The sequence below is a fragment of the Oribacterium sp. oral taxon 108 str. F0425 genome (assembly GCF_000214455.1).
Lineage (GTDB): Bacteria > Bacillota > Clostridia > Lachnospirales > Lachnospiraceae > Oribacterium > Oribacterium asaccharolyticum.
Window position 1 is genome coordinate 334,594 of record NZ_AFIH01000001.1, and the last position, 461,373, is coordinate 795,966.

Sequence of the window (461,373 nt, forward strand, 5' to 3'; positions counted from 1 at the left end):
CAGGCGGATATGCTACCGAATATTATGCTGGGGATTGCCGTGTTTATCGGTATCATCGGAAACAGTCTGGCAACCTTTAGTAAAAGAATCTCCTCTGACATCGGTTTTTATTCCTTTGAATCCCGATTTTCCAACTACGGGATAAAAAACTATCTTTTGGACCAGACTCTCGTGCAAATCGTGTTAAATGCCTTGATCTTTGTTGTTGTTTTAGGCGCTGCGACGGTATTTGCCAAATTCCCGATTAACGGAAAGCTGGGCATTCAGTTTTTCTTATTGACCATCATGGGGATTTACTTCAGCGTTATCGGCTTTGTACTTGGTGTGAGATTGGATGCCAAACTCATTGATACAGTGGGATTTCCGGTCATTATTCTGGCAGCTTTAACCATTATACCTTTCGCAAGCTTCGGAGCGGAAAGCGGATTTATTTCCCTTGTTGCCAAAGTACAAAGGATTTTCCCGGGCTATTATTACACGAATATGATGAATGCAATCTTGTCCGGAAATGGAATTCAGCTGAAGGATATGCTGCTCTTTATCACAACATTTGTACTGAATATCATTCCTCTGTACTTCCTTGTTCCCAAGGTGAAATTAAGTAAGACAAAATAAGAGATCTTATGCAAAGAAAGAATTTCTATGCAAAGAAAAGCGGAGTCCTATGAAAATCCTTCGTTCTTATGTAGCATCTCCGTCACTTCGTTTGCGAAATATACGGCATATTTCAGCTTTATCGCCGCGTCTTCTATCCGCCATGCCTTGAGACTTTTCTTGTCTTTTGGCACGGCGAAGGAATACCGATCGTTATAATTTGCAAAATAAATCCGAGCTTCGTTGCTATAGAAGGAAAACTTGCAGTCCGAAGTCATGCTGTTAAACCATTCGATGACAGTGGGAGTTAAGAACTTCCTTGCGGATTGTTCATCTGTACAGTAAATGTTGTAGTGTTCATTATGCTGTATATCTTCTACATCGATTTTCTTCCCGTCTTGCATGGTGCCGGGATAACCTCCTTGGGTTTCAAAGAGAAGGAAATGCTCTGTCGGAACAATTCGCAGTTCTCCTTTTAAAGAGAATGTGTTCTTTATGGAGTAGACCTGTCCGAGAAAGTCGGTTACCTCATCGTAACCGTCTTTTCCTTTTATGACACTATACGCATATAAATCCACTGTTTTGAGATCTCTTTCATCATTGAGCTTGAGTATTCCGGATTGGATATAGTGTTCTGAAATGGGAACCACTTCTTTTACATTGTTCGGGGACATGTCATGTTCCGTATCGATTTCTGAAGAAGGATAAAGGATTTGCAGTATCCGAGCCAGAATGTCACATTCGTAAAGCTTGCGGAGCTTAGCTCTTTGCTTTGCTTCCCAACCGGGACCGATCAAGCTATACAGTAGGACACTGAGAATCTGGAGTGCTACAAGAAAAATTCCCAGCCTGGCGAGGAGCATCATAAGTGCGTCTATAAATTCACTGCGGGGAAGAGTACCTTCATCGGTAAGGAGCATTAAACCGCCACCGAAAAGAAAGCAAAAAAACAAAAGAAGCATATTCCGAGCAAAATAATGTTGTACTCTTTCTTTCCAAGTGATGATATTTCGTATGGCTTTCCAACTATGTTGAAACCGCGCAGTATTCTGAAGTTCATTTATTTTCTTTAGTTCTTCTTGGCTTAAATCCATTTTCGCTATCCCTTCTTCCACTCATTTCTATAAAATAGTAAAAAATTGATTTTATTATAACTTTTTAAGTATAACACAGGAGAGTTCTATTCGTGATACAATAAATTATCTTTTTATGAAATTTTGATTCGATTACGTTTGGAAAGAAGAGGATAAATTATGGAATTTTTTATTGCGGAAGAGGGCGTTCCGATAAATCTTGGCCCTGACGGGGGAAGTATCGCCTATTTTGGCAGTGAAATAGACTTTCAATATGAAACGGAAGCACCTCATGGAGACGGAATTTTTTCCGCAAAGCTTCCGCTACTGGAAAGAACGCTTCCCTTTTGGATTTATGGGCGGAATCTCCTGTTTTTAGATGCCTATTATTTACTGGTGGAGACGGTGGAGAAAGGCAGTTGGAGTCCGATTTGCAGTATGCTGATTAATATTCATTACGGACAATATGCTTCTTTGGGGCAGTGGTATAACAGCGTGATTATCGAGGAAAAAGGAATTCGCTTACGCAATGAGTTTGACGGCAGCAGCTTTTTCTTGGAAAATCCGAAAGAATTACAGTGGAATGAAATCTAAGAGGAGTTATATCATAGGACTTCTACTTCATCAAAAACCTCATTAAACGGACGCCCTTCCTTACGAAGTGATTGATTATAGCTGTGGGAGAGCTTTGCATTTAAATCAGCTTTAGATAGTTGATCAAGAGTTTTCGGTTCCTTGGGAATAGTAAGGGAGAAGGGAATACCCTGATTGTATATTATCTGTCGATAAAGGGAATTTATTACAACAGAGACAGGAACACCCAGTTTTTGCAAAATATCTTCTGCTTCATTTTTAACATTACATTCTACACGAGCACTTACTGTTGCATCTTTCATCATATCACCACCTTTCTACCTAATTGTAATGCAATGTATTGTGAATTACAATACATATTACTTCCTGCTTCTTTAGGCTAGATATAGTATAATTATTATCGTTTAAAGAAATGCGGAAGTATTTTTGTGTTGAATATTCAGGATAAAATCGAATATTTATGATAAAAGAAAGCAGGAGTAGAAATGGATCTTATTCAGAAGATAAAGCGGATAGAGCAGTACGTAGTAGAGAATTTTGATGAACTGGACTTGGATGATCCGATAGAAGAGGGATATTGGGAGGAGTATCAAGAGATTCCCGGGGCTTCGCAGAAAGAGATAGAGGCTTTTGAGAAGAAGTTTTCCATCAAGCTACCAAAAGACTTTAAGGCATTTTACAGCTATAAAAACGGAAGCAAATATTTCAGCATTTTACCCTCTGTAATCCATGATGTGGAAATGTCATTTTCCCTGATGAGTTTAGAGCAGATGGAGAAAACAAAGCAATATTTTCAGAACAGAGATGCTCTTCTAGCAGAGTTTCCAGACTTTTTCACCGAAGAAGAAATAGAGAAAATGCGGGATAGCAGGATTAAGCCTTATCTTTTCCATAAGCAATGGATTCCCTTTGCGGAATATTGTGACAGTTGCTTTTTGATGCTGGATTTTGACCCGGATAAGGAGGGAAAAGAGGGACAGATTCTTTGCTATATTCATGATCCGGATGAGGTGATTTATGCCGCAGCAGGGCTGTCAGAGTTTGTGGATGAGATTATACAGACTATAGACTGAGGGGAATCAGGATTTTGAAGTTACAGGGAAGCAGTATTGATAACGGGGGTATTGTCCGAGAAAGGGATGCTTATGGAAGCAATAAAACTACCTAAGAAGTACCGAGACATTTGCGAGGAAATCAAAAATGGCTCCTATGAAAGTTTGTCGAAGCTGGAAGCTTTTGAAAAGAAGTTTCCGCACCAAAATCTTGCGGTAAGGGCCGGGGTGGAGTTTTTTGAGCGACAGTATGAGGCGGCGGTAAGTCATACTCTTCTTCTAATGCCTTTTTGGGATGAGTGGTATTATTCCAATGTGGCTAACGAATATATGATGGCTATGTGCTTTGCGGCAAAGAAAATCGGACGGGAAGCGGAAGTCATTCCGGCTCTTCATGAAGAACGAAGTCGCTTAATGGAAGCAGAGGAAGAGAAATGTCTTAAAGGCTCTTGCCAACGCTATAATTATTGCGCGATTCTCCTGAACTATTTGCAGCAGGATATTTTACCGGAATCAAGAAGCAGAGATTATCAGCCGCCAAAAGTGCCGAAAATGGCTTCGGAATTGATAGCAGAAGGAAAGCTGAATCCCGAAAAAGACTTTGATAAGATGAAGCTTTTGAATTTACTTTTTATGAAGGGCAGTCCAGAGGATACAGTGGACTATTATGAAAGAATCAAGGACTTAAATCTTGGAGAATTGTATTATGAGCAAGCCTGCATTTGTTATGGGTATCTTGGGCAAAAAGACAAGGTATTGGAAGTGATAGAGCGCTGGGCAAAAAGTAAGCTTTGGGATGTGGCCAGTCCTACGCAGGTTCGTCCCATGAGCTTCTTTATGTATCCCTTTATGCATGAATATTTGGAGAATGAAGAGAGTTTAAAAAGAATTAGAGAAGCTATCTTCGGATAAAGATTAGGAAGGAAAAGGATGAAAGAAAAAACCGTCAGAGTGATCAAAATCGGTAAGAAAGCTCTGTATGAATTTCTCTATGAAAATATCATCTCACAGGAAGAAAGTCTTTTGCAAGTGCCTGCTACAGAAGTGATGAATCACTTTGCCATAGACTGGGAAAAGGGAGAGTTTATTTTCATGGCACATCAGGCGGAAGATGCGGATGGAGAATTGATTTCGCTCCCGAAGGAAATTCAGCTGGAAATACTGTTGAAAGCTTTGCCGGAAACGGCTGAATCTCTACTGGAACGAGGGAAGGTCTATCGAGATTATAGTTTTGAGGAATTAAAAGAGCTTTGCGGAGAAAACGAAGATAACGACGGAAAGTGAGTGTTTTATGAAATATAGGGATTGGAATGAAATGCAGCGGAAGCTTGAAGCGTTATATGTTTTGGATAACGCTTTGACAGATCCTTCCGAAGAGTATCTCCGCTTAATTCGAAAGACAGAAGACGGGGAAAAGCTTTATTATCATATAGATAATGGTGCAGGTGATTCCTTATCCGTGATTTTTACGAAAAAGCTGGTGCTGGTGAAAGGCTTCGCACATGAAAATGCTCTGAACCTGTTTGAAAAGGAAAAAGAGGAGCAAAGCTTAGTGGAGCGGATCTATGCCGGACTTCCGGAGGAATATCAAAACCTCTTTTCGGCGGAGGAGAAAAGGGAAACGACTTTTTTCCTTTGGTATGATGGAGAACTACATCAAAATCCCTTAGCAGAAAAGGATGGTGGGCAGTGGCTATTAGCGTATGCCTTTGAAAGTTTCGAGAAATTCCGGGACTTTGCCAAAGACTATTATGAACAAGACTTTTCGGAGAGCTTACTCCGAAAATTATATGAAAAGGGAGAGCTTTCGGAGAAAGAGCTAGAGGAATTGATTTCCGACTAAGGCAATGCTCGGACCGTAAAAAAGAAGTGTTTTTTTACAGCCTTCAGTTATAATGGAAAACAGCAGAATCAAGATAGTATCAAAGAAGCTAAGTAACAGAATCAAAGATGGTATTAAAGAAGTGAAACCAATAAAATCAGAAAAGGATCAAAGAGAACAAAATTGTAGAATCAAAGGAGGTTTCAGACAATGAAGTTTTTAGAGGAAGCACGGGCGTATCAGGACAATATGATTGCTGACTTGCGAGAGCTGGTAAAGATTGAATCCGTGCGGGATGACGATGCGGCAACGAAGGAGGCTCCATTTGGCCCAAACATTGCAAAGTGCTTGGATAAGGCCTTGGAAATCGGTAAGCGAGACGGTTTTCAGGTGGAAAATGTCGATGGCCATGCCGGTGTAATTCAGTACGGGAATTTAGAGGAGTCGGTAGGCATACTGGGACACTTGGATGTTGTTCCTATCGGAGACGGTTGGCACTTTGACCCCTTGGCAGGAGAAATTAAGGACGGCTATATCATGGGAAGAGGGACCTGTGATGACAAGGGCCCTGCCATTGCAGCATATTACGCTATGAAGATTTTAAAGGATAAGGGCTATAAGCTAAAGCACAATATCCAGATGATTTTAGGTACCGATGAGGAAAATACCTCTGCCGGCATTCTTTACTATAAGAAGGTGCGTAAGAATCCTATTATGGGAATCGTACCGGATGCGGAGTTCCCCTGTATCTATGCGGAAAAGGGAATTTTGGACTTTAGTGCTGAAGGAAAAATCGATTCCTGCATAAAGTCTATGCAGTCCGGCACAGCTTTTAATGTAGTAATCGGTAAAGCGGATGTAATTGTGGATAAGCCGCTGGAAAAAGAGTATTTTGAGAAGTTCCTGCTTGCTAACGGACTAAGCGGAGAATGCCATCAGGATGAGGAAGGCGCGCATTATCATATCGACGGTAAGCCCTTCCATGCTTCTCGCCCTTACATGGGTGTGAATGCGGCGGTGAAGATGTTTGAATTTGTCGGAAGCTGTTATAACGATGCCTTCAGTTTAAATGCAGTGAAGCTGTTCAAGGATCCGTACGGTGTCGGCCTGAAGGTGGAGTATGACGGTGCCTATATGGGACCCTTAACCTTTAACTTAGGTAAGGCAAATATAGAAAATGCGAAGGTTTATTTTGCCTTGGACTACCGTTATCCGAATGAATGTGAAGGCAGTGATTTACTAAAAAGAAGTGCGGACATCATTCAGGAAGTCTTACATATTGATACGACCTTAGTAGACGATTCCAAGTGGCTTCTGAACAATCCGGACAGTGAACTCATTAAAACTTGTCTGAAGCACTACCGTGCCTTTAGCGGAGATACCTATACACCGCCTCTTCGTATCGGCGGAGGAACCTATGCGCGCAGCTTTGAGAATTTTGCCGCCTTCGGTCCGATTTTCCCGACAAGAGAATATGCATCATGGGTTGGCGCAGAGCACGAGGCGGACGAGGGATTTGAAATAGAGACGATGCTTCTGGCCTGTGCGATTTATGCTAATGTACTCTATGATTTAGCATGTGAAAAATAAGAGCATTTGAAAAGAAGGGGCTGTAAAAAATCAAAATATTTTTCTACGCAATATAGGTCTGAACTTGGGGCACGCTCTCGCTAACCTCGCCTGACTGAGCAGTGGTTTTGTGAACCACTGCTCACTTTGCTTCGCAAAGCAAATTCCTTCGGAAGTTGGTCTACATGAAAATCACAACTTTTCTACAGTCTTTTTTTCTACAGCTAACTATCCTCTTCCTCCCAGAACAGCTCATCCAATGTTTTCCCCAGTACATGACAAATGGCAAGGCAGAGGCGGATGGTAGGGTTATAGTCCCCTTTTTCTATGGCATTGATGGTTTGTCTGCTGACGCCTACCAGATCCGCCAGTTCCTGTTGGGACAGGTCTTTTCCCGCTCTAGCGGATTTTAAACGGAGATTCTTCATTTTCTACCTCACTCTTCGTCATTCTTCATTCGATTCTTCAGGAGCATGAGAATCAGGGCAATGGCAAAAAAGATACTGAGAAGGAGAGGAACCATAAAACGGCTACTGAGCCTTCCGTCAATCCACATTTTATCAGGAGAGCTATTATCAACGATATGCATGATGTTCAGTACACTGTATAGAGCCCATACGGTAACACCCATTCTTTTATTTTTTTACTGATAAGCCCCCAGAAGGCATCATGGAAAAGGCAGTATCCCATGAGGATTAGCCCCGAGAAAAGAAGAATGGCAAGAGGGATAATCCCGGCTTCCATATACTTTTCAATGGGCTCGGCAAAGGCAGCGTACAGCATGAGAAGCCCCATGGTGGTGAAAAAAGCGTATTGATAGCCCTTTCCACGGACGATTACCTGCCTTTCATCATAACAATCTTGTTTGTCCTTACTCAATCTGTTTCGAAAGAGAACTAGCAGTGTAACGGTAAAAAAACCTACAGCTATTCCTAAATTAAAATAATTCATCGAAAACTCCTTTCCTTGCTTTCTCACTTTTTTACGGAAAGCAATGTGTATTACAAAATGTCGTAAATAATTTACATAACCAATATACACCTTGTTTTTAATATGTCAAGTATATTTTACAAAAAGACATCAGATAGGAAACTATCTTTAGAAGTATCCGTCTTGATTTTCTTTACCGATCGTCCATTCTCCAAAAGTTCTGCTACAATGAAACTATTTAAGCAAAGGAACAGTACGAGTGAAGAACATAGGGCATTAATAAAAAAACAAAGTGAGGAGTAAGATGTTATTTTATTTTTCAGCTACCGGAAATACCAAGCATGTAGCAGAGAAAATTAAAGAGCCGCAGGAAGAAATGATATCTATTGAGGAAGCCTGCAAGGCAGAAAGCTATGCCTATACGGTAAGAGATGGAAGGTTTGGGATTTTAAGCCCTACCTATGCTTGGGGACTTCCCAGCATTGTTTATGCGTTCTTGGAAAAGTTGAAGCTTCAGTATGAAACAAAGCCGTACAGTTTTTATGTGGGAACCTTCGGAACGACAACGGGGGCAGCATCTTCGATTGCGGATAGTCTTTTAAAAGAAAAGGGTTTAGCCTTAGATGCGAAATTCGATATTCGTATGCCGGATACCTGGACTGTGATTTTTGACTTATCCAATGCGGAAAAAGTTAAAAACAGCTTAAAGCAAGCGGAAGAGGAAATCACTGAGCTTAAGGCATCGCTTTCCGGAAAGAAAAAAGGAAAAGAGATGGATTTCACGGTACCGGAATTTGTAGGAAGGGTGGCGAAAAAGATTTATGACGGCAAAATACGAAAGACAAAGAATCTTTCTGTGTCTGACGCCTGCATTGGCTGTACACTTTGCGCTAAGAAATGCCCGGTTCAGGCGATTGAAATGCAGAACAAAAAGCCGGTTTGGGTGAAGGAAGATTGCACTATGTGTCTAGGATGTCTTCACCGATGCCCGAAATATGCCATATATTACGGGGACGGCAAGGCGACCAACGCCCATGGACAATATACGTATCAAAAATACGCAGGAGAGAAGAGCATGTAAGCTCTTCTTTGTGCTTTGAATAAACTTTTTTGTATTCTAAACATATCTACGTACACCGGTGATTACTTTAATAATATCGGTTTCATGGTAAAAGTCACGGATCTTCTTAAGGTAGTTTTCACAAGGATACCAAGTCATATTATTCTCTCTTTCTAACTTATTAGTTCATAGTATATAATATCAAATACAGTACGAAATATTAAAATTAACGTTGGCGATTTTGTGAAAATGTAAAAAGCGCTAACGTTAAATCCGTAAAATCATTATATAGAATATTCCCGTACCGGCATGCGTTATAGTAAAAAAATTATACGAAAGGAAATAATATGACTACAAAAGAAAAATTACAAAAATATCAGGACTGGCTATTCAAATGCTCTGCTTATCAAATGGCCTTAAACATCATTGGTATTGATAAGCAGACGGTGGCGCCGGAGGCAGGGGCAAGCTATAGAGACGAGCGTTCCGCCTTTTTGGCAGGAGAGCTTTTTAGCTTGGAAACCGATTCGGAAATCGTGGCATTACTAAAGGATTTGCAGGAAGATCCTGAGGTGGACGCGGAAAATAAGCGGGCTATTCAGCTTTACTATAAGAAGGCGGAAGATACCCTTTGCATTCCTAAGGAGGAGTTTGTTGCTTTTAAAAAGCTCTGTGCGGAGTCCTTTGATGCTTGGCTTTTGGCAAAGTCCAAGGCGAATTATTCTCTCTTTGCCCCTTATCTGAAAAAGGTGATTGAGAGCCAGAAGAAGCTTTACGGCTATCGAAAGAGTGAAAAGAGTATTTATAATCAGATGCTGGATGACTTTGAGCCGGGGATGGATGAGGAAAAATATGATGCCTTCTTTGCCGCTTTAAAGGAAAGATTGGTGCCGCTCATTCAGAAGGTCACAAAGGCGAAACAGCTTCGGGAGGATTTTCTTACGCAGAGCTTCCCTGTGGAAGAACAGAAGAAGTTTATGGAAGGTCTTTTAGAGTACCTGCATTTTGATTCTTCCTGGGGCTATCAAAATGAATCCGAGCATCCCTTCACTTCCTGGACCTGTGAAAATGACTGCCGTACCACTACGAAATATCTCGAAAACAATGTGATTTCTGCCATTTTGTCTACAGTGCATGAGGTAGGGCATGCCTACTATGAGCACAATATCAACCCGAAGTATGACGGAATGATTTTATCCGAGGGAGTGTCTTCCGGTATGCATGAGTCCCAGTCCCGCCTTTGCGAAAATTATCTGGGAAGAACTTTGGCCTTTTGGAAATATCATTATCCTAAGCTGCAAAAGCATTTTCCAAAGCAACTGGGAGAGGTATCTTTAGAGGAATTTTATCAGGCAATCAATGTGTCCAAGCCTTCCTTTATCCGAACGGAAGCAGATGAATTGACCTATCCATTGCATGTCCTTATTCGTTATGAAATAGAGAAGGGCTTATTTAACGGAAGCATTTCTACAGAGGGACTGGATAAAACCTGGAATGCAAAGTACAAGGAATATTTGGGAGTAGAAGTACCAAACGATAAAGTAGGCATCTTACAGGATGTGCACTGGTCGGACGGAAGCTTCGGCTACTTCCCCACTTACGCTTTGGGAACTGCCTTTGCTGCCCAGTTTATGCACGCTATGCGGAAGGATCTCAATGTGGAGAAGCTTTTGGAAGAAAACCGTTTTGATGAAATCATGAATTGGTTGAAGGAACACATCCATACTTACGGTTTCCGCTATGAGGCACCGGAGCTGATGAAAATGGTGACGGGGGAAGAGTTCAATGTAAACTATTTCTTGGATTACATTGAGGAGAAGTACACGAAGCTGTATCAGCTGTAGGGGAGGAAATTTAAAGTTCGGTGTTTTCTAAGATGATGTTCAACATCTGACGAGGGGTAACTACATAAACTTTTTCAGGAAAATGCTTTATATTACCGGTGACAAGCCAAGCTTCTTCCGTTTTTCGTTGTTCCATTACCACCTCATAAAAAACTAAATCTTTCGGATCGGGAAGACTTACGGATAGCGGTTCCGCATCTATATAGAGACCATACAGACGAAAAGTCTGTATAATATCATCAATTAAGTCTTTTGGAAGATGGAATTTGGGGCGAGATAACACATCCCGGTATTCTGACTCGATATCGTAATTTAAAACCGGTGTAATGATACCGGAAAATACCATGTCGAGAATGTTACCGGGAACGGATTGATGCTTGAGCATTGCGGATACGAGTACATTGGTATCAATGACAGCAAAATATTTCATAAGATACTATTTCCGTGCTTCTGCAATTTCTGCGTTGATTTCATCTAAGGACATATCGGAAATACCATATTCTTCCGCAATTTTACTGGCTTTCTCCAAGGCATAAATTCCCGGAGAATACTCTTTTTCAAGGGTCATGCTAAACGGTATACCGTTTTCCTGATTTAACCTAGACATACACATCCTAAGATAGGCAGGAAGAGAAAGCCCCAGTTTTTCTAAGATTTGTATAGACTTTATCTTTTCCGTGTCTTCTGTTCGGAATTGAACCAGTGTACTTGCCATATTTTCGCCTCCATTCGTAGAGTTTATACTAAACATCTTCTTGTGTATCAGTATAGCAGACAGAGACCGGAAAAACAATCATACGATTACTAATGATTATAAATAATTACGATTTGATTTATTAACGAAAGATGAGTAAAGGAGATTTTTGTGGCACGCTTTATTGTTTTTGATGTGGAGACACCGAACCGAAAGAATAACCGAATGAGCGCCATTGGCATTACTGTGGTGGAAGAGGGGAAAATCAGTAAGGAATTTTATTCTCTGGTGAATCCCGAGGCGGACTTTGACTATTTCAATGTAAAGCTTACCGGAATCAGTAAGGCCAGTGTCAAGGATGCGCCCACCTTTCCGGAATTATGGCAGCAGATTGAGCCACTTTTTTCCGATGGAATGCTGGTGGCCCACAATGCTTCTTTTGATATGAATGTGCTGAAAAATTGTCTTTTGGACTATGAGATTGATTGGAAGCCCTATGCCCGCTATCTTTGCACGGTGAAAATGGGCAGAAGCCTCTTTCCCGATAGGAGCCATAAGTTAAATATGGTCTGCGAGCATTTCGGGATTCCGCTTAATCATCATAGGGCGGACAGTGATAGCCGTGCCTGTGCAGAGATTTTGCTTCGCTATCTGGAAGCAGGGGCAGAGGTGAAGAACTTTATACGGACTTGCTCGTTTAAGAAATAAGGAATGGAGTATTGCGTAAGTGTTGAGTAGAGTGCTGAACAAAGCAATGTGTAAGTACAGAGCAAAGTATTGGGTAAAGTATTAAATCAAGCATAATAGAGGTTTTGCAGAGAAGATATTATGAAGGACATTATCAAAGACATTATCAAAGATATTAGTAAAGGTGTTACTAAAGACGTAATCAAATACGTTATCATTAAAGAAGCTCTATCGGAGGAGGCAAGAAAAGCTTATGCATAGAGAAGAAATTACCTTGTGTAATCATAAACTAAGCTTATTTCAGGCGGAGAAAGAGGACTGCCCGCTGATTGTTTTTCACAGCTTTTCCGATGAGGGGGAGGCGGTGTATCAGGAGCTTCGGAAACAGAATGCAGCGGAGTACAATTTTCTATCCATTGCCATTCATGACTGGCAGAGGGAGATGTCTCCCTGGCCGGCTGCGGCGCTCTCGAAAGACGGAGAGGATTTTTCCGGAGGCGCGGATGTATATTTGGAAAGCCTACTGTCCGCTATTTTACCTTGGGCTACGGAAAGAATTCACGGAAAGGCGAGTTTTATAGGCATAGCCGGCTATTCTCTGGCGGGATTATTTGCCTTGTATGCCCTGTATAAGACGGATGTCTTTACCTGTGTAGCCAGCATGTCGGGCTCTCTGTGGTTTCCGGGGATCAAGGAATTTTGCAAAGAAAATGCGATGAAAATTCTGCCGGAAAAGCTTTATTTGTCTATTGGAGATAAAGAGTCTAAAACAAGACATCCCATTTTAAAAACCATGCAGGAAAACACCGAAGACTTGCTAAAATATTTTAAATCTATGGGAATAGAGACGACTTATGAAGTAAATCCGGGCAATCATTTTCAAGATGTAAATCTCCGTTGTGCAAAAGGGATTTTGGAGCTTTTGCAATAAATATGGATTTAAGGTATTATAGGAAGTCCGGTTGCTTTATCACTCGAAATAAACCGAGTACTTTGAGCGAGAGATGCATCTTGTCCGGTAGGGTAAAGGCGGTAAAAGCAGGAGTATAAATAGAAAAGTAGGAGTAGGAGGAAAAATGTTAAATAGTAAAGGTTTTGATTTATGGGCGGATGATTATGACAAATCAGTCGGGCTCTTGGAAGAAGAGAATCGTTATCCCTTTGCAGGGTACAAAAAGATTCTGGGGGATATTTACAAAATTATAATGGAAAAGCCGGATGCAGTAGTTTTGGACATTGGATTCGGAACAGGCACATTAACCACAAAGCTATATAAAAACGGATGCACTATTTACGGACAGGATTTTTCCTCAAGAATGATAGAGCTCGCGTATGAAAAGATGCCTGGTGCACATCTCTATCAGGGAGATTTTTCAAAGGGTTTAGCGGATGAACTGAAGCAAGAGTCCTTTGATTTTATTATTGCGACGTATTCTATTCATCACTTAGCGGATGCACAAAAGGTTGTTTTGCTAAAAGATTTGCTTGCACATCTTAAAGATGGCGGAAAGATTCTAATTGGAGATGTCGCTTTTTCGAATCGTAAGGCATTGGATCAATGCAAAAAAGAATATGCGGATGAATGGGATAATGATGAAATCTATTGCGTTGCGGATGAACTAAGAACAGAATTTCCGAATCTGATTTTTGAGAAGAGGACATTCTGCTCCGGCATACTGATATTAGCAGGAGAAAATTTTGCCTTATACGAAACCATTGGTCTTGAGGGAAAGTAGAAATGTCTGTAAGCAGTTTTATTCATGTAAACAAAGCGGAAAATAAGGATTTTGATTTAGAAAAATTCAATAGGGAAATAAACAAGAAGTATCCGGGGACAGAGATAGAGCAGAGTAGCAATGTGTCATTTTCCTATGATCTTTGTTGGGAAAATTATGAGGAGCCTTATCAGTTTACCCTACGAATGGATAAAAAAAGAACCACCTTTGCCATAGAGTATTTTAATTCCGAGAATAGAATGAGGGATTATGCAAGCTTTATTGTATGGCTCAGCCTGTTTTTGAATCAAGGACAGGAATTGATTCTATGTGATGAAAATAATGAGGACACTCTGATGCTTTCTGCGAATACCTCCGTGGAAGATATTGAGGAGTGGTTAGGACAATTAGGGCTATAAGGATGGGAGATAGAGATGGATTTTACGCAGGATAGGAAAAGTAATATTCTTTTTGGTTTGCATGATAGCAGGATAAAGAAGATTCATTTTCAAAACGGTGTTTTAACCTTAGAACCGCATAAACTCTTTCAATATACGGAAGAGGGGGAAAAAGTATATTCCGGAAAACTTGTGTTTTTTGATACAGATTTAGAGGAATGTAATATTTTGATATTTGATAGGACTGTATATGAGGGGGAATTTTCCGGAAAAGCCATCGGATTAAAAGAATATATGAAAGAATATGCCCATGCAGAATTTGAAATCTTAACAGAAGGATACTTCGGCTATAGTACAACATATACAGGCTGGCTTTGGGAGAAAGGAAAAGAACCTGTATCGGCTATCCTGTATATTTGGAATTCAGGGGATATGGTTTATAGAATTGATTGCTAAATTGGAACGTGTGAGGATGGGATAATACGGTGAATGAGAAAAATAATGAGATAATTTTATTTGAAACAAATAATCAAGAAGTTAAGTTGTCAGTTTCTCTGGAAAATGAGACAGTATGGCTGAGTTCTAATCAAATGGCATTACTTCTTTGATAGAGATGAAAAAACGGTTCGTAAACATGTTAATAATGTTTTTAAGGAAAATGAATTAGACAAAGAAAACAACACGCAAAAAATGCGTGTTGATGGATGTAAGCGGATTGCAGCATCCATTTTTTTGGAATTTCTAGGGAGAAATGACGCATTATTCCGGAATGAAGAAAAGGTAATTAGCGATGGAGCTTTAGTGGCAATCACACTTATGATTGCAGAGTCTAAGCCGGAGGAAAAAGACATAATGACTACTTTGGTTATGAATCTATTGAAGATGTAGATAACTTTGAATTCATAGGAGGTAACGATGAACAAGATTACTTGTATTTGTTTAGGTGTGAAAGATATGGAAAGGTCAATAAAGTTTTATAGAGATGGTTTAGGATATAAGACTGATTGCAGAGAAAATAATCCGTCAGTATGCTTTTTTGATACTCCGGGAACAAAGTTTGAACTATTTCCTTTGGAACAATTAGCAAAAGATATTGATGAAAATAATCCACCAAAAGGGAATGGATTTTCAGGAATTACATTAGCCTACAATGTTGAACATAAAGAAGATGTAGAGACTGTAATTGCATTAGTAAGAAAAGCAGGTGGAAAAATTGTAAAAGAGCCACAGGAAGTTTTTTGGGGTGGATATCACGCATATTTTTCGGATTTAGATGGATACTATTGGGAAGTTTCATGGGGACCGAATTTTCAATTTGATGAAAATGGATTGCTAAAATTTTGAGGATAAATAGGGAAAGAGTATGTCATAAAGTAAGGAATATTTGATTTTGAAGGAGGTAATCATAGTGAATGAATTTAATGAATTTGTTCGTGAGATTTTTTCCGCAGCAGGTGATATTGTCATAAGATCCATGATGGGCGGATACCTTATATATTTTAACGGTAAGCTGATAGGTGACATTTGCGATAATGAACTATTTTTAAAGAGAACGCCGACATCGGACAAACTTCTTGCAGACTCAGAATTGCGTTATCCGTATGAGGGTTCAAAGACATTGATGTATGCATTCGACAGATTTGAGGATATGGATTTGATTACTGAACTACTGAAAGGTATGTATGCGGAACTGCCAGAAAAGAAATCCAAGAAAGCTAAATGAGACAAACAAGCTTCAGTTTGTTGAGCTTAGCAAGGTATAAGTTTCTATGAGATGAAACCTATAAAACTTGTACAGATATTGTAGGGTAGGAAAAGAACTCTTCCTCTATACTAAAATAAACCGAAAGAAAGGAGGGATTGAAATGAATATTATCAAGTCATTTAACAATACGATTGATTATCTTGAAACAGTTCTTGATGATGAGATTGACGAAAAGAAAGTAACTCAGCTATCCGGATACTCTTATTCTATGTTCAGCAGATTGTTCTCTATTCTAACCGGAACAACGCTATCAGAATATATAAGAAGCAGAAAATTGACGGAAGCAGCCGTTATATTAAGAGATACGGACGAAAAAATTATTGATGTTGCTTTCAAATTTGGATATGAGTCATCAGATTCATTTGGAACAGCTTTTAAAAATTTTCATGGATTTACTCCTTCTGAGGTAAGAAATGGAAAACCATTCAAATTAGTATCACGAGTGCAATTAGCACTAAGTGTAAGAGGAGGAAGAAGCATGAACATTACAATTCAAAAGAAACAAGCATTTACGGTTGCAGGGGTAAATGAACAAAGCATCAATTCATCATTATGTCCGAATGTCTGGGATAAACTGTATGAAAAATATAGCCATGATGAACTTGCAAGTTTGGGAAGCGGTCAAAGTATGGGCGTTTGCCATGATGTGGAAAATCCAAGCACAATAAACTATATGGCAGGCTATATTGTTACAGATGTAGACAAAGCAAGAAGTATGGGATTAGATGTTTTGGAAGTGGAAGAAGCAGAGTATGCAGTTGTGGAGTTAATAGGAAGTGTTCCGGATTGCATTCATAACGGGTGGAAATATGCGATGGAAGTCTTTTTCCCTGAGCATGGCTATGTTCATTCAGGAAAACCTGACTTTGAATATTATTATGAAGGTGATATGCACAGCAATGATTATAAAATGGAGCTGTGGATTCCGATAAATAAAGCTTAAAAAACAGGTTTGTAAAATAAAAGAGATTCCATTTCAAGAGGATTGGGGAGATAGAAGAAGTATGCTGAACATCAGCCAACTGTCTACAAAGTATAGAATTAAAAAAATGGAGGAAGAGGATATCTCCAGGATTTTGAATCTGGAGAATGGCAATCTCCAATACTTTGCGTATTGCCCACCAAAGCCATGTAGGGAAACGGTGCTGAATGATTTAAAAGCCTTACCGGAGGGGAAAAGCCTTAAGGATAAATTCTATATCGGCTTTTTTGAAAATGACAGCTTAATTGCCATTATGGACTTTATTCGCTCCTTTCCAAAAGAAGATACGATTTTCATCGGCTTGTTTATGATGGACAGTAAAGAGTCCGGAAAAGGGAAAGGGAGCGCTATTATTACAGAGGCTTTAACGGCATGGAAAAGCGAAGGTTATGAAAAAGTAAGACTGGCCTATATGAAAGGAAATATGCAAAGTAGGAGCTTTTGGAGAAAATGTGGTTTTACGGAGACGGGCGTAGAAAAGGAAAATGAGCAGGGAATAGCGGTCATTATGGAAAGAATAATGTGATGGGATAAACCTGTATTTAGTAAACTATTCATGATTACATAAGAAGAGCAAGAAAAATGATTTTCAAGTATAGCTGAGGCTGAATCTATCATTTAGAGGTAAAAGTAATGGAGGGAATTTAAATGGGATTTAGGATATTCATGCTAATCGTAGTTTTACTTATTCCGTTCACTATGCTTTTCTTTGGCTGGCTACTTTTCAGGAGAACACCGAAAGAAATCAATTATGCATTCGGATACCGAACAAAAAGGTCCATGAGGAATGAAGAAAAATGGAAGTTTGCGAATCAATATTTTGGGAAAGCATGGTATCTTTGCGGACTGCTTTCAGCACCTCTCTCCGTGATTGCCATGGCCATTGTTTTTGAAAAGGGAACGGAGACAGTGGGGACTGTTGGCGGTATTATCACGATGATTCAGATGATTCCTTTAGTTGGCGCGATGATTCCAACAGAGATTGCATTGAAGAAAAACTTTGATGAAAACGGGAGAAGGAAATAAAGTTGGGATTTATTTTTTTGTATCTGTAACATTGGAAAATAATTTATTTTCACCTGAAAGTTGCATATAATGAGACTATGAGGTGAAAATATGATAAAAACAACAGCAATGCTCCTAGAGGAATTAAGTGAATACGGTTCTCCAAAGTCTAAGCTCTCCCGTATGGCTAAGAGTGGTGAGTACTTCCCTATTACAAAAGGAATTTATGAAACAAACCGGCATACTTCGGCTTACTTACTCGCGGGCAGCATTTACGGTCCTTCCTACATTTCCTCTTGGCATCCGTTTGTTGCAAGAAGGAGACTACTTTTATCGGATTGCTGAAGTAGAAAAGGCCTTATGCGATCAGCTTTATACTGTGCCTCCTTTGCCAAATACAAAGGAGCTTTTTTTGCATTTAACAGAAAACTTACGCATTGAAGAATCAGAGCTGAAAAAGCTGGATACCCTTAAGATATGTGAGTATAGTGCGGCGTATCATTCAAGCAATATTAAAAAGTTGTGTTCCCTTCTTAGGAGGCTTTAAGATGAGTGTTGTGATTGAACAAATATTGAAAAACTATCATGTGGATTTTGAATTTTTAACAGAAGGATACTTCGGCTATAGTACAACCTATACAGGCTGGCTTTGGGAGAAAGGAAAAGAACCTGTATCGGCTATACTGTATATTTGGAATTCAGGGGATATGGTTTATAGAATTGATTGTTAAATTTGGGTTTGTGGGAGTGATTGGTGTATGAGGAAAGCAGTATTTATCTTAATGTTGATTCTATGTATCGCGATCAATGTATTTACTTTATGGCTTATCTTACCTGATTTTTTCTTTCCAAAAAGAAGCGTATATGTTACAAAACAAGACGACTATATCGTGGAAATAGTAAAAGAATATTTTCGTATAGAATATGATATTAGTAAGATTGTCTATCAGCAAAGCTTTCCGAATGGCTATTCTTTGGATATCTATGATGTAGTCGGAGAGACGGATAAGGAATTTGATGATACGCTTAGTGTTGCTGAAAGTAATGAAATACAAGAATATTTTTTAAATTTAAAGCCGGATTCATCCAAATATTTGAGGCTGTTGGAAGCAGAACTCATAATTGAATTCTTTGTAATTACAGTAATTATTATTGCTAATAGCAGAAAAAATCGAAGAAAATCGGATACCGAACAAAAAGCTCAATGATGAATGAGGAAACATGGAAGTTTTTGAATTAATATTTGTGGAAAGTATGGTATCTTTTTGGATTGCTTTCAGTGCCTCTCTCCGTTATGGCTATAGCCCTTGTACTTGGAAAAGGAACAGAGAGCGTGCTCTTTAGAGTGAGGGATGCTTATTGACCTTTAGATCAATAAGATGAGAAGTCCAGGAAAGATAAATTTGAACTTGTGAGGATGGGATAATACAGTGAATGAGAAAAATAATGAGATAAAGAAAACAACACGCAAAAAATGCGTGTTGTTGGATGTAATCGGATTGCAGCATCCATTTTTTTGGAATTTCTAGGGAGAAATGACGCATCATTCCGGAATAAAGAAAAGGTAATTAGCGATGGAGCTTTAGTGGCAATTACACTTATGATTGCAGAGTTTAAGCCGGAGGAAAAAGACATAATGACTACTTTGGTTATGAATTTATTGAAGATGTAGATAAATTAGAATTTGGAGGGATGTTCAATTGATGATAATTGATAAAAAAGAAGATTTGTTAAGATGTATCAGGAATGAACTTGTACCTGAAAATCCAAAAGTGAAGCACACTGGAATTAAAGGGTTGTTAGAATATAGATTAAATAATAACATTAGTCATCCAGATTCAATATATAAAGGATATGACAAGCATAAATGTAAATATTATGGAGAATCAAAAACTTCTGATTATTTCAGAGCAATATACAACATTGATCCATTTAAGATTGGAAGTAGCGATACAATTTTTAATTGCTGGTCATTTGCTAGCAGATTTTTTAACGGAGTAGTGGGATATACTGTTTCTGAAAAAGATGTCTTATTTGAGTTAGAAAAATATTTTATTGCTTACGATTCGATAAAATTAAAATTAGATAAGTTAGCAGACTATCATCACTGTTTATCTAATTTTATGCCAGCTCCTAAAGGATTTAATGGGTATAGCTTTATAGATAACAGAACTAATAAAAAATATGAGCAAGATGGGAAAGGGAATTATTACAGAGATAATGATTTTCCTGATATTTTCTACAAAAGAGCAAAAAATGATGACAAACTATATCAGTATTATCGATGGATTAATAAAAATATGGATTCATTTTGTTTAGATTTTTTCAAAAAATTTGAATCCTATCTATCAGATTGTGAAGCGAATCATCCAGTTGATGTAAACAATGAGAAAGACTTAGAAAATTTCGAGAAGGGATTAGATAATGCTATAAAATGCATAGAAATAAGAGCAGAAGAGTTGTTTCGGAAAATGAAATCTCTATAAATCCCAGTTTATAGATTTAAAAAATAAATTTGCCGGTTTGATAAATTTTATTTCCCACTCGTTTGGACTAATAAATAATGAATAGATGAATAATTAATATTTAGAGGAGAATGCTGAAGATGATAATAAAAAATGAAATTCCTATACTTGAATATGACAATTTTTCTATAGAGGTAATTAAACCAAATCATGGTTGCGAGGAGTTGAAACTTCCGGAAAAGTGTGTGTTTGCTTTCTTAGGAGACTGCGTAGATGAATTCGCAATGAATAGTAATGCAATAATTGCCGAAGAATTTGAAAATTGCTGTAGAACTACAAATATATATGTGATTGAGTATAAAGGGCAAAGAATATGTCTTGTCCGTCCTAATATTGGTGCACCTGCGTCCGTACAGCTTTTGGACAGGCTGATTGCTTGTGGTTGTAAGAAAATAATTGCAACAGGTTCTTGTGGGGTTCTGAGGGATATAAAAGAAAATGCATTCCTTATTCCTACAAAAGCATTGAGAGATGAGGGAACATCATTCCATTATTTACCACCATCACGATATATTGAAATCGACCGGAAAATGATTGGTGAAATTAAGGATGTTTTTGAAAAATTAGACATACCATTTGAAGAGTGCATAACTTGGACAACAGATGGTTTTTTTAGGGAAACACGGGAAATGGTTCAGTATAGATTAAGTGAAGGCTGCTCTGCTGTCGAAATGGAATGTGCTGCACTTGCTGCGTGTTCACAAAAAAGAGGAGCATCATTTGGTCAATTCTTTTTTACTGCGGATTCGCTTGCAAGTGTTACTGAACATGATGAAAGGAATTGGGGAATTTCGTCACACTCTAGAGCATTACACCTTGCTTTGAATTTAATATGCAATATATAAAAAAGATACTCCATTTTATTGAGATAATAATTGAAGGAAAAATTGTAATTTTATCTATGTAAAAACTATGACAAATTAGAATCTGTTTAGTTCCTTAGAGTAATGTATGAGCATTGTGTATTGTCTGATGCTCTAAAATTGTTCTAAGACCTTATATAGAAAGTAAGAGAATATGGGTAAAAAAGTAGTAATTATTGGAGCAGGTGTTTCTGGCTTGAGTGCTGGAATATATGCATTGCAGGCTGGATATTCAGTAGAAATATACGAAAAAAACAAAATGCCCGGTGGTGAGTGTGCAGGGTGGAACAGACAAGGATATCATATAGATAATTGCATTCATTTTCTCGTTGGATGCAATAAGGATGAACAATTATATAAAATGTGGGAAAATCTAGGAGTTCTTTCTGATAGTTTGGAGATTTATCGTGAGCCATATTTTTATTGTATGGAAATGGACGGGGTAACACTACATTTGTGGAGAAATTTAGAGAAAGCAAGAAAAGAGTTTTTAGAACTTGCTCCGGAAGATACCAAAGAATTAAATTTGTTTTTTGACTGTGCTAAAAGCTTAGAGTGTATAAAGCCGCCATGTGATATTTCAATTGCTCATATGAACCTAATACAATTTATTAAACTAGGAATGAGTATGAAAGATGCTAATAAGGCTATAAAGGAATATGGAAAACAGTCTATGGAAGACTTTACAAATCGTTTTACAAATCATTACATTAGAGCGATTTTTAAAAATTACTTTAATAGAAACTTCATTGCCCTATCCTTTGTTGCATCGTATGCTTTTTATACAAGTAATACAGCAGCTATTCCAGAGGGAGGTTCTGTTGGCTTGGTTAGTAGAATGCTTGCGAAATTTGAATCTTTGGGTGGAAAACTACATTTAGGCGTTAATATTGAAAAAATAAATATTGCAGATAAGCAGGTTGTTAGTATTATTGGTAATAATGGAAAGGTTATCAACTCAGATAACTATATTTGGTGTGCAGACCCACATTCTCTTTTCTATGACTTAATTGATGAAGGATATTTGGATAAAAATCTTAGATACATGTATGAGAATCCGGAGGGTTATGTTTCTAATACAGGTTATCAGGTTGCATTTGGAATAGTTACTGAAGCGGATTTGAAATTACCTGAAGGAAGCATTATTTTTCCTTGTGACGAATATGATGTTGCAGGAGAAACACACAATTTTTGTGGAATGCGTGTTTATGATTATGATGAAACACTATTTCCTATGGGAAAGAGAGTTATTCAGTGTAATGTTTTACAAAATGCTGAAAATTATGCTTACTGGTTTGGGCTAAAAGATAATAAAGAGAAATATAATCAAGAAAAACAGCGAATTGCAGAAGAATTGAGATTAAGGGTTGAAAAAAAGTTCCCTCAGCTTGAGGGTAAACTTATCGTGCTTGGAACGTATTCTCCAGTTACATTCACAACTTGGTGTAATGCCTACAAAGGGGGATATATGAGCTTTAATCCACAGAAAGGTTATAAGAGTAAGTATGTTAAGAGCATTATCAAAGGTATAAACAATTTATACCTTGCAAGTCAATGGATTCAAACCGGTGGAGGGCTTCCTATAGCTGCAGCAAGTGGAAAGTTTGCCATAGATAATATGAAATCTCATAGATAAATTCAAGTTTGCTAGTATGGGTAAATTTGAATTTGAGGGGGTGTTTTTATGTCAACAATTAAAATTGAAAATCTCACTTTCTCATATTATGGCTATGTAAAACCTGTATTTGAAAATGTATCCTTTTCATTTGATACGAACTGGAAAACAGGGTTAATAGGAAGAAATGGAATTGGAAAATCAACACTATTTAAGCTACTTCTAAACCAAGAAGTTTATCAAGGTAAAATCAGCAAAAGCGTTGATTTTATTAAATTCCCACCCAATTTAAGTGATACTTCAAAATTAGGGATTGAGTTATATAAAGAACTAATATCAGATGAGGAAGAATGGAAATTATTTAGAGAACTTAATTTGCTAAATGTAGATGAGAGTCTTGTTTACAGAAAGTTTGAAACGCTTTCTAAAGGAGAACAAACAAAAATCCTTTTAGCTATTTTGTTTACAAGAGAAGATGGTTTTTTACTTATTGATGAACCAACAAACCACTTAGATATGGACGGAAGAAAAATTGTCAGTGAATATTTGAAAAGTAAAAAAGGTTTTTTGCTTATATCTCATGATAGAGATTTTTTAGATGGCTGTATCAATCATGTTATTTCTCTTAACAGGAATTCTATTGATGTCCAATCAGGAAATTTTACATCCTGGTATGAAAATAAATTGATGAAAGACCAATTTGAAATTAGTCAAAATGAGAAATTAAGAAAAGATATTAAACGATTAAAAGAAGCTGCAAGACAAAGTCATATTTGGTCTGATAAAATTGAAAATACTAAAAACGCTGTGAAAGTATCAGGTGTAAAACCGGACAAGGGACATATAGGTCATCAGTCAGCTAAGATGATGAAAAAATCTAAGAATTTGGAGCATAGACAAAATAAGGCAATAGAAGAAAAACAGAATTTACTAAAAGATATTGAAACAAAGGAAAGTCTGTTGTTGCATACGTTAGATTATCATAAAAATCCTCTAATATCGGTTAGAAATTTATCATTATGCTATGGAGAAAGGCAGATATTAAGCGATGTAAGTTTTGATATAAAGAGAGATGATATAGTGGCTATATATGGGGGGAATGGTAGTGGAAAATCAAGCTTGATTAAAATTTTATTAGGGTTACATCACGAGTATTCAGGTGATGTAAAATTAGCAAGTAATTTGAAAATATCGTATATTCCTCAAGATACATCTGATTTAACAGCTAGCCTAAATGAGTATATTGAAAGCCAAGGTGTTGATGAAACATTGTGCAAAACAATTCTCAGAAAATTAGATTTTGCAAGAGAATTATTTGAAACAGATATGAAGAACTATAGCGATGGACAAAAAAGAAGTTTTAATTGCCGTAAGCTTATCAAAGCCGGCTCATATATTTGTTTGGGACGAACCGTTAAATTATATAGATGTAATATCAAGAATACAGATTGAGGAAATTATAAAAGAAGCAAATCCTACACTCATATTTGTGGAACACGATAAGAGGTTTGTAGAAGATATAGCGAATAAAATAATACGACTATAAACTAAATAGCAAATTCCGATTTGTAGGGGAGAGTAAAATGTTAAAAATAAAAAATTTATATTTCAAGAGGATTGGGGGGACAGAAGAAGCTGCCTCATGTTCTTTAAAGCAGACCAAGAGGAAAGCGCCTCGTGGGCTGTAGACATTGGGTTTAAGCCCGGGGATTTTGAGGATTCCGGAAGCGGTATATATAGTTACTTCTGCTACATTTGAAAAGAAAAAAGAGGTTCGAAACAGCTTTTGGATCTTTCAGTTATCGAGATGTGCCTTCCAAGGCATTTCCTCTTGGTATTCGTTTAGTTCAATAAGATGAGAAGTCTAGGAAAGTTATGGAGGGTTGATTTATGGGTGACGTTATTCTTGAACAATTAGCACCGGATGATAGGGAGCAATTTATATTAGATAATCAGGAAGCATTTAATTATGGTGCAATGGTAGAGTTTGGCCTTAGAGATAACCGCTTCGAAGAAGATGGACAAATTATTTCAAGAAAAACAATTGAACGTTCTATTGATGATGGAAAGGCGTATCGTATCATATACAATAATAAAAAAGTCGGTGGAATTGTAATAAATGTTAATGGTGAAAAAGGCGAATTAGATTTGCTGTTCGTTGCTCCAAATGTTCACGGTAAGGGCATTGGTTATGCTGCATGGTGTGAGATTGAAAAAATGTATCCTCAAGTAAAAGTTTGGGAGACGGTAACCCCATATATTGAACAACGCAATATTCATTTTTATGTAAACAGATGTGGCTTTCACATTGTAGAGTTTTTTAATAAGTATCATCCCGATCCTAACGAAACAGACAGTATGGGCGAAGAAATTGACTCACAATTTCAAGATGGGATGTTTAGATTTGAGAAGAAAATAGATTAGCATATTAGAATTTGATGAGATAAATTAACTTTAGTTTTGTCTAGAATGACAAATCCCGGTTTGTAAGGAGCACAAGATGTTAAAAATAAAAGATTTTACATTTCAAGAGGATTGGGGAGGCAGAAGAAGCTGCCTCATGTTCTTTAAAGCAGACCAAGAGGAAAGCGCCTCGTGGGCTGTAGACATTGGGTTTAAGCCCGGGGAATTCGAGGGAAATGAGATTTCCCCTTCTATCTGTATCAATCCCATAGATACCGATAAGAGTGATGTAAAGGAATTGGTGGGGACTACATTTTCAGTAAAGACAGTAGAGGAAAGTGAAGAGCGTGAAGATTCCTTTTATATTTATGAAAATGAACCGCTAATTGAATACAGGATAGAAGTCTTAGATATAGTAGAGGCAAAAGCCCATATAAAATGCAATGGGGTGCTTATTCTTGACGGCTATGCGGAGCCATGGATAGAGGAAAAATTCGAAATAGATAGTTGGGTTCCGGTAATAGAATCCGTGCAGGATTGGGATAAGCTGGCCTTATGACGGAAGAAGCCATTCGGCGCTTAGCTGCTTTAAAAGAAGATTCCGGTAAGTATGTCAGAAAATCCGTGGGCAATGCTTTACGAGATATCAGTAAGAAGTTCCCGGATTTTATTCAGAAATGCTTTATTTTCACCTGATAGTTGCATATAATGAGACTATGAGGTGAAAATATGATAAAAACAACAGCAATGCTCCTAGAGGAGTTAAGTGAATACGGTTCTCCCAAGTCTAAGCTCTCCCGTATGGCTAAGAGTGGTGAGTGCTTCCCCATAACAAAAGGACTATATGAGACGAATCCACATACTCCGGCTTACTTACTTGCCGGCAGTATTTACGGACCTTCCTATATATCTTTTGAATATGCTTTGAGCTTCTATGGGCTGATTCCGGAAGCAGTATATACAGTTACTTCCGCCACATTTGAAAAGAAAAAGAAAAAGAAGTTTGAAACAGCTTTTGGAACTTTCAGTTATCGTGATGTGCCTTCCAAGGCATTTCCTCTTGGTATTCGTTTAATTCAAGAGGGAGAATATTTTTATAGGATTGCCGAGCCGGAAAAGGCTTTATGTGATCAACTTTATACCATTGCACCGGTGGGAAATACCAAGGAGCTTTTTCGGCTTTTAACAGAAAGTTTACGTATTGAAGAATCAGAACTGAAAAAGCTGGATGCCTCTAAGGTATGTGCGTATAGTGCAGCGTATCATACCACCAATATTAAAAAGTTGTACTCCCTTCTGAGGAGGATTTAATATGAACACAGTAATTGAAGAGATGCTGAAAAGCTATCAGGTGGATAATATATATGACAGAAAAAATGCCATGAAAGAAATTATGCAGGAAATTGTACTTTGTGGCTTATCCCGTGCTGGATTTTTTAAGGAAGCTGCATTTTATGGTGGGACTGCTTTAAGAATCTTTTATGGACTTGACCGTTTTTCGGAGGATTTGGATTTTTCTTTGGAGCAAATAAATTTAGATTTTGATTTATGCTCCTATTTTCCGGTGTTGGAAAAAGAAGTGAAGGCCTTTGGCTTGAATGTGGAAATCCAGGAAAAGGAAAAAACGAAAGATAGTAACATTCGATCCGCTTTTTTAAAGGGGAACACAAAAGAACATCTTTTGCTATTTTATGCAGATGAAAGACTTGTGGGAAGCGTGGCTAAAAATGAAGTGGTTAAAATCAAATTTGAGGTTGATACCAATCCACCCGCATTCGCTACCTATGAGCACAAATATCGCTTGTTACCTGTGCCTTATGAAATCCGCTTGTATGACATGCCTTCTTTGTTTGCCGGGAAAATCCATGCGGTAATCTGCCGTGGGTGGCAGAGTCGCATTAAGGGTAGAGATTTGTACGATTATATTTTTTATCTTTCCAAAGCTGTGACCGTCAATCAAAAGCATCTTAGAGCACGATTAATCGACAGCGGATATATTTCTGAAAATCAAGAATGTACATTAGAAGAGATTAAAACGATGCTAAAGAATCGTTTTGACAGTATTGACTTTTTGCAAGCCAGAAAGGATGTTGAGCCATTTATTCGCGATACTTCCGTTTTGGATATTTGGAGTTCGGACTTTTTTAAGCAGATTACGGAAGGATTGAAAGTACTATAAGACCATGCAAATTTCACTTTATAGCTAAGTCTGTTTTTTGATTAAGAAAAGGAATTGATTACTAAATATAAAACATGAGGTGAGAAAAGAAATGGAGTTAAATAAAAACAATGTTATTGAAAATGCTTATGATAAACTCTTTTTCACAGAAAAAAAGCAGACAAAGGATATACAAATATATTGCTTAAACAATGATACAGGAACGGGTGAAATGCGCTGCTATAATCTTTTGGAAGGAATTCAACTTTCTTACAATACTTTGAATATGCAAACTACTTATCAAAAAATAGAGCCTAAGGAGGGTATGTTACAGATTGATCATTGTTTAGAAGGTTGTTATGAATTTATTTTAGAAAATAACGAGCATGCCTTTTTAGGGAGAGGAGATTTAAGTATTGTTGATCTTGGCAAAGCTTCATTTAAAAAGTCGTGTATCCCTATGAAGAAATATGTTGGACTTTCACTTTTTATTGATATAAATGTGGCTCAAAAATCAATTGATCAATATTTTCCGTATGGAAATATTGATTTGCATAGATTACGAGACAGATTGTGTAAAAATGGAGTATCTTTGATTATACGTTCTCGTGATGGAATAAATCATATTATCAACGAATTGTATGAGGTAGATGAAAGAGTAAAACTTCCATACTCTATTATAAAAACGATAGAGTTACTTTTGTTTTTAAGCTTGATAGAATCAAAAGATACAGAACAGTTTTCATCATTTTCCGAACCAATATACAGAGCAACTCAAGAGTGTTATAAAATGATTATAGAAAATCCTTTTGAATGGCTGAAGATAAAAGATTTAGCGAAAAAGTTTGCGGTTTCCGAATCAAGTCTTAAAAATTGCTTTCAATGTATTTCGGGGCAATCGATAGGTGCTTTTATGAGGACAAACAGAATAAAAGAAGCAGCAATTCTTTTGCATAAAAAACCATACTTAAGTATAGGGGAACTTGCCAAGATGACCGGTTATGAAAATCAAAGCAAGTTTTCAAAGGCGTTTAAAAGTATTATGGGTAAAACTCCAAGTGAATTTAAGTGAGAGCAATTTGTCTTTTTGGAGTTAAAAAATACCCAATTGGTTATAGAGAACTCCTAACATTGCAGGTACACTTAACATAAATGGTGATGTAAGGCACTGGTACACCAGTGCCTTAATTTTTTTCATCAGGGTTAGTTGAAACTAATATAGAACTGGAATTTAGGAGGGAAGTTTATTATGAAGTTAAAAGACATTATTCAAATCACTGTATTTACAGTTATTGCTTTTGTTTTAGGTATGGCTGTATCAATGGGAACAGGAATGTTGGGAACCGTTTCTCTTTATGTTGCAAGCGGCTTTTCTGCCCTTGTAATTGCTCCACCCTTTGTTGTAATGGCAAAAAAATTAAGAAAAAACCTTCTGCTTTTATCTTTTTTATGTTGTTGTCTGTTTTTTGGTCACTGATGGGATACTGGCCGATGCTTATCATAAATTTAGTAGCAGGCATTGTGGCTGAACTTATCATAGGAAATTATGAAAGTGATAAACGAGTTGCAGTAGCTATTGCAACAGGAATGTTTATCATTTCAATGCATGCTATGACCTTTGTTAAAGTTTTAGGTCCTGAAAAATTAGTGGAAGTATTTACTGTTTTTTCTCCGGAGCAAGCTCAATATATGTACACATTTTTTACACCTAAAGCAATGTTGATTTCAATTATTGTAAATATTGTTTTGGTCACTTTGGCTGGTTTGTTCGGAATGTATATCAATAATAAATTTTTTGAAAAAAGAAAAGAGAAAGGGATACTTTGATGCAAAAAAACACAGTAAAAGAGACTTGCATAGTAAATAGTATAGTTTTGTTTATCCTCATCGTTTCATTTTCCATTACACTTTTTATTACTGATAAACTTGGCTATTACATTATGATGTCCGTTTCATTTATTTTGTTACTAACGCATTCAAAAAAAGCATTTCTTAGTATGTCTGTAAAGTACCTATTTCTTTTATTGCTTTTGCATTTGTTGGAGAAACTTCCTTATAGACTTGGAGTGGCATCTTTTATAGGTTTACTTTTAATTGGAATAAAACTTTTTCCTATTTTTGTTTTAGGTAGGATACTGATTTCTTTATCTCCACTTACAATAATGAGTTCCTTAAGGAAAATTGGAATTCCAAATGACTTTAACCTTAGTATTACTACGGGACTCAGATTTATGAGTGAGATGGAAATAAGGATTAAAGAAATACGAAATGGTATGAAAGTAAGGGGCTTAAGAATAAGCCTCGTACATCCTGTCCGTTCATTTGAACTTTATCTTATTCCATTGATGTATAAGTGTCTTCATGTAAGCGAAACTTTAACATCTTCCATTATTTCAAAAGGTGCAGAGTATGAAATAAAAAAACAAGTTACAATCCAACTAAATATAATATTTTTAGACTTGATTTGTTTGGTTGTTGCTTTTTATTTAGTATGGAGATTGTTTTAGATGCAGAGGATTGTGAATGAAAATTTTAGAAGTCAAAATCAACCAATTTAAGTATAAAAACAGCAAAGAGATTATCTTAAAAAATTTAAGTTTAAGTGTTGAGCCGGGTGAATTGATTGTTATAACAGGACTTTCAGGATGTGGAAAAACGACTTTGACAAGAATATTAAATGGCTTAATTCCCAATCACTATGAGGGTGATTTAGACGGAGAAGTAAAATTATTTGATAAAAATTTGCTGGATTACGAAAAAGGTGAGCTTGCAAAATATATCGGTAATGTATTTCAAAATCCATCGGATCAGTTTTTTGCTACCATTGCGGAAGAAGAAGTCGCCTTTGTCGGAGAAAACTTAGGAATGCCCCTTGAGGAATTAAAGCAAAAAACAAAAGAAGCCTTTGAAAAAATGGGGATTTCTAATTTGATGGAAAAGAAACTTTCAGAACTTTCCGGCGGACAAAAACAAAAAGTGGCAATCGCTTCTACCTTGCTATATGATACCAAAATTATTTTCTTTGATGAGCCTTCCTCCAATTTGGATTATCAGGGGATTGTTCAGTTTAGAAACATTGTTTGTACTTTGAGAGAGATGGGAAAGACGGTTGTTATTGCGGAACATCGATTGTTTTTTTGAATGATTTATATGACCGCTTAATCTATATGAAAGACGGGACAATCGAAAGGATATTCTCTCGTGGGGAACTCAAAGAGGATGATTGCAAAAAATATGGATTGCGAGCAATCCGTTATCAGTCTCTGAAAGCACAAAACTCGGATGAAGAGCAAGAAAAGGTTGCCGAGATCGTAGATTTAAATATCAATATCGGGAAACAGGAACTCATAAAGAATCTTTCATTTGATCTTCATTATGGAGAAATTATGGCAATCATCGGGAAAAATGGAATCGGAAAAACAACGTTAGGAAGAACTTTAGCGGGTTTAATTAAAAATAAAGGGGAAATAAGCTATGGAAAAACAACGAAAGAAAGATTGAAGCAATCATACTATATGATGCAGGATGTGGATTATCAAATTTTCTTTGATACGGTGGAAAATGAACTGATTCCTAAAAATAAAGTGAAAGACAGGGAATACTTAAAAGAAGTCACTACCTATATTCATGCAATTGATTTGTGGGATAAAAAAATGGATCACCCGCAAGAACTTTCCGGTGGGCAAAAGCAAAGGCTTGCACTTGCCACTGCCTTTTTAAGTGAAAGAAAAATCATTATATTGGACGAGCCGACTTCAGGACTTGATTATAAGAGAATGAAAGAAATAGGAGCTATGATAAGGAAGTATGCCGCCAAGAGACCGGTGGTTATTATTACCCATGATTTAGAGCTTCTCTTTGAAGTGTGTAATACGGTGCTGATGCTGGATGACAAGACTTATAAAAAGATACCTGTAAAAGGAAATGAAAGTAAAATATCGGATTTCTTATTTGCTCCCATAAGATAAAAATTTTTGGTATAAGAGGAGGATTTGGATTATGAATTTAATCAAACAGTATGTAAAAGAATATAAGAACACTTACATTCAATCCGTTCTATTGGCAGTTTTAGGAGTGGTATCCGGTCTTGCCGCATATATCTTATTAGCAAAAATGATTGTAGGACTGATTGGAAAAAACACAGAATTCGGATTTTATTTGCAATACGGTCTTATGATATTAGCTGCAATAGTCTTGAAAGAAATCTTTGCGGCGGCTTCCACTTCCATATCGCATCAGGCAACGTTTTATTCCTTAAAAAAGATAAGGGAAGAAATTTCAACCAAACTGTTTCGGATGCCCCTTGGAAAGGTTATGAATATTTCTTCCGGTAAGCTCAAGAATATTATTGTGGATCAGGTGGATTCCATGGAAACAACCTTAGCACATATTATTCCTGAAATGACTGCCAATATCATCGGTCCGATTCTCTTGCTGATTTATATGTTTATTTTGGATTGGAGATTGGCACTTGTTTCCTTGATTCCTCTTGTGATTGGAATGTTCTGTATGAAATCGGTGATGGCATCTTATGGGAAAAAGTATCAGCAATCGGTGGAAATCAATCAGAAAATGAATAACGCAGTGGTGGAATACATTGGTGGAATTGAGGTCATCAAGATGTTCAATCAAAGCGAAACTTCCTACCAGAAATACAGTGAAGCAGTCCATGAAAATGCGGCATTTTATTATCATTGGATGAAAGAAACGATGATTGGTGTATCTGCATACAGAAAAATTTCACCTATGTCCTTGCTTACAATTCTGCCGTTAGGAGTGTATTTCTATTTAAATGGTTCCTTAACAATAGCGACTTTTATAACCATCATTGTACTTTCTTTTGGAACGGTGGAAAATATATTGACGGCGACCAATTATATGGATGATCTGTCCAGAATAGGAACGATTACAAAGGAAATCGGATTGATTTTGGATGCCCCTGATCTTGAGCATGGTAAAGGGAATGTTTCGCTATCCGGCAGTGATATTGAACTGAAAAATGTGGATTTTTCCTATACGGAAGATAAGAAAGTATTAGAAGGGGTCAGTTTGACGATTGGGGAAAATCAGGTAACGGCATTTGTCGGTCCGTCAGGAGGCGGAAAGTCAACCATTACGAAGCTGATCGCGGGTTTTTGGAATGCAGATGCCGGAGAAGTAATAATCGGGGGAAAAAACATCAAAGAGATTCCGCTGGAACAGTTATCCGAAACCATCTCTTATGTATCACAGGACAACTATCTATTTGATATGTCTGTCAGAGAAAATATAAGAATCGGAAAACCGTCGGCAAGTGATAAGGAAGTAGAGGAAATGGCAAAATTATCCGGTTGTGATGAATTTATCCGAGGGTTATCCGCCGGGTATGACACGATTGTGGGAGAAGGCGGAGGACATTTGTCCGGAGGAGAAAAGCAACGAATTTCTATCGCAAGAGCCATGCTGAAAAATGCACCGATTGTTATTTTAGATGAAGCCACCTCCTATATGGATACCGAAAACGAAAGCATTGTGCAGGAAGCCATCAGTAATTTGGTGAAAGGAAAAACATTAATTTTAATTGCACATAGGCTTAGAACCGTTGTCAATGCAGATAAAATATTTGTGGTCGAAAACGGGAAGATTGAAAGCTGTGGAAAGCATGAGGAACTTTTAGAAACGTCAAAAGTCTATTCCTCTTTGTGGAAAGCTGCGGGAAAGGAGGAGCGTTATGATTACAGTATTTAAGAAAATATGGAACTTTGCGGAAAAAGAACAGCCGAATATACGAAAGTCCATTATTGTCGGCTTCCTTTGTGCGGCGTTTAACGCAATGCAAATGGGCGGTGTGTATTATGTTCTCGTTAAAATATTTGACGAAACTCTTTCCGTGAAGGATATAGCCGTTGTTTTAGGGATTCTTCTTGTCAGCTTAGTCGGAAAGATTATCACGCAATATATATCTCAGCTGGAGCAAACGCATGCCGGCTATTTTATGGCGGCGGATAAAAGAATCCGTATCGGAAACAAGCTGAAAAGAGTACCGATGGGATTTTTCAGTGAATTCAGTTTAGGAAAGATTACAACAATGAGTACCACCACCCTCAGCCAGATTGAAATGCAGGTACCGATGTTGCTAGTGCTTGTTTTAGGCGGATTACTCAATACTTTCGTCTTTGCCTTAGCCTTATTTTATTTGCACATAATGGTAGGAATTACCGCATTTTTGGGTATCCTTGCATTTTTTATTGTCACCTATTTTATGGAAAAAAAGTCAAGAGAAAATGCAAGCGAAATCGGTATTGCTCAAACACATTTGACAAAACAGGTACTGGAAACCGTACAAGGAATGCAGGTGATTAAATCATACAATTTAGGCGGCAAGAATAATAAAGAACTGAGTAATGCGTTTGAAGAAAACTGCAATATTACAATGAAACTGGAAAAAACCATGACGCCGTATATCGCCTTGCAGCGAATTGTTCTTGGAATCAGTATTGCCGCTATTATTATTTTATCTGCCAAGTATTACATTGAAGGAGATATGCTTTTGGCAGATGCGATTATGTCTATGATTGCCGGCTTTATTATTTTTGAAGGAATTAAAGCGGCAGGAAGCTCTATGGCAATACTGAGAATTGCGGAAAACTCCATCGACAGCTTGAAATATTTGGAAAAGATTCCGGAAATAAAAGAAGGAGCTGAAACAAGCCCAATTCGTCACCCGGATATTGAATTTAAAGATGTTTCTTTCGCTTATGATGAAAAGACAATTTTAGATCATATTTCCTGTGAGATGAAGAAGAACACCATGACCGCCATTGTCGGTCCGTCCGGAAGCGGAAAGACGACCTTTTGCAATCTGATTGCAAGATTTTGGGATGTAAACGCAGGAGAAATCTTAATGGGCGGCAAAAACATTAAAGAGTATACCCTGCCCAATCTGATGAGTCATATCGCTATGGTATTCCAGAATGTATATCTCTTTGAGGATACGATTGAAAATAATATCAAGTTCGGTGTGCCAAGTGCCACAAGAGAAGAGGTCATAGAAGCTGCTAAAAAGGCGATGTGTCATGATTTTATAGAAGCCTTGCCAAATGGTTACGATACGTTGATTGGAGAAGGCGGAGCTACTCTTTCCGGAGGACAAAAACAGAGAATTTCCATTGCCAGAGCTATGTTAAAAGATGCCCCGATTGTCATTTTTGACGAAGCCACAGCAAATATTGATCCGGAAAATGAAGATAAGCTAAAGGCTGCCATTGAAGAACTGACAAAAAACAAAACCATTATTATGATTGCTCACAGGCTTTCTACCATACGAAACGCCGATCAGATTTTAGTTTTAAATAACGGGAAAATAGAACAACGAGGAAATCATGAAGGACTGATGAAGCAGGGAGGTTTGTATAAAACCTTGATAAGCATGAAAAATAAAGCAACTATTTGGAAGATTGCCAATTAGTGTGAAGGAGAAGGTTAAAATGAAACTATTTCAAGCCGTCATTTCCTTTTTTATACTGGAACTCGGTGGAAATTTACAATTACTTGCTTTGAGCACGGTGGCAAAAGGAGGATTCACCGTGTTATTATAGACTTTGAAATTGAATTTGTTCGTGAAGCCTTTCCCGTAGCAGGTGATATTGCCATAAAATCCATGATGGGCGGATGTCTTGTATGGGACAGAAAGGAGTCTATAAGTGAGATTACTCATATTTGGTCCGGGAGTGATAGGCTCGCTGTATGCCTCGCTTTTTGCCGAAGCGGGTTTTGATACTACTGTTTATGCAAGAGGAGCCAGACTGGAAACGCTCAAGAAGAAGGGTCTGCTTTATTTGAAAAGAGAAAAAGTTACAAAAGCAAATGTTTCTGTTTTGTCTGAACTCAAGGATAATGACGAATATGATTTTATATTCTTGACAGTCAGAGAGAATCAGTTATATCAGGCACTTGAGGAACTGAAAACCAATAATAGCAAATGCATTGTAACAATGACAAATTCTATGGATGACTATAATGAATGGGAGAAGATTTGTGGGAAAGGCAAAATCCTTCCGGCATTTCCGGGCGCAGGAGGAAGGATTAAGGATGATATATTGGATGCCATGCTTACTCCGAAAATCATTCAACCGACTACTTTTGCAGAGATTTCCGGAATGAGAACGGATAGAGTAAGACGCCTTTCTTTGATTTTTAAGCAATCTTCTATTCCATATCATATAGTGAAAGATATGCACATTTGGCAGCTTTGTCATCTTGCAATGGTAGTTCCTATTGCAGATGCATATTATGAAGCGGATAATCCCGCAAAAGCCGGCTATGAACACAAGACTATGTGTAAGACAGCAAAAGTTCTAAAAAGAAACCTCCAACTTGTGAGGAAAACCTGTGGCAAGTTATCCCCATGGAAAATGAATATTTTTTGCTTGTGCCGCTACCGATATTGACTTGTATTATATCGTTTGTATATAGAAGTACTTTCGGCGAAAAGTTCATGTATCAACATTCGATAAACGCACCGGATGAAATGAGAGAATTACACAAGCAATTTTATGAGTACATGGAAAATGTTATAAATATAACTGAGGCTGAATCAATGCTTTAGAAGTAAAAGTAATGGAGGAATTTCAAATGGGATTCTGGATATTCATGCTAATTATGGTTTTACTTATTCCGTTAACCATGCTTTTCTTCGGTTGGCTACTTTTCAGGAAAACACCTAAAGAAATTAATTATGTATACGGATACCGAACAAAAAGGTCAATGATGAATGAGGAAACATGGAGATTTGCGAATCAATATTTTGGGAAAGCATGGTATCTTTAGAGAAGATAAACAGAATTGACGGAGCTTTTTGGGTGAGATTTGTCAGTGCAAAATAGAAAAGGGCAGAGCAAATCTCTTAAGGAGGTGAGTAGATTTGAAAGAATATATTGCCGCATTAGAACAGGAATTTTCTTCGATAGAAAATGGTTTCAAGACGGAAGAAAGTAGAGCTTTGCAGGATTTTCACTCCCATGATTTTGCTTATTGCAAGACTTTGGCATTTGCAGCTTTTCAATCTCCTGCTTATCAAGTGAGAATGTATGGGGTATTTCTTTTCGGCTACTTATCTGAAGATGAAGAAATCCTCCATTTTATGAAGGAAGAAGTTACGAAGGATGAGAACTGGAGAGTGCAGGAGATTTTAGCGAAGTCCTTTGATACCTATTGTAAAAAAATCGGAATGGAAAAAGCCCTTCCCACGATTTCGGAATGGCTACAAAGTCCTGAGCCGAACGCCCGAAGAGCCGTTACGGAAGGGCTAAGAATCTGGACAAGCAGAGCCTATTTTAAAGACCACCCGGAAGAAGCCATTCAGCGTTTAGCCGCTTTAAAAGAAGATCCCAGTGAATATGTCAGAAAATCCGTGGGCAATGCTTTACGAGATATCAGTAAGAAATTTCCGGATTTTATTCGAAAAGAAGTAGAGGCTTGGTCCTTAGATAGTAAAGAGATCAAACAGGTGTATCACTTGGCAAGTGAATTTATAAAGGATTAAAGACATTGTTCTGTTACTTGCCATAATTGGAACGGAGAAGTTGAGAAGGAGGTATACTAAATTGAATTCTAAGAGACTGGCAAAATTTCTTATCATTACATTCCTTATTTCTTGGATAGCATGGTGTGGGCTTGCTGCGTTAACAAGTCTCAATATTATTCCATTTTCCCATCCTTTAGGTACTATTCTGCATATTATAGGAGGCTTCGGACCAGCGATAGCAACTTTATTTGTATTGGAAGAAAAAAATACGATTAAATCTATAGTAAAATACATTTTTGAGCACAGAAAAAAATCATTGAACTATCTGTTTCTATTTTCTGTTTTTGAAGTACTGACAATAAGTTTATCTTCAAGAGAATTTAATGCTGCATTAAAGATGCATTTGATACCTTTAATTTTTCTACAAGCAACATTTATATATGGTGGTGAAGAAGAATTAGGTTGGAGAGGAGTTTTGCAGCCTTTATTAGAGAAACAATTGAATTTTCCGATATCCGCCATCATTACAGGTACAGTGTGGGGGATTTGGCATATACCGCTTTGGTTTATAAATGGCTCATCTCAACAAAATATGCCGTTTACCTTGTTTTTAGTATTAGCTATTATACTCAGTTTTTGGCTAGCAACAATTTACAAAAAAACGAAATGCATATTTGCTTGTAGTGTTTTTCATGGATTGACAAACACTCTTTTGTCTATGTTTATCATTAAATTGAATATTATACTTATAATAGGTGTTATTGCTATGCTTATATATTCAATATGTATATGGTATTACGGAGAAGCAAAATCATAATTCCCAGTTTGTAGGGGGAGAGAAAACGGAATGGACTTATGGGATCAGATCAAGAATAATACGGAACTTCATACTATGCTTATGCGAGAGTGTGATATTTGCTTTTACAAGCAGCTTCAGGAAATTCAGTTTATGGAGAATAATGAGAACTATTCTATGCAAGCTAAGGCATTTGCACATGATGCAAGTGGCGGAGAATTTGTGTTGTTACAGGATGAAAGTATTGGCTTTATCGGTAGTGAAGGAGAGGTAGGATAAGATTCGGGGGCGTTAGCGGAAGAACTGTCACTTCCGTTTCATCCGGAGCATTTGCAGGATGTGGCAATGCAGTTTTATAAAGCAGCGATAAGAGAGCCTTTATTTTCCTGCAAATATATGGACGGTACGGAGGAATATACTTGTGATTCCCTGCTTTCCGATACGGTAGGGATGTGGGTGAAAGAACTTAGCGGAATGACGAAAGAGGAGATGGAAAACAATCATGAACCTTTATAATTGGATACAGAAAGTGTTCTTTGAAACTTATGAAGAATGGCATATGAAAGACCCCAATTACGATAGAAATGGATTTCATATCATTGGAATTGATAATTCTCTAAAAGCGATGCATGACGGATATACCACTTATGCAGAGATAAGCCCGTCCCATGCCGTAAAGGGCTGTACGTCTATGAAAGCGGTAGTCGGGAAAAGCAAAGAGCTGGTCAATTTATATTTGAAAATAGAGGATAAAAAATATCTTATTTCCGACTTAAGCTACAGTGATGCTGTAAAGATTATGAGAGCGTTTGTAAAAAAGGAAGTTCTTCCTGATGAAAAGACGTATACGGAAGTGATAGGAAATGATGATGCAATCGTAAAATCCGCATTTGAAGAATTAACAAAGCTCCTGCTGGCAGACCCCCAAACAGCGAAGCGATTCTTAAAAAAACACAAGCATGAAAGTATGGAAGATATGGACCATGCCTGGGAAGAGCTTTTTTTCGCATTAGAGCGGAAAGGAAAGCTTATAGAACTGGATTGGAAAGCAAGGAAAGATAGCTTTATTCCTGCTGTGCGTAAATTAAGTGCCGGACTAAATCTCAATCCGAATGAGAAAATACTGAATGATGAAGAGGATATTCCAAGGTGGGGAAAGATTCTGAATGCCCAGTGGACAGAATATGTTTTGTCTGCTATGGATATAGGAAGTGACAGCTATGCGATGATGGTTCTTAGCAAGGAAGACTTTGAAAAAGCAAGGGAGCTGGCGAAAGTAATCTTGCATAGGATAGCAGTGATTGAAGAGATGTGAGAAGAGAGATGAAAAGAGAAGTCTGAGAAAAATTTGAGGTGTAAATAGACATGGAAACACTAAACAGCATCATTCAAAAAATGGAAGCCTGCATTCAAGATAATGACGATCTTGAAACCGTGATGATGGACTGCATGGAAGAAATTGAAGAAAACTATAATCAATTAGACTCCGTACAGCCCTTGCTCCGTCTGATGGAAAGGCATCCTTTGACAGATTTTGGAAGTCCCGGACCAATCGTCCATTTTGTGGAGAGATTTTATAAAAAAGGATATGAAGAAGAACTTCTTCTGTCAATAAAAAGAATGCCTACATTGCATACGGTTTGGATGCTAAATCGTCTTATCAATGGAACAGATCAGGCGGAAATCTATTTAGATATTCTGAACGGAATTTCTGAAAATGCATCCTGCGATAAGGAAATCAGAGAAGAGGCATTGCACTTCTTATCGATTCACTAAACTGTAATAGAAAAGGTGATAAATATTAACTTGGCAAAAATTTCAGCAAACGGTCAGATTACAGTGCCTGTAGAAGTGTGTTATGGAAGAAAGGTATAATGAATAATAAGTCGATAATGAAAGCATTTTTATTTCCAACATTGCTTCATATAACAGCAGTTGCAGTGCTGGTTGGAATTCTAAAAGAAAAAGGATATGGATTAGGCTACCATTCTTTTTGGGGGATGGTTTTTATTATCATTGGAGGTGTGTCGTCCGCCTTTTGGGGCGTATTTTATCAAATTAAATACAATGGGAAAAATCCTTTGTGTATAATAAAGGATTTTTTCAAGATAAAGCAGCCATTTAAAATCTATGCAATGGCAATTGTGTTTTTAATTATAGATTTTTGTTCTGTGGCAATAAGTAAGGGATTCAAAATTGAAAATGTATGGATTTCGATAGCTCTATTCTTTAAGGCCATTCTATTTGGCGGAATAGAAGAAATAGGATGGAGATATTCTTTCCAACCCTGTTTAGAGAAAAAGCTTTCCTATATCGTTGCGACGGTGATAACCTTTGTGTGCTGGGGAGTATGGCATTTTTTGTTCTTTTTTATTGATGGTAGCATTGTAACGGTTGATGTTCTTAATTTCTCGTTGGGACTATTCACAAACTGTTTCATACTATCGGCATTATTTGCCTATTCAAATAGTTTATGGATATGTGTAATGACACATGCACTAATAAATACATTATCTCAAATTAATTTCCATGATAATGTAATTATAGGGAATGCATCCAAAGTAATATGTATAGTTGTTGCTATTTTGTTAGTTCATGCGACAAAGAAGGCAAAATATAGCTTAATGAAGGATGACAATGCCTCTACAGGTGGCTGAGTGATCCTTCCGCCAAAAGTTCAGCGATTTGATAGGAGAACTATATCAAGAGCAAGGTTGCGGGAATCAACGCGTTATTATAAAAAACATGGATTATATTGAAAGCGAGGTGAATCGAGTGTTAATGAATTCGTCGGAGTATATCTCCATTGTTGAGAAGATTAAGAGTGAAATTACGAGTGCGCAGTATCGGGCAGCTGTTCATGTAAACGCAGATATGTTGCTCCTATATTATGACATCGGTTGTGTCATTAACGAGCACAAAACTTGGGGAAACAAATTTATTGATAACCTTGCGGCCGATATTCGTATGGCGTTCCCGGAAAGCAAAGGTTACTCTGTTCGCAATCTAAAGTATATGGCAAAATTTGCTGAGGCTTATCCCAATCGTGAATTTGTGCAACAGGTTGTTGCACAAATTCCATGGGGACATAATGTGGTATTGCTGGATAAAGTTTCTGATGCAAAAGAACGAGGATGGTATATCAAAAAATCAGCAGAAAATGGCTGGTCTCGCAATGTGCTGGTGCATCAAATCGAAAGCGGACTATATCAGCGGCAGGTGCTGGTTGATAAGGTTTCTAATTTTGAAAGTCGCTTGCCATCGCCGCAAAGTGAGTTGGCAACGCAGACCATGAAAGATCCGTATGTGTTCGACTTTATCCCATTCCGTGAGGAGATGTTGGAAAGAGATATTGAGCAGGCGCTTGTTCGTGATGTTACGAAGCTTCTTCTGGAACTTGGAACAGGATTTGCATTTTTAGGCAATCAGTATCATCTTAATGTCGGAGGCGATGATTTTTATATTGACCTATTGTTTTATAATCTGAACTTGCGGTGTTATGTAGTTATTGAGTTGAAGACCGGAGATTTCAAACCGGAATATGCCGGTCAGCTGAACTTCTACCTGTCTGCTGTAGATGGAATTCTAAAGAAAGAGGAAGACAATCCGTCCATCGGCTTACTGCTCTGCAAGAGTAAGAATAATTTGGTTGCGGAATACTCTCTAAAGGACATTTCAAAACCGATTGGCGTAAGTGAATATAAAGTCACCCGAAGCCTGCCGGATGCTCTGGAAGAGCAGTTGCCGTCGGTTGAAGATATTCAAAAGAGAATCAAGTAAATTATGCCTTGGAAACAAAAGGGTATTTTTCTATGAGTTCATTATCCAGTTCCATCATGTGAAGAAGCCGGCTGGATGAACCGGAAGGCTGGTTGATGCCGGCTTCCCATGCCTCTACAGTTTTAATGGAAACACCCATATAACTTGCAAAGTATTTTTGAGATAAACCGGTTGAGGTTCTGATTTTTTTTATATCATTCGCTTCGTATACTTTAAGCGGAATTACGGTGATCCGATGTCTTTTTAACGCAGGAGTCTCTTTTTTTGCGTCTTCCAGTGCTTCATTCAGCCCGGATAAAATGCTGTCGAATACGGGTTTTCTACTCATTATTTACCTCCCATAAGGTCTTTTTTAGCGTATCAATCATTTTTTTGATTAGATTTCGTTCTGCTTTAGAAAGATTGTCTTTTTCCTTCTTTCCATATACGGTAATCAGATATATCGTCTCTACGAAAATAAAATCCACGAAGCAAACTCTAGCTCCTCCGCTTTTTCCTTTTCTATCCAAAGAAATTCTGGCTTTTCGAAGTCCGCCGGTTCCTTTCATGATAGGATATTTTTCCGGATCTTCTAGAATGCTAAGTTCCAATAAGCGTAGGTCTTCATCATCAAAATCCAAGCTATCCCAGTTTTTGGAAAACTCATTGGTTTGAATAAATGTCCTTGTCATAGTATTGTCTCCTGATATAATATACCCTATTAAATAGGGTGTCAATGATTATTGAATTGCTTTAATGAAAAATAAAAAATTGAATCAAAAATGAGGAGTAGTATTTTGATAATGTATTAATAGATACAGAATATTGGGAATATGTAACGATAGTCATAGAAAAGCTATAGAAGATAAATAAGTGTATAGAATACATGGGAAATAAATAAAGTGCTTGAGTGGAATTATGTTTTAGAATTTTACTGGATTGCTTTTTCTGTTTTAAAGATTGGAGAGAATGCTTTCAGCTTATAGTTCTTTTCACGAGATATAAATAATATGCCTAAAGTATAGCACAAAACGAATCGAGTCAAAGAGATTTTTGCAGAAATTTGATACAATTTATTTAATTATTTTTTACTTCAAGGGACAAAGAAGGCAAAATATAGTTTAATGAAAGCTAACCATTCAAGTTGGTAGTAAGGAGGAAAAACATGAAAAAGTATATGGGAATCGCTTTAGCTTTTATTTTATTTTTGCCTTAACAGCTTGCGGAGCGAAGAAGGAAATCAGCTTGCCGGAAGCAAAGGACATAACGGAAATTGAAATCACGGAAAATCCTTCCGGAAATACTGTAAAAATTACGGAACAGGATGAAATAGCTAAAATTGTGAATGACATCAAAGAAAATACTAAAGATACAGGAGGGAAAAGTTATAATGAACACCCTGCAAACATTAAAAAATTTCTGGCTGTTAGCTTTTATTATAACAATACGGAAAGGAACTGGGAGGTCGTTTATCTATATGAAAATAGAAATAAGACCTATGCTGAACAACCCTATTCAGGGATTTGGAAGATCAAAAAAGAAGTATTTAAAGAGATTAGCGGTAAATTAAAGCAATAAAGGGACAATGTAAAAGGATTTTGACACACGTTATAAGTGATGTAAAAGCCATTTGCTGGACGACAGGGGGCATTTTCCCTAAAATAAAAATGCCAGGGAGGTGCAGTAGCATGGAGCATGATATTAGAAATAAAATCATTATCATACTTTCTTATCTATTGATTTGGGCACTTGCCATGATTGTGTTTTGGTTTTTTACAAGCGGAAGTGATGCTATGGGCTACAGCTTGATGTACCTTTGGATTATCCTTCCGGTAACAACATTTGTTGAGTCCGTGCTGATTGGGAAAAATGACTTTTTTGGAAAAGGAAAATGGGGATTTACTCTTTTCTTTGGCCTAATGTATATGCTGGCCGAATATGGAACATTTAAAATGGCAAACAATATTGCTTCCAATAAGCTGAATGCCCCGGACTTCGGAATGATTGTAGCCGGAGTGATAATCTCTGCAATCGGTATCTTGCTGGGTTCATTGTGGAAGAAGAAACACTAATTAAGGAGGTAGTTCCTTGCGTTATATCCTTTTCCTTCGAGCTGTCAATGTGGGTGGGAAAAATAAAGTTTCTATGACGGATTTAAAAGCCTTATTGGATAATGCAGGTTTTGAAAATCTTGATTCCTATATCAACAGCGGCAATCTGTTTTTCAGTAGTGCGGAAAGTCGTGAGGCTTGTATCTTAAAGATAAGAAAAGTCTTAGAAACAAACTACGATTTTTCAATTCCCTTTGCTTTACTTACGAAAGAGGAGTATTTGGAAGAACAGGCGGCATTACCGGCTTGGTGGGAAGAGGAGCTGGCAAGAAGAGATGTTTTGTTTTATTCCTGTGGTATGGATAAATCCGGAATTCTCCACTTTATAGAGAACTCTACATTTTACAATGAGAAAGTATATGTCGGGAAACAGGCAGTATTTTGGGGGAAAATGGATGAGGCGGAATATCTAAAAACCACCTACCATAAAAAACTCATGAAGCAGGATTTCTACAAGCAAATTACGATTCGAAACGGAAATACCTTTGATAAGATTGCTGAAATTTTGAGGAGCTCAGAATAAAAATAATAAGAACGAGACTTTCCGGAAAGCTTGAAAATGTTGTACCGGGTTAAGATATTCGGGAATCCTAGTGGGAAAACGATAATTAAGTAAAATTTATACGCCGGAGAATGTTTTTTGAAAACGCATTGAACTTTAGGGAACTTCCTACTACTGATTAGCATAGAAAAGTTCCCTAAAAAAGGCTCTAAAAAGATGCTGTGGAAGTATCAAGAATAATGAGTTGACAAAAAAACGAAATATTCAAAATATTATTAGAGAATGTATATTAGGTAGTATTATTCCTATAGATTCTATGCTTTATTACTTTATTTTGTCAGTTAATTTAAGGAGGGTATTTTGAGTCCGGAAATCTTTTCTTTTGTTATTTATATGATTCATGCTTGTGCAAATCGCTGGAGTAAGACAGCTGCAAAGGTATATATTGCTTTAAAACAGAGTGGCTGTCTTAATCATTACCTGGTTCCGAATTATGATATTTTACATACACAGAGTACTGATTTTGTTGTGCAAGATATTGAAGAATATCTTGCACAAAAAGAGGTGATAGTATGATAGTATTTCATGGTTCAAATCAGCGTGTAGAAAATCCTGACGTAAAACATAGCCTTCGGAATTTGGATTTTGGTTCCGGATTTTATGTGACTACGGTAAAAGAACAGGCAGAGAAGTGGGCAAAACGTAGAGCGGACTTAGTGACAGGAAGTCCGATTATTAATAGCTATGAGCTTAGTTTGGATAAAACAGATTTTAATGTGAAAGATTTCGGCGAGGATTTGAACTCTTGGATTGATTTTGTGTGTAATTGTCGTGAGGGGAAAAAGGATTATTTGCAATTTGACATTATTATTGGAAAAGTTGCAAATGATAAAGTTTTTCGAGTGGTTGATATGTATCATCAAGGGATATGGGATAAAGAAAGAGCGATAAAGGAAATTCGTGTTTATCCCAATTATGACCAGATTGCTTTTATTTCTCAAAGATCAATTGATGAACTTTTAGAATTTGTTTTAGCAGAGGAGTTAACACCATGACAGAGGAAGCTTTAGAGCAGTTTTATCAAGAAAGTCTTGAAGAAAGATTGATACAAAATATTGCAAAAGAGTTGCATTTATCTTTAGAAGAGGCGATGGACTGTTATTATAAGAGTAGGCTGGCAGGCATGATTCAGGAGGGAAAGGAAGGAGTGCAGTATCTGGATTATAGGGCTTTAACTGCGCTTTTTATGGAAATGGAGAAGGTATAAATTTCATTTACAGTCCACAAATAAGCTATTTGCAGGCGGTAATTTTGGTGTGGAAGCAGCTCTTTCGGCGATTATTGGATATATTACGGTTGCTTTGATGATAGGGGTTTTAGTAAAGAAGGAATTTAAAAAATGCGCACACAGAATCTAAATATGTGCGTATTTTTTGATTATTTTGAGATTATGAGTATAATAAAAATCAGATACATAGAAGAATATTGTGTGTTTGATATTTTGCGAAGCAGGTATATTGATGGATATTCAAAATCAAGTTAAAAATATAATCATTCAACAAGGCGGAATAGCCAAATCGGTTGATTTTGTCGCTGCCGGTATTTCCGCTATTCAAGTAGTATCTTTGTGCAATGTGGGCTTTCTTGAACGTGTTCGTCATGGGTATTACAGTCTTGCCAACCATGATACCGTTTCAGAAGAGCAGATGCTTGCCAAACTTTTTCCAAAGGGAATTGTCTGTGTTGAATCGGCACTCTTTCATTACGGATACTGTGATTTTACTCCTCGTAGATGGTCGATTGCCGTTCCTCGCTCTATGTCACGAACAAAGCTCGGAGACAACATTCTTCGCTTGCAAGTATATTATGTTCAGCAGGACATTTATGAGCTTGGCAAAATATATGATACTTTTAACGGAGTAATGCTGGCAGTATATGACCGTGAACGAACGCTCTGTGACTGCTTCAAATATCGCGCAAGGCTTGATACGGAGACTTTTAACAAAGCACTCAATGCATATGCAAATGATCCGGGAAAAAATCTGCAGAATCTTTCGATATACGCAAAGAGCTTGCATGTGTATAAAAAAGTGACAGAATTAATGGAGGTGTTGCTGAATGGCTGATATTTCCACATCTGTGCTCGCACGACTCAAAAATAAAGCAGCTGAAAGCGGTAGAAGCTATCAGCTCTGCCTGCAACTCTTCTGTCAGGAGGAGTTTCTGCGCAGACTGGAAAAGTCCAAATATGCAGAAAACCTTGTATTAAAAGGTGGTCTGTTCATCTATTCCCTCACGGAATTTGATAGCCGCGTTACCGTTGATGTTGATTTCTTGCTCAGGAGGATACCAAACACACCGGAACAACTCAAGGCCATATTGGAAGAAATCATAGTGACAGACACCGGCAACGATTTCATTACCTTTGAAATCAAGAATGTGGCTCCCATTGCGGTGGCAAAGAAATATGCCGGAATCGGTGCTTCCCTTGTGGCGAAGATCAAGAATACGAAAACTCCTTTTAGTATAGACTTCGGTGTCGGTGATGTAATCGTTCCGAAGCAGGAAAAGAGAAAGATACCGACGCAACTTGACGATTTTAACGCCCCAATGGTCAACACATATTCTTTGGAAACCACGATTGCTGAAAAACTTGACGCTATCCTTTCTCTGATGGAATTCTCCAGCCGGATGAAGGACTATTATGATCTTTATTACCTCGCAAATAAGTTTGATTTCGATGGCGCAACGCTGACGAAAGCACTGAATAAGACCTTTAAAAATCGTGAGCATCACTTTACTGTGGAGCAGTTCGAGCAGATTATGACCTTCGGTAGAGACGACACTATGCAGAAAAAGTGGAAAGCCTTCTGTCGAAAGATTGATACAAAGACCGATGATTTTATTACGGTGCTGAAAACGATAAGAAAATTCTTGTCAGAGCCATACAATGCAGCCGTAGAGAATAAAGAATTTGTTGAAACTTGGACTGCTTCCAACGGAAAGTGGAATTCAAACTGACTTTTCGGGAATAGGAAAATGGGTGTTTACCCTTTTCTTTAGCGCAATGTATAAGGTGGTTGAATATAGCCGTTTTATTCTTCAAAGCTTCCGGCCATATACTTGCGTCCCCAGTCCCGCATGGAATGGATAATGTCTGTAAGGGTTTTTCCTCTTTCCGTAAGGGAATATTCGGTTTTGGGCGGAACCACAGGGTAGACTTTCCTATGGATTATTCCGTCATGTTCTAATTCCTTAAGCTGCTGTGTCAACATTTTGGCGGTGGCTTGAGGAATATATTTTTGTAGCTCATGATATCGCAAGGTTCCATCGTGGATGAGATGGCAGAGGATAATCATTTTGTATTTTCCGCCGATCTGAGAGAGCGTTGCCTCTACAGGACAATGAAACAATTTTTCTGAATTTGAAATTTTTTTGTCATTTTTTTGCTCCAAATTCTTCCGGAAATTCACAGAAAAAGTCAATAAAATCAAGACTGTATTGTGGTTTCCCAAAAGTAAGTATATTACTGAAAAGTGAGTATATCACTAAAAAGTGCGTTCTTGCTGAAAATATACTAACTGTTTAGGATGACATAATCAAGTTGGTAAGAAAAAATGATATCCAACAGAGATGAACGCATAGAACAGAACAAAATATAGTAGGAAGAAAAGAGGGAAAAATCATGGATTTTATAACACTGGCAAAGAGTCGTTACTCTGTTCGTAATTATAGCGAGAGGCAGATAGAAAAAGATAAGCTGGATAAGATTTTAGAGGCGGCGCATATCGCACCCAGTGCCAGAAACAAGCAGTCTGCCAGAATTTATGTTGTGCAAAGTACGGAAGGAATTGAAAAGCTTCGTTCTCTTACCAGATGTGCGTACAATGCGCCAACGATTCTGATGATTGGCTATGAGGAGTCCGAGCAATATCGGAATGAAATGGAAGAGGGAATTCTTTCCGGTCAGCAGGATGCCTCTATTGTGGCATCTCATATGATGCTTGAGGCGGCAGAGCTGGGACTTGGTTCTGTATGGGTGGATGGGTTCCCTAATACCGAGACGGCAGAAGTGTTTCATTTGCCAAAGTCTGTAAAGCTGGTATGTCTGATGCCTGTAGGCTATGCGGCGGATGACGCAAAGCCGGCACCGATGCACGAGAAGTATAGACCGATTGAAGAAATGGTGAAGATACTATAGAGAAGAACTCCGGCAGAAGGCTTTTGTATGAAAATGGAGTGATTTTTAGACATCCGGAAAATAATCTGAAAATATCTTAAACAAAACAAGACTTTATGTGGCGACAAATCTAAAATGATACTTTAGATTTGTCGCTTTACTTTTACTGTGATGGCGACTATAATTAAGTCAAACTTTAGATTAGTCGGAGGATAGGCATGGCATATATTCAAAGAGCTATTTCGGATATTTTAAAAAGCAGGGTAAAAAACAGCAAATGTACATTGATTGTAGGGGCAAGACAGGTGGGAAAATCCACACTGGTAAAGCGGGAATTCCCTGAATTTAACCGAAGCAATTTTGATGATCGCTTAACCAGAGTGCAGGCCAAAGAGGAACCTAAGCTTTTCTTTTTGAACAACCCCTGTCCTTTGTTTATTGATGAAGTACAGAAGGAATCCTCCATTTTGGAAGAGATTAAATTAAAGGTGGATGATTCTGATGAAAGAGGACAATTTATCCTTTCCGGTTCTCAAAAACTGGAATTGATGAAGGGAGTAAGCGAATCTTTGGCAGGGAGAGTATCGGTCTATGAGTTATCCGGTTTATCCTTGCGGGAGCTTCATCAAATCCGTTTCAACCGTCCTTTTGTTCCCAAAGAAGAGTATATCAAAGAGCGGGAGAAGGAATTGAAAGACTATGACAATATTTGGGAAATCATTCATCGAGGTTCTTATCCGGAGCTTTATGATATAGAGAGGGACTGGCAGGAATTTTATTCCTCCTATGTTGCCACTTATTTGGAAAGAGATATCCATGAACTGATTGCTGCGGATAGTATTACATTTACAAAATTCCTGACGGCGGTTGCGGCAAGAACGGGGGAGATGCTGAATTATAAAAACATTGCGGGAGATGTTGGCGTAAGTGAACCGACTATAAAAAACTGGATTTCTATTCTGGAAAGAACGGGAATCGTCTTTCTTTTACAGGCTTACAGTGCAGGTGCTTTAAACAGAGCAATCAAAACGCCGAAGCTTTATTTTCGGGATACGGGCCTTGCTTGTTATTTGACCAGATGGTTAACTGCGGATGCTTTGAAAAATTCAGCAGTTGCCGGAAACATCTTTGAAACTTTTGTGGTGTCGGAAATTTTAAAATCCTATTCTAATGCAGGGAAAGACTACCGTTTTAATATCTTCTACTATAGAGGAAAGGATAAGAATACTTTCGGTGAAAATGAAATCGACTTAATCATTGAAGAGGATGGAATCTTGTATCCGGTGGAAATAAAAATGTCGGGCAATCCTAAGGCTTCCATGGGAGCTACAAATCAAGTACTGGATAAGATTCCGGATAGAAAAAGAGGTATGGGAATCATCCTATGCCTTATTGATAAAAAGACCTATCTCAGAGAGAATTTATTGGCGTTGCCGATTGCTTATGTCTAGTGTAGAGATTATTACAAGTGTCTCTTCTACTTTAGGGAACTTTTTACGAATAAGAAATACATAAAAGTTCCCTAAAGTAGACGCCGGAAGAGTAAATTCAGTGTGCTCCCCTCTACGCCGTAATCGATTGTTCGGCGTTCCACATGGCAGTATATTTACCGCCCAATGCCAAAAGTTTTTCATGGGTTCCGGACTCCACCACTTTTCCACCGGACAGCACGAGAATCTGATCCGCGTTTTTTATAATAGACAAGGTGTGCGCAATCATTACAACGGTCTTGTTTTCTTGCAGAAGACTTACAATTGCCTGTTTTACAGCGAATTCATTCTCAATGTCCAAAGAGGCGGTTGCCTCATCAAGAAGCAGAATCGGACTGTTTTTCAAAATGGCCCGGGCAATAGAAAGCCGCTGCCGTTCACCGCCGGAAAGTAGATTTCCATTTTCCCCGACGGGAGTATCATAGTCTTTTTCCATTTTGCGGATGAACGGGTCACAGTTCGCTTTTTGGCAGGCGGTTTCAATTTCTTCATCGGTAGCGGAAGGCTTTGCATGGCGTATATTTTCCCGAACTGTATCATTAAACAGGAAGGTGTCCTGATCCACCATGGAGATGCTATCCAGCACATCTTCCGCATTGATATTTCGGATAGATTGTCCTCCGATGGCAATTTCTCCGCTTTCCGGCTCATAATACTTCGCAATCAGATTCAGAATTGTTGATTTGCCCGAGCCGGAGTCTCCCACGATTGCGGTTAGCTTGCAATCCGGGATGGAGAAGCGCATTTCTTTTAGAACCACTTCTCCCTGCACATAAGAAAAGGATACATCGTGAAAGGAGATGTCGTGCTCTTTGGGAGAAAAAACAGCTTGGCTTTTCGCTTCTTCCTTTTCCGCCAACACGTTTTGAATATTTGCCTTGGATAGCAGAAGATTCCTGTAACTGAACAGATCGACCGAAATCGCAGCGATTAGACGAGCGAAAACCATTGGCATCATGCAAAGAAAGAGGAAAGTGATTGCGGGAATCTTCCCGGACTGCCAAGGGATGAATCCAATCCACATAACAATCGGAACAGTCAGCCAATTGACAATGTTAAAAGCGAAATTAACAGGTATTCCGTGTGCCTCATATTGATAACTGACGGTGCTGAATTTCCGTAGGACATCTGTTGTATTTCTGTTTTTTACACCGCCCATTCCATAGGAACGGAAGGTCCGGATTCCGTCAATGTACTCGACGATTTGTCCTACAGCTTCCGCCGTAACGGAATTCTTCTCCTTGCCGTACTTTTCCACAATTCGAAACGACAGACCCATTTCCGGAATGAGAAGTAGAAGAGAAAACAGCAGGAGGATTGCGGCCGGAAAATAGAGAACACAGATCAAAGCAAGTACGATTACGGACAGAACCCCGTTTTTTACAAGGGAGGCAAGTTTGTGCGTCAGAATCTGCTCATAACTGTTTACATCTGCCGTCATGATATGGATATATTGTCCTTCCTGTTTCTCCGTAAAAGAGGATAGCGGAACTCTCCTCAGCTTATCGCCGAGACCGAGACGGATATTTTTAGAAACTTCGGCACCCCCGATTTGGCTCTGTGTATAGCCGGTGCTGTAAATAGCAAGCCGTATCAGAAAGATTACGCCGACGAGGCAGGATATACGGGTGATGCTCCTTATATCGGCAGACCCGTCGTACAGCATTTTCAGTACCGCATAAAGGACAATGTAGTTGCTTCCTGACAGCAGTCCTTCCAGAACAGTCAATAGCAGACCGAGGTAAAACCGGGGATTCTTATGGAAAAGATCTTTGTCTCTCATCTTACGTCTCCTCCTTTCCCATAGCGGATATTTCTTGCCGCTTCATAGCTTTCCCAACTTTTCCGATAGGTTCTGTTTCGTAAAAGCAGTTCATCATGGGTTCCTATGTCGGAAATCGTGTGATTTTCTACTACCAGAACCCTGTCACACATACCGACAACACTAAGCCGATGGGCAATTATAATGACGGTTTTTCCTTCGCAGAGGTTCTTAATCGCCTTGTCAATCTCCATCTGATTTTCCGGATCCGCGGCACTTGTCGCTTCATCTAAAATCAGGATCGGTGCATTTTTTAAAATGGCCCTAGCGATGGCGATTCGTTGTTTTTCTCCACCCGAAAAGCGGGAACCATAACTTCCGACCTTTGTATCATATCCATCCGGAAGGGACATAATGAAATCATCAATCTGTGCTTTTCTTGCAGCTTCCCGCACCTCCGTAAGAGATGCGTGCCTCCCCATACGGATATTATCAAAGACAGAGTCACGGGTCAGAAAAGTCTTCTGAAAGACAAGAGAGATATGCTGAAGGAGCGTTTCATAGCGAATGCTTTTAACATTTTTCCCTCCGATCAAAACCTCTCCCTCGTCCACATCATGGAAACGGGCAATCAGTGCGGCAACTGTACTTTTCCCTGCTCCGGATGCGCCCACAACGGCAATCGTCTCGCCATCCCGGATGGACAGGTTGGCATTTTCCAGCACGTTTATTTTCCCGTCATAGGAAAAACGTACGTTTTTTAACCTGATATCATGGCTTTCGGGGAAATCGTCTCCCCCTTCAAAGGTAGGAAGCGCCAGTATTTCTTTGACTTTGCTCATGCCGCTAAATGCCTGTGCAAAATTCCCGGAAAGCTGTTGAAGCGGAAGCAGTTCCGTTAAATACAAGGATCCGATGTAGGAAAAGAGGAGAAATACACTTGCCGGGATAGAACCATGCAGGAAAAGTCTCCCGCCAAGAGGAACAAGGAGTAAAAGTCCGGACTCCAGAAGCAGGATAAACACGGCATATAGGGGAGCAGTCTTTTTCGCGATTTTATTCCATGCTCTGTTTTCGTCGAGAATGGCTTCTCTGAACTTCTTAAAGGATTTGCTGCCCATTCGGTATGCTTTAATGAGACGCATACCGCGGACATATTCGACCATGACGGAATTGAAGTCGGCGAGAGAAGCGTTGGTCTCCGGTAATAGGGCAGACATTTTTTGAAACACCGCCATCATTACCGGGATATCCAAAAAGAGAGGAATCAGGGAAATCAGTGCCAGCGGGATGTTCACGGTCATGAGGTACATAAAAATCACGACAGGACCGGTGAGATAACTGACAAGCTCCGGAATGTTATGGGCAAGACATAACTCCAGCTTCTCAATGTTCTCATTCAAGACCGTTTTGATTTCGCCTGTGCTCCGTTCGCTAACGTATCCGAGCGGCACTTTCGCGAGCTTTTCTATAATCATGCAGCGCACGCGAAACAGCGCATTGTACGCCCCTTTATGCGAGAGCACGCCGGACAGCCCCAAGAGAACCATGCGGAAAACAGTCGTGACACTTACGAGAACAATACAGTCCGTCAATCCGTTCCTTGTCAGCGTTCCGAGGAGGACGGCGTCCATCAGGTGATAAATACCGACATACGGTCCGATTACAAACAGTCCGCTCAAGAAGGCACAGAAAACGGAGGCAAATAAGTACCATTTGTCGCTGCCTGCCCATGTAAGAAGTAATTTTATCGGCTTTTCCCGGTTCTTATGCAAAGCAATTCCCTCCCTTATTTCCACTCTTCTTTTCCTCCAAGGCGGAAAAGAACAACTGCCTTATTTCTTCCTTATTCTTTGCACGGCATTGTAAATCGTAGTGTATTTTCCCATCGGAAAAAACAAGCATACGGCTACAAGTTCTGCAAAAAAATTCATAATCATGCGTCACAACAAATAGGATTTTCCCCTGTTCGGAGAGCTTACGGACAATTTTCGCAACCCTTTCCATGCTTTCATAATCGAGCCCGCTGGTAGGTTCGTCAAAGACAATCAACTCTTTTTTACAGATCTGTCCCACAGCGACGGCCAGTCTTTGCTTTTGTCCGCCGGAAAGGGTACCGGGATGCCGTTCGCTAAATGGGGTCAGTTCCAGCGCAGCCATCGTTTCTGCGACTAAATCGGCATCCGGGTTCTTTATTCCAAAGGAGCATTCGGCCTTTACGCTTTCTGCAAAAAGCTCATAATTCACATCCTGCATGACCATATAGGAGATTTTTTGCCGCGTCTTTTTTGAGAGGATTCTACCATCCCGGAGAAACTCCCCTTTTATTTCTTCATGTAATCCGCAAAGAGCCCGTGAAAATGTTGTTTTTCCTGCGCCGTTTTTCCCGACAAGGGCAATGACCTCACCTTGTGAAAACTTTTCGTTGATATTTTCCAGCACGTTTTTTTTCTTGTAGAAAAGAGAAACCTTCTTCAGCTCCAGCCTTGTTTCTTGCGCTTTCTCTGCGGTGATTAAGGGTAGCTCTTTTCGTAAGTCCGTCGTTCGAAGACCCATACTTCGGCGTTCTTCGTCTGAAAGGGTCAGGAACTCTTTCGCTGAGCAATCCTTTTTTATTCTCCCCTCATTCAGAACAATAATCCGGTCAGCGATATCCATGAGATAATATAGCCTGTGCTCGACTATTAAAATGGTCTTTCCCTGAGACTTCAGCATTTTAAGATGAGAACGTAAAGAAGCGACCGATTCCATATCCAGATTGGAGGACGGTTCATCCAAGAGGTACACAGAGGGATTCATGGCATATACGGAGGCAAAAGCAATCTGCTGCTTTTCTCCCCCTGAAAGGGAGAAAATATTTCTTCCGCGCAGATTTTCAATTTTCAGGTCTTTTGCTGCGGTCTCCACTTTTTCTACAATCCGTTCTCTTGGGAATGCCCGGTTTTCCAAACCGAAAGCAATCTCACTGTCTGTGTCTACATTAAAAAACTGCGTCCTGGGATTCTGAAATACCGAGCCGACAAGAGATGCCGTTTCATACAGGGGCATTTCCGATACGTTTCGCCCGTCAAGCAGAACTTCCCCACGAAGCTTCCCGGGATAAAAATGCGGAACAAGTCCATTTACGAGGCGTGTTATCGTGGTCTTTCCGCATCCGCTTTTTCCGGTGAGAAGGACGCATTCTCCGTCATGCACCGTCAAATGGATGTCCTGCAAATCCTCCGTTCTCTGTCCGGCTTCCTGCTCCCCGTGCGAGTCATACGAAAAAGATACATGCTGAAACGTAATCATAGGCTACACCATCCTTTCCCGGATAAAACCCAAAATAAGGATGAGTACTGCAAGAACTATGGCAACGAGGTCCCTCCCCCGGAACTGTATCGCAAGAAGGCAGGTACGGGGCTTTGGATTTTCTATCCCGCGTGTTACTGCGGCACAAGAGAGTTCTTCCGCTGTATTGGAAGCCGTCATCAATAAAGGAACATAAAGGCATTCCACCGTCATGGCCGGGTTTTTAAGCAATCCGAATAAGGATGGCGTTACATCTCTAAGCCGCATAGCGTCTTTGATATACCCCCAGTCTTCACGAACTGTGGGAATATAGCGAAGCATGACCGCGAGCGGAATAAGCACTTTCTTCGGTATATGTGCTTTGTTCATCGCAGTCAGGAACTCGTTCACCTTCGTTGTGGAAAGAATAATGCTCGAAAGGAAAGCACAGGGGTAGACCGTATAAAATAAGCCGAGCCAGGAGGTGAACACGGTGTAAAGTACCCCTTTTTCAAGCGATCGAATCCATAGCGTTAAGATATAGAAAGCGCCATAAAATGCCATGCAGAAAAGCGATCTGCGTACTTTCCCGCTTGCACAGCCGAATACGGTAATCGCAAAAACAAGCGCGCTCTCATACAGGAGAGAAGAGGCAATCGTCGCTGAAATCACGCATAGAATCAGCAGAACGATTTTTGTGCGGGGATCAAATTGCAGGCCGAATCGGTTTCCTGTATATGCACTCCGATTCATGCCGTGATTCCCGCTTTTGCAAAGTGTTTCTTTAACAGTTTGCTGCCAACAAGGCCGCTGAGAAGAGCGACGAAAACCGTGCCTGCCAGCATGGTCAGGAAAACCCGGTGGTTGACTGCGGATGTCATTGTGTCTAGATACTCTTTAGGTGTGCCTTTCTCCAACATCCGACTTACCCAGACCTTGGGATTTAAGAAATAGGCAATATAAGAACCGGTTCCGCCGAGACAGAAAACAATATAGGATAGAATGTTGATTCTTATACTTTTATATCGTGCGGTCCATGCCAGAAGATCCGCTGCTGCGCTTCCGACCAGATATCCGATGGTCATGCCGATATGCATGCCGGTCGCATAGCAGAAAATTGCCATCAAGAGTCCTGCGATAAAGATTGGCCCGGTTTTTGGCACTTTTGCAATCAGTAAAAGATATACCGGTCCGGCAAGAAGCGATGCGCCCACCGGAAAATAAAAGGTCAAAGCCGGGAACATGGCAAAGGGGCCTCCGCTCAAGGAGATACATACAAAAATGATGGCAGAAAAAATGCCGACCGTAATGAGGTCCTTGATTGTAAGGTTCTGTTTCTTGATCTTTCTTTTGCTTGTCATAAGAGATGCCTTCCCTTTAACCATACATATTGAAATGAAAGAGATGCTGTGGTAATACATTGTTAGATGTCGCTAATCGCAAAAACAGTATAAAAAATCAGGAGAAGCGAAACAATACAGTCGAGCATTGTTTGCCTGAACTGTACGAAATGATGTCCGATATGTATGATTTTGAGGGGATTCTATGGAAGTCAACGAATTTTACAGAGAATGGCTTACCCGCAGCGGTTTTGTTGAATGTGAATCTACACAGAACTTTAGCCCTGCCGGAAAATTGTATCTCGCGCCAAAGGAGCTGGCTTGTGGATATTACTGGGTCTACGGAGAAAAGGATTTGTTTGATATTAAAATCCATGATTTCTATTTTTTTGAGGATCACTTTATTTCTCTTACTACGCCGGAGTGTTTGAGCATTACTTACTATGATTCCGTGTCCGGGGAGGAGTTGACCCCTTACCGCCGTTTAACTGCGGGATGTGTAAAAACCTTTCATGGAGGGCATGCGCTTTATCAATCCATTATGCACAAGAATATTCCGATTCGTTCCGTGGGAATTGAGGTATTTCCCGCATATTATGAAAAATATCTGAGAGAAAGCTATCCGGATGACTACCTTCCTCCCAATGAGGCGTTCCGTCGCATCGGGCAGACGCTCGACTTCCCGGAGATGTCCCGACTTTTACGTCAAGTTTGGGAGTATAATGGAGAAGGCATACCGGCAAAGTTATTCTATGAAGCCAAGGTCGCTGAAGCGGTTTCGCTTGTTTATGAACACGGAAAGCATAGTCAGAATATTTTATCTGCAAAAATATCCAAGCAGGACAGGGATGCCTTGTGTAACGTTACCTCCTATATCCATGACCATTTTAACTCGGCGCTTCCGCTGGATACGCTTGCGCGAATCGCCTGTATGGGTACAACAAAGTTGAAGACCTCTTTTAAGCATGTCTATCAACGCACCATTTCGGAGTACATCCAAGAGCGACGTATGAGCCATGCGGAAATGCTTTTGAGCTCCACAGACCTTACAGTTGACCAGGTAGCTTCAGCTGTCGGGTATTCCAATGCCGGAAGATTTGCGGCAAACTTTAAAAACAATACAGGACTCTTTCCGTCGGAATATCGTAAAATGGCACGTAGGAAATAAGGACAATATTTTCTATTTATACAATTTTTGCTATCCTAAAGCTTGCAAACGTTATGTTTTCAGATTACCTAAACCGGCTAAACGAGGAGATATATGAAAAAAATCAGTAAAAGCATAAAAATATGTATCGCTCTGGGCATCTTATTCGGGCTTATTCTTCTTTTTATTAAGCTACGGTTTCAACTTAGTGAAGAAGAAACCATGCGAATTTACATTTATTTGTCGATAGCATTAATCATCATCAGCGCTATCATAAACCTGTCCTATAATTTATTTTATGGAAGGAAAATGAACGCCCTAATGCCCTTACTCGGTGAAGCAAAGTATGATGAATATTTGGACAAGATAACAGCGATTCGAGATAAGGTAAAATCCAAGCATCTTAGGGCTATTGCGGAGCTGAATCGTACTGCGGCGTTAACAGGGAAAAAAGAATATGCTACGGCAGTGGAAATTCTGAAGGAATTGGAGCCGAGGGTAAAGAAAATGCCTTCTGTAGAGATGGTGAGAAGGTTGAATCTATGCCTGAACTATTTTTATTTAAAGGACTACGAGGAAGCGGAGGCTCTTTATCAAGATAGTGAAGCTCTTTTTGGAAAATACAAAGAAAATGTGTTCTATAAAAAGAACTTTACCATCCTGGATTTGTTTATGGATCTATGCTGCTATGGAAAAAAGGAGGGAGTGGCAGAACGGATTCAGGAAGCGAGAAGGATGTATCCGGAAAAGCAATTGCAAGAAGATTTTGAGTATTTGGAGGAACTTTTGGAAGAAGGAAAGGAAAATCTGCAGGAAGACACCAAAAGTGATGTATAGTATAGGGGAAAAGGAGGTGCAAAAAGCAGTATGATACAGTTTATACAAGGGGAAATTTTGAGAATGGACTGGCTAAGCCGACTGTTTCGGGATGCTTTGGAACACATAGGGATTGCTACGGAAAGTCGCATCGGAGGAAGTCTCCATTTCTTTCTCTATGATTGTGTGAAAATCACGGTGTATCTTTGCGTCTTGATATTTGCCATTTCCTATGTACAGAGCTTCTTTCCGCCGGAAAGGACAAAGCGGATTATGGGGCGTTTTCACGGTGTCTATGCCAATATCATAGCGGCTCTTTTGGGAACGATTACTCCTTTTTGTTCTTGCTCCTCCATTCCGATTTTTATGGGTTTTACGGCGGCCGGCATTCCTCTTGGAGTATCCTTTTCCTTTTTGATATCTTCTCCCATGGTGGATTTGGGAAGCCTTGTATTACTCACCGGTATTTTCGGTCTAAGGATTGCCTCTGTCTATGTGATATTGGGACTCATGCTGGCGGTTCTGGGCGGCTTAGTGATAGAGCATTTGTCCTTGGAAAATGAGATAGAACCCATTCTTTTGCAGCTGAAACCCGTGGAGCAGGCGCTCCCTACCTTATCCCGGAAAGAGCGTCTTTCTTATGCTGCCGAGCAGGTGAAAACGACTTTTCGAAAGGTTTTCCCCTATATCCTTTTAGGGGTAGGTATCGGTTCTTTGATTCACAACTGGATTCCGGAGAACTGGATTATTTCTTTACTTGGGAAAGGAAATCCTGCCGGCGTGATTCTTGCGACTCTGGTGGGAATCCCCATGTATGCGGATATTTTTGGAACGATACCGATTGCGGAATCTCTTCTTTTAAAGGGGGCGGAGCTGGGAACGGTGCTGGCCTTTATGATGGGGGTTACTACTCTTTCTCTTCCCTCTATGATTATGCTTAGGAAGGTCATTAAGCCGAAGCTCTTGGGGGCTTTTATAGGAATATGCATCCTCGGCATTATTCTTATCGGATATATTTTTAATGCATTACAATCCGTTCGCTTACCTTAGAAGTGAAAAAAGACATACTAAAATTAGTGCAAACCATCATTGCAAACACCAAGGGCGAGGGAGAAAAAGCAGGTGAAGATTTTTGGGTAAAAGCCGAAAAGCTATACTATACAGCCCTTATCGGATATATCTTCTACGAAGCACCAAGAGAGGAAAAGAACTTTGCAACGCTCCTTGATATGGTCGATGCTTCGGAAGTAAGGGAAGATGACGAAACATACATGAATCCGATAGACAGACTCTTTGAAGCATTGGAAAAGAAAGATCCTACACACTTTGCAGTGAAGCAATACCGAAAATATAAACTTGCTGCTGGAGTTATAGAATTAAGAAGAACACTTCATCACTATTTGAGTGAAAGATGTTTTGCTTAATTCTTTTTTATTGAAGAATTTGAGTGAAAGGAGGAAGAAAAAGAACGGGAGAGAAAATACAGGCTTCATCAAAACTACCTAAAGCGTAAAGAAAACGGCAAGAAAAAAGAATATGAGGAAAGATATAAGGCGAGGAGAGAGGAGAAAAAACAGGAGAAAATCAAGGTTCTGAAAAGAGTGGGTATACCGGTAAAAGATTTAGATAATTATTTATAGGATTGGTGATATATTGACTAAAAACTGGAAAAGTGATAATTTAATTATCTAAAATAATAAGATTATCAAAATAAAAAATGGGAGGGGAGAGTTATATGTCTTATTGCTCTGATATAACAAAAAATAGAATTTTAGAATGTGCTAAAGGGGAATTTTTAAGCAAAGGATTCGAAAATGCACAGGTAGCTGAAATTGCTAAATTAGCAAAAGTAACTACAGGAGCTATTTATCGTCATTTCAAAAATAAGGAAGCATTATTTTTTGCTCTAATTGAAGAGGAATATAATTACACATTAGATGTTGTTTCTGATGTTGAAAAAAGGAGCGAACAAAAAACTATTAGGATAGACTCTGATTTAGTTGATGATGAAGTGATTATAGAAAATTTATTTTTAGAAACAATGCTATTTGTTGATTATATGTATGCACATTTTGATAATTTTAAGTTGATTTTTGCGTGTAGCAAAGGGTCGCAAGTAGAAAACTTTATTGAGGATATAACTGAAAGATATACAGCTAAAAATAGGAAGCTTATTCATTTCAATGCTAAACAGGAGCAAATTAACACAGAAATTAAAGAGTTTGAAGTACATGTCATTACAAAAGGCTATATTACATCTCTATGCGAATGCGTTCTTCATGATATACCGCATGATAATGTTGGCGAATATATTAGAAGCATTGTTGTTTTTCAATATTATGGTTGGCAAGGCTTAATGAAGAAAAACAACAAATAAATTTTTTCAAAGGGTTAGCGATAACTAATTTATCATCTGTTTGTAGGGGGGTGTTTTCTTGAAAAGTAACAATAAAAATGTCATTTCAGAGTTGCTTAAATACGCTGATGGCGAGAAAAAACAATTATACAAATCAATTTTGTTAGCGACCATAGGGGAACTGTTTGGAATGATTCCTTTTTTAGCAATAGCAAAATTGATAGAAAAAATATATCAAGCGGAAGTGTCATTTAGAACCGTATTGTATTTAACACTTATTGCTTTGTTCGGACAAGTTTTAAAAGGAATTTTTACATTATACTCAACAATAACCTCACACAAAGCAACATTTCATATTTTAAAAAATATACGAAGTTTAGTAGCTGAAAAAATGCTAAGAGTACCTATGGGTGTAATGATAGATACTCCTATAGGTAAATTTAAAAATTTAATCGTAGATATAGTGTCGAAGCTGGAAGATTCCATGGCTCATTTTATGCCGGAGATAACATCAAGTATAGTATCTCCTGTTTTATTTTTAGTTTTGATTTTTGCTTTGGACTATAGGATGGGGTTGGCTTCGTTACTTACAATTCCTTTAGGAATGCTTGGATATATAGGCATGATGAAAGACTATGAATTTAGAAGCAAAACTTATACTACAGCACAAAATAATATGAATAGTACTTTGGTTGAGTATATCAATGGAATTGAAGTTATAAAAGCTTTTAATCACAGTGCTTCTTCTTACGAGAAATTCACGAACGCGATTAACTTTTTTCATGATAGTACACTTGCTTGGTGGAAACAAAGTTGGTTATGGTCAGCATTTGTTCAAGCAGTTATGCCGTCAACACTTTTAGGGACTTTGCCTGTTGGTGCATATCTATATATGAATTCAAAAATATCGCTATCAAGCTTTATTGTGTGCATTATACTGCCTATTGGTTTTATTGCACATTTAATGAAAATAGGAAAGTATTCTGAACAATTCAGCATGGTTAAGGCAAGTTTAGACGTAATAGAGGAATTTCTTTCGAAAGAGGAACTTAAAAGGCCAAAAGAGAAGGTAATCTTTGATGACACTCTTTATCGTTTTGAAAATGTTTCATTTGCATATGATAAGGAACTTGTGCTAAAAAATATCAACTTTGAATTAAAACCAAACACAGTAACCGCATTGGTAGGAAGTTCCGGTTCTGGAAAATCTACAATAGCAAAGCTTATGGCTGGTTTTTGGGATCCGTCCAATGGAAGTATCTATTATGGTGGAAAGAAAATACCCGAAATTCCATTTGAACAGCTAACAAATGAGATAAGCTATGTTGCTCAAGACAATTTCTTGTTTAATACAAGTATAAAAGAAAATATAAAAATGGGAAAACCAACAGCAAGTGATGATGAGGTTATTGAGGCGGCTAAAGCTGCATCTTGCCATGACTTTATTATGGAACTTGAAAATGGATATAACACAAAAGTTGGCGATGCAGGAGGTTCTTTGTCCGGTGGAGAAAGGCAAAGAATTACGATTGCAAGAGCAATGTTAAAACAATCTAAGGTAATAATTTTAGATGAAGCAACTGCATTTGCAGATCCAGAAAATGAATATCTCATTCAAAGTGCAATCAACAATCTCATTAAAGGAAAGACCTTGATAGTGGTTGCTCACAGGCTCTCTACTATTACAAATGCTGATACAATCCTTGTTATGAAAGATGGGAAAATTGTAGAGAATGGAACTCATAAAGACCTTGTAAAAAAAGATGGAGTATATGCTTCCATGTGGGAAAATTATGTGGGTGGACTAGATAACGAAAAGGAGGCACTGTAAATGATTAGCATTGTAAAACGAATATTAAAAATATCAGGAAAGTATCAAAAAAGTGTAATCCTTGGTCTTATATTTAGTGGATTAAAATCGTTCTTCGTTTCTTTGATGTTGTTGGCGGTTTTACTGATTATGATTAATCTTGAACAGCTGAATATAACTATTATTATGCAGGCGACAGCGATTGTAGTTGTGAGTATATTTGGCAGATTTATTTTTCAATATCTTTGTGATAGAAAATTAAGTGCAGCAGGTTATGAAATTTTTAAGGATAAGAGGATTGAAATAGGGGAAAAACTGAAAAAAGCTCCAATGGGGTATTTTTCAGAAAAAAACTTAGGAACAATCCAAGCGGTTCTAACAACAACTATTTCCGACTTAGAGGGTATGGCGATGCTTGCGATGAACTTTATTGTCGGAGGTTTTTTTCATGCCTTTAGTATGACGACCATGTTATTGATCTTTTGTTTTCCGGTAGGGATGGTATCTTTAATTGCAATCATCTTTGGTATGGGCGTTCTTAAATTAATCGCAAAGAAAACCGAAAAATATTCTCCTATCATGCAAGACTCACAAGAAATGCTTGTTACTGGTGCAATTGAGTATATTAGAGGAATTTCAGTACTTCGTTCTTTTGAAAAAGGAACTGATGGAAAAAATAAAGTTGAAAAAGCGTTTATGAGTAAATGTAAAGTTGATATTGAGGTTACTGAGGGTTCAGCTTATTTAATGAAACTATATGAAATGATTTTTAAAGTTGCGAGCTGTGTATTGGTGTTTGTTGCAGTAATTCTATATATGAAATCTCTGATTCCACTTTCATATACTCTTATGTTTATAGTATCTGCTTTTCTAATTTTTATGGAATTGGAGTTGGTTGATGATGGAGCATTTTTAAGCAGAATGCTCGCTACACAACTTAATCGATTGGACTATGTTTCAGATATACCTTCGCTTGATGAGGGCGGAAAAGAAATTGACTTGAATTCCTATGACATTGAATTGAAAGATGTTTGTTTTGGATATGGGGAAAGAGAGATTTTGAAGAATATAAATTTGCAGATAAAGTCGAATAGCAGTTTGGCTATTGTCGGTGCTTCAGGTTCCGGAAAGACAACTCTTTGTAATATTATAGCAAGATTTTGGGATGTTAATAAAGGTGAAGTATTTATTGGAGGACATAATGTTAAGGACTTTACCTCTGAAAGCCTATTACAAAATATCAGCATGGTATTTCAGAAGGTTTATTTATTTAATGACACGATTGAAAATAATATAAAATTTGGAAAGCCAAACGCAACACATGATGAGGTGGTTGAGGCTTGTAAGAAAGCTTGTTGCCACGATTTTATTACAAGTCTTAGTGAGGGGTATGACACTGTTGTTGGTGAGGGCGGTTCAACACTATCAGGAGGAGAAAAGCAAAGAATATCTATTGCAAGGGCAATTTTGAAAGATGCTCCAATCATCATTCTTGATGAAGCAACTTCAAGTGTAGATCCTGAAAACGAGCATATGCTAATCAGTGCAATTAAGGAGTTAACAAAAAATAAAACTCTCATTAGCATTGCACATAGATTATCTACGGTAAGAGGAGCAGATCAAATTATTGTTATTGATAAAGGGGAAATTGTACAACAAGGGAATCATAAGGAACTAATTAGTCAAGATGGAGTATATAAACATTTCATCGAAATTAGAAAAAAATCTATTGGTTGGCAAATATAGGTGATGAAATGGGAGATATAGTTATTGAGTTTGATAATGTAAGTTTCAGTTATGGGACACAAACAGAAAGAAGTATTAGTAATATAAATTTCAAAGTTAAAGAAGGAGAATTTGTTTTGCTTACTGGTCAATCTGGTTCAGGGAAAACAACTATTACAAGATTGATAAACGGCTTAATTCCACATTTCTTTGAAGGGGTTTTAACTGGAACTGTGAAAGTGTTAGGAAGTGATATAAAAACTATTACTCCCGGAGAAATGGGGAAAAATATTGCTTCTATATTTCAAAATCCACGAAGTCAATTTTTTACAACGAATAGTACCAAGGAAGTGGCATTTGCTCTTGAAAATTATGGAATAGATAGAGATGAAATGATAGATAGAGTGAATTGTGCATTTCACGATTTTGAAGCTGAAAATCTTATGGACAGGGATATGTTTTCTTTATCTAGTGGTGAAAAACAGAAGATAGCGATTATAGCTGCAAAAACTTTGAATCCCAAGATTTATGTTTTTGACGAGCCATCTGCAAATTTAGATATTCATTCAATTATTAAATTGAAAAAAATTATGGAGTGGTTAAAGAAACAGGGACATACAGTAATTGTTTCAGAGCATAGATTGTTCTACTTAAAAAATTTAGTAGATAAATGCTTAATAATGAAAGATGGAAAAATTGATAGAGAATTAAAGAAAAATGATATTGATAACTTGAATGATTCAGATATTAGAGCGTATAAACTTCGAACATTTAAGTTAAGTAATATTAAATATGAACTAAAGGATAATCTTATTGTTAACAAGCAAAATGCAGATTTTAAAGTGGAAAATTTATCTTTTTCCTATGATGTCAATCATTCTGTTTTGAGTAATTGTAATTTAGAAGGGAATTTTGGTGAAACAGTAGCTATAGTTGGACACAATGGAAACGGCAAAACGACATTAGGTAAAATAATGTCAGGATTACTAAAAGCAAGAAGTGGACAATTTTTTATTGAAGGTAAATTGACAAAGCAAAAGAACTTATATAAAAGTGTATATTTTGTAATGCAAGATGCAGATTATCAATTGTACTCCGATTCTGTTGTTTCTGAGTTAATGCTCAGTTCTATGAATAGTATTAAGCAAAATGATGAAAAAATAGAAAATGCGATAACTTTATTGAATATTTCATCATTCAGAAATAGACATCCGCAAAGCTTATCAGGAGGGCAAAAGCAGCGAGTTACTATTGCAGCTGCAATAGCTTCAAATAAAAAAATTCTGATTTTTGATGAGCCAACCAGTGGACTTGATTATGAAAATATGAAAGTCGTATCGGAAGCAATGAATACTCTTCGTAAAAAAGGAATACTGATTTTTGTTATTTCTCATGATTTAGAATTTTTAAGTAGAGTAGCAACTAAAGCAGTTTTTATAGAGAATAATACTGTTAGCAAAAGGATCAATTTAAAGAAAAGTGATGAGTTTGAAACAATAAAAAGATTTTTACTGCAGAGTGAGGGATATGAAGAATGAGCAAATCTTGTAAACAAAATGGAATAAGATATGATCCAAGAATTAAGTTGTTACAAGTTTTAATTATAGGGGTTTTAGTATTTACTTTGACTGGTAAAAAGTATGAAGTTCTACTTTTTTTGTCAGTATTTGCATATGGAATGATAAGCGGCATATACAAAACTTGTTTTAAATTTTTAGCTTTATATATAGTGTTGTTTATGGTAGCGGAAATAAGTCCATTATTTATTTCAACTACAATACACTATTTTTTCCTATGTTTTATAACATTGACACTCGCAACTATAAATATGATTAGAACAAGTGAAATATCTGAAGTATTAGCTTCCTTGCAAAATATGAAAATTCCATATTATATAAACATTCCACTAGCTGTTATATTAAGATTTTTTCCTACTCTAAAGCAGGATATTACTTGTATAAAGCAGGGAATTAAGACTAGAGGGATTGATATTTCTTTCCTTGGATTTTTAAAACATCCTTTTAAAGTTTATGAAATGATGTTGATTCCTATGTTAATGCGAATGTTATGTACTGCAACTGAGTTGTCGGCATCTGTTGAGACACGAGGACTTGGAGTTTCGTGTAAAAAAACTAGTTATACAGAAGTCAAATTTCGTATGCTTGATATGTTATTGCTAGTAATAATGATGGTATTTTATCTAGCTATCATCATTATGAAAATAAAAAATATTTAAAAACAAGGAGAATAAATATGGAAGAAAAGAAGAAATTTCAAATTAAAGATTTAATTATTACAGCACTAATGGTGTTATGCTCACAGGTTTTATATAGAGTGTTATCTTTTCTGTTCATATCGCCATACACAATGTTATTAGCAGTTCCGATATGGTCAATTATTGGAGCAATTGCCTATTTCTTAGTACCGGTAAAAACAAAAAATCCATGGATGATTTTATTTAATGGACTTTAGCCAGTATCAGAGCTGACATTTGAAAAATGTTAGCTCTGATACAAAAAACCACCCGCTATGCGGGTGGGAAACACTTGTTATACAAAAATCACCTTTCCTAATACAATAAAGTTGTTCAAGCTATATTGCAGAAAAGGAAGGTGATTTATGGCGAAGAAAGAATATGCATTGGCACATACCAAATGGATGTGTAAATATCATATTGTCTTCACACCGAAGTATAGGCGAAAAATAATATATTATCAATACAAGGCGGATATACGGGATATAATAGCGCAGTTGTGTAGATATAAAGGTGTAGAGATAATAGAGGGACATTTAATGCCTGATCATATACATATTTTGGTTAGTATTCCACCTAAGATTAGTATCTCATCATTTATGGGCTATTTAAAGGGAAAGAGTGCGTTAATGATATTTGATAAACACGCAAACCTTAAATATAAGTTTGGGAACAGGCATTTCTGGGCCGAAGGCTATTATGTCAGTACAGTTGGACTAAATGAAGCCACAATAAAAAAGTATATACAAGATCAAGAAAAACATGATATAGCCATGGATAAACTTAGTGTTAAAGAATATGAAGACCCTTTTAAGGGTTAAAGTGAAGTAGTAACCATACCCCTTTATGGGGTAGCGACGAGTCAAAAGCAATAAGGCTTGAATGGGGCTGTGGGAAGTAGGCGAAAGCAAACTTACCATAGCCAAAAAATGAAAGCCAGCGCCTTTAGACGCTGGCCCAGTAACAGGGGCTTATAGCCCCCGAGCAAACCACCCGTTTGACGGGTGGTTATGATTATTTTGTGTACTTACAAGCATTATAGGTTTTTATCCACCATATATCATTAGTTGCATATTTGCCGGGATTATAGCTATGTTAATTGCAAGAATAAAAGGGGTTGGCAATTATAAAGGATTAACAATTGGATATATGATATTTTGTGTTCTTGCCGGCTTTGGTGGAATGTATGTACCATTTCTTTTTTATGCAGATCAAACACTTAAATCTTATGAAAAAATGTTTGGGAGCAAATATTTAGGTACATTAACTAAAATTGTTTCTCCTATGACTACAGTAATGATGCTTATTTTAATAGCTATTTGCGGATTGATTGGAGCAGTAATTTCCAAGAAATTATTGAAGAAGCATTTTGAAAAAGCAGGAATGATTTAATCAATCTTTGTTTGTGAGGGGAAAAAATGGATTAAATAATGGAGGTAATTGCTATGTATTATTTAGGGTCTGTTATTCATATAGAAAAAAACAATAGACCTTTTTGATACTGGTAATTACCATAAAAAATCAAATTTAAAATATAAGGAAAGAGCAAGTTTCTTTCATTTTAGAGGACGATAGTATAAATTATCGGGTTGGTTAGAAAAATCCATCTCTAAACTATCGGGTTGGTGACTATGAAAGCCAGCGCCTTTAGACGCTGGCCAGTAGCAGGGGCTTATAGCCCCGAGCAAACCACCCGTTTGACGGGTGGTAGTGATTCCCCAATCTCCACAAACTTCTCCCTGCCTCTCTCAGTCAGAGCATAAATATTCTTATCTATATCTATTCTTATTAACCCTTTTTTATAAGTCTTTCTGCTATTTTATCAACCTCAGCCTGTTTCCACTTAAGATGGTCTCTGATTGAACCTAAGCCGAGCTCCTCTCTTTCCTCTCTTTTGCCTGAATGATTACCTATATGGGTAAGGAAAAGTTCGGGCTTTAACTCACTCTTTCTCTTAAGCCTTATAAATATAGCAGTAATCAGCCCCTCTCCATTAAATAAAAAGGTAAGTAAAAATGTAACTCCTGCGGCAGCAGCTGTCATTCCCGACATAGATACATTCATAATGAGGGAAAGCACATATCCTATACTGGAATTAATAACTGCATAGCCTACCGATATAGCTATCATCACCTTCAAATCTTTGCTTACAAGATAGGCTGCCGCCCCCGGAGTAATCAAAAACGAAACTACCAAAATAGCCCCAACCGCATCAAAGGCTGTAACTGCTGTAAACGATGAAAGAGTCATCAGTGCATAAAATAAAGCTCCCGAAGAAAACCCTGCAAGCTTTGCAAACCCTCTGTCAAATGTAGTTACCTTAAGTTCCTTAAAGAAAATGATGACAAAGAGTAAGTTTACCACAAGCAATATTCCCATCTGCACAAATGCCTTGGGCAGGTCGATTTCCATAAATTCTATCCTGTTTAACGGAGCAACGATGACCTCTCCTATCAGCACTACGTCTGTATCCAGATGTACATTCCTTGCAAATTTCGTAATCAGAACTACTGCAAGGGCAAAAAACATCGGGAAGACTATCCCAACCGCATCATCATTTTTAACAAGTCCTGTCCCCGAAAGGAATTCTACCGCAAATACTGTAATCACGCCAAATATCGCCGCTCCCACTATTAAAAATGGAGAGCCCACATCCTTTACTATGAAAAATGCAATAACTATGCCCAGTAAAACAGAATGTGAAATGGCATCTGAAACCATTGAAAGCTTCCTTAAGACCAAAAACGGGCTTAACACCGCACAGGCTGCGGCTGTTGTAAGAAGTACAAAGTAAGACTCGTAGGATATGGCAAAATAAGATAATAATGACTCAATCATTTCCTCCATGCCTCCTCATCCTAAGGTTCTTTATCATCCCATGCGGCCCTATTACAAGAGAAATGATTGCAAAGCTTCCCATTATGAGTATTATGGTTGCACCTGTGCTCATTCCGTTAAAAGCCGTTGAAATATATGTTCCGATAAGTGCTGATACTCCGCCAACCACACCCGCTATTATAAGTACCCTGCTAAATTTATTACTCCATTGAAGGGCAGTGATGGCAGGGATTATAAGCAGTGATGATATGAGGATTGCACCAACAAGCTTAAGCCCTGCGGCTATTATTCCCATTGTCATTACAAGAATTATCCCATACAGCAAAACTGTTCTTATTCCTATGGTCTTTGCATATATTTCGTCAAATAAAAACAGCTTGATTTCTTTATAAAATAAAACAAGTAAAACCAAAGTAGGAACACCAATATACACTATGAGCTTCACATCATCTTTCATAATGTATGCAGCCTGTCCAAAGATATAGCTTGAAAGCCCCGACTGAGCAGCATCCTTATAATTGCTGTTACCCTGAATATAGCTTTTTAGCACCATTCCCACTCCAAAAAATGACGATAAAACTACCGCAAGTATCGCATCTAATTTAAGCTTTGAATTCTCCTTTATGACTTGAATGAGCATAAAGGCTGTAGCGCCGGAGGCTACTGCTCCCATCGTTAAGAGCACAGGCTCCCTCTGCATAAAAAGCATAAAAGACAGGATTATCCCCGGAAATGCCGCATGTCCTATGGCATCTCCTATCAGCGACTGTCCCTTAAGTACTGTAATACAGCCCACAGCCCCTGCTATGGCTGCAAGCAAAAAAGTCCCGCTGCCAACTATGATAAATGAATAGCTTGTAAGTATGTCAAGATTAAGCATTTTTCATCATCGCCTTTTCTAAGTTTTCATTTGTAAACGCCTCACTCACCCTGCCCGCGGCTACTACCTTTTTGTTGATAATTACGACATGGTCAAAATATTCCCTTATGGTGGCGAGGTCATGGTGGACTATTACGGCTGTTTTCCCCTTTTTCCGCTCTTCTTTTATGAAATCTATGATTACCTTCTCCGTAACCTTATCTATGCCCGCAAGCGGCTCATCCATAAAATAAATCTCAGCCTCCTGCGCTATCAGCCTTGCTATAAACACCCTCTGTCTCTGTCCTCCTGAAAGCTTGGATATCTGCCTATTCTTAAACTCATACATACCTATCCTTTTAAGAGCCGCCTCAGCCTTTTTCCTATCCTCCAGCCCGGGATGCCTAAACCAACCTAGATGTACATATCTGCCCATAAGCACCACATCCATAACGGTGGTCGGAAAGTCCCAATTTACCTCAGAAGTCTGCGGAATATAGGCTATTTTCTTCTGGACTTTTTTAATGGGCTCTCCCATAATAAGAATCTCACCTGCAAGCTTATTTTGAAGTCCCAATATCCCCTTTATCAAGGTGGACTTACCAGCACCGTTTGGTCCTATAACGGCTGTAACCGAGCCTGCCATTATATCAATGTCACAATCCTTTAGCACAGGCTTGTCGTGGTAGGCTATGGTCAAATCCTCCACCTTTACTATCACTTTTTCCATGCCCACCACTCCTTTTATTTTAAATTCTTGGTAATCAGTTTAACATTATGCTTATACATATCTATGTATGTATCGCCGCTTTGTCCCTTCGGTGCAAGCGAGTCGGAAAACAGCTCATTTCCCTCGCCACTTACAACCTTTACATCAAAGCCCTTCGCCCTGCAAGCCTCTTTTAACTTCTCCATCCTTGCAGGATCTGTGGTAGATTCTGCAAATATAGCTTTGACCTTGTGCTCCACTATGAAGTCCACAGTTTTGTCTATATCCTTATTTGCTACTTCTGAATCTGTACTGACACCCTGAGGAGCCACAACTTCAATACTGTATCTCCTTGAAAAATAATTAAAGGCATCGTGTGGCGTAATCAGGTACCGTCCGCCTTCAGGAATCTCTGCAAGTGATTTTTTATTTTCTTCATCAAGAGCTGACAGCTTTTCTAAGTAAGCTTTTGTATTTTTATCTATTTCATCTTTTTTCTCAGGTAAAAGTTCAGAAAGCTTTGCACCTGCATTCTCGGTGGCTTCTTTGTAAAGATCTATATCAAACCAAAAATGCGGATCTACTATTACCGCCCCATCTTCCTCCATCTTGCCTATTTTGTCCTCAGGAAATGTGGATGCTACCGCATATCCCTTCTTTTCAAGCACCTCCTGCATCTTCCCCTCAAAGTGCAGTCCATGAAAAAGCAGCAAATCAGCCTCTGCTATCTTCTTTAAGTCCTCAGGCTTTGCTACATATAGGTGAGGATCCTCTCCCGCAGGGATAATCAGCTCTTTATCCACCATGTCACCTGCAAGCTGATTTACCATGTCGTACAGAAATGAAGTTGTTACTGTTACCTTCTTTTTAGGCTGAGGATTAGCATTACTTACAGCTTCCTTAGTACTACCCATATTCCCACAGCCTGTTAAAAGCAATACTCCAAGTAGTAAAAATAATATTGTTTTTCTCAATTTTCTATTCTCCTTTTTAGAATTAATGTAAGCTTAAAGTAGTTAGCCTTAACTAACTTATTCTTAGCATATTCTTACAGGCATTTTATGTCAAGTAGATTTTTCAGTACCGGGTTTTCTCCCTACATATCCACCTGCTTCATAATCCTCTACTACAGCTTAAAAATAATCTCAACCTTTTAAGATATCATCCGATATACTTATTATAACCCATAATATGCAGTTATATTTTATGTACATTCTTACAGGAGGGAATTATTTTGGAAGAAAAAAAGAAATTTCAAATTAAAGATTTAATTATTACAGCACTAATGGTGTTATGCTCACAGGTTTTATATAGAGTGTTATCTTTTCTGTTCATATCGCCATACACAATGCTATTAGTAGTTCCGATATGGTCAATTATTGGAGCAATTGCCTATTTCTTAGTACCGGTAAAACAAAAATCCATGGATGATTTTATTATTTTGTGTACTTACAAGCATTATAGGTTTTTATCCACCATATATCATTAGTTGTATATTTGCCGGGATTATAGCTATGTTGATTGCAAGAACAAAAGGGGTTGGCAATTATAAAGGATTAACAATTGGATATATGATATTTTGTGTTCTCGCCGGCTTTGGTGGAATGTATGTACCATTTCTTTTTTATGCAGATCAAACACTTAAATCTTATGAAAAAATGTTTGGGAGCGAATATTTAGGTACATTAACTAAAATTGTTTCTCCTATGACTACAGCAATAATGCTTATTGTAATAGCCATTTGCGGATTGATTGGAGCAGTAATTTCTAAGAAACTATTGAAGAAACATTTTGAAAAAGCAGGGATTATTTAGAATTTTTTATAGATGAAATTGGAGGAGACCAACTATGAAAAATCAATCCTAAATTAGCAAAAAATTCCTTTTTCTATCGATGTGATATACAGACCTCTTAGTGGAGGTTGAATTCCAAGTCGTTTGTCATCATTTTCCAGATGACTCTGACGAGCTTACCGGGACTGGAGAAACGGTGAATATTACCTATTTCACCGAGTATCATTTCGCCGTTGATTCAAGACCGATGATGATGCTGTCGGGCTCTGTGTTAAGCGAAATGAGCTTCGAGACCAGTATTTGAAAGCCACCAGCGTCATTTGTAAATTTGAACAGCTCAATGAGTACTTCACCGTCAGATGAGATTGCTGAGGCGAAATGGTTAAGTTTGGCAATATCAACGCCAACATAGATCATGAGGTTGTACCTCCCTTCCTAAAGTCTGATGCCGTGATATCCACCAATCTGTATCATCGTAGACTTGCGTGAGATAAGTACTCGAGGGTAAAATCCTATGGCATATCCAACTAATAAACAATTCAGATACAGCTAGCGGCAATACACTCCTTCGAGTAGTCAAAGCTACAGAATAAAATCAAAAGTACACAGTATCTGAATGTATTGAACCACGATATTAAAAAGAAAGGAAAGTGGTGTTTTTGCTTTTGAAAACATCATACAAGATCATTTATGGAAAAGAAAAAATTATATGTTTTAACAGGCTTTTTGGGAGCGGGAAAAACCAGTCTTTTGCTACATATACTGGAAGAATTCTCCGATAAAAAGCTTGCTGTCATTCAAAACGAATTTGGGAAAACGGGAATTGACGGCAGTATTCTGGAAAAGAAGGAACTCACCATCAAGGAAATCAACAGAGGATCCATTTTTTGCTCCTGCCTGCAACTTTCCTTTGTGGAGGCTTTGGCAGAGATGAGCAAGGGAGATATGGAATACCTTTTTGTGGAAAGCTCCGGTCTTGCCGATCCTTCGAATATTCGGGACATTTTAAAGAGCGTAGAAGTTCTGGCCGGGGACGTCTATGATTTTCAGGGCGTAATCTGCCTGATTGACGGCGTGCATTTTCCAAAGCAGGTAAAGGATACGGAAACGGTAGACAGGCAATTAAAGCATTGTGATGTGGCAATTGTAAACAAGATGGATTTGATTTCCGAGGAACAATATAAGAAAGTACTTTCTTTGATTCGGGAAGTGAATCCCCATTGCCTGATTTTACACTGTGAAAATGGAAGAGCAGATCTTAGCTTTATTCGAGAGGGCTTTGAAAAGGGAAGCTGGGTGGATTCGGAAGAAAGCTTAAACACAGTGGACAATAAGCCGAAAACCATTTCTCTGGTCTGTACGGAAAATGTTTCCAAAGAGCGTTTTCATCAATTTTTACAGGAAGTTCTCCCGGACTGTTATCGGATTAAAGGTTTTTTCCTTTTGGACAATTGCTGGATGCAGGTGGATGTGGTGGAAGAACTAATCGACTATAAGCCATGCCCTGAGAAGGAGATTTCCGAGCTGGTATTTTTGTCAAAGGTTGGACCGAAGGTGATTCGGAGCATTGATGAGGCTTGGAAAAAGACGATGAATAGCCCCATGAAATTAAAGAATTAAAAAGTGGAAAAGTGTTTTGGTGAGGGATGAATATGGAAATCAAGGTTATCGGTGCAGGCTGTAAAGAATGTGATACGCTATATCAAAATGTAGCAGAGGCGGTAAAAGAGCTGGGGAAGGATGCTAAAATCGAAAAAGTAGAGGAGTTAATCGAGATTGTAAAGCTTGGGGTACTCAGTGTTCCTTCCCTCATGATTGATGGAAAACTGGTCGTAAGCGGACGGGTTCCCGGAGTTGAAGAGTTAAAAAAGCTATTGTCTTAAAGGAAGGAGAAGCGTGGTGCAAAAGGTAAAAACTGTAGCCATTGTCAGTCTCTCCAGCGGTGTTCTGGGAGAAGACTTTGTGCAGCATGAAGTAAAAATAGGCCTGGAACGTCTACGCCGTTTTGGGTTGGAAGTGAAATTTATGGAAAATGCTTTAAAAGGCTTAGACTATCTAAAAGAGCATCCGGAGAAGAGGGCAGAGGATTTCTTACAGGCTTTTTCCGACGATTCAATAGATATGATTTTATGTGCCATAGGGGGAGTGGATACTTATCGCCTACTTCCCTATCTTTTTGAAGAGGGGCAATTGGAAAAGGTCGTAAAACAAAAGATTTTCCTTGGCTTTTCCGATACCACGATGAATCACTTGATGCTTCATAAATTGGGGATTAAGAGCTTTTACGGACAGGCTTTTATTCCGGATATTTGCGAATTGGAAGAGGAAATGCTGCCCTACAGCGAAAAATACTTTTTGGAATTGATTCAAAGCGGAAGCATTCGTTCTATTGAGCCGAGTCCGATTTGGTATGAGGAGCGGACGGATTTTGGACCGAAAGCAATAGGAGCAAAACGAGTTAGCCATGAGAATGAAGGCTTTCTACTCTTACAGGGCAGTCCTGTTTTTCAAGGAGAAATCTTAGGAGGCTGTATAGATACCCTCTATGATGTCTTTGACACAACGAGGCACGAGGACTCTGTCAGCTTATGCAAAAAGTATGCACTATTTCCGGATTTGGAAGACTGGAAAGGGAAAATTCTCTTATTGGAAAGCAGTGAGAATCAGCCTAATCCGGAGAAGTATCGGAAAATGCTCAAAGCCTTAAAGAAAAGCGGTATTTTCGAAGTCCTCAGCGGTGTGCTTGTGGGGAAGCCTATGGATGAGCGTTATGCCAAGGAGTATCAGGAAATTCTTCCGGAAGTGATTGGAAATCCCACTCTTCCGATTGTATTCAATCTGAATGTGGGACATGCCACTCCCAGAGCGATTATTCCCTTTGGCATTATGGCGAAGGTGGATATTTTGGCACAAAGAATCAGCTTTTCGAGAGAGTAAGACCGGATTTTAAAGAAAGAGGAAGAAAAGCAACACAAACTTTTCACAAATAAATTAGCACTCACGATATGTTATAGCGTGGCACAAGCTCATAAAAGATTTGCAGACTTGGTTGTTGCCCCTTATTTTCAATATTGGTAAGGTAACGCGGAGAAATATTCATTGCGTCGCTTACATCTTTGTGACTTTCCTTTCTCGCTGTCCGCGCCGCTTTTATCGCTTGCTCGAAAGCTGCGAAGTCATAAAGTGGTACAGGTCTTTTTGCCATAATTATTCACCCTGCTATATTGTATAGTTCCTAACTTTTTCAAGATACGTCTACACAATTCCCACTACTGACTTAAATAATTCATTTTATTTATCCAGTTAAAAGAAAAATGCTGGTAGTAATGTAATCAACTACTAGCATTTCCGTTATTATTTCAGAGGATTAAACAATCTCTGTATGTGAATTATATGAATGATATGCTTTTCCCCAATCACATAGTTGCGCTAAGATTGGTTTAAGGGTAGCCCCCAATTCGCTTAATGAATATTCAACTTTAGGCGGTACTTCCGGGAATACCTTTCGAGTGATAATTCCTTGTTCCTCTAATTCCCGAAGTTGCTGTGTCAAAGTCTTTGTAGTGATATTACCTAAAACCCTTTGTAATTCATTAAATCGGATTGTTCCTTTTGATAAATGCCACAGTATTTTTAACTTCCATTTTCCGCTTAGTATATTCAATCCGACTTCAACAGGACATTGTTCATCAACCGCTTGTGATTTTGCCATATTTTCCCATTCCTTTCACAGTATTAAAAAAGATACTTTATTTCAAAAAGGTGCGTACTTAATTTTACTCTGTATTAGTGCTACCCTTATTATATAAAACGTGTCAAGGAGGCGTAAATATGATTATTGATAGTCACGAACACATAATGTTTCCAGCAAAAATGCAGTTAGACAAAATGGACGCTGCGGGAGTAGATAGGGCAATTCTTTTTTGTTCTGCTCCGCACCCCGAAAAAGCAAACAATCTGAATGAGCTTGAAACAGAAATGAACACATTATACAAAATTCTTGCAGGAGCAAATAGCAAAGAAGATAATATTAAGCGATTGAAAAAAATATTGTAGAAATCACCACAGCAATAAAAGAAAATCCTAATCGCTTTTGGGGTTTCGGTTCTGTTCCGTTGGCACTAAGTTTAGAGGAAACACAGAATTGGATAGACACACAGATTACCGCTAATTCTTTGTGTGGGATAGGTGAATTTACTCCCGGTAATGAACAACAGATTATTCAGTTAGAAACAGTATTTCAAGCAATAATGAATACAAGGTTATACCCTGTTTGGGTGCATACTTTTAATCCTGTTACATTAAGCGGTATTAAGCAGTTAATGTCTTTATGCGAAAAGTACCCAGAGGTGCCTGTTATTTTCGGGCATTTAGGTGGCTCTAATTGGATAGAAGTAATCAAATTTGCAAAGGAGCATAAAAACGTTTATTTAGACCTTTCAGCAGCGTTTGCTTCTATTGCTACAAAAATGGCATTAGTTGAGTTGCCGGAAAGATGTCTGTATAGTTCTGACGCTCCTTATGGTGAGCCATATTTGTATAAGCAACTTATTGAGTTTGTAAGCCCTAGCCAATCAGTAGCCAAAAAGGCTTTGGGGGAAAATATTTTAGAGTTGTTGGAGCGTATAAATCTAATTTAACATTTCCACTTTCTTTAATAAATAACTTATCTGCCGGACGACGGCAAAAGAAAAAAGTCGTCGTAGAGCAGACATATTTTCACGCACGTATGAAGCGGCTTTGTTTTTCAGAGCCGCCGTTTCTTTGCGCTTGCACAAACCTATGACGACTTGCAGGGACACGCCCACATAGACGTGACGATGGACGTATACAACCATGTAAGTGAGATGTCCAGAATTGAGAGTGAAATCACTAGGCTGGATAGCGTAGCAATTAGCTGACACCAAAAATAAAAAATTGGTGTCAAAATGGTGTCAAATCAAGAAAAAGTGATGATTATAAGAAAGAAAAAGTGTTGCAAACCCCGTAAAATCAAGGTTTGAAAAAAATCTCAAAAAATTAGCACTCAACACTTGACAGTGCTAACAATTCGAGTATAATCATAATCATGCAGAGGAACAGAGAAGACCGCAAGGACTTTAAAGGTTCTCAGAGTGATGAAGATTCTTCCCCTTGCTGAAAAAAATGACAAGAGATTAGAAGTCAAAAGAAGAGTATAAGGAGGAAAAAGATATGTTAGCACCTAGCATTTTTGGAGAGAATTTATTTGATGATTGGTTTGATTTTCCGAGTTTCGGAGGTCTGGGCAGAGTAGAGAATAAGCTTTACGGAGACCGTGCAGGAAGATTGATGAAGACGGATGTTCATGAAAAGGACGGACAGTACGATATGGATATCGACCTTCCGGGCTTTAAGAAAGAGGATATCAAGGTAGAGTTGCATGACGGCTATCTTCAGGTCAGTGCCGTGAAGGGCTTAAATGAAGAAGAGAAGGATGAGAAAGGTAAACTCATTCGTCAGGAGCGTTACTCCGGCTCTATGCAAAGAAGCTTTTATGTTGGTGACAGCATTAAGCAGGAAGATATAAAAGCAAAGTTTGAACAGGGCGTTCTGAAGCTTTCCTTCCCTAAGGAAGGGGAGAAGAAACTTCCGGAGAAGCAGCCGATTATGATTGAAGGTTAAAAATGGGACTGTTTTGCATGTGAAGTGTCCCCCCCGAAAGTTAGACTTTTTAAGCGTAGCAGTTTTATGGCTGCTACGCTGTTTTTATGCCCAAAATGCAGAAAAGAAACAGCCCTCACAGATTAGCAAGAAATTGCATTCGGTGAGAGCTGTTTTTTAAATGATTAGCAGGTGCTGCTTGCGAATTGTACTGCTTCTTCCTCCTGGCTTTGCTCCGATTCGGAGATCTCTTCAGCCTTCATTTTTCCCTGTCTGTGCAGATAGTAAAGAATACAAAACATCGGAATAATGCAAACATAGGAAAGTACGGTGATAAGACTGTTGTTAAAATCCGTATCCAAGGCGGGAGGCAAGGTTCCGCTTAAGTTGTTGACTGCGTGGGCAAGAACAACATAAAAGAGCGTTCTGGTCTTTTTAATATAATAGCCCAAAATAATGCCCATCATGGCAGTGTATACAGCCTGAATAAAGCTGCCGTGCCAGATTCCGAACATTACGCCGGATAAAAGAAGAGGAAACCAGGGAAGATCTGTGGCTTCTTCAAAGCTGCGGAAAATAACGCCTCTGAATAAAATTTCTTCCACAAGAGGACCGATTGCAACAATCGCTAAGAAGGTCCAGATATAGGAGCCTTTCTCCAAGTCGTCATACATGCTGGAAAAAGCTTCGGCCTGCTCTCCCAAAGCAGAAAAATGCGAAGCAACTAAGTCAACCAAGTTAAGCCAGATGGTGGACAATCCGCCTGCGCCGAAACCGATTACGACGGAAAATAATATTCCTTGCCATGGGGCAATTTGGATTTCCGCCTTTTTCCGCGGAAAGACCTTCCGATAAAAAATATAAAGAATAATAGATAAACATGTCGCCAGAAAAGCATCCAAAAAGGCGGGGGTGTTATTCACCCAGTCAAATGAAATACGGAACAAATCCAAAACCCAAAAGAGTGCTCCCGTAATAAAGTTTCCGATGATATCATAGATTATGATGACCGCAAAAGGCAGGAATAAAAAGAGCAGTTTTTTCTTATCAAATATTTTAGTTTCCATTTTTTTCTCCCTTACATTTATAAAACGAATCTTTTTTCTATCGACCCAATCTATTTTTATATTAGAGAAAATATAGTCTATTCCTTCCTTTTACACAAGAACTCTATTAAATTAAGTAAATTTAATGAACAGTATTTGTTGCCTATGCAAGATTTCTTGTTCTCAAAAGATAGATAATTAGCGTATATTATATAGAAGGAATCTTGCAATTCAGGAAGGGGATGGAAATTAAGATGAAATTAACTGTGGAAAAGGGAAGGCCGGAGATTGACGAAGGAAGAAGCCGGAAGGAAATCGCGGTTTATGATTATTTAGACAAACTGGGAATCTCCTATGAACGCGCGGATCATGCAGAAGCCCATACCATGGAGGATTGCGAGGAGGTTTCCAATGCTTTGGGGGCGAAGGTTTGTAAAAATCTTTTCCTTACCAATAGTAAACACAGCTTTTATTACCTTCTTATGATGCCGGGGAATAAGCCCTTTAAGACGGCAGAGCTTTCGCGAGAAATCGGTTGTGGCCATCTTTCCTTTGCGGAGGCGGAGGAAATGGAACGAGTACTCGGATGCACACCGGGGTCTGCGTCGGTTTTTGGTCTAATGCATGATAAAGAAGGTTTGGTGGAACTTTTGGTGGACAGGGATCTTCTGAAGGACGAATATCTTGGTGCGCATCCCTGTCATAATATTGCTACACTGAAGGTAAAAACCAAGGACATTTTCACAAAGTTCATCAAGGCGACAAAGCATTATAAGACGGAAGTTACATTAAGAGGGCAAAGCTGATTTGCTCTTGCCGGGGTAAAACCGGGGAAGAGCGAATGCACGGGAGAGAAGTTGCAGGCTCGGTTCCAAAGCACCTCAAACCTACAGCTCGGTTCCAAAGCACCTCAAAATACTGCTTGACGGGGCGCCCTGTCCATGTTAGACTTGCATGGTACTTGGGGCATTGCCCTATTTTTTATGCACTAATTTCGTAGTCATGCGAAGTTAAAAATCATTGGAGGTGAAAGCCGTGCGTACAAAGATTATATTAGCATGTACAGAATGTAAGCAAAGAAATTACTTCATTACGAAGGAGAAGAAACTTCATCCTGAGCGTATGGAAGTGACCAAGTATTGCAAGTTCTGCAAAAAGCACACGTTGCATAAGGAGACAAAATAATGCAAGGAGAGAATAAGTCCGGACTGGGTTCTTTTGTGTCGGGGTTGGAAGCGGAATTCAAGAAGATTGTCTTCCCAACACGGCCGACTGTTATTAAGCAGTCCATAGCCACAATTGCCATCAGTGTTTTAATTGGTATGCTGATTACCGGTTTAGACATTGCCATGAAATGGGGTCTTGGATTGGTTCTTGTAAAGTAAAGGTGGGATAATGGCAGAGAAAAACACAGAAGCCCGCTGGTATGTAGCGCATACCTACTCGGGTTATGAGAATAAGGTCAAGATGGATTTGGAAAAAACCATTGATAACCGTGGTCTTCAAGATGTGATTTTAGAGGTCAGTGTTCCCATGCAACCGGTTATTGAAGTGAAGAACGGTGTAGAGAAGAAGACGGACAAGAAGATGTTTCCGGGCTATGTTCTCGTGAACATGGTCATGAACGATGAAACTTGGTACGTGGTTCGAAATACCAGAGGAGTAACAGGCTTTGTGGGTCCCGGATCCAAGCCGGTACCGCTTTCCGAAGAAGAAATCCTGACCTTGGGATACAGAAAATCCGAGGTACTGGTGGATTTCGCAGTGGGAGATACCGTTACCGTTATTTCCGGCACATGGAGAGATACCATTGGTGTCATTACACAAATCAATGACCAAAAGAAGACTGTCACCATTAATGTAGAGATGTTCGGAAGGGATACCCCGGTAGAATTGTCCTACGGTGAAGTGCAAAAGTTAAGATAATATTTGGTAATACCCGAGGGATTTTATCCCATGGAGTACATTTAGCCACCGCTTGCAAAGCAAGCTCGTGGGAGGGTTTACCCGCAATTACCACAAGGAGGTGCCTATATGGCAAAGAAAGTAGAAGGTTACATTAAGTTACAGATTCCGGCTGGAAAAGCAACTCCGGCTCCCCCCGTTGGTCCCGCTTTAGGACAACACGGTGTTAATATCGTTGCATTCACAAAGGAGTTCAATGCCAGAACTGCAAATGAAGGCGATATGATCATCCCCGTAGTTATCACAGTTTATGCAGATAGAAGTTTCAGCTTTATTACAAAGACTCCTCCGGCTGCTGTTCTCATTAAGAAAGCATGTAAGCTGCAGAAAGCATCCGGCGAGCCGAATAAGAATAAAGTTGCAACCATCTCCAAGGCTGACCTTCAGAAGATTGCAGAGACAAAGATGAAAGACTTAAATGCTGCATCGATTGAAGCTGCAATGTCCATGATCGCAGGAACCTGCAGATCCATGGGTGTCAACGTAGAACAATAAGAAGGGGAGGCGATTGTTAAATGAAACAGGGTAAGAGATATGCCGAAGTGGCAAAGGCTGTAGATAGACAGGTTAAGTACAGTGAAGCAGATGCAATTTCCATGGTAAAGAAGAATGCAACTGCAAAGTTTGATGAGACTGTAGAGTTACACATCAGAACCGGTTGTGACGGACGTCACGCCGATCAGCAGGTTAGAGGATCCGTTGTTCTTCCTGCAGGAACCGGTAAGAATGTTCGTATCTTGGTTTTCGCTAAGGATGCTAAGGCTGACGAGGCTTTGGCTGCAGGTGCGGATTTCGTTGGTGCGGATGACCTTGTACCAAGAATTCAGGGCGGTTGGTTCGACTACGATGTTGTTATCGCAACTCCCGACATGATGGGTGTAGTAGGACGTATCGGACGTTTACTCGGACCGAAGGGCTTGATGCCGAACCCGAAGCTCGGAACCGTTACGATGGATGTAGCGAAGGCTATCGCAGATACTAAGGCCGGTAAGGTAGAGTACAGACTGGACAAGGCAAACATCATCCACGTTCCTGTTGGAAAGGCTTCCTTCACTGAAGAGCAGTTAAAGTCCAACCTGGATGCTTTAATGGCAGCTATCGTTAAGGCTCGTCCGTCAAGCTTAAAGGGAGCTTATATGAAGTCCATTACTTTGACTTCCACTATGGGCCCCGGAGTTAAGCTGGATGCAGTGCAGTTCGGAGCATAATGAAATTTCTAAAGACTACTCAAGTCAAAGGCTTGGGTAGTCTTTTTTTAGTGAGTATCGTGCGCGTAGCGTGCGGTGTTTCGTTAAAGTCTCTTATACAAAGAGCGAGATATCTCTTTTGAAACTATGGTTATGAGAATAACGGGTATAATCTAAAAAAATAAATTACAGCAAATTTTGAATTTATTTAATATTTTATTCAAAATTAATAATCATTTTTTCTGAATTTCCTTCTAAACTAAAAAAGCTGAGTCGAAAAACTACAGTAACTTTTTTGGAGAAGAAAGGAAGAAGAATGAAATTCAGAAAACAACTTACGTTACTCTTGACTATGACCGGCCTGGGGCTTCTTTCCCATGGAACCGCATTTGCGGAAACGAGGACAGAGCTTTGGGCGAAGGAAAGCCAGGGCTACGGCGCCAAGCTTCCCTACATTCGCTACGAGGCGGAAGAGGGAGTTGGAAGAGATGCGGTGCTGAAGCACTCCACTGCTTACGATGAAGTGGAGATGGAGGCTTCCAACCAAAGCTATGTGCAGTTGACCAAGGAGGATTCTTCAGTACGCTTTACGGTAAAGAAGACGGCCAATGCCATGACCCTTCGTTTTACTATGCCGGAGGATGCATCCGGAGAGCTGGAGATTTCTGTGGAGAGAAATGGAGAGCTTCTTGGAAAGAAAACGCTGGAGCTGGACAACAGTTCTGCTTGGCAGTATGTGAAGGAAAATGATGTTTTTGATGAAAATATAGCCGACTCTCATTCTCGTTTTCGTTTTGATGAGAGACATTTTCTCTTGGAAAATGACAGCAAGGAACTAATGGAACTGGAAACGGGTGACGTACTCACCATCCGCAGAACCGATAAAAAAGCGGATGAACTGGGAATCGACTTTATCGAGCTGGAGCAGGCGCCGGAAGCAAAGGAGGCACCAGAGAGCAGCATTTCCATCACAGACGCTCCTTACAGCGCGGTGCCAAACGACGGACAGGACGATTCCAAAGCATTTCTGGATGCCCTGAAAGACGCGGATGCGGAGAACAAGACCTTATATATTCCGGAGGGTACCTTCGATTTTGACCAAAAGCTGGTGCTAAGTGCTACAGATATGCGGATTACCGGTGCAGGAATCTGGTACACCCGGCTTCATTTTACCTCTGAGGAGCAGGCCGGAGGCGGCATCGAGTTTCTGGACAGCAGCTCAAATGTTGAGATGGATAACCTATACATGGATTCCGAATTAAAGTCCCGTTTTCATCAGGAGGCAAATTACAAGGGAATCGCCGGCGTTTTGGGAGAGAATTCCAAGCTGCACGACCTCTGGATTGAGCATTTTGAGTGCGGAATCTGGGTGGGAGACTATGTGGAAGCGGATAAAATGAAAAACACCGATAAGCTGACCGTTTCCAACAGCCGTATTCGAAACAACTTTGCGGATGGAGTAAACTTTGCCCAGGGAACCAAGAATTCCAAGGTGCAGAACTCCAATATCCGTGGAAATGGCGATGACGGTCTGGCGACCTTTGCCAGCAAGGCGATTGTGAAAATCAAGGAAAATGTCAATGGGGAAGAGCAGGTTCGTTATATCCATACAGAATCCAAGCCTGCAAAGAACAATGCCTTTTTAAACAACACGGTGGAGCTGACTTGGCGAGCTTCCGGCATTGCCCTCCACGGCGGTGAAAACCATCGTATTGAAGGAAATCTGGTGAAGGACATCACATCCGGCCCGGGCCTGCGTGTCAGCACCGTATTCCCCGGCTATAACTTTGATGACAACCAAAACATTTCTATTCAGAGAAATCTCTTGATTCAGACCGGAACCGACAACGATTTCTACGGCAATGCCCTGGCTTCCATTCATTTTGAAAAGCTTTACGGTGATATGAAGAAGATTACCGTAGCAGACAACCGCCTGATTAACTCTCCCCACGGAAAATATTCCGGAAACTTCTATATTCCGGAAGAGGGTACAACAGAAATTACTTTAAGAAATAACGAAGAGAAAAGCATTGATTTAGAGCCCATGCTGGCAGAGGAAGAGAAGCATGACGGTGCTCTGAATATCGAGTTGCACGATCAGGAAGAAATTCCGGAAAACGCAAACTTCAGACTCTATTGGTTTTCCGGTGAGACCGAGGAAAACGGCAAAACCGTCCGTTACTGGGTGAAGAAGCTGGAAGGCATTCATCTGGATGAGTCCATGGAGTATTCCCTTGAGGACGGCACCAAGGTCTTCAACTTTACCCCGGATGACATCCCGGAGTATATCCCCATTTCCGGAACAGCCTTTGTAGAGGATTACTACTATGAAGGAGAGGACTGGATCCGTTGGGAAAGCCCGGAAGGGGTACAGTATGTGAAGATTCGGTACTGGAGCCCGAAAGAGGCATAAAGTATCGGTGCCGGAGCTCGAAAGAGGCATAAAGTATCAGTGCCGGAGCCCGAAGAAGTCGAAAAGCTTCAATGCTTGGCCCGACGGCTTAAGGAAAGTTTTTCTGTAATGCCGAGATATAAATTGACAAGTCTTTTCCGCCTATGTTAGCATACCTAGCTGAACTTTTTGATGTGGAGAGTGGTAAAGGGTAAAGAGTAGAGGAGGAAGAATATGTCAGAGAAGAGTTTGGCAGTTTTTGGTTGGGTCGGGACAACGATATCCGTACTGATGTATGTATCATACATTCCGCAGATTATGAATAACTTACATGGAGTTAAGGGGTCACCGGTACAACCCTTTGTGGCAGCGATTAATGGCGTGATTTGGGTTAGTTATGCATTATTGAAAGAGAAAAAAGACTTTCCGTTAGCGGCGGCAAATGCGCCCGGAATCATCTTCGGATTGATTACGGGGATTACCGCAATCTTATAAAATAGGAGTTTCTCCTGAAAAACACAGGATTTATGGGTGCTTTGCGCTGTTTTCGAAATGCCAATGTTTTTGCTTGACTTTTCCCTTATCACGTGCTAGTATCTGCAAGGTATTAACCGAAGACAGCAGGTATTCAAACTTTCAGCTTATTTCGCAGAGTATTGCGGAGCTAAGAAAGTAAGAATCTAAAGAGCAATCGCCCGCCGAGGAAAGAATAAAGAATGGCTTCAGAAATGAAGTGTTGAATTCGTGATTTCGTCCCCTGTCTTTGGCAGGGGATTTTTTAATTCTTACGGGAGAGTTTCATGGAAACACATTGTCCCATTCGCGTTAATACTTTCTAAAAATAAAGAAGGAGGAAACCGAAGATGGCAAAGGTTGAATTAAAGCAGCCGATTATCGACGAGATCAAGGGATTTTTGGACGGCGCTGTGGCAGCCACTGTAGTAGACTATCGTGGACTTACCGTTGCGGAAGATACAGCACTTCGTAAGGCTTTGAGAGAAGCAGGCGTGCAGTACAAGGTCTTCAAGAACACCCTGATTAAGAGAGCAGCAGAGGGAACGGACTTCGCTCAGCTGGATCCGGTTTTAGACGGACCTACAGCTCTTGCAGTATCGAAGGATGATGCTACTGCGGCAGCCAGAATTTTTGCAAAATTTGCAAAGACCTCTCCCAAGTTGGAGTTTAAGGGTGCTGTTGTAGAAGGAAAGTTCTACGATGCAAAGGCAGTACAGGCACTGGCAGAGATTCCGTCCAGAGAAGAGCTTCTGGGAAGACTTCTCGGATCGATCAAGTCCCCTGTTACAAACTTCGCTCGTGTGCTTAACCAGATTGCACAGAAGGGTGACGGAGAAGCTGCATAAGGCAGCTTAGGTACGGAAGATATTCCGTGACATTTAAAAAATAATAATAATGGAGGAAAAAACAATGGCAAAGTTAACTGTTGAAGAGTTTATTGCAGCAATTAAGGAACTTTCCGTAATGGAATTAAATGATTTAGTAAAGGCTTGCGAAGAGGAATTTGGTGTTTCCGCAGCAGCAGGCGTAGTTGTAGCAGCAGCAGGTGCTGGTGCAGGTGCCGGCGCAGCTGAGGAAGAGAAGACTGAGTTCGACGTTGAGCTTACTGATGTAGGTCCGAACAAGATTAAGGTTATCAAGGTTGTTCGTGAAGCTACCGGTCTTGGACTTAAGGAAGCAAAGGACCTCGTTGAGGCAGCTCCGAAGGTTCTTAAGGAAGGTGCTTCCAAGGCTGAGGCTGATGACATCAAGGCTAAGCTTGAGGCTGAAGGCGCTAAGATTACTCTTAAGTAATTTTTCTAAAGATGATAAGAAGGTCGGGGAGAAATCCCCGATCTTTTTAATTCTTAACGAGTATCGCTCGCGTAGTGTGCGATATCTTATTTTTTCATGGAGAAAAAGAGATGGAACGAGATATATAAAATGCTATAAAACAGAATACGCAAGAAACCGCTAAACCATCACAATATAAAAACCCCAAAGCAACGAAGATTCAGGAATTATTTGCCGATTGGGAAGATGACGGTCTTCGACATCAAGAATTGGATTGGGGAAAAGCAGAAGGAGAAGAACAGAAAAATTAATATAGCGGCGGGAAGGACTGTAGCAATCAATAAGCTGAAGCGACAGATGCAGTATAGGTATGAAAGATAGCAAACCGAGCTCGCCGGTACATGCAAACCAGTGGAGGAAAGGACTGTAGCAATCAATAAGCTGAAGCGAATGAAGCAGTATGGGTCTATAATAGGGGTAGTCTGAGCCCGTCGGTACTTACTGAAAGCGAGTGAAGCGAAGCTTGAACTTAGTACTGTTAAGGGGGTACTTTTCTTCGGAAAAGTACCCCCTGTACGTAGACCAACTTCTTTTAGAAGTTGCTTTGCAAAGCAAAGTGAGCAGTGGTTAACAAAAACCACTGCTCAGTCAAGGCGAGGCTAGCGAGAGCGTGCCCCATTTATAGACCCATACTGCTTCAGAGCGCTTTCTTATAACGAGTGCAGTTCCTCCCTCCACAGGGGCGAGGCTAGCGAGAGCGTGCTCGATTTCATGCCTATACTGCATCTGCGCGTGCCCCCTTGACTTTTTCGATAATCGATGCTAAAAGTTATGCAAAACTAACTTTGCTAGCGTAGAGTATACATTGTATTAAAAATGGAAACGAAATACAAAAAGGTTAGCCTTGACTTAATAATAATTCCTATTTTACAATATGCTCGTTCTAAAGAACAAGACTTTAACCGTAGTGCACAAGAGAGTGCCAAATGCAAGAAAGCTTTATTCTTTAGAAGCAAAAAGTAGTTTATGTATAGTAAAACAAGAGGAGGACAACAATATGTTTTTAGCAAATATTGCATGGAAGAAACTGGGTATTTTTGCAGGCGGAGTACTTTTCGGTACAGCAGGAATGAAGATTCTGGGATCTCAGGATGCCAAGAAAGTTTATACGGAGGCAGCTGCAGCTGTGCTTCGCGGACAGGATTGTGTTATGAAGGTCAGCACTACCATAAAGGAGAACTGCGAAGACATTTATGCGGATGCAAAGCGCATCAATGAGAAGAGAGCAGAGGCAGAAGAAAAGGCATTAATCTGTGATTGCGCTGAAGAATGTGATGGAAAAGAAGTTTAAGGCAAACTGTTTTTAGTAAGGAAAGGTAAGGGCGATGAAGTGTAAGATATTACATGAATCCCAAGGGCGGATGCGAATTCATACCGTACAGCCCAGGATGACTGTGGAACAGGCGGATATTTTAGAGTATTACCTGAAGGCCCGGGCGGGAGTTCTTGATGTAAAAGTAAATGATAGAACCGGTGACGCCATAATTACTTACGAAGGAACACGGGAGGGGATTGTAGAGGCCCTTTCCCGTTTTTCTTATCAGGAAAATGCGGGACTTGTTCCGGAACATACCGGAAGGGCGTTGAATAGAGAGTATGAGGACAAGTTGGTTCTTACCGTAGTGAACCGGGTGGTCAATGTTCTCTTTTTCCCACAGCCTTTGAAACGTGTTCTCACGGGTATTAAGGCGATTCCCTACCTGTTAAAGGGAATCGGAACGTTGCTGAGAGGGAAGATAGAAGTGGCACTGCTGGATGCCGTGGCGATTTCCGCGTCAATTTTAACCGGAGATTACGATACGGCATCATCGGTGATGTTTTTACTCGGAATCGGAGAAATCCTGGAAGAGTGGACCCACAAGAAGTCCGTGGATGACTTGGCGCGTACCATGTCTCTGGATGTAGATAAGGTTTGGACTGTGGTGCAGGGAGAGGAAGTACTGCTTCCCATCAATGAAGTGCAAATCGGTGCAGAAATAATTATTCGTACGGGAAATATGATTCCGTTGGACGGAAAATTATGTTCCGGAGAGGCGATGGTCAATCAGGCATCTATGACGGGAGAAGCGGTTCCGGTACGAAAGGTGGCCGGTAGCTACGCTTATGCCGGAACGGTTGTGGAAGAGGGAGAGTGCCATATTATCGTTGAGAAAGCGGCAGGCTCAGGACGCTACGATCGCATCGTCAAAATGATTGAAGAATCGGAGAAATTAAAGAGCTCTACGGAAGACAGAGCATCTCACCTTGCAGATAAACTTGTTCCGTACAGCTTGGGTGGATCGGTATTGGCCTACCTGTTGACCCGGAATGTAACAAAGGCACTGGCCTTCCTGATGGTGGATTTCTCCTGCGCGTTGAAACTTTCGATGCCGGTTGCGGTTCTTTCCGCGATGCGAGAAGCGGGAAAATATCATATTTCCGTCAAGGGCGGTAAATTTATGGAAGCCATTTCCGAGGCAAATACCATAGTATTCGATAAGACGGGAACATTGACCTATGCTAAGCCGAAGGTGGAGCAGATTATTACCTTTATGGGAGAGGATGAAAATGAGATGCTCCGTATGGCAGCCTGCCTGGAAGAACATTATCCCCATTCTATGGCGAATGCAGTAGTTACGGAGGCGGAACTTCGTGATTTGCACCATGCGGAGCGCCACTCCAAGGTGGAGTATGTAGTAGCGCACGGCATCTCCAGTATTTACGAAGGAAAACGAGTGCTTATCGGTAGCTATCACTTTGTTTTTGAAGATGAGCATTGCGAGATTCCAAAGGGAGAAGAAGAAAAATTCAATTCCATTCCGGAAGAATACTCGTCTCTGTATCTTGCAGTAAACGGAAAGCTCGCGGCAGCCATCTTGATTTCTGATCCTCTTCGAGCAGAGGCAAAGGATGTTATCGGAAGACTCAAGAGCCTGGGAATCGACAAGGTGGTTATGATGACCGGAGATAATAAGCATACGGCCAAGGCCGTTGCAAAGAAGGTCGGCGTTGATGAATTTTATGCCGAAGTTCTCCCGGAGGATAAGGCTACCTTTATTCAGGAAGAGCATAAAAAAGGCAGAAAAGTGATCATGGTGGGAGATGGAATCAATGATTCACCGGCTCTTTCCGAGGCGGATACCGGTATTGCCATATCGGCAGGGGCTGCCATCGCAAGGGAAGTGGCGGATGTGACAGTATCGGAAGGAAATCTTTATGAACTGGTTATTTTGAAGGAGATTAGTAATCGTCTGATGCGCCGCATTAACGACAATTATCGTTTTATCATCGGATTTAATTCCGCTCTGATTGCGATGGGCTTCTTCGGCGTTATCACGCCTTCCGGCTCCGCTCTTTTCCATAATCTTTCTACCATTGCGACAGGCTTAAAGAGTATGACGGCTCTTCTCCCGGAAGAGAAGAAGGAAGAAGTTGAGGCTTTAGGACAAAATGCTGTAGCCATCAATGAGGGCTATGCTTTGCAAAATGCTAAATCCGCATAATATTTTCAAGAAAAATCGGGCGGAAAAAGCAGAGGAGGACTGTATGAAACCGTATGAAAGTCATGAATCGGAAGAAAACTACTTAGAGGCCATTTTGATGCTTTCCCTGGATCATAGAAAGGTGAGGGCAATTGATATAGCCAATATGCTCGGCTTTTCCAAGCCCAGCGTCAGCATTGCACTGAAAAGACTGAAAGAAGAGGGAAAAGTGGAATCAGATGAAAAGGGCTCTTTAAGCTTGACAGAACAGGGGCTTGTCATTGCACAGAGCACTTACGAAAAGCATACGGTTCTTACGGATGTACTTGTGGCTCTCGGGGTGAATGCTTATACGGCTTCTCAGGATGCCTGCAGGATGGAACATGTACTGAGCCCGGAGTCCTTTGGAAAGATTAAAGATTTTTATGCTAAGTTTAAAAAAGGCGAATACGATGAAAAGTAGTTCTTGAAAATATGATTTTTTTCGAGAAAAGAACGGAAATAGAGCCAATTCCTTTTAAAAGGAATTGGCTCTATTTTTTTTATAAAAACAATCACTTGGTTGACAAATAAGTTAGAGAATGCTAATTTAATGGTTGGTTTTCGTATACTAACTATAGAGCAAGCTTAGTTTCTCTTTCGACGGACTGAAAAAGAAATGGGAGCAGAAGGAGGGGGTATGCCACTTACATTAGCCGGCACAGGAGTAGCGCTGGAAATCAAGAAGATTGGCGGATCTGCAGAAATGAGACAGCATCTGAGTGACCTCGGATTTGTGGTCGGTGGAGAAGTGACCGTGATTTCAACATCACTCGGCAATGTCATTGTGAAGATCAAAGATGCCAGAGTGGCCATCAGTAAAGAGATGGCAAACAAAATTATGGTGTAGGTTTTTTAACATATGCAAAGAAGAAGGCGGAGGACAGTATGACACTGAAAGATTTAAAACCGGGACAGAGCGCTGTGGTAAAGAAGTTAACGGGAGAGGGCGCAGTAAAGAGGAGAATCATGGATATGGGGCTGACGAAGGGGACAGAGATATTTGTTCGTAAGGTAGCTCCCCTCGGAGACCCCTTGGAGCTTACCGTTCGAGGCTATGAACTTTCTGTTCGTAAGGCAGATGCAGAGATGATAGAAGTGGAAGAGAAGGTTTAGGAGGAAGAAAATGGCTGTAACAATCGCACTTGCCGGTAACCCGAATGCCGGAAAAACAACATTATTTAACCAATTAACCGGTTCGAACCAGTACGTAGGTAACTGGCCGGGTGTTACTGTGGAGAAAAAGGAAGGAAAGTTAAAGGGACATAAGGATGTCATCATTGCCGATCTTCCCGGAATTTACTCCCTTTCTCCCTATACGCTTGAGGAAGTGGTTGCCAGAAACTATTTGATTAACAACAGACCGAATGCCATTTTAAATATCGTGGACGGTACAAACTTAGAGAGAAACCTCTACCTTTCCACGCAGTTAAAGGAGCTCGGCGTTCCCGTAATCATGGCTATCAATATGATGGACGTAGTGAAAAAGAACGGCGATGTTTTGAATCTTGAGGCCCTTGGCAAAGCTATGGGCTGTAAAGTCATCAGTATTTCTGCTCTTCGTAATCAGGGAATCGATGAGTTGATTCAGATAGCGGTAGCGGAAGCAAACAGCGGTGTGGAACCGGCTATCGAGCATCGTTTTTCGGAGAATGTGGAAAAAGCGCTTTCCGAAATTCAAAGTAAGATTACCGGGGAGGTTCCCGAGGCACTTACCCGTTTCTTCTCCATCAAGCTCTTTGAAAGAGACGACAAGATTCGAAACGAACTTCCGGAGAAAGCAAAAAATGTCGATGTGGAAAGCATTATCTCCGAGATTGAGAAAGAAGAAGACGATGATGCGGAAAGCATTATCACAAACGAGCGTTATAAGTATATCCAGAGCATTATTTCTTCCGCTTATGAGAAGCGCGGGCAGACCGGACTCACGGTATCCGATAAGATTGACGCTATCGTAACAAACCGCTTTTTGGCACTCCCGCTCTTTGCACTTATTATGTTTGGCGTGTACTATATCTCTATTTCCACAGTGGGAACCAAGATGACCGACTGGGTTAACGATGTGCTTTTCGGAAACGATCCCTGGTCCTTCTTCGGACTCTTTGATGTGCCGTCCATCCCCGGTGCGGTAACAAGTCTCCTCGAGTCCATGAACGTCAACGAAGCTTTGCAGGGTCTTGTGATTGACGGTATTGTTGCCGGAGTCGGTGCGGTAATCGGATTCTTACCGCAGATGCTCACCTTCTTCCTCTTCCTTGCTTTCTTGGAGGGATGCGGATATATGGCGAGAGTTGCCTTCATCATGGACCGTGTTTTCCGTAAGTTCGGCCTTTCCGGAAAATCCTTTATTCCGATGCTGATCGGAACCGGTTGCGGTGTTCCGGGCGTTATGGGTTCCCGTACCGTAGAGAACGAAAGAGACCGTCGTATGACCATTATGACGACGACCTTCATTCCCTGCTCCGCAAAGCTGCCGGTTATTGCCCTTCTTGCCGGAGCCTTATTCAATAACTCGGCGTGGGTAGGCTGGAGTGCTTATTTCCTCGGCGTTTGTGCCATCGTGTTCTCCGGTATCGTATTAAAGAAGACAAAGATGTTCGCAGGACAGCCGGCACCATTCGTTATGGAGCTTCCGGCATATCACATGCCAAGACCGATTGATATCTTAAAGAGTATGGGTGAGAGAGGAATGTCCTTTGTAAAGAAGGCGGGAACGGTTATTCTCCTTGCTGCGATTTTGGTTTGGTTCTTGTCCAGATTTAATTTCCGGATGCAGTATCTTCCGGAAGAGGAAATGGACAGTTCTATCTTGGCCGGCTTTGGTAATTCTCTGGTTTGGCTCTTTGCTCCTCTTGGCTGGGGGCAGTGGAAGGCTGTAGTGGCAGCCGTTACCGGTCTTATTGCAAAGGAAAATGTAGTGGGTACCTTCGGAACGCTCTTTAATTATGCGGGAGATGCCAGTGAGTTGGCAGATGACAGTTCGGCAATCTGGGAAAAAGTTAGAGAGTATTTCGGATCGGGTCTTGCAGGCTATAGTTTCCTGGCTTTCAACTTGCTCTGTGCTCCCTGCTTCGCAGCAATCGGCGCCATCAAGAGAGAGATGAACAATGGTCGTTGGACGATGTTTGCCATTGGTTGGGAGTGCTTCTTGGCTTATTGTGTATCCCTTGTAATTTATCAAATCGGCGGTCTTGTTACCGGTGCGGTGAAGTTTAATATCTTCACTATCGTAGCCTTTTTGCTTGTTGCGGCAGGTATCTGGGGACTCCTCCGTCCGTACAAGGAAGCGGATACCCTTTCCGAGAAAGAAGAAAGAGCCGTAGAGAGAGCGATGGCTTAATAGGCTGTTGGACTTGTTCTGCGAGATTTCGTGATACAGGAAACTACCCCCCGCTGTTTCCGGAACCCCTCCTTTTTCGGCATAGCCGGAAAGGAGGGGTTCTCTTTTTAGAAATTTAATGATTTACAGTTGTTTCATTGGCTCAATCATCCCTTATAATAATAAAAGTTATACAAGACTAAGTTTTTACGGAAAGCAGGTTAGACTATGGGAAATATTATAGTAATTGTTTTTGTGGCAGGCTTGATTCTGCTGGTTCTTCGTGCATTACGGAAGGAGCACAAAGAAAGCGGCTCCTGTGCTTTTTGTAGCTATGCAAAGTCCGGAAAGTGTAATCACGTCGGACATGAGGAATTGGATCATCAGAATTTTCATCTTACAAAGGAGGAGCAGGCTATTCTGGACAGACATAGCAGGAATAGAAAGAAAGCATAGTAGTTTCTACAAAATTTGGGTACAATACTAAGGAGACCGTAAAGCATTCATAAAGGAGTATTTTATGCTGTGTATTGAATCCCCGAACTTAAGCGTAAAAATCAAAGAAAAGGGAGCGGAGCTCTGCTCTATCTATGACAAAGAAAAGGAGCGGGAATTGCTTTGGCAGGGAGACAGAAGACTTTGGGCGGAGCAGGCGCCGATTCTGTTTCCGTTCATCGGACGTCTAAAAGGAAAGGCCTATTCTTATAACGGACAAAAATATCCAATGGATTTGCACGGCTTTGCCAGAGAGAATGTCTTTCGAGTGGTGGAACACAATGAGGATTCCTGCCTTCTGGAGTTGAGAGATACGGCGGTAACCAGACAGGCGTATCCTTTTGCCTTTCGGCTAAGGCAGTACTATAAAGTAAAAGGGACAAGCCTTCTCATAGAGACGAAAATTGAAAATCTGGGAATGGAGACAATGTATTTTGCTTTGGGTTTGCATCCGGGCTTTCAACTTTATTCGGAGAATGATAAAATTTCGGACTTCGAACTCGATTTTCCCGATTGTCCGGGAGAAAAGTTGGAGCAAATTCTTTTTTCGGAAGAGAGCCTGACAAAAAAAGAAAGAGGAGAAGCTTTTTTAAAGGAGAAAAGCCTTTCTCTTTCCTATGATTTGTTCCGTAATGATGCGCCGGTTTTCCCGAAGACGGGAGGAAAAGCTTTTCTCCATAAAAGAGGAGAAAAGGAAGGGCTGTGGATGGAATATCCGGATTATTCCTATATTGCTATCTGGCAGCCTTATGGAAAGGAAGCTCCTTTCCTTTGCATTGAACCATGGACTTCTCTTCCCGGTAGGGATGGGGTAGAAGAAGATATTTGTGCAAAAGAAGACTTTCAGTCTCTATTGCCGGATGAAGAGCGAAGCTATCACTGTAAAATCAGCTTGGACTAAGCAAGCTGATTTTCTTTTTGCTCTTTTTTGTAGTAATAAAGGATTAACAGTAAGGAAAAAGCCTCCGAGCATGGAAAGGCGAGCCAAACCCCGACCATTTTCCAGAAATAAGAAAGAAGAAGGGCAAAGAATACAATGGCAAAGGTTCCTCGAATCAGGGAAGACAGAAAGGCGGGTTTGGGGTTATTCGTAGCGGAGAAATAGGAGACCAAAAGTGTATTGATTCCCACAAAGAGGAAAGCCCAAAAGTAAAGTCGAATCCCTTCTTTGGCATAAACGTATAAATCCGGATTATTTTCACTGTTAAAAAGTGCGATGAAGAAATCGCTCTTGTAGTTCACAAAGAAAAGGATGATGACGGAAATAAGCAGTGCGGTAACAATACCGTACTGTAAATACTTTTGAAGGAGATGCTTATCCTTTTTTCCGTAGCTGTGGCTCATCAAAGGTTGTACACCCTGCGCCAGACCGTTATAGATGGCATTGCAGACAGAGGAAACGTTGGAGATAACACCGTAAGCTGCAATTCCGGTATTTCCGGACAGATTTAAAATCAGCATATTAAAGGTGGCGATGGTGACTGCACTTGCAATTTCTCCGACGAAATTGGAGAGTCCAAGCTGACAGCAAGCACAGAGGTGCTTAAAGCGCGGTGTCTGCCAGCCGAAGGGGACCGTGTTTTTCTTTCCGCAGTAATGAATGAGGCAGAAGGCGGAGCCGACAATAGGGGAAATTCCGGTGGCGAGAGCCGCACCCGCGAGGCCCATTCCCATGGGAAACATGAAAATATAGTCGAAGACAATATTAAAAAGGCTGGAGAAGACAGACCCCATCATAGCAATGGAAGGATTGTTGTCGTTTCGCACATAGGCGCTGGTGGTATAATTTACCATATAAAAGAAGGCAAAAGGCAGAATGGTTCGGAGGTAGGGAATGCCGAGTTCCTGCAGCTCCCGGTCAGCTCCTAAAAGGGCGAGAATTTCTCTCGAAAAGAAAAGACCGGCAAGCAAAAAAGGAATACTGAAAACGGCATTCCAAAAAACGGCCTGGAGGAAGAAACTGCTGACATCTTTTCCTCTGGCTTTTCTGATACTGTATCTGGTGGCACTTCCGATACCGAGCATCGAGCCGAGGGCATTCATCATGCCGTATAAAGGCAGAACCAGATTCAAGACTGCCAGTCCGTCACTTCCGGAATAGCTGGCAATAAAATAGGTGTCTGCCAGGATATAAACGGAGATGCCGATCATGCCGGCAATACTGTGACTTACATAATGAATAAAGTTTTTCATACACGAACTCCCGCTTTTGCAAAAAGAGTACTCCGGTAGTATAATGGAGCGCACTTTGTTATTCCGATCTAGTATCCTGCGGAAAACGCATGATACCCCGTCCGCCTATCCTATCATGAGAGCGGGAGTATGTAAATTTTTAAAGGAGAGAAGTATGAGAAAAGCCTTGACGGAGGAAGAAAAATACAGGCAAATGATGGAAGAACCGGTGAATACGTTAATTCCTCGCCTTGCCCTTCCGTCCATGGTCTCTATGGTTGTGGTGGCTGTTTACAATATGGCGGACACTTTTTTTGTATCTCGGCTGGGGACTTCCGCGTCCGGTGCGGTCGGGATTGTGTTTTCCATGGCTGCGATTATTCAGGCGGTTGCTTTTATGATTGGGATGGGCTGCGGAAATGAAATTTCCCGTCTGCTAGGCGCTAAGAAGCAGGAAGAAGCGGCACGCTTCGTGGCCATCGGCTTTTTTACGGAAATCATTTTGGGCACGATTATTGCGCTTTTCGGCATTGTGTATTGTACGCCTCTGGTTTACGCTCTGGGGTCTACCGAGACCATTGCACCCTACGCAATCCGTTACGCCCGCTACATCCTTCTCGGAACGCCGTTCATTATGGCGTCCCTCGGGATGAACAACATGCTCCGTTTTCAGGGGAATTCTTTTTATTCCATGTTGGGAATCAGCACGGGAGGGATTCTGAACATGTTCCTGGATCCGCTTTTTATTTACGGTTTTCATATGGGAATCATGGGTGCAGCGGTAGCCACTACAATCAGCCAGATAGTGTCCTTCAGCATCTTACTTTATCAATGTAATAAGATGCCGGCCTGTATCAGCGTTTCTTTAAAAAACTTTAAACCGAGCCTTAAGCGCTATATCTTGATCTTGAAATTCGGCTTGCCCAGCCTGGCAAGACAGGGAATAGCCGGTGTGTCCACGATTATTTTGAATTTTTCGGCACATCCTTACGGAGATGCGGCAATCGCGGCGATGGCAATCGTCATGCGGATCACCATGTTTATCAATTCTCTGGTTATCGGTTTCGGACAGGGCTTTCAGCCGGTTTGCGGATATTGTTACGGTGCAAAGAATTATAAAAGAGTGGAGAAGGCCTATTATTTCAGTCTGAAAGTTTGTTTTTCCATCTTGATCGTGATGGGAGTAGTGGTTTTTATTTTCGCAAAACCGCTTATTACTGCATTTAGAAAAGAGGATGCGGAGGTGATTCGTATAGGCTTTCTGGCGCTGAGGCTGCAATGTCTTACCATTCCTCTTGCGGCGCAGCTTACGATGGCAAATATGTTCAGTCAGACCACAGGGTATCCTCTTCGCGCCAGTATTGTGGCGTTGCTCAGACAGGGAATATGTCTAATTCCGATTCTGCTTGTTCTGCCTCCGCTTTTCGGCCTGCTCGGCGTGCAATCGTCCCAGCCGGTGAGCGATGTTTTTGCGGCGGTAATTGCCTTTTTGATTACCGACGGAATCCTAAAGGAGCTTCGGTTAAAAACGGATGCAAAGCCAAATCCACAATAAGGAGAAAGGAATGTTTTCTTTATTATTATTTATAATCTATCTGTCCTTTATCAGCCTGGGACTTCCGGATGCTGTACTGGGAGCGGCCTGGCCGATTATTCATGAAGAATTCGGGGTTCCGATTTCTTTTTCCGGCAGTATTTATATGCTGATTTCCTGCTGTACCATTCTGTCCAGTTTGAAAAGCGAGAGCTTGCGACTTCGCTTTGGAACAGGAAAAATTACCGCTTTTTCCGTATTGCTTACGGCTGTCGCGATTTTCGGTTTCTCCATCAGTCCCTCTCTTTCCGTCATGCTTTTCTTTGCGATTCCCTACGGACTGGGGGCAGGATCGGTGGATGCGGCATTAAATCACTATGTAGCAGTGCATTATTCCGGAAGAAGTATGAACTGGCTGCATTGCATGTGGGGGATAGGAGCTGCTCTGGGGCCCTATATTTTGGGTTTTGTTTTACAAAGAGGGGAGTCCTGGAGGAGTGGCTATCTGGTGCTCAGCATGATTCAGGCAACTCTCACAATCGTCCTTTTTTTAAGCCTCGGGTTGTGGGGAAAAGAAGAAAAGAAAGAGAAGACTGAAGAAAAGAAAACACCCATGTCTTTTCGACAAATTCTCTCTATTACCGGGGCAAAAGAGTGCCTGGTGAGTTTCTTTCTTTACTGCGCGATAGAGCAAACACTCGGACTTTGGTCAGGTTCCTTTATGGTGTATTCCTTAAAAATAGAGGCCAAGCTTGCGGCATCTTTTGTGGCGTTGTTTTACTTCGGGATTACTTTCGGACGTTTTCTTGCCGGCATTCTTGCTGCCCAATGGCAGGATGAAGCTTTGATACTGGGGGGATGCGGGATTCTCTTTTTGGGACTGGTACTTCTTTTTTGCTCGATGGTTCCGAGTCAAGAGGTAAAACTTTTTGGAATGGAACTCAGACAGATTCTGGTTATTTGCGCTTTGCTTCTTTCGGGACTGGGCTGTGCTCCGATTTATCCGGCAATCATCCATTCGACGCCTCGGAACTTCGGCGCGGAAAATACTTCTGCCTTGATTGGGAAGCAGATGGCGGCTGCTTATATCGGCAGTATGAGTTTTCCTCCTTTTTTTGGGGTTTTGGCAAAGATTTTCGGGACGGGACTTTTTCCCTTCTTTTCTACGGTCCTGTTTTTCGGTATGCTCTTTATGTACAGAAATTTACTCTATAAGACGAGAGGAAAAAGAGGTAAAATAGAAAGATAAGAAGAGGGAAAGAGGGGGAATTGGAAATTGAACAAGGATTTACTGGCTAAGATAAAAGATTCTTTTATGGTGAATTTGGGAATAGTGATTGTTGCTGCGGCAATTTTCTTTTTTCAGGTTCCGAGTCATGTGGCTGTTTCTTCGATTTCCGGTCTGGCGATTATTCTGAATCATTTTCTGCCGCTTTCCGTAGCAACGCTGACGATGATCATGAACGTTATCCTGCTGATTATTGCCTATTTTTTTCTGAGCCACAGCTTTGCTTACAAAACGGCTTACGCAACGATAGTATTGCCGGCGATTATGCTTCTTTTTGAGAAAATCTTTCCGAACAATCAATCCTTGACGGGGGATGTCCTTTTGGATGTAATTGCGTATATCTTTTTTGTGAGCATCGGGCTTGCTATTTTATTTAACAGGAATACCTGTTCAGGCGGTTTGGATATTGTGGCAAAGTTGATGCAGAAGTATCTTCATATGGATCTTGGAAAGGCGCTCGGCTTTTCCGGTCTCTTTATTGCTTCCCTGTCTATTTTTGCCTTCGATAAAAAGTCGGTCATTCTCTCTGTTTTAGGGACTTATTTTAACGGAATCATTCTGGATCATTTCATTTTTGGGCAAAGCATCAAAAAGAGAGTCTGTGTTATTACCGATAAGTCGGAGGAGGTTACGGATTTTATTTTAAATCGACTGCATAGCGGGATGAGTATCTATGACATTGTCGGGGCATACAGTCATGAGCGGAAAAAAGAAATTGTTGCGGTTGTGGACCGGCAGGAGTATCAGAAGCTGATGCGTTTTCTGGAGGCGGAAGATCCGAAGGCATTCATTACCGTATATAATGTGGCGGAAATTCATTACACTCCGAAGAAGTGGTAGCTTTATCCGGGGGACATAAAAGAATTTCCGAAAGAAAGAAATAAATTTTATTTGATAAAAAAGTGACAATCTCCAAATTTGTGCTATATTATTGTTAATGTATTAACAAACCATGAAATAAATCAGTTTCATTCCATGGGAATCCGACGATCTGCAGTAGGAAAAGGAAAATCCAGAAGAATCGGCCGGAAGAAACCATAAATTTGAGAGGAGAAGAAAGAAATGAAAGCTTATGCAATGCTGAAAATTGGAGAATCAGGATGGATTGAGAAGGATCGTCCCGCATGCGGTCCTATGGATGCCATTTGTACACCGCTCGCAGTAGCGATTTGTACTTCTGATGTGCATACCCTTTGGGAGGGGGCAATCGGAGAAAGGCACAACATGATTTTAGGGCATGAGTGCTGTGCGGAAATCGTGGAAGTTGGAGATATGGTTAAGGATTTCAAGGTAGGAGACCGTGTCCTCGTTCCGGCTATTACTCCGGATTGGAATTCCTTAGAGGCGCAGGCCGGATTTTCCATGCACTCCGGCGGTATGCTTGCAGGCTGGAAGTTCTCTAACTTTAAGGATGGTGTTTTCGGAGAATATTTCCATGTAAATGATGCTGACGGAAACTTGGCACTTCTTCCGAAGGGAATTGATCCGGTAGATGCTTGTATGCTTTCCGACATGGTACCGACAGGTTTCCATGGAGTTGAACTTGCCGATATTCAGTTCGGTGACACGGTACTCGTAATCGGTATCGGTCCTGTAGGACTGATGTCCGTAGCGGGAGCAAGTCTTCGCGGAGCCAGCAGAATCATCTGTGTAGGAACCAGACCCGCTTGTATCGAAGTAGCGAAGAAGTACGGTGCAACCGATTTTGTAAGTTATAAGAACGGAACCATTGAGGATCAGGTTCTGGCTTTGACAGACGGGAAGGGCGTAGACAGAGTTGTAATCGCCGGTGGAGAAGTAGATACCTTTGCTTCTGCAGTAAAGTGCATGAAGCCGGGCGCAAAAATCGGAAATGTAAACTATCTCGGAAAAGGAGAGAGCATCGGTATTCCCCGTATCCAGTGGGGTGTAGGTATGGGACACAAGGCTATTAACGGCGGTCTTATGCCGGGCGGAAGACTTCGTATGGAGAAGCTCGGAGCTTTAGTTGCTTCCGGAAAGCTCGATGTACATCCGCTCGTATCCCATGTTTTCGATGGCTGGGAGAACCTGGAGAAGGCGCTCTTCATGATGAGAGATAAGCCTGCCGATCTCATTAAGCCGGTAGTATCCATTAAGAAATAAGAGATATATAAAATAAGAGATACATAAAAGAAGCTGTAAAACAACCAAACTCCTTTATGCTGTGCAGGTTCGTTCCGGGGTAATTTGAGCCCGTAACAAACCTGCGCAGCAATAAAAAGTTCAGTTTGGATTTTACAGCCTCTTTTCTTTACAACAAATGGTGTACGCAATTTTTCCTTTTATGGCTTACCATTCCTTCTGATGCAGAAAATAACTTTCTTTCCTAATTATCCTGTTATCGCTTCAGAAATATACAACATAGACTAAAGGGAAGGAATATCATTAAAAAATAATATTGTTAAAATATTGACATTTAAAAATTTGGAGAGTATGATGAGGGACGTATAAAAGTTGGAAGGTCTATTTAAGGAGGCTTAAGATGAGATTTACTTTACCAAGAGACATTTACCACGGAGAGAATGCGTTGGAGGCGCTGAAGACTTTCAAAGGAAAGAAAGCCTTTGTCTGCGTGGGCGGCGGATCGATGAAGCGTTTCGGCTTTTTGGACAGAGTAGTACAATACTTACAGGAAGCCGGTATGGAAGTAAAGCTTTTTGAAGGGATTGAGTCCGATCCTTCCGTAGATACCGTAATGAAGGGTGCAAAGGAGATGCAGGATTTTGGACCGGATTGGATTGTTGCCATCGGCGGAGGTTCTCCTATTGATGCGGCTAAGGCAATGTGGATTAAGTATGAGTATCCGGATTGCACCTTTGAGGATATGTGTAAAGTATTCGGTATCCCGACACTGAGAAACAAAGCTAAGTTCTGTGCGATTTCTTCTACTTCCGGAACAGCTACCGAGGTAACCGCATTTTCCATTATCACGGACTATGAGAAGGGAATTAAGTATCCGATTGCAGACTTTGAGATTACTCCGGATGTTGCCATTGTTGATCCGGCTTTAGCACAGACCATGCCGAAGAAGCTCGTTGCGCATACCGGAATGGATGCATTAACTCATGCGGTTGAAGCTTATGTTTCTACCGCAAATTGCGACTACACGGATCCTTTGGCACTGCATGCCATTGAGATGATTCGGGATGACCTGGTAGATTCCTATAATGAAGATAAGAACGCCAGAAATGAAATGCACAATGCACAGTGCCTTGCCGGAATGGCATTTTCCAATGCACTTCTCGGAATCGTGCATTCCATGGCGCATAAGACCGGTGCCGTATTCGGAGACTTTGGCGCTCACATTATTCACGGTGCGGCAAATGCCATGTATCTTCCGAAGGTTATCGCCTTCAATGCGAAGGATGAGACGGCGAAGAAGCGTTATGCCAAGATTGCCGATGTAATCGGTCTTTCCGGAAACAGTGATGACGAAAAGGTAAAGGCATTGATTACTTACGTCAGAGGCTTAAACGACAAGCTGAACATTCCGCATTGCATTAAGAACTATGGCGCAGATTCCTATCCGACAGAGCAGGGATTCGTTCCGGAGAAGGTTTTCTTAGAGAGACTGCACGACATTGCGGTAAATGCCATTGCCGATGCCTGCACAGGCTCCAACCCCCGTCAGCCGAGCGTAGAGGAGATGGAGAAGCTCTTAAAGTGCTGCTACTATGACACGGAAGTGGATTTCTAAGCGGTGTTTTTCGTTTAGGATCTCCTTTGAGGCGAAGTTAGCGGGAGCTTTCCCCGTAACGAAGCTGTACAGTCTATAGGTATTTTGATTTTTTGAAGTTTTCACAAAGAGAGGAAGACAAAGCACAGAAATCTCAAAGATTTCGCAGTTTTGTCTCCTTTTTTTGTTTTCGGAAAAATATACAATCATTTTCAACAGTATTTTTGTGCGATTTGGCGCGAAAGTATACACATTGAATAAGGAGGAAAAATATGAAAAAAACTTTGTCGGTACTTCTTGCTATGGCAATGACCATAGGGCTTGTAGCTTGCGGAGGGGCAAGTGCAAACAAAACGACTACTGCAGTAGATCAGACTACGGCGGCCGGTTCCGAAAAGGAAGCAGCGGAGGACAGTAAGAAGGCGGAAAATCTCACGGAAACGCAGAAAATCATTCAGGAAGCTCAGGGAATGACCATGGAGGAGCTTGCGAAAAAAGCCATTGAAGAGTCCAACGGAAAGATGTTCTACGGTGTAGGAAATTCCAGCCGCGGAAAAACAGCGCTTCCTCTCTTCATTGATTATTTAAAGACGATTGATCCCTCTTACAACATGGAGTTCGAGTGGCAGCAGCCGAAGAATAATAAAATCTTTGACCAGCTGAATGCAGACAATAAGAAGGACGTCGGAACTTTTGCGATGACATTGATTCAGGACGGAAACCAGATTAAGACCAAGATGACGGATACCGGAATTCTGGACACCTTCATTCCGAAAGAGTGGGCTGAGGCAAACGGAACGACTCCGGATCAGTATAAGGGCTTCCTTCCTTTACAGACTCTGAATAAGGTATTTATGTATAACTCAACCGGAAACAAGACCTACAACAATGTGTGGGATTTTGTTGCAGAAGGCGAGCATGGCCTTTTCATGGGTGTGGATTCCGAAATTGTAGGAAAGAACTTCCTCTATATGTTAACCGAGGACAAGTATGCCGCTTGGATGAAGGAAGCCTTTGATGCCCTTCCGGAAGATAAGAAGGCTTATTTCGAGCCGACCGTAAAAGAGTGTAAAGCTACGGCAGAAGAGTTTGGACTTGGTGAGGATGCGCAGTATTCCTTAGCTTGGATTAAACTTTGGATGGCGAGCTACAATGAACAGACGGATGACGGTCCGATTTGCACAACTTTGACCGATGCATCCGCTAAGGATCAGTTCGGACTCTTGGTTTATTCCAAGCTTCGTTCCATTGAAGAATCTCCGACCGTGTCCGTAAACAACATTAAGGTGGCTGCTTATCAGGACGGCTATAAGGGTGTCGGCGGTTTCGGATATTGCCATTATCTCTTTGTTACGGATAATAGTCCGCTTCCTTGGACCGCTTGTGCATTCATTGCTTACTTAACCACTACCGAAGACGGCTTCTCCGCATGGGGTAAGGATATGGGAGGATATTCCTCTAATCCGGTCGTTGCGAAGGAAAATGAGGAAAAGTTCCATCATGAAAAAGGCGGAATGGCTGCAGACGGTACGACAGTAGAATTTGACGCCAAGAATGACCGCGGCTATGAGTGGTGGATAACAGACGGAAAGCTTGTTTTAGAGGATCCCGATTATTGCGCAGATGCAGCTTTTGGAATCGGTTCCTGGATTGAAGTATTAGATAAGAACAGTGCGCAGTAAAGCTTAACTTTGCTAACTTTTAAGGAGTAATCATGGCAAATAACATGACATTAAAGACTTCAACGGTACGAAGAAATAAGATTCGAACTTATTTCTCCAAGCCTCATAATGTAATCTTGCTTTTGATGGGCATTGTGCTGACTTTTACGACTGTGGCACCGATTGTTGCCATTATTCGGGATACTTTCGTAATTCATCCGGGTACCATTGATGCGCATTTAACGGGGCAATCGGAAGGCTTTACTTTAATCAATTACATTGATTTGTTTACCAGTAAGTTAGCAAAGACGAATCTTTGGATACCACTCTTAAATACGATGCTGCTTGCGGTCGGTACTTGCGTGGTATCCATCCTCTTCGGAGGAATTATGGCTTTTCTGGTTACCAGAACAAATCTTGCCTGGAAAAAATATTTAAGTTCCATCTTTATTTTTCCCTATATCATGCCGCAATGGACTTTGGCCGTTGTATGGCAGCATATGTTCAACAGTAATGCGGTAACGGGAACACAGAACGGTCTCCTGGCAGCGCTTACAGGTATCACCATGCCGCTATGGTGGTGTAAAGGACTTTTTCCGAGTCTTCTTGTTCTCGGGATGCACTATGCGCCTTTCGCCTATATTCTGATTGGCGGTATTTTCAGAAATATGGATGCCAACCTGGAAGAGGCGGCAACAATTCTCGATACACCCAAGTGGAAAATCATGACCAGGATTACGCTTCCCATGGTAAAGCCGGCAATTCTCTCTACCATTCTTTTGGTTTTCGGCTCCGCAATGGGATCCTATCCGGTTCCGCACTATTTGGGACTGACCACCCTTTCCACGAAGTATGTATCCATGAATTCCAAGTACACAGGAGAAGCTTCCGTGCTTGCCATCATCATGATGCTCTTTGGTGTGGCTATCATGCTGATGAATCAGATTTCCCTTACAAGTAGAAAGAACTACACTACCGTGACGGGAAAATCCGGACAGATTTCCAAGATTCAGCTCGGAAAGCTGGGGCGCTATATTATTGCCTTAATCTTAGTAATACTGACCTTCTTTACTTCCATTTTCCCCATTCTAAGCTTTGCGGTGGAAACCTTCCTGCCGAACCCCGGAGACTATTCCTTCCTCTATACGGGAGACCTCTCCAACCTCACGACAAAATGGTGGATTACGGCGGAGAATATTACGGAAAACGGCATGTACGGGCAGATGGGAATCCTGTACAACAACACCATCAGGACGGCCTTCTTTGGAACGCTTTTAGTATCCTTTGCCTGCGCCATCCTCGCAGGAACCATCGGAACGCTGATTGGTTATGCCGTTTCCAAAAACAGACGCTCCAAATGGGCGAACTATGTGAACGCCGTTGCCTTTCTTCCCTACCTTATGCCCTCTATTGCAGTGGGAGTAGCGTATTTTATCCTTTTTTCCAACAAATACATTAACCTCTTTAATACTTATTGGTTATTAATTATTGTAGGAACGATTAAATACATTCCTTTTGCTTCCAAGGCGGCACTGAATTCTATGTTACAGCTTTCGGGAGAGATTGAAGAATCGGCAATCATCTTGAACATTCCCTGGATACAGAGAATGACAAGAATCATCATCCCCATTCAAAAGTCTTCGATTATCAGCGGATATTTGCTTCCCTTTATGACCTGCCTAAGAGAATTGTCTCTCTTTATGCTGCTTTGCGTACAGGGATTCATTTTATCGACGACCTTGGATTATTTTGATGAAATGGGACTTTATGCATTCTCCAGCGGAATCAATCTGATTCTGATTGTTACGATTTTGATTTGTAATTCGATTGTGAACAAGGTGACCGGAGCAAGCTTGGATAAGGGTATAGGAGGTTAGTATGCCGAAGATTCAATTAGAACATGTTACAAAACGCTGGAATAAATTTTACGCTACAGAGGATGTCTCTCTGGAGATTGAAGACAATGCATTTATCACCCTTCTCGGACCGTCCGGTTGCGGTAAAACAACTATTCTTCGTATGATCGCAGGGTTGGAAACACCAACCAGCGGAAAAATCACGATTGGGGATCAGGTCGTGTTTGACAGTGAGCAGGGCATCAATATTCCGGCCAACAAGCGCCGTGTAGGATTCCTTTTCCAAAACTATGCCCTTTGGCCGAACATGACGGTGCAGGAAAATATTTCCTTCGGCCTGCAAAACGTAAAGGATGTCCTTCCTAAAGTGGATTTTGAGACGAAGGTAATTGCGGATTTAGCACGCTGCCTGGAAAAACCGGCGGAAGTAAAGCGTCTTACGGAGGAATGCAAGGACAGAAACGGAAAAATTGATGAAAAGCGTTGTCTGATTAAGCTGATTGACTATTTTACGATTTCCATGCCGACAGCGAAAAAGCTTTACGCTTATCACCTGGAGGAGGGAAAGGATGTCCGGGAAGAGCTGGCAGCTTTAAAAAAGAAGGTGCAGGAAACATGTATTGCTGAAGGCCTGAATGAGAAATTCCAGTATGTGAAAAATGGCGAAGTGGTGAAAGAAGAGAGAAAGCTTTCGGCGGAAGAAATGGATTTGGCACTTCGCAGAGTTTCCCGAATCGTAAAAATCGGAATGTTCATGGACCGTTATCCGGCAGAGCTTTCCGGAGGACAGCAGCAAAGAGTGGCGATTGCCCGTACCCTGGCTCCGAAGCCCAGAGTACTTTTTATGGATGAGCCTCTTTCCAACCTCGATGCCAAGCTAAGGCTTGAAATGCGCTATGAGTTGCAAAGATTGCATGTAGAGACAGGCTCAACCTTTGTTTATGTCACCCATGACCAGATGGAAGCCATGACCCTTGCCACCAAGATATGTTTATTGAATAATGGTGTTTTACAACAGTACGCTGTTCCGCTTACCGTGTATAGCGAGCCGGAAAATACCTTTGTTGCCGACTTCGTGGGAAACCCGTCCATCAATTTTATCGAGGCGAAGGGGGCACAGAAGGAAGACGGAACGATTGCCTTACAGCTCTTAGGGAAAGAAGCGGTATTCACTCCGGAGAAAGAGCTGAAGCTTGCCGAATGGTTTTCAGAAAGAGACAGGAAGAAAGAAGAGAGAGAAAAGGAGCAGAAGAAGCGTTCGGAAGAGAAGGGCTATGTTGAAAAAGGAAACAAAGATGAAATCTTCCGCTATCCGATTTCCTATGTGAACGGAGAGGAGGGAGAATTCCACCCCGAAACGATGACAAACGAAGACCTTTTACTCGCTGTAAGACCGGAGTTTATCGATATTAAATCCGGAGAAGGAATCGAGGGAGAAATCTACGGCGTAATGCCTACCGGAATGGAAACCACCGTGAAGGTAAGGGTGGGAGAGTATCTATTAACCGGTATGGTTTTCGGAAGCGACCTTTTCTCCATCGGGGAAAAGCTGAAGCTCAGCTTTAAGGGAATGAAGCTGATGCTTTTTGACAGAAAGAGCGGAGAGAGAATCGGTAACGGAAGTCTTCGTTTTTCCTAAAAGAAATATGCTATAATGGTACATATTCAGCTGATGAAGGAGCGGTACCGCAGATGTTTTCTTTTAGAAAAGAGAAAGGAAATGAGATATCGAACGCCACGCGAGCGATACTCGTTAAGAACAAGAGGTCTCAGGCTTCGCCTGCGCCACTTGTTAAGAATAAGGAAGAGAAGCGGAAGGATATTCTGCTTCTCTTTTTGTGCATAACGAGTATAGCTCTCGCAGTACGCAGTATCTTGTTTGTGAGGGGGGCATTACGCAAATTATACGGGGGATTTTTAGGAATTTTTGTTTTCATCCTCCTTTTTAGCTCTTGCGGAAGAAGGACGGAGGGAGAGATACTGAAGGTGCCGGCAGAGGATAAGAGACTGCTTATCTATACCTCCCATAAGGAAGAGCTGTGGAAGCCGATTGTGAAAGAGTTTGAAGAGCGAACGGGAATCTGGGTGGAAGTGGTTTCCGGAGGAACGAACCTTCTTTTGGAGGATATCGCGGAAAAGAAGGGCGAAGTGGACGCGGACCTCTTTTTTGGAGGCGGCGTGGAAAGTCTGGATGCTTTTTCGGATTATTTTATTCCCTACGAGGCAAAGGGAATAGAAGCGGTTGATCCTCAATTCAGGAGTGCGAGCGATGTTTGGACGCCTTTTTCGGCCTTGCCCGTCGTACTGATTTATAATGAAAAATTACTTTCGCCGGAGGAATTAAGCTCTTGGGAGGATGTACTGAATCCGAAGTTTAGAGGGAAAATTGCTATGGCGAACCCCGCTCATTCCGCATCCGCCTTTACGGGGCTTTTGAGTTTTGCGGAAGCCGTGCGGGAAGATACGGATTCTACGGAAGGTTCTGACGGAGATAAGGAAATTCTTCCGCGCATTGCGAAACAACTGGACGGAAAAGAATATGCGGATTCCGGGGAGGTACCGGAAGCGGTTGCGGACGGCTCTAAGCTAATCGGCATTACTTTGGAAGAAACTGCCCTTAAGTATATTGCCAAGGGAAAAAATATCGGCATTATTTATCCGAAAGAAGGAACCACTGTGGTACCGGATGCGGGAGCGATATTAAAGGGAGCGAAACACTTGGAAAATGCGCAAAAATTTTTGGATTTCAGTATTTCGAAAGACTGCCAGAATATCTTACAGAAGCGTTTCCATAGAAGAGCCGTACTAAAAAGCATGGCGGGGGAGGGGGAGCCTTCCCTCCTTGAGATAAAAAGACTTTCTTATGATGTTCCTAAAATCAGTGCGGAGCGGAACAGGGTTCTTACGGACTGGAGCTTTTACATGGGACTTATAGAAGAAGAGGAAAAAGCATCATGAAAGGAATCGCTTCTTTCCGCAGGTATTTTCAAAATTCTTTTCGAAAACGTCTTTTCGGGGCGTTTCTTTTGTGCTCTCTTATTCCTCTGCTTTTAAGTCTTCTGGTTTTGTTTTCCGCCTTTCGCGGAAGCAGAAAGGAGCAGGTTGATAAGGAGGGAAGGGAGTCCCTCAAACTGATTCGGGAGAGTATTATCGAGGAGGGAGACAGCATTACCCTGGCATTGCAGGAACTTTCCGAGTCGGTAGAGCTGAAAAGGGCTTTATCGGAGGAACGCAAGGAAGGAACGGAAGTAAATCGGCTTCTCTTCTCTTTGACGGAGGGGCTTCGTGATACGGTCCGTTTTGACATTTACGATAAAGAAGGGAACTTACGCTATTCTACTGCGCCGTATCTTGAGAGCCGCAGTCTTCCGACGGATTGGGGGATATTGCAACGTGCGACACGTGCGGACAGTCCGGTGTATGAAAGCTCGGAGGGGAGTGATTCCCGTTCTCGTCTTTTTCAGATTGCAGTGAGAATCAAAGGACAGCGAGAAGGCGGTGACAAAGAGATATCGGGTTATGTCTTAGCAAGCCTTGAGGAAGAAGCGTTTCAGAAGCTTTTGTCCGGAAAATACGGTGTGCAGAACGGGATTTTACTGCTTAGCTCCTATTGGAGACCGGTTTATAGTGAAAATATTTTACTTCCTACAGAACTGTTTTCTACATTAAGGGAAGAGTTTTTAAGGGGAAATCCGTTGGAAGATTCCACAGGAGAGTTTATTTATACGGTGACGCCAATAGAAGATATGGGGCTTTATCTTATTCTCAGACAGGAAAAACCCATCAGCAAGAACATGAATTTTCTGATGCTCTTGCTTCTCTTCTTATCCATTCTTTTTGGCGCAGCCCTGTCTTTCCTTATGGGATCCATGATGAGCAGACGACTTTTTACGCCTATTGAAAGACTGAGAAGCGCAATGCGGGAAGTGACGCTGGATCATCTGGATGTGCGCCTTAGGGAAAGTGAAGATGAGCTGGGAGAGTTGGCAGGACGTTTTAATCGTATGACGGAGGCTTTGGCGGAAAACAGAAGAGCTCTCCTTCTTAACCAGGAAAGCCTGCTGAAAAACCAAAAGGAATTAAACGAAGCGCAGATTCGGATGCTGCAGGCTCAGCTAAACCCCCATTTTCTTGGAAACACACTGGATGCGATGAAGTGGATGGGAAAAATTCATCAGATTCCGGAAGTAGCGGAGATGGCGACAGATCTTGCAGACATCCTTCGCTTTGCCATTTCCCCCAAAGAATTTGTTTCTTTGGAGATGGAGATAGAAATCCTTAAGCGTTATATGGAAATCCAAAAAATACGAGGATTCAGTAAAATCGAGTTTCATCTTACTGTTCCGGAGAGCTTACAGAACGCCTTGGTTCCTCGAATGGTTTTACAGCCCATCGTGGAAAATGCCATTTTGCACGGGATTCTTTCGGAAGGGGAAATTGAACTTTGCGCGGTGGAACAGGATAATGAGCTCCGGATTTTGGTAAAAGACAACGGGAAGGGTATCAGGAAAGAGCTGATAGGCCCATATTCGCCGCCCAAAGAAGATCTTGGGCATCATTTGGGGCTTTATAATGTGGATACTATCTTAAAGAAGCACTATGGAGAGTGCTACGGACTGACGATTTTGGACAGAAAAGAGGAAGAGGGAGTTTGTGGAACGATAGTACTGGCGGTTTTACCTTTGCAAAGAGAAAGACTCGAGGGATAAAATGTGGAAAGTTCTGCTTGTAGAAGATGAAAGCTTAATTCGAAAAGGGATACGCATGACGGTAAATTGGGGCGCTCTTAACTGTATGGTTGTAGGAGAAGCGGAAAATGGAGAAGAGGGACTTAAAGCCGTTTCGGACTTGCATCCGGACTTAATTATTACGGACCTTCGGATGCCCAAAATGGACGGTCTGGAGATGCTGAAAAAATTGAGAGAAGAAGGGAATGAAGCGGCAGTCATTATACTGACCGCCTATGACCAGTTTTCTTACGCACAAAGTGCACTGCGTCTTGGCGTTGTGGATTATCTTTTGAAGCCTTTTCATGACGGAGAACTGGAGGAGGCCATTCTTTGGATAAAGAAGAAAGAGGGGGAACAGAAGGAGAAACCTCTTGCATTTTCAGAATTAAAAACGGAAGGAATGAGCCGCTATATTTCGGAAGCGGCAGAGTACATTTCGCTCCATTCGGGAAACCCGGACCTTACGGTAGGGGAAATTGCCGGAAAGCTGGGCATCAGCGAGGGGCATCTCAGCCATACTTTTAAGAGAGAAACAGGGCAAACCATCTTAAGTTATATTACCGGGTGCAGGATACAGAAGGCTACTCTTGCCCTAAAGAGCGGAAAGTATAAGGTCTATGAGGTTGCAGAAATGGCGGGATATCGAGATATTACCTACTTTTCGACGACCTTTAAGAAGCTGGTGGGAAAGAGTCCCTCGGAATACCAAAGTACGGCCGGAAAATAATGCATAAATTTTTTTCTTCATAGATTGTAAATGGCGCTGTTTTTGATACAATAGGGACATTGCTGCCATTGCAGCAAAAAACAGAGAAGGGGGTTTTTATGAGTTGGAAAAAACGCTGATTGATTTAAGGGGAATTACCAAATCTTTTGATGGAGAGTTGATTTTGGATGATCTCAACCTTTCCATAAGAGAGAACAGTTTTGTGACTTTGCTCGGACCTTCGGGCTGCGGAAAGACCACTACGCTTCGTATTATCGGAGGCTTCGTACAGCCTGATAAAGGGCAGGTATTTTTTGAGGGGAAAGACATTACCAATTTGCCGGCGAACAAACGGCAGTTAAATACGGTATTTCAGAAATATGCCTTATTTCCTCATATGAATATTGCGGACAATATAGCTTTCGGACTCAGAATACGAAAAAAATCGGAGGAATATATTCGGGATAAGATTCAATATGCCTTGAAGCTTGTGAACTTACAAGGTTATGAGAAACGTTCCGTGACTTCGCTTTCCGGCGGGCAGCAGCAAAGAATTGCCATAGCAAGAGCGATCGTGAATGAGCCCAGAGTTCTACTTTTGGACGAACCCTTGGGCGCTTTGGACTTAAAGCTTAGGCAGGAGATGCAATACGAACTGATTCGCTTGAAAAATGAATTGGGAATTACCTTTATCTATGTCACCCATGATCAGGAAGAGGCATTGACTATGTCCGATTATGTGGTGGTTATGAATCAGGGTTATATCCAGCAGGCCGGATCCCCCGAGCAGATTTATAATGAGCCGGAAAATGCCTTTGTGGCGGATTTTATCGGCGATTCCAATATCGTACCGGGCATTATGTTAGAAGACAGACTGGTACAAATTTTTGGTGCAAACTTCCCTTGTATTGATGAGGGCTTTGGCCGAAACAAACCTGTCGATGTGGTTATCCGACCGGAGGACGTGGAAATTTTGGAAGACGGAGATGATCGTGCGATTCTTAAGGGAACGATGACGCACATCATTTTCAAAGGAGAAATCTACGAGATGGAATGCACCACCGAAGACGGCTTTGAGTGGTTAGTGCATTCCACGGAGATGCATGAGCCGGGAAAGAAGGTGGGACTCTATGTCAGACCTTCCAATATTCAGATTATGAATAAGCCCGAGTCTGAGGACGAGGAGGCTATCGGCGTTGAAGAATAAAGAGAATACCTTACTGGCCACACCCTACCTCATTTGGATGTGTGGTTTTATTGTCATTCCGCTGGCACTGGTGATTTACTATGCCTTTACGACAAAGTCCGGGGCATTTACCTTGGAAAATGTAGGGCAGATTTTACTGTGGGAAAATTATAAACCCTTAGTTTTAGCGCTCCTTCTTTCTTTTGCAAGTACGGTGCTTTGCTTTGTTTTTGCCTTTCCGCTTGCTTTGATTCTGCGCAATAAGAAAATCGGGAAGGGATCTTTTGTGGCATTTATTTTTATTCTTCCTATGTGGATGAATTCCCTGCTCCGGATTCTTGCGTGGCAGACCTTACTCGAGAGAAAAGGAGTGCTGAATGAATTTTTGCTCTTCTTCCATTTACCGAGGCAAAATCTGATTAACACTCCCTATGCCATCATTCTCGGTATGGTCTATGACTTTCTGCCCTTTATGATTTTACCGATTTACAATACTTTAAGTAAAATTGACGACAACACCATTGATGCGGCTTATGACCTTGGAGCAAGCTTCTTTACCACGCTTTGGAAGGTCATTTTACCGCTTTCCGTTCCGGGTATTGTTTCCGGAGTGACCATGGTTTTTGTTCCGGCACTCACCACCTTTGCCATTTCAAACATCCTCGGAGGCGGAAAGATTTACCTGATTGGAAATGTCATCGAGCAGGAATTTACGACGAATTCCAACTGGAATGTAGGCTCCGGTCTTTCCATGATTCTCATGCTCTTTATCATTCTTTCCATGGCGGTCCTTTCCCGCTATGACAACGGAGAGGGGGCGATGTTCTGATGGAAAAAAGAGGGAAAAAATGGCTGGAAAACGGTTATCTCGGCTTTGTGGTGCTTTTTCTTTATGCACCTATATTTATGCTGAGCGTGCTTTCCTTTAATGCGGGACGAAGCAGGGCTCATTTTTCCGGCTTCAGTCTCCGGTGGTATGCGGAGATGTTTCAGGATGAGGCCATCTTGCAAGCCTTAAAGAATACGCTGATTATCGCGTTTTTGTCTGCTTTTATTGCAACAGTGCTGGGAACCATGGCGGCGATTGCGATTCGGAAAATGAAGAAGTTGCCGAGAAATTTGATTATCGGGGTGACGAATGTCCCGATGCTGAATGCCGACATCGTGACCGGTATTTCTTTAATGCTGATGTTTATTGCTTTTCGCTTTACCTTGGGATTTAACACGATACTCATTTCCCATATTACCTTTAACCTGCCCTATGTCCTTTTGTCGGTGCTTCCGAAAATCAGGCAGAGCTCGCAGGTAAGCTATGAGGCGGCTCTTGACCTCGGGGCGAGCCCACTTTATGCCTTTTTCAAGGTGGTGCTTCCGGATATTATGCCGGGAGTTTTATCCGGTTTTTTATTGGCCTTTACCATGAGCCTCGATGACTTTATCATTACGCACTTTACCAGAGGTGCGGGTATCGATACCATTTCCACTCTTGTGTATTCCGAGGCAAGAAAGGGAATCAAGCCGACGATGTATGCCCTGTCTACCCTGATTTTTGTGACGGTTTTTGTGGTTTTACTTTGTGCGAACTTTGCGCCGGGATTTTTTGAACGGAAGGAAAAGACAGGATAAAGCGGATATTTGCCGAATCACCTTCGCACATCTCTTCAAAAGGCGCTTTCGCTCGATTTCGACGCAACGGTACTAAGCATCAAACTTCGCTTTGCTCGTTTTCTGCAAGTGCCGGCGTCTCCATACGCTTTTTCAGAGATGTAGCAAAGGGATTTCAGCATACTTTGCTATATCATGTGTAGTGGAGCTTTATGCAGTATATTTCACGAAAAGACCGTCGCGAGGCTCCCGTTATTTGTTCCATGCTAGCTAACGAGTGCGGAGCGTGTTTGAGCGAAGCGAGTTCGCTAGGAGCACGAGTGGATGAGCGCATGGGACAAATAGGGAACGCAGTGGGTCTTGAGAGAAATATACTGCATAAAGCGCAGCTCTTATAAAGATAAAATTAGAAAAAGGAATAGCACATGTTAAAAATAATGAAACATATAAAAAGAGAATTATCCGTTTGCGGATGTTCTCGTAAGATCGCTATAGTTCTTTCGCTGTTTTGTATTTGTCTTATATCCGTTTTTTTCATTGCTTGTGGAAGAGCTAAGGATGTGACGAATACTGCGGAGCAGGGGGAACAGGCGGATGCACAGGGCGACAATGTCGTTATGGTGTACAATGCGGGAGAGTATATTGACCCTGAGGTACCGAAGCTTTTCGAGGAGGAAACGGGAATCAAAGTAATTTATGATACCTTTGAAACCAACGAGGAGATGTATCCGGTGATTCAGGCAGGAGGGGTGGTTTATGATGCGGTTTGTCCTTCCGACTATATGATAGAAAAAATGATGCAGAATCATCTCTTGCAGGAGGTCAACTTTAACAATGTCCCGAACATTAAGGAAATCGGGAAGGACTACATGAAGATGTGTGAGCAGTTCGACCCGGGAAACAAATATGTTGTGCCTTACACTACGGGGACGGTAGGGATTCTTTATAACAAGAAAATGCTGGACGAACTCGGTGTGCCCTACCCGACCAAGTGGGCGGATTTATGGAATCCGAAGTTAAAGGGAGAGATTCTCATGCAGGATTCCGTGCGGGATGCCTTTATGGTGGCTCTGAAAAAAGAGGGGCACTCCATGAATACCGTGAGTGATGCGGAGCTGGATGAAGCCTTACAAGACTTAATCAAGCAGAAGCCCCTGGTGCAGGCCTATGTAGTTGACCAGGTAAGAGATAAGATGATTGGAGAAGAGGCTGCGGTCGGTGTCATCTATTCCGGGGAGATTCTCTATGTACAGGGAGAACTGGAGGGAACGGATGTGGAAATTGACTACGCCATTCCGGAGGAAGGAACGAATGTCTGGTTTGACGGCTGGGTGATTCCTTGGAATGCAAAACATAAGGAAAATGCGGAGAAGTGGATGAATTTCCTTTGTCGTCCGGACATTGCCGCAAAGAACTTCGAGTACATTACTTATCCGACGCCGAATGTAGGCGCCCTTGCTCTTTTGGATAAGAGTTATACGGAAAATAAAGCCGTTTTCCCGGATATGAAAGAGGTCCTGAAAAAGGGAGAGGTCTATACTTACCTTGGAGAGGAAAATGAGGCCAAGTACAATAATCGCTGGAAGATATTGAAGGCATCGTAGAGGTGGTTGAAAAATAGCATCGGAGAAAATAAAAATAGCATCGGAAAAAATGAAAATACCGCTTGCCAATTCTCGCTTTCTACTGTACTATCAGCTTTGAAAATTGAATCGGTTAATTAGAGACCGCTGTTTGATGTAATCGATGGGAGCTCCGAGGGGGGAGTCTGTCCTTTCGAAGTTCCATCGAAACAGCGGTTTTTTTGTGCTGTTTGGAACACAGATGGACAAAGAAAGGAAAAGAGAGATGGAAAAGAATTTGGAAACATTTACCCCGATTGAAGACTTGCATTTAATGGTGCGTTCTTATGAGTGCTTAAAGCGTGCGGGCGTTGACAGCGTAGAGAAACTGAAGATGCTTTCGGAAGAAGATTTAGCGAATGTACGAAATCTCGGAAAGAGAAATATTGTGGATATTCAAAGAAAACTGGCAGAAAGAGACGAGAAAAATGCGAACGAGGGAAATTCCGTTCAAAATGACGATGAAAAATGTTAAAATAAAAAACAATTTACGAAAAATTATCTTTCTTCTTAGCGAGGGGCACTCGAGAGCATGCCGGTTCTCGTTAAGGAGAAAGCAGGAGGATGAAATGAAACTTAGACACAGAACCGTTGCGATTTTGCTTTTACTTCTTTGCCTTGTTCCGATAGCTTGTAAGAGAGTGGAAAAGGAGGACACAAGAAAGGAAACGGAAGAACGGGAGCAAACAAAGAAAAAGGACAAAGAAGAACAAAGGGGAGAAAAGGAAAAGAAGGCGGAAGAAGACGGGGAAGAAGCTGTGCTTAGAGGTCTGCCTCATATTCTTTTTGCAGTGGAGGGAGAGACGCACAGTGATTCGGACTACCACTACTTATATCAAATTGAAAGCACAAAACTAAAATTGAAGGAAGGCCAAAAGTTCAAGGCGCTTGATAAGGCCTTTGCGGAATACAACAAGGAAGTAGACGAACTTTATCAAAAAGAACGCGCGGAATTGGAAAATAGCAGTCACTCCTCCGAGGAAGCCAAGAAGAATGTGCTCAGTTCCTCGGGAAATACGCCGGAAAGTAAGACGAATTGCGAGCTTATTCGTGCAGACAAGGCAATTGTCAGCGTTCTTCTTTCCAAGTCAACCGATTATACCGGAAGCGGAATGGAATATAGCCGAAGTGCTGTGAATTTTGATACAAGAAGCGGAAAAAGGCTAAGCTTTTCCGACGTAGTAACGGACGCAGACAGCTTTTTCATGCTGGCGGAAAAAAGGGCCAAAGAGTCAGTTGGAACGGATACCGAATTTCCGCCGGAGCTTCTTGATAAGATTAAGGAAAAGGGCAGTGAGCTTACGTGGACGGTCAATCAGGAAGGCGTTTCCGTTTATCTCGATATTTATGAATACGGAAAGTCTCGTAGGGAGCCGGCAGTCCTTACTGTGTATTTTGAGGAAGCGAGGGATTTATTTGAAGAAAGATATACGAAGACGGAAGAGGACTATGTCATCCCTCTTATCGGTGACATGCATCTGGATTTGGATATAGACGGAGACGGCAAGAGGGAAGCGGTTTACCTTAAGAAGAAAAGTGAAGATGCAAACAGTGTGTATCTGGATTTTTCCGCTGTTGCAAACGGCAGAGAAAGCGAACCGCTGGAAGGGTTTGATGGGAGAGCCTATATTGTTAAAAAGTCCGGAAAATACTATATGTACGTATTTGTGAGTGCAGAGGACGACATAACCCTTCTTTATCGATTGGACCTTTCTACAATGGAAAAAAAGGAAGGAGAATATTGGGTAACGGACCTTTCGACCAAATACTATAGCTGGAGAAATGAGGGGAATATTGAAACGCACCGCTATGAAGAGGAGAATTTCAGTGATGCGGCAGGCTTTTGCGGATCAGGGAGAAATGATATTTTAAGTACCAATTCGGTAGAAATTGACTGGGTGCTGGATAAGGAGGCTTATCCAAGGCCTGACGGCAACCGGTACAGAGTCACCAGCAACCATGTTCTGAGAACCCTTAAGGATATTTCCGTCCCGGAAGTAGATGCTAAGGGAAATGTTTTAAAAGAAAGTGTTATTCCTGCAAATTCTTACCTTCTGTTTCTATATAGCGACAACGAAAGCTTTGTCGACATGCGGATTATTGAAGAAAAATATGTGGACAAAGAAAACTGGGGCGGAGACAGCAGCTACTTCAATTTGAATGACTCCAATCAATTCGATTATAACGGTCCGCTTTACAGGATTCGAATGGAACGGGATACGGAGAATTGGATAACGAAAGTAAACGGAGTAGAGGCGGAGGAACTCTTTGAAGGCATGGTTTATGCAGGCTAGACAGCGGAAAAAGAAGGATTTCAGGAAAAAGCGGGAATAAAAGTAAGGAGGCTGTAAAAAAAGCTATTAACAGGGCATAAATTTTGCTAGAATATAAAGCAACGAAACAGCAAGTACTCAGTGTCAAAGGGGGAAGATCATGCGCTCAAAATATGTGGCTTATATAGGTTCTTATTCTTACACGGGTTCGGCAAAGGGGATTACCATCTGTGATGTGGATATGGAGAAGGGAAAGTTTACGAAGCGGACGGAAGTTGAAGTGAACAATTCCTCCTATATGGTGGCATCCAGAGATGAAAAAACACTCTACTCCATAGCGGACGAAGGCGTTATTGCCTTCCGTATCATGGGAAACGGAGGATTAAGCAAATTAAACACAAAAAACATTCGCGGAATGAGGGGATGTCATCTTTCTGTAGATAAGAGCGGGAAGTATCTCATGGTCTCCGGTTATCATGACGGAAAAGCCACTTTACTCTCTTTGAATCCGGACGGTTCGGTGGGAGATATTATTGACGGTGTTTATGATCAGGGAATCGGTTCCGTTGCGGAACGAACTTTCCGCCCCCATGTTTCCTGTGCAAGAATGACGGATGACCAGAAGTACATTTTGATTGCGGACCTGGGAATAGATCAGGTTAAGGTATTTCGTTTTGACAAGGCGGACGGCAGGATGCGCCAGATTGATACCCTCCGCTGCGAATTGCAATCCGGTCCGAGACATTTCCGTTTTAGCCCGGATAGAAGGTATCTGTATCTTCTTTATGAATTAAAAAATGTAATCGATGTCTATGCTTTCCATGAAGAAGAGGATGGAGATGAGGTTTCCTTCGAGAAGATTCAGACGATTTCCACCTTCAATGAAAAGGACAGAGACCCTCTGATTGCGGCTTGTCAAATGCGTTTTTCACCGGATACCGAAGCCTCGCACCTCTTTGTTTCCAATGCGGGGATTAATACGATTTCCATTTACGGAAGAGATTTTAAGACGGGCCTTCTGACCATGAAAGGAAGTTTGCCGATTGGCGGAGAGTATCCGAAGGATTTCTGCATTTTCCCGGATGAAAAGCATATTGCGGTGGCAAACAATGAGAGCGGAACCATTACCTTCCTGAATGTGGATTATGAGCACGGCCTTCTTTCCATGAGCGCAAGGGAACTGGCAATAGACGAGCCGAATTGTATTTGCATGGTAAAGTGTACGGGCTAGACAATTCACGGATTGTAGCCGGGGTAGAAGTGGAAGGGACAGTGAAATATTTTTAAGGAGTAGTATGGGCGGAAGCAGTTTTGGAAAAATTTTCCGTATCAGTACCTTTGGGGAGTCTCATGGGAAAGCCTTGGGTGTTATTGTAGACGGCTGTCCTGCGGGACTTCCTCTTTCAGAAGAGGATATTCAGTCATATTTGGAGAGAAGAAGGCCCGGTAAAAATTTAAAGATGACTCAGAGAAAAGAGGAAGATAGGGTAGAAATCCTGTCCGGTACTTTTTGCGGACGCACAACCGGAACACCGATTGCGCTTTTGGTACGAAATGAAGATCAGCGTTCGAAGGATTATGGAGAGATTGCGGAGAGCTTCAGGCCGGGACATGCAGATTACGGGTTTTTTAGTAAGTACGGCTTTCGGGATTATCGTGGAGGGGGTCGTTCTTCGGGAAGAGAAACACTCAGTAGAGTGGCAGCGGGAGCTATAGCAAAGAAACTTTTACAGGAACTTCACATTACGGTAGAAGCGGAAGTCAGTGAGCTTGCCGGAATCAGTCTTGCTACTCCCGAGGGAAAAGAAGAAGCGGATCGGCGAATTTTATCGCTTCGGGCGGAAGGCGATTCCGCCGGCGGTGTTGTAACCTGCAAAGTAAACGGGCTTTGCCCGGGAATCGGAGAGCCGGTGTTTGATAAGCTGGATGCCCGTCTGGCGCAGGCGGTGATGTCCATAGGCGCGGTAAAGGCGGTAGAAATCGGAGATGGCATCTTAGTGAGCCGTTCTCTCGGTTCGGAAAACAACGATGCTTTTTTCGTAGAGGAAGATAACGAACTGAATAAGGACAGTGCATGTTTAAGGCTGAGAAAAGAAAGCAATCACAGCGGGGGAATCCTTGGGGGAATGAGCGACGGTGCGGAAATAGTCTTAAAAGCGAGTTTTAAGCCGACTCCATCCATCAGTAAGGCACAAAAAACGGTGAAGGAAGATGGAGAGCCGATTACGATAGAAATTAAGGGAAGGCATGACCCTACGGTTGTGGAGCGTGCCTGTGTCGTTGTGGAAGCCATGACAGCAGTTGTGATTCTGGACTGTCTTCTGGAAAATATGAGTGCCAAGTTGGAAAATGTCAAAAAGATTTATGGAAAAGAAGAATAGAGTAGCGGTGGGGTAAAGAAGAATGGGATTAACAAAAAGTGTTTATGCGGTAGACTCTCATACAGCAGGAGAGTCAACCAGAGTTGTCGTAGGGGGAATCCCTAAGATTCCGGGAAAGTCTATGCCGGAAAAGAAGGAATGGCTGGAGAGCCGGATGGACTATCTTCGGACTGCATTGATGTTGGAGCCCCGAGGACATAATGATATGTTCGGCGCCATTCTTACCGCCCCCACTACAGAGAAAGCGGATTATGGTATCATTTTCATGGACGGAGGCGGATACCTCAACATGTGCGGACACGGTACTATCGGGGCAATGACTGTAGCGGTAGAGACCGGGATGGTGGAAGTCACCGAGCCGATTACAAAGATTGTGCAGGAAGCTCCTGCCGGAATGATTCACGGCGAAGTTTTGGTGGAAGGGGGTAAGGCTAAGACAGTCAGCTTTCAGAATGTTCCCTCCTTTCTCTATAAACAGGATCAGGAGGTGGAGCTTCCCGGATACGGGAGAATTCGCTTTGATATTTCGTTCGGAGGATCGTTCTTCGCCATTGTAAAAGCCGAGCAGGTGGGGCTTTCCATCGTTCCGGAAAATGCGGAGAAGCTAAAAGAGTTGGGAATCGCCTTGCGAGAAATCATCAATCGAGAGATTCCGGTGATGCATCCCACCCTTTCTCATATTCATACGGTGGATCTGGTAGAATGGTGGTCTGAAACGGAAACAGAGGGAGCAACATTAAAGAATTGCGTGGTTTTTGGGAAAGGACAGGTGGATCGCTCTCCCTGCGGGACAGGAACTTCCGCTAAGATGGCAACTCTTTTTGCGAGAGGAGAGTTAAAGGTCGGAGAGCCGTTTTACTACGAGTCTATTCTGGGGACTATTTTTGAAGGAAAAATTCTGGATACCACGAAGGTGGGAGGGTATGATGCGGTTATTCCGCAAATTACCGGCTCGGCCTATATCACTGCATTTAACCATTTTGTGATGGAGGAAAATGATCCCTTAAAGTATGGGTTTGTACTGGAGTAGATTACGGAACAGAAAAGGATGAATAATGCATTGAGAAAAGGGAGTGACAATAGAGAAGTGTGGGGAGAGAAGACGGTTTGTCTCTTCTTGCTTTGTTGTTCATTCTTTTTCTTTTGCCGTTTTTTTGTGGATAGCGGAAATGGGGAGCGTCTGCTGGAGAAAAAAAATTTACTTGCTCTGGGAGAAACGGGTATTTATCTGCTTTACAGCTTTTTCGTTTTATTCTTTCGGAAAAAAACACTGTGTAGCAGAAGAGCATTTCTTTTTTTCCTCTCTTCTCCCCTTCTTCTTGCAGCGTATTTGCACCGCTTTCTTCTTCCGCTTTTACTTTCTTTCTTTTATTTTTTCTTTCTGGCATCGATTCTCGTTTTTTTCTTTCCGGAAAAATAAATCATTTCCTTCAAAGATGTATTTCTTTCCGTTGTTCCGAAAGAGACAAAACGGCAGCATTTCTGGCTTTGCCCTTTGTGCTCATTCAAATTAGTCGCAGTAATATTGCTTTGGACTATGATTCTCTTCGTTACGGACTGAGAAGTGCATGGATTTTATTTTCTCCGGATGGGAAAGGTGGAGGCATTTTATCTTTCTTGCAAGCTTTTTTTTCTTCTCATGGCTTAATCAATGCTGTCTACAGCTATCCGAAAGGATTGGAACTCTTGACCGCTCCGCTTTCTTTTTTGCCGGGGTACGGTTTTTTATTGGCTTTTCAAATCTGGATATACATTGCGATTGCCTTTGTGCTTTACTTCCTTTTAAGAGACCGAAAAGACGCTGAGCTTGCGTTGGGGATTTTGGTTTTTTCTTTTTTCGTCTATCGGAAATATGGCAATCACCATGAAAACCGATAATCTCACTCTTCTTTTACAGCTTTTGAGCCTCTATTTCTATGGGAAGGGAGAGAGAAAGAACAGTCTTTCGATGCTGATTTTAACTTACAGTCTAAAACCCACAGCGGTGGTATTCAGTACCTTGCTTTTCATCGGATTTTTTCTGGATAGTTTGATTAAGGGAACAATCGGTACATTTTTCTTTGGAAAAGGGGAGCCGGAAGAAAAAAGATACTTTCACCCCTTTGACTCGAAAAAAGAGGGATCCACGGCCTTGCTCTTTGTCTCTCTTCTTTTTACTTGTCTGATTACCCTTCGCACTTTTTGGATTACCGGTCTTCCCTTTTCGACTACCTTTACCGGAATTTTTAAAGCCATGGGATTTTCCGTAAAGTGGCCCTTTAATTTGGACGCGCATGTGGATTATAGCGGGGCGCTTTCTCTGCAAGAGACCTTCCTTTCTTTTGTGAAAAGGCTCTTTTTCTTCCTCTTTTATCCGGTGGGGGAGGACATGGCGCATGTCGGTATTGCCTGGAGCGGAATTGCCTTTCCGGCCATTCTCTTCCTTGCCGCCGGAAATGCTTTGAAAATGATTCTTCGCAGGTTCTCACCGGGGAGAAAAAAAGAAAAGGGGGAAGCGAAGGACATAGAGCTTCCGCTTGTTTTTTTCTGATTAGCTTTTTCTCCCTTCTGAGCTTTGTTATGCTCTGGCAGATTGACGGAAATTACTATAGTTTATGGGAGTGCTTGGCGCTTCTTCTTGCATTTGGAAGTCCGCTATGGAAAAAGGAAGAAGAGAAGAAAAAGAGGAAATGGAGGATTTTGCTTGCTCCGTTTCTTTATTTGCCTGCGCTTCTTACAACGCTCTTGACTTCCTGGGCCGGGGCAGTAGGCTTTACACCGATTGATCCGGTAAATAAGGGCTATTATGATCACCTTTCCGTGGAAATGGAGAAGCAGGCGGAGCGGGGAAGTCTTCCCCTGTTTTTGAAAATGGCGGAAAACCCGAGGAATCATATTCTCGCTGTGGCAGAGACTCCGGAATGTTATCGGATTCCTGCCGTGGTAGAGAGTATTACGGATGTGGAGGGCTCCGGAGGAAGTCCGGGACTCTATGACGATCCGCTTTACTTTGCCTGGTTTTTAAAATGGGCGAAGACGGATTACATTTACATAGAAAGATCTTTCCTGGAGGAGGAGAGGGAAGCGCGCGCGAAGGAAATGCTCATACAAATGGCAAACCTTGGTATCCTAATAGAGCCGGAATTTGCAAATTTAACAAAAACGCAAGAGAGTCTTCCGGAATACCTCCTTGTGAAAGTGAATCAGTCTCGCTTAGAATATGCGTGGAGAGAAGAGCCGTATCCTGTTCTCACAAAAGAGGAAGAAGAGGATGCGAAGAGCGTATTGAACTGGATAGACTATGGTCGTGAAGTGAAAATCACTTGTGTACGGGGACCAAGGTGAGAAAATTGATTTCCTACCGGCGGTAGAAAATGAGGGGAAAAGAGCTTTTTTAAGGAGGGGATGGCATGCAAGGAAAGGACAGTACAGAAGAGAATCGTAGAATGCCCGAGAATTATCACTTGCAGGATGATGCAAGCAGGAAGAAAAAAAGGGAGAGAATCTTTACTGTTCTTTTTCTCTTCTGCAGTTTTTGTGCACTGATGATTTTTGCCTTCTATGTCAATCGGCATATTCATATTAAGGCCTTATACATGGATGACCTTTATCTCTTTTCTTTTTTCCGGGAGCAGGATTTCTTTACATTCAGTTTCCCTATCGGAAATGCAGTGCGGTTTCGTCCGGTGTATTGGGCAATCAGCTATATTGAGATGGTCTTTGTGGGAAATGATCCAAACCGCTACTGGTACTTTAATGTGGCATTGAATGGCCTTTTGGCCTGTTTCCTGTGTTATTTTTCTTGGGTGGTTTCGAAGGGAAAGAAAATTGTTTCTTTCTCTTTGGGGATTATTTTTCTGTCTGCTCACTTTGCGTATTACCAGATTGCACAGGCGCTGGGAATACTGGAAACCTTGGCGCTGGGCTTTTCCCTGATTACGCTCTATTTCCTTTACTTGCAGTTAAATGAAGAAAGGCATTTTGTACGAAACCTTGTGCTTTCCCATCTCTTTTTCTTCTTACTAGTCTTTACACACGAAAGATATATTGCTTTACTCCCCCTTTTCTATGTCCCGCTGCTTTTTAGAGGAAGGGTAGGAAAGAACACGGCCGTTAAGGCTACTTCAACAGGAGGAAATAATGCAGAAACAGAATATAAAGGAACAGAGCAAGAGAAATCGGAAACGAGAGGAAATGAAGCAGGAAAAGAAAAAAGAAAGAGGGGAAAAATATCGTTTTTACTTCGTGCATTCTTTTTCTTCTTCCTCTTGCCCAAGCTTATCTTTTTTATGCTATCCGTAAGTTTGCCATTGGCTCTTTCATTCCTAAGGGGACGGGAGGCACGGAAGTTACGGAAAGCTTTAAACTTACCGATGCCCTCCAAAATGCCTTCGCGGAAGTCTACTATATCTTCGGCTTCCAGAAAGGGCCGGAATATCTAAATGGAATCCTCTGGGAAAATGTGGCGGGAAATATTCGAAAGCTGGTATATGCTTCCATCGGCGTACTGGGGATTACGGTGTTTTTATGCTTGATTTTTGCACTGATCCGTATTTTTAAGACGGAGAAAAGCATAGGGAACAGCATAGCAGTGAGCACGGACGGTATTACAGGAACGAACACGGAAAGCAGAACAAAAAGTAGTGCGGGAAAAGAGCAGAAGCGTGTGAAGCTCGCTCGTCTTCGCAGTTTTATCGGAAACAATATTCTCTTTTTGCTTTTTATTGCGCTATGTATTGGGTCTTCTTCCGTGACGATTCGCGTGGAAATGCGCTGGGTTTATGTGAGCTTTGCGGCTTCACTCCTTTATTTCTCGTATTTACTGGGGGTGAGCAGACTGCCCCTCGGTACGCTTTTCTGCCTGGCATTTATTTGTCTGCGCCTTCCGGTAGAGCGCTACTATCGTTCCTATTTTCCGCAGATTTATTTCTGGGAGGATCAGGATCGCATGAATTCCCTTGCCGAGGAGACGATAGAAAAGTATGGTAGAGAGGGCGTTCTCGGGAAGCAGGTTTATATTTTGGAAAATAAATACAAGATGAGTAAGTTCTACGGAGATACCTTCTTTCAGGTGTTTGATGCGGACTTCAGTGGACATGGCACGAAGATTCATTTTATACAGGATCTGACAAGGCTTCCTAAGAATTCGAACCGGGAAAACAGTCTGGTTCTCGAGGAAGTGCCGGAACAAAGAGCTTACAGGGATATTACGGGGGAGGTTTTCCATGAGTAAAGAAAAGTTCCGCGCTTCGTTCCTTCTCTTCGTTTCTATCCTATCCACGGTGTTTCTCGGTTTTTATATCCTGTCCGCCAGCGCGGATATCGTCTATTCCGACTATATCCGCCTGACGAATTCGTATTTGGGCGAGCCTTTCTCTTTCCATGACTTACTGACGAAGGACATCTTGACGAGGATACCCGTGAGCTTCCTTTTTCGGGAAATCAATATCGCTTTTTTCCATTATTCGATTACGTTTGACCGCTTCCTTGGGCTTTTCGGTCTGTTTCTTACGAGCATTCCGCTTCTTCTCTTTATGGCAAAGCGAAGAATAGGCGGTTTTTTCAGTGTTGCGATTTTACTCATTTTCTATAGCTTAAATAAGTGGGAAATGCTCTTGAACGGTTCGGGATATGCGCATTTTCTTTCTTTTGCGCTTTTTTATCTCTTCTTCTATCTCCTTTCTGAAAGAGTCGGAAAGGGCAGTTCCCTTTTGACGCTCTCCGTTTTTCCCTTCCTCTTCCTTCTTACGGGAGGGCCTTATGCTATCGCGGTTTACGGTGCGACCATTCTCTCTCTTTTCTTTTTGTTCTTAGCCGGTAAAATCCGGGACAAAAGAGGGAGCCTCATTCTGCTTCTTTCGAGCTTTGTTTCGACCTTCCTCTATTTTCTCAGTAATCATTATGCGGTCTATGAATATGCCGGGGCGAAAAGCATTTCTCTGAAGGAAGTCTTACTCACGAAAATGACCTTTGTGCTGAAGTTTTTCGGCTTCGGCTTTTCTTCCCTACTTTTTTCCGGAGAAAACTTGGAGGAGTGGCTATCGAGCGGGGCAGTACAAGGAAAGCAACTCTTTCTGCTCGGTGGCTTGATTCTTCTCTTTTTCCTCCTTATGGCGCTTTTCTTCTTGAAGGATTTATTTTTCGGAGAAAAGGGTTCGAGCGACGACTGTATTCCGGGAAAAGAGAAGGACAAGAGTCTGACAGGTCTTTTTCCGGCGCTCCTTCTTCTCCATGGTCTCCTTAGTTTTGCTCTGGTTTTTTTGTCCCGGTACATTTTCCTTCGTCCGGAATATGCCGTGCAGAGCCGTTATGCCTTGCAGTATCAAAGCGCCTTACTCGGTGCATTGCTTCTTTTGTATCTGAATACAGGACGACAGGAAGCGGGAGTGAAAAAAGGCAGAGAGAAAGCAAAGCTTGAAGGGAATACAGAGAAGAAGAGGGGAGCGAAGAGGGCACTGCTTCGAATCATTTCCGTAGGAATCACCCTCCTTTTCTTAGGCGGCACCCTCCATACCGCGAAAACGGAACTTCTGAAGGCGCCTTATCGCAGGCTCCATTATGAAACGATGCTTCACTCTGTGGATCGAATCGAGGAAATGGACGAAGAAGAGCTGGAAAGACTCTATGAATATCGCCATGGGAAAGAAAGAATCTTAAAGGCTTTTTCCATTCTTAAGGAGCGAAAACTGAACTGTTTTTATGGGAAATAGGCAAGAGTTGCCTCCTGTTCAGGAGGCGCTTTTTCTTCAAAACGAGTATCGCTCGCGTAGCGTGCTGCATCGCGTTTTTGCAGCGTGCGGTATTTCGTTTTGGAATTGACAGATTCTCATCCTATGCTAGAATAAAAGAGAAATAGCGTTCTCATAGTTAAATGGATATAACAAGCGCCTCCTAAGCACTAGTTGTGGGTTCGATTCCCGCTGAGAACATTTTTGGGCAGCAATGATGGAAACGTCATTGCTGTTTTTTTAACAAGTAGTGCAAGCAAAGCCTTTTTTCTGTGATAAACAAATGAAACTACCGCTTAAATTATTGACAAGATACTCCTATATAGTATAATTAAAAACTACTATATAGGAGTATTTGTGATGAATGGTGGATTTCTGGTAACAAAAATAAAACAGCTTGGGGACAGAACTTTCGAGCGTATATTGTCAAAGAAAGGCATTGATGCCTTCAACGGAGCGCAGGGAAGAATTCTTTATGCGCTATGGCAGGAGGATGGTGTATCCATCAAAACCGTATCGAAAAAATGCGGACTTGCAATTACATCGCTTACTACCATGCTTGAAAGAATGGAGAAAAGCGGTCTTATTCGCCGTGAACAGGACCAGCAGGATAAGCGAAAAACGCGCCTTTATCTCACTGAAAAATCACATTCATTGAAAGACGATTATGACGACGTTTCCGCCGGAATGGGAAGGATATATTATAAAGGTTTTTCAGAGGATGAGATTATACAGTTTGAGTCATATCTCGAACGTGTTCAGACAAATCTTGAGGGGTGGCGTGAAGAATGAGCATATGTATAAAAGATCGAATACAGAACATGAATCTGGTCATAGGCTGTACTGTGGGCTGTCAATACTGCTACGCGCGTAATAATGTGAAACGCTGGCATATGATTGAAGATTTTTCAAAACCGGAGTTTTTCCCGAGAAAACTTCGTATGATGGATAAACAGCGCCCGCAGAATTCTTTGCTCACGGGAATGAGCGATTTTGCGGGATGGCAGGATGAATGGCGCAGCGAGGTGTTTGCGAAGGTTCGTGAGAATCCACAACATCAGTTTCTTTTTTTGAGCAAGCGTCCGGATTTACTGGATTTTGATACGGATCTTGAAAATTCGTGGTTCGGAAAATACGGGAAAAAGGAAAAAATAAAAAATCCCATACAGTAATAAGATTCAGCGCCTTGACAAGAGGCGCTTTTTTTGCTTATTGGGAGGAGATGTTCGAGGCGCTTAAGAAGTATTTTCAACGGAAAGGCAATACTCTCTCTTGTTATCCTTTTCCCCGGCGAATGCTTTTCGGGGATATGTTGAAGGGTGAATTTTATACTTTTTTCTGCTAATATAGGCGATAATTGAAAAGAGTTTTATGGTTGTCCTAAGCTCTGATTCTAAGTTTGATTCTCGCAGGGAACATCTGCCTTGCAGAAATGATTAGAACTATTCATTCCTGCAATTTTTTAAATATGGAATAGGGATGCTTAAAATAGTTTGAAAGAAGGCGTAAAGTGCAGCACAAGAATATCAAAAAAGACTGTGAAGAGCTCTGGGCAAAAAATAAATATTATGTACTGAGCAAATCCCATAAGGCATATCTGGATATACGAGAGTATTTGAAAGAAAAGGAAGTGGATATTGCATATCTACAGGAAAAAATACAAAGCGTAAAGGATATAGAAGAGAGTAAAAAAGATTTTAATAATGCCATTCTTCATGTATGGGGATATTTCAAAAAAGACGCAAGTGAAACGGAAAAACAAGGATTATTTGAGATATTAGAAGAATATATGAAAGGAGAAAATAGTCAGGAAGCTGTGATTCAATATCTTAACGCTTTACTAAGGAAATATCCCAATCAATATTTAGAGGAATCTACTTTTTTAGCAGGAGAAAATTATGAGACTATGGCATGAACAACTGATTCCCTTATTGCCGAAAAATCAGCTTCTTGGACAACATAGAGAATGCTGTGCACTTAGAGGAAATGGGTGGAATAAGAAGCATAAAACAGTAGATTATGCATTTTCCTATTCTCCGTATCACCTATTTATCTTTCATTCTTTAGTTATGGATGAAATGGAAAAAAGAGGGTATAAGGTTTCTGAAGAGTGGAGAGATAAAAATTATAGAGGAAAGACAGCAGAAAAATACGATAATCTTGAAGAAAAAATGATAGAAAGTCCTATCTACAAAGAGCATAACGGGGAATATCTGCTCGAGTGTATAGAAAACTTGCGAAATAAGGGTATAAAAATAGAACTATAAATGTTTTAATGGTTTTTACTAAAGCTCATTGCTCTCAAAGGGGGAGATGAGCCAATGATTCATGTAGCAAATTTTAGCAAAAAAACCGCTTTTAAAGGAGGATTACTATGTTGGAAGTTGGAACAAAGGCACCGGATTTTACACTCCCGGATCAGAATGGAAACGTACACTCTCTGTCGGATTACAGAGGAAAGAAGGTTATTTTATATTTTTACCCGAAGGACAACACCCCGGGCTGCACGAAGCAGGCTTGCGGCTTTGCAGAACGATATCCCCAGTTTACGGAAAAAGGTGCCGTAGTTTTGGGAATCAGTAAGGACAGCGTGGCTTCGCATAAGAAGTTTGAAGAAAAATACGGTCTGCCCTTTACTATTCTTTCCGATCCGGAGCTTAAAGTCATCCAGGCTTATGATGTTTGGAAGGAAAAAATGAATTACGGCAAGGTTTCCATGGGCGTGGTGCGTAGCACGTATTTGATTGATGAAGAGGGAAAGATTGTCAAGAGCTTTGACAAGGTAAAGGCTGCCGATAACCCGGAGCAAATGCTGGGAGAGCTTAGCTGATATGCGAATCATTCTTTCTCCTGCAAAAAAGATGCGATACGATGAAAATGGGCCGGCTTACCGGGATTTGCCTGTTTTTCTTTCCGATGCGGAAAAGATTAAGTCCGTTCTGAAGGAGAAATCCTTTTCGGAACTCAAGGCACTTTGGGCCTGCAATGACAAGATTACCGAGCAAAATATAGAGCGTCTTTCGTCGATGAATTTAAGAGAGAAACTCACACCGGCCCTTCTTTCCTATGACGGAATTGCCTATCAATACATGGCTCCGACCGTTTTCGAGACGGAGATGCTTTGCTATGTGCAGGAACATCTTCGGATCCTTTCCGGCTTCTATGGAATATTAAAGCCGATGGACGGGGTAAGCCCGTACCGCTTGGAGATGCAGGCTAAGTTTGAACTATATGGTGCGAAAAATCTCTATGACTACTGGGGAGACAGACTGTACAGGGAACTTAGGGACAGTAGCGGAATTATCGTGAATCTCGCGTCAAAGGAATATGCAAAATGCATCGAGAAGTATTTGCAGCCCGGAGACCGCTATATCAGCTGCAATTTTTATGAAGAAGCACAGGAGAAGCCGGTGCAAAAGGGTGTGTATTGCAAGATGGCTCGCGGAGAAATGGTCCGTTTTATGGCGGAAAACCGAGTGGAAGAGCCGGAGGGCATCAAGGATTTTGCTGTAATGGGTTATCGGTATGCTAAAGAACTTTCTTCGGAAAAGGAATATATATTTGTGAGGAAAAAAGCCTAAGGATATCATTTTACAGGTTTGTCTTATAGCGTGTCGTAAGGCTACCCCCCAGCTTAATAATCTGCCCTCGATTTACCATGGTTTTTAGAATACGGCCGGCAGTGGACTGGCTGACTTCCAGCAGCTCTTGTACTTCTTTTCTTGTAATTTCTTTCTGCGCGGAAAGGACTTGTAGGATTTTTTCTTCAGCAGATAGAAGCGTAGCAGAGGGCGCTACGGAAGATGAATCTACAGAATAGTAGACACTATCCTCTTTTACGATTTGTCCTGCATTGGTATTGGGAAGGACGATTTTAAAGGCATTATCGCTACAGATGATGGAGGGCTGTTTCCATTTTCCAAAGTAGCTGTCCATGATTTTTTAATGCCGGTTCCATAGGCCTCTATTAATTGCAAACGATAGAAGACATTGGCTAGTTGAGGGTTTCTACAAACAGAAATTCCCATTTTTATATCATCGAGTTCCAAGCCGGGGAGTAGCCCGCCCAAAGTGACAAACTCCATGTGATCTTTATAAATGCTGATGAGGGTGTCAGCGTGGATGGAGTAATCCCGATGGACAAGAGAGTTGAGAAGTGCTTCTCGGACTGCCACTTCCGAATAGTCTCTATTGTCAATACGCAGTAGCTTATGAAAGCTTGCATGGACTTGATTATGGAAGTCGATATAGTCATATACATCATGAAGCTGTTGCATAAGGGAACCGGAAAATTCTCTTCGGTCTTTAAAGATATTTTTTAAGGAATCAAAACTTAAGCTTTGCTTGATAGAACGCATCTCTTCAAAACTGTCACCGTCCGATTCTTTAATCATTTGCCGGATGGCTGTATCACTTGGGGCTCGTTTAAGGAATTCAAACAGGCAATATACTGCTGATAGTGCCAGTCTTGCTTGCGATAATAGGCATATATTTTGTCGATGGAACTTGCAACTTTTTGAGTTACAACTGTTAAACTGTTAAAATCGACACTACACATTTTTTAATGTTTTTTCTGACATAAAACCATACGAAGGAAAGGAATCTATGGAAGAGAAAGACAGAAAATTCGTTCTATGGAAACTCTTTATATCAACATTATATTTAAGCACGTTTACGTTTGGTGGCGGATATGTCATTGTTACGTTGATGAAGAAAAAATTTGTGGATGAGTATCACTGGATTAAAGAAGAGGAAATGCTGGATTTAGTAGCTATAGCACAATCTTCCCCGGGAGCAATTGCTGTAAACGGAGCAATAGTGGTAGGATATAAGTTGGTAGGTATCTCCGGTGCTATGGTAGCCATCTTAGGCACGATCCTGCCACCATTTCTCATATTGTCTATTGTTTCTATGTTCTATCAGGCTTTTCGCAGCAATTGGTTTATTAGTTGGATGCTGGAGGGGATGCAGGCTGGAGTAGGTGCGGTTATTGTATCTGTTACGATTGATATGGGAATCCCAATTGTAAAAGAGAAGGATATAGTATCCCTTCTAATTATGATGTTGGTATTTGTAGCATCGTATATATTTGGTGTTAATGTAGTCTACATAGTGCTTGCGTGTGGTGCATTCGGAACCATTAGGACTCTCCTTTGTACAAGGAGTGCGATTAAATGATATATTTACAGTTATTTTGGAGCTTTGTACAGATTGGATTGTTTAGCTTTGGAGGCGGATATGCTGCGATGCCGCTTATTCAAGGGCAGGTGGTGACAGCACATGGGTGGCTATCGATAGCAGAGTTTACAGATTTAATTACCATATCCCAAATGACACCTGGACCGATTGCGGTTAACTCAGCTACATTTGTTGGACTAAAAATTGCCGGAGTACCAGGAGCCATAGTTGCCACACTAGGTTGTATATTGCCGTCCTGTATTATTGTTACGCTACTGGCAAAATTGTACTTGAAATATCGAAAACTGGATATACTTCAAGGAATACTTCATTCTTTACGTCCCGGGGTTGTAGCTATGATTGCTTCTTCAGGAGCTTTCATTCTTGTGAATGCCTTTTTTGGGGGAAAGCAAGGTATCTTATTACAAACAAAATGGGAAATGGTGGCCATATTTATAGTTGCGTTATTGCTTCTCAGAAAGACAAAAATAAATCCTATAAGTGTTATGCTTATCGCTGGCGTTCTAAGAGTAGTAAGCTCTATCTTCTAAACAGTATGATTTTTACAATATAATAAAAATGCCGGTCCTTAAGGACCGGCTAAAAAACGAAATCCATGTGGGTTATCTATAGTATATACAAAAAGACGAAGGAGGACATAATATCTAATGGACGAAAAAAAGTATTTGAAGTGGTATAACAAGCTTGGTTATGGCTCCGGTGATTTGGCAGGAAATGTAGTTTATGCATTTCTTTCGTCATTTGTAATGCTATATCTTACCAATACAGTAGGGTTAAATCCCGGTATCGTAGGAACTTTAATCATGGTGTCAAAATTATTTGACGGCATAAGCGACATGTTTTTTGGAACGATGATTGATAAAACAAAGAGTAAACTGGGGAAAGCAAGACCGTGGATGCTTTATGCATATATTGGCTGTGCCGTGACTCTTGTGGCCAATTTTGCCATTCCGGATAACTTAGGAATGACGGCACAATATGCTTGGTTCTTCCTTGCCTATACACTCCTAAATGCGGTGTTTTTTACTGCTAATAACATTGCGTATGCTTCTCTGGTTACCTTCTGCACCAAAAATAGTAAGGAACGTGTGGAAATGGGTTCACTTCGTTTCATTTTTGCGTTTTCAACAAGCTTAATCATCCAGTCTGTTACTGTTCAGTTTGTTCGATATCTTGGCGGTGCTGCTGCCGCATGGAGAACGGTTGCCATTATATATGCCGTTATAGGATTGGTAGTCAATACAATTTCCGTTTTCTCTATTAAGGAGCTGTCAGAAGAAGAATTAAATGCAGGAAAAGAGCATATCGAAGAGAAATACGGTTTAATCGAAGCTGCCAAACTCCTTTTCTCCAATAAATATTATCTTATGATTTGCATGGCTTATATTTGCCAGCAGATTTATTCTGCTATGCTGAATATGGGTATTTATTACATGATTTATATTCTTAAGAATGAGAATTTGTATTCCGTGTTTTCTTGGGCAATTAATATTCCGGTTATTATTGCCATGTGTATTACACCGATGCTGGTTGAAAAGATGAATGGTCTATATCGGATGAATCTTGCCGGCTATATATTAGGTACGGCAGGTCGTGTTGGTGTGATTTTTGCCGGCTATATGGGAAGTGTGCCTTTGATGCTGGCCTTTACTGCAATTGCCGCACTGGGAATGGCGCCTTGGCAAGGAGACATGGGGGCAGTTGTAGCAAGCTGCTCTGAATATACCTATCTTACAAAACGCAAGCATATTGATGGAACGATGTACTCCTGTACATCTTTTGGAACCAAGATTGGAGGTGGCATAGGAGTTGCTCTTTGCGGATGGCTACTGGAAGCCAGCGGTTTTGTTAAAGAGTCTGCCGTACAACCGGAATCCTGTTTGAGTATGCTTTATGTCATGTATTTGTGGATTCCGATGATTTTGTCATTATGTATAACTTTTATCATGTCTAAAATGAATGTTGAAGAGGCAAATCAGCAGCTGAAAGCACAAATAGAGGGACATTGATATGACGGATCCTGCAATCACCGCGGAGCTAAGTCAGCAAGAAGATGATGGATTTTCAACATAAGAAAACGAAAATGCTTGAAGTGCACATTGAAGATTCGAGAGTAGCACCTATCATTTCCTTTATCGGAGTTTATTAAAACAGTAGAGTATTGTTCACGAACGCCCTTGAGGATAGGTATCAGAGGTTTGCAAAAAAGAAAGGAGCCCTATGAACGCTTGCATAAAATGGTTGGATAATCCGGAAATTTTTCGTGTGAATCAATTGGATGCACATAGTGACCATTCATACTATATGGATTATGCGGATATGGGAAAAACGGATAATCCTTTATCACAGTCGCTGAATGGTCAGTGGGAGTTTGCTTTTAGCAAAAATGCAGCGAGTAGGCCCGGCAACTTTTATGAAGAGGGATTTGATGCTTCCGGTTTTGATAAAATCATGGTGCCGGGGCATATCGAACTGGCCGGATATGATAAGATTCGCTATATCAATACCATGTATCCATGGGAAGGCAAAGAGTACCACCGAGGTGCGTATAGCCTGGACAGCACGGGAGCAGAGGAAGGGATGTTTTCGGAAGCGAGCTATAATCCTGTGGGCTCTTATCTTAAACATTTTGATTTAAAACCGACGATGCTTGGAAAAAGAATCCGCATTTGCTTCGAAGGAGTAGAGGAAGCGATGTATTTGTGGATTAATGGGAAGTTTGTGGGTTATGCTGAGGATAGTTTTACACCCTCTGAGTTTGATCTTACACCGTATATTCGTGAAAAAAATAATATCCTTGCCGTACAGGTTCATAAAATGAGTACAGCAGCATTTTTGGAAGATCAGGACTTCTTCCGTTTCTTTGGAATCTTTAGAAATGTTACGTTGAAAGCAGTGCCGGATGTCCATATGGAGGATGTGTGGTTTAAGCCTGTATTGAACCCGGACAATGAACATGGAAGTGTAGCGGTGAGCATGAAAGTATCTGTCCGAAAGCAAGTCGCTGTCCATGCGCAGTTTGTGTTGAGAGATAGAGAAGGGAATGTGGTTGCGGAGAACAGTGTTCCATTACAAGTCTTAAATGGAAACCTCACGGGAGAAATATATACGGATGTTGGCGTAATTAAATCTTGGGATAACCACCACCCCTATCTATATCAAGCAACAATTGCGTTAAAAAATGCCGAGAATGGAGAGTTACTGGAGCTTGTACCGTATGATATTGGCTTTAGAAGAGTAGAAATCATTGATAAGGTCATTTATCTAAATGGAAAGCGTCTCGTTATCACAGGGGTTAACCGTCATGAATGGAGCCCAAAGACCGGAAGATGCATCGGAATGGAGGAGATGCATTCCGATATGGCATGTATTTTGAAAAATAATATCAATTCCGTACGTACCTGCCATTATCCGGATCAAATCCCCTGGTATTTTCTTTGCGATGAAGCCGGAATTTATGTCATGGCAGAGTGCAATCTTGAAAGCCATGGAAGTTTTCAAAAGCTCGGTGCTATTGAACCGTCTTGCAACGTGCCGGGGTCTATTCCCCAGTGGAAAGAAGCTGTTATGGATCGTGCAAGAACCAGCTTTGAAACTTTTAAAAACCATACTTCGATTTTATTCTGGTCTCTAGGAAATGAGTCCTATGCAGGCGATGACATCGAGGCTATGAACGTTTATTTTAAGGATAAGAAGGATGGACGTTTAGTTCATTATGAAAGTTCCTATTATAATAGAGCATACGAAGATACAATTTCAGATATTGAGAGCAGGATGTACGCAAAACCTAAGGATGTAGCGGAATATTTAAGTGATAAACCGAAAAAGCCGTACATTTTATGCGAGTTTATGCATGATATGGGGAACTCAATGGGCGGCCTTGGGGATTACATGAAGCTGATTGATGAATTCGACCTGTATCAAGGCGGATTTATTTGGGACTTCATAGATCAGGCAATCTTGGTAAAAGATCCGGTTACAGGGAAGGATGTTCTCCGTTATGGCGGTGATTTTGAAGATCGACCTGCCGATTATGAATTTTCTGCAAACGGCATTTTATTCGCAGACCGTAGAGAGAAACCGGCAATGCAGGAAGTGAGGTATTACTATGGCTTATACAGATAATGAAAAATTAAGGGTGGTATATGGCGATTTTACTCTTGGCGTACATGGAGAGGGGTTTAGTTACATTTTTTCCTATGCCCAGGGGGGGCTTGAATCGATAGTGAAGGATGGATATGAATGGCTATTCCGGTGCCCTAAGCCTACATTTTGGAGGGCTTTGACAGATAACGACAGAGGAAGTAAATTTCACATTAAAAGTGGTCATTGGCTAGCAGCGGATATGTTTATTGATTGTCAGGACATTACGGTCATTATGGATGGAGCGGTGCAGAATTGTAAGGCACCGGATAACAACAGTTATGGTGGAGATGTATCGGCAAATGAGATTACGGTCAAGTATCTGTATAAGACCATTTCTGTTCCCGTCACAACGGTTATGGTATCATATACCGTAAATACTTCCGGGAAAATCAAAGTAGATGTACACTACGATGGCAAGAAGGATCTTCCGGAATTTCCGGTTTTTGGCATAAGGTTTATTATGCCCACACTTGCAGAAAAGTATATTTATAAAGGCTTGTCAGGAGAGACGTATCCGGATCGAAAAGCGGGTGCGCAACAAGGTGTATTTGAAGTTACCGACCTGAGCTTGACCCCTTATATTGTGCCTCAGGAATGTGGTATGAGAATGGATACGGAATGGCTTGAAGTTACGCGCCGTACAAGTTTGGACAACAGCAAAACGGATGGATCGAATCACACGCTTCGGATTGAAAAGGCAGACGCCAAATTCGATTTTTCATGTCTGCCCTATACTGCAAGTGAAATAGAGAATGCTTTACACCACGAAGAATTACCGCCGGCGAGAAGAACGGTATTGTGCATCTATGGTGCAGTTCGTGGTGTTGGTGGCATAGACAGTTGGGGAACCGATGTTGAAGAGGCTTATCATATCAGTGCAGAAAAAGATATCGACTATTCGTTCTATATTTGCTGATAGGAAATGACATAGCATGCTATTCCTAATCTTATGGACAGAAGGAGATATTACGAGTGTTATTGGTGTAGAGAGTCAAGAGCCCATAAACGGCGTAATTACGCCATTTATGAGCTCTTGTTTTCTTTAATACTTATAATCGTTGCCACGTCATCTTCCAGGTTTGTGCATACGGCGTAGAAACCGTCATAATGTTCCTCTTCCGTGGCAACATCTTCATCTATCGAAGGGATCATTTTATCTGCAATCTCGCCGTCAGAAGTACAGTGATTCTGACGCATAAAACGCTTGGAATCGTTCGGACGTTTTTCTGATGTCCTTCAGAAAGAGGTAGCCTACGTTTACGCTACGGCAGCTTTCTTTCTTAATCAAGGTCGAAGAGGAGTACTTAAGCATAATGTCTTTTTTTGAAGCTTTTTCTTCTGCGGAGCGTTTGGCAGCGTACTGCTTTGCCCACTCCAGCGGAGTAAGATCTCCGCAAACCTTCAGAAGTTCATCTTCCGAACCAATCTTCTCTATAGTCTTAGTAGTGGATTTACCATCTACCCAAACTGATTTACTCAGGTAATAGATGCTCTGATTTTTCGATTTTGATACAGAGACTTTCATGACGCAGCCCCTCCATGCGCCCGTTATACCACACATAGCTGAATATAGAGCCGGTGTATATTTGATAAAATTTGACAAAAAAATACAGGATTTTCAAGGCCTGAGGAGATTTTGGAACGATTAACTGTCAAACTCCCGCATGGTCTTGTAGGAAATAAGAGGGGACTTTTATCCTCCCTTCTCATTGGAATGCTCTTGTGCTTTACCATTTTGATTTCTCTCTTCCCAATTGTGTGGGTAGTCTTATCCTCCTTTAAAGTAATGCGGCGATTTTGTCTGATCCCTTTTCTTTACCTACAAGTTTTTCTCTGGAGCCCTACAGCTATATTTTTTCCAAATACGATTTTGTAGGGTGTTTTTTGAATTCTACCTTGGTTTCTCTTTCGGCAACCTTACTGGCTCTACTGATTTATGCCATGGGAGCCTATGTCTTTGCCAAGTATAACTTTCCGGGGAAAAATCTTCTTTTTATTCTGTATTCCATTACCCTTTTGGTGCCGGCACAGTCCAAGGCTCAGCCCATCTTTTTCCTGTTGATTCATCTAAACCTCTATGATTCTTTGCCGGGACTCAGCCTTGTGTACATTTCCATGGGACTGGCCATGAGTATCTTTGTGTTAATGCGGCTTTGACGGTGGTGGTCTTACCGGGAATTCTACTCTATGCGGCAATGGAGGAGCAGGTGCAGACGGCTATGTAATTAGTGAATTTTGCTTCATGATAAGAAAAAAGGAAGACAAGAGAAGGGAAGTTTGTTAAAATAAGCAAAAAAAGCAAGTTTTTTAATTGTGGGCGCAATTATTCTTTTTTCTTTTACGAAATACAGAAAGGAGCTTATATGAAAAGTAGGAAAAATGCAGGAGTAGAGACCGGACATTCCCTTATAACAAGGAACAAAAGTAGAGCATATGGTATTGCATTGCTTATGATTCTTTTCTTTTACTTATGCCCAAAGTAAGTTTTGCAGGAGATCAGCTAATTCCGGAAGTTAGATTAACCGGTTCACCGACTTCGATAAGTGCCGGAACATTGCCGGATCCAAATGTGAAATCGGAAACTGCGCATGTAAAAGCAAGAGTGTTTGAGTATTATTTAACAGCTTTAAAGCATGGATACGACTGGCGGTGGTGGAACGAAAATGAAGATTACTGGGATGACTTTAGAGTAGGTAAGAAATCCGAGTATCATTATCATACACCGATTGCATATGCGGATGGAACCAGATATGGGTTAAAAGTATGGATTACAACCGATGAGGGATATTCTATTGATGAAAGTACCAAGATATATTTTAATAACCAGGAATATAACAATGTAGGAAAGACGAAGATATATTGTTATGGAAGAGATTCTTATGTGACACTGGACCTAGGAATTGCGACGGGGACTGCAAATCTATATACCATAGAGTATGATTCCAAAGGAGGTTCAGCGATTCCTTCGCAGACAGTAGAAGAGGGGCATCTGTCTGCTTTGTGGCAAAGTCCAAAGAAGGACGCCTGTACCTTTCTTGGCTGGTATCTGGATGAGGAAGGAACGAGAGAGTTTGATAATAAGGAGCCGATTCGAGAGAATATGACTCTTTATGCCAAGTGGAGGGTTAATAAACTTTTGCCGGAAATCCGCCTCTACAGCGATACAACAGTTCTATCTGCCGGAGTTGTTCCGATTGTGAAAGTTAAGTCAACTACGGAACAGGTTTATCAGGTATTTCTCCCTGATAGTAATGAGGTCTGGCAACACTGGGACGAAATGTTTGAAAACTGGGAGCCTCTTTCAAAGACTGGGAGTATGGTTGCGAAGAAAGATGGTACTGTATATGGACTTTGGATTCAACTTTTTTTCCAAGATGGCTACTATGTCAATGAAAAGACGAAGGTATACTTTAACGATCGGGAATGCCTTTCTTTAGGACACACAGCGTTTTATCCCAAGAGCTCTATGGGGTGGGAATATGCCCATCTGTATTTGGACTACGGAAGAGTGGGAACCGGTGTTTTCTCTGACCGGAGCCAGTTTGAAGAAGACAGTATAACCGGAGATTCTTCTATTGAAGATTCGGATGGTAATGGAAACAGTGGAAGTGAAAGCGGTAGTCATTCCGATAGTTCCGGCAGTGGTGGTACCGACAGTTCTTCCGCTTCAGGAAGCGTTAGTACCGGTAGTGGCAGTTCCTCCGGCTCATTGGGGAGCAGTGCCGGAAACTTTTCCGGCGGAGGCGGCAGTAGCACAGGAGCTTCTTCCGGCGGAGGCGGTGCAAGCGGATCGGCAAAGGTAAGTTCAGGAACTGCGGGACAGGTACTTGGCGTAGAGCGTCCTTCCTTTGACGGAAAATGGATGCAGGACGCGAAGGGCTGGTGGATTCAATACGGTGATGGAAGCTATCCAAGGAATGAATGGAAGCTTCTGCCCTGGAACAATACTACTGCATGGTATTTCTTCGACGAGGCGGGCTATATGAAGACCGGCTGGCTGAATCATAACGGGAAATGGTATTTCCTTTCTACCGTTTCAGACGGCTCCCTTGGGGCAATGAAGACCGGCTGGCTGCAGGATACGAGTGACGGAAACTGGTATTATTTGGATTCCGTAAGCGGGGAAATGAAAACAGGATGGCAAGAAGTTAGCGGAAAGCGGTACTATCTTAATACGGAAAAGTCTCGTCCCTTCGGTGCAATGTACCGAAATGAAAAAACGCCTGACGGAATGCAGGTCGATGAAAGCGGTGCAAGAATCGGCTGAACAAGCGGAAAGGAGCCGTGAACAGCATGTACGAAGATAAAATTGCCGCTTTACAGGAAATCATTGACGAAAGCGAGAATATCGTATTTTTCGGTGGAGCGGGCGTTTCCACGGAAAGCGGGATTCCGGACTTTCGGAGTGAGGACGGGCTCTACCGGAAAAAGTACAGTTATCCGCCGGAACAAATCATCAGCCACAGTTTTTTTCTTACGAAGCCGGAAGTATTTTACCGCTTCTATAAAGAAAAGATGCTTTGTCTTGATGCGGAGCCGAATGCGGCACATCGGAAACTCACGGAGCTGGAGCAAGTCGGGAAATTGAAAGCGGTGGTAACACAGAATATTGACGGACTGCATCAGAAGGCGGGGAGTAAGATAGTTTATGAACTGCACGGCAGTATCCACCGGAACTATTGCCTTAGTTGCCACAAGTTTTATCCTGCAAAGTTTATCAAAGAGTCGGATGGGGTTCCTCATTGTTCCTGTGGCGGAGTCATCAAGCCGGATGTGGTGCTATATGAAGAAAGCTTAGACAGTAAGACGATAGAGGGCGCCGTTACGGCAATTACGAAGGCGGATACACTGATAATTGGCGGGACCTCCCTTGTGGTCTATCCTGCAGCAGGCTTTATCGATTATTTCCGGGGAAAGCACCTTGTGCTTATCAATAAAGCGGAGACGGGAAGGGCGGTGAGAGCGGAGCTCTCTATTCATGCTCCGATAGGGGAGATTTTGGGAAAAATTGTCCTATAAGCCGGAAATCAGAATAGAACAAAGAAAAAGTGCCGCACGCTGTTTACCGTGCGACACTTTTCTCTTTATTCATAACGAGTATCGTGCGCAAAGCGTGCGATATCTCGTTTAACGAGTGCTATGTGATAAAGCACCGATCCTTTTATTTTAATGTGAACTTACTCATCAGGTCATTGAGAATCTGTGCCTGTCCGGAAAGCTCTTCCGAAGCGGCTGCGGACTCTTCCGCAGTTGCGGTGTTACTTTGCACAACAGAGGAAATCTGATCCATTCCGACGCTGATTTGCGTAATGCCTTCCGATTCGGATTCGGAGGCCGCAGCAATATCCTTGATAATCCGGTTAATCGTTTCGGTTCTTTCAGAGACATTCTGAAGGGATACGGCGGTTTCATCGGAAATCTTGGCACCCTTCGCAATGGCATCAATTGCTTCGGCAATCAATTCACCGGTATTTTGCGCAGCCTTTGCGGATTTCTGTGCCAGGTTTCCAACCTCATCTGCAACGACCGCAAAGCCCTTTCCGGCTGCGCCTGCTCTGGCCGCTTCAATGGCCGCATTTAAAGACAGGATGTTCGTCTGGAAAGCGATATCGTCAATGGTCTTGATAATCTTACTGATTTCATTGGACTTCTCGGTAATATCTTGCATAGCCAAAGACAGTTCACTCATCTTGCCATTACTTTCACATACGGCAGCTCCGGCATCCTTACTCATAGAAGAGGCTTTTTCCGCCATGAGAGCGGTATCCTTAATCTTATCGGAGATATCATTCATGGTGGCGCTTAACTCTTCAATAGAGGAAGCCTGCTCGGTCGCACCCTGTGACAGGGATTGAGAAGCGCTGCTGACCTGCTCCGCACCGTTATTGACCTGATCTGCGGAAGACGAAATTTCCGAAACGGTATTGGATAAGTCATCGGTAATATCTTTAAGGGAGTTCAGTAAGGGGCGGTAGGCACCCTGGTAATAGCCGTGTTCGTCTTCCAAATTCATGGCGAAGTTACCGTGTGAGAGTTCCGTAAGTTTCTCGGACAGGTCGGTGATAATGGAGCGGATGCGGTCTACTACACTCTTCATAGCCTGCATCAATTCCCCGATTTCATCTTCTCTCTTGTAATTGAATGCAATATCAAAATTACCGTCGGAAAGTTTCTTTCCGGCATCGGATACAAGCTTTAAAGGCTTAAGGCTCTTTCGGATAATTACGGTTGTAATGATGCAAAGAGCAATGACACAAAGTACACCGAAAAGAACGCCCATATTGACCATTCTATCCACTTCTCTGTCGTAGTCCGCTTCGGTGATAGAGAGACGAACCCACCAGAGTCTTCCGTTTAAGTCAATGGGATTATAAAATTCTCTTTTCTCCACGCCGAGTTCATTTACAATTTTGCGACTGAAGGCCTTTCCTGTATCAAAGCCCGACTGAATCTGAGACATGGCTTTTTCCGGTAAAATGTCCTTTAATGCTCTGCCGTTGAAATCCGGATTTTCACTGTAGATTACGCCGCTCTCATCCATTACGTTGGTAAACATACTCGGGAAGTTTGCGTCTTTCTGGTGGATGGTGCTCAATACGGAAGCATTCACATCCGTAATGATGGTTCCTTTAAATTCTCCATTTACAATAATGGGATTGCTAAAGGTCATTTCCGTATACTTTTCACCATTTTCCTCTTCCGTATAGAGGTCGGTCGCATATTTTGACTTGGATTCTTTTACAGTCTGATAATAATCCTCATCCGCAATATCTTCATATTGATAGTTTGTAAGGACCATTTCCTTTTTACTGCTTTGTGTCATATAGGGAGAATAGTCCCGCACATTGGGGAGAAAGGCATTCGGCTCCATCAGAACCCCCGCTCCGATAACATCGGGGTTTCCTTCCAGCAAGGAGTAGATGGAGTTAACGATGAAAACCTCTCCCACATGCTTACTGTAGGAGATTTCGGAGTTTACAATCTGGCTTCGAAGGGTCACGGGGCCCATGGGAGCAGTAGACTCGGGTTCTTCGCCATCCGCAGTGGCAATCTTCCAGGGATTAACCGGTGCGGCCCCCGGTGTTTCGGGAGGTGCACTTAAAATCATTTGGACACCATAGAGGAGGTTATCCGAAATACTCTCTACATTGGAAACGACAGACTCAAAGCCTGAGCTTGCCGCCTTTGCCTTATCACTTAAATTATCATCAATCTTTTTATCAATGGCAACTTCAAAAGAATGAATCAGACAATACAAAAGTGCAGTTAAAAATAGGAAGGTGATGGCACCCAGAAAAAGAGACATTCTGGTACTTAACTTCAGTTTTTTAAAGAAGTCACCCTTCTTCCGGCTTCTGACTTGTTTCATTTTGCTTTCCTCCTTGAAAGTGAATCCAAAGTCCTTAAAAACTGCCGTATGGAACAAAACGACAGTCCGATTCTCAAACAGGCAAGTCGAGATGATTCTCCGGCAGCCTGTGCACGTCTTATAGATAATCGGTTAAAAGAAGAAAAAGATAAATCAAATTACCGAGAGAAGAAAAAAGAATATCGTTAGAGCGATAATCGCATAGTTGTAGCAGTTGCAGCTCGAAAAGGCGCAATATCCCGTTTGGAAATAGGCAAATGCAGTCTTCCATGCTATACTCTCTAAGCGGTTTGGTAAAGTACGGCATGAGCAGGCATAAAAAATCCGGAATGGAATGGAAATATAGAAAAAGATTCTACATGCTCCACAAAGGGGATGTAGGGAGAGGTTTATGGAAAAAAAGATAGGTTTTAGAGAAATAGTATTTGTGGCATCCATGTTTTTTGGCATGCTTTTCGGAGCGGGAAATTTGATTTTCCCGGTTTCCATGGGACAAAAGGCGGGAATGGAAACACTCTTGGCAAGTCTGGGATTCTGTATTACGGGAGTGGGACTACCCCTGCTTTCCGTTGTGGCAATGGCGGTGAGCAAGACTTCCAGTATGACCGATATGGCAAGGCTTGTGGGAAAGAGATTTTCCTACTTTTTTACAACCCTGCTCTACCTTTGTATTGGTCCTCTTTTTGCTATCCCGAGAACGGCCACCGTACCGTTTCAGGTGGGGATGGTACCCTATTTGCCGGAAAATACACATAAAATGATGCTTTTTCTTTTCAGTTTGCTCTTTTTCGGGATTGCCCTTGTTTTATCCTTGAAGCCGGGAAAGCTGCTGACTTACGTGGGAAAGGTTTTAAACCCTATCTTTCTTCTTTTCTTAAGTGTCTTGCTTCTTACGGCGCTCATTTTCCCGATGGGGAAAATGGAAGCCTTTCCCGCCACGGCAGGGTATGAGGAAGGGAGTCTCTTAAAAGGCTTATTTGAAGGCTATAACACCATGGACGTGGTGGGGGCCTTGGCCTTCGGAAATATTCTGATTCAAACCATTCGTACCCTACAAGGGGAGAATGCAGTCGGGGAAGAGAACCGGGCAACGGAACAGATTCCTTTTGTAACGATGCTTTCCGGGGCTATGGCGGCAGGGATGATGGTGGTGATTTACTTCGCGCTGGCCATAGTAGGTGCACAGAGTCGTGCCGTGTTTTCCGTGCAGGAAAACGGAGGAGATGTTTTGCACTCGGTTTCTACGTACTATTTCAAAAGTTATGGAGGAATACTGCTTGCCGTTATTATTTTCTTCTCTTGCTTAAAGACTGCGGTAGGGCTGATTACTTCCACGGCAATGGCCTTTGTGGAAATGTTTCCGAAGAGTCTGCCATACAAGGCTTATGTTTGTCTCTTCACCTTCTTTTCCTTTGCAATATCGAATGTAGGATTAAGTAAAATCATTTCTTACAGTGTGCCGGCTCTCTTCTTTATTTATCCCATGAGTATGGTCTTGATTGTGCTTTGCCTTTTCGGGCGCTTTTATGATTTCAGTGGCAAGGTCTTCCGATATTGCATTTATTTTACACTTCCCTTTGCGTTTCTGGATTCCTTGAAAATACTCCTGAAGGGCGGACTGAAGGACTTTTCTTTCAGCCATAGCTTGCTGTCTCTCTTTGGGCATATTCCTTTGTTTAATAAAGGATTGACTTGGCTGATTCCGTCTCTCTTGGGCTTCGCCTTAGGCATATTTTTATGGTATACTGATAAAGTTCGAGAAAAAAGCGGAACAGTCTGATTTTTCAGTGGAGTTTCGCTGTAGAGATTTGCAATTTTAAACTATGCTTCACATAGAGGAGAAAACAGATGAAAGTGGTTATTTTGGCAGGAGGTCTGGGAACCAGAATCTCTGAAGAATCGCATTTAAAACCGAAGCCTATGATTGAGGTAGGAGAGATGCCTATTCTTTGGCATATTATGAAGTATTATTCGTCCTACGGGTTAAATGAATTCATTATTTTGGCAGGATACAAGCAGTATGTTATTAAGGAGTATTTTGCCAATTATTTCCTGCACAATGCGGATATTACCTTTGACATGGGAAGAAATACCATGGAAGTACATAACAGTGAGGCGGAGGATTGGAAAGTTACCGTAGTGGATACAGGACTGCATACGATGACCGGCGGTCGTATCAAGCGGGTAGAGAAGTATTTGCATGATGAGCCTTTTATGCTGACTTACGGAGACGGCGTTTCGGATGTAAACTTGCAGGAACTCTTGGATTTTCATAAGAAGAAGGGGAAGGTGGCAACCATTACCATGGTCAATCTTACCCAGCAGAAGGGGGTTCTCGACGTTGATCAAGATGGGATCATCCATTCTTTTCGGGAGAAGGAAGAAAAAGACGGCGCAGTAATTAATGGCGGTTTTATGGTGCTGGAGCCGGAAATTTTCCGTTATCTTCAGGATGATCGGACGATTTTGGAACAAAGTACGATGCAGGCACTTGCTTCTGAAGGGAAGCTCGCCGGCTACTATCACCCGGGCTTCTGGCAGTGCATGGACACGCAGCGGGAGAAGAAGCTCCTGGAAGAACTCTGGGCAAGCGGAAAAGCACCCTGGAAGAGGTGGTAAGATGATTGGGTTTGATGATTTAAAAGAATTTTATAAGGGACGTCGTGTCTTTGTGACCGGGCATACCGGTTTCAAAGGGTCCTGGCTCACCCTTCTTCTGGAAGAACTGGGAGCGGAAGTCTACGGATACAGCCTTCCTGCGAAGGAGGGGGAACTTTTTTCAATTCTGTACCCGAAGCCCCCGATCTACTCCTTTGAAGGGGACGTGCGGAATTATGAGCAGCTTCGTTCTCTGATGGAGTGGGCGCATCCGGAGGTGGTTTTTCACCTTGCGGCACAGCCCATTGTCCGGGAGTCCTATCTTTTTCCGAGAGAAACCTACGAAACCAATGTTATGGGAACCGTGAATCTGCTGGAGTCCATTCGGCATATCCCTTCTGTCCGTTCCGTTTTGAATGTGACAACGGATAAGGTTTATGAGAACAATGACATGGAGCATCATGCCTTTACGGAGGAAGAAAAACTGGACGGCTTCGATCCCTACTCCAATTCCAAGTCCTGTTCGGAGATTCTGACGCACAGCTATCAGAAATCCTTCTTTAATGAGGAAAAGGAAGAGAATGGACAGCGTGTACTTCCGCGAATTTCCACGGCAAGAGCCGGTAATGTCATCGGCGGTGGAGATTTCGCAAAGGATCGGATTGTTCCGGATGCGGTGCGGGCAGTCGTGCAGGGACAGAAAATCGGTGTAAGAAATCCTTACTCCGTTCGTCCCTATCAACACGTTTTAGAGCCGCTTCTTGTCTATCTGGAGATTGCGGCGAGACAGACGGGCTTTGTAAAAGGACTTTGTAAAGAGAAATTCTCCTATGAACAAGGAAAGCGCTTTGAGGGCTACTACAATGTAGGACCGAGTGTGGAGGATGCCATTACTACGGGGGAACTTACGGATCTTTTTGTCAAGTTCTGGGGAGAAGGCGCGGCCTGGGAGAATTTGTCGGAAAAAAATGCGCCGCATGAGGCAGGTTTTCTTCAGCTGAATACCAATAAGGTGCGGAGAACCTTTCAATGGGAGCCCCGGTACACGGTGAAAGATGCAGTAAAGGAAACCGTGGCATGGTATAAAGCATGGTCCGAGGGGAAAGATATGCGTAAGTTCAGTGTAGAGCAGATTCGACATTTTTTCTGCGAAAGCCATAGATAGGCGGAAAATATAGTATGGTATTTCTGCGAAAGTCCTAGATAGGCGGAAAATATAAAGGATATTCGAAGCTGTAAAGGTAGCCGGAAATGACGGCATTTCCGAGAACGGAGATGAGAAGCGATGGATTTAAAAGAAAAGCAGGAGAAGGGCCTGGGCATCCTTCTGGAGATTGACAGAATCTGTGAAAAACATCAAATTTCCTATCGCCTGGATGCAGGAACGCTGCTTGGCGCAATTCGACATAAAGGGTTTATTCCTTGGGATGACGATGTGGATCTCTGTTTTTTAAGAGAAGATTGGGAGAAGTTTTCGAAAGTGGCGCAGAAAGAACTGTCTGAGAATTTCGCACTGCTTTTACCGGATGCGTTTCAGGGAGGCAAGGCATTTTATGACTTTGTTCCGAGAGTGGTGGACTTAAGCACCGAGAGAAGATCTGAAAAAACGGAAGGAGATACTTTTTACGAGGGAAAATTGAATCACCTTTGGGTGGATTGTTTTATCTTGGATGATTTGCCTGCGAAAGCTCTTTGGGCTAAGTTTTATACCTTTCGGCAACAGTTGATTTTCGGCCTTGCTATGGGGCATAGAAGGATGGTGAATTTAAAGAAGTACAAGGGCTTGTCCAGATTGTTTGTGAGCGTATTGTCAAAGCTTGGACGGCTCTTTTCCATGCCTTATCTTTTCTCTCTGCAGGATGCATGGGCACAGGCGGAGGGAAAACGCAGGAAGACAAAGGCAAAACGTAAGGCTGTAACAGCCAACCCGGAAAAGGGGGAGAGGTTTCTGTATTTCTCCAACTACCAACCGGATTTCCAGTATTGTATTTCCAGATATTCCTGGGAAAAACCCTTGCTTCGGGCCAAATTTGAGAACTATTCTCTACCGATTCCGAAAGGCTATGATGCTTTGCTTCGTATGCTTTACGGGAGATATGAGATGCTGCCGAAGAAAGAGAACAGGGTACCCGCACATGAGGAGATGATTTGAAAAACTGTAGCATTATCGTTTCTGTATATAATGAAGAGGCAAGCCTGGAAAATTTTTTCGAGGCTTGTTCTTCGGTTTTAAATACATGTCGTGCAGGGAGCAAGAAGGACTCTGCTTGTGAAAAAATAGTAGAAAAATATCATACGGAGATTCTCTTTGTGGATGACGGTTCGACGGACAGAAGTCCCTTGATTTTGGACAGGTTGGCCTTGGAATATCCGGAGCTCGTTAAAGTCATTCATTTCTCCCGAAATTTTGGTCATGAAGCTGCAATGACAGCCGGTCTGGATTATGCGAGTGGGGATTTTCTGATTTTTATGGATGCGGATTTGCAGCATTCTCCGGAGCTTATCCCGGAAATGTTGGCAAGGTATGAGGAGGGATTTCATGTGGTATCCATGGTTCGGACCAAGAATTCCTCTGCGGGAATCTTGAAGAACCTGAGTTCTGCAGCCTTTTATTGGGTATTGAACCATCTGTCTCCTCTCCATTTTGAGGCAAATGCTTCCGACTTCTTCGGCATTTCTTCCGCCGTACAGCAGGTTTTAAAGAAGTATTATCGGGAAAAAGTGCGGTATTTAAGGGGCTATGTACAGTCGGTAGGGTTTTCCAAAACAAAAATAGAGTATGAAGCGGGAGTGAGACAGGGCGGAAAGAGTCATTATTCTCTCCGAAAATTATGGGCTTTTTCACGTAACACCCTCTTATCCTTTTCCAACCTTCCCCTGAAGCTCGGAATTTTCGCTTCGGGATGCAGTATGTTTTTGGGGATACTCCTTCTGGTTTATACGTTGCTTACGAGAAAGGGAGCTCCGTCCGGCTATGCCACAATTGTTGTGCTGCTTTGCTTTATGTTTGCGGTTCTGTTTTTTGTAGTAGGAATAATAGGGGAGTACATTGCGCTACTTTTTGAAGAAATAAAGGACAGACCGATTTATGTTGTTTCGAAGACAATGAATTTGCCGGAAAACTCCGAATAAGAGCGGAAAGCGGTTCACATATAGAATTCATCAGACTCGGAGTGAAGGATAGGAGGAAAAAGCTTGATTATTACAAAAACCCCATTTAGGATGTCGTTTTTCGGCGGTGGAACGGATATGGAAGACTATTTTAAGGAGTATGGCGGCGCGGTTCTTTCCACGAGCTTTGATAAGTATTGCTATGTCAATGTCCGTCATTTGCCTCCTTTTTTCCAGTACAGTACGGAGCTTTCTTACTCGAAGACAGAGAGGGTAAACAGTTTGGATGAGATTCAGCATCCGGCGATTCGTGAAGCGATGCGGATGCTCAATATGCAGGAAATACGTCTGATGTATGAGGCGGATTTGCCCGCGCGTTCAGGGCTTGGAACGAGCTCTTCTTTTGCGGTCGGAATGCTCCATGCCTTCCATGCTCTAAAAGGAAAGTATGTCGACAAGAAGACCCTGGCGGATCAGGCGATTTATTTGGAGAGAGTCCTTTGTAACGAGGCGGGAGGCTGGCAGGATCAGATTGCGGCATCTTACGGCGGATTGAATCGAATCGATTTCTCTGCCGAAGGCTACCGGGTGAGTCCGGTTCTGATTTCTCCGGAACGAAAGAAGAAACTCAATGAGAATCTGATGCTCTTCTTTACCGGCTTCACCCGTTTTTCCTCAGAAATTCAGAAAGCGAATCAAAGCAGTTCTCCGGAGGACAAACTTGCCCTTCTTCGGGATATGAAAGAACTCGTGAATGAGGGAGAATCCATTCTCTGCAATCAGGATAGAGACCTGGATGATTTTGGTCGCCTTCTCCATACTACCTGGGAGTTAAAGCGGCGGACAGCGAAAAGCATCAGTACGGACAGCATCGATCAGCTTTATACAATCGGTATGCGTGCGGGCGCGCTTGGTGGAAAGCTCCTTGGTGCGGGCGGAGGCGGCTTTTTACTTTTCTATGTGGAGAAAGAGAAGCAGGAAGGTCTGATGGAAGCGATGAAAGATCTCCTCTATATTCCTTTTTCCTTTGAAAACGGAGGAACACAGGTGGTCTACTATTCGCCGGAGACCTTTGAAAAGAAAGTGTGATAAGGATGCTTAGTGAGTGGCTGGATTATCTCAGAACCGGTTTTCAATCCACGGCAGGAGATTCCTTTTTTTCCCTACTCTTTGGGGTTTTTCTATTTCTTCAGTTGCTTGCGCTTTACCGAAGATTTTCGATTCTGAAAACCGGCGGGCATTTTTGGGATAGTTATCATATTACGGGGGATACCTTATATATTCATGCCGGGCTTTTCTGTATAGGAAGGCGGGATGTTCCTTTCTCGGAGATGAGGACGGTAGACATTGATTATACCAGAGGAAAAGGGGGCGCAAGGTTTACCGTGAAGATTCATAGAGAAAAAGGCCTGATTAAGTGCTTTGTTATCCCTGCAGATGAGAAAGGAAAGAGGCAGCTCAAAGACTTGGAGCGAGCACTTTTTCAGCACAGGATTGCCGTAAGAAAATGGGGATATTAAGATGCGTGTTCTTTTATCTATGTGTTTTTTGAAAAAGAATATCCCTTTTGAGAAGAAAGGCCGGATGAGATGACGGAGATACTGGAACAGTTTTCAATTTCCCTGCAAGAGTGGTTGATGAATCCGCTTTTCAATCCGTTTAATTATCTCCTGCTGGCAGTCTGCGCCTTTTGGCTGTTTCGGAGAATATCCATTCTACAGACCGGCGGGAAGTTTTGGGAACCGTTTCATATTGTGGGAGATACTCTTTATATTCATGCTGCGTTTTACTGCATAGGAAGGCGCGTAGTGCCGTTCTCGGAAATGGCGTCCGTGCAGATTAGCCAAGGTAGCGGGAGAGGCGGCAGGCGCTATATCGTAAAAATCCGGCGGAAGAAGGGAATTACTAAGTACTTTATGATTGGAGTGAATAAGAGAGGTCTTCAGAAGCTCGAAGAATTGAAAAAAGCTCTTAAAAAGCACCGGGTTGGTGTGAAGGAATGGGGATAGTTTTCCGAAATATATAATATTTAACAAATGGCGCCGGAGAATACCTTATATGTCCATGCCGGTTTCTTCTTCAGAGGAAGACGGGATGTTCCCTTCTCAGAGATAAGGAGAGTACATATTTATTATACCAGAGGAAGATGGTGCGGTAGCTATACTTTGCAGTTTCATAGAGAAAAAGGTGTATATCAGTTCCTTGTCCTTCCCGGAGATAAGAAAGGAGAGAAGCAGCTCAAAGAACTGGAGCGTATATTTTTTCAGCACAGGATTCCTGTAACAAAAAGGGGCTAAAAACCCCGGGTTACAGTGAGAAACGGGGGACAGCCCTCCGGATTATTAAAAATTAATATTATTTTGTCTTTTGCCGATGTACTTTTGATAGGGTGTGTAGGCACTGTAATAGAAAAAGCGGGGGATTTTCTGACGAAAAGCCCCGAAAACGGCTTTTTTATCGGGAGGGCTGAGAAAGGATTTGAAGTGCCTCCGGGAAGCGGGTGAAAGATGAAAGAAGCAATGAATAGATATAGAAAAGAGAAAATAGAAGGAACACTCGTCCTATTTGCATTTTTATTTTGGATGGTTTTCTTTTTTTCTTATTTTTTTAGGATCGATGCTTTTGCTGAAGGAAAATGGGTGGAACTTTCCGGTGCATGGCAGTATCAGGAAAATGGAGTAGTGCATAAAGGCTGGCTCCATTTAGGAGATTCCTGGTATTATCTGGATCCGACCAGCGGTAAGATGGCTGACGGCTGGATTTTGGATCAGGGAAAGTGGTATTTCTTAAAGACGGATGCGCGTGAACAGGGGAAAATGGCAACCGGCTGGACCTGGGTGGATGGAAATTGCTATTTCCTGAAAGAGAACGGGACTATGGCATCGAATGAAAGTGTAGGAGGATACCAGCTTTCAGCGGATGGACAATGGACCGAACAGGGAAAGGCGGTTTTTGAAAAAGATAAGGGTTATGCTAAAAGCCATAATGCCTATTTGCAGAAAGTTGCCGCTCAGGGGACTGCTGCGGAGACTTCCGCTTCCGGAGAAAATGCGTCGCTTGGAGCGGGAAGTTCCTCAGGAGGAGGACTCGCAATCCGTAAAGGTTCCGGCGGCGGTGGAGGAGGAGGCGGCTCCTCTTCGGGTGGTTCCGGCGGTGGCGGGAGAAGTTCTTTTTCGGGAAGTTCCGGTAGCAGTAGCGGAGGCGGTTTTTCTTCGGGAGCTTACAGCGGAGCTTCGAGTGGAGTACCTTCTTCCTCTTCCGGCACACCGGGAAAAGAGGATCACAGTGCTTTCACACCCGGCGAAACTGCATCGAAAGAAGAGGGGAACAGGGAAAACAGCACAAGTGAGGAAATAGCGGATGTAGAAGAAGATTCGGAAACAGAGGCGGAAGGGTCGGAAGCGGAAACGACAACAGAAGAGATAGAAGTAAAGACGGAAGAAGAGCATCAGCGTGATGCGGATCAAGTAGAAAGAGAACTGCAGGAAGGAAAGAATCGGAATACTGCGCAGTACACTGCCTCAAACGGGGAGATTTATACCGCCTTTTTTGTGCAAGGAGTGCATATTCCCAATTTGAAGAGTACGGAAGAGGGCGGAGATTTTATCGAAAGAGAAGACTCCGGTTACTTTACTCGTATGGCAAAATTTGTGCGCGGACAGGGCTATTATGATACCAACAAGGCAAGAAACGGCGAGAACAAAGATGTGGATCGAAATCTTTGCTTTGCGACAACTGCATCCAATGTGCTGCATTGGTATTTGCAGGAAAATAGAGAGAAGATTCAGGCCTATATCGACCTGCATGGAGACGAGGTTCGCCGTGTGGGCCAGGAAAACTATTCGCTTCAAGACTTCCTGAACCAGTCCGATCCGAATCAGTGGAACAGTACAATTTTTGACTATTTTAAGTTGATTTACGGGCACAGTGATAAAGGATTTTACACCGGGCCCTTGGTGGATTTGTTCTTAAACGGCTATACTCCGAAAAAACCGGCAAATGTGGAAGAAGATTTTGAAACAATGGACGAAAGAGGCGGCTTCCTGTATGGGCTTTTAAGGGAGGAACTTCAAACGGATGTCACGGAAAGCTTTAGGGGAAGTTTTTCCGAGGATGTAAAATACCATCTTGCAGCAGGACATGCCCTTTGCATTTCCTATAAGCCCTCTAAAGCCTATTCCCATGTGGTCAGCCTTTGGGGAGCGGACTTCGATGAAAGCGGAAAGCTTGTAGGAATTTATGTTACGGACTCCGATGACCAGGATGAGACCGGAGAGGACCCGGAAGTGGGATTAAAGTACTATAGAATCACCTACCGGAATGAATGGCCCTACATGAATAACAGTTTAAGTCCAAAAAGAAACGGATCAAGAATTACCAAACTGCACAGCTTCGGTTGGAAAGAGTAAAAATGGAGCAAAATGGAAAGTTTTTATAGAAGATAATTGACAAGATTTTTCAATTCTGCCATAATACAGCCTGAAAAAGATAGTTTTAACTAACTTAAAGTTTGAGTTAACTATCATTTAGGCACATGGCATTCACAAAAAGCATCTGCCTATTTAATAGGCAGGTGCTTTTTTTCATAACGAGTATCGTACGAAAAGCGTGCGATATTTCATTTAGGCTGCTATGCATGGAATCGGTTATGCTAGACAGCTTGCCGGAAGAGAAAGGGGTATTATGAGAAAATATTGGATTCTTGGCGCTTCCGCCATCATTTTAGCGTCTTCCGTAATGGCTTGCGGAAAGAAGGAAGAGGCTGCGACTACCGCTGCAGGCACAGAGAAAGCTGCGGAAACTACTGCAGCTGCAGAGGAAAAGAAAGACTATGTCTTTGTAAAGATGACCGTTCCCTATGCGGACTTTTACTACGGAGAATTAAAGGATATTGCTCCGGAAGAGGGAAAGGATGTAAAGGCACAGCTGGATGCGGAAGACAAGGTAGCGAAGGACGGCTTTCGTGAAAGCGGAATGTATGACAGTGTAAGTTCTCCCACGAAGGAAAAGGTGGAGAAGTTTGTGATGGCGGACGGTGCCGTAGAGGGAGAAGGTTCTGTCTATAAGGGAATTAAGCACGTTAACGTTGCGATTCCGAAGTCTCTCTATGAGGATGCCAAGAAGGCATTGGAGGAGAAGAAGGAAAGTAAGAATGCACTTCTTACTTTGATGGGCGCGATTGAAAGTGAAGTCGGCACGGAACCGAAGGAGTACAAGGTATTAAACTCCGACGGAACCCTTTCCAAGACGCAGGGGACCACAAATGAGGCGAAGGATGTGAAAGCGGATATCACGACGACCTCTTCCTATGGGAATTATGAGATTGATGTGGACGGCTTGGATATCGACTCTGAAATCGTACAGGCTGCGATTCTGGAAACCAAGGACGGCGCAAAGTACGGCTTAAAGCAGGAGGACAATATCTGGGTAAAGCCGGAGGAGCTGGCATTTTCCGCAGTGGCTTTTGAGGATAAAAACCATAAGGCCCAGAAGGAATTTAAGCGTTTTGAAGACTTGCAGGACAAGGACATTGTAAAGATTACCTACTTCTTAATGGACGAGGATGATGTGGAGCTTCCCGTAAATCTTCATGTGAAGAAGATTGCTCCTGCTGAATATAAGGTTAGCGGAGATGAGAAGGTAAGCTACAGTCCGGAAGGCACCAAGGTAAATTATCAGCTTTCCACCGGAGAAGACAGCTACGCTCTTAGCAAGGTTCTCAGCAAGAAGAGTGAGGTAAAGGGAGAGGTGAATACAGATACCGCCGGCGTTTTGGTGCTTCCTAAGGAGATGACTCCCGGAAAGTACCAGCTGGTATTCTCTAACGACAAGCTTTCCGATGTTTCCTTCACTGTTTTGGTGGAATCAAGCTTAAAGGCGGAGGACTTCCATTTTGAAAATAACAAGTTAAGCCTTGCGGAAAACGCAGATCAGCTGACTATTGCAAACTACATTGCTTCTACAAGCTCCGCAAGCATCGGAGAGCAGGAGTTTAAGGGCGGTGCCGGAAGAAGATTCGGAAAGAACATTTTCAATGAAGACGGCAGCGTAAATACCGAGGCGAGCTACAAGAAGGACGATCAGGAAGTAAAGTACTTTGACGGCCCCGGAACCTATCCTGTAAGCATCAAGGCAGACGGATATCCTGAAGTGAAATTCGAGGTAGTCGTACAATGATTGTGATTCTTACTTTACTATGCAGTTTGGCATTTTTCCATTTCTTTGGAAAAGCAGTAAAGAAGAAGCCGGCAGTGTTATATGGGATTTGTATCCTCCTTTCCTTGGTAAGTATCTTTTATCCAAGGGAGGGAGGACTTCCCTTTTTGGACTTCTTTTTTAAGAAAATCATGCAAAGGGGTGTGCTCGCAGGCTCTCTCTTTATCTGGGTGATGCTGGCCCCGGTGCTTCCCAAGAGCTTTTCCGGAAGAAAGACCATCTATCTTCTTCGAGGGGAAATGGCTATCTGCGCCTCTCTGATTACTTTGGCCCATAACCTGGCCTTTGGCGGAAAATACTTTGGCGCCTTATTCTTTGGACAGGGGCATATCAGTTTGATGGAGCTTCATGCAGCTATCGTGTCTTGTCTGATGATTCTCTTATTAATTCCCCTGACCGTCACTTCCTTTCAGGCTGTTCGGCGGAAAATGCAGGGAAAGACCTGGAAGAAGTTGCAGAACTGGTCCTATCTTTTTTACCTGCTTTTGTACCTGCACATTTTCTTTATTTATCAAGGGGCGCTCCTTCGGGGAAAGGGAGAGTATTTCTTCACTTTGATGCTCTATAGCTTCATTTTCGGATTCTACGGATTCTTACGGATCAGGCAGTATAGAATGCAAAAGGAAAGCAAGGAGAAAAAGGCATTCCCCCTGCTTCGTATTGCAGGGATTTTGCCCATTGTCTGTCTTTTTCTAAGCGGCTTTTACAGTGCCGGGAAATACCGCGCCGCACTGGAGGCAAATGTAGATAAAATCAGAGCGCAGGAAAGCGTAGCGGAAAGCATCGGAAACGGGGAGGAAAACAATTCTTCCGAAAAAGCATCAGAAGCTAGCGGAGATAAAGCCTCTACGAATTCTTCGGATGCTTCCTCCGATTCCCAAGCTGCTGATGAGGATAACATATCCGGAGCTTATAAAGACGGAGAATGCTTTGGAAAGGCTTCCGCCTACAATGGCAATGTGGAAGTGAAAGTCACCATTTCAGGCGGAAAGATTACTGCCATCGACATTGTGAAAACCAAGGACGATGAAGAATATTTCTTTGACGCACAGAAGAAGGTGATTCCGGAAATTTTGGAAAAGCAGAGTACCGACGTGGATGCGGTGGCAGGAGCCACCACCAGTAGCGAGGGCATTTGCCATGCGGTGCAGAAAGCTCTGGAACAGGCGAAACAGTAGGAATAGGCTACAGTCTTTGTCCACTGATAGGAATAGGAGAAGGGTATTGCGATTTTTGTCTTGCAATACTACAATATCCTTGCGTTTTGCTTTCGGAAAAAGAATGCGCAGCAAAGCGCATTCTTTTTTTGGTTCATAACAAGTGGCTAAGGCGAAGCCTGAGACATCTTGTTTCTAATCGAGTATCGCTCGCGGAGGGCCCATGCGCTTGCCCGCTCGTTGTGGCGTGTGCAGGTGCTTTCGTGCTCCGGAGCGCGCTCTAACGAAAGAGAGAATGAGAAACAATAGAAAGGGAAGAGAAGATAGAGATGCGTACAATTTTTGACACGGAGACAGTTCATTTTGAAGCGAAAGGGATGCTGGGAGGCGGACACAGCTTAACGGTTTCCAAGGATGGTTTTTCTTATCAGAGTGCAAATGGAAAGAAGGCGTTTTCCTTTCCTTTTTCAGCGATTAAAAGAACCCTCATTACCAACTATTGTAATTCCAATCAGAGTTACGACGTGCGTTGCTACTTGAAAGACAGTAAGGAGATTCCCGAGTTTGAACTGGATACCCGGGCTTGGAATAACGGACACAATATTAAAGAAACGAAAGCACTTCTTGTGGCGCTTTCCGCGAGTAAATTGGGGAGTGCTTTTCCGAACAATCTGGACAGTCTGGAAACCGACCTCGGTTTTACTTTGGGAGAAAAGGATATTACTTTGAAGGACGGTATGATTATCGGAGCAAAGCATCAGATTCCCCTTCATGCCATTAAGCGTTGTAAGTGTGTCAGCAACGGAACTCTCGGCTATCTTTGTGTTTATCTAAAGGAAAAGGGCGGGTTTTTCATCGATATGCCGGACATGAAACTGCCTATCAATGAAGTCACCCTTCCGGTACTCGAGGCGGCTATGCGCAGGAATACGGGGAACGGAATCGATTTTTCCCGCGGAAACGGTTTTGACCAGAAGGATTCCGGCTACATCATTATTCGTTATATGAATGCGGACTTCTTTATCAGCGAAGACGGCACTTTCCGGGAAAGCTGGCAGGAGTCGGCTTACAGAAGGATTTATGCCTATGGCTATGATGTGGATACCAACTGGTGTGAGAGAATGGGGCAGTAAAGGAGAAGAGGATTTATGGGAAAATGGAAGAGCGAAGCGGAAGCACGCGAAGAAATCAAGAATTTGGTAGCGGAGTATTACCACAGCTTTAAAGAGAAGAAGAAAGCTTTTGAGCCGGGAGACAGAGTAAGCTACGCTTCCCGCGTATTTGACGAGAAGGAAATGCTGTCCTTGACAGATGCTACTTTGGATTTTTGGCTCACAACGGGACGTTTTGCAGACGAGTTTGAGAAGAAGTTTGCGGAGTGGATTGGCGTAAAGCACGCCTATCTGGTAAATTCCGGATCTTCTGCGAATCTCCTTGCGTTTATGACGCTTACGGCACCTGAACTTGGAGAAAGACAGATTAAAAGAGGAGATGAGGTTATCACGGTGGCCTGCGGTTTTCCGACTACGGTGACCCCCATGCTCCAGTACGGGGCGGTTCCCGTTTTCCTCGATGTCACGGTTCCGGAGTACAATATCGATGTAAGCCGTCTGGAGGAAGCGCTTTCCGAGAAAACGAAGGCGGTGATGATTGCGCATACCTTGGGAAATCCCTTTAACCTGGAAATAATCAAGAAATTCTGTGACAAGCATGGTCTCTGGCTGATCGAAGATAACTGTGACGCTCTGGGCTCCCGCTATACGATAGACGGAGAGACCCGCTTTACGGGAACCTGGGGCGATATCGGCACCAGTTCTTTTTACCCGCCACACCACATGACCATGGGAGAGGGAGGCTGTGTTTATACCAATAACCCTAAGCTGAGTCGTTTAATTCTTTCTTTCCGTGACTGGGGAAGAGATTGTATCTGCCCTTCCGGACAGGATAATTTCTGTAAGCATCGTTTTTCGGGACAGTATGGACAACTTCCGAAGGACTATGACCACAAATATACCTACAGCCACTTCGGGTATAACCTAAAGGTGACTGATATGCAGGCTGCGGTCGGCGTAGAGCAGTTAAAAAAATTCCCGAGCTTTATCGAAAAGAGGAAGGCAAATTGGGCATTTTTAAAGGAGGCGATGTCTGATATAGACGGCTTGATTCTTCCCGAGCCGGCTACAAATTCCGATCCGTCCTGGTTCGGCTTTTTGCTTTCCGTAAAGGAGGACGCAGGAGTAAAGCGTAATGATTTAACCGCATTTCTCGAAAATGCCAATATTCAGACGAGACTTCTCTTTTCCGGAAATTTGATTAAGCACCCTTGTTTTGATCAGATTAGAGGAACGGATGCCTATCGTGTAGTGGGAGATCTGAAGAATACTGACTTTATCATGGAAAACAGTTTCTGGATTGGGGTTAATCCCGGGATGACGAACGAAATGCTTCAGTATATGGCGGATAAGATTCATGAGGGAATGAGAGAATGTAAGAAGAACTAGGCCTTACGCTATTAGGAAAAGATGTGCAAGAGACAGCTAAGCTAGGATATAAAAAGCCGACAGAAACGGTATATACCGAATCTGTCGGCTTTTAGTCATAACGAGTATCGATTGCAAAGCGTGAGTTATAGGACATGCTTATGTCGGGGGGATTCTCCCGGGATCTTTCTACTCTCTAAAGAGCATCACCCAGTACTGCTTTCCGTCTTCCGTAACATAATATCCTACTCCTGCCCTTTTAAAGGATTTTTCTTTGAGTAACTTGTCATGCCCCTTGCTATGGGTCCATGCGCTAAAGGCTCCATCGGGGATTTTTACCAGTCGCATGATGACTTCGCCGTTTACGCCGTCTTGCCAATGTAAGGGTTCCCCGGTGCCTGGACGAGTATGAGAATATAATTCGGAAATTTCCTCCGCCCGGATTTGTGCCAGATTTTGTAAGTTCTCGTCCTTTTCCAGGGCAGGCTTTCCGAGTTTTTTTCTATAGCGGTTTACTAAGCGCAAAACCTCATCCCGGTATGCTTCCTTGTTACTGAGATACTCTTCCTGAGAAGTATCGTTGATTCCCAAAACAGGCGTTGTGGAAACTTTGGACTGCTCAACGTTAAGTTCTTGTACCTTGCGTTGCTGTACGATGTTGTCTACGGTCCATGCGCCATCCGCATTGACCGTAAAACCGTCGGGGGTTATCCAATCGGTATACAGGTATCCGTCAGAATCAAAAGAATAGCATTCTTGAGTACCGTCTCCGTTTCCGTCAATCCATTGCCAGGAAGACTTATAAAAAGTTCCGTCGGGTAGGGAATACCACCAGCGATTTGTTCCCTCATCCTTATGCCAACCGGAGTCTTGGGCCAGGCCCGGGATAGTGGAACTTAGGGATAAAAATACCGCCATGACGGTTCCGGCAATCTGTTTTTTGGAAAATCTGCTTTTCATAGTTTGTCCTCCTTGACTTTTCTGCATAGATGGATGTCATTGCATTCCATTTCCTTCAGCAATTCCTCTTCCCTTTTGAATCTTGCTCCGCTTTAGCGGCTATTCTTCCTCTTCGTCTTTCTCCTCTTCGTAAGGGGCTTCTTCGTCTGCACCGTCATCCTCACTGTCCGTATTGTCTTCGGTGTACTCTTCTTTCATATCATATTGTTGCATATTGATATTGTCTTTTTCCGCCCAAGGATTTTGCGGACCGGGGTCGAAGACTCCATTGGGATTTAGGCCGTAGCGAGCTGTAAAGGTGGGATTTCCCAGACCGGCAATTTGCGGTTTCGTAACCGTTTCCATTTCTTTTTTTGCCTTTGCCATAAGCTCATCCATGACGGTAGCGGGCTTTGTGCGGAAACCGCTTCTGCCATATTGCTTCGGCTTACCATCCTCTCCCAGGTACTGCCCTTGATCATTTACCTTGTACTTTCCCTGAACAACGGTTTTTTCTGCCATAGCACCGCTCTCATCAAAATAATAAGCATAGCCGTCGATGGTTGCCCAAAAGCGAATCATTTTTCCAAGGTCTTTTTGATTTGTGCTTAGAAAATACCATTTTTCGTTATCGAAAATCCAGCCTGTGGCCATGCGCTCTCGGCCTGGAGCGATGTAATACCAGTTTCCCTGATGCTCCACCCACCCGGGAATGACATTCCCGAATTCGTCCGCATAGGTCCATTCTTTTCCAAGTTGGACCCACCTTCCCTTTTCCGCAAAAGCTGCTTTCCCGGGAATGAGAAATAAAAGTAGAAGAAGAAGGAAAAGCAAGCGTTTTTCTGTTCGTATCATAGTGTCCTCACCGAAACGAGATACTGTGTTCTTATGCACGATACTCGCTATACATAAAATAGTAGAGATTGTTTCCTTGTTTTTATCGGTGGAAAAGAAAAAAAGATTAACGCGAGGAATGAACGAGGGGAAGAGAAATCCCGTAAACCATCATATAAAATAATGGAAATAATTTCTTGAATTTTTTCGAAAGAATACTATAGCTTTTCCTAACTATGTCTTGTATCATGAAAAATATTTTATCATAACGGTATGAATTCATAGAAGGAAATAGATGAAAAGTCAATTTTGGAAAAAGGAAAGGCGGCACTTCGGGAGCCTGGTGTTTCTGGTTCTTCTTTGTTTATCCTTAGCTGCCTGCGGGAAAAGAGAACGTTATCAGGATCAGTTTACGGATGTTTTTAATACGGCTTCCATGGTTATCGGTTATGAAGAATCCGAAGAAGCTTTTCAGAAGAAGGCGGAACAAATACACGAAAGCCTCTTACATTACCATAGGCTCTTTGACGTTTACACGGATTATCCGGGGCTTGAAAATTTAAAGAAGGTAAATGAAGAGGCCGGGAAAGCACCGGTAAAGGTGGACCCGGATATCATGGAACTTCTTAAGTTCGGGAAGGAAATGGACATACGAACAAACGGGAAGGTGAATATTGCATATGGAGCGGTACTTTCTCTTTGGCATGACAAGAGGGAAGAGGGGATTGCCAATCCGGAAAAAGCAAGTCTTCCGGAAGAAAAGGATTTGGAAGAGGCTGCAAAGCACTGTAATATAGAAGATCTCATTCTGGACGAAGAGAAGATGACCGTGTATTTTCGAGATCCGGGTCTTCGGCTGGATGTCGGCGGGATTGCAAAGGGCTGGGCAGTGGAAAGAGTCGCTGAGCTTCTGGAAAAAGAAGGCGCCAAGTCATATCTTTTAAATATCGGAGGAAATCTTCGAGCCATCGGAAAGAAGGGAGACGGCACAAAGTGGATTTGTCCGGTACAAAATCCCTTCTATACAGATGGTGAAGAGGACAATCCCTATGCCGTATCCGGAGAAATTGAGGAAGTTTCTTTGGTGACAAGCGGCGACTATGAACGTTATTTTACCGTGGACGGCGTTCGCTATGCGCATATTGTGGATCCGGAGACAAGGTATCCTGCGAATAGACACCGTTCCGTGACGATTCTTACCAAGGACTCCGCCCTTGCGGATACCCTTTCGACGGCATTGTTTATTCTTTCCGTAGAAGACGGGAAAAGCCTGCTGGAAAAAATACGGAAAGAGGATTCGCTGGAAATTGATGCGATGTGGGTGGAGCCGGATCACAGTATGGCGTATACGGAGCATTTTCTGAATCGAATCGATGCGGAATAAGAATAATGCGAAGGAGAAATAAGATGCAGGTATTTATTTTAGTGGCGGGAAAATTGCTGATCGGATTTTTGACTTTAATCTTTGTGATCAATATTTCGGAATCACGGACGGACAGTTGCAGAAAAATATCCTTCATGTGATAGGAAAGGATGTGGAATGGGTAAAGAGAGAAGTGGCAGAGCAGGGATACGCCTCCATAAAAGAGGTTTACTTGGGAGAGTATCGGAACGGCAGTCTGCATTGCTATCCGGAGAGACTGTAAATAGGGGCTTTACAAGGCCTCTATTTTAGTATAGTATTATGACACGCTCGGAGGCGTGGAAATGAGTATCGGAAATTTTGCGCATATGCTCGTTCCAGATAGAGCCATCGGGATGGGAACTGAATAGAGTCATCGAGATGGGAACCCGCTTGACAAGAGGAAAAAGAAGTTCTTTTGTTGTTTTTGATTTAATACAAAACTCGAGAAAAATCTCTTGTCAGACTGTGGACTTTATGTTATCCTTGTACGGCTGTGGCATGATAGCAATGAAGGAAAAGATTGCTGGAGAGACGAAAACCGAAAGGCATAAGTTTCTGCAGAGAACTTTCCGGAGCGAATGTCAAGTTTAGAAACTGACGGCAGGTCACTGTACTACAATTTAAGCACCAAGCAGCGGGTGCGGCGTGTGTATTTGTATAAGATACGCGCGGAAACGTGTACAGTCACCAACTTATCGTCAATAACCCGATAGGAGGCGACTTTTTTTATGGCAAGTCAAGTAATGAGAATCACCTTAAAGGCTTATGAGCATAGCCTTGTGGACGAATCAGCCGCAAAAATCGTAGAGAACTGCAAGAAAACCGGTTCTCAGGTTTCCGGCCCTGTACCACTTCCCACGAAGAAGGAAGTAGTAACCATCCTTCGTGCGGTACACAAGTACAAGGACTCTCGTGAGCAGTTCGAGCAGAGAACACACAAGAGATTGATTGATGTCATCAATCCGAACCAAAAGACCATGGACAGTCTGCAGAGACTGGAAATGCCTGCAGGTGTATTCGTAGACATCAAGATGAAAAACAAATAATTCTAGTATGAACCGATGAGGTTCCGCTGTAGAAAGGAGAACAAATGAAGAAAGCTATTTTGGCAACAAAAGTAGGAATGACACAGGTTTGGGATGAAAACGGCGTGTTGATTCCAGTAACTGTACTTCAGGCAGGCCCCTGTGTGGTTACTCAGGTAAAGACCCTTGAGAACGACGGTTACAAGGCAGTTCAGGTGGGATTTTTAGAGAAGAGAGAAAAGCTGGTAAACAAGCCCCTTAAGGGACAGTTCGACAAGGCCGGCGTTTCCTGCAAGAGATTCTTAAGAGAGTTCCGTTTTGAAAATGCAGAAGAGTACAAGGTAAAAGACGAGATTAAGGCAGACATCTTTGCAGAGGGAGATAAGGTAGACGTAAGCGCTACTTCCAAGGGTAAGGGATTTGCATCTGCTATTAAGAAATATGGACAGCACAGAGGACCGATGACTCACGGTTCCAAGTTCCATCGTCATCAGGGATCTAACGGTACATCTGCAACACCGTCCAGAGTACTTCCGGGTAAGGCAATGCCTTCTCACATGGGTGCGGTGAAGGTGACGACACAGAATCTTACTGTGGTACGTGTTGATGCAGAAAAAGGACTCATCCTTGTAAAGGGTGCGGTTCCCGGACCGAAGAAGGCTCTTGTTACCATCAAAGAAGCTGTAAAGTCCTAAGACGAAAGGAAGGAGGAACATAGTAATGGCTAACGTATCTGTATTTAATATGCAGGGTAAGGAAGTTGGCAAGATGGATCTGAATGATGCGATTTTCGCAGCACCGGTTCATGAGCACTTATTACACCTTGCAGTTGTGGCACAACTTGCCAATAAACGCCAAGGCACACAGAAGGCCTTAACTCGTTCGGAAGTTTCCGGAGGAGGAAGAAAGCCCTGGAGACAGAAGGGAACAGGTCATGCAAGACAGGGTTCCATTCGTGCTCCGCAGTGGAAGGGCGGTGGAGTTGTATTTGCTCCGACACCGAGAGATTACACCACTACCATGAACAAGAAAGAGAAGAGAGCGGCTTTAAAAGCTGCACTGTCCAATGCAGTGGCAGAAAATAAGCTGATTGTTGTGGATGAGATTCGTTTCGATGAAATCAAGACCAAGAATTTCCAGAACATGCTGAATGCTCTCCATGTACAGAAGGCTTTCGTTCTTTTGGATGAAAATGATAAGAATACCGTGCTTTCCGCAAGAAACATTCAGGATGTAAAGACGGCTCAGGTAAACGAATTAAATGTTTATGATGTTCTGAGATACGGCACAGTATTAGCTACGAAGGCGGCTCTTTTAAAGGTTGAGGAGGTATACGCATAATGGCTAGCTTACAATATTTTGATGTAATTCTTCGTCCTGTAGTAACAGAGAAGTCTATGGCTGACATGGCTGAGAAGAAATATACCTTCTTGGTTCATCCTGAAGCAAACAAGGTTCAGATTAAAGAAGCTGTAGAAAAGATGTTCGAGGGCGCAAAGGTAAAGGCTGTAAACACCATGAACCTGGAAGGTAAGAAAAAGAGAAGAGGCATGGTTATCGGAAAGACAGCAAAGAGAAAGAAAGCAATCGTTACACTGGCTGCTGATTCCAAGGAAATTGAGATTTTCAGCGCTCTGTAATTAAGAAAAGACCTGCGTGAAAAAATTTCTCAATTATACGCAGGGAGAAAAAGGAGAAAAGTATTCATGGGTATTAAGACATATAAAGCTTATACACCGTCCAGAAGAAATATGACCGGTTCCGACTTCTCTGAAATCACAAAGAAGACTCCGGAAAAGTCCCTTTTGGCGAAGAACAAGAAGACTGCCGGAAGAAACAATCAGGGCAAGATTACGGTTCGTCATCACGGCGGTGGAAACAGACAGAAATATAGAATCATCGACTTTAAGAGAAATGCAAAGGACGGCGTAGTTGCTACGGTTATCGGAATTGAGTATGATCCGAATCGTTCCGCGAACATCGCACTTCTTTCTTACGAGGACGGAAGCAAGGCGTACATTCTTGCACCAAACGGTTTAACCGACGGCATGAAGGTGATGTCCGGTGAGAATGCCGAGGCAAGAGTGGGAAACTGCTTACCGCTTTCCATCATTCCGGTCGGTTCCGAGATTCATGCGATCGAGCTTAAGCCGGGCAAGGGAGCACAGCTGGTTCGTTCCGCAGGAAATGCCGCACAGCTTATGGCAAGAGAAGGAAAGTACGCTACTTTGAGACTTCCTTCCGGAGAAATGAGAATGGTTCCTATCGAGTGCCGCGCAACCATCGGTGTAGTAGGTAACGGAGACCACAACCTCATCAATCTCGGTAAGGCGGGAAGAAAGCGTCACATGGGCATCCGTCCGACAGTCCGCGGTTCCGTTATGAACCCGAACGACCACCCGCACGGAGGTGGAGAAGGTAGAGCGCCAATCGGACGTCCGGGTCCCTGTACACCTTGGGGCAAGCCTGCACTTGGTTTGAAGACCAGAAACAAGAAGAAGCTTTCCAATAAGCTTATCGTAAGAAGACGTGATGGTAGAGCCATCAAATAATTGAGGAGGAGAAAGAATAATGGCACGTTCTATTAAAAAAGGACCATTTGCAGATCAGAGTCTTTTAAAGGCAGTAGATGCACTGAATGCACAGAATCAAAAGACAGTAGTAAAAACCTGGTCTCGTCGTTCCACAATCTTCCCGTCATTTGTTGGACACACCATTGCGGTTCATGACGGAAGAAAGCATGTTCCTGTATATGTTACAGAGGACATGGTTGGACATAAGTTAGGCGAATTCGTTGCAACAAGAACCTACCGCGGACATCACGGTAACGGCGACGAGAGAAGAGGATAATCTGCATAATTGAAAGGAGGACATGAAAAATGTCAAAGGGTCATAGATCTCAGATTAAAAGAGAGAGAAATGCAAACAGCGATAAAAGACCTTCCGCTAAGCTTTCTTATGCTAGAGTATCTGTACAGAAAGCTTGCTTTGTTTTAGATGCTATTCGTGGCAAGGGATTGGAAGAGGCCTTAGGAATTGTAACTTACAACCCAAGATATGCTTCTACATTGGTTAAGAAACTTCTTGAGTCCGCAGCTGCAAATGCAGAGAACAATAACAATATGAACAGGGATACACTTTATGTTGCAGAGTGCTTCGCAAACAGCGCACCGACATTAAAGAGAATTCATCCCAGAGCACAGGGAAGAGCTTACAGAATCTTCAAGAGAAGCTCTCACATCACTGTTATTTTGGACGAAAGAAAGTAAAAGGAGGCAAGGAATGGGACAGAAAGTCAATCCGCACGGTATGAGAGTCGGTATCATTAAGGACTGGAATTCCAAATGGTACGCAGACAAGAAAAACTTTGCTGATACACTTATCGAAGATCATAAGATCAGAGAGTTTTTAAAGAAAAAACTGTATTCCGCAAATGTCTCTAAGATTGAAATCGAAAGAGCAGCTGAGGATAAGGTTCGCGTAACAATTTATACTGCTAAGCCGGGTTATGTAATCGGTAAGGGCGGTGCTGAAATCGAAAAGTTAAAGAAAGAAGTACAGAAGTTCACCGATAAGAATATCTTCATTGATATTAAGGAAATCAAGAGACCGGATAGAGATGCACAGCTTGTAGCGGAGAGCATCGCACTGTCTCTGGAGAACCGTGTTTCTTTCCGTAGAGCATTGAAGCAGGCGATGTCCAGAACCATGAAGGCAGGCGCACTCGGAATCAAAGCTTCCGTAGGCGGACGTCTTGGCGGTGCTGATATTGCAAGAAGAGAATTCTACAGCGAGGGAACCATTCCTCTTCAGACTCTTCGCGCAGACATCGATTATGGATTTGCTGAGGCCGATACGACCTATGGAAAATTAGGAGTAAAGGTTTGGATTTATAAGGGCGAGGTTCTTCCTGCCAAGAAAAATAAGGAAGGGAGCGAGAAATAACTATGTTAATGCCTAAGAGAACGAAATTCCGTAAGCAGATGCGTGGCAGAATGACCGGTAAGGCTACCAGAGGAAATACCATTAGCCACGGAGAGTTCGGTATTGTTTCCATGGAACCTTGTTGGATCAGATCCAATCAGATCGAGGCAGCCAGAGTTGCCCTTACAAGATACATCAAGCGTGGCGGTAAAGTTTGGATCGATATTTTCCCGGATAAGCCCGTTTCTGCTAAGCCGTTAGGAGTACGTATGGGATCCGGAAAGGGTGCTACCGATTACTGGGTAGCCGTTATTAAGCCGGGCCGCGTTTTATTCGAGATTGCCGGTGTACCGGAAGAAGTAGCCAGAGAGGCGTTAAGACTTGCTTCTCACAAGCTTCCCTGTAACTGCAAGATCGTCGCAAAAGCAGATCTGGAAGGCGGTGATAACTAATGAAAAAGAATACTTATTTAGAAGAGCTGAAGGCGAAGTCAGCTGAGCAGCTGAATGAAGAGCTGGTTTCCGCAAAGAAAGAACTTTTCAATCTGCGATTCCAGAATGCAACCAATCAGTTGGATAATACAGCCCGCATTACCGAGGTTCGGAAAAACATCGCTCGGATTCAGACTGTTATCACTGAGAAAGCGAAAGCGTGAGAAGGGAGAACAGAAGAATGGAAAGAAATCTGAGAAAAACCCGTACCGGTAAGGTGGTTAGTGCAAAGATGGACAAGACCATCGTTATCGCTATTGAAGATCACGTGAAGCACCCTCTTATTGGAAAGATTGTACAGCGTACCGTTAAGATTTACGCGCATGATGAAAACAATGAGGCCGGTGAGGGAGATACAGTAAAGGTAATGGCAACCAGACCTTTGTCCAAGACCAAGAGATGGAGACTCGTTTCCATCATTGAGAAGGCGAAGTAATACAGGAGCAAGGAAGGAGCATATATGATTCAGCAGGAAACAAGACTGAGAGTTGCTGATAACACAGGTGCAAGAGAGCTTCTTTGCATCCGCGTTATGGGTGGCTCAACCAGAAGATATGCCGCTATTGGAGATACCATTGTGGCTTCCGTAAAGGATGCTATTCCAGGCGGACAGGTTAAAAAGGGTGATGTTGTAAAGGCTGTTGTGGTTCGTACTGTTGACGAGACAAGAAGAAAAGACGGAAGCTATATCCGTTTCGATGAAAACGCAGCGGTAATCCTCAAGGAGGATAACACTCCGAAGGGCACCCGTATCTTTGGACCGGTAGCAAGAGAGTTAAGAGATCATGGTTACATGAAGATCGTATCCCTTGCCCCGGAAGTATTATAAGGAGGGGAGCCGTATGCGTAGAATTAAGAAAGACGATATGGTAAGAATCATTACCGGTAAAGATAAAGGAAAAGAGGGTAAGGTTTTATCCTTCGATCCGAAGACCAACAAGGTAGTGGTAGAAGGCTGTAATATGGTAACCAAGCACCAGAAGCCGAGCCAGGCTAACCCGCAGGGTGGACTCTTGAAGAAGGAAGCTGCTTTGGACGCATCCAACGTTATGCTGGTAGTAGACGGACAGGCAACCAGAGTCGGATTTAAGGTAGAGGACGGCAAGAAGGTACGTGTAGCGAAGAAGACCGGTAAGGTTATTGACTAAGAGAAAGGAGGAATGAAGGATGGCTAGATTAAAGGATATTTACAATAGCGAAATCAAAGAAGCTATGCAGAAGAAGTTTAACTATAAAAATGTTAACGAAATTCCAAAGCTTGAAAAAATCGTCATCAACATGGGTGTTGGTGAAGCAAAAGAAAATTCCAAGGTTCTCGATAGTGCGGTTCGTGATTTAGAGATTATTACCGGACAGCACGCAGTAACCACCAAGGCTAGAAAGTCTGTTGCAAACTTCAAAATCAGAGAGGGACAGGCTATCGGTTGTAAGGTTACTCTTCGCGGAGAGAAGATGTATGAGTTTGCTGATCGTCTCATCAACTTGGCTCTTCCTCGAGTAAGAGACTTCCGTGGTGTGAACCCGAATGCCTTCGATGGCAGAGGAAACTATGCCCTTGGAATCAAAGAGCAGATTATTTTCCCTGAAATCGAGTTCGATAAGGTAGACAAGGTTAGAGGAATGGATATCATCTTCGTAACAACAGCGAAGACTGACGAAGAGTCCAGAGAACTTCTTACCCTGTTCAATATGCCTTTTGCGAAATAATCGGAGGAAAAAATGGCAAAATTATCAATGAAATTAAAGCAGCAAAGACCTGCAAAATTCTCCACAAGAGAATATACAAGATGTAAGATTTGCGGACGTCCGCATTCCGTACTTCGTAAGTATGGAATCTGCCGTGTATGCTTCCGTGAACTCGCATATAAGGGAGAGATCCCCGGTGTTCGTAAGGCATCTTGGTAAAATGTTTGTAAAACGAATATCGGCTGCATCCGCATTCGATATTTCGTTTACATAGAGGGATAGTGCATAGGGCGCATCCCAATAGATAAGAAGAAAGGATATCCGTAAACATGAGTATGAGTGATCCAATCGCAGATATGCTTACCAGAATTCGTAATGCAAACACTGCAAAGCATGATTCAGTATTAATTCCGGCATCGAAGATGAAGAAGGCCATTGCTGAAATTCTTCTCAAAGAAGGATACATCGCAAGCTGCGAAATCGTAGAGAACGGAAAGTTCCAGGACATTAAGATTGGCTTAAAGTACGGAGCTACAAAGAACGACAAGATTATCTCCGGAATTCGCAAGATTTCCAAGCCGGGTCTTCGAGTTTATGCCGGCAAAGAGAATATGCCGAGAGTGCTTGGCGGACTTGGTACTGCAATCATTTCCACAAACCAGGGTGTAATCACCGACAAGGAAGCAAGACAAAAGGGTGTAGGTGGAGAAGTCCTTGCCTTTGTATGGTAATCTGTCGGAATATATTTTCTGAAAACAGTATTTTACTGAGAATTTAAGAGAGGAGTATACTATGTCACGTATCGGAAAGTTACCGGTCGCGATCCCGGCAGGTGTTACTGTTGAGATTAAGGACAATGTAGTAAAGGTAAAGGGACCAAAGGGAACCTTGGAAAGAACCTTTGCAAAAGAAATCACAATTAAGGAAGAGGATGGCCACTTAGTGGTTACTCGTCCGAATGACAATAAGAAAGAGAAGTCTCTTCACGGATTAACCAGAGCTTTACTGTTCAACATGGTTGAAGGTGTAAGTAACGGTTACGAGAAGAAGCTGGAAATCAACGGTGTAGGATACAGAGCGGCAAAGCAGGGCAAGACCTTGACTTTGACTTTGGGATATTCTCACCCTGTAACTATGGAAGATCCGGAAGGTCTGGAGACTGTACTGGAAGGAACCAATACTATTTTCGTAAGAGGAATCGATAAGGAAAAGGTTGGACAGTACGCTGCAGAGATTCGCGGTAAGAGAGCTCCGGAACCCTATAAGGGCAAGGGAATCAAGTACTCTACCGAAGTTATCCGTCGTAAAGTCGGTAAGACAGGTAAGAAATAATAGGAGGAAAGTAGAATGGTTAGTAAGAAAAATAAAGCCGAGCTTCGTCAAAAAAAGCACGCAAGAATCAGAAACCGTTTGTCCGGAACTCCTGAAAGACCTCGTCTTGCAGTTTTTCGTTCCAACAAGCACATGTATGCACAGCTTATTGATGATGTTGCAGGAAACACTTTATGTGCAGCTTCAACCTTAGATAAGAATGCAAATTTGCAGTTTACCGATAACATTGAGGCAGCTCAGTTTGTTGGTAAGGCTATTGCCGAGAAGGCTATAGCAAAGGGAATCAAGGAAGTTGTTTTTGACAGAGCCGGATTCCTGTACCATGGTAAGGTTCAGGCCCTTGCAGACGCTGCAAGAGAAGCCGGACTTGTATTCTAATCGAGAGGAGAAATCACTAAGATGAAGCGCGAAAAAATTGACGCAAATCAGTTAGAATTAAACGACAGTGTTGTAGCTATCAAGCGTGTAGCGAAGACTGTTAAGGGTGGTCGTACCATGAGATTCTCCGCTCTTGTTGTAGTAGGAGACGGGAACGGCCATGTGGGTTGCGGAACCGGTAAGGCAACTGAGGTTCCTGAAGCAATCCGTAAGGCAAAAGAGGCTGCAGTAAGAAATATGGTTACTGTACCTGTAAATGAGGATAAGTCCGTTCCGCATGATTATATCGGAAAGTTCGGTGCTTCCACCGTTCTTCTGAAGAAGGCTCCGGAAGGAACCGGAATCATCGCCGGCGGTCCGGCACGTATGGTCTGCGAGCTCGCAGGAATCAAGAACATCCGTACAAAATCCTTAGGATCCAATAATAAGACAAATGTGGTTTATGCTACTTTACAGGGTCTTACTTCCATGAAGACACCGGAGCAGTTCGCAATTCTTCGCGGTAAGACCGTAGCAGAGATTACAGGTTAAGGGAGGGTTATCATGGCAGATAAATTAAGAATTACTTTAGTAAAGTCTCCAATCGGTGCCATCCCTAAGCAGAAGGCAACTGTGCAAGCTCTTGGATTAAAGAAGATTCGTCAATCCGTTGAGCTTCCCAACAACGGCGCTACCAAGGGAATGATTCAGAAGGTCAATCACTTGGTTAAAGTGGAAGAGATTTAAGGAGGCGAAATATGGAGTTAGCAAAGTTATCCCCTGCAGAGGGCTCTAAGCACTCCCAGAATTTCCGTCGCGGCAGAGGCCACGGTTCAGGAAATGGTAAGACGGCAGGTAAGGGACATAAAGGACAGAAGGCTCGTTCCGGGGCACCGAGACTTGGATTCGAAGGTGGTCAGATGCCACTCTTCCGTCGAATTCCGAAGAGAGGATTTACGGATCCCAACTCTAAGGTAATTACCGGAATCAACGTTTCCGTATTGGAAGATCGTTACAATGCAGGAGACGAGGTTACTCTGGAGAGCTTACTGGAGAAGAAAATTGTTCGTAAAGTAAACGACGGCGTAAAGATTCTTGGAAACGGAGAGTTAACCAAGAAGCTGACCGTGAAAGTAAATGCATTTTCTCAGAGTGCAAAAGAAAAGATTGAGGCTTGTGGCGGAACCTGTGAGGTGATTTAATGCTTCAAACAATACGGAATGCATTTAAGGTGAAGGATCTACGAGATCGATTGATTTTCGTATTTCTGATGCTTGTGGTCATTCGTTTTGGCTCAAATCTTCCTATCCCGGGTGTAAATCCGGGATATTTTGGAGATTTATTTAAGAGTATGGCCGGAAACGATGCTTTTGGCTGGTTTAATACCATGACCGGAGGTTCCTTCGAGCAGCTCAGCATTTTTGCATTATCCATTACCCCCTATATCACTTCCTCCATCATCATTCAGCTGTTGACTGTGGCGATTCCCGCCTTGGAAGAGATGCAGAAGGATGGGGAAGAGGGAAGAAGAAAGCTCACGGAATACACCAGATATGTGACCATCGGCCTTGCTCTTTTAGAGTCTACGGCGATGGCGGTAGGTTTTGGCGGTTCCGGACTTTTGATCGGATATGCGGAAGGAAGTGTTCTTCGTAAAATGGCAGGCATTGTCATCTGCGTGGTAGCGATGACTGCAGGATCGGCGCTTCTGATGTGGATTGGTGAGAGAATGACGGATAAGGGAGTGGGAAACGGTATTTCCCTGGTGCTCTTATTCAATATCCTTTCTTCGATACCGCAGGATTTTATCACCTTATATGAACGATTCATAATGAATCATAATGTAGCAACCATGGTTGTTGCAGGCATTATCATCGCGGCGGCAATTTTCTGTATGGTTTGCTTTACGGTAGTTCTGCAAGATGCGGAAAGAAGAATTCCGGTACAGTATAGCAGACGTGTACAGGGAAGGGGAATGGTTGGCGGACAGCAGTCCCAGATTCCTCTGAAGGTCAATACGGCAAACGTTATGCCGGTTATCTTTGCTTCGTCCCTGATGACCATGCCGGTAGTACTCGGACAGATTCTTCACGTAAATAACGGAACAATCATCGGAAAGATTATCATGGCGCTGAATTCCGGCTCTTGGATGAATCCGAATGCACCGATTTATTCTTTGGGACTGGTACTTTATATTGCTTTACTGTATTTCTTCGCTTATTTCTACACTTCCATTTCTTTTAATCCGTTGGAAGTGGCAAATAACATGAAGAAGCAGGGAGGGTTCATACCGGGAATTCGTCCGGGTAAGCCCACAAGCGATTATTTAAACGGAATTCTCCGGTACATCATTTTTATCGGAGCAACGGGACTTGCTATTGTAGCACTGGTTCCCATTGTGATTTCCGGCGTGTTCAATGTGAGCCGTATTTCTTTCTCGGGAACCTCTCTCATCATTATTGTAGGTGTAGTTCTGGAGACCTTGAAGGCAATTGACTCGCAGATGGTCATTCGTAATTATAAGGGATTTTTAGACAATTAATCTATCAGCCTCCTTAGCTGCAGACTTTATAGAATAGCTGTAAGCTAAGGGGGCTCATAGTGGTTTTTCACACAGGGGAAGAGGCTGTAGATGAAGATTATTATGTTAGGTGCTCCCGGTGCCGGAAAAGGAAGCCAGGCGAGTCGAATCGCAATGGAATATCAGCTGCCGCATATTTCCACAGGAGATATTTTCAGAGCCAATCTGAAAGAAGAGACAGAGCTCGGGAAAAAGGCGAAGAGCTTTATGGATAAGGGAGAGCTCGTGCCGGATGACATTACCATTGCCATGCTTCTGGAACGAATCCATAAGGAGGATTGTAAAAACGGCTACATTCTGGACGGATTTCCGAGAACCATTCCACAAGCGGAAGCGCTGAAAGAGGCTCTTGCAAAAAAGAATGAGAAAATTGATTTGGCCTTGGACGTAGAGGCGACAGATGAACTCATTATCAAAAGGATGGCCGGAAGAAGAACCTGTCCCGCCTGCGGTGCAATTTATCACATTGTGACATTGCCTCCGAAGGAGGAAGGAAAATGCGATCGTTGCGGAGCGGATTTAATCCAGCGAAAAGACGATAACGAAGAGACTGTGAAGAACCGATTGAAAATTTATCATGAAATTACGGAACCGCTTATTTCCTATTATAAAAAGGAAGGAATTCTGGAGGAAATAGACGGGGCGGAAGACTTGGATAAAGTCTTTGAAAAAGTAAAGACGATTATCCGACAGAGATCATAAGGTAGAAAAGGTTTAAGCATGATTGAAATTAAGTCTAAACGAGAAATTGAACTCATGCGGGATGCGGGAAAGGTACTCGCTGAGGTTCACGAAAAAGTTGGAGAAGCGGTTGCTCCCGGAAAAAGTACTTTAGAGCTGAACGATTATGCGGAGAGACTGATCCGAAAGGCCGGCTGTACACCCAGCTTTCTACATTTATATGACTTTCCCGCAGCATGTTGCGTCTCTGTGAATGAAGAACTCATTCACGGGATTCCGACAAAGGACAGAATTTTGAAAGAGGGAGATATCGTTTCCTTCGATATCGGTACAAATTATAAAGGGTATCATTCCGATGCCGCGCGAACCTGGGCCGTTGGAGAGATTTCTTCGGAAGCCAAGCGGCTGGTTGAAACCGCAAAGGAAGCTTTTTTCAGAGGGATTGAACAGGCTGTTCCGGAAAACCATTTAAATGATATCTGCGGAACCATAGGAGATTTTGTGGAGAGCAGAGGCTACGGAGTAGTCAGAGATTATGTAGGACATGGCATAGGCCATGAAGTGCATATGGATCCGGAAGTGCCGAATTACCGCATGAAGCGAAAAGGACCTAAACTGCAGGCAGGAATGACACTTGCAATTGAACCCATGATTACAGAGGGAAATCCCGAGGTAAGAGTGCTTTCCAATGACTGGACGGTGGTTCCTTTGGACGGAAGACTGACTGCACACTATGAAAACACAATTTTAATCACAGACAACGGACCGGAAATCCTGAGTCTAATGAAAGGATAAACAGAGTATGTCGAAATCAGATGTAATCGAAATTACAGGAAAAGTACTGGAAAAGTTACCGAATGCCATGTTTCAGGTTGAACTGGAAAATGGACATCAGGTACTTGCCCATATCTCGGGAAAGCTTCGCATGAATTATATTCGTATTCTTCCCGGAGATAAGGTAACCATAGAACTTTCTCCCTATGACCTTTCCAAGGGTAGAATAATCTGGAGAGATAAGTAAAGGTTTCGCTTTACATTTATAGACTGTTTTGCTAGAATTATACGGCAACTCTGTTCAAATTCGTAAAGGAAAGGGGAATTTTACTTATGAAAGTAAGATCATCAGTAAAACCGATCTGCGAAAAATGCAAAGTAATCAAGCGAAAGGGCTCCATCAGAATTATCTGTGAAAACCCTAAGCATAAGCAGAGACAAGGTTAATTAACAGGAGGAAACAAAGATGGCTCGTATTGCAGGTGTGGATTTACCTAGAGAGAAGCGAATCGAAATCGGTTTGACTTACATCTATGGAATCGGAAGATCATCCGCTGATAAGATTCTTCAGGCTACCGGTGTGAACCCGGATACCAGAGTGAAGGACTTGACAGACGATGAAGTGAAGAATCTTGCCAACTATATTGCAGACCACCAGATGGTAGAGGGTGACCTTCGTAGAGAAATCGCTCTGAACATCAAGCGTTTGCAGGAAATTGGTTGCTACAGAGGAATCCGTCACAGAAAGGGACTTCCGGTAAGAGGTCAGAAGACCAAGACCAATGCAAGAACCCGTAAGGGACCAAGAAAGACCGTTGCTAACAAGAAGAAGTAAGGTCTAAAAAAGTAACTAAGAGGATCTTCATGTTTTAATTACAGGAAGAAATGAAAAAGGAAAGTAGGTTAGTTTAACTATGGCTAAGTCAACTGGTAAGAGAGTGACAAAAAAGCGCGTAAAGAAAAACGTTGAACGCGGACAGGCACATATCCAATCATCTTTCAATAACACAATCGTTACTTTGACAGATGCACAGGGAAATGCTCTTTCTTGGGCAAGTGCCGGCGGTCTGGGATTTAGAGGTTCAAGAAAATCTACTCCATATGCAGCTCAGATGGCTGCTGAAACTGCTGTAAAGGCAGCTTTGGTACATGGCTTAAAGTATGTGGATGTAATGGTTAAAGGACCGGGTTCCGGAAGAGAAGCAGCAATTCGTGCCTTACAGGCAAACGGACTCGAAGTAACATCCATTAAGGACGTTACACCGGTTCCCCACAACGGATGCCGCCCGCCGAAGCGCAGAAGAGTATAATTGCTTTGCCTATCATTCTATAAATGGCATATTTATAAGAAGATAATCTGCTATATAAGAGAAAATCTGCTATAGCGGAGGAAGCATTATACGAAAACAGTATGACCATGTGGTCAGCCCGAAGAAGCCGATGGTGTAAAGGGCGTATCAAATTTTTGGAGATGTTGCTTTTTAAGCAACAGAACTTGATATTTAGGAGGATAATATGGCAGTAGATAAGGTTCCTGTGCTTAAAAGATGCAGGTCACTTGGACTTGACCCTGTATTCTTGGGAGTCGACAAGAAATCAAACAGACAGGCTAGAAATGCCAGAAGAAAGATGAGTGAGTACGGTCTTCAGCTTCGTGAAAAGCAGAAGGCAAAGTTCATCTACGGTGTTTTGGAGAAGCCTTTCCGTAACTACTATGCAAAGGCAGAGAGACTTCCCGGTCAGACCGGTGAGAACTTGATGGTTCTTTTGGAGAGTAGACTGGACAATGTCATTTTCCGTATGGGAATGGCTAGAACAAGACGTGAGGCAAGACAGGTAGTAGGTCACCGTCACGTTACCGTAAACGGTAAGATTGTAAATATTCCTTCTTACCTTGTATCTGCAGGAGACGTTGTGGCTATTAAAGAGTCCATGAAGACTGCACAGAGATATAAGGACATCACGGAAGTAACCGGCGGCAGAATGGTACCGGCTTGGTTGGAAGTGGATGAGGAGAAGCTGAGCGCAACCATTAAGAATTTACCGCACAGAGAAGAAATCGATGTTCCGGTAAACGAGATGTTAATCGTCGAGTTGTACTCTAAGTAAAGATAGCCTAAAAAAGGAGGCGGCATGTTTGATTTTGAAAAACCAAACATTGAAATTCTTGAAATTTCAGAGGATAAGCGCTTCGGTCGTTTTGTATGTGAACCTTTGGAAAGAGGTTACGGTGCGACCCTGGGGAATTCTTTGCGGAGAATGATGCTGTCCTCTCTGCCCGGGGCTGCGGTTTCTGCAATTAAGATTCAAGGACTTTCAGGAGATACGATTTCCGGAGTAAAGGAAAGTTATAGCGAGGTTTTAACCAACTTAAAGTCTCTAGTGGTTTCCCTTCCGGATGGTGTGGAGCAGTTGGAAGCACATTTGGAAGTCAGTGAAAAAGAGGAAGCGAAGGCTTCGGATTTTAAAGCAGAGTCGGAATTTGTTCTTATCAATCCCGATTTACATATTGCTACTCTGGAAAAGGGAGCAAAGCTCTCCATCGGTGTAGTTATCACCAAGGGACAGGGCTATGTAGGGACAGTAAAGGAAAAGGCATCAAAGTATCCGAAGGGATATACACTTTTAGATGCATTATATACACCTGTAGACAGAGTCAACATGACTGTGGAAAATACCCGTGTGGGAAATATGACAGATTATGACAAATTGACTTTGGATGTATATACCGATGGCGGAATGCTTCCTCAGGATGCAGTATCCGCTGCGGCTAAGATGCTCTTCCAGCATTTGGATCTCTTCGTAAATCTTTCTTCCGAAGGAGCTGAAACACAGCTCATGGTGGAGAAAGAAGAGGATGATAAGGGCAAAGTATTAGAAATGAATATTGATGAACTGGAGCTGAGTGTCCGTTCTTATAACTGCTTGAAAAGAGCGGGGATTAATACCGTGTCGGAATTAACTTCCAAGACACCGGAGGACATGATGAAGGTTCGTAACCTGGGAAGAAAGTCACTGGAAGAAGTGCTTGCAAAGCTTCGTGAATTGAACTTAGGACTTTCCACTCCGGAAGAATAGATCCGGACCCGGAATTTTACCCGATAAGACTAAAAAGCACGGATAAGGAGAAAGTAAAATGGCAATGTATAGAAAATTAGGAAAAGCTACAGCACCGAGAAAGGCTATGCTTAGATCTTTAACAACCGATGTTCTTCGCTATGGAAAGGTATTTACCACTGAGGCAAGAGCCAAGGAAGTTCGTAAGCAGGTAGAAAAGCTGATTGCCCTTGCAGTTAGAGAGAAGGATAACTACGAGATGGTTGCCGTGAAAGCAAAGGTAGCCAAGAAGGATGCTGACGGAAAGAGAGTGAAGGAAGTTGTAGACGGTAAGAAAGTTACCGTTTACGATGAAGTAGAGAAGTCCATCCAGAAGGATAAGCCTTCTCGTCTGCAGGCTCGTCGTCAGATTTTGGCGGCAACCTATGTTCCGACCGAAAGACCGGCTGCAGTGGCAGGCAGAAAGAAGAATACCAAGAAGGTAGACATCGCTAAGAAGCTTTTCGATGAAATTGCACCGAAGTATGTTGACCGCAAGGGTGGATATACCAGAATTGTTAAAGTAGGTCTTCGTAAGGGAGATGCTGCTATGGAAGTTCTTTTAGAGTTAGTATAAAGAGCTCCGACAAGTACAGAGTTACTTGTAAAAAAACGAATGAACAGATTGCAAAAAGAAGCTGCGGTTTTCCGCAGCTTCTTTTATGTGCTACAATTTTATGTGTTACAAATAAGCTATTTGATTGTAAGAGAAAAGCAAGTTGATTCAGAACGGAAAAGTACTATATACTTGGCATAGATTAAGAATGGAGGAGCATATGTTAAGAAAAAAACTGGCATTTATCTTATCGATTTTTATGATACTTCTTTTTGCTGTACCGGCCATGGCAAAAGACAGTATCAGTAATATCCTTACCGTAAGCATCAAAGTGGATCAAAACTTAAGGAACCTGGAAGTCGGATCATCTTTGGGAAACATCAGTGAGTCCGATTTTACAACAGGCTCTACAGACCGATATCATGTAGAGTCCGTAGACTGGGTCAACAGCGGAAATGCGGACAATTTACAAGTGGGAAGTGAACCGAAGGTAAAGCTCTACCTTGTTGCAGACAGCAAGGAGAAAAATAACGGAGATACATTGAATTATCAGTTCTTCGGGTCCTATACGGCAAACAATGTGAGAGTGACAAACGGAACTTTTGTGAGTGCAAGACGAATCAGCTCCACGGAACTGGAAGTAATCATCCAATTAAAGCCCATTACGGGAACTTATGATTCACCGGATAATTTGACTTGGTCCAATAACAGTCTTGGAAGAGCAAGCTGGACTGCGGAAAACAATACATCGGGGTATTATGAAGTAAAGCTTTTTAGAGATGGAAAACAGCTTGTAAAGATTACAACCGATGCATTAAGCTTGAACCTTTACCCCTGGATGACGGAAGAAGGACCATATACTTTCTCCGTAAAGACCATTCCCTACACAGAGGTACAAAAGAAGGCAGGGAAATCTTCTGACGAAGTCGAGTCCGATATTTTAAGTATCAGTGAAACAAACCGTTCAAACGGGCAGGGAAAGTATAGCGAAACGCAGATTTTCGGACAGCACAAGGCGGAAAACAATACGACAATTCCTGCGACAATCGGATGGAGTCAGATTAACGGAAAGTGGTATTTCCGTTACCCGAACGGTCAGCCGGCAATCAATACATGGATAGACTGGAATGGCAGATGGTATCATTTTAACGGGCAGGGCGAAATGGAAACCGGCTGGTTTAAGAATGCATATGGAAACTGGTTCTATTTGGATAAGGTTAACGGCGATGCAAAGACCGGTTGGCAGCTTATTGACAACGTATGGTATTATTTCTTACCGGACAGCGGAGACCGTCAGTGCATGATGCTTTCCAACGGCATTTTCAAAATCGGACAGGAAAGCTATTATTTTGATGCTGCAGGCGCGATGCGCACCGGTTGGGTAGCTTTGACAATTAACGGAAAACAGGTTTATTACTATTTCCACAACAATGGTTCTATGGCAAAGAATACGATGATAGACAGCTTCCGTATCAATGAACAGGGACAGTGGGTGCAGTAGCTTTTCTTGTGTCTCGTTCTAAGCTATGTTAAAATAGCGCGGAAGGAGGAGTTCATGAACGATTTTAGAGAAAAGAAAAATGCTCGCCTGATTATGGCGATTCATGGAATACAGAATGAGGGCGGTGCGAATTGGGAAGAAAGATTAATCGATGCCCTGATTCATCATGCCGAGTTTTATGTGCCTATGCGTACAGTGGGAGAGGGCGAAGAGAAGAAGCCGGTTTTTGCTGTAGTGGAGGATAAGGATAAAAATCATTTTTATGCCCTGTTTACTTCACAGGAGAAGGTAAAAAAGTGGCCTAACAGTACGGAAGGCAGTGCTGTTCTCAGCTTTCACCAGTTGGCTTTGATGGCGCTCGATGATCCGAGGATTTCCGGATTTGTCATTGATATGAACAGCGAAAACTTTATTCTCTGGAGGAAGTTTATTGCAAATTGCATCCATGTGGAACAGGCTGAACTCATGGGTGAAGTCCCTGTAAGACCGGGAGAGGATTTGGAATTTACAGAGCCTTTGGGAGATGCGAAGGAGCTGGAAGAAGCCCTTACCGAATATATGCGGGATGATCTGAACGTCATGGCTGCCTACCTTTTAGGGGCAAAGCAGGATGGGAAGAGCTTTAATCTGTGCATTGTCAGTCATAAGGGCAGCATTCAGCCCAGTTTTGCCAATATTACCACTGTGGGCAATGATTTTTCCGGGGGTATCCCCTTTGCTGTAATGTCCAACAGGTCAAAGACTGCGGAAGATGCGATAAAGGACAGGATGCCGTTTTACAGAAGGCCATTTGTAGTATAAAAAGATATTCTGCGGATTTTATTGCAGAGATAGACAGGGAAAAAATAATTTATTTATCAAAACATATATTCTGAAAAACACTTTACAAAACAATTGTTCTGTGTTATTATCCTTTGTGTAAAAGCAAACAGGCGTTTACACAAAGGAGTAAATTATGAGAATGAATTTGAGAACTTTTGAAATATTTGTTACCTCTATCCTGGTATTTTCTTTATTCGGTATTCTGTCTATTCTTCCGGAGATACGATACATCAGTTTTGCACTTGTGCTGACCTCTCTCTTCTTCCTGTATGAGATTGAGAAGGAGTGGCAGAGAAGGAGGAAGAAGGCTGTTTTTTACAAAAAGATGGAGAGAATTATCGCAAGAAGACTTAGTGGGGAATAGAGGAATTTGTTCTTGACCCCGGGATTGACCATCAACACATTTTGTCCTATAAGCCTCTCTAACACGCATAACGCAAAATAGGCATTAAAAAACTGCCCTCCAAAGGGCAGCTTTTTTTTTACCGTATTATGCTTATTCTGCAGCGATAGCACCGGTGGGGCAGGGCTCTTCACAAGCTCCGCAATCGATGCAAGTATCCGGATCAACAACATACTTTGTTGGACCTTCAGAGATAGCTTCTACAGGACATACTGCTGCGCAAGCACCACAGCTTACGCACTCATCACTAACTACGTGTGCCATATTCGTTCCTCCTTAAATAATAAATAGACCAAATGACTTTACCTCCCAGTAAAGTTCCTTTCATTCTAATGCATTTTCTTTGCATTGACAAGAAATAGGCATGTTCAAAAAAAATAATAGCTTGTACTTAGCCTATCCAGTATACTTAGAGCATGATTTTAAATGTATCCATGCTAAGTAAAGCATATGTAGGAAAGACTGTGCTGAAGGATGTATCGTTTCATCTGGAAGATAAGGAAAAAGCGGCCATTGTCGGAATTAACGGTTCAGGCAAAACAACTTTGCTCCGATGTATTCTGGGAATTGAGGAGGCAGATGAGGGGAGCATTGCATTTTCCAAAGAGAAGAAAATGGACTACCTGGCACAGCAACATGCCGATATAGAAGCGGAAAATGAGGACTACGATACCCTTTCCGGAGGGCAGAAGACAAGGAAACGCTTGGAGGAGATCTTACAGGAGAAGCCCGATCTTCTGATTTTGGACGAGCCGACAAACCACTTGGATATCGGCTCTATTCAGTGGCTGGAAAAAGTCTTAAAGCGCTATGACGGAGCAGTGCTTCTTGTTTCCCACGACCGTTATTTTTTGGATAAAATTGTGACGAAGGTGATTGACCTGGAGAGAGGCAAAGTAAGGATGTACCAGGGAAATTACAGCGCCTATGCGGAAAAGAAGAGACAGATCCGGGAAGCCGAGTGGAAGGCGTTTCAGAACCAGCAGGCGGAGATCAAGCATCAGGAAGCAGTCATTGAGAAGCTGAAGCAATTTAACCGGGAGAAGAGCATTAAGCGCGCGGAATCCCGAGAGAAGATGCTTTCGAAGGTGGAAAGACTGGAAAAGCCGGAAGAACTCGAGAATGAGATGAAGCTTCTCTTTTCCCCGAGGGAAAGTTCCGGAAACGATGTTTTAATGGCAAAGGAGCTGGGAAAAAGCTATGACGGAAGGAGACTTTTTTCCCACGGGACTTTTTCTTTGCAAAGAGGGGAACATGTGGCGCTTATCGGGGACAACGGTACCGGAAAGACGACCTTACTGAAGATTTTGAACGGACTTATCCGGGCGGATGAGGGAGAGTTCCGACTGGGCTCGAAGGTGAAGATTGCTTACTATGACCAGGAGCATGCCGTGCTCCACATGGAGAAGACGCTCTTTGAGGAAATTCAGGATACCTATCCGGATATGAATAATACAAAAGTTCGGAATGTTCTGGCTGCCTTCCTTTTTACGGGAGACGATGTGTATAAGCGGATTCAGGATCTTTCCGGAGGAGAACAGGGCAGGGTAAGTCTTGCGAAGCTTATGCTTTCCGATGCAAATTTCCTGATTTTGGACGAGCCGACGAACCACTTGGATATTCAGGGGAAAGAAGTCCTGGAGGAGGCAATTCGGAATTATGAGGGAACCGTCCTTTATGTTTCCCATGACCGTTATTTTATCAATAAGACGGCAACGAGAATTATAGAGCTCTTCTCCAATCGCTTCGATAATTACATCGGAAATTACGACTATTATATTGAAAAGAAGGAAGATGTTCGTGCCTATGGAGATTCACTGCAAAAGGACAAGATGCCTTTGGAAGCGATAGATCCGGAAGAAGCACAAAGATTGGAAGAAAAGGAGAGTAAGAGACTCGACTGGGAAAATCAGAAGGAGCTCTCCGCAAAGAGAAGAAAGTGGCAGAATGCCCTGCAAAAGGCGGAGGAGAAAATTGCCAAGCTGGAAGAGCGAAAAGAAGAGCTCACTGCCTCCATGGAAGAAGTCGGATCCGATGTCGGGCGCCTCATGGAAATCCATAGAGAGCAGGAAGCAATAGATAAAGAGCTGGAAGAACAATACGCCATCTGGGAGGAGAGTTCGCTGGAGCTCGAGAATTTAGGGTAAAAATAAAGCATATTAAAAGGATATTGGAACAGGGGCACGCTCTCGCTAACTTCGCCACGTATCAGTACTAAGCCTCAAGCATCGCTTCACTTGCTTTCGGCAAGTACTGACGGGCTCAGATTACCCCTTATTCCAATATCCTTTTAAAAATTTATCTGTCTATTTTTACCTCTAAATTCTCTACTCTGTAGTCTCCTACTCCGCATCTTTCATACTGAGTGAAATCTTCTTCCTCTCCGTATCCACGGAGAGGATTTTTACTTTCACAATATCCCCAAGCTTTACGACATCGAGGGGGTGTTTTACAAACTTTTTGGAAAGGGCGGAGATGTGTACCAGGCCGTCCTGGTGCACGCCGATATCGACAAAGGCACCGAAGTCCAGGACATTTCGCACTGTTCCCTCAAGAATCATCCCCTCTTTTAAGTCGGAAAGTTCTAATACGTCACTCCGCAAAATGGGAGCGGGTACATCCTCACGGGGGTCTCTACCCGGTTTTGCGAGAGCCTCCACGATATCTTTTAAGGTAAAGCTTCCGATAGCAAGCTTTTCTTCTAAAGCTTTCATTCCTCCGGGAAGGGCGGAAATCATTTTCGCAATATCCTTTCCCTTTCCTTCGGCAATGTCTTTTTCATTTAAGTTTAGAAGGGCGAGAAGCTCCTTTGTTTTCTGATAGGACTCGGGGTGCACGGAGGTTCTGTCCAGCACTTCCTTTCCCTCCCGAATGCGGAGAAAGCCGGCACTTTGCTCAAAGGCCTTTGGACCGAGCTTAGCGACCTTTAACAGTTCTTTTCTACTCTTAAAAGCGCCGTTTTCTTCTCTGTACACTACGATATTTTTAGCCAGTGTCTTGTTGATACCGGAAATATAGGAAAGGAGGGCTGCAGACGCGGTATTTAAATCTACACCGACATGGTTTACGCAGTCTTCCACGGTATTGTTCAGCTGTTCCTCCAGCTTGTTCTGATTCATGTCGTGCTGGTACTGCCCGACACCGATGGCCTTGGGCTCAATCTTTACAAGCTCGGCAAGCGGATCCTGCAGCCTTCTTGCCATGGAGGTTGAGCTTCTCTCTCCCGTGTCAAAGTTCGGAAACTCCTCTGTCGCAAGCTTACTTGCAGAGTAGACGGAGGCGCCGGCTTCATTGACAATCACATACTGTACTTTGCTCTTTGTTTCATGAATATAGTCGCTGATGACCTTTTCCGATTCACGGGAGGCTGTGCCGTTTCCAAGGGCAATGATATCCACCTTATGTTTTTCAATCAGCTTATGAATGACCGCCATGGCTTCTTTCACCTGATTTTTAGGCGGAGTAGGGTAAATGACCGTCGTGTCCAGTACCTTTCCGGTCGGATCGACCACGGCGATTTTACAGCCGGTACGGAAGCCCGGATCCCAGCCGAGCACGACCTTCCCGACAATGGGCGCCTGCATGAGAAGCTGCTTTAAATTATCTGCGAAAATGGCGATGGCACCATCCTCCGCCTTTTCGGTTAAGATATTTCGAATTTCGGTTTCGATAGAGGGAGAAATGAGTCTCTTGAAGCTGTCCAGCACAGCTTCCTGTAATAGCCTGAGATTCTCTCCCTGTAAATCCTTTCCTGCCTGCTTTTCCAGATAAGCTATAATCTCCTCCTGCGGGAAATTCAGCTTTACGCTAAGCACTTTTTCTTTCTCTCCACGATTTATGGCAAGCGTACGGTAGCCGGGAATGGTTTTCACCTTTTCCTCATAGTCAAAATACATCTCATAGGTCTTTGCATCGGGATTCTCCTCCGCATCCTTTTTGGAGGAGGAAATACTGCCGAGTTCCATGGTCTTATTGCGAATCCATTCCCTGTAGGAGGCATTTTCGGAAAATTCTTCCGCAAGAATGTCCTTAGCGTAATTCAAGGCTTCTTCTACGCTGTGCACCTCTTTTTCTTCGGAAAGATAGTTTTCCGCTTCCTTTACGGGATTTACACCGGGGGTGAGAATGGCCTCTGCGAGCCCCTCTAAGCCCTTTTCTCTGGCAATCATGCCTCTGGTTCGTCTCTTCTTCTTATAGGGAAGGTAGAGGTCTTCCAGACGCACGGCGGTATCGGCCGCTTCAATCTGCGCTTTTAACTCGTCGGTCAGCTTTCCCTGTTCGGCAATACTGTTTAAAATGCTTTCCCGACGCTCTTCCAGGTTGCGAAGATATTGCAGACGCTCTTCGAGACTACGAAGCTCTTCATCATTTAAACCGTGCGTCGCTTCCTTGCGGTAACGCGCAATAAAGGGAACGGTATTTCCCTCGTCCAGAAGCTGTACTGCCGCTTCCACCTGCATTTTTTTAAGAGATAAATCCTCGGCTATTTTTTGGATAATGTTCATATAACTCCTTTATAGGGGGCTTGCATGCATAGAATGAAGATTGCGGTTTTCCCCGGCTACCGCTTTCAATCGGATGCTGCTTTCAATCAAAAACAAGTCCATTATACAATAGAATAAGGTCTCCGTGTATGGCCCTTATCATGAATTAAAAAATTCTTATCCCTATTCTTATAAATTAAAAATTGAAGACGATATACAAATATGATATTATTTTTAATAATTCATAGAGGAGTATAAAAAAGGGTGTTAAAGGAAGGGTAAGATCATGTTTTGCACGGTGAAAAAAAGGAAAAGAAAAGATTTTTGCAGATTCCTGATAAAGGGAATCGGTGCGGTACTCTTTCTTGTGATACTGATGTTTGTGAGGAGCGGAAATTTTTTATCGACAGTTGAGGCACAGGACGGAAGCTTTGGCTGCGGAAATTCCGTTACGGTGGAAATCTCCTTTAGCCTGGAGGTCCTTGGGAGGAATGTTCCGGAATCCAATTTCAGAGTCTATCTGGAAAGAGATGTGGAAAGTCCCAATAATCCTCTTCCCGAGCCGTTTTATCTGGATATTCATAAGGGGGCGGGAAGAGAAAAATTTTATTTTCATAAGATGAAGTTTTCAAGAGAAGGCGTGTATCGTTATCGTATTAAGCAGGAGAAACAAAATCAAGAAGGTTTTTCTTATGATGATACGGAGTATAATTTGGAAATAGAAGTTTTGAGGGCAAATATTGACCGCTACGGAAATGTGGTCCATCCCTATTTATACGCAGTCGTTACCGGAAAGAAAACCGGGGAAGAAGAGAAAGTAACGGAGCTTTCCTTTGTGAATTCTTATCAAAAAGAGGAGGGCGGAAAAGTCAATTTTCTTCCGCAAAAGCCTGCACAAACAGATGCGCGGAAGGGAGTCCTTAACCGAACGGCAAAAAGAGGAGGGGGCGACGAAGAGAAACCCTTGGGTGCATTTTTAAACAAGTCTGCCATGTATCTTAGAATTGCAAGAAGAAAGCTAAAGGGGGAAGGCAGCAGGATGGCCCTTTATGCACTGTCCACAGCTTTAGCAACAGGGAATGTGATTCTCTGGCTCTATCGAGTGCGTTACGCAGGAGGCAAAGATACAGGCACGAAGGATTCGAGAAAAAAGAAAAATAAAGCTTTTTCCGCTTCTTGGTTCAGGACATCCTGAAAAATAGGCTGTTTAAGGAGAGAAAGAATCGGGAAGAGAAAAGAAGTCGCTTTTTGATTATGCATGCTCGAAAGAGCGTAAGGGATGCAGAATGAAGGAGCGACTTTTTTAAGTTCCGGATTAAAGCATATCCGATTAAGGAGTATAGGCAAGAGACAATTTCTCGTGTAGAATAGAGAATGTGTTGTAAATGGTTTTTTATCCGAAGAATGCTATACTTAAAGAGGTTTTATCAGATGAATCTGGCGCTCATTGTGAATCAAAGTAAAGAGGATGCGGAGAGTTTTCAAAAGGTAATTGTTGAAAGACTGGAAGACTTGGGCGTTCATCCGCAATTGTTTTTGAATAAAGATTTTCAAAGAAACGATTTTAATGAAATAGATTGTATCATCACCCTGGGGGGAGACGGCACGATTCTGCATACCGCCGGAGTACTTCGCGGAATGAGGGTGCCTATTTTGGGGATTAATGCAGGACACCTCGGCTATCTTACAGAGATTCGGAAGAGAAGAGAAATTGATGAGGCTTTAAAAAGACTTTTAGCCGGAGATTATGTTGAGGATCGCCGTTCCATGCTTCTCGGGAGGGTGATACGGGGAGGCAGGGAAATTTTTTCCAAACTGGCGTTAAACGAGTTGCTCATTTCCAGGGTAAGGGGGGTTAGCATTCATCATTTTCAAGTTTTTTGTGACGGAATGGAAATGGTTCATTATTCCTCGGACGGTATCATTATTTCCACACCCACCGGTTCTACGGCCTATAATCTTTCTGCGGGGGGACCTATCATTTCTCCGGAGGCAAAGGTCTATATCATGAATCCGATTTGTGCGCATAGCTTGAACGCTAGAGCCGTGGTTTTGGATGATCGGAGAGTGCTTGAGATTGTAATGGAAAAGGGAGACCAGGTTCTCTCATTTGACGGGGAGGAACCCTTTGAGCTGCTTTCCGGAGATAAAGTGATTATTGAAAAGGCGGAAGAGGAAACGGTACTGGTTAAGTTTTCAAGAGAGAGTTTTTTGCATACGCTTCGGGAGAAGATGTCCTTAGTCTAAGAGCGTATAGAAAGGAAAGCCATGCTTGATCGACTGATGGTAAAAGATTTGGCACTGATTGAAAAGTCTGTTGTCGAATTTGGACCCGGTCTGAATATATTGACAGGTGAAACAGGAGCCGGAAAGTCCATACTGCTCGGCTCCATTCAGCTTGCCCTGGGACAAAAAGCCAACAAGGATATGATTCGCCACGGAAGCGAGCAGGCGCTGATCGAACTTTCCTTTTCTTTGGGAGAAGAGAAAGAAGCTGAACTGAAAGAGCTGGAGGAAGATCTGGAAATAGAAGAAGGAAGTCTGATTATCCGAAGGAAGATTTCCGAGAAAAAATCGGAAAATCGTGTAAATGATTTGTCTGTAACGCTTGCAAAGCTTCGGGAAATCAGCGGAGAACTTCTGGATTTGCATGGGCAGCATGAGCATCACAGCCTTCTGAAAGAAGGGGCACATCTTGCGATTTTGGACAGCTTTATGACAAGAAGAGGAGGACGGATTCTTTCGGAAGTAAAAGAGGCTTATGAAAACTACCGGGAGAAGAAGAAAAAGGTGGAAGCCTACTCTCTTCCGGAAGAGGAAAGAAAGAGAGAGTTGGATTTTTTGCAGTTTGAGCTGGAAGAACTTTCCTCTGCCAACTTGAAACCGGGAGAGGAGGAGCAGTTAAGTAAGGACTATGCAGTCTATGAAAATAGGGATCGCTTAAAGTCTCTTCTCTTAAGGGTACAGGAAGAGTTGGCGGATCGGGATTTTCACGGTCCGGTGAAGAATCTGGAAGAGGCTGTGACTTTTGACGAAAGCTTAAAGAATGTTCTGGATACGGCGTATGAACTGGAGGCTGTCGGAGAAGATTGCTTAAGAGCGGTAGAGCATTATTTGGATCACAGCGAAATGGATGAGGAGAAATTCTTCCTTTTGGGAGAAAGACTGGATACCATTCGAAGCCTCATGATGAAATACGGGGGAACGGAAGAAAAGGCCTTGGAAGCACTTTCCAAAAAGGAAGAGAGGCTGCGTTTCTTGACGGATTATGAAAAAGAGAAAGCACTTATGGAGGAGGCTTTGGCCCGGAGCGAGGAGGAGCTTAGGGAGAAGGCGGAAAAGCTCTCCTTAGAAAGACAAAAAACGGCGAAGGAACTGGAGGAGCGCATTCAGCAGGAGATGCAGGAGCTGGGCTTCCTCGATACCCGTTTTACATTTCGCTTTGAAAAGAAAAGGGAGATTTCGGAGAAGGGTTTGGACGAGGTGGAGTCTTATGTCAGCTTAAATCCGGGAGAACCCTTGCGCCCTTTGCGAGAGGTGGGATCAGGCGGTGAGCTTTCTCGTATTATGCTGTCCATAAAGACGGTATTGGCTGATACGGATGCCGTTCCTACCTTGATTTTCGATGAAATTGATACGGGAATTTCCGGGAGAACGGCGGAGAAGGTGGGAGAGAAACTGGAGAAAATTGCAAAGAACCATCAGGTAATCTTAATTACGCACCTCCCCCAAATTGCGGCAAAGGCGGACAGGCATTTTCTCATAGAGAAGAATGTGCAGGAAGGGAAAACCAAGACCGAGATTCATGCACTGAATGAAGAGGCATCGGTAAAGGAGCTCGCGAGGCTTCTTGGCGGAGAAGAACTTACGGAGGCGGCACTGCAGAATGCAAGGAGCTTGAAGGCCAAGGCGAAAGAAAAGAAGTGATTTTTTGTCAGAAATGCAGACAGAAAAAGGGTAAGGAGAAGAGGATGAAAAATATTTTATTTTTAGCATCGGAAGCGGTACCTTTTATTAAAACAGGAGGCTTGGCGGACGTTGTGGGGTCACTTCCCAGAAGCATTGACAAGGCTTATTTTGATGCTAGAATTATGATTCCCAAGTACATGTGTATGCGGGAAGAGGACCGTTATAATTTAGAGTATGTCACTCATTTCTATATGGATTATCTCGGACAGTCCCGTTATGTAGGGGTACTGAAGAAAGAAGTGGATGGAATTCTCTATTATTTTATTGACAATGAATACTATTTCTCCGGAAACAGACCTTATGGAAACTGGTATTGGGATCTGGAAAAGTTCTGCTTTTTCTCCTATGCGGCACTTTCCGCCTTACCGCTCCTTGACTTTCATCCGGATGTGATTCATTGTCATGACTGGCAGACCGGTCTCGTGCCGGTTCTTTTAAAGGACCGTTTTGCAGGGGGGGAGTTTTTCCGTTCGATTCGTTCCGTGTTTACCATTCATAATCTTCGCTTTCAGGGGACCTGGGACAGAAAGACGATACAACGCTTTACAGAGCTTTCCGACTATTATTTTACGCCGGATAAGTTGGAATACAAGAAGGACGGAAACCTCCTAAAGGGAGGCCTTGTCTATGCGGACGCCATTACGACGGTGAGTAAGACCTATGCCAAAGAAATTCAGACGGCGTTCTACGGAGAAGGTCTGGAAGGGCTTCTGCAGGCACGAGACAGAGATTTGCGCGGCATCGTAAACGGCATTGACTACGATATCTGGAATCCGAAGAGAGATCCCTATTTACCGTACCCTTACGATAAGGTCAGTGTCCATAAAGAAAAGGCAAAGAATAAGACCGCCCTACAGGAGAGTCTGGGTCTTTCCGTATCGGAAGATACGATGTTGATTTCCATCATATCCAGGTTGACAGACCAGAAGGGGCTGGATTTGATCGAGCGAGTCTTTGATGAACTTTGTCAGGACGCCGTACAGTTTGTTATTTTGGGGACAGGAGAGGATCACTATGAGAATCTCTTCCGCTATTTTGCTTGGAAATACCCGGACAGAGTTTCCGCACAAATTTATTATTCGGAAGAAATCAGTCACCGCATCTATGCGGGAAGTGATGCTTTCCTGATGCCTTCCTTGTTTGAGCCCTGCGGTCTGTCTCAGTTGATTTCACTCCGTTACGGTACGATTCCCATTGTCCGGGAAACAGGCGGCTTGCGGGATACGGTAGAGCCTTATAATGAATATGAAAAAAAGGGAACAGGATTTTCCTTTGCAAACTATAATGCACATGAGATGATGGCAAGCATTCGTTATGCAGAGAGAATTTACTATGATGATAAACGTTCCTGGAGAGGAATTATCAATCGAGCCATGAAGAAAGATTTTTCCTGGAAGAGCTCAGCCCTGCAATATCAGGAGCTCTATGATTGGCTGGTGGAAAGGAACTAGGATGCATTTTTTTATGGAACAGCTTTTGTCCAATTATCCGCTCATGTCGGCAGTCTTGGCCTGGTTTGTTGCCCAGGTCATTAAAACGGCAATAGACGCTTATTTTAATAAGGGCATTAATTGGGAAAGAATGACAGGGTCGGGCGGTATGCCCTCCAGCCACTCCTCAACGGTAGTATCTCTGGCTATTGCAACCGGAATATCCTATGGAGTGGATAGTACCCTTTTTGCGATAGCTCTGATTTTTGCCATTGTCGTGATGTATGATGCAACAGGCGTTCGCAGAGAAACCGGAAAACAGGCTGTCATTTTAAATCGTTTGCTTTTGGATAATCCCTTTTCCTGGACGGGAAAAGAGTTTGAGAAGAAACTGAAGGAGTATGTCGGACACAGCCCATTTCAAGTCTTGATGGGAGCTATTCTCGGCATTCTTATTGCGGTGATTATGGCCTATGTTTACGGTCTTATTATGATTTGACACGGATGTTGAAAAGAGATAAGACATTTGCTTATACAGTCTGCTTTAAGCAAAAGAAGGAAAGCGGAAAAAGCGAAGAGGAGAAGTAAGGGAAGATGAAGGAGTGCTTTGGCTTGGGAGATAAGGGAGGCTTTTTTCTGAAACAGAAAAGGTCTTTTTGCGTTATTCTGACTCTTCTTTTCTCGTTTATCCTGGTTTCCTGTAAAGGGATTGCGATAAGCGGAAAGACGGAGAATGTTCCGGGCTATACGAAGCAGCAGGCTATGCTGGTACTGGGGTCGGAAAGAAACCGCTATCAGAATATTCTGGGAAAAGAAATATGGAATTTGCCGATCAGCGGACAGATTCAAAAGACCTATGGGGCGTATTTCATAGAGAAGAATAAGGAATTTCTGCAGGACATCCGCACTTTGAATCTTCTTGCGGAGGAAAAAGGCATACTTCCGAACTCGACCGAGATGGACAGCATTCGGAAGGCGGCGACTAAGTTTTACGGAGCACTTACGCCGGAGGACAAGAGCTTCTTCGGCGACTGTACGGAAAAAGATGTAGTGGATATGTATGTAGCCTATTTCACGGCAGAAAAAACGGCTGAGTCCCTCCTTTCTTCCGTGGATACGGAGCTGAGTGCGGCGGAGTCCAAGGTAATCAGCATAGAGCAAATTGTTCTGAGCAATGAAGATACGGCGAAAGACCTTCTGGAAAAGGTGAGGGCGCAGGGCGCTAATTTCAGCTACTATGCCAGACAATATTCAGAGGATCCGGAGATTCTGAAGCAACTTTCTTTTGGAGAAAAGGAAGATCAATATTATGAAGTTGCCTTTTCTTTACAGAATAACGAGATTTCGGACATTATTTCGGAAAATGGAAAGTATTACATCCTGCATTGCATCAATTCCTACGATGAGGAGGCAACAAGGGACAGGAAGGAACGCCTGGAGAATTCTATCCGGGTTCTGCGCTTTAATGAAAGCTATGACGCTTATCAGAAAGAACATATTGTGCGTTTTCGCGAGCCTTTTTGGAAAGAGATTGATTTGAATGCAGGAGAGGGGAGCACCGCGGATTTCTTTTTCTCAGTTTATCAGGAATATGTAAAAGTGGAGCAATAAAGCTTGCTCCACTTTTTTTACAGGGCAACTACAATTCCCTTGTCATTGGCATAAATTGTTGCGACACCCATGGCGTTGGTGATGATAATTTCTTTAAAACTTGCCAGCTTCTCGAAGTCGGCTTTCACCTGCTCGGCTCTTTCCGGCGCATTGACATGGGTAATCACCAGTCGTTTCCTTTTTGTGGCTTCGGGTCCGCCGGCTCTTTCTACTGCGAGCTCCACCATTTTTCGAAGGGCCTTCTGTATGCCTCTTTGCTGGCCGAGCTGGATGATGGTGCCGTTCACCGCACCCATGATGGGCTTAATGTTTAAGGCACTTGCCAAGAAAGATTTTATCCCGGTAAGACGTCCGTTTTTCCGCAAGGTATCCAGACTTTCCAGAACAAAGAGGGTATTGATATCGGAGCAGGCTTTCTCAACGGTTTCAACCACTTCCTCGAACGGTTTACCGGCTTCTTTTAATTCCTGAATGTCCAGACAAAGCTTGCATTCTCCTGCACTTGCGGATAGAGAATTGAAGATGTGAATCTTCTTCTCCCCTTTCTTGCCATTCTCTTCATATAAGCTTTGGCCGATTTTGGCAGCCTGAAAAGTACCGGACAGAGAATCGGAAATCGTGACGATATAGACTTCGTCGGCATCCGATTCCTCAATGGCTTTTTGGAAAGCTTCCGGGGAAGGACAGGCGGTCTTGGGGCCTACAGGAGAAGCATTTACCCTCTGAATAAAATCCAACTGGTCAAAATGCTCATCATCCAAAATGGAATAGGAGCCAATTTCCAGAGTGAGCGGTACAGTCTTAAAAACAGGATTTCGTTTCATCTCCTCTGTAAAGTCTCCACAGCTGTCTGCGATGATTTGATAGGACATAGCGTAGCCTCTTTCTGCATCAGGAAATCTGATTTCTAATAAAATTGCATACAATGTAGTTCTTGAAACTACATGGAAATTATACTTACTGGAATATGGGAATGTCAAGCTATCCTTGACACGGAACAGTACATGCAATAAGATTTTTTCCAATAGAGTAAAAGAAAGGAAAAAGATATGTCGATAGTAGAGGAACAGCTTTCTCATAACATGGAAAGAGATATACTCGTGACCGGACATCGGAACCCGGACACCGATTCCATCTGTGCAGCCATTGCTTACGCACGTTTAAAAAATATAATCAACCATACCAATCGCTATATTCCCTGTCGGGCGGGAAATCCCAATACGGAGACAAGTTTCGTATTAGACTATTTTAAGGAGGAGAAGCCGCGCTTACTGGAAAGTGTCAAAACGCAGGTTTCGGATGTGGCGTATCGAAAGACGCCGGGAGTTCCTAAAAATATGTCGTTAAAGCAGGCGTATCAGATTATGCGAGACAGTCATGTCGTGACTCTTCCGGCTGTCACGGAGGAAGGCATTCTGGAGGGACTCATCACCATTTCGGATATTGCAAAGTCTTACATGAACGTTTACGACTCCGCCGTGATTTCCACAGCCAAAACACAATTTAAGAATATTTTGGAAACACTGGAAGCTACCCGTGTTACGGGAGATATTGAGCGTTTTTGTGAAAAAGGAAAGGTTGTGATTGCGGCAGCCAATCCGGAGATGATGAACTACTATATTGAACCGCATGACATCGTGATTCTGGGAAATCGTGCGGAGAGTCAGCTCTCTGCTCTGGATAACGGGGCGGATTGCATCATCATCTGTGAGGGCGCCAATGTTTCCCCGACGATTCGGGACCTTGCGGAACATAACGGCATGATTATTATGGTGACCTCTTATGATGCCTACACGGCAGCACGTCTCATTAACCAGTCCATTCCGATTGATTTTTTCATGACCAAGGAAGGGATTCTCAGCTTTGGGGAAGACGACTATATCGATGATATTAAAGAGGTTATGGCAAACAAGAGGCACAGAGATTTTCCTGTTTTAAATAAGGAAGGAAAATATCTGGGGATGATTTCCCGCAGAAATTTGCTCGGCGCACACGGGAAGCAAGTCATCATGGTCGACCACAATGAGCTCGGGCAGGCTCTGGAAGGGATGGAAAATGCCGAAATTCTGGAGATTATTGATCATCACCGGCTGGGCACCATACAAACACTCTCTCCGGTGAGCTTCAGAAACCAGCCGCTGGGCTGTTGCAGCACCATCATTTACCAGATTTACAAGGAAAATGGGGTTTCCGTAGATAAGAAGACGGCGGGACTCTTGATGTCCGCCATCATTTCGGATACGCTCCTGTTCCGTTCTCCGACCTGCACTCCTGTGGATGAGAAGGCGGCAAGGGAACTTGCGGAAATCGCCGGCGTAGACATTGAAAAGTACGCAATGGAAATGTTTGCGACCACCTCCAATTTAAAGAAAAAGACCGATAAGGAGATTTTCTATCAGGATTTCAAGATTTTTTCCGCCGGAAAGATTCGTTTCGGTGTGAGCCAGATTACTTCTTTAAATGAAGAAGAGCTTACTGCGTTGCAGAAGAGATTGCTGCATTTTGCAAAGACGGCTTTGGAAGTGGAAAATCTCGGCATGGTTTTTGTTATGCTTACGAATATCTTGGAGCAGGATACGGTACTCCTTGCCGTGGGCTCCCATTCCGGAGAATTGATGCATATGGCCTTTTCCAATGAACCGGAGAAGCTGCAGTTTAAATTGGATAAGGAGAACGTGGAGGGGTATTCCCTGCGGATTCCGGGAATGGTATCCCGTAAAAAGCAGTTGATTCCGCCACTTTCCCTTTTTGCGGAACAGCTGTAAGGAGAGCCGGATACCTCCCGCGGGAAGGAACGATGGCTTGAAGAACTGCGGTTCAGTAAGGAGCAGCAAGGATACCCCGTGAGGAGGAACGATGGCTTGGAGAACTGCGGTTCAGTAAGGAGCAGCAAGGATACCCCCGCGAGGAGGAAGATGGAAAAGGAAAGCAAAAAGAGGAAATACGAATGAATATATGTCTAATCGGCATGCCTTCCAGCGGAAAAAGCGTTCTGGGAAAGATGCTGGCCAAAAGAAGGAAAATGACTTTCCTGGATCTGGATACCCTGATTCAAAAAAATACCGGGAAGCTGCTTCGGGAAATCATTGCGGAAGAAGGCAGGGAGGGTTTCCTGCGCTTGGAAGAGGAAACCGGAGCCTCTCTTTCGGTGGAGAATACGGTGATTGCACCGGGCGGTTCCATCTGCTACGGAGAAAAAGCGATGCGACATCTGCAAAAGATTTCGAGAGTTATTTTCCTGGATATTCCCTATGAAGAAATGCTGAAGAGAATCGGCGATCCGGTAAAACGCGGCGTGGCGATTCCGGAAGGCTTCACCTTACAGGACTTGTATGAGGAGAGGACAGCGCTTTATCGGAAATATGCGGAATATACACTGGAAGAGCGTGGCCTGTCTTCCGGGGCTTGTGTGCAGAAGATAATGCAATATCTGGACAGTGCAGAATAAGAGCGTTTTTTCGATATAAGAGAGCACGCGAATATTCCTTACGGATCATGATGCAAAAGAGTCGAAAACGGAGAATAGGCAGTAAAAGATGGAAAATATCGTTCTGGGCTTTTTGGCCCATGTAGACAGAGGAAAAACCAGTCTTTCGGAAAGTTTGATTTTTGAAAGCGGGGAGATTCGGAAAAAAGGCCGTGTGGATCATGGAGACAGTGTGCTGGACCATGATGACTTGGAGCGGAAAAAAGGAATAACGATTTATGCAAAGAGTGTTTATTTTACGAGGGAAAATAAGCGCTTTTTTCTTTTGGATACACCGGGACACAGGGAGTTCTCCGGAGAGATGGAAAGAGCATTAAAGGTTCTGGACTACGGCGTTCTTCTTTTGGATGCCAGAGAAGGAATCGGAAAAAGGGAAGAAGAATTACGGGACCTTATCGAAAGGGAAAGGCTTCCTCTCTTTATTTTTGTGAATAAAATGGACTTATTTCAAGGGGAAAGGGAGAGTATTTTAGAGGAACTGAAAAACCATTTTCCAAAGCAAAATGTCCTCGATTTTACCGCCTTTCCGAGTATGGCATTTCGGACAGAAGAGGGAGACGGAGGAGCACCGAACAAAGAAACGGAAAGCGATACGTTCAGTAAAGAGGAGAGAGAACTGATGGAATCCATAGCCCTCTCCTCTTTGGAAAGTACGGAGGAATATCTGGAGAGCGGAAACGTAAGTCCGGAACGTGTGCGCAGTTTGATACGAAAAGCTTCTCTTATACCCGTATTTTTCGGATCGGCTTTAAAGCAGGAGGGGATTGGTCGATTTTTAGAGGCGCTTACCGTCCTTTGCATCAATCCGAAAGCGGAAGCCGGGCAAGAGGAGAAGAGAGGCTATATTTATAAGATTACCCGAGATGAGAAAGGCAGAAGAGTGGCGAAGGCCAGACTTTTCACGGGGCGCTTAACTTTACGGGAAGAGTGGCTTCCCGGGGAAAAACTGACGGAACTTAGACTGGAAGAAGGTGAAAAATATACGGAACTGAGTGAGGTTCAAGCGGGGAGTCTCTTTACTGCACCGGTTTCGGAAAGAATCAGTCCGGGTGTCTTCCCGTTTGAGAAGGAAAAAGAAGCGCAAGAGGGGAGCCTTTTCCAAGTGGAGCTCTCGATTCAAGAGGGAGACATTTTACGCTATGCGGAAGAGATTCGAGACCTCTCCGAAGAATTCCCCGAGTGGAATCTGCATATCGCGGAAGAGGGAAAAAAGGTCCGTATTCGTTCGCTTGGGGCCTTACAGCGAGAACTTCTGGAGGATCTTTTCCGGAAGAGAACGGGACAGACTGCGGTATTTTCTCCCATAGAATTGATTTACGGGGAGGGGCCGAGGAAGGAAGCTTACGGAAGAGCGGTAATAGAGAGTCCGGGGCATTATTTTGCTTTAAGTCTGCGCCTTTTTCCCTCTGAAGAAGGACAGAAGAGTAGCGGAAATACGGAAAAGGCGGAAGAAGCGAAACCCGGGAGAATCGGCTTTGCAGAGAATCTGAACTTGCGAAAGGATTGGATGAGCCGTTTAGAGACGGAGTGGCAGGTGGTGGAGATAAAGGGGCCTTGCCTCGGCGGGCCGTATACGCACTACGGAATTGAAATTATAGAGGCGGACTATCGGGAGAGCAGTTCCTATTTTACGGATTTGAAAGCGGCGGTTTCGGAGGCTCTTTTTATGGCGGAGAAAAGTGCCGGACTTCACCTTTTTCAGCCCTGCTTTTCCTATTCCGTCGCTGTGAAGCAGACTGAACTTGGGGCAGTCATGCAAACGATAGAAAGAGCAAAGGGACGTCAGGAGGAGCTCCTACAAGAAGGAGAAAGAGTCATTCTTAAGGGGAGGCTGTCCGGAGAGAACCTTCCCTCCCTGCTGGGGGATTTACAGAGGCTTCAGGCGGAGGTCGGCTATCGCTTTTCTTCTTTTGAGAAGCTTACGGAAGAAAAAGAAAGAGAAATCCTTTTGGAACGTACCGGTGATTCGGAACAAACGGATAAACTTCTTTTTGGAGCGGATGAATCCGCACAGGACTTCTTCCCGGAGGAAGAGGAGGCTTCGGAAGGGCATAGCGTGCCAAGAGAAGCGAAGACTAAGGAAGGAAAAAGAAAAAGAAAAAACCGGAGCCTATATTCAGGATATCGAACTGGAGGAAATCTTTTTAAGAACCTTCGGCCCTGTACGGAACAGGGGAAAGGAAGCCCTGCTCTCCGAACAAAAGCTTATTTTATCCAGAGAAAAAGAAGAGAAGCAGAGGGCGGCAAGGGAGCAGTATGAAAAGAAGAGCACGGTCTCGAAGAAAAAATTGCTCCTTGTGGACGGCTATAATTTTATGTTTGCAAAAGATGCTCTAAAGGAACTTGCGAAAGAAGATCTTATGGCGGGACGGGAGAAGGTTATTCAGTATTTGTCCGAATATGCGGTGTTTTACGATACGGAGGTTTATCTTATCTTTGATGCGTACCATGTAAAGGGAAACCCCGGAACGAAACAGCGGTTCGGGAAAAATCTGGAGCTGATTTTTACAAAGGAAGGGGAAAGCGCCGATTTTACCTTGACCAAAATGGCGAAGGAATTCTCGGAAAAGGGAAGAGCGGTCAGTATTGTGACTTCGGATCAGGCGGTGCAGGTGCAGGCCTTTTCCGGAAAAGGGGTCAGCCGTTATTCTTCACGAGAATTTTACGGCATCCTGGAAGAGATGCGAAGGCAGATTTCCGAAATGGAGCTGTGATTTCCGAAATGGAGCTGTGATTCCGTTTGACCTGCCTTTTTAAGGATGGTAGAATACGAAACGTATGAAGAAAAACGAGAGCATGAATTTTCACTATATTTGTTGAAAATTTAAGGAATTTCGTTTTACCGATTAAATATGTTTAGAACAGCCTAGAAAAAAGGGAGAGAAAAAGTGAAAAAAATCAGTCTGGGACTAACGGTACTTGTATTAATCTGCAGTCTTTCCGCCTGCAAAGAATTGAAGGATGCACAGAATGCCTTTCAGAATGAAAAGGGGAATACCGATAACGGAAAGAATGAGGCACTGAACAATCTGATGGGAGCCCTTCAGGGAGATAAAGACTCCTATGAAGACCTTCCTCCAGCAAGCGACTTGGAAGCCTATAACAACTATGTTGATTTAAGTAACTTTATGACCGGAGATGTGGAAGAATCTCTGGATCGATATTTTAACGGTGTAGCCGCATCGGGAGACTTTTCTCCTATTGAGGGGGGATCTTATATCACGACAACCTTCAGCAACCATGATTATGAATTCCTGGATGAGGTGGAATCGCAAGCGGATTTGGGCACAAGCTATAAGGAAATGGATGAGCATGCGCTTACCATGATTCCGACCTTAAGAGCCTTAATGGAGGTTTTGGATGAAGCCGGAAACTACGGAAATCAGAAGGGCTATCTGGATGACAATTATGCCAAGGGACAGGAAATTCACAGTCGTTTTGTTCCGGCAGTCAATGCCTATGACGATGAGAGACTTCCCTATTTAAACAGCTTAAGAGCCATTTTACAGGAGCAGCAGGCGAGAGACCTGGAACGTTTCGAAAAGGAAGGCTATACGGTGCGCTATCAGATGCTGAAGCTCACGATGTTAAAGTCTGAAATCATGAATGCCATTTACAAGCAGGAGGATATCTCGGATGAAAATGTCCTTTCCCTGGATGTGACGGAGATTCGTCCGAAATACGAGGAAATGGCCGCAGTACTTGCCGAATTTGCAGTGAACTTCAAGGACGAAGCGGAGCTGGAAAAGGAAGGCTTTGAAAGCTATAAGAGCGGACAGCTCAGTTTCTTTAACAATGCCATTACAGAGTTCAAGGTACAGACGCAGGCCTTACTTTCCCGTGTGGATGAGCAGAGAGCGTATTCTGAAGCGGAGAAATTAACTCTCAGCACAACGGAAGGATCCTTGGAGCGTTTGATAAAGTGCGGTTCAGATGTGACTTCCCGCTATAATGATGTAATAGGCTAAGAAGGAGCTTCCCGGAGGGACAATTTCCTCCTTTCTTATAGCCGGAAGGAATAAGCCGAAGAGTTATAAGACGGGAAATTTGACAAAGCAGAGAAGTTTCCGTATAATCCCGTTATTAATCAAAGACAACTTGGGAAAGGAACAGTCATGGACGACGGAGACGGGAATACAGAAACTCCTACTCTAAGTATTACAATCATGTTTAAGGAATAGAAAAAAGAAGGTATAGTGGAATTCTGCTATGCCTTTTTCTGCTTGTAAAAAAACGTTGTTTCAGGGTGTTTTCAGAAGTAAGTTGAAGTTTAAGGAGGAATAAAGGACCGCTATGGTGGGAAGAGTTATACTCTTATTTATATTGATTCTGGTAAACGGATTTTTTTCCTGTGCGGAAATCGCCGTTTTACAGGTAGGGGAAACAAAAATAAGGAAATTGAGTGAGGAAGGAAACAAGAAGGCAAAGAAGCTTTTAAAATTCACGGAGGAACCTTCTCGCTTTTTGTCAACAATACAGGTAGCGATTACTCTTGCCGGCTTTCTTTCCAGTGCTTTTGCGGCCGAGGGCTTTGCGGGGCTATTGGACAGTTTGGTCATGCGTCTTATTCCGGGCTTAAGGGTAGAGGTGGTTCATCCTATTTCCATTGTGCTGATTACGCTTATTTTATCTTACATCAGTATTGTTTTCGGAGAACTTGTTCCGAAGAGGCTTGCACAGGTGCATACCGAGGCCATTGCTTTGAATATTGCTTCGATTCTTGTCCTTGTTTCCGTATTGGCAACGCCTCTCGTTTTTCTTCTTTCCGCATCCACCAATGCCATTCTTCGTTTAATCGGCATCGATCCGGATGAAGACCCTTCTCACATTTCCGAGGAAGACATCCTGATGATGGTGGATGAAGGCCTGGAAAAGGGAACGATTGAGTCTACGGAAAATGAGTTTATTCAGAATGTTTTCGAATTTAATGATTTGACGGTGGAGGATGTCTGCACCCACAGAACCGATGTGGCAATGCTTTATATTGAAGATACGGACAAACAGTGGAGACGGACCATTCATGAACACCGCTTTGCCTGCTATCCCATTTGCGGAAAAGACGATGATGATATCATCGGAATCCTGAATACGAAGGACTATTTCCGTCTGAATGATCTGAGTCGTCAGAATGTGATGAAAAATGCGGTAGACCGCCCTTTCTTTATTTCACAGAATATGAAGGTATCCGATCTTTTTGAAACCATGAAGAAGGAAAGAAAATACTACGGCGTGGTGCTCGATGAGTATGGAGGGATGACGGGGATTGTTACCTTGCATGACCTGATTGAAGCCCTAGTGGGAGACCTGCAGGAAGAAGATGAGATTCCCGAGCCGGAGCCGATTGAGGCGGTAGGAGAAAAGGAATGGATTATTCTCGGTACTGCAGATTTGGAAGACGTCAATGAAGAATTAAAGATTCATCTGGATCCGGAAGCGGCAGACACCTTCGGCGGATACATCATGGGGATTCTCGGTAAGGTACCGGAGGACGGAAGCACTTTCCACCTGGATACGGATAATTTAAGCATTGATGTAGCGGAGATTAAGGGGCATAGAATCGGAAAGACGGTAGTGCGCTTAATCGAGTCGGAGGAGAAGAAAGAAGAGGAAGACTGATAAAGGAATTCTTTTTTAAGAAAATTTTCCCTTGAAAAGCCTGAAAAATGGAGTTAGATTTAGCTAATTCGGTTTACTTTTATTCATAACAAGTGGCGCAGGCGAAGCTTGTGACATCTTGTTCATAGCGAGTATCGTGTGCAAAGTGTGCGATATCTCGTCTACAAAGATAAGGAGGCAGAAAAATGGGAAATTATGTGATTGGCGCTTTACTTGCAGTGATTGTGTTTTTTGCAGTACGGAGTATGATTAAAAGAGGGAAGAGTGGTTGTTGCGGCGGAGGAGAGTGCTCTGTTCAAAAAGTCGGAGTGAAAGACGACAATCCTCAGCATTATCCGTTCAAGGCTGTACTGAATGTGGAAGATATGCACTGTGAAAACTGTAAGAATAAGGTGGAAAATGCCCTGAATTCCGTTGATGGAGTCTGGGGAATCGTAGACCTGAAGAAGAAAACCGCGGAAGTTCGCATGAAGGAAGCACATAGTGAGCTGGAAATTCGAGAGTGGGTGAATAAGGCGGGCTATGGCGTTTCTCATGTGGAGATGGAGTAATAAAAATGAAAGAAGAGACGAAAGACTTTCAGAAGGAAGATGCGGAGGTAAAAAAACCGGTAACGCTTCTGGAAAGAACTTTAAAGTACAAGGGTTCCGTTTTAGAGGTCTATGATGACTATGTCGATGTGGGAGGGCATAAGACCCACTGGGACTTTATTCACCACATGGGGGCGGCTGCCGTACTTCCGGTGCTTGCCAACGGAAAGATTCTGATGGTGAAACAGTTTCGTCATGCACTGAACCGTTATACCTTGGAAATTCCCGCCGGGAAGAGAGACAGCGAGGACGAGGATTTTCTTCTTTGCGCGAAGCGGGAATTGCAGGAAGAAACGGGCTTCAGCAGTGCAAACTGGGAGTTCTTACTCTTTGTGAATACTACGGTGGCCTTTTTAGATGAAAAAATAGGCATCTATGTGGCAAAAGACTTGCAAAAGGGAGAGCAACATTTTGACGTGGATGAGGAGATTTTCCTGGAGGAATGGGAACTTTCCGACCTGCAGGAGTTGATTTTTGCCGGGAAGCTGACGGACGGAAAAACCGTGGCGGCGATACAGAGTTATGCGGTAAAGCTGCAAAAAGAGAAGCAGTAGACTTATGGAGGACGAGAACGGTGCGCAGGCGCAATATTCCGTTCATAACAAGTAACGTGCGTAAAGCGTGCGGTATCAAGTTTTAGGGGGATTTATTCGCCGATTGAGGAAAGGCGAGTAAAGAAATGAGGAGAGTATGAAAAAAGAGCATTTGGCAGATTATGTTTTATCCATTCCGGATTTTCCCGAGAAAGGTATCATCTTCAGAGATATTACTTCTTTGATTCAAGACCCGGACGGACTGAAGGATTCCGTAGACGGACTCATTCATTCTCTTAAGGGAGTTGACTTTGATTTGGTAATCGGTTTGGAAAGCCGAGGCTTTATTTTCGGAACGGCAATTGCCTATGAGATGCATAAAGGATTTGTGCCGGTGAGAAAGAAGGGAAAACTTCCCAGAGAAACGGTTTCCGTAGCCTATGATCTGGAATACGGTAAGGCGGAGGTGGAAATTCATAAAGATGCCATTCAAAAAGGGATGAAGGTAGTGATTGTGGATGATTTGATTGCCACCGGAGGGACCTTGGAAGCGGCTTGTAAGCTCGTGGAAAAGCTGGGGGGAGAAGTAGTCAAGATTTCCGTGGTCATGGAGCTTGCCGGACTGGAAGGAAGAAAGAAGCTTGCCGGTTACGAACTGGAATCGCTTATTTGTTATGAAGGAAAATAATCTGTCATGTCTGAAGAATTAACGAAAGAGGATGTCCGAAAGATTGAGGCGGAGATTCTGAAAAGAAAGCTGGAGCTTCGTCCGAATCTGATTGAAGCGGTGAAGGAAGCCAGAGCGCAGGGAGACTTGTCGGAAAACTTTGAGTACTATGCCGCAAAGAGAGAGAAAAATCAGAATGAGTCCCGTATCCGTTATCTGGAAAGAATTTTGAAGTTTGCCAAAGTGATTTCCACAGAAAGCAAGGCGGATGAGGTGGGAATGAATGATACGGTGACCCTCTATTTTCCGGAAGAGGAAGAAGAGGAGGTCTACCGCATCGTGACTTCCATCCGCGGACAGTCCCTGGAAGGAAAAATCTCCAACATCTCCCCTTTGGGGAAGGCGATTATCGGAAAGAAACTCGGCCAAAGAGTTGAGGTTCTACCGGAAAACGGGATTTCGTATTCCGTGGAGATTCGAAAAATAGAAAAAACGGGAGAAAAAGAAGAAGAGAGCATCCGAAAGTTTTAGATGCTCTCTTTTTTTAGCCCAAACTGACTCTGTCTAAAGGAATAGTATTAAGGGCCTCCGCGTCCAGATGATGGAAGTCGGCATGGCGGTAGAGATAATTCATAATCTCCCTGCGCTTTACAATCCCGATAAAATGCCCTACATCATCAACGACCGGTACAAAATTCTGTGTAACGGCCTTGTGTACCAGGCTCTCCATAGAGCTGTTGATGCCGACTGCCTCAAAATGCTTTCGCATAGGGATGTCCTTTACCAGAACTTTTTCGGATTCCCGTAAGTCCAGCTTCAATTGATTTTTGATTTCCCATAAAAGGTCCCCTTCGGTCAGGGTCCCTGCAAATTTTCCATCCTTTGTCAGTACCGGGATAGAAGAATAACGATGAAATTCCATCTTTTCCAAGGTGTTTCGCAAGCTATCTTCTTCTTCCACATAAGCTACATCACACTTCGGGGTCATGAAAAATAAAATATTCATAAAAGCACAACCTCTCACTTTTTTGTTTGCCTTTACTATATCGACTGTTTTCCTAAAAAAATTGAAGCAATACAAAGAAATCATTGCTTTTTCACGATTCACGCGGTTTCTCGATAAGGCACGTTCTCACTCCGGCTTCCTGAAGGAAATTTTAGCGGAAAGATATGACGGAATTGTGTCTTTGTCCTTAATAAAAATAGAAATATACGAGAACATCTCGCGTTACTGTCAAGTAATCGTTGGCAACCCCATCATACAGAAATGTCTTGCTTTGCTTAGACTCTGCCTCAAAGACACACTACGTTTCCTACTCGCTGCACTCGCTTTTTCACTCAGGCTCCTGCGCAAACTCGCCCTTCGGGCTCAAACATGCGCCCGCCTTCGTTGCTAGAGCGCAGCTCCCAACGGAAGCCTCGCGACCGTCTTTTTCGTGCAGAGCCTAAGCCCTCGCAAAGATTCTTTAATACCCCGCCATAGAAAGCAACTTCCTGCGATTCCCTCCAGTTTCTCTTCTTCAAATACAGAGACTTCCCGGCTCTCCCTTAAATCTTCCTTCTTTCCTGTTTCTACCAGCTCCTTCTCATCATGCACCAGCTTATCTCCAAGATCCTGAATCACATTCCAGACTGCTGCATCTAAATAGAGAGGCATTTTGACAAGGCTTAAGGAACAGGGTAAAATAGCCGTATATTGTAGGAATGGGAGTCATTATGCTGATAGATAAGAAGGAAGACAGGGCTCTGGAGAGACCGAAAGACAATACTCCTCCTGAAGAGCTGTTAGAGATGCTTCTTAAAGATGTGCGTTCCTATCATCCTTCGGAAGACCTTTCCATGATTACGAAGGCTTACGAAGTGGCGAAGGAGCAACATAAGGAGCAGAAGAGAAAGTCAGGGGAACCCTATATTATACATCCGCTTTGCGTTGCGATTATTCTTGCCGATTTGGAGATGGACAAAGAAACCATAGCAGCAGGGCTTCTTCATGATGTGGTGGAAGATACGGGTATGACCTTGGAGGAGGTAGAGAAGGAGTTTAATCCGGATGTGGCTACCCTGGTAGACGGCGTAACCAAACTGACAAAATTAAACCTGAATTCGGATAAGGTGGAGATGCAGGCGGAGAACCTCCGAAAAATGTTTGTCTCCATGGCCAAGGATATCCGGGTTATTATCATAAAGCTCGCCGACAGGCTGCATAACTTAAGAACACTGGAATACCAAAGCCCGGAAAAACGGAAGGAAAAAGCCAGAGAGTCTTTGGAAATTTACTCTCCTCTTGCGGATCGTCTCGGTATCAGCAAAATTAAGATTGAAATGGACGACCTTTCTTTAAAGTATTTGGAGCCTGAGGTTTACTACGATCTTGCGGATAAGGTCCATTTTAAGAGAGAGGCGAGAGAAGACCGTATCAATGCTATCGTGGAAGAGGTGCGGGAGCATATCGAGGAAAGCGGAATCGAGGCAAATATCAAGGGGAGAATTAAGCACTTTTTCTCCATCTATAAAAAAATGGTCAATCAAAATAAGACCATTGACCAGATTTACGATCTCTTTGCCATTCGGATTATTGTAGAGTCCGTGCGGGATTGCTATGCGGTGTTGGGCGTCATTCACAAGATGTACCGGCCGATTCCCGGACGTTTTAAAGACTATATTGCGATGCCGAAGCCCAATATGTACCAGTCACTGCACACTACGGTTATCGGAAGAGACGGCGTGCCTTTTGAGATTCAGATTCGAACCTTTGAGATGCACAGAACGGCAGAATTCGGTATTGCTGCACACTGGAAGTATAAGGAGCAGGGAGGCTCCGACAAGAAGGCCACGGAGACGGAGATGTCCAAGATGAAGTGGCTGCATGAAATTCTGGAATGGCAGAAGGATGAGTCGGATTCCAAGGAATTTATGAATATGGTCAAGTCCGACCTCTCTCTCTTTAATGTCAATGTATATTGCTTTACTCCTACAGGAGATGTTAAAAACCTTCCGCAGGGTTCCACGCCGATTGACTTTGCCTACTCGATTCACTCTGCCGTGGGAAACAAGATGGTCGGGGCGAAGGTCAACGATAAGCTCGTTCCGATAGAGTATCAATTACAAAATGGAGATCGTGTAGACATCATTACGAGCCAAAACTCCAGGGGACCTTCCCGGGACTGGCTGAAGATTGTCAAGTCCACACAGGCCAAGAATAAGATTAACCAGTGGTTCCGTCATGAGCAGAAGGATGAGAATCTGGACAGGGGGAAGGATCTTCTTGATAAGTATGTGAAGGCCAAAGGGATTTCCCTTCCCGAGCTTACGAAGCCGGAATATATTGAGGCGGTTCTCCGTCGCTACAGCTATAGAGATTGGGATAGTGTTCTTGCCGCTGTAGGAAGAGGGGGAATCAAAGAATCCCAAGTCATTGCCAAACTTCTGGATGCGAAGCACAAGGCGGAAGACAAGAATATTGATGATAAGACCGTATTAAAGAATATTGAAGATTTGACGAGAAAGCCGGAGGTCATTCGGAAATCCAAGTCCGGTATTATTGTGAAAGGAATCCACGACCTTGCGGTGCGCTATGCCCGATGTTGCAATCCGGTGCCGGGGGATGAGGTAGTCGGTTTTGTGACGAGAGGCCGCGGTATTACGGTACATCGAACCGATTGCATTAATATCATGGATTTGTCGGAAGATGAGAAGGCAAGACGAATCGAGGTAGAGTGGGAAAGCAATCCCGGAAACGGAGAGAGTTATGCTACGGAATTGCAGATTTTCACCAATAACCGTGTGGGCTTGATTGTGGATATTTCCAAGGTTTTATCAGACGATAACATTGCGATTCAAGGAATGAACACGCACTCCTCAAAGAACGGGAAGGTAACGATTCTTCTTTCTTTCGAGGTACCGAACAAGGAAGTTTTAAACGGGATCATTGGAAAATTAAGGAAAATCCAGGGTGTTTACGAGATAGAAAGGGGGAAGGGATAATGCTGCAGGTAAAAAGCATGGTGGTAGGCATTGTTGGAACCAATTGCTATATCGTCTATGATAAGAAGAGCAGGGATGCGGTCATAATTGATCCCGGAGCGGAAGCGGAACGGATTCTCTCCTTCCTGGAAGAAGAGGAACTGCATCCGCAGGCTATCCTTCTTACCCATGGGCATTTTGATCATATTCTTGCCGTTCCCGCTCTAAGAGAAAAATATAAGATTCCACTTTATGCGGCGGAAGAAGAAAGAAAGATGCTTGGAAACGGGCAGCTCAATATGTCTGGAAGGGATCCGGAGGACAATGTGGAGATTCAAGACTTTACCGCGCTTCGGGACGGAGAGGAATTGGAGTTTTTAGGGAAAAAATGGAAGGTTCTGTCCACTCCGGGGCACACCCGGGGGTCTATCTGCTTTTTTGTGGAGGGGGAAGTTCCTTATCTGTTCAGCGGTGACACGCTTTTTTGCGAATCCTATGGCAGGACCGATCTGTACAGCGGCAGCGAGAAAGAAATTATACGAAGTATCCGGGAAAAGCTTTTTACACTGCCGGAAGAGACGCTGGTTTTTCCGGGACATGAGGAAAGTACGACGATTCGGAATGAGAAGAGCTATAATCCGGTGAATTTTTTCAGAGAGTAAAAGCCCGGAGCTTTGCAAGGAAAGAAGCTTTATGATGGAAAAGGAAAATGTCTAAATTTTTCCTTTTTTTTGTACTTAATTTTCTATTTTTTCCCCTTTTAAAAAGCTTATCTTTGTCGTATGATAGGGAGCGTCACACAATATATAGTGCTTGAATAGAAGAATTAAACAATATCATGTTTTGTTCGGGATTTAAGACTTGACAGGATTGGTATAAAAAAGAGCAAGCGGAAAGTGCATAGAGCCGGTCTTTTCCGGCTTTTTTCACGGCTAGGGGGAAGTATGGAAACAGAAGTTTTACTCATGAAGAATGTCATTAAGCGAAACGGGAAAGAGGTGAAGTTCGACCTTTCCAAGATTGTCCATGCCATTGAGAAGGCCAACAAGGAGGTTGATCCGATCTACCAGTTGAATGCTTATCAGATTCAGGCAGCTGCGGACAGCGTGGTAAAGAAGATTCAAACAAAAAGCTATGCCGTGAACGTCGAAGAAATTCAGGATATGGTAGAGACTGCCATTATGGAGATGCGCGGTTATGAGGTGGCACAGAAGTATGTCCGTTATCGTTACAAGAGAGAAATGGCAAGAAAGGCAAACTCTACGGATGAAGACATTTTGGCGCTTATCGATCAGGCAAACGAAGAACTGAAGCAGGAGAATTCCAATAAAAATCCGGTCATTAATTCTACCCAGAGAGATTATATGGCAGGAGAGGTTTCCAAGGACTTAACGAGGAGACTTCTGCTCCCTGAAGATATTGTGCACGCCCATGAGGACGGCATTATTCATTTCCATGATTCTGATTACTATGCGCAGAAGGAGCATAACTGTGATCTCATTAACTTGGAGGATATGCTCCAGAACGGCACCGTGATTTCCGAAACTATGATTGAGAAGCCGCACAGCTTTTTTACCGCCTGCAATGTTACCACGCAGATTGTGGCACAGGTGGCTTCCAACCAGTATGGCGGACAGTCCTTTACCCTTTCGCACTTGGCGCCCTTCGTGGATATTTCCAGACAGAAGATCAGAGAGGCGGTTATCGAGGAAAGAAAAGAGACCGGCGAAAACATGGACGAGGAAATTATCGCAAAAATTGTGAATCGTCGTCTGAAAGAAGAAATCAAGAGCGGAATCCAGACAATCCAGTATCAGCTGATTACCCTTATGACCTGTAACGGGCAGGCCCCCTTTGTGACCATGTTTATGTACCTGGATGAGGTGGAGAAGGGGCCGGTACGGGATGATCTTGCCATGATTATCGAAGAGGTGCTTCGTCAGAGGATGCAGGGGGTAAAGAACGAGAAGGGCGTTTGGATTACGCCGGCCTTCCCGAAACTGATTTATGTGCTGGATGAAGACAACATCCATGAGAATTCCCCCTATTACTATCTTACGGAACTCTCCGCAAAGTGTACGGCAAAGCGAATGGTTCCCGACTATATTTCCGCAAAGAAGATGAAGGAGTATAAAGGCGGCGATGTTTATCCCTGTATGGGCTGCCGTTCCTTCCTTACGGAGGATAAAGAAGGACTCGGAGAAAATGGAAAGCACAAGTACTATGGTCGTTTTAATCAGGGTGTAGTAACGATCAATTTAGTGGATGTGGCTTGTTCTTCCGACGGAGATATGGAGAAGTTCTGGGAGATTTTAGACGAGCGCCTGGAACTTTGTCATAGAGCTCTTCGTCTTCGCCATGAAAGACTGCTCGGTACGGTATCCGATGTGGCGCCGATTCTTTGGCAATACGGCGCACTTGCAAGACTGAAGAAGGGGGAGACCATCGATAAGCTTCTCTTCAACAACTACAGTACCATTTCCTTAGGCTATGCGGGTCTGTACGAAATGTGTGTTCGCATGCTCGGTGTTTCCCATACGACAGAGCAGGGAAGAGAATTTTCCCTGAAGGTTATGGAGAAGCTGAATGATTCCTGCAAGAAGTGGAGAGAGGCGGAAAATATCAGCTACTCCGTTTACGGAACTCCAATGGAATCCACCACCTATAAGTTTGCGAAAGCATTAAAGAAGCGCTTCGGGGAGATTCCCGGTGTGACGGACAAGAACTACATCACGAACTCCTACCATGTGCATGTTTCGGAGAAGATTGACGCGTTCTCAAAGCTTTCCTTTGAGGCGGACTTCCAGAAGCTCTCTCCGGGCGGAGCCATCAGCTATGTGGAAGTCCCGAATCTTCAGAACAATATTCCGGCGGTACTGAGCCTCATGAAGTTTATTTACGAGAACATCATGTACGCGGAGCTGAATACCAAGTCAGACTATTGTTGTGCCTGCGGTTACGACGGAGAGATTCAGATTATCGAAGACAGCTACGGAAAGCTCCAGTGGCGCTGCCCGAACTGTGGAAATACAAACCAGGACTTACTGTCCGTGGCAAGAAGAACCTGCGGCTACATCGGTACCCAGTTCTGGAATCAGGGGAGAACACAGGAGATAAAGGATCGGGTACTTCACCTGTAGACTTCTTTAGAGAAAGGATACTATGCACTACGCGGAAATCAAATATTTCGATGTGGCAAACGGGCCGGGGATAAGAGTCAGTCTCTTTGTCTCCGGCTGTCCTCATGCCTGTCCGGGCTGTTTCAATGAGATTGCCTGGAATTATGCATACGGGGAAAAATATACGGAGGAAGTGGAGGAGAAGGTTCTGACAGCCCTTTCCAAGCCGGAGATTCAGGGCTTAAGTCTCCTTGGAGGAGAACCCCTTTACCCGGCTAATCTTCATGCCCTTCTGCCGTTTCTAAGGAAGGTAAAAGAACGACTTCCCAAGAAGGATATCTGGTGCTACTCCGGCTACACCTATGAAGAACTTCTTTCTCGAGGAGGGGAAGAAAAAAAGAGCTCGACGAGCTCTTTTCTTACCTTACCGTCCTTGTGGATGGTCGTTTTATAGAAGCGGAAAAAGACATCACCCTTCTCTTCCGGGGCTCAAAGAACCAAAGGTTGATTCTTGTTGAGGAAAGCAGGAGAAGAGGGGAAATTGTCCTTTATAGGGAGGATGGATAAAAACTCCTATTCTATTCCGCCTATTTCCCCGGATCCACCATGGAGATGATGTTCATATCTTTATCGAAGGTAACTTCTACTTTGGTGCCGATTTCAATTCCTTGGGAGAGTCCGGAAATATCGGTCTTTTCGGTTTTGTTCAGTGCATAATCTTTTCCGTCATTGCCCTGCACACTTACGCTGTACATTGCGGCATCGGTGATGGTGCCGCTGATTACGGTAAGATCCTTCTTTTCTTTTCCGCCTGCCTCTTTTCCCTTGGCTTCGCTCTCCGCTTCAGTAGCCTTCTCACTGCTGTTTTTGGCTTCGCTTTCCTGCTTTTCGCCGTCTTCGCCAACCTTGATTTCCGTAGAGGCTTCGGTCACCTTTTCGGTTTCCGTAGCCGTTTTCTTCGCACAGGCCACCATGCCGAGCATTCCCATGATTCCTACAAGTAATACAATTTTCTTCATTTCAAAACTCCTTTCGTCCTGCCGATTTTTGCCACCCGTTGAAAGAAAAAATTTAACGCTTGCCTGCAGCCTGTCGGCTTCTTTCTTCCGCCTCGTTTAAATTTTTGGAAACAGTCATCTCCTGATTATCGATATGTTCCTTCATCAGCGCCTTGGCACGAATGATATCACGGATACGGATAGCCTCCAGAATCTTTTCGTGCTCACTGATCAGAGTTCCTCTCTGTGCCTCATCTTTAATGTATTCCAAGCGATAGCGATACATTTGTTCCCGGAGATTGTTAATCATCTGAATCAGGCGTTGATTTCCCGTGGCGTTATATATGATGTCATGGTAAGCCTCATCGGCCTCGGCGATTTCCATCTCCGTACCTCTTTCCACTACCGCCTTGAAATGATTTTCCGCATCACGGAGGGCTGTAAGCTGTTCATCGGTAATGCGCTGACAGGCCAGATCCGTCGCAAGCTCTTCCAACGCACCGCGCACTTCCAAAACATCCTGGAGAGACTTATGGGATATCTTAGCGACTTCCGCACCGCGTCTCGGAATCATCAGAACCAGCCCCTCGAGCTCCAGCTTTCGGATAGCTTCTCGGATAGGTGTCCTGGATACCCCCAGTTTTTCTGCCAGCTGAATCTCCATGAGCCTCTCGCCCGGCTTCAATTCACCCTTTAAGATGGCCTGCCGCAGTGTATTGAAAACCAAATCCCGAAGGGGGAGATATTCGTTCATATTGATTGTGAAATCGCTACCCATGCTATCCTCCTTATTCTCTCTTTCAGTAAAAAATGTTTCGTATTGGAAATGCTGCCTAACATGGTGCGGTAATGCAGCTTGATTCCAGAAGATTGTTCAGTGCCGTGTTTTTCAGCTCCTCTAAAATTGCTTGGCATTTTGCCTCCTCCTCTTTGGGAAAGATAGCAAAGACGGTCGGACCGGAGCCGCTCATGAGGGAAAGAAGAGCGCCTTTTTCCGTAAAATAGTTCTTTAACTCGCGAATTTCCGGTCGGAGCTTAAGGCTCACCCTTTCCAGAATATTTCCGCCTAAATGGCAGATTCCTTCCAAATTGTTTTTTTTCAATTCTTGTATCATCCGATCCACATCGGGGTGCTCCGCTTTATGAATGCCGTCTACGTGGAGATTCTCATAAATCAGTTTCGTAGACAGGGAAAATGCGGGCTTGGCCAGAATGATGTGACAGGGGGGGAGAGGAGGGAGTTCTTGCAACTTTTCTCCAATCCCCTCGGAAAGAAAGCAGCCTCGATGTAAACAGAAGGGGATATCGGCTCCGAGTTTTACGGCTCGCCTTTCCAGTTCCGAAACAGAAAGTCCCAGATTAAAGAGCTGATTCAGCCCTAAGAATACGGCAGCAGCATCACTTGATCCCCCTGCCATTCCGGCAGCTACGGGAAGACGCTTATGAAGACGCATACCGATTCCGCCCGGTATGGAAAATTCTTCCTGCATCAGCTTTGCCGCTCTAACCATCAGATTGCCCTCGTCTGTAGGAAGGGAAGCAAGGTTACAGGATAAGCGAATGCCTCTTTCTTCTTCCTTTTTCAGGAAAACCGTATCATGTAAAGTGACACTTTGCATAATCATTTTTACATTGTGATAGCCGTCTTCTCTTCGGCTTAAGACATCCAGGGACAGATTAATTTTCCCGTGCGCCTTGAGCTCTATTTCATCCATTGTTTTATCCCCTTGACTACTTTTTCTTGTATACAAAGTCCCTTAGATTTTACTGAAAAAATTGCATTTTTGCAAGTACATCGATGTCTTCCGGATCAGAATCGGGCAAAGATATAGAGAAATCCGGAACCGAACATATCGGCCATGGAGTGGACCAAAACAAGGGGAAGGAGATTTTTGGTTCTTCGATGATAAAAGTAGTAGTAAATCAGACCGAAAACAATGCCTATTATCAGTGCGGAAGGAAGTCCCTGGTAGGTGTGGAAGGAAATACGGATCAGTGTGGAATAAAGAAGGGTCTGCCACTTGTATTTTTGGTCTACCGTACCCAAAAGACCGAGGAAAAAGTATTCTTCATAAAAGGCATTCAACAGTGCATAGAGGATGGCGATAGGGCTTAATACCGCTATTTTTCGGAATAACTCAAAAAAATCCAGAGACATCAGAATTTCTTTGGTGAAATAGTTATAGCCGTTATCAAAGAGCAGATAGAGAAGATCCGCACTGAGTCCCATAACCGCGAGGATGATGAAAAACCAGGGGATAACGGAGAGACGGAAACGAAAAGGAATTTGTTTAAAATCAAAGTTTCGAATCCATAGATAGAGAAAAGCCAAGATAAGCATCATGGCTTGAAATTGCAAATTGCCGGAATAGGCAACGCCTTCCGTTGTACTGTCAACTGCTTCGGCAACCGTTTCCAAGATTCCGCTGCCATTTTCACTGAGGAGAACCGGGGAGAGGGAAAAAGCCGGAAGAATGGCGGAAACCCCTGCTGTGAAACTCTCCAGAAATAATTCCGTGGAGAGAAGGATAAAATGCCCGAATAAAATGGCGGTGATAATCAGGACATCAAAGAATCGTAAATGCTCGGTTTTTTCTTTCGGAAAAATAAATTGACGAATGAACAACATACTACTCCTTTCTGTTTTCACCATGAAATAGGGGAAGCCCCATCCACCAAAGTCGGAGTTCCGGCAGATGAAAAATTATGGGCATTGTACAGGAAATCGGCAAGTTTGTAAATGAGGAAGAAAAAGGATTCATCCGCACAAAAAAGGAAGAGACAATCTGCCTCTTCCTTTTCCTTCTTAACGAGTATCCTGCCCGGAGCAGGCGATATTTCGTCTTAGTTCTTTTTTTCCTTCCTGTAGTTGTTCAGTACAACGATACAGAAGCCTAAGCCTGTTAAGGCAAAGAGCGCAAAGTAGACGGGCATATTTGCGGAATCACCGGTCTTGGTCTGTCCGCGTCCGGATCCTAAAACCGTTCCCTTTGCTTCAGGGGCATTGTTTCTGCCTGCACCGAGCACGGAACCCTCCGGATTACTTTCCGGGGAACTGACAGACGGTCTGTTTGCATTTAAGACTTCTCCGGGTCTTTCTCCATTTCCGGACGGGTCACCCGGCTCATTGGGAGTAGAGGGGTTGGGACTCGGCTTGGGAGGATTTCCGCCGCCATTTCCGCCGCCGTTACCGGGCTTTACAGGAGGAACATCATTCTTTTTGTTTATAAAAACATTGACATAGCCGGTAGCCGGATTGCTTTGGGTTGTTGCTGTATAGCCGGCAACGCTATCCTCAGTAACGGTATAACGGATTTCTTTACCGTTTGCATCAAGCTTTGGCATATCAAAGCTATGCTGCCAACCGTTAGCCTTGTTTAAGGTATAAGTCGCTACCTTCTCTCCATTGGCAAAAAGCTGAACATTCAAGTGGTCGGGGTGAGGTCCCTTACCCTGCCAAATCTTGGTTACCGGAATTACCACTCTGGAACCGTTATAGTTACTGATGGTAAATCCGTTTTCTTCGGAACCGGAGATAGCAGCCTTAAATCCTGCCACCTCTTCTTCAGAAACGGTATATACGATTTCCTGTCCGTTGGCATCCTGCTTGGGAAGATTGGAAAACGATGCCTTCCAACCGTTGGCTGCGGATAGCTCTACCGTAAGATTTTCATCCTTAACACCGTTCTTCAAAACGGAAACCTTGACTTTTTCGGGCTTATTTGTTGCAAGAGCCGGATCTAAAACCCATTCCTTTTTCACGGAAAGATTCCGGAATTTCGGCTGCTCTTCCTCTTTCTTATTGACAGCTTCCACTTCCACAGTGGACCCGTTTGCGACGGAATTCTCAAAATCCGTCTTGCTGATGGTGCGGGGAGTGGAATCCAGCTCGTAGCCTTCCGGTGCTTCCACCTCGGTCAAGACATAGTCGGCTTTCAAAACATTTTCGAGCTTTGCAATACCGTTCTCATCGGTCACAAGAGTCTTTGTATAGTTCGTCTTAGGATTAACTAAAGTAAACTTTGCTCCCTGTAAAGCCTCGCCTTCCTCTCCGACTTTCTTAATCTGAAGACTGAAGGTTTTCCCGTTTAAAAAGCCGCCGGCTTCATTAACTACAAAATCTCTACTCCTTTCCACCGGAATAATTCCGTCACCGGTAAGCTTTGCTGAATTATAGAATATATCGTTATTTTTAAAAGCTTCGCTAATCTCTACATAATAGTCAAGAGTATAGCCGTCATCAGGAGCCAGCGTTCCCAAAGAATAGGTAAAGCTTCTTCTGTCTGCGGAATAGTTTGGGCTACCCGCTACTACCGGAGCAAAATCGTCAAGGTTCTGTCTATTGCGAAGACTCCAAAAAGGACCGCGATTAGCATCGGAATCATCAGGGGCATTCTCCCAAACACCATGCTGATTATAAGCTCCGGAACGCCAGATTCCTTTTCTAAGAACAGGCGCATACCTATCAATATCAGCCTGGTTCAGGTTCAGATCTGTAAAATGATTTTTTACATCAAAGTAACTCAGTGCACCACTCTGCAGAGTGTCAGTAAAAACAATATTTTCATAGCTTGTAGCACCGGGAACCTTTTCAATATTTCTGGTATCCAAGGTAACCTGATAATGGATTAAGTAATGGGTATTCCCGTCCTTATCTACTACTTTATGAAGATTGTAGTCACGGTCTTTATAAAAAGTTTTCGGATTTTCTTTTGTTACAATCTGATAATCTATATTGTAGTTGATGACCATTTTTCCGTTGATTTCCAGCTGAAACGGGGCGCTTGTCGTAGAGTTGACCACTGCTTTGTCAATTTCCGTAACAAAGAATACTTCACCGTCTGTGCCGCCGTAGTTTTCAGCATCCTTAGTGAAGGTGATGCGGATTTCCTTGGTCGTCTCATTGTATGTTCCTTTAGCCAGAATTTTTCCGTCATCTCCCGGAATATCAAAACTCAAATTTTTGGACTTTAATTGTTTGGGAAGCTGAACAGAGATATAGTCTCCCTCTTCAATACTTAAGCCCTGCACCTTAATCTTCGCTTTTAATTGCAGCCTCTGACCGCTGACAAGGGTGCCGCCATCCTGCAAAGGCTTACCGTTTATCAATAATGTCTCAATGGATAAAGCATTTTCAATTGCTTTTCCCTTTTTGCTTGCGCTGCCTGCTCCGGAAATGGTACTGCTGCTTGCAGTGCCTGTTCCTGAAATTGTACTGCTACTTGCGGCAGAGGCTTCCGTGCCTGTTCCGCTTCCCACTATGCTTGTCCCTTGTGTGCTTCCCGTTTCGGCGTTGGCAAAAGAAAATCCCTGCCATACCAAAAGCAACACCAATAAGAGGGACAAAATTTGTCTCTTAGCTCTCATAGTTCTCCTTCTCCAAAATTGGATAAAACCATTCTTATCACTCGTCACTTTATCATATCGACTATAGATTTCAAGAGATAAAAATAAAAAAATAGAAGTATCACAAAATGATTTATTAAGGAAATATAAATTATTAACTCTGTTTTTTCTTAATTGCCGTGTTTATCTCCATAAATAAAAATTAAAACTTAATATTTATGTTTATTTTGTCCAAAACTATCAAGATTTGACGTAAGAATTTCTTAAAATATAAAATTTTTTGTTTTCATCCTATAGAATAAAAATATTGTGGGGGAAATAAAAAACAGCGGAAATAGAGGCAAAAACTATCCTATCTTTATGGATAGTCGTTTTAAATTGTGCTACCATCTGTACAGACCTTTATACAGGTAGAGATAAGGGAGGAAAACCATGCAAAAAGGGCTAAAAGCAATCGCTATTCTGATAGTTTTATCGGTGCTGTCTTTTTTCATTGTTCGTCGAATCATGAAGCCGAAGGAAGAAGTGGAAGGAAAGGCTCTTCCGACAGTCACCTGCATTTCCATGGAGAAGGGAGACATAGCGGTAAAGGAGGAGCTCCTCGGAGAGATTTCCGCGAAAGAGCAGTTCCGTTTACTCAGTAAAATATCCGGAGAGGTTCTGGAAATTGACAAGGAAAACGGAAGCGAAGTGAAAAAAGGGGAAAGGATTGCCCTTTTGGATAATCAGAAACAGGTTGATGCCGCAAAGTACAGTTTAGAGCAGGCAAAAGCACAGGCACAGGTCACACGTGACAGTCGGGACAGACTGGCAACACTTAAGGAATCGGGAGATATTTCCGTCCAGGATTTTGAAGCGGCGGATGCACAGGCAAAGGCTGCGGAAGCACAAGTTAAGGCGGCAAAGCTGAATTACGATACACAAGTGGAGTTTTCCGAAATTACTGCTCCGTCGGACGGTATTTTGCAAAACAGTATTCTCGTTAAAGGGGCTTTTATTCCCCAGGGGACTCAGCTTGCCACTTTGATAGGGGCCGGGTCACAGCAAGTTCTCTTTTCCGCGACGGAAGAGCTTGTGAAAAATCTCTCCGTCGGACAGAGCATTATGCTCGAAAAAGGAAAGGAAAGCTATCCCGGAACCATCACGGAGATTTCTTCGGTACTGCTTCCGGAGACCGGCCTCTTTCCGGTGAAAGCGGAGGTGGAAAATACTGATTTTCCGGAGGGCTCAAAAGCGAAGATTAGTCTTACGAAGGACAGTAGAAGTAGCGTGAATATTTTGCCACTGAATGTGCTTTACTATGAAAACGGTGAAGCCTTTGTTTATGTTTTTGAAGGGACAGACGGAAACGAAGGCTTGCTCCGAAAAAAGAAGGTGGAACTCGGCCTGAGTGGTGAGGAGAGCGCAGAGATTCTTTCCGGACTAAGCGAAGAGGACAAGGTGGTTTCTTCCTGGAACAACGAGATGTTTGACGGGGCTAAGGTCAGACTGCAGGATAAAAAGGATGAGTCTGTAAAGGATTCTGCAAAAGAGAAGTCCGCTCCGGAGGAATCCCTGGAAGAGAATTCTACAGAAGAAGAGTCCGCTCCGGAGGAATCCGCAAAAGTAGAAAAGGGGTAGAAGCAGATGATTGCCATTACGAAATTGATTTTGCGCCGCCCGGTGTCCACTTTTTTAGCGGTGCTGTCCCTCTTGTTTTTCGGCTTTATCGCCTTTACGACCATGAAAATGGAGCTGCTCCCCGACATGAATTTTCCTTATATGATTGTGTCTACCGTTTATCCCGGGGCATCTCCCGAGGACATTGATGAACTGGTTTCGAAGCCCATAGAGGAAGAAGTTTCCCTCCTGTCCGATGTGGAGGAGGTGCAGTCCCGTTCCATGGAAAACCTTTCCATGGTCATTGTTCGTTATCGTTACGGCACCAATATGGACCGTGCTTATGACAAGCTGAAGAAGAAGCTGGATGTTCTGAAAGGCAATTTACCCGATGATGCGGAGGACCCCGACTATATTGAATTTGATATCAATGCCCAGGCGGGAATGGTTCTTGCTATTTCGGATAAAACAAAGGCTAACCTTTATAACTATGTGAAAAACAATATTGAGCCGGAGATGGAGAAGCTGTCTTCGGTCGCTTCGGTTTCTCTTTCCGGAGGACAGGCGGAGTATGTCCGTGTGGAACTTTCCGAGGAAAAACTTGCCCAGTATCATTTGACTATGGAAAATATTATCCAAATGATTAAGGCTTCCGATTTTACTTATCCTGCCGGGAGTACTCATTATGGAAAGCAGAAGCTCAGTCTCAGCGTTTCGGAGGATTATTCCACGATAGAAAAGCTGAAAAATTTACCGCTTCTCACTGGAACGGGAAATACCCTGTATTTACGGGACCTCGCAACAGTATCGGAAAGCCTGGAAGAGAAGAGCAGCATCGGAAGATATAACGGAGAAGATACGATTGGACTCAGCCTGAGTAAGACACAGACAGAGTCCGATATTGCCATGAGCAGGGATGTTAAGGAGACAATCAAAGATTTAGAGGCGCAAAACCCGAATCTATCCATTCATATTATCCAGGACAATGCGGACAGTATCAAATCTTCTCTTTCCAGCGTCTTCCAGACTATGATTATGGCGGTGGTGATTTCCATGGCCATCATTTTCTTCTTCTTCGGAGATGTAAAGGCTTCCCTCATCGTAGGCTCTTCCATTCCGATAGCCATACTGGGGGCGATTGTTTTCATGTATGCCATGGGGTATAGCATGAATATGCTTACCCTTTCCGCTCTGGTGCTCGGCGTAGGCATGATGGTGGATAATTCCATTGTAGTATTGGAAGCTTCTTTCCGCGCGATGGACGAGGTTCAGGACGAAAGACGGTCGAGGAGAGACGCGGCAATCGATGCGGTACGGGTAGTGGGCGCCTCGGTCTTCGGCTCCACCCTCACCACCTGCGTAGTTTTCCTTCCTCTTGGCTTTTTAAAAGGGATTTCGGGTCAATATTTTAAACCGCTCGGCTTTACCATCGTTTTCTGTATGCTCGCCTCTCTCCTTTCCGCAATTACCATTGTCCCGCTCTGCTTCACACTGTATAAGCCGAAGGAGAATGAGAAGGCGCCGGCATACAAGGCGGTACGGAGTCTGCAGAATAGCTACCGGACCCTTATCGGGCGCTTTTTACGGCATAAGAAAGCAGTGGTGCTGGGGACCTTCCTGATTCTTCTTTTCTCTCTGTTTTTGGCAACAAAGATTCGTTCAGAGCTGATGCCGGATATAGACAGTGCCACCGTGCAGATTTCCGTTCTGCAAAAGCCGGGACTGGATTTGGAAGAAAGAGACAAGGCCATGCGGGAGATTGAAGCTATGGTGGCGAAGGATCCCGATGTGGACCGCTATACGACGCTGTCCGGCGGAGGAACCGGCTTTCAGGCTCTTTACGGGGGAGACAGCAGCAGTACGGTCACCGCTTATTTAAAGAAGAAGCGGTCCGTGTCCACAAAGGAAAAGGCAAAAACTTGGCAAAAGCTTCTGGAAACAAGACCCGATGAAGTAATTACGGTGAAATCCCTGAGCGATGCGAATTTTGGGGCCAGTGATGAAGATGTGAAGACCAACGAAGGCTATGAAGTTATCCTGAAGGGACCAGATTTACAGAGCCTGAAAGAAAAAAGCGATGCTCTTGTTTCGGAGATGCAGAAGAAGGAGAGCCTTACCGGTATTCATTCCAGCCTGGAAAATGCCGCACCGCGTCTTCTTGTGAAGGTGGACCCGATTAAGGCGGCAGCCGAGGGACTGAGTCCGATTGCCCTCGGACAAAGCTTGAACTCGATTTTGGGTGGAAAGACGGTGATGAAAATCGACCTGGACGGAGAAAAGGCGGATGTTCGGGTGGAGTACCCGAAGGATCGTTTTGATACCCTGGAGAAAATAAAAAATATTCGTTTTTCCACGCCCCGCGGAGCTGCGGTAGCCTTAGACAGCGTGGCGACGGTGGACTTTAGCGATTCTCCGGCAACGATAACGCGGGAAGACAAGAAGTACGTGGTGACGATTCGGGCAAACTATACGGAAAAAGCGAACAAGGAAACGAAAGAAGAAGTGGACCGGCTTGTGGAATCGCATCTGGGAAGGGATATTGCACTTGCGGAAAGCTTGAGAACAAAAAATATGAGGGAAGAGTTCACGGACCTCTTCCGCGCGATTGCCATTGCCGTGTTCCTCGTCTTTGTTGTGATGGCAGGACAATTTGAATCCCTGCGTTTCAGTTTCATGGTCATGACTACGGTGCCCTTTGCCATGATTGGTTCTTTCGGATTACTCTGGCTTTTCGATGCGACCATTTCCATGACCTCCCTCCTGGGATTCCTCATGCTGGTGGGAACGGTGGTAAACAACGGGATTCTCTATGTGGACACGGTGAACCAGTATCGGGAAGACATGCCTTTGGACAGGGCGATTATCGAGTCGGGGGCAACCAGACTCCGGCCGATTCTTATGACAACGCTTACAACGGTCCTTTCCATGGTGCCGATGGCTATGGCAATCGGAGAAAACGGAAAGCTCATGCAGGGACTTGCGCTCGTGGATGTAGGGGGACTTACCGCATCAACCCTGCTTGCGCTTCTCCTGCTTCCGGTGTATTACCGCATCATGTACGGGAAAAAGAATTCTATCGCATAGTCTATAGAATTTTCACGTCGTGTTTTTCTATTAAACAGCAAATATTCATAGTATTGCTAGAGAATTGTAAAGAACTTCCCGGGTAGCTGTGCTATATTTGGAAAGCGAAAGAAAGTTCATTATGAGGCGTCTTTAATGGCATGCCGATAAGATAGATTTATTGGAGGAGAAGATGAAGAAAAAGGGTTTGATTTTACCGATTTCATGCATGATTGCAAGTTTAACGTTTACGTCGGCTTTTGCGGCCGGACGATACGGTTTTTCGGAGAATGTGGATACGGCACCGATGCAGACTTCCTATGAGAGGGAGAGAAGTCCGGAGGAATGGGCGAGTCTTCGGGACAATACGATTTCCTGGGAGGAAATAGCGGATTTAGTGCATGAGTATAATCCGACCGTTTCTTCTCTCTGGATTAACTTCCGGGACAGTGAAAGAAGGGGCAGCTACAATGTGGATGTGGAAACGGCTCGCGCTCAAGTGGAAGATGCTTATGAGAAGGCTATGGCGGCAGCAAATGGAAATGCCGTGGCGGAAGCTCTTGCAGAGATGCAGTATCAGAGTAACAGCAGTAACTTTTCTGCGGATTCCGTAGCACAAAACAGTGATCGGGAGCTGGCGAAGCTTTCCATCGAGCAGACGGAAAAGAATACTGTGGAAACGGTGAAGAAGTCCTTTATCAGTCGGGAAAATACGATTTTACAAAAAGAGATTGATGCAGTGAATCTCGAAGACAGAAAAAGCGAAAAAGAAACGGTGGAGCGGAAGAAGGCAATCGGGCAGGCCACGGAGATAGACGTTCTTACGGCGAAGACCGCAGCAGATCAGGCAGAGCTTCAGCTTGCGAGCGATGACGGAAGTATCAAGAAGACTTCCGAGCTTTTGCAAGTCAGTCTCGGTTGGAAAGCCGATGCCAATCCTGTTTTTCCGAGCATTCCGGAGACGACGAGGGAAAGTGTTGAACAGATTTCCCTCTCCGAGGACACAAAGAAGGCTCTGGACAATAACTTAAGTCTGCAGATCAGTACAAGAAAGTTGAATCTCTCCGAGGGAGAAGCGAATCGCGAGAGTCTGTCCCGAACTATCGAGAATCAGAAAGAAAAGATTCAGTCGGATCTGCTTTCCCGCTATCAAAGCCTAAAAGAAGCTCTGGATGCACAGTCGCAGGCCATTTTACAGGAAGAAAACGCGAAGAAGACCTATGAGAAGGCGGAGCGCGGACTGAAACTCGGGTCCGCAAGCGTTAAGGCAAGAAATAAGGCGAAGAACGCCTATACCATAGCAAGTCTTGAGAAGAGGCAGGCGGATTTAAAGCTTACGGAAGAAGTTCTGGACTATCAGGCGGGCGTGAATGGCCTCTGCACGGCGGACTAGCGCTTTGGCAAGAGGAGAAAAAGGCAGTTTGTACAAGCTAGGGCTTGTTTTGCAGACTGGGAATTGCCTTATGGTATTTGGAACACAAAAAAGGCATTGCCTATGGTGGTGAATTATACAAAGTGGGAGAGAAAATTGTTGTATAGGATGAATGGGAACAGGGATGCGAAATATGGTGAGAAGGAAGGAAGTAGGAAGAGAAGGGCTGCGGTTCTTTTCTGTGCAGTCCTGCTCTGCCTTTCCGCCTTTCCCTCTTTAGCGGAAAATACGAATGCAGGCACGGCAAGTACGGAAAATGCGAATGCAAGTGCGACAAATTCAGCAGGAAGCAATCCGACTTGGGATTTGGAGGATAATCGCATTTCCTTTTATGAAGTGCCTGAGCTTGTTGAGCACTACAGCAGTATAGCGGAGATGGAAAAGGATATTCTTTCGGAGAGTACCAAGGGAATTCATGGAGTAAAGGATGCGGTGAAGGAGCAGAGGGAAGACATTTTGGATGCTCTTTCGGAAAATATTAATGCCCTGAAGGATGAGCGAGACAACACGGAAGATAAGACGGTAAAAGAAGCGCTTACGAAAGAAATCAGCAAGTTGGAAAAGGTAAAGAACAGTAAGAGGATTCTTCCGGGGCTGGACAGCAGCTTGGTAGAAGCAAATGCGGCACTTACGGAGCTTTCTAAGACGGATAAAGAGATGACGAAGGCGGAAAAGAAGGCCGAAAAAGCCGTTCGGTCTCAGTTTATAACCGGGAAAGCCGTTCTTTCGGATGCCATGCAAAACCTTCTCTTCAGTTATGCGCAGACGGAAAATACCGAAAACTTATTGGAAAAACGAGTAAGCCTCATGAATCGGAGCCTGGAAAAGGTGAAAAAGGAAATGAGCCTCGGAAAGGCTACGGCAAATGATGTGACGGCAGCAGAGCTTTCCTTAAAGAGCGCCGAGTCGGATTTAAAGAAGATGCGGAACGGCTTAGATACGATGAAGAGAAATATCGGCTTAAGCCTTGGTTGGCACATGAATACCTATCAAAACATTACCATCGATCCCATTCCGGATTTTCCGAGAGATTTCTTAAACGGTCGAAATCAGGAAACGGACTATCAGGCGGTTCTGGTACGAAATGGCGAGTATGGGGAAATTCTTCGGGAAAAAGAGAAGAATATTACAGGCTGGACCGAGAAGAAGCAAAAGCAGGCGGAAAAAGCGGAGAGTATTCGGAGCAGCTTAAAAGCGCTATGGGAAAATATCGAGACAAAGTCTCTTTCCTTAAAGCAGGCGGAAAGCACTGCGACGCTTGCCAATTTAAAGAAGGAAAGAGCGCTCCGTATGCAGGAGAAGGGACTCATCGGAAGAGTGGATGCGGAAGGAATGGAACTGGATGCCCTGTCTTCCGAGAACAGCTATGAAGAAGCGAGACTGGAATATAATCAGGCGGTTTTCCGTTATGAAGAAGCGGTAAATAAAGGGATTATCAGTTTGGACTAGTTTGCTTTTGGAATCGGACAAGGGAGAAATACTTTAACTAAAAAGAGATGTCGGTGCATTTCCGACATCTCTTTTCGACTGTCATACTTTAGTTGGTTCCGATAGACATGGTTTCCGGTAAGGTGGATCCGCCGTCGATGACAACCTGTGATCCGGTTAAGTAACTGGATTCATCGCTGCCTAAGAAAGCAAAGAGCTCACCAACCTCGGTCGGCTTTGCAAGACGCTTCATGGGAACGCCTACTGCAATGCTCTGGATTGCGGACTCGGGATCTTCCGGATTGGATTCCACTGCCATTTTCTCTACCATGGGGGTACGAGCATAACCGAGCTGTGAACAATTGACACGAATGTTGCGGTTTGCATATTCTACGGCAAGGCACTTCGTAAGACCGACTAAGGCGGCCTTTGTCATTGCATAAGCGGCTTCTCCCGCATCGGCTACGATGTCACCGGTAACGGAGGAGGCAATCACGATGCTTCCCTTTCCTTCTTTTAACATCTCCGGAATAACAGCCTGACAGGTATTCCATACACCCTTAATATTTACATCGATATGGAAGTCACGCATTTCGTCCGTAAACTCTTCAAAGGGAGCTAAACGGCAAACTCCGGCGTTGCAGCAGGCAACGTTAATCTCTCCGAAAGCTTCGATTCCTTTCTTTACGGCAGCAATCATTTCCTCTTTATGAGCAACATTGGCTACCACGGTAATAATCTCCGCATTGTACTCTTTTCTTAATCTCTCTGCGGTTTTCTCCACATTGGGATCCAAATCAACCATAATGAGTTTAGCACCGTAATTGGCATAAACGGTACTGATCCCCTCACCTAAACCAACCGCTGCACCGGTAATTAATGCGACTTTTCCTTCTAATTTCTTCATGATTCCCTCCATAATCTAATGCATGTTGTCAACAGAATACTTGAGTGGAACTACTGCTTATATTCTAGCACTATTGAGAAAAAATTCACAAAAAACAGCAAAGTAATGACTTAAAAATAGAAAACAGAATTTATCATAAAGATAAATTTGAGATATTGTTAAATTATTGACTATTCAAAGGACTGTAATACAATATTAGCGAGTGGAGCTATACAGAATTGTCGTTTTTTGATTCAGACGGAGAAGTTCTTCTTGCGTCAGGTTTATGCTTAACGAGTCAGAATATTCAGAGTTTGAAGCGTTCCAAGCCTTGCAAGTAGAGATTCGTTCGTCTTAGAAAAGAGGGGCGGTATGTCAGAAGAAAAAAAGATAGCGGCTTACAAAAAAGCTTACAACTGATTTTTGTCTACACTGTTGCGACCGGTTCCATTTTCACATGGGTAAGCTATTGGGATTCCGTATTTTTCGGCTATTGCGGATCGGGAACCTGGCTTGCTTTCGGTCTGATGACCTTGGCAATTTTACCGACAGCCTTGGTCTATTCGGAACTGGCACCTTTATTTCATACTTCCGGCGGTGAGTTGATTTACAACACTGTCGGAATGAATAAGCATGTCGGATTTTTTGCATCCTGGCTTATTATGGCGGCTTGGATTGCGGTTCCTCCGGCTGTGGTTATGGCGATAGCCACTTGGGTGAGTCGTACTTTCGGCCTCGTTTTGGGATTTAATGCCATTATGCTGATTGGCGTTTGCATTTTGGTGCTGGTTTTCCTTTTATCCCTGCAGGATGTTAATGTTTTGGTTAAGGCGCAGGCCTTATGCCTGTTTGTAAATATTGTTTCCACCTTAATTACCGGTATTTTGATTTTGTTCTCCGGACATTGGAGCTTTTCCAATATCACGGACGGTTTACTGAAAACGACCATCAGTCCGTCTCTCGGCATTCCGGGTTGGATTATCGGTATGGCACTTCTTATTACGCCTTATTTCGGTTTCGAGACCGTTCCGCAGATGGTGGAAGAGGGAGATTTCCCGATTAAGGATACAAAGAAGGCAATTTGCGGGTCGGTTATCACCTGCGGACTGATTTATGTTTTCTTCTACTTCTGTGTAGCGGGACTGGATTCCTTCCAGAACCTCACGGAAGGCACGGCGAAAGACGGTTTCCTGACCATTACCAATATGCAGAGAACACTCGGCTGGACGGTATGGCCGGTTCTTTACGGCTTTTTCTCCGTATTTATGGGACTTGGTGCATCCATCATGGGATTTTGGATGTCCACGGTCAGAATGCTTTATTCCATGTCGGAAAAGAATTTTCTTCCGGCAGCTTTCAAGAAGCTCAACAAACATAAGCAACCGATACTCCCGAATATTTTCTTGCTGGCAATCAGCCTGATTTTTATTTTGCTGATGAACGCGACAACCTTTATGAACGATTTCTTTAACTTGATGTCCTTCGGCTGCGCTTGTGCCTATGCACTCACGATGGTTTCGGCAGCCAGAATCAGACATAAATACCCGAGTTGGAAGAGTCCGAATGCCTTAAAGCATGGTAATTTCTTTACCTATCTTGCGATGATTATCATGCTCCTCATTGCCTTTTTCTGTACACTGGGACAGGGAATCGGATCTTGGATGTCCTTTGGTGTATATCTGGGAGTGGGAGTTCTCCTTTGGCTCTACATGGTACTGGTACGTTGGAAGAAGTCGAAGGTAGTGATAGAAACCCCTGACGGAGAGAAAAAATATTAAACGAGATACCGTATGCTTTGCGCACGATACTCATTGTGAACAAGATGTCTCAGGCCTCGCCTGCACTTGTTAAGAATCAAATCCCCCTGAACAGGCTTAAGAATTCTTAAGTTCCGCTCAGGGGGATTTTGTCTGTCGGGAGTATTGCAGAAAAAGAATGATTTAGAACTCCTCAGAAATCTTGTATAGTGCTTAAACGCTCATTTATTCCGCTATTTTCTTTGTTCTCATCATGCTAAACTGATCCATCGGGTAGTTTTTCAGGTTGTCGAGCACTTTTCTGGTATCGGCTTCTCCTAACAGGCTGTCTCTGGACTTTTTGATTTCATTTTCCGCCTTATGCTTGGAAGGACCGCCTACGCAGCCGCCTTCACAGGCCATGCCCTCGATAAAGTCTTCCGGGAGCTTTCCGATTTTCAGGAGGGTAAGCGCCGTGACGCATTCCTTTCCGCCCGAGCAGGCACGAAGCTTGATATCGGTGGTGTCTTCTCCCCGCTCCCGCATGCACTCCATAACGGCATTCGCAACGCCGCCGGAGCCGGCAAAGTTTTTACCCCAGAGCGAGGCCTCCTGGTAAGGCTGTACTTCCGGTTCCAGGCTGATATCCTTTGAACGAAGGAGGGAGGTAAATTCCCCGAAGGAGAGCACGTAATCCGCATTCCCTTCGATACCCATTTCCTGGGATTCGGATTTCTTGGCCATACAAGGACCGATGAAAACGGTAATGCAGCCCGGGTGAATGGCTTTTAAGTAACGGGAAACGGCTGCCATGGGAGAAAGCGTTTCCGACATATTTTCTTTGTATTGCTCCGGAAAGTGTTTTTGCAAAAGATGGATAAAGGCGGGACAGCAGGAAGTGGTCATTTTCTTCCCTTCTTTTCTTGCCTCGGACCATTCGAGCGCTTCGTAAGCGGCCGTCATATCCCCACCGAGTCCCACTTCTACCATGTCGTTAAAGCCCAGTTTTTTTAATGCCGTTCGAATGGCCGACATGGAAATATCCTTTCCGAACTGTCCCTCCGTTGCCGGGGCACACATGGCATAGACCTCTTTATCGGACTGAATGGCGGAAATGACATCGAGGACGTTCGTTTTGGTGGAAATAGCGCCAAAGGGGCAGGAGTGTACGCATTGCCCGCAGCGGATGCAACGTTCGTCATCGATGACGCAGAGTCCGTTTTCATTATAGGTGATGGCATTTACCGGACAGGGTTTTTTGCAGGGACGGGTCAGGTGTGCAATCGCACTATAGGGGCAGGCGGAAGCACACATTCCGCATTCCTTACACTTCATGGGATCGATGTGGGCCCGCTGGTCCGTCATGGTAATGGCTCCGAAATGGCAGCTGTTCTGACATGCTTTTCCAAGACAAAGACGGCAGTTGTCCGTTACGGAATAGGAAGAGATGGGGCACTCTTCACAGGCGGGATCAATTACTTGAATGATGTTACTGCTCTTTCGGCAGGGATTGGCGTCTTCGTTACAGGCAAGGCGTATTCTTCTGCGCAGAATTTCTCTCTCCTTATAGACACAGCAACGAAAGACGGCTTTGGGACCGGGGGAGAGTTCTCGAACCAAACGCTCTTTACTTTCTTCGTTTACATCATTTTTCCAGGCAAGCCTAGCAAGGCCTTCAATGACCCGGTGTTTTAAGGGAATCACTCCCTTATCATTGGTAATCATAGTTTTTCTCCTTATTAAACCAGACTCTTTTTTCGGGTTATTTCACGCTTCCATTCCCGATGCTCGGTGGTAGTATAGCATATTGGCGGAAAAGCAGTGTTCTTTTTCCCAAAATGCTTATTTTGAGGAAAACTTTGTCGAAATTATCCTTAGATAAGGTGTACTTGCGATTTTGGATAAATCGAATGCCGACAGATAAGCGGCATTTGTTTTGAATTAGGGAATGAGAGAGGGATGGCTTATGTCACTAATGGGAATGCTATTTGGATCTTCTGAAGAGGAAGGAATCAGGAATGAAGAAGGTGTGATTTTAAAGCCGATTCGCGTTTTAAATGCGAAGGGAGAGAAGATTGCCACGGTTACTGCCGAAGAAAGCCTGAGCATAGTGCAGGAAAAGGAACAGGGGCAAATTCGTCTGATTCAGCTCAATGAGCGACATGAGGAGATTAAAAGTCTGATGTCCTGTCCCTATGCCCAGAATGCGGATGCCCGAAAAGAGCTGACGGATATGATGGCTGAAGTGAAAAAGGATATCAGCAATGCCTATTTGGCCGGGAAAGAAAGCATTCGCATTCCGGAAAGCAAATATGAACTTTTTGTCTATATGAGAAGACGTCCCACAGTGCCGATTGACGCCGATAAGCTCAGTAGAGAATTGGCTTCCGGAGAGGCACGGGAAAATGTATTGCAGTTCCGCTCCTATCTGGAAAAGAATCCGAGAATCAATGTGTATGCCGCAGTGTATTCTCTTGCAACCGATACGGCCTATCGTATTTTAAAGCAGGAATACAGACAGTACGGCAATGTGCATTTTATTCTTTTGGAAAATCGTGATAAAAAACGGATTACCTGGGACGATCCGCAGATACAGGAAAGCTTGAAGGATACACCGAACGTTTGCTCTATCGGAATTGGCGTTCGAGAGGGCGAAAAACCGCGTTATGCGATTGAACTGCGCAATGAAGACGTATCTTCGGTGGTAAAGAAAGCGGCACTTCTTACGCACCATATTTTCAATATTCGTGAAGAAATGATTGATGCGCAGGCGGAAGGGCATGCGAAGGCCATGTGGGAACTCGGGGCGAAAAAAGGAAAGAGTGAGGAATTTATCCGAAAAACCGTGGAAGATCTTGCTCTGGAAGATGCCGCTTATCGTATTCCCGAATCGGCTGTGAAAGAAATTATCAGCAAGGCAAAGCAAAGAGGCTTTATAGACGGAGAAGAAATCGGACTTTTCCGCGTACCTGTCGTGGATCGGACCTTACTCCTGAATCTTTTTAAACAGGCGGAGGATGGCTTTCTTATTCAGGATGAAAGCGGCAGTTTTCAATATTATAAAGATGTAACCGGAAAATTGGTCATCCGGTACGGATGGACCAAAGAAGGAAACTGGTATGTGGCTCCGCTCGGGAAGGATGAGAGGGAAATTCGTGCAGAAGCCGCACAGGTTATGTTGGAAGGAAAATACCTGCGAGCCCTGCAGAAGCTTCTACAGAAGAATCGAAATCGTTCAGTTATTGATTCTTTCAGCAGTCTAAAGGAATTCATTCTTTCTTATGAGAAAATGGGAATGGATATGCAGGAACAGATGGAAAGTGTGGAAAACGGAAAGGAATATTTCCAAGAGGAGAACATTGAAGAAATCCAAACGGTAATCCAGGAAGTTCTTTCTCCGCATTCTGTTTACGATAACTTCGGTTTTTAATTTATGGATATTTTTTGATTCTCTCGCGTGTGGGGGGATTCTCTTACTGTGTGGATTTTTGATTTCTTTTGCCGACACTTGTCAAAAATTGCTATTTTTTGTAAAGTATAGTGAAATTTCGGAATGACTATACAACAGAAAAGAGTAGTGAAGATGACAAAGAAGATACAAAGACAGATAAGAAGCCTATTGCGTATATTTACTTTGGGCCTGGTTCTGCTTTTCCTTTTTGCGGCATATTTTTTTACAACAAAAGATACGGTGCAACAGAGCATTTGGTCTTTGTTCCCTCCGCTCATCGCCATAGCCTTGGCGCTTGTGACGAAGGAAGTGTACAGCTCACTTTTTCTGGGCATTCTAAGCGGCGCCCTGCTGTTTAGCGGATACAACCCTGAGCAAAGTATAAACCACATTTTTAAAGAGGGAATATTCAAGGTCCTTTCCGATACCGGAAATGTGGGAATACTTTGCTTTCTTGTGATTTTAGGGATGATGGTTCAGCTGATGAATAAGACCGGAGGTTCACGTGCCTTCGGAAATTGGGCCAGGACACACATCAAGACGAGAAGAGCCTCCATGTTTGCCACCATGGTTTTGGGCTGTCTCATTTTTATCGACGATTACTTTAACTGTCTGACTGTGGGTTCCGTGATGCTCCCGGTATCGGATGAAGCGCGTGTCAGCAGAGCGAAACTCGCCTATTTGATTGATACCACGGCCGCACCCGTTTGTATTATTGCGCCCATTTCCTCTTGGGCGGCCGCAGTTTCCGGCTTTGTGGAAGGGGAAAACGGCATGAAGCTTTTTGTGGAAACCATTCCCTATAATTTTTATGCCCTTCTGTCTATTTGCATGATGATTTTCCTGATTGCCCTCAAGGTGGATTTCGGTCCTATGGCAATCCATGAAAAAAATGCGATGGAAAAAGGGGATTTGTTTACTACGGAAGAGCGACCCTATGGAGAAAGGGAAGAAAGCGAGTATGCGGAAGGGAAAATCATGGATATGCTTTTTCCCGTGATAAGTCTTGTGATTTTCTGCGTAATCGGAATGATTTATTCCGGAGGATTTTTCTCGGGAACGGATTTTGTGACGGCCTTTTCACAGTCCGATGCTCCGACAGGATTGGTTTTCGGCTCTTTTACGGCGCTGCTTCTTACTTTGCTATACTATCTCCTGAGGAAGTCTATTTCTTTCCAGACAGCCATGGAGTGTTTGCCGGAAGGCTTTAAGCAAATGGTACCGGCCATCTTGATTTTAACCTTTGCCTGGAGTCTGAAGGCGATGACGGACAGCCTTGGAGCGAGAGAATTTGTGGCAGGTCTGGTGCAAGGGAGTGCAGGAGCCATGCTCTCTTTACTGCCGGCATTTGTATTCTTGATTGCGGTTGGGCTTTCCTTTGCTACGGGGACATCTTGGGGAACGTTCGGAATCCTTATTCCGATTGTTGTCGGTGTTTTCCAAAAGACGGATTACAGCATGATGATTTTGGCCATGTCTGCCTGTATGGCGGGAGCGGTTTGCGGAGATCATTGCTCTCCGATTTCGGATACCACAATTATGTCTTCCGCCGGAGCACAGTGTGTTCATTTAAATCATGTCAGTACACAGCTCCCTTACGCTCTTTTGGTAGCGACGGTTTCCGTTTTTGCCTATATTCTTGCCGGCTTCCTGAAAAGCCCCTGGCTACCGCTTTGTGTGGCGACCGTTCTACTCTTTGTGATTCTGATGGAAATTAAGCGGAGACAGAAAGTCTGAAATCAATGCCGGGAAAAGGCAGGAGCGAAAACATACAGCAATATTTTTGGAGGAAACGCCTCAAGTAGTTTTGAAAACTACTTGAGGCGTTTTTTAAACTATTTATCTTAAAAAAATTTTTTATTGCTTTTTTTTACAAGAAAAAGTATAGTTTCTTGCGAATAGTTAAAATTATTTATATATTCAAGCAAAAAAAGGAAGCAAAGGGAAGGAGAATGAAAATGGAATTTGAGAGATTGAAAGAAATTATTGTGGATACCCTGGCATGTGATGAGGACAAAGTCACCTTGGATGCGGATATGGAGAAGGATCTGGAAATTGATTCTCTTTCTTTGGTAGAGCTGCATATGGCTTTGGAGGATGAACTTTCCGAAACCATTCCGGACGGCGAGATCGGGAAGCTTCACACCGTAAAGGATATTTTGGATTACATTAACGGTTTAAAGAAATAAAAAGAGTAGACCGGGGTCTTTTCAATTGTTTTTAGCAAGGACTGCAGGAGGAAATATGCAATCACCGATTAAAACTTTAGTGGATATGGTGAAGGATAGGGACTTAAAGCAAAAAGCGCTTTCCGACAGAGTGGGAAGTACTGCGCCCATTAAGATTCCTTCTGCCTTCATTGCTTGTAAAAAGTGCGGGAGAAGAGCACTTCGTGTACGCTGGGAGGAACATGCCTTTGTTTGCCCGCACTGTGGCACCTATGGACCCATAGGGGCTTACTATCGCTTGAATCTTCTTTATGATGCCGGAACTTTTCAAGAGTTGGATAAAGAAATCGAGGTAAAAGATCCCCTGGACTTTCCGGAATATCGGGAGAAGGTAAAGGACCTGGAAAAAAAGACCGGTTTAAAAGAGGCGGTGGTCTCTTCCAAGGGACAAATCGGGGGAATTCCCGTGGTTACGCTTGTAATGGACAGTCGATTTCTTATGGGGTCCATGTCTCAGGCGGTAGGGGAGAAGATTACAAGAGGAATAGAGACTGCAGACAGAGAGCATTGTCCCCTTATTATTTTTTCCGCTTCCGGCGGAGCAAGAATGCAGGAGGGGATTTTCAGTCTCATGCAGATGGCCAAGACATCGGCCGCAATCGAGCTATTCTCGGAGCATGGAGGACTCTTCATCAGTTTTCTGACACACCCGACAACAGGCGGTGTTACGGCAAGTTTTGCCACTTTAGGGGATATTACGCTTGCGGAGCCGGGGGCACTCATCGGTTTTGCGGGACCGAGAGTCATTGAACAGACCATCAATCGCAAGCTTCCGAAGGGCTTCCAAAGAAGTGAGTATCTGGAGCAACACGGCTTTATTGATGCCATTGTAGAACGAAAGAATATGAGAGACAGCTTGATTCAGATTCTCTCTCTTCATCAGAAATAGAGAAGGACGGCATTACGGAGGGGAATCCCTCCTTTTGCAAGCAGAAAGGAAGAAAATGAGTCAGGAATTAGTGGATAAGACTAGAGACTTGGAGCCGGGAGAAAGGGTTCTTTTGGCACGCCATCCGAATAGACCGCATATAGAAGACTTCGTGGAAAATGTTTTCACGGATTTCTTCGAGCAAAAAGGAGATCATCTTTATGATGAGGACCGCTCCATCTTTGGCGGCATCGCCCGCTTTCACGGAAGGCCGGTGACGGTTCTGGGACACAAAAAAGGCAGGGGGATGGAAGAAAACATCGCTTGCAACTTCGGGATGCCCTGTCCGGAAGGGTATCGAAAGGCAAAGAGACTGATGGAGCAGGCGGAAAAATTTCATCGCCCTATCATTACTTTTATTGATACTCCCGGAGCCTATCCCGGACTGGAAGCGGAGGAACACGGTCAGGGAGAGGCGATTGCAAAGAATCTTGCCTTTATGAGCAGTCTTCATGTGCCGGTTATCAGCATAGTCAGCGGAGAAGGAAATTCCGGCGGTGCACTGGCAATCGGAGTAGCCAATAAAATTCTCATGCTGGAAAATGCGATTTACTCCGTTTTAAGCCCCGAGGGGTTTGCGACCATTCTCTGGAAAGACAGCACCAGGGCAGGAGAAGCGGCAAAGGTTATGAAGCTCACGGCAGAGGATTTAAAGGAAGCGGGAGTCTGTGACGAGATTATTCCGGAAGTACCCGGAGGAGCACAGGAGAACCCGGTTGCCTTATATAAAGAGGTGGAGAAGGCGCTGGAAAAGATTCTTTCCGCTTATGAATCCATGAGCCCGGAACAGATTCGTGAGGATAGACTTAAGAAATACAGAAATATCTAAGTTATCTTTATACGGAATGTGTATTGTATAAAAGCTTGCGTTACTTGTTATGGCGAGTTCGGTAGAGAAACGGATAGAGTGAGGAGAAACACGGAAAGATGCAGGGATTAAAAATAATCGGGCTGGGCTCGGCACTTCCCGGAAAGCGGGTCCATAATGATGATTTGGCAAAAATCATGGAGACCAGCGATGAATGGATTTTCAGCAGGACGGGTATCCATGAGCGGCGATTTTGTGAAAAAGAGGAAAGTGCGGGAACACTTGCAATAGAGGCCGGAAAGAAGGCATTGGAAGAGGCAGGCGTACCTGCCTCGGACTTAGGGGTAATTCTAGTGGCATCCATGTCACCGGATTTCAGTTCTCCGAGTATGGCTGCCATTCTTGCAAAAGAACTTGCGACAGCGGAGGATTGTATTGTTTTGGATATCAATGCGGCTTGTAGCGGTTTTGTTTACGGACTGGAAGTGGTAAGAGGACTCCTGGCTTTCTCCCGGAAAAAAAGAGCATTGGTGGTTGGAACGGAACAGCTTTCCCGTCTTTTGAAAATGGAGGACCGTACGACTTCCGTGCTCTTCGGAGACGGGGCAGGTGCCGCCGTGGTGGAGGAAAGTGAAACAGACTATGCTTCCTTCCTGGGTTCTCGAGGAGACTTCTCTATCGTGGCACCGGCTTGTTACACCGGAGCCTTTGACGGCTTTTATGAGGACGGGACGGAAAATCCGGAGAAGCTTGGTCAGGGTGCAACGGAAGGAAAGCATGAGAAAATAGATCATCTCATGATGGACGGAAAGTCCGTATTTCTCTTTGCAATAGACATTATCCCGAAATGCATAGAGGGAATTTTGGAAAAAACCGGAGAACGCTTAGAGGAGATAGATCATGTAGTGTGTCATCAGGCAAATTCCCGCATTATCCGGAATGTGGTGCGCCATCTGAAGGCGGAGCCCGGACAATTTTTTGAAGATATGGAGCTTTACGGGAATACTTCCGGAGCCTCCATTCCCATTGCTTTAAAAGACATGGAAGAGCAGGGACTTTTAAAAGAGGGGGAGAAGCTTCTCCTAATCGGCTTTGGCGCCGGACTGACTTTCGGTGCGGTAGAAATTGTTTACGGGAAAAATACGGAGAAGAAGTAAAGAAGAGAAGAAGAAAAACAATAGGCCGGAAGCAAAGTAGGGAATACACAAAGAAAGGGCTTGATATGCGATTAGACGAGATGCTGGGGATTCGTTATCCCATTATCCAGGGTGGAATGGCCAATATTGCGACAGGTAGTTTTGCGGCGGCCTGCTCCGAGGCCGGTGCTTTAGGACTCATCGGCACCGGAGGAATCCGCGAGGCGGAAGAACTCAGAAAAGAAATTCGGATTTTGCGGGAGAGAACCGATAAGCCCTTTGGTGTAAACCTTATGCTGATGAATCCGGAAACGGACAAGATGGTTCAAATTTGTATAGAAGAAAAAGTTCCGGTGGTCACAACCGGTGCGGGAAATCCGGGAATTTACATGGAGGCACTGAAGAGTGCCGGATGCAAGGTGATGCCGGTTGTCGCCGCACCGATTCTTGCCGAAAGACTGGAAAAGCAGGGAGCGGATGCCGTGATTGCGGAGGGCTGTGAGTCCGGAGGCCATGTCGGGGAAATGACGACAATGTGCCTGGTGCCGCAGACGGTAGACAGTGTTCGGATTCCCGTAATTGCAGCAGGAGGCGTTGCGGATAAGAGACAGCTTAAGGCGGTTTTTGCACTGGGGGCGGCAGGAGCGCAAATCGGAACGGCACTGCTTGCTGCGAAAGAGTGCCCGATTCATGAAAATTACAAGGAAGCCATTCTAAAAGCAAGGGGATCGGATACGGTGGTGACCGGAAGAATTGCCGGTGTACCGGTTCGGATTTTGAAGAACCAGATGAGTAGAGAGTACCTCCGGCAGGAGAAGGCCGGAGCGGAAAAGATGGAACTCGAAAAGTTCACCTTGGGCTCCCTCAGAAGAGCAGTCTTTGAGGGGGATACAAAAACAGGTTCCCTCATGGCGGGACAGACCTGCGGACAGGTGGATAAGATCCGCACGGTTGCCGAGATTCTGGCCGATATCTGCTCCGAAATAGAAGCTTAATTTTGCTGTATTGGTTATATTTGCTGTATCCCCTCTATGCCTCTCTGAAAAAGCGTGTGGAGGCCTCGGCACTTAATGAATACAAGCGAAGCGCAGTATGAGTTTAGTACCGTTAGGCCGGAGCCGAGCGAGAGCGTCTTTTAAAGAGAGGGGTAGAGGGGGGCAGCATAGGAATAAATTGTGTATATGCTCTACGAGCAGAAAGGAATAGAATGAGCAAACTGGCATTCTTATACGCCGGACAGGGCGCACAGGTGAAGGGAATGGGAAAGGACTTATATGAGGCCTTCCCTGCCTTTCGAAAAGCTTATGATGAGGCGGAGCTGGACTTTGATTTGAAGCAGCTTTCTTTTATTGACCCGGAGGAAAAGCTGAATGAAACGCGTTTCACCCAGCCGGCACTTGTTGCCTTTGCGACGGGAATGACGGCCTTGCTTAGAGAAAAAGGAATCCTTCCGGACTACTGCCTCGGGCTTTCTCTTGGAGAGTATTCCGCACTGGAAGCGGCAGAGGTATTTTCCGCTAAAACCGCAGTAGAGCTTGTGGCATATCGCGGAAGGAAGATGGAAGAAGCGTCGAAAGGCATTGAGTCCTCCATGGCGGCCATTCTCGGACTTTCCGAGGAGGAATTGCAGAAAATCGTGCTTTCCGCGGGGGGAGAGGTTTATCTTTGTAATTTAAACTGCCCGGGACAGATTGTTATCGGCGGAGAAAAGTCTGCAGTAGAGCAGGCTTCCAAGCTCGCCATGGAGAATGGAGCCAAGAAAGCGATTCCCTTAAAGGTTTCCGGTCCCTTTCATACGCCGTTTATGGAGAGTGCGGGAGAGGCACTCTCAGAGTATTTTCATAAAATCAAGTGGCAGGAGCCGAAGTGCACTGTACTTCACAATGTTCTGGGAAGGGAAAGAAAAGAGGGAGACCCTTCGATTTCGGAGCTTCTTCGGGAGCAGGTGGCAAAGCCTGTAAGAATGGAAGAAAGCCTTAAGCGTTTGTTGGAACTCGGCGTAAGAGACTTTATTGAAATCGGACCGGGAAAGACGGTATCCGGATTCTTGAAAAAAGTCGCAAAGGAAGAGGGAATCGAAGACTATAGAGTCGTTTCCTTGGAAACAAAAGAAGATGTGGAGGCGTTGTGGAAAGAGAAACTTGTTTAATTACCGGTGCAAGCGGCGGAATCGGTTCCGCCATTGCCCTAAAGATGGCGGAGGAAGGCTATAATCTTGTTCTGCATTACGGAAAGAACAAAGAGGCGGCGGGGGAACTTGAAAAGGAAATCAAAGCCAGGCATCCGGAAACGGAATTACTTCTTCTCTCTGCGGATATCCGAAAGGAAGAGGAAGTCAATGCCCTTGTAGAAAAAGCATTAGCTCATTTTTCTTCTATAGAAGTCTTGGTGAACAATGCGGGAGTGACGAGGGATCAGCTTCTTTTGAAAATGACGATGGAAGATTTTGACAACGTAATGGAGAGCAATCTGCGGAGCGCCTTCCTTTTCTCCAAAGCGGTGTCCAAATATATGATTAAAAAGCGATACGGAAGAATTGTACAGATTTCCAGTGTGGTGGGCCTACATGGAAACAGCGGACAGTGTAACTATGCGGCCTCCAAGGCGGGACTGATCGGTTTTTCCAAGTCTCTCGCGAAGGAGCTTGCCGGAAGAAACATTACGGTCAATGTCGTTTGCCCCGGCTTTATTGATACCAAAATGACGGAAGTTCTGCCGGATGCGGTGAAGGAAGCGCTTCTTTCTTCCATTCCGATGAAAAAATTCGGCTTTGGGGAAGACGTAGCCAATGCAGTTGCCTTTTTTGCCAGGAGAGAATCTTCCTATATTACGGGCGAAAGCCTTCTGGTTGACGGCGGTATGGGAATGTAGCGTATAGGAGTAAAAATGGAAAAGAGACGAGTGGTAGTGACCGGGGTGGGAACGGTGAATCCCACCGGAAATACGGTAGAAGAGAGCTGGAAGGGGATTCGCGAGGGAAAAGTCGGTATCGGAGAAATCACTGCCTTTGACAGCAGTGCATTTTCCGTGCACCTTGCCGGAGAAGTAAAGGAGTTTCATCCGGAGACGGTCTTCGAGAAAAGAGAATTAAAGCATATGGCACGCTTCACGCAGTTTGCCATGATTGCTGCGGAAGAGGCGATGCTGGACAGCGGAATCTCCGGAAGCCTTCCTCCGGAGGAAATGGGCGTGATTGTTTCCAGCGGAATCGGCGGATTAAAGACTATAGAGGAAGAGCATACCAAGGGTGAGCAGAAAGGCTTTGAAAGAGTAAGTCCCTTCTTTATTCCGATGTCCATTTCCAATATGGCGGCAGGAGAGATTGCCATTCGGCACCATTTAAAAGGACTTTGCATCTGTCCGGTCACGGCCTGTGCCGGCGGATCAAATGCGATAGGCGATGCCTTCCACCGTATCCGGGACGGCTATGAGACTGCCATGCTTTGCGGAGGAACAGAGGCGGCCATTTCCGAGCTCGGAATCGGAGGATTTGCAACGATGAAGGCTCTTTCTCCGGCGACGGAAGTAAGCCGCGCATCGATTCCCTTCGATAAGGAACGCTCCGGTTTTGTCATGGGAGAGGGAGCGGGAATCCTCATCTTAGAGGAAAGGGAGCATGCCTTAAAGAGAGGGGCTAAGATGTATGCCGAAATCGTAGGATACGGAGCAAACTGCGATGCCTACCACATCACTTCTCCGGCCCCCGGAGGAGAGGGTGCGGCAGCCTGCATGGAGCTTGCGTTAAAAGATGCAGGTGTAACAGCTACCGAAATCGATTACATCAATGCACACGGCACTTCTACCCATTTAAATGACCTTGGAGAAACAGCGGCGGTAAAGCATGTCTTTAAGGAAAGAGCCTATTCCGTTCCCATTTCTTCCACAAAGTCCATGACAGGGCACTTGCTTGGTGCAGCAGGAGCAGTGGAAGCGATTTTCTCCGTCCTTGCCCTTCGTGACGGTTTTGTACCGGGAACAATGAACTATCAGGTAAAGGACGAAGAGCTGGATCTGGACTATGTGCCGAATAAGGGGCGGGAAAAAGAGCTTCGCTATACCATGTCTAACTCCCTTGGATTTGGCGGACATAACGCGTGTTTAGTGTTTAAGAAATAGCAAAGGAAACTTTACTAAAGGAGTAAACGAGATATCGCACACTTTGTGCACGATACTCGTTATGAATAAGAGGAAATGACCCTCTATACCCTTGCGGGCAAAAGCGTTTGGAGGCCTCGGCACTTGATGAACACAAGCGCAGCGAAGTGTGAATCTAGTACCGCTAGGCCGGAACCGAGCGAGAGCGTCTTTTGCCGGAAGGGTTAGGGGGCGTTTCCTTTAGAAATACTTTATGAAAGGAACTCACCATGCCAAAGTTGAATATCGAAGAAATCGAAGCGATTATCCCGCACCGTTATCCGTTTTTGCTGATTGACAGTGTGGAGGACTATAACCCCGGGGAGTATGCTGTGGCAAAGAAATGCGTTACGGCAAATGAGCCGTTCTTTCAGGGGCATTTTCCGCAGTATAAGGTTATGCCGGGCGTTCTCATTGTGGAAGCCTTGGCACAGACTGGGGCAATCGCCCTTCTTTCTCTTCCGGAATATAAAGGAAAGATTGCGCTGTTTGGAGGAATTAAAAATTGTAAATTCAAGACTCCGGTTAGGCCGGGAGATGTCCTTGAGTTATGCTGCCGACTGACCAATAGGAAGGGACCGGTCGGAATTGGAGAAGCGGAAGCGAAGGTAAACGGAAAAATCGCGGTGAAGGCGGAACTCAGCTTTGCAATTCAGTAATTAGGGAAAATGTATAAAGTTCAATAAGCTGAATCTTTTAAAATTTTATATCCTAAAAATAAAATCGTACTATACAAAATTGACGATGAAAAAGGACTAAAAAACGATAAAGCTGAAATATTTCATAAAAATTTATATAAAAAGTGTAAATTCTCTCTTGGAATCCCAAAACATTTCTGTTAAAATTTAACAGCAACATTATTCCGCTTTTTCCATTTTAAGAAAAAGCAAGGAGACGAATTTTTATTTCGAGAAGAGAGACGGTTATGTTAAGAGATGCGATTCAGGATCTGTATAACAAATTTAGAATTTATTTCTACATGCAGGTCTTCGCCAAGTTTGAAAAGAGAGAGGCAAGCCTTACGACTGTGGAAAGCTACAGCGTAGAGTGCATCAAGGCTCTCGGTGAACCGACAGTACAGGAATTTGCCATTATGATGGGCATTTCCGCACCGAATGCGGCGTACAAGGTCAATGCCTTGGTACAAAAAGGCTACATTGAAAAGATTCAGGATGAAAACGATCATCGCGAGTTCCACCTTCGCCCGACCAGAAAATTTTGGGAGTATTACGATGTATCCTATCGCTATGTGAAGAAGGTAGAGGAACGCTGTAAGAAGCGTTTCACTCCGGAAGAAATGGATAAGCTGGAAGAAATGGTCAGAATCATCACGACAGAGCTCATGCCCGAGTTAAATGTCATGAAGTTTACCAAAGAGGGAGCCGAGAACCATGTCAGCATCGGCACGGAAGAGAAATAAGCCTCTTCTCTCTTAAATATGGTAGAAAGTGGATTCTTCCCTTATTTTTTGAAGGAGCAAGCCGTGATATCTTGTTCCGAAAGAGAGCGCCTGTATGCAGGTGCTTTTTTTCTTGCACAGAGACTTTTATCTGTGCTAATATAAGGCAGTATATGCCTTAGGAAACAAGGCAAAATCTTTTGCAAAGGAAGTATGAAATGAACAAGAAATTTAAGGCTACATTACAGTTGTTGGGAGTCCTTATCCTGACCGCGGCATTTTGCGTTCTGGGCTATATGAACGCAAACAATATCAAGCTCGGTCTGGACTTAAACGGAGGTGTTTCCATCACCTACCAGACTGTGGACGAGAACCCCACTGCGGAGCAGATGAGTGACACGGTGTATAAGCTGCAGATGAAGGCGCAGAGCTATTCGGATGAGGCACAGGTGTATAAAGAGGGAGATAATCGAATCAATATCGATATTCCCGGTGCTACGGATGCCAATGCCATTCTGGAAGAGCTCGGAGAGCCCGGAACACTCGAGTTTGCGGATGAGAACGGAAATGTGCTTCTTACCGGAGACGATGTAAAAACGGCTTCGGCGGGAATGACAAATCAGAACAATAATAAGGAATATGTGATTGAGCTTGTCTTCAATGAGGCGGGAGCGAAGAAATTTGAGGAAGCGACCAAGAACAATGTAGGGAAGCGAATTTACATTATCTATAATAATGAAGTGATTTCTTCTCCGAATGTAAAGGAGGCAATCAGCGGCGGCCAGGCGTCCATCAGCCCGATTGAGTCCTATGATGAGGCAAACAAAATTGCTTCCACCATTCGTATCGGTGCTCTTCCGGTAAAGCTGACCGAGCTTCGTTCCAATGTAATCGGCGCAACCCTCGGTGTGGAAGCGATTGCGAGCTCCTTAAAGGCGGCTGCCATCGGTATCGCCCTTGTGATTCTTTTTATGCTGCTTGTCTATCGTCTGCCGGGTCTTGCTTCTTCCATTGCCTTGGTGCTGTATGTAGGGCTTGAAATGGTGCTACTGCAGGCTTTTGAAGTGACGCTCACACTTCCCGGTATCGCCGGCGTTATTCTTTCCATCGGTATGGCGGTGGATGCGAACGTCATTATTTTCACCAGAATTAAAGAAGAACTGGGGCAGGGGAACTCTGTAGAGAAGGCGATTAAGGCCGGCTTTGAGAAGGCACTTTCCGCTATTTTGGACGGAAACATCACGACTCTTATTGCGGCGGCAGTGCTTTATCTCCGCGGTTCCGGAACGGTAAAGAGCTTTGCAAGCACCTTGGCAATCGGTATCGTGGTTTCTTTAATCACGGCACTGTTTGTGACAAGAGCACTCTTAAATGCCTTCCTTGCCATGGGGGCGGAAAATCCGGCTCTTTACGGAATCAAGAAAGATACCAAGATTATCGACTTTATCAAGTTCCGTAAGATTGCCTACCTTGTTTCTGCGGTAGTGATTGTTGCCGGCTTTGCCATGCTCTGGATGAATAAGAAAAACACGGGTTATATTTTTAACTATGACCTTGACTTTAAAGGCGGTTCTTCCACAACGATTACCTTTGATAAAGATTTAAGTATGGAGGAAGTGGATCAGCAGGTTATTCCGCTCTTTAGGGAAGCAACCGGCGGGGACGCTTCCGCACAGGCTGCGAAGGTTGCGGGAACCAACGAGGTTATCATTAAAACCAGAACCATGTCGACGGAAGAGAGAGCAAAGCTCTACAACAGCATTCAAGAGAAGTTCTCCATCTCCGAGGATAAGATTGTTACGGAAAATATCTCCGGTGCCGTTTCCAAGGAAATGAAGACGGATGCCGTTTGGGCACTCACGATTGCCATCTTCTGTATGCTGATTTATATCTGGGTTCGTTTCCGGGATATCAAGTTTGCATCCTCTTCCGTACTGGCTCTCGCTCACGATGTGCTTGTGACAGTTACTTTCTATGCGGCATTCCGCTGGGCGGTAGGATCCAACTTTATTGCATGTATCCTGACGATTGTCGGATATTCCATCAACGCGACCATCGTTGTATTTGACCGTATTCGTGAAAATATCCAGAAGGGCGAGGTGAAGAAGAAGGGCTTGGAGTTTGCGGTAAATGAGGCAATCTCCAATACACTGACCCGTTCCATTAATACTTCAATTACGACTTTTATCACGGTATTCTGTCTTTTCCTCTTCGGAGTAAGCTCTATTCGTGACTTCTCCATGCCGCTTATGGTGGGTATTGTTTCCGGTGCCTGGTCTTCCGTATGCATAGCCGGGCCGCTTTGGTATGATTTTGTAAGCCTTTCCAAGAAGAATAAGGAAAAAGCGCAAGCGGAGAAGAGCAAGAAATAAGAACGGCCGGAACTGTAAATAACATGAGAAATCATAGAGAAATGGATGTAGAGTAAAGTTCACTATGAAGTAAGGAGTGGATATGGCTGCTGTCAAAATGAAATATGAAATAGTAGGGCAGTGTGGCAGAGCCAAGTCTGCTCATATGGAAACAGTGCACGGCGTGATTGAGACACCGGTCTTTATGAATGTGGGTACGGTGGCCGCCATCAAGGGCGGAGTGTCTACGGACGATCTTCGGCTTATCGGAACGCAGGTGGAGCTTTCCAACACCTATCATCTTCACGTAAGGACCGGAGATAAGGTAATCAAGGAGCTTGGCGGACTCCACAGGCTGATGAATTGGGATAAGCCGATTCTCACCGATTCCGGCGGTTTTCAGGTATACAGTTTAGCAAAGACCGGACGAAAGATTCGGGAAGAGGGAGTGGAATTCCGCTCCCACATCGACGGACGAAAGATTTTCATGGGACCGGAGGAGTCCATGGAGATTCAATCCAACTTGGCATCCACCATTGCCATGGCCTTCGATGAGTGTCCTCCTGCACTCGCGGACAGGCAGTATATTGAACCCTCCGTAGAGAGGACGACACGCTGGCTTCTTCGTTGTAAGAAAAAGATGGAAGAGCTCAATGAAGAGGAGAGCACGATTAACAAAAATCAGCTTCTTTTCGGCATCAACCAGGGGGGAATTCTTTCGGATGTACGAATCAATCATGCCAAGCAGATTTCCGAGCTGGATCTTCCGGGCTATGCTGTAGGGGGTCTTGCGGTGGGAGAGAGTCATGAAGATATGTACCGGATTCTGGAGGATGTAGTGCCCTTCCTTCCGAAAGAAAAACCGACTTACCTTATGGGGGTCGGTACGCCGGAAAACATGGTCATGGCGGTAGACCGCGGAATAGACTTTTTTGACTGCGTATTTCCGAGTCGAAACGGAAGGCATGGGCATGTCTATCATGCCTATGGAAAGCTGAACCTTTGGAATTTGGCGTATGAGAAAGATTTTCGCCCGATAGAGGAGGGCTGTGACTGTCCGGCTTGCAAGGGGATTCGCCTGGAAGACGGAAGCTACACGGGGGGCTATTCCAGAGCCTATATACGACACCTCTTAAAGGCAAAAGAGATGCTTGGCATGCGTCTTTGTGTCCTTCACAACCTTTCTTATTACAATCGTTTGATGCGAGAGATGCGTTTTGCGATTCGGGAAGGAAGGTGGGAAGCCTGGAAGACGGATGCGCTTTATAAGTTAAAGATTCAGAATTCTTAAAGCGGAGATTGCGAATCAAAATTTCGTATGGATAAAAGCCTTGCTTTTTTCGATATAAGTAGCAAAATGAAGGACAGAATTGTAAAGGACAAAAGGAGAATGATATGGGAAACATTGGTGTATGGGGAACAGTGGCGTATATCGTGGTAATTGTAGGCATCTTCTATTTTATGGGAGTTCGTCCGCAGCAGAAGGAAAGAAAGAAGCAACAGGAGATGCTGAACAGTCTGGCTGTTGGAGATACGGTTTTAACCACTTCCGGTTTTTATGGTGTGGTAATCGATTTAACCGATGATACCGTGATTGTAGAGTTCGGCGGAAATAAGAACTGCCGTATCCCGATGCAAAAGTCTGCTATTGTGCAGATTGAAAAGGCAAAGTAAGGTTTTCCGGAAAAAAGAGGAATGAAATGAAGAATATAGTCTTGCTTTTCGGCGGGCAGTCCACCGAACATGAGGTTTCCTGCCGCTCCGTACTGACGGTGCTAAAGGCAGTCAATCGAGAGAAATATCGTCCGATTCTCTTGGGAATCACAAAGGCCGGAGAGTGGATTCCGGTGGAAAATACGGGAAAGATTGAAGATGGAAGCTGGAGAGAGGATAAGCGTAGAGCCATGCTTCTTCCGGATGCGGGACTGAAGTCGATTGTGTTTTTTGAGGAAGACGGCAGCTGTCGCATGGAAAAGGCGGATCTTGTTTTCCCGGTTCTGCATGGGAAAGGCGGAGAAGACGGTACGGTACAGGGGCTCTTGGAGTTGGCGGAGATTCCTTATGTGGGCTGCGGTGTTTTGTCTTCCGCGATTTCCATGGACAAGATTTCCACAAAGCTTGCAGTAGAAAAGGTTCTGGAAAGACAGGGGGTTCGACAGGCAAAATACATTGCGCTCAGTCATTCCGAGTGGAAAAAGGAAAAGAGAAGAGCGGAAATCTGTAGAGAAGTGGAAGAAGAACTGCATTTTCCGGTCTTTGTGAAACCCTCCAATGCCGGGTCCTCCTGCGGCGTAAGCAAGGTGGAAAATCAGGAAGCCCTGCCTCTTGCGGTGGAAAAAGCGCTTCAAGTAGACAGACGGGTTTTGATTGAGGAATTTATAAAGGGGAGAGAACTCGAGTGTGCTGTCTTCTCCGGTGTACCGGGAGAAGTTGTGGCATCTTCTGTAGGGGAGATTAAGGCGGCAGCAGAGTTTTATGACTATGATGCCAAGTACAACAACCCCGATTCCAAAACGGAGTTGAATCCGGATCTTCCGTCCGACGTGGAAGAAAAAATACAGAAGGCGGCTAAATCCATCTTCCTGGCGGTGGACGGATTTTCTTTATCCAGAGTTGATTTTTTCTTTACCGGTGAGGAAATTGTATTTAATGAAATTAACACTCTGCCTGGCTTCACTTCCATTTCCATGTATCCCATGCTTTTTGAGAAGGCAGGCTGGAATATTGAGGAGTTGGTGGAGAAGCTCATAGCAAGTGCGGAAAACAGGCCGTCATAAGCCGGGAAACCATGCGAGGAAAAAGGCAGTCTGAAATTTGTGTGCGGAGCTTCTTGCGGAGACCTTAAGAATTTCATAAATAATTATTTCTGTAGACTTTAAACATTTTTGAAAAGACCTGCTATACTAAGAGCATAATCGATTCGACAAAATGTTTGATTTCTATCTCCTAGGGACTCTGTGATGCACGCAGAGTTCTTTTTTGTGGCAAAGATTTTAGGGAGGCAAATGAAGGTTCAGGTTCAGCTAACAACAAAGCAAAAAATGGACGGAGAAGAGGATCGGTTCTCTGTCAGTTTACAAGGTGTCCTGCTCTCCAGAGGAGACAGCTTTATGCTCAGCTATTTTCAGGAAAATGTACACCATTCTCTGGAACTTTTTCCCAAAGAAAAACGAGTGGTGATGATGCGGAACTGGAAAGACAGGCAGAGAGTGGAATATATTGCCGGTGTAAAATGGTCGGTGGATTATGAGACGGAACTGGGTACTTTGCCGTTATCCTTTGCCACCCGCTCCGTAGAATTTCTGTATGAAGACTTCCGTGCCGGAAGGGCGGAGATTTTATTGTCTTATTTACTGTATCAGTTTGAGCAATTGGTCGCGGAGACGGAACTCTCCATTGCAATTTTACCTTTGAAAGGGTAAAATAATTCCGTTATTTCATCTTTGATATACTTAAATATTTTGAAAGAAGAGGTCGTTTTTATGTTGCTTGCCATATCGGTTCAAACAGTATTTTCTATTCTTTTTGCGGTGCTGATTATTCTTTTAGCCATTCTGGTTATTCTTTATATTTTGGGAAGGCGATTGCAGGAGAAGCAGGCAATGCAACAACCGATGCTGGAAGCCAATACGATGGAAGTTTCCATGCTGATTATCGATAAAAAGAAGCTCGGCGTAAAAGAGGCGGTAGCAGCCGGTCTCCCTGAACAGGTGGAGAAGCAGATGCCGATTTATGCCCGTTTGACGAAGCTTCCCGTGGTGAAGGCAAAGGTGGGACCGAAGGTTTTGACCTTAATGGCGGACCCTTCCGTTTATGAAATTTTGCCTCTGAAAAAGGAAGTAAAGGTTGCGGTTTCGGGTATTTACATTCGTTCCGTCAAGTCGGTTCGAGGAGGAACCATTCCCGAGCAGCCAAAGAAAAAAGGTTTTCTGGCCAAGCTTCGCGGTAAGGCGGAAAATGCGGTGAAGGAAGCGAAGACGGAGCAGGGGAAAAAGAAGAAATAAGTTTTTATACAGTTCATTAATTTAAGAATCAAAAGTAGACTTTTTACAAGACTTTGCCTTGACAAGGATAAGGCGAAAATGATAGTATGAAGTTTGCTTATTTGGCAGGGTGAGGGCGAACTATGCCCTTTTTCCGCACTCCGGAAATATTTTGCCAAAACAAAGTAAAGGAATCGTCAATTTTTTGCAAAAAAAGGAACCCAACAAAGTGCTTTGAAGATACAACTGGATTCTTCCTCTGTGGGGTGCTTTTTATTGTGAATTCTCAGCAAAGAGACGAGTCTGTCTCGGACATTAGGGGTGAACGGTCGATGAAAAAAAGCAAAATGCATCCGGTGCGAACCGGAAAGAATCTCAGAATGACTTTCTCGCGCAGTAAAGAAGTTCTGGAAATGCCAAACCTCATTGAAATCCAAAAGGATTCCTATGAGTGGTTTTTGCATGAAGGCTTGAGGGAGGCCTTTGATGATATTTCCCCCATTCAGGACTTTGCCGGTCATTTAAGCTTGGAGTTTGTGGACTTTAAGCTGGTGAAAAATGAAGCAAAGTACAGTATTGAAGAGTGTAAGGAGAGGGATGCAACCTATGCAGCCCCGCTTAAGGTAAAAGTTCGCCTTTTTAATAAAGACAAAGAAGAAATCAACGAGCATGAGATTTACATGGGAGATCTCCCGCTGATGACGGAGAACGGTTCTTTCGTAATCAACGGTGCAGAGCGTGTAATCGTTTCCCAGTTGGTGCGTTCCCCCGGAATTTATTATGGCATCGACCACGACAAGGTGGGTAAGGAACTGTACAGTTGTACCGTGATTCCGAATCGTGGCGCCTGGATTGAATATGAAACGGATTCCAATGACATTTTCTTTGTTCGCGTGGACAGAACGAGAAAGGTTCCGGTAACCGTGTTTATCCGTGCACTCGGCGTAGGTTCAAATAAGGAAATTTTAGACCTTTTCGGAGATGATCCGAAGTTGCAGGCCTCGATTGAGAAGGATCCTTCCGAGAATTATCAGGAAGGCTTATTAGAGTTATATAAGAAGATTAGACCGGGCGAACCTCTTTCCGTAGATTCCGCGCAGTCTCTCTTGAACTCTATGTTCTTTGACCCGAGACGGTATGACCTTGCAAAGGTAGGACGATACAAGTTTAACAAGAAGCTTCACTTTAAGAACAGAATTAAGGGACATACCCTTGCAGAGGCTGTTTACTCCACGGAGACCGGAGAGCTTTTGGCTGAAGCCGGAACCATGGTTAGCAAAGAACTGGCTGTCAGCTTGCAGAATGCAGCGGTGCCCTATGTGTTGATTGATGGACCGACCCGTACGGAGAAGGTTCTTTCTTCCATGCAGGTAGACATCAAGAACTGGATTCCGGAAGAGATCAATGCGGAGGAGCTGGGCGTAAATGAATTGGTTTACTATCCGGCTTTAAAGCAGATTCTGGAAGAGTGCGAAGGCAAGGGCAATGCCGCTCTGGAAGAGGCGATTCGCAAGAATATTCATGCCCTTATTCCAAAGCATATTACCAAGGAAGATATTTTCACCTCGATTAACTACGCTTTAAACATTGATGAGGAAATCGGAACGGCCGACGACATTGACCACCTCGGAAATCGTCGTATTCGTGCTGTCGGAGAACTCTTACAGAACCAGTATCGTATCGGTCTTTCCCGTATGGAAAGAGTGGTTCGAGAGAGAATGTCCACACAGGATATAGATGAGATTACACCCCAGTCTCTGATTAATATTAAGCCTGTTACAGCAGCGGTGAAGGAGTTCTTCGGTTCTTCCCAGCTGTCTCAGTTCATGGACCAGAACAACCCCTTATCCGAGCTTACGCATAAGAGAAGACTTTCCGCACTCGGCCCGGGCGGTCTTTCCAGAGACCGTGCAGGATTTGAGGTGCGAGACGTACACTATACTCACTATGGTAGAATGTGCCCCATCGAGACGCCTGAAGGACCGAACATCGGACTCATTAACTCCTTGGCATCCTATGCGAGAATCAATGAGTACGGTTTGATTGAGGCGCCCTATCGCGTAGTGGATAAGACGGACAAGACGAATCCGATCGTTACCGATGAAGTCGTTTACCTTGCTGCAGATGAAGAGGATAACTTTATCGTGGCCCAGGCGAACGAGCCCTTGGATGAAGAGGGACATTTTAAGCATGACAACGTTTCCGGAAGATACAGAGACCAGACCTCCGCCTTCCCGAAAGCCAGCATCGATTTGATGGACGTATCCCCGAAGATGGTTTTCTCCGTGGCAACATCCATGATTCCTTTCTTACAGAACGACGACGCAAACCGTGCCCTCATGGGATCCAACATGCAGCGTCAGGCGGTACCGCTTCTGACCACGGAGTCCGCTGTGGTGGATACCGGTATGTCCAATAAGGCCGCCGTTGACTCCGGTGCCTGTGTGGTAGCGAAAAACAGCGGAACGGTTACCCTTTCTTCCTCTTCGAAGATTGTGATTAAGAGGGACAAGGACGGCGGATATGACGAGTATAAGCTGATGAAGTTTGTACGTAGTAACCCCAGTAACTGTTACAATCAGAAACCGATAGTGGACACACATGACCATGTGGAAGCGGGCGATGTCATTGCCGACGGTCCGTCCACAAAGAATGGAGAGATTGCCTTAGGAAAGAATCCGCTGATCGGATTTATGACTTGGGAGGGTTACAACTACGAGGATGCCGTTCTCCTTTCCGAGAGACTGGTGCAGAACGATGTTTATACTTCCGTGCATATTGAAGAATATGAATTGGAAGCCAGAGATACCAAACTCGGGCCGGAAGAAATTACTTCCGACGTTCCGGGTGTGGGAGATGATGCTTTAAAGAACCTGGACGAAAGAGGAATTATCCGTATCGGTGCGGAAGTAAGAGCCGGGGATATTCTGGTAGGCCGCGTAACCCCTAAGGGAGAGACGGAGCTTACCGCGGAAGAGCGTTTGCTCCGAGCCATTTTCGGAGAAAAGGCAAGAGAAGTAAGAGACACTTCTTTAAAGGTGCCGCACGGTGCTTACGGTACGGTTATCAATACCATGGTATTTACCAGAGAGAATTCCGATGAACTTGCGCCCGGAGTATCTCAATCTGTTCGCGTCTACATCGCGCAGAAGCGTAAAATCGGTGTAGGAGACAAGATGGCAGGTCGTCACGGGAACAAGGGTGTCGTTTCCCGCGTGCTTCCGGTCGAGGATATGCCTTATCTTCCGAACGGTCGTCCGCTGGATATCGTACTGAACCCTCTCGGCGTACCTTCCCGTATGAACATCGGACAGGTGCTCGAATTACACCTTTCTCTTGCGGCTAAGGCTCTCGGTATCGACGTATCGACTCCGATTTTCGACGGCGCAACCGAGGTGGATATTCAGCAAACTCTTCTTCTGGCCAATGACTATGTTAACTTAAGCTGGGAAGAGTTCTCGGAAAAACATAAAGAAGAACTTGAGCCGGAGGTATATGAATATCTCGGTGCTCATCTTGAACATAGAAAAGAGTGGGAGGGTGTACCCATCGGCATTGACGGTAAGGTACAGCTTCGTGACGGTAGAACCGGGGAGAAATTTGACGGTCCGACTTCTATCGGCTTCATGCATTACTTAAAACTTCACCACCTGGTTGATGATAAGATTCACGCCAGATCTACCGGTCCGTACTCTCTCGTTACCCAGCAGCCTCTTGGCGGTAAGGCACAGTTCGGCGGACAGCGTTTCGGAGAAATGGAGGTTTGGGCACTGGAAGCATACGGTGCCGCCTACACCTTACAAGAGATTTTGACCATGAAGTCCGATGACGTTGCAGGACGTGTAAAGACTTATGAGGCCATTATCAAGGGACAGAATATCCCTGCGCCCGGAGTACCGGAGTCCTTCAAGGTGCTTCTTAAGGAAATGCAGGCTCTTTGCCTGGATATGCAGGTTTTGGACGAAGAGCAGAACGTAGTAGAGATTACGGAAGATCTCTACGACGCAAATCAGGATATGCACAGACTCCTGTCCGGTGGCGATTATCGCACGGAGAAGCAGGAAAACTTTGGTGCATACGGCTACACTAAGCAGGAGTTCAAGGACGGAGAACTGGTAGATAGCGATGAGGAAAATGAGGATGAAGAGGAACTTTCCGATGCGGAAGCGGAGGAATTTTTCGAAAGCATCACTTCCGGCTTAGCAGATGATGAGGACGAGTAGAGGAGGAAAAATGGCAAACTTTCAAAGTGGAAATGAGCCGGTACAATTTGATTCCATAAAAATCGGTTTGGCATCTCCGGAGAAGATTCTGAGTTGGTCTTACGGAGAGGTAAAAAAACCGGAAACCATTAACTATAGAACCTTAAAGCCGGAGAAGGACGGATTATTCTGCGAAAGAATTTTCGGACCGGTAAAGGACTGGGAATGTCACTGCGGAAAGTACAAGAAGATTCGCTATAAAGGTGTAGTCTGTGACCGATGCGGTGTAGAGGTGACCAAGTCTTCCGTACGTAGAGAAAGAATGGGACACATTAAGCTTGCCGCGCCCGTTTCTCACATCTGGTATTTTAAGGGCATTCCGTCTCGTATGGGACTTATCTTGGATATCAGCCCGAGAATTTTAGAGAGAGTCCTGTACTTCGCATCCTATGTTGTTTTGGATCCGATGGAGAGCAGCTTAAGCTATAAGGAAGTGCTTTCCGAGAAGGAATACAGGGATGCCATTGAGCAGTACGGCTATGGCAATTTCCGTGTGGGAATGGGAGCGGAAGCGATTTTTGAGCTCCTTTCCAACATCGATTTGGAGAAAGAGTACAACAATCTGCGTGCAGAGCTTGACAATTCCTCCGGACAGAAGAGAGCAAGAATCGTGAAGAGGCTGGAAGTGGTAGAAGCTTTCCGCTCTTCCGGAAACAAGCCGGAGTGGATGATTCTGACGAATCTTCCGGTTATTCCCCCCGATTTAAGACCTATGGTACAGCTTGACGGCGGACGTTTCGCGACCTCCGACATCAATGATTTGTATCGTAGAATTATCAATAGAAACAATCGTTTGGCACGTCTTTTGGAGCTTGGAGCTCCGGAGATTATTGTTCGTAACGAGAAGAGAATGTTACAGGAAGCGGTAGACGCTTTAATCGATAACGGTAGACGTGGACGCCCCGTAACGGGACCCGGAAACCGTGCCTTAAAGTCTCTTTCCGATATGTTAAAGGGTAAGCAGGGTCGTTTCCGTCAGAACCTTCTCGGTAAGCGTGTGGACTACTCGGGACGTTCCGTTATCGTAGTAGGACCGGAGCTGAAGATTTACCAGTGCGGTGTGCCAAAGGAAATGGCGATTGAGCTCTTTAAGCCCTTCGTTATGAAGGAGCTTGTAAACACGGGTAAGGCGCACAACATTAAGAATGCGAAGAAGATGGTAGAGCGTCTGGACGAGGGTGTTTGGGATATTCTTGAGTATGTGATCAAAGAGCATCCCGTTATGCTGAACCGTGCCCCTACCCTTCACCGTTTGGGAATTCAGGCTTTTGAGCCGATTCTTGTAGAAGGTAAAGCAATTAAGCTCCATCCGCTCGTTTGTGCGGCCTTCAATGCCGACTTCGACGGAGACCAGATGGCGATTCACCTTCCGTTAACCCAGGAAGCGCAGGCGGAGTGCCGCTTTATGCTTCTTTCCCCGAACAACCTCTTAAAGCCGTCCGACGGCGGTGTGGTTGCCGTACCTTCTCAGGATATGGTACTGGGTGTGTATTATCTGACCCAGGAAAGAGAGGGAGACACCGGAGAGGGAATGCTCTTTAAGTCTATAGACGAAGCGATTCTTGCTTATGAGAATCACTTTGTAACCTTGCATGCGAAGATTCGTTGTAAGGTGAGAAAAGCATGGGTTTCCGAAGACGGTGAAAAAGAGATGTTGGAAGGCATCATCGATACAACTGTCGGAAGACTGCTCTTCAACGAAATTATTCCGCAGGATCTCGGTTTTATCGACCGAAGCATCCCGGAGAACAGACTGCTTCCGGAGATTAACTTCCTTGTCAAGAAGAAGAATCTGAAGCAGATTCTGGAAAAGGTTATGGATGTGCATGGCGCAATGCAGACGGCATTGACTTTGGATGATATTAAGTCTATCGGCTATAAGTATTCCACAAAGGCTGCCATGACGGTATCCATTCATGACATGACGGTTCCGGCTACAAAAGAAGATCTTCTGGAAAATGCGCAGAAGACGGTGGACAGAATCGCGAAGAACTTCCGCCGCGGACTGATTACCGAGGAAGAGCGTTATAAAGAAGTTATTGAAACTTGGAAGAACACCGATGACCAGTTAACGCACGACCTTTTAACCGGATTGGATAAATACAACAACATCTTCATGATGGCGGACTCCGGAGCCCGTGGATCCGATAAGCAGATCAAGCAGCTTGCAGGCATGCGTGGACTCATGGCGGATACAACCGGTAAGACGATTGAACTTCCGATTAAGTCCAACTTCCGTGAAGGACTGGATGTACTGGAGTACTTCATCTCCGCGCACGGTGCTCGTAAGGGACTTTCCGATACCGCTCTTCGTACAGCGGACTCCGGTTACCTTACAAGAAGATTGGTTGACGTTTCCCAGGATTTAATCATTCGTGAATTGGATTGTGCAGAGGGAAGAGACACGATTCCGTCTACAGAAATCACCGAGCTTTCCGACGGACAGGAGAAGATTGAGTCCTTACAGGAGAGAATCACGGGTCGTTTCCTTGCGGAAGATATCATTGATCCGGAAACCGGTGCTATGGTAATCAAGGCGAACCATATGGTTACGCCGAAGAGAGCGCCTCAGGTTATGAACGCGCTTTCCAAGATGGGCAGACATTCCGTGAAGATTCGTACGGTATTGACTTGCCGCTCCAAATCCGGAATTTGCGCAAAGTGCTACGGTGCAAACCTCGCAACCGGAAAGCCGGTTGAAGTGGGTGAAGCGGTTGGAACCATTGCCGCACAGTCCATCGGTGAGCCGGGAACACAGCTTACGATGAGAACCTTCCATACCGGTGGTGTGGCAGGTGGAGATATTACACAGGGTCTTCCCCGTGTAGAGGAGCTTTTTGAGGCCAGAAAGCCGAAAGGACTTGCTATTCTGACAGAAATTCCGGGAGTGGTAGAAATCCGGGATACCAAGAAGAAGAGAGAAGTCATTGTTACGGATAATGAAACGGCACAGTCCAAGACCTATTTGATTCCCTACGGTTCCAGATTAAAGGTAACAGAGGGACAGGTTTTGGAAGCCGGCGACATCCTGACGGAAGGTTCCATCAATCCGCATGACCTCTTGAAAATCAAGGGTGTTAAGGCGGTACAGAATTACATGATTTCCGAAGTGCAGAGAGTTTATCGCCTGCAAGGTGTAGAAATAAACGATAAGCACATTGAGATGATTGTTCGTCAGATGATGAAGAAAGAGCGCATCAATGAAGCAGGTGATTCCCGATTCATTCCGGGAACGACTGTAGATCGTTTGGACTTCGAGGATGAGAACGAGAGACTCATCAAAGAAGGAAAGACTCCGGCAGAAGGAAAGAGGACGATGCTCGGTATTACCAAGGCATCTCTTGCAACCGATTCCTTTATGTCTGCAGCATCCTTCCAGGAGACGACGAAGGTTCTTACGGAAGCCGCTATCAACGGAAAGATCGATCGTCTCATCGGACTCAAAGAAAATGTAATTATCGGTAAGTTGATTCCTGCCGGAACCGGTATGAGAAGATATCGCAATGTGAAGCTTTCCACCGATAAAGAAGAACATGTAGAGTATATGCCGAATGTTTCCGAGGAAACAGCGGAGCCTCTCAGCACGGAAGAAATTTTCGATGCGGATCCGAGAGGACTTTCCGGTTTGGCAGAAGCTTTAAGAGCCATTAAAGACGGAGAGAATGAGCTGTAAGCGTGACTTTAAAGTGAATAAGTTGTAAAGAAAGCATTAAAGAGATACCCTGAAAAGAGTATCTCTTTTTTTGAAGAATAACTTGACATTTCACCGTGTAAAGAGAAGATATTAACAGGAAAAAGACTTAAGATTACAGTGAAAAGGAGAGGAAAGATGTCGAATCTTACGAAAAGGGCTCTGGAAGCCTCCTTAAAGAAATTGCTTCTTAAAAAACCTTTGGACAAAATTACTATTTCGGATATTGCAGACGACTGCGGAATGAATCGCATGACCTTTTATTATCATTTTCAGGATATATATGACTTGATTGCCTGGTCTTTTGACGAAGATGCAGAGAAGATTCTGGCGGGAAAAAAGAGCTATGAAACTTGGCAGGAAGGCTATCTTGCAATTTTTCTTTCCATTCTGGAAAATAAGCCGCTGATTATGAACGTCTATCGTTCAGTAAGTAGAGATCAGCTTGAGCAGTTCTTGTTTAAGGTATCGTACAGACTTCTTCGTAATGTTGTAGAAGAAGAGGACAAGGAAAGAGTGGTCAGTGAAGAGGATAAGGACTTTATAGCCAACTTCTACAAGTATGCTTATGTCGGGCTTATCCTGGATTGGATTCGGGGAGATATGAAAGAGAATCCGGAAAAAATCATTTCGCGTATGAGTCTCCTTATGCAGGGAAATTTTGCAAGAGCTTTGGAAGCGTATTCAAAATATCGGTAAGCATCGGAATATCGGATCGTTTAGGAAGTTTTTTTTGAGATCATTTAAGCAAAACAGTCGGTTTGATAAGTTTTTTATCATGCCGGCTGTTTTGTTTATGGTTTTCCTTTTTTTCTTGCGTTAGGATACGGCTGTAAACAAAAAAAGAGAAATGGAGGGTTAGAAGATGTATTATTCCAGTGGAAATTATGAGGCATTTGCTCGTCCGGAGAAGCCGGAAGGGGTAGAGAACAAGTCGGCATACTTGATTGGCAGCGGTTTGGCCTCTCTCGCAGCAGCCTGTTTTTTAGTAAGAGATGCTCAAATGGAAGGAAAAAGAATTCATATTCTGGAAAAGGAATCTCATCCGGGCGGAGCCTTGGACGGGGACAAAATGATTGCGGGTTATGTCATGCGGGGCGGCAGAGAAATGGACAACCATTTCGAATGTATGTGGGACCTCTTTCGTTCCATTCCCTCAATCGAAACCGAGGGAGTGAGCGTACTGGACGAGTACTATTGGCTGAATAAAAAGGATCCAAATTATTCTTTATGCCGTGCGACCAAGAATCGCGGAGAAGATGCAAAGACGGAAAATAAGTTTGGCCTTTCCGATAAGGGTAGTATGGAAATCATGAAGCTTTTCATGACGCCGGATGAAGATTTGGCTAATGTGAAAATGACGGAAATCTTTGATGAAGAAGTTTTCAAGACGAATTTCTGGATGTATTGGCGGACCATGTTTGCTTTTAAGGACGATCAAAGTGCCTTGGAGATGAAGCGCTATATGCAAAGATTTATCCACCATATTGGCGGACTCCCGGATTTTAAGGCATTGCGTTTTACCAGATACAATCAGTATGAGTCCATGGTGCTTCCCATGGTGAAATATCTGGAAGAGCATGGAGTACAGTTCCATTACGGTGTCAGCGTGTCCAATGTGCTTTTTGACATTTCTGCCGGAAAAAAGCAGGCAAGGCGGATTGAACTTCTGCGAGACGGCAAAGAGGAAAGCATTGATTTAACGGAAAATGACTTGGTTTTCTATACGAATGGAAGTAATGTGGAAAACTCTACTTACGGCAGTCAGACAGAGGCAACAGGTATGGACGGAGAGATTCACCCGGGCGGCACTTTCGACTTATGGAGAAAGATTGCGGCGCAGGATGCTTCCTTCGGAAAGCCGGATAAATTCTGCACGGACCCGGAGGACAGTAATTGGGTAAGTGCTACGGTCAATACCTTGGATGAGAAGATTCTTCCCTATATCAAAAATATTTGCAAACGCGATCCTCTTTCCGGAAAAGTGGTAACCGGCGGAATTGTGACCGTCACCGATTCCTCTTGGCTTTTAAGCTGGACCATTAACCGTCAGCCCCAGTACAGAAATCAGCCAAAAGGACAGGTTCTGGTTTGGCTCTACGGTATGTTTTCCGATAAGCCGGGGGACTTTGTTAAAAAATCCATGCGGGAATGCAACGGACAGGAAATATGTGAAGAATGGCTTTATCACTTAGGCGTTCCGGTGGAAGAGATTCCGGAGCTCGCAGCCCATAGTGCAAATACCGTGCCTGTGATGATGCCCTTCGCCAGTGCATATTTCCAGCCTCGTGAAGAAGGAGACCGTCCCCTGGTTGTGCCGGAAGGTTCTGTAAATTTTGCCTTTATCGGAAATTTTGCGGAAACGCCCAGAGACACGGTTTTCACAACGGAATACTCCATTCGAACAGCAATGGAGGCAGTGTACACCCTGTTAAATGTGGATAGAGGAGTTCCGGAGGTCTGGGGCAGTGTATATGATATTCGAGATTTGTTAAATGCCACGGTAGCCCTTCGGGACGGAAAGAAGATTACGGACTTACAGCTCGGTTTTATTCAGGATATCGTGCTGAAGGCTGCTTTAAAGCGAATTAAGGGAACGGAAGTGGAAAAACTGATGAAGAAGTGCAAAATGATTTAGATTTTGAAGATACAGCCTCGGCGTGCAGGAATCTTCTTACAAAAAGCCCTCAACGTTGAGGGCTTTTTTGCAGTAAAAAGGAAAATAAGGAACCGGGTTTCCGCTGGAAACTCCCGAGGAAGGCATTGTTTCCGCATTTAGACCATGCCTCTATTTTCTCCATTCGATTTTGCTATAGGGCCTATCGTATATTTCTACTAGTGAAATTAAAAAAAATAGAATATAATACAGATATTATTGATTACAAGGTAAACGGGTATAGTAGGAGTAAGCGCTTGATATGAAGAAATCCATGATTCAATTTTCTTACGACGGGCTTTGTCTACAATTCGATAAAGAAAATTTGAGATATTCTATTTTGGCAGGCAAAACAACTTGGGAGACAGATGAGTTTTTTTCGCCTTTTTTTCGGGTACAATTCTGTGATAAACCGATTTACTTTAAAGATGCCGAAGTACAGAAGCATGAACTTGTGAAAAGCGGTGTGGGAGAAGGAATCCGGAGTTCTTACCGGGATTTTGTCTTATCGAAATCCGCCGGATCCGAGAGCGGGAAGGAAGAAACGCTGTCCTTTTCCTTTGAGACTTTTGTTTGGATAGAGTACAGCACAAAACAAGTTTACTTTGAATGGATTCCGTTTACGGAAGCACCGGAAAATGCTATAGAGCAAGTCTTTTTCCCGGGACCCTTTTCTTTTCAAAAGGAAAGGAATGACTGGTATACGATTCTTCCGAAGGAACAGGGCATCTTGATTCCCAACACTTGGGATGTGAGTTTTAAACAGGACGGTTTTAACGGCCGTTTCGGAACGGCCAGCGCTTATCTTCCGGTGTTCGGGCAGGTGAAGGAGGGAGAAGGGTATCTTGCGGAAAGCCTCACGCCATGGAACATGGGGTATGAAGCGGTACATGAGGCCGGAACAAACAAGACCGCGGTGCAATTCAGGATAGAGCCGAGTCTCGGACTAATGGAATATCGCCGGATTATGCGTTATCTCTTCCTTTCGGATTGTGACTATACTTCACTTTTAAAGTGTTACAGAGAACTGGCGAGAGAAGAAGGAAAGCTGAAGACCCTGAAGGAAAAAGAAGTTTCGACTCCTTCGGTAAAGAAACTAATTGGTGCTTCCTTTGTACATAAAGGAATCAAGACCTGTGTACAGCCTGATTCGGAATTTTTTGATCAGGATGCACCGGATAAGAATAATCGTTTGGTTCCGTTTCGGAAAAGAGCGGAAGAGATGCGTGCCTTTAAGGCGGACGGAGTAGAGAAGCTCTACCTTCACCTCGACGGTTGGGGAGATGCCGGATATGACAATAAGCATCCGGACGTCGGCCCGGCTTGTGTGGAGGCCGGCGGCTGGGAAGGCATGCGGGAGCTTTCGAAGACCATGGAAGAATTGGGCTATCTCTTTGGAATCCATGACCAGTACAGGGATTTCTACAAGAAGGCGGAAAGCTATGATGATGATTTGGCATGTAAAAGTGCGGATGGAAGCATTTATACCCATGCACGCTGGGCCGGAGGCCCGCAGGCCTACCTTTGTACCAGCCAGGCCCTATACTATGTGAGGCGAAACTTTGAAAGGCTTTTGGAAGAGGGCGTACACTTGGACGGAGCTTACCTCGATGTTTTTACCTGTAATGAGGGAGATGAGTGTGCAAATCCCCGCCATAAGATGCGAAGAAGAGATTCCTATGAGTATAGAAATGCCTGTTTTCGCTATCTCTTAAGTAAGAACATTTTACCCAGCTCCGAGGAAGTCAATGATTGGGCTGTACCCTGGCTTGTTTTCTGCCACTACGCTCCTTATGACTTTATGTTGAGGGAGCCGAGAAGTCCGAAGTACGGCATTCCCATTCCGATGTTTAATCTGGTCTACCATGATTGTCTGATTATTCCCTGGATGATGGAAAAGCTTCCGGAAGAGGACTATATGCTCTATGCACTTTTAAACGGCGGTGCACCGTATCTCGTCCGGGATCCGGCTTATATGGGCATCGACGGGGCCTTTACTCCGGAAGAAGAGATGCCTTGGAAGACGCATTTGGAGAGAGTTCGGGAGGTTAGCGATTTCCATGAGAAGGTCGGGGAGGCAGAGCTCGTTCGGCATGAGATATTGGATGAGAAGGGTTACAGGCAAAGGTCGAGTTTTGCAAACGGCTACACCGTAGAAGTGGATTTTAAAGAGGGAAGGTATCAGATTTCCTCTATAAAATAAGAAAATCTAAAAGGAGAATATTATGAAGAAAAGAACACAGAAACTCTTGGCTCTGGCTACCGTTCTGACAATGGGAGCCGGCATGCTGGCATCTTGCGGAAATAAGGCTTCTTCCGGAGAGAATGCTTCCGGAGAAACAAAGGCCGCTACCGGGGAGAAAGCTTCCGATGAAAAGAAGGCAGGCGGAAAGACAACTTTATCTCTGGCTATCTGGGATGAGAATCAGAGAGCAATGACAGAGTCCCTTGCAGAGGCGTATAACAAGGAACATCCGGATGTAACGGTAGAAGTACAGCTTACTCCCAGTAAGGGCGGAGAATACTGGACGAAGCTGGAAGCGGCTTTAACAGGAGGAAAGGCTCCGGATGTATTCTGGTTAAATGTTTTGCATCTGGACAGCTATATGGAAGGCGGCGTTCTCGCCGATTTGACCGATGCGATTGCAAAGTCCGATATCAAAGATAATTTCCCCGAGTCTTTGGTAAACAACTATGTAAGAGACGGAAAGTACTATGCCGTACCGAAGGACTTCGATACCAATGCACTTTGGTACAACAAGGCAATCTTCGACAAGGCCGGGGTTAGTTATCCGACAAATGACATGACATATGAGGATTTGGTAGCTAAGGCGGAAGAACTTAAGAAAGCCGGCCTTCCGGACGGAGTATATCCCTTTGCCTGCCCGGTAGACTTCCAGACTTGGTATTATCAGACTGTTTTTGCCAACGGCGGTTGGATTCTCAGTGAGGATAAGAAAACTTCCGGCTATGACGATCCGAAGACCCAGGGCGGAATCCAGTGCTGGATTGATATGATTGACAAGGGACTTTCTCCGACGTCTGCCGTTCTTGCGGAGACTACACCGGATGCCATGTTTGAGGGTGGACAGCTGGCCATGATTTATGCAGGTTCCTACATGGTTCCCGAGTATATTGGAAATGACAATATCAAGGATACCATCGATTGCGTCGTATTACCGAGCTTTAACGGAGTGCAGACAAACTGTATTAACGGTTTAGGCTATGCGGTTTACGAGGGAAGTAAGAATAAGGAAGCCGCAACCGAGTTCGCCATTTGGCTCAGCAGCAAGGAAGCTATGGATATCCAGGGCAATTCCGGCGTCGTAATTTCCGCAAGAAATGAATCACAGGATCTTTTCAAAAACTCTTCGGATAAATATGACCTGTCCGTTTATACGAAGTATACGGATAAGGCTTATCCGCTTCCCGTATGCAAGAATGCATCACAGCTTTACAACATGGAAGCGAAGGCTTTGCAGAAGGCATACAGCGGCGAAGAGAGTCTTAAGGATGCTTGTGCGGCACTGAAGAAAGAGGCCGACGAGTTCTTGGCAAAGAATCAATAATTTTAGGGCTATCCCGGGAGAGATGTACTTCCGGGATAGCTTTTCCAAGTAAGGAGCAACTATGAATTCACAAGAGAAAAAGGCAGGGTTATCCTGGAAGATAAAGGATTGGATTGCAGGCTATGTTTTTATTGCGCCGGTCACGATTGGACTGACGGTCTTTTACATTTGGCCCTTCCTGCAGAACTTTTGGTTCAGTTTTAATGATGTAAACAAGTTCAATGTGACACACTTTATCGGCCTCGAGAACTACAAGCAGCTGCTTTCCGATCCGGAAGTTTTTCAGACCTTCGGGAATACGCTGAAGTATGTTGTGGTGACCGTACCGGTAGGCTTGTTTCTTTCTCTTGTGACTGCAGCGCTCTTGAATTCCAACATTAAGGGAAAGTCCCTTTACAGAACTTTGTATTTTCTCCCGTCCGTAACCATGGCGGCAGCGGTTGCGATGGTTTGGAAATGGGTATTTAACGGGCAGATGGGAATCTTAAATTCCATCATTACTTCCCTGGGAGGCCCGCGTATAGGTTGGCTGATTGATCCTAAGCTGGCACTCTATGTTATCATGCTTGTAGGCTTATGGATGAGTGTCGGCTACAATATGATCATTCTCCTTGCCGGGATGCAGGGAATTTCCAAGACCTATTATGAGGCGGCGGCAATTGATGGCGCCGGCCCGATTACGCAATTTTTTAAGATTACCGTGCCGCTTCTTACGCCGACCATCTTCTTTGTGATGATCACCTCTATCATTAGCGGATTTCAGGTCTTTGACGTAGTTTACATGATGGTTGGAAAATTGAATCCTGCCTATGAGGCGACCCAGACCGTGGTAATGCTTTTCTATAGACAGGCTTTTGACTACGGCTATAAGGGGTATGCGGCGGCGATTTCCATTTTGATTTTTGGGGCGATTATGCTGGTAACGCTGATTCAGTTTGTTGTGCAGAAGAAATGGGTCAATTATTAGAAAGGAGGAGAGATAAGCATGAACAAGAAATTTTCCTGGAAAAAACTGTTCGTTCATCTGGTACTCATTGCCGGAATCGGTGTGACCATCTTCCCCTTTGTTTGGATGATTTTGACTTCCTTTAAGACAAGCGGAGAGGCTATGCAGGTTCCCCCGACAATTATTCCGAAGAAATTCATTACGACAGCCTACACACAGATTATCGGTTCGCTTCCCTTTGCACAGATTTATCTGAATACGATTATTTCCACGGTAATTACCGTATTGGCACAACTTCTCTTTTGCTCTATGGCGGGCTATGCCTTTGCACGGATTAAGTTTCCTTTTAAAAATGCCATTTTCATCCTGCTTCTTTCCGTCCTCATGGTGCCCGGACAGATTTTCCTTATCCCGCAGTATCTGATTATTCAGAAGATGGGGCTTTTGGATACGATACCGGCTCTTTTTATCCCGAATCTGTTTAGTGCCTTCGGGACCTTTCTTATGCGCCAGTTTTTCCTTTCCTTACCGGATGAGCTCGAGGAGGCAGCGATTATCGACGGTTGTAATCGCTATCAGATTTTTGGAAGAATCATGTTACCGCTGGTAAAACCGGGTCTTGTCACCTTGAGTATTTTCACCTTTAAGTTTGCCTGGAACGACTTTATGTGGCCGCTGATTGTGAATACTTCTCCCAAAAACATGATTTTAGGCCCTGCTCTTTCCACCTTGCAGGGGCAGTTTACTACGCAGTATCCCATGCAGATGGCAGGCGCGGTGATGGCGGTCATTCCTGTAATCCTGGTGTTCTTTATCTTCCAGAAGCAGTTTATTGAAGGCGTGGCACAGTCCGGCATTAAGGGATAGAGCTGTAAGAGCTTATCCTGTCTTCCTTTTTGTAACCGCCTTATATGCATTCTTGTCTTATAAAGTAGAATCATTGTTCGTGTAATTTTTTTTAGGGAGGAAAATGATGAAAAGAAAGATGCACAGCGGAAAACTGCGATTGGGAGCGATAGCGTTGTTAGTCACCCTGCTTTTCTCTTCTTGCGGAGGAGCAAAGCAAATGGCGTACGAGGACTATTTGTCCTCTGAATCGGCGGATAAGTCGGTAAGCGGATTGGGAGCTTCCGGTTCGGCAAAGGAAGAAACATCGGAGCTTTCAAAATCTGCAGAAGTAAAAGAAGTCTATGAGACAAGTGCGGACTCTTCCGGCTATGTGGAAAACGAGGTCCCGAACAATCCGGTAGAAGCCACCGAGGCAAATGTCAATCCGGCGGAGATTTCCGAAAAGAAAATTCGAACAGTCAATTTGTCGCTGGAATGTAAGAGCATGGAAGGCGCCGAAAAGGAACTGAAGGACAAGGTGAAGGCACAGGGCGGCTATATTGAGTCGGAGGACTACTCCGCAATCAGTCAGTGGAATGATACCAAGAGAATGAACTTTACCATTCGGCTTCCCAAGGGAAATGTAGACAGTTTTCTGGATTTTTTAAATGGAGAGGGAAGAATTCTTTCCAAGTCGGAAAATCTGCAGGATGTTCGGCTGCAGTATCGAGATGCCAAGAACCACATTAAGGCCTTGGAGACGGAGCAGGAGAGAATTCTTGCACTAATGGAAAAGGCGGAGACGGTAGACCAACTCATTGCACTGGAAAGCAGACTCACGGATATTCGTTATCAGTTGGATTCTTATAATTCTGAAATTCTGGACTATGACAACAAGGTGGATTTCAGTACGATATATCTGGAACTGCAGGAATCCATAGACGGAAAGATCAATCAAAGTGGAGATTACAGCTTCTTTGACCGGGTAAGAGACGGTTTTTTCCGAAATCTTTTCGAGATTCGGCTATTTTTCTCGGACTTAGCCCTCTTTGTACTGGTATTTATCCCGCAGATTCTTCTTGTCCTTCTTGCAATAATTGCAATTGTTTTTGCAAATAAAAAGTTGCTCAACCGGAAAAAGAAGGAAAAGAAGCCGGAACAGAATAAGGTCGAACAGAACAAGGTCGAGCAGGAAAAGAAAGAGCAGGAAAAGAAAGAGGAATTGCCCAATACGGAAGAGTCTTTACAGAAAGAGAAGGAATAAAACAAATTTGTTCCGACAATAAAAAAATCCCCTTTTGGGGGATTTTTTTATTATTCTGTGCTTCCTACAGAAAGCCTCTGCAAAAGACCGTTTTGCAAATTAAAGATTGCACTCTGATCCTTTGCTACAGCGGAACGATTTTCTTCCTCTGCATGGGAGAGTTCTTCACGTAGGATGGAAATATGCTTTGGAGCATCAATCGCGATACGCACTCCGTCTGCAGCGGTTTCAATCACTGTAAGGCGGATATTATCCCCGATTAAGATGCTTTCATTCTTTTTTCTTCTTAAGATTAACATGGTTTTCCTTCACCTCTTTCTCCCACATCCCTGTGGGATATTCGCATTTTATACTGCAGCTTTCTTTTCTTGAACAGAAGCGAAGCTGCCCAGGGTATGCTTATAGTCGTAGCCGCTAGATTCCAGTATCACTTGCATTCCCTTATGATTCTCGGGATTTATTACCAAAGGACACTTCAGATTCACGGTATTACTCAAATAATCTTCGCGTAAAACACAGGTTACATAGTAACTTAATTCTTCGGCACTCTTAACTCCTAAGTAACTAAGCTCCTCCTCTGTTAAGGTAGGCGCATAATCCGGATCTAAAGTAAAGGGATTGATTACCACAAACGCCAAGTTCGGGTCCTCCACTCCATGCAAAAGAAGAATGGTAGAGTCTTCTTCTTCGTTTAAACAAAGCGGAAGAAAATGTTGTACTTGACTGAAGCCGAAAAGCCCGTCAGGAAAGAAAAACAAATCCTTCTCTTCATAATCAATAACACCATAGTCTTTGGTATGTAATTGCATAATTTCCTCCATAGAATAATAATGAAACAGGATACACTAGCTTACTACGTCCATACTCGCGCCCATTTCAGGCGATTTTGGAAAATAAACAAAATCTCCAGTGTACTCAAACTTTACTTCCGGCATTTGGGTAATGATGGTCATATTCATCGCAGGAAGATAAGTGATTTCTCCCTGATGTACCCTCATCTCAAAGGCACCCCGGTCCTGTAGATAGCCGGCATTTTTCTCTTGTGATAAAGCCTGCCTTTCGGCATACGCTTCCAAATTTTCTGCGGCCGCGCGCTGCGTATTGCTTGCAGTGTAGAGATTCGGGGTAGCAGCCTTCTGCTTCGTAAGGGGTAAAGCTTCCGGATTTATCTCTTGTGCGGCTGAACTTTTATGCAAAGAAGCCTGTACATGTTGCGTGGCTCTTTGGTATTGAATATTGACTGCACGTTGAAAATCTCTATCGGATTTCCCGACGTTTCGAGATTCAATGGCACTTACGCGAAGCTCTCTCCCTCGCGCTTCGTCAAGTAAATCAGAGGGGACCAGCCTTCCGCCCATGGAGAGGTGGAGAGCTCTGAAGTCCGTTGTACTAATCTTTAAGACTTGTCCCATACGCGCCTCCCTCTTAAAAACCCGTGTATTATGCGGAAGAAAAGCATCTCCGCATAAAGCGGGTTGTCAGGAATAAAAACATTTCAGAAAAATGTTTCCACTCAGGAAGAGTAAAACTCAATCCTTTCAGGAAGAGTAAAACTCAATCCTTTCAGAAAGAGTTTTACCCCTTGCTCTCTTGGTCAGGTTAATGGAGAGATGACCATATTTTTTTATCTACCTACAAAATCAAACAAAGAAGATTGCATGATATTTGCCCCCACCTTCATGGCTGCATTGTAGCTGTATTGGTAGGAATACATCTTTACCACTGCATCATAAGGGTCGATGGCCAGTTTAGAGCTGTATTCAGCTTGCAGGGTATCCATAGTGATGTCCAGCTTAGACTGTGTTGCTTCTAATGCGGCATACTTAATACCCAAAACGCGGTAGGTGTCGCTGACCCTGGACTCCGAATCATCATTTTGATTGATGAAGTCGGAAAGGTCTTTATGAAAACGCTCTTTTGCGGTAGACACATTGGTGTTCGTTTTTAAAGCTTTCACATAGTTGTGGGTAGTCAGAACACTCTTAGACAATAGTGCTACAGGAGAATTCATGAGGGAATCTTCCTCTGCCACTACCGGACCGCCGTTACTTGCTCCTTTAATGCGGTTGATGGCATCTGTGTCGCTTAGGCCCTTCAGTGTATCGGAGGAAAGACCGGTAATCATGTTCAAGCCTCCGGTATAGGTATCAAGAAGGGTGCTGCGGTCACGAAGGGAACCGTAACCGGTACTCATCTTGCCTTGTTCTCTCATGGCGGAGAGAATCAATTTCAGCGTGTCTCCCTCTCCCAGTGCCGTGCCGTCGCTCGCTTTTCCGGAAAATTCATTTTTATAATTGGTTCCGTCATAGCTGTATTTGATGTTCAGCTCGGTCGCTTTTTCATCTCCCGGAAATTTGTGGGAATAAGTCAAGGTAACACTGGGCGGCGCACCGTCCAAATCCTCCTTTAAAGAGAAGGGGACGGTAGTCATATCATTTCCTCCATAGACATAGAAGTTGTCATACTGGGAATTTAAGGTGTTGACTACAGAATGCAATCTCTGGGTAAACTCCGACTCAAAGGTTTCCACGGTAGATGCATTTGCATTGGTTGTGTCATTTTTTAAATTGACTACTTTCGTATTTACGGTACGCATATCATCCTGGATACTGAGCGCCCCTTTTTCCTGCTGATATAAACGGTTCTTTACATCATCGATAATGGTTTTTTTCGCTTCAGCATCACTGTGCTGATTTTCTATACGTTTTCCTGCATAATAAGCAATGGGGTCTTCCTTGGCCTCATTGAATTTTCTTCCGTTTCCGACCTGCTCCATGGATTTGTTTAATTTGGTGTGCAAATCGTTTACGGATTTAGCATAATCTTGATAATAAGTCCTTGCGGTTACTCTCATTTTCTACTCCTCTATGATGGTAAGAGTCTTCAAAAAACACTTCTTTCTTTCAAGATATATATCGTTCGAGTCCCGCAAAACTATAAGTGAAATGCAAAACTTGTCTTATAAAAATGCAGTTTCCGGGAGTTTATGAGTTTATTTCTTTTTGGAAAACATAGTAGTATACAGCTTATCGGAAAACATGGTAGTATACTGCTTATCGGAACAGATATAATGTTAGATAGGGAAAAGGATGCGGGAGACGGAGAGAATGAAAAAGCTATTACTGATTGGAACAGGAGGTACAATTGCCTCCAGGGAGACGGGAGACGGACTGAGCCCGGGACTGCAAGCGGAGGAAATCGTGAGTTTCGTTCCGGAGGTGCGAAATCTTTGCGAAATCGAGGTTTTGCAGCTTTGCAACATTGACTCTACCAATATGAATCCGAAAATATGGAGAGAACTTGTACAGGCAATTAAGGAGAATTTTGACCGTTATGACGGTTTTGTGGTCTTACACGGAACAGATACAATGGCTTATACTTCCGCAGTCTTAAGCTATATGATTCAGCATTCTCGGAAACCCATTGTAGTGACGGGTTCACAGAAACCGATTGACCGGGAAGGAACGGATGCCCGAGTCAATCTGCGAGACAGTATTCTCTATGCTATGGATGATTATTCGGAAAATGTGGTTCTTATTTTTGACGGAAATGTAATTGCCGGAACCCGGGCAAAGAAAATGCAGGCACGTTCCTTTAATGCATTTCAAAGTGTGAATTTCCCGGTGCTTGCCAGAGTACAGGACGGAAGAATCATCCGCTATTTACCCTATATTCCGGAAAGGGAGCCGGTCCGATTCTTTACGGAAATCAGTGATTCCGTCTGTGTGTTCAAACTGATTCCCGGAACCAGACCGGAATTGCTTTCTTATCTCTTCGAGAACTATGACTGTATTGTGATAGAGAGCTTCGGTGTGGGCGGAATCCCCGATGCCCTTTTAGATACCGTATACAGAGAAATGAATAAGTGGAAAGAATCCGGAAAGGTGCTCGTCATGGCCACCCAGGTCATGAATGAAGGCTCCAATATGGAAATCTATCGGGTCGGCCAGAAGATTAAGAAAGACTTTCAACTTATTGAAGCTTACGATATGACACTGGAAGCGGTGGTCACGAAGCTCATGGTGCTCTTGAAACAATACGGGAAATCCTATGAGGCATTGCAGAAGGCGTTTTACCGGGAGGTCAATCACGATATTCTTTGCGCAGTCTGAAAGCCGTTTTCATCAACACGTTTTGTCCTATAAGCCTATAACCCTATAACCCTAAAAACATGATTATAGCATTATAAAAGCGGGATGCCGTGAGGCGTCCCGCTCTTTGTTCATAACGAGTATCGTTCGCAAAGTGTGTGGCGATTTTTAGCTTATATCATAATCTTCCGTAATACGAAAATGATAGAGAGGGAATTTTTCACTTAGCTCGTGCTTTATCGCTTCTGCCAGTCCGTGTCTATCCTTTTCTTCATAAGCGATAACTAGATCCATTTCGATTGTATCTGTTTCCTTTTGCAAATAGAATCCGTGCATTTGCAGGATATGCTCCTTACTGAGAACGATTTCTTCTACTTCCTTTTGTAATTTGGATAGTTCCGGATTTTCAGAGTTTCGAGAGTAGATACTGATGCCGGACAGGATGATGTTAAACTTTTGAAAAATTTGTTTTTCGATTTTTCTCATCAGCCCGTCCAACTCTTTGGCAGTCATATTTTCATTTACTTCTATATGGGTAGAAGCCAGATAAGTATCCGGACCGTAATTGTGAAAGAGTAAATCGTAGCATCCCAAAACACTGTCAATCCCGCTCACTTCAGCCTTGATTTCCTCGGAAAGCCTGCTGTCCACTCTTTCCCCGAGAATCTGAGAGAGCGTATCCCGAAGTAAGTCAAATCCGGCTTTTAAAATAAAAACGGATATCACAAGGCCAAGATAGGATTCTAAAGAGAGCCCGGTGAAACGGAAGAGCAGGGCGGATAAAAATACAGAGAGGGAAAGGATGGCATCGTGCCCTGCGTCCTCACCACTTGCGATGAGGTTATCCGAGTGAACTTTTTCGCCGGTCTTCTTCACATAGTGTCCTAAAAAGAATTTTACCAGGACCGCCACAAAGATAATCAAAAGAGAAACGGTGCTATAGTCCGGTTTTTCAGGATGCAGAATCTTCTTTATGGATTCAATCAGGGAAGTTATCCCGGCGTAAAGTACTAAAATACTGATGATGCTTGCTGTAAGGTATTCCACCCTGCCGTAACCTAAGGGATGCTTTTTATCCGCGGGACGCCCCGCAAGTCTTGTTCCGACAATGGTGATAACGGAGGAGAGGGCGTCGGAGAGGTTGTTTACCGCGTCCAGGGTAATGGCGATGGAATGGGAAAGAATTCCCACAACGGCTTTAAATGCTGCTAAAAAAGATTGGCGATGATTCCGAGTATACTGGTTTGAACAATAATTTTTTCTCTGTTTTCCAATTTATTTTCCTTCATTTTTGTAAAGTGCACTTGGCTTCATGCGGCTTCGAACCGCCTGAATAATCGGCACTAGGAAGAGGGCAACAATTCCGCCGGCAAAGCCGTTGTTATAAAGGTTTGTACCATTATAGACGGCACCGACATTTAAGGCTACGGAAGAGTGCAGGAAGCCGGCTGCGATACCCCAGAAGATGCCGAAGTCTCCCGTAATGGGCGCTAAAGTAGTGGAGAGAATCAAGGTGAGAGTGGCGCTGGGATCCCGCAGATCCCAAATTTTTAAATAGCTTGCAATAATGACGCCCAAAAGAACAGGAAGGATATTTCGGATATGCTTCCCCAGGGCACTGAATCCGACTACGCAGAAGATAGAGCCGATAGTCGGACCGTTAAAATCTCCCCCGACAGCAAAAAGAAGGACAGTCATAAGCAGTCCGTTAATACCCATATTCAGGATGGTGGGATAGTCTCCGTATTTTTTCAGGAAGTCCGTCCCTCCCTGTCCGCTTTCTTTGAGCAATTCCCTATAAGAAGACACCGTATCATCTCCACCCAGAATGAGGGTGATGAGAATCAGAGTCAGGAAGAGGGAGAGAAGGCTGAAGAAGCCGAAGGGTCTGTGCGAGCTGTCCCAAAGCAGACGAGATTCGATTTTTGCACCGAAGGACTTCATCAGAGAAGTTACAATAATGGCGATAATCCCGCAGGAAAAACCGACATTGTAGAGGGAATATCCCATATGCGCATGCTTTGTATGCAGGGAAATGGGGACCAAAACATAGCCGATAACGATTCCGACAGCAATGGCAAGAAGCAGTTGCCCGAAAAAGAGGAAGTTCTTCATCAGGATAATCTGCGTAATGATAGGTGAGAGGGTGGTTCCGTAAAAGCCGATGTAGAGATACTTCTTAATAGGAACACGATGTACCTTGGCATAGAGGACATAGCCTATGAGGATAGACCAGATATTTAAAAGGTTCTTACCGAAGAGAGAAAAACCGAACATCAGACAGGCCGCTACGATACAGCTTCCGTCAAAGTCGGATTTTGCGATGCAGAGAATGCCTAGCGATAAAATGCTAAGACAACCCGCATTAAAGAAGGCTGCACCGACTCCGCCCACTACAAAATAATCGGAAATCAGGATATCCGGCTCCCGAACAATATTCCGAATGCCTGAAAAAATTTCCGAAAGGGGCTGTTGTGAGAGGCTGATCAGCATAAAATACAGCGGAACGGTACACATTAAGAGATATCTTTCCCAGTTTGGCAGGACATGGTGTAAAAGTTGGATGTTCTTCTGCACTTTTTCGTGCACGTCTTTTTGAAAAAAATGGAAGTTCATTCTTTTATCCCTTCTGTTTAGAGAGTAGAACCGTAATGCGGCAGAGATGATAAAAAATATAAGATTAGTGTAAAGGAAATAAGAATAAAAGGAAATAGGAAATCGGGTCGATACAATCGAAAAGTAGATAGATACAATCGGAAATCGGGTCGATACAATCGAAAAGTAGATAGATACAATCGGAAATCGGGTCAATACAATCGAAAAATAGACAGATACAAAAAATCGGGAGCGAGCAGGTTTTCCCGCTACACTCCCGATTCTATACGAGTATCGCTCGCGAAGTGCAAGGGATCTCGTTTGGAAAGCATATTCCATTTTATCTGCCGATGGAAAGCAAAGTTTCCAGAGTATTGTTTAAGGTGGTCATCAGTCTTGCTGCAGCATTGTAGGAAGACTGATAGGTCATCATGTTTGCCGCTTCCTCATCCAAGCTTACACCGGAAATCTGATCTCTGGAAGTATTGATTCCGTCCAGAACAGCTTTGTTAATGGTGTAAGAGTTGTTATTGGAATACGAATCCGTTGCCAGAGTAGTGGATAAGTTATTCATATAATCCGCATAGCTGGTCTTGGTATTGTTCATCTTCATCATGGGAGAGGTCATCTGCTCCAGCATTTCCAAAACCGTATCCGTGGTATCGCCCTGATTGGTCGTTGACGGATTGTTACGGAAACCGCGTGTTCCGATATGCGTTGTACCGTTTACCCAACCGCGGGAAATACCGATATTTGCTGCGGTTACCTCGGAAGGATCATTTCCGCCGGCCTTATCTTTGTTGATCATCAGAATATGATTCGGATTGGTCACGGGAGGGGTCTTCGTATAGTCCGTATTTCCCTTCTTGTTAATCTCATTCATATTCTTGGTAAAGGTTTCCGCAAGTAAATCCAGCTTTCCCATGTAATAATCATAGCTGTAAGCGGTCATTTCGTTGCTGGCTTTTAAGTCGGCAAGGTTAATCACACCGCCTCCGTGCACCAAGGCACGAACATCGGAAGTGGAAAGCATATCGAGGCTGGCCTGTACCGTTCCGGAAGCAAAACGAACATTCTTGGTATTCGTTGTAAACGCATCGTTGTTAAAGGTTCCCGGAGTAGCGGTTCTCTTGCTGTATCCGGTGAATTTCAGCTGCGTGTTCAGAGGATTATCCTGAGAATAGGCGGGCTGTGGCGGAACGGTTGCGGGAGTCGGGGTAGCAAGCTCTACCTTTCCGACATTCCGGTGTCTGCCTGTCGAATCCTGAAGGTTCCCGTCAATGGCACCGTTTACCAGGGTGATTTTCTTCACTTCGGCGCCGTTACCCGCACTGCTGTCCCGGTAAACAAGGTTTACGCGCAGGTCTTCCGGCCAGTCGGATCTTCCCGTGATGTTTCCGGCAGAATCATAATTATAGATTCTGTAACGGGTTTCCGTTCCGACAGTATATTCTTCCGAGAAACTTTCCGTTTCAATGGGAACATATTTGGAAAGCTCATCCAGTTTTTTATTTCTTTCATCCTGCAATTCCAAAACGGGACTTCCAAGAAGCTGATTTTTCTTGATTCGGGTATTTAAGTCACCGATTCCCTCAATCAGGCTGTTAATCTTCTGGATAGCACCGTTTTCCGAAGTGCCGGTTCCGTCAATCTTATGAAACTCATTCTTCTGTGCCTGCACGATACTTTCCGCAGCGGAATTCATGAGCGTAGTCATGGCCTGCACTCTGGACATGAGCTCCCCTTCGTATACCGGGTCCTGCACTTTGGAAGGATCCTGCATATTGGTCAAAGACTTCTGGATATTATCAAAGGAAGCACGAATACCGTCTACCTTAGTCTCGTCCAGGAAGAGGGAGAGAGATTTTAAAGACTCTCCGAGCCCCTCCGTATAGGCGGATCTTCCGTTTTGCGTACGATACTGTTTATCCAAAAACTGGTCGCGAAGTTGCCGTACGCCATCCATGCCTACACCGAAGCCTACATTTGTATCATTTGAATTCATATAGAAGGAAGTGGGGTTCTCATAGTTAATGGAAGAAGTTTTTAACTCCTGCCTTGTGTATCCTTCCGTATTCATGTTTGCCAGATTATGTCCCACAAGATCCAGCTTTTTTTGATTCATCCGGAGTGCGGACAGTGCCGTATCAAACCCGGCAAAGGTTGCTCTTACCATAAATCCTCCTTAAAAGGGGTAAAAAAATCAAAAAAAAATAACGCCTAGACTCTTCTGTCTCGAAAATTTGTTACTTCAGGTTTTCCCTCAAGCTGTAGAGAAATGTCGCTTAGGCGAACCTGCAATATTCTATCGGCGTTTTCCTTGGAATTTATAAAACGATTTAGATTTTTTTCCAGAGCTTCGATCTTCTCTGCCCATTCTTCCCTCTCTTCCTCCGGAATCTCTTTTAAGAGGGCGGAAAGAGAAGTGGGAGCAAGCCCAAGCTCCTTTTGTAATTTCTCTCGTTTTTTTTCTAATCCCTTGAAACGAAGCAAAGTGGGCTGGGCCTCTGTCACCAGGGCATTGATTTCCTCCTGTGCATCTTTGGATGCGGCAATACTTAAGGAGTCTTCAAAGTCACAAAGAGCAGAGACCAAAAGGGAAAGCTCCGAAATAACGGGAAGGAGTTCTTTCCACTTTTTATTATTTTCAATGGTCATCTTCTTTCTCCATTAATCCTTATAGCCTAAAATCTTCTCGGCAATACGCTGTGCATTCGGACGATAAGTACCGGACTGCACCTGCTGATGAAGTTCAGCAACTCTCTTGTCGGAAGCATTTACCTTTAAGGAATCTGCAGTAGCCTTGGATAAAGCGGCTACGAAGCTTCTGTCATCGATTGCCTTTCCCTTGGAAATAGACACGGTATCCTTGTCAACTTTTTGAATCGATTCTGTCTGCTCTGCGGGTTTGTTTACTAAGGACGCCTGACGTGTTTGATAGTCTACTCTAGTGTTTAAATCAGGTCTAATAGAAAAATTCATTTTGTCCTCCTATCGGCGTTCTCTTATGAGAGTCATCGCCTTTCATCATTCCGTTTCCGTCTCTTTGCCTTCCGCTTGAAAGCTTCTTGCATGGGGGAAACACTTGGGGTATACTCCAAAACATAAATTTAAAATTTATTGGAAATACCTTTCTTCCCCTACTATATCGACGATAAAAGTGTCGATATAAGTACTATACAGTTAAAATGTGAATTTTTTATAATTTTTTTCACGACAGGAACAATTTTACACTTTTGGAGGAAAAATGGCAAATATTTTACAAGTGGGATCTACTCCGGTTACCCCGGATACTTCAATACAGCATGGCAGGGTCACACCGGACTTGTCCGTTAAGAACCCCGTCAATCCCAATGCCGTCAATCGTGCAGACGGACAGGACACCGGACAGGCGGGAAGCTCTACGGCGGAAGGACATTTTTCCGGAGTTGACTTTGAAGGGAATTATGCCGCCTTTATCCGGACACTTTCCGAAACGGGAAATCTTCCTAAGGAAATGGAAACCGTTCTCTTCGGAGATGCCGCTATAGCCTTAAGTCAGAACAAGGGAGAAATCGGAGAAAGCATCAATGAACTTTTTTCCGCCCTGGAAATGGAAAGCCCGGAGGACTTGAAGGCCTTTTTGCAAAATCAACAACAGTCTCAAATTAAATTTTCGGGAAATCTCTTTAATAACCTGAGAGGGATGCTTAAAGAAAATATTTCTCCTTCCTTAAAGAATGCGATTTTCCGTTTTGCAAAAAGTTATAACGATTACAGCTCCTCCCCTCATTTTCTGGAGCAGTTAAAAACCATTTCGGAAGATATCGATAAATTATTACTGCCCTCTTTCCAGGGAGAGTTTGAGGATCTCCTCTCTCAAATGAATTTTGAGGAGAAAATGGGGCAGACGGAGGGAAACACTTCCTTAATTAATAAGCAGATTATTCCCTTCCTTTCCAATTATATTTCCAGAACCCATGATTACGGGGCAGTGCGAAATGCTGTAGTCCTTTTTATTCTCTATGCCGTAAAGTACGAAAACGGGTCGGAAGAGTCTCTTGTGAAAGAAAAGGAAGCCTTGATGAACAATCCGGATTTTCGCCTTCTGTTTAAGGGGGATCCGGAGGAAGCTTTTCAGGACAGCTTGCAGAACCTGGACAGGAAGTCACAAAATACTTTTCCGAAGCTTTTCAACCAATTTCTTCAGGCCGGTGCGGAGGGAAAGGCGGGAACGGAACATATTTCCCACTTCCAGGATGTGTTGAAAGGCCTTTTGGTAAATGAAAGCGTCTATATGCCGTTGCAGCACCTTGTCCTTCCTTTCCGTTATGAAGGAAAAGATGTGATGAGTGAGATGTGGGTAGAGCAGGAAGCGGAGGATTCCTCCGGCGGCAAGCTGACGAAGATGTTGTTGAAATTCTCCATTCCGAGTGTCGGTAACTTTGAAATGATTTCCGGAATAGCCAATATGCGTGTAGACATGAACCTGTATATGCCGGAAGATTTGATGGAGAAGCAGAAGGATGTGGAAGGAGTAGTTTCTACGATTTTACGTAGAAACGGGCTTTCCGTGGCGAATATCGGCATTTACAAAAAAACCAGAGATTTTCGGGTACAAGAGGTATTTCCGGAGATTAAAGAAGCGGAAAAAGGATTAAATGTAAGAATTTAGTCAAGTTTTCACTTCTATAAAGCTAAGAACTTGTCGATAAAGGAATAGAGTTCTTCAGAACAAAGGAGATAAGGTGACAGATTTTACCAGACTTATGGAGAAGAAGGCGGCTGCCTTAAAATATGACAGCGAGAAAAACGGTGCTCCGGTCATTGTTGCTGCAGGAATGGGCGAAATGGCGGAACGGATTACGGAAACGGCTATGAAGTCGGGAGTACCGGTCTATGAAGACGACAGTCTGGCGTCTCTGCTTACGCAGATGAAGCTGGGAGCGGAGATTCCCGAGGAACTTTTTCAGGCAATTGTAGAAATTTATATTTACTTTCTGGGCTTTACCGGAGATCCGGAAAAAGACAAGGAGGAAAGAGAAAAGAGGAGAGAAGAAAGAAAAAACGCACTCTCTTCTTAATAAAGTAGCCGTTTTTTACGGCCGGAAGAGGATGGAAATGAAGAGGATGCGGAATCATAATACAGGGATGGCTAAAAGAGAAGAAAGAATTACTTTACCGGGAAATAGCGGCAAGGGAGGATCTCTTTTGCATCTCCTTTGGAAAAGGCAGGTGTTTTTACTACTGTGCCTTTTTTTCGTGCTGCTTTTCAGAGAAAAGGTTTTTGCCGGAACCTCTCCGATTAAAAATATACGAATCAATATTAATTCCAAACTGGAAACAGGAGATTCCCCCGGGGATATTAAGCTCACGGTGGAAGAGACGGCCAAGCATGAGGTCGGCGTCGGCGCAAAGAGCAGTCTTTTTACGGTAAGTTCCGCGGAGTGGGGAGGAAGACAGGTCCCCTTTGTCTCTGTTGGAGATGAACTGCAGATGGTGCTCACCTTAACGCCGGTAGACGTAACGGAATATTTCTTTTTGGGAGCGTATCAGGCAAGCAGCTTTCATATCGAGGGAGGATACTATGTCTCCTCGAAAAGAGAAGGAGATGACCTGGTTCTTACCGTAAAGGTGCGTGCGGTACAGGGAAGCTATGATGCTCCCTCTTCCGTGGACTGGAATGAAAGAACCCTCGGGATGGCTTTCTGGAATCCCGGAAAGGTGGATTCGGGTTTCTATCATGTGCAACTTTTTCGAAATGGCAGTCGAATCTATGAAATCGAAAGAGTGGCGGGAAATCAGTATAATTTTTATCCTTATATGACCAGACCCGGTCGTTATCAGTTAAAAGTCAAAACTTTGATCAAGAATGATGCGGAGAAAAAATATGCCAGAAACAGCGGCTATACCGAGTCCTCGGAACTGCAAATCGATGATCGGGATGTTTCAGACGGAAAAGGCAGGCTGGGAGACAAGGTTGTAGGCGGAACGGAGAAAAAAATCGGTTGGAATCAGGAAGGGAATACCTATATTTATCGTAAGCCGAGCGGAGAATTCCTGACAGGCTGGGGACTGATTGACGGCTACTGGTATTATTTTCTGCCGGATGGAAAGATGGTAAAGGGTTGGCAGAAGATTGACAACAAGTGGTTCTTCTTTAACTTAAACGGTTCCATGGCCGTGGGCTGGATTAAGGACAACGGGCAGTGGTATTATCTCGTGCCGGATACAGAGGCGGGAAACGGTTTGATAGCCGGAGAACTGCTCCCTGCAGGATGGCATGTCATCGGCGGAAGGTACTACTACATCGATCCGGACGGAAAGATGCACAAGGGCTGGGTCTTTGATCAGGGAAAATGGTATTACCTAAATGAGTTGGAAAATAGCCTGGAGGGCGTTATGTTTTCCGGGTTTGTGGTACGAAATGAAAAGACCTACTACTTGAATAAAAATGGAGCCATGGAGACCGGCTGGCTCAGTATAGACGGAAATTGGTACTATTTTCAGGAGGATAGCGGAGAAATGTTGAAGAACACGACGGTGGACGGCTTCCCTCTGAATGCGGACGGCATATTGGATCAAAATACTTTTACAAGATAAATTAGGGAGGAAGAGTGATGAAAAAGCAATGGCAAATGCAGGTGCATCCCGTGGACGGGAAAGAAATGCGGCAGGAAAAAAGAGAGCTTAGGGTTTTGGAACTGGCAGAAAGATCCATTTTATTTCTGCTTCTCCTTTGGATTTTTGTTTTTTCTCTTTCAGAAAGAGCAAGAGCGGCAGAGTCTTCCGTCATCGAATCCGTGGATATAAGCTTCCAAAGTGATTTTGGAGGACAGGAGGAAATCCAGTCACCGAATATCACCGTCCAGCAGAACGATGTGGAAATTGCGGATATTCATTATATAAAGAGTTATGACGCCTGGGTGCCCGGACAGAAGCTCAGAGTGGAAATCCTTTTAAAGGCAAAGGACGGAAAGGTTTTTGCGCGGAGTTTAAATCGGGACAAGGTGAAGGTAAACGGTGCAAATTATGTGGAAGCCGGTGAGCGAAAGGGGAACCAACTCATGGTGAAAGCGGACTTTATTCCGAAAATGGCTTTGGGAAACGTCCAGTATGCAGCATGGAATGCAGCGCATACCATGGGAATTTGGCAAAAGGTGCGCTTTGCCCCATCCTATACCGTGACGCTCTATGGAGACAACCAGCTGGTGAAGGAATATACCGGGGTCAAGACGACTTATGTGGACTTTGCACAGGATATGAAAGACTTATCCAAAGTCTATTATTATGAGGTAAAGGCTGCTCCTTTTACGGAGGAAGAGAAAAAATACTTTAAGGAAGGGCAGTTTGTCACCGCAACAACGGATGAGGTGGAGGAACCGAAAGGGGATAAACCTGCCGATTTGGATGAAGAAGACAATATAGAAGCCTACATCGCGGCAGGAAACGGAGTACTGCCCAATGCCTGGCGCTATGTGGGAAGACACTGGTACTTTATTGATGCACAGGGAAAGGTGAAGAAGGGCTGGCTCGAAAGAGGCGGAGAATGGTTCTTTTTGAATAACAGAAGCGGAGTCATGGAGACCGGACTGGTGGAAACCTCTACCGGCAAGTTTGCTTATTTCAAGCAGGACGGTACGATGATCAGCAATACCTGGTTACAGACCGGGCCGGATGTTTGGTACTATTTTGGTCTCGACGGCTATATGTATTACGGCTGGTGGAAGAATTCTGACGGAAACTGGTTTTATCTAAATCAAAGTTTAGGCGGAAAAATGCAGATTGGATGGTTGAAGTGGAATGAAAAATGGTATTATATGGATAAAAACGGCGTGATGCAAACCGGCTTCCGGGTCATCAACGGAAAGACCTACTATTTTAATGAATCGGGAGAAATGTTGACGAATACCACGGTCCAGGGAAAAAGACTTGGAGCGGACGGTGCGGCGGCATAAGAAAAAGAGAAGCGGAAGGCAGGCCTTCCGCTTATTTTTTTTATAGAGCTTGTCGATAGACTACTGTTTAGTATGATTTTTTATAGAAAAAGGGGTTTTTACAGCATGGCAAATGCAGTTTCCATACAGAACGGAATCCAGGGAGTCCTTAGCGGCGTTCGAAATAATGCCTTACAGACAACGACGCAGGGTGCATCCGGAACAAGCTTTCAGAATGTGCTGACCTCGGTAGCACAGGGAGCAAGAAAAACGGCGGCCCTTCCCAAGGGTGCAGCGCAATATGAAGCTATTTTTGATGAGGCGAGCAGGACCTACGGTGTGTCAAAGTCGCTTCTTCTTGCCGTAGCAAAACAGGAGTCCAACTTTAATGCAAATTCCGTTTCTCATGCCGGAGCACAGGGAATCATGCAGCTCATGCCCGGAACGGCCAAAACGCTGGGCGTAAAAAATGCCTTTGATCCTTACGAAAATATTATGGGAGGAGCCAAGCTCCTTCGGGACAATATCAAGAGCTTCGGATCGGTACCGCTTGCACTGGCAGCATACAATGCCGGTCCCGGAGCGGTGAAAAAGTACGGCGGGGTTCCACCTTACAAGGAGACACAGGACTATGTGAAGAAAATCATGGCGGATCTGGGAGACAGTGCCAACCGGGTGCAGAGCCATTTTGCCTATAAGGGTGAAAGCACAAGTTCTTCCGGAAGTACTGTGGGAGCTGCTACAACGGCCTTGGGATTGAATAGCGGTGATTTTGGAATTTCCGCAAATTCTTCATTACTTTCCATACTCGGCGGAGCAGGCGGCAATTCTCTTCTTCTTTCGGGCTTAATGCAATCTTTGCTCACAGGCGGCATTGCAAAGGGACAGGCAAGAGAAGCGGCAGCGGGAGATGGAGACCCTTCCACGGTGACAATCGATAAGCAAAGTTTTCAAAGCCTGCTTTCTCTTTTGCAGATGCAGATGATGATGCCTTCCCGTATCGGTGAAATCGGGGAATAAGCAGAAAGAACGGGATACTTAAGACTTTTTGGATAGAGCAAAGAGGAAGAGAGGAACGAAACAACTCGGATTGAATGAAGGAGCAGGAGATGGTTTTACGAGATTGTAAAAAAGGCATGGTGCATTGGCCGGAAGGCGATAGGAATATTCCCGTGCTGGTGGAAAAAAACGGGGATGAAATTCTTCTTTACTTTAAAGGCTATAAGTTTCAGGATACTCGATTTGTATCGGAGATTGATTTTTATGATTTACAAAAGGGCATGATTGTAACCTTGGCCGAAGTGGTTATGCGAAAAAATCCGGCTTTTCCGGAAAGCCCTTACCCCTGGATCGGGGTGTGCGACATCCGGGAGGTGCTTCGCATCGTACAAAGGCAGAATGATGTACGAGTGTCGGTGGCAATGGAACTTCCCTTTGTGAAAGAGAAGGAAAAAGACGATGAGGAGGAGTTGCACTTCTTCGGCATTATCAGAAATTTAAGCGCGGGCGGCATTTTCATGGAAACGAATGTGCCCTTGAAGGAAGACGATATTGTACGCTTTCACTACCGTTTTGACAAGATGGATAGAGAACTGAAGCTGGTGGTGGTTTGGATTAAAGCGGGTGAAAATGGAAGATACGGTTATGGTTTGCGTTTCCTTCGAATGAGCTTGGGGGAAGAATCGGAAGTCAGAAATCATGTATTCCGTTTAATATTTAAGAACAATAAAAAGATTTAGAGGAAAATAAGGATGAAAGCGAAGGAACGCGAGTTGAACAAGAAAGCGTGGAAGGATAGGAGGTTCTTCCATGTTTTTTCCGTTGCTTTAGCTTCATTTTGGAAGAGATAAGAAAGGGAAAGAATCAGCATGAAAATATCACAAGCCATGATCGTGAAGAACGAAGAAAAGAATATCGTACAGGCGCTTTCCTGGGGTAAAGGCGTTGTGTCGGAGCAAATTGTGGTGGACACGGGAAGTACCGATCGAACCGTGGAGATTGCGAAGAGTATGGGTGCGAAAGTCTATTTTTTCCCCTGGGAGGATGACTTTTCCAAGGCAAGGAATTTTGCAATCAGTAAATGCAAGTATCCCTGGATTGCCATGCTGGATGCCGATGAATATTTTCCGGAAGAGGATGCGAAGAAAATCAAGTATTATATCGGTCTGATTGATGATAATCCGAAAGTACACGGCATTTTAACAGCCATTGCGAATCTCGGAGAGAACGGACAGGTGGAATCCGTGGACAATACCATCCGTCTTTTCCGGAATCGAAAGGACATTTTTTATCGCCGGGCCATTCATGAACAGCTGACCCTTGCAGGGGGAGAGGACTTTTTCTCCGCAAATTGCAACAAAGACCTTACCGTGATTCATACCGGTTATCAATCCGCTGTTTTCACGGAAAAGATTCAATCCAATCGCAATCTGAACATTTTGAAGAAAGAACTGGAGAAAAATCCGGAAGACTTTGAAATGCATATTTACACGGGAATAGAATATTCTCTTCGGAAAATGTGGAAAGAAGCTTTGGAGCATTATCGAAAAGTTTATCCGAATATGCCTAAAGATTATGAAAACTATAAGATTATTTTGTCCATGGGCATGGCGGAGCATCTGAATGCCTTACATCAGTGGAGTGTGGAAGACAAGAGCAAGATGGAGGAGCTGACCCAAGAAGCGGAAGAACTTGTGGATTTGGGGAGAAAAATCATTCCGGAAGATGCGGATTATCTCTATCAGCTCAGCATTATGCATTACTTAAATCATCGATACGATAAGGTTATTCCGCTTCTTCTGGAAGCGCTCAAGAAGACGGAGGATGTCGGAGAAGGTACGGTTTCGCAAAGATTTCTGGCCGGCATTATCTCCGCTTACGGGATGCTCGCGGATTCTTATATGAATACGGGGAACTATAGGGAAGCGGTACATTATGCGACGGTTGTCTTAAAGGAAAAACCGCAGGAGGTGGAGATTTTAAGGATTCTGCTCTTTACCTTCTATTTGTCCCATACCCCGTGGGAAGAGGTAAGACAATTTTTACAGCCGATGTACGGAGAAGCGATGTCCTCCGTGGAGGCTCTTGCCAATAAACTGGGGTATGACACGGCATCTTCACAGGAATCCCGATAGAGTAAAAAGGTGATTTGAGAGGAAACAGGTCTATGAAGAGATTAAAGAAAGAATTTTTCTATGATGAAATAAGAGACGGCTTTTATATACCGGGACTGATTAAAAGAGCCTGGGGAGCGCAGCTCATCGTTTTATCCGAAATTGACAGAATCTGTAAAAAATATGATATTGCGTATTTCCTCTACGGAGGAACCTTACTGGGGGCTGTTCGAGACGGACAATGCATTCCCTGGGACGATGACCTGGATATTTGCATGTTGCGCGATGATTTTTTTAAATTTGCCGAGGTGGTTAAGAAAGAGTTGCCGGAGGAGCTGACGTTTAATTCTCTGGTCAACAACCAGGATTCTGCGGAACTGGTTGCGGCTGTGGGAACGGCGATTGTAGAGATTCGTCCGGAAATTCGGGAAAAATACTATGAATTTCTTTATCCGGTTTCCGTGGATATTTTTCCGTTGGACGATCTGGCAAAGGATCCAGAGGATGAGGAATACCGAAAGGATGTCCTTCGTCTGCTCTTTGTCATGCTGATTTTTATTGAACAAAAAAAGAAAATACAGCGGAGTTTAAAAAAGAAATAAAGGAGCTGGAAAAGCTTCTGCAGATTCAATTTGACAGGACAAAGTCCTTAAAAACGCAAATTTATGCTCTTTTTGATAAAATCAGTCAGGAATTTAACGGAGAAGGCGGCCGGTTGGTGAGCTATCTTCCCGACCAATTGAAGGATGAGAAGAATTATTACTTGAAAACAATCATGCAGCCGGGGAAGACGCTTTCTTTCTGCGGGACGAAGCTGCCTGTTCCGGGAGACTGCGATGCCGTTTTGCAGGGGATATACGGAGACTACCATAAGAAGGTCAAGGCCGGAGGCGACCATGGATATCCGTATTTCAAAAAAAATGAGAAGCTTTTAAAAGAGACCTTTAAAGAGAACTGGCTTCAGGATTACGCTTTTAAGGAAAAAGATCTGGAAAGACCGGAGGTGTACAGTTTCAGAGATATCGTATTAAAAACGGCGGAGTATTTTATTGCCTCGCAAAAGAAGAGCTTTGAAGCCTTTGTTCGAGGGGATTTTTCCATGGTTCTGGCGCTCCTTTCCAAAGCACAGGAAGAGGCAATCACTTTGGGAAACACAATAGAACAGAAGAAGGGGACCGGAACAGAGTCGGTTTCCTATATTGAAGAATATTGTGAAGCCCTTTATCATGCATACCAATCGATAAGTGAATTACTGGCAATCGAAGAAAATCCGATGGAGAACTTATCCTCCGCTCTTCGCAAAGATTTGGAAAGAAAACTCAAGAAACCGGGATATTATCTTCGAAAATTACACTCCGCTTTGGAAAAAGAGTTTAAACGGCAGGTGGTTTTTTTGCCGCACAGCGCCAAACATTTTGACAGCTTAAGACCGCTGATAGACAGCTTACTGAAGGCGGAAGATGTGGAATGTACGATTATTCCGATTCCTTATTTCGACCGTTTGGGTCTTGGAGAATTTTCCGACATGCACTATGAAGGAGAAAATTTCCCGAAGGGTTATAACATGACGGATTACAGGAGCTATGATTTTGCGAAAGAACTTCCGGACTGCATCGTCATTAACTCTCCGTATGATGAATTTAACCATGTTTGGAGTGTGGATCCCTTCTTTTACAGTAGAGAAATGAAGAACTATACGAAAAGGCTGGTTTATATTCCCTGGTTTATTACGGATGAGATTGACCCGGAGGATAAAGAGGATGGAAAAGCTTTCAGCAATATGGAGTATTATGTGACAGTGCCCGGTGTTTTTCATGCCGATTTGACGATTGTGCAGTCAGAGCAAATGAGGAAAGCTTATCTTGAAAAGATAGCACAGTTTGCCGGGAGAGGAATCAGCAGGAAGATGAGCAAAAAAATATCCGGTGCGGGTTCTTGTCTTTTAGGAGAAAAAGAGGGACAGGGTACGATAGCACAATTTAGGCGATTTTTGTTTAAAAAATAGAAGGAAATAAAAATGAAATTACCCAGAGATTTTTTTTATGATGAAGTGCGGGACGGATTTTATATTCCCGGGATGGTTAAGAGAGCATGGGGCGCTGCACTGACCATCCTTTCCGAAATAGACCGGATCTGTAAAAAGCATGGAATTCAATATCATATCAGTGCCGGAACCCTACTGGGGGCTGTCCGCGAGGGAGCGTTCATTCCCTGGGATGATGATTTGGACATTATTATGCTCCGGGATGAATTTAACAAGTTTTGGAGTGTTGCCAAGGTGGAACTGCCGAAAGAATTAACGTTTACCTTTGATATAGGGCATATGGACCGCAGCGGTTATCTTGCGGCAGTGGGAATTTCGGAAATGTATTTCCGTCCCGAGATTCTCAGGAAGTATTGTGAATATCCTTATCCCGCAGCAATTGATGTATTCATTTTGGACGACTTGGCAAAGAATCCGGAAGATGAGGAGTTTAGAAAAGATGTTTTACACATACTCTATACGATGATTGGACTTGTTGAGTCGAATAAAGAAAAATCCCGAAGCTTTTTAAAAGAGCTGGAGAAGGTAGAAGAACTTCTGGAGATTCAGTTTGACCGAAACAGTCCCCTTGCGCCACAGCTCTATGACGTTTTTCACAGAGTTTGCCAGGAGTTTAACGGAACCGGAGATATGGTGGCTTTTTTAGCCTATCAGATGCATCATGAGAAGACTAAATTTCCCAAAGCGGCATTTCAGGGAAGCAAGCAGATTTTGTTTTGCAATCGGGAATTTCCGGCTCCGATAGATTATGATACCGTTCTGAAAGTGATTTACGGAGATTATAAAAAGCCTGTAAAAGCGGGTGGAATTCACAATTATCCCTATTTCAGACAGTATGAAGAGAGGCTCCAAAAGCTCTTTGGAGAAAAGTGGGTATTCAGCTATCAGTTTAAGGAAGAGGATTTAGAGCGTCCGAATGTAGAGAACTTTAGAGAAATTCTCTTTAAAACAGTGGACTATTTCCTGGAAAGGCAGAAAAAGATCCTGGAAGCGTGCAAGAAGAAGGATTTTCTCTTTTTGCATACCGTTCTTCCCGCTTGTCAGGAAGAGGCGATTGCCCTGGGGAATGCCATTGAAGCCAAGAAGGGAGAGGGATGCGAATCGGTTTCTCTTTTGGAGCAATACTGTGAGTCCCTCTATCATGCTTATCAGGCCTTGGAAGAAGTATTGCACAGCGATGAAAAAGAAATCGACCGGGTGCTGTCCGAATCCGGAATGCAAGTGGAAAGAATGCTAAAGCAGTCGGGATCACATCTTAGAAAGTTACGACAGGCTCTGGAAGGAGAGTTTAAGAGACAGATTGTCTTTTTGCCGCACAGTGCCAAGCATTTTGACAGTCTTCGTCCTTTGATTGATGCTTTGTGTGCGGAAGATGACGTGGAGTGTAAGATTATTCCCATTCCGTACTTTGACAGACTGGGAGACGGAAACTTTTCGGAAATGCACTATGAAGGAAATGAATTTCCGGTAGGCTATGAGATTACGGATTACAGAACTTATGATTTTGCGACGGAACTTCCGGATTGCATCGTTTTGAATTCTCCCTATGATGAAGTGAATCCGGTTTGGAGTGTGGATTCCTTCTTTTATAGCAGAAAAATGAAAAACTATACGAGAAAATTGGTCTATATTCCTCCCTTTATTACGGACGAGATTAACCCGAAGGCGGAGGAGGATGGAAAGGCCTTTGGAAATATGGAATATTATGTGACGGTTCCGGGGGTTTTCCATGCCGACCTCACCATCGTGCAGTCGGAAGGGATGAAGAAAGCGTATCTGGCAAAAATTGCCCGTTTTGCAAAAGGCGGTGTAAGTAAGAAGATGCGGAAAAAGATTTCCGGAGCGGGATCCTGTCTCTTCGGTGAGAAGAAAGGACAGGGGACGAAGGAAGTTTTGGAGGAGTTCAAAAGTTTTTTGCAAAAATAGGAAAAACTTGAGGAATGAGAGATGCGAAAGAAGAAGAAAGAACAGATTATCTCCTTACTACAGTGCTATAGGGAAGCGCATTCTGCGATTCGAAAAGGAATAGAAGAAGGGAGGGGCGAGGAAGCCATCTCCCTTTTGGTGCTTTGTCAGGAAGGCATGGAAAAGATAGAGCGGGATACGGAACAAGAGCCTTGCGGAAAGACGGAAAGAGAAGCACTGTTTTCTTCTTACCAGGAGGCGCTTTATTCCTGCTACCTTTCTCTGATTAAGACGGAAGAGGAGAATGCGGAGCCTGGGACATCTTGCTTGGACAGGGCGGAAGCTTATTTTTCTAAAATCGAAGAGGAAATTGCCTCTATTCCGGTCAAGACCTTACATTTGTTTCTTCCGTATAAGGCATCCATGTGGGATAGTATGGAGTCGGTGTATTTTGCGGCGTTACAGGATTCTTCCTGTGAAGCGCTGGTGATGCCGATTACATATTATGAGAAAGAGGATGGAAAATTCGGAAAGCGAATCAATGAGAGGGCGGAGTTTCCAAGTGAGATCGAAACCATAGACGAGGGATTTTCCCTGGAAGAAGCACAGCCGGATGTCATTTACATTCACAATCCCTATGATGACAAAAACATTTTGACTTCCGTCGATCCGCGCTACTATTCCTTTCATTTAAAAGACTATACGGAAAATTTGGTTTATATTCCTTACTATACGACTATGGGAAAGGCGGGATTCGGCTCTTTATTTATGCCGGCCTATCGCTATGTGCATCACATTGTGGTGCAAAGTGAAGAGCACAAACAAAGACTTCCGAAAGAAGTGCAGGAGAAAGCGCGAATACTCGGCAGTCCGAAACTGGACAGAACTTTAGCCTACAGTCAGAATCCGCCGAAGATACCGGAAGACTGGAAGAGAATTGCCCGAGGAAGGAAGATTTATTATTATAATACCGTCATAGAAGAAATGTTGGGTCATCCCGAGTCTTTCTTACAGAAGATGGAAGAAGTTTTCAGCTTGTTCAAAGAGAATCCGAAATACTGTCTTTTATGGCGTCCGCATCCTTTATTGGAAAGCAGTTTTTTTTCGGTAGACACAGCATATAGGAAGCGTTTTCTGGAACTGAAGCTAAGATATCTCACAGAGGAGATCGGAATCTATGATTCTTCCGCAGAACCGGAAAGAGCTGTTGCGCTCTCTTCCGTTTATCTGGGAGATGAGACAAGCTCAATGGCGGCACTCTTCCTCGCAGGGGGAAAACCGCTCTTTATACTGGACAGTACGGTATCGGAAGAAAGAAGGCAGGAGGAGCGGAATCAGGGAGAAAGAAATCGGGAAAAGAGGCTTACAGCGTATTTTCTTAGGCTTTTCCGTAGGATGAAAAGGCAATCCTTTGCCCTGTCGGGGAAAAAGGAATCGGAGGAAGCGCTTGTCTACGAAGGAAGATTTTTATTAATGGGGCAGTTGGAAGGAGACAGACTCCGCATTCGAAAGCTTGCCTTATCGGAGTGGGGAATTCCGGAACAGGAAAGCATGTCTGTTTCAGCAAGGGAATATATGCCGGTTCCGGCAGATGAATACGGAGAGGCCTATTTTTATGAGGGCAGGTGGATCCTGACGCCGAGGGCAGGCAATCATTTTCTGATTCTGGAAAAAGGGAAAGAGCCGAAGAAGCTTCCGCTACCCGAAGGAGGGTGTAAACCCGATGCCTTTAGCGGGAGCTATCGAGGTGGGGAATATCTCTTCTGTAAGGCGGAGAATTATCCCTTCGACATTCGATTTTCGCTTAAAACGCACGGAATTAAGGAATTAAAAGAAGGAATTCTTCATGAGGAGGAAGGTAGAGAAGTTTTCCTCGAAAAAGGAGAAGAGATAGAGCATGTAGAATTCCTGTTTCCGGCGGAGGAACTGATTTCCGGATTTCTGCCCTGGCGGAGTTTTTCCTACGGTTTACAGGAAACTGCATTGTACAGTCTTTCGGATTATTTGGAGGAAAGACCGCTTCTCTATGCTTTTGATGAGGATGATTCGAAGAGAAAATTGGAGGAGCTTTCGGTTCACGTCGGTTCTTCCGGGAAGGCAATCTATGCATTTTTCCAAGCCATGCTTAACGGAAAAGAGGAATAGTCGATTTTGTATTGGAAAAGAGGATAATAAAGAAGAATGATGGAGTTAAAAAGAGAGTTTTTTTATGAGGAAGTGCAAGACGGTTTCTATGTTCCTTCCATAATGAAAAGAGCCTGGGGAGCGGGGCTCACCATTCTGTCCGAAATCGACAGAATTTGCAGAAAATACGAAATTCCCTATTATGCCGGCTACGGGACTTTACTGGGGGCTGTGCGCTCCTCATCCTTTATTCCTTGGGATGACGATATCGATCTTATGATGTTGCGCTCCGACTATAATCGCTTTCTGTCCGTAGCGGAAAAGGAACTTCCGGAAGAGCTTGCCCTGGCTTCTTTAGAAACGAATCCGGATTTTTGGGGGATGAATCCGCATGTTTGCTCCGCGGTACTCTGTTTCCATCCGAAACTGTCTTCCAAGTACCGGGAATTTCCCTACCATGCCTTTGTGGATATTTTTCCCCTTGATGAACTGGCTGAGGATCCGGAAGAAGAAAGACAGAGAGAAAATAAAGTGCATCTGCTTTTTCAAATGATGAAAAAGGTAGAGGGGAGAGAAGGGGAGCCGGAAAAATGGGAAGAGGAGTTAAAGGAGATAGAGAAATTCTTTTCCGTACGGCTTGACCGGAGCCAATCCATCCTTACCCAGCTAATCGGAGTCATGGACCGGGTGGTCTATCAGGAGTTCAATGGGCGGGGAGGAAGTACACTGACTTTTATGCCTTTATATATGATGCGAAAGGACCGGTATCCGCGAGAAGTTTTTGAGAAGAGAGAATGGGTTCCCTTCTGCAATATTTCTTTACCGATTCCCGCGGGTTATGACAGGCTTTTGCAGTGTACATACGGGAATTACCATAAGAAGGTGAAGGCAGGCGGAGAGCACGATTATCCTTATTTTAAAGAGAGAGAGCGGGAACTCGCGGAGATGCTCGGAAAAGAGCGCTTCTTTAACTATGCGTTTAAGAAGGAGGACCTGGAAAGACCGAAGGTTCAAAGCTTTCGAAATCTAACTTTTCTTACGGCAGACTACCTTCTGGAGAAAAGTAAATCTTTAGTGGAGCAGATTCAAAGAGGCAATACCTCTCTCGCACTTTCCGAGCTCCCGCTTTTGCAGGAGACGGCAATCTCTCTCGGAACAGCCATAGAGCAGAAGAAGGGGAAGGAAAAAGAATCGGTTTCTATCTTGGAAAGGTATTGCGAGGCCTTGTATGAGGCTTATCTTAGTTTGCAGGAAGGACTTTCCGGAGATGTATCGGGAGAGCTTGTAGCGGAACAGCTTGCAACGGAACAGTTGATAAAAGCGGGGAACTGCCTTAAGGACTTAAAAGAGGTGCTGGAGCGCGATTGCAAGAGACAGGTCGTCTTTCTTCCGCATAGCGCAAAGCATTTTGCAAGCCTTCGCCCGCTCATCGATGCGTTACAGGAAAGGGAAGACACGGAAGTGAAGCTGATGCCGATTCCCTACTTTGATCGTTTGGGAGACGGAAGTCTCTCGGAAATGCACTATGAAGGGGAGGATTTTCCGAAAGAATATCCGATTACGGATTATAGAAGTTATAATTTTGCGGCGGAACTGCCGGACTGCATCGTCACAAATTCTCCCTATGATGCCTTTAATCCGGTTTGGAGTGTGGATCCTTTTTTCTATAGTGATAAATTAAAGCAATATACGAATAAATTGGTCTATATCCCCGACTTTGTGACGGACGAAATTGACCCGCAGCTGGAAGAAGACGGGAAAGCCTTCTACAATATGCGCTACTATGTGACGGTCCCCGGAGTATTCCATGCGGATTACACGATTGTACAGTCGGAAGCAATGCGAAAAGCGTATCTCGAAAAGATTTCTCGATTTTTGGAAGAGGAAGAAGACTTGGAAGAGAAAGCGGGAAACAAGGGTAGGCTGCAAAGAAAAGAAGCCTGCCTTAAGGAAAGAAGCATAGACGAGCTGATGCAAATGATGCAGAAGAAGATTCTCGGTGCCGGTTCTTGTCTTCTTGGAGAGAAAGAGGGGCAGGGAACGAAGGAAGTGGTAGAAGCATTTCGAAAGATATGGGAAGAGCTGTGATAGCCCCATCAGAAGAGTGGAAATGGTGAAAAGAGGAGGCACTACGATGCAATGGGAAAAGGATTTCTTTTATGATGAAGTGCGAGGCGGTTTCTATATTCCCGGCATGATGAAGAGAGCATGGGGCGCAGAGCTGAGTGTCTTAAAGGAAATCGATAAAATATGCAGAAAGCATCGGATTCCCTATTTCTTAAGCTCCGGAACTCTTCTTGGGGCGGTCCGGGAGGGAGGACAGTTCATTCCCTGGGATGATGATGTGGATATTGAGATGTTTCGGAAGGACTACATGAAATTTTTACGCGTTGCGAAAGAGGAGCTTCCGGAAGAGCTCTATATTAGGGCCATAGAAGTGAATATAGAAACGGCCAGTTTTGTGCCGAAGGTGGGACTTAGAGAGGATGTGATGTCTCTTCCTACGCTTGAAAAGTACTGCTTTTTTCCCTATAAGGTGGAGATTGATATTTTCTTGTTGGATGAACTTTCCGATAAAGAAGAGGAGGAACTATACAGGGAAGAAGTTCTAACTATGCTTTACAGTTTGAATGACATGGTATTTGAAGGGACAAGCAGGGAGGATGTAGAGCTGCTCCTGGAAAAAATAGAAGAGGCTCTCCATTTTCATTTTGACAGAAACCTATCTTTGAACCTTCAAATCAAAAGCTTGATTAATCGGTTTTTCCAGGAGTTTAATGAAACAGAAGGGCATAATATAGCGATTTTTCCTTATTATCATCTACTCGGGAATTGTCGCTTTCCAAGGAAAGCCTATGAAAACACGATATTGCTTCCCTTTTGCGGAATGCGCTTTCCGGCAGCGGAAGGGTATGAAATGCGACTTGATTCCGAGTATGGAGACTGGCATAAAAAGAGTAAGTCAGGAGAGGACCATAATTATCCGTGTTACAAAGAGTCCGAGGAACATGTTTCCCGTATCCTGCCAGCCAAGGCGTTTCCGAGATATTCCTTTCAGAAAGAGAGTATGGAACGAAACCTCGTCCGGAGCCTTAGGAAACAGTACTTGGGGATTCTTGACGGTTTCTTTTTGGAGGAGAGGAGAGGAACAGAACTGCTCCAAAAAGGGGAATATGCCGCCTATCAATCCCTTCTTGCAGCGTTACAGGAAGGGGCAATCGCTTTCGGAGAACTGCTCGGGGAAAAGATAGGGAAGGATGCGGAATCCATTTCTTTATTGGAATCCTATTGCGAGATGCTATATCAAAGGTATCAGAACGCATCGTCTCCGGAAGAAAAGAAGAAAGAGATAATGCAGGAGGAAGAGACCGTTTCTCTTCTCAAGGCATTAAAAGAGAGGGTTGGGAAAGAGCTGAAAGTACAGGCGGTCTTTCTTCTTCATAGGGCAAAAGACTTTGCCGGTCTTCGTCCGTTGGTCGATGCACTGCGGAAGGAAAATGTGGATTGTAAGATTATCCCGATTCCCTATTATGATAAGGCTGTAAATGGAGCATTCAGGGAAGTGCATTATGAAGGCGGGGAATTCCCAAAGGAATACGCCATTACGGATTATAAAAGCTATGATTTTGAGAAGGAACTTCCGGACTGCATCGTGATGAATTCTCCCTATGACGAATATAATCCCGTTTTTTCCATAGAGTCTGCATTTTACAGCAGAAATCTGAAACGATTTACGGGAAAATTGATTTATATTCCCTGGTTTGTGACGGATGAAATTGATCCGGAGAATCCGGAAGACGGAAAAGCCTTCTACAATATGCGCTACTATGTGACTGTTCCCGGGGTATTCCATGCGGATTACACCATAGTGCAGTCGGAAGGAATGAAAAAGGCCTATCTTGTAAAAATCCTTCAATTTTTGGAGGAAGAAGAAAAACTGCATGGAACGTTAGGAATAGAAGGGGCGGATGAATCCGGGAAAAAGAGTATAGATGAAGTATTGGTTATAATGTTGAAGAAGATTCTCGGCGCAGGCTCCTGTCTCCTTGGAGAGAAAGAGGGGCAGGGAACAAAGGAAGTAGTTTCATGCTTTTTGCGGCTCCTTTCCCAATAAGCAGGAAGTAAGAAAAAGAATAGAGTGATACTGAAGGAAGGGAATTATTTATGAACTTGGCAGCAGATTTTTTTATGATGAAGTGCGGGACGGATTCTATATCCCCGGCATGATGAAGAGAGCATGGGGCGCAGAGATGCGCATTCTCTTTGAAATTGACAGAATCTGTAAAAAATATGATATTCCCTATTTTATTAGTGAAGGAACCTTACTGGGCGCAGTTCGAGAGGGAAACTTTATTCCATGGGATGATGATATTGATATCGTTATGCTTCGGGATTCCTTCTCTCAATTTTCCAAAGTCGTAGAAGATGAGTTGCCGGAAGGCTTAAAGTTTTCCTTTGGAAGAGACGGTTTGCAAAATACAAGTATTTATGCAGGAATTGGCATTTTTGAGATGAAATTTCGAAAAGAAATTTTACATGAGTTTTGTGAGTTTCCCTATCCTGCAATAGTTGATATTTTTGTGCAGGATGATCTTGCGAAAGATGCAGAGCTGGAAAATGCTCGGCATGAAATTTTGAAAATGCTATGCGTCATGATACAGAATTTGGAGCAGGGGAAAGAGGAGGAAAAGACAGCACAAAAAAAACTGAAGGCAATAGAAAAGCTTCTTCCTACTCATTTTACGAAAGAAGAAAAACTGCTTCCTCAGTTGTATCGTGTCTTTCATCAAATTTGCCAGAAATATAATGGAGAAGGAGAGGAGGTGGCTATCCTTCCCTACCAGTTGTTTCATCCGGAGGCAAAATACCCTAAGGCGGTTTTTCGGGGAACAGAAACACTCCTTTTTTGCGGAAATACATTTCCGGTACCGAAGGATTACGATATAGTATTGAAAGGGAGTTTTGGCGATTATCGAAAAGTTGTCAAAGCGGGTGGGGATCATGTTTATCCCTATTATAAAAAATATGAAAAGAAACTCCGCGCTATTCTAAAGGATAATTGGTTCTTTGACTATGTTTTTCAGGAGAAAGACCTGGAAAGACCGCGCGTAGAGAACTTCCGGGAAATCACTATGCAGTTTCTGGATTCTTTTGTGCTAGAGGAAGAGGAACTCGAGAAAACGTTTTCGGAAAGGAAATATGAGGCAGTTCTTTCCGCGCTTCCGTCTCTCCAGGAGCGTGCCGTAATGCTTGGAAACGCTATAGAGGAAAGGAAGGGTGAGGGGACGGAAAGTGTTCACTGCTTGGAAAGCTTCTGTGAAGCACTCTTTCAACTGCATTCTTCCTTAACGGCACTGCTTGTCTATAGGGACACCGCGGAAGGAAAAGAGAATGAGCTGGAAGAGAAGATAGAACAATCGGAAAAGAATCTAAAGCAATCTACCATTGTAGAAAATAGTAAAGAGCAGCTGGAAGGACTTAGAGCGCTTCTGCAGAACCTGCGTGCGTCTCTGGAAAAAGAAATCAAAAGACAGGTCGTTTTTCTTTCACACAGTGCAAAGCATTTTGCAAGTATTCGTCCACTCATCGATGCTTTGCGGGAGAGAGAAGATACGGAAGTGAAGCTGATGCCGATTCCCTACTTTGATCGACTGGGAGACGGCAGTCTCTCGGAGATGCACTATGAAGGGGAGAATTTCCCGAAAGAATACCCGATTACGGATTACAGAAGCTATAATTTTGCGGCGGAACTGCCGGACTGCATTGTCATGAATTTATCTTATGATGCCTTTAATTCGGTTTGGAGTGTGGATCCTTTTTTCTATAGCGATAAGTTAAAGCAATATACGAACAAATTAGTCTACATTCCCTGGTTTGTGACGGATGAAATTGACCCTCAAGCAGAAGAAGACGGAAAAGCCTTCTACAATATGCGCTACTATGTTACTGTCCCCGGAATATTCCACGCGGATTACACCATAGTGCAGTCGGAAGGAATGCGAAAAGCTTATCTCGAAAAGATTTCTCGATTTTTGGAAGGGAAAGAAGATTTGGAAGAGAAAGCAGGAAACACGAATAGAATACAAAAAGAAGAAGCTCTTCTTACCAGGAAAGAAGTCTTGGAGCAGATGGAGAAAAAGATTCTCGGTGCAGGCTCTTGCCTCCTTGGAGAGAAAGGGGGGCAGGGAACGAAGGAAGTGATTACAATAATGAAACAGATTCTTTTTGAAAAGGAATAGAGAATATATTCATTTTCAAGTCGGATTTGTCCCCAAAATTTGTATGGAGAAAACCCCGTAGGGGGAGAAAAAATGAGGACGGAAAGATATGCGAAAGAGAAAAAAAGAGCAGCTTCTCTCGTTACTACAGTCTTATGAGGAAGTGCATTCTACACTGCGAAGCTTTATTGCGGAGGGAAGAGAGAAAGAAGCGACCTCTCTTCTTGTGCTGTGCCAGGAGGGGATGGAGAAAATAGAAGGGGAAGTGCAGGCGAATTTGGCAGAGGCCGGTGGGCTTACGGAACTTTTTTTACAGTATCAGGAAGCCCTCTTTCATACTTATCAGGCACTCTCTACAGCAGAATCGGAAATGGATTTTTTGCAAAAGGCGGAATCCGTCTATTTTCAAATCAAGGATGTAATAGAGAGGACAGCAGTCCATAGTCTGATTCTATTCCTGCCCTATAAAGCTTCCATGTGGGACAGTATGGAGTCCATTTATCTTGCAGCAAGAAAGGATTCGTCATGCGAAGCGCTGGTTATGCCGATTAGTTATATTGAAAGAGCGGAAGGCGGCAGCTTCGGCGAAGCGCAGAATGAGAGGGAGAAATTTCCGGCACATATTCCGCTTATCACGGAAGACTTTTCGATAGAGGAGGAACGACCGGACCTGATCTATATCCATAATCCCTATGATGACGCCAATTTAGTCACTTCCGTGCATCCGCGTTACTATTCTTCCAATTTGAAGAAGTATACCGACAATTTGGTCTATGTCCCTTATTTTACAACTATGGGGATTCTTAGTCACGGGGCTGCTTTTCGTCCCGCATTTCAGAATGTAGACTATATTGTCGCGCAGAGTGAAGAACATAAAAAGAGTCTTCCCAAAGAGGTTGAGAAGAAATGTGTGATATTGGGAAGTCCGAAGTTTGATTCTATTTTATCCGCTGTAAATCATCCTCCGAAGATGCCGGAGGAATGGGAAAGCATTGCGAAGGGAAGGGACTTATACTACTATAATACCAGTTTAGTGGGAATGCTGGAAAATACGGAGGCATTTCTGGAAAAGATGGAAGAAGTCTTTAGTTTGTTTAAAGACCATCCGAAACACTGTCTATTATGGAGACCTCATCCTCTTCTGGAAAATACCTTTCTTACGATGAGAAAGGACTATCAGAGTCATTTTCTTTGTCTAAAGGAGAAATTTCTTAAGGAAGAAATTGGAATTTATGATAATTCCCCGGAACTGGAAAGGGCAGTCAGTCTATCTGAGCTTTATATAGGAGATGATGGAACCTCTTTAATTTCTTTGTTTTCCGTTGCGGAAAAACCGGTGATTATTTTGGATAATAATCTTCCGAGCAAGAGAAACGAGGAAAGTTATAAAACTCTATTGGAATATTTTCTTTTGAGAAAGGCAAGGGAGGAGAGGTGCTATGGAGAAGATGCCCTTGTTTATGAAGGCAGGTTTTTACTTGTCGGACAGTTGGAGGAGAAGAAACTTTCCATTAAGAAAATTGATCTTTCGGAATGGGGCATTTCTGAAGAAGAATCCGATAGAATTCCGGGGGATGAGTATGGAGAAGCCTATTTCGATCATGGACGTTGGATTTTGAGTCCGAAGGCAGGAAATCACTTCTTGATTTTAGAAAAAGGAAAGCCGAAACAAAGAATTTACCTTTCCGGATTTTCTTATAAGCCTGATGCTTTTTTTGAAAGTAATCGGGTGGAGGATTATATTTTCTGTAGGGCGGAGAACTATCCCAACGATATTCGCTTTTCTCTAAAAACGTTATGTATTGAAGAGTTGAAGGGGCAGAAAATAGAGGAAAGACAAGTCTATCATATTGCGGAGCATGTTTTGGAAAGCTGGGATATCCAATTCACCTTTCCTGTTGAAGAACTTTGCTCCGGATTTCTCCCCTGGAGAAGATTTTCTTATGGATTACGGGAAAACGAAGCGTATTGCCTGCAGGATTTTCTTTCGGATAAACCGCTTCCCCGTCCCTTTGACAAGGCATTTTCCCATAGTAAAATAAAGGACATTGCGGTAAATATCGGCACTGCCGGAGAGAAGATTCATGCCTATTTTCAGCGTATCGCGCTTCAGGATGAAAAAATAGGGAAATAGAGGAATAGGAGAGCATAGTATGAAAGCACTGATTTTAAATTCCGGGAAGGGAAGTCGCATGGGAGATTTAACGAAGAATCATCCCAAGTGTATGACGGAAATTGCCAGCATGGAGACTATCCTGAGCCGACAGCTTCGGCAGATTGAGGACTATGGCATAAAAGAGGTCGTGATTACGACAGGCCCCTTTGAGGACAAGCTGATTCACTATGTGGAGAGCCTTGGCCTTGATTTGGAATACAGTTTTGTGCGGAATCCTCTTTTTGCGGAAACAAATTATATCTATTCCATTTATCTGGCACGGGAAGTCCTGAAGGATACGGACCTGCTCTTAATGCACGGAGATCTCGTTGTGGAAAATGATGTTTTCTTCGATTTCATGGAGCAGGAAGGCTCCCTTATGGCGGGAAGCACCACAAAAGAGCTTCCGGAAAAGGACTTTAAGGCGGAAGTTTCGGACGGAAAAATCACGAAGGTGGGCGTTTATTGCTTTGAGCATGCCTTCAGTGCACAGCCGTTATATAAGCTTAAGAAGGAGGACTGGGGACTTTGGCTCTCCGCAATCTGCGCATTTTGTGAGAGAGAGGACGAGGGTGAGACGAATTGGAAGAAGCTGTATGCGGAAGAAGCCTTAAATACCGTGCTTTCTCAGTTTTCGCTTCGCCTCTATGATGCGGAAGAGAAGCTTTGTCAGGAGGTGGACAATCCGGAGGATTTGACGGTGGTTTCCCTCCTGCTTCGCGCCATTAAAAAGAAGACGGTTTATCTCAGCTTTTCAACGGATATCTTGCATAACGGTCATTTCACCCTGATAAAAAAGGCGAAGAGACTGGGAAGACTGATTGTGGGAGTCCTGAGTGATGAGGTGGTGTCCTCCTACAAGCGTTTTCCCCTACTGCCTTTCTCGGAGAGGAAGGCCATGTTTGAAAATATTGCCGGAGTGGACAGAGTGGTTGAGCAAAACAGTCTTTCCTACCGGGAAAACTTGGAAAAATATAAACCGGATTTTGTGGTGCATGGTGATGACTGGCAAACCGGATTTCAGAAACCGATTCGGGAAGAGGTTTGTAATATTCTGGCAAGCTACGGCGGGAAACTTGTAGAACTGCCGTATAACAATAATGAAAAATACCGAGACCTGGAAAAGCGGACCCGCGCGGATTTGGCGATGCCGGATTTTAGAAGAGGGCGTTTAAGAAAAGAACTGAAGGTAAAAGGCTTTGTCAATGCGATGGAAGCCCATGACGGCTTAACCGGGCTGATAGTGGAGAACACCAAGGTCTATAAGGATGGCGGGGCCCATCAGTTTGATGCGATGTGGATCAGTTCTCTTTGCGATTCTACGGCAAAAGGAAAACCGGATATAGAGCTTGTGGATATGAGCTCCCGTTTCAGAACCATTGAAGATATTACCGAGGTTACAACCAAACCCATTATCTTTGACGGAGATACGGGCGGCATCAAAGAGCATTTTGTCTACACGGTACGCAGCTTGGAGCGCCTTGGCGTTTCCATGGTCATTATCGAGGATAAGACGGGACTGAAGAAAAATTCCCTCTTCGGAACCGAAGTGGAGCAGACGCAGGATAGAATAGAGAGTTTTTCCGAAAAGATTCGTGCCGGAAAGAAGGCACAACGGACAAAAGAATTTATGATTTGTGCGAGAATCGAGAGCCTGATTCTGGAAAGAGGGATGGAGGACGCTCTGGAAAGAGCCTTTGCCTTTGTGAAGGCCGGGGCGGATGCTATTATGATTCACAGCAGGAAGAAAAGTCCGGAAGAAATTTTCACCTTCGTGGAGCGATTCCGAAAAGAGGATTCGGAGACCTACATTGTGGTAGTCCCGACCAGCTTTAACAGTGTAAAGGAAGAGGAGTTTAAGAAAAGGGGCGTGAATGTCGTGATTTATGCCAACCAACTTATGCGTGCCACCGTACCGGCCATTCAGAATGCTGCGGAGACCATTCTTCAAAATGAGAGAGCGGAAGAATGTGACAGTTTTCTCATGCCCTTTAAAGAGATTATCCGCTTGATTCCGGAAGAGGACTAAAAAGAAATCGGGATGATTTTTGCTTTTGAAGATTTTTTGTGGTAAATCGGAAAAAAACATATTTTCCCTTCCGATACTTTGCAGTAGAATATAGCAGAATTTTTATCTTTATAATCGATTGAAACGGCGAAGAAGATTTACAATCCAAGCTTTAAAAAGATAAAACGTAGGAGAGTAGGGGTAGATATGAGAAAGGATGTCATTGAGGCACAAATTGTCCTCGGAAAAGGGAATGTTAAAAGAGAACTGGGGGATTTTATTCGCAGAAATGCCTGGAAAAAGATTTTCCTTGTAGCGGGAAAATCCTTTTCCGGTCTGGCTATAGGAAAAGAATTTGCGGAGTTGGAACAGGAGCTGTCCCTCACTGTGGAGCGCTTTTCCGCTTTTTCGGTAAATCCCGAGTTCTCGGAGGCGGTAGCGGGCAGTAAAGTCTTTCGGAGTTTTTCACCCGATGTGATTTTTGCGGTGGGAGGCGGCTCAGCGATGGACACGGCAAAGGCGATAAAGCTTTTTTCTTCCTTGGAGGAAGAGGAGCTTCTTCTAAAACCCTGGAAGGATAACGGCATTCCTTTGCTCGCAATTCCGACTACGGCGGGAACCGGATCGGAATGTACCCCCTTTTCCGTTTTGTACAAGGGCGGGGAGAAGCTTTCGATAGAGGACGAAAGCATATACCCTCTGATTCGCGTAGAAGATGCAAGGAGCCTGGAATTCTTACCGCTTTATCAGAAGAAAGTGACCTTACTGGATGCCTTAAGTCATGCCATGGAATCGATTTGGTCCAGGGCGAGTGAGGGAGATAATCTCTATTACGGGAAGGAAGCGATAGACGGCATTCTTCGTCATGCCGATGCTTATCTGAAAAATGATCCCGGGTCTTGGGCTCCGATTTCCGATGCAGCAACACTTGCAGGAAAGGCGATTGCCATTACGAAAACGACGGGAGGGCATGCGCTTTCTTATAAACTGGGAAGTCTGTTTTCGCTTCCGCACGGCTTGGCTACAGCGATAGTAAATAAGGAGCTCTATCCCTTGCTTACGGAAAACGAAGAGAGGGTGCATGACCCGGAGAAACTTGTTTACCTGGCTCATTGCTTTGGGGTAAAGAGCACACAAGAAGGGGCGGAACGCTATAGAGCTTTTTTAGAGAAGGTGGATGTTCTGCCGAAGGATCAGGGATTTTATGTAGAGCGCTTGCGGGAGAAGTCTCCGGATGTGCAGTCTTTGGAAGAGGCGGTGGAGATTCTTGCGAAGTCCGTCAATTTGGAGCGGCTGCAGAATCACCCCATGAGTCTTTCAGAGGAGGAATTAAAACAGATTTACAGGCGAATTCTTATGTTGGAAGGGTAGAAGAGAAGAAGGATGAAAGTAGAAGAGTTTCTGGAACGGATTCCGTCGGATTTTTTTACCGGCGTGCCGGATTCCCAATTAAAGGCACTGTGTGACAGTCTGATGGAGCGCTACGGGATTTCCGAGCGGCATATTATTGCGGCAAATGAGGGGAATGCCGTGGGGCTTGCAGCAGGACATTTTCTGGCGACAAAAAAGGTGCCCACCGTATATATGCAAAACAGCGGGCAGGGAAATGCCATGAATCCCCTGGCTTCTCTTTGCGCTAAATCCGTGTATGCGATTCCCATGCTTCTCATCATCGGCTATCGCGGAGAACCGGGGGTAAAGGATGAGCCGCAACATGTTTTTCAAGGGGAGATTACCCTGTCCTTTTTGGATTTGATGCGGATTCCCTACTTTGTTTTGGGAAAAGAAAGCACAAAGGAAGAACTGGAGGAGGCCTGCAAGCGGTTTGAAGACGTTTTTGCGGAAGGAAGGCAGGCGGCTATTGTAGTTAAGAAGGGAGCCCTTACGAAGGAGAAGTCTTATCCCTATAGGAACTCCTATTCTTTCTGCAGAGAGGATGCCATTCGCTGTGTTCTTAGTTACAGCGGACAGAATCCGATTGTTTCCACAACGGGAAAGATCAGTCGGGAAGTCTATGAAATCAGAGATGCCGAAGGACAGGGGCACGGATTGGATTTTCTGACGGTGGGTTCTATGGGGCATGCCAGTTCGATTGCACTTGGGATTGCTTTGGAAAAGAAGGATAAGCGAATCTTCTGTTTGGACGGAGACGGTGCGGCACTCATGCATATGGGAGCCATGGCGACCATCGGTTCCGTAAGTCCGAAGAATTTTGTCCATATCCTCTTTAATAATGAAGCACATGAGACGGTAGGAGGGCAGCCCACCGTATCGAAGACAGTCCATTATCGAGAGCTTGCGAAGGCGGTAGGCTATCGGAAGGTTTATCTGGCAAAGGAGAAGGCCGCTTTGGAAAATGCCCTTTCCGAGAGCGGAAAGGAGACCGGCCCGATTTTTATTGAGGTCGCTTGCTCCGTCTTTTCCAGGGCGGACCTCGGAAGACCGAAGACCACCGCGATAGAGAATAAAGAAGCCTTTATGGAAGAGCTGTAAAAATTACTTTGTATCTTGTAAAACTACTTTGTATCTAATTAAACTGCTTTATACCTGATTATATAGCTGTAAAGATAGGGAAATTGCCGTGTGCAAACTCCTGTTTTTACAGCTAAAATTATTTTTTAAAAGTAATTTGAAAATTACTTATATAATTTAATTCCTTGGCGATAGTATATACTGAGAGAAGCTTTTATTAAGAGACAAAAAAGAAAAAACTTAAAATTTAATTTTTCTGTTGACATCTCTTTAATATATGCTATAATCCAAATTGTAAGTGAATTGGATGACTTACCGGACGGAGAAGCCGCTGAGTACTCACCACTTACCAACAGATTCTGACCGGATCTGTTTGAGCAAAATCGGGGAAACCCGATGACGCAAAGCTATAGGGCCTGTAACATGGCAGCCAGTTGCGATCTTCCCTGTAAGAAGATGTATAACAATCTATACAAGCTTTTTCATATGAAGATTCGGTTAGCTGGCAACTAGAAAGGGAATTCTAGCTGTCGGTTTTTTATTACTCGAAAAGAAAGTGTAGAGTATTTCTTTTCATCATATGGTGTCACCGCACAAACGGTTGGACATCGGCAAACCCGGGGAAATCCGGCGACGCAAAGCTATAGGGACTGTAAAATGTCAGCCAGCTGCAATCATGAATCCCCTGACCAGGGTGAAATGATTCTGCTCCTGACTCCCTCGTAAGAAGGAGTTATGTATGAAAAAGGTAGTAAAATTAGTTTTACTTACAGCATTATTTGCCACATTTTTTGCAATGACAGCTTTCGCTGCAAAAGGTGATGCTCAGGCAGCTTTCAACAAAGTGAATGAAATCAGAGTTGCTAACGGCTTAAACCCACTCACTTGGAACTACCAGGTTGAGAACGCTGCTAAAGTAAGAGCAAATGAAATCGTAAGCAGTTTTTCCCACACAAGACCGGACGGAAGACCTTGGTATACTGCTGATGATAAGGTTCTCTACGGAGAGAATCTTGCACAGTATTATGACAGTTCTGATGAAGTTGTTCAGGCTTGGATGAATTCTCCATCTCACAGAGCCAACATCTTAAAGCCGGATTTCAAAAGTGGTGCAATCTTTACTGTTGAAGTAGACGGAGAAGTTTACTGGGCAGAGGAGTTTGGCATTTAATAAAAACTATAAAATTTCGTTTGAAGAATATGCAATAAGAAAACGTGAACCTTAAGAAAGAAATGAAAGGGCTGCCGACATATCATCGGTAGTCCTTTCATTCGTTTGAAAACAAAAAGTTCTTTTTTTCTCCGTGATTTCATAGTAAAGTAGAAAATGCAGATAAGGGGAGGGTGAGCCATGGAAGAAAAAGAGGTTCGAGGCAGTACTTTTATCGTTCAAATTAAATGCATGGAAAATGATACGTGGCAAGGGAAAGTTATTTGGGCAGAGAAAAATCGGGCCCAATATTTTCGGAGCAGTTTAGAGCTTCTGAAGTTAATGGATAGAGCATTGTTGGATGAGACTTTGTCTTTAGAGGATGGGGATGAAGAAGATGGAGAAGTCGTTAGCTGAGCTTTATGCCATAGATTTACTGGGCGTATTAATCATGGAAAGAGTAGACGGAGACTTCCGAGGAGAGTTGATAGAACAGTACTCTACGAAGCGGGTCCCTTTCTATGGCGTTTTGGACCTGATTAAGAAGATGGAAATGCAGTACGATACGTGGGATTATCCGCAGACCTCCTCACGGGACAGGAGCTTCCGGAAAAGACAGAAGTATGTTTATCCCGACAGAAGAGGGAAGAAAGACTTTGTGGATGAGGTGAGGACGCTCACCAAGCATTCCATTTTGGAAGAGCGAGGAAAGCTCGCCACTTTTTTTGTACATACGAAGTTCAGGCAGCACTGTACATGGCAGGGAGAAGTCTATATCGGAGAAAAGGAGAAGGCTTTCTCTTTTCAAAGCGTACTGGCTTTGTTAAAGATTATGGAGAGGGAATGTCCGAGAGAGTAGAATCGAGAGGAATAGAGAAGATAAAAAGAAGGCTATGCAAGTCAGTCTTCTGTCTTTTTTTTCTGCTTCTCTTTGCGTGCGGGAAGAAACCGACCGGTACTATTTCCGGAAGAGAAATTCGGCTGAGCTTTGACCGGGATAATTATCCCTTTACCGCGGAGGACGAGGAAGGGAAGGCCGTTGGATTTGAAATCGAACTGATGGAACGGATTGCGGAAAAGGAAGGTTTTACCTTAAAGTTTTTACCTAAAAATCAATCCGCACTTGCTCCCTCCGTGATTACGGGAACTTCGGATATGGCGATTGGCGGTCTGTCTCGCATAGAAGACGAGGAGAAAAGACTCGGCTATTCTACCTCCTATTTGACGGTGAAGCTGGCCGTTCTTTTAAGGAAAGACAGGGATAATCCGGCAGAAAAGAGTTTGGAAGACTTCCGGGGAAAGACGGTTCTGGTAAAGGAAGGCAGCGCCGCCGCATCCTTTCTCGAAGAGAAAAGAGAGGAGGAGGGCTATTACCTTAGCGTGGTACAGAGTAATGAAGATTTTTTTTCCGCCCTGGAAGAGGAAAAGACGGATGCCATCTGTGATCTTCGCCCTGCCCTTTTGAAAATGCGGGAAGGAGACAACAGTTTAGAGATGCTCTCTCTCGACAAGGAAGAAGAAATCTCTTTCATCGTGAGTCGCGGTCAAAACCGGGAGATTCTCAGAGCCTTCGACAGAGGCTTTCGAAAAATAAAGGAGAACGGGGAATTTGAGGCGCTCTACCGGCGCTATGCGTCTTATTTTTCCGAATAAAAACGAGATGAAAAAGCAAAATTTTAAAAGAGAAGTTATATCTTCTCTTTTTTTGACGATAAAAAAGGGAAGCCATGAAATATTTTCATTTTTTAATAAAAAAATTTTATCGAAAAATAAACGAAAAGACAGGATGAACTGCCTGGGCGCGGGCGGCAGGAAGCCGTAATATCGGAGGGAGCCGAAGTGAGTGAAGAGAAGAATTTTCTTCTTCCGAAATGGATGGAGAAAAAGAAACAATTGAAGGAGAGTCAGCTGGACCCTCTCAGTAAGACGATAAAGAATCAGCCCTTTAGAGAGTTGGCAGCGGAATTTTTGGAAGAGGGGCAGCTTCTTTGCTATTTTAATATTGTAGATTTTAAACTGTATAATTACCGATTCGGTTTCGAGGAGGGAGATCTTTTGCTGATTCAAATGGCAAAGATTCTTCAATCCGCTTTTCCGCATGCGCTGATTACCAGGATGTTTGCGGATCAGTATGCCCTTTTGACGACGGCGGAGGATTGCCATAATTCCTTGTTAAAAGCGCATACCGAGTTTGAAAAGCTGGATCTACCCATGTTTTTGGACTTTAAGGTGGGAATTCATGTTGTCTCTGAGAAGAGAAATATCATCAATGCCTGTGATAATGCGAAAACGGCCTGTGATTCCATCAAAAAAGACAGGGAAAGCTTTTATCGTTACTATGATGAAGAACTCAGTCATATGCTGCTCCGCCAGCGTTTTATTGTGGATAATATTGAAGATGCCATGAAGAGAGGGGATATCCAGGTTTATTATCAGCCCTTGATTCGTGCGCTTTCCAAGGAGGTCTGCGGACTGGAGGCTTTGGTACGCTGGGTGGACCCGCAGTTCGGATTTATCTCTCCCGGAGAGTTTATTCCGGTTTTGGAAGAGTATCATATTATTCATTTACTGGATATCCACGTTGTTTCTCTGATTTGCCAGGCTTTTTCCAATATTCGGGAAAAGGGGGAGAACATGGTTCCGGTTTCTTTTAACGTTTCCCGTATGGATTTTGAACTCTGCGATATTTTTGCGGAAATTGAGAAGCTTGTAAAAGAATACGATGTACCGAAAGAAATGCTGACCATGGAAATCACGGAATCCGTTTTAAACAAAAATCCGGCCTTAATCAGTAACCAGATAAAGCGTTTTCACGAGGCCGGTTACAAGGTTTGGATGGATGATTTCGGATCCGGCTACAGCTCTTTGAATATTCTGAAGGACTTTGACTTTGACTTGTTGAAAATCGATATGCTTTTGTTGCAGGATTTTCAGGAAAAGTCTCAAAAAATTGTCAGCTCTATCGTGGATATGGCTAAGAAAATCGGAATCCGCACACTTGCGGAAGGAGTGGAGACGGAGGAACAGCTGGAGTTCCTGCGGGAAATCGGCTGTGAAAAGTTGCAGGGGTATTATATCGGTCGTCCCCGTCCCTACGAAGAAAGTATTGCCCATTGTAAGGAAATGGGCTTTCGTTTTGAGACACCGGGGAAGAGAAGATACAACGATGATCTCGGGAATGTCAATCTGCTTAGCGGGTATGCCCATATAAAGCAGCATGCTGCGTCCGAAGTGGGGAATTACGTGGAAGGAATTCCTCTTTCCATTGTGGAAATGGTGGGCGATAAGCTGGAGTTTCTCTATGCCAACAAATCCTTCCAACAGGAGCTTTCCAGTGTCAGAGGATTAAGCGTGAAAGGCACGGAGGAAATTATTAATAATAAGCAGGAAGAGATGTATAAGGTGGTAAGACGTTTCTTTTCCAATCTGTCCGCGGGAGAAAGAGAAACGCTGGATACCATCGTGGGAGATACCTTCTTCAGTATTCGGGGAAGAGAAATCAGCCACATTCCGGGAAGAAATGCTTATATTGTGAATCTCCAGGTCTATCAGGGGGATTTTTTAAAGCTGAAGCAGAAGAAAATGATTGAAAAGGTCAAAGACTTATATAAGGGGTATGAGCTGGTTCTCCTTTGGAGCCCCAGAATGGGACAGACAGAGTTGCTTTACCTTAGGGCGGAAGGCAGAATGCAGTGTGAGGAAAAAGATTTTCTGACGTGTTATGCCAGGGAAACCTTTTCAAAGGAAGAGGGAAAACGCTTTTTCCAGTTCTTACGGCAAAACAGTGCCCTAAAGGGGGAGAAAGCCGTCAAAGAAAAATACTTTATGGGAGTAGACGAAAACGGAAGGAAAATCGTCTTACTGGTGAGCCTTAAGGCTTCCATGCTGGATGAGGAGGAGAAAATCCTCTTGAGCATCAGACGCCTTTGGAATGCACAGGTCGCTTCTCTTGTTGCGGGGAAACTGGGCGAAGGTTTATAAGCCGGAAAAAAGAAAGAAGAAAAAAGGGCGTAATCCTATCTTTTTTAAGAAAGAAAAGATAGGATTACGGTTTTCTTAAAAAGAGGCAAGAAAACAGGATTAAATAAGATAGAGAATTACGCTGTCTTTTTTGCTGAAAAAATAGACGGATTAAAGCGAGTCTTTTGTGATATAATTCTAAATCGATGAAAATACTTAGAAAAAATAGATAAAAAAATTGGTCATATTCATGAATCTTATACTTGTCAAATAGCAAGGGTTTTGCTATAGTACATAGGATTTAAAATTAAAAAAAGATTAAAAACAGGTACTCTCGGCTTTTTTAGGATTGAAACTATGCATCACGGATGAGCACAGAGAGAATAACATTGTGTCCTAAAGGAGGAGGAGCGATGGAAAATATAGCGTTTATTCAGCCTATGACTTCTTGGAAGCTTGGAAATATAGGCGATACGACAGCGGTGGAAAGAGGACTGACAGGAACGGAGAATGGCAGTCTTTTTAGAGATGTTTTTAAATCGGCAATTGATAATGTAAAGACTACACAGCTGGACGTGGAAAATAAACAGTATTTACTGGCTACAGGCCAGCTTTCCGACGCCCACAGTCTGCCTATTGCGGAAGCCAAGGCGCAAATCAGTTTGGATTTGCTGGTAACTTTACGGAATAAGGCGTTGGAGAGTTATAACGATCTAATGAAGATCAGTCTGTAGGATGAATGATAGAGGAGTTTTCAGGTGCAAAAACTCAAGGAGATGTGGCAGAATCTGTCACAAAAATCAAAGAAACTCTTAGGCATCATTGCTGCTGTGACGTTACTCGTGATCGTTGTAGCTGTTGTTTTGATTGCTAAAGGACAAAAAACAGAATACCAGACCCTTTTCAGTTCTCTGAGTCAAAGCGAGGCACAACAGGTTGTTTCTCTTTTGCAGGAACAGAACGTTCCTTATCTTTATGACGGAAAGTCCGGTTCTCTTAAGGTTCCTTCTCAATCGGTAGATACCTTAAGAGCACAGCTTTTATCGAAGGGATATCCCAAATCCGGCTTTGCTTACAATATGTATATCGGGAATTCCGGTTTGATGACAACGGAGTCCGATAAGAAACAATATACTCTCTATGATTTGCAGGATCGTTTGGGGGCAACCATTCGCCTGTTTGACGGCGTGCGGGATGCGAAGGTAACCATTGCGGAAGGCACGGAGCAAAACTATGCCATAGAGTCCGATAATCCGATTCAGGCCAGTGCCAGCGTAGTGGTGACCATGGATGAAGGGCAGACTCTGAGCGAGAAAAATGCAGAAGCCATTAAGAACCTGGTAGCCCGTTCTGTAAAAGGAATGAATTTTACCAAGGTTTCGGTTTTTGATGCGGGGACCATGGAGGAAGTGGCTGCGGATGCGGAAGACGGCGCAAGCGGTTCCGGAACCAGTATGGCGAATCTTACAGCCACTGTAGAGAATAACATTGCTACCAATATTAAAAGGGTACTCGGGAAGATTTACGGCGGGGAGAATCTGGCCGTTTCCGTAAAAGGTACCTTGAACATGGCTAAGCTGGTTCAGGAAAACACACAGTACTCCGTTCCGGAGAAGACGGAAGCCACAGATAAGACAGGTCTTCTTAAGAATGAGGAAGTGGCGGGAGAGAATGCCGGAAGTTCCGGTGAAAATGCCGCCGGTGTTGCAGGAGCGGATGCCAATGCGGACACACCGCGGTACACGACACAGAACGGAAACAATACCACGGTAGACGGCTATGCCAATTCCAGTGCCACCAGAGAATGGCTTTACAATGTTTTAAAAGAGCAAAAGGAAATTTCCCCCGGCGTCTTGGAGGACGCTACGGTTGCGATTGTAATCAATACGGATGACAAGAGCATTCCGGATGGAGATTTGATCAATCTTGTCGCGGATGCGGCGGGCATCAACAGAGAAGATGCAGAGAACAAAATTACGATTTTGCGCTCTTTGAATAAGACCAATGTACAGAAGACGGAAGAAGAACCGCTTCCGGAAGAGCCGAAGACAGTACTCGAGAGATTCCCGTTATGGGCATTAATCGGAGCGGGAGTATCCGCATTCTTATTAATTCTAATCTTGCTGATTCTGATTCTTCGTGCAAAGAAGAAAAAGAAGCAGAAGAAGCTTATGGAAGAAGAGATGGCGAACCAGGAGGCACTCAGTGTTAAGCCGAGTGATGAGATAGCACCGATCGATGACACACCGGATGAGTATGAGCTCAATGCGGAAGGCAGAATGATTCACGGCATGAAGCTGAAGAAGAGCATTGGCGAGTTTGCGGATCAGAACCCACAGGTTGTAGCAAAGCTTATTCAAAGCTGGATGAGAGAAGAGGAGCAAAACCTTGGCAGAAAACAGCACAGAAGTACAAGAAAGTAAAGTTAAAACAAATGCGAATCCGGAAGGCGCGGAGCCTCATCATAGCCTCAGCGGAAAACAGAAGGCTGCCCTCGTGGTAGTCTCTCTGGGGGCTGAACGTGCGTCGCAGATATACAAATATTTGGGAGAAAGAGACATCGAGGAGTTGACCTTTGAGGTTGCCAAGATGGGGAAAACCACGAACTCGATGGTGGAAACCACCTTAGAGCAGTTCTACCGCCTGTGTCTTACGCATAAGATGATGACAGACGGCGGAATGGACTATGCGAGAGCCGTTTTGGAGAAAGCTTTTGGCGAAACAGCGGCAAAGTCCCTTTTGGATCGTGTTTCTCATACCCTGGCATCCAAGCCTTTCAACTTCTTCTCCAAGGGAGATCCGAAGGCGCTACTTTCTCTTTTACAGAACGAGCGTCCGCAGGTCATTGCTTTGATTTTATCCTATATGGATGCGGAGCAGGCGGCGCAGGTACTGGAGAATTTGGCGGAAGCCAAGCGTATTCCTACGGTAGTGGCTATGGCGAAGATGGATCGTGTATCCCCGGAAGCTATTTCCATCGTAGAAGACGAAATGAAGCGAAAGTTCGATACCATTATTACCAGTGAAGACAATATGAACCTCGGCGGTATTGATTTTGTAGCCGATGTCATGAACCATATCGATAGAAGTAATGAGAAGAAGATCTTCGACGAGTTGGATGTAACCGATCCGGATCTTTCTGCAGATATCAAGGATAAGATGTTTGTATTCGAAGACATCCTTACCATGGACGATCGTTCCGTACAGCGCTTTATCCGTGATTGTGATTCCAAGGATATCGTATTTGCCCTGAAGACGGCAAGCGAAGAGATGAAGCAGATTTTCTTCAACAATATGTCCAAGCGTATGGCGGAGACGGTGCATTCCGATATGGAAGTATCCAGAAATATCCGCTTGAAGGATGTAGAAGAGGCACAGCAGCGTATTGTTAACCTCATCCGTACCCTGGAAGATCAGGGTGAAGTAATCATCAATAAGGGAGGAGATGAAGACAATGTCCTCGTCTAGGAAGATTATCAGGTCCGCTTCGAATAAGGAGCTCTCCAACTATCTTGGCTCTTTTGATGAGGAAAAGCCTGTGACCGAAGAAACTCCTGAAGATTTTTTTCAGGAAGAGGAGTCGGGGCAAGAGGAGGATTACTTAGTGCTTCCGGAGAAAAAAGAAGAAGATCCCTATCACGAAACCTTGTTGCATTTGGCGTTGGAAAAAGCGCAGCGCATCATCGATACTGCGGAGAAAGAAGCGCAGAGAATCAAGGAAGATGCAAAAGAGGATGGCTATAAAGAGGGATTTCGGGAAGGATATGAAAAGGGGAAGGAAGAAGCGGAGGAGAGAATTTTATCCGAACATGCGGAAGAATTGGATGATTTTCGCCAGGAGCTGAACCGAACCTTACGTACCGTAGAAGATGCGAAGACGGAAAGACTGTATCGCTATATGGATGAATTAAAGGATGTAGCGATAGCCGTAGCGGAAAAGGTAATCTATGTCAGTCTTCGCTCCTCCGGAGAAGTCATCCGGAGGATGATTTTAAAAGAAGCGGAAAGAATCAAGAAAACAGCCTGGCTGAAGATTCATATTGACCGTTTGGACTATGAAATGCTGGTAGAGACAGACGCGGACGTGGCATCAGAGCTTTCACAGGTTTCGGATAATATTAAGTTTGTGATTGTGGAAAAAGAGGAGCCGGGGACACTCATCTTAGAGACCCAGGAAGAAATTGTGGATGCCGGCATCGGCACCCAGATGGAAAATCTGAGAGAAAGACTCGGGCACCTGGATACCCAAGAGAGTGTGTAAGTCATGTATGAGAATGTCCTCTCCACCATTAAAAAGATGGACCCGGTGGAGAATATCGGAAAAATTGAAAATATAGTAGGAATGTCTATGGAGGCCTCCGGTACGGGTAAGTCCAGTATCGGAGACATTTGTATGATATACAGTGATGAGACGGAATCTCAGGTCGCTGCGGAAGTGGTCGGCTTTAAGGGAGATCGTGTACAGCTGATGACCTACAAGAGTGCGATGGGGATTACGTCCGGTGCCTTTGTTCGAAACACCAGACGTCGTCTCCGTGTTCCTGTTGGCGATTTTCTAAAGGGAAGAATTATTGATGCCCAGGGGGTTCCGATGGATGGAGGAGAGCCCTTTCCCGACAGCGAATACTACACGGTAAACAATGCCTATATGAATCCCTTGGACAGACCGCCTATTCGAGAGCGTCTGCATTTCGGAATCAAAGCCATTGACGGCCTAAACACCGTGGGAAAAGGACAGCGTATCGGCATTTTTGCGGGATCCGGTGTCGGAAAATCCACACTTATGGGCATGATTGCGAGAAATGTCAAAACGGACATCAACGTTATTGCACTGGTAGGAGAGCGTGGTCGAGAAATTTTGGAATTCGTGGAAAAGGATATGGGAGAAGAGGGAATGAAGCGTACCGTTCTGGTAGTGGCTACCTCCGATCAGCCTGCCATGCTTAGACTGAAAGCGCCTCTTGTTGCAACCACCATAGCGGAATATTTCCGAGATAAGGGGATGGATGTGCTCCTTATGATGGACTCTCTGACCCGTTTTGCCATGGCGCAGAGAGAAATCGGTTTGGCAACGGGAGAACCGCCGATTGCGAGAGGCTATACTCCCTCTATTTATGCGGAATTCCCGCGGCTTTTGGAACGGGCGGGGGCATTTAAAAAAGGTTCTATTACCGGCGTATATACCGTCCTGGTAGAGGGTGATGATACGAATGAGCCGATTGCGGATACGGTCCGCGGTATTTTGGACGGACATATTGTGCTTTCCAGACAGCTTGCTGCGGAGAATCATTATCCCGCTATTGATATCGGAATGAGTATTTCCCGTCTTATGAATGAGTTGGTTTCGGAAGAACATAAAAAATCCGCCTCCAGAATCCGAAACACGCTGGGACTCTATAGAAAGAATTCGGATTTGATTTCCATTGGCGCCTACAAAAAAGGCAGTGACCCCAAACTTGATGAGGCGATAGAAAAATATCCGCTAATCAATGAATTTCTTAAGCAAAAAGTAGAAGAATCATTTTCCTATGAAGAAACAGTAATAAAAATGGAGGAAATTACCGATATCTCTTAGGAGGTAAGAAATTCCTAAGAAGAAAGGGCGGAGCGGAATGAAAAAATTCAGCTACAGTCTGGAGGCAGTTTACCAATTTAAGCAGAAAATCTTAGACAAACTTAAGAAAGAATATGCTGTGAAATTGCAGGACGTGCAGATACAACAAAGACTTTTGGAAGACTTGAGAAAGGAACTCCATCACTATGAGGAGGAGTTTGAAGTCGTCAAAAGGGAAGGATGTTCTATCGAAAACATGATGATTTATGTGCGCGGACTGGAAAGAATGGAAAAACGCATCAAAAAGGAAGAGGATGAACTTACCCGCCTCACTATTCTTGCTGAGGAAAAAAGAAAGAAGTGATCAAGGCAAACATGGACACCAAGGCCTTTGAGAAATTGAAGGAAAAGAAACTGGAGGAGTACCATGTCCTTGGGCAGAAAGTCGAAGAGGCCTTTATTGAGGAATTCGTTTCTCATGCCAGAAAGGCCTGATTAAGCGGGAGAAAATATGGCGGAACTAATGATGCTGAACAAGGAAATCAGCGCAGGTAAGAGCAGTCTTATTCAACAGAACTCGGTATACTCATCGGGAAAAGAAAACAGAAAAACGGAAGATGGCGGAAACACTCCCTTAGACTTCAGTAAAGTTCTTCGGGCTTCGAAGGAAGAAGAAGAGAAGAAGGAAGAAGTTCGCACGGAAAAAGACGATAAAAAGGGAAGCGTTGAAAACAAAAAAGACGAGAATAGCGGAAAAGTAAAGAAACCGGACGAGAAAAAGACGGAAGAAAAGAAGACTGAGAGCAAGAAAGAAGCTTCGGAAGACGGAAAAATGGCTACGCTTCTGACCGAGAACAGTTTCTTGATTCAAAGAGACCAACTCAAGGTGGAATTACAGGCCAAGACGGAAGAGGGAGAAGCCCTTTCGGTAGCCGCTGTGCAAGAGTCGGGAGAGAAACTTCCTGAAGTTCTTGCAACGGAAGAAATCAGTCAGCCGGAGATAAAAGAGCTTGCAGCTCCCGCTACAAAGGCGGCAGCTGCCGAAACGGTACTTCCGAAAGAAGAGAAAGCTGAAGAGCAGGAAACTGTATTTTCGGCTGTGATAACGGAAAAGCATCCTTTACAGGAGGAAGAAACGACTGTAAAGGATGAAGTAGAGACTAAGTCTGTAAAGAAAAGCGGAGAGAGAGTTGCAAGACCGGATTTAAAGAAAGAAGAGCTTGCACCCGAGCATGCCGTAAAGCCGGAGAGTTTGTTCCGGAAAGAGCCGGAGAGTAGCCCTGTTCAGAAAGCGGAGGAACCGCTCAGACTTTATACAAAAGAAGAAAGCATTCCTGAAGACGTGGCAAAGTTTTTAGGAGAACAAATTGATTTTTCCAAAGGAGAAATCAAGATAGAATTGGAGCCCAGGACACTGGGACAGATTACGGTAAAAGTGAATTTCTCCGCTGGTAAAGCCAATTTGGTCATTCTTGCGGAAAATCCGAAGACCCTATCCCTCCTGCAAAACGGCGCGTTGGATATGGCCAGAATTTTGGAGCAGAAAACCGGAGAAGTCACGAAGGTCGTTGTCCATGAGGAAACGAAGGGAGAAAATCTTTTCCAAGAGAATCCTTCTCATAACAATGGAGAAAATAAGGATGAGGCGGAGCGGAGACTCCGTGAAGAGCTGGAAGAAAGAAGAAGAGGCAACACGGAAGGGTTTATCCACAGAATGAGACTCGGTCTTAGTGAGTAAGGAGGGAATATGGCAGATATACGCGGTGTGTCTTCGGCTACAAGTCCCTATGAAGCAGGGAGTTATACAGCGAAGTCCAATGCTAAGAATACATTAACCATTGAGAGTTATTTCAAACTTTTATCGGCACAGCTTGCCCATCAGGATATGACCAATCCTATGGACAACAGTGAAATGATGGCGCAGATGACGCAGATGGCGATGGTACAGAGTTTGGGAACCATGACCAGCAACATGAAGGAAGAAATGGCACTGACCAAGACAACCTATCTTGCCGGCTTGATTGGGAAGGATGTAACGGTTAAGGTGCCTGATGCGGACAAGAATCCGGATCCTAATGCGCCGAAGGAGAAGAGCGGGATCATTGCTTCCGTCAACATGAAAGGGACGGAAGCAACGTTCCGTATTGAGGGAGATACAACGGAATATCCTTTAGAGAGTCTTTTGCAGATTGGAAAGCTCAGTACGGGAACGGCAACAACAGCGGCGACTGCTTTGAACGCTACAGGCACGCAGGGGACAGCTGTCGGCGCGTCTACCGCAGGCGCTCAAGCTTCTCACGGTACAACGGCAACCGCAGGCGCTCAAGCCTCTCACGGCACAACGTCTACCGCGGCGGGCAATACGGCTACTCCGCTAAGTGCGGGAGGAGCAGCTACGTCGAGTCCTGCCGGAGCAAGCGCTACATCTGCTATAGGAGCACAGACCGCTCCCGGAGCAAGCGCAAATTCCGGAGCGCAGAGCACTACGGAAGTAGGACCGGGTGTAGGATTACAGAGTAATGCGGTAACGGGAACAAGCGGAAGTCCAAGCACTTCGACATCATCGTAGGCGTACGGGATGACCATGTATAAAACGAGAATTAAAATTTAACAATATCCTTTATACAAAATCAAAAAATGGTCGATAAAAAAACGTAAACTTACAGACAAAACAGAACCTCTTTTGAGAATGCACAATGAATTGAGGAAAGGATAAGATAATATGTTAAGAGCAATGGATTCTGCTGTAGCAGGCTTGAGAGCACATCAAAATAAGTTGGATGTTATCGGTAACAATATTGCAAACGTAAACACTTTTGGATTTAAGGCGCAGACCTACAGTTTTAAGGATGCGATGTATCAGACATCCTCCACTTCTTCCGGAGGTAAGCAGGAAGCAACAGGTAATGCAACCATCGGTGGTGCTAACCCGGCACAGTACGGCTATGGTTCTCTTACGGGTTCCATTGCGACGGACTATACATCCAGTACTCCTTCTTATGTAGGCGGTTTTAATGCTTCTATCAACGGTTCCGGTTTCTTTGTAACCAGTGCATCCAATAAGTCGATTGAGTTGGATCCGGCAAATACGAAGACTACCACCGCAGAGATGAAGAAGAACAACTTTGCTTACACCAGAGTAGGACAGTTTTCAGTAGATGCAAACGGATATATCGTAGATGCAAACCATAACTTTGTTTACGGTTTCCAGCCCGATTCCTTGACGGAGCCGACCAAGTACGGAGACGGCGGAAAGAAGCTGGTACCGCTTAGAGCACCGGCTGCGGATAATGCAGGAACGGTTACCCTTACGGGAACTCCGGTATTTACCGGCTTTGCGGCACAGTTGAAGTCCGTGGAAATCGGTGAAGACGGAATCGTAAAGGGAATTATTGATAACAAGACTCCCGGAGTCGGAGGAGCCGCTGCACAGGTTACTTCCGTGTCGGTTGTTTTAGGAAAGGTAGCGGTAGCGACATTCCAGAACCAGGAAGGTCTTACCAAGGCGGGAAACAATACCTTTAACGCAGGTGTAGGCGATAACACGGGATACATTTCCGCAACAATGCCGGGAGAAGGTTCTACCCCCACCCTTATGGCAGGATACTTGGAGGCTTCCAACGTAGACCTTGCCAAGGAGTTCTCGGATATGATTACCGCACAGAGAGGTTTCCAGGCAAACTCCAAGATCATTACCGTATCGGATGAGGTACTGCAGGAACTGGTTAACATGAAGAGATAATTTTGAATTAACAGAGCAGCTATGAGGTTGCGAGATAAGGAAAGAAAGAAGGGAATCTTTACAGTCTTCCTTATTTCGCATCCTCGTTTTCTGAATAAAGAGACTTACTTTATATCATTAGGTTGAAGAGAGGAAGGGAATCATGATTCGCCTAACCAAATTAAACGGAGAAGAAATTTTCTTAAATTATTTTCAAGTTTTATACATACGACAAATTCCGGAAACAAAAATCAAGCTGGCAAATGGTGATTTTTATCTTGTCAGAGACAGCGTTGAATCAATCGTGAAGCAGGTACAGGAGTTTTTGGGAAATTGCTTTACCTTTCAGAACAAGCTCCATACAGGAGAAGATGTTTATGAAATCAAGGGGAAAGAATAGGCCTGAAAGGGAGAATGATTGCAAGGAGGCAGTTAAAAGACCATGGATTTAACAATGCTAATCGGCTGGATTTTAGCCGCTATATTAATCGTTAACGGAATCGGTGTGGATAAGCTGGGAAATTTCTGGGACGTTCCCAGTGTGCTTATCGTTATCGGAGGTACCATTGCGGGACTGGTTGCCTGCTATCCCTTCCGTATCTTAAAGGAAGTTCCGAAACATATTGCAATTTGTCTTAGGGGCGGAAAAAAATACAACATTCCCAAGACAGTAGATGCTATAGTTGACCTGGCCCTGATTGCAAGACAGAGCGGACTACTTGCGCTGGAAGAAAAAGCGGAGGAAATCAAGGAGCCGTTCTTTAAACAGGCTGTGGTCATGATTGTAGACGCCAATGACCCGGATAAGGTCAGAGCGGCACTCGAAAGACAAGTAGAAGATATGATGACCCGGCATGAAGAAGCTAAGGGACTTTATGTAAAAGGCTCGGCTTTGGCGCCGGCTTTTGGTATGATTGGAACTCTGGTAGGACTGATTAACATGCTTAAAGGAATGGACCTTTCCGGTTCGGGCGGTTCCAGTACCCTGGGTCAGGATATGGGTGTTGCCTTGATTACCACTTTTTACGGCTCATCTTTAAGTAATGTTATCTTTCACCCTATTGCACAAAAACTCACAATAAGAGATAATGAAGAGGTGCTTTACTGCCAGGTTATTATTGAAGGCGTTATTGCAATCCAATCCGGAGACAATCCGAAGGTAATCAGAGAAAGACTTCTCGCCTCTCTTGATCAGAAACAACAAAAGAAGCTTCTGGCTAAAGCCGGAGCAGGCGGCGGAGGTGACAAGTAATGAAGAAAAGAGGCGGAGGCGGTGACGAAGGCGGATCCTGGATGGACACCTACGGAGACTTGGTAACGCTATTACTGACGTTCTTCGTGCTTCTCTATTCCATGTCCAGCCTGGATCAGGCAAAATGGGATGTCTTTGTTCGCTCTATCTTTCCGAACGGAAGGCCGGGCGAAGAATCGGCAGAACAGATAGTCTTGAACGGACAGGTGACGAATGAGGATGGAAAAGGTTCCGTGGGAGACGGCTCGGTTCCTCCTAACGAGGTCAATCTGAACGATCCGAAGGAACTCTACCTGCAGATTGCGAAGGCTTTGAATGATGCAGGAATTTCCGGGGTGGAAGTTTCCCGAGGAGAGGATTATACTTTTGTTGTGTTTAAGGATAAGGCCTTCTTTAATGGAGACAGTTCCGTCATTACACCGCAGGGACAGGAGACTTTAACGGTTTTTTGTAATGCGTTGGCCGATCAGGCGAATGAGATTTCTCAGGTCAACATCATGGGGCATACCGCTCAGGGAGATCCGAACAGAGCCAATAATCCGAGAAATGACAGAATGCTTTCCGTGATGCGTGCTGCGGAGGTTTGCCTGTTTATACAGGGACGGGGAATTATTTCTCCGGACAAGCTGGTCAGCATAGGCTATGGGCAGTTTCATCCCATTGCCGAAAATGATTCATCCGAAGGCAGAGCCAAGAATAGGCGTGTGGAGATTCTTCTTATCGATCAGGGTGCGCAGATTCGAGGTTTGGATGAATATTTCCAGGAATACTACAGCGGAAAGAACAGCGATAAGACAATCGTGACCGACGGGGTTCCGGAAAATATTCAAGCGGAACAAAATGGACAAGCACCGCAGGAGGTGGCAGGAGAAGGGAATGCGGAAGCAGTACCTGCAGAACAGCCACAGGCAGTTCCTGCTGAACAGCCACAGGCAGAAACAGTTGACGCAGGCGCTACGTCAGCTTCGGAGTAAGGATAGAAGTCCGAAGCATACGAAAGGAGTTATGTGGGAAAGGGAAAGCTTTTTCACAAGAGTTCAGGAAGAGGTTTATAGATGGCAGATGTACTATCCCAAAGCCAAATCGATGCACTTCTGAAATCCATGCAGGACGGTCCCCCCAAAGAGGAGAAAGAGGAACCGAAGGTTGTAGAGGTTTCGGTCCAGGAAAGTCCGAAGAAGGAGGAAGCTCCTGCTAAGGAAGACAATTTCAGTAAGTACGATTTCTACAGTCCGAGAAAGTTTACCAAAGAGAAGATTCGTTTGTTAAAGAGTATCTTTGATAACTATGCTCGTATTTTGACATCTCAAGTAAACGGTATTTTCCGAACCATGACGGATATTACGGTTTTAGAGTTAAGGGAAACAAGATACTACGAATATGTCAATGCGTTCCATGAAAATGATTGTATGACCATTGTGGAGACGCATGTAGACGGTAAGGGAACCAGCAACGTACCCCTTATGAGTTATATCTCTCCGGGGCTTACATTAACTTTGGTAAGCCATATGCTCGGCGGTACGGACTCCGTTATGAAGACGGACGGAGACTATCGTTACACCGATGTGGAGATGGCACTCTACAGACGAATCATGGAATACATTGTCCATGCTTTGGGAGACGGCTTCAGCAACTACATCAATGCGGAGTTCAAGATTTCGAAAGTGGAGACCAACCCCTCCATGGTACAGGAAGTCGGTCTGGACGAGACGGTAGTGATTGTGGTTCTGAATGTGGACATTTCCGGTTTGGCTATGGAAAGAATCAGAATATGTCTTCCGGGAACCTTGCTGGAACACATGTTTAAGATTATTGACAACCGGAAGCATCTGGCAAGAGGATTTGCCTATGAAAACAACCAGGATGTGATTATGGAACATCTGCGCGCCTCCGAATTTCCCTTAACGGGGCAGCTGGGCATTGTTAAGCTGGACATAGAGGATTTGTATCACCTGAAGGTGGGAGATGTAATCGACCTGAACAAGGAGAAAGATTCTTCGGTAAAGCTCTATGTGGGAAGACAGCCGTGGTTTACCGGAAAAATGGGTGTATTTAAGAAAAACATAGCCGTTCGAATAGAAGAACGTATTATGCAAAAAGAAGAACTGCCGAAAGATGATACAGAGGGTTTTACTCAAAGTCCGGATGAGCCGGAGGAGGATGAAGAATTTATCAGCAATCCCGGCATTGATGCGGAAGACCTTCAGGAACTTTTGGATACGGATCCTTCCCTGGATGAATAGGGATGCAAAAATGATTCTTTAGGCGAAATCGCCTACAGATATAGAAAGCAAAGATAAGGATAGGAGAAACGAAGATGGCAAAGATTTTGTTAGTAGACGATGCAGCGTTCATGCGAATGATGATTAAGAATTCCCTGACAAAGGGCGGATTTGCTGATAGCACCTTCGTGGAAGCACAGGATGGCATGGAAGCGGTAAAGAAATTTGAGGAAGAGAATCCGGATCTGGTCATCATGGACATCACGATGCCGAATATGGACGGTTTGCAGGCTTTGAAGAAGATTAGAGAAGCACATCCGGATGCAAAGGTGATTATGTGTACTGCAATGGGACAGGAGAGCATGGTTGTGGATGCGATTAAATCCGGTGCCAAGGACTTTGTTGTGAAGCCCTTTAATGCAGAGCGTATCACTTCCACGGTAAAGACGATTTTAGGAGTTTAAGAGAGTAGAGGAAGAGTATGTCATTTTTAAATTCATTCGACATAAGCGCTTCGGGCCTTAGTGCTCAGAGGGTTAGAATGGACATTGCCGCAGAGAATATCGCAAATGTAGATACTACCAGAACGGAGTCCGGTGGTGCCTACAAAAGGAAAGATGTGGTTTTGGAAAGTTATGGAGACCGCTCTTTTCAGCATGCGCTTCGGAATGCAGCGAATGGCAAAGGCTTCCGGGGTCAGCATGCAGGAGTAAGAGTGCAGGGAGTTATTACGGACGATCGGGAAATGAAGAGAGTCTATAATCCCAACCACCCGGATGCCGACGCTGACGGTTATGTAAATTATCCGAATGTGGATGTCTTGAAGGAAACCATAGACTCCATGTCCGCTACACGTTCTTATGAGGCAAATGTTACAGCCCTGAATGCGATGAAGACCATGGCACAGAGAGCTTTGGACATTGGGAAATAAATAAGATAAGAGGATGATTGGATTTTTTAGGGAAAATAAAGGAGTATGATAGATGAGTGCCACGAGCTTCAATGAAATGGAATTCGATGCCATAGGCGAGATTATGAATATCAGCCTGGGTTCATCGGCAACAGCAGTATCCACACTTCTTGGCACGAAGGTGAACATTACCACTCCGATTGTACAGGTGCTGACAAAGGATGATTTTGATTTCCAGGATTTAGAACCTGCAGTTGGAGTTGAAATTTCGTATGTAAAAGGGCTCAGCGGAAAGAGTGTTATGCTTTTCTCCCGAAATGATGTGCGTGTCATCGTCTCGATGATGATGGGGGCAGAGATTCCGGAAGAAGAATTCGTGATGGATGAAATCAATGCCAGTGCGATTCGGGAAGCCATGAACCAGATGATGGGGGCTTCCGCCACGGCATTATCCGAATTTTTAGGCACAACCGTGGATATTTCCACCCCGATTTCCTATGAGATTGACGACGGAAATGCGTTTAAAGATAAGTATTTCGACGGATCGGAAGACAGCGTCGTTATTCGTTTTACCTTAGAGATAGAAGGAAAGCTGAGTAGCGAATTTATCAATATCATGTCTGTAGACCTTGTGAAGCGTCTTTTGGAGCCGTTTAAGGCACAGTTCGGTATAGAAGATGACGATGATGAGTACATTCCTTCCGAAGAGCCGGCAGCTCCGGTAGAAGCCCCGCAGGCGGAAGTGCAGGAGGCAGCTCCGGCAGAATCCCCGGCGGAAGCACCACAGGCTGCGAAGTCCGGCCCGATTGACCAGGCACAGGCAGATGCGCTTCTGGCAAGTCTGTTGCAGGCACAGGCGGAAGAGGGTAGCGCTGAGGCTGCACAGCCGGTATCCTCGGACAATGCGACACCAGTAGAGAATCAGCCTCCGAAGCAAGAAGCACAGGCAACACCGGTTCAACCGACGCCGGAAGCAGCTCCGGCACAGCCGATTCCACAGGCGGCACCCGCTCCGCAGGCGGCAGCACCTGCTCCGCAGGCTATCCCCCAGGGAATGGTTATGGGCGGGATGATGGATCCCATGACGATGCAGCTGATTACACAGATGCAACAGTCTCAGACCCAGATGATGGAGCTCATGCGAGAGATGCAGAGCGGAAGGAGCAGTAAGGCGGCTCCTGCAGAACCCAGCATCATAAAACCGTTAAACTCCAAAGAATTTTTGGATGATGCAGAGGGAAAAGAAGAAAATGCCAGCAATCGTGAACTCCTGATGAAGGTTCCTTTGGAGATTTCGGTAGAAATCGGAAGAACCAGAAAGCTGGTAAAGGATATCCTCGAGTTTACACAGGGCTCTCTGGTGGTTTTGGATAAGATGGCCGGAGAACAGGCGGATCTTTATGTAAACGGAGAGTGTATTGCAAAGGGAGATATCGTAGTTGTAGAAGATAACTTCGGTATTCGTATTACGGAAATTTTAAAGAAAGACATTAATGAGGAGAGCCTATAATGTTCGCTGAGGATAGCATTTCCCTGGTATCCGGATTTCTCCTTCTTTGCCTTTTTATCTTAGGAGCCTGGACCTTAAATCGAATCATCGGAAAGTACGGCAAACATTTTCAAAAGGGCCGCTATATGAAGGTGGTCGATCTCATACAGATTGCACAAGACAGACAGCTGTTTATTCTTCAATTGGAGAAGGAAAACCGCTGTCTACTTCTGGGTTCAGGACCTGAGGGAATCAATCTCATTACCGAGCTTAGGGAAGAGTATGAAGAGGTAGAATCGGTTATGAAGGGAAGGTCGATTCAGGATTTTATTCGGTCGATCGGTGGGAAAAAAGAGGGAGATTTTTCCGGCATTTTTCAAAGTTTGAATGCGAAAAATGCAGATAGAGTAGAAAGCGAAGGATCGCGTATTTCGGAAAGGAGTCCGGATGAATGAATTATTAACTGGATTAAACGGCGGGTCCGTGCCAACACTGGAATTGATTTATCTCTTGACCTTGGTGGCATTGCTCCCGTCTATTGTCATTATGATGACTTCTTTCACAAGAATCATCATTATCCTTTCTTTTACGAGAAATGCGATGGGGGTGCAGCAGACTCCGCCGAATATGGTTTTGGCGGGCATCGCCTTTTTTCTGACGCTGTATATCATGTCTCCTACGATTAATAAGATTAATCAGGAGGCTTATGAGCCTTATAAAAAGGGTACGATTACGCAGGAACAGGCTCTGGAGCGTATGGGAGACGATATGAAGGAATTTATGCTCCGCAATACGGAGAAAAAGACCCTGGATCGCTTCGTAGGAATGAGTAAGACCGAGCTGAAAAATGATCCCAAGGACTACCCCCTAACAGTGGTAGTGCCCGCTTTTATGACTTCCGAACTGAAAAGAGGCTTTACTGCGGGATTTTTGATTTATCTGCCGTTTTTATTGATTGACGTCGTGGTTTCCACCACCTTGATGGCTATGGGAATGGTTATGCTTCCTCCGGCTATGGTGTCTATGCCGTTTAAGTTGCTCTTGTTTATCACGGTGGACGGTTGGAATCTGCTTTTTGCAAGTATGGTGAACAGTTTTCGTTAAAGTCCGAAAGGAAGTAAGACAGAGCAAGCAGAGAGTAAGAGATAGGCTCTTCATGGAGGAAAACGATGGAGAGAAGCAGAGCGGGAGGAAAGGAGTAGAAATGCTGGATAGTAACCAAATCCTGGATATTATGAACCAAACTTTTATGTTGGCGCTTCGAATAGCCCTGCCTTTTCTTTTGATTAGTATGATTTTGGGTATTGTGGTGGCTATTTTTCAGGCGGCAACCTCTATCAATGAACAAACCTTAAGCTTCGTGCCGAAGCTGATTGCGATAGTCATTCTGCTTTCCGTCTTGGGCAGTACCCTCTTGAAGACCATGCAAGACTTTTTTGTGATGATTTTAGGTCTGGTGGCGGGAGGATAATATGTTTATCTTATTTTCTTTTATCGTCATGCGCATGAGCGGAGCCGTGGCATTTAACCCTATTTTCGGTAGGGTGAATTATCCTGCGAGGGCCAGAGCGGCACTGATTTTGGCACTATCCTTCTTTTGCTATAGCTATACGGGGGGGAAGCTAAATGTGGTACCGAGCAATTTTATCGAATATGGCTTCCTTCTTTTAAAGGAACTCTTTGTAGGATTTTGTCTCGGTTTTGCTATGGATTTGACCTTCCTTTCCCTGCGATTTGCCACTTCCGTTATTGATTTTTCTCTGGGGTTAAGCATGGCGCAGGTCTTTGACCTGCAAAGCAGCAGTCAGGCCACCGTCAGTACGGGTCTGTTCTATACTTTCTTGCTGCTCATATTTCTCTCTGTAGACGGTCACCTTCGGTTTTTGGAAATTTTATTCAAAACCATAGATACCAATCCCTTCGGAGAAGTATCCATCCGGACCCTGCTTATGCCGAAGCTGATACTGAACCTCTTTGTTGCTTCCATGAAAATGGGCTTGGAGCTGGCATTTCCCATAATGGGAATTGAGCTTATGACCGAAGTGGCTTTGGGCATTCTGATGCGGGTTATTCCGCAGATTAATATCTTTCAGGTTAACTTTCAGTTAAAAATTTCCCTGGGATTTATAATGCTGTATTTCCTTCTCGTTCCTATATCGGACAAAATGAATGATATTATTCGCAGTGCTTTTGATTATTTGGAACAGGTAATGCGTCTTTTGTAGGCTTAGAGAAGGTCGAAAACGGTTGGGAATTAAAAAATACTTAAAAATCATGCATTTAACTATGGAAGTTTTTCACGGTTTTAGGTACACTTAGAGATAAGGGTTAAAGCAGAAGGAGAGGTAGATAGTGGCTGACGGCGATAAGACCGAAGCGCCTTCCGAAAAAAAACGGCAGGATGCGAGAAAAGAAGGTAATGTCTTTCAAAGTGCGGATATAGTTACGGTAGTGGTTCTTTTTGGGGTATTCTACGCGGTACGCTTTATGATTCCCTTCATTTATAAGGACTTACGTAATTTTCTCTCTTTTATACTGGAATTGATTCAGGAAAGAGAACCGGTGTCCAGTCAGATTTACTATCGCTTTTTATGGCTTTTGGTCAAGTCTGCGCTGCCGCTTTTGCTCATTACGATGTTTCTGGGAACGATTTCAAGTCTTGTGCAGACCAGATTCAACATCAGTTTCAAGCTGGTTGTACCGAAGTTTTCCAAGCTGAGCCCTGCAAGAGGCTTTACAAAGGTTTTTTCCAAAAGAAACCTTGTAGATCTGATTAAGAATATAATAAAAATTGTACTTTTGATAAATTTCCTTTATTCTATACTGAAGGCGGATATTATTCCCATTGCCAAAATGTTGCATATGGATATCCGGAATTCCAGTATTGCGCTGATGAGTATGATGTTTGACCTGATTACCCGGGTATGCGGTGTCTTTCTGATTATTGCCATCTTTGACTTTATGTATCAGAAGTGGCAATACGAGTCAGACTTAAAGATGACGAAGCAGGAAGTAAAGGACGAATACAAACAGAATGAAGGAAACCCGGAGATTAAAGGAAGAATTCGTCAGTTGATGCGTTCCAAGGCGAACCAGCGTATGATGCAATCCGTACCCGATGCGGATGTGATTATCCGAAACCCGGAACATTTGGCGATTGCCATTAAGTATGATCCGGATAAGAATCAGGCTCCGGTTGTCCTGGCGAAAGGACAGGATGAGCTTGCTCTGAAAATCATTGAGGTCGGAGAGGAACATCAGATTACGGCTGTGGAAAACAGACCGCTTGCCAGAGCCATGTATCCCCTGTGTAAGGTGGGACAGGAAATCCCCGGTGATTTTTACGGGGCGGTAGCGGAAATTCTGGTTTACATTTACCGGAAGGAAAATAGACAAGATATCTTAGATAGAGCAAAGGAAGATAATAGAAATGCTTAAACGACTTTTGCAAAATTCAGTAGTACTTTTCGTACTGGTGATCATATTGCTTTTGATTATCCCTCTGCCACCGGCACTTGTCGATGTGGCTATTGTGGTTAACATGGCAATTTCCATGATGATTCTGGTCATCACCATGACGATCAGAGAGCCGCTTGAGTTATCCATCTTCCCGTCCCTCCTATTGATTACGACCCTGTTCCGATTGGGAATTAACGTTTCCACAACGAGAAATATTTTGACCCGCGGCGGATCTTCGGGAGCCATTATCAAGGCCTTCGGTGATTTCGTGGTACAGGGAAATGTGGTTGTCGGCTTGATTATTTACTTAATCATCGTGCTCATGCAGTTTATCGTTATCACAAAGGGTGCGGAGCGTGTATCGGAAGTGGCTGCCCGCTTTAAGTTGGATGCAATGCCCGGTAAGCAGATGGCGATTGATGCGGATCTTTCTTCCGGCATGATTACGGAAAAGCAGGCCAGAGAAAGAAGACAGAAGATTCAGACCGAATCCGATTTTTACGGTTCCATGGACGGTGCGACAAAGATTGTAAAAGGAGACGGTGTCATGTCTCTGATTACGACGGCCATCAATCTGGTCGGAGGAAGTATCATCGGTATCATCCAGTCGGGACAGCCGGTTGCCACTGTACTTTCCACTTATTCCATTGCTACCGTGGGAGACGGTCTGGTAGGACAGATTCCGTCACTGCTAATCTCCGTATCAACCGGTATGATTGTTACCAGAGCGGTATCGGAAGGCTCTTTAAATGAAGATGTTTCCAAACAGTTCACGGCGCAGCCGAGAGCGATGCTGATTACCGGTATGGCAATGATGGTTTTGGTTTTGATTCCGGGTATGCCGATTTTACAGATTATTCCCGTTGCAGGCGGCTTTATTGCGGCAGGATATTATCTGGAAAAAAGAATCAAGGAAGAACCTGAACAGGCTAGGAACGAGGGTGAAGGCTTACTGGCCGCTATGGACGAGGAAGGGCAACCGGCTGCCGCTCCTGCTGAAGGACAGAAGGAAGAAGCGCCGCAGAGTGAAGAGGACTTCTATAAGGATGTCAATAACGTCTATAACCTCTTACAGGTCGAACCGATTGAAATGGATTTCGGTTACAGTCTGATTCCTCTTGCGGATGAATCGGTAGGCGGTCGTTTGATTCAAAGAATCGTTATATTCCGAAGACAGTATGCGCAGGATATGGGCTTCGTGGTACCTTCCATTCGCTTGCGGGATTCTTCCAATTTGGGGACCAATGAGTATAGCATCAAGGTCAAAGGCGAAGAAATTGCAAAGGGTGAAATTCTGACGGATTATGTTCTGGCTTTGGAGCCGGACGAAGTGGAAGACACTATCGACGGCATTGAAACCATAGAGCCTGCCTACGGTATCCCCTCGAAGTGGATTCGTCCGGAAAATCGAGAAAGAGCGGAGCTGTACGGCTATACGGTTATCGACCCCCTTTCGGTTATGCTTTCTCACCTGTCGGAAACGATTAAGAGACATTCCTTTGAACTGATGACCAGACAGGAAGTGGTGCGCCTTGTCGAGAATTTGAAGAAAACCGCACCGGAGCTTTGCGAAGAAGCCTTTCCGAGCGTAATCAGCTACAATCTTCTGCAAAGAATCCTGACCATGCTCCTTAAGGAGGGAATCTCCATAAAAGACCTGGAAACCATCGTTGAGACCTGCTTTGAGACAATTAGTGAGAATGGTTTACCGGTCAAGGATACGGATCAGATTGTAGAGAAAGTTCGTGCTGCACTGAAGAGAACCATCACAAGAATGTATTGTGAGGATGGCAACATGAAGGTTATCACCTTGGATGCCGGTCTGGAACGAACCATGGTAAACTCTCTTGCCCGAGGAGAGAGCGGACTGTACCTTGCTTTGAGCCCTGAGCTCTTACAGAGCCTGGTACGACAGGTGGCGGAAGAAAGTAAGAAATTCAACAACCTTACCAGTCCCCCCCTGATTCTCACCTCACAGGTCATGCGAATTCATTTTTACCATTTGATCGAACAATTTTATCCGAATGTAAGGGTACTATCGTTTAACGAAGTGGCGAGCAATGTCCAGATTCAGGCGATTGGAAGCCTTCGTTTGGAAGACGATATGGAAGAAAAAGGCAGTGCCTAAGAAAAATCACGGAAATGTTTAAGTTGAAATCCGGGGAAAGAGGAATCCATCTTGAATACACTGAATTATCCCAGCTTAGAGGGAAAAACAAATGAAGAACTATTTACACTGTATAAGGAAACGCATGCACAAGAGGTAAAGCAGGAACTCACCATGCGTTACGTGTATATTGTGCGCTCCATTGCTTATCAAATGCGTGAAATGTATCATGACTTTATGCAGACCGATGATATCGTAAACGAAGGTGTCATCGAGATTATGCGTGCCATCGAACGCTATGATGAGAGCCGGGACAATAAGTTTGAAACCTATATTTCTCGTCGAATCAGAGGTATGGTCATCGATATGATGCGGAAAAACGACTGGCTTCCGAGAAACTTTCACAGAGACAGCCGGAGTATAGAGCAGGCAACCGTAGAGTTGAATGGTCGTTTGGGCAGAGCGCCCAGCGATGAAGAACTGGCCGAATACTTGAATATGAACATAAAGAAGTTACAGAAAATTCAGCGTATGAGTAATATGGTGAATGTTTTGTCCTTGGACATGACGTACGACGAGGGAAATGAAGCACTGCTTCAGATTCCTTCTTTAGACCACAGTACACAGCCGGAATTCAGTTTCATTCAAAAGGAAAATGTTCGCGCCTTAACGGAGGCCATTGAAGCGCTTCAGGAAAAGGAAAAGCTGGTCATTTCCCTTTACTACGTGGAAGAACTGAATATGAACCAGATTGCCGAGGTTATGGAAATCTCCCAGCCTCGTGTTTCTCAGTTGCACAGCATTGCCCTTCGCAAACTGAGAAAGTTCATGGGAGATCGGGAAGGAGCATAAATTTTTCAGATAGGCAGATTTTGTTGAAAGCCTGTGCATTCGTAAAAAGGAATCAAATATTCCGGGTGTAAGCCCTTATAGAAAGCGGAAAAGAGTCCGATAATCAAGAAGCGAGATGAGTGACCTCTTGGGAAAAGAAGGTAAAGCTCAGGTTCGTGGAAGATGCAGGGCTCTTTTTTGCATCCGGAAAAGAAAGGAAAAAATATGTATCAAGGCTTTTATGATTTGGCATCGGGAATGATTACCCAAAGAAGAAATCTGAATACAATCAGTAACAACATGGCGAATGTCCAGACTTCGGGATATAAGAAAGATACCATGGTCAGCACCACCTTCAAAGAAGAGATGATGATTCGGACGGGAAGATACAACAAGAAAAATCCGGAAGATCTTGCGATGGCGTCCCGTATTAAGTCCGCTGCCAGAACCTATACCGATTATGAGCAGGGCTCCTATGAAACAACGGACGGAATTTATGATACAGCCTTAAATGGAAAAGGTTTTTTTGCCGTTCGTACGGATAAGGGAACCTTATATACCAGAAGCGGAAATTTTTCCGTAGATGAAAACGGCGTTCTGGAACTTGCAGGAATCGGTAAAGTACAGAGCAAGGAGGGAGGAGATATCGTTCTTCCCAATGACAACTTTGCCATCGATCCTGACGGCAGCATCTTTGATCCGCAGAGTACCGGGGATACAAGGAAGGTGTACGGCACCATAAAAGTTGTGGATTTTGAAAATTACGAAGGCCTGCATAAGGAAGACAACAACATGTTCAGTACGACACAGGCGGAGCTTGCAAAGCCGGCTGATACAACGGTGAATTGGAAAATGCTCGAGAAGTCGAATGTGGACATGGTGGAAGAGATGACGACGATGATGAGCTCGCAAAGATCTCTGCAGAGTGCCGCGCAGATGCTTAGGATGTACGACACGGTGATGAGTAAGGCAAGCAGTGATGTGGGCAGAATTTAAGCATCCGGAAATGAGAATATAAGCTACAGAGGAAAATACCTATGAATATGTCTTTTTACGTTGGTGCACTCGGTGCCAACGCCAGTCAGAAGAAAATGGATGTCATCAGTAACAACCTGGCGAATATCAATAACAACGGGTTCAAACCGAAAAATGCCATTTTTTCGGAGCTGATTAATTATAACCTGAATGATTCTCCGGAAGCAAAGACCGAACTGCAGGCCGGAGGAGCCGGCACCACAGTGGTCAGAACCAACACGGAGTACGGAACCGCTGCATTTACGACGACCGGACAACCGAATGATTACGCCATCGGAACAAGTAATGCTTTCTTTAAGCTGATGGATCCGAAATCGGGAGAAATCAGCTACACCAGAAACGGTCATTTCCATGCCGGAGAGTTTCCGGACGGAAAGTTTTATCTCCTAACAGAGTCCGGAAAGCATGTTTTGGATGAAAAGGGAGAGAAGATGCTTGCAGACGACACTGCCTTAAAGGTTATCGAAGAGGCTGCAAAAGCCGGAGAAGGCAGCGGAGCAAAGAGCAGTACAAACGGGGATACGGAAGAGAAGAAACAGAAAATTGGTGTTTATACAATGACTTATCCCAGTCGATTAGTAAGTAAGGGCGATAATGAGTTTGCAATCCGTGCAGGGGATACCAAGAATGTGGAAAGCCTGGTGGAGAAGCCGGTGCTGGAAACAGGTACCTTGGAAGCTTCCGGAACGGATATGGCGAAGGAAATGACCCGCCTCATCGAGAGTCAGAGAGCATTTACCTATGCCTTAAAAATGGTACAAACCTCTGATGAAGTGGAAGGGACGATTAACCAGTTAAGAGGATAAACAAACGAAGCTCAAGATAAGGAATCAAGAAGATGAAAATCAACCGCTATGAAGATATGAATCTTCAAGAACTCGATGTCATGAAGGAAATAGGAAGTATCGGTACCAGCCATGCCGCTACGGCACTTTCCCAGCTCTTGCAAAGAGAAGTGCGCATTACCATCCCGAAGGTGAAAATCCTGGGATACAACGGCGCAGTCAAGAGAATTGGGCAGGAAGAGGAAATCGTAGGAGCAACTCTCGTACAGATGAGTGGAGACTTGGACGGTTTGATGCTTTTCCTCTACGACTTTCATTTTGCCAAAAGACTCTTGAAAAAACTTTTGGAAAAAGAGTATGAGGACTTCAGTAAGATGGACGATATGGCATTTTCAGCCTTAAAAGAGGTCGGAAATATCATTATCTGCTCCTATATCAATGCGTTTTCCCAACTGGTAGGCGTAGATATCAACCTGTCGGTTCCCAGCAGTACAGTCAATATGCTCGGAGGGATTCTTACCGTGCCTATGGTGGAATTCGGTTATGAATCCGATAAGCTCATGTATTGTAATGCGGATTTTCTGGTGGATGGAAAGAGTATTCCCTCTTGGTTATTGATGCTTCCGGATATCCATTCTTTAAATACGATTCTCGGAAAGCTAGGAGTGTAAAATGCAGTTGGATAAGCAGCTAAAAGTAGGAATTGGGGATATGAAGCTGACTCGAGGAGACGGACTCATCATCACCTACGCTCTTGGCTCTTGTATCGGACTGGCCTTTTATGACTCATACATCAAATTGGGAGCGCTGTTGCATGTCATGTTGCCTGAAAGGGTAAATGCAAATGACCCGAATGTTTTTAAATATGCAGATACGGGGATACGCGAGACGCTACGCAAGATGACCGCTTTTGGGATGGTAAAGAGTAGGACGACGGTACGTATAGCAGGGGGCGCCAAAATGTTTGAAATCAGCGGAAATGCCGGTTTCGGAAACATTGGGCAAAGAAATATTGAAAGTGTAAAACAGATTCTCCGAGAAGAAGGTATGAAAATTACCGGAGAAGATACCGGAGCAAATTATGCAAGGACCATGAGTCTGGACACCGGAAATGGGGAAGTATTGATACGAACCTATGGACGGGACATTGTCCGGATTTAAGGATAGATACAAAACTCTAGTGGGGGCAGGATGCAAGTCCCGCGTTTAAGGAAGAACGAAAAAGGGAGAGGATATACGAAGATGAAAAAGAAAAATGAAAAGGAAGGCATTTTACTGGAGTCCGGAACGAACGAAATCGAAATCATGAAGTTTCGCGTTTTAGGAGAATTTTACGGAATCAACGTGGCAAAGGTGAAAGAAATCATGATGACGGAGAAGATTAAGCCGATGCCGCATTCCCACCCGTCAGTAGAGGGATTTTTCAAGCCGAGACAGCAGCTGATTACAGTTATTAATCTGGCAAATTATCTTACCGGCGTAACACCGGAGCAGGGTGTCAGAGATTTATTTATCATTACACACTTCAACAAGATGATGGTGGCATTCCGTGTGGATTCCATTGAAGGAATCAGCCGTATTTCCTGGCAGAGTATCCAGAAGCCGGATAGAACGCTGGCAAACGGTGCCGAGTCCGTGGCTACCGGTATTGCCCAGTGTGATGATCAGCTGGTTACCATCCTCGACTTTGAGAAGATTGTAGCGGAGATTTCTCCGGAAACCAGTATCAAGATGGAAGAAATTGAACAGATGGGTGAGAGAGACATCACGACGGCTCCGATTGTCATTGCAGAGGACTCCGTTTTACTGCAGAAAATGATTGGTGCAGCTTTGCAGAAGGCCGGCTTTACCAATGTTTCCATTTTCAATAACGGACAGGAAGCGTGGGATTATCTGTCCTCTCTGCGAAATGATCAGAATCTTTACCAGAAGGTAAACCTTCTGATTACGGATATCGAGATGCCGATGATGGACGGACACAGGCTCACGAAGCTTGTGAAGGATGATATGCGCTTAAAGAGAATCCCGGTAGTCATTTTCTCCTCTCTGATCAATGATCAGATGAGAATAAAGGGGAAGGAACTCGGTGCGGATGAGCAGCTTACCAAGCCGGAAATCGGACACTTGGTAGAAGTTTTGGACACTCTGATTAAGCGTTTCCGGGAATCCGATCACGCATTGCTGGTAAAATAAAAGCTGTCAGGCCTACGGGATGGAAACTGTAGCTTCCATAGCGGGGCTTGCGGAAAATGGAATATTGTGTGTTAGTATACGATGTCCGTTTCGGAATTAAAAATAAGAAGGCATGGATCTGCCTGAAAGGAACAGGGATGGTGAAAAAAAGGATAGAACTTCACCATCCCTCTTTGTTATTCATAATGTGTGTAAAGCGTGCGATATCTTGTTCAAAACAGGTGGTGGCCGGAAGGATATCCCGGTTTGGATTTTATCCGGATTTTGAAAATTCCTAGCATATTTTTAGGCTTTTGGGTATAATAAGGAGGTAAAAAATGAAAAAGAGTAGTATGGCTGTTTTTTTAAGTCTTTGCCTTTTGGCAGGGGGATTTTTTACAGAAAAAACTTACGCCGACAGTAATTTTTCGGGAGATTGGATTAAGCAGGGGGATGCCTGGTATTTTTATCTCGCACCGAATACGCCTCTGGAGGAAGAGTGGCTCAGCTACAATGGAGACAGCTACTATATCGGACAGGGCGGCAGGATGGTTACCGGAAAATACATCGATCCGGAAGACAAGGCCGAGTATTTTTTGATGAGGACGGAAGACTTCTGGAAGATGAATTTACGAAGGACGGTAAGCTTTACATAGGAAAGAACGGTAAAGAGCTTCGCTATTTTAATGATTATCGTACCTTCCTGAGAAGAGAACTGGAAAGTCTTAAACAGAAAGACTTCGGGAAAAAGGTAGAAAAGGCGAGCGGAGACGCTGACAGTACGGCAACTACGCTGGAAGGGGCTGTGATTCACCCTGAAGCGTATGCGTTGATAGATATCAATGATGACGGCTATAAGGACATCGTCCTTTTAAAGGATAAGGTGAGAGAGGAAACGAAGCTTTCTCCCAATGTTTTAGCCGTTATCTTGTATAAAGAAGAAACACGTATCACGAAAGAAAGTAGAGAAGAAGCAAAGAATAAGACGGAGAACGAGAAGCTTCCCATCAAGGAGCGCAGCACCATGCCGCTCCTCGAGGCTGAGGCGGATGGACCTTACACCTTTGTGGTTCGGCGGAACAAGCTGACGGGAGAGATTGCATTCTTACGAAACAATCGCGGAGGAGAAGACTATTCCGTTTTTCAGTTCAAAAAAGATGAGGGATTGAATCAGCTCTATTCCATTGCAACAAAGAGAGACGGTATGGGCGTTGCCAAGTATTATTCTTTTGCGGATGAAGTGGAATTTCAGGAATACCAAAGAATACTCCTTACGATTCAAAATCAGTTTGGAGAGCCATACCCGGTAAAGTCCTATAACTTGGACGAGGCGGGCTTGGAGGAAGGCCTGAAGGACTTCAGCAAAGAGGAACTTTCTTTCTATGCGACACAGGAATTTAACAACTAGAATTCCTTTTTCAAAGTAGGAGGTTTGTTTTGTCAATCATCATTACTGTATCCAACCAAAAGGGCGGTGTGGGAAAAACCACTACCTCGGCAGCAATTTGTGCAGGTCTTGCGGACAGGGGAGCCAAGGTTCTGGGCATTGATTTGGATCCTCAAGGAAACTTAGGCTTTTGTATGGGATTGGAAGGCGGTAATCCGACCACAATTTTAGATGCCTTACATGGAAAGGTGAAGGTGCAGCAGGCCATTCGGCGTTTGCCGAAAGCGGATATTTTGCCTTCGGATATCTCCCTTTCCACTACGGGTCTGGAAAAATTGGCTCCGGGAAAGAGAGAAGTGGCATTGAAAGAGATGCTTGCTCCGGTTATGGATTATTATGATTATATGGTGATTGATACCCCGCCGGCACTGAACCTTTTAACGGTAAATGCCTATGCGGTATCCGATTTTTTGATTATTCCGATGTCTTCGGATATACTATCTTTAGTAGGGCTTTCTCAGCTTCGAGAGACGATTGACTCCGTAAAGCAGGGATTAAACAAGAATTTGAAAGTACTGGGGATTCTTCTTAACAAGTATGACAAGCGTACCACCTTGTCCAGGGATGTGGAGGAGATGGCAGACGGTCTTGCCAAGCAGATTTCCACCAAGGTATTTCAAACGAAAATCAGGCAGGGTGTTGCCATTGCGGAGGCACCCGCTCACGGAGAAGATATTTTCACCTACAATAAACGCTCTCCTGCGGTCAAGGATTATATGAGCTTTATTGAAGAGATAGCAGGGGATATTCATTTGAAAGAGGTGATAGCGTATGGCAACGAAGAAAACAACGAAATCCAATAAAACATCTCATGTGATGAACTTACTTACCTCCGCACCGGTGACGGAAGAGGTGGAGAGTGCGAGTGACTTGGGAAGCGGAACCTCGACGTCCAAGTCTTCCAAGGCGGAAATCGATGAGGCGTTGCTTTCCGACTTCCATGAGGCTGCAGAGAAGACCAAGCAGGCCGCAGAGCACTTTGACGGAGCGGTAAGCAATTTTAAAACCGCAGTGGAGAATTTCGATACCATAGAGCAGAACAAAGTTTCCGAAAGCGAAGAAAAAGAGGAAAAAAAGGAAGAGAAAAAAGAGGCAAAGGATTCGAACTTGCAGGAAGAGGCTCCGCCGGCTTATAAAAAGAGCAAAGTCACCGTGATTGATGAGTCTTCGGAAAATGATAAGATTACGAATGAGATTCAGCAGAATCTGGAGAAAAAGCTTCTCTCCGAGTATGATGAAGCGGAACCGGAATTTCATATCGTAAATGTCATGGCGGATATCTTACAGACAAAGGATGTGCGCGGACTGATGCAGAAGTACGGCGGTTGTACCTGTGACAAGTGTGTTGCCGATGTGACGGCACTCTCCTTAACCAGACTTCCTGCGAAGTATGTGGTGCTGGACAAAGACAAGACCTCTCCGATGATCGGTTTTTACCGGAGCAAATTCCATGCGGATATTTTTGTGGCAATGCTGAAAGCGGTAATGGATGTAAAGGAGCACCCGCATCATGATCCGAACCGTGGAAAGGATACGACAAAGTTTGATGCGGAGGAACGAAAGAATCTGAAGGGCGGTTCCATGAATATTGCCTAAGGCGATTCTGAAGCTGTCGGTTTCCATTTCTGCAATGTTTTAAACAACAGGAGACTGTGAAGAAGAAGGCGGTTTTCACCGCTTGTCTTTTTCCGGTCTCTTTCTTATTTTCTTATATAAGTATAAAAAAGAGCCGATAATGTCATGAGAAGTTAGCAATAAGAATGTCTTGGAAGGGAGTCCTGCATTCTTGGGCTTTTGAGGAGGTGGCAGGGAAGCTCTTCCTGCAGATACAAAGGTCTTGCTAAGTAATAAGCGGGGAACACCTACATTTCTCGTTTAAAAATCATAACGGAAGTTTTCGCTACAGAGGCTTTCGTTAAAGAGAGGAAGGATGAATCATGGCAGGTTTATCAACAAGCGCAACTAGTAGCTCTGGACTCGGAAACACCTCCCTTAGGGGCTTTGGTGGAATGGCGTCCGGACTCGACAGAGATGCGTTAATTGAACAGATGTCCAGAGGGACACAGACTAAGCTGACTAAGGCCAGACAGGAAACCACACAGATTGAATGGAAGAGAGATGCATTCAGAGAACTTGCGGATAAGACCATCGAGTTTCAGGATGACTTCTTGTCTTTTGCGTCTTCTAATTCCGTGAAGAATGAAGAACTCTACGAATCCAGTGTTGTGGATGTAAGAGGAGACGCGGCAGCGGCAAAGTATATTACGGCAAGCGGAGCTTCCGATATGACGAAGAACCTTAAGATTTCCGCTGTAACAAAGCTTGCAACGGCAGAGTCCATTGTTTCCGATGTAAAGGGTAGCGTATCGGCGATTCGAAGCGGAATCTCCGCAGATGCCTTAGCCGGTGCTAAAACCGTAAAAACCAGTAATTTAGAGGGAAAGACCCTTGAATTCGGTAACTATACCACAAAAGGTGTATTTAACCAGAAAGCAAGCTTTACTTTCCCGAGTTCTTATAAAGATGATGACGGAAAGACGGTGGAAATCGACTATACCGGAGACAAGGAAAAGCTGGTAGAGGCCTTAAATAAGGCAGCTAAGCAGAAAAATGTACAGCTTGGTGAAAATAAAGATTTAAAATTTAAGTATAACCGGGGGGCAAATCCGGGCGAAGACTTCATCAGCATTGAAGGCAGCTCCGACTATGTCATCAAGAAAGAATCCACTGCCCTGGAAGCTTTAGGGTATAGAGCAGGTGCACCGGGCAGTACGCCGACAGGAACCGGTTCCGCTTCTTACGGCTTGAGTCTTGACAATTTTAATGCGGGAACCGCAGCGGAGCATAAGTTCTCGAAGGCTTCCGTACAGGAGAGCGGTTTCCTCGATTATTTAAAGGATACCAAGCTCACGGTTTCTCATAGCGGAAAGAGCAGAGAGGTCAGCATTTTAACCGATGCGCAGAAACAGGATATCGAGACACGGTTTGTCGGAAATGATTCCACAACCAACCAGAACAGACTGGATGCCGTAGCACAGGCTATGCAGAAAAATATCGATAAGGAGTTCGGTGCCGGAAAAATCAAGGTGGACAGTTCCACAGGCAGCTTATCTTTCAACAGTGCCAATGGAAAAGACACGGTTTCGGTGAACTCTTCCGACCAGACAGTTAGAAGCAATCTGGGAATCGAAAAGGGAGCTTCCAACCGTGTATCTTTAGAGAGCTCTATTATGAGCAGCCTGGATAAGCTTGGTCTGGATTCCTTTGCCGGAAATAAAGCCGGACTGGATGAAGCACTTTCGCATTTAACGATTAACGGAAAAGAAATCAAGGGAATCACTTCAGACTCCACCGTTTCCGATATGTTGAAGAAAATCAATGATGCGGATGCCGGGGTAAAGGCTTCCTACATGCAGGGTTCCGGACGATTTGTTTTGATTCACAGTGAAACCGGTTCGGGAAGAAGTATCGATTTAGGAGATGCTTCCGATGCCAACAATGTTGCCAATAAGATTTTCGGTGCTACAGCAGGCGGCGGCGGAGAGGTAAACCACGGTCAGGATGCGGAGATTGTCTACAACTATGGAAACGGCATCAATGAAGTTCTGACTTCTTCTTCCAACACCTTCAATATTGACGGAATGACCATTACGGCAAGCGGAAAGTTCGGTGTAGAATTGGATTCGAGCGGTAATGCAGTGACAAAGCCTGACGGATCGTATAATTTTGACAGTTCCAAGACGGTAAGCTTCAGTTCCAAGGCAAATGTGGAAAAAGCAACGGCCAGCATGAAGAAGTTTGTTGAGAAATACAACGAACTGATTACGTCCTTAAATGACCATGTGAAGACCAGAAAGGAAAAAGGATATGATCCTTTGACCGATGAGCAGAAGAAGCAACTCAGTCAGACTTCTATCGATAACTGGGAGAAGAAGGCTAAGCAGGGAATTCTTTATGGAGAATCTTCCGTTAGAAACTTCAAATTCTCCATGGACAGAGTCATGACCAATGCCATAAATGATTTGCAGAAGGCCGGCTTAAAATATGAAGATATGGAGAAGGCGGGAATCAGTATGTCTTCCGATGTTCATGACGGTGGAAAACTTGTCTTTGATGAAGAAAAGTTCAAGAAGGCAATGGAGACGAATCCGGAAACGGTAAAGAAAATCATGAGCGGACACAACGGTTCCAAGGGCTTTGCCAAGGTCGTTGAAGATGCAATGACACCTTATGCAACACGTTATGCATCCAGAAATGGCGGCTCCTACGGAGAATTGGTTAAGGAAGGCGGTTCCAATAAGGTAACGCTGAAGAACACCTCCACGACTGTTTACCAGGCTTTAAAGGAAAATAATGACAAGATTGAAAAGCTGAAGACACTTCTCAGCACGGAGCAGGATCGTTATTTGAAGCAATTCTCTCAGCTGGAGAAATTAATCAGCAAGATGAATACACAGTCTTCTTACCTGAGCGGTTTGAGCTAAGAAGCAGGACGTTTTCAAGAGGAAATGAAATAGAAGGAACAATGGGAGCCGATTCTTCGGCTCCCATTTCTTATGAATCTATAAAATTCTTTACAAAGTCCTATGTTTTGCATTAAAGTATTTCCCTGTGAAAATTTTATAGAATAGGGGGAATTATATGGCAGGAGAAAATAAGGAAATGAAAAAAGGAAAAAAACCGTCTCTGGCCATGCAGATTTTTATTGCATTGGTTTTGGCAATTCTTTGCGGTCTTGCCCTGCAAGGGCATAGTGAACTGGTGGAACACTATATTAAACCGTTTGGAATCATCTTTTTGAATCTGGTAAAGTTTATCGTTGTGCCGGTGGTGCTCTTTTCCATCATGTGCGGCATTATTTCCATGCAGGATATCAGGAAGGTCGGATCCATCGGTTTGAAGACCGTAGTCTTTTATCTTTGTACGACAGCTTTTGCGGTGAGTATAGGTTTATTCTTCGGAACGCTTTTTCGCAGATTTTTTCCAATAATCGCTACAACGGACTTAAGCTATGAAGTAAAGGGAGGAATTTCCCTGATGGATACGATTGTCAACATTTTTCCGTCAAACTTTATTCAGCCTATGGTCGAGGCAAATATGTTGCAGGTTATCGTGATGGCTCTTATCCTCGGATTCGCCATTATCCTGGTGGAGGAGAAGAACATCCGCGTCGTAGCTGCTTTCAATGACTTTAACGATATTTTCATGAAATGTATGGAAATGGTTTTGAGCCTGTCGCCAATCGGTGTATTTTGTCTGCTTTGTCCGGTGATTGCGGCAAACGGTCCGAAAATTATCGGTTCTCTTGCAACGGTTCTTCTTGCGGCTTATATCGGCTATATTGTGCATGCCGTTTTCGTGTATTCCGCTACGGTGAAAGTACTGGGAGGGTTGTCTCCCGTAAAGTTCTTTAAGGGCATGATGCCGGCCATTATGTTTGCTTTTTCTTCGGCATCCTCTGTGGGAACTTTGCCCATTAATATGGAGTGTACGGAAAAGCTTGGTGCAAAGCGGGAGATTGCTTCCTTTGTCCTTCCGCTGGGTGCAACCATCAATATGGACGGAACTGCCATTTATCAGGGAATTTGCGCTATCTTTATTGCGTCCTGCTATGGAATCCACTTGACTCTTTCCCAGATTATTACCATTATCCTTACGGCCACTCTGGCTTCCATCGGAACAGCTGGTGTACCGGGTGCGGGAATGATTATGCTTGCCATGGTATTGACTTCGGTAGGACTGCCGGTAGACGGCATTGCCCTTGTTGCCGGAGTGGATCGTATCTTTGATATGGGAAGAACGACCGTCAATATTACGGGTGATGCAGCCTGCACTATGGTGGTTTCCCATTTGGAAGAGAGAAAAGCGGAAAAAGCAAAAGCTGCAAAATAGTACATTGTAAAAAATATTCCGAATAAAGAATCCCTGCGTCTCCTTTTATAGGAGAGGCGGGGATTTTTTTGAAAAATACTTTATATAAAATAGCGAATAGGACGAAGTATTCTAAGAGGATGAATCGGGAGGCACTTTAGCAGAGCACTTACAAAACAGAGGAGGAGTGCTTGTGCCTGTTTGGAAATTTCGGATAATAGGAGAGGATATGAAGGAGTATCAAAAAAAGTACCAAGAGCAGAGTATTATGCAGATGAGCCAGGGAGAACTTTTGGTTTTGACCTTTGATGAGGCAATCAAAAGCTTAAAGCTTGCTGAGTTTGCATTGGAGGATAAAAAATACGATAAGTTTGAAGAGGCAATGAAGAAATGCAATATGATCATTCGTTACTTGCGTCAGACTCTGGATATGGAACAGCCTATCAGCAGGGATTTGCTTCGTTTATATGACTTTGTTACTTTTGACCTGGGTCTTGTCCTTGCGGGAAGAGACAGAAGAAAGGATGAGCTTCCGAAGCTTGTTGCGATTTTGACCGATCTTCGGGACGGCTTCTACGGAGCCAGCCAAAAAGTTATGGATACCCATATGCCGAAAGAAGTAAAGGTAGTAGGCTAAAATCAGGCGGAATGTTTCAACATACAATATCGTAAGCAAAAAGGGGATGTGGAAAAAGAACATAAATTGTATCTTTTTTACAGCCTCTTTTCTACCGTAAGGGAGGGAAAAGAGATGGATGTGGAAAAACTTGCCACGCTATATCAGAGAAGATATAATATCATGAGCAAGATAGGCAAGGAGACGGATGAGATTCTTCTGGCGGCGGAAAGACAGGATAATGTGAGCCTGGATTTGCTTTTGGATTTGAGACAGGAATCCTTGGGGGAATTGGAAACGAACGATATAGAGATTCGTGCCATGGTGGAAGAAAGCGTTGCCGATGCAAAGCTGTTCCGCTCCCTTACTACCGGAGGAGAAGGGGAAGAGGTTTTTTCCAACAAATGGGAAAGAAAGATCTCGGAACTTTACCATAAGATAGAAGCGATGCTGGAAGAAGTCAAGCGGAAGAACAAACAAATAGAATTTCGTGCAGGCAGGACAAAAGACTACTACGCGGAAAAGATATTTACATAGAAGGATTTTGATTCATAACGAGTGCGGTACGGAGAACCCGCCGCCTCGTTTTCAGGGAGTGGGAAAGGAAAACAAGGAAGGTAATGAATCGAAGTGTATATGAGGGCAAGTTTTTATTGAACTTGTTGGGAGGCACATTGCGGCAAGATGATTCTTTCCCTGTGGTTCGGAGAATGAACTGGGGAAGACTTTATCGTATAGCTGACTATCATGAAATATCCTCGGCTATTTATCTTGGTATGTTATCAGCGGGAGCGAGAGTCCCCGCTATTTTTGGTGAGCGCTTCTTTAAGAGATATCAGGAGGCGGTGCGTTACGGGGAAGTTTATGAAGCTTCCGAACTGGAAATTCTGGATGCTTTTCAGGCCTTAAAAGTACCGGCTGTGATTCTGGAAAGTGCTGCGGTAAGAAGACTTTATCATCTTCCCGAAACTGCGGCAAATTCTCCGTTACGCCTCTATATTCCCGAGGAGAGATATTATCTGGCCAAGGGATACCTTATTGACCTCGGTTATGAAACAGACATGTTTTATAAAGGTTTCGGAGAGCATATGAAGAGGATTGGGGGATTTCAGATTGAAATCTATCACACCCTGCCCTTCCTTACAAAGACTTATAAAAAAGCCATGAAAAGTCTTTTGGATCGGGCTTATGCGGATAAAAATCGCCCCTCTTTAAAGGTGCTTTCCCTTGAGAGCAGTTATCTTTTCCGGCTGGCTGAAGCGTCCTATCACTTCTGTTCGGATAACCTGAGAATCAGAGAACTCCTGGATTTGTATCTATTTTATAAGTTGTTTTATAAGGACATGAATCATCGTTTTCTGGATTCAAGAATCAAGGAGTTGGGGATTCCGATTCTTTCTCAAAGTCTTCTGCAAATTGCGGATATGTGGTTCAGCAGCAGAAAGGAGACCCTTTTCCCTTATCCCAAGGACAGTATAAGTCTTTATGATGACATGGAAGCTCGTATTCTTTCCAACGGAACGGTGGGAAGAGACAGTATTCCGGAAGCTGAAAAACTTAGAAAAGCCATTCGGGATGCGGAGAATCGGGAAGAAAGAGCCGAGAAGTGGAGGAAGTGGAAAAAGAAGTGGCAGGAGCGCTGGAAAGCGATTGGAAGACAGCTTCGCTGGGTATTCCCGGATAAGGGGTATATGGTCAGCCTTTACCCGGAATTGGAAGATAAGGGATTCCTGCTTCCACTCTACTGGATTAAGAGAGATTGGAAGCTGCTTAAAATTGTTCTTCTTCCGGATAAAATAGAAGAGAAGGAAGAAAGCGGGAAGACCGAGGACGGGAAGGGTACAGAGTCTCCCGATAGAGGAAACAATATCTACTCTATTGAGGAAATCGGTTACCAGGCGGATCCTTTCCGAAAGAACGGACGAAAGAAAGTATTTTATAAGAAGAAAAAGAGAGACGAAGAGGAAGAGACTTCCGCTACAACGGCGGAAAATCCGGAGAATCCGTCTGAAGAAGCTGTGGAACTTCCTCTTAATGAAGACCTTGCTTTTCTTTCAGAAGAAATTAACGAGAATGAGGAAGCGGATGAGGATAAGGAAAACGACTGGAATCTCTGGGATTTTTCTGCTCCAAAGCCCTTCGTAAGCGCAGACTATCAAGCGCAAGGGAATCCGCAAGCCGAAGCTCGGAGCATTTTGGGAAATCAAAATACAGAGCACGGCGGGAAGCTGAGTGAAGCGGAAGAAGAAAGAGCGCTTGCTATGCTTTCTCTCCTCCTTTCTGAAGACGGCACGCCGACGCTTTCCGAGGAAGAACTGAAAGAGAACGAAAAGGAAGTAGAAGAACAGTACCGGAAGTCTCTGGAAGGGGAGCGCTATGATTTCCCGAAATACAATGCATCGAAGGGAAGCGAAGAGAAAGAAGAGCATTCCGAAGAGCATAAAAAGGAAGAGTATGCCACCTTGGACGGCCGGGAGGTAAAGGTACAGTCCTGGAGCTTTCCGAAGGAGAAGTCTGAGGAATAAATACTTGAAGAAGAGAGATTCCGAAGCAAAAAAAGTAAAGTCTTGAAACTCAAAAAAGAAAGGGCTTGAAGCTCAAAAAGAGAAGAGAGTGAATCTCGAAAATCTATTTGACAGCGGTAGAAAAAAGGGGTAGAATAACAAAGCATTTTTGCGATGGAACAGGTGAACTGTGCTCTTTTATGAGTTTTGCCCGTTCTGTGATTACTTAAAGCAGGGCCTCAGGCCCGGGCTACATTAAATACTGAAATCAGTCCCTGACTGGACCAGAGTAAGTAGCCTACACATAGGAGGTTGTTATGAATTCTTACGTAGCAAAGGCTTCTACTATCGAAAGAAAGTGGTTCGTGGTAGATGCAGAGGGGAAGACACTCGGACGTCTTGCATCGGAAGTAGCATCCGTTCTTCGCGGAAAGAGAAAGCCGACTTTCACACCGTTCTTAGACTGTGGTGACTATGTAATCGTAGTCAATGCAGAGAAGATTCAGGTAACAGGAAAGAAGCTTGAGCAGAAGTTGTATCGCACCCATTCTCGTTATGTTGGTTCCATGAAGGAAACTTCTTTAAGAGATATGAGAGCCAATAAGCCAGAGCAGGTTATCGAACTTGCTGTAAAGGGAATGCTTCCCAAGGGACCTTTAGGTAGACAGATGTACAAGAAACTTTTCGTGTATGCAGGCCCGGAGCACAAGCACCAGGCACAGCAACCAGTTGCATTATCAATCTAAGGGGGGAATAGAGAATGGCTACAAATAGAAATTACGGCACCGGTAGAAGAAAAAGCTCTGTAGCAAGAGTGTATATCATGCCGGGTACAGGTAAGATTACCGTAAATAAGCGCTCCATCGATGAGTATTTCGGTTTGGAGACTTTGAAGACTATCGTTCGTCAGCCTCTCGTGGCTACACAGAACGAAGGCAAGATTGATGTTCTTGTGAATGTATGTGGTGGCGGTACCACAGGACAGGCCGGCGCTATTCGCCACGGTCTCTCTCGTGCACTTTGCGAGATGGACAGCGACTTCAGACCGGTTCTGAAGAGAGCGGGATTCCTTACAAGAGACTCTCGTATGAAGGAGAGAAAGAAGTACGGATTAAAGGCTGCACGTCGTGCTCCGCAGTTTAGTAAGAGATAAGAAAAGACATATTCAGTATATGGGACTCCTCAAGAAATTTGGGGGTCTTTTCTTATCCCCCTAAACTGCGGAACTGTTCGCCGTAAAGGCTCACAGTTACTCGCTGGGAATATGCCAAAGGGCATGTTCCCTTTACGCTCGTACAGTTCACTAAGAGATAAGAAAAGACATATCAAGTATATGGGACTCCTCAAGCAATTGGGGAGTCTTTTCTTATCCCTCTAAACTGCGGAACTGCTCGCCGTAAAGGCTCACAGTTACTCGCTGGGAACATGCCAAAGGGCATATTACTCATCATTGGTGGGAGCTATATTTTTTAAAAAAAGGAGATGCCGTTACGGGTTGAAATGATACAGCGATTCCCGGAGTCTGTTAAGCTCATCTGTGAGGCGCACTTATTGATGAGACAGCGCTTACTTTCCATTCTGGCGGATAATATAAAAAAATGCTTTTGTACTTTTCTGCAAACATTGAAAAAAATTTTTGGGAAAATTCCTTAATAAGTTTTTAAAATTGATAAAAAAACTTGTTTTTTAAAAAGCTGAGGAGTATCCTTACTCCCATCTTTCAGCGATGTGTTATTTTGCTGAAAGAAAGAGGAAAAGAAAGAAAAATATTTTTTCTGCATGGGCAGAAGAGAGGAGACTATTATGAGAAAGATGGTTAGAGGATTATTTGTACTTGCAGCAATGACAGCAGCTCTTACAATGGTTGCATGTTCCGGTAAGAAGGCAGGGACTACTGCAGCACCAGAGAGCAAGGTAGAGACAGAGGCTGCTAAGGAGACTACTGTAGTAGAGGAGAAGAAGAGCGATAAGAAGGATGCTAAAGAGACTACAGTAGCAGCCGAAGAGTCTGAGAGCACTGAAGAGTCTTCTAAGAAGTAATTTTTGAAGAATTATATAAGAGAGCCTGCGGGCTCTCTTTTTTTATATTCTGGGAGAAGTGCGGGCGAAGCGTTACGATGAAGGAGGGCTTCCGCTGTGGCTACTATAACACAAGATATGCGCTTTAGACTATCACTCATTCATTATTCTGAAAAACACGGGGTATCAAAGGCTGCAATAAAGTATCGTGTTAATCGACAATATATTTATTGCTGGCGTAACCGATATAATGGCTCTATTGATTCATTACGAAATCAATCTCGTCGCCCACATCATCATTCTAACCAGCACACTTTAGAAGCGCTAAGGCTAATTGCTGATCTGCGCCGAAGAAATCCATATATAGGACTTGTTGTCTTCTGGGTAAAACTCATGCAAAGAGGCTATAAACGCTCTATAGCAGGGCTTTATCGTATTCTTCGAAGACAAGGAATTATGGAGTTATAGAACAAAACGTGTTGATAAAAGCTCTGTAGAGCCATGTAAATCATAGGGTTATGAGGGTTTAATCTTCCTTAGAAATATACTTCTTGGAGGAAGATTAAATGAATCAAATAAATTGTCCTATTTGTGGAAAGAAATGCGTTAAGTCAGAAAAAACAAATGTCGGCTCCCAACGCTGGCTTTGTAAGATCTGTAAATCCTCTTTTACACACAAGATTGATAATAACTCGAAATGAAGGTAGATGAGCATGGAAATAAAAGACCAACACATGAAAGAATTTTAAAAGCGGCCTTCTGGATGCTATACGCACTCTCCAGAGCCGCTTTCTTCGTCTGAAATATGAAATGTAATGCCTACCGATAAAAGTATTGCAGCACTCTATAAAAAATGAATGAGAAACAAAAGTTAGAAAAAAGCCTCTCTATCTGGGACGATGCTATTGTATTACAGTTCCTTTTTTATTCCACGGTAACGGATTTCGCCAAGTTCCTGGGCTTATCCGGATCGAAGCCCTTTAGGAGGCTGACTCGGTAGGCGAGGAACTGGAGAGGAAGCACCAAAAGGCTTCCGGCAAAGAGGGGATGGGTCTTAGCTACGCTAAGGCTTCCGGCAAAGTCCTCTTCTTCAATAGCAATATCTTCCGTCTTAATCGCAAAGCATTTGGCTCCACGGCTTCGTACTTCGTGAATATTGGAAATGCTCTTTCCGGCAAGCTCCTCCTGCGAAAGAAGACCGATGACCGGACTGTCCTTTTCGATTAAACTGATGGTGCCGTGCTTTAATTCTCCACTACTATAGCTTTCACAGTGAATATAGCTGATTTCCTTCAGCTTCAAAGCGCCTTCCATAGAGATGGCCCAGTCCAGCCCTCTTCCCAGGAAGAAAATGTTGTCCGCATCCTTTAGTTCCTTTGCCATAGGAAGGATTTCCTGATCCATAGACAGGCATTGCTGAACCTTTCCCGGAAGGAGGAAAAGCTCTTCTGTTAAGTTAGAAGCTTCTTCCCTGCTGATTTTTCCCTTTGCCTTAGCCAAAAGCAGGGAGAAAATGTAGCCTGCCACAAGCTGACAGCTGTAGGCCTTGGTGGTGGCTACCGCAATCTCCGGACCCGCCTGGGTGTAGAAGACAAAGTCGGATTCTTTGGCAATGGCAGAGCCCTTCACATTTACGATGGATAGGGTTTTTGCCCCTAATTTCTTGGCTTCCTTTACGGCAGCCAAGGTGTCCGCAGTTTCTCCGGACTGGCTGATGCTGAGGACCAGTTCTCCATTTTCCAAAATGGGATGATTATAGCGGAATTCACTGGCCAGCTCCACCTGTACCGGAACTCTAGCCAGGCTTTCGCAAACGGATTTCAAAACCCAACCCGCGTGGTAGGCGGAACCGCAGGCAATCACCCGAACTCTGGAAATATCCTGAAAATCCTTTTCCGCCATAGAAAAAGCTTCATAGGAAAAGTCCGGATTTTCCGCATTCTCCGGATCTTTCCTGGCAGAAGAAAATTGCTTCGCCCCGGGAGTAGCGTATTCTTCAGGCTTCCCATTTTCAAGCTGTTTCCCATTTTCCTGCTTGCAGGCATAAAGCAGAGTATCCTTCACCACCTTGGGCTGCTCAAAGATTTCCTTTTCCATAAAATGCAGGTAGTCTCCCTTATGAATCTGGCTTTGACTCAGCTCCGCAATAGTGGAAGAGCGCTTTACTTCCTCACCGTTTTGGTTATAAATATGGATTTCCTTCTCGGAAAGGCTGAGAATCTCCCGATTTTCCACAGGATAGATTTTCTTAGTATAGTCTAAAAAGGCGGAAACATCGGAAGCCAGATAGAAGGCATTTTTCCCTTTTCCCACAATCAAAGGGCTATCCTTTCGCATAGCATAAAGGGTATTTGCATCCTCCAAAAACATGATGGCAAAGGCAAAAGAGCCCTTCAGCTCCTTTTGTACAGAGAAGAGTGCTTTTAAAATATCCTTTTCTTTCCGGTAATAATATTCCATCAGGTTTACCGCAACCTCCGTATCCGTATCGGAGTAGAAGCTGTAACCCTTTTCCTGTAAGAAATTTTTAATTTCTGCAAAGTTTTCAATAATGCCGTTATGCACCAGCACCACTTCCTTATGCATGGACAGGTGGGGATGGGCATTTTTTTCACTGGCCTTTCCGTGAGTCGCCCAACGGGTATGTCCTATCCCCATAGAGTAGGGAAGCTCAAATTCCTTAGAAGCCTCCACTTTTTTCTTTAATTCTTCTAATTTTCCTACAGCCTTCACCACTGTGAAAGGATGAGCGTACAGGGCGATTCCTGCAGAATCATAACCTCTGTATTCCAGACGGGAAAGACCGGCCAGAAGAATCTCTTTGGGATTCCCCTGTCCAACAAAACCAACAATACCGCACATTGTATTTTCCTCCTATTAAATTGTTTAAGGTGCGGAGAAAGCTTTTGTTACGATTTTGATTTCGCTTTTTTTCTTTCCCTTACGATGCACTACTCCGAAACAGCATCCGCCGAATCTTTCGATTACTGTTTACCTCGTCAGCTTGGAATATCTCCGAAGCCCTGGCGCTAATTTTTCTTTTTTCCTTAGTAAAGAAAAATTTGTGCTATGATAGCACGGTGAAAAAGAGATTAGGAATGCTTTTTCAAAAAAATTAAAAAAATTCTTTTTTGGGAAGTATTTCTAAAATTGTTGTAAAGAAGAGTAGGAATCTGTGCCCTCGGAAAAGCTTCTCTGAAATTGCGGAAAAGCAGAAAAAAAGATGAAGCAATTCCTTGGATATGTAGGAAGAAAAATGTAGAAAAGTCTTGATATTACAAGGGAAATTCTATAAAGTGATAGGGCTGTTATTACAGCGGAACAGAAGCAGGGCAAATGCTATGTTGGTTCCATGAAGGAAACTTCTTTGAGAGATATGAGAGCAAACAAGCCGGAGCAGGTTATTGAACTTGCCGTTAAGGGAATGCTTCCCAAGGGTCCTTTAGGTAGACAGATGTACAAGAAACTTTTCGTGTATGCAGGCCCGGAGCACAAGCACCAGGCTCAGCAGCCAGTTGCACTATCAATCTAAGGGAGGATAAAAAATGGCTACAAACAGAAATTACGGCACAGGCAGAAGAAAAAGCTCTGTAGCAAGAGTATATATCATGCCGGGAACAGGTAAGGTAACCGTAAATAAGCGTTCTATCGACGAGTATTTCGGATTAGAGACATTAAAGACCATCGTTCGTCAGCCCTTGGTGGCAACACAGAACGAAGGAAAGTTAGATGTTCTTGTAAATGTTAAGGGTGGCGGAACCACAGGTCAGGCCGGTGCAATTCGTCACGGTATCGCAAGAGCACTTTGCGAGATGGATAGCGATTTCCGTCCTATCTTAAAGAAGTCCGGTTTCTTAACCAGAGACTCTCGCATGAAGGAGAGAAAGAAGTACGGCTTAAAGGCAGCTCGTCGTGCTCCACAGTTCTCCAAGAGATAATCTTCGGAACTTGGAGTTACGTTCAAATCCTTGTTTTACAGGGGTTTGTGGAGTTGTCAGATGTGGTGAAAAGAGGTGGAATTTATTCAGTTCGCAGCGCATTTGCAACACGTTTGCAACAAAAATATCTAAAAAATATAGGACACTTTTCAGTGATAGACACTGGAGAGTGTCCTTTTTATTATGCGGATTTTGTATCGGCAGTTACGCTGTCCTTATTTTCTAAGGTTTTGTTGATTGCGTCTACAAGAACCTGCATATCTAAGTGAGTATAAACTTTTTCTGTTAATGTCATAGCACCGGAGTGCCCCACAATTTTCTTGATTGTTGTATCCTGAACACCAGCTTCCGATAACATGGAAATACAGGTATGTCGAGAACAATGTGGTGTACGATCAATTCCAATCTGTTCCACTAGAGGAGTCCAATAGCTGTCATAGTAATTGCGATAAAGAAATCATTTGCCATCCTCTGTATGAAGAAGATATTCACAATCTGTATTTGCACCAAAATACATTGTATTTGCACCAAAATACAGGAGACAAGTAATTTATAAACAAATTCGAGCAGATGTAGGAGAAATTCTGGGTTTGCTATGCAGAAGAAAAGGAATAGAGATTATTGAAGTAGAATGTTGCCCGGATCATACTCATATGCTAGTGCGCCTTCCAGGCGCAAGCAGGTAATATCCCTTTATAGGGGGAGAGCATGCCACCCACTGAGCGGGTGGTCATGACTATTTGTGACATAGAATATTTACAGAGCGAACGGTTATTAAAGTTAAGGTCTTGTATAATCGTCCATATAAAATCGATATTGTTCTCCGCGGATATAGTCATGGCAAATATGAACAAGATTATAGTCTGTATCAAAAATCTCGGAGTATAAATAGAATAAAGGTTCTCCATTGGTGACGCGTAAATGTTTGGCAAGCGAACCAGAAGCACGTGTCAGTTCAAGGTACGAATTACGGGAGCCCTTAACCTGAATATGGTAGGAATCTTTTAGAAGCTGATAAAGGGAACCATCTAATGATTCCTCTAAAAGAAATTTATATTTAGGATAAGGAAACAAATTGCTTTCATAAATCATTGGGATGCCATCGGCAAGATCAACACGTTCAATCAAGACTGCCTTTGCGCCAGCTGGAACATTCATAGTTTTGGCATCTTCATCAGATAACTTAGTTACAGAGCGTTTGATCACAAGGCGAGATGGAATGCATTCATTGGCTTTGCATGCATCGGCAAAGCCAAGAAGATGTTCCATTTTGCGTTGGATTTTGCGGGATTTTACAAAAGTTCCTTTTCCCTGACATTTTACAAGATAATTTTCCTGACATAATTCTTCAACAGCACGTCTTACGGTGATGCGGCTGACTTTGTAATGTTCGCTTAATTCTATTTCAGTAGGTATTTTTTCGTTGGCCGGATAAGTGCCATCTTTGATTGCAGCATTGATCGCTTCTTTTAGCTGCATATATAATGGAGTTTCTGCATTCATATCAAGATTCATTATAATTCTCCTTTATATATACAACGTTTATTAGTTATAGATATACCATTCACAAATATATTATAACGGAAACAGACTTAAATAACAACAAAATCCATCCATTTCGTAACGAAAAAAGTAAAAGATAAATCATATGGCTGGCAAAGATATTGTGCAAATAATACAAAAAAAAGATTAAGTTTGGTAAAAACATAGAACATGAACATATAACGTTATATAACGTTCGTATATAACGTTATAATATGATATAACACAATCATCAAATGAAGCAATAAAAATGGAGGGAGAACATGGGAAAGCAAAAAGCAGATTATCTGTTGAAATCAGATCATGTTTTTACATCTACTGTTGAGAACCCATTTGCAGGATATGTTGCAGTAAGTGGACAGAATATTCTGGCGGTTGGAACAGATGATGGAAGTGATTGGATTGACGAACAGACAAAGATTTTGGAATTAGGAAATCAGTTGGTGACACCGGGATTTATTGATGTACATACTTTTTTTACAGGTTATGCAATTTTCCATATTGGAATTGATATGTCTGGCATAACATCACAGGAAGATTTTTTACAGAAGATAAAAGAAGAGGTTGAAAAAGAGAAAGAATCTGCAACTGTATTTGGACATGGATGGAATCCGGATGGATTTGAGACAGAAGGTTTGGAGGAAAAGCTGAATGAAGCATATCCAAATCGGTCAGTTATCGTATTTGCAGCAGATCGAAGCACATGCATGATGAATCAGAAAGCGGAAGAGACATATGGATTTAACCCGAAAGAATGTTATCCGGAAGCCTACCACAAGATTATGCCGGAGTATTTAAATGATCGGGATTTCATAGAACCGGAATTTAAAGATTATATGAAATTGATGAACAGCCGTGGAGTTACAACGGTAAAAGAAATGGGATTTGATGATTTTTATGGATTTGACTCATTTCTGAAAGAAAAAGAAGAAAAGAAGGAATTGTCACTTCGAACATTTTTTATGTCGCAGCCGGTTGGTGAAGGAATCAACATTGAACATGGAAAAAGAATGAGAGAGAAGTTCCAGGGTGATTTCATCCGGTTCTCCGGATATAACCGAATGACAGACGGAACGGTGGCAAGTACAAAGGGTGATCTGTTAGAACCTTATGAAGGAACGAATATGCATTGCAGTATTCAGGTTGAATATCCGATGATTGAAAAAGAAGTGCAGATTGCTGATGAAAATGGATTCCGTTATTCCCTGCATGCACAGGGAGATGGAGCAGTACATAAAGTGGTGGGTATTTTTGATAAATGTCAGAAGAAAGATGGAAAGCTTGTGAACCGTCATGCAGTGACAGATATGGAATTTTCTAATCCGGCGGATTTGAAAAAGATGGGTGAAATTGGTGTGACTGGAGAAATCTATTTCCAGATTATGTCATTGGATCCAGCGGATGACGTGAAAAAATCGATTGAAGAGACGATCGGAACAGAGAGAGGTAAGTATTTCTGGAATCGAAGAGGTATGCTTGACGGAGGAATGACATTATCAGGAGCAACGGACTTGCCACTGATGATCACAGACATTCCGGAAGCAATTTTCCATGGTTGTGGTGGATATTTCCCAGATGGAAAAGAACAGTACAATGTACAGAACACGATTACAATCGCTGAAATGTTAAAGGCATGGACGTATGGTGGAGCTTATAACATAGGAATGGAAGATAAGCTAGGAACGTTAGAAGCAGGAAAACTGGCGGATATAGCAGTTCTTGATCGGAATGTCTTTGAAGTACCGATGAGCGAGATGAGAGATGTAAAAGTTTCTATGACAATGGTAAATGGAAAACCGGTATATATAAAAGAATAATAAAAAATTATGATGATAGAAAGGGGAAGAAACATGGCACAGATTAACACAGACAGAATTGCAGGAATGAACATTCATTATTTATATTATTCACTCCCGTATTTTCTGGATACACAGCAGAAGCTGGGTGTGAAGACGATTGACGAATGGTTTGATACATTTGGCGATGAGATTATTCATATGCATTTCATAGATGGAAATCCATACGGACATCTGATCTGGGGAGATGGCAATTATCCACTTGGAGAATGGATTGATACGGTTGTCAGACGAGGATACAAAGGATACTTCGGTCAGGAAATTACAGACTTTGCTTATTTTGAAGATCCGGCATCACATGACAAACGGAATATGGAAGCTTATAAGCCTTACTTAATAGGCTGATTACGGGGGATTTGAAAATGGAAAATAAGAAAAAATTTAAACTTCAATTGCCGCATGTATATACGCTGGCATTTATATTGATTATAGTATTTGCAATCTTGACATGGATTTTGCCAAGTGGACAGTTTGACAGACAATTAGTTGATACTGCAGCAGGTGAACGTGAAGTTGCTGTGGCTGGAACCTATCATATGGTAGATAAAGTGAGTGAATCCGGAGATTTGAGACAGGGGCTGCATGAGATTTTAATGGCACCTACAAGAGGCATTCAGGCAGCTGCAGATGTTGTTGCATTCGTTTTGCTGATCGGCGGTACCTTCCAGATTTTAACAAAGACAAATGCAATGAATCGCGGAATTCGGAAGGTTATTTTAAAGTTAAAAGGAAAAGAAGTTTTACTGATACCGATTCTGATGATTCTGTTAGGAATTGGTGGAACGACATTTGGTATGTCGGAGGAGGTTATTCCATTCTATGTTATGCTGATCCCTATTTTCTTCACAATGGGATATGACTCCATGACGACCTTCATGATAGTATTCTTAGGACCACAGATTGGATATGCAGCATCTACAACGAACCCGTTCAACGTTCTGATCGCACAGGGCGTTGCCGGAATCCATGGTAACCCACAGCTTGTATACAGATATATCTGGTGGGCAATTATGATGACTGTTACCATCGTTTATGTTATGCGATATGCAATGAAAGTAAAGAAAAATCCAACAGGATCCATCACTTATCAGGATGACCTTCTGAAAAAACAGGAATTTATGATGGATGAAAAGGATACAGGATTTACTTTAAGAGATAAATTGGTATTACTTGTATTTGCAGTAGGAATGGGAATTATCGTGTATGGTATTCTTTCACATGGATGGTATATGGATGAGATTTCTGGTGTATTCCTTTTAATGGGTATTTTAATGGGTATTGTTGGCGGACTTTCTGAGAAAGAGATTGCAGAACAGTTCGTGATCGGTGTAAAAGATCTTGCGTTTGCAGCAGTTGTAATTGGTGTATGCCGAGGCATTCTGGTTGTTGCAGAAAGCGGAATGATCATTGATACGATCCTGAATTATTTATCAAGAGCACTTGCAGGTGTAGGAAGTGTAGCATTTGTTGCAGTAATGTATCTGGTTCAGTCATTGTTGACACTTCTTGTTCCGTCATCTTCTGCACTGGCATCTCTGACAATGCCAATTATGGCTCCATTATGTGATTTACAGGGTGTGAATCCGGAAGCAAGTGTAACAGTACTTCAATTTGCAAATCAGTTGACCAATATGTTAAGCCCGACAGCAGGTATGACCGTTGCAGGACTTGCTGTATGTAAGATTAGCTTTGGTCAGTGGTGGAAGACAATTTGGAAGTTCTTTATTTTAGTAACAGCAATGGCATTGGTATTCTGTACGATTTCAGCAATGCTTTAAACATAAAACTTTTATAATAGAAGGAGAATAAGACAATGAAAGAATTAGTAACCCAAATTTTAAACGGGAGAGAAAAAATCGAAGATGTATATTTTGTGGCATGCGGAGGATCTTTAGTAGATCTTTATCCAGGATATTATTTCGTACGTACCGAATCCAGGACAATGCATGCTGACTGGATCACAAGTAAAGAATTTGTTGTAACACCTCCGGCACACCTTGGAAAAACAAGTCTTGTATTTATCTGCTCTCATGGTGGAAATACAAAAGAGACCGTAGAAGCAGCACATTTAGCAAAAGATCTTGGCGCAGCAGTTGTAGCAATGACACATACACCTGGATCAGCCTGCGATGACAGTTCATTAAATCCAATTGTATATTCCTGGGAAGATGATACAAATGAAAAGGATAAACCGCAGGGTATTGTATTAAACATTTTGAATGAGTTAATGAAAGCTCAGGAGCCAGACTATAAATTATACGATGCAGTGGCAGACGGACTTGAAAAAGCAGATGGTATCGTAAGAGCTGCTGTCAAGAGCGTAAAAAACAGAACATGGCTTTTTGCTGAAAAATATGCAAAAGAACCGTTCTTATATATCATGGGTTCCGGAGCTGCTTATGCAGCTGTATATGGATTTGCTATCTGCTCACTTCAGGAGATGCAGTGGATCGATTGCTGCTACTTAAATTCAGCAGAATACTTCCATGGACCATTTGAAGTAACAGATGAAGATCATCTCTATATTTTATTAAAGAGCCGCGGAAGAAACCGCGTTATGGACGAAAGAGCAGAAGTATTCCTGAACAAATATGCAAAGAAATATGAAGTGATCGATGCAAATGACCTTGGACTTGACGCAATTGACGACAGCTGCGTAGAGTACTTTAATGCAATGGTCTTTTATGCAATGAGTGTTGCATACAGAAATGCTCTTCAGGATAAGAGATGTCATCCGACAGACATGAGAAGATACATGGGTGTTGTTGAATATTAATCACAGAGACAGATCATTGCGGAATTCTAAAATGCAATAAGAGATCGGAAAATGGGAATTTCGCAATGACCTGAAATTTATGGGGAGGCAAAAAGGAGAATGAGAAAATGTATGATGTAAGTGTATTAGGTTTTGGTGATAATGTTGTAGATAAATATGAGCATATTAAAACAATGTATCCTGGTGGAAACTGTGTAAACTTTGCGGTATATGCTAAAATGTTTGGTGCAAAAAGAAGTGCATATATGGGATACTTTGGCAATGATGCTGAAGCAGAACATGTTATGTATGCGTTAGATGATATTGAGATTGAGACAGTAAAGTGCAAACAGTTAGAAGGAGAAAATGGTTGTGCGCGTGCAACTTTAGTGGATGGAGACAGAGTGTTCTTAGGATCTAATGAAGGTGGTATCCGCGGAAAAACACCATATGTATTAGATCGATTTGATCTTGAGTATATCAGACAGTTTGATTTTGTACATTCTGGAAATTATTGTTTCATGGAGAAAGAACTTCCAAAAATCCATGAAGCGGGCGTGCCGATTTCATTTGATTTTTCAGATGACTCAGAGGATTCCTATTATGCAGAAGTAGCACCTACGGTTGATTATGCATTCTGCTCTTTTGACGGAACAGATGAAGAAGCCAGAGAACATTTGAAAAAGATTGTTTCCTATGGACCAAAGCTTGCTGTTGCATCCAGAGGTGCAGATGGCTGTATTTTATATGATGGACAGGAATACTATGTGCAGAAAGCGGTACCGATCAAGGAAGTTGTTGACACCATGGGTGCAGGAGATTCTCTGATCACATCGTTTATGGTTGCTTATACAGATTACCTGAAAAAGGGAATTATGGGAGAAACTGCCATCAGAGAAAGTCTGGCAGCAGCAGCTGAATTTGCTTCCAAAGTATGTGGAATGAATGGTGCTTTTGGATATGGCAAAAAATATGAATAAACAATAAAGAGATATGAAAAAGAAACTGCGGAACACAAAGCGTTATAAATGATTGATTCAGACGTGAGTTTCGCAGTTTTTTAATCTTTATCCGAACCATGCAGATACATAGAGTTTAAGAATGGGAAGACTGTGTGTTTACCGGTGGTGATGAAATGCATGATAGAAAGAATGATATTAAAATATTTGGGTTATCGAAGAAGGAATGATCGGAATGGGAAAAAGAATACTTTGTATTGGAGATTCAAATACCTGGGGATATATACCAGGAAGTGGGGAACGATATGAAAAAAATGTGCGCTGGGCGGGAAAGCTTGCACAGATACTTGGGGAAAACTATGAAGTGATTGAAGAAGGAATGAATGGAAGGACAACTGCATTTACAGATAAAATTGAACCTGGAACATCTGCCCTGGATTATCTGTATCCATGTCTGATTTCACAATTTCCTTTGGATTATATCATTGTTATGTTAGGAACAAATGATACAAAGACACGCTATGGAGTGAATACAGTAGAGATTGGATATGGATTGGATGAAGTACTGCTGAAGATAGAGGAAACATGCAGACGGAAATGTCAAACTCCTGAAAAAATAGTTATCGCACCAGCAAATTTATATCCTAAAAAAGACTGGATAGAATTTGCAGCAGAGTCTGCACAAAAGGCAGGCGGGCTGACAGAAGAATATAGGAGTATTGCCGCACTTCATCATGCAGAATTTCTGAGCGCACGAGAGGTGCTTGGGGCAGAGTGTATTGGGTGTGACGGAATCCATTTTACGGAAGCGGGACATAGAAAACTTGCGGAAGCAGTAGCGTTTATAATTAGGAATAACGAAAGACACAGGTAGGTTCAATATATTTTACTTATTGTTGTGGTATGTTTGGTTATACTCAATACATCATGTGTAAGAAAGAACATGTCTGCAGAGTATGTCTTTACCTATGCCGAGAAACATCCGAAGGATTATCCCGCCGCACAATGATATGGTGAGGATGCTTGGGGCGGAGCCTGTGGCCTTGGAATATGGTCAAGTTTATGGTGCCATTCAAAGGTGACATTTGATAAAATAAATAAAAAGTGAGGTAGTATATGCAAAAGTTTAATTATTATTCGCCTACAAGGATTGTTTTCGGTGCAGGAACAAGGAATGATATTGGAAGTTTAATCAAAGAGTTCGGAGTAAAGAAGGTTGCCGTTATTTTCGGTGGAAGCAGTGCAAAGAAAAGCGGTCTGCTTGATTTGGTGGAAGAGAATTTAAAGTCTGAGGGTATAGATGTACTCTTACTTGGAGGAGTGGTGCCGAATCCACTTTTAAGTAAGGCAAAGGAGATGACAAAGGAGTCCGTCAAGTTCGGTGCTGAGTTTGTACTTGCGGTAGGCGGCGGAAGTGTAATAGATACCGCGAAGTTTGTTGCAATAGGTGTGGCAAATCCTGATACGGATATAGAAGAGTTTTTCTTTCAAAGAAAGAAGGTGGAAAGATCTCTTCCGACAGGTTCGATTTTGACTATTGCTGCGGCAGGATCTGAAACAAGCGACTCAGCAGTTCTTACAGATGATGTAACCGGAAGCTGTATAAAGAAAGGAATTAACACAGACTTTAACAGATGCAGGTTTGCGATAATGGATCCCGAGCTTACATATTCTTTACCTAAGTATCAGATAGGTGCAGGTGCAGCTGATATCTTTATGCATACATCTGAGAGATATTTTACAAATATTTTAGGCAATCATTTGACTGATGAGTTGGCTGAGGGGCTTTTTAGAGATATTATAAAATTTGGACCGAAGGCTGTCAAAAATCCGACCGACTATGAAGCTATGAGTGAAGTTATGTGGTGCGGAAGTGTATCACATGTAGGACTTACAGGTCTTGGATCAAAAGGTGATACTCCAAGAGACGGTGACTGGTCATGTCATCAGCTTGGAATGGCTCTTTCATCGCTTTTTGACTCCACACATGGTGCAACCCTCAGTGCGATTTGGGCATCTTGGGCAAACTATGTAAAAGATGAGAATATATCAAGATTTGCCGGATTTGCAAGAAAGGTATATGGAGTGGCCGAAGCTGATGATAAAAAGGCGGCGGATATAGGGATTGAAAGAACCGTAGAATATTTCAAATCTGTCGGTATGCCTGTAAGCTTACATGAACTTCTTAACAGAGAGGTAAGCGAAAAAGATTGTGAAGACTTGGCAATAAACTGTTCTTATAATAAATCAAGAAGTATAGGAAGTTTCAAATCACTTGACTATAATGATATGTACAATATCTATATGGCGGCAAGGTAGTATAATAAGAAGGCTTTAGGAGAGAAGAGGCTTTTCAGTTTCATTAACACCAGCGGCAGGCCGTTGATGAACAGGATAATGTCCGGGCGGCGGTTGTTTCTGTTCTCCAGAAACGTGAATTGGTTCACCACATAGAAAGTGCTGTGTCCGGGCGTTGCCATCGTGACCATAAACCACAAACACTTCTTTAAGATTCTGATTATTAGCAAGCTTTACATCAGTCAATATGCTCTCAGCCACCTCTTTGTTCTTACCTTGACAGTTTGCGGTTCCCTTATCCCAGCAGTTTACAATACAGCCGTTGGTTAATTTCAACGTTGTGCCGAGATTATTTCCCGTGCGTTTTTCCTCTGAAATACTCAGTCCTGCCTTTGCAAGCATATTTTTTACCTGTTTAAGAGTCAAATTCGATGCCATAATGGATACTCCTCCCATGTGTATGAGTTGTAGCTCCAATAGGGATGCAAGATAATGCTGCTTCACTGTACAGTTTTGTCACAATAACTCAAAAGTGACAAAACTGCACTTGAAACTGGACATGCCATGCTGTATAGTATAGATACAGTTACGTCATTTTTTGAGAAAAGTGACAAAACTGCAATGTGCTGAAGGAGGTGGCGGAGATGATTGAACAAAATCGAATCACAAACTTTCTGAAAGAAAACCCGTCTTTCACCACAAAGGATTTTGTCGGGATGGTCAAAGAATCTGGGACGGTTTATTCGGATCGGAAAGCATACCGTATGCTGCAGGATCTTCAGGATGGCGGGCAGATCATGAAGGTTGGACGTGGGCATTATTTAAAAGCTTCCATGAAAGCGCCTTATCATTTCAAAGCATCCGCCCTGATGGATGAGCTGGTTGGCATGATTGATCAAGAGTACCCGCTGATCACATACCAGACCTGGGAGCTTTATCAGTGGAATGAGTTCGTAAACCATCAGCTGGCGCATAATGCTTTCTTTATCGAAGTTGAAAACGGGCTGGAGACAACGGTCTTTGATATGTTGCTGGAAATATATCCTCGGGTGCTGCTGAATCCTGGCATGGAGGAGTATTACCGGTATCGTGCGGACGATATGATTATCGTCCAGAAACTGGTATCAGGAGCCCCGGCACCACAGCCGGGAACGAAACAGGCTTCCCTTGAAAAGATGCTGGTGGACATTTTCAGCCGGAAGCTGACAGGTCAGCTGATCGAGCGGGCTGAGTATCGACAGATCTATGAAGATGCTTTTGGCAAATATACGATCAATGAATTGGCACTCTTCCGCTATGCCGGAAGGCGTCATCTTAAATCCGACATCCGAAAGTTTATTGAGGATGAAACAAATATAGAGCTGAGATCGGAGGAATGGACATGATTGATAAGAAAGTCTATGACCTTGACTATATTCGTGAATTGCAAGCGAGATATAAGACGGATCCGGGCCTGCTGGAGAGGGTGCTTTACGCATTTGGCCTTCTTGAGGCACTCGTTAAGGTGGGGATGAAGTTTACCTTTAAGGGCGGCACAAGCCTGATGCTCTTGCTGGATCATCCGATCAGGCTGTCCACAGACATTGATATCATTGTTGATCCGGGGACAGATGTGGAGAGTTATATTGAGCAGGCGGGAACCATCTTTCCCTTTTTGCGAAAGGAAGAGGATATCCGTAAGGGGCGGAACAATATAGAAAAACGCCATTTCAAATTTATCTACTATTCCCCTGTCCGGCAGAAAGAGTTTTACATATTGCTGGATATTGTTTTCATGGAATCTCCGTATGATCAGATAGTGACAAAGCCCATCCGTAATGATCTGCTTGTCACTGCTCCGGAAGACCTTGTTGTAACCATGCCGACGCTGGAATGCATTCTGGGTGACAAGCTGACTGCTTTTGCTCCGCATACAACCGGCGTTCCGCTAGCAAAGAACAAGGAACTGGAGATCGCCAAGCAGATGTTTGATGTAGCCACCCTGGCAGAGCGGATGCAGGATCATAAGCAGTTCCGTGCGACCTACGACAGAGCCGTTGTAGAAGAGCTGGCTTTCCGCGGATTGGAATTGAGAAAAGAAGAAGTTCTGAAGGATACCATCCGGGCCTGCATCAGTATTATCAGCCGGGGCGAATATGACAAAGAGGACTATGTAGAATATCTGAAGGGTGTCCGCTCCTTGACGGATCATATTCTGGGGAATAAATTCACGCCGGAGATCGCAGCCGAGAAAGCATGCTCAGTGATGTGCCTTGCCGCCGGTGCTTTAATGCAGACCGATTATCCAAAGGTTGCCGATGCAGCGGGATATGCGAAGGAACGCCTTGCAGGCGACCAGTATAAGCGCCTCGCGTATATCCGGAAAAGAAATCTTGAAGCTTATGGCTATCTTGTGGAGGCCACAAGGATGCTCGAAGGCGTTTAAAAGAAGCTCTACGGTATTTGCGTCTATGGCGCGGCAGCGCGAAAGCTTGTTCGCTTCCGAGAAAAGAGTGACGGAAGGCAAGGAGGTGCAATATAAAAGTTATTCTCATCAGACATTGCAAAGTAAAATATGACTGGCGCAGCTTCTACAGCTCGGAAGAATTTGATCGGGCGTGTCGAGAGTACGACAGGGCTCCGATTGAAGCCGCAGAGCTGTCTGTAGATCAGACGGCGGAGGGCGTGGTTTACATCAGTCGCTTAGAGCGAAGCAAAAGCACCGCGCTTTGCTTCTATGGCAAAGCGGCACTCAAACAGACGGAGCTATTGGATGAGGTTCCTCTTAGATCAAGTTTTGATACGGAATTACGGCTGCCCCTCTGGTTTTGGAATCTGACGGGGAGAATCCAGTGGTTTTTGAATCATCCGAGGCAAGCAGAGTCCAGGCGTCTTACAGAGCGCCGAGCGAGAAAACTGGTCGGAAAAGTATGCGCCGCGGGTGAAGACTGCATTCTTGTCACGCATGGATTTTATATGCATACCTTGGTAAAAGAGTTTCAAAAAGCGGGGTTCAAAACAAAGCAGCGTAGAGCGTATTATCAAAACGGGCAAGGAATCGCACTGTGTCTTCCGACGCCAAGAGAGGGACAAGCATGAGCAGTGAAATTTCGAAACAGAATGAAAAACTCACCGAATTTTTGAAGCTGTTTCAACATAAACTTAGATGCATTCTGGGAGCTAAGCTCATCAGCATCTATATCCACGGTTCGGTGGCACAGAATGCTTTTCGCTAGGAGCGCTCCGATGTGGATGCGCTCGCGGTGGTTTCGGAGTGCCTCACCTAAGCCGAGCACATTCACTTTGTAGAGGAGATACGAGCACTCAGTGAGGAGGGGCCTGCGAAGGGAATTGAAGTATCCGTACTCACGGAGTCGGAGCTTCGTGAGGGTGCGCACCCCTATGTCACGGAATGCCATTATTTGCTCTTTTGGGATGAATATGTCCGCGAGGCGGGGTGGGAGAATTGGAATCAAGAATTGCGCAGGGATATGTAAAATCGCTTCTTGATATAATATCCACCGCACGGGAGTGTAGAAAAGTGCTTAAAACAAAGGCTTTCAGCAGATTTCGATGTTCTGCCGAAAGCCTTCTTCTTTATGTTTCACTGCTGTGGGAGTAGCAACTACAATCGCTTGAACCCGCTCCGAGGTCAAAATAAAAATGTTTTCAAAAAATAAAAAGGTTACATTCAAAAAGTTTTATCTGATTCCAATTTTACCGATGCATCATAGATGATTGTCATGATGAAGCAAATGTATGTCAAGATGCTGCCGATTAAAAGTGCTCGGTTTGAGCACTTTTTCTTTTGGTTTTTCTTTTGGGCATTTTTTACATACCCTATTTTTTTTGAGAGCAGCTTATGCTTAGTATCCTTCGACAATATTCTTATATTTATACAAAATTTCTTTAAATTTAAGAAAAATTTCTTTTCAAGCCGGAGAAATAGGAGTAGTATGGAAAAGTTAAATAAATGGTATTTCGGAAAGGAGAGTAGGATGAAGAAGCTAGAGGGAAAGAAAATTGGAAGTTTTGGACGAACACTTGTGCTGGGAACAGTTTTACTGACCGTGGCTAGCCCCATGACATCTTTGGCGAAAACCAATAGAGTGAACACGCCGGGAACTTGGCGGAAGCAAGGGGAGAAGTGGCAATTTCTTAGAGAGTATGGCACTCCGGAGAAGGGCTGGCTGGTCTATGAGAAGGATTGGTATTACCAAAGTCCTGTGGAGGAACTCATGGAAACCGGCTGGTTAAATTTACAGGGAAAGACCTATTTTCTCAGTACGGAGAATGGCTCTACCCTTGGGCATGTGCTTACAGGTTGGCAATGGATTGATGGCTATTGCTATTATTTTGAAGAGGCGGATCAGGCAGACTACGGTGTTTTGTTCACCGGTGGAAGAACCAAGGACGGCTACTATGTGGATGCCAATGGCCGTTGGCTCAATGAGGCCGGTGGGGAACCGGTGTATATTAGCGGCAAGGGACTCAGTGCATCTTTATCAGAGCGACAGGTGGCAGGTGTAAGCCGTAGTATTCCCTCCGGAAATGTAGGGCAGGTAGCGGGAGTAAGTCGTTCCGGAGGTAGATCTTCCGGCGGATCCACAAGCGGAAGCGGTTCCGGTAGCGCCACAAGCGGAAGCACCTCCACCGGAAATTCAGAAAACACAGCTGCTAACGCCGGTAATAATACCGGGACCACTACAGACAATACGGGCAATACCGGAAATACAGCGGAGAATGAAGGAAATACCGAGAACAATGGGAAATCCGAAACCCCGGCTTCTTCCTCTAATCTTTCAAAGGAAGAGGAGGGAAAGTCTGAAGAAAAGCCGGGCAGCGGAGAAAATGGCAATACAGAAGAGAAGCCCGGCACCGGAGAAAGCGGAAAGCCTGAAGAGAAGCCAAGTCCTGAGACACCGGAGGAAAAGAATGTTATTAAGCTGGTGGGAGAAGCCAAGCTTAATCAGGATGTGAAGCTTTATCTGCCTAAGGACATTATGGATAACATCGAATTTGCTGCCGTCAATTTTCAGCCGGTTTTATCGAAGTCTTATCAAGAGAACGAACCAAGCTACTCCTTGGATCGGGAAAAGCAGATTCTGACTCTTCCTAAGAGCCTATTCAAGGAAAGTAAAACCTATGAAATCTCTATTATGGCAGGGGGCGAACATCCATTCCATGTCATTACGATAGAGGTAAAAGACGATTAGGAAGTCCCTTTCACAGTAGAAAAGGGTGAGCCGGAGGTACTGGATAAGGGGATTCTTTTGGGTATTAATTATGCAGACTTCTACGCGGTAAGATGCCAAAGGGCATCTTACTCATCGCTCGTACAGTTCAGCAAGCGTTAATCGAGACTTGGAAGACTCAAAAAACCTCGGAAAATCAATGGTTTCCGAGGTTTTTTCATGTTCCATCATTTCTTTAGGTAGAAAAACGCATAGGTAGCACCTATGCCTTGCTTGCGAAGTAGCTGTCTCTCTTAAACTTACTTTTTATGCTTCTATAACAACCTTCATTCCACCGGCTTCTGAAGTACTAAATTGAACGCTCCACTTATAATAACGAGCAATTTGTTTAACGATCCTAAGACCTATTCCGTGTTCTTGAGCATTTTCTAAGTTGTTTAAAACAGCTGTGTTAAGTTTTTTTAATTGTTCTGCAGACACTCCAATACCATCATCTGAAAATTCGATGGTAAGCTTATGTGAACGGTGAATAGATTTGCTGATCTTTATTTTAATACTACAACCATTTGGATTATGATGGATGGAATTATTAATAATATTCTCTATAACCCTTTGATATAGACTTTCATTTACCTTAAGGATAATATTTGAAGCATCTTCTTCAATTTCAAAATCAAATTTATATTTCTGCTCAAATTCCCGATTCATAATATCAATGAGAATTTTTCATTTTTGTTTGTTTGATCTATGCAATGATTTTTTATCACTTAACTAAGAAAGAATTGATGAGAAAATAATCGTCCGGTCTTCTTTAGTCCTGCGAAGGGACTCCTCCAAGAAAATGGGGAGTCTTTTTTGTCTATCATGTCTATTAGGGAAGGGAATAAATAAAATTTATTAGTAAAAATTTCTTTACTTTTACTAAGTAAATAATTAAAATAAAATTACTAAAACAAGGAGGATTCTCAAATGAAGAAAAAAATCAAATTAGCTATGATTGGAATGACAGCCGTACTTTTCGGGCTGACTGCCTGCGGAAATAAGCAGGAAGAAACGTCTAAAGGAGGGAAGACCACGATCCGTTTTGCTTCTTGGGATACAGCGGATGACGTCGATGCACAGCAGAAGCTCGTTGACAAGTTTAATGAAGAGCATCCCGATATTCAGGTTGTGTTGGAAGCCTATGGTTCGGATTTTGACACAAAAATCAGTGCATCCATGGGATCGGGAGACGCACCGGATGTGATGTATATGTGGAACTATCCTGCATATCATGAAGGGCTGGAACCGCTTGACAGCTATATTGAAAAAGAGGGAGAGGACTACAAGAAGAATTTCTATAGTACACTCTGGAATTACAACTCTTATGACGGACAGATCTACGGTTTACCGGTTGGGTTTACGACACACTGCGTGTATTACAACAAAGATCTGTTTGATAAGGCCGGAGTGGAAGCGCCGAAGGAAGGATGGACCTGGAAGGATTTGCAGGAAACCGCAAAGACAATCTATGAGAAAACCGGGGTAAAGGGCTTTTCTTTCTCCATGAAGCCGGATCCCTATGATTATGAAATGTATCTTTGGAGCAACGGAACCGCTTATTGTGACAAAGACGGTAAGATGGAAGGCTATGTTGATTCCGATAAGGCGCTGGAAACCTATAAGATGTTCCAGGATATGGAAAAAGACGGCTATGCTGTAGCAACAGAGAAGTCCGGAGGAGACGAATTTCAGGCGGGACAGACCGGCATGTTTGTTTATGGAGCATGGGCTGTAAAGAAGTATACGGAAGAAGGTGTGAATTTCGGCTTGGCTAAACTTCCTTCCTTCGGCACGGAAAAGTCGGCAAGTATCTTAAGCTCTTCCGGTGTAGCTATTGCCAAGAGCAGCAAAAACAAGGAAGCAGCTTGGGAATTTGTGAAGTTTTGGACAAGTGAAGAAAGCAACAAGAGTCGTATCGGAACAGAGTTCCCCGTTCTGATGTCCGTTGTAGAGAGCGAGAAGATTCTGGAGAAGCCGGAATATGCCCCCTTCTATGAGATGCTGGATCAGAGTGGAGAGTATACTCCCGCAAGCTTTATCATGAATAAATGGTCCGAGGTTTCCGAGAAGTTGGAGCTTGCTTTCGAAGAAATGTATAATCCGAGTTCTCTCATGGATGTAAAAGAAGCAATTTCATCTGTTTTAAATTAATGCGTTCATGTTCTAAACTTATGCTGTTCAAGGAGCGAGGAAAATGGAGTTTAAGAAAAAACTGAAAGGGTTAACACCGTACCTCTTTATTATGCCATGGATCATTGGATTTTTTGTTTTCACCATAGGACCCTTGATTCTATCTTTGGTGATGAGCTTCTTTGATTGGTCTCTTGCCGGAACCCCTGTTTTCAGGGGTTTCGGGAATTACAAAGAGATGTTTACCAAAGATGCACAATTTTGGAAATCTCTGTTGATCAGCATCAAGTATGCGGCGATATTTGTCCCTTTAAATATTTGCATAGCTCTATTTCTTGCCATGCTGATTACCCAGAATGTTCGAGGGGTGAAGTTTTTCAGAACTCTTTTTTACATTCCGACCGTTATTTCCGGGGTTGCAGTGTCCATTATCTGGGGCTGGATTTTGAACGGAGACTACGGTGTTTTAAACTACCTGCTCTCGCTCCTTGGCATTAAAGGGCCAAGGTGGCTGGTAGACCCTGCCTGGGCGCTCTTTGCCGTGATTCTTGCGAGCGCCTTCGGTGTGGGCAGTATGATGCTGATTTTCTATACGGATATCAAAGGAATCCCGACGGATCTCTATGAGGCGGCAGCTTTAGACGGTGCGGGAAAGGTGGGCAGCTTTTTCTCGATTACCCTTCCCTTGATTTCCCCTACCATTTTATTTAACTTGATTACTTCCATAATCGGATCTTTCCAGCAGGTAACCCTGGTTATGCTCTTAACAGGCGGCGGGCCTCTGAAATCCACTTATTTTTACGGTCTGTATACCTATAACAATGCCTTTAAGCATCATAAGTTGGGCTATGCCAGTGCCAATGCATGGGTGATGTTCATCATTATTTTACTCTTGACCGCAGTGGTATTCCGCTCTTCATCGGCTTGGGTATTCTACCAAAGTGAAACAACGGAAAAGAAAAAAGGGAAGGGAGGAAAAAGATAATGAAGACCGATAAGAAAACCAATCTTGTAATAGAGATATTACTGGTAATCATTGCGATTTATTTTATTTCTCCGTTTATCTATATGTTCTTTTCCTCTTTAAAAACGGAAACGGAAGCCATTGCCTATCCTCCGAAGCTTTTCCCGGAGGTGTGGAGATTTTCCAATTACATTGAGGCTTGGAATTCACAGCCCTTCAACACCTTTCTTCTCAATACGGTTCTGGTTACCGTCTTAACCACTTTGGGGCAGCTTGTGTCCTGCTCTTTGGTGGCTTACGGCTTTGCCAGATTCGAATTCAAGGGGAAAAACTTCTTGTTCATGGTACTGCTTTCCACCATGATGATTCCTTGGGATGTTACGATGATTCCCTTGTATATGGAGTTTAAAATTTTTGGCTGGATCAATACCTTAAAACCGCTCATTATTCCGGCTTGGTTCGGTTCGGCATACTATATCTTTTTGATGAGACAGTTCCTCTTGGGCGTGCCGAAAGATTTTGAAGAGGCGGCAAGACTCGACGGCGCCAATGTCTTTCAGATTTACTGGATGATTTTCATGCCGATTTTGAAGCCGTCCCTCATTCTGGTTGCGGTGCTCAATATGATTTCCGTTTGGAATGATTATCTCGGTCCTTTGGTATTCTTACAGGATCGATCCAAATACACCTTGGCGCTGGGACTGGCGGCTTTCAAGGGAGTTCACGGAACAAAGATTATTCCCATGCTGTGTATCACGGTGATTATGATTATTCCGCCGATACTCGCCTTTATCTTTGCACAGAAATACATTGTAGAGGGAACCGGCGGTGCTATTAAGTCATAAAATGCCGTCAAAAGGAACCGGCGGTGCTATTAAGCCATAAAATGCCGTCAAAAGGAACCGGCGGTGCTATTGAGTCATAAAAATGCAAGATGAGGGAGAACGATGATTAGAGACAATTTTTCGAAAATTTTGAGAGAGGCAATGTCGGAGGATTCCTGGGTGATTTCCGAGGATCAATATGATGCAAAGAAGAACCTGCAGTTTGAAAGTCTCTTTGCCTTATCGAACGGCTATATGGGAATACGAGGTGTACAGGAGGAGGGGAATCACCCCTCCCTTCCTTATGTGTATATAAACGGAATCTTTGATAAGTCGGAAACCTTTATGCGGGAACTCGTCACCTTACCCAACTGGAGTGAATTAAAGTTCTATGTAGAGAAGCAATTGCTTTCTGTAGAGCGCTGTGAAATTCTGGAGTATAGGAGAGCGCTGGACTTAAAGACGGCGACGCTCTACAAACATGTCCTTTTAAGAGATGAATCAGGTAGAGAAAGTCTGATTGAGTCCGTGCGTTTCTTAAGCAGGGAAAATGTTCATCGAATGGGCATGAAAGTGTATTTTACCCCCTTAAATTATGACGGCATTTTGGAAATAGAAAGCAGCATTAACGGATCTATCCTAAACTTCTGTGATGCACCGAGGTTTAAGGTGAAGCATAGCGTGGTCACGGAAAACAGTGCAAAGGAAGACAATATTTATCTTGAGGTGGAGACAAGGGATGACCTGCTTCATATCGGGACGGGAGCGAGTCTTCATGCCTATGAAAACGGGGAAGAAGTGCTTCGGAATCGCAGAAGCAGCGCTTTCGGAGAAGTAGCTTTGGAATTTGCGGATTGCAAGATGAAAGAGGGAAAGACGGTAGAAATTCTAAAATATGTTTCCGTATTTACGGAGAAGGACTGTGAAAGAGCAGCAATTCGCCCCTCCGTTTTTAAAGAACTGGAGAGTTTCCGAGATAGGGGCTTCACGGAAGAGCACAGAGCGCATAAAAAGGTTTATGATCTGATGTGGAAGCGCGCGAATGTTCGAATTCAAGGTGATTTTGAGCTGGACCGCGCGGTTCGTTTCAACATTTTCCACCTGATGAGTACCGCCAGTGAGTATGATGACAGAGTCAATGTCGGCGCAAAGCTTCTAAGCGGAGAGGAATACGGGGGTCATGCCTTCTGGGATACGGAACTCTTCATGCTGCCTTTCTTTTCCTTTGTTTTCCCGGAAAAAGCAAAGAGACTGGAATGCTATCGCTACAGACTTCTTGATGCGGCGAGAAAAAATGCGCGGAAAAACGGATATCAAGGTGCGCAGTATCCCTGGGAGTCCGCCGATGACGGAACAGAGCAGTGTCCGGACTGGACGATTGAACCGGACGGCTCCTGCTACCGTTGCTATGTGGCTAAATATGAGCACCATGTTACGGCTGCAGTGATGTACGGTGCGTACAAATATGCGGAAACGACCGGAGATACGGAATTCCTCTATAAGGAAGCAGCGGAAATCTTTGTGGAGACGGCAAGATTCTGGGCAAGCAGAGTACTTTACAATGAGACGCTAAAGCTGTATGAAATTCGTGAAGTGACCGGACCGGATGAGTGGCATGAACCGGTGAATAACAATGTTTATACCAACTATCTGGTGAAATGGTGTCTTCGCTTTGTAAGCTCCTTAATAACGAAAATGAAAGATTCACGGGAGGTGGAGTATCGAAGTCTTTGTGAGAAGCTTCATTTCACGGAGAAAGAAGCGGAAACTTGGAAGGAAATCAGCGATAAAATTTATATCCCGAAGAAAGAAGGCACGAAGATTTTCGAGCAATTCGAGGGATATTTCGATCTGCACGAAGTTCTGATAGAGAAGTACGACAAGAATGACTGGCCAATCAGACCCGAAATCTTAAAGACAATGAGTGTGACAGAAACGCAGCTCATTAAGCAGGCGGATGTGGTTATGCTCATGCATTTGCTCGGACAGGAATTTGACGAAGAGACCATTCGGGAAAACTACAATTACTATGAGAAGCGGACTTTGCACGGCTCTTCCTTAAGCCCCAGTATTTATGCTATTATGGGCTTGAAAATAGGGGACTCCTCTAAAGCTTATCGCTATTTAAGGCGGGCGGCACTCCTCGACTTGTGGAATATTCAGGGAAATACCCGTGAAGGAATCCATGCGGCAAATACCGGCGGAGTTTGGCAGACCGTGGTCTTCGGCTTTGCGGGTCTCTCCCTTGATGAAAACGGAGAGCTTCATTTACAACCTCACATGCCCAAAGAATGGGAGGAATTGCAATTCAGTATTATGCATAGAGGAGAAGCTACGGAAATTACGATTAAAGGGGACAATTCCTATACCATAAGAAAGCGGGAAGAAAATGAAGTATAAAGCGGTGATTTTTGATTTGGACGGGGTAATCTGCAGTACGGACCGGTTTCATTATCTTGCATGGAAAAAGATAGCGGATGATCTGGGGATTTATTTTGATGAGAACATCAACCAAAGATTAAGAGGGGTAAGTAGAGCCGAAAGCTTTCAGATTATTCTGGAAAACTATGACGGAAAGCTGAGCAGCGAGGAAACGGAACACTACCTTGATCAAAAAAATAAACTCTACCGTTCTTATCTGGAAGAAATGTCGGAAAGTGACTTTCAGGAAGAGGTGAAAAGTACCTTGTTGGAACTTAGGAAAAGAGGATATAAGCTCGCTATCGGCTCTTCCAGTAGAAATGCAAAGCCTATCTTGGAGCGCTTAAAAGCAATGGAGTATTTCGATGCCATTTCCGACGGGACGAATATTACGAAAACCAAACCGGACCCGGAAGTCTTTTTAAAGGCGGCGGAAATGTTGGGGTTAAATCCTTCCGACTGCATCGTCATGGAGGATGCAAAGTCCGGAATTGAAGCAGCAAGGGCGGGAGGAATGAAAAGTATCGCGATAGGAGATGCTGTACCTGAGGGGCTTTCCGACTATAAGGTAAAGTGCTTCGGGGAAATTCTGAAAATTGTATAGCAGAAAAATCCGCCTTCTTTTTGGCGGATTTTTCTTTTGGGAAGAATTTGGATTGAAAAATGGGAGAGCATGCAAAGGCATATAGGAAAAAACGTGTTGATGAAAATGCTGTAACTCCTTGTGTAATAACGGGTTGTGGGGGGATATTCCCTAAAAACTATACTCATTGGAGGAAGATTAAATGAATCAAGTAAAATGTCCTGTTTGTGGAAATTAATCTGTTAAATTGGGAAAACCAAAGCAGGATCTCACCGCTGGCTTTGTAAAGCATGCAAAAAGAATACTAAAGGCAGAGTGCTCATTGCTAAGACTTATACAAGAAAATATATTTTTAACATACCTTATAATGAATTATCTACAGATTTTATCGCGTCATCAACGAATAACCGAATAGAAGGTGGTATTAACTCCCGACTTATGGAAATGCTAAGAAACCATAGAGGCTTATCTATAGAAAGACGAATAAAAGCGGTCTACTGGATGCTATATGCACTCTCCGGAGCCGCTTTCTTCGTCTGAAATATTAAATGTAATGCCTACAGATAAAAGTATTGCCAGACTATATAAAAATGTGAATGAGAAGCAAAAATTAGAAAAAAGCCTATACATCTGGGATGATACTATTGTGTGGAGCGACCTTCATTGAATAGATAATACATTTGCTAATTGGGATTAGCCATCAACACATTTTGTTCTATAACTCATTCTTTAAAAAATGAAAAGAATAGCAAGATTTTTTCGTTAAAATATAGAATTTCTATTGACAATACGATTCAAAAATAGTAAAAGTGTATAAGGAAACATATTTCGGAAATAATTTCTGAGGCAATATCACGGTATTCTGAAGTGAGTGGAAGTGAAGAACAGAGGTGAAGAGTGAAAATTGTAAATCTTGGCTCGCTCAATATTGATAAGACTTATTCTGTGGAACATTTTGCGAGACCCGGAGAAACCATTAAGGCTAAGTCCTATCGGGAGTATTGTGGTGGAAAAGGACTTAATCAGTCCATTGCTCTATCCCGAGCTGGTGCGGAAGTTTACCATGCCGGAAAGGTGGGAGAGGATGGTGCTATCCTCAGGAAGGCCTTAGAAGATTCGGGGGTAAATTTGACTTACCTGGAAAAGGGAAAGCAAGTCAGCGGGCACGCCATTATTCAGATAGATGAGGCGGGGCAGAATAATATCATCATAAGTGGCGGTGCAAATGAGGAGTTAGACAAGCAGTTTATCGAGAAAGTTTTAGGGAATTTCCTTAAGGGAGATATTCTGCTGTTACAAAATGAGATAAGCAATGTCGCATTTGCGATAGAGGAAGCTAAGAGGAGAGGGCTAACGATTGCCTTCAATCCCTCTCCTTTAGATAAAAAGATACTAGGGTATCCTCTTAAAGATGTCGACTTATTCATTATGAATGAGATAGAAGCTGTGGAAATTTTAAGAGGAGAGCATTTAAATATTGGGCAGGAGGAAAGCTGGGTTGACCAGCATGGAATTAGGGAAGAAGATCTGCGAAAAGCCTTTCCCAAAGCTGCTTTTGTAATAACATTAGGTGAAAAGGGTTCTGTGTACTTTGACGAGAATACTCGTGTAGAACAGGATATTTTTCCAACTAAGGTAGTGGATACTACAGGGGCTGGAGATACCTTTTGCGGATATTTCCTCGCAGGACTTACGAAGGGGCTTTTGGTGAAAGACTGTTTAGAATTAGCTAGTGCAGCGGCATCCATCTCTGTTTCCAAGCCCGGAGCAGCGGCTAGTATTCCCCTTTGGGAAGAAGCAATGTTGCATGTCGAAAACCATAAGTAAGAATATAAAAAATTAAAAATAGTAGAATGAATCATAGAGGAACTAAAAGTAAAAATACTGAGTATAAGCTACAAGAAGTTGCCTGAAAAGGTGTGAGAATTATATTCTATGAGGAGGAAAAAATGAAAAAACGTAGTATTGCAACGATGCTTCTGATGAGCATGGCTATTGTGGCTTGTGGGGGTGCTAAGGTACAGACTGACAATTCGAACAAGACAGAAGCTGCCGGGGATGCTGTAAAAGATGAAGCGGCTTCTGGAAAGAAAGCTATTCTGGTTATCAACGGTAATCTTGGAGATTTAGGCTTTTTTGACTCTGCCAACAGAGGGATGGAAAGACTGAAAAATGAACTTGGTATGGATGTTAAGGTGGTTGAAACTGGTGATGATGAGGCGAAGTGGGAGCCTGCACTGGCGGATGCTGCGGATGAGCCTGTTGACTATGTTATCGCTGTTTCTCCTTCTATGGTAGAGCCGGTGCAGAAGTTGGCACCGGATTATCCTGAGAAGAAGTTCATCCTTATCGATAATGTGGTAGATTTCCAGGCTGCTAATCTTTCCAATGTATATTGTGCTACCTTCAAGCAAAACGAGGGATCTTTCCTTGCAGGTGCTGCAGCAGGGCTTTCTGTAGAGGAGGGTGGAACAATCGGCTTTATCGGCGGAATGGACATTCCGCCAATCAATGACTTCCTTGTAGGATACATTGAGGGAGCACAGAGTGTAAATTCAGGCGTGAAAGTGATTAGCACCTATACTGGTGACTACTATGATCCTGCAAAGGGAAAAGAGCATGCCATTGTACAGTTTAATCAGGGAGTGGGAGTTGTTTTTGCTGCTGCTGGTCCTGCAGGGCTTGGTTCCATTGAGGCTGCTACAGAACAGGATAAGAAGATTATCGGTGTGGATTCTGACCAGTCTACCGCCTATGAAAATAAGGGGGATAAGAAGACGGCAGAACATATTGTGACCTCCATGATAAAGAATGTCGGAGATGCAATTTTCCGTGCTATTGATAAGGACTTAAAGGGCGAGCTGAAATGGGGAGCTGCAGAAAGCCTTGGTATCGCGGAAGAGGGCGTGGGACTTGCAAAGAATGACATTTATAATGCCTCTTTCACAGACGAGCAAAAAGCAAAGATTGAAGAAATTCAGCAGGAAGTAGTAGATGGTAAGATTAAGGTTAGCTCCGCAATCGGTATGTCTACAGAAGAATTGGATAAAATTAGAAATGCAGTAAAACCGTAGTAAAGGATAATGTGCCGCGTGTATCACGTAGGGTGGCTTGTTTGTGATAAGAGCCGTGCGTAAGCGCGCGGCTCTTCTTTACTCTTGGGTTCCTAGTTTGGAGGTTCAAACCATGGGCGATATGAATAGCAAAGTAGTTTTAAAAGCAGAAGGAATCGTAAAGGTCTATCCCAACGGTGTGGTGGCCAATAAAGATGTCAATCTGGAAATTGTTGCCGGAGAAATCCATGCTTTAATAGGTGAAAACGGTGCGGGAAAATCCACCCTGATGAAGATTCTTTTCGGTATGGAGCAACCTGAAAAGGGGAAAATCTATCTGAATGGGCAGGAAGTTACCTTGGATAGTCCGAAAAAAGCCATAAATTTAGGGATAGGGATGGTTCACCAGCATTTTATGTTAGTCGAATCTCTGACCATTGCCGAGAATATTGTCCTCGGTAAAGAACCTAAGAAAAATGGGTTCTTTTTGGATAGAAGAGAGATGTTGAAGATTTCTTCCGAAGTGGCGGAAAAGTATAACTTTTCCATAAATGTGGAGGAAAAAATTGAAAATGTCAGTGTGGGTGTAAAGCAGGAAACAGAAATTTTAAAAGCCCTAGTAAGAGGAGCTAAAATTCTCATTTTGGATGAGCCTACCGCAGTTTTGACACCGCAGGAGACAAAAAATTTATTTGAAGAGTTGAGGAATTTAAAGAAGCAGGGGCACACTATTATTTTCATCTCTCATAAGTTGAATGAAATCATGGAGATCTGCGATAGAGTGACCATTATGCGACATGGTGTAACAGTAGAAACAAAAGAAGTTAAGGACACTAGCCCGGCAGAAATCTCTAGTAAGATGGTAGGAAGAGATGTCGTGCTTCACATCGATAAGCTACCGGCAAAAAAAGGAGAGCTTTGTTTAGAGGCAAAAGACCTGTGTTATACCAATAAGCTTGGGAAAATGATGTTGGATCATGTTTCCTTTAAGTTGTATGCCGGAGAAATCGTGAGTGTAGCCGGAGTAGAAGGAAATGGGCAGTCTGAGCTTGCAGAGATCCTGTCTGGTATGAAAGAAAAGAATGAGGGAGAAATTCTCATTGAAAATAAAAGAATGCAGGACTATTCGCCCAAGGCCTTTCGAGAAAAGGGCGTGGTTTATATTCCGGAAGACAGAATGTCGGTGGGATCTGCAGAACGAATGAGTATTCGGGATAATATTTTTGCTTGCAAGGTTGATCAATATTTGAAAAAAAATGTTTTTTTGGATGAAAGCAGGATGGAAAAGGATGCAAAAAAATGGATAGAAGATTTCCAGGTACTTTGTTTTTCGTCCAAGCAGAAGGTGAATATGCTTTCGGGTGGAAATATCCAGAAGGTGGTTGCAGCAAGAGAATTGACGGAGGATTTTAAAATCATCATCGCGGAGCAACCCACCAGAGGAATTGATGCAGGCACATCGGAATTGATTAGAAGAAAATTAATTGAGTTTAGAGATGCTGGAGCAGCTGTTTTACTTATTTCTGCTGATTTGAATGAAGTTTTTGAACTGAGTGATAAATGTGTAGTGATGTGGAATGGAAAAATAAACGCGTACTTTGAAGATACTGCGGAGCTCACGGAAGAAGAGTTGGGATACTACATGCTGGGCGTAAAGAACCAGAGCAAAGAGGAGGTGGAAAAAATATGGCGATGAATATGAATGCAAAAGTGGATCGTTATAATCGTTATTTTTCTATTATTCGATTTGTGGTAGCGGTTTTTATCGCATTTTTTATTTCTTTTGTGATTATGGCATTTTCTACAGAGCATCCGTTCTCTGCTCTATTAAATCTCTTTATTGGGCCGTTCACAACATTAAGACGTTTCAGTACGGTATTGGAAACAGCGATTCCGCTGACTTTTGCAGGTCTGTCTGTTTGTGTTATGTTTAAGGCAAGACAGTTTAATCTAGCATCGGAGGGTGGTTTTTTTCTGGGAGCTTTAACTTCGGCGATTGTTGCCATTTATATGCCTCTTCCCCCTGTGCTTTCGATTATTCTTGCTTTGTTTTTGGCAGGCATCGTCGGTTCTTTGGTTTGCGGAATTCCTGGTATATGCAAGGTGAAGTGGAACAGTAGTGAATTAGTGCTTTCGCTTATGCTGAATTATGTAGCACTCTATATTGGTACCTTTATTTTTAACCAAGTAGCAAAAGATCCAAGTTCGGCATACAGTGCTTCTTTCCCGTTTAGGGAGGGAGTGAATTTAGGAAATCTTATTCCTAAGACCAGGTTGCATTATGGTATCTTTTTAGTTGCAGTATTTGTGGTCTTCACCTGGCAGTTTATTTATAAGACTAAGTGGGGAATGAAGTTAAGAATTGTCGGTGAGAATCTTAAATTTGGAAAATATGTAGGAATTGGCACAACCGGGATTATTATGATGTCTCAATTGCTTGGCGGTTTTATTGCCGGGGTAGGTGGTGGTGCGGAGATGCTCGGAATGTACTCCCGTTTCCAATGGTCTGCTCTTCCGGGTTATGGATTTGATGGTGTGGTATTAAATATTTTAGCGAAAGAAAATCCTGCCTATATTCCGATTGCGGCCTTTGCGGTAGCGTACTTAAGAATTGGTGCAGACTATATGTATAAGAAGTCGGATGTGGCTTCGGAGATTGTTGCCATTATTGAAGCTCTAGTGATTGTACTTGTGGCAGCCAATGCCTTTTTGGAGAAATATCATCATAAGGTGATTACACGTGTGACAGCAGGGGATAAAGGAGGAAAGGAATGAAAACTTTAGTGAAAGTGATTTTTACCAGTTCGTTTTTTACTCTTTAATTCGTGTGGCGACACCACTCGTTTTGGCTTCGCTGGGGGCAGTGATTACATCTAATGCTGGAATAACCAATATTGGAATAGAAGGAATCATGCTCATTTCTGCTCTAGCGGGAGTATTTGCCAGTGCCTTTTTAGGTGGACCGTGGGTTGGTCTTTTGGTGGCTATTTTGGTGGGAGTAATTTGTTCTCTCTTAATTGGATATGTATCCATGAGCTTGAAAGCAGACAGCGTACTGACTTGTATTGCTTTTAATACTATGGCAGTAGGGGGAACCGTTTATTTCATGTATGCGGTAGTCAAGGATAAAGGAACAACCTTGGCTTTGGACTCTGGAAAATTACCCAGTATCCCCATTCCTATTATTGAGGAAATACCGGTGCTTGGGAAAATATTGTCGAACCACAATATTCTTTCCTATGTTTCATTCTTTATGGTTTTTGTGGTTTATATTCTCTTGTATAAAACACCGCTAGGCTTACGTATTCGTTCTGCGGGAAAAGATCCGAAGGCTTTATCTTCAGTGGGAGTCAGTTTATTAAAAACTCGTTACATCGCCTTGGCTATCAGTGGTGTTTTGGGAGGTATAGCAGGAGCATTTATGTCAATGGGATATGTAACCTGGTTCTCGAAAAACATGACGGCAGGAAGAGGTTTTATTGCTCTTGCGGCTGATGCTATGGGGAATTCTACTCCCATCGGTGCGACCATGGCTTCTCTTTTATTTGCAGTAGCGGAGGCGCTTTCTTACGGCTTACAGGTAACGACGTTCCCTCCGGAGCTCGTACAGATGCTTCCGTATATGGCGACGATAGTAGGATTGATTTTGTACTCGATTAAAAGGAATGCAGATAAAGCAAAGTAAGTGATGTATCAGCGCAGGATAAACGCTGTAGAAAAAAGTGGAATAAAGCAGAGAAAGGAAACTATGATGCAGGAGAATAGAAAAAGAGGAATCATAATAGATTGTGACCCGGGACATGATGACGCAATGGCGATTTTATGGGCATTGGCTTCTTCGAATTTGGAAATTAAGGCAGTCACCACTGTGGCGGGGAATCAGACCATTGAAAAGGTGACAAATAATGCCATTCGTGTTCTAACGAAAGCGAAACAGCTGCATATTCCGGTTGCCGTGGGAGCTAAAGAGCCCCTTATCAGGAAACTGGTCATCGGCGGAGAGCTGGTACACGGGGAATCCGGTCTGGAAGGACCGGTACTTCCGGAAAATGGATTTGCTCCGGTAGAGATATCCGCACTTAAGCTTATGGAAAAGATTCTGGAAGAATCCGAAGAGAAAATTACACTTGTGGGAATAGGCCCCTTAACCAATATTGCACAGCTCCTTATTACCAGACCGGAACTAAAGCAGAAAATTGAGGAAATCTATATCATGGGTGGCGGAACCATTGGAAACTGGACTCCGGCTGCGGAATACAATATTTTTGCAGATCCGGAAGCGGCTAAGGTGGTTTTTAACAGTGAATTACCTATCGTTATGGCAGGTCTTGATGTGACACAGAAAGCATATATTACGAGAGAAGAAAATGAAATATTGCGTGCGCAGGGGAATGAAATGTCTATTTTTGTCGCAGAACTGATTGATTATTTCAGTCGATACCACTATGAAGTAGAGGGATTTCCCGGTTGTACCTTGCATGATCCTTGTGCTATCGCAGCATTAGTACATCCTGAACTTTTTGAGAGTGTACAATGTAACGTAGATGTGGAAGTCACAGGAGAATTAACAAGAGGAATGACGGTGGTGGATACGGTAGACTACCAAAAGAAGCTTTTTGGTAAGAAGGTTGTTCGGAATACCAAGTTTTTAACAGGCGTACACAGAGAAGAATTTGTAAAAACTTTTTTTGAAGCGATGAAAAGACTTGGCTAAAGAAAATTTGGAAATAAAGTAAAGATTTTAACGGAAGAATGAATAAAGGGTTGAAAAATGAAGAATCAAATGTGGAAAAGAATTATAATATCCTTAGTAGGACTTATTCTTTGTGGAATAGGTGTAGCTATGTTTTTGTATTCCGGCATGGGAGTAGATCCAGCCAGTGTATTTGAGCTGGGAATAGGAAGAGTATTTGGTATTTCCTATGGTACATCCTCTGCACTGATTAACGTGATTATTCTTCTTATCGTATTTTTTATAGACAAGAGTTTCATTAATATTTCTTCTGTTATTGCCATTTTCGGAATCGGCTATACAGCAGATTTTGTACGGAAGATTTTAACAATTCTTGTACAGGGAGAAATTCATCTTTTACTAAAGCTGGTTTTGATTCTTGTAGGACTCTTTATTATGTCCTGTGGAATTGCGACCTATATTAAGGCGGATTTAGGGGTTGGAGCAATTGATTTGATTTCTGAGATTATCAGCAGGAAAACCAAGGTACAGTATCGTTTGGTCAGAGTTATAGGAGATACCGCTTTTGTGGTAATTGGCTATATTCTTAGAGGCACTGTGGGTGTGGGTACCGTGGTGGCTGCCTTCCTGACCGGGCCGACAGTACAGCTTGTTCGCCCCAGTATTGAGAGGATTTTAGATATTTTTTTGAAAGGAAAAGAGGAGGCACTATGAATAATCGAAAGATTATTTTAGATATTGATTCAGTAGGAGATGATATACTGGCACTTTTCTTTGCGGCCCTCCATCCGGATTTTGATTTATTGGCTGTTAGCACAGTGAGTGGAGCTGCGGGGAGTATTGAGCAGGCCACTCGGGTGGCACTTCATACGGTAGAAGTTACAGGAAAACAAATTCCGGTCTACCGTGGAGCGGAAGGTCCCCTGGTGAAAGAACAGAAGAATCTCCTAGGGGATCCGGTGAATTTTTTTGCTTCTCTTGAAGAAAAATTCGGGGATCGTTTAGTGGAAATGAATAAGTCCGAAGAAACCAAGCTTGTGGAAGAAAAAGAATCTGCGGTAGACTTTATCATCCGCATGGCGCATCAGTACAAAGAAAACTTATCCCTGGTGTGTACTGGACCAACCACGAATCTGGCCATGGCCATCCAAAAAGATCCATCCATCGTACCTCTTCTAGGTGAAATATATGTCCTGGGAGGAGCTTTCCATATTCCGGGTAATATTACGCCGGTGTCGGAATACAATATTTTTGCGGATCCGGAGGCGGCTCAACTTGTTTTAACAAGCGGTGTACCCGTGACATTGGTGCCTTTGGATATTTGTGAAAATAATCTTTTTGCCGATTCCATGCTTACAAGAGACTCACTTTTTGATATAACAAGTAACGGTAAGTCTTCCGTGTCGGATTATATATTGAAGAAATTCCCGATTTACATAGATGTGTGGAGAAGCTATTTTCATCTCGTGGGATTTCCGATGGATGATGTGATTACGGCGGCAGTTGCTGTGGAGGAGAAGCTTTGCACATATAGTGAACGCTGCCATGTAGAAGTCGCTCTGGAAGGAAGATTAACAAGAGGCCAGACCATTGCTTTTAATGGGGTACAGATTTACGACTATCCGGATCGAAAAATGAAAAATGTAAGGATAGCGAAAACAGTAGACGGAAAGAGATTTATGGATCTCTTTATACGTACGATTATAAATGGAGAATAAAGCTTGAAAGTTAAAGATTTCGCTCGTTTGGCGGGGGTGTCTTCATCCACCATTTCTAAAATCATGCATCATAAAGATGAGAATATCAATCCTGCCACGAAAGAGAGAATTTTAAATTTAGCAAAAGAATGCGGATTTTTGCCCTTGCAAGTCGATGAACTGGAAAGCCGAAGTCTGCAGGTGGCAGTACTACTCAGAAGTTTTGACCACCCTATGCAAGTCATCGGCTATTTGGAAGAAGGAGAAAGACAAGGCTACCACAGTCTTGTCTTAAGCTCCTTTTCTTCGTATGAGGAAGAAAGGCGTCAAATCAATTTACTGATTGCAAGAAAATTAGATGGTATTTTATGGGAACCAATTCTTCCACTCAATGAAGATAGTAAGAAGCTTTTGGAAGAGAGTAAAATTCCTTTTTTTATAGTCGAGAGTAGCCAGGATATTAAACCGCTCGATTATGAGAAAATGGCTTACTTTATCACAAATGAGCTGATTGGCTTGGGACATCGGCATATCGCCTGCTATACAGAAGAGAGCAGGAATGGACATAAATTTCATAATGGCTATTGTAGAGCCTTGGTAGAACATGAGCTAAAAATCAAAACGGAATTTTCCTCTTTCACAAAAGAAGAAATGGAAAAACAATTCTTGCAGGACTTAGCATTTACGGGGATTGTTTCTATTTCTGCAAAAAAAGGAGAAGAAGTACAAAAAATTTGCGAAGAGCATTCTTATTCTATTCCCGAGCGAATATCACTCCTTAGTCTGCGAGGGGACGAGGAGGGAGAAAACCGTAACCCGTACCTCTCGGCCTATATAATTCCGCATCGTCGTTTTTCTTCATATTGTATGCAGAAGCTGATTAGTAGAGTGGAAAATGGAGAATCTGTAAAGGAGAAGTTTTCTTATGATTTTTCTATATTAAAACAGGATACTATGGGTGCCCCTGTAAATGAGGATTCGCAGAAAGTAGTTCTTGTAGGCAGTATCAACGTAGATCATTATCTTATTTTCCCGTCTTTGCCGGAAAGCGGGAAGACCGTTACGACAAGATATTCTTCACAGTATCCCGGAGGAAAATGCTTGAATCAGTCTATTGGGTTAAAAAGACTGGGGATTACACCTCTTCCAATCGGCATAGTGGGCGAAGATGCGGATTCGAACCTGATTTATTCCACACTGCATAAAGAACATATTGACTGTAGTGGAATTGAAAGAGATAAAAATGTCCAGACAGGAAGAGCCTATATCTTTGTTCAGAAAGATGGAGATTCTATGATTTCTGTGGCATCAGGTGCAAATGCTTTGCTAGATGCTGCTTATATTCAGAAAAATAAGGCTTTGTTTGCAGAGGCTCAGTACTGTCTTATGCAAACAGAGGTCTCAACGGAAGCTTTATTTGAAGCCTGTCTTTTGTGCAAAAAGAGGAAAATACAGACTATTTTAAAGCCTAGTGCCTGCTCCTCTTTTCCAGATGAAGTATTGCCACTATTAGACTGTCTTGTACCGAATAAAAGTGAAATTATGGAATTAGTTCCTGAAGCAAAAGACTATAAGGAGGCGGCTCAATATTTCCTGAAAAAGGGAGTGAAAAACGTGATAGTCACCTTGGGTATGCTGGGCTGTTATTTTGTAAATAAGGATAGAGAAAAAAGCATTCAAGGAATTTCAGTATCTTCTGTGGACAGCACGGGAGCAGGGGATGCATTTATTAGTGCCTTTGTGGCATATCTCTTAAAAGGCTATAGTCTTGATTTTGCACTGGAGATTGCGAACTGTGCAGGAGCCTATTCTTCAACACAACAAGGAGCCTCATCTTTGGCAGATAAGGATACGCTGGAAAATTTTATTATGAAGTTTAAACCGGAAATCTTTGATTTACTTTAAATGATTTTCGCTAAAAAACAGGGCGTTGGAGTTTTATGAAAATCAAACTCACTTACCCTGTTTTTTGTAAATGGTAAATAACCTGTCTGTCCAACGAAATCTGCCGGCTCTCAGACTGGCAGGTTTTTCTTATCTGCTTTTAATCTTCCTACAGCTATCCGGTAATACCTCCGACGAAGGCATCGTTTTTTCAATTCTTCCTCAGGAATATTTTCTCTTGGATATTTGAGGAGTTTCTTTAGTAGATATGCAAAGTATTTGTAAGGCTTTAGTTGGTTTGCCTTTGAACTTTTCGCGATTATTTCGATTTTTGTGGAGAGAAAAAGGATAACAGCTTATCGATTATTGACGCTTTTTTTGGTAAAAATAACAAGTCAGAAAAATCATGGCACTGTCTCTTGTGAATGATTGACACAATATAAATATGTATATATAATTTAATACAAATAAAAGTGACAAAAAAGCTGAATGATTCAGGCTGTTTATGTAAAGGAGAAGGATATGGTTCGGACAGATGATGTGTATCAGAAATATGTGAGCGTTCTGGAAGAGGAATTGCTCCCTGCAATGGGGTGTACGGAGCCGATTGCCATTGCTTATGCGGCTGCAAAAGCAAGAGAAGTGCTGGGGGATGTTCCGGAGAGAGTTTTCCTTGCGGCAAGCGGCAATATTATTAAGAATGTAAAGAGTGTTGTAGTGCCGAATACCGGCCATATGAGAGGAATTTATGCAGCTGTTGCAGCAGGAATTGTTGCCGGAAAGGCGGATAAGCAGCTCGAGGTCATTGCTTCCGTTACACCGGAAGAGATTGAGAAGATTAAGGAATACATGAAGACGACGGAAATCAAGGTGGATCTTGCGGATTCCGGCTTGATTTTTGATATCGACATTACCGTATATAAGGGAAATGACTCTGCCAGAGTCAGAATCGTGGACAATCATACCAATATCGTTTTGATTCAAAAGGGAGAGGATGTCATTCTTTCCAAGGAAATTAGTAAAGACAATAAGGCAAATAACATTACGGATAGATCCTTCATGAGTGTTGAGGGGATTCTGGACTTTGCGGATTCCGTAGAAATTGCGGATATTGAGCATTTGATTTCCCGTCAGATTGAGTACAATATGGCGATTGCGGAAGAGGGACTGAAGAACAGTTACGGTGCAAATATCGGCAGTGTACTTCTCGCTTCCAACAAGTCCGTTTTGGAACAGGGCGGAGAAGCGGCCATTAAGCTGAAAGCAAGGGCTATGGCGGCTGCGGGAAGTGATGCGAGAATGAATGGCTGTGAATTACCGGTTATTATCAATTCCGGAAGTGGAAATCAGGGAATTACGGCATCCGTACCGGTTGTGGTTTACGCAAGAGAGTTGGGTATAGATAAGGAAAAGATGTACAGAGCCTTGGTGCTTTCCAACTTACTGGCTATCCATCAGAAGACGCCTATCGGAAGACTTAGCGCCTACTGCGGTGTGGTCAATGCCGGTGTTGGGGCAGGTTGCGGAATTACCTACTTGAAGGGCGGCCGTTTGGATGAGATTGAGCACACCCTTGTAAACAGCCTGGCAATTGCTTCCGGAGTGATTTGTGACGGAGCGAAGGCTTCCTGTGCGGCTAAAATCGGACTTGCCGTAGAAAACGGAATCATGGGATATGAGATGTACTGTCAAGGACAGCAGTTTGTCGGCGGAGACGGTATTGTCAAAACAGGTGTTGAGAACATGATTGCAAGCGTAGGAAGACTTGGAAGAGAAGGAATGCGCGAGACGGATAAGGAAATCTTAAAAATCATGCTGGACAATTAAAGAGCCGAGCTGCCATTTTTTAAAAGCGGGGAATCTCATACTGCATACTTCACGAGCAATATTCGTTAAGATGAAAAAACCGAAGCAGTTTCTTTTCGCGGAAATTGCTTCGATTCAATGGAAATTGCTTCGGTTCAATGGGAAAACTGTGCAATTAAAGTAAGAAGGTAAAGAGCGGTGTTTCTGCGGAAGAATCCGGACAGGCGGTGTAAATACAGGACTGAATCTTCATGTTTTGGTCATAAACATTGGTTTTCCAGATGTTGATGTTTTGCTCCGTTCCGAGAAAGGATTTGGCGCTCTCCAAAAAACTGTACTCCGGAATATTAACAAATATTTTTAAATATTTCGGCGGTTCGATGGGTTGTTCTTTTAAAAAATTAAATATAAAATGGTTGCAGAGTGAATCCAGGTTGGGAAGGATATCCGGAACAAGGGAACAGGGGATGTAACTGTAATCGATAGACTCAATGCCGGAAGCACTCTTGTTGGCAAGGATAATTTCGTAGAAGGAATCGCCCTGGTCTGAACCGAAGCTTTCTCTAAGCTCGGGATAGGGGCTGATGAGCTTAAACTGCAGAAGCTGGTGCTGTCTCTTCGCATTCAACTCCAACTTGACGGCAGATACGAAAGCCTTGGAATTGTTTTTTCTTCGGAAAAATCTTTAACGAAGGTACCGCGACCTCTGGTTCGTTCCAGTATTCCCATTATGGAGAGTTCCTTGATTGCTTTGTTGGCGGTGATTCTTGATACGGAAAACATCTCCGCAAGTTCTACTTCGGAAGGAATTTTACTGCCGACGGGATACTCCCCGCTCTCTATCTTATAGAGGATATAATCCTGTATCTGCATATAGTTCGGTTTAAAGTTCTGATGTTTTTTCATGTCGGATACTCCCGAGTTAAATATATATTTACAAGTTAAATGTATATACATATTGTATACACATTTGCTATAAATATCAAGTTTTTCACAGAAGAGAATAGATTGTAGGAGGAAAAAAGGTATGAACAGAGAGGAAAGAATACGTGCAGTTTTGGAAGGAAAGCAGCCGGACAGAGTGCCTGTGAGCGTTTGGATGCACTTGTCCGAGTATGACCAGGATTCCAGATCTTTAGCCGAAGCCATGGTGGCATTTAATGAAAAGTATGACTATGATTTCATTAAAATGATGCCGTTCGGAGCTTACATGACACCGGACTGGGGCGCTAAGCTGAAGATTTTCTGTGACCCTTACAAAGAGGTTGAGATCATTGAGCCTGCGATTACCTGTCCGGAAGACTATGAGAAGCTGGAAGTATTGGCTCCGACTCATGGAAGCTGGGGAAGAACCTTACAGATTGCGCAGTGGACTTCCAAATTGATTAAGCCGAACACACCGTATATGCAGACGATTTTCAGCCCGGCAACCAGTTTGAAGAAGCTCGCCGGCGCAAGACTGCTTTCCGACATGCTGGAGCACCCGGACAAGGTTCACCATGCTTTGGAGGTGATTACCGAGACGACCATTAACTTTGTCAAGGCGAATATTGAGGCCGGTGTCAGCGGATTCTTCTTTGCAACACAGCTGGCAAACTACGATATGCTGAGCGATACCTTATATGCCGAGTTCTGTAAGCCCTACGATTTACGTGTGATTTCTTCCTACAACAAGGAAACCTGGTTCAATGTTGTACATATTCACGGGAAGAACATCATGTTTGATACCCTTGAAAAGTATCCGCTTCCTATTTTGAACTGGCATGACAGACAGACTGAGCCGGATTTCAAGGCTGCCCGTGAGAAGACAAACAAGGTATTCATGGGCGGATTAAAGGAAGGTCCTGCGATTGTGGGAACAGCGCTTCAGTATGACAGCATTATGTCTACAGAGGGGATGACAGTAGAGAATATCAAGAAGCATATTCACGAGGCGATTGAGATGGCAGGAGGAAAGGGGCTGATTGTGGCACCGGGCTGCGTAGCGGATCCGAAGTCTCCGGAAGAACTTTTAAAAGCAGTAAGAGCTGCGGTGGAGAAAGATTAAAAACGAAAAAACAAGTAGAAATTTAGTGTCCTGCCATAGTGGCGGCATTGAATGATAGAACATTTTCAGGAGGGAAAAAGATGATTAGAAAAGCTTTACTTGTGACAATGGCGGCAAGCATGCTGGTTGCAGCTACAGGCTGCGGAAATCAGCAGAAAGCTGCGGAGACTAAGGCAGCAGAGACTAAGGCAGCAGAGACGAAGGCTGCAGAAGAGAAGGATGGCGAGAAGAAGGAAGAGACCACCGCGGCAGCAGAGACTAAGGCTCACGCAAAGGGTGAGTACCAGTTAAAAATCGGTACTGTAGTATCCGGTGACCATGCTTGGGTAAAGATGGCAGACTTCATGGCGAAGGAATTAAACGACCGTTCCAACGGAGCAATCGAAGTTTCCGTAGCACCCGGTGCACAGCTTGGAAATGATGAGGCTATGTTCGATGATATGAGACTGGGAACCTTGGATATGGTAATCGGCGGAACACAGAATGCTGCTCCGTTCGTTTCTCAGTATCAGATTCTGGCTATGCCGTACCTTTTTGACAGCAGAGACCAGTTTGAGAGTATTCTTTCTCAGGATGGAGAAGTATTTAAGTACGTTCAGGGAAAGTATGACAGCTTGGGCTTAAAGCTTCTCGGCCTTTCCAACGGTGGACAGAGAGATTTACACACCAATAAGGAAATCAACAAGCTCGCAGACTTAAAGAACTTGAAGATGAGGGTTACTTCCTCCGCTACGGAGTCTATGGTATGGTCCGCCCTGGGAACCATTCCGACATCCATGAGCTTCAACGATATTTATTCCGGCGTGCAGACCAATACGGTAAATGCTTTCGAGTGTACGCTCGCAGCTTACAACTCCAATGCACTTTATGAGGTTGCTCCTTACCATGTTAAGACTGCGCACCAGTTCACACCGTCTCATATTACTTGCAGTGAGATCACCTGGAACAAGCTTCCGGCTGAATACCAGACACTTCTCTTTGAGGTTTCCAAGGAAGCTGCAGAGCTGGGAACAAAGGTAGCCGATGAGGCTGATGATACTCTTCTTGATAAGCTTACCAAGGAAAACGGCGTTAAGATTTGTGAGCCGGACAGAAGCGAGTTTAAGGCAGTGGTAGAGCCGCTTTATCCTGAAATTGCAAAGGGCTGCAAGGGTGAAGATTTACTGGAGCTGGTACAGAAGGAAATGAAGAAGTAATAGTAGCTTTAGAAGTATCGAAGCTTACTGGAAAGGAAAAAGGATGAATCTATCTAAGGGTATAAAGATGTTCTCCGACCTTCTGGAGAAGATTTCCAGAATCATCGGAGGAGTGTCTGTAGCAGTGTTTGTAGTCATTATTTCCCTTCAGGTTGTAGGAAGAAATATCCTAAAAGTACCTATGGTATGGGCAAATGATTTAAGCGTGGTTTTCTTTGTCTGGGCTGTATTTTTCGGAAGTGCAATTGCGGTTCGATACAGAAAGCACTATGTCTTGGAATTTCTTCCGGAGAAATTTGCGAAAACAAACTGTTTTTTGGATATTGTAGGAGACATTTCCGGCGTTATATTTTTCTACATTTTAATTCGTTACGGGTATCAGTACACCATTATGGGACTCGTGAGACTTTCTCCGTCCATGAATATTCCACAGGCTTACTTTTTCGCCTGCATTCCTCTTTCAGGATGTTTTATGATGTGGTATACGATTTTGAATTTAGCGGAAGACTTCCGCCATATGGCGAGTCTTTTCGGAAAGAAGGAGGCAATACATGGATAACAACTTGCTGATCATCCTTTTGCTCAGCTTTACGGTTATGGTAATGATTAAGATTCCCATTGCCTATGCGCTTGGCCTTTCTTCCATGATTGTCATGGTAATGCTGAAGATTCCTTTAACCAGTGCGATTAACAACATGTACAGTTCGGTTAACAACTTCTCGCTTCTTGCGGTACCGCTCTTTATGTTCCTTGCTCAGCTTATGGACAAGGGAGGCATTACGGATAAGCTTTTTGAAATCTGCGATGCCTTCGTGGGGCATATCCGCGGCGGACTGGGTCATGTAAACGTTTTAATCAGTTTGCTCTTCGGACACCTTTCCGGATCCGCACAGGCGGATGCTGCAGGAATCGGATCCATGCTGATTCCTGCAATGAAGAAGGCCGGCTATGATCCGGGATTCTCCGTTGCTATCACGGCCTGCTCTTCCACACTGGGCGTAATCATCCCGCCGAGTGTACTGCTCGTAGTGTATGGTGCAATGAGCGGAACCTCCATTGGTGCGTTGTTTATCGCCGGTTTTGTTCCGGGATTTATGATTGCGATTGCGCAGTGTATCTATACTTATTATAGAGCGGTGAAGTACAATTATCCCCGTGGAGCAAAGCATACCTGGAAGCAGAGAGCGAAGGCCCTTTATGGCGGTATTCCCGTTATTTTACTGCCGGTAATCATCCTCGGAGGAACCAGCAGCGGATTTTTTACTGCAACGGAATCGGCAGCGATTTCCTGTTTCTATGCTTTGATTTTAATGTTCGGTGTATATAAAACTTACAGCGTTAAGGAATTGCCGAATATTTTCGTGAAGACGGCACTGGACTTCTCTTTAAGTATGTTTGCGGTTTCCGCAGCGGGAATCACGGGATGGTTGATTGCGTATCTGAATGCGCCGCAAATGATTGCGAATGCCATCTTGTCCATTACCAACTCCTATATCGGAGTTTATGTATTGCTGATTCTCTTCCTGCTTTTCATCGGTACTTTCTTAAGTCCGATTACGGCTATCATTATTTTCCTGCCGATTATTCAGCAGCTTGGAAAAGTGGTCAATATCAATGATGTCCATCTTGGACTCGTAGTAGTACTGACCCTTTCCCTGGGAATGGTAACCCCGCCTTACGGATCTTGCCTGATGATTACTTCACAGATTGGAGAAATCTCCATTCCGGCAGCATTTAAGAGTGTTCTTCCCATCATCGGTCTTACAGTGGGAATCATCTTAATCGGTGTCATTTTTCCGGAGCTTTTCCTCTTCCTTCCGAGACTGATTGTGCCTATGGCATTCCCGTCATAAGGAAGAAAAATCGTGAACAAAGGAGCTTTGCATCACTTTCTGCGGTGCAAAGCTCCTTTTAAAATGGATTTCATTATGGCATAATGTTCTGGTTGTAGAGTGGTCGGTAAGGCCGGTCAATGGAAAGGAAAGAAAAAATGAAGAAACCTGTTATCGGAATTTCTACCAGCATCATGGTGGATCGGGAAGGAGACTTTGCGGGATATGAAAGGATCTATGTAAATCGAGATTATATTCAGTCCGTTATTGCAGCGGGGGCTGTTCCGCTGATGCTTCCCTTGGAGGATTCGGAAGAAAATTTGAAGGAGAGTCTGGACTTGGTAGACGGCGTAATCTTCTCCGGAGGACATGATATTTCTCCATTCCGTTATCAGGAGGAGCCCCACGCCAAGCTCGAAGAAATTTGCCCGGAAAGAGATCAGTTTGATTTTACTCTTTATCGGCTGGTGAAGGAGCGTTCTCTTCCGGTTTTGGGAATTTGCCGCGGTTGCCAGTTAATGAATGTGGCAGAAGGAGGAAGCCTGTTTCAGGATTTGTCTCAGAAAACTACGGAAAGTCTGAAGCATTCTCAGGGACATGGACCGAGTATTCCGACACACAGTGTCAAGCTATCCCCGGAATCCAGGCTTAGCCGGATTCTCGGAAGAGAGGAAATCAAGGTAAACAGTTTTCACCATCAGGCCCTAAACAGGATTCCCGATACCGCGGAAGTGTCCGGGAGAGCCCTGGATGATGTAGTGGAAGCCATAGAGCTGAAGGATTATCCTTTCGGCATCGGAGTACAGTTCCATCCGGAGATGCTTCAGGAGAAGGATGAAGATATGAAAAAGCTTTTCCGCGCATTGGTAGATGCAGCAAAGGAATACGGAAAGGACAGGCAGTAGAATACGGAAAGAACAGGCAGTAGAGTACGGAAAGAAGCGGTTACCGGGAAATGGAAAAAAGATAAAACAAAAAAGGAACATGGAAATCGCCAATACAAAAAAGGAAGCAGAAGATGAACGGTGTAAAACGCCCCTTGACAATGAAAGATATCGCAAAAATGGCCGGAGTTTCTACGGCGACGGTTTCAAGAATCCTAAACCATAATGGGCGCTATTCCAAGGAGACAGAGAGCCGTGTCAAGAAACTGATCGAAGAAAATAACTATGTGATAGATCAGACGGCGAAAGGGCTTCGAAAAAAATACCTGGAAACAGTGGGAATCATTGTGCCGGATATTACAAATCCTCATTTTGCAAAGCTGGTTTTAAACATTCAGACCAGCCTGTTTCAGCGCGGTTATTCCTCCATCATAGGAAATACCAATGAAAACTTGTCGTTGGAAGAAGAGCATGTGCACTCCTTAAAAGCACAGCATGTCTGCGGCTTTATTATGATTTCAACAAAACGTTATCATCAGAGCCTCCGCCGTTTTCCGACGGTTTATTTGGATCGACCGGCAAGGGGCGGAGAGAAAGAGGATATTACGATAGAGTCGGATAATTATAAAGGGGGCTATCTTGCCGGAAAGCAACTGGGTATCGCTTCCTGTAAAAGGCTGGCTATCATCAGAACAAACAGCAATGATTGCAATCAGGATACGCGTAAAGAAGGTTTTCTGAAAGCCCTTTCCGAAGCGGGCATCCCGGAAGAGAAGGTGGATGTGCTGGATATCGGAGATGCACTGATTCAGAGCGCATATTCCCGGATTCGGGAGGAGATGCGAAACGGTTTTCTTTATGACGGCTTGTTCTGCACTACGGATACTTTGGCGACAGGAGTTTATACTGCTTTAAGAGAGGGAAATATAAAAGTTCCCGAAGAGGTCAAGATCGTAGGCTTCGACGATTGCGATTTGGCATTTACTACCGGTCCGGGGCTTACCAGTGTCCATCAGGATGTAGGGAAAATGGCGGAGCTTGCCGTAGATGCACTGGTCAGACGCTTAACGGGAGAGCCCCTATCGAGTACGCATTTTTATCTCCCCGTATATTTGTCGGTAAGAGCATCAAGCGACTAAACAAGCCACTTTTGTGATTTTGCCTAAATTGCGCAAACGATTACTCAACATAAAAGAGAAAATCTTTGTACAGGATTGACATCATTCGGAGAAAAGATTATACAGTGTATTACGTAAAAAGGTGGAGAAACGACTACATAATTTTTTTTTACGTTGTAGAGTAAACGATTTCTCAAAAAGGAGGATATTTATGAGAAAAGGTAAAATTGTAGCTTTAGTTGCAGCTGCCGCTATGGCACTGAGCGCTTGTGGTGCCGGTGCTGCGAAGACTGCAGAGACCACAGCCGCTGCAGGAGAGACAAAGGCAGCAGCGGAGGCAAGCGAGAAGGCCGGAGAGACAGAGAAGGCTGAGGAAGCGGCATCCGGAGACGAAGCTTATGCCATTGTTTTGAAGACACAATCCAGCCAGTTCTGGCAGGACATGAAGGCCGGCATTGAGGATGAGGCAAAGAAGCTCAACGTTACGGTAGACATTCAGTCCGGAAATACGGAGGATGATGTTGAGGGACAGGTTACCATTTTAGAGAACTTCATTTCCTCCGGAAAATATAAGGCAATCGGTGTTGCTCCCATTTCCGATGTAAACCTGAACAATGCCATTGCACAGGCAACCAAGGCCGGAATCGTAGTAGTGGATATTGACGAGAAGATCAATGCGGATGCTCTTGGCAAGCTTGGCGGCGCTTTATCCGCTTATGTAGCTACAGATAACCAGGCTGTAGGAAAGATGGCCGGTGAAGAGCTGACAAAACAGTTGGAAAAGGGCAGTGAAGTAGCCATCATCGAAGGTAAGGCAGGAGCCATCTCCGGTGAGCAGAGAAGAGACGGTGCCAAGGCCGCATTCGAAGAGGCAGGCATGAAGTTGGTAGACAGCCAGCCTGCTGACTGGGACAGAACAAAGGCATTTGACGTAGCAACCAATATGATGAATGCACATCCGGATTTGAAGGCTTTCTATGCTTGTAACGATACTATGGCACTCGGTATTGCGGAAGCGGTAAAGAAGGCGGGAAAAGATATCCTGGTTTGCGGTACAGACGGTGACAAGGAAGCCATTTCCGCTGTAGATAAGGGCGAGATGACAGCAACCGTTGCACAGGATCCGAAGGCTATCGGCGCGAAGTCCTTAGACTTACTCGTAGAAGCTGTTAAGAACGGTGAGAAGCCGGAAGTAGGTAAGGAATTCAAGACCTACGGCATCGAAGCCATTCTCATTAACAAAGACAATGCAAAGTCCTACTTAAATTAATAGTATCGAATCATTCACAGGGTTATGGGGAAACGCTTCAGCTTCTTCATAACCCTGTCTAGAAAGAGGGAAAAGAAATGAACATTGTAGAAATGAGAAATATTAATAAAAGCTTTCCCGGTGTAAAAGCACTTTCCAATATTTCTTTTTCCGTAAAACCAGGAGAAGTACACGTTCTTTTAGGGGAAAATGGAGCAGGCAAGTCTACCCTGATGAAGGTTTTGTCGGGCGTTTATCACCCGGACAGTGGAAGCATTGTCTTAAACGGGGTCGAACACAGTAAACTGAATCCTCGCCTATCCAGAGAGGGCGGAATCAGTATTATTTATCAGGAGCTCAGCGTTGTAAATTGGCTGGACATTCGTGAAAATATCTTTATGGGCAGGATGCAGAGTAAAAAAATCGGTCCTGTTTCCACCATTGATTATGCAAAATTAAATCAGGATACCAAAAAATTATTGAAACAGGTTAATCTGGATAAGTATGAACCGAACAAAATGGCTTCGGAGCTCAGCATCAGTGAGAAACAGATGCTGGAAATTGCAAAGGCAATCTCTTTCGATGCAAAGTGTATCGTTATGGATGAGCCGACGTCCTCTCTTACGGAGAGTGAAGTAAAGAAGCTTTTTGAAATTATTCGCGATTTAAAAAGTAAGGGAATCGGAATTGTTTTTATCTCCCATAAGCTTTCGGAAATCAAAGAAATCGGGGATAGAATCAGTATATTAAAGGATGGAAATTACGTCGGAACCTGGAATGTTTCCGACTTATCAGAAGAAGACATGGTTCGCCTTATGGTGGGAAGAGAGTTGGAAAAATCTTACCAGGAAGGCCATGGTTCATTTGGGGAAGTGGTATTTGAGGTTAAGAATTTAAGCAGAAAAGACGGGAAAGTACAGGACTTCCATATGCAGGTAAGAAAGGGAGAAATCGTCGGTCTTTCCGGCCTTGTCGGCGCAGGGCGCTCGGAAGCCATGGAGGCGATTTTCGGAGCGGTGCCCAAAACTTCCGGTGAAATTCTTCTGGAAGGGAAACGCTTAACGATTCATACTCCCTATGATGCTTTAAAGAACGGAATCGGTTTGGTTACGGAGAATCGAAGAGAAACCGGATTTTTCCAAAACTTTTCCAATAAACGAAATATCTCCATTGCGAGCTTACTGAAAAAATCGAAGTTTGGCGGTGTCTGCGGTCTGATACAGGAGAAGAATGAGAAAGAGATGGCCGAGAAGGCTAAGCTGGATTTGCAGATTAAATGGGCCGGCGATGCGCAGTTGACAAAGAATCTTTCCGGAGGAAACCAGCAGAAGGTGATTCTTGGAAAATGGATTTCGGCAGGAGTAAAGGTTCTTATATTTGACGAGCCTACCAAGGGAATTGATGTCGGAACAAAGAGTGAAATCTATAAGATGATGCGAAGACTCGCAGAAAGCGGAATCATCGTGATTGTGGTTTCCAGTGAAATGCCGGAACTTCTGGCAGTCTGTGACCGTATCATGGTAATGGCTGAGGGAAAGGTCAGAGGAGAATTTGACATTGCCGAAGCCACCGAAGAAAAGCTGGCGATGCTGGCCACCGGAAATGGAGGATAGAACAATGAGTCAGGGGAAAACAAATAAGTTTGCGCAGTTTTGGGACAGATATTCTACGGTGTCCATCCTGTGCATTATGATTTTGGTATTCGGTATTTTAAGACCGAAGTCCTTTTTAACACCTGCCAACCTGGTAAAGATTATTGAGCAAAGTTCCATTTACATCTTACTCGGATTGGGAGAGTTTTTTGCAATCTTACTCGGGGGAATCGATTTAAGCATTTCTTCCATTATGGCTTTATCTGGTGCTTTAACGGCGAAGCTGATGGTTGACTTTGGCTTTTCACCGGTGCTTGCCATTCTTGTCGGAGTGGTATTATTCGGTCTCGGAATCGGTGTTTTGAACGGAATTCTTGTGACGGGAACGGGACTTCCTCCCTTTATCATTACTCTGGGTACGCAGGCAATTCTTCGTTCCTTAGTGTATATTCTGACGAATGCAAGATCGGTTTCCGGTTTACCGACTTCTTTCCAAACAACCATCGGAGGACACTTCCTCTTTTTCCCGGTACCGGTCATGATTGCCTTACTGACAGCGCTCATCTTGAGCTTATTCACTTGGAAAACGCAGTGCGGTCGTAACCTTTATGCGATTGGCGGTAATCCGCAGGCGGCATGGTATGCGGGAATCACGGTAAATCGTCATACCGTAATTGCTTTTGCACTGTCCGGTCTTTGTGCGGCTCTTGCTGGTATGGTCAATATTGCAAGACTTGCAGCGGCTGAACCCAATGCGGGTACAGGCTATGAGACCTATGCCATTGAGGCGGTTATTATCGGAGGAGCGTCTTTCTTCGGAGGAGTAGGAATCATTCCGAAGGTGATTATCGGCGGTCTGATTATCGGTACCATCAATAACGGACTGAACATGGCGGGAGTTTCCAGCTTTTATCAGCAGCTTGCAATGGGAATTCTTCTGATTGTAGCGGTGACTCTGGATCGTTTCTTCGGCGGCAGAAGCAAATAAGAGAAATTGCTGTATAGAAAAAGCTCCGGGAGCCTATAAGGCTTTCGAGGTATGATAAGGAGATAGAAAATGGAAACAAAGAAGCATAATATTCTGGTAAGCCTGATGTGCATGGATTTTCTGGACATCAAGGAGCAGTTGAAGATTTTGGAAGAGGAAATGGACGGCTATCATATCGATATCATGGATGGCCATTTTTGTAAGAACATCACCTTAAGCCCGGATTTTGCCAAGGCAATTCGTCCCGCAGTGAAGAAGCCGATGGACGTACACTTAATGACTACAAATCCGAGTGACTGGCTGGATCCCTGTATTGAAGCCGGTGTGGATATGATCAGTCCCCATGCGGAGACCATCAATACGAATGCGTACCGCACCATGCAGTACATTGCGGGGGCAGGAAAGAAGGTGGGCGTTACCCTTAACCCGGCTACGGCACTTTCCTATATCGAGCACTATCTGAACAGAATTGATGTCATGACCATTATGACGGTGGACGTCGGCTTTGCAGGACAGAAGTTTATTCCGGAAATGCTGGATAAGATTCGACAGGCGAAGGCTTTGCGTGAAGAGAAGGGATATCATTACCGAATTTTAATAGACGGATCCTGTAATAAGACTACTTATGAGATGCTCTTGGAAGCCGGTGCGGACGATTTTATTGTAGGTGGTTCGGGACTCTTCTCCTTGCATGAAGACTTGAGAGAAGCATGCAAGCTCTGTAAGGCACAATTCCAAGAGGCGGTCGACAGGGTAGAAGGAAGGGAGCGTGCAAAGAATGCCTAAACGCAGCGGGATTTTAGGAATGGATATAGGGGGCACGCGCTTTCGTATCGGCTTTGTGGGTCAGGATGGAATATTAAGCCATTATCGGGAAGAGAGAACGCAGGAATATTTTAAAGAGGGAGAGGATATTTTCTCCGTCTTTGCGGAACTCTTTCAGACTTATAAAAGGGAGTTTAGCGAAGAAATAGAAATCCTGGCACTTTCTGTTGGGCTTCCGTCAACCATTGATCGCAGTCGAAAAGTCATTTTACAGACACCGAATATCCCGCTTTTCCCGGATAATTTTGCCTTTACGGATCAGATGCAGGAGAAAATAGGCCTTCCCGTTTTTATTAACAGAGATGTCAATAACCTCTTGCTTTACGATATGGAGCAACTGGGCATCTCGGAGGAGAGCAGTGTTTCCGCAATTTACTTCGGAACCGGTGTGGGCAATGCCGTTTTCCTGAACGGGAGAATTCTTTTGGGGAAAAACGGTGTGGCCTCCGAACTGGGGCATTTGCCGGTACTTTTAAATGAGAAGAAGTGCTCCTGCGGAAATGTAGGCTGTCTGGAAACGATTGTCTCCGGAATTGCACTACAGGCTTTACAAAAAGAAAAATTCCCAAACATCCGGATAGATGATATATTTGTAGAGGAAAAGGACGACCCGGAAGTGGATTTATTCGTACGCAATATGGCAAAGGTCATTGCGACGGAGGAAAATCTCTTCGATCCGGACTATATTTTACTTGGCGGCGGACTTCCGATGATGAGCGGATTTCCGAAGGAGAGGCTGGAAAAGTATGCGCATGAATTTACCAGAAAGCCTTATCCCGAGCAAAATATGGAGATTGTATATGCCAAGATGGATCAGAAGAACGGTGTTCTCGGTGCCTGCCTTTACGGAAAAAAGCGTTTGGAAGACAGTTCATACTTATAGAGGATTCTGCATGAAAAGGACTGTCCTGTCTGAAACGAGAGACATCTTACTATGAAGAAGGAAGAGAAAATGAAAATTGCGATTGGAAATGACCATGTAGCGGTAGCTTTAAAAAAATGCATTATGGCTTTTTTGGAAGAAAAGGGAATCGAAGTAATCAATGTAGGGACGGATTCGGAAGAGCGTTTCAACTATCCCATTTCCGGCTACAAGGTTGGAAAGATGGTTGCCTCGGGAGAGGTAGATTATGGAATTCTAATTTGTGGAACTGGTGTGGGAATTTCTCTCGCGGCAAATAAAATCAAGGGAATTCGTGCCTGCGTATGCTCCGAACCCTATACCGCAAAGCTCTCCAAGATGCACAACAACAGCAATATCCTTGCCTTCGGCGCGCGTGTCGTGGGAGAAGATTTGGCTAAGATGATTGTGGAAGAGTGGCTTTCTGCAGAATATGAGGGCGGAAGACATCAGACCAGAGTGGATATGATTGCCGCTATTGAAGAAGGAAAAGATATCACACAGTGCTAGTCTGAAAGAAATTGAATGATGAATCGGAAAACCGGATGCGAGAAACTGCATCCGGTTTTTTTAATGGAATTTATATCTGATTGTGAAAATATCCCTAACAAAAGAATTAATTATACTGTGTATATATTTGGTTTTTCTTAATTGAATCATTCTCGATTGACAATAAATATACAAAGCGCATAATAATTAGTTAATAATCATATAATATTTATATATATTTTACAAATATTTAAGAGAATATATAGAAAATAGGAATAAGAAAAATACTTTGTGTTGTAAGCAAGAGTTTAGCAACTAAAAACTTTTTTTATATAAGAATGGAGGAATACAGATGAAGAAAAATTATGTTACAAAAGGCTTGGCTTTTGGAATGGTCTTAATGCTTTCACTTCTTAGTGCATGTTCTAACGGAGCAGAGAAAAAAGAGGCATTGCCGAGCACGGAAAAAACAGAAGCAGTTACAGAGGCAAAGGCTGAAGGAGAAACAAAGGCTGAAGGAGAAACCAAGGCAGCAGAGGCGACAACCGGGGAGAAGGAAGTAATTAAGATTTCCACTACCGGAAACCATACTTATTTTTCGGAGACGAATGAAAAAACCGGGGAGTTACAGGGCTTTGAAATTGATGTATGGAATGAAATAGCAAAGAGAAAGAATTGGGATATTCAGTGGGAAATTGCCGGATTCCCGGGAATCATAGAGCTTCTGGAGGCCGGAAGAGTGGATACGGTAGCAGATCAAATCGGTGTTACGGATGAGAGAAAACAGGTATACAACTTTAGCAGTGTTTATTTTTATGTGCCGTATCGTGTAGTGGTTGCGGAGGATAATGACACAATTCACGGAATTAAAGATGTATATGGCAAGAAGCTCGGACTTCTCGTAAATGATATTGCTTATGCATTTAAGGACCAGTTTGATCCGGATAATAAGATTCAATATGTAGAATATGATAAGAGTACTGCGGTTCATACAGACGTGGCCTTGGGCAGAACAGATGCATCACTGATGTCAGCTATGCACATTGAGGATGTAAAACAGAAGTCCGGATTAAAAATAAAAGGAGTTGGAGATCCTGTGTATACGGAAGATGCAGCTTATCCCTTCCATAAAGATGAGCGTGGAACAAAGCTGTGTGAAGAAGTGACAGAAGTATTGAAGGAACTGAAAGAAGAAGGATTTATGCATGAAACGGCTGTAAAGTGGTTTGGATTCGATCCGATGGAGTAAAAACTTGTGGGTGCGAAGTATGGATAAATTTAATGTAAATTTATTTATTGCCCTTTTTCCCAAAATTCTGCGTTTTTTGCCGGAAACCTTTAATTTGGCCATTTTATCAGCAGTATTTGCTCTCCTATTTGCAGTACTCATTGCGATTATCAGACAGTATCGAATCAGAGGTTTGTATGCATTAAGCTCTGTCTATGTTTCGTTTTTTAGATGCACGCCTTTTGTGGCACAGCTGTTTTGGTTTTATTACGGCTTAACACAGGTTTTCGAGAGTATTAAACTAATGAGCCCTTTTACAGCCTTGGTCATTTGCATGAGTGCAAATTATGCGGCTTTTATGTCGGAGGACATTCGGGCGGCTTTAAACTCCGTCAGTAAGGCGCAGTACGAAGCCGGACTTTCTATCGGAATGAAACCATTGCAAGTTGTCCGAAGGATTATTCTTCCACAGGCGGCTAGAGTTGCTGCCCCCGGATTATCCAATCATTTTATAGGGATTTTTAAATCCACTTCCATAGGCTTTATGATTGGGTATAAAGATATGATGGCCGCGGTAGGGCTGGAAACGTCAAAGGCCTATCGGTTTTTGGAGGGATATACGGTCGCCATTATAGTGTACTGGATTATTTTGGCTGTACTCTCTTATGGACAGAAAAAGCTGGAAAAAAGACTGAACGTAAATTATAGATGAGAATAAGTCATGATTGAGGTAAAGAATTTAAAAAAAGATATGCTGATTTGGAAGTATTAAAAGGAGTATCTTTTTCAATAAATAAGGGGGAGGTCCTCGTCATTATAGGACCTTCCGGATCCGGAAAATCCACATTATTAAGATGTATGAATTTTTTGGAAAGGGCAGAAGAAGGTACGATAAAAATAGGTGATGCTCTGGTGGACAGCTCGATTGCTTCCAACCGGGATATTCAGTATATACGCGGCTTAAGTTCTATGATTTTTCAAAATTATTGTTTGTTTTCCAATAAAACCGCTTTGGAAAATATCATGGAACCAATGGTGGCAGTACAAAAGATAAAATTAGAAACAGCAAGAGAAAAGGCTATGGAAATCTTAAAAGCGATTGGTCTTCCCGATAAAAAAGATGTGTATCCGGCCCATCTTTCGGGAGGACAACAGCAAAGAATTGGAATTGGAAGAGCTATGGCTGTAAATTCTCAAGTAATGTTAATTGATGAACCCACATCTTCTTTGGATCCGGAATTGATAGGAGAGGTATTGAAACTCTTGTACCAACTTGCAAAAAAGGATACGACCATGATTATTGCTACCCATGAGATGGAATTTGCAGAAAATATTGCGGACAAGGTTATTTTTATGGACAAGGGCGAAATCATAGAGGAAGGTAAACCGAAGGATATTTTTAAAAATCCACAGTCTGAACGACTAAAACAATTTTTGAACAAATTCACTAAGACAAAGGAGAACGCGGGATAATGAATTATATTGAATTCGAGGGCAGAAAAATAGCAGTTCGACCTGCAGTGGAAGATTATGAGATCGATGAAAACGGAGAGTATCAAAGACAAATTCCTTTTTTTCGAGAGGCTTTTGGGAAAACAGGAAAGAATCCTGTTGAAAAAGATAGATATATACTCTTTTGGGCAAAGGATTGTGCCTGGTCTAATCGTATCGCCATTGTATATTCTATGCTTGGATTGGAAGACAGTATTAAAGAAGAAATTGTTGATTGGACAAAATTGGATTTGCCGGTTGGTTGGGAATGTGTAAATGCTGAAAACCATATTAACAAGGAAAGCAACGCACGCTTTATAGGAGAATTGTATTATAGGAGCGCTCCGGAATTTATCGGGAGACCGGCAGTTCCCGTACTTTATGATTATAAAGAGCAGAAGATTGCCAACAATGACTTTCAAAACCTAAGCTATTATTTAGAGGAAGATTTCCGTGCTTTTCATAAAGTTGGAGCTCCTGATTTATTTCCATCCGAAAAGCAAACGGAAATTCGGGAAATGGGAAACTGGCTGTATGAGCATATCAACAATGCAATTTACAAGATGTTTTTCGGAAAAAATAAAATGGCTTATCAAAGAGGATATGACTCGTTTCTTTTCGGGATGGAAAAGTTGGAGAAAAGTCTGAGCGAACAAAGATTCTTATTGGGAGATCATATTTCCGATTCTGACATTCGATTGTTTTCCACTCTTGTCCGCTTAGATGAAGATTATGGTAAAGGACTGGGAATTTCTGAAAAATTAACGGATTATCCCAATCTTTTTGATTGCTGCAGAGAAATTTATCAGTTGAAGGATGTACGGAAGAAAATATTCTTTGAAAAAATGTACAGAGGGAAAATAACAGAGGAAATTTTAGATGAAATTGAAAAAATGTGGTCTTCTCCGGTATCTCGTTTTGAAAAAAGCAAAGAAAGCGATAGTATTTATCTCGTTAAAAAATCATAAATAGAGCCCGGTCAGTTAAATATAAAATAGTAGAGATAGAAACAGAAATATAAAGCAAGCGGGTGAGTTATCATTGTTTTGAGTTTTATAGTAAGGTATCGTACGTTAATCGTGCGATACCTTGTTTGTAAGGAAATTGAATGATGAATCGGAAAACCGGATGCGAGAAACTGCATCCGGTTTTTTGTAAGACTGTGCACGCTTGGCTTGCATTGTACCGCCTTGCTTTGTATAGTGAAAATAAATAGAAACTATGCAAATGGCCATAAATTTAAGAAACAGCATGGTAAGAGATATAGCATGGTAAGAGATATAGCATGGAATAGAGAAATAGCAGGAACAAAGAAATAGTATGAAATAAAGAAATAGTATGAAATAAAGATATCGCATCATTATTGGGAGAGATTATGAAGGCAAGGCATTTAGAAATTTTACAAGAGAAAGGATTTCCGGTTCCGAAGTTTATCCTGGTTTCGGAAAATGAGGAAGCGGATCTTTCTTTTTCCGAGAGAGACTGCTTTGCCGTTCGCTCCAATTTTTCCACAGAAGATGGCGGGGAGCATTCCTTTGCCGGCCAGTTTTTGACGCGTTTAAATGTAAAAAGAGAGAAGGTACAGGAAGCGGTACAGGAGGTTTTTGCTTCTTACGCCGGAAGTTTGGATTATAAAGAAAAGGCGAATAGAGGGAGGACGGAATACTATCTAAAAGAGCAGGGCAAAGAAGAAAAGCAGAAGAACGCAGAACGGCAGGAGAACAGAGAAAAGCAGGAGAGCACAGAACAGAAAAAAGCAGAAGTCTTGGTAGAAACGGTGCTCATTCAGGAAATGCTGTTTCCGGAAAAGTCCGGTGTTCTGTTTACGAAAAACCCCAAGGGGATCCTGAGTGAAATGGTGGTGATTCTGGGAGAAGGTCTTGGGGATAAGGTGGTGGAGGATCAGGAAAATGTATTGACCTACCATTATTTTCCGGGGGAATGCCTGTACCAAGAGGGGCTGGATACCGGTCTGGCTCTGAAAGAGGAAGAGCTGAAAACTTTGTTTACCCTTGGAGAAAGAATAGAGCAGCTTTTTCAAAAGCCCATGGATATAGAATTTGCCATAGAAAAGGGCAAAGTTTACATTTTACAGGCCAGAGAAATCACCACCTTAGACATGCATCTTCCTGTTCGGATTTTAGACAACAGCAATATCTCCGAAAGCTTTCCGGGAATTTGCCTTCCTTTAAGCGAGAGCTTTGCGGTCGAAATGTATAGCGGAATTTTTACTTCTTTAGGAAGACGTTTTCTGGGAAAGAGAGTCTCTTCCTACGAGGAGCTTTTTCAACGCATGGTAGGGGGATTTTCCGGAAGAATGTATTATGAAATCTCCTCCTGGTATGATATTTTGCGTCTCCTTCCCTTTTCCCGGAAGATTATTCCGGTTTGGCAGGGAATGCTGGGGGTGTCTAACGAAGAAATATCCTTTTCCAAGAAGAAGCCAAGCTTCTTTTTAAAGTGCAGAATAGCCCTTTTATTTTGCTATTATTTTTTCGTTTCCCAAAGGAAAATGAAGGAGCTGGACAGGTTTTTCCAAGAGCGCTACGCCTCCTATAGCAAAAGGGTGGATGAGGAGGAAGATGCTCAAGCACTCTATCGGATTTTCTTGGAAATGAAGGAAGATCTACTGCGGGAATGGGATATTACTTTGATTAATGATATGGTGTCCTTTATCAGCACTCATTTATATGGGAAGAAAACGGCATTTTCCTTAGAAACCATGAAGCCTGTACGAGCTCTTTCCGCCTTAAAGACGGTAGCTGGAAAGTATGGCTTAGACAGCGAAGAATATCGCAGAGAAAAGAAAAGCTATATTTCTGCCTATGGGGATCGGATAGTGGGAGAGCTGAAGCTGGAAACCAGAACCTACAGAACCAATGAAGAGTTACTGGACCGATGGATTTTGGATTCTTTAGAGACCGAAACTGCGGAGAGATATGAGCTTTCGGAAGCGAAGCATAGTCTTGGGAAAGCATGTGTAGAGAAAAATTGTGTAGAGACAAATTTCTCGGAGAAAGATTGCGAAGAGACAAGCTGTTCAGAGAAGTCTTCCGAGCAGAAACAGCGAAAGTCCTTTCTCTATCGCCTTGCCGAGTCCTCCTGCAACAATAGGGAGATTTCCCGTCTTCATCGCACAAGATGCTTTGGTTTAATGCGGCGAATTGTAGATAAAATCGGAGAGAAAACCATAGGCTTTGATGTGTATTATTTGAGTCTCAATGAGCTGAAGGAATTGCTATTTTCCGGCAAAGATTTCTCCTTAAAAATTGCGAGAGAAAAGGAACTCAGAAAGGCCTATGAAAGGCTTCCGGTTTTGTCTCGGGTAAAGCTCCTCGGAAAGGTGGACAGAGATCCTTTAGCAGGGGAGATTCGTGTTTTAAGTTATGAATCTTTCAAGGAAAAAGGGAATATAGAAGAACGAATCGGAATGCCCGGAAAAGATGAAGGGAATAGGAAAGCCGGAAAAATCAGGCAAAAGGAAAAAATCGGAAAGAAAGATAAAGAAGCAGGGAATTCTACGCCTAGAGTTTTCTTCGGGCGAGGCGTTTCCAAGGGCATTTTCCGAGGAGAGGTTTTAAAGATTAAAAGCTTACAGGAGATAAGAGTAGCGGAAGCTAAGGGGAAAATCCTCTTAAGTTATTCTACGGATCCGGGCTGGTTCCCTTATCTCAATATGGCAGAAGGACTCATTACGGAAAGAGGATCTCTTTTATCCCACAGCGCCATTCTCGCAAGAGAGCTGGAAAAGCCTGCAGTGGTCAATATTCCGAATATTATGGAGGAGCTGCAAAGCGGAGATATTGTGGAGATAGACGGGGATTTAGGCATTTGCAGTGTTATAAAGCAAAAGGGAAAATAGGATTGCAGGACAAGTGAGAGAGGAAATTCGGGACTTTATTCGCTCACTTGTTTTAAAGATAGAAAGGGAAAATGAAGAACTATAAAATCAAAGCGGTAAAGGAGCAAGGGGAGAAAGAGCAGTTTTTAAATCTTCCTGCTATGCTTTATAAAAAGTCCTGTCTTATGCAGGACAGGAAAATGGAGGAGGCGGTACTTGCGGGAAAGCACATCTTAGTGCAGGGAAATCTTCGTTTTCTGCCCTTTCTTTGCGTGAGCTTAAAGGAGGGAAAAGAAAGCGTGGCAGGGCGGATTGCTTTAACGCTTTATGAAGATGAGGACTACGGTTTTGTGGGCTTCTATGAAAGTATAGAGGAAGAGGAAGTTGCCCTTTTGCTTTTAGAAACTTGTGAAAAGGAAGCCAAAAAAGCGGGGAAGAAGGGCTTGAAAGGCCCCATTGACCTTTCTTTTTTCGGAAGGTATCGCTTTGCTTTGGAAGAGAAAACGCCCTATACCGGGGAACCTGCGAACAAAGCTTATTATCCTTACCTTTTTGAAAAAGCGGGCTTTCAGATTTGTAATCGCTATGTTTCCAACTTATATGATGTTTTGGAGCCTTCCTATGAGAATGCAAAGGCAAAGAGGCGCCTGGAATATTTTCAGGAAAAGGGATACCAATTTTTGCATCCGACAAAAGAGAACTTTGACCGATATCTTTCTGAAATTTATCCGCTTCTAATGGAGCGGTATAAGGATTTTCAAGGCTTTCGGAATATTTCTCGAGATAACTTTGTAAGCCTTTACAGTTCTTTAAAGTATATTGTAGATGAAGAAATGGTCTTTTTGGCTTATGATAAGGAGGAGCTTAAAGGATTTTTCCTCTGTCTTCCGGACTATGGGAATCTTCTGCAAAAGCCTCTTAATCCGATTCGCCTTTTGCAAATCCTTTTTCGGAAAAGAAGGCCAAGCTGCTATATTCTTCTGTATTTGGCAGTAAAGAAAGGTTCAGAGGGGCTGGGACTGGCTTTTTCCCAGCTGGCAACCGAAGTACTGAAAAGAAAAAAGGCCAAGTCCATTGCGGCACTGATTCAAAAAGGGAAGGCCAGCGAAGGCTATTTTCAGGATAAATGTGTTTCTGCTAGAGAGTATGTATTGTTAGCAAAGGAGTTTTCATAAACTTAGATGAAGAACATCACGTTTCGACAAAGTGTGTTATGCGCCATTAAGGGACTTTATTTCGGATTAAAGACGGAAAAAAACTATAAATATTATCTGGGGATTAACCTGGTGTTTTTTCTATTGGATTTCTTTTATTTGAAGGTGGATTTGTCTACCTGGTATGCCGTGATTTTATGCTCTGCCGGGGTGTACGCAATGGAGTATATGAACACGGCAATAGAGCATCTTTCGGATTTTGTGACGAAGGAGGAACACCCGGAAATTAAGGTAACCAAGGATTTGGCAGCTGCGGGAGTGCTTTGCTTCGGCATTGCTTTCTTCCTGATTCAGGGCATTGCCATCGGAAAATATTTTTTAGGCTAGTGGAAAAGCTCTTTGGGTATACTTAGGTGTATTTAAGTATAACGAAAGCATTCCGGGGAAAGAAAGTTTAAAAACGGAGAGAATGAAGCCTTTTTCTTATAGGAGGATAGCCTATATTGCAGTGGATATTGTCTTTATACATCACCATGTTTCCGGTGATTCTGGCAGGCGTTTTCAATATGCTGCTTTTGAAAATTCCTTTTTTGAAAAGTCGTTGCAGGCCTATTGATGGTGGAAAAAACTGGACAGACGGAAAACGGATTTTCGGGGACAGTAAAAGTGTTTTGGGATTTCTTTTAATGACTGCTCTTGCAGGTATACTGGAAGTTTTTTGGGGCTTTCTTTTGCAGGGCCTAGGACAAAATAAGCGGAGTCTTTTGTATTTGTATTTTGAAAATACGCCTGCTTTTAATTTCCTGATTGGCATGCTTTTCGGCTTTTTGTATATGCTCTTTGAACTGCCCAATAGCTTTATCAAAAGGAGGCTTTCGGTTTCTGCGGCGGAGCAGGGGGACAAAAGGCGAGGGCTAAAGCTGTTTTTCTTTATTTTGGATCAGATTGATTCCATGTTCGGAATTATGCTTTGCCTGGGCGTGTTGGTGCATCTGACACCGGCACAAACTGTATTTGCGATTATCCTGGGAGGCCTTACCCATGTTCTCGTAAATTGCCTACTGATTCTTTTTAGGGTGAGGAAATATTTATAATTGAGTTGCGGAGATATGAATACATACACGAAGAATAAGTTGTTGAATGAGTTGAGGAAATATTGATGAAGAAAATTTTTCTTGGGGTCTATCATCCCAGTGTACTTTTAACCTATCTTGGGCTTTCTATTTCTTTATACGGAATCTTCTTTTCGAAAAGTTTGGCCTTTTCTTTGATTTTGCTGATCTTAGCAGGACTTTGCGATACCTTTGACGGCATGGTAGCCAATGCTTTTCAAAGAAATGATCTGGAAAAAGCCTTCGGGGTGCAAATTGATTCTTTATCGGATCTTATTTCCTTTGGTGTGTTTCCGGTGCAGATTTATCTTCAGTATTTTGCCAAATTCGGAGTCGTTTCTTTCCTGCTTTCAGTGCTATATCTTCTTTCCGTAGTGACCAGACTTGCCTATTTTAATGCCAGTGGAGGAGAAAAGAAGGATTATTTTATCGGCCTTGCGGTGACCTATGCTTCCTTTTTTATTCCCCTTTATGGATTATTCAGCATATATTTTTCCATAGAGAAAATTCTTCCGGGAGAGCTTTTGTATGCTTTACTGGCTTTTTTCTTTGTCTTTAACTGCAGGATGAAGAAGCCAGGAATAAAAGTCCGAATCGGCCTTTTACTTTTGGCTGTTCTTTTTGCGATTCTTCTTATAAGAAAGCTCTAGGAGGAGAGGGTTATGGGAAAAGAGCAAAAACAAAATGAGCAAAACGCCCCTTCCATTATCGAGCGAAAAACAGGAAGAGTGATTCAAGAAGAGGAGTATGGGCAGAGGGCCATTTATTTTTTGTACCATCATTTTCTTGGGAGAGTTCTTCTCAAAATGATTTTTGCCCGCCCCTATTTTTCTTTTCTTCGAGGCTTGTATTACAACAGCTTTCTTTCTAAAAAAGAGATTGCTCCCTTTGTAGAAAAATACGGACTTTCCAAAGAGCTTTTAAAGAAGAATTATCAGAGCTTTGGGGCTTTCTTTTCCAGAAAAGAAGCCGTGAATTTACGGGAGGCCGGGAAAGAGAATACAAAGGAAAATGGAGAGGCATGGAAGGAAAAGTTACGGGAGAAAGGACAGGCGAGAAAGCAAGCTTTCTATGCAACCGCTTCCGGAAAGCTTCTGGCCTATAAAATAGACCAAGAAGGAAAAATCATTTTCCCCGGCAACGAAAATAAAGGGAAATTCAATCCGCTTCCTTTGGAAATCAAGGGGAATTACTATTCCATAGAAAAAATTCTGAAGGCTCCATGTCCGGAATTTTTGAAAGGCGGAACGCTATTGGTTTTTCGTCTGAGCTTGCCGGATTATCATCGCTACATTTTCCCGGCAAGGGGAAGACTTTTGAGAACAAAGAAAATCAAGGGCAGGCTGGACAGTGTGCGAAAAGAGGCGGCTCACTTTAAGGCATTTTCCGAAAACAAAAGAGAAATCAGTCTTTTGGATCTTAGCGGTATGGGGAAAATTCTCCATGTGGAAGTGGGGGCAATGCTCGTTGGGCATATTCATAACCATAGGGCAAATCAGCTTCCTTTTCGCTTTGCCGCAGGAGAGGAAAAAGGCTATTTTTCTCTGGGAGGCTCGACTATTGTGGAAATGCTCAGTGAGAAAATTGTGATTGATGAGGACCTTTTTGAGAATACGAACAAAGGCTTGGAAACAAAGCTTGAAATCGGGGAAAGGATAGGCTATGGAAAGGCTTAAGCGCTTAAATATTTATTTTAAGGAAATGTATCCCATTGTACCGAGGCTGGGACTTGGGGTAATGATTTTCCTGGAAATCTACTTTATTGTGCTCTTAAACCATGGAGTGGGAAAGGAGACGCTTCTTTCGTTTCAGCCGGTGGAGGGGCAATCGGCACTTTACAGTTTTTTTGTGCAGCATGATATTTTGGGCATGCTGATTTGCAGCTTTACGGTTTTTAGCTTCTTGCTTTGGCTAAGAATTGCGGATGACTTTAAGGACTACGAGCTGGACAAACGGCTTTTTGCCTTTCGACCTCTTCCCTCAGGCAGAGTCACAAAGACGGATTTACGAATTTTTGCGACCATTCTCATTTCCTTTACTCTGCTGATTAACTTTCTTTTTATGAAGAATTTTATCTTCTGCTTTATTCTTTACACCTATGGAAGCTTAATGGCGGTGTGGTTTTTCCAAAAGCATAAGATTGCAAAGTCCCTTCCTCTGGCTTTGGTTACCCATAATCCGGTGCAGATTCTTCTAAACCTCTATGTGATTTCCTATACCATTATGAAATACAAATTGCCGGTTTTCGATATTACCAATTTCATGGCCGTGCTTACCCTGTATTTTCCGGCCCTTATTTGGGAGATTTCGAGAAAGATTCGGGCACCGGAGGAGGAAACGGAGTATGTGACCTATTCCAAGCTTTTCGGCTATAAAAAATGTATTCGCTTTGTCTTTATTTTGACCTGGGTAGACATTTGCACGAACTTCATCCTGGTATGGAGACTGAGCAGACTGTCCGTTTTGCTACTTTTCTTAAACACTTTATGGTGCTCCTACTGCTTCTATGACTATGCAAAAAGTCCGGGGCGTTACCGCATTGTGTCCAAGGTGGAAAGATACACCTATATTCAGGAAAGTCTGATGATTTTAACGATAGTGGGATTTTTGATTTTCGGAAGAATTTAAAGCTATTTTTCCATTTTTGTTTTATGCTATCTTCTTTGCCATAAAGTATCGCAAACATGAAGCGGTTTTTTAGAAAAGGAATCTCTTTCTTCAGAAAAGGGATTTCTTTTTTTTAAAAGCTTTTCTTTAAATTATGGGTATAATAGTCAGAAATGAGAAAAACTATGGAGTAAAAAGGAGATATTATGGAATTACAGGATTTTACGGAAAAGGAACAGGAGCAAATTAAGCAGGGCTTATCGGAGGCGGTCATCAGCGATAAGGAGGCGGGAAAGAAAATCTTAGATTTGGTGCCGGAGGAATGGATTAAAAGGATTCCCTTTTTCGTAAGAGGCCATGCCACTACCAAGACCATTGAAAGGATTGCCAAAGAATATCCGGAACTCTATGCAGTAGCAAAACAGGCTGGTGCGCTTCCGGAGAAGGAAAGAGAAGAGCTTCGAAAGATTATCACGGATATCTTTGAAGAGAAGATGAAGAAGCATAAGATAAAGTAATGGTGGTATAATGAGTTGCTTAAGGTGTATACCTAAGTTTAGCTACACTTTTCCGGCTGGTCAGAGTTAGAAGAGTGTGCGTAGAATATCTTATCATGCAGAGACATAAAGTTGAGAAAGAGGAGAGCTATGGACATTCATTTGGAGAAAAGAAATGCAGTATTGGCAGAGCATGTCATAAAAGGGCTGCAGTCCCGTAATATGAGCGGTTATTATGCAAAGGATAAAGAGGAAGCGTTAAAGACGGCCTTGGAGCTTATTCCGAAGGGCAGCAGCATTTCCATGGGGGGCTGCATGAGCGCGCAGGAAATCGGGCTTGTTTCCGCCCTCAAGGAAAGTGACTATCATTTTATTGACAGAAGTAAGATGGAGCCGAGAGAAGCACTTCTCGCAGCATATGATGCGGATATTTTTCTTGCCAGCGCGAATGCGATGACGGATGACGGAATTCTTGTCAATATAGACGGGAACGCAAACCGGGTTTCCTGCATTGCACAGGGTCCGAAGAAGCTTATTTTTATTGTGAGCATGAACAAGATCTGTTCAGACTTGGATAGCGCTATGAAACGTGCCAGAAATATAGCTGCGCCGGCAAACGCCCAGAGATTTGATATCAAAACCCCCTGTAAGCTGACAGGAAGATGTTCCGATTGCAAATCTCCGGATACGATTTGTTGCCAGTTCTTAATCACACGGTATTCTCGTCATACGGATCGTATTCATGTGATTCTTGTGAATGAAAGTCTCGGATTATAAAGCGTGGAAGGAATAGAGGCGAAAGAAATACCAAGCATTCTCTGAAAGGAACGCTAAGAGGATCTCTTTAAATATATTTTTTCAATTCTCCGTAGCCTTCCTTTTCCATATCTTCATAAGGAATAAAGCGAACGGAAGAGGAGTTGATACAATAGCGCAGTCCGGTGAGCTCCTTCGGACCGTCCGTAAAGACATGTCCAAGGTGGTAATCGCCCCCCTGTGAGCGAACTTCCACTCTGTGGCGGCCAAGGCTGTCGTCATCCAGGTAGCGAATCACTTCTTGAGCAATAGGCTTCGAGAAGCTCGGCCATCCGCAACCGGACTGGAATTTATCTTTGGAGGAAAATAGGGGCTCTCCCGTGGCTCTGTCCACATAGAGCCCTTTTTCCGTTGTGTCCCAATATGCATTTTCGAAGGGGCGGTCGGTAGCGGAGTTTACCAGCACCTCATACTCTTCCTTTGTAAGCTTTTTTTGTAATTCTTCCTCCGGTAAAGCCTGATATTTCTCCTCGTCAAGAAGAGGCTCATCCGCAAGAGCCAATGGAATATGACAGTAGCCGTCCGGATTTTTGTTTAGGTAACTTTGATGGTACTCTTCTGCGGAGTCAAAGCGCTTTAGCGGAAGAACTTCTACGACAATGGCCCCCTGATATTTTTCCTGCTCTTTTTTCAGGACCGCTTCAATCGTCGCTTTATCCTTTTCTTCAATATAATAAATGCCGGTTCGATACTGGGTTCCTCTATCGTTTCCCTGCTTATTGAGGTTTGTCGGGTCAATAATCCGAAGATAGTAGCGCAGGAGATTCTTTAAAGGCAAGCACTCTTCATCATAAGTAATCTCAACAGTTTCCGCGTGCCCGGTATTATTTTGACAGACCTCTTTATAAGTAGGATGCTCTGTATTTCCGTTTGCATAGCCGCATTTTGTGGAAAGTACACCGGGAATTCTTTGAAAATAGGCTTCCACACCCCAGAAGCAGCCTCCGGCAAGATAAATTATTTTAGACATGAGAACTCCTTTCCTATAGGAAATAGAATCATTTTCCAATCATAGCGGAATATTGATTAATTTTTTCCGCTACTGCATTATTATAAACGGAACAGGAAGACTGTCTATAGAGGAAATGAGGGAGATTGGAGTGAAGGAAAAAATAGGAGGGCCGGAAGTCAAGGAAATAGAGCCGAAAATAGGAGGGTGAAACCCAAGGGAATCCGCTTGACAGGGCTTGTCCGGAATGCTATCTTGCAAGGGTTGTAATAAGATGATAGCAGAATAAAGCGTGCTATAGCAATTCGGGATTTATGGGAGGAAAAACATGGGCGAACAGTTTGGAAATTTTTTTAGACAGTATCCATGGCAAATTATGTGTGTGGTATCTTTTTTGTGTGTAGCAGGACAGATTGGCTGGATTTATATTGCAAAACAGCGCGGTTGGTATTTTCGATTCAACCCGATTCGCATCATCGTATTTATACTCCTGTTCTTTTTCTCTATCTATGCAATGATTACGGGACAGAGGTTTTAAGAGAGGGCATTATACTTTTGTATTAAAATCCGGAAAATGCGTTAATCAATATTTTGTTGAAGAAATAGGTTCAGATTATAGTATAGAAAAAATATGGAATTCTTATCTGAAACGGAAGATATAAAAAAATTCATACAAAAACGAAAAAAATTGCTTGACAGAGATTTTTCCTAATGCTAGAATACACAAGCTGTCGCTCCAAACGAGAGATGGCAAGTACCTTGAAAATCAAAGATCGAATAATACACAGACCCTGAAGATTCTTGAAAAATGTTCTTCTTAAGAAGAACAAAAAGCCGGAGTTCCGGCAGAGAAAATTCAGAAAGTCTTGGAGAAATTCAAGACAGCGAAAAACCTAATTACAGTAATTAAGGAAAACAAGCTAAGCGCGTTTTGACTTGGACTGAACTTTAACTGTCAGTGATGACAGTTCACATTTATTATGAGAGTTCGATCCTGGCTCAGGATGAACGCTGGCGGCGTGCCTAACACATGCAAGTCGAACGAGATGCGTATCGGAAAGCTTCGGCCGGAAGATACGTTATCTAGTGGCGGACGGGTGAGTAACACGTGGGTAACCTGCCTTATGGAGGGGGATAACAGAGAGAAATCACTGCTAATACCGCATAAGCACACATTGCCGCATGGCAGAGTGTGAAAAGATTTATCGCCATAAGATGGACCCGCGTCTGATTAGCCAGTTGGCAGGGTAAAAGCCTACCAAAGCAACGATCAGTAGCCGATCTGAGAGGATGACCGGCCACATTGGGACTGAGACACGGCCCAAACTCCTACGGGAGGCAGCAGTGGGGAATATTGCACAATGGGGGAAACCCTGATGCAGCGACGCCGCGTGAGTGAAGAAGTATTTCGGTATGTAAAGCTCTATCAGCAGGGAAGATAATGACAGTACCTGACTAAGAAGCCCCGGCTAACTACGTGCCAGCAGCCGCGGTAATACGTAGGGGGCAAGCGTTATCCGGATTTACTGGGTGTAAAGGGAGCGTAGACGGAATGGCAAGTCTGAAGTGAAAACCCTGGGCTCAACCTGGGGACTGCTTTGGAAACTGTTGTTCTAGAGTGTTGGAGAGGTAAGTGGAATTCTTGGTGTAGCGGTGAAATGCGTAGATATCAGGAAGAACACCGGAGGCGAAGGCGGCTTACTGGACAATAACTGACGTTGAGGCTCGAAAGCGTGGGGATCAAACAGGATTAGATACCCTGGTAGTCCACGCTGTAAACGATGAATACTAGGTGTCGGGGAGCAAAGCATCTCGGTGCCGTCGCTAACGCAATAAGTATTCCACCTGGGGAGTACGTTCGCAAGAATGAAACTCAAAGGAATTGACGGGGACCCGCACAAGCGGTGGAGCATGTGGTTTAATTCGAAGCAACGCGAAGAACCTTACCAAGTCTTGAGATCCCATTGACAGAGTGTGTAATGCATTTTCCCTTCGGGGCAATGGTGACAGGTGGTGCATGGTTGTCGTCAGCTCGTGTCGTGAGATGTTGGGTTAAGTCCCGCAACGAGCGCAACCCCTATAGTTAGTAGCCAGCAGTAAGATGGGCACTCTAACTAGACTGCCAGGGATAACCTGGAGGAAGGCGGGGATGACGTCAAATCATCATGCCCCTTATGACTTGGGCTACACACGTGCTACAATGGCGTAAACAAAGGGAAGCAAGAGGGTGACCTTAAGCAAATCTCAAAAATAACGTCTCAGTTCGGACTGTAGTCTGCAACCCGACTACACGAAGCTGGAATCGCTAGTAATCGCAGATCAGCATGCTGCGGTGAATACGTTCCCGGGTCTTGTACACACCGCCCGTCACACCATGGGAGTTGGTAATGCCCGAAGTCAATGTTCCAAGAGAGGAAGCTGCCGAAGGCAGGACTGATGACTGGGGTGAAGTCGTAACAAGGTAGCCGTATCGGAAGGTGCGGCTGGATCACCTCCTTTCTAAGGATAAAGTAGGGGTTTGTGTGTTATTCGATCGTTGGTTGAAAGGTAAAAATTAAATATGTTAAATTTTGTCCGGTGTTGATGCGTTTAGGGGAAACACCCGTTCCCATCCCGAACACGACGGTTAAGACTTAAACGGCCGAAAATACTTTGCTGGTAACGGCACGGAAAGATAGGTGGATGCCGGACATTTTTTTAAAAGCAAAAAAGAATGAAATACAATGCTGCGAGGAGCACAGGAGGTTCATGACTTCCCATTGTACTGCTTACGAAAGTAAGCATCGTACCTTGAAAACTACATATCAGAAAGAAATAATTATTCTAGTAAATAGAGTAAGACATCCGAGGGTACAAGGTAAAACTTGTACAAACAATCGAGAGTAAGAAGAGAAATCTTCTTCACAATCAGAAAAGAGATACACGCTAGTATCTCGACACTTGAGCGATCAAGTGGAGAATTGGTTAAGCAATAAGAGCATAGGGTGAATGCCTAGGCACTGAGAGCCGAAGAAAGACGTGATAAGCTGCGAAAAGCTGCGGGGATTGGCAAATACGAGTTGATCCGCAGATCTCTGAATGGGGAAACCCACTAGAGAAGACCTCTAGTACCGTACAGCCAATACATAACTGTACGGAGGGAACCCGCTGAACTGAAACATCTAAGTAGGCGGAGGAAGAGAAAACAACCGTGATTCCGAAAGTAGTGGCGAGCGAAATCGGAAGAGCCCAAACCGAGGTGCGTGCACTTCGGGGTCCGGACTGCATAAAGATCTGTAAGTGAGTGGAAGCCGATGGAAATAGGCGCCATAGAGGGTGAAAAGCCCCTTACACGAAGCGTAAAGGATTAAGCAGTATCCAGAGTACTGTCAGACACGTGGAACCTGGCAGGAAGACGGGGGGACCACCCCCCAAGGCTAAATACTACTCAGTGACCGATAGCGATTAGTACTGTGAAGGAAAGGTGAAAAGGACCCCGGGAGGGGAGTGAAAGAGAACCTGAAACCCTGTGTTTACAAACTGTGGAACAGCGCAAGCTGAACCGCGTACTTTTTGTAGAACGGTCCGGCGAGTTATAGTTACTGGCAAGGTTAAGGACTTTAGGTCCGGAGCCGAAGCGAGAGCAAGTCTAAATAGGGCGTTAAGTCAGTAGATATAGACCCGAAACCGGGTGACCTATCCATGTCCAGGATGAAGCTAAAGTAAAATTTGGTGGAGGTCCGAACGCACATCCGTTGAAAAGGGTGGCGATGAGGTGTGGATAGCGGAGAAATTCCAATCGAACCCGGAGATAGCTGGTTCTCCTCGAAATAGCTTTAGGGCTAGCCTCGCTGTAAGTCTTTCGCAGGTAGAGCACTGAATTCTTGAGGGGGCGTCAAAGTCTACCAAGAGATATCAAACTCCGAATGGCGGTAAGATATAAGCGGGAGTCAGACTGCGGGATATAAATTCCGTAGTCAAAAGGGAAACAGCCCAGATCTACAGCTAAGGTCCCAAAGTACATGTTAAGTGGTAAAGGATGTGGGATTTCATAGACAACTAGGATGTTGGCTTAGAAGCAGCCACACATTCAAAGAGTGCGTAATAGCTCACTAGTCGAGAGGTCCTGCGCCGAAAATTAACGGGGCTAAAACATGACACCGAAGCTTAGGGATGGCGAATGCCATCGGTAGAGGAGCATTGAAAACGAGATGAAGCGGTACCGGAAGGAGCCGTGGATTGTTTTGAAGAGAGAATGCCGGAATGAGTAGCGAGATGGAGGTGAGAATCCTCCAGGCCGAATATCTAAGGTTTCCAGGGTAAAGCTGATCTGCCCTGGGTAAGTCGGGGCCTAAGGCGAGGCGGAGACGCGTAGTCGATGGACAACTGGTGTAGATTCCAGTACCTTACTAAATCAGAAATGTGGGGACACATGGAGAAAGAGAGAGCCGGGAATGAGAAGACCGGTGCAAGGGAGGTAGGAGTGTAGTAGGAAAAGCCGCTGCATAATCTGAAGACCTGATGCGGATCGAAATAAAGTAGAGAAGCTCTTCGACTCTGTGGCGAGAAAAGCCGCTATAGTGTTTAGTAAGCCCGTACCGCAAACCGACACAGGTAGATGAGGAGAGAATCCTAAGGCCGGCGGGAGAAGCATTGTTAAGGAACTCGGCAAAATGACCCCGTAACTTCGGGAGAAGGGGTGCCCAGGCAACTGGGCCGCAGAGAAAAGGCTCAAGCAACTGTTTAGCAAAAACACAGGTCTATGCGAAACCGTAAGGTAAAGTATATGGGCTGACGCCTGCCCGGTGCTGGAAGGTTAAGAGGAGAGGTTAGAGCAATCGAAGCTTTGAATTGAAGCCCCAGTAAACGGCGGCCGTAACTATAACGGTCCTAAGGTAGCGAAATTCCTTGTCGGGTAAGTTCCGACCCGCACGAAAGGCGTAATGATTTGAGCGCTGTCTCAACAATGCACCCGGTGAAATTGAAGTGCCAGTGAAGATGCTGGTTACCCGCGCCAGGACGGAAAGACCCCATGGAGCTTTACTCCAGCTTGATACTGGGATTCGGTAATGTATGCACAGGATAGGTGGGAGACTGAGAAGATAGTACTTCGGTATTATCAGAGTCGCTGTTGGGATACCACCCTTATGTTATTGGATTTCTAACCTTAGGCCGTAAGCCGGTCAAGGGACAATGTCAGGTGGGGAGTTTGACTGGGGCGGTCGCCTCCGAAAGTGTATCGGAGGCGCTCAAAGGTTCCCTCAGGATGGTTGGAAACCATCCAAAGAGTGTAAAGGCATAAGGGAGCCTGACTGCGAGGCTGACGGGCCAAGCAGAGTAGAAATACGGACTTAGTGATCCGGTGGTATGAAAGTGGGATTGCCATCGCTCAACGGATAAAAGCTACCCTGGGGATAACAGGCTGATCTCCCCCAAGAGTTCACATCGACGGGGAGGTTTGGCACCTCGATGTCGGCTCATCGCATCCTGGGGCTGAAGTCGGTCCCAAGGGTTGGGCTGTTCGCCCATTTAAAGCGGTACGCGAGCTGGGTTCAGAACGTCGTGAGACAGTTCGGTCCCTATCCGGCGCGGGCGTAGGATATTTGAGAGGATCTGTCCTTAGTACGAGAGGACCGGGATGGACTGACCTCTGCTGAACCTGTTGGGAATCAATCCCATCGCAGGGTAGGCAAGTTGGGAATGGATAAACGCTGAAGGCATCTAAGCGTGAAGCCAACCTCAAGATGAGATATCCCATCGTAAGAGTAAGACCCCTTGAAGAGAACGAGGTAGATAGGGCTGAGGTGTAAGTGCTGCAAAGCATTCAGCTGACAGCTACTAATAGGTCGAGGGCTTATCCAATGCGTCTGATTGATATGTTTTACTGCTGGAATGATTTCAGATATGTGGTTTTGTAAAGGTGTGCCGATATAGCTCAGTTGGTAGAGCAACTGATTTGTAATCAGTAGGTCTTCGGTTCGAGTCCGAATATCGGCTTAAGCCTAAGCGTCGCTTAGGCTTTTTTGTTCTTATAATACTTGCTAAATGATGTAGATTTCATTTATAATACTCTGCGGAACCGTAGCTCAGTTGGTTAGAGCACTCGGCTCATAACCGATCGGTCCAGGGTTCGAGTCCCTGCGGTTCCATGATGAAGACAGTGCGTTGCATTGTCTTTTTTTGTGAAGAATTTTTATTTGATAAAAAACCTTCTTAAAGACCTATATGCGATTTCTATGATAAAATAATGAAAAATGCGTACAGAAAGAAGGCAAATCTATGTCTACCCTTATATTTCCTTTACTGGCAAAAATTGCATCTCTCTTACTCATGGTATTTGCCGGAGTGATGTTGGTGAAAAGCGGATTGTTAAAAAAAGAAGATAGTTTGCCTCTTTCCAAAATTACCGTTTATCTTCTTTCCCCCTGTGTTATTGTGAGTTCCTTTTCGATAGAGCTTAGTGAAACTGCCGCTAGAAATCTTCTATTGTGTTTCTTCTATGCAATCTTAGCGAACTTTCTCTTTCTTTTCATGGGAAGAATGCTGAGAAGGCCATTGAATTTGAGTCCTGTTGAGGAAATGTCCGTAGAGTACACGAATTGCGGTTATTTTGTGCTGCCCCTTGTTGCAAGTGTATTCGGCGATGAATATCTACTTTATGTTTCTGCTTATATTACTGTGTTTAATCTTTTGATTTGGACACATGGTCTGCAATTATTTCAGGGGAAAAAATCCGGCGAAAAGCAATATGTCAAGCTTTTTTTGAAAATTCTTCTCAATCCGAACATTTTGGCGATTTTTTTTGGTGCTTTTCTCTTTTTTACAAAGATTTCTCTACCGCATCCTCTTGCTCTTGCCATTTCCGACTTAGGGAAGATGGTTGGCTCTATCAGTATGCTCATTACGGGGATTGCCCTTGGTGGAATGCAGGTGAAGAAGATATTTCTTTATAAGCGAATCTATCTTATTTCTTTTTTGCGCTTATTCGCCCTACCCCTTTGCTATCTTTTATTGATTAAGGCTTTTAGTGTAGTGGATGGATTCTTGGATAATCCGACTTTATTTTTAGTTACTTACTTAAGTGCAATAGCACCGTCAGCGGCAAGTGTTGCGCAGTTTGCCATTCTTTTTGGAAAAGATGAGGAGTATGCAAGCTGCATCAATATTTTCACAACGCTTCTTACGGTAGTGTCTATTCCGATTATGGTCTTTTTCAGCGACAAAATATTGACATGAGATTTATATCAATCTTTAATATTGCAGAACGAAAGGCAGGAGATACAGATTTAGTAAATATCTTTAATGCCATAGAGGGTAGTGCAATAGGAACAATGGCAGAGGATACTATTAAGGGTCTATTTAAAGATATAGATACCGGTTTCCAAACTTTTAGCCAGACTTGTAATGGATGGAAAAACAAGCATTAACAAAGTGTATGATCCAACTTGTGGGTCTCGTGTCATAATATTGACACAGGCAAATAGTCAAGTAAATACAAGGGGCTTAGAGCTTCTATTAAATTCTAAATCAAAAAAATGAATTGTGCTGTTTAGGAGAGTTTTAGGAAAATAAGTGTTGTAAACAGTACATCAGCATAAAGGAGGAACTCACATGTCTAAGGTAAAAAAAGACACGATCGAAGCAAAAGGTATTGCTATTCAAGTGTACACAGAAGATTTTAAGAATGACTATATCAGTCTTACAGATATTGCACGATATAAAAATAGTGAAGAGCCGAATGTGGTTGTTGCAAATTGGATGAGAAACTATAACACGATAGAATATTTAGGAATATGGGAGCAGTTAAATAATCTTGAGTTTAACCCCCTCGAATTCGAGGGGTTTTTGAAAGAAGCAGGTAGTAACGCATTTACCTTATCTCCTCAGAAATGGGTTAATATGACAAATGCAAAAGGAATATATGTGAAGCTTGGAAGAGGTGGCGGTACATTTGCGCACAAGGATATTGCATTTAAATTTGCTTCGTGGATTTCAGCAGAGTTTGAGCTATATATCATCAAAGATTATCAAAGATTAAAAGATGATGAGAATTCAAGATTATCATTAGGTTGGAACTTAAATAGAGAAATCTCCAAGATTAACTATAAAATTCATACAGATGCAATCAAAGAATATCTCTTAAAGGATCTTACCAACGAACAGTTGTCTTACAAGTATGCAAGTGAAGCAGATATGCTCAATGTTGCCTTATTTAACAAGCGAGCAAAACAGTGGCGTGAAGAAAATCATGACTTAAAGGGAAATATGAGAGATTATGCAAGTCTGAATGAATTATTGGTACTAGCAAATATGGAAAGCTATAATGCAATCCTTATTGGTAAAGGCATGGATCAAAAAGAAAGAATGATAGAACTTAGAAAACTTGCAAGAACACAATTGATGTCACTTGAAAAACTTGGTGACAGTAGTATTAAAAAATTGGAATGAGAAAAATAATTGCATTAATTAATAAAGCCCACTACTAGTAATAAGTTTTAAAAAAAATATTTCTATAAAGGAGATTTATGGAGCAATATATTCATCCAAACAATGAAGAGATAACTCAATTTATCGAAGAATTAGAATTAAGAAACTTAAGTTTAAAGGATACGACTTTAAAGATATTTGAATGGATAGACAATAACATAGCGTATAGTCGTTTAAACTCACCTTATTTTCCATTACAACGAAGTGACTTAGATCTTTTAGAATTCAGATCCGGGACATGTGGAGATTATTCAAACTTTTTAGCTTCAGTATTAATTACTTTAGGTTTTAAAGTTAAATATGTATTACTCAAAACTGATTGCTATAAAAATCCTCAAGAACATATTTGTCTTACAGTTCAAGAAAATAGTGTTTGGAAATTAATTGATCCAACAAATCCTTATCGAAAGTTTTGTGGATTTGATTGTCAACACCAAGAATACGAGATAAAAACTCCTGAAGAATTCTTAAAATGGAATAAAGAATTAGAAAGAAAGTATCTAAAACAAGCAGATGAATTTGGAGACCATAGATATGCAGGATTATTATTTGCTCCGTGGATACATCAAGATACTATCTTTGAAAGTGAAGAATTGTTAGAGGTGGTTTTTTATTTACTAATCTTAGAAAAACCTAAAAGTTTCCAAATATATAGTACTTACATCGAGTATACAAAAAATGGTAGTTATACTCCTATAATGTGTAGGATAGAAAGTGGAATCGAAAATTATAGTTTTTCTATTCATACTCCTAAAAATTTATGGGATTCAAATCAATGGTCAGAGGAATACTTAGTAGATGAAGTACCTCAAATTTATAAGGATGAGAAGTACTTTTTATTGAAAGATAATATTCAAAAAAGATTAAAGAAAATCGAAAATATAGCTAATTTAAAATCATAGAATTTTTAACTTAAGAGGTAAATGGTAAACAAGCAGTTAAAAGCTTTACAGGTTTTGGGTAGACATGAATGATACAGAAAAATAGCACGAATGATACAGGAAAATTAGCACTCTATATTGAAGAGTGCTAATTTTTGTGTTATACTTCATATTTGTAAGTAAAAAATTTGAAAAGAGGTATTGTTTATGCAGAAAAATGGATCTTTATCTATTCATAGTGAAAATATTTTCCCGATTATCAAGAAGTGGATGTACAGTGATCAGGACATTTTTGTTCGTGAGCAAATTTCCAATGCAACGGATGCGGTAACGAAGCTGGAGAAGCTTTCTCTAATTGGAGAGTGGACGAAGCCGTCTGACTTTAAGGGGCGAGTTACGGTTACAGTTGAGCCGGAGAAGAAGACAATTCGTTTTAGCGATAATGGAATCGGTATGACTGCGGAGGAGGTAGAAAAGTATATTACGCAGATTGCTTTTTCCGGTGCGACCGAGTTTATCGAGAAGTATAAGGACAAGGCAAACAGCGATCAGATCATCGGTCATTTCGGCCTGGGATTTTATTCCGCCTTCATGGTAGCGGACAAGGTGGAGATTGAGACCTTATCCTATAAAGAGGGCTCTACCCCCGTGCACTGGACATGTGACGGCGGTACCGAGTACAGTATGACGGACGGTGAGAAGAAGGAGCACGGTACGGATATTACGCTTCATTTAAATGAAGACTGTGTGAAGTATGCCAATGAATGGGAGCTTCGCTCCGTGATTGAGAAGTACTGCTCCTTCATGCCGGTAGAGATTTACCTTGATAAATATCCGCGCGACAGTGAAATCATTTCCAAGGAGGAGAAACTGGATTCCGACATCGTACTCGAGGAAATTCCCGAGAAGGTGGAAAAGGATGAAAAGGGAGAAGAAAGAAAGACGGAAGCCAAGCTGAAGATTGAAAAGCGCCCCGTTCTTTTAAATGATACCCATCCGCTTTGGGGAGAGTCTCCCTCTACAGTGGAGAAAGAGCAGTATCTCGACTTCTACAGAAAGACCTTCCATGACTATATGGAGCCGCTTTTCTGGATTCATCTGAACATGGATTATCCGTATAATCTGAAGGGGATTCTTTATTTCCCGAAGATTAACTCGGAGTATGAGTCGATTGAGGGAACAATTAAGCTTTATAACAACCAGGTCTTTATTGCGGATAATATCAAGGAAGTGATTCCCGAGTATTTGCTCCTTTTAAAGGGTGTGATTGACTGTCCGGATCTTCCCCTGAACGTTTCCCGTTCTCAGCTGCAAAATGACGGCTTTGTAAAGAAGATTTCCGACTACATTACGAAGAAGGTAGCGGAGAAACTTTCCGGTATGTGTAAGACGGAAAGAGAGTCCTATGAGAAGTACTGGGATGACATTTCTCCTTTTATTAAGTACGGTGTGCTTCGTGACAGTAAGTTTGCGGAGAAGATGACCGACTATATTCTCTTCAAGGATTTGGAGGAAAAATATTGTACGCTTCCTGAATTAAAGGAGAAGGGCAAGGCTTTAAATGGAGCAGACACAGCGAAATCTTCCGAGGAACTTATTGAGGATGTGAAGGAGGAAAAGGATGCTCCGGTAGCAGATACTGCAGATCAGGTAGAAAATAAGGAAGAAGAAAAGATTCAAAAGGTCTACTATGTTTCCGACGCGGTAGCGCAGAGCCAGTACATTTCCCTCTTTAAAGAGCATAAGAAAGAGGCGGTTTACCTTACAGAGCGAATCGACCAGCCCTTTATCACGGAGCTTGAGGCGAAGAACAGCGGGCTTCGTTTCCAAAGAATTGATGCCGATGTGCAGGAGGCCATGAAGGACGAGCTTTCCTCTGATGAACAGGAGAAGTTGAAAGCAGCGGGAGAAAAGCTGGAAAAGGCTTTCCAAAGCTTACTTTCCAAGGATAAGCTTCATGTGAAAGTGGACAGACTCCTTTCCGAAACGCCGGCGAGTCTCCTTTCTATTTCCGAAGAATCCCGCAGAATGCAGGATATGATGAAGATGTATGCGATGTCCGGCATGCCTATGGGAGCACTTCCGCTTGAAGAAACCTTGGTTTTAAATGAAAGGCATCCGCTCGTGCAGTATCTTCTCAAACATGAGGAAAGCACGGAAACGGATTCCGGAAAGCTTATTGAAGAGCAGCTTTATGATTTGGCGCGCATCCAAAATGCGCCGCTCGAGGGAGAGGCAATGAAGAACTTTATTGCTCGTTCGGAGAAAATTCTTTTGGAGCTTGCAAAAGAAGAATAATAAACTTGGTGAAAATTTTGTCAAAATCTCTAAAAACCGGTGGAAGAATCTTATTTTTCCGCCGGTTTTGTCAATGGCGGAAAAAATGCAACTATGGTATAAATATAAGGATGATTTTTTGGAACTAGGTAAAGAAAAAGCTGAATTTTTCTTTACTGCGGAAAAGCTTAAGGCTTACACTTGAGTCTTGAGAGGATTCAGATTTTAGGGGAGAGTATGAAAAAGGAAAAGTTTTTATCGTATTTGGTCATCCTTACCGGAATTTTGGTTGCCGTGATTCTGGGAATCCGTTCCTGGAGCGGTCCTTCCGCAAAAAGCGTGGATGCACCCGCTACGGCAAAGAAGACTACGGTTACCGTCCCGGGCTTTGGCGGAGATATGCAGATTGAAGTCAGTGCGGATGAGAACAAGATTTATGCGGTAAATGTGTTGAGCAATCAGGAAACCGAGGGAATCGGAAGTAAGGCCGTAGCGGCTTTACCGGGAAAGATGGTAGAGGAGCAGACCTTTAATGTAGACGGAATCAGTGGAGCAACCATTTCTTCCACAGCACTCAGAACCGGTGTGGAACAGGCGTTAAAGGAAATGGGTCTTGATCCCGAAAAGTTTGCCAAGGCGCAGGCAAGTGCCGATTCCGCTAAAAAAGAAGACCAGAATCTGGAAGCGGATGTCTGTGTCATCGGTGCGGGCGGAGCAGGTATGATTTCCGCAATCACAGCAGCAGACAGCGGAAAGAAGGTTGTTATTCTGGAGAGCCAGGGTATCGTGGGCGGAAATTCCGTTCGCGCAACCGGCGGAATGAATGCGGCTGCTACCAAGTGGCAGGCGGAAAATCCTTTTGAAGAAGGTTCCGGTGTAGAGAAGACTTTGGCAACCGCAGCGGAAAAATATGCGGACAATGCTGCAATTACCGCTTTGGCAGCAAAGGTGAAAGAGCAGTATGCAGCCTATCAGGCGAAGCCGGAGGGCTATTTTGATTCTGTGGAACTCATGGAGCTGGATACCATGATTGGCGGTAAGGGAACGAATAATCCCGAACTCGTAAAGGTTCTTGCGGAGAATTCAGGTCCGGCTATCGATTATTTGGAAACACTCGGTATGACAATCCATAATGTCGGTGCTTTTGGAGGTGCTTCCGTAAAGAGAATTCACCGTCCGGTAGACGAGAACAATAAGGTGATTGCTGTTGGATCCTATATGGTTCCGATTTTAGAAAAGAATATCAATGACAGAGAGAACATCACGCTTCTCACTTCCGTAACGGCGGATAAGATCGAGCAGGATGATGCCGGAAATGTGACCGGTGTGCATGGGCTTTCTGTGGACGGCAGCCAGGTCAATGTAAAGGCCAAGGCAGTCATCATTGCAACAGGCGGCTTTGCGGCAAATATGGAAATGGTGGAGAAGTATCAGCCGGCTTTAAAGGGCTATATGTCCACGAATGCTGCCGGGGCACTCGGCCAGGGAATTACGATGGCGGAAGCCATCGGGGCGGATACTGTAGACATGGATCAGATTCAGATTCATCCGACAGTGACGGCCACGGATGCGCATCTTATTACAGAAGGCTTGCGTGGAGACGGTGCCATTCTGGTGAACATGGAAGGAAAGCGTTTCACCGATGAGGTAGGAACCAGAGATGCCGTTTCCAAGGCGGAGATTGCCCAGACCGGTTCGCAGGTTTATCTTGTTATTGACAACAAGATGGTAGAGAAATCCGCTGTTATTCAGGGCTATATCAAGTCCGGCTACACCGTAACGGGTGAGGATGCAAAGAGCCTTGCCGAGGCTATGGGGGTTCCTGCCGATGCCTTGGAAGAGACCTTAAAGAGCTGGAATGAGGCGGTAGAGAAGAAGGAAGATACGGAGTTTGGAAGAACCAGCTTTGCGGCAGGTTTAGACACTGCACCTTTCTATGCCATTAAGGTTACTCCGGGTGTACATCACACCATGGGCGGTTTAAAGATTAATACCGTGACGGAAGTCCTGAATAAGGAAGGAAAGGCGATTCCCGGACTCTTCGCGGCAGGAGAAGTAACCGGTGGAGTGCACGGTGCAAACCGTCTCGGCGGAAATGCCGTTTGCGATTTCACCGTCTTCGGTAAGATTGCGGGAGAATCCGCGGCAAGTTACGCAAAATAAGTTTGAAAAACGAGATATTGCACGCTTTGCGAGTGATACCCATTATGAATAAAAAAGACTTTCCCGGAGGAAAACTTTTCCCCTTTTGTTAAATCGAAGGGCTCAGGTTTTTCGGGAAAGTCTTTTTTTACGATTTTATAAAAATTTTGTCCGGACTTGCAGTATAAGGGGAAATGCGCTAGAATAAGACAAGTTTTAAGAGGGACGTGCCATTATGAATCATGATTTAAGCAATACGCAAATTATAAGACCGTTACAGGACAGCAGTTTAGCTGTGACAGAAGTTTTAGAGCGGGTATATGAAGCTCTGAATGAAAAAGGATACAATCCCATCAGTCAGATTGTCGGGTATATTATGTCGGGAGATCCTACCTATATTACAAGCTACAAGGGTGCAAGAAGCTTGATTATGAAGGTGGAACGGGATGAAATCCTGGAAGAACTGATGCGGAATTATGTAGAAAGTAAATTGAAGAAGGCGTAAAGTCTGTTCGGAGACTCCGAAGAGACCTTTTCTTCTTTATGGGAGTAGTATGCGCATTTTGGCATTGGATTATGGCTCTAAGACCGTGGGACTCGCCATTACAGATGCTTTAGGATACACTGTTTTACCTTACAAAACTCTGTGGAGAGAGAGGGAAGGACAACTTAGGAAGACGGTGCAAGCCATTTGTAAAGTGGTTTTGGAGGAAAATGTAGGGGAAGTCGTTTTGGGACTACCCCTCAATATGGATGGTAGCAAAGGAGAAAGGGCGGAAAAAGCAACTGCCTTTTATGAGTTGTTGAAAAAAAAGCTTTCCTGTCCCCTTATTTTTTTGATGAACGACTGAGTACCATAGAAGCAAGGGCTATCTTGGATGAAAATGCAGTTCCGAGAAATAAGCAAAAGGAAGTTCTGGATCAAGTGGCGGCACAGGTTATCTTAGAGGATTATTTACGGACTAAGGGCAAGCTTTAGGCGGTTTTTTAGAGGAGGAATGAATGGAAGGCGGAAGAATTCGTTTACAGTCGGAAGATGGAAATTTGGAATTGGAAATTTTGGAAGAAACCGTGGTGAGCGGAATAAATTATATTTTAGTGACGGATGCACCGGAAGGAGAGGACGGTACCTGCTATGTAATGAAGGACATTTCGGCACCGGAGGATGAAGAAGCGGATTATGTTTTTGCAGAAGGCGATGAAGCGGAATCGGTGATGGATGTATTTGCAAAGATGTTAGAAGGGGAAGATATTACGATAGAGCGATAAGGGATTGAAGAAAGGAAATATATGAAAGAAGAAAAGAAACAAACAAGAATTAAAGCGGATTCGCCGCATAGAATTGTGAATATTCATCGGAGTAATTTAACGCCGAGAGATGCGCTGGAAGAAAGTGCACAGCATAAAAACAGCAGAAGCACGAAGACGATGAACGGAAGAAGGCCCGGGCGGAAACGAAATGCGGAAGAGGGAGTCGATGTAGCGGTAAAGACACCGGCAAAGACGCCTGGGACAAGTCGTGGAAGAAGCAACTCCGCGGAAGGCGGAAAGCGTTCGGAATCAACTCTGGTTCCGAACTTCAGCAGTAGAAGAAATACAAATGTAAACAAAAGAGAATACAGTTTAGAGGATTTCCCGTTACTGGCCAATACGATGGAAGTACAGGAGAGTAAAAATAAAGGGAAAAAGCCCAAGAACGGTTTTCACGGTTCCGTGAAGATTATTCCTCTTGGAGGATTGGATCAGATTGGAATGAATATTACCGCCATTGAGACGGAAGATTCTCTGATTATCGTGGACTGCGGTTTAGCGTTCCCGAGTGGGGATATGCTGGGCATTGACTTGGTTATTCCCGATATCTCCTATATCAAGTCCAAGATACACAAGATGAAGGGCTTTGTTATCACGCATGGACACGAGGATCACATCGGTGCTCTTCCTTATGTTTTACAGCAGATTAATGTCCCTATTTATGCCACCAAGCTGACACTGGCATTGATTCAGAAGAAGCTTGTGGAAAATGGGATGGATAAGCTTGTAAAAATGAAGAACATGAAGTATGGACAAAGCGTAAGCTTTGGTGACATCAAGGTGGAATTCGTGAAGACGAACCATTCCATTCAGGATGCGGCTTCTCTTGCGATTACGACGCCTGCAGGTGTACTCGTTCATACCGGAGACTTCAAGGTGGATTATACGCCGGTATTCGGCGATCAGATTGATTTGCAGCGTTTTGCGGAGCTGGGGAAAAATGGGGTATTGGCGATGATGTCCGATTCCACCAATGCGGAAAAACCCGGATTCACCATGTCGGAGCGTTCTGTAGGAAGAACCTTTGACCTGATTTTCGCAGAGCATCAAAACAGCCGAATCATTGTGGCAACTTTTGCTTCCAATGTAGATCGTGTACAGCAGATTATCAACACTGCCGTGAAGTATAAAAGAAAGGTTGTTGTGGAAGGGCGTTCCATGGTGAATGTTATTTCCGTGGCTTCCGAACTGGAATATGTTCATATTCCGGAAGGAACCTTGATTGATATTGAGAATCTGAAGGACTATCCGGACGAGCAGACCGTGCTTATCACAACCGGTTCGCAGGGAGAGTCCATGGCGGCTCTTTCCCGTATGGCAAGCGGTATGCACAGGAAGGTTCATATCGGACCGAATGATGTTGTCGTCATGTCTTCTCATCCGATTCCCGGGAATGAGCTTGCAGTAGACAGAGTAATCAATGAGTTGTATAAGCTTCGTGCAAAGGTGATTATGCAGGATACTCATGTATCCGGTCACGCCTGCGCGGAGGATTTAAAGCTTCTGTATTCTCTGGTAAAGCCGAAATATGCGATACCTTTCCATGGAGAGTTCCATCACAGAAGGGCAGCTGCCCTGATTGCGCAGTCTGTGGGAGTGGAGAAGGATCAATGTCTGATGATTGATAACGGAGACGTTCTGGAATTTACAACCGATGGAGAAGAAACAACCTACAGTATCAAAGAGAAGGTACAGGCAGGCGGAGTCTTTGTGGATGGCCTCGGAATCGGAGATGTCGGCAACATTGTCATCAGAGACAGGCAAAATCTTTCTCAAAACGGTATTATTGTTGTCGCACTGACTTTGGAACGGTACTCCGGAAACCTTATGGCCGGTCCGGACTTGATTTCGCGCGGTTTTGTTTATGTGAGAGAGTCGGAGGACCTCATGGAGGAAGCAAGACTCACCGTCCAGAATGTGGTGGATGACTGCCTGCAGAGTCGCATGAATGATTGGGGAAAGATTAAAAACCTGATTAAGGATAGTTTGGCGGATTTCTTATGGAAGAAAATCAAGAGAAATCCCGTAATTTTGCCGGTTATCATGGAGGTTTAATTGGTGAACAGCAGAAGAAAGTCATTTCGCTCCTTTACGGAAATTCTGCTTAGCTTTTCCTTACGTATTCTCTTTTTAATCGGACTTCTGTACTTGATTTTACAAGGCGTGAAGATTGCTTACGGGTATGGTCATGGCCTGTTATATGAGAGAGCGATGGAAAAAGAACCCGGAAGAGAGATTACTCTGGAAATTAAGCAAGGAGAGAGTGCCGGAGAAATTGCGGATGAATTGAAGGGGCTTGGCCTAATCGACAATACGCAGGCCTTTGTTTTGAAGGCTAAGCTTTATCACACTTCTCTTTTGCCGGGAAGCTACACTTTGAGCACGGCTATGACGCAGTTGCAAATGCTGGATTTTATTGCGGAAGAGGGAAAGAAAAACCAGGAGCTGAGCGATAAAAATCTGGTGAAGGAGAATGAGGGTGAAAGCGAAACCGAGGAAGAAAATGTGATAAGCGGCGGAAACGAAAACGAGCAGGACAATTCTTCCGTAAGCGGAAAGCAACAGGAAATTGATGCAGGAAATGAAGGCGAACAATAGAATCAGTGATTTTATAGGGGCTTTTTTAAGAGAAAACGAGCCCCTGTTGGAGAAGATTCGAGAGGAAGCGCAGAAGGATGCAGTCCCGATTATTCGGGATGAGACCGCGGCGCTTCTTCGCGTATGTTTGGAAATGCATAAACCGAAAAGAATTCTGGAACTCGGGACTGCAGTAGGCTATTCCGGGCTATTTATGCTTTACAGTCTGGGAGAAAATACAGAGCTGAGTACAGTGGAAAATTTTCCCAAAAGAATTTTAAAAGCGAGAGAGAATTTTGCAAGAAGTCCCTATTCTGAAAACATTACCCTGTTGGAAGGGGATGGAGGAGAAATTCTCGAGCGGCTTGTTTTGGAAAAGAAAAGCTTTGATTTTATTTTTTTGGATGCGGCAAAAGCGCAATATCCTCTGTGGCTCCCCCTTATTTTAGAACTCTTACCTACCGGCGGTGTACTCTTTTGTGATAATATATTGCAGGACGGACTCCTGTTGGAAAGTCGCTTCTTTTTAGAGAGAAGGCAAAGAACCATTCATAAGAGAATGAGGGAGTTTCTTCATCTTTTACGGGAAAATGCGGAATTGGAAAGCAGCATTGTGCCTATCGGAGACGGTGTGAGCATCAGTGTTAAAAAATAGAAATTGAGTAGAAAGTTGAGTAGGATGAATAGAAAAATAGAGTTACTGATTCCGGCGGGGTCCATGGAAGGATTGAAAACCGCCATACACTATGGGGCGGATGCGGTCTATATGGGGGGAGAGGCTTTCGGACTCCGGGCAAATGCCAAGAATTTCACCATTGAAAAAATGAAAGAAGCGGTAGCGTATGCCCATGAGAGAGGAGTCAAGGTCTATGTAACTGCCAATATCCTGGCCCATAATGAAGATTTATTGCCTATGCGGGAATATTTCTTAGAACTAAAGGGTGTTGGAATGGATGCGGTACTGGTTGCCGATCCGGGCGCGTTTATGCTGGCCCGGGAAATTATGCCGGAGGTAGAACTTCATATTTCCACACAGGCCAACAACACCAATTATGAAACCTTTCTTTTTTGGTGGAAGCTGGGAGCAAAGCGTGTAGTTTGTGCCAGAGAATTAAGCTTAAAAGAAATCCGGGAAATTCGGGAACACATTCCTGAAGAGATGGAAATCGAAGCTTTTGTTCATGGAGCCATGTGTATGTCCTATTCCGGAAGATGTCTGCTTTCCAGTTTCTTCACAGGAAGGGATGCAAATCAGGGAGCTTGCACCCATCCTTGTCGCTGGAAGTATTCTCTGATGGAAGAAAAGCGTCCCGGAGAATACTATCCCGTTTTCGAGAATGATAGAGGAAGCTATATATTTAATTCAAAAGATTTAAATATGATTGCGCATATTCCGGACCTTATTGAAGCGGGAGTGGATTCTTTAAAGATAGAGGGAAGAATGAAAACGGAACTCTATGTGGCTACCGTTACAAGAACGTATAAGATGGCTATTCGAGATTATCTGGAGGACCCGACAAAGTACCAAAGAAATATTCCTTTCTATGAGGATGAGATACGAAAGTGTACATACAGGGAGTACAGTACCGGATTTTACTACCAAAAACCGACAGAGGAAGATCAGATTTACGGGAACAATACTTATAAGGCGGGGGCAACTTACCTCGGAACGGTAGAAAAGGTAGAGGGAAACTATGCTTTTCTTACCCAGAAAAACAAATTCAGTGTAGGGGAAAGGATTGCGATTATGCGCCCCGGGCAAGAAGACATTCTCACGGAGGTTTTGGAAATGGAAGACTTGGAAAGCGGAGAGAAAATCAACTCCTGCCCTCATTCCAAGCAGCAACTTAAGTTGCGCTTTTCCGTATTACCCGGTGTACAGGATGTTTTAAGAAGAATGGAGTAAGAAATGCTGATTCTCTTTTTGCTGATGGGTATCGCTTCCTTTTTATATTTTGCCTTTCTCTGGACTACAACAGCTCTTTCCGATATTTGGATTTGGCTTATCATCGGTCTTCTTCATCTATTTTTATCTTTCCTTTTCAGGAAGAAGGCAAAGTGGAAGAGAAATTCGCTCTTGTTTCGAGCGAAGGTATTTTGTCTGAGTACTTATTGCATTTTCATTGCATTATTTTTCGCATTGAGTTTTTTCCTGAGCAGATACAAGTTCGGAAAGGCAGAGAATAATTTGGACTATGTCCTGGTCCTGGGTTGCGAACTTGAGGATAACAGGCCTTCACAGACGTTGAAGAAGCGATTGGAGCTTGCGGCAAACTATGCGGAAGAAAATCCGAACACCAGATTTGTCCTTGTAGGCGGAAGGGGAAAGTACAGCGCCAGTGCGGAGTCCAGCGTGATGTATCATGCCCTTCTCCGTAGCGGAATTTCAGGTGATCGCCTATTGATGGAGTTTTACTCGAAAAATACGAAAGAAAAAATACAATTCGGTTTGAACAGTATTGCGGAATGGAGGGAAGAATTGTATTTTCGGGATATGGAAGTACAAAGGGAAAAAGGACTTGATTTTCAGGATGAAGAGTATAGTTATATCAAGGAGGATGCTCTGGAATGGGAGGATAGACCGCCTCATGTGGGAATACTCAGTTCCCAGTACCAGCTCTTCCATTGCATGGCATTTGCTAAGGAAGAACAGGAATATTACTTTGTGACAATGAGTGCGGAGGAACCGCTCTACCTGATTCCGCATTATTATACAAGAGAAGTTCTATCGGTGCTCTTGGGAAGACTGTTTCATCAGATTTAAGCGGAAGAAGCTTTAGAAGCATTCGGCACGTATGTTGTTAGGAAAAGGCTCAGAAAGGAAAAGGGTTTTAAAAGGATGATGGAAAAATATACTTTACTACAGGAAAAAAATATTGCGGAGCTTTCTACGGAAGCAAAGGTTTACGAGCATAAGAAGTCCGGAGCGAGGGTGCTTTGTCTGAAAAATCAGGATGAGAATAAGGTTTTCAGCATTGCTTTTCGTACTCCGGCTACAGACTCCACGGGAGTTGCGCATATTACGGAGCATTCCGTGCTTTGCGGTTCGGAGAAGTTCCCCCTAAAGGATCCCTTTGTGGAGCTTATTAAAGGCTCGCTCAATACTTTTTTAAATGCCATGACCTATCCGGACAAAACGGTTTACCCGGTGGCATCCACCAATGACAAGGATTTTCAGAATCTTATGGACGTCTATTGCGATGCCGTTTTTCATCCGAACTGTATAAAGAATCCGCATACCTTTTCGCAAGAGGGCTGGCATTATACCTTGGATGAGAAGGGGAATTTAGGCTACAGCGGGGTGGTTTACAATGAGATGCGAGGGGCCTTTTCCGAACCGGAATCGGTGCTGGAACGTTATATTTTTCATTCTCTTTTTCCGGATACTACTTATGGAAACGAATCCGGCGGGGATCCCGAAGACATTCCGAATCTGACTTATGAGGCTTTTCAAGCTTTTCATGCGCGTTACTATCATCCTTCCAATTCCTATATCATCCTTTACGGAGATCTGGATATGGAGGAGAAGCTGAACTGGCTGGACGCACAGTATTTGGCGGAATACACAAAGATTAACCCCGATTCCGAGATTGCAAGGCAGAAGAGCTTCCGGAAAATGTCCGAGGAGACAGAGTATTATCCGATTTCCAAGGAAGAAAATCCGGAGGGAAAGGCCTATTTTTCCTATAATTTTGTGCTGGATATAGACCAAGATGCAAAGAAAAGCTTGGCCTTTTCCTATATCGGTCATGCTCTGATCTCCGGTCCCGGAGCGGTGCTGAAGCAGCGTCTTCTAGAGGAAGGCTTAGGAGAAGACATCTTCGGAGGTTACGCAGACGGCGTATTACAGCATTACTTTACCATTACCGCGAAGAATGCGAAGGAAGAAGATAAGGCTCGTTTTTTAAAGGTCATTCAGGACTGTATTCGGGAGGCTTCGGAGAAAGGACTCGATCACAAGACTATCCGTGCGGCTATTCACCACGATGCTTTCCAGTATAAGGAAGCGGACTATGGCAATACCCCGAAAGGGCTGATTTACAGCTTAAAAGCATTGGACTCTTGGCTTTACGATGGTGAACCTTGGCTGTATCTCGAGCAGGACTGCTATTTTAAGGAACTGGAGAAAGCATTGGATGAAGGTTACTTCGAGGCACTTTTAAAAGAGTACTTTCTGGATGTAAAGCACGCCTCTCTTGTGGCACTTCTTCCCAAACAGGGCTTGACCGAAGAAAATGCGGAGAAGCTTGCCAAAAAGCTGCAGGAGAAGAAAGAGACGCTGTCTGAAGAAGAGTTAGAGGCAATCAAAAAGGAAGAAGAGGCGCTTCTTCACTATCAGAATCGGGAAAACAGTAAAGAAGCCTTGGAAAGCCTCCCGGTGCTTTCCAGGGAAGATTTAGGAAAAAAGGCGGAAGAATATACGATGGAAGAGGAAGAACTTTCCGGAAAGCGTATTCTGCTTTATCCTGTGGATTCCAAGGGTGTGCTTTATCTTAGGATGTTGTTTAATACGAAGAATTTTTCGGAAGAAGAGCTTTCCTATCTTTCTGTTTTAAGTACTGCTTTTGCCTATATGGATACGGACCATTACAGCTTCCAGGATCTGAATTCGGAGATTTACCTGCATAGCGGCGGTTTTTCAACGGACATCACGTCCTATCCGGATTTTCTGAATAAAAACAAGTATACCGGTGTTTTTAGCCTGGGCTTTAAATTTTTAGAAGGGGAAATGCAGCAGGGCTTAGAGTACCTGGAGGAAATTCTCTTCCATACGCACCTTTCCGATGAAAAGCGTCTTTCTGAAATTCTTTTGGAAATTAAGTCCAGAGAGAGAATGCGGCTGGAGAGTACAGGGCACAGTTATGCGGTTAATTCCGCTATGGAGAGCTTTTCTCCGACATCATTCTACCATGAGAGGGTAAAGGGAATTCGATATTATCATTTTATTGAAAAACTGGAAGAGGATTTCCGGAAGAATCCGAAAAACTTAGGGGAAAAACTGACTGCACTTAGCAAGAAACTCTTAGAAGGAAAGAATCTATGTGTAGCAGTAGGAGGTGATCTGGAGATTTATCGTAAGGAAAAAGTGAGCCTTTCCGACTTTCTTGCAAAACATTTTTCGGAGAAGGAAGAATGGGAAGAAAGCGTATTTGCTGCGGGAGAGGGAGAGAGAAAGGCTTGGATTACGCCTTCTCAGGTGAACTATGTGGCAAGAGTCGGATCCTTCCGAGATGAAGCGCTTCCTTACACCGGTGCCTTGAAGGTAATGAAAAATGCACTCACCTTTGATTTCCTTTGGAAAAATATCCGGGAAAAGGGCAATGCCTACGGTGTCATGAGCGGTTTTGGTAGAAGCGGGGAAAGCTATGTGGTTTCCTATCGGGATCCTCATGTTGGCAGAAGCTATGAAGTATATAAGAAAATTGCGGATTATCTACGCAATTTCAAGGCGACGGAGCTGGAAATGACGAAGTTCATTATCGGAGCTATTTCGGAAATGGATACACCGAAGCCTGCTTACACAAAGTTCCTCCTCGGCATAAGTTGCACTCTTTCTCATTTAACAAATGAAGATTTGCAGAGGGAAAGAGATGAGGTGCTTTCGGCAAGTCCGGAAACAATCCGGGAGCTTTCCGCATATATTGAGAAGGTCTTTTCCGAGGAAATTCTTTGCACCATCGGGAATGGGCAAAAGATAGAGGAGAACAAGAGCTACTTTGATACAATAGAAGAGGTCTGAAACATTGTAGAGAAATGGATCGATAAAGACGCGGACCGATAAAGCCTCGGACTATAAAGACTAGAACCGATAAAGACTGGGACCGATAAAGACCCGGAACCGGAAGTGGATAAAGGTGTAGAAAAGGGAAAGCGGTCAGAAGAGGGGGAAAATAGCATGAATCAGGTCATTGAGGATTTTTTTGCAAAGGAAAATGGAAATGGAGGAAGCAGGGAGGAGATGATTAAATCCGGCTTTGTCTCTATTGTGGGCCTTCCGAATGCCGGAAAATCCACCCTCTTAAATGCGCTTGTCGGGCAGAAGATTGCCATTACCTCGAAAAAAGCACAGACCACAAGAAACCAGATTATGGCCGTCTATGACGATGAACGAGGTCAGATTGTCTTCCACGATACGCCGGGAATCCACAAGGCGCAGAATAAGCTTTCCGTCTATATGGAAAGTGTGGCGGAAAAGGCACTCGGAAACGGCGACCTTATCCTGTGGATTGTAGACAGCACCGAGCAGAAGGGAAAGAAGGAGGAACAGATTTTGTCTCTCCTTTCCCACAGTAAGAGGAAGATTCTTCTTGTCTTAAATAAAATTGATCTATTGGGTGGAGAGGAAGCACTGGAAAGAAAGAAGGCGGAGTACCGGGACTGTCTTCCTTTTGTCGGGATTGTCGGCGTTTCCGCATATAAGAATCAGGGTTTGGAGACACTTTTGGAAAGTATATTTTCCTTCCTTCCCTATGGTCCCCGTTACTATGATGAAGATACGGTCACAGACCTTCCGGTACGGGAAATTGCAAAAGAACTGATTCGAGAGCAGGCCTTATACAAGCTGGATAAGGAGATTCCGCACGGGATTGCGGTGCTCATTGACAGCATGCAGGAGCGGAAAAACGGAATCTGGGATGTGAAAGCAACTTTGGTATGCGAGAAGGAAAGTCATAAGGGAATCATTATCGGAAAAGGCGGTAGTATGTTAAAAAGCATCGGTAGCGGTGCACGCATTCAGATAGAAAAGCTTTTGGAAGCAAAGGTTAATCTCCAGCTTTTTGTGAAGGTCAGAAAGGACTGGAGGGAGAACCCTGCATATTTACAGGAATACGGATACAGAGAGCAGAAGTAAAGTGAAAGAGTAGAGAGGAAGGGTAGTGAAGGAAGAGGTCGTTGTGCATGGAGTGGTTCTTTCCGAGCACAGTCAGAGGGAGTTTGATAAGAGGCTAAGCATTCTAACCATGGAAGAGGGGAAGATGACCGTCTGGGCAAGCGGGGCAAAGCGCCCTTCTTCTCCTCTTATGGCGGGAAGCAGGAGCTTTGTCTTCGGTACATTTTCCTTGAAGAAAGGGAAAAGCGGCTACAACCTGCAAAGTGTAAAAGTCGATGCCTACTTTGAAGAAATTGCACTTGACTTGGAAAAGGCCTGCTATGCGGCCTACTTCCTGGAACTGGCGGATTTTGTTTCCCAGGAGAATTTGCCTGCGGAGGAAATGGTCAATTTGATTTATCTTTCTTTAAAGGCTTTGCTGCACAAGGATTTGAAAAATGAACTGGTACGGGCTATTTATGAACTGCGTCTCCTTGAATTGGAAGGGGAATATACGGAGCAGCCGCCACTTTCCACGAAAAAAGCGGTTATGGAAGCCTGGAGCTATGTCCTCTCCAGCCCTCTTAATAAGCTGTACACCTTTAGGCTGGAAGAAGGAACTTTACTGGATTTTTGCGGCAATGTGGAGATGCTGTGCAGGGAGAGCTTTCCCATGCAATTTCATAGTCTGAAGATTCTAAAGAGTTTAAAACAGTAATGATTGAAACGCTTATTCATAATGAGTATTCCTCGCAAAGTGTGTGATATCTCGTTTGGCAGAGAACTTGGATAAGATTTCTCCTTTGTAATAGCAAAAAGCAATGAATCAACAAAGCGGACTGGATTTTTCTATAAAAAAAAGCTAAACTGATATTTAATTATCCAACGCATAAGGAGCAGAATAGCAAAGACTTCATATTATTTGTTGGTTGATTAGTTATCTTCATGGAAAATAAATCGGAAAAATGGAGGAGGGAAGTGTTATGGCAAAAAACTATACGATGGACACGATTGTTTCCTTGGCAAAGTCCAGAGGTTTTGTATATCCCGGATCGGAAATTTATGGTGGGTTGGCAAATACTTGGGATTACGGGAACCTTGGCGTAGAGCTGAAGAATAACATCAAGAAGGCTTGGTGGAAGAAGTTCGTACAGGAGTCCAAGTACAATGTCGGTATCGATTGCGCCATTTTGATGAATCCTCAGACTTGGGTGGCTTCCGGTCATTTGGCAGGCTTTTCCGATCCTCTTATGGACTGTAAAGAGTGTAAAGAGCGTTTTCGTGCGGATAAGCTGATAGAGAATTTCTGTGAGGAAAACGGTATTGCTTTGGAGGGATCCGTAGATGCCTGGTCCAAGGAGGAGATGGAGAACTTTATTGTAGAAAAGCAAGTTCCGTGCCCCAGCTGCGGAAAACGGAATTTTACCGGTATCCGCCAGTTTAACCTTATGTTTAAGACTTTCCAGGGGGTAACGGAGGATGCGAAGAATACGGTATATCTTCGTCCGGAGACGGCACAGGGTATCTTCGTGAACTTTAAAAATGTACAGAGAACTTCCAGAAAGAAACTTCCCTTCGGTATTGCACAAATCGGAAAGTCCTTCCGAAATGAGATTACACCGGGAAACTTCACCTTCCGTACCAGAGAGTTTGAGCAGATGGAACTGGAGTTTTTCTGTAAGCCGGATACGGATTTGGAGTGGTTCCAATATTGGAAAGACTACTGTCAGAACTGGCTGTACAGCTTAGGCATGAAGAAGGAAATGCTTCGTGCAAGGGATCATGAGCAGGCAGAACTTTCTTTCTATTCCAAGGCCACAACAGACTTGGAATTCCTCTTCCCCTTTGGTTGGGGCGAACTTTGGGGAATTGCGGATAGAACCAATTATGACCTTTCCCAGCATGAAAAGGTTTCCGGTCAGGATATGAGTTATTTTGACGATGAGACAAATGAGCATTATATTCCGTATGTTGTAGAGCCGTCCCTCGGTGCGGACAGAGTAACACTGGCCTTCCTTTGTGCAGCATATGATGTGGAAGAGCTGGAGGGAGGAGATGAGAGAACCGTTCTCCGCTTCCACCCGGCACTGGCTCCGATTAAAATCGGTATTCTTCCCTTGTCCAAGAAACTTGGAGAAGGTGCAGAGAAGATTCATGAGGAGCTTTCCAAGTACTACATGTGCGAGTACGATGACAGAGGAAATATTGGAAAGCGCTACAGAAGACAGGATGAAATCGGTACGCCGTTCTGTATCACGTATGACTTTGATTCGGAAAATGATCATGCCGTAACGGTAAGAGAGAGAGACAGCATGGAACAGGTTCGTATTCCGATTGCGGATCTGAAGAAATACTTTGATGAAAAGCTTGCTTTTTAAAAGAGAATAAACGAATAAATACGAAGTCATTCATATGAAAGAGAGGCGGGAGCGAGGCGACTCCCCGCCTCTTGTATTTTTTTAGGGTCTGCACTAAAAAAAACATGTATTTATTGATTTTTTTGCTACAATAGTAAAGTTAGAGAAAATATTAACAGAGTATTATACCTAGCTAATCTAGGCATGAAACACGGAGGAGAGCATGTACAAAATCACTAGAGTTGAGCATCTCGTTGATAAAGACTGGCTCATGGATGTGGAAGCACCTTATGTGGCTCGTAAGGCGGAACCGGGACAGTTTATGATTGCAAAGCTAGGGGAACTTGGAGAAAGAATTCCCTTAACCATCGCAGACTATGATAGGGAGAAGGGAACCATTACCATTGTATTTCAGGTAATCGGTGCATCTACAGAGAAATTCAGTCACTTGAAGGTTGGCGATTATTTTACCGATATCGTAGGTCCTTTGGGACGTCCTTCCGAGCTTGTTGAAATGACGAAGGAAGAGCTGGAGAAAGAAAACATCATCTTCATCGCAGGCGGTGTAGGAGCAGCACCGGTATACCCGCAGGTGAAGTGGCTTCATGAGAGAGGAATTGAAGCGGATGTTATCTTGGGAGCAAGAAATAAGGATCTTCTCATTATGGAAGAGGATTTACGCAAAGTAGCCAAGAACGTTTATGTAACGACGGATGACGGTTCTTACGGCGATAAGGGTGTGGTTACCGATGTTTTAAAGCGTCTGGTTAATGAAGAAGGAAAGAAATACACTCGTTGTATTGCTATCGGTCCTGTTATTATGATGAAGTTCGCAGCGCTTACAACCAAAGAACTGGGAATTCCGACCATTGTTTCCATGAACCCGATTATGATTGACGGAACGGGAATGTGCGGCGCTTGTCGTCTGGTTGTAGGAGACCAGGTAAAGTTTGCTTGCGTAGACGGACCGGAGTTTGACGGACATTTGGTTGACTTTAATCTGGCCATGAAGAGACAGCTGACTTACAAGACAGAAGAAGGACAGGCACTTCTGGAACTGTTGGAAGCTGAGAAGTCCCATGGTGGATGCGGAAATTGCAACTAAGGGAGGAAAATTATGGCTGATATGATGAAAAGAGTTCCTGTAGCTGAGCAGGAACCGAAAGTTCGTGCAAAAAACTTTGAAGAAGTATGTTTAGGATATACGGAAAAAGAAGCGATGGAAGAGGCAGTTCGTTGCTTGAACTGTAGAAATCCGAAGTGTGTGGTAGGTTGCCCCGTATCCATTCAGATTAATGAATTTATTCACGAGGTAAAGGAAGGAAACTTCGAGAAGGCTGCAGAAGTCATTGCCCGTTCTTCTGCGCTTCCTGCTGTTTGCGGAAGAGTATGCCCACAGGAGACACAGTGTGAGGGTGTTTGTATCCGCGGCATTAAGGGAGAGCCTGTTGCTATTGGAAAGCTGGAGCGTTTCGTAGCGGACTGGGCAAGAGAGCATGGCTTCCAGGCCGCTCAAGCAGGAGCGCCGAACGGAAAGAAAGTAGCTGTAATCGGTGCAGGTCCTGCAGGACTTACCTGTGCGGGAGATTTGGCAAAGCTTGGCTATGATGTAACCATTTTTGAAGCTTTCCATGAGCCGGGCGGCGTGTTGCAGTACGGTATCCCGGAGTTCCGTCTTCCAAAGACCAAGGTTGTTGGACCGGAAATTGAAAATGTAAAGAAGCTCGGAGTAAAGATTTTGACCAATGTATTTGTAGGTCGTTCCATTACCGTAGATGAGCTTTTAAATGAAGAAGGTTTTGATGCCGTGTTCCTCGGAACCGGAGCAGGTCTTCCGAAGTTTATGAATATCCCGGGTGAGAGTGCAAACGGTGTATTTTCTGCCAATGAGTTCCTGACCAGAAATAACCTGATGAAGGCTTATCTTCCGGAATCCGATACGCCGATGCGTGCCGGAAAGAAGGTGGTAGTCGTAGGTGGCGGTAACGTTGCTATGGACGCTGCAAGAACCGCACTTCGTCTGGGAGCAGAGGTACACGTTGTTTACCGCCGTTCCGAGGAAGAGCTTCCTGCAAGAAAAGAAGAAGTACATCATGCGAAGGAAGAGGGCATTATCTTCGACCTTCTGCAGAATCCGATAGAGATTCTTGTAGATGAAAATGACTGGGTAACCGGTGTAAAGATTGTAAAGATGGAGCTTGGTGAGCCGGATGCTTCCGGAAGAAGAAGACCGATTGAGATTCCGAATTCCGAGTATGTGATGGATTGCGATACAGTAATCATGTCTCTCGGAACTTCTCCGAATCCGCTAATCAGTTCTACAACGAAGGGACTCGATACGGACCGCAGAGGCTGCATCATTGCGAAAGAAGAAAACGGAGAAACCACAAAGACTGCCGTATATGCAGGTGGAGACGCCGTTACCGGAGCAGCTACTGTTATTCTGGCCATGGGCGCAGGAAAGGCTGCAGCAAAGGGAATCCATGAATTCCTTTCCAAGAAATAAGATATAGGGAGAAGAAATACCTCGACGAAAAAAGTGCCCGAGACGCAAAGTCCGTGCACTTTTTCTTTTCATAACGAGTATCGCTTGCAAAGCGTGCGGTATCTCGCCGGGGCATTTTTTCCCATTTGTTTTTCGTTCTTAACAAGTGGTGCAAGCGAAGGCTTAGACAGCTCTGGTATACTTCTTTAAGAAGACTTTTTCTTCTTCGTTTAAGTGTGGAGCAATTTCTTCGTAAACTCTTTTATGATAATCGTTTAGGAGCTTTCTATTTTCCTCATTTAACATATCGAGACTTATGGCATCAAGGTCAAAAGGAATCAGGGTGATGGTTTCAAAATAGAGGAACTGACCATACTCGTTCTGAACGCCTTTTCTGGCCAGAAGCTCATTTTCCAAACGAATCCCGTGAGAGCCTTCGATATAGAGTCCGGGCTCGTCGGTAATGACCATTCCTTCCTGAATCTCCTCGGTTTCTCCGGCCCTAAACTTATAGCGGAATCCGGCAGGACCCTCATGAATATTGAGAAGATATCCCACACCGTGTCCGGTGCCGTGGTTATAGTTCAGTCCCCGATCCCAGAAAGGCTTTCTCGCGAGAATGTCTAAAGTGAGTCCGCTGGAGCCTTGCAGGAACTTGGCACTGGCAAGCTGTAAATTGCTGATGGCAACAATCGTGAAATCATCTTTCATCTTCTTAGGAACTTCGCCCAGGGCATAGGTTCTTGTAATATCTGTGGAACCTTCATAGAAGCCGGCTCCGGTATCACTAAGGTACAAACTTCCCGCCTTAAGCTCTACATCCGTTTCCGGAGAGGAGGAGTAGTGCACGATAGCAGAGTGAGGACCGTACGAAGAAATCGGCTCAAAGCTGTCCCGGATAAAATTTCCCATTTCGGCGCGGAATTCATCCAGTTTTTCGGAAGCACTCATCTCCGTGATTCTTATCTTTCCAAGATTTTCCTTCAGCCATTTCATAAAACGGACGTGCGCAACACTATCTTTGATTTCCGCCTTCTTGATATTCTCGACTTCGACCGGATTCTTCAGGGCCTTCATGAGAATTTCCGGATTTCTCTTGTTTACGATAGAAACAGCATTCGGGATATTGTTAAAAATCGCATAGTTTAGCTTAGACTTATCAATGAGGACAGTGGCATTTTCCGGAAGTTTTTTTACATCCTCATAGATGGCGTTATAGGGATGAAGCGTTACGCCGACTTTTTCCAAGATGGATTTTAGCTTATCATCCAGTTTTCTTTCATCGATATAGAGATCGAAGCTGTCCTTCCTTATGATGGCATAGGAGAGAACAAGCGGGAAGAAATCGATGTCATTTCCCCGAATGTTCAAAGTCCAACAGATATCGTCCAAGGTGGAAACGATGTGGGTATCACAACCTGCATCTTCCATCTCTTTACGAATACGGGAAAGCTTCGATTCGGTGCTTTCTCCACTGTATTTTTCCTCCAGGAACCAGACAGGCTCTTCGGAGAGAGATGGACGATCGGTCCAGATGGCATCAATCAAATCTTCCTGATAGTCTATTTTGGCTCCGTTTTTCTTGGCGATACTTGCATATTCATCGCCTTCTCCGACAGAGACCACGCGTCCGTCGAAGGAAAGAGTCTGTCCGGATTTTAATTCGGCCTCAAGGTACTCCTCTATAGTCGGGACACCCGGCTCAAACATCTTCATCAGCGTAACGCCTGTTCCTTCCAGCTGCTTTGCAGCTTGCAGGAAGTAACGTCCGTCCGTCCAAAGTTTCGCGTCATGGAGCGTGATTACGGCTGTTCCTGCAGAACCGGTGAAGCCGGTGATATAAGCTCTTGCTTTGAAGTGTTCTCCGACGTACTCACTCTGATGGAAGTCTGCTGTCGGAACAATATAGATATCAATATGTTTTTCCTGCATGCATTTACGCAATGCGGAAAGTCTCTCCGGTACGGTCATAGTTTTCCTCCTTATAGAAATCCCAAGGTACGGGGAAATACGAAACAAATGTAAAGAAGTGATTATTTCAAAGAAATTAGCCTTCCTCTTTTTCTTTCTCGGCAAGGATCAGTTCCTTTGCATAGGGAAGAGTCTGCACCCAATCACAGAAACTGTGCCATTCCATAAGCTTATGGCTCTTTCTGGAATAGTACATATTGATCAGGTTCTCATAATTCATGGTACAGGTACGCATTTGCTCGTAAGAAGAGGGCAGAAGTTGTACCAGGGTATACCAGTCTTCCTTCTTTTTCTCTTCCAGATATTTTTGGCGGATTCGCTCAAGGTCGGATACCGTTCGCTTCAAACTCTCCAAGCCTTCTTCTGTTAAATGGTCATGAGAGAAGTCGTCCAGGGTAAATTCCTTGGCATGAATCTTATGCATGGTGGAAGTAGAATTAGCAACGGTACTGATTTTATAGGTATCATATTCCTTCCACCAATAAAGGGGAGCGGTAATATCTACGGATACAAAAATTTGACGGATATATTTTCTATGGTCGGGACCGGCCATGCGGAGCCGTTTGGCAAGGGACAGGTCATTCGGACCTAAAATATATTGTCCTTTTTCATCATAATAAGAGTCGCCCTTTGCCCACGAGTTCATTGGATTTCTGGCACCTCGAATTGCATTTTCAAAATTCATCACGCTACTACGTTCAAATTGAATCATATTCTTCCTTTCTATCAATCAGCCTTTTCGTGCTCAATAAACGGAATACTTCTTCCAAAATAGTCCCTTACGGTAGGAACTTTATCTTTTTCGAAAGTACATCCGCTCCATTGTATCTTTTTTAATGCAGTTTGAGAAGAGCAGGATTGGCAAGAGACTATGATTTTTCTATAAAGTAATCCTTGAGCGAGAATCTAGTTTTCCGTCTTTACCTTCCGGTTATCTATCTTAAAAATCGCCAGCAGATCAAAAAGCAGACTGCTGTCCTTCGGATAGGACAGGTATCTTGCTTCCCATAGAGGCGAGAACTTGTCCTTATATTTTCGTAGTCCCGAAAAGGAGTAGAAGCGATTGGTAAAGGCATAAACCAGAAAGGCCAGTTTTTCTTGGAAAAAGCTATGCTCTTCCTGTCCCACGTTGGAGAGAGGAGCCATACCCAAATCAAAGTATTCCACGCCTTTTTCTTTAAAATACAGGAAAATCTCCACAAAGAGGTAGTCCATGATGCCGTTACTTTCCGTTCCCGGATTATAACGCATTAAATCAATGCTGGCTTCCTTTTCTCCGTTGCAAATAAGGAAGTTGGAGAAGGCCTGCACATGTCCCTCGGAATCCAATACGCAGGCAATGGGAGCCAAAGAGAGATATCCTTTGTCAAAGAAGCCCAGAGAAAAGCCTTTTTCCTGTCTGCCGGAAAGCCAGGCATCAGAAATATTTTCCAGATCCTGCAAAAAGCTGTCGGAAAAAGGAGGATACATTACTTTGAAGGAATAGCCTTTATTTTCCAACTTATTGACTGCGGCACGAAACTTTTTTCCGGATTTTCCTACGAGATCAAAGTCGGAAAGGGGGACCTTTGCAGTCTCTCCAAACTTCATAAATTCATAGCCGTGATTATGGAGGAGCAGTGTTAAATCCTGGCCCACCTCATAGAAGAGCGGAGTAAGGTTTTTTTCCTCCGCTTCCGCAGTAAAGGAAGAGATTGCAGCGGGAAAATATTTTTCTTCCCCGATGGGTTCCCCCATGACCACCGCTTTTCCGTCTTCTAAGGCAAATTGAAAAACTACCTTATCCACTCCATTTTCCTGATAATAGTACAGTAGCTTATCGCCAAGGAAGGCCAGAGAAGCATTTAAGTTCTTATTGGGAAAGCTTTGCAAAAAGTTCTGAAAGCGTTCCTGATTGAATTTTTCTCCGAAGGAAAAATGTTTATCTCTTGCCAGCGCGCCTACGGCAATATAGCAAAGCGTAGGAATCAGAAAATAGGCAAAAAGATGAAGAAAGTAGTCTAAAAAGACCGTGAAAAAATGGGGCTTTGAGAAAGTATGTAACTTATGCAGAACTCCCTTATGGAAAATCAGGAAGCCGAGACTATCCTTTCCGGTATTGCCGCTGGAAAGGTATAAAAGGAAGACGGTAATGAAAATACTTCCCAGAATATAGGAAAAGTCCTTCAAACGGTCTTCCACCGGGTAAAAAAAGGCTTTTCTGGAAAGCTCTCTTCTTCGAAAAAAGAGAATCAGCAGAAATAACAGAAGGTAGAGACTACTGAAAAGAGAAGGGCTTCCCAGATTGATATAGAAAAGTGTCACAAGGCAAAGCAGAAGGGAAAAGGGCTTGGCAAAGGCGGCTTTTCTTTTTAAAAGTCTTCCCAAAAGGAAGAAAAGAGAACCCAGAAGAAAGCTTGGAAACTGCCAAAGTAGCTGCCCCCTTATGGGATCCATTTGTCCGATGAGAGGAATGCTATGGATTTCATCGGGAAGAATGGCGGTGGCCATCAGAAAAAAACCGAAGAAAGTTGCCATAAAGTGGCTGATGCCCTGTCCCAGCAGGGAGCTAAGTTTCTTCGGCAGACCATAAAATTTTTGATTAATCTGCCCTCCCATACTTTTGATAAAGAAAAGGAGACCGATGGCAAAGGGAATGATGTAATAAAAGATACGGAAAAGCAGCAGCCAGCTTGCTGCCTCATTTCGATTTACGGAAAAATGTAAAAGACCGCTCATCATCATTAAATCAAAGCTTCCGAGGCTTCCGGGAATCATGGAGACGATACCGATGCAAATGGAGATAAAGAATAACGGCAGGGTATTGGCAAGGGAAACGCTGTAGCCCAATGTTCTTCCACAGTAAAAGAAGAAGCAGGAAACAAAGCCCCAATCAAGGAGGGAAGTTGCGATTAAAGCCAGAATCTTTTTCTTGGACAGATTTCCAAAGTAGGACCAGTTTTTTCTGGTAGAAAGAAAAAGTAAGACCGGAAGAATCAGAGAAGCCAGAAGAAGAACAAAGCTGTAGGGTCTTAAAACAGCATTTTTCTGAACGAAAAACAAGAGCCCGAAGGATAGCAGGGAATAGAGGGATAGCCCGGACATAAAATAAGGCATCACCTTGGAAATGCCCTGCATGGTTTCTTCTCCCTTATCCTCTTCCGTAAAATAGCTGTAACGCAGTCCCACGTCTACAAGGCCTGCAAAGCCGATCAGGTTGTTTAAGCTGTTGATGGTCCAGCTGCTTTCTATCAGCTTCCCCAAAGAAATCTTCTTTTTCAGCTCCTTACAAAGGATAAAGTCATAGAGCATCATCGGAGAAACGGAAAGGATTCCGAGAACAAGGAGACTTACAATTTGGAAGGGGGATAAGCCGCTCAATATGCTTTTTACCGCCTCCGGGGAAATGGTCTTTCCCATTTTAATCAGTTCCAAAAGCACCAAAATAGAAATGCTCAGGAAAAGAATGCTCTTTAGAACATTCTGCCATTTTTTAAAAAAGAAATCAGTTTATTCAATTTTTCCTCCTTACTACGGAAACCGGAGTTTCTTCTCTATACGAACTTTGCTTTACTTGTATATCCGCATTGCTTGCTTGTTGCGGTAGATTATGGCTGTATGCCCTGCACCATTTTTTCTATCAGTTGGTTAAAATAGGCACTGTCTTTTTTAGGAATATTATGTCCCTGTCCTTTTCTTTCCAGAAATTTGCCTTTGGGAAAAAGCTTTGCAATAGCCATACTGTGCTTTCGCTTAATCATATCCCTATCGCCCACCAAAACCACTACAGGGTAAGGCGCCTTTCGAAAAAGCTCCTTCGGCACATCCACATTTTCCCGTAAAAGGGGAGAAACTCTGGACTTCCGTTTAAAGGCGGGAAGGAAGAGCCCCAAAAAGCGGTAGAGCCATTCTTCCAGATAGCAGGCATAACGGGGAAGAAACTTTAGACCGGAAAAGGAAATATTTCCGCTGTTTGCCAGAATCCCGGCTACTCTCTCCCCGTGGCGACCGGCGTATTCCAGAGCCAGGTTCGCGCCGTCACTGTGCCCTACCAAAAGACATTTTTCTATGGAAAGGGAGGAAAGGAGCTCCTCCAGACTATCGGCAAGGTAAGCAAAGCTTGTTTCCCCCTGCAGTTCTCCGGATTTCCCATGTCCCAAACTATCTACAAAGAGGAGCTTAAAACTTTTCTCGAGAACTCTTTGCTTTGCAAAATAGCTGCTTTGCAGATTGTTTCCGTGTAGGAAGACGATAGGGAAGCCCTTCCCCAGAATATCCACATGGATTCGTTCTCCGCTTTTACAATAAAATTCCATTTTGAACTCCCTTGGCATAAATTACATACTTGGTTTTATAAGAATGGCACTTGACTTTACTTGTTTTTATCTAGCGCTTAGTGTAAGTAGATTTTTATCCTTCCGCTTTCTTACCACATCCATAATGCTGCCGTCTCTGGATTCGATAATGGCAACTACCTTATCCTCGAATTCCAGCTTGGCCGGTTCACCACAGATCTTGTAGGCAATATCTCGCAATTCCTCAATACTCTTTATGGGAAGCTTAGCGGCTTTTGCAGCCTCCAAAAGCTCCGGACGCCGGGGATTAATGGCAATGCCATAGTCAGTAACAATCACATCCACAGTTTCCCCGGGGGTGGTAACGGTAGCCACATCATTTCGAATAGTAGGAATTCTTCCCTGCACCAAAGGCGTGATGACAATGGTGCATTTTGCTCCGGCTGCCGTATCCGGATGTCCTCCCTGAGCCCCCATTAATTCTCCCTCGGAGCTCATCACCACATTGCAGTGAAAATGTACATCTGCCTCCAGAGTGCCTAAAATCACAAAGTCCAATTTATTAACCACAGCACCTTTACAGAAGGGATCCGCATATTCCTTTGTGCTGATGGAAAAATGCTTCGGATGGGAAATCAGATTCTCGATAGAAGGCAAATCAAAGTCCTGGGTATCCAAAAGGCAGGAAACCAAACCCTCATCCAATAAATCGCACATGGGCTTGGACATTCCTCCGGCGCCAAAGCCCATATGAATGTTTTTCTCCCGCATTTTCTCCGAAAGACAAAGTGCCGTGGCACTGGCTGCACCGCCTATACCGGTTTGAAAGGTGAAGCCTTCCTTAAAATAGGGGGTAGCGGCAATGAACTTTGCACAGCTTTCCGCCATCATCAGTTTTCTTCTATCCGTCACGGGACGGGCCGCCCCGGTAGCGATTTTTTCCGGATCTCCGATAGCATCCACCTTTAGCACATAGTCCACGTCAGTCATGCTGATATCTGCCGGAAAATTCGGAAAGGGAACAAGACAATCCGTTAAAACCACCACATACTCGGCATACTCCGCATCAATGGCAGAGTAGGAGAGCACACCGCAGTTGCTGTTTCCGCCTGTCCCCCGGCAATTTCCGTATTCATCACAGCTCGGGGCTCCGATAAAGGCAATGTCGATTTTCGTTTCTCCGCTTTCGATAGCCCGAACTCTGCCACCGTGGGAACGGAGAATAGCGATTCCCTGCAATTTCCCCTCACTGATGGCTTCTCCGATTTTCCCCCGAACCCCGGAGCTTTCGATATGGGTTACGGTGCCGTCTTCCAGCATGGGAACGAGCGCGTCTTGGGCCTTGCTGAGGGAGCTGGCACAGATGGTAATGTTCTTAAAGCCCATCTCGTGAATAGCCTGCATCACCTGCATAGCCACCAGGTCTCCTTCCCGAAAATGATGGTGAAAGCTGATGGTCATGCCGTCATGAGCATTGCATTTTCGCAAAACCTCCTGCAAATGACTCTCCAGCTTACTGCCCTCACCACCGATTCGCGCTCTTGCTTTTACTGCTGTCTTTTCATAAGAATAGTCGTCAAAATGTCTGCTTCCCTGAAATACCGTTTTCCCGGTTTCCGCTAAAACCGCATCAGGAATTTCTCGACCCACTGCATTAATCATTTTGCACCTCCTCCAAAACGCCGGCAGCCTTTGCCAGTGCAAGGGTTCTTTTGGCTCCGTCATAAAAGGCGATATCTATCATTTTCCCATCTACGGTAAATACGCCGATGCCCTGACTTCGTTTCTCATCAATTTCCTGTACTACTTTTTCGGCAAAGGCAATTTCCTCCTCGCTTGGCGTATAAACAGCATGCACAACGGGAATCTGTCTCGGGTTTATAATGGACTTTCCGTCAAAGCCCATGGTGTGAATCAGCTCCACTTCCTTCCGGAAGCCTTCCATATCCTCCAGATTGGTATAGACGGTATCAAAGCATTGTATTCCTGCGGCTCTTGCGTGAATAATCATCAGTTGTCTTGCTCCGCTAAGCTCTACGCCGCTTCCGCTGATTCCGGTATGTAAATCCTTGGTATAATCTCCTGCTGAAAGGGCTACCCCGAAAAGTCTGTCCGAGGCATGGCAAATTTCTTCCAAATGTACCACGCCCTTTGCAGACTCGATGGCCGCCATAAGAAGGGTACTTCCGAGATCCACACCGGCTTCTTGCTCCGCCTTTGCTACTTCCGCTTCTACCGTAAGAACATCCTCCTTGGATTCCGTTTTCGGAATGCGAATGCTGTCACAGCCGGCAAATACGGCGCAGCGAATATCCTCCTTCCAAAAGGGAGTATCGATTCCGTTAATCCGCACCACTTTTTCTGCATTTTGATAATCTACTTTTTTTAAAGCATGAAAGAGAGTAAATCTTGCAGCATCCTTTTCTCCAAGGGCTACAGCATCCTCCAGATCGAAAATCAAGGAGTCCGCCCCGTAGATATAAGGATCCTTTAAAAGATTCGGTTTCTGTGCATTCAGAAACATCATGCTTCTTCGCAGGCGATTTTTATTATTCATAGAGCAGATCCCCCCAAGGAATATTTTCCGTTTTATCCTGACTACGGTATACAGCAGCCTGTAATCTTGCTACAAGGATGTGGTCAAAGGCGCCCATGTCTTCGACCTCCACGAGGGCATCCTGAATGCCCATTTGTGTAAGGCAGTGATGAACTAGGGCAACCATCCCGTCTCCATATTCGTAGAGCACCTTGGATTTAAGCTCCACCGTTCTGCCGCCGCTCCCTTTAGAAACGGTTACCAGGCAATCACATTTCTCCGTGGTGCCGGCACTGGCTGTTTTTTGGATTTCCATAACGACTCCTTTCGACCTTCCATCCCTTCGGGGAATCTGCATTGTTCAAGTACTATACATCTTTTCGTGAAATTATGCTATTCTTCGCCGCATAGTATAGACCTCTTGAAGAAAGAAGGGTGTGATTTTCTTGTGAAAAATATCAGATGGAGGAAGCCTTGGAAATAAAAGGATATTTTTCTGTGAGCTCGTTATCCAGTTCCATCATATGAAGGAGTCTGCTGGCTGAACCGGAAGGGTGGTTGGTACCTGCTTCCCAAGCTTCTACAGTTTTAATGGAGACGCCCATATAACTTGCAAAGTATTTTTGGGACAGGCCGGTTGAATTTCTGATTTTTTTTATATCATTCGCTCCATATATTTTAAGTGGAATAACGGTGACCTGCTGTCTTTTTAACGAGGGAGTCTCTTTTTTTGCATCTTCCAGTGCTTCATTTAGTCCGGATAAAATGCTGTCGAATACTGTTTTTTTACTCATTGTGTGCCTCCTCCAAGGTCTTTTTTAGCGTATCAATCATCTTTTTGATTTGATTTCGTTCTGCGTTGGAAAGATTGTCTTTTTCTTTCTTTCCGTATACGGTAATCAGATATACCGTCTCAACCAAAATAAAATCCACGAAGCAAACTCTGGCTCCTCCACTTTTCCCTTTTTTATCCAAAGAAATTCTGGCTTTTCGAAGCCCACCGGTTCCTTTCATGATAGGATATTTTTCCGGATGTTCTAGAATGCTAAGTTCCAATAAGCGTAGGTCTTCATCATCAAAGCCCAATATATCCCAATTTTTGGAAAACTCATTGGTTTGAATAAATGTTCTTGTCATAGTCTTGTCTCCTGATATGATACACCCTATTTAATAGGGTGTCAAAGAAAATGGAACTGATTTTGCTAAGGGAAAAAAGGAGAATGAATTAAAATAAAAGAAGAGTATTGTGATAATGCATGAATCTATACAAAATATTAGGATACGTGACGATAGCCTTAGAAGAGTTATAGAAGATAAGTAGAAGAGTTATAGAAGATAAATAAGTGTATGGAATACAGTGGAATAATAAGATAAAATACTTGAGTAGGTTTACTTTTTAGAAACTTTATAGAATTGCTTTTTATGTTTTTGAGATTGGTGAGAGTGCTATAGGTTCAAATCTTTTTCAACAGAAATAATATGTTGACAGTATAACACAAAATGAACAAGGGCAAAGGAAATTTCGTAGATCTTTAGTCTGAAATTATGCAGTTTCGGGAGGACAGAATGTTAGAAGGATTAAAGAAGTTTTTTACTAAGAAAGAGGAGTCTAAATCTGAAAATCAAAGTAATAGTGGGAATGGAGTCGATTCCGAGAAGCATAGCAATGACAATGTAGAGCAGCAAGAAAACCATAACAGAGCTGAGCGAACCCGATTTACTCTGATGGTAGAAAGCTATGTAGTTGTAGAGGGAAAGCACTTTTCTGTAGAAGGCCAACTCTTTGGAAATGCTAAAGAAGGGGAGAAGGTTTGTGCTCTGCATCGTGATGGAACGATTTCTCATCTAACGATAATGAAGATAGAGAAAGGTTGTGCATTAGTTGCCAAGTCAGACAAAGAGGAACAAGAGAAAACACTAGAAACACCGGAAACACAAGGGCAGAGAAGGGTAAAGCTCTTCTTCGCTCGAAAAGATATTCTTTCTCCGGACTGGAAATATGCTGTAATCACGGATATTCCCTATCAGATTGAAGCGAATGTAAACCAAGCGGTGGAGAATCCCTATCTTTTAGGCTTAAGTCGCGTGTTTTTTGAAAAACAAGGAGAGGGTGAGTTTCTGAATCTCTTTTTTAGAGAGCTGGTACGAAGTCATTACTTGGTGGCGATAGAGACAGACGGAAGCCTGCCAATGGGAGAAAAGGATGGCTCTGTAACTCTAAAGGCGGGGATGAAGCTCACCATCCCTCATGTAACGATGGATCGGGGAGAATCGGCCCTTCCGGTGTTTACGGATTGGTTTGCACTAGGCGCCATGGATCAGCAAATGGGGGCTATGAATCAGCAGATGGAGGCAGGATGGAAAAGAGAAACCATGATTGCCGGTTTTCCTCAAATTGTTTCCATGCTTACTAAGGGAGAGGGATTTGTGATCAATCCCTATGGACCGCAGCTCTTCTATGTAAGCCCGGAGCTTATCCATAATCTGATGAGGTCCCCGGGATACCAAAGTGAATTTGGGGAAGCGAAAGTACAGTCTATGGAAGTGGAAAAAGACACAGAGGTTTTACTGGGATATCCAAAGGAGAATGAAGAAGTGGAAGCCTTGCATAGGAGACTTATATCCTTTGCAAAGACACATTCCGAGATTGCAATGCTGGATATGCTTTTAAAAAGGGATGAAAGCGGAACGACTTCTTATCTGATTATTGTGGACATGCCGGAGGAGCATTGTCATGAATGCTTTAAGGAAATCTATGAAAGCTGTCGGGATCTTTTGCATCGAGTTCCCTATATGGATTTTGTGACCTTGCAGAGAGGAGATTTTGCAAAGGGGGCAAGGACTGAGGAACCGCTTTATGTAAGGGAATAACTGTATTTTTTTGAAAAACAGTTAAAATAGTATAGGCTTAAAAATCGCTTATAAAGGAAAGTTAGAATCGGATAGCTAGAATAGGAAAGCCGGAATTGAAAAGCTAGAATCGAAGAGCTAAACATCGGATAACCCGAACAGAAAGGCAGGAGGAAGAAAATGCAGGCATTTTTAAAGAGAAAAAATATTGAAATTTCACTGAAACGCTACGGGATAGATGCCTTATCCGCTATGGCACAGGGGCTTTTTTGCTCCCTTTTAATCGGCACTATTTTAAATACGATAGGGCAACGACTGGGAGTTTCCGTCTTAACCCGAGTAGTGGCTACTATCGGCGGTGTGGATTACACCGTGGGCGCCATGGCTTCCGCAATGAGCGGGCCGGCTATGGCTACGGCTATTGCCTATGCTTTGCAAGCGCCTCCCTTGGTTCTGTTCTCCTTAATTACCGTGGGTTTTGCTTCCAATGCTTTGGGAGGAGCCGGAGGACCGCTTGCAGTCCTGTTTGTGGCCATTCTTTCTACAGAAATCGGTAAGGCGGTTTCTAAAGAAACGAAGGTAGATATTCTGGTGACTCCTCTTGTGACGATAGGCTCCGGCATGCTTTTCTCCGCTCTTTTGGCACCGCTTATCGGTAAAGCGGCTATACAGGTAGGAAGCCTCATCATGTGGGCGACGGAACTGCAGCCCTTCTTTATGGGAATCCTGGTTTCGGCTCTCGTGGGCATTGCCCTCACCCTTCCGATTTCCTCTGCAGCCATTTGTGCGGCTCTTGGGCTAACCGGCCTTGCAGGAGGAGCGGCTGTGGCAGGTTGCTGCGCGCAGATGGTGGGTTTTGCGGTAATTTCTTTTCAGGAAAATGGAGTATCCGGGCTTGTTTCTCAAGGCTTGGGAACTTCCATGTTGCAGATGGGAAATATCGTAAAAAATCCGAGGATTTGGATTCCCGCGACCTTTGCATCCGTGATTACAGGACCCTTGGCGACCTGCATTTTCCATTTTGAAAATAATGGACCTGCGGTGACTTCCGGTATGGGAACATGTGGACTCGTAGGCCCGATTGGTGTATATACCGGATGGCTAAAGACGGTAGAGGAGGGCGGTAAGTCCGCTGTAACAGCGATGGACTGGATTTCCTTACTGCTTCTCTGCTTTATTCTTCCGGCTATTTTATCCTTACTTTGTTCCGCCTTTTGCCGGAAAATGGGCTGGATTAAAGAGGGGGATATGAAATTGGCTTCTTAAGAAAGTCCTGAGTGGAGGAAACGATTTCTATGCAGGACTATTCAAAAAGAGAAATCGGATGAATCGTCCTCTTGAGCTGTACCACGAGAGACGAAACAGCTGACGCTGACGGAGTAGCTATAGAACAGGTAGAAGGAGAAAGCAATGAAAACGAGAGAAGATGCGATACAATTTGGTTTGTCTTTTCCGGATAGCTATATAGACAGACCTTTCCGTACGGCGGGTTGGGAGCTGATTCGTTTTCGGGAAAATAAAAAAGCCTTTTTGCTTATCTACGAAAGAAATGGTTTTGTGAACCTGAATGTGAAGGTCCATCCGGAATGGCGGGATTTTTGGAGAAGAGTTTATCCTGCGGTGCAGCCTGCGTATCACCAGAATAAAGAGCATTGGAACAGCATCATTTTAGACGGCAGTATTCCGGAGGAAGAGCTGAAAAGAATGATATCAGAAAGCTATGCTCTTATTTCCGATTCCCCCACAAAACGAATTTACGAGGCAGTGAAGAAGATTCCTAAAGGCAGGGTGGCTACCTATGCGGAAGTTGCCGAGATGGCCGGGAATAAAAAGATGTCCCGTGCCGTGGGAAATGCCCTGCATAAGAATCCGGATCCGGAGAATATTCCTTGTTTTCGGGTTGTGAATTCCAAGGGAGAATTAGCGCCTGCCTTTGCCTTTGGGGGTGAAGATGAACAGAGAAAACGCCTTGAAGAAGACGGGGTGGAAGTAAAGGGCGGAAAAGTGGATTTGAAGAAGTTTGGCATAGGAAAAGATAAAGTGTAAATAAAGATAGAAACGAAAACAGAGAAGTAGATGGAGTAAAGTATCCTTTTTCAGTAGAAGGAAAGATATATCGGAAATGCAGGAATTATCACAAACTGAGTATCAGGAAAATCAAATCATCCTTCATGTGGATATGGACGCCTTTTACGCCTCCGTGGAAATGCGGGACAATCCGGCTTTGAAAGATAAGCCATTGATTATCGGGGCAAAGCCAACGGAGCGGGGCGTAGTGGCAACCTGCAACTATGAAGCGAGAAAATATGGCGTTCGTTCCGCCATGAACAGTAAGGAAGCCTTTCGGCTTTGCCCGAAGGCTGTTTTTCTGTACCCGGATTTTGAAAAATATAAGGCGGTGTCAGAGGAACTCCATGAGATTCTGGAAAGCTATACGAAGCAGGCGGAATATATTGCTCTGGATGAAGGCTATCTGGATTTAACGGAAGTCGCCAAGGATTTTTCTGAAGCGGAAAGAATCGGGCGGGAAATCCAAAGTCGGGTAAAGGATGAACTGCATCTTACTTGCTCTGTGGGCATTGCTTATGGAAAAACGGCGGCAAAGACCGCCAGCGAAGAGAAAAAACCCAACGGCTTCTTTATGATTCAAAGAAGAGAAGACTATGTAGAGCTTTTGCGAGACAGAGACGTACGGGCACTTTTTACGGTAGGAGAGAAAACAGCGGAAAAGCTCTATTCCTTTGGGATTTATACCGTGAAAGATTTACAGGAAAAAGAAAAGGAAGTGCTTCGCCTTCTAGGGAATCAGGGGAAAATGCTCTTGGAGCTTTCCTACGGTATCGACCATCGCAAGGTAGTGCCCTATCGTCCGGAGGACACCCAAAGCATCAGTAAAGAAATGACTTTTCAGGAGGATTTAACAGACTATTCCTTTTTGGATGATGTTTTGTTTCTTTTATCCTTTCGAGTAGAGAGTAGGGCGAAGCGCTACGGGCTCTATGCAAGAGGCGTTTCTTTGAAAATCACTTTTGCAGATATGAAAACCATTACCCGCTCCGCTCTCATTTCGGAAAGTACCCAAAGCGCATTTTCCTTATATAAAAATGCCTCTGCTCTCTTGCAGCAGATTCCGAGGCGCAGAGTTCGGTTAATCGGGGAAGGCTTTTACCATTTGGAGGAAAATGAAGGAAGACAGCTTAGCTTTGCCGACATTTTCATGGAAGAAAAAGAAAGAGAAGAAAAGGAAATGGAAGAGCGCTGGAAGCAAATGGAGACTCGTTACGGCACCATGTTTCAGGATAGAAAAAGCACGATTCTTTCCGGAGACAGGGTGTATGATTTGATTGAGGAGATGCGAAAGTTTGGAGTAAAAGATTGACATTTGTAACGCGGGAGGTTACGTTAAAACCCAGGTGGAGAGTGACATTTTACTTTGAAGGGCAGGATGCCTATTTAGTGGATTATCAAGATTATCATTGAGTGAAGTAAGGAGACCAACTATGAAGAGAAAACCTACACATCCGGGAAATGTATTTCTTGAGGATGTTCTGAAACCATTAAATCTATCTATTACAGAAGCTGCAAGAATGTTGGGAATAAGCAGAAAGGCACTTTCCGAGTTTGTACATGAGAAGGTCTCTATGAGTCCGGAAATGGCGATTCGTATTAGTAGAGCCACCGGAACTTCCGTTGAAAGTTGGATGAATATGCAGCAAAAGCTTACCATCTGGGAGGTAGAGCGGAATATCGTTAATAATGTTATTGCATTTCCTGGCTTACCTAGGGAGAATACGGTGGCGTTATAGAGGGCAAGTGTATGGAAGAAAGTAGAATTGAAAGGGCGACAGACTATATCACAAAGCTTTTTCAGGGAAACGGAGATGGGCACGACCTGGCCCATAGTTTGCGAGTATACAAAAATGCTTTGATGATTGCCGAAATGGAAGGACAGGGAGAAGAGGAAATTATTGCGCTTTCTGCCCTTCTGCATGACTGCGATGATCATAAGCTTTTCCATACGGAAAATAATGCCAATGCCAGAAGATTTTTGGAGCAGGAGGGACTTTCTGAAGAGAGAATTGAGGCAATTTGTAGGAATATCAATTCCGTTTCTTTCAGTAAAAACAGAGGGAAAGTGCCGGAAAGTATAGAGGGAAAAATTGTGCAGGATGCAGACCGACTGGAAGCGATAGGTGCTATTGGGATTGCCCGTTGTTTTCAATTTGGTGGAAGCCACGGTAGAAGCTTGGAGAATTCCATCGAGCATTTTTATGAAAAGCTTTTACTCATTTCCAAGGAATTAAATACCCCTGCAGCAAGGAAAATGGCGGAGAAAAGAGATAAGCTGATGCAGGATTTTCTGAAGGAGTGGGGAGAAGAAATGAATTAAATATTTGCTTGTCTTCTTAGAGTGAAATTTTAGTTGGCAAAAAAATACTAAGGTCAGGAGCTGTATGATAGAGCTGCCAACGATTATTTGACAGTAATGAAACTTCACTGCATAGAAACAAATGTTTAGTCTTGCTACTTTGTAATTGTGTTCATTCTGTTAAGTGTGTAGATTCTGTTAATTCTATTTATGCTGTATTGAAATTTAATTATACCGATGTTAGTCTGTATGTACATCGGATGGTTGGATCATCTTCACAGGGCAATTTGCCCTTTTCCTTAATGAACAGGAGGAATCTTATGAAAGCACATGAAATTCTGAACAATCCCTTTTTAAACAAGGGGACGGCATTTACCATGGAGGAACGTGAGAAATTGGGACTGATCGGACTTTTGCCTCCCCACGTGCAGACCATTGAAGAGCAGGCGGCACAGACCTATGCTCAGATGGAAAAGAAGGAAAATGACCTGGAAAAGCGTCTCTTCCTCATGCAGATTTTCAACACCAATCGTACTCTTTTCTACTATCTTTTTTCCAAGCATTTGGCAGAATTTAATCCTATTGTTTATGATCCCACGGTTTCGTTAACCATTGAGGGCTATAGTGATCTTTTCGTGGATCCTCAGTATGCGGCTTATCTGGACATTAACCATCCGGAAAATATTGAAAAGACCTTGAAAAACGCCGCAGGAGACAGGGAAATCCGTCTCATTGTGGTAACCGATGCGGAAGCTATTCTCGGAATAGGGGACTGGGGCACCAATGGTGTGGATATTTCCGTAGGAAAGCTGATGGTATACAGCGGTGCCGCAGGAATTGATCCGGCCTGTGTTCTCCCCTTGGTTATCGATGCCGGTACCAACAGGGAGGAACTACGAAACAATCCCAACTACTTGGGAAATCGTCACGAGCGTGTCAGAGGAGATCGTTACTATGACTTTATCGACCAATTTGTAGAGACTGCTGAGCGTCTTTTTCCTAAACTCTATCTTCACTGGGAGGACTTCGGCCGTGGAAACGCTGCGAATATTCTGGAAAAATATCGTACCAAGATCCCAACTTTTAATGATGATATTCAAGGAACAGGAATCGTAACCTTAGGCGGAGTATTTGGGGCAATGGCCATCAGCGGACAGAAGCTTAGGGATCAGGTTTATCTTTGTTTTGGTGGGGGTACGGCAGGAGCCGGTATTGCCTCCCGCGTACACAGAGAAATGATGAGAGAGGGCTTATCCGAGGAAGAGGCTTACAAGCGTTTCTTCATGGTGGATAAGCAGGGATTACTCTTTGATGATATGGAGGATTTAACACCCCAGCAGAAACCCTTTGCGAAAAAACGTTCCGACTTTCCAAATGCAGACAAGTTAACGGACTTGGCTGAGGTAGTAAGAACGGTAAAGGCGACGATTCTTGTAGGTACCTCTACACAGCCAAATACCTTTACCAAGGAAGTTGTGGAAGCGATGTGTCAGAATACTGCGCGCCCCTGCATTTTCCCCTTGTCCAATCCGACAGAACTGGCAGAGGCAACGGCGGAAGACCTGATTACCTGGTCAGACGGAAAGGCCTTCGTAGCAACCGGTATTCCGGCAGACCCTGTTTCTTATAAGGGTGTGGAGTATATCATTGGGCAGGCAAATAACGCCCTGATTTATCCCGGACTGGGTCTTGGGATGCTGGCTTCGGAAGCAAGTCTCTTAACCGATGAAATGATTGCGGCAGCAGCAGATTCCTTGTCCGGTATTACCGATATCACAAAGCCCGGTGCACCGGTGCTTCCTCCTTTTAAGTATGTGGGCGAGGTTTCCATTAAGGTAGCGGAAGCGGTAGCAAAGAAGGCAAAGGAGCAGGGACTTGCTCGTGCAAAAGAGCAGGATATGGAAAAGGCGGTAAAGGACTTAAAGTGGTATCCGGAATATAAATAAAGGAGGAGATAATGACGGTATTTCTCACCTCGATACAAAGTATTATTCCGATTATCGTGATTATCGTTCTCGGCTACATTTTGCAGCTAAAAGGCTGGTTTTCGGAGAGCTTCGGACCCAATCTGTCCCGGCTTATTATGAATGTAGCTTTACCGGTTTCCATTTTTGTCTCGGTATTAAAGTATCTTACCGTAGATAAGCTCATCAGCCTTTCGGGAGGCTTGCTTTACACCTTTGGAGCCTTTGCTTTAACCTATATTTTCGGCTTTTTGGCGGTAAAGCTATGCGGAGTTCGTGCCGGAAGACGGGGAACCATGATGAATACCTTTGTGAATGCCAACACCATTTTCATTGGGCTTCCCTTAAATGTTGCTCTTTTTGGGGAAGAGGCTCTACCCTATTTCCTGATTTATTATATTACCAATACGATTTCCACCTGGACCTTGGGCGTTTATATCATGACCTCGGACAGTGTGGGAGGGAAAAAGAAAGAGGGGACAAAGTTTGACTGGAAGAAGCTTTTACCGGCTCCTCTTGTAGGCTTTCTGATCGCTTTGGTATTTTTACTTTTAGGAATTTCAGTGCCCGCATTTGCTGAAAATACCTTGACCTATATCGGGAATATTGTAACACCCTTGTCTTTGATTTACATTGGAATTATTCTTGCAAAGGCGGGGCTTCGGAGCATTCACTTAGATAAAGACACTGTAGTTGCGGTGGTGGGGCGTTTTATTCTTGCCCCCGCCATCATGTATGCTTTACTTTTCTTTACAGGAAGAGGACTGCCAACAAAGGAATTCAATACCTTTGTGATTCAGTCGGCTACACCGGCTCTTGCGGTTCTGCCCATTTTGGCCAGCCAAGGAGACGGAGATGTAGAGTTTTCCACCAATGTGGTGACCATCAGTACCGTGCTTTTTATTCTCGTTGTGCCGATTCTTATGACTTTGTTGGGCTAAGCGTTTCAATCATACATTGAGAAGCTGAGGATTTTTAGTTTGGAAAAGCCTATATAGGAGGCAGTAAAAAAGGGCGGTTTCCGCTCTTTTTTTGTGTTTGTGTTCCTGAGCAAGAACTTGAAAATATTGAAGTATAAACATAGAATTTTTTCGTATGAGAAATCCTGTTAAAAGGATGAACGTAAATATATACATAGGTATACACATAACTATATACACATATGAGAGGAGCTTTCTTTGCTTGGAGGAAAATGAAGGAAGACAGCTTAGCTTTTCCGACGTTTGCATGGAAGAAAAAGAACGGGAAGAAAGAGAGTTGGAAGAGCGCTGGAGGCAAATGGAAGATCGTTACGGAACTTTGTTTCAGGATCGAAAGACAATGATTCTTTCCGCCCTCCTACATGATCGCGATGATCATAAGCTTTTTCATACGGAAAATAATGCCAATGCCAGAAGCTTATTGCAAGAGGAAGGGCTTTCCGAAGGGGGAATTGAGGAAATGAATTAAACATTGAAACTGTAAAATAGTTTAATTTTCCAGCTCATTTCTTAAATTATTCCGAGTGAGTTCCAAGACGGTAGAGTATGAGGACAAGAACGTCATTTTGAATTTCGTATACTAACAACCAATCCGGTTCAATATGACATTCTCTTGTACCCTTATACTTACCGGATAGGTCATGGTCTCGATATTTTGCCTCTAATATGCCGCCTTCTGCTAGAATATTTACTACATCGAAGAGTTTATTTAAATCTTTATTCTGTTTTTTAGCGAGTTTAAAATCTTTCTTAAACTGGTTGGTGAACTTGACTTCGTATTTCATACTTCCAAAGCCGCCTTGAGATCATCCATGGTTTTATAGGATTTTACGCTACTATCTAAGGCAATACGGCGTCCTTCCTCGATAGCAGTAGCCGTCTCTTCATTTGGAGTATCCAGTTTTAAAGAAAAGGGAATCCCGTTTTCGCGGATAGTTGTTCTAAGAAATATATTGATGGCGGTAGTCATATTCAGTCCCAGCTTGGAAAATATTTGATCCGCCTGCTCTTTAATATCCTTATCGGTTCTGATGTTTAAATTTGTTGTTGCCATGCAAAGTACCTCCAATCAGATATTTCTAAATTGCTTTTTCGCTTATTGACTTTATGATAGGATACATCAAAATTCGTTTGTTATCAATACATTGTCATTATAAAACGAAGTAACCAGTTCATCTAAGTTTCTTCAACCATAAAGAATAGGAAGTATATAGATTATTTTTCGTTTACTTCAGTAAGAATTTCTCCTTTAATTTGCACATGGTCTCGGCTCCCTCTTCGGTATTTCCCTCTTTTAGATCCTTTAGCCCCTCTATAACCGCTATTGCTTCATACATCTTTTGTATGGTTTTCTCATAATATTCAATATTCATAAGCACAAGCCCCCGTAAATGTTTTGCAATTCGCCCCTATTTCTTTCTTACTTTCCGAATTGTGTTAATTCCGTCTTCATGAAATCTGCACTTTTTTGCAGACTCTTTATAGGATTTTTGTCCACCCAGTTTCTCCTTTAGGGCGGGAACATCCACTCCGGCATCAGCCATCCAGTAACTATCCAATTCAAAGTTTACATAGCGGGGATCGGTTTCTTCTACAAAATGTCATTCTATAGCGGAACTATTATAAGTTGCCTTTCATTAAATTACAATTGCGCGGCAGAACTTGAAAATAAGAAACGATAAGCATACAATTTACTGAGACAAACTTTTGGCAATATATTTTGTCCTATAACTCAGAGTAGTCCTATAGCCCGATTTTACCCTCTAGGACGAAAAAAGAAAATGGATTTACACGGGAGAGGAGCTTTCTTTGCGCGATTTCTTGAAAAAATATGCTTTGGTACTTCTGATTGGAGGCGTTTTTGAAGCAGTGGCGGTGAGTCTTTGGCTTACGAAGCAGAATCTTTTTTATCTTTTCAACTTTAGCTATATCGGAATCTCACTATCTTTGGGGATTTTTCTGCTCGGAAGAAAATATCCCTATGCCCGCCGTATTGTACAGCTTCTGGTTGGACTCTATATGCTTGTTTATTTAGGGCTTATCAACCGGGAAAATATGCAAATTGAGGGCTTTTGGTACTATTTATTTACTGGCGTATTCGAGGCGGCAACCATTCATTACGCGGTGGCGAAAATCTTCGGGCCGCTGATTTTTGGAAGAGGCTTCTGCGGTTATGCCTGCTGGACTGCCATGGTTTTGGATTTTTTGCCCTATAAGACAAGAGAACTTCCAAGAAAAAACTTTGGATGGATTCGTTATCTGACTTTTGCCTTGTCTTTCCTCTTTGTTTCCACTTTGTTTCTTTTGAAGGTAGGAAACTTGGAAAGGATTATGTTTTGGGCTTTCCTTATCGGAAATCTCGCTTATTATCTTGTAGGGATAGCGCTGGCTTTTCTTTTCAAGGATAATCGGGCTTTTTGTAAATATATCTGTCCGGTTACCGTATTCCTAAAGCCTATGAGTTATTTTTCACTGGTGCGGATTCGTTGCGATAAGACGAAATGCA

The 461,373-nt window shown here is 43.4% G+C and carries 441 protein-coding genes, 3 tRNA genes, 3 rRNA genes, 22 pseudogenes, 2 riboswitches and 1 other annotated feature (2 of these 472 cut by a window edge); of the genes and pseudogenes, 396 read left to right on the forward strand and 73 right to left on the reverse strand.

Translation table 11 applies throughout. From position 1 onward, the window contains the following. A protein-coding gene (locus HMPREF9124_RS01635) for a hypothetical protein (protein ID WP_009427793.1) crosses the window boundary here: on the forward strand, positions 1-615 show its 3' portion. Its footprint begins 102 nt before the window's first position; the window shows 615 of its 717 coding nt (coding positions 103-717); its start codon lies off the left edge, out of view; its stop codon occupies positions 613-615. Between the two features lie 47 nt (positions 616-662). Here the strand turns inward: HMPREF9124_RS01635 and HMPREF9124_RS01640 are convergent, their stop codons facing one another. Beyond that, positions 663-1,688 (reverse strand): DUF3137 domain-containing protein, encoded by a 1,026-nt coding sequence (locus HMPREF9124_RS01640; RefSeq protein ID WP_036597563.1) that lies wholly within the window; start codon positions 1,686-1,688, stop codon positions 663-665. Positions 1,689-1,847: 159 nt separating this feature from the next. On the opposite strand from HMPREF9124_RS01640, the gene HMPREF9124_RS01645 reads away from it, so the two are divergent. Then, a complete protein-coding gene (locus HMPREF9124_RS01645; protein WP_009427946.1) occupies positions 1,848-2,261 on the forward strand; it encodes a hypothetical protein in 414 nt (137 codons plus the stop codon). 11 nt (positions 2,262-2,272) lie between these two features. Here the strand turns inward: HMPREF9124_RS01645 and HMPREF9124_RS01650 are convergent, their stop codons facing one another. Beyond that, the gene (locus tag HMPREF9124_RS01650; protein WP_009429996.1) at positions 2,273-2,566 is read right to left on the reverse strand and encodes a type II toxin-antitoxin system RelB/DinJ family antitoxin; all 294 of its coding nucleotides are present in this window, start codon (positions 2,564-2,566) and stop codon (positions 2,273-2,275) included. Positions 2,567-2,746: 180 nt separating this feature from the next. Here HMPREF9124_RS01650 and HMPREF9124_RS01655 point away from each other — a divergent pair, with 180 nt between their 5' ends. From HMPREF9124_RS01655 to HMPREF9124_RS01675, 5 genes are all read left to right on the forward strand, one after another. Further along, complete coding sequence (locus tag HMPREF9124_RS01655) at positions 2,747-3,334, forward strand: SMI1/KNR4 family protein (protein ID WP_009429461.1); 588 nt, start codon at positions 2,747-2,749, stop codon at positions 3,332-3,334. Positions 3,335-3,406: 72 nt separating this feature from the next. Beyond that, complete coding sequence (locus HMPREF9124_RS01660; protein ID WP_242821538.1) at positions 3,407-4,225, forward strand: hypothetical protein; 819 nt, start codon at positions 3,407-3,409, stop codon at positions 4,223-4,225. An 18-nt stretch (positions 4,226-4,243) separates the two neighbouring features. Next, positions 4,244-4,597: a hypothetical protein gene (locus HMPREF9124_RS01665; RefSeq protein ID WP_009429670.1), complete on the forward strand. Its 354-nt coding sequence runs from the start codon at positions 4,244-4,246 to the stop codon at positions 4,595-4,597. Positions 4,598-4,604: 7 nt separating this feature from the next. Then, positions 4,605-5,156: a hypothetical protein gene (locus HMPREF9124_RS01670; RefSeq protein ID WP_009428941.1), complete on the forward strand. Its 552-nt coding sequence runs from the start codon at positions 4,605-4,607 to the stop codon at positions 5,154-5,156. Between the two features lie 189 nt (positions 5,157-5,345). Continuing rightward, positions 5,346-6,725, forward strand: a complete 1,380-nt coding sequence (locus HMPREF9124_RS01675) for a Sapep family Mn(2+)-dependent dipeptidase (protein ID WP_009428606.1) — start codon at positions 5,346-5,348, stop codon at positions 6,723-6,725. Positions 6,726-6,928: 203 nt separating this feature from the next. On the opposite strand, the gene HMPREF9124_RS01680 is transcribed toward HMPREF9124_RS01675, so the two are convergent. From HMPREF9124_RS01680 to HMPREF9124_RS01685, 3 genes are read right to left on the reverse strand one after another with little or no spacing between them, the layout of a single operon-like run. After that, positions 6,929-7,132, reverse strand: coding sequence for a helix-turn-helix transcriptional regulator (locus HMPREF9124_RS01680; RefSeq protein ID WP_009427934.1), 204 nt, complete (start codon positions 7,130-7,132; stop codon positions 6,929-6,931). Positions 7,133-7,140: 8 nt separating this feature from the next. Then, the gene (locus HMPREF9124_RS11825) at positions 7,141-7,335 is read right to left on the reverse strand and encodes a hypothetical protein (RefSeq protein WP_139090265.1); all 195 of its coding nucleotides are present in this window, start codon (positions 7,333-7,335) and stop codon (positions 7,141-7,143) included. After that, positions 7,299-7,655, reverse strand: coding sequence for a hypothetical protein (locus tag HMPREF9124_RS01685; protein ID WP_009429120.1), 357 nt, complete (start codon positions 7,653-7,655; stop codon positions 7,299-7,301). Before HMPREF9124_RS01685 ends, HMPREF9124_RS11825 begins: the two co-directional genes overlap by 37 nt. Positions 7,656-7,938: 283 nt before the next feature. On the opposite strand from HMPREF9124_RS01685, the gene HMPREF9124_RS01690 reads away from it, so the two are divergent. Together HMPREF9124_RS01690 and HMPREF9124_RS01695 are read left to right on the forward strand one after the other, a co-directional pair. Further along, the gene (locus HMPREF9124_RS01690; protein ID WP_009429863.1) at positions 7,939-8,715 is read left to right on the forward strand and encodes an EFR1 family ferrodoxin; all 777 of its coding nucleotides are present in this window, start codon (positions 7,939-7,941) and stop codon (positions 8,713-8,715) included. Between the two features lie 326 nt (positions 8,716-9,041). Then, positions 9,042-10,538: a carboxypeptidase M32 gene (locus tag HMPREF9124_RS01695; RefSeq protein ID WP_009429163.1), complete on the forward strand. Its 1,497-nt coding sequence runs from the start codon at positions 9,042-9,044 to the stop codon at positions 10,536-10,538. 10 nt (positions 10,539-10,548) lie between these two features. Here the strand turns inward: HMPREF9124_RS01695 and HMPREF9124_RS01700 are convergent, their stop codons facing one another. Both HMPREF9124_RS01700 and HMPREF9124_RS01705 read right to left on the reverse strand, forming a co-directional pair. Then, positions 10,549-10,968: a PIN domain-containing protein gene (locus tag HMPREF9124_RS01700; RefSeq protein WP_009428766.1), complete on the reverse strand. Its 420-nt coding sequence runs from the start codon at positions 10,966-10,968 to the stop codon at positions 10,549-10,551. Between the two features lie 6 nt (positions 10,969-10,974). Beyond that, positions 10,975-11,253, reverse strand: a complete 279-nt coding sequence (locus HMPREF9124_RS01705) for a type II toxin-antitoxin system RelB/DinJ family antitoxin (RefSeq protein WP_009428108.1) — start codon at positions 11,251-11,253, stop codon at positions 10,975-10,977. 150 nt (positions 11,254-11,403) lie between these two features. On the opposite strand from HMPREF9124_RS01705, the gene HMPREF9124_RS01710 reads away from it, so the two are divergent. The 40 genes and pseudogenes from HMPREF9124_RS01710 (at position 11,404) to HMPREF9124_RS01895 (ending at position 41,429) form a co-directional block, all read left to right on the forward strand. Continuing rightward, entirely contained in the window at positions 11,404-11,940 is a 537-nt protein-coding gene (locus tag HMPREF9124_RS01710) for a 3'-5' exonuclease (RefSeq protein ID WP_009428801.1), read from the forward strand. A 232-nt stretch (positions 11,941-12,172) separates the two neighbouring features. Continuing rightward, entirely contained in the window at positions 12,173-12,850 is a 678-nt protein-coding gene (locus tag HMPREF9124_RS01715) for an alpha/beta hydrolase (RefSeq protein WP_009429572.1), read from the forward strand. 145 nt (positions 12,851-12,995) lie between these two features. After that, positions 12,996-13,655, forward strand: coding sequence for a class I SAM-dependent methyltransferase (locus tag HMPREF9124_RS01720; RefSeq protein ID WP_009428506.1), 660 nt, complete (start codon positions 12,996-12,998; stop codon positions 13,653-13,655). Between the two features lie 2 nt (positions 13,656-13,657). Then, on the forward strand, positions 13,658-14,053 hold the full coding sequence (locus HMPREF9124_RS01725) for a hypothetical protein (protein WP_009427990.1): 396 nt from the start codon (positions 13,658-13,660) through the stop codon (positions 14,051-14,053). 15 nt (positions 14,054-14,068) lie between these two features. After that, positions 14,069-14,488 carry a hypothetical protein gene (locus tag HMPREF9124_RS01730; protein WP_009429976.1) on the forward strand — a complete coding sequence of 140 codons (420 nt, stop codon included), beginning with the start codon at positions 14,069-14,071 and terminating at the stop codon, positions 14,486-14,488. 234 nt (positions 14,489-14,722) lie between these two features. After that, positions 14,723-14,920 carry a hypothetical protein gene (locus HMPREF9124_RS11930; RefSeq protein ID WP_009428636.1) on the forward strand — a complete coding sequence of 66 codons (198 nt, stop codon included), beginning with the start codon at positions 14,723-14,725 and terminating at the stop codon, positions 14,918-14,920. 27 nt (positions 14,921-14,947) lie between these two features. Continuing rightward, the gene (locus HMPREF9124_RS01740; protein ID WP_001033924.1) at positions 14,948-15,376 is read left to right on the forward strand and encodes a VOC family protein; all 429 of its coding nucleotides are present in this window, start codon (positions 14,948-14,950) and stop codon (positions 15,374-15,376) included. Between the two features lie 64 nt (positions 15,377-15,440). Next, positions 15,441-15,755, forward strand: a complete 315-nt coding sequence (locus tag HMPREF9124_RS01745; protein WP_009427913.1) for a TfoX/Sxy family protein — start codon at positions 15,441-15,443, stop codon at positions 15,753-15,755. 142 nt (positions 15,756-15,897) lie between these two features. Beyond that, the gene (locus tag HMPREF9124_RS01750; RefSeq protein WP_009428565.1) at positions 15,898-16,740 is read left to right on the forward strand and encodes an AraC family transcriptional regulator; all 843 of its coding nucleotides are present in this window, start codon (positions 15,898-15,900) and stop codon (positions 16,738-16,740) included. 61 nt (positions 16,741-16,801) lie between these two features. After that, positions 16,802-17,305 carry a GNAT family N-acetyltransferase gene (locus HMPREF9124_RS01755; RefSeq protein WP_009428964.1) on the forward strand — a complete coding sequence of 168 codons (504 nt, stop codon included), beginning with the start codon at positions 16,802-16,804 and terminating at the stop codon, positions 17,303-17,305. Positions 17,306-17,427: 122 nt separating this feature from the next. Continuing rightward, entirely contained in the window at positions 17,428-17,805 is a 378-nt protein-coding gene (locus HMPREF9124_RS01760; RefSeq protein WP_009429591.1) for an SdpI family protein, read from the forward strand. Positions 17,806-18,010: 205 nt separating this feature from the next. Next, positions 18,011-18,331 carry a hypothetical protein gene (locus HMPREF9124_RS01765; protein ID WP_242821539.1) on the forward strand — a complete coding sequence of 107 codons (321 nt, stop codon included), beginning with the start codon at positions 18,011-18,013 and terminating at the stop codon, positions 18,329-18,331. A 1-nt stretch (position 18,332) separates the two neighbouring features. After that, positions 18,333-18,515, forward strand: a complete 183-nt coding sequence (locus tag HMPREF9124_RS01770) for a hypothetical protein (RefSeq protein ID WP_009429154.1) — start codon at positions 18,333-18,335, stop codon at positions 18,513-18,515. A gap of 27 nt (positions 18,516-18,542) precedes the next feature. Next, positions 18,543-18,992, forward strand: a complete 450-nt coding sequence (locus tag HMPREF9124_RS01775) for a hypothetical protein (RefSeq protein ID WP_009429060.1) — start codon at positions 18,543-18,545, stop codon at positions 18,990-18,992. A gap of 266 nt (positions 18,993-19,258) precedes the next feature. Next, the gene (locus HMPREF9124_RS01780; RefSeq protein WP_009428621.1) at positions 19,259-19,456 is read left to right on the forward strand and encodes a hypothetical protein; all 198 of its coding nucleotides are present in this window, start codon (positions 19,259-19,261) and stop codon (positions 19,454-19,456) included. A gap of 28 nt (positions 19,457-19,484) precedes the next feature. Then, positions 19,485-20,270: a hypothetical protein gene (locus tag HMPREF9124_RS01785; protein ID WP_139090267.1), complete on the forward strand. Its 786-nt coding sequence runs from the start codon at positions 19,485-19,487 to the stop codon at positions 20,268-20,270. 119 nt (positions 20,271-20,389) lie between these two features. Beyond that, on the forward strand, positions 20,390-21,154 hold the full coding sequence (locus HMPREF9124_RS01790; RefSeq protein ID WP_009221188.1) for a nucleoside phosphorylase: 765 nt from the start codon (positions 20,390-20,392) through the stop codon (positions 21,152-21,154). 172 nt (positions 21,155-21,326) lie between these two features. After that, positions 21,327-22,808 (forward strand): phytoene desaturase family protein, encoded by a 1,482-nt coding sequence (locus HMPREF9124_RS01795; RefSeq protein ID WP_009427657.1) that lies wholly within the window; start codon positions 21,327-21,329, stop codon positions 22,806-22,808. A 48-nt stretch (positions 22,809-22,856) separates the two neighbouring features. After that, positions 22,857-24,333 (forward strand): annotated as a pseudogene (gene lsa(C), locus HMPREF9124_RS01800) (ABC-F type ribosomal protection protein Lsa(C)). Positions 24,334-24,677: 344 nt separating this feature from the next. Further along, positions 24,678-25,211 (forward strand): GNAT family N-acetyltransferase, encoded by a 534-nt coding sequence (locus HMPREF9124_RS01805; protein ID WP_009429463.1) that lies wholly within the window; start codon positions 24,678-24,680, stop codon positions 25,209-25,211. Between the two features lie 76 nt (positions 25,212-25,287). Beyond that, positions 25,288-25,749 (forward strand): hypothetical protein, encoded by a 462-nt coding sequence (locus HMPREF9124_RS01810; protein ID WP_009429508.1) that lies wholly within the window; start codon positions 25,288-25,290, stop codon positions 25,747-25,749. Positions 25,750-25,754: 5 nt separating this feature from the next. Beyond that, positions 25,755-25,865, forward strand: a pseudogene (locus HMPREF9124_RS11935) (phosphomethylpyrimidine kinase); the annotation flags it as partial. 54 nt (positions 25,866-25,919) lie between these two features. After that, on the forward strand, positions 25,920-26,501 hold the full coding sequence (locus HMPREF9124_RS01815; protein ID WP_009428449.1) for a type IV toxin-antitoxin system AbiEi family antitoxin domain-containing protein: 582 nt from the start codon (positions 25,920-25,922) through the stop codon (positions 26,499-26,501). 1 nt (position 26,502) lies between these two features. Beyond that, on the forward strand, positions 26,503-27,369 hold the full coding sequence (locus HMPREF9124_RS01820) for a nucleotidyl transferase AbiEii/AbiGii toxin family protein (RefSeq protein ID WP_009429291.1): 867 nt from the start codon (positions 26,503-26,505) through the stop codon (positions 27,367-27,369). A gap of 91 nt (positions 27,370-27,460) precedes the next feature. Beyond that, a complete protein-coding gene (locus HMPREF9124_RS01825; RefSeq protein WP_009429276.1) occupies positions 27,461-28,420 on the forward strand; it encodes a helix-turn-helix domain-containing protein in 960 nt (319 codons plus the stop codon). Positions 28,421-28,657: 237 nt separating this feature from the next. Beyond that, positions 28,658-29,175: pseudogene (locus HMPREF9124_RS01830) on the forward strand (MptD family putative ECF transporter S component). Beyond that, positions 29,175-29,855: an energy-coupling factor transporter transmembrane component T gene (locus HMPREF9124_RS01835; protein WP_009428713.1), complete on the forward strand. Its 681-nt coding sequence runs from the start codon at positions 29,175-29,177 to the stop codon at positions 29,853-29,855. The pseudogene HMPREF9124_RS01830 and the gene HMPREF9124_RS01835 overlap by 1 nt, the downstream one beginning before the upstream one ends. Positions 29,856-29,871: 16 nt before the next feature. Further along, positions 29,872-31,316: pseudogene (locus tag HMPREF9124_RS12825) on the forward strand (ABC transporter ATP-binding protein). A 31-nt stretch (positions 31,317-31,347) separates the two neighbouring features. After that, entirely contained in the window at positions 31,348-33,075 is a 1,728-nt protein-coding gene (locus HMPREF9124_RS01845) for an ABC transporter ATP-binding protein (protein ID WP_009429338.1), read from the forward strand. After that, on the forward strand, positions 33,059-34,795 hold the full coding sequence (locus HMPREF9124_RS01850) for an ABC transporter ATP-binding protein (protein ID WP_009429758.1): 1,737 nt from the start codon (positions 33,059-33,061) through the stop codon (positions 34,793-34,795). Before HMPREF9124_RS01845 ends, HMPREF9124_RS01850 begins: the two co-directional genes overlap by 17 nt. Positions 34,796-35,030: 235 nt before the next feature. Next, positions 35,031-35,935: pseudogene (locus HMPREF9124_RS01855) on the forward strand (ketopantoate reductase family protein). Between the two features lie 77 nt (positions 35,936-36,012). After that, entirely contained in the window at positions 36,013-36,156 is a 144-nt protein-coding gene (locus HMPREF9124_RS01860; protein WP_330367754.1) for an SdpI family protein, read from the forward strand. Between the two features lie 94 nt (positions 36,157-36,250). After that, positions 36,251-36,871 carry a HEAT repeat domain-containing protein gene (locus HMPREF9124_RS01865; RefSeq protein ID WP_009429267.1) on the forward strand — a complete coding sequence of 207 codons (621 nt, stop codon included), beginning with the start codon at positions 36,251-36,253 and terminating at the stop codon, positions 36,869-36,871. Positions 36,872-36,932: 61 nt separating this feature from the next. Continuing rightward, positions 36,933-37,670 carry a CPBP family intramembrane glutamic endopeptidase gene (locus HMPREF9124_RS01870; protein ID WP_009429770.1) on the forward strand — a complete coding sequence of 246 codons (738 nt, stop codon included), beginning with the start codon at positions 36,933-36,935 and terminating at the stop codon, positions 37,668-37,670. Between the two features lie 30 nt (positions 37,671-37,700). Continuing rightward, complete coding sequence (locus tag HMPREF9124_RS12135) at positions 37,701-37,928, forward strand: hypothetical protein (protein ID WP_009428195.1); 228 nt, start codon at positions 37,701-37,703, stop codon at positions 37,926-37,928. 66 nt (positions 37,929-37,994) lie between these two features. Next, positions 37,995-38,165, forward strand: coding sequence for a hypothetical protein (locus HMPREF9124_RS12140; RefSeq protein WP_009428199.1), 171 nt, complete (start codon positions 37,995-37,997; stop codon positions 38,163-38,165). Further along, positions 38,152-38,964 (forward strand): DUF6630 family protein, encoded by an 813-nt coding sequence (locus HMPREF9124_RS01880; RefSeq protein WP_009429374.1) that lies wholly within the window; start codon positions 38,152-38,154, stop codon positions 38,962-38,964. The genes HMPREF9124_RS12140 and HMPREF9124_RS01880 overlap by 14 nt, the downstream gene beginning before the upstream one ends. A 50-nt stretch (positions 38,965-39,014) precedes the next feature. Then, positions 39,015-39,425 (forward strand): hypothetical protein, encoded by a 411-nt coding sequence (locus HMPREF9124_RS01885; RefSeq protein WP_009427839.1) that lies wholly within the window; start codon positions 39,015-39,017, stop codon positions 39,423-39,425. Positions 39,426-39,523: 98 nt separating this feature from the next. After that, positions 39,524-40,306, forward strand: a complete 783-nt coding sequence (locus HMPREF9124_RS01890) for a CPBP family intramembrane glutamic endopeptidase (RefSeq protein ID WP_009429542.1) — start codon at positions 39,524-39,526, stop codon at positions 40,304-40,306. 124 nt (positions 40,307-40,430) lie between these two features. After that, on the forward strand, positions 40,431-41,429 hold the full coding sequence (locus HMPREF9124_RS01895; protein ID WP_009429173.1) for a PDDEXK nuclease domain-containing protein: 999 nt from the start codon (positions 40,431-40,433) through the stop codon (positions 41,427-41,429). A gap of 1 nt (position 41,430) precedes the next feature. Here the strand turns inward: HMPREF9124_RS01895 and HMPREF9124_RS01900 are convergent, their stop codons facing one another. Together HMPREF9124_RS01900 and HMPREF9124_RS01905 are read right to left on the reverse strand one after the other, a co-directional pair. Continuing rightward, positions 41,431-41,757 carry a helix-turn-helix domain-containing protein gene (locus HMPREF9124_RS01900; protein WP_009429845.1) on the reverse strand — a complete coding sequence of 109 codons (327 nt, stop codon included), beginning with the start codon at positions 41,755-41,757 and terminating at the stop codon, positions 41,431-41,433. Then, positions 41,750-42,100, reverse strand: coding sequence for a type II toxin-antitoxin system RelE/ParE family toxin (locus HMPREF9124_RS01905; RefSeq protein WP_009427814.1), 351 nt, complete (start codon positions 42,098-42,100; stop codon positions 41,750-41,752). The genes HMPREF9124_RS01900 and HMPREF9124_RS01905 overlap by 8 nt, the downstream gene beginning before the upstream one ends. A gap of 553 nt (positions 42,101-42,653) precedes the next feature. On the opposite strand from HMPREF9124_RS01905, the gene HMPREF9124_RS01910 reads away from it, so the two are divergent. The 8 genes from HMPREF9124_RS01910 (at position 42,654) to HMPREF9124_RS01945 (ending at position 47,042) form a co-directional block, all read left to right on the forward strand. After that, positions 42,654-42,986: a DUF5301 domain-containing protein gene (locus HMPREF9124_RS01910; protein WP_009427978.1), complete on the forward strand. Its 333-nt coding sequence runs from the start codon at positions 42,654-42,656 to the stop codon at positions 42,984-42,986. Positions 42,987-43,096: 110 nt separating this feature from the next. Next, positions 43,097-43,480, forward strand: coding sequence for a hypothetical protein (locus tag HMPREF9124_RS01915; protein ID WP_009428115.1), 384 nt, complete (start codon positions 43,097-43,099; stop codon positions 43,478-43,480). A gap of 16 nt (positions 43,481-43,496) precedes the next feature. Then, positions 43,497-44,042 (forward strand): DUF1697 domain-containing protein, encoded by a 546-nt coding sequence (locus HMPREF9124_RS01920; RefSeq protein WP_009429870.1) that lies wholly within the window; start codon positions 43,497-43,499, stop codon positions 44,040-44,042. 339 nt (positions 44,043-44,381) lie between these two features. Further along, the gene (locus HMPREF9124_RS01925; protein ID WP_009428270.1) at positions 44,382-44,597 is read left to right on the forward strand and encodes a DUF3791 domain-containing protein; all 216 of its coding nucleotides are present in this window, start codon (positions 44,382-44,384) and stop codon (positions 44,595-44,597) included. Further along, entirely contained in the window at positions 44,594-45,076 is a 483-nt protein-coding gene (locus tag HMPREF9124_RS01930) for a DUF3990 domain-containing protein (protein WP_009429055.1), read from the forward strand. Before HMPREF9124_RS01925 ends, HMPREF9124_RS01930 begins: the two co-directional genes overlap by 4 nt. Continuing rightward, on the forward strand, positions 45,073-45,288 hold the full coding sequence (locus HMPREF9124_RS01935) for a hypothetical protein (protein WP_009429962.1): 216 nt from the start codon (positions 45,073-45,075) through the stop codon (positions 45,286-45,288). Before HMPREF9124_RS01930 ends, HMPREF9124_RS01935 begins: the two co-directional genes overlap by 4 nt. Positions 45,289-45,541: 253 nt before the next feature. Beyond that, positions 45,542-46,147, forward strand: a complete 606-nt coding sequence (locus HMPREF9124_RS01940; protein WP_009427962.1) for a type IV toxin-antitoxin system AbiEi family antitoxin domain-containing protein — start codon at positions 45,542-45,544, stop codon at positions 46,145-46,147. Further along, a complete protein-coding gene (locus HMPREF9124_RS01945; RefSeq protein WP_009427711.1) occupies positions 46,140-47,042 on the forward strand; it encodes a nucleotidyl transferase AbiEii/AbiGii toxin family protein in 903 nt (300 codons plus the stop codon). Before HMPREF9124_RS01940 ends, HMPREF9124_RS01945 begins: the two co-directional genes overlap by 8 nt. Before the next feature lie 74 nt (positions 47,043-47,116). Here HMPREF9124_RS01945 and HMPREF9124_RS01950 read toward each other — a convergent pair whose 3' ends face one another. Further along, positions 47,117-47,476 carry a winged helix-turn-helix transcriptional regulator gene (locus HMPREF9124_RS01950; protein WP_083816322.1) on the reverse strand — a complete coding sequence of 120 codons (360 nt, stop codon included), beginning with the start codon at positions 47,474-47,476 and terminating at the stop codon, positions 47,117-47,119. A 230-nt stretch (positions 47,477-47,706) separates the two neighbouring features. Here HMPREF9124_RS01950 and HMPREF9124_RS01955 point away from each other — a divergent pair, with 230 nt between their 5' ends. After that, positions 47,707-48,222, forward strand: coding sequence for a nitroreductase family protein (locus HMPREF9124_RS01955; protein ID WP_009429009.1), 516 nt, complete (start codon positions 47,707-47,709; stop codon positions 48,220-48,222). A 197-nt stretch (positions 48,223-48,419) separates the two neighbouring features. Next, positions 48,420-49,652, forward strand: coding sequence for an ATP-binding protein (locus tag HMPREF9124_RS01960; protein ID WP_009429682.1), 1,233 nt, complete (start codon positions 48,420-48,422; stop codon positions 49,650-49,652). A gap of 112 nt (positions 49,653-49,764) precedes the next feature. Here HMPREF9124_RS01960 and HMPREF9124_RS01965 read toward each other — a convergent pair whose 3' ends face one another. From HMPREF9124_RS01965 to HMPREF9124_RS01985, 5 genes are read right to left on the reverse strand one after another with little or no spacing between them, the layout of a single operon-like run. Beyond that, positions 49,765-51,474 (reverse strand): ABC transporter ATP-binding protein, encoded by a 1,710-nt coding sequence (locus HMPREF9124_RS01965; protein WP_009428185.1) that lies wholly within the window; start codon positions 51,472-51,474, stop codon positions 49,765-49,767. Continuing rightward, entirely contained in the window at positions 51,471-53,228 is a 1,758-nt protein-coding gene (locus tag HMPREF9124_RS01970) for an ABC transporter ATP-binding protein (RefSeq protein ID WP_009428717.1), read from the reverse strand. The genes HMPREF9124_RS01965 and HMPREF9124_RS01970 overlap by 4 nt, the downstream gene beginning before the upstream one ends. Next, positions 53,221-54,744 (reverse strand): ABC transporter ATP-binding protein, encoded by a 1,524-nt coding sequence (locus HMPREF9124_RS01975; RefSeq protein ID WP_009428385.1) that lies wholly within the window; start codon positions 54,742-54,744, stop codon positions 53,221-53,223. Before HMPREF9124_RS01975 ends, HMPREF9124_RS01970 begins: the two co-directional genes overlap by 8 nt. 3 nt (positions 54,745-54,747) lie before the next feature. Next, positions 54,748-55,476, reverse strand: a complete 729-nt coding sequence (locus HMPREF9124_RS01980; RefSeq protein WP_009429189.1) for an energy-coupling factor transporter transmembrane component T — start codon at positions 55,474-55,476, stop codon at positions 54,748-54,750. Further along, a complete protein-coding gene (locus tag HMPREF9124_RS01985) occupies positions 55,473-56,084 on the reverse strand; it encodes an MptD family putative ECF transporter S component (RefSeq protein ID WP_009428509.1) in 612 nt (203 codons plus the stop codon). Before HMPREF9124_RS01985 ends, HMPREF9124_RS01980 begins: the two co-directional genes overlap by 4 nt. Before the next feature lie 184 nt (positions 56,085-56,268). On the opposite strand from HMPREF9124_RS01985, the gene HMPREF9124_RS01990 reads away from it, so the two are divergent. From HMPREF9124_RS01990 to HMPREF9124_RS02045, 12 genes and pseudogenes are all read left to right on the forward strand, one after another. Continuing rightward, complete coding sequence (locus tag HMPREF9124_RS01990) at positions 56,269-57,231, forward strand: helix-turn-helix domain-containing protein (RefSeq protein ID WP_009427846.1); 963 nt, start codon at positions 56,269-56,271, stop codon at positions 57,229-57,231. A gap of 93 nt (positions 57,232-57,324) precedes the next feature. Then, positions 57,325-58,047, forward strand: a complete 723-nt coding sequence (locus tag HMPREF9124_RS01995; RefSeq protein ID WP_009429551.1) for a hypothetical protein — start codon at positions 57,325-57,327, stop codon at positions 58,045-58,047. Between the two features lie 30 nt (positions 58,048-58,077). Continuing rightward, positions 58,078-59,076: a permease gene (locus HMPREF9124_RS02000; protein ID WP_009428112.1), complete on the forward strand. Its 999-nt coding sequence runs from the start codon at positions 58,078-58,080 to the stop codon at positions 59,074-59,076. After that, a pseudogene (locus HMPREF9124_RS02005) lies at positions 59,048-59,393 on the forward strand (type IV secretory system conjugative DNA transfer family protein); the annotation flags it as partial. The gene HMPREF9124_RS02000 and the pseudogene HMPREF9124_RS02005, both read left to right, overlap by 29 nt. A gap of 368 nt (positions 59,394-59,761) precedes the next feature. Continuing rightward, entirely contained in the window at positions 59,762-60,403 is a 642-nt protein-coding gene (locus HMPREF9124_RS02010; protein ID WP_009427767.1) for a TetR/AcrR family transcriptional regulator, read from the forward strand. 58 nt (positions 60,404-60,461) lie between these two features. Continuing rightward, a complete protein-coding gene (locus tag HMPREF9124_RS02015) occupies positions 60,462-62,213 on the forward strand; it encodes an ABC transporter ATP-binding protein (protein WP_009429880.1) in 1,752 nt (583 codons plus the stop codon). Further along, positions 62,214-63,938 (forward strand): ABC transporter ATP-binding protein, encoded by a 1,725-nt coding sequence (locus HMPREF9124_RS02020; RefSeq protein ID WP_009429246.1) that lies wholly within the window; start codon positions 62,214-62,216, stop codon positions 63,936-63,938. 8 nt (positions 63,939-63,946) lie between these two features. Beyond that, positions 63,947-65,455, forward strand: a complete 1,509-nt coding sequence (locus HMPREF9124_RS02025) for an ABC transporter ATP-binding protein (RefSeq protein ID WP_036597571.1) — start codon at positions 63,947-63,949, stop codon at positions 65,453-65,455. Beyond that, entirely contained in the window at positions 65,452-66,153 is a 702-nt protein-coding gene (locus HMPREF9124_RS02030) for an energy-coupling factor transporter transmembrane component T family protein (protein ID WP_009428607.1), read from the forward strand. The genes HMPREF9124_RS02025 and HMPREF9124_RS02030 overlap by 4 nt, the downstream gene beginning before the upstream one ends. Before the next feature lie 17 nt (positions 66,154-66,170). After that, a pseudogene (locus tag HMPREF9124_RS02035) lies at positions 66,171-66,374 on the forward strand (MptD family putative ECF transporter S component); the annotation flags it as partial. A 162-nt stretch (positions 66,375-66,536) separates the two neighbouring features. Then, on the forward strand, positions 66,537-66,992 hold the full coding sequence (gene tnpA / locus HMPREF9124_RS02040; protein ID WP_009537449.1) for an IS200/IS605 family transposase: 456 nt from the start codon (positions 66,537-66,539) through the stop codon (positions 66,990-66,992). A gap of 193 nt (positions 66,993-67,185) precedes the next feature. Continuing rightward, positions 67,186-67,563, forward strand: a pseudogene (locus HMPREF9124_RS02045) (MptD family putative ECF transporter S component); the annotation flags it as partial. Positions 67,564-67,959: 396 nt separating this feature from the next. Here HMPREF9124_RS02045 and HMPREF9124_RS02050 read toward each other — a convergent pair. The 4 genes from HMPREF9124_RS02050 to HMPREF9124_RS02065 are packed head-to-tail and all read right to left on the reverse strand — an operon-like array spanning position 67,960 to position 71,551. After that, entirely contained in the window at positions 67,960-69,018 is a 1,059-nt protein-coding gene (locus tag HMPREF9124_RS02050; protein WP_009429025.1) for a metal ABC transporter permease, read from the reverse strand. After that, the gene (locus HMPREF9124_RS02055) at positions 69,002-69,889 is read right to left on the reverse strand and encodes a metal ABC transporter permease (RefSeq protein ID WP_009427652.1); all 888 of its coding nucleotides are present in this window, start codon (positions 69,887-69,889) and stop codon (positions 69,002-69,004) included. Before HMPREF9124_RS02055 ends, HMPREF9124_RS02050 begins: the two co-directional genes overlap by 17 nt. Continuing rightward, positions 69,882-70,598, reverse strand: coding sequence for a metal ABC transporter ATP-binding protein (locus HMPREF9124_RS02060; protein WP_009428760.1), 717 nt, complete (start codon positions 70,596-70,598; stop codon positions 69,882-69,884). The genes HMPREF9124_RS02055 and HMPREF9124_RS02060 overlap by 8 nt, the downstream gene beginning before the upstream one ends. 14 nt (positions 70,599-70,612) lie before the next feature. Then, entirely contained in the window at positions 70,613-71,551 is a 939-nt protein-coding gene (locus HMPREF9124_RS02065; RefSeq protein ID WP_009429272.1) for a metal ABC transporter solute-binding protein, Zn/Mn family, read from the reverse strand. Positions 71,552-71,811: 260 nt separating this feature from the next. Here HMPREF9124_RS02065 and HMPREF9124_RS02070 point away from each other — a divergent pair. Beyond that, a pseudogene (locus HMPREF9124_RS02070) lies at positions 71,812-72,391 on the forward strand (MptD family putative ECF transporter S component). Positions 72,392-72,592: 201 nt separating this feature from the next. Here HMPREF9124_RS02070 and HMPREF9124_RS02075 read toward each other — a convergent pair. Further along, positions 72,593-72,787 carry an IS110 family transposase gene (locus HMPREF9124_RS02075; RefSeq protein ID WP_009537528.1) on the reverse strand — a complete coding sequence of 65 codons (195 nt, stop codon included), beginning with the start codon at positions 72,785-72,787 and terminating at the stop codon, positions 72,593-72,595. Positions 72,788-73,060: 273 nt separating this feature from the next. Here HMPREF9124_RS02075 and HMPREF9124_RS02080 point away from each other — a divergent pair, with 273 nt between their 5' ends. The 3 genes from HMPREF9124_RS02080 to HMPREF9124_RS02090 are packed head-to-tail and all read left to right on the forward strand — an operon-like array spanning position 73,061 to position 75,307. Further along, complete coding sequence (locus tag HMPREF9124_RS02080; protein ID WP_009429764.1) at positions 73,061-73,990, forward strand: CobW family GTP-binding protein; 930 nt, start codon at positions 73,061-73,063, stop codon at positions 73,988-73,990. Between the two features lie 32 nt (positions 73,991-74,022). Further along, positions 74,023-74,253: a thioredoxin family protein gene (locus HMPREF9124_RS02085; protein WP_009429732.1), complete on the forward strand. Its 231-nt coding sequence runs from the start codon at positions 74,023-74,025 to the stop codon at positions 74,251-74,253. A gap of 13 nt (positions 74,254-74,266) precedes the next feature. After that, positions 74,267-75,307 carry a S66 family peptidase gene (locus HMPREF9124_RS02090; protein WP_036597575.1) on the forward strand — a complete coding sequence of 347 codons (1,041 nt, stop codon included), beginning with the start codon at positions 74,267-74,269 and terminating at the stop codon, positions 75,305-75,307. A gap of 64 nt (positions 75,308-75,371) precedes the next feature. On the opposite strand, the pseudogene HMPREF9124_RS02095 reads toward HMPREF9124_RS02090, so the two are convergent. Further along, positions 75,372-75,575: pseudogene (locus HMPREF9124_RS02095) on the reverse strand (helix-turn-helix domain-containing protein); the annotation flags it as partial. A 162-nt stretch (positions 75,576-75,737) separates the two neighbouring features. Continuing rightward, on the reverse strand, positions 75,738-76,082 hold the full coding sequence (locus HMPREF9124_RS02100) for a winged helix-turn-helix transcriptional regulator (RefSeq protein WP_036597580.1): 345 nt from the start codon (positions 76,080-76,082) through the stop codon (positions 75,738-75,740). A 119-nt stretch (positions 76,083-76,201) separates the two neighbouring features. Here HMPREF9124_RS02100 and HMPREF9124_RS12915 point away from each other — a divergent pair. After that, positions 76,202-77,010 (forward strand): annotated as a pseudogene (locus HMPREF9124_RS12915) (amidohydrolase family protein). A gap of 553 nt (positions 77,011-77,563) precedes the next feature. Then, positions 77,564-78,013: an Hsp20/alpha crystallin family protein gene (locus HMPREF9124_RS02110; RefSeq protein ID WP_009428712.1), complete on the forward strand. Its 450-nt coding sequence runs from the start codon at positions 77,564-77,566 to the stop codon at positions 78,011-78,013. A gap of 164 nt (positions 78,014-78,177) precedes the next feature. Here the strand turns inward: HMPREF9124_RS02110 and HMPREF9124_RS02115 are convergent, their stop codons facing one another. Then, a complete protein-coding gene (locus HMPREF9124_RS02115) occupies positions 78,178-79,059 on the reverse strand; it encodes a CPBP family intramembrane glutamic endopeptidase (RefSeq protein WP_009429983.1) in 882 nt (293 codons plus the stop codon). Positions 79,060-79,280: 221 nt separating this feature from the next. Between HMPREF9124_RS02115 and HMPREF9124_RS02120 the strand changes: the two genes are divergently transcribed. The 19 genes from HMPREF9124_RS02120 to HMPREF9124_RS02205 all read left to right on the forward strand — a co-directional run bounded on the left by HMPREF9124_RS02120 (position 79,281) and on the right by HMPREF9124_RS02205 (position 94,645). Next, complete coding sequence (locus HMPREF9124_RS02120) at positions 79,281-79,844, forward strand: prolyl-tRNA synthetase associated domain-containing protein (protein ID WP_009429188.1); 564 nt, start codon at positions 79,281-79,283, stop codon at positions 79,842-79,844. Positions 79,845-80,073: 229 nt separating this feature from the next. Beyond that, a complete protein-coding gene (gene rpmG, locus HMPREF9124_RS02125; RefSeq protein ID WP_036595071.1) occupies positions 80,074-80,223 on the forward strand; it encodes a 50S ribosomal protein L33 in 150 nt (49 codons plus the stop codon). After that, positions 80,223-80,423, forward strand: a complete 201-nt coding sequence (gene secE, locus HMPREF9124_RS02130; RefSeq protein ID WP_009428472.1) for a preprotein translocase subunit SecE — start codon at positions 80,223-80,225, stop codon at positions 80,421-80,423. Before rpmG ends, secE begins: the two co-directional genes overlap by 1 nt. A 10-nt stretch (positions 80,424-80,433) precedes the next feature. Further along, complete coding sequence (gene nusG / locus HMPREF9124_RS02135) at positions 80,434-80,964, forward strand: transcription termination/antitermination protein NusG (RefSeq protein ID WP_009427809.1); 531 nt, start codon at positions 80,434-80,436, stop codon at positions 80,962-80,964. A gap of 108 nt (positions 80,965-81,072) precedes the next feature. Further along, on the forward strand, positions 81,073-81,498 hold the full coding sequence (gene rplK / locus HMPREF9124_RS02140; protein WP_009427820.1) for a 50S ribosomal protein L11: 426 nt from the start codon (positions 81,073-81,075) through the stop codon (positions 81,496-81,498). A 20-nt stretch (positions 81,499-81,518) separates the two neighbouring features. Then, entirely contained in the window at positions 81,519-82,211 is a 693-nt protein-coding gene (rplA, locus tag HMPREF9124_RS02145) for a 50S ribosomal protein L1 (RefSeq protein ID WP_009429834.1), read from the forward strand. A gap of 295 nt (positions 82,212-82,506) precedes the next feature. Further along, positions 82,507-84,603: a right-handed parallel beta-helix repeat-containing protein gene (locus HMPREF9124_RS02150; RefSeq protein WP_009429626.1), complete on the forward strand. Its 2,097-nt coding sequence runs from the start codon at positions 82,507-82,509 to the stop codon at positions 84,601-84,603. 213 nt (positions 84,604-84,816) lie between these two features. Beyond that, positions 84,817-85,077 (forward strand): SemiSWEET family transporter, encoded by a 261-nt coding sequence (locus HMPREF9124_RS02155; protein WP_009428935.1) that lies wholly within the window; start codon positions 84,817-84,819, stop codon positions 85,075-85,077. Positions 85,078-85,175: 98 nt separating this feature from the next. Continuing rightward, positions 85,176-85,371 (forward strand) — a sequence feature (ribosomal protein L10 leader region). 74 nt (positions 85,372-85,445) lie between these two features. Beyond that, positions 85,446-85,943, forward strand: coding sequence for a 50S ribosomal protein L10 (gene rplJ, locus HMPREF9124_RS02160; RefSeq protein WP_009428779.1), 498 nt, complete (start codon positions 85,446-85,448; stop codon positions 85,941-85,943). Positions 85,944-86,007: 64 nt separating this feature from the next. Then, positions 86,008-86,391 (forward strand): 50S ribosomal protein L7/L12, encoded by a 384-nt coding sequence (gene rplL, locus HMPREF9124_RS02165; RefSeq protein WP_009428111.1) that lies wholly within the window; start codon positions 86,008-86,010, stop codon positions 86,389-86,391. A 210-nt stretch (positions 86,392-86,601) separates the two neighbouring features. Further along, positions 86,602-86,751 (forward strand): hypothetical protein, encoded by a 150-nt coding sequence (locus tag HMPREF9124_RS11940; RefSeq protein WP_009428132.1) that lies wholly within the window; start codon positions 86,602-86,604, stop codon positions 86,749-86,751. A gap of 676 nt (positions 86,752-87,427) precedes the next feature. Next, positions 87,428-87,721 (forward strand): DUF6110 family protein, encoded by a 294-nt coding sequence (locus HMPREF9124_RS02170; protein WP_009429850.1) that lies wholly within the window; start codon positions 87,428-87,430, stop codon positions 87,719-87,721. A gap of 34 nt (positions 87,722-87,755) precedes the next feature. Next, on the forward strand, positions 87,756-89,912 hold the full coding sequence (locus HMPREF9124_RS02175; RefSeq protein WP_009429195.1) for a heavy metal translocating P-type ATPase: 2,157 nt from the start codon (positions 87,756-87,758) through the stop codon (positions 89,910-89,912). Positions 89,913-89,955: 43 nt separating this feature from the next. Next, positions 89,956-90,354: a metal-dependent transcriptional regulator gene (locus HMPREF9124_RS02180; RefSeq protein ID WP_036597926.1), complete on the forward strand. Its 399-nt coding sequence runs from the start codon at positions 89,956-89,958 to the stop codon at positions 90,352-90,354. A gap of 216 nt (positions 90,355-90,570) precedes the next feature. After that, entirely contained in the window at positions 90,571-90,780 is a 210-nt protein-coding gene (locus tag HMPREF9124_RS02185; RefSeq protein WP_009427773.1) for a FeoA family protein, read from the forward strand. Positions 90,781-90,818: 38 nt separating this feature from the next. Beyond that, complete coding sequence (locus tag HMPREF9124_RS02190; RefSeq protein ID WP_009429604.1) at positions 90,819-91,046, forward strand: FeoA family protein; 228 nt, start codon at positions 90,819-90,821, stop codon at positions 91,044-91,046. A 10-nt stretch (positions 91,047-91,056) separates the two neighbouring features. Beyond that, on the forward strand, positions 91,057-93,270 hold the full coding sequence (gene feoB / locus HMPREF9124_RS02195) for a ferrous iron transport protein B (protein WP_009429038.1): 2,214 nt from the start codon (positions 91,057-91,059) through the stop codon (positions 93,268-93,270). Positions 93,271-93,477: 207 nt separating this feature from the next. After that, a complete protein-coding gene (locus HMPREF9124_RS02200) occupies positions 93,478-93,705 on the forward strand; it encodes a FeoB-associated Cys-rich membrane protein (protein ID WP_009428619.1) in 228 nt (75 codons plus the stop codon). Between the two features lie 64 nt (positions 93,706-93,769). Beyond that, positions 93,770-94,645, forward strand: coding sequence for an aldose 1-epimerase family protein (locus HMPREF9124_RS02205; RefSeq protein ID WP_009429719.1), 876 nt, complete (start codon positions 93,770-93,772; stop codon positions 94,643-94,645). Here the strand turns inward: HMPREF9124_RS02205 and HMPREF9124_RS02210 are convergent. Next, entirely contained in the window at positions 94,642-95,937 is a 1,296-nt protein-coding gene (locus tag HMPREF9124_RS02210; RefSeq protein ID WP_009427722.1) for an MATE family efflux transporter, read from the reverse strand. The two genes, HMPREF9124_RS02205 and HMPREF9124_RS02210, sit on opposite strands and share 4 nt — an antisense overlap. A 154-nt stretch (positions 95,938-96,091) precedes the next feature. Here HMPREF9124_RS02210 and HMPREF9124_RS02215 point away from each other — a divergent pair, with 154 nt between their 5' ends. The 33 genes and pseudogenes from HMPREF9124_RS02215 (at position 96,092) to yaaA (ending at position 130,743) form a co-directional block, all read left to right on the forward strand. Then, entirely contained in the window at positions 96,092-97,471 is a 1,380-nt protein-coding gene (locus HMPREF9124_RS02215) for an MATE family efflux transporter (RefSeq protein WP_009429915.1), read from the forward strand. Between the two features lie 10 nt (positions 97,472-97,481). Continuing rightward, positions 97,482-98,699 (forward strand): MFS transporter, encoded by a 1,218-nt coding sequence (locus tag HMPREF9124_RS02220; RefSeq protein ID WP_009428366.1) that lies wholly within the window; start codon positions 97,482-97,484, stop codon positions 98,697-98,699. A gap of 27 nt (positions 98,700-98,726) precedes the next feature. Continuing rightward, positions 98,727-99,578 carry a YitT family protein gene (locus tag HMPREF9124_RS02225; protein WP_009428568.1) on the forward strand — a complete coding sequence of 284 codons (852 nt, stop codon included), beginning with the start codon at positions 98,727-98,729 and terminating at the stop codon, positions 99,576-99,578. 222 nt (positions 99,579-99,800) lie between these two features. Continuing rightward, a complete protein-coding gene (locus HMPREF9124_RS02230; protein ID WP_009428200.1) occupies positions 99,801-100,862 on the forward strand; it encodes an NAD(P)-dependent alcohol dehydrogenase in 1,062 nt (353 codons plus the stop codon). A gap of 379 nt (positions 100,863-101,241) precedes the next feature. Then, entirely contained in the window at positions 101,242-102,456 is a 1,215-nt protein-coding gene (locus HMPREF9124_RS02235) for an iron-containing alcohol dehydrogenase (protein WP_009428281.1), read from the forward strand. A 251-nt stretch (positions 102,457-102,707) separates the two neighbouring features. Beyond that, complete coding sequence (locus HMPREF9124_RS02240) at positions 102,708-104,117, forward strand: hypothetical protein (protein WP_009427916.1); 1,410 nt, start codon at positions 102,708-102,710, stop codon at positions 104,115-104,117. Between the two features lie 32 nt (positions 104,118-104,149). Further along, complete coding sequence (locus HMPREF9124_RS02245; protein ID WP_009428419.1) at positions 104,150-105,973, forward strand: ABC transporter permease; 1,824 nt, start codon at positions 104,150-104,152, stop codon at positions 105,971-105,973. 1 nt (position 105,974) lies between these two features. Next, on the forward strand, positions 105,975-107,591 hold the full coding sequence (locus HMPREF9124_RS02250; protein ID WP_009427938.1) for an ABC transporter ATP-binding protein: 1,617 nt from the start codon (positions 105,975-105,977) through the stop codon (positions 107,589-107,591). A 347-nt stretch (positions 107,592-107,938) separates the two neighbouring features. Then, complete coding sequence (locus HMPREF9124_RS02255) at positions 107,939-108,910, forward strand: extracellular solute-binding protein (protein ID WP_242821540.1); 972 nt, start codon at positions 107,939-107,941, stop codon at positions 108,908-108,910. Then, positions 108,907-110,661, forward strand: a complete 1,755-nt coding sequence (locus HMPREF9124_RS02260; protein ID WP_009428838.1) for a histidine kinase — start codon at positions 108,907-108,909, stop codon at positions 110,659-110,661. Before HMPREF9124_RS02255 ends, HMPREF9124_RS02260 begins: the two co-directional genes overlap by 4 nt. A gap of 1 nt (position 110,662) precedes the next feature. After that, complete coding sequence (locus tag HMPREF9124_RS02265) at positions 110,663-111,409, forward strand: response regulator transcription factor (RefSeq protein ID WP_009428837.1); 747 nt, start codon at positions 110,663-110,665, stop codon at positions 111,407-111,409. A gap of 103 nt (positions 111,410-111,512) precedes the next feature. Next, positions 111,513-112,595 carry an ABC transporter ATP-binding protein gene (locus HMPREF9124_RS02270; protein ID WP_009428186.1) on the forward strand — a complete coding sequence of 361 codons (1,083 nt, stop codon included), beginning with the start codon at positions 111,513-111,515 and terminating at the stop codon, positions 112,593-112,595. Further along, entirely contained in the window at positions 112,585-113,403 is an 819-nt protein-coding gene (locus HMPREF9124_RS02275) for an ABC transporter permease (protein WP_009429967.1), read from the forward strand. Before HMPREF9124_RS02270 ends, HMPREF9124_RS02275 begins: the two co-directional genes overlap by 11 nt. After that, positions 113,403-114,200: an ABC transporter permease gene (locus HMPREF9124_RS02280; RefSeq protein WP_009429148.1), complete on the forward strand. Its 798-nt coding sequence runs from the start codon at positions 113,403-113,405 to the stop codon at positions 114,198-114,200. The genes HMPREF9124_RS02275 and HMPREF9124_RS02280 overlap by 1 nt, the downstream gene beginning before the upstream one ends. 404 nt (positions 114,201-114,604) lie before the next feature. Next, positions 114,605-115,783 (forward strand): ABC transporter substrate-binding protein, encoded by a 1,179-nt coding sequence (locus HMPREF9124_RS02285; protein WP_009429363.1) that lies wholly within the window; start codon positions 114,605-114,607, stop codon positions 115,781-115,783. Between the two features lie 244 nt (positions 115,784-116,027). Beyond that, positions 116,028-116,276, forward strand: coding sequence for a DNA-directed RNA polymerase subunit alpha C-terminal domain-containing protein (locus tag HMPREF9124_RS02290; protein ID WP_139090271.1), 249 nt, complete (start codon positions 116,028-116,030; stop codon positions 116,274-116,276). Between the two features lie 94 nt (positions 116,277-116,370). Next, entirely contained in the window at positions 116,371-118,095 is a 1,725-nt protein-coding gene (locus HMPREF9124_RS02295; protein WP_009429446.1) for a hypothetical protein, read from the forward strand. Positions 118,096-118,234: 139 nt separating this feature from the next. After that, complete coding sequence (locus HMPREF9124_RS02300; RefSeq protein ID WP_009428763.1) at positions 118,235-119,305, forward strand: lactonase family protein; 1,071 nt, start codon at positions 118,235-118,237, stop codon at positions 119,303-119,305. Between the two features lie 64 nt (positions 119,306-119,369). Beyond that, complete coding sequence (aroC, locus tag HMPREF9124_RS02305; RefSeq protein WP_009429170.1) at positions 119,370-120,455, forward strand: chorismate synthase; 1,086 nt, start codon at positions 119,370-119,372, stop codon at positions 120,453-120,455. Positions 120,456-120,477: 22 nt separating this feature from the next. Further along, entirely contained in the window at positions 120,478-121,485 is a 1,008-nt protein-coding gene (locus tag HMPREF9124_RS02310) for a proline racemase (RefSeq protein WP_009429838.1), read from the forward strand. A 467-nt stretch (positions 121,486-121,952) separates the two neighbouring features. Beyond that, positions 121,953-122,333 (forward strand): hypothetical protein, encoded by a 381-nt coding sequence (locus HMPREF9124_RS12150; RefSeq protein ID WP_242821541.1) that lies wholly within the window; start codon positions 121,953-121,955, stop codon positions 122,331-122,333. Beyond that, positions 122,308-122,985 (forward strand): hypothetical protein, encoded by a 678-nt coding sequence (locus HMPREF9124_RS12155; RefSeq protein ID WP_242821542.1) that lies wholly within the window; start codon positions 122,308-122,310, stop codon positions 122,983-122,985. Before HMPREF9124_RS12150 ends, HMPREF9124_RS12155 begins: the two co-directional genes overlap by 26 nt. A gap of 29 nt (positions 122,986-123,014) precedes the next feature. Further along, a complete protein-coding gene (locus HMPREF9124_RS12160) occupies positions 123,015-123,779 on the forward strand; it encodes a hypothetical protein (protein WP_009428240.1) in 765 nt (254 codons plus the stop codon). A 65-nt stretch (positions 123,780-123,844) separates the two neighbouring features. After that, the gene (locus HMPREF9124_RS12165; protein WP_009429090.1) at positions 123,845-124,876 is read left to right on the forward strand and encodes a hypothetical protein; all 1,032 of its coding nucleotides are present in this window, start codon (positions 123,845-123,847) and stop codon (positions 124,874-124,876) included. Between the two features lie 20 nt (positions 124,877-124,896). Further along, positions 124,897-125,667 (forward strand): hypothetical protein, encoded by a 771-nt coding sequence (locus HMPREF9124_RS02320; RefSeq protein WP_009428426.1) that lies wholly within the window; start codon positions 124,897-124,899, stop codon positions 125,665-125,667. Next, the gene (locus HMPREF9124_RS02325; protein ID WP_009427920.1) at positions 125,660-127,144 is read left to right on the forward strand and encodes a membrane protein; all 1,485 of its coding nucleotides are present in this window, start codon (positions 125,660-125,662) and stop codon (positions 127,142-127,144) included. Before HMPREF9124_RS02320 ends, HMPREF9124_RS02325 begins: the two co-directional genes overlap by 8 nt. Positions 127,145-127,291: 147 nt before the next feature. Then, positions 127,292-127,363: transfer RNA gene (locus HMPREF9124_RS02330), tRNA-Arg, on the forward strand. Positions 127,364-127,522: 159 nt separating this feature from the next. Then, the gene (locus HMPREF9124_RS02335; RefSeq protein ID WP_009429520.1) at positions 127,523-127,954 is read left to right on the forward strand and encodes a radical SAM mobile pair system MarR family transcriptional regulator; all 432 of its coding nucleotides are present in this window, start codon (positions 127,523-127,525) and stop codon (positions 127,952-127,954) included. Further along, positions 127,951-128,292 (forward strand): annotated as a pseudogene (locus tag HMPREF9124_RS02340) (DUF5131 family protein); the annotation flags it as partial. The gene HMPREF9124_RS02335 and the pseudogene HMPREF9124_RS02340, both read left to right, overlap by 4 nt. 380 nt (positions 128,293-128,672) lie before the next feature. Then, complete coding sequence (locus HMPREF9124_RS02345) at positions 128,673-129,077, forward strand: YbgA family protein (protein ID WP_009428815.1); 405 nt, start codon at positions 128,673-128,675, stop codon at positions 129,075-129,077. Beyond that, positions 129,061-129,429 (forward strand): TIGR02328 family protein, encoded by a 369-nt coding sequence (locus HMPREF9124_RS02350; RefSeq protein ID WP_009427804.1) that lies wholly within the window; start codon positions 129,061-129,063, stop codon positions 129,427-129,429. The genes HMPREF9124_RS02345 and HMPREF9124_RS02350 overlap by 17 nt, the downstream gene beginning before the upstream one ends. A gap of 107 nt (positions 129,430-129,536) precedes the next feature. Further along, positions 129,537-129,992 (forward strand): thioredoxin-dependent thiol peroxidase, encoded by a 456-nt coding sequence (bcp, locus tag HMPREF9124_RS02355; protein ID WP_009429852.1) that lies wholly within the window; start codon positions 129,537-129,539, stop codon positions 129,990-129,992. A gap of 1 nt (position 129,993) precedes the next feature. Then, on the forward strand, positions 129,994-130,743 hold the full coding sequence (gene yaaA, locus HMPREF9124_RS02360) for a peroxide stress protein YaaA (RefSeq protein WP_009427912.1): 750 nt from the start codon (positions 129,994-129,996) through the stop codon (positions 130,741-130,743). A 10-nt stretch (positions 130,744-130,753) separates the two neighbouring features. Here yaaA and HMPREF9124_RS12170 read toward each other — a convergent pair whose 3' ends face one another. Then, complete coding sequence (locus HMPREF9124_RS12170) at positions 130,754-131,098, reverse strand: helix-turn-helix domain-containing protein (RefSeq protein WP_050791194.1); 345 nt, start codon at positions 131,096-131,098, stop codon at positions 130,754-130,756. Further along, complete coding sequence (locus HMPREF9124_RS12830; protein WP_009429803.1) at positions 130,999-131,556, reverse strand: ATP-binding protein; 558 nt, start codon at positions 131,554-131,556, stop codon at positions 130,999-131,001. The genes HMPREF9124_RS12170 and HMPREF9124_RS12830 overlap by 100 nt, the downstream gene beginning before the upstream one ends. 211 nt (positions 131,557-131,767) lie before the next feature. Between HMPREF9124_RS12830 and HMPREF9124_RS02370 the strand changes: the two genes are divergently transcribed. The 5 genes from HMPREF9124_RS02370 to HMPREF9124_RS02390 all read left to right on the forward strand — a co-directional run bounded on the left by HMPREF9124_RS02370 (position 131,768) and on the right by HMPREF9124_RS02390 (position 137,423). Continuing rightward, positions 131,768-132,340: a chromate transporter gene (locus tag HMPREF9124_RS02370; RefSeq protein WP_009429964.1), complete on the forward strand. Its 573-nt coding sequence runs from the start codon at positions 131,768-131,770 to the stop codon at positions 132,338-132,340. Continuing rightward, positions 132,337-132,891 (forward strand): chromate transporter, encoded by a 555-nt coding sequence (locus HMPREF9124_RS02375; RefSeq protein ID WP_036597581.1) that lies wholly within the window; start codon positions 132,337-132,339, stop codon positions 132,889-132,891. The genes HMPREF9124_RS02370 and HMPREF9124_RS02375 overlap by 4 nt, the downstream gene beginning before the upstream one ends. Positions 132,892-133,008: 117 nt before the next feature. Continuing rightward, positions 133,009-134,370: an MFS transporter gene (locus tag HMPREF9124_RS02380; RefSeq protein ID WP_009428255.1), complete on the forward strand. Its 1,362-nt coding sequence runs from the start codon at positions 133,009-133,011 to the stop codon at positions 134,368-134,370. Positions 134,371-134,581: 211 nt separating this feature from the next. Then, positions 134,582-136,486: a glycoside hydrolase family 2 TIM barrel-domain containing protein gene (locus HMPREF9124_RS02385; RefSeq protein WP_009428583.1), complete on the forward strand. Its 1,905-nt coding sequence runs from the start codon at positions 134,582-134,584 to the stop codon at positions 136,484-136,486. Continuing rightward, a complete protein-coding gene (locus HMPREF9124_RS02390) occupies positions 136,470-137,423 on the forward strand; it encodes a beta-galactosidase small subunit (protein WP_009428063.1) in 954 nt (317 codons plus the stop codon). The genes HMPREF9124_RS02385 and HMPREF9124_RS02390 overlap by 17 nt, the downstream gene beginning before the upstream one ends. A gap of 107 nt (positions 137,424-137,530) precedes the next feature. Here the strand turns inward: HMPREF9124_RS02390 and HMPREF9124_RS12460 are convergent, their stop codons facing one another. Beyond that, entirely contained in the window at positions 137,531-137,659 is a 129-nt protein-coding gene (locus HMPREF9124_RS12460) for a hypothetical protein (RefSeq protein ID WP_009429916.1), read from the reverse strand. Between the two features lie 76 nt (positions 137,660-137,735). Beyond that, positions 137,736-138,032 (reverse strand): annotated as a pseudogene (locus HMPREF9124_RS02395) (IS1634 family transposase); the annotation flags it as partial. A 359-nt stretch (positions 138,033-138,391) separates the two neighbouring features. On the opposite strand from HMPREF9124_RS02395, the gene HMPREF9124_RS12180 reads away from it, so the two are divergent. The 3 genes from HMPREF9124_RS12180 (at position 138,392) to HMPREF9124_RS02410 (ending at position 141,526) form a co-directional block, all read left to right on the forward strand. Beyond that, positions 138,392-138,664 carry a hypothetical protein gene (locus HMPREF9124_RS12180; RefSeq protein ID WP_242821543.1) on the forward strand — a complete coding sequence of 91 codons (273 nt, stop codon included), beginning with the start codon at positions 138,392-138,394 and terminating at the stop codon, positions 138,662-138,664. Between the two features lie 313 nt (positions 138,665-138,977). Further along, the gene (locus tag HMPREF9124_RS11380) at positions 138,978-140,774 is read left to right on the forward strand and encodes an InlB B-repeat-containing protein (protein WP_009429498.1); all 1,797 of its coding nucleotides are present in this window, start codon (positions 138,978-138,980) and stop codon (positions 140,772-140,774) included. A gap of 26 nt (positions 140,775-140,800) precedes the next feature. After that, entirely contained in the window at positions 140,801-141,526 is a 726-nt protein-coding gene (locus HMPREF9124_RS02410; protein ID WP_009428376.1) for an NAD-dependent protein deacylase, read from the forward strand. Between the two features lie 142 nt (positions 141,527-141,668). On the opposite strand, the gene HMPREF9124_RS02415 is transcribed toward HMPREF9124_RS02410, so the two are convergent. Then, on the reverse strand, positions 141,669-143,876 hold the full coding sequence (locus HMPREF9124_RS02415; RefSeq protein ID WP_009428879.1) for a methyl-accepting chemotaxis protein: 2,208 nt from the start codon (positions 143,874-143,876) through the stop codon (positions 141,669-141,671). A gap of 391 nt (positions 143,877-144,267) precedes the next feature. On the opposite strand from HMPREF9124_RS02415, the gene brnQ reads away from it, so the two are divergent. The 13 genes from brnQ (at position 144,268) to rfbH (ending at position 159,459) form a co-directional block, all read left to right on the forward strand. Continuing rightward, positions 144,268-145,656 (forward strand): branched-chain amino acid transport system II carrier protein, encoded by a 1,389-nt coding sequence (gene brnQ / locus HMPREF9124_RS02425; protein WP_009429248.1) that lies wholly within the window; start codon positions 144,268-144,270, stop codon positions 145,654-145,656. A 68-nt stretch (positions 145,657-145,724) separates the two neighbouring features. Next, positions 145,725-146,495 (forward strand): glucose-1-phosphate cytidylyltransferase, encoded by a 771-nt coding sequence (rfbF, locus tag HMPREF9124_RS02430; protein WP_009429794.1) that lies wholly within the window; start codon positions 145,725-145,727, stop codon positions 146,493-146,495. Between the two features lies 1 nt (position 146,496). Then, positions 146,497-147,639 carry a CDP-glucose 4,6-dehydratase gene (rfbG, locus tag HMPREF9124_RS02435; RefSeq protein ID WP_009428193.1) on the forward strand — a complete coding sequence of 381 codons (1,143 nt, stop codon included), beginning with the start codon at positions 146,497-146,499 and terminating at the stop codon, positions 147,637-147,639. 120 nt (positions 147,640-147,759) lie between these two features. Then, positions 147,760-148,626: a LicD family protein gene (locus HMPREF9124_RS02440; RefSeq protein ID WP_009428746.1), complete on the forward strand. Its 867-nt coding sequence runs from the start codon at positions 147,760-147,762 to the stop codon at positions 148,624-148,626. Further along, positions 148,623-149,606, forward strand: coding sequence for a glycosyltransferase family 2 protein (locus tag HMPREF9124_RS02445; protein WP_009429269.1), 984 nt, complete (start codon positions 148,623-148,625; stop codon positions 149,604-149,606). Before HMPREF9124_RS02440 ends, HMPREF9124_RS02445 begins: the two co-directional genes overlap by 4 nt. Positions 149,607-149,669: 63 nt before the next feature. Continuing rightward, positions 149,670-150,674, forward strand: a complete 1,005-nt coding sequence (locus HMPREF9124_RS02450) for a GHMP family kinase ATP-binding protein (RefSeq protein WP_009428143.1) — start codon at positions 149,670-149,672, stop codon at positions 150,672-150,674. Between the two features lie 5 nt (positions 150,675-150,679). After that, positions 150,680-151,105: a hypothetical protein gene (locus HMPREF9124_RS02455; protein WP_009428798.1), complete on the forward strand. Its 426-nt coding sequence runs from the start codon at positions 150,680-150,682 to the stop codon at positions 151,103-151,105. Positions 151,106-151,174: 69 nt separating this feature from the next. Further along, positions 151,175-151,594 carry a hypothetical protein gene (locus HMPREF9124_RS02460; RefSeq protein ID WP_036597588.1) on the forward strand — a complete coding sequence of 140 codons (420 nt, stop codon included), beginning with the start codon at positions 151,175-151,177 and terminating at the stop codon, positions 151,592-151,594. A 498-nt stretch (positions 151,595-152,092) separates the two neighbouring features. Then, a complete protein-coding gene (locus HMPREF9124_RS02475) occupies positions 152,093-153,994 on the forward strand; it encodes an IdeS/Mac family cysteine endopeptidase (protein ID WP_009429556.1) in 1,902 nt (633 codons plus the stop codon). A gap of 274 nt (positions 153,995-154,268) precedes the next feature. Further along, positions 154,269-155,762, forward strand: coding sequence for a hypothetical protein (locus tag HMPREF9124_RS02480; protein ID WP_036597591.1), 1,494 nt, complete (start codon positions 154,269-154,271; stop codon positions 155,760-155,762). Beyond that, complete coding sequence (locus HMPREF9124_RS02485) at positions 155,759-156,979, forward strand: FMN-binding protein (RefSeq protein WP_009428800.1); 1,221 nt, start codon at positions 155,759-155,761, stop codon at positions 156,977-156,979. The genes HMPREF9124_RS02480 and HMPREF9124_RS02485 overlap by 4 nt, the downstream gene beginning before the upstream one ends. A gap of 308 nt (positions 156,980-157,287) precedes the next feature. Beyond that, on the forward strand, positions 157,288-158,091 hold the full coding sequence (locus tag HMPREF9124_RS02490; protein WP_009428849.1) for a hypothetical protein: 804 nt from the start codon (positions 157,288-157,290) through the stop codon (positions 158,089-158,091). 15 nt (positions 158,092-158,106) lie between these two features. Continuing rightward, the gene (gene rfbH / locus HMPREF9124_RS02495) at positions 158,107-159,459 is read left to right on the forward strand and encodes a lipopolysaccharide biosynthesis protein RfbH (RefSeq protein WP_009429371.1); all 1,353 of its coding nucleotides are present in this window, start codon (positions 158,107-158,109) and stop codon (positions 159,457-159,459) included. 168 nt (positions 159,460-159,627) lie between these two features. On the opposite strand, the gene HMPREF9124_RS02500 is transcribed toward rfbH, so the two are convergent. Continuing rightward, entirely contained in the window at positions 159,628-160,398 is a 771-nt protein-coding gene (locus HMPREF9124_RS02500; protein WP_009428689.1) for a CAP domain-containing protein, read from the reverse strand. A 99-nt stretch (positions 160,399-160,497) separates the two neighbouring features. Next, the gene (locus HMPREF9124_RS02505; RefSeq protein ID WP_009427977.1) at positions 160,498-161,232 is read right to left on the reverse strand and encodes an N-acetylmuramoyl-L-alanine amidase family protein; all 735 of its coding nucleotides are present in this window, start codon (positions 161,230-161,232) and stop codon (positions 160,498-160,500) included. A 274-nt stretch (positions 161,233-161,506) separates the two neighbouring features. Between HMPREF9124_RS02505 and HMPREF9124_RS02510 the strand changes: the two genes are divergently transcribed. From HMPREF9124_RS02510 to HMPREF9124_RS02680, 36 genes are all read left to right on the forward strand, one after another. Continuing rightward, a complete protein-coding gene (locus tag HMPREF9124_RS02510) occupies positions 161,507-162,595 on the forward strand; it encodes an FAD:protein FMN transferase (RefSeq protein ID WP_009429030.1) in 1,089 nt (362 codons plus the stop codon). Positions 162,596-162,695: 100 nt separating this feature from the next. Beyond that, on the forward strand, positions 162,696-162,857 hold the full coding sequence (locus HMPREF9124_RS11945) for a YetF domain-containing protein (RefSeq protein ID WP_330367756.1): 162 nt from the start codon (positions 162,696-162,698) through the stop codon (positions 162,855-162,857). A gap of 487 nt (positions 162,858-163,344) precedes the next feature. Then, positions 163,345-163,662 carry a 30S ribosomal protein S10 gene (gene rpsJ, locus HMPREF9124_RS02520; RefSeq protein WP_009429182.1) on the forward strand — a complete coding sequence of 106 codons (318 nt, stop codon included), beginning with the start codon at positions 163,345-163,347 and terminating at the stop codon, positions 163,660-163,662. A 44-nt stretch (positions 163,663-163,706) separates the two neighbouring features. Continuing rightward, positions 163,707-164,336, forward strand: coding sequence for a 50S ribosomal protein L3 (gene rplC, locus HMPREF9124_RS02525; protein WP_009427877.1), 630 nt, complete (start codon positions 163,707-163,709; stop codon positions 164,334-164,336). A gap of 25 nt (positions 164,337-164,361) precedes the next feature. Beyond that, a complete protein-coding gene (rplD, locus tag HMPREF9124_RS02530; RefSeq protein ID WP_009429459.1) occupies positions 164,362-164,982 on the forward strand; it encodes a 50S ribosomal protein L4 in 621 nt (206 codons plus the stop codon). Beyond that, positions 164,982-165,281 (forward strand): 50S ribosomal protein L23, encoded by a 300-nt coding sequence (rplW, locus tag HMPREF9124_RS02535; protein ID WP_009428924.1) that lies wholly within the window; start codon positions 164,982-164,984, stop codon positions 165,279-165,281. Before rplD ends, rplW begins: the two co-directional genes overlap by 1 nt. 66 nt (positions 165,282-165,347) lie before the next feature. Then, on the forward strand, positions 165,348-166,193 hold the full coding sequence (rplB, locus tag HMPREF9124_RS02540) for a 50S ribosomal protein L2 (RefSeq protein ID WP_009428381.1): 846 nt from the start codon (positions 165,348-165,350) through the stop codon (positions 166,191-166,193). Between the two features lie 19 nt (positions 166,194-166,212). Beyond that, positions 166,213-166,491 (forward strand): 30S ribosomal protein S19, encoded by a 279-nt coding sequence (gene rpsS, locus HMPREF9124_RS02545; protein ID WP_007157676.1) that lies wholly within the window; start codon positions 166,213-166,215, stop codon positions 166,489-166,491. 29 nt (positions 166,492-166,520) lie between these two features. Then, positions 166,521-166,910: a 50S ribosomal protein L22 gene (gene rplV, locus HMPREF9124_RS02550; RefSeq protein ID WP_009429205.1), complete on the forward strand. Its 390-nt coding sequence runs from the start codon at positions 166,521-166,523 to the stop codon at positions 166,908-166,910. Positions 166,911-166,923: 13 nt separating this feature from the next. Continuing rightward, positions 166,924-167,586, forward strand: coding sequence for a 30S ribosomal protein S3 (gene rpsC / locus HMPREF9124_RS02555; protein ID WP_009428769.1), 663 nt, complete (start codon positions 166,924-166,926; stop codon positions 167,584-167,586). A 2-nt stretch (positions 167,587-167,588) separates the two neighbouring features. Continuing rightward, on the forward strand, positions 167,589-168,017 hold the full coding sequence (rplP, locus tag HMPREF9124_RS02560) for a 50S ribosomal protein L16 (RefSeq protein WP_009428107.1): 429 nt from the start codon (positions 167,589-167,591) through the stop codon (positions 168,015-168,017). Continuing rightward, entirely contained in the window at positions 168,017-168,220 is a 204-nt protein-coding gene (gene rpmC, locus HMPREF9124_RS02565) for a 50S ribosomal protein L29 (RefSeq protein ID WP_009429537.1), read from the forward strand. The genes rplP and rpmC overlap by 1 nt, the downstream gene beginning before the upstream one ends. 17 nt (positions 168,221-168,237) lie before the next feature. Further along, entirely contained in the window at positions 168,238-168,492 is a 255-nt protein-coding gene (rpsQ, locus tag HMPREF9124_RS02570; protein ID WP_009428831.1) for a 30S ribosomal protein S17, read from the forward strand. Positions 168,493-168,516: 24 nt separating this feature from the next. Beyond that, positions 168,517-168,885, forward strand: coding sequence for a 50S ribosomal protein L14 (rplN, locus tag HMPREF9124_RS02575; RefSeq protein ID WP_009428822.1), 369 nt, complete (start codon positions 168,517-168,519; stop codon positions 168,883-168,885). 13 nt (positions 168,886-168,898) lie between these two features. Further along, positions 168,899-169,204: a 50S ribosomal protein L24 gene (rplX, locus tag HMPREF9124_RS02580; protein WP_009428271.1), complete on the forward strand. Its 306-nt coding sequence runs from the start codon at positions 168,899-168,901 to the stop codon at positions 169,202-169,204. A 19-nt stretch (positions 169,205-169,223) separates the two neighbouring features. After that, complete coding sequence (rplE, locus tag HMPREF9124_RS02585; protein ID WP_009428901.1) at positions 169,224-169,763, forward strand: 50S ribosomal protein L5; 540 nt, start codon at positions 169,224-169,226, stop codon at positions 169,761-169,763. Positions 169,764-169,775: 12 nt separating this feature from the next. Then, the gene (locus HMPREF9124_RS02590; protein WP_007157667.1) at positions 169,776-169,961 is read left to right on the forward strand and encodes a type Z 30S ribosomal protein S14; all 186 of its coding nucleotides are present in this window, start codon (positions 169,776-169,778) and stop codon (positions 169,959-169,961) included. 110 nt (positions 169,962-170,071) lie between these two features. After that, the gene (gene rpsH / locus HMPREF9124_RS02595) at positions 170,072-170,473 is read left to right on the forward strand and encodes a 30S ribosomal protein S8 (RefSeq protein ID WP_009429951.1); all 402 of its coding nucleotides are present in this window, start codon (positions 170,072-170,074) and stop codon (positions 170,471-170,473) included. A gap of 61 nt (positions 170,474-170,534) precedes the next feature. Continuing rightward, positions 170,535-171,074, forward strand: a complete 540-nt coding sequence (gene rplF / locus HMPREF9124_RS02600; RefSeq protein ID WP_009428638.1) for a 50S ribosomal protein L6 — start codon at positions 170,535-170,537, stop codon at positions 171,072-171,074. A 15-nt stretch (positions 171,075-171,089) separates the two neighbouring features. Next, on the forward strand, positions 171,090-171,452 hold the full coding sequence (rplR, locus tag HMPREF9124_RS02605; protein WP_009429132.1) for a 50S ribosomal protein L18: 363 nt from the start codon (positions 171,090-171,092) through the stop codon (positions 171,450-171,452). A gap of 21 nt (positions 171,453-171,473) precedes the next feature. Further along, positions 171,474-171,983, forward strand: coding sequence for a 30S ribosomal protein S5 (rpsE, locus tag HMPREF9124_RS02610; protein WP_009429890.1), 510 nt, complete (start codon positions 171,474-171,476; stop codon positions 171,981-171,983). A gap of 12 nt (positions 171,984-171,995) precedes the next feature. Continuing rightward, positions 171,996-172,178, forward strand: a complete 183-nt coding sequence (rpmD, locus tag HMPREF9124_RS02615) for a 50S ribosomal protein L30 (RefSeq protein ID WP_009428035.1) — start codon at positions 171,996-171,998, stop codon at positions 172,176-172,178. Between the two features lie 11 nt (positions 172,179-172,189). Beyond that, positions 172,190-172,633 carry a 50S ribosomal protein L15 gene (gene rplO / locus HMPREF9124_RS02620; protein WP_009428950.1) on the forward strand — a complete coding sequence of 148 codons (444 nt, stop codon included), beginning with the start codon at positions 172,190-172,192 and terminating at the stop codon, positions 172,631-172,633. Beyond that, positions 172,633-173,973 carry a preprotein translocase subunit SecY gene (gene secY / locus HMPREF9124_RS02625; RefSeq protein ID WP_009429790.1) on the forward strand — a complete coding sequence of 447 codons (1,341 nt, stop codon included), beginning with the start codon at positions 172,633-172,635 and terminating at the stop codon, positions 173,971-173,973. The genes rplO and secY overlap by 1 nt, the downstream gene beginning before the upstream one ends. A 90-nt stretch (positions 173,974-174,063) precedes the next feature. Continuing rightward, complete coding sequence (locus HMPREF9124_RS02630) at positions 174,064-174,714, forward strand: adenylate kinase (RefSeq protein WP_009429513.1); 651 nt, start codon at positions 174,064-174,066, stop codon at positions 174,712-174,714. An 18-nt stretch (positions 174,715-174,732) separates the two neighbouring features. Beyond that, positions 174,733-175,488 (forward strand): type I methionyl aminopeptidase, encoded by a 756-nt coding sequence (map, locus tag HMPREF9124_RS02635; protein WP_009428979.1) that lies wholly within the window; start codon positions 174,733-174,735, stop codon positions 175,486-175,488. Positions 175,489-175,495: 7 nt separating this feature from the next. Continuing rightward, positions 175,496-175,714 carry a translation initiation factor IF-1 gene (gene infA / locus HMPREF9124_RS02640; RefSeq protein ID WP_009428414.1) on the forward strand — a complete coding sequence of 73 codons (219 nt, stop codon included), beginning with the start codon at positions 175,496-175,498 and terminating at the stop codon, positions 175,712-175,714. 86 nt (positions 175,715-175,800) lie between these two features. Beyond that, positions 175,801-175,914, forward strand: a complete 114-nt coding sequence (gene rpmJ / locus HMPREF9124_RS11630; protein ID WP_003022746.1) for a 50S ribosomal protein L36 — start codon at positions 175,801-175,803, stop codon at positions 175,912-175,914. A gap of 19 nt (positions 175,915-175,933) precedes the next feature. Further along, positions 175,934-176,302 carry a 30S ribosomal protein S13 gene (rpsM, locus tag HMPREF9124_RS02645; protein WP_009427890.1) on the forward strand — a complete coding sequence of 123 codons (369 nt, stop codon included), beginning with the start codon at positions 175,934-175,936 and terminating at the stop codon, positions 176,300-176,302. Between the two features lie 79 nt (positions 176,303-176,381). Further along, complete coding sequence (gene rpsK / locus HMPREF9124_RS02650; RefSeq protein WP_009429169.1) at positions 176,382-176,777, forward strand: 30S ribosomal protein S11; 396 nt, start codon at positions 176,382-176,384, stop codon at positions 176,775-176,777. 205 nt (positions 176,778-176,982) lie between these two features. After that, entirely contained in the window at positions 176,983-177,576 is a 594-nt protein-coding gene (rpsD, locus tag HMPREF9124_RS02655; RefSeq protein ID WP_009428679.1) for a 30S ribosomal protein S4, read from the forward strand. Positions 177,577-177,600: 24 nt separating this feature from the next. Next, a complete protein-coding gene (locus HMPREF9124_RS02660) occupies positions 177,601-178,545 on the forward strand; it encodes a DNA-directed RNA polymerase subunit alpha (RefSeq protein WP_009428081.1) in 945 nt (314 codons plus the stop codon). Between the two features lie 58 nt (positions 178,546-178,603). Beyond that, positions 178,604-179,140 carry a bL17 family ribosomal protein gene (locus tag HMPREF9124_RS02665; RefSeq protein WP_009428214.1) on the forward strand — a complete coding sequence of 179 codons (537 nt, stop codon included), beginning with the start codon at positions 178,604-178,606 and terminating at the stop codon, positions 179,138-179,140. 199 nt (positions 179,141-179,339) lie between these two features. After that, positions 179,340-180,620: an N-acetylmuramoyl-L-alanine amidase family protein gene (locus tag HMPREF9124_RS02670; RefSeq protein ID WP_009428983.1), complete on the forward strand. Its 1,281-nt coding sequence runs from the start codon at positions 179,340-179,342 to the stop codon at positions 180,618-180,620. Between the two features lie 54 nt (positions 180,621-180,674). Continuing rightward, positions 180,675-181,421: an SseB family protein gene (locus HMPREF9124_RS02675; protein WP_009429211.1), complete on the forward strand. Its 747-nt coding sequence runs from the start codon at positions 180,675-180,677 to the stop codon at positions 181,419-181,421. Positions 181,422-181,575: 154 nt separating this feature from the next. Beyond that, positions 181,576-181,806 carry a hypothetical protein gene (locus tag HMPREF9124_RS02680; RefSeq protein ID WP_009429860.1) on the forward strand — a complete coding sequence of 77 codons (231 nt, stop codon included), beginning with the start codon at positions 181,576-181,578 and terminating at the stop codon, positions 181,804-181,806. A 132-nt stretch (positions 181,807-181,938) separates the two neighbouring features. Here HMPREF9124_RS02680 and HMPREF9124_RS02685 read toward each other — a convergent pair whose 3' ends face one another. Next, a complete protein-coding gene (locus HMPREF9124_RS02685) occupies positions 181,939-182,109 on the reverse strand; it encodes a DUF362 domain-containing protein (RefSeq protein WP_007156965.1) in 171 nt (56 codons plus the stop codon). Positions 182,110-182,261: 152 nt separating this feature from the next. Between HMPREF9124_RS02685 and HMPREF9124_RS02690 the strand changes: the two genes are divergently transcribed. Then, entirely contained in the window at positions 182,262-183,992 is a 1,731-nt protein-coding gene (locus HMPREF9124_RS02690) for an ABC-F family ATP-binding cassette domain-containing protein (RefSeq protein ID WP_009428148.1), read from the forward strand. A 195-nt stretch (positions 183,993-184,187) separates the two neighbouring features. On the opposite strand, the gene HMPREF9124_RS02695 is transcribed toward HMPREF9124_RS02690, so the two are convergent. Further along, the gene (locus HMPREF9124_RS02695) at positions 184,188-186,350 is read right to left on the reverse strand and encodes a Tex family protein (RefSeq protein WP_009429358.1); all 2,163 of its coding nucleotides are present in this window, start codon (positions 186,348-186,350) and stop codon (positions 184,188-184,190) included. A gap of 265 nt (positions 186,351-186,615) precedes the next feature. Here HMPREF9124_RS02695 and HMPREF9124_RS02700 point away from each other — a divergent pair, with 265 nt between their 5' ends. The 6 genes from HMPREF9124_RS02700 to HMPREF9124_RS02725 all read left to right on the forward strand — a co-directional run bounded on the left by HMPREF9124_RS02700 (position 186,616) and on the right by HMPREF9124_RS02725 (position 193,339). Continuing rightward, positions 186,616-187,524 (forward strand): Spy0128 family protein, encoded by a 909-nt coding sequence (locus tag HMPREF9124_RS02700; protein ID WP_009429982.1) that lies wholly within the window; start codon positions 186,616-186,618, stop codon positions 187,522-187,524. 236 nt (positions 187,525-187,760) lie between these two features. After that, positions 187,761-188,576 (forward strand): NAD(+)/NADH kinase, encoded by an 816-nt coding sequence (locus HMPREF9124_RS02705; RefSeq protein ID WP_009428407.1) that lies wholly within the window; start codon positions 187,761-187,763, stop codon positions 188,574-188,576. Positions 188,577-188,597: 21 nt separating this feature from the next. Next, complete coding sequence (gene recN / locus HMPREF9124_RS02710; RefSeq protein WP_009428417.1) at positions 188,598-190,256, forward strand: DNA repair protein RecN; 1,659 nt, start codon at positions 188,598-188,600, stop codon at positions 190,254-190,256. A 44-nt stretch (positions 190,257-190,300) separates the two neighbouring features. Further along, positions 190,301-191,749 (forward strand): glycogen synthase GlgA, encoded by a 1,449-nt coding sequence (gene glgA, locus HMPREF9124_RS02715; RefSeq protein WP_009427971.1) that lies wholly within the window; start codon positions 190,301-190,303, stop codon positions 191,747-191,749. 13 nt (positions 191,750-191,762) lie between these two features. Beyond that, positions 191,763-192,227 carry a divergent PAP2 family protein gene (locus HMPREF9124_RS02720; protein WP_009428245.1) on the forward strand — a complete coding sequence of 155 codons (465 nt, stop codon included), beginning with the start codon at positions 191,763-191,765 and terminating at the stop codon, positions 192,225-192,227. A 95-nt stretch (positions 192,228-192,322) separates the two neighbouring features. Next, entirely contained in the window at positions 192,323-193,339 is a 1,017-nt protein-coding gene (locus tag HMPREF9124_RS02725; RefSeq protein ID WP_009427771.1) for a peptidylprolyl isomerase, read from the forward strand. A gap of 17 nt (positions 193,340-193,356) precedes the next feature. Here HMPREF9124_RS02725 and HMPREF9124_RS02730 read toward each other — a convergent pair whose 3' ends face one another. Next, positions 193,357-194,211, reverse strand: a complete 855-nt coding sequence (locus HMPREF9124_RS02730; protein WP_009429903.1) for a DegV family protein — start codon at positions 194,209-194,211, stop codon at positions 193,357-193,359. Positions 194,212-194,388: 177 nt separating this feature from the next. Between HMPREF9124_RS02730 and HMPREF9124_RS02735 the strand changes: the two genes are divergently transcribed. The 10 genes from HMPREF9124_RS02735 (at position 194,389) to greA (ending at position 204,763) form a co-directional block, all read left to right on the forward strand. After that, the gene (locus tag HMPREF9124_RS02735; protein WP_009429414.1) at positions 194,389-196,104 is read left to right on the forward strand and encodes a putative manganese-dependent inorganic diphosphatase; all 1,716 of its coding nucleotides are present in this window, start codon (positions 194,389-194,391) and stop codon (positions 196,102-196,104) included. Between the two features lie 182 nt (positions 196,105-196,286). Further along, entirely contained in the window at positions 196,287-196,787 is a 501-nt protein-coding gene (locus HMPREF9124_RS02740; protein WP_009428219.1) for a shikimate kinase, read from the forward strand. 88 nt (positions 196,788-196,875) lie between these two features. Then, positions 196,876-199,086 (forward strand): GTP-binding protein, encoded by a 2,211-nt coding sequence (locus HMPREF9124_RS02745; protein WP_009429776.1) that lies wholly within the window; start codon positions 196,876-196,878, stop codon positions 199,084-199,086. Between the two features lie 55 nt (positions 199,087-199,141). After that, positions 199,142-199,540: an NYN domain-containing protein gene (locus tag HMPREF9124_RS12185; protein WP_242821544.1), complete on the forward strand. Its 399-nt coding sequence runs from the start codon at positions 199,142-199,144 to the stop codon at positions 199,538-199,540. Between the two features lie 174 nt (positions 199,541-199,714). Continuing rightward, the gene (locus HMPREF9124_RS02750; RefSeq protein ID WP_009429079.1) at positions 199,715-200,794 is read left to right on the forward strand and encodes a DUF3829 domain-containing protein; all 1,080 of its coding nucleotides are present in this window, start codon (positions 199,715-199,717) and stop codon (positions 200,792-200,794) included. A 325-nt stretch (positions 200,795-201,119) separates the two neighbouring features. Beyond that, positions 201,120-202,442, forward strand: coding sequence for a hemolysin family protein (locus HMPREF9124_RS02755; protein ID WP_009428724.1), 1,323 nt, complete (start codon positions 201,120-201,122; stop codon positions 202,440-202,442). Between the two features lie 185 nt (positions 202,443-202,627). Then, positions 202,628-202,993, forward strand: coding sequence for a FeoB-associated Cys-rich membrane protein (locus tag HMPREF9124_RS02760; protein WP_009427822.1), 366 nt, complete (start codon positions 202,628-202,630; stop codon positions 202,991-202,993). A 5-nt stretch (positions 202,994-202,998) separates the two neighbouring features. Then, entirely contained in the window at positions 202,999-203,586 is a 588-nt protein-coding gene (locus tag HMPREF9124_RS02765; RefSeq protein WP_009428288.1) for an NUDIX domain-containing protein, read from the forward strand. Positions 203,587-203,722: 136 nt separating this feature from the next. Next, the gene (locus HMPREF9124_RS02770) at positions 203,723-204,253 is read left to right on the forward strand and encodes an adenine phosphoribosyltransferase (RefSeq protein WP_009427744.1); all 531 of its coding nucleotides are present in this window, start codon (positions 203,723-203,725) and stop codon (positions 204,251-204,253) included. Between the two features lie 6 nt (positions 204,254-204,259). Next, a complete protein-coding gene (gene greA / locus HMPREF9124_RS02775; protein ID WP_009429650.1) occupies positions 204,260-204,763 on the forward strand; it encodes a transcription elongation factor GreA in 504 nt (167 codons plus the stop codon). A gap of 13 nt (positions 204,764-204,776) precedes the next feature. On the opposite strand, the gene HMPREF9124_RS02780 is transcribed toward greA, so the two are convergent. Both HMPREF9124_RS02780 and HMPREF9124_RS02785 read right to left on the reverse strand, forming a co-directional pair. Then, entirely contained in the window at positions 204,777-205,238 is a 462-nt protein-coding gene (locus HMPREF9124_RS02780) for a CBS domain-containing protein (protein WP_036597937.1), read from the reverse strand. Positions 205,239-205,625: 387 nt separating this feature from the next. Continuing rightward, complete coding sequence (locus HMPREF9124_RS02785; RefSeq protein ID WP_009428551.1) at positions 205,626-205,856, reverse strand: hypothetical protein; 231 nt, start codon at positions 205,854-205,856, stop codon at positions 205,626-205,628. A 92-nt stretch (positions 205,857-205,948) separates the two neighbouring features. Here HMPREF9124_RS02785 and HMPREF9124_RS02790 point away from each other — a divergent pair, with 92 nt between their 5' ends. From HMPREF9124_RS02790 to nrdG, 4 genes and pseudogenes are all read left to right on the forward strand, one after another. Next, a complete protein-coding gene (locus tag HMPREF9124_RS02790) occupies positions 205,949-208,216 on the forward strand; it encodes a RelA/SpoT family protein (protein ID WP_009429649.1) in 2,268 nt (755 codons plus the stop codon). Continuing rightward, complete coding sequence (locus tag HMPREF9124_RS02795) at positions 208,216-208,857, forward strand: MBL fold metallo-hydrolase (RefSeq protein ID WP_009429892.1); 642 nt, start codon at positions 208,216-208,218, stop codon at positions 208,855-208,857. Before HMPREF9124_RS02790 ends, HMPREF9124_RS02795 begins: the two co-directional genes overlap by 1 nt. A 282-nt stretch (positions 208,858-209,139) precedes the next feature. Further along, complete coding sequence (gene nrdD, locus HMPREF9124_RS02800; protein WP_009429310.1) at positions 209,140-211,335, forward strand: anaerobic ribonucleoside-triphosphate reductase; 2,196 nt, start codon at positions 209,140-209,142, stop codon at positions 211,333-211,335. 22 nt (positions 211,336-211,357) lie between these two features. Further along, positions 211,358-211,881, forward strand: a pseudogene (gene nrdG / locus HMPREF9124_RS02805) (anaerobic ribonucleoside-triphosphate reductase activating protein). Positions 211,882-211,901: 20 nt separating this feature from the next. Here the strand turns inward: nrdG and HMPREF9124_RS02810 are convergent. From HMPREF9124_RS02810 to HMPREF9124_RS02830, 5 genes are all read right to left on the reverse strand, one after another. After that, positions 211,902-212,333 carry a hypothetical protein gene (locus HMPREF9124_RS02810; protein ID WP_009428580.1) on the reverse strand — a complete coding sequence of 144 codons (432 nt, stop codon included), beginning with the start codon at positions 212,331-212,333 and terminating at the stop codon, positions 211,902-211,904. Between the two features lie 52 nt (positions 212,334-212,385). Further along, positions 212,386-213,090, reverse strand: coding sequence for a GntR family transcriptional regulator (locus HMPREF9124_RS02815; protein ID WP_009428495.1), 705 nt, complete (start codon positions 213,088-213,090; stop codon positions 212,386-212,388). Positions 213,091-213,145: 55 nt separating this feature from the next. Next, positions 213,146-214,027 (reverse strand): 4-(cytidine 5'-diphospho)-2-C-methyl-D-erythritol kinase, encoded by an 882-nt coding sequence (gene ispE, locus HMPREF9124_RS02820; protein ID WP_009428046.1) that lies wholly within the window; start codon positions 214,025-214,027, stop codon positions 213,146-213,148. A gap of 95 nt (positions 214,028-214,122) precedes the next feature. Beyond that, complete coding sequence (locus HMPREF9124_RS02825; RefSeq protein WP_009429934.1) at positions 214,123-214,941, reverse strand: CPBP family glutamic-type intramembrane protease; 819 nt, start codon at positions 214,939-214,941, stop codon at positions 214,123-214,125. Between the two features lie 215 nt (positions 214,942-215,156). Beyond that, the gene (locus HMPREF9124_RS02830; protein WP_009427777.1) at positions 215,157-217,679 is read right to left on the reverse strand and encodes a Cna B-type domain-containing protein; all 2,523 of its coding nucleotides are present in this window, start codon (positions 217,677-217,679) and stop codon (positions 215,157-215,159) included. A 411-nt stretch (positions 217,680-218,090) separates the two neighbouring features. Here HMPREF9124_RS02830 and HMPREF9124_RS02835 point away from each other — a divergent pair, with 411 nt between their 5' ends. From HMPREF9124_RS02835 to HMPREF9124_RS02850, 4 genes are all read left to right on the forward strand, one after another. Further along, positions 218,091-219,278: an efflux RND transporter periplasmic adaptor subunit gene (locus HMPREF9124_RS02835; RefSeq protein WP_009429904.1), complete on the forward strand. Its 1,188-nt coding sequence runs from the start codon at positions 218,091-218,093 to the stop codon at positions 219,276-219,278. A gap of 6 nt (positions 219,279-219,284) precedes the next feature. Then, positions 219,285-222,341, forward strand: coding sequence for an efflux RND transporter permease subunit (locus tag HMPREF9124_RS02840; RefSeq protein WP_009429398.1), 3,057 nt, complete (start codon positions 219,285-219,287; stop codon positions 222,339-222,341). 172 nt (positions 222,342-222,513) lie between these two features. Beyond that, positions 222,514-223,713: a TolC family protein gene (locus tag HMPREF9124_RS02845; RefSeq protein WP_036597595.1), complete on the forward strand. Its 1,200-nt coding sequence runs from the start codon at positions 222,514-222,516 to the stop codon at positions 223,711-223,713. Between the two features lie 135 nt (positions 223,714-223,848). Continuing rightward, positions 223,849-225,201 carry a hypothetical protein gene (locus HMPREF9124_RS02850; RefSeq protein ID WP_242821545.1) on the forward strand — a complete coding sequence of 451 codons (1,353 nt, stop codon included), beginning with the start codon at positions 223,849-223,851 and terminating at the stop codon, positions 225,199-225,201. A gap of 88 nt (positions 225,202-225,289) precedes the next feature. Here the strand turns inward: HMPREF9124_RS02850 and ucpA are convergent, their stop codons facing one another. Then, the gene (ucpA, locus tag HMPREF9124_RS02855) at positions 225,290-226,087 is read right to left on the reverse strand and encodes an SDR family oxidoreductase UcpA (protein WP_009429448.1); all 798 of its coding nucleotides are present in this window, start codon (positions 226,085-226,087) and stop codon (positions 225,290-225,292) included. Positions 226,088-226,485: 398 nt separating this feature from the next. Between ucpA and HMPREF9124_RS02860 the strand changes: the two genes are divergently transcribed. After that, positions 226,486-227,844: an APC family permease gene (locus HMPREF9124_RS02860; RefSeq protein ID WP_242821601.1), complete on the forward strand. Its 1,359-nt coding sequence runs from the start codon at positions 226,486-226,488 to the stop codon at positions 227,842-227,844. Positions 227,845-228,048: 204 nt separating this feature from the next. On the opposite strand, the gene HMPREF9124_RS02865 is transcribed toward HMPREF9124_RS02860, so the two are convergent. After that, on the reverse strand, positions 228,049-229,527 hold the full coding sequence (locus tag HMPREF9124_RS02865; RefSeq protein WP_009428393.1) for a 4Fe-4S dicluster domain-containing protein: 1,479 nt from the start codon (positions 229,525-229,527) through the stop codon (positions 228,049-228,051). 241 nt (positions 229,528-229,768) lie between these two features. On the opposite strand from HMPREF9124_RS02865, the gene HMPREF9124_RS02870 reads away from it, so the two are divergent. The 27 genes from HMPREF9124_RS02870 (at position 229,769) to HMPREF9124_RS03000 (ending at position 265,436) form a co-directional block, all read left to right on the forward strand. Beyond that, on the forward strand, positions 229,769-231,232 hold the full coding sequence (locus HMPREF9124_RS02870) for a hypothetical protein (RefSeq protein WP_036597598.1): 1,464 nt from the start codon (positions 229,769-229,771) through the stop codon (positions 231,230-231,232). Positions 231,233-231,385: 153 nt separating this feature from the next. Then, on the forward strand, positions 231,386-232,990 hold the full coding sequence (locus HMPREF9124_RS02875) for a Na+/H+ antiporter NhaC family protein (RefSeq protein WP_009428044.1): 1,605 nt from the start codon (positions 231,386-231,388) through the stop codon (positions 232,988-232,990). 221 nt (positions 232,991-233,211) lie between these two features. Then, positions 233,212-233,442 (forward strand): acyl carrier protein, encoded by a 231-nt coding sequence (locus HMPREF9124_RS02880; protein ID WP_009429899.1) that lies wholly within the window; start codon positions 233,212-233,214, stop codon positions 233,440-233,442. A gap of 55 nt (positions 233,443-233,497) precedes the next feature. Next, positions 233,498-234,370: an acetyl-CoA carboxylase, carboxyltransferase subunit beta gene (accD, locus tag HMPREF9124_RS02885; RefSeq protein ID WP_009429479.1), complete on the forward strand. Its 873-nt coding sequence runs from the start codon at positions 233,498-233,500 to the stop codon at positions 234,368-234,370. A gap of 55 nt (positions 234,371-234,425) precedes the next feature. After that, positions 234,426-235,238 (forward strand): acetyl-CoA carboxylase carboxyltransferase subunit alpha, encoded by an 813-nt coding sequence (locus HMPREF9124_RS02890; protein ID WP_009537424.1) that lies wholly within the window; start codon positions 234,426-234,428, stop codon positions 235,236-235,238. A 98-nt stretch (positions 235,239-235,336) separates the two neighbouring features. Further along, positions 235,337-236,374 carry a 3-oxoacyl-ACP synthase III family protein gene (locus HMPREF9124_RS02895; RefSeq protein WP_009428753.1) on the forward strand — a complete coding sequence of 346 codons (1,038 nt, stop codon included), beginning with the start codon at positions 235,337-235,339 and terminating at the stop codon, positions 236,372-236,374. 65 nt (positions 236,375-236,439) lie between these two features. Continuing rightward, on the forward strand, positions 236,440-237,348 hold the full coding sequence (locus tag HMPREF9124_RS02900) for a nitronate monooxygenase (protein WP_009429304.1): 909 nt from the start codon (positions 236,440-236,442) through the stop codon (positions 237,346-237,348). Positions 237,349-237,560: 212 nt separating this feature from the next. Continuing rightward, entirely contained in the window at positions 237,561-238,502 is a 942-nt protein-coding gene (gene fabD / locus HMPREF9124_RS02905; protein WP_009428231.1) for an ACP S-malonyltransferase, read from the forward strand. Further along, positions 238,481-239,224 carry a 3-oxoacyl-[acyl-carrier-protein] reductase gene (fabG, locus tag HMPREF9124_RS02910; protein WP_009428613.1) on the forward strand — a complete coding sequence of 248 codons (744 nt, stop codon included), beginning with the start codon at positions 238,481-238,483 and terminating at the stop codon, positions 239,222-239,224. Before fabD ends, fabG begins: the two co-directional genes overlap by 22 nt. A 15-nt stretch (positions 239,225-239,239) precedes the next feature. Continuing rightward, entirely contained in the window at positions 239,240-240,469 is a 1,230-nt protein-coding gene (gene fabF / locus HMPREF9124_RS02915) for a beta-ketoacyl-ACP synthase II (protein WP_009429171.1), read from the forward strand. Positions 240,470-240,717: 248 nt separating this feature from the next. Continuing rightward, on the forward strand, positions 240,718-241,146 hold the full coding sequence (fabZ, locus tag HMPREF9124_RS02920; RefSeq protein WP_009429662.1) for a 3-hydroxyacyl-ACP dehydratase FabZ: 429 nt from the start codon (positions 240,718-240,720) through the stop codon (positions 241,144-241,146). Between the two features lie 266 nt (positions 241,147-241,412). Then, a complete protein-coding gene (locus tag HMPREF9124_RS02925; RefSeq protein ID WP_009429481.1) occupies positions 241,413-241,907 on the forward strand; it encodes a MarR family transcriptional regulator in 495 nt (164 codons plus the stop codon). A gap of 197 nt (positions 241,908-242,104) precedes the next feature. Further along, complete coding sequence (locus HMPREF9124_RS02930) at positions 242,105-244,258, forward strand: protein translocase subunit SecDF (protein WP_009428096.1); 2,154 nt, start codon at positions 242,105-242,107, stop codon at positions 244,256-244,258. Between the two features lie 82 nt (positions 244,259-244,340). Further along, positions 244,341-245,528: a tRNA guanosine(34) transglycosylase Tgt gene (tgt, locus tag HMPREF9124_RS02935; RefSeq protein ID WP_009428820.1), complete on the forward strand. Its 1,188-nt coding sequence runs from the start codon at positions 244,341-244,343 to the stop codon at positions 245,526-245,528. Between the two features lie 104 nt (positions 245,529-245,632). Then, on the forward strand, positions 245,633-245,911 hold the full coding sequence (gene yajC / locus HMPREF9124_RS02940) for a preprotein translocase subunit YajC (protein ID WP_009429889.1): 279 nt from the start codon (positions 245,633-245,635) through the stop codon (positions 245,909-245,911). A gap of 26 nt (positions 245,912-245,937) precedes the next feature. Then, positions 245,938-247,014: a D-alanine--D-alanine ligase family protein gene (locus tag HMPREF9124_RS02945; RefSeq protein ID WP_009428036.1), complete on the forward strand. Its 1,077-nt coding sequence runs from the start codon at positions 245,938-245,940 to the stop codon at positions 247,012-247,014. Between the two features lie 228 nt (positions 247,015-247,242). Beyond that, complete coding sequence (locus HMPREF9124_RS02950; protein ID WP_009429504.1) at positions 247,243-247,659, forward strand: DUF1934 domain-containing protein; 417 nt, start codon at positions 247,243-247,245, stop codon at positions 247,657-247,659. Between the two features lie 60 nt (positions 247,660-247,719). After that, positions 247,720-248,241, forward strand: a complete 522-nt coding sequence (locus HMPREF9124_RS02955) for a hypothetical protein (protein ID WP_009427933.1) — start codon at positions 247,720-247,722, stop codon at positions 248,239-248,241. Positions 248,242-248,552: 311 nt separating this feature from the next. Next, positions 248,553-252,443: a DNA-directed RNA polymerase subunit beta gene (gene rpoB / locus HMPREF9124_RS02960; protein WP_009428475.1), complete on the forward strand. Its 3,891-nt coding sequence runs from the start codon at positions 248,553-248,555 to the stop codon at positions 252,441-252,443. Between the two features lie 10 nt (positions 252,444-252,453). Next, entirely contained in the window at positions 252,454-256,155 is a 3,702-nt protein-coding gene (gene rpoC, locus HMPREF9124_RS02965; RefSeq protein WP_009428850.1) for a DNA-directed RNA polymerase subunit beta', read from the forward strand. 156 nt (positions 256,156-256,311) lie between these two features. Further along, positions 256,312-256,872: a TetR-like C-terminal domain-containing protein gene (locus tag HMPREF9124_RS02970; protein WP_009428064.1), complete on the forward strand. Its 561-nt coding sequence runs from the start codon at positions 256,312-256,314 to the stop codon at positions 256,870-256,872. A 166-nt stretch (positions 256,873-257,038) separates the two neighbouring features. Further along, complete coding sequence (locus tag HMPREF9124_RS02975) at positions 257,039-258,811, forward strand: oleate hydratase (RefSeq protein ID WP_009428446.1); 1,773 nt, start codon at positions 257,039-257,041, stop codon at positions 258,809-258,811. Positions 258,812-259,091: 280 nt separating this feature from the next. After that, positions 259,092-261,032 carry a DUF5696 domain-containing protein gene (locus HMPREF9124_RS02980; protein ID WP_009429931.1) on the forward strand — a complete coding sequence of 647 codons (1,941 nt, stop codon included), beginning with the start codon at positions 259,092-259,094 and terminating at the stop codon, positions 261,030-261,032. A gap of 22 nt (positions 261,033-261,054) precedes the next feature. Further along, on the forward strand, positions 261,055-262,398 hold the full coding sequence (locus tag HMPREF9124_RS02985; RefSeq protein WP_009428774.1) for an ABC transporter substrate-binding protein: 1,344 nt from the start codon (positions 261,055-261,057) through the stop codon (positions 262,396-262,398). A gap of 61 nt (positions 262,399-262,459) precedes the next feature. Continuing rightward, positions 262,460-263,365: a carbohydrate ABC transporter permease gene (locus HMPREF9124_RS02990; RefSeq protein WP_009429449.1), complete on the forward strand. Its 906-nt coding sequence runs from the start codon at positions 262,460-262,462 to the stop codon at positions 263,363-263,365. 18 nt (positions 263,366-263,383) lie between these two features. Beyond that, complete coding sequence (locus HMPREF9124_RS02995) at positions 263,384-264,211, forward strand: carbohydrate ABC transporter permease (RefSeq protein ID WP_009427859.1); 828 nt, start codon at positions 263,384-263,386, stop codon at positions 264,209-264,211. A 103-nt stretch (positions 264,212-264,314) separates the two neighbouring features. Next, positions 264,315-265,436: a DUF4349 domain-containing protein gene (locus HMPREF9124_RS03000; RefSeq protein WP_242821546.1), complete on the forward strand. Its 1,122-nt coding sequence runs from the start codon at positions 264,315-264,317 to the stop codon at positions 265,434-265,436. Positions 265,437-265,486: 50 nt separating this feature from the next. Here HMPREF9124_RS03000 and csrA read toward each other — a convergent pair whose 3' ends face one another. The 4 genes from csrA to HMPREF9124_RS03020 form a co-directional block, all read right to left on the reverse strand. Then, positions 265,487-265,735, reverse strand: coding sequence for a carbon storage regulator CsrA (gene csrA, locus HMPREF9124_RS03005; protein WP_009429325.1), 249 nt, complete (start codon positions 265,733-265,735; stop codon positions 265,487-265,489). A 48-nt stretch (positions 265,736-265,783) separates the two neighbouring features. Next, positions 265,784-266,245: a flagellar assembly protein FliW gene (gene fliW, locus HMPREF9124_RS03010; RefSeq protein WP_009428540.1), complete on the reverse strand. Its 462-nt coding sequence runs from the start codon at positions 266,243-266,245 to the stop codon at positions 265,784-265,786. A 36-nt stretch (positions 266,246-266,281) separates the two neighbouring features. Further along, positions 266,282-266,848: a hypothetical protein gene (locus HMPREF9124_RS03015; RefSeq protein WP_009429467.1), complete on the reverse strand. Its 567-nt coding sequence runs from the start codon at positions 266,846-266,848 to the stop codon at positions 266,282-266,284. Positions 266,849-267,060: 212 nt separating this feature from the next. After that, positions 267,061-268,290, reverse strand: a complete 1,230-nt coding sequence (locus HMPREF9124_RS03020; protein ID WP_009429944.1) for a hypothetical protein — start codon at positions 268,288-268,290, stop codon at positions 267,061-267,063. Between the two features lie 253 nt (positions 268,291-268,543). Here HMPREF9124_RS03020 and HMPREF9124_RS03025 point away from each other — a divergent pair, with 253 nt between their 5' ends. Continuing rightward, entirely contained in the window at positions 268,544-269,548 is a 1,005-nt protein-coding gene (locus HMPREF9124_RS03025) for an asparaginase (RefSeq protein ID WP_009537401.1), read from the forward strand. Positions 269,549-269,695: 147 nt separating this feature from the next. Here HMPREF9124_RS03025 and HMPREF9124_RS03030 read toward each other — a convergent pair whose 3' ends face one another. The 5 genes from HMPREF9124_RS03030 to HMPREF9124_RS03050 all read right to left on the reverse strand — a co-directional run bounded on the left by HMPREF9124_RS03030 (position 269,696) and on the right by HMPREF9124_RS03050 (position 275,104). After that, positions 269,696-270,718: a cation diffusion facilitator family transporter gene (locus tag HMPREF9124_RS03030; protein WP_009427855.1), complete on the reverse strand. Its 1,023-nt coding sequence runs from the start codon at positions 270,716-270,718 to the stop codon at positions 269,696-269,698. Positions 270,719-270,802: 84 nt separating this feature from the next. Further along, positions 270,803-272,143, reverse strand: coding sequence for a DUF1576 domain-containing protein (locus HMPREF9124_RS03035; protein ID WP_036597602.1), 1,341 nt, complete (start codon positions 272,141-272,143; stop codon positions 270,803-270,805). Positions 272,144-272,462: 319 nt separating this feature from the next. Continuing rightward, positions 272,463-274,298: a flagellar hook-associated protein FlgK gene (locus HMPREF9124_RS03040; RefSeq protein WP_009427750.1), complete on the reverse strand. Its 1,836-nt coding sequence runs from the start codon at positions 274,296-274,298 to the stop codon at positions 272,463-272,465. 44 nt (positions 274,299-274,342) lie between these two features. Beyond that, complete coding sequence (locus tag HMPREF9124_RS03045) at positions 274,343-274,780, reverse strand: hypothetical protein (RefSeq protein ID WP_009429465.1); 438 nt, start codon at positions 274,778-274,780, stop codon at positions 274,343-274,345. A 12-nt stretch (positions 274,781-274,792) separates the two neighbouring features. Then, positions 274,793-275,104: a flagellar biosynthesis anti-sigma factor FlgM gene (locus HMPREF9124_RS03050; protein WP_036597605.1), complete on the reverse strand. Its 312-nt coding sequence runs from the start codon at positions 275,102-275,104 to the stop codon at positions 274,793-274,795. 265 nt (positions 275,105-275,369) lie between these two features. Between HMPREF9124_RS03050 and HMPREF9124_RS03055 the strand changes: the two genes are divergently transcribed. From HMPREF9124_RS03055 to HMPREF9124_RS12920, 66 genes and pseudogenes are all read left to right on the forward strand, one after another. Next, positions 275,370-276,776, forward strand: coding sequence for a hypothetical protein (locus HMPREF9124_RS03055; RefSeq protein ID WP_009428735.1), 1,407 nt, complete (start codon positions 275,370-275,372; stop codon positions 276,774-276,776). A gap of 73 nt (positions 276,777-276,849) precedes the next feature. Beyond that, positions 276,850-277,185, forward strand: a complete 336-nt coding sequence (locus HMPREF9124_RS03060) for an EscU/YscU/HrcU family type III secretion system export apparatus switch protein (RefSeq protein ID WP_009428179.1) — start codon at positions 276,850-276,852, stop codon at positions 277,183-277,185. Between the two features lie 37 nt (positions 277,186-277,222). Continuing rightward, entirely contained in the window at positions 277,223-278,704 is a 1,482-nt protein-coding gene (locus tag HMPREF9124_RS03065; protein ID WP_009429747.1) for an N-acetylmuramoyl-L-alanine amidase family protein, read from the forward strand. 17 nt (positions 278,705-278,721) lie between these two features. Then, complete coding sequence (locus tag HMPREF9124_RS03070; protein ID WP_009429249.1) at positions 278,722-280,059, forward strand: N-acetylmuramoyl-L-alanine amidase family protein; 1,338 nt, start codon at positions 278,722-278,724, stop codon at positions 280,057-280,059. A 105-nt stretch (positions 280,060-280,164) separates the two neighbouring features. Further along, positions 280,165-281,058, forward strand: a complete 894-nt coding sequence (locus HMPREF9124_RS12545; protein WP_009429428.1) for a lytic transglycosylase domain-containing protein — start codon at positions 280,165-280,167, stop codon at positions 281,056-281,058. 89 nt (positions 281,059-281,147) lie between these two features. Further along, on the forward strand, positions 281,148-281,777 hold the full coding sequence (locus HMPREF9124_RS03080; protein WP_009428421.1) for a PilZ domain-containing protein: 630 nt from the start codon (positions 281,148-281,150) through the stop codon (positions 281,775-281,777). Between the two features lie 129 nt (positions 281,778-281,906). Next, on the forward strand, positions 281,907-283,172 hold the full coding sequence (locus HMPREF9124_RS03085; protein ID WP_009428936.1) for a tetratricopeptide repeat-containing glycosyltransferase family 2 protein: 1,266 nt from the start codon (positions 281,907-281,909) through the stop codon (positions 283,170-283,172). 32 nt (positions 283,173-283,204) lie between these two features. Continuing rightward, positions 283,205-283,753 (forward strand): LicD family protein, encoded by a 549-nt coding sequence (locus tag HMPREF9124_RS12635; protein ID WP_009429804.1) that lies wholly within the window; start codon positions 283,205-283,207, stop codon positions 283,751-283,753. 116 nt (positions 283,754-283,869) lie between these two features. Next, positions 283,870-285,156, forward strand: a complete 1,287-nt coding sequence (locus tag HMPREF9124_RS03090) for a hypothetical protein (RefSeq protein WP_009428609.1) — start codon at positions 283,870-283,872, stop codon at positions 285,154-285,156. Positions 285,157-285,168: 12 nt separating this feature from the next. Further along, a complete protein-coding gene (locus HMPREF9124_RS03095; protein ID WP_009428709.1) occupies positions 285,169-287,121 on the forward strand; it encodes a LicD family protein in 1,953 nt (650 codons plus the stop codon). A gap of 21 nt (positions 287,122-287,142) precedes the next feature. Continuing rightward, positions 287,143-289,245 carry a hypothetical protein gene (locus HMPREF9124_RS03100; protein WP_009429222.1) on the forward strand — a complete coding sequence of 701 codons (2,103 nt, stop codon included), beginning with the start codon at positions 287,143-287,145 and terminating at the stop codon, positions 289,243-289,245. 39 nt (positions 289,246-289,284) lie between these two features. After that, positions 289,285-291,312, forward strand: a complete 2,028-nt coding sequence (locus tag HMPREF9124_RS03105) for a LicD family protein (protein WP_036597945.1) — start codon at positions 289,285-289,287, stop codon at positions 291,310-291,312. A 46-nt stretch (positions 291,313-291,358) separates the two neighbouring features. Continuing rightward, on the forward strand, positions 291,359-293,338 hold the full coding sequence (locus HMPREF9124_RS03110; RefSeq protein ID WP_009428188.1) for a LicD family protein: 1,980 nt from the start codon (positions 291,359-291,361) through the stop codon (positions 293,336-293,338). 109 nt (positions 293,339-293,447) lie between these two features. After that, entirely contained in the window at positions 293,448-295,463 is a 2,016-nt protein-coding gene (locus tag HMPREF9124_RS03115; protein ID WP_050791224.1) for a LicD family protein, read from the forward strand. Positions 295,464-295,551: 88 nt separating this feature from the next. Next, positions 295,552-297,576, forward strand: a complete 2,025-nt coding sequence (locus HMPREF9124_RS03120; RefSeq protein WP_009429111.1) for a hypothetical protein — start codon at positions 295,552-295,554, stop codon at positions 297,574-297,576. Between the two features lie 19 nt (positions 297,577-297,595). Beyond that, positions 297,596-299,626 carry a phosphoenolpyruvate mutase gene (gene aepX / locus HMPREF9124_RS03125; protein ID WP_009427660.1) on the forward strand — a complete coding sequence of 677 codons (2,031 nt, stop codon included), beginning with the start codon at positions 297,596-297,598 and terminating at the stop codon, positions 299,624-299,626. A gap of 186 nt (positions 299,627-299,812) precedes the next feature. Then, positions 299,813-300,976: a phosphonoacetaldehyde reductase gene (locus tag HMPREF9124_RS03130; protein WP_009428457.1), complete on the forward strand. Its 1,164-nt coding sequence runs from the start codon at positions 299,813-299,815 to the stop codon at positions 300,974-300,976. Positions 300,977-300,988: 12 nt separating this feature from the next. Beyond that, the gene (aepY, locus tag HMPREF9124_RS03135) at positions 300,989-302,098 is read left to right on the forward strand and encodes a phosphonopyruvate decarboxylase (RefSeq protein WP_009429404.1); all 1,110 of its coding nucleotides are present in this window, start codon (positions 300,989-300,991) and stop codon (positions 302,096-302,098) included. Positions 302,099-302,443: 345 nt separating this feature from the next. After that, a riboswitch (cyclic di-GMP riboswitch) is annotated at positions 302,444-302,519 on the forward strand. A gap of 158 nt (positions 302,520-302,677) precedes the next feature. Beyond that, positions 302,678-302,753: riboswitch (cyclic di-GMP riboswitch) on the forward strand. A 63-nt stretch (positions 302,754-302,816) separates the two neighbouring features. Further along, a complete protein-coding gene (locus HMPREF9124_RS03140) occupies positions 302,817-303,248 on the forward strand; it encodes a CAP domain-containing protein (RefSeq protein WP_009429536.1) in 432 nt (143 codons plus the stop codon). 180 nt (positions 303,249-303,428) lie between these two features. Further along, positions 303,429-303,644 carry a hypothetical protein gene (locus HMPREF9124_RS03145; protein ID WP_009428589.1) on the forward strand — a complete coding sequence of 72 codons (216 nt, stop codon included), beginning with the start codon at positions 303,429-303,431 and terminating at the stop codon, positions 303,642-303,644. After that, positions 303,616-304,086, forward strand: coding sequence for a hypothetical protein (locus HMPREF9124_RS03150; RefSeq protein ID WP_009429427.1), 471 nt, complete (start codon positions 303,616-303,618; stop codon positions 304,084-304,086). Before HMPREF9124_RS03145 ends, HMPREF9124_RS03150 begins: the two co-directional genes overlap by 29 nt. Continuing rightward, positions 304,071-304,880 (forward strand): ABC transporter substrate-binding protein, encoded by an 810-nt coding sequence (locus tag HMPREF9124_RS03155; protein WP_009429110.1) that lies wholly within the window; start codon positions 304,071-304,073, stop codon positions 304,878-304,880. Before HMPREF9124_RS03150 ends, HMPREF9124_RS03155 begins: the two co-directional genes overlap by 16 nt. Before the next feature lie 186 nt (positions 304,881-305,066). Next, positions 305,067-307,208 carry a bifunctional diguanylate cyclase/phosphodiesterase gene (locus HMPREF9124_RS03165; protein ID WP_009428777.1) on the forward strand — a complete coding sequence of 714 codons (2,142 nt, stop codon included), beginning with the start codon at positions 305,067-305,069 and terminating at the stop codon, positions 307,206-307,208. A gap of 392 nt (positions 307,209-307,600) precedes the next feature. Next, positions 307,601-307,921, forward strand: coding sequence for a flagellar hook-basal body complex protein FliE (gene fliE, locus HMPREF9124_RS03170; protein ID WP_009429810.1), 321 nt, complete (start codon positions 307,601-307,603; stop codon positions 307,919-307,921). Positions 307,922-307,945: 24 nt separating this feature from the next. Beyond that, the gene (gene fliF / locus HMPREF9124_RS03175) at positions 307,946-309,610 is read left to right on the forward strand and encodes a flagellar basal-body MS-ring/collar protein FliF (protein WP_009428988.1); all 1,665 of its coding nucleotides are present in this window, start codon (positions 307,946-307,948) and stop codon (positions 309,608-309,610) included. Further along, complete coding sequence (gene fliG / locus HMPREF9124_RS03180) at positions 309,576-310,655, forward strand: flagellar motor switch protein FliG (RefSeq protein WP_009428488.1); 1,080 nt, start codon at positions 309,576-309,578, stop codon at positions 310,653-310,655. The genes fliF and fliG overlap by 35 nt, the downstream gene beginning before the upstream one ends. Next, positions 310,642-311,448: a FliH/SctL family protein gene (locus HMPREF9124_RS03185; RefSeq protein ID WP_009427663.1), complete on the forward strand. Its 807-nt coding sequence runs from the start codon at positions 310,642-310,644 to the stop codon at positions 311,446-311,448. Before fliG ends, HMPREF9124_RS03185 begins: the two co-directional genes overlap by 14 nt. A 3-nt stretch (positions 311,449-311,451) precedes the next feature. Beyond that, positions 311,452-312,762, forward strand: coding sequence for a FliI/YscN family ATPase (locus HMPREF9124_RS03190; RefSeq protein WP_009428973.1), 1,311 nt, complete (start codon positions 311,452-311,454; stop codon positions 312,760-312,762). Positions 312,763-312,799: 37 nt separating this feature from the next. Next, entirely contained in the window at positions 312,800-313,105 is a 306-nt protein-coding gene (locus HMPREF9124_RS03195; RefSeq protein ID WP_009429421.1) for a hypothetical protein, read from the forward strand. After that, positions 313,102-313,236, forward strand: a complete 135-nt coding sequence (locus HMPREF9124_RS12470; RefSeq protein WP_009428591.1) for a hypothetical protein — start codon at positions 313,102-313,104, stop codon at positions 313,234-313,236. The genes HMPREF9124_RS03195 and HMPREF9124_RS12470 overlap by 4 nt, the downstream gene beginning before the upstream one ends. Before the next feature lie 16 nt (positions 313,237-313,252). After that, complete coding sequence (locus HMPREF9124_RS03200; RefSeq protein ID WP_009428052.1) at positions 313,253-314,479, forward strand: flagellar hook-length control protein FliK; 1,227 nt, start codon at positions 313,253-313,255, stop codon at positions 314,477-314,479. A gap of 9 nt (positions 314,480-314,488) precedes the next feature. Beyond that, positions 314,489-315,310: a flagellar hook capping FlgD N-terminal domain-containing protein gene (locus HMPREF9124_RS03205; RefSeq protein WP_009428144.1), complete on the forward strand. Its 822-nt coding sequence runs from the start codon at positions 314,489-314,491 to the stop codon at positions 315,308-315,310. 153 nt (positions 315,311-315,463) lie between these two features. Beyond that, the gene (locus HMPREF9124_RS03210) at positions 315,464-316,483 is read left to right on the forward strand and encodes a flagellar hook-basal body complex protein (RefSeq protein WP_009429869.1); all 1,020 of its coding nucleotides are present in this window, start codon (positions 315,464-315,466) and stop codon (positions 316,481-316,483) included. Positions 316,484-316,625: 142 nt separating this feature from the next. Then, a complete protein-coding gene (locus tag HMPREF9124_RS03215; protein WP_009429800.1) occupies positions 316,626-316,862 on the forward strand; it encodes a flagellar FlbD family protein in 237 nt (78 codons plus the stop codon). Positions 316,863-316,904: 42 nt separating this feature from the next. Then, positions 316,905-317,714: a motility protein A gene (locus HMPREF9124_RS03220; protein WP_009429292.1), complete on the forward strand. Its 810-nt coding sequence runs from the start codon at positions 316,905-316,907 to the stop codon at positions 317,712-317,714. Then, positions 317,714-318,688: an OmpA/MotB family protein gene (locus HMPREF9124_RS03225; protein WP_009427825.1), complete on the forward strand. Its 975-nt coding sequence runs from the start codon at positions 317,714-317,716 to the stop codon at positions 318,686-318,688. Before HMPREF9124_RS03220 ends, HMPREF9124_RS03225 begins: the two co-directional genes overlap by 1 nt. 81 nt (positions 318,689-318,769) lie before the next feature. Beyond that, on the forward strand, positions 318,770-319,957 hold the full coding sequence (locus HMPREF9124_RS03230) for a flagellar motor switch protein FliM (RefSeq protein ID WP_009428275.1): 1,188 nt from the start codon (positions 318,770-318,772) through the stop codon (positions 319,955-319,957). Between the two features lie 74 nt (positions 319,958-320,031). Further along, on the forward strand, positions 320,032-320,400 hold the full coding sequence (locus HMPREF9124_RS03235; protein ID WP_009428207.1) for a response regulator: 369 nt from the start codon (positions 320,032-320,034) through the stop codon (positions 320,398-320,400). A gap of 17 nt (positions 320,401-320,417) precedes the next feature. Continuing rightward, positions 320,418-320,867 carry a flagellar basal body rod protein FlgC gene (gene flgC / locus HMPREF9124_RS03240; RefSeq protein WP_009429142.1) on the forward strand — a complete coding sequence of 150 codons (450 nt, stop codon included), beginning with the start codon at positions 320,418-320,420 and terminating at the stop codon, positions 320,865-320,867. A 52-nt stretch (positions 320,868-320,919) separates the two neighbouring features. Next, positions 320,920-322,356: a flagellar motor switch protein FliN gene (gene fliN / locus HMPREF9124_RS03245; protein ID WP_009429771.1), complete on the forward strand. Its 1,437-nt coding sequence runs from the start codon at positions 320,920-320,922 to the stop codon at positions 322,354-322,356. Beyond that, the gene (locus HMPREF9124_RS03250; protein WP_009428229.1) at positions 322,356-322,790 is read left to right on the forward strand and encodes a flagellar biosynthetic protein FliO; all 435 of its coding nucleotides are present in this window, start codon (positions 322,356-322,358) and stop codon (positions 322,788-322,790) included. The genes fliN and HMPREF9124_RS03250 overlap by 1 nt, the downstream gene beginning before the upstream one ends. After that, entirely contained in the window at positions 322,783-323,439 is a 657-nt protein-coding gene (fliP, locus tag HMPREF9124_RS03255; protein WP_009428714.1) for a flagellar type III secretion system pore protein FliP, read from the forward strand. The genes HMPREF9124_RS03250 and fliP overlap by 8 nt, the downstream gene beginning before the upstream one ends. Before the next feature lie 100 nt (positions 323,440-323,539). Further along, complete coding sequence (locus HMPREF9124_RS03260) at positions 323,540-323,806, forward strand: flagellar biosynthetic protein FliQ (RefSeq protein WP_009537361.1); 267 nt, start codon at positions 323,540-323,542, stop codon at positions 323,804-323,806. A 1-nt stretch (position 323,807) separates the two neighbouring features. Further along, complete coding sequence (locus HMPREF9124_RS03265) at positions 323,808-324,560, forward strand: flagellar biosynthetic protein FliR (RefSeq protein WP_009429704.1); 753 nt, start codon at positions 323,808-323,810, stop codon at positions 324,558-324,560. 127 nt (positions 324,561-324,687) lie between these two features. Further along, on the forward strand, positions 324,688-325,773 hold the full coding sequence (gene flhB / locus HMPREF9124_RS03270; protein ID WP_009427896.1) for a flagellar biosynthesis protein FlhB: 1,086 nt from the start codon (positions 324,688-324,690) through the stop codon (positions 325,771-325,773). Next, the gene (flhA, locus tag HMPREF9124_RS03275) at positions 325,766-327,922 is read left to right on the forward strand and encodes a flagellar biosynthesis protein FlhA (protein WP_009428050.1); all 2,157 of its coding nucleotides are present in this window, start codon (positions 325,766-325,768) and stop codon (positions 327,920-327,922) included. Before flhB ends, flhA begins: the two co-directional genes overlap by 8 nt. Positions 327,923-327,973: 51 nt before the next feature. Beyond that, a complete protein-coding gene (locus tag HMPREF9124_RS03280; protein WP_009429807.1) occupies positions 327,974-328,753 on the forward strand; it encodes a sigma-70 family RNA polymerase sigma factor in 780 nt (259 codons plus the stop codon). Positions 328,754-328,957: 204 nt separating this feature from the next. Continuing rightward, positions 328,958-329,728, forward strand: coding sequence for a flagellar hook-basal body protein (locus HMPREF9124_RS03285; RefSeq protein ID WP_036595131.1), 771 nt, complete (start codon positions 328,958-328,960; stop codon positions 329,726-329,728). 41 nt (positions 329,729-329,769) lie between these two features. Then, positions 329,770-330,573, forward strand: coding sequence for a flagellar hook-basal body complex protein (locus HMPREF9124_RS03290; RefSeq protein ID WP_009429909.1), 804 nt, complete (start codon positions 329,770-329,772; stop codon positions 330,571-330,573). 32 nt (positions 330,574-330,605) lie between these two features. Next, on the forward strand, positions 330,606-331,223 hold the full coding sequence (locus HMPREF9124_RS03295) for a chemotaxis protein CheC (protein ID WP_009428885.1): 618 nt from the start codon (positions 330,606-330,608) through the stop codon (positions 331,221-331,223). A gap of 1 nt (position 331,224) precedes the next feature. After that, the gene (locus tag HMPREF9124_RS03300; protein WP_009428502.1) at positions 331,225-331,713 is read left to right on the forward strand and encodes a chemotaxis protein CheD; all 489 of its coding nucleotides are present in this window, start codon (positions 331,225-331,227) and stop codon (positions 331,711-331,713) included. An 81-nt stretch (positions 331,714-331,794) separates the two neighbouring features. After that, positions 331,795-332,745, forward strand: coding sequence for a chemotaxis protein (locus HMPREF9124_RS03305; protein ID WP_009429137.1), 951 nt, complete (start codon positions 331,795-331,797; stop codon positions 332,743-332,745). A 478-nt stretch (positions 332,746-333,223) separates the two neighbouring features. Beyond that, on the forward strand, positions 333,224-334,132 hold the full coding sequence (locus HMPREF9124_RS03315; RefSeq protein ID WP_242821548.1) for a hypothetical protein: 909 nt from the start codon (positions 333,224-333,226) through the stop codon (positions 334,130-334,132). A gap of 29 nt (positions 334,133-334,161) precedes the next feature. Continuing rightward, positions 334,162-334,974, forward strand: coding sequence for a ParA family protein (locus HMPREF9124_RS03320; protein ID WP_009428542.1), 813 nt, complete (start codon positions 334,162-334,164; stop codon positions 334,972-334,974). Continuing rightward, entirely contained in the window at positions 334,943-335,767 is an 825-nt protein-coding gene (locus tag HMPREF9124_RS03325; RefSeq protein WP_009428017.1) for a late competence development ComFB family protein, read from the forward strand. Before HMPREF9124_RS03320 ends, HMPREF9124_RS03325 begins: the two co-directional genes overlap by 32 nt. A gap of 341 nt (positions 335,768-336,108) precedes the next feature. Continuing rightward, positions 336,109-338,655: a flagellar filament capping protein FliD gene (gene fliD / locus HMPREF9124_RS03330; RefSeq protein ID WP_036597613.1), complete on the forward strand. Its 2,547-nt coding sequence runs from the start codon at positions 336,109-336,111 to the stop codon at positions 338,653-338,655. 157 nt (positions 338,656-338,812) lie between these two features. Then, entirely contained in the window at positions 338,813-340,063 is a 1,251-nt protein-coding gene (locus tag HMPREF9124_RS03335; RefSeq protein ID WP_009427743.1) for a dicarboxylate/amino acid:cation symporter, read from the forward strand. Between the two features lie 208 nt (positions 340,064-340,271). After that, positions 340,272-340,679, forward strand: a complete 408-nt coding sequence (locus tag HMPREF9124_RS03340; protein ID WP_036595035.1) for a flagellar export chaperone FliS — start codon at positions 340,272-340,274, stop codon at positions 340,677-340,679. Positions 340,680-340,793: 114 nt separating this feature from the next. Continuing rightward, complete coding sequence (locus tag HMPREF9124_RS03345) at positions 340,794-341,195, forward strand: hypothetical protein (protein ID WP_036597950.1); 402 nt, start codon at positions 340,794-340,796, stop codon at positions 341,193-341,195. Between the two features lie 83 nt (positions 341,196-341,278). Further along, positions 341,279-343,183, forward strand: a complete 1,905-nt coding sequence (locus HMPREF9124_RS03350) for a nucleotidyltransferase family protein (RefSeq protein ID WP_036597615.1) — start codon at positions 341,279-341,281, stop codon at positions 343,181-343,183. Positions 343,184-343,479: 296 nt separating this feature from the next. Beyond that, complete coding sequence (rplM, locus tag HMPREF9124_RS03355) at positions 343,480-343,908, forward strand: 50S ribosomal protein L13 (protein WP_009429680.1); 429 nt, start codon at positions 343,480-343,482, stop codon at positions 343,906-343,908. Positions 343,909-343,922: 14 nt separating this feature from the next. Further along, positions 343,923-344,315 carry a 30S ribosomal protein S9 gene (rpsI, locus tag HMPREF9124_RS03360; RefSeq protein WP_009428996.1) on the forward strand — a complete coding sequence of 131 codons (393 nt, stop codon included), beginning with the start codon at positions 343,923-343,925 and terminating at the stop codon, positions 344,313-344,315. A 650-nt stretch (positions 344,316-344,965) separates the two neighbouring features. Then, the gene (locus tag HMPREF9124_RS03365) at positions 344,966-345,202 is read left to right on the forward strand and encodes a hypothetical protein (RefSeq protein WP_009428157.1); all 237 of its coding nucleotides are present in this window, start codon (positions 344,966-344,968) and stop codon (positions 345,200-345,202) included. Between the two features lie 96 nt (positions 345,203-345,298). After that, on the forward strand, positions 345,299-345,649 hold the full coding sequence (locus tag HMPREF9124_RS11635; protein WP_242821549.1) for a helix-turn-helix domain-containing protein: 351 nt from the start codon (positions 345,299-345,301) through the stop codon (positions 345,647-345,649). A 98-nt stretch (positions 345,650-345,747) separates the two neighbouring features. Next, positions 345,748-345,879: pseudogene (locus HMPREF9124_RS11855) on the forward strand (transposase-like zinc-binding domain-containing protein); the annotation flags it as partial. Between the two features lie 38 nt (positions 345,880-345,917). Further along, a pseudogene (locus tag HMPREF9124_RS12920) lies at positions 345,918-346,181 on the forward strand (hypothetical protein); the annotation flags it as partial. Here HMPREF9124_RS12920 and glmS read toward each other — a convergent pair. Continuing rightward, positions 346,106-348,043, reverse strand: coding sequence for a glutamine--fructose-6-phosphate transaminase (isomerizing) (glmS, locus tag HMPREF9124_RS03370; protein ID WP_009429817.1), 1,938 nt, complete (start codon positions 348,041-348,043; stop codon positions 346,106-346,108). The pseudogene HMPREF9124_RS12920 and the gene glmS overlap by 76 nt on opposite strands. A 478-nt stretch (positions 348,044-348,521) precedes the next feature. Here glmS and HMPREF9124_RS03375 point away from each other — a divergent pair. Further along, a pseudogene (locus tag HMPREF9124_RS03375) lies at positions 348,522-348,713 on the forward strand (uL13 family ribosomal protein); the annotation flags it as partial. 13 nt (positions 348,714-348,726) lie between these two features. Further along, a complete protein-coding gene (gene rpsI, locus HMPREF9124_RS03380; protein WP_007156834.1) occupies positions 348,727-349,119 on the forward strand; it encodes a 30S ribosomal protein S9 in 393 nt (130 codons plus the stop codon). Positions 349,120-349,300: 181 nt separating this feature from the next. Here rpsI (HMPREF9124_RS03380) and HMPREF9124_RS11640 read toward each other — a convergent pair. Beyond that, positions 349,301-349,555: pseudogene (locus HMPREF9124_RS11640) on the reverse strand (tyrosine-type recombinase/integrase); the annotation flags it as partial. 79 nt (positions 349,556-349,634) lie between these two features. Here HMPREF9124_RS11640 and HMPREF9124_RS11645 point away from each other — a divergent pair. Continuing rightward, positions 349,635-349,790, forward strand: a pseudogene (locus HMPREF9124_RS11645) (transposase); the annotation flags it as partial. Between the two features lie 109 nt (positions 349,791-349,899). On the opposite strand, the gene HMPREF9124_RS03385 reads toward HMPREF9124_RS11645, so the two are convergent. Beyond that, positions 349,900-350,634 (reverse strand): GntR family transcriptional regulator, encoded by a 735-nt coding sequence (locus tag HMPREF9124_RS03385; protein ID WP_009427862.1) that lies wholly within the window; start codon positions 350,632-350,634, stop codon positions 349,900-349,902. A 290-nt stretch (positions 350,635-350,924) separates the two neighbouring features. On the opposite strand from HMPREF9124_RS03385, the gene HMPREF9124_RS03390 reads away from it, so the two are divergent. The 7 genes from HMPREF9124_RS03390 (at position 350,925) to HMPREF9124_RS03420 (ending at position 358,550) form a co-directional block, all read left to right on the forward strand. Beyond that, a complete protein-coding gene (locus HMPREF9124_RS03390) occupies positions 350,925-352,478 on the forward strand; it encodes an amidohydrolase (RefSeq protein ID WP_009429883.1) in 1,554 nt (517 codons plus the stop codon). Between the two features lie 33 nt (positions 352,479-352,511). Next, positions 352,512-352,862 carry a hypothetical protein gene (locus tag HMPREF9124_RS03395; RefSeq protein WP_009428241.1) on the forward strand — a complete coding sequence of 117 codons (351 nt, stop codon included), beginning with the start codon at positions 352,512-352,514 and terminating at the stop codon, positions 352,860-352,862. 17 nt (positions 352,863-352,879) lie between these two features. Next, positions 352,880-354,295, forward strand: coding sequence for a YfcC family protein (locus HMPREF9124_RS03400; RefSeq protein ID WP_009427783.1), 1,416 nt, complete (start codon positions 352,880-352,882; stop codon positions 354,293-354,295). A gap of 35 nt (positions 354,296-354,330) precedes the next feature. Then, a complete protein-coding gene (locus HMPREF9124_RS03405) occupies positions 354,331-355,293 on the forward strand; it encodes an SIS domain-containing protein (protein WP_009429635.1) in 963 nt (320 codons plus the stop codon). A 107-nt stretch (positions 355,294-355,400) separates the two neighbouring features. Next, complete coding sequence (locus tag HMPREF9124_RS03410) at positions 355,401-356,252, forward strand: PfkB family carbohydrate kinase (protein WP_009429097.1); 852 nt, start codon at positions 355,401-355,403, stop codon at positions 356,250-356,252. A 214-nt stretch (positions 356,253-356,466) separates the two neighbouring features. Further along, entirely contained in the window at positions 356,467-357,105 is a 639-nt protein-coding gene (locus HMPREF9124_RS03415; protein ID WP_009427991.1) for a GDSL-type esterase/lipase family protein, read from the forward strand. Between the two features lie 242 nt (positions 357,106-357,347). Then, the gene (locus tag HMPREF9124_RS03420) at positions 357,348-358,550 is read left to right on the forward strand and encodes an iron-containing alcohol dehydrogenase (protein ID WP_009428326.1); all 1,203 of its coding nucleotides are present in this window, start codon (positions 357,348-357,350) and stop codon (positions 358,548-358,550) included. A 29-nt stretch (positions 358,551-358,579) separates the two neighbouring features. On the opposite strand, the pseudogene HMPREF9124_RS12925 reads toward HMPREF9124_RS03420, so the two are convergent. After that, positions 358,580-358,681, reverse strand: a pseudogene (locus HMPREF9124_RS12925) (type I restriction endonuclease); the annotation flags it as partial. Positions 358,682-359,173: 492 nt separating this feature from the next. On the opposite strand from HMPREF9124_RS12925, the gene HMPREF9124_RS03430 reads away from it, so the two are divergent. From HMPREF9124_RS03430 to HMPREF9124_RS03445, 4 genes are all read left to right on the forward strand, one after another. Next, a complete protein-coding gene (locus HMPREF9124_RS03430) occupies positions 359,174-359,914 on the forward strand; it encodes a DUF6577 family protein (protein WP_009428265.1) in 741 nt (246 codons plus the stop codon). Beyond that, positions 359,911-360,954 carry a nucleotidyl transferase AbiEii/AbiGii toxin family protein gene (locus HMPREF9124_RS03435; RefSeq protein ID WP_009429478.1) on the forward strand — a complete coding sequence of 348 codons (1,044 nt, stop codon included), beginning with the start codon at positions 359,911-359,913 and terminating at the stop codon, positions 360,952-360,954. The genes HMPREF9124_RS03430 and HMPREF9124_RS03435 overlap by 4 nt, the downstream gene beginning before the upstream one ends. Positions 360,955-361,061: 107 nt before the next feature. Next, positions 361,062-361,607, forward strand: a complete 546-nt coding sequence (locus HMPREF9124_RS03440; protein ID WP_242821603.1) for a histidine phosphatase family protein — start codon at positions 361,062-361,064, stop codon at positions 361,605-361,607. A gap of 857 nt (positions 361,608-362,464) precedes the next feature. After that, positions 362,465-363,724, forward strand: a complete 1,260-nt coding sequence (locus HMPREF9124_RS03445; RefSeq protein WP_009428666.1) for a hypothetical protein — start codon at positions 362,465-362,467, stop codon at positions 363,722-363,724. Positions 363,725-364,009: 285 nt separating this feature from the next. Here the strand turns inward: HMPREF9124_RS03445 and HMPREF9124_RS03450 are convergent, their stop codons facing one another. Next, complete coding sequence (locus HMPREF9124_RS03450) at positions 364,010-364,411, reverse strand: ATP-binding protein (RefSeq protein WP_009537339.1); 402 nt, start codon at positions 364,409-364,411, stop codon at positions 364,010-364,012. Between the two features lie 261 nt (positions 364,412-364,672). On the opposite strand from HMPREF9124_RS03450, the gene HMPREF9124_RS03455 reads away from it, so the two are divergent. The 16 genes and pseudogenes from HMPREF9124_RS03455 (at position 364,673) to HMPREF9124_RS03525 (ending at position 383,821) form a co-directional block, all read left to right on the forward strand. Continuing rightward, positions 364,673-365,896, forward strand: a complete 1,224-nt coding sequence (locus tag HMPREF9124_RS03455) for an ABC transporter substrate-binding protein (RefSeq protein ID WP_009427836.1) — start codon at positions 364,673-364,675, stop codon at positions 365,894-365,896. Positions 365,897-365,939: 43 nt separating this feature from the next. Continuing rightward, positions 365,940-366,860, forward strand: a complete 921-nt coding sequence (locus tag HMPREF9124_RS03460) for a carbohydrate ABC transporter permease (protein ID WP_009429724.1) — start codon at positions 365,940-365,942, stop codon at positions 366,858-366,860. Then, positions 366,860-367,684, forward strand: coding sequence for a carbohydrate ABC transporter permease (locus HMPREF9124_RS03465; protein WP_009429059.1), 825 nt, complete (start codon positions 366,860-366,862; stop codon positions 367,682-367,684). The genes HMPREF9124_RS03460 and HMPREF9124_RS03465 overlap by 1 nt, the downstream gene beginning before the upstream one ends. 102 nt (positions 367,685-367,786) lie before the next feature. Then, a complete protein-coding gene (locus tag HMPREF9124_RS03470; protein ID WP_009429128.1) occupies positions 367,787-370,063 on the forward strand; it encodes a glycoside hydrolase family 65 protein in 2,277 nt (758 codons plus the stop codon). Further along, positions 370,053-370,688 carry a beta-phosphoglucomutase gene (gene pgmB, locus HMPREF9124_RS03475; RefSeq protein ID WP_009428119.1) on the forward strand — a complete coding sequence of 212 codons (636 nt, stop codon included), beginning with the start codon at positions 370,053-370,055 and terminating at the stop codon, positions 370,686-370,688. Before HMPREF9124_RS03470 ends, pgmB begins: the two co-directional genes overlap by 11 nt. Positions 370,689-370,962: 274 nt before the next feature. Then, positions 370,963-371,334, forward strand: a pseudogene (locus HMPREF9124_RS11655) (IS256 family transposase); the annotation flags it as partial. A 230-nt stretch (positions 371,335-371,564) separates the two neighbouring features. Then, entirely contained in the window at positions 371,565-372,494 is a 930-nt protein-coding gene (locus HMPREF9124_RS03480; RefSeq protein ID WP_009428780.1) for a ribokinase, read from the forward strand. A 122-nt stretch (positions 372,495-372,616) separates the two neighbouring features. Continuing rightward, a complete protein-coding gene (locus tag HMPREF9124_RS03485) occupies positions 372,617-373,741 on the forward strand; it encodes a BMP family lipoprotein (protein WP_009428129.1) in 1,125 nt (374 codons plus the stop codon). A gap of 112 nt (positions 373,742-373,853) precedes the next feature. After that, the gene (locus tag HMPREF9124_RS03490) at positions 373,854-375,416 is read left to right on the forward strand and encodes an ABC transporter ATP-binding protein (protein WP_009429848.1); all 1,563 of its coding nucleotides are present in this window, start codon (positions 373,854-373,856) and stop codon (positions 375,414-375,416) included. Next, positions 375,407-376,495: an ABC transporter permease gene (locus HMPREF9124_RS03495; RefSeq protein ID WP_009429181.1), complete on the forward strand. Its 1,089-nt coding sequence runs from the start codon at positions 375,407-375,409 to the stop codon at positions 376,493-376,495. The genes HMPREF9124_RS03490 and HMPREF9124_RS03495 overlap by 10 nt, the downstream gene beginning before the upstream one ends. Positions 376,496-376,583: 88 nt before the next feature. Further along, positions 376,584-377,405, forward strand: coding sequence for an ABC transporter permease (locus tag HMPREF9124_RS03500; protein ID WP_242821550.1), 822 nt, complete (start codon positions 376,584-376,586; stop codon positions 377,403-377,405). A gap of 63 nt (positions 377,406-377,468) precedes the next feature. Further along, a complete protein-coding gene (locus HMPREF9124_RS03505) occupies positions 377,469-378,434 on the forward strand; it encodes a nucleoside hydrolase (protein ID WP_207635485.1) in 966 nt (321 codons plus the stop codon). A 57-nt stretch (positions 378,435-378,491) separates the two neighbouring features. Further along, positions 378,492-379,127 (forward strand): YczE/YyaS/YitT family protein, encoded by a 636-nt coding sequence (locus HMPREF9124_RS03510; protein ID WP_036597616.1) that lies wholly within the window; start codon positions 378,492-378,494, stop codon positions 379,125-379,127. Next, positions 379,124-380,131, forward strand: a complete 1,008-nt coding sequence (locus HMPREF9124_RS03515) for a nucleoside hydrolase (protein WP_009429524.1) — start codon at positions 379,124-379,126, stop codon at positions 380,129-380,131. The genes HMPREF9124_RS03510 and HMPREF9124_RS03515 overlap by 4 nt, the downstream gene beginning before the upstream one ends. 3 nt (positions 380,132-380,134) lie before the next feature. Next, positions 380,135-382,015 carry a PfkB family carbohydrate kinase gene (locus HMPREF9124_RS03520; RefSeq protein WP_009429156.1) on the forward strand — a complete coding sequence of 627 codons (1,881 nt, stop codon included), beginning with the start codon at positions 380,135-380,137 and terminating at the stop codon, positions 382,013-382,015. Between the two features lie 501 nt (positions 382,016-382,516). Further along, on the forward strand, positions 382,517-383,821 hold the full coding sequence (locus tag HMPREF9124_RS03525) for an L-cysteine desulfidase family protein (RefSeq protein WP_009537328.1): 1,305 nt from the start codon (positions 382,517-382,519) through the stop codon (positions 383,819-383,821). A 154-nt stretch (positions 383,822-383,975) separates the two neighbouring features. On the opposite strand, the gene HMPREF9124_RS03530 is transcribed toward HMPREF9124_RS03525, so the two are convergent. Both HMPREF9124_RS03530 and HMPREF9124_RS03535 read right to left on the reverse strand, forming a co-directional pair. Continuing rightward, positions 383,976-384,428, reverse strand: coding sequence for a conserved domain protein (locus HMPREF9124_RS03530; RefSeq protein WP_009429441.1), 453 nt, complete (start codon positions 384,426-384,428; stop codon positions 383,976-383,978). After that, positions 384,425-384,706, reverse strand: coding sequence for a GntR family transcriptional regulator (locus HMPREF9124_RS03535; RefSeq protein ID WP_009427842.1), 282 nt, complete (start codon positions 384,704-384,706; stop codon positions 384,425-384,427). The genes HMPREF9124_RS03530 and HMPREF9124_RS03535 overlap by 4 nt, the downstream gene beginning before the upstream one ends. Before the next feature lie 121 nt (positions 384,707-384,827). Here HMPREF9124_RS03535 and HMPREF9124_RS03540 point away from each other — a divergent pair, with 121 nt between their 5' ends. The 25 genes from HMPREF9124_RS03540 to HMPREF9124_RS03660 all read left to right on the forward strand — a co-directional run bounded on the left by HMPREF9124_RS03540 (position 384,828) and on the right by HMPREF9124_RS03660 (position 409,628). Continuing rightward, positions 384,828-385,847 (forward strand): uroporphyrinogen decarboxylase family protein, encoded by a 1,020-nt coding sequence (locus HMPREF9124_RS03540; protein ID WP_009429278.1) that lies wholly within the window; start codon positions 384,828-384,830, stop codon positions 385,845-385,847. A gap of 80 nt (positions 385,848-385,927) precedes the next feature. Next, positions 385,928-387,043 (forward strand): TRAP transporter substrate-binding protein, encoded by a 1,116-nt coding sequence (locus HMPREF9124_RS03545; RefSeq protein WP_009427895.1) that lies wholly within the window; start codon positions 385,928-385,930, stop codon positions 387,041-387,043. A gap of 43 nt (positions 387,044-387,086) precedes the next feature. Continuing rightward, the gene (locus tag HMPREF9124_RS03550) at positions 387,087-387,602 is read left to right on the forward strand and encodes a TRAP transporter small permease (protein ID WP_009428216.1); all 516 of its coding nucleotides are present in this window, start codon (positions 387,087-387,089) and stop codon (positions 387,600-387,602) included. Further along, on the forward strand, positions 387,595-388,896 hold the full coding sequence (locus tag HMPREF9124_RS03555; RefSeq protein WP_009428922.1) for a TRAP transporter large permease: 1,302 nt from the start codon (positions 387,595-387,597) through the stop codon (positions 388,894-388,896). The genes HMPREF9124_RS03550 and HMPREF9124_RS03555 overlap by 8 nt, the downstream gene beginning before the upstream one ends. Before the next feature lie 137 nt (positions 388,897-389,033). Next, a complete protein-coding gene (locus HMPREF9124_RS03560) occupies positions 389,034-389,780 on the forward strand; it encodes a gamma-glutamyl-gamma-aminobutyrate hydrolase family protein (protein WP_036597620.1) in 747 nt (248 codons plus the stop codon). Between the two features lie 113 nt (positions 389,781-389,893). Continuing rightward, complete coding sequence (locus HMPREF9124_RS03565) at positions 389,894-390,898, forward strand: LacI family DNA-binding transcriptional regulator (RefSeq protein ID WP_009428961.1); 1,005 nt, start codon at positions 389,894-389,896, stop codon at positions 390,896-390,898. Positions 390,899-391,088: 190 nt separating this feature from the next. After that, entirely contained in the window at positions 391,089-392,147 is a 1,059-nt protein-coding gene (gene alsB / locus HMPREF9124_RS03570) for a D-allose transporter substrate-binding protein (protein WP_009429492.1), read from the forward strand. A gap of 77 nt (positions 392,148-392,224) precedes the next feature. After that, positions 392,225-393,739 carry a sugar ABC transporter ATP-binding protein gene (locus tag HMPREF9124_RS03575; RefSeq protein WP_009427911.1) on the forward strand — a complete coding sequence of 505 codons (1,515 nt, stop codon included), beginning with the start codon at positions 392,225-392,227 and terminating at the stop codon, positions 393,737-393,739. 4 nt (positions 393,740-393,743) lie between these two features. Continuing rightward, a complete protein-coding gene (alsC, locus tag HMPREF9124_RS03580) occupies positions 393,744-394,706 on the forward strand; it encodes a D-allose ABC transporter permease (RefSeq protein WP_009428422.1) in 963 nt (320 codons plus the stop codon). A gap of 69 nt (positions 394,707-394,775) precedes the next feature. Continuing rightward, complete coding sequence (gene alsE, locus HMPREF9124_RS03585; RefSeq protein ID WP_009427849.1) at positions 394,776-395,492, forward strand: D-allulose 6-phosphate 3-epimerase; 717 nt, start codon at positions 394,776-394,778, stop codon at positions 395,490-395,492. Then, positions 395,485-396,414, forward strand: coding sequence for an allose kinase (alsK, locus tag HMPREF9124_RS03590; protein ID WP_036597624.1), 930 nt, complete (start codon positions 395,485-395,487; stop codon positions 396,412-396,414). The genes alsE and alsK overlap by 8 nt, the downstream gene beginning before the upstream one ends. A gap of 69 nt (positions 396,415-396,483) precedes the next feature. After that, positions 396,484-396,942 (forward strand): ribose 5-phosphate isomerase B, encoded by a 459-nt coding sequence (gene rpiB / locus HMPREF9124_RS03595; RefSeq protein ID WP_009537315.1) that lies wholly within the window; start codon positions 396,484-396,486, stop codon positions 396,940-396,942. A 331-nt stretch (positions 396,943-397,273) separates the two neighbouring features. After that, positions 397,274-398,170: a transporter substrate-binding domain-containing protein gene (locus HMPREF9124_RS03600; protein ID WP_009428814.1), complete on the forward strand. Its 897-nt coding sequence runs from the start codon at positions 397,274-397,276 to the stop codon at positions 398,168-398,170. A gap of 19 nt (positions 398,171-398,189) precedes the next feature. Then, positions 398,190-398,861, forward strand: a complete 672-nt coding sequence (locus HMPREF9124_RS03605; RefSeq protein WP_036597625.1) for an amino acid ABC transporter permease — start codon at positions 398,190-398,192, stop codon at positions 398,859-398,861. 47 nt (positions 398,862-398,908) lie between these two features. Next, positions 398,909-399,622 carry an amino acid ABC transporter ATP-binding protein gene (locus HMPREF9124_RS03610; protein ID WP_009429849.1) on the forward strand — a complete coding sequence of 238 codons (714 nt, stop codon included), beginning with the start codon at positions 398,909-398,911 and terminating at the stop codon, positions 399,620-399,622. Then, positions 399,622-400,608 (forward strand): glutathione S-transferase C-terminal domain-containing protein, encoded by a 987-nt coding sequence (locus HMPREF9124_RS03615; RefSeq protein ID WP_009428482.1) that lies wholly within the window; start codon positions 399,622-399,624, stop codon positions 400,606-400,608. Before HMPREF9124_RS03610 ends, HMPREF9124_RS03615 begins: the two co-directional genes overlap by 1 nt. A 407-nt stretch (positions 400,609-401,015) precedes the next feature. Further along, positions 401,016-403,502: a PEP/pyruvate-binding domain-containing protein gene (locus HMPREF9124_RS03620; protein WP_009429575.1), complete on the forward strand. Its 2,487-nt coding sequence runs from the start codon at positions 401,016-401,018 to the stop codon at positions 403,500-403,502. Between the two features lie 71 nt (positions 403,503-403,573). Further along, positions 403,574-404,656, forward strand: coding sequence for a hypothetical protein (locus tag HMPREF9124_RS03625; protein WP_009429343.1), 1,083 nt, complete (start codon positions 403,574-403,576; stop codon positions 404,654-404,656). Between the two features lie 6 nt (positions 404,657-404,662). Beyond that, entirely contained in the window at positions 404,663-405,022 is a 360-nt protein-coding gene (locus HMPREF9124_RS03630) for a diacylglycerol kinase (RefSeq protein WP_009428986.1), read from the forward strand. Positions 405,023-405,138: 116 nt separating this feature from the next. Then, positions 405,139-405,729, forward strand: coding sequence for a CDP-archaeol synthase (locus HMPREF9124_RS03635; protein ID WP_009428594.1), 591 nt, complete (start codon positions 405,139-405,141; stop codon positions 405,727-405,729). 65 nt (positions 405,730-405,794) lie between these two features. Then, entirely contained in the window at positions 405,795-406,397 is a 603-nt protein-coding gene (locus tag HMPREF9124_RS03640; RefSeq protein WP_009428190.1) for a CDP-alcohol phosphatidyltransferase family protein, read from the forward strand. Between the two features lie 12 nt (positions 406,398-406,409). Continuing rightward, the gene (locus tag HMPREF9124_RS03645; protein WP_009429886.1) at positions 406,410-407,423 is read left to right on the forward strand and encodes a phosphatidylserine decarboxylase; all 1,014 of its coding nucleotides are present in this window, start codon (positions 406,410-406,412) and stop codon (positions 407,421-407,423) included. Next, positions 407,410-408,375 carry a prenyltransferase gene (locus HMPREF9124_RS03650; protein ID WP_009429576.1) on the forward strand — a complete coding sequence of 322 codons (966 nt, stop codon included), beginning with the start codon at positions 407,410-407,412 and terminating at the stop codon, positions 408,373-408,375. Before HMPREF9124_RS03645 ends, HMPREF9124_RS03650 begins: the two co-directional genes overlap by 14 nt. 185 nt (positions 408,376-408,560) lie before the next feature. Further along, a complete protein-coding gene (locus HMPREF9124_RS03655; RefSeq protein ID WP_009428889.1) occupies positions 408,561-408,872 on the forward strand; it encodes a hypothetical protein in 312 nt (103 codons plus the stop codon). A gap of 129 nt (positions 408,873-409,001) precedes the next feature. After that, positions 409,002-409,628, forward strand: coding sequence for a lactate utilization protein (locus HMPREF9124_RS03660; protein WP_009428469.1), 627 nt, complete (start codon positions 409,002-409,004; stop codon positions 409,626-409,628). A 67-nt stretch (positions 409,629-409,695) separates the two neighbouring features. Here the strand turns inward: HMPREF9124_RS03660 and msrA are convergent, their stop codons facing one another. Next, positions 409,696-410,637: a peptide-methionine (S)-S-oxide reductase MsrA gene (msrA, locus tag HMPREF9124_RS03665; protein WP_009427797.1), complete on the reverse strand. Its 942-nt coding sequence runs from the start codon at positions 410,635-410,637 to the stop codon at positions 409,696-409,698. A gap of 307 nt (positions 410,638-410,944) precedes the next feature. On the opposite strand from msrA, the gene HMPREF9124_RS03670 reads away from it, so the two are divergent. The 25 genes and pseudogenes from HMPREF9124_RS03670 (at position 410,945) to gltA (ending at position 439,944) form a co-directional block, all read left to right on the forward strand. Beyond that, positions 410,945-411,154 carry a hypothetical protein gene (locus HMPREF9124_RS03670; RefSeq protein ID WP_009429409.1) on the forward strand — a complete coding sequence of 70 codons (210 nt, stop codon included), beginning with the start codon at positions 410,945-410,947 and terminating at the stop codon, positions 411,152-411,154. Between the two features lie 438 nt (positions 411,155-411,592). Continuing rightward, positions 411,593-413,115 (forward strand): 16S ribosomal RNA (locus HMPREF9124_RS03675). A 74-nt stretch (positions 413,116-413,189) separates the two neighbouring features. Beyond that, positions 413,190-413,307, forward strand: a 5S ribosomal RNA gene (rrf, locus tag HMPREF9124_RS03680). Between the two features lie 270 nt (positions 413,308-413,577). Further along, positions 413,578-416,458 (forward strand): 23S ribosomal RNA (locus tag HMPREF9124_RS03685). Together the 16S, 23S and 5S rRNA genes with 2 tRNA genes alongside form the textbook arrangement of a ribosomal RNA operon. A gap of 61 nt (positions 416,459-416,519) precedes the next feature. After that, positions 416,520-416,592: transfer RNA gene (locus tag HMPREF9124_RS03690), tRNA-Thr, on the forward strand. 78 nt (positions 416,593-416,670) lie between these two features. Beyond that, positions 416,671-416,744 (forward strand) — tRNA-Ile (locus HMPREF9124_RS03695). 130 nt (positions 416,745-416,874) lie between these two features. After that, on the forward strand, positions 416,875-417,831 hold the full coding sequence (locus tag HMPREF9124_RS03700; protein ID WP_009428721.1) for an AEC family transporter: 957 nt from the start codon (positions 416,875-416,877) through the stop codon (positions 417,829-417,831). Positions 417,832-418,206: 375 nt separating this feature from the next. After that, positions 418,207-419,043, forward strand: coding sequence for a KilA-N domain-containing protein (locus tag HMPREF9124_RS03710; protein WP_009428848.1), 837 nt, complete (start codon positions 418,207-418,209; stop codon positions 419,041-419,043). Positions 419,044-419,120: 77 nt separating this feature from the next. After that, positions 419,121-419,984 carry a transglutaminase-like domain-containing protein gene (locus HMPREF9124_RS03715; protein ID WP_009428120.1) on the forward strand — a complete coding sequence of 288 codons (864 nt, stop codon included), beginning with the start codon at positions 419,121-419,123 and terminating at the stop codon, positions 419,982-419,984. Between the two features lie 186 nt (positions 419,985-420,170). Then, on the forward strand, positions 420,171-422,261 hold the full coding sequence (htpG, locus tag HMPREF9124_RS03720) for a molecular chaperone HtpG (RefSeq protein WP_009427864.1): 2,091 nt from the start codon (positions 420,171-420,173) through the stop codon (positions 422,259-422,261). Between the two features lie 216 nt (positions 422,262-422,477). Next, positions 422,478-424,403 (forward strand): flavocytochrome c, encoded by a 1,926-nt coding sequence (locus HMPREF9124_RS03730; RefSeq protein ID WP_050791198.1) that lies wholly within the window; start codon positions 422,478-422,480, stop codon positions 424,401-424,403. A 214-nt stretch (positions 424,404-424,617) separates the two neighbouring features. After that, complete coding sequence (locus HMPREF9124_RS03735) at positions 424,618-424,887, forward strand: IreB family regulatory phosphoprotein (protein WP_009429782.1); 270 nt, start codon at positions 424,618-424,620, stop codon at positions 424,885-424,887. A gap of 49 nt (positions 424,888-424,936) precedes the next feature. Next, positions 424,937-425,361, forward strand: a pseudogene (gene ruvX / locus HMPREF9124_RS03740) (Holliday junction resolvase RuvX). A gap of 23 nt (positions 425,362-425,384) precedes the next feature. Next, the gene (locus HMPREF9124_RS11865; protein WP_009429798.1) at positions 425,385-425,651 is read left to right on the forward strand and encodes a DUF1292 domain-containing protein; all 267 of its coding nucleotides are present in this window, start codon (positions 425,385-425,387) and stop codon (positions 425,649-425,651) included. A 21-nt stretch (positions 425,652-425,672) separates the two neighbouring features. Further along, positions 425,673-427,748: a ribonuclease J gene (locus HMPREF9124_RS03750; protein WP_009428960.1), complete on the forward strand. Its 2,076-nt coding sequence runs from the start codon at positions 425,673-425,675 to the stop codon at positions 427,746-427,748. A 3-nt stretch (positions 427,749-427,751) separates the two neighbouring features. Then, entirely contained in the window at positions 427,752-428,291 is a 540-nt protein-coding gene (locus HMPREF9124_RS03755) for a hypothetical protein (protein ID WP_242821551.1), read from the forward strand. Beyond that, positions 428,275-428,925 (forward strand): O-methyltransferase, encoded by a 651-nt coding sequence (locus HMPREF9124_RS03760; RefSeq protein ID WP_009427870.1) that lies wholly within the window; start codon positions 428,275-428,277, stop codon positions 428,923-428,925. Before HMPREF9124_RS03755 ends, HMPREF9124_RS03760 begins: the two co-directional genes overlap by 17 nt. 24 nt (positions 428,926-428,949) lie before the next feature. Beyond that, positions 428,950-430,176, forward strand: coding sequence for a peptidase U32 family protein (locus HMPREF9124_RS03765; RefSeq protein ID WP_009536804.1), 1,227 nt, complete (start codon positions 428,950-428,952; stop codon positions 430,174-430,176). A gap of 3 nt (positions 430,177-430,179) precedes the next feature. Then, positions 430,180-431,034 carry a YdcF family protein gene (locus HMPREF9124_RS03770; RefSeq protein ID WP_009429327.1) on the forward strand — a complete coding sequence of 285 codons (855 nt, stop codon included), beginning with the start codon at positions 430,180-430,182 and terminating at the stop codon, positions 431,032-431,034. Positions 431,035-431,109: 75 nt separating this feature from the next. Beyond that, positions 431,110-434,010: an insulinase family protein gene (locus HMPREF9124_RS03775; RefSeq protein WP_009429971.1), complete on the forward strand. Its 2,901-nt coding sequence runs from the start codon at positions 431,110-431,112 to the stop codon at positions 434,008-434,010. Between the two features lie 156 nt (positions 434,011-434,166). Beyond that, complete coding sequence (era, locus tag HMPREF9124_RS03780; RefSeq protein ID WP_036597959.1) at positions 434,167-435,123, forward strand: GTPase Era; 957 nt, start codon at positions 434,167-434,169, stop codon at positions 435,121-435,123. Between the two features lie 25 nt (positions 435,124-435,148). Further along, positions 435,149-435,799 carry a DNA repair protein RecO gene (gene recO / locus HMPREF9124_RS03785; protein WP_009428569.1) on the forward strand — a complete coding sequence of 217 codons (651 nt, stop codon included), beginning with the start codon at positions 435,149-435,151 and terminating at the stop codon, positions 435,797-435,799. Between the two features lie 265 nt (positions 435,800-436,064). Beyond that, complete coding sequence (locus HMPREF9124_RS03790) at positions 436,065-437,459, forward strand: glycine--tRNA ligase (RefSeq protein ID WP_009428947.1); 1,395 nt, start codon at positions 436,065-436,067, stop codon at positions 437,457-437,459. A 202-nt stretch (positions 437,460-437,661) separates the two neighbouring features. Next, the gene (locus HMPREF9124_RS03795; RefSeq protein WP_009429477.1) at positions 437,662-438,543 is read left to right on the forward strand and encodes a sulfide/dihydroorotate dehydrogenase-like FAD/NAD-binding protein; all 882 of its coding nucleotides are present in this window, start codon (positions 437,662-437,664) and stop codon (positions 438,541-438,543) included. Positions 438,544-438,555: 12 nt separating this feature from the next. Then, the gene (gene gltA, locus HMPREF9124_RS03800; protein ID WP_009429974.1) at positions 438,556-439,944 is read left to right on the forward strand and encodes an NADPH-dependent glutamate synthase; all 1,389 of its coding nucleotides are present in this window, start codon (positions 438,556-438,558) and stop codon (positions 439,942-439,944) included. 162 nt (positions 439,945-440,106) lie between these two features. On the opposite strand, the gene HMPREF9124_RS03805 is transcribed toward gltA, so the two are convergent. The 9 genes from HMPREF9124_RS03805 to HMPREF9124_RS03845 all read right to left on the reverse strand — a co-directional run bounded on the left by HMPREF9124_RS03805 (position 440,107) and on the right by HMPREF9124_RS03845 (position 449,841). Next, complete coding sequence (locus HMPREF9124_RS03805; protein WP_009428105.1) at positions 440,107-441,894, reverse strand: aminopeptidase P family N-terminal domain-containing protein; 1,788 nt, start codon at positions 441,892-441,894, stop codon at positions 440,107-440,109. A gap of 76 nt (positions 441,895-441,970) precedes the next feature. Beyond that, a complete protein-coding gene (locus HMPREF9124_RS03810) occupies positions 441,971-442,606 on the reverse strand; it encodes a hypothetical protein (protein WP_009428612.1) in 636 nt (211 codons plus the stop codon). A 194-nt stretch (positions 442,607-442,800) separates the two neighbouring features. Next, complete coding sequence (gene mprF, locus HMPREF9124_RS03815) at positions 442,801-445,341, reverse strand: bifunctional lysylphosphatidylglycerol flippase/synthetase MprF (RefSeq protein ID WP_050791199.1); 2,541 nt, start codon at positions 445,339-445,341, stop codon at positions 442,801-442,803. Between the two features lie 140 nt (positions 445,342-445,481). Further along, the gene (locus tag HMPREF9124_RS03820; RefSeq protein ID WP_009429408.1) at positions 445,482-446,189 is read right to left on the reverse strand and encodes an alpha/beta fold hydrolase; all 708 of its coding nucleotides are present in this window, start codon (positions 446,187-446,189) and stop codon (positions 445,482-445,484) included. Positions 446,190-446,255: 66 nt separating this feature from the next. Continuing rightward, positions 446,256-447,830, reverse strand: coding sequence for a citrate lyase subunit alpha (gene citF, locus HMPREF9124_RS03825; protein WP_009428873.1), 1,575 nt, complete (start codon positions 447,828-447,830; stop codon positions 446,256-446,258). Then, positions 447,823-448,725, reverse strand: a complete 903-nt coding sequence (locus HMPREF9124_RS03830) for an aldolase/citrate lyase family protein (protein WP_009428319.1) — start codon at positions 448,723-448,725, stop codon at positions 447,823-447,825. The genes citF and HMPREF9124_RS03830 overlap by 8 nt, the downstream gene beginning before the upstream one ends. After that, the gene (citD, locus tag HMPREF9124_RS03835; RefSeq protein WP_009427732.1) at positions 448,718-449,020 is read right to left on the reverse strand and encodes a citrate lyase acyl carrier protein; all 303 of its coding nucleotides are present in this window, start codon (positions 449,018-449,020) and stop codon (positions 448,718-448,720) included. The genes HMPREF9124_RS03830 and citD overlap by 8 nt, the downstream gene beginning before the upstream one ends. A 142-nt stretch (positions 449,021-449,162) precedes the next feature. Further along, positions 449,163-449,498 (reverse strand): helix-turn-helix domain-containing protein, encoded by a 336-nt coding sequence (locus HMPREF9124_RS03840; RefSeq protein WP_009429856.1) that lies wholly within the window; start codon positions 449,496-449,498, stop codon positions 449,163-449,165. After that, on the reverse strand, positions 449,491-449,841 hold the full coding sequence (locus HMPREF9124_RS03845; RefSeq protein WP_009429190.1) for a type II toxin-antitoxin system RelE/ParE family toxin: 351 nt from the start codon (positions 449,839-449,841) through the stop codon (positions 449,491-449,493). The genes HMPREF9124_RS03840 and HMPREF9124_RS03845 overlap by 8 nt, the downstream gene beginning before the upstream one ends. A gap of 429 nt (positions 449,842-450,270) precedes the next feature. Between HMPREF9124_RS03845 and HMPREF9124_RS03850 the strand changes: the two genes are divergently transcribed. The 9 genes from HMPREF9124_RS03850 to HMPREF9124_RS12200 all read left to right on the forward strand — a co-directional run bounded on the left by HMPREF9124_RS03850 (position 450,271) and on the right by HMPREF9124_RS12200 (position 459,336). Then, on the forward strand, positions 450,271-451,575 hold the full coding sequence (locus HMPREF9124_RS03850; protein WP_009429093.1) for an enhanced serine sensitivity protein SseB C-terminal domain-containing protein: 1,305 nt from the start codon (positions 450,271-450,273) through the stop codon (positions 451,573-451,575). A gap of 159 nt (positions 451,576-451,734) precedes the next feature. Further along, on the forward strand, positions 451,735-452,820 hold the full coding sequence (locus tag HMPREF9124_RS03855) for a PTS transporter subunit IIC (RefSeq protein ID WP_009428532.1): 1,086 nt from the start codon (positions 451,735-451,737) through the stop codon (positions 452,818-452,820). A 144-nt stretch (positions 452,821-452,964) separates the two neighbouring features. Next, positions 452,965-453,600 (forward strand): methylated-DNA--[protein]-cysteine S-methyltransferase, encoded by a 636-nt coding sequence (locus tag HMPREF9124_RS03860; RefSeq protein ID WP_009428089.1) that lies wholly within the window; start codon positions 452,965-452,967, stop codon positions 453,598-453,600. A 76-nt stretch (positions 453,601-453,676) separates the two neighbouring features. Continuing rightward, positions 453,677-454,933: a DNA polymerase IV gene (dinB, locus tag HMPREF9124_RS03865; protein ID WP_009429818.1), complete on the forward strand. Its 1,257-nt coding sequence runs from the start codon at positions 453,677-453,679 to the stop codon at positions 454,931-454,933. A 121-nt stretch (positions 454,934-455,054) separates the two neighbouring features. Next, complete coding sequence (locus HMPREF9124_RS03870) at positions 455,055-455,360, forward strand: HigA family addiction module antitoxin (RefSeq protein ID WP_009429281.1); 306 nt, start codon at positions 455,055-455,057, stop codon at positions 455,358-455,360. 11 nt (positions 455,361-455,371) lie between these two features. Then, a complete protein-coding gene (locus HMPREF9124_RS03875; RefSeq protein ID WP_009428507.1) occupies positions 455,372-455,944 on the forward strand; it encodes an HD domain-containing protein in 573 nt (190 codons plus the stop codon). Between the two features lie 299 nt (positions 455,945-456,243). Then, positions 456,244-457,869, forward strand: a complete 1,626-nt coding sequence (locus HMPREF9124_RS03880) for a malolactic enzyme (protein ID WP_009427866.1) — start codon at positions 456,244-456,246, stop codon at positions 457,867-457,869. A gap of 11 nt (positions 457,870-457,880) precedes the next feature. Continuing rightward, entirely contained in the window at positions 457,881-458,828 is a 948-nt protein-coding gene (locus HMPREF9124_RS03885) for an AEC family transporter (RefSeq protein ID WP_009428390.1), read from the forward strand. Positions 458,829-459,069: 241 nt separating this feature from the next. Next, positions 459,070-459,336, forward strand: coding sequence for a hypothetical protein (locus HMPREF9124_RS12200; protein ID WP_009428194.1), 267 nt, complete (start codon positions 459,070-459,072; stop codon positions 459,334-459,336). Between the two features lie 46 nt (positions 459,337-459,382). On the opposite strand, the gene HMPREF9124_RS03895 is transcribed toward HMPREF9124_RS12200, so the two are convergent. The 4 genes from HMPREF9124_RS03895 to HMPREF9124_RS12475 all read right to left on the reverse strand — a co-directional run bounded on the left by HMPREF9124_RS03895 (position 459,383) and on the right by HMPREF9124_RS12475 (position 460,411). Further along, on the reverse strand, positions 459,383-459,652 hold the full coding sequence (locus HMPREF9124_RS03895; protein ID WP_009429737.1) for a type II toxin-antitoxin system YafQ family toxin: 270 nt from the start codon (positions 459,650-459,652) through the stop codon (positions 459,383-459,385). Next, on the reverse strand, positions 459,649-459,921 hold the full coding sequence (locus tag HMPREF9124_RS03900; protein WP_009429361.1) for a type II toxin-antitoxin system RelB/DinJ family antitoxin: 273 nt from the start codon (positions 459,919-459,921) through the stop codon (positions 459,649-459,651). The genes HMPREF9124_RS03895 and HMPREF9124_RS03900 overlap by 4 nt, the downstream gene beginning before the upstream one ends. A gap of 172 nt (positions 459,922-460,093) precedes the next feature. Beyond that, a complete protein-coding gene (locus HMPREF9124_RS03905; RefSeq protein WP_009428337.1) occupies positions 460,094-460,240 on the reverse strand; it encodes a hypothetical protein in 147 nt (48 codons plus the stop codon). Positions 460,241-460,276: 36 nt separating this feature from the next. Continuing rightward, positions 460,277-460,411 (reverse strand): hypothetical protein, encoded by a 135-nt coding sequence (locus HMPREF9124_RS12475; protein WP_255348630.1) that lies wholly within the window; start codon positions 460,409-460,411, stop codon positions 460,277-460,279. Positions 460,412-460,676: 265 nt separating this feature from the next. Between HMPREF9124_RS12475 and HMPREF9124_RS03910 the strand changes: the two genes are divergently transcribed. After that, positions 460,677-461,373 carry the 5' portion of a 4Fe-4S binding protein gene (locus HMPREF9124_RS03910; RefSeq protein WP_009427898.1) on the forward strand. 134 nt of this gene lie beyond the right edge of the window, so 697 of the gene's 831 nt are visible here — the first part of the coding sequence; its start codon is at positions 460,677-460,679; its stop codon lies beyond the right edge, outside the window.

Excerpts from the sequence above, each read along its gene's own strand:
- HMPREF9124_RS03020 (WP_009429944.1), bottom strand. The coding sequence starts at position 268,290 with ATGAGAGTAACCGCAAGGACTTATTATCAAGATTATGCTAAATCCGTA.
- HMPREF9124_RS01945 (WP_009427711.1), top strand. The coding sequence starts at position 46,140 with ATGGCTGATATTTCCACATCTGTGCTCGCACGACTCAAAAATAAAGCA.
- HMPREF9124_RS03625 (WP_009429343.1), top strand. The coding sequence starts at position 403,574 with ATGAAGAACTATAAAATCAAAGCGGTAAAGGAGCAAGGGGAGAAAGAG.
- HMPREF9124_RS02250 (WP_009427938.1), top strand. The coding sequence starts at position 105,975 with ATGCCGAAGATTCAATTAGAACATGTTACAAAACGCTGGAATAAATTT.
- HMPREF9124_RS01815 (WP_009428449.1), top strand. The coding sequence starts at position 25,920 with ATGATAAAAACAACAGCAATGCTCCTAGAGGAGTTAAGTGAATACGGT.
- HMPREF9124_RS03085 (WP_009428936.1), top strand. The coding sequence starts at position 281,907 with ATGAAAATATCACAAGCCATGATCGTGAAGAACGAAGAAAAGAATATC.
- HMPREF9124_RS03205 (WP_009428144.1), top strand. The coding sequence starts at position 314,489 with ATGGCAGATATACGCGGTGTGTCTTCGGCTACAAGTCCCTATGAAGCA.
- htpG (WP_009427864.1), top strand. The coding sequence starts at position 420,171 with ATGCAGAAAAATGGATCTTTATCTATTCATAGTGAAAATATTTTCCCG.
- HMPREF9124_RS12635 (WP_009429804.1), top strand. The coding sequence starts at position 283,205 with ATGAAGAGATTAAAGAAAGAATTTTTCTATGATGAAATAAGAGACGGC.
- fliN (WP_009429771.1), top strand. The coding sequence starts at position 320,920 with ATGAGTGCCACGAGCTTCAATGAAATGGAATTCGATGCCATAGGCGAG.
- HMPREF9124_RS03115 (WP_050791224.1), top strand. The coding sequence starts at position 293,448 with ATGATGAAGAGAGCATGGGGCGCAGAGATGCGCATTCTCTTTGAAATT.
- rpmD (WP_009428035.1), top strand. The coding sequence starts at position 171,996 with ATGGCAGATAAATTAAGAATTACTTTAGTAAAGTCTCCAATCGGTGCC.
- secY (WP_009429790.1), top strand. The coding sequence starts at position 172,633 with ATGCTTCAAACAATACGGAATGCATTTAAGGTGAAGGATCTACGAGAT.
- HMPREF9124_RS02815 (WP_009428495.1), bottom strand. The coding sequence starts at position 213,090 with ATGGGTAGCGATTTCACAATCAATATGAACGAATATCTCCCCCTTCGG.
- HMPREF9124_RS02790 (WP_009429649.1), top strand. The coding sequence starts at position 205,949 with ATGCTGATAGATAAGAAGGAAGACAGGGCTCTGGAGAGACCGAAAGAC.
- HMPREF9124_RS03195 (WP_009429421.1), top strand. The coding sequence starts at position 312,800 with ATGAAAAAATTCAGCTACAGTCTGGAGGCAGTTTACCAATTTAAGCAG.
- rpoC (WP_009428850.1), top strand. The coding sequence starts at position 252,454 with ATGGCAAACTTTCAAAGTGGAAATGAGCCGGTACAATTTGATTCCATA.
- HMPREF9124_RS03765 (WP_009536804.1), top strand. The coding sequence starts at position 428,950 with ATGAATAGAAAAATAGAGTTACTGATTCCGGCGGGGTCCATGGAAGGA.
- HMPREF9124_RS03405 (WP_009429635.1), top strand. The coding sequence starts at position 354,331 with ATGAAAGAATTAGTAACCCAAATTTTAAACGGGAGAGAAAAAATCGAA.
- rpsQ (WP_009428831.1), top strand. The coding sequence starts at position 168,238 with ATGGAAAGAAATCTGAGAAAAACCCGTACCGGTAAGGTGGTTAGTGCA.
- HMPREF9124_RS12475 (WP_255348630.1), bottom strand. The coding sequence starts at position 460,411 with ATGGCTGATGCCGGAGTGGATGTTCCCGCCCTAAAGGAGAAACTGGGT.
- HMPREF9124_RS02675 (WP_009429211.1), top strand. The coding sequence starts at position 180,675 with ATGAACGATTTTAGAGAAAAGAAAAATGCTCGCCTGATTATGGCGATT.
- HMPREF9124_RS01760 (WP_009429591.1), top strand. The coding sequence starts at position 17,428 with ATGGGATTTAGGATATTCATGCTAATCGTAGTTTTACTTATTCCGTTC.
- rplV (WP_009429205.1), top strand. The coding sequence starts at position 166,521 with ATGTCAAAGGGTCATAGATCTCAGATTAAAAGAGAGAGAAATGCAAAC.
- aepY (WP_009429404.1), top strand. The coding sequence starts at position 300,989 with ATGAAAGTAGAAGAGTTTCTGGAACGGATTCCGTCGGATTTTTTTACC.
- HMPREF9124_RS01885 (WP_009427839.1), top strand. The coding sequence starts at position 39,015 with ATGGAAACACTAAACAGCATCATTCAAAAAATGGAAGCCTGCATTCAA.
- HMPREF9124_RS02735 (WP_009429414.1), top strand. The coding sequence starts at position 194,389 with ATGTCGATAGTAGAGGAACAGCTTTCTCATAACATGGAAAGAGATATA.
- HMPREF9124_RS01755 (WP_009428964.1), top strand. The coding sequence starts at position 16,802 with ATGCTGAACATCAGCCAACTGTCTACAAAGTATAGAATTAAAAAAATG.
- HMPREF9124_RS03470 (WP_009429128.1), top strand. The coding sequence starts at position 367,787 with ATGATTAGAGACAATTTTTCGAAAATTTTGAGAGAGGCAATGTCGGAG.
- rplN (WP_009428822.1), top strand. The coding sequence starts at position 168,517 with ATGATTCAGCAGGAAACAAGACTGAGAGTTGCTGATAACACAGGTGCA.
- HMPREF9124_RS02175 (WP_009429195.1), top strand. The coding sequence starts at position 87,756 with ATGAAGTGTAAGATATTACATGAATCCCAAGGGCGGATGCGAATTCAT.
- rpoB (WP_009428475.1), top strand. The coding sequence starts at position 248,553 with ATGAAAAAAAGCAAAATGCATCCGGTGCGAACCGGAAAGAATCTCAGA.
- citD (WP_009427732.1), bottom strand. The coding sequence starts at position 449,020 with ATGGAAATCCAAAAAACAGCCAGTGCCGGCACCACGGAGAAATGTGAT.
- HMPREF9124_RS02900 (WP_009429304.1), top strand. The coding sequence starts at position 236,440 with ATGCGATTAGACGAGATGCTGGGGATTCGTTATCCCATTATCCAGGGT.
- HMPREF9124_RS02870 (WP_036597598.1), top strand. The coding sequence starts at position 229,769 with ATGTCACTAATGGGAATGCTATTTGGATCTTCTGAAGAGGAAGGAATC.
- HMPREF9124_RS02680 (WP_009429860.1), top strand. The coding sequence starts at position 181,576 with ATGAGAATGAATTTGAGAACTTTTGAAATATTTGTTACCTCTATCCTG.
- HMPREF9124_RS02215 (WP_009429915.1), top strand. The coding sequence starts at position 96,092 with ATGAGAAAAGCCTTGACGGAGGAAGAAAAATACAGGCAAATGATGGAA.
- HMPREF9124_RS02295 (WP_009429446.1), top strand. The coding sequence starts at position 116,371 with ATGAAACTTAGACACAGAACCGTTGCGATTTTGCTTTTACTTCTTTGC.
- fliE (WP_009429810.1), top strand. The coding sequence starts at position 307,601 with ATGGAAAATATAGCGTTTATTCAGCCTATGACTTCTTGGAAGCTTGGA.
- HMPREF9124_RS02085 (WP_009429732.1), top strand. The coding sequence starts at position 74,023 with ATGGAAATCAAGGTTATCGGTGCAGGCTGTAAAGAATGTGATACGCTA.
- feoB (WP_009429038.1), top strand. The coding sequence starts at position 91,057 with ATGGCTGTAACAATCGCACTTGCCGGTAACCCGAATGCCGGAAAAACA.
- HMPREF9124_RS03145 (WP_009428589.1), top strand. The coding sequence starts at position 303,429 with ATGGAAGAAAAAGAGGTTCGAGGCAGTACTTTTATCGTTCAAATTAAA.
- aroC (WP_009429170.1), top strand. The coding sequence starts at position 119,370 with ATGGGCGGAAGCAGTTTTGGAAAAATTTTCCGTATCAGTACCTTTGGG.
- HMPREF9124_RS03655 (WP_009428889.1), top strand. The coding sequence starts at position 408,561 with ATGGAATTACAGGATTTTACGGAAAAGGAACAGGAGCAAATTAAGCAG.
- HMPREF9124_RS01750 (WP_009428565.1), top strand. The coding sequence starts at position 15,898 with ATGAATATTATCAAGTCATTTAACAATACGATTGATTATCTTGAAACA.
- HMPREF9124_RS03555 (WP_009428922.1), top strand. The coding sequence starts at position 387,595 with ATGGATAACAACTTGCTGATCATCCTTTTGCTCAGCTTTACGGTTATG.
- HMPREF9124_RS12460 (WP_009429916.1), bottom strand. The coding sequence starts at position 137,659 with ATGATCCCTTCGATAGATGAAGATGTTGCCACGGAAGAGGAACATTAT.
- HMPREF9124_RS02120 (WP_009429188.1), top strand. The coding sequence starts at position 79,281 with ATGGAAATTAAGATGAAATTAACTGTGGAAAAGGGAAGGCCGGAGATT.
- HMPREF9124_RS02245 (WP_009428419.1), top strand. The coding sequence starts at position 104,150 with ATGGCAAATAACATGACATTAAAGACTTCAACGGTACGAAGAAATAAG.
- HMPREF9124_RS02745 (WP_009429776.1), top strand. The coding sequence starts at position 196,876 with ATGGAAAATATCGTTCTGGGCTTTTTGGCCCATGTAGACAGAGGAAAA.
- gltA (WP_009429974.1), top strand. The coding sequence starts at position 438,556 with ATGGCTGATATGATGAAAAGAGTTCCTGTAGCTGAGCAGGAACCGAAA.
- HMPREF9124_RS02460 (WP_036597588.1), top strand. The coding sequence starts at position 151,175 with ATGACGGAGATACTGGAACAGTTTTCAATTTCCCTGCAAGAGTGGTTG.
- glgA (WP_009427971.1), top strand. The coding sequence starts at position 190,301 with ATGAAAAATATTTTATTTTTAGCATCGGAAGCGGTACCTTTTATTAAA.
- HMPREF9124_RS01980 (WP_009429189.1), bottom strand. The coding sequence starts at position 55,476 with ATGAATCGGAGTGCATATACAGGAAACCGATTCGGCCTGCAATTTGAT.
- HMPREF9124_RS03285 (WP_036595131.1), top strand. The coding sequence starts at position 328,958 with ATGTATCAAGGCTTTTATGATTTGGCATCGGGAATGATTACCCAAAGA.
- HMPREF9124_RS01675 (WP_009428606.1), top strand. The coding sequence starts at position 5,346 with ATGAAGTTTTTAGAGGAAGCACGGGCGTATCAGGACAATATGATTGCT.
- HMPREF9124_RS02235 (WP_009428281.1), top strand. The coding sequence starts at position 101,242 with ATGAGATTTACTTTACCAAGAGACATTTACCACGGAGAGAATGCGTTG.
- tnpA (WP_009537449.1), top strand. The coding sequence starts at position 66,537 with ATGGCGAAGAAAGAATATGCATTGGCACATACCAAATGGATGTGTAAA.
- HMPREF9124_RS03735 (WP_009429782.1), top strand. The coding sequence starts at position 424,618 with ATGAATCATGATTTAAGCAATACGCAAATTATAAGACCGTTACAGGAC.
- HMPREF9124_RS03105 (WP_036597945.1), top strand. The coding sequence starts at position 289,285 with ATGGAGTTAAAAAGAGAGTTTTTTTATGAGGAAGTGCAAGACGGTTTC.
- HMPREF9124_RS03760 (WP_009427870.1), top strand. The coding sequence starts at position 428,275 with ATGAAGGCGAACAATAGAATCAGTGATTTTATAGGGGCTTTTTTAAGA.
- HMPREF9124_RS01775 (WP_009429060.1), top strand. The coding sequence starts at position 18,543 with ATGAGGAAAGCAGTATTTATCTTAATGTTGATTCTATGTATCGCGATC.
- citF (WP_009428873.1), bottom strand. The coding sequence starts at position 447,830 with ATGATTAATGCAGTGGGTCGAGAAATTCCTGATGCGGTTTTAGCGGAA.
- HMPREF9124_RS03050 (WP_036597605.1), bottom strand. The coding sequence starts at position 275,104 with ATGAATTTTTCTATTAGACCTGATTTAAACACTAGAGTAGACTATCAA.
- HMPREF9124_RS02300 (WP_009428763.1), top strand. The coding sequence starts at position 118,235 with ATGCGCTCAAAATATGTGGCTTATATAGGTTCTTATTCTTACACGGGT.
- HMPREF9124_RS01900 (WP_009429845.1), bottom strand. The coding sequence starts at position 41,757 with ATGAGTAGAAAACCCGTATTCGACAGCATTTTATCCGGGCTGAATGAA.
- HMPREF9124_RS03265 (WP_009429704.1), top strand. The coding sequence starts at position 323,808 with ATGTTTATCTTATTTTCTTTTATCGTCATGCGCATGAGCGGAGCCGTG.
- HMPREF9124_RS02010 (WP_009427767.1), top strand. The coding sequence starts at position 59,762 with ATGTCTTATTGCTCTGATATAACAAAAAATAGAATTTTAGAATGTGCT.
- HMPREF9124_RS02950 (WP_009429504.1), top strand. The coding sequence starts at position 247,243 with ATGAAGGTTCAGGTTCAGCTAACAACAAAGCAAAAAATGGACGGAGAA.
- rpsI (WP_007156834.1), top strand. The coding sequence starts at position 348,727 with ATGGCTACAAACAGAAATTACGGCACAGGCAGAAGAAAAAGCTCTGTA.
- HMPREF9124_RS02985 (WP_009428774.1), top strand. The coding sequence starts at position 261,055 with ATGAAGAAAAGAACACAGAAACTCTTGGCTCTGGCTACCGTTCTGACA.
- HMPREF9124_RS03225 (WP_009427825.1), top strand. The coding sequence starts at position 317,714 with ATGAAGAAAAGAGGCGGAGGCGGTGACGAAGGCGGATCCTGGATGGAC.
- rfbF (WP_009429794.1), top strand. The coding sequence starts at position 145,725 with ATGAAAGTGGTTATTTTGGCAGGAGGTCTGGGAACCAGAATCTCTGAA.
- HMPREF9124_RS03190 (WP_009428973.1), top strand. The coding sequence starts at position 311,452 with ATGTATGAGAATGTCCTCTCCACCATTAAAAAGATGGACCCGGTGGAG.
- HMPREF9124_RS02770 (WP_009427744.1), top strand. The coding sequence starts at position 203,723 with ATGAAAAAAGAGCATTTGGCAGATTATGTTTTATCCATTCCGGATTTT.
- HMPREF9124_RS03860 (WP_009428089.1), top strand. The coding sequence starts at position 452,965 with ATGAAAACGAGAGAAGATGCGATACAATTTGGTTTGTCTTTTCCGGAT.
- fliD (WP_036597613.1), top strand. The coding sequence starts at position 336,109 with ATGGCAGGTTTATCAACAAGCGCAACTAGTAGCTCTGGACTCGGAAAC.
- yaaA (WP_009427912.1), top strand. The coding sequence starts at position 129,994 with ATGCGAATCATTCTTTCTCCTGCAAAAAAGATGCGATACGATGAAAAT.
- HMPREF9124_RS01680 (WP_009427934.1), bottom strand. The coding sequence starts at position 7,132 with ATGAAGAATCTCCGTTTAAAATCCGCTAGAGCGGGAAAAGACCTGTCC.
- greA (WP_009429650.1), top strand. The coding sequence starts at position 204,260 with ATGTCTGAAGAATTAACGAAAGAGGATGTCCGAAAGATTGAGGCGGAG.
- HMPREF9124_RS03770 (WP_009429327.1), top strand. The coding sequence starts at position 430,180 with ATGCTGATTCTCTTTTTGCTGATGGGTATCGCTTCCTTTTTATATTTT.
- HMPREF9124_RS03790 (WP_009428947.1), top strand. The coding sequence starts at position 436,065 with ATGGCAAAAAACTATACGATGGACACGATTGTTTCCTTGGCAAAGTCC.
- HMPREF9124_RS01780 (WP_009428621.1), top strand. The coding sequence starts at position 19,259 with ATGCGTGTTGTTGGATGTAATCGGATTGCAGCATCCATTTTTTTGGAA.
- HMPREF9124_RS03845 (WP_009429190.1), bottom strand. The coding sequence starts at position 449,841 with ATGACAAGAACATTTATTCAAACCAATGAGTTTTCCAAAAATTGGGAT.
- HMPREF9124_RS02945 (WP_009428036.1), top strand. The coding sequence starts at position 245,938 with ATGAAGAATATAGTCTTGCTTTTCGGCGGGCAGTCCACCGAACATGAG.
- HMPREF9124_RS03630 (WP_009428986.1), top strand. The coding sequence starts at position 404,663 with ATGAAGAACATCACGTTTCGACAAAGTGTGTTATGCGCCATTAAGGGA.
- HMPREF9124_RS02975 (WP_009428446.1), top strand. The coding sequence starts at position 257,039 with ATGTATTATTCCAGTGGAAATTATGAGGCATTTGCTCGTCCGGAGAAG.
- rplX (WP_009428271.1), top strand. The coding sequence starts at position 168,899 with ATGCGTAGAATTAAGAAAGACGATATGGTAAGAATCATTACCGGTAAA.
- dinB (WP_009429818.1), top strand. The coding sequence starts at position 453,677 with ATGCAGGAATTATCACAAACTGAGTATCAGGAAAATCAAATCATCCTT.
- HMPREF9124_RS03040 (WP_009427750.1), bottom strand. The coding sequence starts at position 274,298 with ATGGTAAGAGCAACCTTTGCCGGGTTTGATACGGCACTGTCCGCACTC.
- HMPREF9124_RS01820 (WP_009429291.1), top strand. The coding sequence starts at position 26,503 with ATGAACACAGTAATTGAAGAGATGCTGAAAAGCTATCAGGTGGATAAT.
- HMPREF9124_RS03495 (WP_009429181.1), top strand. The coding sequence starts at position 375,407 with ATGGCGATGAATATGAATGCAAAAGTGGATCGTTATAATCGTTATTTT.
- HMPREF9124_RS02755 (WP_009428724.1), top strand. The coding sequence starts at position 201,120 with ATGGTGGGAAGAGTTATACTCTTATTTATATTGATTCTGGTAAACGGA.
- HMPREF9124_RS03660 (WP_009428469.1), top strand. The coding sequence starts at position 409,002 with ATGGACATTCATTTGGAGAAAAGAAATGCAGTATTGGCAGAGCATGTC.
- HMPREF9124_RS11930 (WP_009428636.1), top strand. The coding sequence starts at position 14,723 with ATGCGTGTTGATGGATGTAAGCGGATTGCAGCATCCATTTTTTTGGAA.
- HMPREF9124_RS03290 (WP_009429909.1), top strand. The coding sequence starts at position 329,770 with ATGAATATGTCTTTTTACGTTGGTGCACTCGGTGCCAACGCCAGTCAG.
- HMPREF9124_RS02500 (WP_009428689.1), bottom strand. The coding sequence starts at position 160,398 with ATGAAAAGCAGATTTTCCAAAAAACAGATTGCCGGAACCGTCATGGCG.
- HMPREF9124_RS01725 (WP_009427990.1), top strand. The coding sequence starts at position 13,658 with ATGTCTGTAAGCAGTTTTATTCATGTAAACAAAGCGGAAAATAAGGAT.
- HMPREF9124_RS01845 (WP_009429338.1), top strand. The coding sequence starts at position 31,348 with ATGAATTTAATCAAACAGTATGTAAAAGAATATAAGAACACTTACATT.
- HMPREF9124_RS01655 (WP_009429461.1), top strand. The coding sequence starts at position 2,747 with ATGGATCTTATTCAGAAGATAAAGCGGATAGAGCAGTACGTAGTAGAG.
- HMPREF9124_RS03095 (WP_009428709.1), top strand. The coding sequence starts at position 285,169 with ATGAAATTACCCAGAGATTTTTTTTATGATGAAGTGCGGGACGGATTT.
- HMPREF9124_RS02265 (WP_009428837.1), top strand. The coding sequence starts at position 110,663 with ATGTGGAAAGTTCTGCTTGTAGAAGATGAAAGCTTAATTCGAAAAGGG.
- HMPREF9124_RS03300 (WP_009428502.1), top strand. The coding sequence starts at position 331,225 with ATGCAGTTGGATAAGCAGCTAAAAGTAGGAATTGGGGATATGAAGCTG.
- flhA (WP_009428050.1), top strand. The coding sequence starts at position 325,766 with ATGCTTAAACGACTTTTGCAAAATTCAGTAGTACTTTTCGTACTGGTG.
- rplB (WP_009428381.1), top strand. The coding sequence starts at position 165,348 with ATGGGTATTAAGACATATAAAGCTTATACACCGTCCAGAAGAAATATG.
- rplE (WP_009428901.1), top strand. The coding sequence starts at position 169,224 with ATGGCTAGATTAAAGGATATTTACAATAGCGAAATCAAAGAAGCTATG.
- HMPREF9124_RS03410 (WP_009429097.1), top strand. The coding sequence starts at position 355,401 with ATGTATGATGTAAGTGTATTAGGTTTTGGTGATAATGTTGTAGATAAA.
- HMPREF9124_RS03185 (WP_009427663.1), top strand. The coding sequence starts at position 310,642 with ATGTCCTCGTCTAGGAAGATTATCAGGTCCGCTTCGAATAAGGAGCTC.
- HMPREF9124_RS03055 (WP_009428735.1), top strand. The coding sequence starts at position 275,370 with ATGGCAAATATTTTACAAGTGGGATCTACTCCGGTTACCCCGGATACT.
- HMPREF9124_RS02685 (WP_007156965.1), bottom strand. The coding sequence starts at position 182,109 with ATGGCACACGTAGTTAGTGATGAGTGCGTAAGCTGTGGTGCTTGCGCA.
- HMPREF9124_RS03605 (WP_036597625.1), top strand. The coding sequence starts at position 398,190 with ATGGATAAATTTAATGTAAATTTATTTATTGCCCTTTTTCCCAAAATT.
- HMPREF9124_RS03260 (WP_009537361.1), top strand. The coding sequence starts at position 323,540 with ATGCTGGATAGTAACCAAATCCTGGATATTATGAACCAAACTTTTATG.
- HMPREF9124_RS02025 (WP_036597571.1), top strand. The coding sequence starts at position 63,947 with ATGGGAGATATAGTTATTGAGTTTGATAATGTAAGTTTCAGTTATGGG.
- HMPREF9124_RS03510 (WP_036597616.1), top strand. The coding sequence starts at position 378,492 with ATGAAGAATCAAATGTGGAAAAGAATTATAATATCCTTAGTAGGACTT.
- HMPREF9124_RS03120 (WP_009429111.1), top strand. The coding sequence starts at position 295,552 with ATGCGAAAGAGAAAAAAAGAGCAGCTTCTCTCGTTACTACAGTCTTAT.
- HMPREF9124_RS03485 (WP_009428129.1), top strand. The coding sequence starts at position 372,617 with ATGAAAAAACGTAGTATTGCAACGATGCTTCTGATGAGCATGGCTATT.
- csrA (WP_009429325.1), bottom strand. The coding sequence starts at position 265,735 with ATGTTAATCTTAAGAAGAAAAAAGAATGAAAGCATCTTAATCGGGGAT.
- HMPREF9124_RS01805 (WP_009429463.1), top strand. The coding sequence starts at position 24,678 with ATGGGTGACGTTATTCTTGAACAATTAGCACCGGATGATAGGGAGCAA.
- bcp (WP_009429852.1), top strand. The coding sequence starts at position 129,537 with ATGTTGGAAGTTGGAACAAAGGCACCGGATTTTACACTCCCGGATCAG.
- HMPREF9124_RS03435 (WP_009429478.1), top strand. The coding sequence starts at position 359,911 with ATGATTGATAAGAAAGTCTATGACCTTGACTATATTCGTGAATTGCAA.
- HMPREF9124_RS03505 (WP_207635485.1), top strand. The coding sequence starts at position 377,469 with ATGATGCAGGAGAATAGAAAAAGAGGAATCATAATAGATTGTGACCCG.
- HMPREF9124_RS02845 (WP_036597595.1), top strand. The coding sequence starts at position 222,514 with ATGAAGAAAAAGGGTTTGATTTTACCGATTTCATGCATGATTGCAAGT.
- HMPREF9124_RS03715 (WP_009428120.1), top strand. The coding sequence starts at position 419,121 with ATGGAGCAATATATTCATCCAAACAATGAAGAGATAACTCAATTTATC.
- HMPREF9124_RS03515 (WP_009429524.1), top strand. The coding sequence starts at position 379,124 with ATGAATAATCGAAAGATTATTTTAGATATTGATTCAGTAGGAGATGAT.
- HMPREF9124_RS02190 (WP_009429604.1), top strand. The coding sequence starts at position 90,819 with ATGACACTGAAAGATTTAAAACCGGGACAGAGCGCTGTGGTAAAGAAG.
- HMPREF9124_RS02455 (WP_009428798.1), top strand. The coding sequence starts at position 150,680 with ATGCTTAGTGAGTGGCTGGATTATCTCAGAACCGGTTTTCAATCCACG.
- HMPREF9124_RS03525 (WP_009537328.1), top strand. The coding sequence starts at position 382,517 with ATGGTTCGGACAGATGATGTGTATCAGAAATATGTGAGCGTTCTGGAA.
- HMPREF9124_RS02760 (WP_009427822.1), top strand. The coding sequence starts at position 202,628 with ATGGGAAATTATGTGATTGGCGCTTTACTTGCAGTGATTGTGTTTTTT.
- rpsI (WP_009428996.1), top strand. The coding sequence starts at position 343,923 with ATGGCTACAAATAGAAATTACGGCACCGGTAGAAGAAAAAGCTCTGTA.
- secE (WP_009428472.1), top strand. The coding sequence starts at position 80,223 with ATGCAAGGAGAGAATAAGTCCGGACTGGGTTCTTTTGTGTCGGGGTTG.
- HMPREF9124_RS01705 (WP_009428108.1), bottom strand. The coding sequence starts at position 11,253 with ATGGCAAGTACACTGGTTCAATTCCGAACAGAAGACACGGAAAAGATA.
- flgC (WP_009429142.1), top strand. The coding sequence starts at position 320,418 with ATGTCATTTTTAAATTCATTCGACATAAGCGCTTCGGGCCTTAGTGCT.
- HMPREF9124_RS02725 (WP_009427771.1), top strand. The coding sequence starts at position 192,323 with ATGAAGGAGTGCTTTGGCTTGGGAGATAAGGGAGGCTTTTTTCTGAAA.
- msrA (WP_009427797.1), bottom strand. The coding sequence starts at position 410,637 with ATGTCTAAAATAATTTATCTTGCCGGAGGCTGCTTCTGGGGTGTGGAA.
- HMPREF9124_RS02490 (WP_009428849.1), top strand. The coding sequence starts at position 157,288 with ATGCGTACAATTTTTGACACGGAGACAGTTCATTTTGAAGCGAAAGGG.
- rplF (WP_009428638.1), top strand. The coding sequence starts at position 170,535 with ATGTCACGTATCGGAAAGTTACCGGTCGCGATCCCGGCAGGTGTTACT.
- HMPREF9124_RS03700 (WP_009428721.1), top strand. The coding sequence starts at position 416,875 with ATGTCTACCCTTATATTTCCTTTACTGGCAAAAATTGCATCTCTCTTA.
- HMPREF9124_RS02350 (WP_009427804.1), top strand. The coding sequence starts at position 129,061 with ATGAGACTATGGCATGAACAACTGATTCCCTTATTGCCGAAAAATCAG.
- rplM (WP_009429680.1), top strand. The coding sequence starts at position 343,480 with ATGAATTCTTACGTAGCAAAGGCTTCTACTATCGAAAGAAAGTGGTTC.
- HMPREF9124_RS02055 (WP_009427652.1), bottom strand. The coding sequence starts at position 69,889 with ATGCTTAATCTTGACATACTTACAAGCTATTCATTTATCATAGTTGGC.
- HMPREF9124_RS03395 (WP_009428241.1), top strand. The coding sequence starts at position 352,512 with ATGGCACAGATTAACACAGACAGAATTGCAGGAATGAACATTCATTAT.
- HMPREF9124_RS02970 (WP_009428064.1), top strand. The coding sequence starts at position 256,312 with ATGTCGAATCTTACGAAAAGGGCTCTGGAAGCCTCCTTAAAGAAATTG.
- HMPREF9124_RS03810 (WP_009428612.1), bottom strand. The coding sequence starts at position 442,606 with ATGATTCAATTTGAACGTAGTAGCGTGATGAATTTTGAAAATGCAATT.
- HMPREF9124_RS03830 (WP_009428319.1), bottom strand. The coding sequence starts at position 448,725 with ATGAATAATAAAAATCGCCTGCGAAGAAGCATGATGTTTCTGAATGCA.
- HMPREF9124_RS01650 (WP_009429996.1), bottom strand. The coding sequence starts at position 2,566 with ATGATGAAAGATGCAACAGTAAGTGCTCGTGTAGAATGTAATGTTAAA.
- HMPREF9124_RS02030 (WP_009428607.1), top strand. The coding sequence starts at position 65,452 with ATGAGCAAATCTTGTAAACAAAATGGAATAAGATATGATCCAAGAATT.
- HMPREF9124_RS03350 (WP_036597615.1), top strand. The coding sequence starts at position 341,279 with ATGAATCGAAGTGTATATGAGGGCAAGTTTTTATTGAACTTGTTGGGA.
- HMPREF9124_RS02980 (WP_009429931.1), top strand. The coding sequence starts at position 259,092 with ATGAAGAAATCCATGATTCAATTTTCTTACGACGGGCTTTGTCTACAA.
- HMPREF9124_RS01685 (WP_009429120.1), bottom strand. The coding sequence starts at position 7,655 with ATGAATTATTTTAATTTAGGAATAGCTGTAGGTTTTTTTACCGTTACA.
- HMPREF9124_RS03325 (WP_009428017.1), top strand. The coding sequence starts at position 334,943 with ATGGCAACGAAGAAAACAACGAAATCCAATAAAACATCTCATGTGATG.
- HMPREF9124_RS02155 (WP_009428935.1), top strand. The coding sequence starts at position 84,817 with ATGTCAGAGAAGAGTTTGGCAGTTTTTGGTTGGGTCGGGACAACGATA.
- rpsJ (WP_009429182.1), top strand. The coding sequence starts at position 163,345 with ATGGCAAGTCAAGTAATGAGAATCACCTTAAAGGCTTATGAGCATAGC.
- HMPREF9124_RS01890 (WP_009429542.1), top strand. The coding sequence starts at position 39,524 with ATGAATAATAAGTCGATAATGAAAGCATTTTTATTTCCAACATTGCTT.
- HMPREF9124_RS03450 (WP_009537339.1), bottom strand. The coding sequence starts at position 364,411 with ATGAATCGGGAATTTGAGCAGAAATATAAATTTGATTTTGAAATTGAA.
- fabZ (WP_009429662.1), top strand. The coding sequence starts at position 240,718 with ATGCCAAAGTTGAATATCGAAGAAATCGAAGCGATTATCCCGCACCGT.
- HMPREF9124_RS02765 (WP_009428288.1), top strand. The coding sequence starts at position 202,999 with ATGAAAGAAGAGACGAAAGACTTTCAGAAGGAAGATGCGGAGGTAAAA.
- HMPREF9124_RS01825 (WP_009429276.1), top strand. The coding sequence starts at position 27,461 with ATGGAGTTAAATAAAAACAATGTTATTGAAAATGCTTATGATAAACTC.
- HMPREF9124_RS01850 (WP_009429758.1), top strand. The coding sequence starts at position 33,059 with ATGATTACAGTATTTAAGAAAATATGGAACTTTGCGGAAAAAGAACAG.
- HMPREF9124_RS01985 (WP_009428509.1), bottom strand. The coding sequence starts at position 56,084 with ATGACAAGCAAAAGAAAGATCAAGAAACAGAACCTTACAATCAAGGAC.
- HMPREF9124_RS11380 (WP_009429498.1), top strand. The coding sequence starts at position 138,978 with ATGCCCAAAGTAAGTTTTGCAGGAGATCAGCTAATTCCGGAAGTTAGA.
- HMPREF9124_RS12170 (WP_050791194.1), bottom strand. The coding sequence starts at position 131,098 with ATGGACAGCTACTTTGGAAAATGGAAACAGCCCTCCATCATCTGTAGC.
- HMPREF9124_RS01730 (WP_009429976.1), top strand. The coding sequence starts at position 14,069 with ATGGATTTTACGCAGGATAGGAAAAGTAATATTCTTTTTGGTTTGCAT.
- tgt (WP_009428820.1), top strand. The coding sequence starts at position 244,341 with ATGGCTGCTGTCAAAATGAAATATGAAATAGTAGGGCAGTGTGGCAGA.
- HMPREF9124_RS01665 (WP_009429670.1), top strand. The coding sequence starts at position 4,244 with ATGAAAGAAAAAACCGTCAGAGTGATCAAAATCGGTAAGAAAGCTCTG.
- HMPREF9124_RS01835 (WP_009428713.1), top strand. The coding sequence starts at position 29,175 with ATGCAAAAAAACACAGTAAAAGAGACTTGCATAGTAAATAGTATAGTT.
- HMPREF9124_RS03340 (WP_036595035.1), top strand. The coding sequence starts at position 340,272 with ATGAAGGAGTATCAAAAAAAGTACCAAGAGCAGAGTATTATGCAGATG.
- HMPREF9124_RS01740 (WP_001033924.1), top strand. The coding sequence starts at position 14,948 with ATGAACAAGATTACTTGTATTTGTTTAGGTGTGAAAGATATGGAAAGG.
- rpsE (WP_009429890.1), top strand. The coding sequence starts at position 171,474 with ATGAAGCGCGAAAAAATTGACGCAAATCAGTTAGAATTAAACGACAGT.
- HMPREF9124_RS03430 (WP_009428265.1), top strand. The coding sequence starts at position 359,174 with ATGATTGAACAAAATCGAATCACAAACTTTCTGAAAGAAAACCCGTCT.
- HMPREF9124_RS02890 (WP_009537424.1), top strand. The coding sequence starts at position 234,426 with ATGAGTCAGGAATTAGTGGATAAGACTAGAGACTTGGAGCCGGGAGAA.
- HMPREF9124_RS02440 (WP_009428746.1), top strand. The coding sequence starts at position 147,760 with ATGGATTTAAAAGAAAAGCAGGAGAAGGGCCTGGGCATCCTTCTGGAG.
- HMPREF9124_RS02720 (WP_009428245.1), top strand. The coding sequence starts at position 191,763 with ATGGAACAGCTTTTGTCCAATTATCCGCTCATGTCGGCAGTCTTGGCC.
- HMPREF9124_RS01770 (WP_009429154.1), top strand. The coding sequence starts at position 18,333 with ATGAGTGTTGTGATTGAACAAATATTGAAAAACTATCATGTGGATTTT.
- HMPREF9124_RS02170 (WP_009429850.1), top strand. The coding sequence starts at position 87,428 with ATGTTTTTAGCAAATATTGCATGGAAGAAACTGGGTATTTTTGCAGGC.
- HMPREF9124_RS02080 (WP_009429764.1), top strand. The coding sequence starts at position 73,061 with ATGGAAAAGAAAAAATTATATGTTTTAACAGGCTTTTTGGGAGCGGGA.
- ispE (WP_009428046.1), bottom strand. The coding sequence starts at position 214,027 with ATGGATGAAATAGAGCTCAAGGCGCACGGGAAAATTAATCTGTCCCTG.
- HMPREF9124_RS02795 (WP_009429892.1), top strand. The coding sequence starts at position 208,216 with ATGCTGCAGGTAAAAAGCATGGTGGTAGGCATTGTTGGAACCAATTGC.
- HMPREF9124_RS03140 (WP_009429536.1), top strand. The coding sequence starts at position 302,817 with ATGAAAAAGGTAGTAAAATTAGTTTTACTTACAGCATTATTTGCCACA.
- rfbH (WP_009429371.1), top strand. The coding sequence starts at position 158,107 with ATGGGAAAATGGAAGAGCGAAGCGGAAGCACGCGAAGAAATCAAGAAT.
- HMPREF9124_RS03905 (WP_009428337.1), bottom strand. The coding sequence starts at position 460,240 with ATGAATATTGAATATTATGAGAAAACCATACAAAAGATGTATGAAGCA.
- nrdD (WP_009429310.1), top strand. The coding sequence starts at position 209,140 with ATGGAAACAGAAGTTTTACTCATGAAGAATGTCATTAAGCGAAACGGG.
- HMPREF9124_RS02375 (WP_036597581.1), top strand. The coding sequence starts at position 132,337 with ATGATATATTTACAGTTATTTTGGAGCTTTGTACAGATTGGATTGTTT.
- HMPREF9124_RS03670 (WP_009429409.1), top strand. The coding sequence starts at position 410,945 with ATGGGCGAACAGTTTGGAAATTTTTTTAGACAGTATCCATGGCAAATT.
- HMPREF9124_RS03795 (WP_009429477.1), top strand. The coding sequence starts at position 437,662 with ATGTACAAAATCACTAGAGTTGAGCATCTCGTTGATAAAGACTGGCTC.
- HMPREF9124_RS12155 (WP_242821542.1), top strand. The coding sequence starts at position 122,308 with ATGGCAATCACCATGAAAACCGATAATCTCACTCTTCTTTTACAGCTT.
- HMPREF9124_RS02590 (WP_007157667.1), top strand. The coding sequence starts at position 169,776 with ATGGCAAAATTATCAATGAAATTAAAGCAGCAAAGACCTGCAAAATTC.
- HMPREF9124_RS03895 (WP_009429737.1), bottom strand. The coding sequence starts at position 459,652 with ATGAAATACGAAGTCAAGTTCACCAACCAGTTTAAGAAAGATTTTAAA.
- HMPREF9124_RS03575 (WP_009427911.1), top strand. The coding sequence starts at position 392,225 with ATGAACATTGTAGAAATGAGAAATATTAATAAAAGCTTTCCCGGTGTA.
- HMPREF9124_RS01700 (WP_009428766.1), bottom strand. The coding sequence starts at position 10,968 with ATGAAATATTTTGCTGTCATTGATACCAATGTACTCGTATCCGCAATG.
- HMPREF9124_RS03080 (WP_009428421.1), top strand. The coding sequence starts at position 281,148 with ATGGTTTTACGAGATTGTAAAAAAGGCATGGTGCATTGGCCGGAAGGC.
- HMPREF9124_RS02370 (WP_009429964.1), top strand. The coding sequence starts at position 131,768 with ATGGAAGAGAAAGACAGAAAATTCGTTCTATGGAAACTCTTTATATCA.
- HMPREF9124_RS03445 (WP_009428666.1), top strand. The coding sequence starts at position 362,465 with ATGGAAAAGTTAAATAAATGGTATTTCGGAAAGGAGAGTAGGATGAAG.
- HMPREF9124_RS02810 (WP_009428580.1), bottom strand. The coding sequence starts at position 212,333 with ATGAAGAAAATTGTATTACTTGTAGGAATCATGGGAATGCTCGGCATG.
- HMPREF9124_RS03110 (WP_009428188.1), top strand. The coding sequence starts at position 291,359 with ATGCAATGGGAAAAGGATTTCTTTTATGATGAAGTGCGAGGCGGTTTC.
- rplP (WP_009428107.1), top strand. The coding sequence starts at position 167,589 with ATGTTAATGCCTAAGAGAACGAAATTCCGTAAGCAGATGCGTGGCAGA.
- alsK (WP_036597624.1), top strand. The coding sequence starts at position 395,485 with ATGCCTAAACGCAGCGGGATTTTAGGAATGGATATAGGGGGCACGCGC.
- HMPREF9124_RS01915 (WP_009428115.1), top strand. The coding sequence starts at position 43,097 with ATGGAGCATGATATTAGAAATAAAATCATTATCATACTTTCTTATCTA.
- HMPREF9124_RS03305 (WP_009429137.1), top strand. The coding sequence starts at position 331,795 with ATGAAAAAGAAAAATGAAAAGGAAGGCATTTTACTGGAGTCCGGAACG.
- HMPREF9124_RS11865 (WP_009429798.1), top strand. The coding sequence starts at position 425,385 with ATGGAAGGCGGAAGAATTCGTTTACAGTCGGAAGATGGAAATTTGGAA.
- rplL (WP_009428111.1), top strand. The coding sequence starts at position 86,008 with ATGGCAAAGTTAACTGTTGAAGAGTTTATTGCAGCAATTAAGGAACTT.
- rplJ (WP_009428779.1), top strand. The coding sequence starts at position 85,446 with ATGGCAAAGGTTGAATTAAAGCAGCCGATTATCGACGAGATCAAGGGA.
- HMPREF9124_RS02385 (WP_009428583.1), top strand. The coding sequence starts at position 134,582 with ATGAACGCTTGCATAAAATGGTTGGATAATCCGGAAATTTTTCGTGTG.
- rpsK (WP_009429169.1), top strand. The coding sequence starts at position 176,382 with ATGGCTAAGTCAACTGGTAAGAGAGTGACAAAAAAGCGCGTAAAGAAA.
- HMPREF9124_RS03565 (WP_009428961.1), top strand. The coding sequence starts at position 389,894 with ATGAACGGTGTAAAACGCCCCTTGACAATGAAAGATATCGCAAAAATG.
- rpsM (WP_009427890.1), top strand. The coding sequence starts at position 175,934 with ATGGCTCGTATTGCAGGTGTGGATTTACCTAGAGAGAAGCGAATCGAA.
- infA (WP_009428414.1), top strand. The coding sequence starts at position 175,496 with ATGTCGAAATCAGATGTAATCGAAATTACAGGAAAAGTACTGGAAAAG.
- HMPREF9124_RS02200 (WP_009428619.1), top strand. The coding sequence starts at position 93,478 with ATGGGAAATATTATAGTAATTGTTTTTGTGGCAGGCTTGATTCTGCTG.
- HMPREF9124_RS03870 (WP_009429281.1), top strand. The coding sequence starts at position 455,055 with ATGAAGAGAAAACCTACACATCCGGGAAATGTATTTCTTGAGGATGTT.
- rplW (WP_009428924.1), top strand. The coding sequence starts at position 164,982 with ATGGCTAGCTTACAATATTTTGATGTAATTCTTCGTCCTGTAGTAACA.
- HMPREF9124_RS02000 (WP_009428112.1), top strand. The coding sequence starts at position 58,078 with ATGATACAGTTTATACAAGGGGAAATTTTGAGAATGGACTGGCTAAGC.
- HMPREF9124_RS03230 (WP_009428275.1), top strand. The coding sequence starts at position 318,770 with ATGGCAGATGTACTATCCCAAAGCCAAATCGATGCACTTCTGAAATCC.
- HMPREF9124_RS01880 (WP_009429374.1), top strand. The coding sequence starts at position 38,152 with ATGAACCTTTATAATTGGATACAGAAAGTGTTCTTTGAAACTTATGAA.
- HMPREF9124_RS03345 (WP_036597950.1), top strand. The coding sequence starts at position 340,794 with ATGGATGTGGAAAAACTTGCCACGCTATATCAGAGAAGATATAATATC.
- HMPREF9124_RS02060 (WP_009428760.1), bottom strand. The coding sequence starts at position 70,598 with ATGGAAAAAGTGATAGTAAAGGTGGAGGATTTGACCATAGCCTACCAC.
- HMPREF9124_RS02110 (WP_009428712.1), top strand. The coding sequence starts at position 77,564 with ATGTTAGCACCTAGCATTTTTGGAGAGAATTTATTTGATGATTGGTTT.
- era (WP_036597959.1), top strand. The coding sequence starts at position 434,167 with ATGAATCAGGTCATTGAGGATTTTTTTGCAAAGGAAAATGGAAATGGA.
- HMPREF9124_RS03535 (WP_009427842.1), bottom strand. The coding sequence starts at position 384,706 with ATGAAAAAACATCAGAACTTTAAACCGAACTATATGCAGATACAGGAT.
- HMPREF9124_RS02115 (WP_009429983.1), bottom strand. The coding sequence starts at position 79,059 with ATGGAAACTAAAATATTTGATAAGAAAAAACTGCTCTTTTTATTCCTG.
- HMPREF9124_RS01660 (WP_242821538.1), top strand. The coding sequence starts at position 3,407 with ATGGAAGCAATAAAACTACCTAAGAAGTACCGAGACATTTGCGAGGAA.
- HMPREF9124_RS02700 (WP_009429982.1), top strand. The coding sequence starts at position 186,616 with ATGTTTTGCACGGTGAAAAAAAGGAAAAGAAAAGATTTTTGCAGATTC.
- HMPREF9124_RS03215 (WP_009429800.1), top strand. The coding sequence starts at position 316,626 with ATGATTCGCCTAACCAAATTAAACGGAGAAGAAATTTTCTTAAATTAT.
- HMPREF9124_RS02665 (WP_009428214.1), top strand. The coding sequence starts at position 178,604 with ATGGCAATGTATAGAAAATTAGGAAAAGCTACAGCACCGAGAAAGGCT.
- HMPREF9124_RS01995 (WP_009429551.1), top strand. The coding sequence starts at position 57,325 with ATGAAAAAAATCAGTAAAAGCATAAAAATATGTATCGCTCTGGGCATC.
- HMPREF9124_RS02380 (WP_009428255.1), top strand. The coding sequence starts at position 133,009 with ATGGACGAAAAAAAGTATTTGAAGTGGTATAACAAGCTTGGTTATGGC.
- HMPREF9124_RS02740 (WP_009428219.1), top strand. The coding sequence starts at position 196,287 with ATGAATATATGTCTAATCGGCATGCCTTCCAGCGGAAAAAGCGTTCTG.
- HMPREF9124_RS02835 (WP_009429904.1), top strand. The coding sequence starts at position 218,091 with ATGCAAAAAGGGCTAAAAGCAATCGCTATTCTGATAGTTTTATCGGTG.
- rplA (WP_009429834.1), top strand. The coding sequence starts at position 81,519 with ATGAAACAGGGTAAGAGATATGCCGAAGTGGCAAAGGCTGTAGATAGA.
- HMPREF9124_RS03600 (WP_009428814.1), top strand. The coding sequence starts at position 397,274 with ATGAAGAAAAATTATGTTACAAAAGGCTTGGCTTTTGGAATGGTCTTA.
- HMPREF9124_RS03900 (WP_009429361.1), bottom strand. The coding sequence starts at position 459,921 with ATGGCAACAACAAATTTAAACATCAGAACCGATAAGGATATTAAAGAG.
- HMPREF9124_RS02075 (WP_009537528.1), bottom strand. The coding sequence starts at position 72,787 with ATGATCTATGTTGGCGTTGATATTGCCAAACTTAACCATTTCGCCTCA.
- aepX (WP_009427660.1), top strand. The coding sequence starts at position 297,596 with ATGAAAGCACTGATTTTAAATTCCGGGAAGGGAAGTCGCATGGGAGAT.
- HMPREF9124_RS01690 (WP_009429863.1), top strand. The coding sequence starts at position 7,939 with ATGTTATTTTATTTTTCAGCTACCGGAAATACCAAGCATGTAGCAGAG.
- HMPREF9124_RS03455 (WP_009427836.1), top strand. The coding sequence starts at position 364,673 with ATGAAGAAAAAAATCAAATTAGCTATGATTGGAATGACAGCCGTACTT.
- HMPREF9124_RS03730 (WP_050791198.1), top strand. The coding sequence starts at position 422,478 with ATGAAAAAGGAAAAGTTTTTATCGTATTTGGTCATCCTTACCGGAATT.
- HMPREF9124_RS01930 (WP_009429055.1), top strand. The coding sequence starts at position 44,594 with ATGATAGTATTTCATGGTTCAAATCAGCGTGTAGAAAATCCTGACGTA.
- HMPREF9124_RS01790 (WP_009221188.1), top strand. The coding sequence starts at position 20,390 with ATGATAATAAAAAATGAAATTCCTATACTTGAATATGACAATTTTTCT.
- HMPREF9124_RS03150 (WP_009429427.1), top strand. The coding sequence starts at position 303,616 with ATGAAGAAGATGGAGAAGTCGTTAGCTGAGCTTTATGCCATAGATTTA.
- nusG (WP_009427809.1), top strand. The coding sequence starts at position 80,434 with ATGGCAGAGAAAAACACAGAAGCCCGCTGGTATGTAGCGCATACCTAC.
- HMPREF9124_RS02995 (WP_009427859.1), top strand. The coding sequence starts at position 263,384 with ATGAACAAGAAATTTTCCTGGAAAAAACTGTTCGTTCATCTGGTACTC.
- HMPREF9124_RS02205 (WP_009429719.1), top strand. The coding sequence starts at position 93,770 with ATGCTGTGTATTGAATCCCCGAACTTAAGCGTAAAAATCAAAGAAAAG.
- HMPREF9124_RS02840 (WP_009429398.1), top strand. The coding sequence starts at position 219,285 with ATGATTGCCATTACGAAATTGATTTTGCGCCGCCCGGTGTCCACTTTT.
- HMPREF9124_RS01695 (WP_009429163.1), top strand. The coding sequence starts at position 9,042 with ATGACTACAAAAGAAAAATTACAAAAATATCAGGACTGGCTATTCAAA.
- HMPREF9124_RS01720 (WP_009428506.1), top strand. The coding sequence starts at position 12,996 with ATGTTAAATAGTAAAGGTTTTGATTTATGGGCGGATGATTATGACAAA.
- HMPREF9124_RS03295 (WP_009428885.1), top strand. The coding sequence starts at position 330,606 with ATGAAAATCAACCGCTATGAAGATATGAATCTTCAAGAACTCGATGTC.
- HMPREF9124_RS02670 (WP_009428983.1), top strand. The coding sequence starts at position 179,340 with ATGTTAAGAAAAAAACTGGCATTTATCTTATCGATTTTTATGATACTT.
- HMPREF9124_RS01715 (WP_009429572.1), top strand. The coding sequence starts at position 12,173 with ATGCATAGAGAAGAAATTACCTTGTGTAATCATAAACTAAGCTTATTT.
- HMPREF9124_RS02285 (WP_009429363.1), top strand. The coding sequence starts at position 114,605 with ATGTTAAAAATAATGAAACATATAAAAAGAGAATTATCCGTTTGCGGA.
- HMPREF9124_RS03070 (WP_009429249.1), top strand. The coding sequence starts at position 278,722 with ATGAAAAAGCAATGGCAAATGCAGGTGCATCCCGTGGACGGGAAAGAA.
- HMPREF9124_RS03855 (WP_009428532.1), top strand. The coding sequence starts at position 451,735 with ATGCAGGCATTTTTAAAGAGAAAAAATATTGAAATTTCACTGAAACGC.
- HMPREF9124_RS03415 (WP_009427991.1), top strand. The coding sequence starts at position 356,467 with ATGGGAAAAAGAATACTTTGTATTGGAGATTCAAATACCTGGGGATAT.
- HMPREF9124_RS01960 (WP_009429682.1), top strand. The coding sequence starts at position 48,420 with ATGGCATATATTCAAAGAGCTATTTCGGATATTTTAAAAAGCAGGGTA.
- rpmC (WP_009429537.1), top strand. The coding sequence starts at position 168,017 with ATGAAAAAGAATACTTATTTAGAAGAGCTGAAGGCGAAGTCAGCTGAG.
- HMPREF9124_RS02690 (WP_009428148.1), top strand. The coding sequence starts at position 182,262 with ATGATTTTAAATGTATCCATGCTAAGTAAAGCATATGTAGGAAAGACT.
- HMPREF9124_RS02180 (WP_036597926.1), top strand. The coding sequence starts at position 89,956 with ATGAAACCGTATGAAAGTCATGAATCGGAAGAAAACTACTTAGAGGCC.
- HMPREF9124_RS01975 (WP_009428385.1), bottom strand. The coding sequence starts at position 54,744 with ATGATTACGTTTCAGCATGTATCTTTTTCGTATGACTCGCACGGGGAG.
- HMPREF9124_RS03100 (WP_009429222.1), top strand. The coding sequence starts at position 287,143 with ATGCGAAAGAAGAAGAAAGAACAGATTATCTCCTTACTACAGTGCTAT.
- HMPREF9124_RS01935 (WP_009429962.1), top strand. The coding sequence starts at position 45,073 with ATGACAGAGGAAGCTTTAGAGCAGTTTTATCAAGAAAGTCTTGAAGAA.
- HMPREF9124_RS01940 (WP_009427962.1), top strand. The coding sequence starts at position 45,542 with ATGGATATTCAAAATCAAGTTAAAAATATAATCATTCAACAAGGCGGA.
- HMPREF9124_RS02505 (WP_009427977.1), bottom strand. The coding sequence starts at position 161,232 with ATGATACGAACAGAAAAACGCTTGCTTTTCCTTCTTCTTCTACTTTTA.
- rpsD (WP_009428679.1), top strand. The coding sequence starts at position 176,983 with ATGGCAGTAGATAAGGTTCCTGTGCTTAAAAGATGCAGGTCACTTGGA.
- HMPREF9124_RS02150 (WP_009429626.1), top strand. The coding sequence starts at position 82,507 with ATGAAATTCAGAAAACAACTTACGTTACTCTTGACTATGACCGGCCTG.
- HMPREF9124_RS02880 (WP_009429899.1), top strand. The coding sequence starts at position 233,212 with ATGGAATTTGAGAGATTGAAAGAAATTATTGTGGATACCCTGGCATGT.
- HMPREF9124_RS12545 (WP_009429428.1), top strand. The coding sequence starts at position 280,165 with ATGGCAAATGCAGTTTCCATACAGAACGGAATCCAGGGAGTCCTTAGC.
- rpsC (WP_009428769.1), top strand. The coding sequence starts at position 166,924 with ATGGGACAGAAAGTCAATCCGCACGGTATGAGAGTCGGTATCATTAAG.
- HMPREF9124_RS01670 (WP_009428941.1), top strand. The coding sequence starts at position 4,605 with ATGAAATATAGGGATTGGAATGAAATGCAGCGGAAGCTTGAAGCGTTA.
- HMPREF9124_RS03400 (WP_009427783.1), top strand. The coding sequence starts at position 352,880 with ATGGAAAATAAGAAAAAATTTAAACTTCAATTGCCGCATGTATATACG.
- yajC (WP_009429889.1), top strand. The coding sequence starts at position 245,633 with ATGGGAAACATTGGTGTATGGGGAACAGTGGCGTATATCGTGGTAATT.
- HMPREF9124_RS03000 (WP_242821546.1), top strand. The coding sequence starts at position 264,315 with ATGATGAAAAGAAAGATGCACAGCGGAAAACTGCGATTGGGAGCGATA.
- HMPREF9124_RS03335 (WP_009427743.1), top strand. The coding sequence starts at position 338,813 with ATGGCAGGAGAAAATAAGGAAATGAAAAAAGGAAAAAAACCGTCTCTG.
- HMPREF9124_RS03840 (WP_009429856.1), bottom strand. The coding sequence starts at position 449,498 with ATGAGTAAAAAAACAGTATTCGACAGCATTTTATCCGGACTAAATGAA.
- HMPREF9124_RS03710 (WP_009428848.1), top strand. The coding sequence starts at position 418,207 with ATGTCTAAGGTAAAAAAAGACACGATCGAAGCAAAAGGTATTGCTATT.
- HMPREF9124_RS02865 (WP_009428393.1), bottom strand. The coding sequence starts at position 229,527 with ATGATTACCAATGATAAGGGAGTGATTCCCTTAAAACACCGGGTCATT.
- HMPREF9124_RS01765 (WP_242821539.1), top strand. The coding sequence starts at position 18,011 with ATGAAACAAACCGGCATACTTCGGCTTACTTACTCGCGGGCAGCATTT.
- HMPREF9124_RS03420 (WP_009428326.1), top strand. The coding sequence starts at position 357,348 with ATGCAAAAGTTTAATTATTATTCGCCTACAAGGATTGTTTTCGGTGCA.
- HMPREF9124_RS03365 (WP_009428157.1), top strand. The coding sequence starts at position 344,966 with ATGAGAAAGATGGTTAGAGGATTATTTGTACTTGCAGCAATGACAGCA.
- HMPREF9124_RS12135 (WP_009428195.1), top strand. The coding sequence starts at position 37,701 with ATGGACTTATGGGATCAGATCAAGAATAATACGGAACTTCATACTATG.
- HMPREF9124_RS02695 (WP_009429358.1), bottom strand. The coding sequence starts at position 186,350 with ATGAACATTATCCAAAAAATAGCCGAGGATTTATCTCTTAAAAAAATG.
- HMPREF9124_RS03545 (WP_009427895.1), top strand. The coding sequence starts at position 385,928 with ATGATTAGAAAAGCTTTACTTGTGACAATGGCGGCAAGCATGCTGGTT.
- HMPREF9124_RS03650 (WP_009429576.1), top strand. The coding sequence starts at position 407,410 with ATGGAAAGGCTTAAGCGCTTAAATATTTATTTTAAGGAAATGTATCCC.
- rplO (WP_009428950.1), top strand. The coding sequence starts at position 172,190 with ATGGAGTTAGCAAAGTTATCCCCTGCAGAGGGCTCTAAGCACTCCCAG.
- accD (WP_009429479.1), top strand. The coding sequence starts at position 233,498 with ATGCAATCACCGATTAAAACTTTAGTGGATATGGTGAAGGATAGGGAC.
- HMPREF9124_RS02020 (WP_009429246.1), top strand. The coding sequence starts at position 62,214 with ATGATTAGCATTGTAAAACGAATATTAAAAATATCAGGAAAGTATCAA.
- HMPREF9124_RS03390 (WP_009429883.1), top strand. The coding sequence starts at position 350,925 with ATGGGAAAGCAAAAAGCAGATTATCTGTTGAAATCAGATCATGTTTTT.
- HMPREF9124_RS11825 (WP_139090265.1), bottom strand. The coding sequence starts at position 7,335 with ATGGGTGTTACCGTATGGGCTCTATACAGTGTACTGAACATCATGCAT.
- HMPREF9124_RS02050 (WP_009429025.1), bottom strand. The coding sequence starts at position 69,018 with ATGGAGGAAATGATTGAGTCATTATTATCTTATTTTGCCATATCCTAC.
- HMPREF9124_RS12160 (WP_009428240.1), top strand. The coding sequence starts at position 123,015 with ATGCTCTGGCAGATTGACGGAAATTACTATAGTTTATGGGAGTGCTTG.
- HMPREF9124_RS03385 (WP_009427862.1), bottom strand. The coding sequence starts at position 350,634 with ATGAATCTTGATATGAATGCAGAAACTCCATTATATATGCAGCTAAAA.
- HMPREF9124_RS03820 (WP_009429408.1), bottom strand. The coding sequence starts at position 446,189 with ATGGAATTTTATTGTAAAAGCGGAGAACGAATCCATGTGGATATTCTG.
- HMPREF9124_RS02925 (WP_009429481.1), top strand. The coding sequence starts at position 241,413 with ATGTTAAGAGATGCGATTCAGGATCTGTATAACAAATTTAGAATTTAT.
- HMPREF9124_RS03025 (WP_009537401.1), top strand. The coding sequence starts at position 268,544 with ATGAAAAAGCTATTACTGATTGGAACAGGAGGTACAATTGCCTCCAGG.
- HMPREF9124_RS01795 (WP_009427657.1), top strand. The coding sequence starts at position 21,327 with ATGGGTAAAAAAGTAGTAATTATTGGAGCAGGTGTTTCTGGCTTGAGT.
- HMPREF9124_RS03805 (WP_009428105.1), bottom strand. The coding sequence starts at position 441,894 with ATGACCGTACCGGAGAGACTTTCCGCATTGCGTAAATGCATGCAGGAA.
- rpsH (WP_009429951.1), top strand. The coding sequence starts at position 170,072 with ATGAGTATGAGTGATCCAATCGCAGATATGCTTACCAGAATTCGTAAT.
- HMPREF9124_RS02875 (WP_009428044.1), top strand. The coding sequence starts at position 231,386 with ATGACAAAGAAGATACAAAGACAGATAAGAAGCCTATTGCGTATATTT.
- ucpA (WP_009429448.1), bottom strand. The coding sequence starts at position 226,087 with ATGAAGAAATTAGAAGGAAAAGTCGCATTAATTACCGGTGCAGCGGTT.
- HMPREF9124_RS03155 (WP_009429110.1), top strand. The coding sequence starts at position 304,071 with ATGTCCGAGAGAGTAGAATCGAGAGGAATAGAGAAGATAAAAAGAAGG.
- HMPREF9124_RS02630 (WP_009429513.1), top strand. The coding sequence starts at position 174,064 with ATGAAGATTATTATGTTAGGTGCTCCCGGTGCCGGAAAAGGAAGCCAG.
- HMPREF9124_RS01990 (WP_009427846.1), top strand. The coding sequence starts at position 56,269 with ATGGAAGTCAACGAATTTTACAGAGAATGGCTTACCCGCAGCGGTTTT.
- HMPREF9124_RS02830 (WP_009427777.1), bottom strand. The coding sequence starts at position 217,679 with ATGAGAGCTAAGAGACAAATTTTGTCCCTCTTATTGGTGTTGCTTTTG.
- HMPREF9124_RS03235 (WP_009428207.1), top strand. The coding sequence starts at position 320,032 with ATGGCAAAGATTTTGTTAGTAGACGATGCAGCGTTCATGCGAATGATG.
- HMPREF9124_RS02510 (WP_009429030.1), top strand. The coding sequence starts at position 161,507 with ATGAAAAGTCAATTTTGGAAAAAGGAAAGGCGGCACTTCGGGAGCCTG.
- rplD (WP_009429459.1), top strand. The coding sequence starts at position 164,362 with ATGGCTAACGTATCTGTATTTAATATGCAGGGTAAGGAAGTTGGCAAG.
- HMPREF9124_RS03885 (WP_009428390.1), top strand. The coding sequence starts at position 457,881 with ATGACGGTATTTCTCACCTCGATACAAAGTATTATTCCGATTATCGTG.
- rplK (WP_009427820.1), top strand. The coding sequence starts at position 81,073 with ATGGCAAAGAAAGTAGAAGGTTACATTAAGTTACAGATTCCGGCTGGA.
- HMPREF9124_RS02730 (WP_009429903.1), bottom strand. The coding sequence starts at position 194,211 with ATGTCCTATCAAATCATCGCAGACAGCTGTGGAGACTTTACAGAGGAG.
- HMPREF9124_RS02100 (WP_036597580.1), bottom strand. The coding sequence starts at position 76,082 with ATGGCAAAATCACAAGCGGTTGATGAACAATGTCCTGTTGAAGTCGGA.
- rplR (WP_009429132.1), top strand. The coding sequence starts at position 171,090 with ATGGTTAGTAAGAAAAATAAAGCCGAGCTTCGTCAAAAAAAGCACGCA.
- HMPREF9124_RS03640 (WP_009428190.1), top strand. The coding sequence starts at position 405,795 with ATGAAGAAAATTTTTCTTGGGGTCTATCATCCCAGTGTACTTTTAACC.
- HMPREF9124_RS02660 (WP_009428081.1), top strand. The coding sequence starts at position 177,601 with ATGTTTGATTTTGAAAAACCAAACATTGAAATTCTTGAAATTTCAGAG.
- HMPREF9124_RS03880 (WP_009427866.1), top strand. The coding sequence starts at position 456,244 with ATGAAAGCACATGAAATTCTGAACAATCCCTTTTTAAACAAGGGGACG.
- HMPREF9124_RS03875 (WP_009428507.1), top strand. The coding sequence starts at position 455,372 with ATGGAAGAAAGTAGAATTGAAAGGGCGACAGACTATATCACAAAGCTT.
- HMPREF9124_RS01955 (WP_009429009.1), top strand. The coding sequence starts at position 47,707 with ATGGATTTTATAACACTGGCAAAGAGTCGTTACTCTGTTCGTAATTAT.
- glmS (WP_009429817.1), bottom strand. The coding sequence starts at position 348,043 with ATGTGCGGTATTGTTGGTTTTGTTGGACAGGGGAATCCCAAAGAGATT.
- HMPREF9124_RS01860 (WP_330367754.1), top strand. The coding sequence starts at position 36,013 with ATGCTTTTCTTCGGTTGGCTACTTTTCAGGAAAACACCTAAAGAAATT.
- HMPREF9124_RS02485 (WP_009428800.1), top strand. The coding sequence starts at position 155,759 with ATGATTGTGATTCTTACTTTACTATGCAGTTTGGCATTTTTCCATTTC.
- HMPREF9124_RS12165 (WP_009429090.1), top strand. The coding sequence starts at position 123,845 with ATGCAAGGAAAGGACAGTACAGAAGAGAATCGTAGAATGCCCGAGAAT.
- HMPREF9124_RS02325 (WP_009427920.1), top strand. The coding sequence starts at position 125,660 with ATGAGTAAAGAAAAGTTCCGCGCTTCGTTCCTTCTCTTCGTTTCTATC.
- rfbG (WP_009428193.1), top strand. The coding sequence starts at position 146,497 with ATGATTGGGTTTGATGATTTAAAAGAATTTTATAAGGGACGTCGTGTC.
- HMPREF9124_RS01905 (WP_009427814.1), bottom strand. The coding sequence starts at position 42,100 with ATGACAAGGACATTTATTCAAACCAATGAGTTTTCCAAAAACTGGGAT.
- HMPREF9124_RS03200 (WP_009428052.1), top strand. The coding sequence starts at position 313,253 with ATGGCGGAACTAATGATGCTGAACAAGGAAATCAGCGCAGGTAAGAGC.
- HMPREF9124_RS03465 (WP_009429059.1), top strand. The coding sequence starts at position 366,860 with ATGAAGACCGATAAGAAAACCAATCTTGTAATAGAGATATTACTGGTA.
- HMPREF9124_RS01645 (WP_009427946.1), top strand. The coding sequence starts at position 1,848 with ATGGAATTTTTTATTGCGGAAGAGGGCGTTCCGATAAATCTTGGCCCT.
- HMPREF9124_RS02955 (WP_009427933.1), top strand. The coding sequence starts at position 247,720 with ATGTTGCTTGCCATATCGGTTCAAACAGTATTTTCTATTCTTTTTGCG.
- HMPREF9124_RS03560 (WP_036597620.1), top strand. The coding sequence starts at position 389,034 with ATGAAGAAACCTGTTATCGGAATTTCTACCAGCATCATGGTGGATCGG.
- rpiB (WP_009537315.1), top strand. The coding sequence starts at position 396,484 with ATGAAAATTGCGATTGGAAATGACCATGTAGCGGTAGCTTTAAAAAAA.
- HMPREF9124_RS02260 (WP_009428838.1), top strand. The coding sequence starts at position 108,907 with ATGAAAGGAATCGCTTCTTTCCGCAGGTATTTTCAAAATTCTTTTCGA.
- HMPREF9124_RS03045 (WP_009429465.1), bottom strand. The coding sequence starts at position 274,780 with ATGACCATTGAAAATAATAAAAAGTGGAAAGAACTCCTTCCCGTTATT.
- HMPREF9124_RS02220 (WP_009428366.1), top strand. The coding sequence starts at position 97,482 with ATGTTTTCTTTATTATTATTTATAATCTATCTGTCCTTTATCAGCCTG.
- HMPREF9124_RS03850 (WP_009429093.1), top strand. The coding sequence starts at position 450,271 with ATGTTAGAAGGATTAAAGAAGTTTTTTACTAAGAAAGAGGAGTCTAAA.
- HMPREF9124_RS02335 (WP_009429520.1), top strand. The coding sequence starts at position 127,523 with ATGAATGGTGGATTTCTGGTAACAAAAATAAAACAGCTTGGGGACAGA.
- HMPREF9124_RS02185 (WP_009427773.1), top strand. The coding sequence starts at position 90,571 with ATGCCACTTACATTAGCCGGCACAGGAGTAGCGCTGGAAATCAAGAAG.
- map (WP_009428979.1), top strand. The coding sequence starts at position 174,733 with ATGATTGAAATTAAGTCTAAACGAGAAATTGAACTCATGCGGGATGCG.
- HMPREF9124_RS03210 (WP_009429869.1), top strand. The coding sequence starts at position 315,464 with ATGTTAAGAGCAATGGATTCTGCTGTAGCAGGCTTGAGAGCACATCAA.
- HMPREF9124_RS03035 (WP_036597602.1), bottom strand. The coding sequence starts at position 272,143 with ATGAACTTCCATTTTTTTCAAAAAGACGTGCACGAAAAAGTGCAGAAG.
- alsB (WP_009429492.1), top strand. The coding sequence starts at position 391,089 with ATGAGAAAAGGTAAAATTGTAGCTTTAGTTGCAGCTGCCGCTATGGCA.
- HMPREF9124_RS02410 (WP_009428376.1), top strand. The coding sequence starts at position 140,801 with ATGTACGAAGATAAAATTGCCGCTTTACAGGAAATCATTGACGAAAGC.
- HMPREF9124_RS03065 (WP_009429747.1), top strand. The coding sequence starts at position 277,223 with ATGAAGAGGATGCGGAATCATAATACAGGGATGGCTAAAAGAGAAGAA.
- HMPREF9124_RS03540 (WP_009429278.1), top strand. The coding sequence starts at position 384,828 with ATGAACAGAGAGGAAAGAATACGTGCAGTTTTGGAAGGAAAGCAGCCG.
- brnQ (WP_009429248.1), top strand. The coding sequence starts at position 144,268 with ATGGAAAAAAAGATAGGTTTTAGAGAAATAGTATTTGTGGCATCCATG.
- alsC (WP_009428422.1), top strand. The coding sequence starts at position 393,744 with ATGAGTCAGGGGAAAACAAATAAGTTTGCGCAGTTTTGGGACAGATAT.
- HMPREF9124_RS02895 (WP_009428753.1), top strand. The coding sequence starts at position 235,337 with ATGCAGGGATTAAAAATAATCGGGCTGGGCTCGGCACTTCCCGGAAAG.
- fabF (WP_009429171.1), top strand. The coding sequence starts at position 239,240 with ATGGAAAAGAGACGAGTGGTAGTGACCGGGGTGGGAACGGTGAATCCC.
- HMPREF9124_RS02280 (WP_009429148.1), top strand. The coding sequence starts at position 113,403 with ATGGAAAAAAGAGGGAAAAAATGGCTGGAAAACGGTTATCTCGGCTTT.
- HMPREF9124_RS03460 (WP_009429724.1), top strand. The coding sequence starts at position 365,940 with ATGGAGTTTAAGAAAAAACTGAAAGGGTTAACACCGTACCTCTTTATT.
- rpsS (WP_007157676.1), top strand. The coding sequence starts at position 166,213 with ATGGCACGTTCTATTAAAAAAGGACCATTTGCAGATCAGAGTCTTTTA.
- HMPREF9124_RS03775 (WP_009429971.1), top strand. The coding sequence starts at position 431,110 with ATGATGGAAAAATATACTTTACTACAGGAAAAAAATATTGCGGAGCTT.
- HMPREF9124_RS12185 (WP_242821544.1), top strand. The coding sequence starts at position 199,142 with ATGTTTGCAAAAGATGCTCTAAAGGAACTTGCGAAAGAAGATCTTATG.
- fabD (WP_009428231.1), top strand. The coding sequence starts at position 237,561 with ATGAGCAAACTGGCATTCTTATACGCCGGACAGGGCGCACAGGTGAAG.
- HMPREF9124_RS02705 (WP_009428407.1), top strand. The coding sequence starts at position 187,761 with ATGAATCTGGCGCTCATTGTGAATCAAAGTAAAGAGGATGCGGAGAGT.
- HMPREF9124_RS03220 (WP_009429292.1), top strand. The coding sequence starts at position 316,905 with ATGGATTTAACAATGCTAATCGGCTGGATTTTAGCCGCTATATTAATC.
- HMPREF9124_RS02990 (WP_009429449.1), top strand. The coding sequence starts at position 262,460 with ATGAATTCACAAGAGAAAAAGGCAGGGTTATCCTGGAAGATAAAGGAT.
- HMPREF9124_RS01640 (WP_036597563.1), bottom strand. The coding sequence starts at position 1,688 with ATGGATTTAAGCCAAGAAGAACTAAAGAAAATAAATGAACTTCAGAAT.
- rpmJ (WP_003022746.1), top strand. The coding sequence starts at position 175,801 with ATGAAAGTAAGATCATCAGTAAAACCGATCTGCGAAAAATGCAAAGTA.
- HMPREF9124_RS03615 (WP_009428482.1), top strand. The coding sequence starts at position 399,622 with ATGAATTATATTGAATTCGAGGGCAGAAAAATAGCAGTTCGACCTGCA.
- fliP (WP_009428714.1), top strand. The coding sequence starts at position 322,783 with ATGAATGAATTATTAACTGGATTAAACGGCGGGTCCGTGCCAACACTG.
- HMPREF9124_RS01965 (WP_009428185.1), bottom strand. The coding sequence starts at position 51,474 with ATGAGAGACAAAGATCTTTTCCATAAGAATCCCCGGTTTTACCTCGGT.
- HMPREF9124_RS02390 (WP_009428063.1), top strand. The coding sequence starts at position 136,470 with ATGGCTTATACAGATAATGAAAAATTAAGGGTGGTATATGGCGATTTT.
- HMPREF9124_RS01895 (WP_009429173.1), top strand. The coding sequence starts at position 40,431 with ATGAATTCGTCGGAGTATATCTCCATTGTTGAGAAGATTAAGAGTGAA.
- alsE (WP_009427849.1), top strand. The coding sequence starts at position 394,776 with ATGGAAACAAAGAAGCATAATATTCTGGTAAGCCTGATGTGCATGGAT.
- HMPREF9124_RS02290 (WP_139090271.1), top strand. The coding sequence starts at position 116,028 with ATGGAAAAGAATTTGGAAACATTTACCCCGATTGAAGACTTGCATTTA.
- HMPREF9124_RS03490 (WP_009429848.1), top strand. The coding sequence starts at position 373,854 with ATGGGCGATATGAATAGCAAAGTAGTTTTAAAAGCAGAAGGAATCGTA.
- HMPREF9124_RS02415 (WP_009428879.1), bottom strand. The coding sequence starts at position 143,876 with ATGAAACAAGTCAGAAGCCGGAAGAAGGGTGACTTCTTTAAAAAACTG.
- HMPREF9124_RS02480 (WP_036597591.1), top strand. The coding sequence starts at position 154,269 with ATGAGAAAATATTGGATTCTTGGCGCTTCCGCCATCATTTTAGCGTCT.
- HMPREF9124_RS12830 (WP_009429803.1), bottom strand. The coding sequence starts at position 131,556 with ATGATTAAAGAATCGGACGGTGACAGTTTTGAAGAGATGCGTTCTATC.
- HMPREF9124_RS02230 (WP_009428200.1), top strand. The coding sequence starts at position 99,801 with ATGAAAGCTTATGCAATGCTGAAAATTGGAGAATCAGGATGGATTGAG.
- HMPREF9124_RS03250 (WP_009428229.1), top strand. The coding sequence starts at position 322,356 with ATGTTCGCTGAGGATAGCATTTCCCTGGTATCCGGATTTCTCCTTCTT.
- HMPREF9124_RS03015 (WP_009429467.1), bottom strand. The coding sequence starts at position 266,848 with ATGGGACAAGTCTTAAAGATTAGTACAACGGACTTCAGAGCTCTCCAC.
- HMPREF9124_RS03645 (WP_009429886.1), top strand. The coding sequence starts at position 406,410 with ATGGGAAAAGAGCAAAAACAAAATGAGCAAAACGCCCCTTCCATTATC.
- HMPREF9124_RS02930 (WP_009428096.1), top strand. The coding sequence starts at position 242,105 with ATGAACAAGAAATTTAAGGCTACATTACAGTTGTTGGGAGTCCTTATC.
- fliW (WP_009428540.1), bottom strand. The coding sequence starts at position 266,245 with ATGCAATTACATACCAAAGACTATGGTGTTATTGATTATGAAGAGAAG.
- HMPREF9124_RS02240 (WP_009427916.1), top strand. The coding sequence starts at position 102,708 with ATGAAAAAAACTTTGTCGGTACTTCTTGCTATGGCAATGACCATAGGG.
- HMPREF9124_RS03620 (WP_009429575.1), top strand. The coding sequence starts at position 401,016 with ATGAAGGCAAGGCATTTAGAAATTTTACAAGAGAAAGGATTTCCGGTT.
- HMPREF9124_RS02780 (WP_036597937.1), bottom strand. The coding sequence starts at position 205,238 with ATGAATATTTTATTTTTCATGACCCCGAAGTGTGATGTAGCTTATGTG.
- HMPREF9124_RS03130 (WP_009428457.1), top strand. The coding sequence starts at position 299,813 with ATGAGAAAGGATGTCATTGAGGCACAAATTGTCCTCGGAAAAGGGAAT.
- pgmB (WP_009428119.1), top strand. The coding sequence starts at position 370,053 with ATGAAGTATAAAGCGGTGATTTTTGATTTGGACGGGGTAATCTGCAGT.
- HMPREF9124_RS03750 (WP_009428960.1), top strand. The coding sequence starts at position 425,673 with ATGAAAGAAGAAAAGAAACAAACAAGAATTAAAGCGGATTCGCCGCAT.
- recN (WP_009428417.1), top strand. The coding sequence starts at position 188,598 with ATGCTTGATCGACTGATGGTAAAAGATTTGGCACTGATTGAAAAGTCT.
- HMPREF9124_RS02475 (WP_009429556.1), top strand. The coding sequence starts at position 152,093 with ATGAAAGAAGCAATGAATAGATATAGAAAAGAGAAAATAGAAGGAACA.
- rplC (WP_009427877.1), top strand. The coding sequence starts at position 163,707 with ATGAAGAAAGCTATTTTGGCAACAAAAGTAGGAATGACACAGGTTTGG.
- HMPREF9124_RS03550 (WP_009428216.1), top strand. The coding sequence starts at position 387,087 with ATGAATCTATCTAAGGGTATAAAGATGTTCTCCGACCTTCTGGAGAAG.
- HMPREF9124_RS02825 (WP_009429934.1), bottom strand. The coding sequence starts at position 214,941 with ATGTTGTTCATTCGTCAATTTATTTTTCCGAAAGAAAAAACCGAGCAT.
- HMPREF9124_RS02310 (WP_009429838.1), top strand. The coding sequence starts at position 120,478 with ATGGGATTAACAAAAAGTGTTTATGCGGTAGACTCTCATACAGCAGGA.
- HMPREF9124_RS12140 (WP_009428199.1), top strand. The coding sequence starts at position 37,995 with ATGCAGTTTTATAAAGCAGCGATAAGAGAGCCTTTATTTTCCTGCAAA.
- HMPREF9124_RS01810 (WP_009429508.1), top strand. The coding sequence starts at position 25,288 with ATGTTAAAAATAAAAGATTTTACATTTCAAGAGGATTGGGGAGGCAGA.
- HMPREF9124_RS02210 (WP_009427722.1), bottom strand. The coding sequence starts at position 95,937 with ATGAAAAACTTTATTCATTATGTAAGTCACAGTATTGCCGGCATGATC.